The organism is Xanthomonas sp. 3498 (assembly GCF_014199795.1).
GTDB lineage: Bacteria > Pseudomonadota > Gammaproteobacteria > Xanthomonadales > Xanthomonadaceae > Xanthomonas_A > Xanthomonas_A rydalmerensis.
Genome location: NZ_JACHOH010000001.1, coordinates 113,622 through 574,994 on the forward strand (window position 1 = coordinate 113,622; position 461,373 = coordinate 574,994).

Below are 461,373 nucleotides of genomic sequence, written 5' to 3' on the forward strand. Positions count from 1 at the left end.
CGTGCTTCGACGTGGACGGCACGCTGACCGACGGCCGCCTGTACTACGACCGCGACGGCAACGAGAGCAAGGCCTTCAACGTGCTCGACGGCCAGGGACTGGTGCAGTTGCGCCGGCACGGCATCGACGTGGCGCTGATCACCGCCCGACCCAGCCTGGCCGCGGAGAAGCGCGGCCAGGAGCTGGGCCTGCTGGTGCAGATCGGGGTCAAGGACAAGCGCGCCGGCGTGCAGGCGCTGTGCGACGAGCGCGGCATCGGCCTGGAGCAGGTCTGCTTCATGGGCGACGACCTGCCCGACCTGGCGCCGCTGCGCGTGGTCGGCCTGGCGGTGGCCCCGGCCAACGCCCACCCCTGGACCGCCGAACACGTGCACTGGACCACCCGCGCCCGCGGCGGCGAAGGCGCAGCGCGCGAACTGTGCGACGTGCTGCTGGCCGCGCAGGGCCACGTCCCCTCACTGCTGCAGGAGCATGGCGCATGAACTGGCGCACCACCCTTGGCACCCTGTTGCTGGTCGGGGCGCTGATCAGCGGCTGGTCGGCCTGGAACCAGCGCAGCAAGCCCACCCGCAATCCTTCCGACGAAGCCAGCGTGGACTACATCGCCCGCGACTTCGAGATCGTCAGCCTGGACAAGCAGGGCAAGGAAGCGATGACCCTGCGCGCGCCGCAGATGGAACGCAGCCGCGCCGACCAGACGATGTCGATCGTGACCCCGCTGTTCCTGCTGCCCGACGCCAACGGCCAGCACTGGGAGATGCGCAGCAAGACCGGCTGGGTCAGCGCCGACGGCGACGAACTGCGCCTGCGCGACGACGTCGCCGGCGACAGCCCAAAGGTGCCCAGCATCCCGCCCACCACCTTCCGTACGCAGAGCCTGGACGTCTTCCCGCAGACCAACAGCGCGCGCACCGCCGCCCCGGTCACGATGACCCGGCCCGGTATGATGCAGTCCGGCGTCGGCTTCGAAGTCGACTTGAAATCCCGGCAGTACAAGCTCCTTTCACAGGTCAAGACCCGTTATGAACCGAATGCTGCCCGCTAAGCTCGCCCTGCTCGCCCTGCTGCTGCCGACCCTGGCGCTGGCAAAGTCGACCGACCGCAACCAACCGATGGATATCAAGTCCGACACCAACAATTGCGACAACTTGAGCGGTGATGACGGCAAGTGCCGCTTCGCCGGTAACGTCATCATCGTGCAGGGTACGCTTGAAGTGCATGCCGACACGGCCGACCTGTTCCGCAAGAATGGCGATGTCGACAGGATCCTGCTCAATGGCAAGCAAGCCACGCTGAAGCAGGACATGGACGACGGCTCCACCGTGAATGGCACTGCCGACACGATCGATTACACCGTCGGCAACGATACAGTGATCCTGACGGGCAACTACAAAATGACCTCCCCCAAGGGCACCAATGCCGGTCAGCGCATGGTCTACAACACCAAGACCGGCAACATGCAGGGCGGCGGCGATGGTACCCGCGTGCACACGGTGATCCAGCCGAAGAATGCCGCCGCGGCAACGCCGGCCGGCGCGCCGGCAGCCGGCGCCAAGTCCCCCGCCAAGCCCGCCGCGGCACCGGCGAAGCCGACCAAGCAAGGAGGCCAGTGATGCTGCTCGCCGAAGGCCTGCGCAAGCGTTACAAGCAGCGCGAAGTGGTGCGCGACTTCGCGCTGACCCTGGAGGCCGGCGAAGTGGTGGGCCTGCTCGGCCCCAACGGTGCCGGCAAGACCACTTGCTTCTACATGATCGTCGGCCTGGTCGACGCCGATGCGGGTCGCATCGTGCTCGACGGCAACGACATCACCGCGCTGCCGATGTACAAGCGCGCCAAGCTCGGCGTCGGCTACCTGCCGCAGGAACCGTCGGTGTTCCGCAAGCTCAGCGTCGCCGACAACATCCGCCTGGTGCTGGAACTGCGCGAGGATCTGGACAACGCCGGACAGGAACGCGAACTGGCGGCGCTGCTGGACGAACTACAGATCAGCCACGTCGCCGACCAGCTCGGCGCCAGCCTCTCCGGCGGCGAGCGCCGCCGCTGCGAGATCGCGCGCGCGCTGGCGGCCAAGCCGCGGCTGATGCTGCTCGATGAACCCTTCGCCGGCGTCGATCCGATCTCGGTCGGCGAAATCCAGCGCATCGTCACCCACCTCAAGCAGCGCGGCATCGGCGTGTTGATCACCGACCACAACGTGCGCGAAACCTTGGGAATCTGCGACCGGGCGTATATCCTCAACGAGGGCAGCGTGTTGGCGCAGGGAGCGCCAGATGTTCTGCTGACCAACGCTGAAGTTCGCCGAGTTTATCTCGGAGACTCCTTTAAACTTTAATTACCCTCAAGCCAATTTGATGAAATTGACTTGACCTTCGGGTCAACAGAAAAAACAAATCTTTTTTCCACGACATCGTCCGCAGCATCAGATGTCTCAAGCAATCCATATACAGGATTTGAGCGCCCTAACACGTCGGACACCAAGTCTGGCGAATTATATCTCTCTGAAACATCAAAAGACCCAACACATAGCGTAACGCCACATTCAAACTCTACACGACTAATACCCTGCCTCTCTCCAGCAGCCTTATCTATTGTTGAAGAGTATATCTTTTTCAACTCTTGGGCCTCTGGGTCAGAAACAGATTTTGATGCAATCTCTTTCAAAAAGGCAGGGAAATTTTTTCGGTCAAGAATGACCTTAGCTTTGCCTACGGAAATTGAGTTTCCAGCCAATAAGGCTACCTCACCACCGAATTTTTTTGAATCGGCCCGCTCGACTTCTAAGCCGGTTGATTTTACACCGCCAGACGAATTATCGGATGGGATGGAAGAGGACAGATCCGAGCTAACTGCAGATGGATTCCGAGCGTTATAGCCCTGATGCTTTTTCGTTAAAACGCCAGTACTATTGAATACTTCCGAACCAGAAGTGTTCCAACCAAAAACCCAAATCGCCACAGCCAGGGTCGCAATAACCAAAATACAACCCGAAAAATAAACTTTTCTCATTGCAACCCCGGCTGCGCGAAAATAAAACTAATATAAAATCAATTTTGCTCCGGAGTTCCCGGAGTTCTATATCGCGTGTGAATCTGACCACCACAGCAATCAGAAATCGAATAGTTTCCACCGCCGAGATTGGTAACAACACAGCTATTATCGCAAGTGGTTGTCACTCCCCCAATCGTAACCGAACTGCTCGCTGAAGCAATATCACTCACACCTAACAGCAGGAAAGCAGAGTAAAATACCGCACGCTTCTTCACGCCCGAAAGAAAAGCCATAATACAAACTCCTTTTTGTGTTTTAGCCGTAGTCAATTGCGCCAGCCGTCAAGATTAGCGCGCGTGATTCTTATCACAAACGTGAATTTACCGTCAAGGGGATTTTTCATGGATGGCATCCACCCGGAGCCATTAGAACGCCTCAAGTAATGCTTCCAAGACAACGCTAAGATTCAGAACCGCTTCACTGCTGAGTACACACGACGGATGAAAGCACGGCTGCAGACATCGCTGGGACAGCACCTGGTCATGACGCCGCAGTTGCGGCAGGCGATCAAGCTGTTGCAGATGTCCAGCGCCGAGCTGGAAGTGGAGATCGCCGAGGCGGTGGAGAGCAATCCGCTGCTGGAATGGTCCGAGGACGCCGCGCCCACCCTGGATGTGACCAGCCACGGCAGCGCCGAGGGCGAGGTCGAGGTCGCGCCGCCGGCCGGCGACACCCTGGACGACGTTCCGCAGCACAACGGCGACGAATGGTCCACTGCCGAATCGGCCTGGAGCGGCGGCAGCGGCGGGTCGTTCGATGACGACGACCTGGGCAGCGCGGCCGAACGCGTGGCCGAACCGGACACCTTGATCGATCACCTGCTGTGGCAGTTGCACCTGTCGCCGCTGTCCGCGCGCGACCGCAGCATCGGCGCGGCGCTGATCGACGCGCTCGACGACGATGGTTACCTGCGCGAGCCGCTGACCGCGATCGCCGAGACCCTGCGCCCGGATATCGCCGCCGAGGAGGACGAGATCCTGACCGTGCTGCACCAGATCCAGCGCTTCGACCCGGCCGGCATCGCCGCGCGCAGCCTGGGCGAGTGCCTGACCCTGCAGCTGGACACCCTGCCCGAGGACACGCCGGGGCTGGCCCTGGCACGCACCATCGCCAACGGACCGCTGGAACGGCTGCCGCGCAGCGGCGTGGCCGGCCTGGCGCACGAACTCAAGCGCCCGACGGCGGAGGTCGACACCGCGGTCGCGCTGCTGCGCTCGCTGGACCCGCGTCCGGGCAAGCAGATCGGCGAGCTGGGCAGCGACACCTATGTGGTGCCGGACTGCGTGGTCTGGCGCCAGCGCGGGGTGTGGCATGCGGCGCTGTCCGCGCACGCCCAACCCAAGGTCACCATCCACCGCGGCTACGAGCGGCTGATCCGCCAGTGCGGCGAAAGCGACGCCGGCTACCTGCGTGGGCAACTGCAGGAAGCGCGCTGGCTGCTGAAGAGCCTGGAGGCGCGCGGCGAGACACTGCTCAAGGTGACCCGCTGCCTGCTGAAGCAGCAGGCCGGTTTCCTGGAGTTCGGCGAACAGGCGCTGCGGCCGCTGACCCTGCGCGAGATCGCCGGCGAACTGGGCCTGCACGAGAGCACCATCTCCCGCGCCATCGCCCGCAAATACGTGCGCACCCCGCGCGGCACCATCCCGCTGCGCGCCTTCTTCGCCTCGGGCATCGACACCGACAGCGGCGGCGAGGCCTCCAGCACCGCGATCCAGGCGATGATCCGCCGGCTGATCGATGCGGAGAATCCGCGCAAGCCGCTTTCTGACGCCAAGCTGGCCGACCTGCTGAAAAGTGCCGGCGTCCCTGTAGCGCGCCGCACCGTGGCGAAGTATCGTGAGGCCATGAACATTTCCGCCTCCCACGAACGCGTCCGGATCGGCTAGCGGCGGCGGCAATGGTTCATAGGTGAAACCCGAACCAAGGAGTATCCGATGCGTATCGAGACCTACGGCCAGCAGATCGAAGTCACCCCCGCCCTGCGCGAGTATGTGGAGACCAAGCTGCAACGGCTGAAGCGACACTACGAGGAAACCATCGAGGTCCGCGCCCAACTGGCGCTGCGCAAGCCCGACCATCACGTCGAGGCCACGGTCAACGTCCCCGGCCGCACCCTGCACGCCGACGCCAGCGCACAGACCATGTACGCGGCGATCGACCTGCTCGCCGACAAGCTGGACCGGCTGATCATCAAGCACAAGGAAAAGAAGCACGACCACCATGCGGCCGAGGTGCGCGACAATCTCGCGTGATCCTCCCCACGTTGCGCCACCATGCCCTTGACCGATCTGATGGCGGCCGTCAGCACCCAGGTGCTTCCGGCCGCCGATCGCGACACCCTGCTGCACACCGCCGCCGGTCTGCTGGCCTGCCAGCAGGCCGGCGCCGATGAACTCTTCGCCAGCCTGCGCGAGCGCGAACAGCTCGGCAGCACCGCCATCGGCCACGGCATTGCCATCCCGCACGGCCGCGCGCCGGACCTGGACGCCCCACGCGGCGCGCTCCTGCGCCTGCACCAGCCGATCGATTTCGACGGCCAGGGCACCCAGGTCGACCTGATCTTCGCCATGGCCGTCCCGGCGCACTACACCCACCAACACCTGATGCTGCTGTCCGAACTGGCCGAGCAGTTCTCCATCGAGGAATTCCGCGACGCCCTGCGCAACGCGCCGGACGCCGCCGCACTGTATGCGTTGCTCGGCGGCGCGCCACGGGCCGCCGCATGAACACCAGCATCGACGCACGCGAACTGTTCGACCAGCAACGCGACCGCCTGAGCCTGCGCTGGATTGCCGGGCACAAGGGCGAACACCGGGTGCTGGAGGCCGGCAATGCGGTCTCGCGGCGCCCGTCGCTGGCCGGGTATCTCAACACCATCTACCCCAACAAGGTGCAGATCCTCGGCACCGAGGAACTGGCCTGGCTGGACTCGCTGGACGCGCGCCAGCGCTGGGAGACCATCGAGAAGATCGTGCAGGTGCGGCCGCTGGCGTTGGTGGTCACCAAGAACCAGTCGTGCCCGGAAGACCTGCGCGCGGCCGCCGACGAATCCGACACGCCGCTGTGGATCTCACCCAAGCGCGGCCACGAACTGCTCAATCACCTGTCCTACCACCTGGCACGCACGCTGGCGCCGCGGGTGATCCTGCATGGCGTGTTCATGGAGATCTACTCGATCGGCGTGCTGATCACCGGCGAGGCCGGCTCGGGCAAGAGCGAGCTGGCGCTGGAACTGCTCAGCCGCGGCCACCGTCTGGTCGCCGACGACGCCCCCGAATTCACCCAGATCGCCCCCGACGTGCTCGACGGCACCTGCCCGGAACTGCTGCAGGACCTGCTGGAAGTGCGCGGGCTGGGCGTGCTCAACGTGCGCGAGATGTTCGGCGACACGGCTGTAAAGAAGAACAAGTACCTTCGGCTCATCGTGCACCTGACCCGGCCCATGACCGAGCCCACGCCCCACGGCTACGAGCGCCTCACCGGCGATTCCGGTACCCGCCACGTGCTGGACCTGGACGTGCCGCTGATCACCCTGCCGGTGATGCCGGGCCGCAACCTGGCGGTGCTGACCGAGGCCGCCACGCGTCTGCACATCCTGCGCACCAAGGGCATCGACCCGGCGGCGATGTTCATCGCCCGCCACAGCAACCTGCTGGAGCGGCGCAGCCCATGACCACCGGCGCCAACACCTCCACGCTGGTCATCGTCAGCGGCCTGTCCGGCTCCGGCAAGTCGGTGGCGCTGAAGACCTTCGAGGACCTGGACTACTACTGCGTCGACAACCTGCCGGTGGAACTGCTGCCGGCCTTCGTCAAGAGCCTGGTGCGCGAGGATGCCGGCCCCAGCAAGCTGGCGGTGGGCATCGACGTGCGCAGCCGCCACAGCGACCTGAGCCAGCTCTCGCGCTGGCGCGAGGCGGTGGCGCAGTTCGGCCTGGACGCACGGCTATTGTTCTTCGACGCCAACGACGAGGCGCTGATCAAGCGCTACGCCGACACCCGCCGGCGCCACCCGCTGTCGCGCCAGGGCCTGTCGCTGCCGGAAGCGATCGAGCGCGAGCGCGCCCTGACCGAGCCGCTGCGCGAAGCGGCCGATGCGGTGATCGACACCAGCGCGCTCAACGTGCACCAGCTGCGCCGGCGGGTCACCACCGAGTTCGCGCTGTCCGCCGAGAACACGCTGTCGCTGCTGTTCGAGTCCTTCGCCTACAAGCGCGGCGTCCCGGCCGAAGCGGATTTCGTGTTCGACGCGCGGGTGCTGCCGAATCCGCACTGGGACCCGGAGCTGCGCCCGATGACCGGCCGCGACAGCGGTGTGCGCGAGTACCTGGATGCGCAACCGGACGTGCAGCGCTACACCGCGCAACTGATCGACTTCCTCGACACCTGGTTGCCGCGGCTGCGCAACGACACCCGCAGCTACGTGACCATCGCCTTCGGCTGCACCGGCGGCAAGCACCGCTCGGTGTACCTGGCCGAACGCTTGGCCCGCCATGCCCGCGAACAAGGCTGGCCGGAAGTGGCGACCTTCCATCGCGAGCAGGATTGATCGAAACGCCAGGATTGGGGATTGGGGATTCGGGATTGGCAAACGCAGGGCATTGCTCTGGCTCTTGCGAATCCCCAATCCCAAATTCCCAATCCCCGCTCCCCACAGCCATTCCCTGCGCCCTGCCTGACCTGTTAACGTTCTCCCATGGCCTGTGGCATTCTCCTCATCACCCATCCTGAAATCGGCGCCGCGCTGCTGAGCGTGGCGACTCGGCTGTTGCGGCAGTTGCCGCTGAAAACCGAAGCCTTCGAGGTGCCGTTCGACGCGGACCTCGACGCGCTGCTGCCGCAGGCGTCGGCAGCGTTGCGGCGGGTGGACGACGGCGATGGCGTGCTGGTGGTGACGGATCTGTACGGGGCCAGCCCGAGCAACCTCGCCGCGCGGCTGGCGCGCCTGGGCACGCCAGTGCGGCGCGTCTCGGCGTTGAGCCTGCCGATGCTGCTGCGGATCATGAACTACCCCGAACAAGGACTGGAGCAGTTGCCCGCGACCGCGGCAGCCGGCTCGCGCAATGGCGTGGTGATCGACGATGCTTGAACGCGAACTGCTGGTCTCCAATCGCCTCGGCCTGCACGCGCGCGCCACTGCCAAGCTGGTGCAGACGCTGTCCTCGTTCCGCTGCAACGCCACGCTCGCGGCCAAGGGCCGCGAAGTCAACGCCAAGAGCATCATGGGCGTGATGCTGCTGGCCGCCGCGCAGGGCACGCCGGTGACGGTGCGGGTGGACGGCGCCGACGAAGCCGAGGCGCTCAAGGCCGTGGTCGACCTGTTCGAGCGGCGCTTCGACGAGGACAGCTGAGCATGCGCCGCCGGCGGCCGCAGGCAGGGACGCGGTGCCGCCGCACGGGGCACGCGCGGTGAGCGTGCGCATCGCCGGCCATGGCGCTTCGCGCGGCAATGCCCTGGGCCGGGCGCGGGTGCGCCTGCCGCATGCGCTGGAAGTGGCCGAGCAACGTATTGCGGCCGCACAGATTCCCGAGGAACTCGATCGCCTGCACCGTGCGGTGGACGCCGCGCGCGAGGAGATGCATGGCCTGCGCCAGCGTCTGCACGGCGCCCTGGCCAAGGAGGTCGGCGAATTCCTCGACCTGCACGCGCTGCTGCTCGACGACCCGGAACTGCTGCACGGCCTGGACGAACTGATCCGCACCGGCCGCTACAGCGCCGACTACGCGCTGCGCCTGCAGCGCGACCGCCTGGCGACCGTGTTCGACGACATGGAAGACGCCTACCTGAAGAGCCGCATGGACGATCTGGACCATGTGATCGGACGGATCCACGCGTTCCTGCAGAAGCGCCAGCCGGACAGCGAAGGCCTGGCCGGCGAGATCCTGGTGTGCGAGAACGTGGCGCCGTCGGAACTGGCGCAATTGCAGGCGCAGGGCGTGGTCGGCATCGTCACCAGCGCCGGCAGCACGCTGTCGCACAGCGCGATCCTGGCGCGCAGCCTGCACCTGCCGCTGGTGGTCGGCGTCGCCGACGCGCTGCAGAAGATCAACGACGGCGACGTGCTGATCATCGACGGCACCCAGGGCGCGGTGCTGGTCGACCCGACCCCGGACGACCTGCGCGACTACCGCAGCCGCGTGCGCGAGCAGGCCAAGCTGCAGCGCAGCCTGGGCAAGCTGCGCTCCAAGCCCAGCCGGACCCGCGACGGCGTGGACATCACCCTGCTGGCCAACGCCGAGTCGCGCGACGACGTCACCCGCGCGCATGCGCTCGGCGCCGACGGCCTGGGCCTGTACCGCACCGAATTCCTGTTCCTGCAGCGCGACGCGCTGCCCGACGAGGAAGAACAGTTCCACACCTACCGCGATGCGGTGCTGGGCATGAGCGGCCGGCCGGTGACCATCCGCACCCTGGACCTGGGCGCGGACAAGGCCGACCGCACCGGCCTGACCATGAGCAACGAAGAAAACCCGGCGCTGGGGCTGCGCGGCGTGCGCCTGTCGCTGGCCCGGCCCAAGGTCTCCGACACGCAGTTGCGTGCGCTGCTGCGCGCCTCCGCCTACGGCCCCGTGCGGGTGCTGGTGCCGATGGTCAGCGCGCGCGAGGAACTGTTGGCGATGCGCCGGCATCTCAAGCGCATCGCCGCGCAGTTGCGCCGCGACGGCCACGCCATCGCCGAGCAGGTGCAACTCGGCGCGATGATCGAGGTGCCGGCGGCGGCACTCGCCCTGGATACCTTCATCGACACCATCGACTTCCTGTCGATCGGCACCAACGACCTGGTGCAGTACCTGCTCGCCGCCGACCGCAACAACGAGGCGGTGGCCGAGTTGTATTCGCCGCTGCATCCGGCGGTGCTGCGGCTGATCGCGCAAGTGATCGCCACCGGCCAGGCCCACGGCAAGCCGGTGGCGGTGTGCGGCGAGATCGCCGGCGACCCGGCGCTGACCCGCATGCTGCTGGCGCTGGGACTGCGCGAGTTCAGCCTGCATCCGGCGACGATGCTGGAAGTGCGCCAGGTGATCCGCGACAGCGACCTGCAGTCCCTGCGCCAACGCGGCGCCAAACTGCTGCAGGCGCGCGACCGCAAGGGCATCGAGCGCTGGTTGGCGTGAGAGCCGGGATCGGGGAGTCGGGATTGGGGATTGGGATGAAGCCGTTCGGCTGCGGAACGCGGGGATTCGATTGAAGGATGCCGGTTGCGGCATCCTGCGCCGCGCGCTTCGATGAAAAAATCGCCAACCCTCTGGGCAGCAACCGCACGGTTCCGACAGCGCCTGCCCCGCCGCTTTTTTGTGGCAGGGGCTTCAGCCCCGCCCACAGAGGAGCGCAGCGCCTCACGCTCGCGCAGAAGCATCGACTCCCCGATCCCGACTCCCCAATCCCGGCCTTCCACTGTGCTTCCCGCAACATGCAGGCGATAATGTTGGGATGAACATCTGACCGACCGCGTTTCTCCGGAGCGCGGCCTCTACCGAAGGGAGCAGCGCATGGCCGACGCCGTCCGCCACGACAAGACCGCGCGGCAGCTGCGCATGCTGTCCGATGCGCTGGACAGCGGGCGCCTGGGTCCGGTGCGGCGGCTGGTCAATACGCTGGCGCCGGCCGAGATCGGCAACCTGCTGGAGTCGCTGCCGCCGGGCAAGCGCGAGGTGGTGTGGGGCCTGGTCGATCCGGAAGACGACGGCGAGGTGTTGGTCCACGTCGGCGAGGAAGTGCGCGAGAGCCTGCTCGCGGACATGGACCCGGACGAAATCGTCGCCGCGGTCGAAGACCTGGACATCGACGACCTCGCCAACCTGGTCGAGGACCTGCCGGACACGGTCATCGACGAAGTGCTCAAGTCGATGGACCGCGAGAACCGCGAGCGGCTGGAGCAGGTGCTGTCGTATCCCGAGGACAGCGCCGGCCGCCTGATGAACCCGGACGTGGTCACCGTGCGCGCCGACGTCAACGTCGACGTGGTGCTGCGCTACCTGCGCCTGCGCGGCGAACTGCCGGACCATACCGACCACCTGTTCGTGGTCAGCCGTCGCCACCAGTACCTGGGGCGGGTGTCGCTGGCGGCGCTGGTGACCCACGAGGACTCCACCCCGATCAACCGGCTGATCGACGACGAGCAGCCGGCCATCGACGTCGGCGAAGGCGCCGACGAGGTCGCGCGGCAGTTCTCCGACCACGACTGGATCTCCGCGCCGGTGGTGGACGACAACAACATCCTGCTCGGCCGCATCACCATCGACGACGTGGTCGACATCATCCGCGACCAGGCCGAGCACCAGGCGATGAGCGCCGCCGGCCTGGACGAGGACGAAGACCTGTTCAGCCCGGTGCGGCGTGCGTTCCGGCGCCGGTTGATCTGGCTGACGATCAACCTCGGCACCGCCTTCATCGCCTCCAGCGTGGTCAGCCAGTTCGAGGGCACCATCGCCAAACTGGTGGCGCTGGCCGCGTTGATGCCGATCGTGGCCGGCATGGGCGGCAACGCCGGCACCCAGGTGCTGGCGCTGATGGTGCGCGGCCTGGCGCTGGGCCAGATCGGCGCGTCCAACGTCGGCGTGCTGCTGCGCAAGGAGCTGACGGTGGCGCTGATCAACGGCCTGTCTCTGGGCATCGGCCTGGGCCTGATCGTGCTGCTGTGGTTCAAGCAGCCGCTGCTGTCGCTGGTGATCGGTTCGGCGCTGACCATCAACCTGCTCACCGCCGCCCTCGGCGGCGTGCTGGTGCCGTTGACGCTCAAGCGCCTGGGCTTCGATCCGGCGCTGGCCGGCGGAGTGATCCTGACCACGCTGACCGACGTGATGGGCTTCCTCAGCTTCCTCGGCCTGGCCACCCTGGTCCTGCTGTAGGGCGTGTCCGTGCGGCGGGGCGGTTCCCGCCGGCCCGCCGTGCGACGCGGCAAGGGTGATCCGCGCGGCGCCGACCCCGCCATCCGCCCGGTGCGCGGCAGGCCCGCCGCACCAGCACGCGCCGCGGCCGGCGGCTGACTGGCGCATGTCCGCTCCCCCTGCCCGGGTTGTGGTGGAGACGCCCAGCCCACGATACTGCGGCCTTCCCATCCGAGGGCCGGCCATGTCGATGCGTTCGTTGCTGCTTCTGCTGTGCCTGTCGATGGTCGGATGCAGCAGCTTGCCCAGCGACCCGGCCACCGGCCACTTCGTCAGCCGCCAGCTCACCCTCGACGGGCGCGTCTACCGCTACCAGGTGTTCGTCCCGGCGCCGGCGCATCGCCAGGGCCCGGTGCCGGTGGTGCTGTTCCTGCACGGCTCCGGCGAGCGCGGCGACGATGGCCGCGACCAGACCACGGCCGGACTGGGTCCGTACCTGCGCCGCCACCTGGCCGATTTCCCGGCCCTGGTGGTGATGCCGCAGGCGCCCGACGGCGAAGAATGGAACGGCGCCAACGCGACCATGGCACTGCAGGCACTGGACGACAGCAGCGCCGAGTTCAACGGCGACCCGCAGCGCACCTACCTCACCGGCATGTCCATGGGAGGCTACGGCACCTGGGAAATCGCCTTGAAGCAGCCGCAACGCTTCGCCGCGCTGGTGCCGATCTGCGGCGCGATCCTGTCCCCGCACGAGGACCGCGAGTACCTGGTGGTGACGCCGGTGGCGTATCTGGCCGATCCCTACAGCGCCCTGGCGCAGCGCCTGCGGCACGTGCCGGTGTGGATCTTCCATGGCGCCCAGGACGACGTGGTGCTGCCGCACGACGACCGCAAGATCGTCCGTGCCTTCAAGAACCTCGACGCCGACGTGCGCTACACCGAGTACCCGCAGGGCAACCACAACGCCTGGGACGCCACCTATCGCGATCCGAAGATGTGGCAGTGGCTGTTCGCGCAGAAGCGCAGCGACACCGGCAACGAGACCACCGCCGACAAGTAAGCCGTTTCCAGGAAAGGCTGCGCGATCGGGTAGTCAGCGCGCGCTTACGGCGTTCTGCCCTCAGTCCTACGCCGCATCCTTGTGGGAGTCCCTCCCACAAAAAAACCCCACCGCGCTCGGCGTGCAACGCGGCGCACGGCCAACGCCCGGCTGTGCAAGCCGGGCCGCAGCACTCCACCAAACCGCGTACAGTCCGCGCTTTCGTGCACAGGTTAGGCATGGCCACCGCCCTTTCCTCATCGCAGTCCGTTTTCCACGCCCGCCTGCGCGGGCTGGACCCGAGCGCCGCGGCGATCGCCGGCGCGGCGATTCCACCGCTGCTGGTGCCGGCACGCGACGACCCCGCGGCACTGCAGCTCAGCGACAGCGGACGCTGGCTGTTGCAGGTGCTGGATGCGCTGGATGCCGTGGACCACGCCACCCAGGCCACCGGTCTGTCCGCCGACGCGCTGCGCCGCGACCAGAAGTTCGCGCCGCCCGGGCGGCCCTCGCTGCACTTGGTGCAGTTGCGCCAGCAGCAGGCAGCCGCGCAGCAGGCCCTGCGCCGCGCCAATCAGGCGCTGGCCCAAGCCGCCACCGGCTTCGTGCGCAGTGCCGGGCTGACGCCGCCGCCACGGATCGGGCCGGTGGCGTTCGTGCAAGGATGGATTGCGCGCCATCTGGGATAGCGGCACCTCGGTGCGACGCGTGCCTGTCGTTCCTTGGGCGGCGCACCGAGGATGAAGCGGGCGAGCGTCAAGGAGATCTTGCATCGCGCCATTCGGAATCAGCCACGATCGCGGCTGGCAAAGGACGATGCCAGCCACTCGCCTACCGGCATGCGACGCGCGTTGGCCGCGCGTGCCGAGGACGCGGCCGTCCGTTCCGCGGCATGCGGGGCGCGCCGACCGCACTGCGTCGCATCGCATCGCGTCACGTCACATAGCGTCGCGAGGCCGATGTGCGAACACGCCACGCCGTGCGCGTCTACGCAAGCTAAACCGCGAGCGCCAGACCGCTCACACGGGCCAGGGTTGCGCCTGTCCCGCTGCTATCCTGCACGCCCCTCGGACTCCGCTGCCCGACGCCCCATGCCCGCGCCCTCCCTCACTGCCCTCCCCTGCCCCACTCCCGCGGCACCTTCGCGCATGTGCCTTCGCGCCCGCGCCAAGGCAGCGGCGGCATGAGCATGCCCGGCGCGAACACGGCCAATCTCGCCACCTGGGGCATCTGCGCGCTGGCCACCGCCGGGGTGATCACGCGGCCGTTCAAGCTGCCGGAGGCGTGCTGGGCGGTCGGCGGGGCGCTGCTGCTGATGGCGCTGGGGCTAATGCCCGGCGGCGAAGCCTGGCAAGCGGTACTGAAGGGCCTGGACGTCTATCTGTTCCTGATCGGCATGATGCTGCTGTCGGAAACCGCACGCGCCGAAGGCCTGTTCGACTGGGTGGCGATGCATGCGGTGAACCTGGCCAAGGGTTCGACCCAGCGCCTGTTCGCGCTGGTGTTCGGCGTCGGCATCGTGGTCACCGCGTTCCTGTCCAACGACGCCACCGCGGTGGTGCTGACCCCGGCAGTGTACGCGGCCGCACGCAAGGCCGGGGCCAAGCCGCTGCCGCTGCTGTTCGCCTGCGCGCTGATCGCCAACGCCGCCAGCTTCGTGCTGCCGATCTCCAACCCCGCCAACCTGGTGCTGTACGGCGGGAAGATGCCAACGCTCGGCGCGTGGATGGCCGCGTTCGCGCTGCCGTCGCTGCTGGCGATCGGCGTGACCTTCGTGATGCTGCGCTGGGCCGAACGCAAGGACCTGACCGGCCGCTGTGCCGCGCGCGTGGACACGGTGCCGCTGACCCGCGGCGGCACCTTCGCCCTGGTCGGCATCCTCGCCACGGCGGTGCTGCTGGTCGGCGTCTCCGCGCTCGGCCTGGACCTGGGCCTGCCGACCTGCCTGGCCGGCCTGGCCACCCTCGGCGTGGTCTGCCTGGGCGGCCGGCAGTCGCCGCTGCCGATGGCCAAGGCGGTGTCGTGGTCGGTGCTGCCGCTGGTGGCCGGGCTGTTCGTGCTGGTGGAAGCACTGTCGCGCACCGGCGTGATCGGCCTGCTCGCGCGCACCCTGGCCGACGCCGCCGCGCACTCGCCGCAGGCCACCGCCGGCATCGCCGGCACGCTGCTGGCGTTCGGCTCCAACCTGATGAACAACCTGCCGGCCGGCCTGATCGCCAGCACCACCGTCGCCCAGGCGCAGCCGCCGCAGCTGGTGGTGGACGCGCTGCTGATCGGCGTGGACCTGGGCCCGAACCTGTCGATCACCGGCTCGCTGGCGACCATCCTGTGGCTGACCGCGATCCGCCGCGAAGGCGAGGACGTGGGCTTCTGGCGCTTCCTCAAGGTCGGCGCGCTGGTGATGCCGCCGGCACTGCTGTGCGCGCTGGGCGCGCGCCTGCTGCTGGGCTGAGTAGCGCGCGCCCACGTCGTGGATTGCCCATGGCGGTCAAGCCCCGGAACGGTCGCCCAGGCACTGACCTGCAGCGACCGCGGGTTGGACCCGGCGGCCTCTACCGCAACGCGTCGCGGCTGAAGCCGCTCCTACGACAACCCCGACAGTTCGCCGAAATTCCCCTGTAGGAGCGGCTTCAGCCGCGACAGGCGGCCGCGGACGCCTGCGACGGTTGCTCCCACCACAGGAGAAACAAGCGCCGCCTCTCCGGCAGCACGCAGCCCGTGTCGTAAGAGCGGCTTCAGCCGCGACAAGCATTCCAGGTAAAGCCCGTCGCGGCTGAAGCCGCTCCTACGAGGATGTCACGACGTCTCCGGTTCGGTCGCGGCAAAGCGCGTTACTCCGTCGCGACGCGCGCGTCGTCCGGTCGTCGCAAGCTGCCGGGACCGACATCCCTCGAACGATGGCTTGGCGCCCTGACGGCTGGCGCGCCCTACCCCGCGCGCAACCGCCGCGCCACGCCGCTGACCAGGGCGATGGCCGCAGTCAGCGCCGCCATCGACAGGAACTGCGTGCGGGTGTCCGGCGAGGCCACCAGCAGGCCGAAGATCAGCGCCAGGATCGCCAGCGCCAGCACGGTGAGCACCGGATAGCCGCGCATGCGGAACGGCAGGCGGGTGCCGGCGCGGTCGGCGCGCGCGCGCAGGATCAGCTGCGACAGCAGCGAGATCGTCCACACCAGCAGGCAGGTGGCGCCGACGATGTTCAGCAGCACCGGCAGCACCCGGTTGGGATACAGCAGCTCCAGCACCGCGGCGACGAAGCCGAACAGCACGCTGGCCAGCACCGCCAGCCACGGCACCTGTTGGCGGCTGGACGCGGCCAGTGCGCGCGGCGCTTCGCCGCGCTGGGCCAGCGAGAAGATCATCCGCGAGGCGCCGTACAGATTGGCGTTGAGCGCCGACAGCAGCGCGATCACCGCGATCAGGGTGATGCCGGTGGCGGCGCCGGGGATGTTGGCCACCTGCAGCACCGCCGCGAACGGCGAACTCAGCGCCTGGCTCTGCCATGGCACCACCGCGATGATCACGCTCAGCGAGCCGATGTAGAACACCAGGATGCGCCAAGCGACGGTGCGGATGGCGCGGGCGATGCTGCGCTCCGGGTCGGCGGTCTCGGCCGCGGCCACCGCCACGATCTCGGTGCCGCCGAACGCGAACACCACCACCAGCAGCGCGGCGCCGATGCCGGCCATGCCCTTCGGCGCGAAGCCGCCGTTGCCGGTGACGTTGGACAGGCCCGGCGAGGCCACCCCGGGCAACCAGCCGGCCAGCAAGGCCACGCCGACCAGGATGAAGCCGACGATCGCCGCCACCTTGAGGATGGCGAACCAGAATTCGAACTCGCCGAAGTTGCGCACGCCCAGCAGGTTGATCGCAGTGAACGCGGCCATGAACGCGATCGCGGCCAGCGGCACCGGCAAGCCCGGCCACACCGTCGCCAGCAGGCCGGCGGCACCCACCGCCTCGGCGGCGATCACGATCACCAGCTGCAGCCACCACAGCCAGCCCACGGTGGCGCCGGCGGTCGGCCCCATCGCGTCGGCGGCGTACACCGAGAACGCGCCGCTGGCCGGCTTGGCCGCCGCCATCTCGCCCAGCGCGTTCATCACGATGATCACCAGCGCGCCGGCGACCAGGTAGGAAATCAGCACCGCCGGCCCCGCGGCGTGCACGCCGACGCCGGAACCCAGGAACAGGCCGGCGCCGATCGCGCTGCCCAATCCCATCATGATCAGTTGCCGCGGTTTCAGCGCATGGCGCAAGGCGGGTGCGGCGGCGGGCGGGACAGGCGCGGACGGATGCGGCATCGGCTCGGTCGGGTGCGGAAAACGCGACACGATACAGGCTGACCGGCGGCGGCGTGCGGCTGCGCCCGTGTTTGGCCGCCCGTGGCCGCGGATCGACCCGCCGCCGCGGGATGGCTGCTGCAACGCAGCGCGGATCCGCGCACGCGGCCGCGATGGGAGACCGCCCGCTGCGTGTCGGCGAACACGGCCCCGGCACTACGGCTTGCCCGGCAACACGCCAGCGCCAACCAGGCTGCAGAAAGTACGGAATAACAATACATCCGAAGCAACGGCGAATTTCCCGCATCTCTCTGATTTTGCGTATTGACAGCGATACTAACGTCAGAAATACTGAACTCGACGCCAGCAAAGTCTCCTATCTCCGCACCTGCCGATGAGGGCGCACACGCGGAGCCAGGAGGGCGGCAGGCGACGACGGACCGGGAGACGGCCCGTTGCGGGCGCTCCGGCCGGAAAGGACCACGGCTGCCGCTCGTCCCATGGCGTACAGGTCCGTACATCCAGACAAGGAGAGACACCATGATCAAACCGCTACTGACGCTGACGATGCTGGCGGCCGCGCTGGCCGTACCCTGCCTGCAGGCCGCCGAGCGCGCACCGCTGAACGCCGCCGATGCCATCCAGGGCATGGGCGAACGCCTGCCCATCGGCAAGCAGAACGTCAGCCTGTCGCCGCTGTTCAAGGTCTACACGTTCGAGAAGGCCGGCCTGCGTTTCGTGCAGATCAACTCGTTGAAGGACGAGGTCATCACCGTGCTCACCGCCACGCCGGGCACCGAGGCACGGCTGCCGATCGGCACAGCCGCCGAGGAGCAGATGATCGCGGTCAACGATGCGAAGAACCAGCCGCTGGGCATGGTCACCGCCGCGGCGAGCTGCCCGTGCAACGCCACGGTGGTCTACCGCGACGCCAACACCACCATCGTGGTGGTCTACGGCTCCAACGGCGAGTACATCACCTCGTACGTGATCAAGAGCCCGCAGACCAAGCCGCCGCAGTAAGCGCCAGCTGTGCGTCGCGGCCGCAGCCTGCGGCCGCGACGTGGCCAATGGCCGTCGACCGGCGGCCGCTGGCCGCTGGTACCCGAATCGGGCCACGTCGCCGATCGCCCGATCGCCAAACGTAGGCGGCCGCCTTCCAAAGAAGGCGGCCGCGCAAGCGCAACAGCAGTCCGGGTCCCGGACCGTTGCGACTTAGAACTCCTGCCAATCCTTGTCCAGCGCCACCGCCGCCGCGAACGACGGCGCGCGTCGTGCCGGGGCAGCCGCTGCCGCAGCCAGCGGGCGCGGGCTGCGCGTGGCCACAGGCGTCACGCTCCTGCCGCGTGGCGACTGCGCTGGCGACGGCGTTGCCACGGGCGCGCCCTCCAGTTTGAACAGCGCCACCGCCTGGGTCAGCTCCACCGATTGCTGCTCCATCGAACGTGCGGCCGCCGTGGCTTCTTCCACCAGCGCCGCGTTCTGCTGCGTGCTCTCGTCCATCTGCGTCACGGTCTGGTTGACCTGTTCGATGCCGGCGGACTGTTCCTGCGACGCGGCCGAGATCTCGCCCATGATGTCGGTGACGCGCTGCACCGATGCGACGATCTCCTGCATGGTGCTGCCGGCCTGGTCGACCAGCGCCGAGCCTTCGGCGACGCGGCTCACCGAGTCGTCGATCAGGCCCTTGATCTCCTTGGCGGCATTGGCCGAGCGCTGCGCAAGGGTGCGCACTTCGCTTGCGACCACGGCAAAGCCGCGGCCCTGCTCGCCCGCACGTGCCGCTTCCACTGCGGCGTTGAGCGCCAGGATATTGGTCTGGAAGGCGATACCGTCGATCACGCCGATGATGTCGGCGATCTTCTTCGACGACGCTTCGATGCCGCTCATGGTGGCGACCACCTGACCCACCACCGCCCCGCCCTGCGAGGCGACCGACGCCGCGCCGCTGGCGAGCTGGTTGGCCTGGCGCGCATGCTCGGCGTTCTGCCTGACGGTGGAGGTCAACTCTTCCATCGACGCCGCGGTTTCCTCGAGACTGGCGGCCTGCTGCTCGGTGCGGCGCGACAGGTCGTCGTTGCCGGTGGCGATTTCGCTGGCCGCGGCATTGATGCTGACCGCCGCGCTCTGGATGCGGCCGACGATGCCGGTCAACTGGTCGGCGGTGGCGTTGGCGTCGTCGCGCATGGTCGCAAACACGCCATGGAACTCGCCGTCCATGCGCGCGGTCAGGTCGCCCGCGGCAATGGCCTGCAGCAACGCCGACAGCTTGCCCAGGTTGCGATCGCTGACGTCCATCATCGCGTTGAGGTCCTGCACCATCAACCGGAAGTCGTACTGGAAGTGGGCGGCATCGCCACGGGCGCTGAAGTCGCCGGCGGCGGCCGCAGCGGCCAGGCGCTTGATCTCGGTGTTGATCGCCAGCAGGCTGGTCTTGGCCGCATCCATCGATTCGTGCAGCACCGCACGGCTGCCGGGCAGGCGCCGGGCGTCGCGGCGCAGGTCGCCGTTGGCGTATTGGTTGAGGATCTCGACCGCCTCGACGATGGCGTCCAGGTGCTCGAACATCATGGTGTTGATGCCCTTGCTCAGCTCGCCATAGACGCCGGGGAAGTCCTGCGGCATGCGGTGACTGATGTCCTTGTCGGCGTGCAACTCGATCATCAGCGTGGTTTCGCTGGAGAAGCGTTGCAACTGGTGCTGCATGCGTCCCATCGCCAGCAACAGGCGACCGGGCTCGTCGCGTGCCTCGGTGATCACGTCGTTGTCCAGGCGGCCGTCGGCGATGGCTTCGGCGGCGCGGGTGGCGCGGGCCAACGGCAGCGTGAGGCTGCGAGTGATCAGCCACGCCAGCACGCTGCTGACCAGCACCACCGCCAGGCCGCCGGCGATGAGCATGGCGCGCCCACGCGTCATCGCGGCCGTCGCGTCCGCGTAGGCTTCGCTGCTGCGGGTGGCCTGTAGATCGGCATAGCGGGCGATGGCGTCCTGCCATTTCTGCGTCAGCGGCGCGGACTGTTCCATCAGCAGGGCCAGTGCCTCATCCGGCTTGTCGTGCATGCCCAGATCGATGACGCGATTATTGACGTCGACGGTCTTCTCCCGAGTGCGGTCGACCTCCTCCAGCACGGCCTGGCTCTGCGCGCCGCTCGGAATGGCGCCCGCCCGCTTGCGCGCTTCCTGGTAGCGCGCACGCTGCTCGGCGATGACCTTGGCGAAGCGGATGTTGTCTTCCTGCGAGGTCGGCAACACGATGTTGCGGACATTCATGGCCACGACCGAACTGGCGTTGAGCATGTCGCTGGACGCGCGGATGGCGGCGATGTTGCGGTTGACGATGCCGTCCAGCCGTTCGCGTGCCTGGAACAGGGTCAGCAGCCCGGCAACGACCAGGGCCGAGGACAGCAGGATGAGGATGCCGAATGCGGTGGCGAGCCGGGCGCCAACGTTGTAGCGCTGAAGGAATGCAATCATGGAAGAGGCCTATTTGGGGGAATGGCTGGGGCAATGGAGCGGCCGGGACCACGCGCGCCGACCAGCCGCCGGTGCGTGCGTCCGAATGGAACCGGGATGAAGAGAGCGTGAAAAAGCGTTCTGAATCAAACGCTTGATGACGCTTCCCGCTCAATGTGCGGGCGGTGTAACGGCTTCCCGCGGAGAGACTTGAGAGGCGATTGCGGAAAATTTATTGAACAGCCTCAGGCAGATGACGGATGTGTCGAAGGCGCATTCGCGCAGCGGCCGGATCGGCCGTTTTGCGTGAAAGATGCGTGCATGCAGGGTTACAAATGCCGGCATGGCACTTGCTTTCGATGAAAGGGCGCGAGGTGGAAAAATTTTCCGTTGGCCGCGGTGCAGGCATGCCAAACGCGCGCGACGCCGACAAGAAGTGCGATCACAGTCGCGTCGCAGCATCGACAGGAAGAGATGGGGCATGCGATGACGCGCGGATACGGTCGTGCAAGCGGCACATGCCCCTTTGCACGAAAGCGCACGCACGCGGCAGCGGCGAACATGACGCAGGTCAGCAACGCGCTATGCGGCGATACGTCCGCGTGAGCGTGGCGGTGTTGAGGGCGGCACACGGTGCCGCGCGCACGTGGGGTGCGGCTTTCTCAGGAGCGCAGGCGCCGCGCCCCTGCAGGCACGGCATCATCGACTGCAACAGCAAACGCCTGGATCAGCGCGCCGTGGCGCCGGCAGCAGCATGGCTGCCGGCCGTGTGGAGCGGGCGGCGCGTTGCGCCACGCCGCCCGATGCAGCACAACCTCTGGATCAGAACTCCTGCCAATCCTTGTCCGAAGCCAACGCCAGCGCCGCGGCGGGCTGCGCCGCACGCCGCGCCGGTGCGGCATTCGCCACCACCGGACGGACACTGCGCTTGCCTGCGGGTGCCGCGTTGGCGTGATGACGCGGTGCGTGCACCAACGGCGCGGCCGCCGAGGCGTCCAGCTTGAACAGCGCCACCGCCTGGCTCAGTTCCACCGCCTGCTGCTCCATCGAGCGCGCCGCCGCACTGGCCTCTTCCACCAACGCCGCGTTCTGCTGTGTGCTCTCGTCCATCTGCGTCACGGTCTGGTTGACCTGTTCGATGCCGGCCGACTGCTCCTGCGACGCAGCCGAGATCTCGCCCATGATGTCGGTGACGCGCTGCACCGAGGTCACGATCTCGGTCATGGTCTTGCCGGCCTGATCGACCAGGGCCGAGCCTTCGGCCACACGACTCACCGAGTCGTCGATCAGGCTCTTGATCTCCTTGGCGGCGGCAGCAGAGCGCTGCGCCAAGGTGCGCACCTCGCTGGCGACCACGGCGAAACCGCGACCCTGGTCGCCGGCACGCGCCGCTTCCACCGCCGCGTTGAGCGCGAGGATGTTGGTCTGGAAGGCGATGCCGTCGATCACCGAGATGATGTCGCCGATCTTCTTCGAGGAGGCTTCGATGCCGCTCATGGTGGTCACCACCTGGCCGACCACGCTGCCGCCCTGCGCGGCGACCGAGGCCGCGCCGGCCGCCAGCTGATTGGCCTGGCGCGCGTGCTCGGCATTCTGGCGGACGGTGGAGGTCAGCTCCTCCATCGAGGCGGCGGTCTCTTCCAGGCTGGCGGCCTGCTGCTCGGTACGGCGCGACAAGTCGTCGTTGCCGGCGGCGATCTCGGTGGCCGCGGCATTGATCGACACCGCCGAGTGCTTGATGCGGCCGACGATACCGGCCAACTGTTCGGCGGTGGCATTGGCATCGTCGCGCATCTGTGCGAACACGCCACGGAAGTCGCCGTGCATGCGCGCGGTCAGGTCGCCGGCGGCGATCGCCTGCAGCAGCGTCGACAGCGCCTGCAGGTTGCCGTCGGCGGTGGCCATCAGCTGGTTCAGGCTCTCCACCATCACCCGGAAATCATGCTGGAAGCGCTCGGCATCGCCGCGCGCGCTGAAATCGCCGTCGGCGGCGGAGGTCGCCAGGTGCTTGATCTGCCCGTTCATCGCCGACAGGTTGGCCTTGACCTCGTCCATGGTCTGGCTCAGCACCGCTTCCTCGCCGGGCAGGCGGTCCATGTCCTGCGACAGGTCGCCGATCGCGTAGCGGCCCATGATCTGCGCCAGACGCGTCTTCACCGCCAGGTGCGAGGCCACCAGCGCATTGGTCTCGGCGGCCATGCGCCCATAGTCGCCCGGGAAGGCCTGCGCCTCGATGCGGTGGCTGACTTCGCCCGCATCGTGGCGCTGGGCCATCTCCAACTGCGCGTCGATCAGGTTGCGCACCTGCTGCTGCATGCCCTGCATCGCGAGCAGCAGGCGGCCGGTCTCGTCGTGGGCGTCGGTATGCACGTCGTTGTCGAGCTTGCCGCTGGCGATGGCCTCGGCGGCACGGGTGGCGCGGGTCAGCGGCACGGTCAGGCTGCGGGTGATCAGCCAGGCCAGCAGGCCGCTGACCAGCACCACGATGGCGCCACCGGCGAGCAACAGCGCACGGCCGCGATCCATGGCGACCTGGGCGGTCGCATAGGCCTTGGCCCCCTGCTCGCGCTGCCGGTTCGCATAGGTGTTGAGCGCCTCCTGCCACTGCTGGGTAGCTGGCGCGGCCTGGGTCACCAGCACCTTCAGCGCCTCGGCGTCCTTGTCCTGCATGCCCAGATCCAGCACCTCCTGGTTGGCGACACGGGTACGCGCGTAGGCATCGTCGATCGCCTTGCGCATCTGCACGCCGACCGGACTGGTATTGGGAATCGCGTAAAGCTTGTCGTGGATCTCGCCGTAGTAGCGTCGCTGCGCGTCGACGACCTTGGCGAAGCCCTCGTTCTCCTCGCGCGTGGTCGGCAGCACGATGTTGCGCAGGTTGATCGCGATCAGCGAGCTGGCGTAGCGCATTTCGCCGGTGTAATCGAGGATCTGCATGCGCCGGTTGACGATGGTATCCATCATCTCGCGTGACTGTTTCAACGTCAGCAGGCCGGCGCCGACAAGGGCGCAGGACAGCAGGATGAGGACACCGAAGGCGCAGGCAAGCCGCGTCCCGACGTTGTAGCGTTGCAGGAAACCGATCATGGGGGGGTACCAAGTGAGGAAGGGGGAGCCCCGCGCCACGACCTGGGATCGCGCACGACACTGCCAGGCGGAAGGCCTGGACGCGATGCGACGGAGAAGAAGACGAAGACACTTCCAGCACCGACCGCATCGGAGATGTCACGTGCGGGGACTCGCTTTAGGTAGCGGCGGCCGCACGTGATTCTTGATGCGTAAGTGCGCACACTTTTTGAATTTCCTCAGCATCGTGACCACGGCGTGCACGACGCTGCGTTCAAGTCACGAAAACCGCAAAATCGCGTCAAATTCGCGTGAAAAAACAGGCCGTATTGTATTTCCTGGGTGCGAAAACGGCCAAAAACGCACCAATCTGGGGCTTTTGACCCGGGACAAGAAATGCTGCAAACGGCACACTTAACATGTCAGATATATGACAGCGGCGGCCTCCGCGCCGCGAGGCGTGGAGGCCGCACCTGTCACTCGGCCAGGTTGGTGCCGGCGCCGGCGGTGGCGATGACCTTGGCCTTGACCTGCGCGGCGGGGATCGCCGTGTACAGATAGCCCAGCGGCTCCGGATAGGTCTTGGACGAGATCCAGGTGGTGGCGTTGGCGTAGGGCTTGCTGGTGCTCTCCGGTGCGGTCCAGCTGATGCCGCTGCCGACGTAGTTGTTGATCAGGTCCCAGTAGCCGATCTCGCTGCTGTCGCGCGAGGTGACCGGGTTCTTGATGTTCTCGAAGTAGTTGGCTTCGATCAGCGCCACCCCGCCCATGCGCACGTTGATACCGGAGGTGAAGACGTTGTTGAAGTAGTTGTTGTAGATGTGGCTCAGCCCGCGCCGCTGCAGCGGCAGGCGCGATTCCACGTTCTCGAAGCGGTTGTGGTGGTAGGTGGTGCGCGCGGCGGCGTTCTGGGTGTCGCTGTCGCTGTAGCCGTTGAGCGCGACCTTCTGGTAGTCGTGGATGTAGTTGTACGACACGGTGACGTGGTTGACGCCCTTCTTCATGTCGATGCCGCCGTCGAAGGACGCGTCGCCGGCGCCGGGGCACTTGGTCAGCGAAGCGAAGATGGTGTTGTGGTCCACCCAGATGTTGGACGGCTGGCCGCTGGAATTGCCCTCCAGCGAAATCGAATCGGCATCCTCGCCACCCGGCAGCAGGCCGATGGTCATGTTGCGGATGATGACGTTGTGCGCGTTGCCGACCACGCGCACGCCGAAGTTGGCCGAGGAGCCGTTGGCGCCCTTGATGGTGATGTCGCGCTTGTTCTTGATCTGCACGGTCTTGGCCGGCAGCTTCCATTGCGTGCACACGTCGGTGATGCCGGCATAGTTGAAGGTGCCGGTGTAGTTGAGCACCAGGCCGCCGGAACCGGCGTAGTTGTCGATCGCCGCCTGCATCGCCTCCATCGTGGCGACGTTGACCGGGATGGCAGTGCCGCCGCCGGTGGTGTTGGCGCCGTAGCCGACCGGGCCGGCGAAGGCCGGGGTGGCGGCGACGGCCAGCGCGAGCGCCAGTGCGCCCATGCGGAATTGCTGCTGCATGATGTGTCTCCCATCTGTCGCGATGAGTGCAGGACGCATGGCGGTGCGCGCATGCGCCGGCACGGGGCGTGGGGGCCGGCGGCATTCTTGGAATGCGTGCTGTGGCCCACGCAATCGCCGCGATGCCGAACTGGAACCCTCCGCCCCGTTCGCCGCGTGGGACAGGACAAGCGGACACCCACGGTCCGCAGGAGACAGACAGCGACAGCCAGGGACAGGCTGTCTACACGCGCGCCGCGTTGGACACAGGGCGTCGGCAATGACGGCGAACGCACGCGCATCGCACGCATCGGCATCGCCGCCGGGGCACTGCATCGGGACAAGCCCACGCCGGCGGCACGCAGCGGCGAACGTTGCGGCCGCAGCACGTTTGCGCGGGCCATCCGGCGCCGACGACGGCGCGGATGGCCGCGGCGCGATCAGCTCACCGTATCGAGGCGGTTGTCGCCGCGGTCGGCGTCGGGCAGCACGTGGTCCGGATCCAGGGTCACGTGCAGCACCTTCTGCGTGCTCGGCACGCGGATCTGCGGCTGGGTCTGCTGCATCCACGTCTCCACCGGCACGCGCTGGTCCAGATGGCTGCCGTCGGCGAAGTCGATGCGCAAGGTCGCCGGCATCACCAGCTTCTGGCGGCTGCGCAAGGTCACCAGCAGGCCCTTGGCTGGATCGTGGTCGACGTAGGCGGCCGCGCGCACGCCCATGTCCAACTGCCAGTTGTTGAAATACCAGCCGCGCCACCACCAGCTCAGGTCCTCGCCGGACTCGCTCTCCATCAGCCGGAAGAAATCCGACGGCGTGGGATGCTTGTACGCCCACATGGCGATGTACTTGCGGAACGCCGGATCGAAGCGCGCCGGCCCGAGGATCTGTTCGCGCAACAGCACCAGGCCCAGCGCGCCCTTGAAGTAGGTCAGCGGATGCCGGTAGGTCTCGCTGGTGGCATCGGCGCGGTCGAGCAGGGTCGGCGCTTTCGCGTCGGCCAGCAGCGGCAGGATCTCGTCCACCGGGTTGCCGCCGCCGGGCGCATACTCGCCATCGCGCTTGGGCGCGAATTCGCCATGGTTGATCGCGTCGGAGGCATAGACGTCGATGAAGGTGTTGAAGCCCTCGTCCATGAACGCGTGGCGGCGCTCGTTGGAGCCGACGATCATCGGGAACCAGCCGTGGCCCAGTTCGTGCGCGGTGATCCAGAACAGTTGCTTGCCGCCGTCCTCCATGTCGTCGAAGACGATGCCCGGATACTCCATGCCGGCGCCGTGGCCGCCCAGGTTCACCGCCGCCGGCCACGGGTACGGATACCACTGCGAGAAGTGCTCGATCGAAGCCTTCACGAACTCGGTGGAGCGGCCCCACTTGTCGCTGCCGACCGCACTGCGCGGATACACCGACATCGCCAGCGCGTGCTTGCCCGCGGGCAGGTTGATCCGCGCCGCGTCCCAGACGAAGGCCGGCGAAGCAGCGAAGGCCACATCGCGGGTGTGGTCCATGTGGAAGCGCCAGGTCTGGGTGCCGCTGGCGCTGGGCCGGCTGGCCGGGTTGCCCACTTCATCGGCACCGCGAATGGTCACCGTCGTGTCGCTGGCGGCCGCTTGCGCCAGGCGCTGGCGCTGGGTGGCGGTGAGTACCTGCGCCGGATTCACCAGTTCCCCGGAACCGGCCACCAGATAGTTCCACGGCACCGTCACCGCGTAGTCGAAATCGCCGTACTCCAGGTAGAACTCCGCGCCCAGGTAGGGCTGGGTGTCCCAGCCGCGCAGGTCGTCGTACACCGCCATGCGCGGATACCACTGCGCGATCTCGTAGATGTCGCCATCAGGGGTGGGCGTGACCGCGGTGCGGCCACCCCAGGTGCCGGGCACGGTATAGGCGTAGTCGATGTGCAGCTTCAGCGCCTTGCCGCTGGCCAGCGGCTGCGGCAGGTCCACGCGCATGCGCGTGTCGTCGATCAGGAAGGTCGCTGGCACGCGCTTGCCGCCCTGCTCCAGTTCCACCTTGGCGATGCGGACGCCATCGGTGCTTTGCGGCGCGGGCCGGTCGGCACGCGCGGCGCGCAGCGTACGGCCGCGGGCATCGGCGCGGTACAAGTTCTGGTCCAACTGCAGCCACAGCACGTCCAGCGTGTCCGGGCTGCGGTTGCTGTAGGTGATGGTCTCCTGGCCGCGCAGCGTATGCGTGGCCGGCTCCAGGGTGGCGTGCAGGTCGTAGTCGGCGCGGTTCTGCCAGTATTGCGGGCCGGGCACGCCGCCGCCGCTGCGGTAGGCGTTGGCCGGCTGCGGCAACTGCAACGGCGCGAACAGCGCCTGCGGATCGTAGGTGCCGGCGCCATCCGCGGCAGCAGCAGTGGCTGCATTGGCCTGAGCGGCGGCGACAAGGGAAAGACAGGCCGCGGCGAACGCAGCGCGGCGCAGGACAAGGATCATGATGACGTCCGTGGGGAGGATCGCCACCGATGGTAGGCCGATTCGGGGTGGCGCGGATGTGCCGATCGCCACCTGCGGGCGTGATGCCGCCTCAGAGGCGACCCAGGGCACTTCCCGTCGCGACCGGACGTGTCCTGTAGGAGCGGCTTCAGCCGCGACAGAGAGCCGGGAATGCCCGTCGCGGCTGACGCCGCTCCTACGAGAGTGCGAAGCGCCTGCGCTCAGCCCAGCAAGGTTTCCAGCACCGCCATGCGCACCGCCACGCCGTTGGCGACCTGGCGCAGGATGCACGACTGCGCGCCGTCGGCGACCTCGTCGGTGATCTCCACACCGCGGTTGATCGGACCCGGGTGCAGCACCACCGCGTCCTTTGACGCGCGGCGCAGGCGCTCGGCGGTCAGACCGTAGCGGCCGTGGTAATCCTCCAGCGAGGTCACCAGGCCTTCCTCCATGCGCTCGCGCTGCAGGCGCAGCATCATCACCGCGTCCACGCCGTCGAGCATGGCGTCGAAGTCCTCGCCGACCACGCAACCGTCCAGGGTGTCGTCGTCGGGCAGCAGCGCGCGAGGGCCGCAGACCCGCACTTCGCCGGCACCGAGGGTGCGCAGCGCATGCAGGTCCGAGCGCGCCACCCGCGAATGCTTGACGTCGCCGACGATGACCAGCTTGAGCTTGGAGAAGTCGCCGCCCTTGGCGTGGCGCAGGGTCAGCATGTCGAGCAGGCCCTGGGTGGGATGCGCGCTGCGCCCGTCGCCGGCGTTGATCAGCGCGGTGCCCTCGCCCGCCGCCTCGGCCAGGCGCTCCACCGCACCGTCCTCGGGGTGGCGCACGACGAAGCCGCGCACGCCCATCGCTTCCAGGTTCTTCAGCGTGTCGCGCGCGGTCTCGCCCTTGCGCGTGGACGAGGTGGAGGCGTCGAAGTTCAGCACGTCGGCACCGAGCCGCTGCGCGGCCAGCTGGAACGAGCTGCGGGTGCGCGTGGACGGTTCGAAGAACAGCGTGCACACCGCGGTGCCGGCCAGCACGCTGCGCTTGCCGACCCGGCCCACCGCCGCGTCGCGGATCTGTCCGGCGCGGTCCAGCAGTTGCAGCAGCGTGGCGCGCGGCAGCCCTTCCAGGGTCAGCAGGTGGCGCAGGCGCCCGTTCGAATCGAGTTGCGGATCAGTCATGGCAGGTCCGGGCAGTGGATCAGGGAGGGGGAAGGGCGTCGTCGGGCGCGGCCAGCCAGCGCTCCACGATCACCGCGGCGGCCACCGCGTCCAGCGCGGCGGCGTCGCGGCGTCGCTTGCGGCCGGCGGCACGGTCCACCGCGAAGCGTTGCGCGGCCTCGACCGAACTGGAGCGTTCGTCGACCAGCACCACCGGCAGGCGGTAGCGCGCGCCGAGTTCGCGGGCGAAGGCATGCGCGCGCTTGCGGTTGGGCTGGTCGGCGCCGTCGAGGGTGAGCGGATCGCCGACCACCAGGCCGTGCGGCCGCCATTCGGCATGCAGGCGATCCAGCGCCGGCCAATCCGGCCCCTGCGCGTGCACGTCGATCACCGCCAGCGCACGCGCGCCGTTGCCGAAACGACTGCCGACGGCCACGCCGATGCGGCGGTGGCCGACGTCGAAACCGAGCACGGTGCCGTCGCGGCGGATCGTCGCGGGCGCGGGGCTGGCGGGCGCCGGCGCGCCAGGCTCGGGCAGGCCGGACTCAGGCATGCCCGCTGTAGTCGGTGAGGCGGAACAGGTCCACGCCGATGCGCCCGGCCGCGGTCTGCCAGCGCCGCTCCAGCGGCAGTTCGAACAGCAGTTCGGCGTCGGCCGGCGCGGTCAGCCAGCTGTTCTCGCCCAGTTCGTATTCCAGCTGGCCGGCGCCCCAGCCGGCGCAGCCCAGCGCGACCACCGCATTGCGCGGCCCTTCGCCGCGCGCCATCGCCTCGAGCACGTCGCGCGAGGTGGTCAGGAACAGGCCGTCGGCGAACGCCAGGCTGGAATCCCAGCCGTGCGCGCCATCGTGGATGACGAAGCCGCGCTCCGGATGCACCGGCCCGCCGCTGAGTACCACCTGCTCGCGCAGCGCGGCGTCGATGGTTTCGATGCCCATCTGTTCCAGCACTTCGCCCAGCGTGTATTCGGAGGCGCGGTTGACCACCACGCCCATCGCGCCGTTCTCGTCGTGCTGGCAGATCAGCGCCACGCTGCGGGCGAAGTTGGGATCGGACAGCGCCGGCAGCGCGATCAGCAGTTGGTTGGCCAGAGGCGTGGGCAAAGCGGACATGGCCCCATTCTATCGTCCCTCCCGCATGCGCGCTGCGCCGGGCTGCGGCGGGCTGCCATAATCCGCCCGATCGCGGCCCCGACCGGTCGCCCAGGAGCAAGCACGCATGGACACGCCCCCCGACCTGCCACGCCAGACCCGCGCCTTCATCGTGCTGGTGGCCTTGCTGCAAGGCGCGCTGCTGTACCTGGCGCAGCGCGGTGCCGAGAGCGGCCTGTGGCCGTTCGGCTCCCTGGGCGGACAGGTGTGCTGGTACACCCTGGTGCTGACCGTGCCGACCATGACCCTGCTGTCGGTGCGGCACCTGGGCGCGCCGCGCCTGTGGCAGCACACCATCGCGCTGGCGGTGCTGGTGACGGCCCTGTCCGCCTGGGCGGTCTGGAACGCCACCGGCGCGCCCGGCCTGCGCCCCGGCCAGGTGCTGGGCCCGTTCGGTGCCACCGTGGCGCTGGCGATGTTCGTGCTGCTGCCGTGGCTGCAGTGCCGGCTGCAGCACGGGCGCTGGCAGGCGCCTTACCGCGACCTGTTCGAACACGCCTGGCAGAACGCGCTGACCCTGGCGCTGGCGCTGCTGTTCGTGGGGATCTGCTGGCTGGTGCTGTGGCTGTGGGGCGCCTTGTTCGCGCTGGTCAAGCTGACCCTGTTCTACGACCTGTTCCGGCAGACGGCCTTCATCTACCTGGCCACCGGCACCATGTTCGGCCTGGGCATCCTGATCGGCCGCACCCAGCAGCGTGCGGTGCAGGTGATGCGGCAGATCCTGTTCGCGATCTGCACCGGGCTGCTGCCGCTGCTGGCATTCGTGGCGGTGCTGTTCGCGTTGAGCCTGCCGTTCACCGGCCTGCAGCCGCTGTGGGAGACCCGCGCCGCAGCCAGCATCCTGATCGCGGTGGTGGCCACGCTGGTGGTCTTCGTCAATGCGGTGTACCAGGACGGCACGGCCGACGTGCCCTACCCGGCCTGGCTGCAACGGGTGATCGACGCCGGGCTGCTGAGCCTGCCGCTGTATTCAGGGCTGGCGCTGTACGCGCTGTGGCTGCGCATCGCGCAGTACGGCTGGAGTACCGAGCGCTTTGCCGGGGTGCTGGTCGCGGTGGTCGCCTGCGGCTACGCATGCGGTTATGCCTGGGCGGTGCTGCGGCCGGGTGCGCGCTGGCTGCAGCCGCTGGCGCCGGTGAACCGGGTGCTGTCATGGGTGGTGATCGGCCTGGCACTGGCGGCTTGCTCGCCGCTGCTGGACCCCTACCGCATCGTCGTCGGCAACCAGCTGCAGCGCCTGGCCGACGGCCGCACCAGCGCGGCGCAACTGGATCTGGCCTACCTGCGCTTCGACAGCGGCCGCCGCGGCTACCGCGCCGTGCAATCGCTGCGCGAAGTGCCTGCGTTCGCCGACGACCCGGTGCAGCGCGAGCGCCTGCAGCGCATGCTGCAGCGCCAGCAGCGCTGGGGCGGCGACAACGACGATGCACCGCGCAGCGCCGATCCGCTGCAGGTGCGCCAGCGCATCGCGCTGGCCGCGGGCAGCGCCGACCCCGGCGCCGCGTGGTGGCAGGCACTGCTGGCCGGAAAGATCGAGGACGGCAACTGCCGACGCGAGGGCGCGCAGTGCGTGGCGCTGCGCCGCGACCTGGACGGCGATGGCCACGACGACGTGCTGCTGTGCGACGCCAGCGTCGGCTACGGCGTCGAATGCCGCATCCACACCGACGTGGGCAACGGCTGGAGCGACGTGGCGCGAACCCACTTCTTCCCGCGCCGCGGCGACAACGCCGATGCGCTCTACCAGGCGTTGCGCGACGGCAAGCTGCAGTTGCTGCCGCGGCGCTGGCCCGACCTGCAACTGCCCGGGACCCGGCGTACCGAGGTGTACCCTGCCGACCCCAACGACCAGACCGATTGACGGATGTCCGCCGCATGAGCAGCTATTGCGATATCGCCCCCGGGCACCCGGTGCACGGCCACTATCACGACCACGAGTACGGCGTGCCGCAACGCGCCGAAGCCGACCTGTTCGAGCGGCTGGTGCTGGAGATCAACCAGGCCGGATTGAGCTGGGAGCTGATGCTGAAGAAGCGCGCCGGCTTCCGCACCGCCTACGCCGGGTTCGACGTGGACACGGTGGCGGCCTTCGGCGAGGCCGACGTGCTGCGCCTGCTCGGCGACGCCGGCATCATCCGTAACCGGCTCAAGGTGCAGGCCGCGATCCACAACGCGCAGGTGATCCAGGGCCTGCGGGCCAGCCACGGCAGCTTCGCCGCGTGGCTGGACGCGCAGCATCCGCGCAGCAAGGCCGAGTGGATCAAGCTGTTCAAGCGCACCTTCCGCTTCACCGGCGGCGAGATCACCGGCGAGTTCCTGATGAGCCTGGGCTACCTGCCCGGCGCGCACCGCGACGACTGCCCGGCGTTCGCGCGCATCGCGCAGCTGGATCCGCCGTGGATGCGCGCCGGCTGAGGCCACCGAGACGCGCGGACCGGCACGACGCCGTCTTGCCGCGGTCTGCACGGGCGCTGCACGAGGCCACCGGCAAGGTCGGCGCATGGCCTTGCGCATCGGCATTTCCGGCTGGCGCTATCCGCGCTGGCGTGGCGTCTTCTACCCGTCCGACCTGATCCAGCGGCGGGAGCTGGAATACGCCGCGCAGTGCTTCCGCTCGGTGGAACTCAACGGCTCGTTCTATTCGCTGCAGACCCCGAAAAGCTATGCCGCCTGGCACGACGCCACGCCGCGCGACTTCGTGTTCGCGGTCAAGGGCCCGCGCTTCGTCACCCACCTGAAGCGGCTGCGCGACTGCGAGCAGCCGCTGGCCAATTTCTTCGCCTCCGGCCTGCTCGCGCTCGGGCCGAAGCTGGGGCCGCTGCTATGGCAGTTGCCGCCGTCGCTGGCCTTCGACCACGACCTGCTGGACACCTTCCTGGCGCTGCTGCCGCGCACCAGCGAGGCCGCCCTGGCGCTGGCGCGCAAGCGCGACGCTGCACGCATGCGCAACCGCAGCCTGCTGCAGATCGACCGCAATCGGCGCCTGCGCCATGCGCTGGAAGTGCGCCATCCCAGCTTCGCCACGCCGGAGGCGGTGGCCTTGCTGCGCAAGCACCGCGTGGCGCTGGTGCAGGCCGATACCGCCGGCAAGTGGCCGTACCTGGAAGACGTGACCGCCGACTTCCTGTACCTGCGCCTGCACGGCGATGCGCAGCTCTATGCCAGCGGCTACGACGACAAGGCCCTCGACACCTGGGCCCGGCGCATCGAGGCCTGGCACCGCGGCAGCGAGCCCGCCCACGCGCAGCGGGTCGGCCCACGCGCCCCGGCGCGGGTACGGCGCGACGTGTACTGCTATTTCGACAACGACATGAAGGTGCATGCGCCATTCGACGCACGGCGCCTGGCGCAACGGCTGGGCGTGCCGACGCCGTGCCCGGCGCGCGGCGACAGCGACGGCGACGGCGACGGTTGAGGGACATTTCGCATCATGCGGATTTGCGGCCATGCGGCCGGACGCACCAGCGCCTTGCGTGACGACGATCTGCTGCAGCTCTCACACGCCCATGTAGCGGCCAGAGCGGTGGTTGAACATCAGCACGAGGCTCAGCACCACCGCACCGATCGCCGAGTACAGCACCTGCTGCGGCGCCAGCAGCCAGAACGCCACCGCCATCAGCGCCGCGTCGAAGCTCATCTGCACCTTGCCCGCGCTCCAGCCGCGGCTGCGCTGCAGGTAGACCGCGAGAATGCCGACGCCGCCGAGGCTGGCGCGGTGACGGATGAAGAACAGGATGCCGAGCCCGACCAGCGCGCCGCCGACCAGCGCCGAGAACAGCGGCGTCATCGTCGCCCACTGCGCCCAGCGCGGCAGCAGGTCGGTCAACAGGCCGCAGGCGGCCACCGCGGCGAAGGTCTTGAGGGTGAACTCCCAGCCCATGCGCCGCACCGACAGCCAGTAGAACGGCAGGTTGACCAGCACGAACATCAGTCCGAAGTTCCAGCCCAGCGCGTAGTGCAGCAGGAAGGCCACGCCGGCCATGCCGCCGATCATCAAGCCGCCATGGGCGAACACCGCCAGGCCCAGCGAGGCCACCAGGGTCGCCAGCAACATGCCCTGCACGTCCTCGGCCACGCTGTGACGCAGCGCGCGCGCATCCTGCACGGTGCCGGCCGAATCCGGCGGCGGGGTCAGCGGCCCGGCGGTGACGACGGTGCCGTCGTCGGGCAACGGGTCCAGGTCCGGACGCAGATCGGAATCGGGAAGGCTCACGGGAGGGGGCACGGCGTGGGGGGCGGTATTAGACACCAGCCGGGAGGTGGTTGCACATGAAACTTTGATGGCTGCGTGCATGGCGACGGTTGCATGGGCGAACGCTCAGCGTGCTCCGCCAGCCAACGCCAGCCTATCGAGTCGGCAAGTCGACCTTGATGTGGTGCTGCACCCCGGCGATCGCCACCACCATCCCCACCATCACCAGCAGCGCTACTGACCCGGCGATCGCCAGCCACGTCCAGGTCCAGGCGTTGAACCGTTCGGCCGGGCTGCGCGGCAGGCCGCGTGCCTGCTTGAAGCGGACCAGACGCTGGTTGACCAGCAGCACCGGCGTCCAGCTCAACAGCGTCAGCAGCGACAGCGCCGAGGGCCACGCGCCCAGCAGGCTCAGGCAGACATAGGCCAGCGCCGGCCCCAGCCAGCCGACCAGCGCGCCACGCTGCGCGCCGATGGTGCGTTCCAGCCCGCGGAAGCAGGCGAACACCCAGAGCAGCGAGAACACCGACCGCCACACCGGCGAGACGCGTCGTCGCCCGGACAGCAGGCGCAACGCGCGCCAGTTGCGGTAGAACCAGTACAACGCATACCAGCCGAAGCTGGTCGCGCACAGCAAGGCCAACTTGGTTGCCGATGGCGCGAACAGCGTGGACAGGGGATCGATGGGAGCCACAGCGGGCGCGGCGTCAGGCAGCGCGGCGGCAGGGGCGGCGTACGGGTTATCTACTGGCATGTGTGGCATTCCTGGCTGACCGCACCCTCATCCGCCCCTTCGGGGCACCTTCTCCCGATGGGAGAAAGGAGCCAAAGCCCCTCTCCCTCCGGGGCGACGGGGTGCCGCTTGCGCGCCGCAAGCGCGGGCCGGGGCGCGGAGCGGGGGTTGGGGTGAGGGTCCGGCGCGAAGCGTGTCGCTGAAACAAGACCATGAGGCTTCGTCCTCCCCTCATCCGCCCTTTGGGCCCCTTCGCCCGAGAAGGGGGCCATGGTCCCGACCGGAGAAGGGGAACAATCAGCGAACGGCCACGGCACGATGCTGCCGCTTGTCCGCGTACATCGCCGCGTCGGCGCGTTCGAGCAGTTCCTCCAGCGCCTCCGCGTCCAGATCCCGGCGGTGACACAGGGCCAGGCCGAAGCTGGCCGACAGCCCGGTCGCAAACCCGTCGTCCTCGCCAGGCTTGGCAAGCGCCGCGCGCAGCGTGTCGATCAACGCGTCCGCCCGCTCCGGCGTGGTCAGCGGCAGGTACAGCGCGAACTCGTCGCCGCCGCGGCGGCCGAGCAACTGCCCCGGCCGCAGACAGTGGCGGCAGCGCTTGACGAAGGCGCGCAAGGCCGCATCGCCGGCGGCGTGTCCGAACTGGTCGTTGATCGCCTTGAGGTTGTCCATGTCGGCGACGATCACGGCCAGTGGACGCGGATCCTGCGCAGCCAGTTGCAGATCGTTGAGCACCTGCTCCAGGAATCCGGTCCGCGACAGCGCCCCGGTCACCGGATCGCGCACCAGCGCATGGCGCAGCCGCGTGTTGTCGGCGTACAACCCGGGAACGGCCAGGCCGAAGTAGCTGTTCGCCGCCAGGCTGATCATGGCGAACTGCAGCGCGAGCGCCTGCGCCTCGAGCCGCAGCAACGGCGTGGCGACGGCGATCAGCAGGCTGAAGGCGGCGATTGCCGTCAGCGCCTGCAGCATCCCGTGGGTATGCACGATCCACAACTGGATCACGACCACCACGAACAGCGCGAAGACCACCGCCGGCTGCCGCGGCAACACCGCCGCAAGCGCCATCACCGCCAGGGTGACGCCGAGCAGCAGCGCGAGCTTGACCAGGTAGGCAGAGACGCTTCCGGCCGGTTCGATCATCCCCGACAGGCGCGGAATACCTGGCTGCGGCACGATCTGCAGCCGCTCGGCCAGACGCAGCACCGCGACGATCGCCAGCGGGCCGAGCGCCAGCAGGCCGGCGTAGTCGCCGATCGCCCACGGGATCAACTGCGCCAGCATGCTCGGCAGGTCGATGGCGCCGGTGACCACCAGCCCCGCACCGCCCAGGCAGGCGGACAGCAGCGAGGCCACCCCGCCCCCGAGGATGAAGCAGGTGACCGCGCGCGGCAGGCTGCTCGAGGACACGACCCGGCCGACGCGACGCAGCAGCCAGGCCAGCCCGCCCCAGACGCAGAACTGTTGCGCGGTGAACAGCAGTGCATACGACAGGACCGCTCGGCCGGGGACGGCGGGATGAGCGCTCGTGCGATAGAAGCTGAGCAGCGTGGCCAGCACGCAGGCGATGGCGATCGCCGGCGCGCCGCGCCAGCCCAGCACCATGAACGTCGCCAACGTCACCGCCACCGGCGGAAACCACAGGCTCGCATGCGGCTGATAGTCCAGCACCCGCGCCAACTCGAAGACCGCCAGCCACGCCACCACCAGCAAGGCCGACAGCACCAGCAGCGCGGCGGGACGGCGCGGCGCCGCGGCGCGCGTGCGAGACGGCGCCTCGGCGTCCCAGCCGGTCATCCATCGGCCTCCTGCCGGCCACGGCCGATGGCCGAACCGGGGCCGGCGAACGCCCTGACCGTGCTGTCGTCGCTGCCGCCCACCACCACCGTCGCACCGCTGCACAGACGGATCGGCCAGCTCATGTTGTCCGTGCCATAGGACCATTGCAGGGTGCCGTCGATCGCGTTCCAGAGCGTGAACGCGCCAGGCGTGGCGTCGGGATGGCCATCGGCCAGCCCCAGCCACTGTCCGCCCGGGTCGAACGCCAGGCAGTTGGGCGAATGCGCGCTGTGCGCGGTCCATTGCAGCGTCGCCGCGGTGCCGGCATCGGCGTACACGGCAACGACGCCGCCGCCCTTGAGGTTGCCGGCGATCGCGACCTTGTCGCCGGCACGGTCGCAGGCCAACCCGTAGATGGTCGTCGCGCCCTCGGGCACCGTCGCGGTCCAGGCCGGCGCGGGCGCGGACGCATGCTGGAACGTCGCCACGTCGAACGCGTACAGCGTACCGTCGCTGGCACCGACATAGGCCCGGCGCCCATTGCCAGACAGCACCGCGGCATGGACGCTGACGTGCGTGGGCAACTGCCAGCGCGCCAGCGCCGTCGGTTGTCCGGAGGCGATCGAGAACAGGATGATCTCGCCCTGCGCGCTGGCCACCAGTCCGGTCGCGCCGTCGGCGGCAATGCCGGTGGCGATGACGCTGTCGCCGTTGCTGTCGCCGCCAGCGGTCAACGCAATGCACGCGGGCGTGGCGGCGAAGGCCCCGGCGCCGTCGCGGCAGAACAGATAGCCCTGCTCGGCGCCGGCCAGCAACGTCCGCCCGCACGCGTCCAGCGACACCATGTTGCCGCGACCGGGGAGCGCGAAGGACAGCAGTTCCTCGCCGCCGGGGACCGCCCAGGCGCTGATGAACCCCGCATACGGCGCCTTGCTCTTCCAGCCGCAGCTCGCCACGGTGCTCCCGTCCCCCGCCACGTCGACCCAGTACACGCCCTGCCAGCCGTCGAATTCCTGCGTCAGCAGTGGCTTGCCGGTCCGATCCCAGGCGTAGGTGCCGAAATGCCCGTCCTGGTCGTCGCGCACATCGGTCCGCGTGGCCGCCGGTGCGGTGCGTTCGAAGATCTTGCGTTGCGCGACCGGCACCGCGTCCATCCCGGGAATCTGCGATGCGGGGCCGTAATGGTGGAAAAAGGTGCCGGCGACGATGACATTGCCATCGTCGGACACCGCCACCGAGTTGATGTAGTAGCCGGCGTGCGGCTGTGTCGACCAGAGCAGTTCAGGCGCGTCGTTCATGCGGCTTCTCTCCCTTCGGCTGAAACGTCCGCGATGGACTTCCGGCGGACGGCTGACTGAAACACGACACCTGTGAACGCACCGGAGTCAGCCGCTGCGGCGTGGGCGCCGGCCATCGCAGCGAGCCCCCGGCCTTGCGCTCGCGTGCAGGACTGGCTCAGCGCACCTCGGCGATCTCGACCCCGTCCAGGCCCTGCGCCAGGGTGCGCGCGTCGCCGCCCTGGGCCAGCTTGATGCGCAGGCGCACCTCGTTCTGCGAATCGGCGTGGCGCAGCGCATCCTCGTAACTGATCTCGCCGGCCTGGTACAACTCGAACAGGCTCTGGTCGAAGGTCTTCATGCCCAGGTTGGTGGACTCCTTCATCACGTCCTTGAGCTTGTGGATCTCGCCTTCGCGGATGTAGTCCTGCACCAGCGGCGTGCCGAGCATGATCTCCATGGCCACGCGGCGGCCCTTGCCGTCCGGGGTCGGGATCAGTTGCTGCGCGACCACGCCGCGCAGGTTCAGCGACAGGTCCATCAGCAGCTGGCTGCGGCGGTCCTCAGGGAAGAAGTTGATGACGCGGTCCATCGCCTGGTTGGCGTTGTTGGCGTGCAGCGTGCACAGCACCAGGTGGCCGGTCTCGGCGAAGGAGATGGCGTGGTCCATGCCCTCGCGGGTGCGCACCTCGCCGATCATGATCACGTCCGGCGCCTGGCGCAGCGTGTTCTTCAGCGCGTTCTCCCAGCTGTCGGTGTCGATGCCGACCTCGCGCTGGGTGATGATGCAGCCCTCGTGCTTGTGCACGAACTCGATCGGGTCCTCGATGGTGATGATGTGCCCGGTGGAGTTCTGGTTGCGGTAGCCGATCATCGCCGCCAGCGAGGTCGACTTGCCGGTGCCGGTGGCGCCGACGAAGATGATGATGCCGCGCTTGGTCATCGCCAGGGTCTTGATCACCGGCGGCAGATTCAGCTCGTCCACGCTGGGAATGCGCGTCTCGATCCGGCGCAGCACCATGCCCACCTGGTTGCGCTGGTAGAAGCAACTGACGCGGAAGCGGCCCACGCCCGACACGCCGATGGCGAAATTGCACTCATGGGTCTTCTCGAACTCCTCGCGCTGCGACGGCGTCATCACGTTCAGCACCAGGTCGCGGCTCTGCTGCGGGGTCAGCGGCGTCTGCGTGATCGGGGTGATCTTGCCGTGCACCTTCATCGCCGGCGGCATACCCGAAGTGATGAACAGGTCCGACGCCTTCTGGTGCGCCATCAGTTTCAGGAAGGAGGTGAAGTCGATGGTGCTCATGGCGTGCTCCTTCGGAGCCGGGATTGGGGATTCGGGATTGGGGATTGGTAACAGCGGGCATCCTGGGATCGGAGAGACCCGCTTTTGCGAATCCCCAATCCCGAATCCCCAATCCCGGCTACTCGAACAACCGCTTGTCCTTGGCGTACTCGCGGGCCTGGTTGCGGGTGATCAGGCTGCGCTTGACCAGGTCCTGCAGGTGCTGGTCCAGGGTCTGCATGCCGTTCTGCTGGCCGGTCTGGATCGACGAGTACATCTGCGCGACCTTGTCCTCGCGGATCAGGTTGCGGATGGCGGGGGTGCCGACCATGATCTCCCAGGCTGCGGTGCGGCCGCCGCCGACCTTCTTCAGCAGCGCCTGCGAGATCACCGCGCGCAGCGATTCGGACAGCATCGAACGCACCATCGGCTTCTCGCCGGCGGGGAACACGTCGATGATGCGGTCGATGGTCTTGGCCGCCGAACTGGTGTGCAGGGTGCCGAACACCAGGTGACCGGTCTCGGCCGCGGTCAGCGCCAGGCGGATGGTTTCCAGGTCGCGCAACTCGCCGACCAGGATGATGTCCGGGTCTTCGCGCAGCGCCGAGCGCAGCGCCTCGTTGAAGCCGTGGGTGTCGCGGTGCACCTCGCGCTGGTTGATCAGGCACTTCTGCGAGGTGTGCACGAATTCGATCGGATCCTCCACGGTGAGGATGTGGCCGTATTCGTTCTTGTTGATGTAGTCGATCATGCCGGCGAGCGTGGTCGACTTGCCCGAACCGGTCGGCCCGGTGACCAGGATCAGGCCCTGCGGCTGGTCGATCAACTGGCGGAAGATCGGCGGGCAACCCAGGTCTTCCAGGGTCAGCACTTCCGAGGGAATGGTGCGGAACACCGCGCCGGCGCCGCGGTTCTGGTTGAACGCGTTGACGCGGAAGCGCGCCAGGCTGGGAATCTCGAACGAGAAGTCGACCTCGAGGAATTCCTCGTAGTCGCGGCGCTGCTTGTCCGACATGATGTCGTAGACCAGCGCGTGCACCTGCTTGTGGTCCAGCGCCGGGATGTTGATGCGGCGAACGTCGCCATCGACCCGGATCATCGGCGGCAGGCCCGCGGACAGGTGCAGGTCGGACGCTTTGTTCTTGACCGAGAACGCCAATAGTTCAGCGATATCCATACGCTGCTTTTCCCCTTGGGCTGCGACTGGAAGGATGATTCCCCGGCCGGCAGTATAGCGCCCTTCCCTTTGCCGGAACGCCGCCGTGCCCCTCTCTCCGCTGCACCAGATCCGCCTGGACATGAACCGCGCCGCCGACGCCGCTGGGCGGCCGCACGCGCAGTTGCTGGCGGTGTCCAAGACCCAGCCGGCCGAGGCCGTGGCGGCGCTGGCCGCACAGGGCCAGAGCGCCTTCGGCGAGAACTACGTGCAGGAAGCGGCGACCAAGATCGCCGCGTTGGCCGATGCCGGTCTGGAATGGCATCTGATCGGCCACCTGCAGTCGAACAAGGCCGAACAGGCGGCGACGCTGTTCGACTGGGTGCAGACCGTGGACCGGCCCAAACTGGTTGCCGCCCTGGCCAAGGGCCGCGCAGCCGCATCCGCGCCGCTGAACGTGCTGATCCAGGTCAACATCGACGACGAGGCCAGCAAGCATGGCTGCCAGCCCGAGGCCGTGGACGCGCTGGCCGCAGCCATCGCCGCGCAGCCGAGGTTGGCGCTGCGCGGGTTGATGGCCATTCCCGCACCGTGGCCGGAGGCCGAACGCCGCATCGATGCGTTCGCGCGCATGCACGCCCTGTTCGAGCGGCTGCGTGCCGCCCATCCGCAGGTCGACACCTTGTCGATGGGCATGAGCGGCGACTTCGCCGACGCCATCGCCGCCGGCGCCACCATGGTGCGGGTCGGCACCGCCTTGTTCGGTGCGCGCGGTCCGCGTGCTGCGGGCTGAACCGGCTGCTGCCGCGCCGCATCAGCGCATCACTTGTGACACTGTGATGATTTGTCTACAGCCGCTTCAAAAACGATTCACCAACATCGGAATTCTGTCGTAGCCCATCTCGTTGAAAAAAATAGTGTTTCGGGATGAATGAAAGGTTCGCTCCGACAGTGCTTGCTGAACCGTGCGACACGGTTGCGAACCGTTAATTCAGTCACGTTTCAGATGCGCGCGCTTCGGCTTCCATGGCGGCGACCGCGGGTCATCCGCAGTCCATCGCCGAATGCGCTCGGCTCCAACGAGGTCACAGATGCAAGCATCCACCCGATTGCTGTTCGCCTCCTGCTTCATGGGTCTGCTGCACGTCCCCGCGGCACTGGCCGCGCCGACGGCGACGCCGGCCTGGACCAATGAAGAAGCGATGATGTCGCCCGCCGAAGTCCAGGCGCGCACCGCCTGGCGCGAAACCATGGCGCATCAACCGACACCGGCGGAAGGCTGCTTCCATGCCAACTTCCCCGATACGCAGTGGCAAACGGACGTCTGCAAGACCCTGACCCGCCGTGTGCATCCGATCCCGCACAAGATCCTGTTCGGCGCCACCGAAACCACCGGCAACGGCTACGACTACGCACTGCGCTCCAGCAGCCTGATCAGCAAGGCCGTGGGCAGCTTCCCGCAGGTCACCGGCGTGACCTCGGAACAGGGCGTCGGCGTGGCCTCCTTCGGCGGCGGCGGCATCCTCGGCCCGAACGAGTACTCGCTGCAGATCAACTCCAACTACAACGCCACCACCAGCGTCTGCGGCGGCCGCTCCGGCTGCACCGTGTGGCAGCAGTTCGTCTACGCCACCGACTACGAGACCCAGGGCCAGGCCGCGGTGTTCATGCAGTACTGGTTGATCGGCTACGGCAGCAGTTGCCCGAGCGGCTGGATGAGCGGCGGCGGCTCGGACTGCTACCGCAACAGCAATGCGGTCAGCGCGCCGGACGTGCCGGCCACGCAACTGGCCAACGTCAAGCTGACCGGTTCGGCCACCGCCAATGGCAACGACACCATCACCTTCACCAACAACGGCACCGCTTACAGCGTCAGCGCCAAGGACAGCGTGGTCAAGCTGGCCACGGTGTGGAAGGACGCCGAGTTCAACGTGGTGGGCAACGCCGGCGGTTCCAGCGCCAACTTCAACTCCGGCTCGTCGATCACGGTGAAGGTGGCCGCCACCAACGGCTCCACCGCCGCCCCGACCTGTGCGGCCAATGCCGGCAGCACCGGCGAGACCAACAACCTCAACCTGGGCAGCTGCTCGACGGCCGGCGGCAGCACGCCGTCGATCACCTTCACCGAGTCCAACTGAGGCCCCGCGCCAGACCGCACGCAGCGGCTGGCGCGTTCTCTCCTGCACGATCCGGTTGCGCCGCACCGCAGCACTGCGGCGCGGCGCAGCCGCTACCATGGCGCTCCCTCTTCGCGACGGTGTTGCGCCATGGCTTCCGCTTTTCCAGATTCCCACGCCGCCGACATCGCCTTCATCGGCGGCGGCAACATGGCGCGCAGCCTGATCGCCGGCCTGGTCCGGCAGGGTGCCGACCCGCGCCGCATCCGTGTGGCCGAGCCGGTGGCGGCGCTGCGCGAGGCCCTGGTCGCCGACTACGCCGTCCACGCCGTCGCCAGCGCGGCCGAGGCCGCCGACGGCGCCGCGCTGTGGATGTTCGCGGTCAAGCCGCAGGTGCTGCGCGGGGTCTGCACCGAACTGGCCGCGCTGGCGCAGGCGCAGCGGCCGCTGCTGGTGTCCATCGCCGCCGGCATCACCACCGCGCAACTGGACCGCTGGCTCGGCGGCGGCTACGCCCTGGTGCGGGCGATGCCCAACACCCCTGCATTGCTCGGTGCCGGCGTCACCGGCCTGTTCGCCAGCGCCAGTGTCGACGCCGCGCAGCGCGCCCACGCCGAGCGCGTGCTGGCCGCCGCCGGGGTCACCGTGTGGGTCGAGGACGAGGCGCTGATCGATGCGGTCACCGCCGTGTCCGGTAGCGGGCCTGCGTATGTCTTCCTGCTCGCCGAGGCGATGGAAGCGGCTGGCATCGCGCAGGGCCTGCCCGCCGACACCGCGCGCACCCTGACCCTGCAGACCGTGCTCGGCGCGGCGCGCATGCTCACCGAGTCCGGCGAGGCGCCGAGCGAACTGCGCCGCCGGGTGACCTCGCCCAACGGCACCACCCAGGCCGCGATCGAGACCTTCCAGCACGGCGGCTTCGAGGCGCTGACCGCGGCCGCGATCGCCGCGGCGGCGGAACGCGGCCGTGCCCTGTCCGCCGCCAACGACGACTGAGCGCAGCGAACACCAGGCGGCGCGGTCGGCGCCCGGAATCCTCATCCACCACGCGTACACTGCAGTTCCTCCGCGCCGTCCGCCCCCACCTGGCGACTGCGCGCGACGATGTGTTAGCCACTCCAACCCGGAGAACGCCGATGCGTGTCCTGCCCGCTGCGCTGCTGTGCCTGGCCCTGGCCGCCTGCTCGGACCAGGACGCTCCACGTCCGGCGACACTGCTCGCCGCCACGCCGGCGCAGGCCGATTTCGGCGCGCTGCGCGTGCACTACAACGCCTTGCCCACGCTGGCGATGAGCGAGGACGTGGCGCATCGCTACGGCATCGCCCGCGAGGCCGACACTGCGCTGGTGATGATCGCGCTGCGCACCCTGCACGGCGGTGAGGAAACGCCGGCGGTCGGCACGGTCGACGTGGTGGCGACCGACCTCAGCGGACAACGCCAGCCGGTGGCGCTGCGCGCGGTCCGCACCGATGCCTACACCGACTACGTCGGTACGGTGCGCAGCAGCGCCCACGACCAGTTGCGCTTCGTGGTACAGGTCCGCAGCGCCGACGGCGCCGGCACGGTGCGCTTTACCCGTAATTTCTAGCGCGCGTAGCGTCCCGCGCGCGCCTTCAGCTGTAGGAGCGGCTTCAGCCGCGACCGGGCGTTACCGGGAAAGCCCGGTCGCGGCTAAAAGCCGCTCCTACGGACAACCCGACATACGGATACCGATCAAGGTGATCACAGGTGCGCGTTGTGGGAGGGACTTCAGTCCCGACTGCATGCCGCGTCAGGCAACTGCCCTCTTCGCTCTTCGCGCTGACGGGGCGCGGTGAAGCGCCACGTCTCCACCATGCTCGACAAGCTCGGTAACCGCGACGTCCACCGGCATCGCGTCGGGACTGAAGTCCCTCCCACATCGTCTCGATCCACATTGCGGCACCGTCGTGCGCAGGGGCGCGGCAACCGCAGCGACATCGCGCGATTACCGTACGCAGGACGCGCCGCTCACTCCTCCGCCCAGCGTTGCGGCCCATCGCCGTGCGCGGCCAGGGTATCGGCCGGGTTGCTCAGCCGGCAACGGCGCAGCGACAGGCAGCCGCAGCCGATGCAGTCGGTGAGCTGGTGGCGCAGGCGGGTCAGTTGCAGGATGCGCGCGTCCAGTTCCTCGCGCCAGGCCGCCGACATCCGCGCCCACTCCGCGCGGGTCGGTGTGCGCGCGTCGGGCAACTGCGCGAAGGCTGCCTTGACGCTGTCCAGCGGCACGCCGACGCGTTGCGCCACGCGGATCACCGCCAGCCGGCGCAGCACGTCGCGGGTGTAGCGGCGCTGGTTGCCGGCGGTGCGCATGCTGCGGATCAGGCCCTTGCTCTCGTAGAAATGCAGCGCCGACACGGCCACGCCGCTGCGCGCGGCCACCTGCCCCACGCTCAGTTCCTCCTGCATCGCTTGACCTCGAGTCCGGTTGAGGTTGCATGCTGCACGGCCTGCAGGCGCCCACGCAAGTCGTCGCCGGCAGATGTCCATCCGTTCTCCCAGGTACTCCGATGCAAGACCACGCCGCTGCCGCCGATGTCCCGTCCACTCCTGTCGCTGCCGGTTCCGTGCTGGCGCCGGCCTATCGCGCCACCACCATCGGCATGGTCGCGCTGGTATCGCTGATCGCCTTCGAAGCGCTGGCGGTGGCCGCGGCGATGCCGACCGTGGCCGGCGAACTGCAGGGCCTGCGGCTGTACGCGCTGGCCTTCGGCGGCACCCTGGCCACCAGCGTGATCGGCATGACCGTGGCCGGACGCTGGAGCGATCTGCATGGGCCGGCGGCGCCGCTATGGACCGGCCTGGCCTGCTTCGTCTGCGGCCTGCTGCTGGCCGGCTTCGCCCCGTCGATGACGCTGCTGGTGGCCGGTCGGCTGGTGCAGGGCCTGGGTGCCGGTGCGATCTCGGTGGTGCTGTACGTGCTGGTCGCGCGGTTGTATCCGCAGGCGATCCGCCCGCGCATGTTCGCCGCCTTCTCCGCCGGCTGGGTGGTGCCGTCGCTGATCGGCCCCAGCATCAGCGGGCTGATCGTCGAACACGTCGGCTGGCGCTGGGTGTTCCTGGCGGTGCCGCTGCTGGCGCTGCCGGCGGCGGCGATGCTGTGGCCGGCGTTGCGGCGCCTGCCGCCCGCCGCGAGCGCGGACGGCGCCAGCGGCGCGTCGCGGCTATGGTCGCTGGGCGCGGCGGCCGGCGTCTGCCTGCTGTACCTGGGCGGCCAGCAGCGCGGGCTGTGGGCGGCGCTGTTGCTGCCGGCGGCGCTGGTGCTGTTGGTGCTGTGCACCTGGCGATTGCTGCCTGCCGGCACCCTGCACGCCGCGCGCGGCCTGCCCAGCGTGATCGCGCTGCGCGGCGTCGCCGGCTCGGCGTTCTTCGGCTGCGAGGCGTTTCTGCCGCTGCTGCTGTCGCGCGAACGCGGGCTGTCGCCGGTGTGGGCCGGCGTGGCGCTGAGCGCCGGCGCGCTGGGCTGGTTCGCCGGCTCCTGGTACCAGGGCCACTACGGCCGCGACGCCACCCGCCTGCGGCGGCTGCGGCTGGGCTGCACGCTGATGGCGCTGGGCATCGCGACCACGACGCTGGCGCTGCTGCCGTCGGTGCCGGCGGCACTGGCGATCGGCGGCTGGACCGCCACCGGCCTCGGCATGGGCCTGATCTACCCGACCCTGGCGGTGCTGACCCTGACCCTGTCGCCGCCGGCGCGGCAGGGCCGCAACAGTTCGGCGCTGCAGTTGAGCGAAGCGATCGCGGTGGCGACCACGCTGGCGGTCGGCGGCTCGCTGTTCGCCGCGCTGCTGGCCTACTCCGCCGCCGCGGCCTACCTGTCCACCTTCGCGGTCGCCGCGCTCATGGCCCTGCTCGGCCTGGGCATCGCCGGCCGGACCCAGCCGGCGCCCGGCTAGGCCGTGTCGTCCATTCCCGCGCACGTCGCGCCGTGCTGGCGCACACGTGCGGCAGAGACGAGCGAGGCAACGATCCTCTGCCCGCATCCGAACGATGACGCGGCCATGGACGCGGGATTGCGGCGCTTCTGGTGGGGCCTGGCCGGTCTGCACCTGCCAGACGACGCGGCCTGCTCGAGGATCGAGAAAAGCGCTACGTCGCGCCCACGCCCCTGGCCCAGGCCTGGATGATGTCGGCGATGGCGCGCACGCCGTCGGTGAGCGCGGCCGGCCCCGGCTGCAGGATCAGCGGCGACTTGATCTCGAACAATTGTCCGTCGCGCACCGCCGGCATCGCCGCCCAACCCGGTCGCGCGGCGACGCGCTCGGGCCGGAAGCGCTTGCCGCACCAGGAGCCGAGGATGATATCCGGCGCGCGCCGCACCACCTCGTCGCCATTGGCGAGGATCCGTGCCTTGGCCAACGGCTGCACCGACAGCTCCGGGAACACGTCGTCGCCGCCGGCGATACCCACCAGTTCGGCGACCCAGCGGATGCCGGTGATGATCGGCTCGTCCCATTCCTCCAGATATACCCGCGGCCGCCGCGGCAGCGTGGCGGCCTGCGCGGCGATGGCATCGAGGCCGCGCTGCAGATCGTCGGCGTAGTCCATGGCGCGCTGGCCGGCGCCGACCAGCGCGCCGAGCCGGCGGATGTAGTCGAGGATGCCGTCGACGCTGCGGTGGTTGGCGATCCACACCTCCACGCCATGCCGCACCAGTTCGGCGGCGATGTCGGCCTGGATGTCGGAGAAGCCGATCGCTAGGTCCGGCTGCAGCTTGAGGATCTCGCCGATCTTGGCGCTGGTGAAGGCGCTGACCTTGGGCTTGTCGCGGCGCGCCTGCGGCGGGCGCACGGTGAAGCCGCTGATGCCGACGATGCGCTGCTGTTCGCCGAGCGCGTACAGCGTCTCGGTCGGCTCCTCGGTCAGGCAGACGATGCGCTGCGGGCCCATACTCAGCGCGCCTCGTGCGGGCACGCGTGCACCGCGGCGGCGGCGCGGCAGGCCGGGCCGGCGCCGCTCACGGGAACAGCATCCGCTTGCTCCAGTGGCCGGCGGCATCGGCTTCATAGCGCCAGCGTTCGTGCAGTCGGTACTTGGCGCCGTACCAGAACTCGAAATTGCGCGGCACCACGCGGAACCCGCCCCAGCCATCCGGACGCGGCACCTCGCGGCCCTCGAAGGTGGCCTCGGCCTTGGCCACGCGCTCCTCGAACTCCTCGCGCGATTCCAACGTGCGCGACTGCGCCGAGGCCCAGGCGCCGATCTGGCTCATGCGCGGGCGCGAGGCGAAATAGGCGTCGGCTTCGGCGGCTGCGACCAGTTGTACCTCGCCGTCGATGCGCACCTGCACCCCGTCCTCGCGCATGCGCCGCCACAGGAACAGCAGCGAGGCCTGCGGATTGGCCTGCAGCTCGCGGCCCTTCTGGCTGTCCAGGTGGGTGTAGAACACGAAGCCGCGCGCGTCGTAGGCCTTGAGCAGCACCACGCGCGACGAGGGGCGTGCCTCCAGCGTGGCCGAGGACACGACCATGGCGTTGTATTCGGCCTCGTCGCTGGTGCGCGCCTCGGCGAACAGGTCGGCGAACGTGGACAGGGCTTCGGCGTAGAGATCGGGCATGGCGACAGGCACTCGGCGGACGATGCGCCATTGTCGCGCCATGCACCGCGCGACGCACGCCTCGCCGCACGACGGCACGCGCACGGGGCCTGCGCAGCGCGCGAGGCGGCGCCGGTCTCTGCTAGCATCGGCGGATGAATCCCGCCCCCAACCTGGTGCTGGTCGGCCCGATGGGTGCCGGCAAGAGCGTCATCGGCCGCCGCCTGGCCGAGCGCTTCGGCCTGGTCTTCGTCGACAGTGACCAGACCATCGTCGAGCGCACCGGCGCCAGCATCGCCTCGCTGTTCGAGCACGCCGGCGAAGCCGGTTTCCGCGAGCACGAGCGCGCGGTGCTGGAAAGCATCCTGAGCACGCCCGGCCACCTGATCTCCACCGGCGGCGGCGCCGTGCTCAATGCCGACAGCCGCCGCGAAATGCGCGAACACGGCTTCGTGGTGTACCTGCGGGTCGGCGTGGCCGCGCAACTGCAGCGCCTGCACCGCGACCGCAGCCGCCCGCTGTTGCAACGTGGCGACCGCGAGCAGGTGCTGCGCGACCTGCACGCGGTGCGCGAACCGCTGTACCGCGAGGTCGCCGACCTGATCCTGGACACCGACCACTTCACCCCGGCCGAAGCCACCGCACAGCTGGTCGTGCGCCTGGCCGCGTCGTGGAAACTTCCGGAACCCACTGCATGACGGCAGCATCGCGCACGGTCCAGGTCGCTGGCGACCCGGCCTACACCATCCACATCGGCCCCGACCTGCTCGACGACGGCGCCGCCCTCGCCGCGCACGTGCGCGGCCGCCACGTGCTGCTGCTCAGCGACAGCCAGGTGGCGCCGCTGTATGCCGCGCAGGTCCGCAGCGCGCTGCTGGCGGCACGCCCGGAGCTGCAGATCGGCGAGTTCGTGATCCCCGCCGGCGAAGCCTCCAAGACCCTGGACCACTTCGCCGCGGCGATCGCCGCGCTGGCCGCCCTCGGCGCCACCCGCGACGCCTGCGTGCTGGCGCTGGGCGGCGGCGTGGTCGGCGACCTGGCCGGTTTCGCTGCCGCCTGCTGGATGCGCGGCGTGGATTGCGTGCAACTGCCCACCACGCTGCTAGCGATGGTCGACTCCTCGGTCGGCGGCAAGACCGCGGTGGACATCCCGCAGGGCAAGAACCTGGTCGGCGCCTTCCATCCGCCGCGCGCGGTGCTGGCCGACACCGCGACCCTGCGCAGCCTGCCGCCGCGCGAACTGCGCGCCGGGTTGGCCGAGGTGATCAAGTACGGCGCCATCCGCGACCCGCTGTTCTTCGAATGGCTGCATGCCGAACGCCGCGCACTGCTGGCCGGCGAGCCGGCCGCGCTGGCGCAGGCGATCGCGCGCAGCTGCGAACACAAGGCCGAGATCGTCGCCCGCGATCCGCTGGAGAAGGGCGAACGCGCCCTGCTCAACCTCGGCCACACCTTCGGCCACGCCATCGAGACCGAACAGGGCTACGGCGCCCCGGACAACGCCAACCTCAACCACGGCGAAGCGGTGGCGGTGGGCATGGTGCTGGCCGCCGAGCTGTCGGCCCGACTGGGCATGGCCAGCGCGCAGGACACGGCGCAGCTGCGCGCGCTGCTGCAGGACTTCGGCCTGCCGACCGCGCTGCCGGCCGGGCTGGCGGTGGAGGCGCTGCTGGCGCGCATGCGCCTGGACAAGAAGAACCTGGCCGGCCGCCTGCGGTTGGTGTTGTGGCGCGGCATCGGCCACGCCGAGATCGTCCCCGACGTGGACGAGGCCGAGGTGCTGGCGGTGCTGGCCGCCGGCTGAGCCGGCGCATCGCTTACGCCACAGCCGCCCACGCGCGCCGGTCGTGCCGGCGCGCCTGCACATGTCCCACCCGCACTCAGCGTGCCTGCCGCCACGCGCGCGGGGTCTGCCCGACCTGCGCCTTGAACACGCGCGACACCGCGGCCTCGCTGCCGTAGCCCACTTCGTCGGCAAGCTGCTTCAGCGGCCGCCCTTCGCGCAGGCCGCGTTGCACCAGGGCGATGCGCCAGTCCTGCAGGTACTGGCCCGGCGTGCAGCCGAGGGTCTCGCGAAAACTGCGCGCGAACGCACTGCGCGACATGCCGGCACGGGCCGCCAGGCTCTCCAGCGTCCAGGGCTGCGCCGGGGCGTCGTGGATGCCGGTCAGCGCCAGCCGTAGCCGCGCATCGGCCATGCCGGCGAGCATGCCGCCGTCGGCGAGCCCCTGCTCCATCAACTCGCGGATCACGTGCACCAGCACCACCTCGAACAGCCGGTTCAACACCGCCTGGCGCCCGCAATGCTGCGCGAACGCTTCCTCGAACAGGATCCGCAGCAGCGCCTCGCCCTGGCGCAGCGTGTCCAGCGGCAGGCAGATGCAGGCCGGCAAGGCGCGCACCAGCGGATTGGCTGCGCCACCACTGAAGCGCAGGTGCGCGCAAGCGAAATCCGCACCGCGTTGCGCATCGATCTCGAAGCGATGCGGCATGGCCTGCGGGTACAGCAGCAGACTGGGTCGATCGATCCGCAGCACCTGTCCGTCGCCGTTGTGGACGACCACGCTGCCCTCGCGCAGCAGGTGCAGTTGCCCGCGGTCGCCATCGTCGAGCCGGTGCAGGCCGCACAGGGTGCCGGCGTGGAAGACCTCGGCGCTGACCGAAAAGTGGGTCAACAAGGCGGCCAGGCGGTCGGTCACTCAGGACTCCAGGTAAAGTTTCATGGACGATTCGCCACTTATCGTACCGTCCTGGCGCGCAAAGTCACTCCTGTCGCCGGCATCTCGCCCGGCATGCCCCAGGAACCGCCATGAAGACCCTGCTCCCCTTGCTCGCCACCTCGCTGCTGGCCGGCGCGATCGGCACCGCCACCGCCGCAACGCCCGCCGATCAGCCCGCGCCGTTGCGCCCGGTCGCGAAGTTCCTCGATGCGCTCAACAGCAGCGGCGGCAAGCCGATCGAACAACTCACGCCGACGCAGGCGCGGCAGGTGCTGCGCGATGCCCAGGCCAACACGCCATTGCCGCCGGCCGAGGTCAGCCGCACCACCATCCAGGCCGACGGCAAGCCGCTGAACCTGGTGATCGTGCGGCCGCCGCACACCACCGGCCAGGTATTGCCGGCCTTCATGTTCTTCCACGGCGGCGGCTGGGTGCTGGGCGACTTCCCGACCCACGAACGCCTGATCCGCGATCTGGTCAACGCCTCTGGCGCGGTGGCCGTCTACGTGGACTACACGCCGTCGCCGGAAGCGCAGTACCCGGTCGCCATCCACCAGGCCTATGCCGCCACTCGCTGGGTCGCCGAGCACGGCGCGCAGATCGGCGTGGACGGCAAGCGCCTGGCGCTGGCCGGCAACAGCGTCGGCGGCAACATGGTCGCGGCCGTGGCGCTGCAGGCCAAGGCGGCCGGAACGCCGGCGCTGCGCTACGACCTGATGCTGTGGCCGGTGACCGACGCCCGCTTCGACGACGGGTCGTACCAGCAGTTCCAGAGCGGCTACTTCCTCACCCGCAACATGATGACGTGGTTCTGGGACAACTACACCACCGACCCCAAGGCCCGCGCCGAGATCACCGCCTCGCCGCTGCGCGCCACCCCGGCGCAGCTCGCCGGCCTGCCGCCGACGTTGATCCAGACCGCCGAACTGGACGTGCTGCGCGACGAGGGCGAAGCCTTCGGCCGCAAGCTGGACCAGGCCGGGGTGACGGTCACGGTGACCCGCTACAACGGCGTGATCCACGATTTCGGCCTGCTCAATGCCCTGCGCGACGTGCCCGCGGTGCGGACCGCGATCCAGCAGGCCGGCGACGGGCTGCGCGAACACCTGAAGTAAGCGCACCATCGGCGGCACGCCATGCAGCGCTCCCGGCTGCAGCGTGCCGCCCACCCGCGCCCAGCGCATTCAGGGCTGGGCGCGCTCCAGCGACGCATCGCCGCCCAGCGTGCGATACAGCGTCACCCGATTGGTCGCCGCGGTCAGTTCCACCGCGACCAGGCTGCGCTGCGCCGCGTAGTAGCTGCGCTGCGCATCCAGGTTGGACAGCGCACTCTCTACGCCGACGCGGTAGCGCTGCGCGCTGGCATCGTAGGTATTGGCGGCATCGGCGAGCAGATCCTGCTGCGCGCGCAACTGCGCATCGATGGTGCCGCGCCGGGCCAGCGCATCGGCCACTTCGCCGAAGGCGATCTGCACGGTCTTTTCGTAGCCGGCCACGGCGGCGTCGCGCTGCGCCTCGGTGTAGCGCACGTTGGCGCGCGCCGCACCGCCATCGAACAAGGTGTAGGCAGCGCCCGCGCCCACCGAGCCGTTGAACGCGTCGTGGGTGAACAGGTCCGACAGCGCGGTGCTGGTCAAGCCCAGCAGGCCACTCAGGCTGATGCGCGGAAACAACGCGGCGCGGGCCGCGCCGATCTCGGCATTAACCGCGCGCAGTTCATACTCGGCCTGCACCACGTCGGGCCGGCGCAGCAGGATGGTCGTGTCCAGGCCGGCCGGCGGATCGCCGATGCGCGCCGCGGCATCGGCGATCGAAGCCGGCAACAGCGTCGGATCCACCGGAGCGCCCACCAGCACCTGCAGCGCATTGACGTCCTGCGCCATCGCCGTGGTCTGCGCGGCCAGGTCGGACTGCGCGGCATGCAGCACCTGGTTGGCCTGGTCCAGCGCCGAGTGCGGCACGATGCCGCCGTCCACCCGCTGCGCGGTCAGCGCCACACTGGCGCCGGCGCTGCGCACGGTGTCCTGCGCGATCGTCAGCAGGCTGCGGTCGCTGGCATAGGTCAGCCAGGCCGTGGCGATGTCGCCGACCAGGGTCAGGCGCGTGGCGCGCGCCGCCGCCTCCTGTTCCAGGTAGCGCTGCTGCGCGGCCGCGGACAGCGCGTGGATACGGCCGAACAGGTCGAGTTCGAAGGCGGTGACGCCCAGGCCCAGGTCATAGTTGCTCGCGTAGCCCGCCGCTGGCGCGGCCGCTGCGTTGCCGCCCTGCGTGGCGTCGTTGGTCGGCGCCGCGCCCTTGCCGCGATAGGACCGCGCATAGTTGGCGCTGGCGCCGACCTCGGGCAACAGGGCGGCGCGCTGGATCCGGTACTGCGCCCGCGCCTGGGCGATGTCGGCGAGCGCGATCCGCAGATCGCGGTTGTTGTCCAGCGCCTGGGCGATCAGCGCCTGCAGGCGCGGGTCGCCGAACACCTGCCGGTAGCTCAGCGACGGCAGCGTGGCCTCGTGCTGCGCCAGGTAGGCATCGCCCACTGGCCACGACGGCGGGATCGGGGCGGCGGGCCGCACATAGGCCGGCGTCAGGCTGCACGCCGACAGCAGGCACGCGACACCGAGTGCGAGCGCGCGCATCAGGCCGGCTCTGGCAGCGTCGGCGCGGATGGCGGCGCCGCCCCATCGCGGCGTGCGCGACGGCGCGCCAGCCACTCGGCCATCGCGATATGGAACGCCGGCGTCAGGTACAGGGTCAGTGCCTGCGAGAACAACAGGCCGCCGACCACGGCAATGCCGAGCGGGCGGCGCGCTTCGGCGCCGGCGCCCACGCCCAACGCGATCGGCAGCGAGCCCAGCACCGCCGCCAGGGTGGTCATCATGATCGGGCGGAAACGCACCGTCGCCGCCTCCAGCATCGCCGCGCGCGGCTGCTTCCAACGCGCATCGCCCGAGCGCTCCAGGTCCAGCGCGTAGTCCACCATCATGATGCCGTTCTTCTTGACCAGCCCGACCAGCAGGATCAGGCCGACGAAGCTGAAGAGATTGAGCTCCTGGCGGAACAGCACCAGCATGAGGATGGCGCCGAACCCGGCCAGCGGCAGCGAGGTCAGGATGGTGATCGGATGCAGCGCGTTCTCGTACAGGATCGCCAGCACGCCGTAGATCAGCAGCACGGTGATCAGCAGCAGCATCGGCAGGGTCTTCATCGAATTCTCGAAGGCCTGTGCCGAGCCGGCGAACTGGCCGCTGATCGCGCGCGCATCGCCCTTGCCCAGGGTCTGCGCCATCAGGTTGCCGATGCCCGCGGCGGCATCGCCCAGCGACACGCCTGGCGCCAGGTTCATCGACAGCGTCACCGCCGGCAGGCCGGCGTAGTGGTTGATCGCCACCGGTCCCACGCCCATGCGCACGTCGGCCACCGCGCGCAGCGGCACCATCGGGCCGCCGGCCGCGGTCAGCACCGCGCTGGTGCCGGAACTGCTGTTGGAGGTCTGCGTGCCGATCGCGGTGATGCCCGGGTTCTGGTTGCCGTTGAACGACAGCGCATCCAGGCCGTTGAGGTCGGCCTGCGCCGATGGCTCGACCTGCAGCAGTACCTCGTACTGATCCGTGTCGCCGTAGATGGTGCTGATCTTGCGGCCGCCGTACGCGCTCGCCAGGGTGTCCTGCAGGCCGGCGGCGGTGACGCCCAGCGCGGCGGCCTGCTCGCGGTGCAGGACGACTTCGATCTCCGGGTTCTTGAGCTGCAGGTCGCTCTGCGGATCCTGCACGTCGCGCAGTTGCCTGATGCGTTGCAGGATGGTGTCGGACTGGGCGTACAGCGCCTTCTGGTCGGTGGACTGCAGCACGTACTGCAGCGATCCGTTCGATGCCGTCGGCCCCATGTCGATCGCCGGCGGATTGCGCATGTTGAGGGTGATGCCCTGGATCGCCGCGACCTGCTTGCGCACGTCCTGGATCACTTCCTCGGCGCTGCCGCTGCGCTCGGACAGCGGCTTGAGCCCGATCAGCAGGCGCCCGCTGTTGCTGAGCGAATTGTCCGAGCCGATCACCGACTCGACGTTGGCCACGTTGGGATTGCGCTGGATGATCTTCACCACCGCCGCCTGCTTGGCGACGAAATCGGCGAAGGCGGTGCCCTCGGGCACGCGGGTGTCGCCGTCGATCTTTCCCGAATCCACCTGCGGGATGAAGCCCTTCTCGACCACCGCGTAGACGCCGGCGGTGCCGACCAGGGTGGCCAGGCCGATGACGCACATCAGGCCGATACGCTCGGTCGCCCAGGCCAGCGAGCGCGCGTAGCCGCGTTCGCTGGCGTCGACCAGCCGGTCGAAGCGCTGGAACACCCAGCCCGTGCTTTTCCTGGGGTCGAGCCAGCGGCTGGCGAGCATAGGCGTAAGGGTCAGCGAGACGATCCCGGAGAGGATCACCGCGATCGCGATGACCATGCCGAACTCGGAGAACAGCCGCCCGACCAGCCCGCCCATGAACACGATCGGCAGGAACACCGCCGCCAGCGACACCGTCATCGACAGCACGGTGAAGCCGATTTCGCGCGAGGCGGCGATGGCCGCGTCCATGCGGCTGGCGCCCTGCTCGGCGTGGCGGACGATGTTCTCGATGACCACGATGGCATCGTCGACCACGAAGCCCACCGACAGGGTCAGTGCCAGCATCGAGATGTTGTCCAGGCTGAAGTGCAGCAGGCGCATCACCGCGAAGGTGCCGATCAGAGAGGTCGGCAGCACCAGCGCCACGATCAGGGTCGCCATCCAGCTGCGCAGGAACAGCAGGATCACCACGATCACCAGCACCAGCGAACCGACCAGGGTCCACTCCACGTCCTCCACCGACGCGCCGATGTAGTCGCCGCGGTTGTAGAGCACATCGAGCTGGGCATCGCCGGGCAGCTGCGCGCGGATCCCCGGCAACGCCGCCTGGATGCCCTGGGTCACCGACAGCGTGTTGGCGCCGGGCTGGCGATGGATGTTGATCTCGATCGCGCGCTGGCCGTTGAGCGAGGCGGCGGTCTGCAGGTTCTCGACGCTGTCTTCGGCATGGCCGACGTCGCGCAGGCGCACCGGCGCACCGTCGGCATAGGTCAGCACCATCGCATCGAAATCGGCCGCGCGCTTGAGCTGGCCGTCGGCGCGCACCGTGTAGGACCGCGCGCGCCCCATCAGCGTGCCGGCCGGCGCGTTGCTGTTGCCCGCCTGCACCGCCGAGACCACCTGGTCGAACCCCAGGTGGCGGGCGGCGAGCAGGTGCGGGTTGACGAACAGGCGCACCGCGTACTTCTGCGCGCCGTTGACGTCGATCTGGCCCGCGCCCGGCACCGAGGCCAGGCGCAGCGCCACGCGATCCTTGGCGAACTGGTTGAGCAGCGGCAGCGCGATGGTCTTGGAGCGCAGGATCAGGTGCATGATCGGCGCGGCGCTGGGATCCTCCTTCTGGATCTGCGCCGGGTTGATCTCGCGCGGCAGCAGGCCGGCCGCCTGCGAGACCGCGTTCTGCACGTCCTGCGCGGCGGCATCGACATTGCGGCTCAACGCGAACTGCAACACGATGCGGGTGCTGCCGACGCTGCTGGTCGAGCTCATCGTGTCCAGCCCCGGCAGGCCGCTGAACTGGCGCTCCAGCGGCGTCGCCACCGCCGCGGCCATGGTCTCGGGATTGGCACCGGGCAGCGACATGTTGACGGTGATGGTCGGGAAGCTGACGTCGGGCAGCTCGCTCACCGGCAGCGCGAAGTAGGCCATGCCGCCGGCCAGCACCAGCCCGATCATCAGCACCGAGGTCATCACCGCGCGGCGGATGAACAGCGCCGACAGGTTCACGCATGCCGTCCGGTCGCCGCCGCGTTCGGCGTGGCGTGCGGGTTGCCGGATTGCACCGCGGTGCCGTCGCGCAGTTCGTTGGGCACGGTGAGGATGACGCGATCGCCCGCGCGCAGGCCCTTGGCGATCACCGCCTGTCCATCGATCATCCGCGCCACGCTGAGCGGTCGCGCCACGGCGCGACCAGCGACCACGCAGTACACGTACGGCCCCTGCTGTCCCTGCTGCAAGGCGCTCTCGGGCACCGACAGGGCCTGCGGATCCTCCGCCAGGATCACCCGCACGGTGACGAACTGCCCCGGCCACAGCGTGGCGCCGGCGTTGGCGAAGCGCGCGCGCAGTTCCAGGGTGCCGCTGCTGGTGTCGAAGGCATTGTCGAGGAACGCCAGCTCGCCGCGAGCCAGCAGCGTGCCTTTCACCGCATCCAGCGCCAGCACCGGCAAGCCCAGGCCCTGGCGCCCCATCGGCGCCGCGCGCACCGCGTCGACCTGCACATGCGCCAGGGCGAAGCGCACCTCGATCGGGGTGCTGACGTTGAGCGTCACCAGCGCGGTGCTGGAGCCGCTGGACACCAGGTTGCCCGGCTTGACCGCGATGGCGCCGGCACGGCCGTCGATGGGCGCGCGGACCTGGGTGTAGGCCAGCGACAGTCGGGTCTGCTCGACCTGCGCCTGGTCGGCGGCGACGGTGCCGCGCAGCGAGCGCAGCGTGTCGGCCGCGGTGGTGTAGGTCTTGGGATCCACCGCGCCGGTCCTGGACAGCTTGGCGTAGCGCGCCTCGGTATCGGCCGCGTCGGCCGCCAGCGCCTGGTCGCGGGCCAGGGTGGCGCGCGCCTGCGTCAACGCCGCCCGCAGCGGCCGCGGATCGATGGTGAACAGCAGTTGCCCGGCGTGGACCTGCTCGCCGTCATGGATCAGCACCGACTGCAGCACTCCGTCGGCCTGCGCGCGCACCTCCACGGTCTGCGGCGACAGCAGCGTGCCGGAGGTCTCGATGATGTCCGGCACCCGGTGCGGTACGACCGTCATGGTCTGCACCCGCAAGGGCTCGGGTGCCGGCGCGGGGTGTTGGCGGTGTGCTTGCCAATACCAGCCGCCGAGGATCAGCAGGCACAGCGCGGCCAGTCCGGCGAAGATCGCGACACGCCCCATGCCGTGCGCGGCGCGCGGCATGGCGCGCTCGCCGGCACGCCAGGGTGGCGCGCACAGCAGTGAGAAATCGTCGAAGGTGGCAGCAGGCCGCGCGGGATCCCGTCCCGTGCCGACCTCGGGGTGCTGCCCAGGGAACCGCCCATCGCTCTGGCTTCGCATGCCGGCCGCGTCCGCACTCGTGGTGAATGGCCATGCCGTGACACCAGGATCTCTGTGCGCACGCAGCGGCATAGCCTGTCCCAATGACGCCACATCGACAGTGATGGCTCCGTGATAGAACGCACATCAGCACGCGCAATGTGCGTCGCCCTCGGCACGCGATCTACAGCGGCACGCCCCGCCACCGCATGCGCACGATCGCGGAGCCCGCCGGCCAGGAACCACGCCTTGGCGCTCACGGACTGCCGTCGCGCTCCACCACCAGCACCCGCGCCGGCCCCTGCGGGTGCGCCACGTGCTCAGCGCCCTCCGGCGCATGGAACACGTCGCCGGCCTGCAGCAGCGCGGCCTGCTCGACGCCATGCGCGCGCCAGCGCATCTGCACCTGCCCATCCAGCACCACGAACACCTCCTGGCCGTCGTTGACGTGCCAGACATAGGGCTGGTCGGTCCAGTGGATGCGCACGCCGATGCCGTCGAGCAACGCCACCGGCAGCGCCTCCCAGGCGCGGCTGCCGGTGAAGTCACGCGCACGCAGCACCCGCGGCGCGGCGCTCATGCCAGGCCGCGCGCGCGGCGGTTGGACTGCAGGACGTTGTCGCGCGGCAGCGGCAGCCCCGCCTCCACCGCCGCGATCCACTGCGCGGTGTCGGCGACCGCGGCGAAGTTGCTTTGGAACACCACGCCGAACACCCGGTGGATCTCCTCGGCACTGGCCTGGCCGGCGGCGTTGGCGTAGGGCAGCGCGCCGCTGGCATCGCCCAGCACTTCCACCGCCAGCCCGCGGTGGAAGGCCTCGTACACGGTGGAGGCGTTGCAGTTGTGGGTCATGTAGCCGACCACGGTCAGGGTGTCGATCGCCTGCGCCTGCAGCCAGGCGGCCAGGTCGGTGTCGGCGAACACGCTGGGCCGGGTCTTGCGCAGCAGCCGGGTGTGCGGCCGCGCGGCGACCTGCGGGTGCAAGGCCCAGCCGGCGCTGCCGTCGGCGAACACCGGTGACTGCGCCGGCGCGGTGTGCTGCACCACCAGCACCGGCACGCCGTGCGCCTGTGCCGCATCCATCGCCTGCAGGATGTGGGGCAGCGACTGCGCCACCGGCGGATGGGCGATGGGCAGCGCGCCGTCGAAGTACTCGTTCTGGACATCGATGACCAGCAAAGCGCGGCGGGGGGAAGACATGCGGTGGCTCCAGGGTTGAGAGGCCGCCAGTGTCGGCGGCCGGGTGCGCGGCGACGAGTGGCCCGAAACACCGTTTTCGCTAAAATCGGGCCATGTCGCCGCATCGCATCGCCGTGGTCGCCTTCGACCGCATCAGCCCCTTCCACCTCGCGGTGCCTTGCCAGGTGTTCGAGGCGCGGCCGGACACCGACCTGCCGGCCTTCGACCTGCGCGTGTGCGCCGCCGAACCGGGCCTGCTGCGCACCGACGCCGGGTTCGCCATCCAGGTGCAGCATGGCCTGGAGGCGCTGGACGGCGCCGACACGGTGATCGTGCCGTCCTGGCGCGATGCCGCCGAGCCGGCACCGGCGGCGCTGTGCCAGGCCCTGCGCCGCGCCCACGCCGCCGGCGCGCAGGTGGTGGGCCTGTGCCTGGGCACCTTCGTGCTGGCCGACGCCGGCCTGCTCGACGGCCGCCCCGCCACCACCCACTGGGCGGCACTGGACCGCTTCGCGCAGCGCCACCCGCAGGTGCGGCTGCAGCCGGACGTGCTGTACGTGGACGACGGCGACGTGCTGACCTCGGCCGGCACCGTGGCCGGCATCGATTGCTGCCTGCACCTGGTCCGCCGCCGCCACGGCGCCGAGGTCGCCAACCGCATCGCCCGGCGCCTGGTGGTGGCGCCGCACCGCCAGGGCGGGCAGGCGCAGTACGTCGAACAGCCGCTGCCGGCCAGCCGCCGCGATGCCCTGCTCGGTCCGACCCTGGACTGGATGCTGCAGCGGCTGGAGCAGCCGCTGCGCCTGGACGCACTGGCCGCACACGCGCGGATGAGCCGGCGCAGCTTCACCCGGCAGTTCCGCCAGGTGACCGGGACCACCGTGGTGCAATGGCTGGCGCACCAGCGCCTGGTCCGCGCCCAGCAACTGCTGGAAAGCACCGACCTGGCGCTGGAGCGGATCGCCGCCACCTGTGGCTTCGGCAGCGCCGGCGCGCTGCGCCAGCAGTTCGCACGCGCTCTGGGCGTGCCGCCCTCGGCCTACCGCCGCGGCTTCCGCGCCGGCTGACGGCAGCCCGCTGCGTTCCGGCGCTCGCGCCACGTCGCCCGCACTGGCAACCGCTACAATCGGCGCATGCGCGTCTTCCTCCAGCAACGCCCCGACGGCAACGAGCCGCCACGCTACCTCCAGTTGACCCTGCAGCCGGACCTGCTCGGCGGTTGGGAACTGTTGCGCGAAAGCGGCCAGATCGGCGGCCGCGCGCAGCTGCGGCGCGAGCTGTACCTGCAGCAGGACGACGCCCACGCCGCCTTCGAGAAAGCCCGCGACGCGCAACTCAAGCGCGGCTTCCAGGTCATGTTCACCCGTGGCGCCGACGCGCCGCGCTAAGGAATCCCCCATGCTCAAGAACGACCGCCTGCTGCGCGCGCTGCGCCGCGAGCCCGTGGACCAGACCCCCGTGTGGCTGATGCGCCAGGCCGGGCGCTACCTGCCCGAGTACCGCGCCACCCGCGCCCGTGCCGGCAGCTTCCTGGCCATGGCCAAGACCCCGGAGCTGGCCTGCGAAGTGACCCTGCAGCCACTGGCACGGTTCCCGCTGGACGCGGCGATCCTGTTCTCGGACATCCTCACCATTCCCGATGCGATGGGCCTGGAGCTGTACTTCGTCGAAGGCGAAGGCCCCAAGTTCCGCCACCCGGTGCGCGACGCTGCGGCGATCGCCCGGCTCGGGGTGCCGGACATGGAGACCGAACTGCGCTACGTGATGGACGCGGTGCGGGTGATCCGCCGCGAACTGGACGGCAGCGTGCCGCTGATCGGCTTCTCCGGCAGTCCCTGGACCCTGGCCTGCTACATGGTCGAGGGCGGCGGCAGCGACAACTACGCGCGGATCAAGGCGCTGGCGTTGAACGACCCGGCGGCGCTGCACCAGCTGCTGTCGGTCAACACCGACGCGGTGATCGCCTACCTGGCGGCGCAGCGCGCGGCCGGCGCGCAGGCACTGCAGGTGTTCGACACCTGGGGCGGCGTGCTGAGCCCGGCGATGTACCGCGAATTCTCCCTGCCCTACCTGCAGCGCATCGCCCGCGAACTGGCGCGCGGCGACGGCGCCGAGCGCACCCCGCTGATCCTGTTCGGCAAGGGCAATGCGCCCTACCTGGAGGAACTGGCCGGCTCCGGCGCCGAAGGCGTGGGCGTGGACTGGACCATCGACCTGGCCGACGCCGCGCGCCGCACCGGCGGCCGCGTCGCCCTGCAGGGCAATCTGGACCCGGCGATGCTGTACGGCGCGCCGGAGGCGATCGAACGCGAAGTGCAGCGCGTGCTGCGCAGCTATGCCGACGGCAATAACGGCTCGCTGGACGGCCACGTGTTCAACCTCGGCCACGGCCTGTCGCCGGACATGCAGCCTGAGCACGTCGGCGCGCTAGTGGCGGCGGTGCAGCGGCATAGTCGGCGCGGGTAGCCGCGCCGGGATTCGGGATTCGGGATTCGGGATTGCAGCATGCGGTCCCTTCGGCGGATCGCGATCCGCCGATGGCGACCGCAATGCGGCCGGTGCGGAAACCGCGCCTCCTCAGCCACCCCGATACCTGCGCAGGCGTCGCGTTGGCCGCCTAGGTGCCGGAAGGCGCGACGTATCGGCACGCGGTCTGCAGCAACCAGTCCCTGACCGCCAGCGCCGCCGCACTGGCGCGACGCCGCTCCGGCATCAGCAGGCGATAAGCCATGCCCGGCAGCCGCGGACCGGCGACGATGCGCAACACGCCCATCCGCAGTTCCTCTTCCACCAGACGCAGGCTCAGTAGCGCCACGCCCTGACCCGCGATCGCGGCCTGAATGGCATGGCTTTCCTGCGAATAGCGGATGCCGGCCGACATCGAATCCGGCGCGTGTCCCGCGCGGTGCGCCCAACCGGCCCAGGTCAGTTCCGGCGGCGGGGCACGATACCAGTCGAAGTGGATCAACGGCCAGCGCGCGCTATCGTCCGCCAGCGTTGCGGCCAGCGCAGGACTGGCCACCGCGGCGAAGTGATCGTCCAGCAGCACGGTGGCGCCGGCGCAGGCATGGTCGGCGGGGCCGTAGCGGATCGCCAGATCCGCGACACCGGCCTCCAGGTCCGCAGGCGCATCCGACGCATGCACATGCAGGTCGATCTGCGGATGCGCCGCCTGCAGGGCGCTCAGTTTCGGCACCAGCCACTTGCTGGCAAACGCGGGCGTGGCCGAAACCACCACGCAGGCCCGCCGCGCACCACGCACCTGCTCCACCGCCGCCGCGATGGTCTGCAGGCCGCTGTTCACCGCCACGAACAGCACCTCTCCATCGGCGGTCAGTTCCACTGCACGCACCTTGCGCAGGAACAGCGGGCGCTCAAGCGCCTGCTCCAGCGCGCGGATGCGGTGGCTGATGGCGGTCGCGGTAACGGCCAGTTCCGCGCCGGCGCCCTTGAAGCTGCGCAAACGCGCGGCGGCTTCGAACGCGCGCAGGGCACTGAGAGGGGGAAGCCGCAGGCTCATGCATGGATGATCTCATCTCACCCGTCGGCTGAAAACATAACGTTTGTCGGGCCAGAGGGCGCGGCCGAGACTTGCGCCACCCCCGTCGATCCCGCCCTGGAGCGTCACCGTCATGCCCTCACTGTTGCACCTCGATGCCAGCGCCCGCCCCGGCAGTTCCGCCGTCATGGCGCACGGCTCGCACACCCGACGCCTGACCGCGCGCTTCGTCCAACGCTGGACCGCACTGTATCCGGACACGCAGGTGGTCTACCGCGACATCGGCCGGGACCCGCCGCCGCCGGTGACCGGGCGTTGGATACATGCGGCCTTCACCCCTGCGCATGCGCGCGAGGACTGGATGCAGGCGGAGCTGCACGTCAGTGACCGGCTGATCGACGAACTGGTGCGCGCCGACCTGATCGTGGCCGGCGTGCCCATGTACAACTTCGGCCCACCCGCGCAGTTCAAGGCCTACATCGACAACATCGTCCGCGTCGGCCGTACCTTCGGTTTCGATCGCAGCCGCAGCGGCGCGCCTTACTGGCCGCTACTGGCCGCTGCGCGCAAGCGCCTGGTGCTGTTGTCCTCGCGCGGGGATCACGGTTACGACCCGGCGGGCGCTCTGGCCGCGAGCAACCATGTGGAGGCGTCGATCCGAACCGCGTTCGCTTACATCGGCGTCACCGACGTATACGGCGCGGCCATCGAATACGATGAGTTCGCGGACCAGCGTCTGGCCACCTCGATTCAGCAGGCGGAAACGGCGGTGGATGCCCTGGTGCGGCGCTTGGGCGCGATGCCGGCGTCCTGCGGATAACCTTCCCGCACGGACGGCGGCAGCGTCGGGTCGCCGGGTCCACCGCGGTGGGCGAACCTCGCCGCGGCCGAGACACAACCTGCCCGACGCGGCTGCGTCACCATACCGCCACCGCGCGCTGCGCAGCGCCGACCCGCAGGCGGAGGCGGCTGCACGGCACGGCGACGCGATCTGCGCGATCCTATTGCCCCCCGCGTCGCCCTGCATGCCGATGTCCGCGCCCTCCTCCGATCCGATCGCCGTTCCCAACGCGCGCAGTTTCCGTCCGCTGTTATGGCTGGTGTCGCTGGCCATCTTCATGCAGATGCTCGATGCCACCATCGTCAACACCGCGCTGCCGGCGATGGCGCGCAGCCTCGGCGAGAGCCCGCTGCAGATGCAGTCGGTGGTGTTCAGTTATGCGCTGGCGGTGGCGATGTTCATTCCCGCCTCAGGCTGGATCGCCGACCGCTACGGCACCCGCCGCACCTTCCTGATCGCGATCGTGCTGTTCACTCTCGGCTCGCTGCTGTGTGCGGCGGCGCCGCGGCTGCCGTATCTGGTGGCCGCGCGCGTGCTGCAGGGCATCGGCGGCGCGATGCTGCTGCCGGTCGGCCGGCTGGCGGTGATGCGCTCGGTGTCGCGCGCGCAGTTCCTCAGCGCCATGAGCTTCATCGCCATCCCCGCGCTGATCGGGCCGTTGGTCGGGCCGACCCTGGGCGGCTGGCTGGTGCAGGTGGCGTCCTGGCACTGGGTGTTCCTGATCAACCTGCCGATCGGCGCGATCGGCTTCGCCGCCGCGCTGAAGATCATGCCGGACTTCTACGGCGAGCAACGTACCCGCTTCGACCTGATCGGCTACGCGATGCTGGCCTTCGGCATGGTGGCGCTGTCGCTGGCGCTGGACGGCATCTCCGAGCTGGGACTGCGCCACGCCTTCGTGATGCTGCTGGCCATCGCCGGGCTGGCGGCGCTGATCGGCTACTGGCTGCACGCGGCCAACGCGCCGGCGCCGCTGTTCCCGCTGCACCTGTTCAAGGTCATCAGCTTCCGCATCGGCATCCTCGGCAACCTGTTCTCGCGCGTAGGCAGCGGCAGCATGCCGTTCCTGATCCCGCTGCTGCTGCAGGTGGGCCTGGGCATGAGCCCCATGAACGCCGGCCTGATGATGATCCCGGTGGCGCTGGCCGGCATGGCCTCCAAGCGCGCGGCGGTGAAGCTGGTGGAGCGCTTCGGCTACCGCCGCGTGCTGATGACCAACACCGTGCTGGTCGGCACCGCGATGGCCAGCTTCCTGCTGTTCGACGTCGGCCAGCCGCTGGGTTGGCGGCTGTTGCAACTGGCCCTGTTCGGCGCGGTCAACTCGCTGCAGTTCACCGTCATGAACACGGTGACCCTGCGCGACCTGGATCGCGACCAGGCCAGCGCCGGCAACAGCCTGCTGTCGATGGTGATGATGCTGGCCACCGGCTTCGGCGCCGCGGCCGCCGGCAGCCTGCTGGCGGCGTTCAACACCCATCTCGGCGATACCCACGGCGCCACCGCGGCGCTGCACGCGACCTTCGTCTGCGTCGGTGCCATCACCCTGACCTCGACGCTGATCTTCTGGCAGTTGCCGGATACGCGGCCGCATCCGAAGCAGGTGGAAGAGGTGGCTGAGTAGCCGGGATTCGGGAGTGGGGATTGGGGATTCGCAACGGCGAGGGCGGTGCGGTCCGCACGGTCCCTGGGCTCTCGTAGATACCGTCTTACCCCCTAGCAGGCAAGGCCCCTTTTCGGGTCGAACGCGGTGCCCGATTTGAGGACGCCATAGGCGAGGTGCAGGAGCTTGCGCATAGCGGCGCACACGATCTGCTTGCCGGCTTTGCCGCGTTCGCTTAGCCGCTGTTTCAGCGCCCGGAGCGGCTTCAGCCGCGACCCGACGCGGCCGAGAACGCCGGGTCGCGGCTGAAGCCGCTCCTGCAGAGGCCGTGCGCCGCGCACTGCCTATGTGGCTTCACGGCGACCGTCGCTTTCCCCGGGTCCCGGGTCCCGGATCCCCGGTCCCGGCTTCCCCTCCACCGCATCGGCCAGCATCTCGCCGGTCACCGGCTTGCGCAGGAAGCCGCTGAAGCCGGCGGCGCGGGCCTGCGGCTCGGCGTCGGCGTCGGCGCGGGCGGTGACCGCGATCAGCGGCATGCCGTAGCCGAAGGCGCGCAACTGCCGCGCCAGCGCCAGGCCGTCCAGACCGGGCAGGTCCAGGTCCAGCAAGGCGATGTCGAACGTGCTGGCCGCCGCTTCGGTCAGCGCGGCCAATGCGTGTACAGCGTGGGTGACCTGGTGGCCGCGCGCGCGCAGCAGGCCGCCGACCACCTCGGCCACGGTCGGGTCGTCCTCGACCAGCAGGATCCGCCGCGGCGTCGCGGCGCTGGCGAACGCGCGGGGGTCGCGCGGCGCCTGCGGCAGCGGCTCGGGCGTCCACGGCAACGGCAGCTCGACCAGGAAGCGGGTGCCGGCACCGAGGCGGCTGCGCAGTTCGATGCGCCCACCCATCGCCACCGCCAGTTCCTGACTGATCGCCAGGCCCAGGCCGCTGCCGCCGTAGCGCGCGGCAGTGCGCGGCCCGTCGGCCTGCTCGAAGCGCTGGAACAGCCGCGCCTGCTGTTCGGCATTGATGCCCGGCCCGGTGTCGGCGACCTCGAAGCGCACACCCTGCTGCGGCTGCAGCGGCGCCACCCGCAACTCCACGTTGCCGTGCTCGGTGAACTTGATGGCGTTGTTGAGCAGGTTCAGCAGGATCTGCCGCACCCGCGTGGCGTCGCCGCGCGCGGTGACCTGCGGCGGCATGGCGTTGTCCAGGGCGAAGGCAAGGCCGCGGCCACGCGCCATCGGCCCCATCATCGCCTCCAGTTCGGCGATCAGCCGGCCCAGGTCGAACGGCTGCTGCTCCAGTTCCAGGCGCCCGGCCTCGATCCGCGCCAGGTCCAGCGCATCGTTGACCAGGCGCAGCAGATGCGAGCCGGCGTCGCGGATCGATTCGGTGTAGCGGCGCTGCGTGGGATCCAGCGGCGTGGCCAGCAGCAGTTCGCTCATGCCCAGCACCCCGGTCATCGGCGTGCGCACCTCGTGGCCGAGCGTGGCCAGGAAGCGGGTCTTGGCCAGCGAGGCCTGCTCGGCCACCTCCTGCTTGTGCACCGCCAGTTGCCAGGCGGCGCGCCGGCGCAGGCGGCGCCGGTACAGGTAGGCGAGCAGCCACAGTGCCAGCACCGCCAGCACCGCCAGCCCGGCCACGCCCCACGGACTGCGCCACCACGGCGGCAGCACGCGAAAGCGCAGCATGATCACCTTCGACCACACCTTGTCGGCGGTACGCGCCTGCATCTCCAGGGTGTAGTGGCCCGACGGCAAGCGCGAGAACAGGCGCTCGCCGCTGGCGCCGACATCGACCCAGTCCGGATCGTAACCGCTGAGGCGGAAGCGATAGGTGTTGGCGTCGGTGTCGGAGAACGACAGCAGGCGCGCGACCACGTGCAGATCGCGGTCGCCTTCCTGCAGCACGATGCGGTCGGCGTGCAGCAGGTCCAGCGCGCGCTCGCCGCGGCGCACGCCGATGCGCTCGATCACCAGCGGCGGCTGCCGCCGCGACGGCACCACCTGTGACGGCTCGAACAGCACCACGCCATCCGGGGTGCCGCCCAGGATCTGCCCGCTGCGCGCCTGCACCAGGGTGCGCGCGTAGAACTCCTGGTTGGGCAGGCCATCGTGCACACCGTAGGAGCGGATCGCCTTGCTCGCCGGATCGACCCGGATCAGCCCGCGCATGCTGCTCAGCCAGGCCACGCCGCTGGCATCGACGACCAGGCCGTTCGGCGCCAGCGCCGGGAACTCCTGTTCGGCATCGATGCGGTCGAGCAGGCTCAGCCGGCTGCCATCCCACAGATAACGCTCCAGGCAACCGACGCTGGCCAGCCAGACCACGTTGCCGTCGCTGATCGCGAAGGCGCTCAGCGGACGCCGCGGCGCACCCGGCACCGGCTCGAAACGCACGCGCGCCGGGTTCCAGGCCAGCAGGCCGTGACGGCCCAGCACCCAGGGCTGGCCCTGCGGCCCGGGCTGGGCCTCGTCCACCACCAGTTCCGCGGGCAGGCCGTCGGTGCCCGGCGCCATGTCGCGCAGGACGTGGCCGTCGAGGTCACGCACCTGCACGCCGCCGATGTCGCTGAAGATCCAGACGTGGCGATCGTCGCTGAAGGCGATCCGCTGCACCTGCGACGCAATCGCCGCATCGGCACCGGCGTCGCTGCCCCAGCGCCGCACCTCGCCGCTGACCGGGTCGTAGCGCAACAGCGCGCCCCAGGCCGCTGCCCACACCCGCCCCTGCGGATCCTCGGCGATCGCCCGCGACCAGTTGCGTCCAAACATCGCCTGCATGTGCCGATGCACGACGCCGGTGGCCGGGTCCAGCTTGTCCAGCACCCCGCGCGTGCCGGCCAGCCACACGCCGCCGTCGCGGGCGGCGGCGGTGGCCTGCACGTAGGGATTGCCCATCGACTCCGGGTCGTCCACCCGGTGGGACAGCACCGAGAACTGCTGCCAGTTGGCCGGCAGGTGCCACAGGCCGGCATTGGTGCTGGCGAACCACAGGCCGCCCTCGCGGTCCTCGAACGCCAGCGACCAGTTCGGCTTGACCAGTCCGTGCGCGGAGTTGCTGTACAGCGGCACGTTGCGGATCACCCCCGACTCGCTCTCGCGGCCCAGCCCGTCCATGGTGTCGAACCAGCGGGTGCCATGGCGGTCGTGGACCAGCATGCCCAGCACGCTCTCGCTGGGCATGTTGCGCCAGTACGGCTCCACCACGCTGGCATCGGCGCGCAGCAGGCGCGCCCCGCCCTGGGTGGAGACCCACAGCGTATCGTCGCGTTCGGGGGTCAGCCCCTGCACTTCCGGGTGCGGCAGCGCGGCCGCGTCGACACGCTGGAAGTCGTGCCCGGTCCAGCGTGCCAGACCGTCGCGGGTACCGACCCACAGGGTCCCGTCCGACGTGGTCGCCAGGTGGATGACCGTGGCCGACGGCAGGCTGCGTTCGTCGCCGGGCACCGGCATGAAGCGGCGCAGGCGGCCGTCCGGCCGCAGTTGGTGCAGGCCGCCGGTGGCGGTGCCGAACCAGACGCTGCCGTCCGGCGTGGAGGCGATCGCCCACACCGTGGTGCCGCCGATCTGCGGATAGGTGCTGCTGTCGTAGTAGCGGAATTGCCGGCGGTCGGCCGAGAGCATGCCCAGGCCGGCACCGTCGGTGCCGAACCAGACCCGGTTCTGCGCATCGACGTGCACCGACCAGATCTTGTTGGCGTGCAGGCCGTCCTCGATGCGCCAGATGCGGTAGCCGCGTCCGTCGAAGCGCGCCAGCCCGTCGCTGCTGGCCAGCCACAGGTAGCCGAGCTTGTCCTCGGCAAAGCCATTGATGCTGTTGGACGGCAGGCCGTCGGCCACGGTCAGCTGGCGCGGCTGCGGCGTCGGCGGCACTGCCGCGCCAGCGACCGCGGACCACGCCAGCAGCAGCCATCCCAAGATCCGTCTCGACCGCATCGCCTCTGTCTCCCCTGACGGGCGTCCGTCCCGCGCCACCACCCCATCGTCGGCGATAAGCGCCGGCGCTGGCAACCGATTCGCATCGCCTCAGAGCGGCGGCGGCGCGCCGTCCAGCACCGCGTCGATGGCGGCCTCCAGCATCTGCCCGGTGACCGGCTTGCGCACGAACCCGGCGAAGCCGGCGGCGCGCGCCGCGGACTCGGCCTCGCCGTCGGAGCGCGCGGTCACCGCCAGCAGCGGGAAGCCGTGGCCCAGCGCGCGCAACTGCCGCGCCAACGCCAGGCCGTCGAGCGCCGGCAGATCCAGGTCGAGCAGGCCGATGTCGAAGCTGCCCTGGCTGGCTTCGGTCAGCGCCTCCAGGCCGTGCGCGGCCCAGGCCACCTGATGGCCGCGGCCGCGCAGCAGTTCGACCATCACCTGGGCCACGGTCGGTTCGTCCTCGACCAGCAGGATGCGCAGCGCGGTGCGCGCCCGCGGGGCCACCGCCGGCACCACCGCGGGCTCCTGCGCTGGGCGCCAGCACAGCGGCAGGCCCACGCGGAAGCGCGCGCCGTGCCCGAGCCGGCTCTCGACCTGGATGCGCCCACCCATCGCCATCGCCAGTTCCTGGCTGATCGCCAGGCCCAGGCCGCTGCCGCCCTGGCGCACCGCGGTGCGCGGGCCGTCGCCCTGTTCGAAGCGCTGGAACAACCGCGCCTGCTGCTCGGCGCCGATGCCCGGGCCGGTGTCGGCCACCTCGATGCACAGCCCTTGGCCATCCTGCGCCGGCGCCACCTTCAGCGCCACCGAGCCGCTGCTGGTGAACTTGATCGCGTTGCCCAGCAGGTTCAGCAGGATCTGCCGCACGCGCAGCGCATCGCCTTCCACCGTGGTCGCGCCGGGCATGGCGTCGTGCAGATCGAAGCGCAGCCCGCGCGCCTGCGCCAGCGGCGCCATCAGGTTGACCACCTCGGCGATCAGCGCCTGCAGCGCGAACGGCTGCGACTCCAGGCGCAGGCGCCCGGCCTCGATCCGCGCCAGGTCCAGCGCGTCGTTGACCAGATGCAGCAGATGCGTGCCGGCGCGGCGGATCGACTCGGTGTAGCCGCGCTGCTTGGGATCCAGCGGCGTGGCCAGCAGCAGCTCGCTCATGCCCAGCACCCCGGTCAGCGGCGTACGCACCTCGTGGCCGAGCGTGGCCAGGAAGCGGGTCTTGGCCAGCGAGGCCTGCTCGGCCAGTTCCTGTTTGTGCAGGGCCAGCTCCCAGGCGTGCTGGCGGCCCAGGCGCCGCCGGTAGGCGCGCAGCGACACCAGCAGCAGCAGGCCGGCTGCGGCGAGCAGCCCGACGATGCCCCAGACGCTGCGCCACCACGGCGGCTGCACCTGGAACGGCAGGCGCAGCGTCGGCGACCAGGCGCCGTTGCGGGTGCGCGCCTGGATCTCCAGCACCTGCGCACCGTCGGGCAGCTGCGGCAGGATGCGTTCGCCGCTGGCGCCGGTGCTGACCCAGTCGCGGTCGTAGCCCGGCAGGCGGAACCGGTAGACGATGTGTTCGGGGTCGATGTAGGACAGCAGCCGCACCGCCACGCGCAGGTCGCGGTCGTCCGAGCGCAGGGTGAAGTCGCCGCGCGTGGGCAGGCTCAGCAGTTGCGGGCCGCGCCGCACCTGCACGCTCTCCATGCTCAGCGCCAACGGCACCGGCACCGGATCCGGCTGCCGCGTGTCCAGCAGCGCCACGCTGCCGTCGGCGGCGGCCGCCACCAGCACGCCGTCGGCGGTCATCAGCAGGCCGCGCCGCACCAGTTCCTGGCTGCCGAGGCCGTCGCGGGTGCCGAACGCGCGCACCGCCGGGGTGTGCCGCGGATCGACCCGGAACAGGCCGCGGCGCATGCCCAGCCAGGCGCGGCCCTGCGGATCGGCGACCAGCGCGCTGGACTCGGTGGCCGGCAGCCCGTCGGCCACCGCGTAACGCTGGCTACGCTGCCAGTGCGTGCCGTCGTGCCGCCACAGTTCCAGCCCGGACAGCCGGTGCACCCACAGCGTGCGTGCGTCGGCGAAGGCGAACGACTGCACCTTCTCGCCAGCCAGTTCCGGCGGCGTGCGGAACCGACCGGCCGCGTCGTCCCAGTGCTGGAGCTGTTCGTCGGCCACCCACGGCGTGCCGTCCGGGGACATCGCGAACGCGGCGATGTCGGTCCCGGCCAGGCCGTGCTGGCCGCCGGGGAGGTTGTGCAGGACGTGGCCGTCGCCATCGCGCACTTGCACGCCGTAGCCCGGCGCGGCGATCCACAGCCGCTGGCGCGCGTCCAGTTGCAGCCTGGCGAGCGTGCCGTCCGGAATCGCATCGGCTTCGCCGGCGCTGCGGGTCCAGCGCTGCAGGCGGCCACCGTCGAGCGGACCGCGCAGCAGCATGGCGCTGCCGCCGATCCACAGCGCCCCGCGCGGATCGTCCAGCACCGACAGCATGCGGCCATTGGGCGCGCCGTTGGCCCAGTGCGGCGCGCTCAGCGCACCGCTGGTGGTGTCGAGGCGGAACACGCTGGCGCCGGAACCGAGCAGCCACACCCCACCGGCGCGCGCCGGCGCCAGGCCGACGTACTGGTCGGCGGGCAGGCCCTGCGCGGTGCCCAGCACCGCCAGGCGACGCCAGTCCGGACGCAGATAGCCGAGGCCGCGCGTCGGCAGCGGCACCCACAGGCCGCCTTCGCGGTCGCGCAGCACCGCCTCCACCACGCTGGCGCCGGACACCGCCGCGCCGCCAGTGTCCACCCGCCGCGCCGGCCCGTCGGCCGGCTTGTGCCACAGGCCCTCGCCGTTGCCGAGCCAGTAGCCGCCGGCGCCGTCCTCGGCGATCGTGCTGACCGCGCGGTGCAGGGCGTCGGCCCAGTCCGCGCGCAGCCAGCGCCCGGCGCGGTCGCGCCGGAACAGGCCGGTGTTGCCGCTGAACCACAGGCCGTCGCTGAGCGGGGTGATCGAGGTGATCACCTGCGCCTTGTCCGGCGTGCCGTCGTCGATGCGGTAGGCGCTGACGCGCTGGCCGTCGTAGCGCACCAGGCCCTTGAAGGTGCCCACCCACAGCACTCCGGCGTCGTCGAAGGCCAGGGTCAGCACCGCGCTGTCGAGCAATGCGTCCACCTTCGGATCGCCAGCGCGGATGCGCTGCACCCGGCCATCGCCGCCCAGCCGATACAGGCCGCCGCGGTAGGTGCCGAAGAACACCGCGTCGCCGCGGCTGGCGATGGCGAACACCTCGTCGCTGCGCATCGCCGGCTGCGTGGCCATGTTGAAGTGGCGGAAGCCGCGCCGGTCCGCGCCGAGCACGCTCAGCCCGCCGCCCTCGCAGGCCACCCAGATGCGGTCGCGCGCGTCGATGTGCATGTCCTGCACGTAGTTGCAGCGCAGCGAGGCGGGATTGGCCGGGTCGTGCCGCCAGACCCGGAACTCGCGCCCGTCGTAGCGGGCCAGGCCATCGCCGCTGGCGATCCACAGGTAGCCGTCGCGGTCCAGCTGCAGCGCGGAGATGTCGCTGGACGGCAGCCCCTGCTCGCTGGAGAACACCCGGAAGCGCGGCAGCTCCGGCACCCCGGCCCAGGCATCGGCGCACAGACCGGCCAGCGCCAGCAGGCAGGCCAGCCCCCAGCAGCGCCACCGGCGTGGGGGATGCGGGATGGACATGGACATCGGCTCCGGCAAAGGACGTCGGCGGATGAACACCGGCGCACTGCCGGGGCCGGACGCGCAGGGCGCCCGCTCCGTGTGCCGCTCGCCGCGGCAGCGTTCTTATACCCCGCGGCGGCCTAAAAATCACACCTGTCGCAGCGTGCAACGAACCGTTACGCGGCGCAGGTACGCAGCCGGCCCGGACTGTGACTAGAATCCGGCGACCTCCCAGCGCGGCCCCGCTCCATGCTCAAACCCTCTCTCGTGGCCCTCCTGCTGGCCTTGCCGGGCGCCGCCCTCGCCGCGCCGGCGCAGTACGCGCTGGACCCGGTGCACACGCGGGTGCTGTTCGCGATCGAGCACGCCGGGTTCTCCAAGGCGCTGGGCACCGTGTCCGGCAGCACCGGCACCCTGGTGTTCGATCCGGACGACTGGCGCAGCGCGCGGCTGCAGGCGCGGGTGCCGTTGCAGCGGCTGGACCTGGGCGACGACAAGTGGAACCGCGCCGCGCTGGCGCACAACCTGCTCGACGGCGAGCACTACCCGGAGGCGCAGTTCGTCTCCACCCGCGTGGAGCCGATCGATGCGCAGCACGCCAAGGTGATCGGGCAGCTGACGCTGCACGGCGTCACCCGCGAGGTGACCCTGGACGTGGCCCTGAACGCAGTGAAGCGCCATCCGTTGCCGCCATTCCGCCGCACCGCCGGCTTCTCCGCCACCACCACGCTGCAGCGCGCCGACTTCGGCATCAATGCCTGGCCGTCGGTGATCGGCGGCACGGTGGAGCTGCGCATCGAGGCCGAAGCCACCCGCGAAGGCGGCGCCAAGGCCGAGCCGGATCCGGCGCCGAGTACCACGCCAACCGCCCCCACCGACACCCGCACGCCGGCAGCGCAGGACGGCACGCCATGAGCGCGCGCAACACTGCCGAACGCTGGGGCAGCGTCAGCCAGACCCTGCACTGGCTGATCGCCGCGCTGATCCTGCTGCTCGGCGTGGTCGGCCTGACCATGGGCGAGTTGCCGAAGACGCCCAAGTATTTCTGGGTCTACACCGCGCACAAGTCGCTGGGCCTGACCGTGCTGGCGCTGGTGATCGTGCGGCTGGGCTGGCGCCTGTACGCCGGCGCGCCCAAGCCGGTGCCGGGCACGCCCGGCTGGCAGGAACGCATCGCCAGCGCCACCCACGTGCTGCTGTACGTGATGATCTTCGCCATCCCGCTGTCCGGCTGGCTGTACGACTCGGCCAGCGGCCTGCGCCCGTTCCGCTGGTTCGGCCTGGTCGCCGTACCCAAGCTCAGCGCCCCGAACGAACACCTGCGCGACCTGTCGCACGCGGTGCACGAGTGGGGCTTCTGGCTGCTGATCGCGGTGGTCCTGGCGCATGCCGGCGCCGCCTTCTACCACCACCTGTTCCAACGCGATGCCACCCTGGCGCGGATGCTGCCGCGCGGTTGGCTCACCCCCAAATCCTGAGGAGCTGTTTCGATGTCGACCCGTTTCGCGTCCCCCGCCGCCGTCGCCGCCAGCCTGGTGGCCCTGCTCGCCGCCGCACCCGCGGTGCGGGCCGCCGACTATGTGCAGGCCCCCGGCTCCACCCTGGTGTTCGCCAGCAAGTACGACGGCGAAGTGTTCACCGGCCAGTTCCCCGGCTTCGACACCAAGCTCAGCTTCGACCCGGCCAACCTGGCCGGCGCCAAGCTCGACGTGACCATCCCGCTGGCCGGCGCCAAGAGCGGCAACACCGACCGCGACTCCACGCTGCAGGGCGCGGACTTCTTCGACGTCGCCAAGTTCGCCACCGCGCACTACCGCGCCGACAAGTTCCGCGCGCTGGGCAACAACCAGTTCGCCGCCGACGGCACCCTGGAGCTGCGCGGCGTGTCCAAGCCGGTGACCCTGACCTTCACCTGGACCCCGGGCGCGCAGCCGGTGCTGGCCGGCAAGGCCACGGTCAAGCGCCTGGACTTCGGCGTGGGCGGCGGCGACTGGGCCGATACCAAGACCATCCCCAACGAAACCGCGATCAGCACCAAGGTGGTGTTCAAGGCGAAGTGATTCGCCACAGGCCGCGGCGCGCGGCCGCTGAGCGGCGGATTTCCTCGTCGGGTCCGCCGCTTTTTTTATGCGCGGCTCAGGCGCGTTCGGCCGAGGCCGCCAGCCAGGCGCGCACGCCGGCGGCGTCGAATGGCCAATCCAGTTCGCGCCCGTCGGCGGCACGCAGCACCGGCACGCGCACGCCGTAGCGCGCCTCCAGCGCCGCGTCGTCGTCGATGAACACGCTGTGCGGCTCGGCCACGCGCGCCTGCGCCAGCACCTGCAGGGCCTGGTCGCACAGATGGCAGTCGTCGCGCTGGTACAGGGTCAGGGACATGCTCGCGTCCAATGCTGCGCTGCGGACCTGTGCCGCGCGCCGGAAGCATAGAATAGACGGTCTTTCGCCACCCCTTCGGCACGCGCATGGCTGTCAGTACCTTCGACCTGTTCAAGATCGGCATCGGGCCGAGTTCCTCGCACACCGTGGGACCGATGCGCGCCGCCGAGCGCTTCGTGCACCGATGGCTGTTCGACCAGGGCCGTCTGCAGGACGTGGTGCGCGTGCGCGCCGAAGTGTTCGGCTCGCTGGCCCTGACCGGGCGCGGCCACGGCACCGACAAGGCGGTGCTGCTGGGCCTGGAAGGCCAGCGCCCGAACCTGATCGACCCGGACATCATCCCTGGCGCGCTGGAGCGCATCCGCGGCAGCAAGCGCATCAACCTGCTCGGCCAGCACGAGATCGCCTTCGACGAAAAGCGCGACCTGGCGATGAACAAGCGGCAGAAGCTGCCGTACCACACCAACGGCATGCGCTTCACCGCCTACGCCGCCAACGACGAAGTCATCGCCACGCGCGACTACTACTCGGTCGGCGGCGGTTTCGTGGTCAACCAGGACGATGCTGCCGACGACCGCATCGTGGCCGACGAGACGCCACTGCCGTACCCGTTCAAGAGCGGCGACGAACTGCTGGCGCAGGCCGCGCGCAGCGGCCTGAGCATCGCCGCGCTGATGTTCGAGAACGAGAAGTGCTGGCGCAGCGAGGACGAGATCCGCGCCGGTCTGCGCGAGATCTGGGGCGCGATGCAGGCCTGCGTGACGCGCGGTATCCGCGAGGAAGGCACCCTGCCCGGCGGCCTGCACGTGTCGCGGCGCGCGCCGGCGCTGTACCGCGAGCTGTCGTCCAAGCCGGAAGCGGCGATGCGCGATCCGCTGACCACGCTGGACTGGGTCAACCTGTACGCGCTGGCGGTCAACGAAGAGAACGCCGCCGGCGGCCGCGTGGTCACCGCGCCCACCAACGGCGCGGCCGGCATCATCCCGGCGGTACTGCACTACTTCGACCGGTTCTGCCCCGGCGCCGACGAACAGCGCGTGTTCGACTTCCTGCTCACCGCCGCGGCGATCGGCATCCTGTACAAGGAAAACGCCTCCATCTCCGGCGCCGAGGTCGGTTGCCAGGGCGAGGTCGGCGTGGCCTGCTCGATGGCCGCCGGCGGCCTGGTCGCCGCGCTCGGCGGCAAGCCGGGGCAGATCGAGAACGCGGCCGAGATCGGCATGGAGCACAACCTCGGCCTGACCTGCGATCCGATCGGCGGCCTGGTGCAGATTCCCTGCATCGAGCGCAACGCGATGGGCGCGGTCAAGGCGATCAACGCCAGCCGCATGGCGATGCGCGGCGACGGCAAGCACAAGGTGTCGCTGGACAAGGTGATCCGCACCATGCGCGACACTGGCCGCGACATGCAGGACAAGTACAAGGAAACCAGCCGCGGCGGGCTGGCGGTGAACGTCATCGAGTGCTGAACCATCCCAATGGACGCTGGCCCTCGCGATCGCCAGCGTCCCCGCCGCTGCGCGGATAAAGATCCGCGCGGCGGTGCCGCTAACGCAAGAGACGTCAGCCGATCCGGCATTGGCATGCTCTTGCGGTTCCCATACGCCTCCTGGCGCCTGCTGGCGCTACAGCTGGCCATGCTCTCGACAGCGTGGAGCGCGTGTGTGCCGCAGGCGCGGGCCCTGCAACCGGACAAGCAGTTCAATCACTACGAACGCGAAGGCTGGGGCCTGGACCAGGGCCTGCCGCAGCTGAGCGTGCAGGCGTTCGCGCAGGACCATCAGGGCTATCTGTGGATTGGCACGATGGGCGGACTGACCCGCTTCGACGGTGTGCGCATGACCTCGTTCAACGAGGGCGCGCCGGCGCACCTGCCCGGCAACCTGATCAAGGCGCTGCACGTGGATGCCGCCGGCACGCTGTGGATCGGCACCTACCGCGGCCTGTCCCGCTACCGCGACGGTCGCTTTACCACGCTGCTGCCGCAGGATCCGCAGGCGCCGCTGCTCAACATCGAGGCGATCGCCACCGACGCGCGCGGCACCGTGCTGGTCGCCGCGCAGGATGGCGTGTACGCCGTACAGGGCGATCGCCTGCAACTGCGCTACCGCATCGCCGGCGGCGCCTACACGCTGTTGCCGCGCGCCGACGCGCTGTGGGTGGGCACGCGCGGCGCGGTACTGCGCTTCGTCGCCGGCCAGGACGCGCCGGTGTCGCTGCCGTTACCGCAAGAGGCCGGCGCCACGCCGGTGCAGCACCTGCTGGAGGCGCAAGGCACGATCTGGGCCGGCACCCGCGACGGCCTGCTGGTGCGCCGCGACGGACGCTGGCAATGGCTGCCCGATGCCGCCGACCTGAGCCGGCGCGCAGTGCAGGCCTTGTTCGAGGACAGCGACCACAACCTGTGGGTGGGGCTGCCCGGCGCGCTGCTGCGCGTGCGCGATGGCGCCATCGTCGAACGCAACCCGGAGAGCAAGCCGAACATCGGCGTCAACGCCATCTTCGAGGACCGCGAACGCAACCTGTGGCTGGGCAGCAGCTGGAATGGCGCGACCCGGCTGTGGAACGGCTGGACCCGTCGCTACAGCACCCACGAAGGGCTGGACGACGCGCTGGTGTGGACCCTGGCGCGCGATCCGGATGGATCGCTGTGGGTCGGCACCGACAGCGGCCTGTCGCAGTTGCGCGATAGCCGCTACCAGCAGCGCCTGAGTCTGGCGGAATTGCACAACGAGGCGCCCTACACCTTGCTGGCCGAACCCGGGCAGCTGTGGATCGGCACCCGCCATGGCGCCGCCCTGTTCCGCGACGGCCGGCTCAGTCAGCCCGCCTGGCTGGCCCCGCTGCGCGACCTGCAGATCAGCGGCATCGCCCGCGACCGCGCGCAGCGGCTGTGGTTCGCCAGCGACGACGGCCTGTTCCGCGCCGACGGCGCGCGGCTGCGCCGCTACGGCACGGCCGAGGGCCTGCGCGATCCGCGCATTCGCCTGGTCCACGAGACCCGCGACGGGCGCCTGCTGGTCGGCGCGCAGTCGGGCCTGTACGAACTGCGCGGCGAGCGCCTGATCGCGCTGGCCCCGCCGGGCTCGGCGCTGGCCAGCGCCGACATCACCGCCATCCACGAACTGCCCGGCGGGCAGTGGCTGGTCGGCACCCTCAACGAGCAGTTGTGGCTGTTCGACGGCAGGCACTGGTATGCATTCGGCGAGCAGGACGGGTTGCCGGTCAACGCCGCGTTCTTCATCGCCGACGACGGCCACGGCGCGATCTGGGCGGCCGGCCTGCGCGGGGTCTACCGCGTGCGCCTGGCCAACCTGCAGCGCCACGCGGCGTCGCCGCAGGCGCCGCTGAACGCAGAACTGATGCTGACCGAGCGCGCGCAGCGCCATGGCGGCGTGCAAGGCATGTGCTGCAACGGCGCCGGCAACGGCAAGGGTTTCATCGAGCACGGCGCGCTGTGGCTGCCCAGCCGCGACGGCGTGGTCGCACTGGACACCGCCGGCATCGTCAAGAATCCGGTGGCACCACAGCCGGTGGTGGAGCGGGTCCGCGCGCTGGGGCAGTGGCTGACGCCGCAGGCGCTGCCGGCGCCGCTGCCGGAAGGCGCGCGCGACCTCGACTTCGAGTTCACCGCTGCCTCGTTCCAGGCGCCGCAGAACGTCGAGCTGCGCTACCGCCTGCTCGGTTACGACCGCGACTGGCGCACTCTCGACGACATCCGCCAACGTGCGGTCAGCTACACCAATCTGCCCGGCGGCGACTACGTGTTCGAGGTGACCGGCAGCAACAACGCCGGCGTCTGGGCGGCAGCGCCGGCGCGGCTGCCGCTGCGGATCGAACTGCGCTTCCAGGAAACGCTGTTCTACCGGCTGTTGCTGGCGCTGGGCGCGTTCGCCCTGTTGCTGAGCGCCTTGGCCCTGGCGCGGCTGCACAACCGGCGCCAGCGCGACGCCCTGGAGCGCCAGGTGCATGAGCGCACCCAGGCGCTGCAGGCGGCCAACCAGCGCCTGCAGGAAGCCAGCTTCACCGACGAGCTGACCCAGTTGCGCAACCGCCGCTACCTGTCGCTGCACATCCCCAGCGACATCGCGCTGTACCGGCGCATGGCCGCCAACGACGAGGACATGCTGTCCTCGGGCATGCTGTTCGCGCTGATCGACATCGACCATTTCAAGTCGATCAACGACAGCGGCGGCCACCACACCGGCGATGCGGTGCTGCAGCAGATGGCGCAGTTGCTGGTGCGGCTGACCCGCGAAAGCGACTACGTGGTGCGCTGGGGCGGCGAGGAATTCCTGCTGGTGCTGCGCTCGGCGCCGCGCGAGAACCTCACCATGGCCGCCGAACGGCTGTGCCGCTCGGTGGCCGCGCACCCGTTCGTGCTCGAGCACGGCCGCCAGGGCCGGGTCACCTGCTCGATCGGCCTGGCCGAATTCCCGTTCGTGCACGATCCCGACAACCTGCTCGGCTGGGAGCAACTGCTGGTGCTGGCCGACCGCGCGCTGTACCAGGCCAAGGCCAAGGGCCGCAACGGCTGGGCGGCGTACCGGCCGGTGCTCGGCGCGCAGGCCGAGCAGGTGCTGGCCGCGTTGCAGGAACCGCTGGGGCAGATGCAGCGCCACGCCTGCCTGACCCTGGTGCACAACGGCGGCAGCCTGCCGCCGGTGTGAGGCGTTGACGCCTCGCAAGCGCAGGCCGGGCTAAGGTCGTGGTCCATCACGCCTGCCATCCCGCTGCCATGCGCCACTGCCTGCTGCTCGCCGCCCTCGCCCTGTCGCCACTCGCATCCGCTACGGGCACCGATGCACCGCCGCGCTACGGCGCGCAACTGGAAGGCTTCGCCTATCCCTATCCGGTGCATTGGTACCGCTTCGATTCGCAGCGCCAGCCGCTGCAGATGGCGTACATGGACGTGGCCCCGACCGGCACGCCGAACGGCCGCACGGTAGTGCTGCTGCACGGCAAGAATTTCTGCGCGGCGACCTGGGAATCGACGATCGCCGCCCTGGTCGCACAGGGCTATCGGGTGCTGGCGCCGGACCAGATCGGCTTCTGCAAGTCGAGCAAGCCGCAGGCCTACCAGTTCACCTTCGCGCAACTGGCGGCCAATACCCATGCGTTGTTGCAACAGGCCGGCGTGACCCGTGCCGCGTTCGTCGGCCATTCGATGGGCGGCATGCTCGCCGCGCACTACGCGCTGCAATATCCGCAGGACGTGAGCCAGCTGCTGCTGGTGAACCCGATCGGGCTGGAGGACTGGAAGGCCGCCGGCGTGCCCTGGCGCAGTGTCGACGACTGGTACGCCAAGGAGCGCAAGACCGACGCGGCCTCGATCAAGCAGTACCAGCGGACCGTCTACTACGGCGGACAGTGGAAGCCCGAGTACGACCGCTGGGTGAGCATGCAGGCCGGCCTGTACGCCGGCCCCGGCGGCGACCGCGTGGCCTGGAACCAGGCACTGACCTCGGACATGGTGTTCAATCAGCCGGTGGTGCAGCGCTTCGCGCAACTGCGCGTGCCGACCACGCTGTTCATCGGCCAGCGCGACCGGACCGCGATCGGCAAGGACCTGGCGCCGCCGGCGCTGGCGGCGACCCTGGGCGACTATCCGGCGCTGGGCAAGCGCGCGGCCGCGGCGATTCCCGGCGCGCACCTGGTCGCCTTCGACGACCTCGGCCATTCGCCGCAGGTGGAAGCGCCGCAGCGGTTCAATGCGGCCTTGCTCGAGGCACTGGGCACGGCGCCCTGAACACACACCCGCCGTTAGCCCAACTACTGATCCCTGCGCGGCGACGCGAGCGCGCCTTGCCGCGCAATCGGAAGTCTCGTCGCGGCAGCTGGCGGCGACAGCATGCAGCGAGCGCGCTGCACAGGCGCTGGCCGACAACGCGCCCTGTACGCCCTGCACGCCCTCACTCGGACGGAAGCGGCGCGCCAGCACTGCGCTGCAGCATCCGGCGCGACCATGAAAACGTTGTCATCGCAGCAATCCTGGATCTGTCTCGCATTCATCGCAATTGTCGGTTGACAACGTTGTCTCCTGACGCGAACCCTGCGCCTGCCCGGTCCGCGCACAAACGCCAAACGACGTCGGCGCCACGCGCCCCAAGCTCCGGGTGATCGGATTCAAGGAACCAGACAGCGGCCGACCGCCGCTCCTCAGTCGCGCGACACACCGCATCGGAGGCGTCACCATGAACACGAAATCCGCTGGATCGTGGTTGCTGTTCTGCTGTCTCGTCCTGGCCGGCCTCGTGCCCGGCCAGACCTGGGCCGCCGCGTGCAGCGGCGTCGCCGCCTGGAATCCGGCCACGATCTACGCCGCCGGCGATACCCTGACCTACGCCGGCCACCTGTACCGCGCCAACAGCCCAATCTGGAACACCGCGCCGACCTACTGCACCAGCTGCGGCTGGTACCAGGACCTGGGCAGCTGCGACGGCAATTCCACCAACCAGCCACCGAGCGTGGCGCTGACCGCACCCGCCGCCGGCACCCGCTTCGTGGTCGGCAACACCATCACCCTGCAGGCGTCGGCCAGCGATCCGGACGGCAGCGTCGCGCGCGTCGAATTCTTCCGCGGCGGCACCTCGCTGGGCAGCGTGAACGGTGCGCCCTACACGCTCGCCTGGAGCGGCGCGGCGGCAGGCAGCTACAGCCTGACCGCCGTGGCCACCGACAACGCCGGCGCCCGCACCACCTCGGCCGCGGTCGCAATCACCGTCGCGGCACCGTCGACCGACACCACCGCGCCGAGCGTGCCCACCGGCCTGGCCGCGGCCACGCGCGCCAGCAATGCCATCACCCTGACCTGGGCCGCCGCCTCCGACAATGCCGGCGGCAGCGGCCTGGCCGGCTACGACATCGTCCGCGACGGCACTCGCGTGGGCACGTCCACCACCACCGGCTACACCGATTCGGCACTGACCGCCGACACCGCGTACACCTACGCGGTCCGTGCCCGCGACAATGCCGGCAACGTCTCGGCCAACAGCGCCACGCTGAGCGTACGCACCCTGCCCGCCAGCGCCGGCGGCGGCAAGCGCGTGATCGGCTACTTCACCCAATGGGGCATCTACGGCCGCAACTACCAGGTCCGCGACATCCAGGCCAGCGGCGCGGCCGGCTACCTGACCCACCTCAACTACGCCTTCGGCAACGTCCGCAACAACCGCTGCGAAGTCGGCGTCACCCAACCCTCCGACAGCAGCACCGGCGCCGGCGGCGACGCCTTCGCCGACTACACCAAGGCGTTCTCCGCCGCGCAGAGCGTGGACGGCGTGGGCGATACCTGGGACCAGCCGTTGCGCGGCAACTGGAACCAGTTGAAGAAGCTCAAGGCCGCGCACCCGGCGCTGAAGGTGCTGATCTCGCTGGGCGGCTGGACCTGGTCGCGCGGCTTCTCCAGCGCCGCGCGCGCCGAGAATCGCCAGGCCTTCGTCGCCTCGTGCATCGACGCCTACATCCGCGGCAACCTGCCGGTCACCGACGGCGCCGGCGGCACCGCGGCCGCGGCCGGCGTGTTCGACGGCATCGACATCGACTGGGAGTATCCGGTGGCCTGCGGCATCGCCTGCGGCAGCGCCGAGGACCGGCAGAACTTCACCGCGCTGCTGGCCGAATTCCGCCGCCAGCTCGACCAGGTGCGGCCGGGGCTGTTGCTGACCGTGGCGGTCGGCGCCGGCATCGACAAGATCCGCGTCACCGACCCGAACCTGTACGCGCCGTACCTGGACTACCTCAACGTGATGACCTACGACTTCCATGGCGCCTGGGATCCGCAGACCAATCACCACTCGGCGTTGTTCGAGTCGCCGGCCGATCCGTCCAGCGGCGACCAGCGCTACTACAACAGCAACGACGCCATCCAGGCCTTCCTCGACCGCGGCGTGCCCGCCGCCAAGCTCAACCTCGGCATCGGCTTCTACGGGCGCGGCTGGACCAACGTGCCCAACGTCAACCACGGCCTGTACCAGAGCGGCAGCGCCGCGCCGGGCACCTACGAGGCGGGAATCGAGGACTACAAGGTGCTGCGCGGCCGCGCCGGCGCCAACTACGTCGACGCGCAGGCGCATGCGCACTGGAAGTACGACGGCAGCACCTTCTGGAGCTACGACGATCCGGCACTGGTCACCGAGAAGATGAATTACGTCAAGACCCAGGGCCTGGGCGGCGCGTTCTTCTGGGAGTTCAGCGGCGACTACCAGGGCGAATTGCTGAAGACCATGGGCCAGGGGCTGCAATGAGCTGAGGCGACGGCCGCAGCGCATGGCTTGCCCGCATCGGCATCGGCGTTGCTGGCAACGCCGGCACTGCGCCGGCTGGCCGTCGGTACCGAATCGCGACGCCCGCAACGGTTGCGGGCGTCGCGTGCGTCGCTCAGCGCACCGCGATCCGCAGCACGTCGTCGAGCAAGGCCGCCGCAGTGACGTCGGCGCCCGCGCCCGGCCCCTGGATCAGCAGCGGCTGCTGCAGATAGCGGTCGCTGTGGATGGCGACGCGGTTGTCGGTGCCGGCGCCGCTGGCCAGCGGATGCGTCGACGGCAGCGCGCGCAGGCCCACCGAGGCGCCATGCGCATCGAAGCGGCCGACGAAGCGCAGGCAGGCGCCTTCGGCCTGCGCCTGCGCCAGGCGCGCCGCCAGCGGCGCGTCCAGTTGCGCCAATGCGGCATCCAGCTGCGCCAGCGGCACCGCGGCCAGCACGGCCGGCACCAGCGACTCCACCTGCACCTGCTCGGCGCGCAACGGCAGGCCGGCGGCACGTGCCAGGATCAGCAGCTTGCGCCGCACGTCCTCGCCGGACAGGTCCTCGCGCGGATCGGGTTCGGTGTAGCCGGCGGCCGCGGCCTCGCGTACGCAGTCGGAGAAGGCGCGGCGGCCGTCGTAGCGATGCAGCAGCCAGGCCAGCGAGCCGGACAGCACGCCTTCCACCGCGTGGATATGGTCGCCGCCGGCGACCAGCGCCCGCAGGCTGCTCAGCAACGGCAGCCCGGCGCCAACCGTGGCGCTGTCGCCGTAGTGGGTATTGGCGGCATGCCGCGCGGCATGGATCTGTTCGGCCCGCGCCAGCGCGGCACCCTGGCCGAGCTTGTTGGCGGTGACCACGTGCACGCCACGCCGCAGCCACTCGGCATGGCGCTGCGCCACCGCCTCACTGGCGGTGGCATCGACCACGATGTCGCCCCTGCCCAGGTCGTCCGGCAGCGTCACCGCCTGCGTGCCGCGCGCGGCGGCATTGGCCGCGGCCAGCGCCTGCGCCGGCGTCAGCGCGCAATCGGCGACGGTGCGCGAATTGGCCAGCCAGGCGAAGGTCGGCAGGCCGGGCCGGCGCTGCTGCAGCGCCTGGTAGCGCGCGACGAAGGCGCGGCCCACGGTGCCGGTACCGAGCAGACCCAGCCGCGGAACTGCCACGGTGGGCGTGGTGCGCAGCGGCGTCGACGGTGCATCGGCCAGGCCGCTGCTCACGCGTCCACCCGTTTGCGTGCCAGCGCCTCGCCGGCGTGCTGCGCGCGCTGCAGGCCGGCCTGCAGGTCGGCGACCAGGTCCGCGCTGGATTCGATGCCCACCGACAGGCGCAGCAGGCCGTCGGAAATCCCGGCCTTGCCGCGCGCCTCGGCGGTCATCGCCGCATGCGTCATGGTCGCCGGATGCGCGATCAGGCTCTCCACGCCGCCCAGCGATTCGGCCAGGGTGAAGTAGCGCAGGCCGTCGACGAAAGCGCGCACCTCGGCCTCGCCGCCGGCCAGTTCGAAACTGATCATCGCGCCGAAGCCGCGCTGCTGCCGCGCCGCCACCGCGTGGCCCGGATGCGAGGCCAGGCCGGGGTAGTACACCTGACGCACCGCGGCGTGCGTGGTCAGCAGTTCCACCACCGCCTGTGCGTTTTCCTGGTGCGCACGCAGGCGCGCATCCAGCGTGCGCAGGCCGCGCAGGGTCAGGAACGCATCGAACGGCGAGCCGGTCAGGCCCAGCGCATTGGCCCACCACACCAGTTGCTGGTGCAGTTCGGCATCGGCGGCGATCACCGCACCGCCGACCACGTCGCTGTGGCCGTTGACGTACTTGGTGGTGGAGTGGATCACCAGGTCGGCGCCGAAGGCGATCGGGGTCTGCAGCGCCGGCGACAGGAAGGTGTTGTCGACCACCGCCAGCGCGCCGGCCTTGTGCGCGGCGTCGATGACGAAGCGCAGGTCGGTGATGCGCAGCAGCGGGTTGGACGGGGTCTCGATCAGCACCAGCCGCGGCGCCTGCGCCAGCGCATCGGCCAGCGAGCGCGGATCGGTCAGGTCGGCGGTGATCAATTCGAAATGGCCCTTCTTGGCCAGCGCGTTGAACAGCCGCCAGCTGCCGCCGTACGCATCGTGCGGCACCACCAGCTTGTCGCCGGGCTGCAGCAGCGCGTTCAGCACCAGGTTGATCGCGCCCATGCCGGTGGCGGTGATCACGCCGCCGGCGCCGCCTTCCAGCTCCGCCAGCGCTTCGCCGAGCAGGTCGCGGGTCGGATTGCCGCTGCGGGTGTAGTCGTACTGGCGCTTGTTGCCGAAGCCGTCGAAGCTGAAGTTCGACGACAGCACGATCGGCGGGGTCACCGCGCCATAGGCGGTATCGCGGTCGATGCCGGCGCGGACAGCGGCGGTGGCGGCACTACAGGGCAGATCGGTGTCGTGGGCAGTGCTCATGCGGCAACTCCGGTGGGGCGTAGGGCGGTGGCGAGAATCGCGTCGATGCGATCGGTTTCTTTCAGGAAGGCATCGTGGCCGTAGGGCGAGCGCAGCACGCGCAGGCTGCCGCGCGGGCCGAGCCCTTCGACCAGGGTGACCAGGTCCGACAGCGGCACCAGGCGGTCGCCTTCGACCGCCACCACCACCGTGGGCACGGCGACGGCGGCCGGCTCGATGCGGTGCAGGTCGATGGATTCGGACAGGCGCAGGTAAGCGTTGACCTGGGTGCGCGCCACGTACTGCGCGCCGGCGGCGTCCAGGTAGTCTTCGGCGGCGACGCGGACGCGCCCGTTGATCACTTCCGGCGCCGCGTCGAAGCGCTCACCGAATTCCTCGGGGGTGCGATAGCTGAGCATCGCGAACTGCCGCGCCAGCGACAGCCCGTGGCTCTCGGCGCACTGCAGCTGGCCCAGCGCCACCGCACGGCGCTGCAGCGCGCGCCAGGCCGCCGCATATGGATGCGCGCGATGCGCGCCGCTGACCGCAATGAGCTTCTGCAGGCGCTGCGGATGCCGCACCGCCAGTTGCAGGCCGACCAGCGCGCCGTAGGAGTAGCCGACGAAGCCGTGCAATTGCGCGATGTCCAGCGTGTCCAGCAGCGCGGCGATGGCATCGGCCTGGTCGGCGCTGTCGATCGGCGCGTCCAGGCTGCCGTCGGCGCCGACGAAATCGAACGCCAGCAGCCGCCGCTGGGTGGGATCCAGCGCCCGCCCCGGCCCGACCAGGCCTTCGGCCCAGCCCTTCTCGGAAAAGCTGGCGTTGGCGGCGAGGTGGCGGTGCGCGGAGATGCCGCCGGCGACGAACACCACCGGCGCGTCCACCGGACCGCTCAGCTCGTAGCGCAGGCGCAGCAGTTGCACGCCGGCATGGCGCAGCGGCAGCGCGACCGCGATCTCGCCACGCATCGCGTGCACGCCGTCGGCCGGCGCGGCAATGCGGTCGTGGGACGGAATGGCGGAGGTGGGGCGATCAGGTGAGTTCACGAGGCGCATGGCGGTATCCGGAGAGGAACGGCCATCGAGCTTCGCGGAGCTCGCGTTCGCCATGCAGAGGGCATGGATCGAACCATCTTTCGGCGGACGCGGTGGTCCCCGCAGGATTTGGCACCTACACGGTCGCTTGCGCGTCCGCTGGCTGCCCCGGCATCAAAGGGCCTGTCCCTCCGCCGGTCTCGATGGTGGAGCCACGATGCCAGCGATTTTCGGCCATGTCAATCTCTTTATTCGGATGAAGCGATATGATTTTTCGATCCTTGGCCTCGGCCATACTCCGCTTCCCCCATCGCCCCCCCCCTTGTCCGTGCGCCGATGCCGTCCCCGCCGCTGGCTTGCCGTGGTCCTGTCGCTGGCGGCGGCGACCGCCGCGTCCGCGCAGCCGCTGCTGCGCTGGAAGGCGCCGCGGCCGGTGGCGCAAGCGGCACCCGCATGGCTGGAGGTGACCGCCCGCGACAGCGGCCTGCGCGAGGTCGCGCTGGGCAATCCACTCGGCGGCCCGGTGCAGATCCGCCTGCTGGGCGACAGCGCCGGCTTCACCGCCGTGCCTACGCTGCCGCTGACCGTGGAGCTGGCCGCCGGCGAACGCCGCGTGGTCGCCCGCCTGTATCCGCCCGGCGACCTGGCCGAGACCGGTGGCGATGGTGCCCGGCTGCGCATCGAGGCGGTGCCCGGTTCGCCGCGCGCCCATGCCGACGCGGTGCTGTATGCCCTGCCCTTCGCCGATCGCCCGGTGCGCATCGACCAGGGCTTCGGCGGCGCCTTCAGCCATCGCGATCCGGCCAACGCCTATGCGCTGGATTTCGCCCTGGCCGAAGGCACGCCGGTGCTGGCCGCACGCGAGGGCGTGGTGATGGAGGTCCGCGACGACTTCCGCGAGTCCGGCACCGACCCGCGCCTGGGCCAGGCCGCCAACCTGGTGCGGGTGCTGCACGCCGACGGCAGCATGGCGATCTACGCGCACCTGGCCGCCGGCGGCGTGCAGGTACGGGTCGGCCAGGCGGTGCGGCGCGGCGAACGCCTCGGCCTGTCCGGCAACACCGGCCTCAGCAGCGGCCCGCACCTGCATTTCGCACTCCAGCTCAACCGCGGTCTGCACCTGGAATCGGTGCCGTTCCGGATGGCCGGCCCGCTGGGCGAGCTGCGCTTCGCCCATCCCGATCCGCTCTGAGCACGTCCCTACTCGCCGAGTTCGCTCACCGCGCATCGCCAGTCCAGCAAGCGCCCGCATCCCTGGCTGCCGAACTGACCGGGCCTTGCGGGAAGCCCGCTATAATCGGCGGCTTCCTCCTTTGCCGATGACGCCCTTTGCGGGTGTGCCGCCCATGTCCGAAGTCGCCACCGAAGCTGCGCGCCGCCGCACCTTCGCCATCATTTCCCACCCCGACGCCGGCAAGACCACGCTGACCGAAAAGCTGCTGCTGTTCGGCGGGGCGATCCAGATGGCCGGCTCGGTGAAGGGCCGCAAGGCCGCGCGCCACGCCACCTCGGACTGGATGGCGCTGGAAAAGGAGCGCGGCATCTCGGTGACCTCGTCGGTGATGCAGTTCCCGTACGAAGGCAAGATCATCAACCTGCTCGACACCCCCGGCCACGCCGACTTCGGCGAGGACACCTACCGCGTGCTCACCGCGGTGGACTCGGCGCTGATGGTGATCGACGTGGCAAAGGGCGTGGAAGAGCGCACCATCAAGCTGATGGAAGTCTGCCGGCTGCGCGACACGCCGATCATGACCTTCATCAACAAGCTCGACCGCGAGGGCAAGGACCCGATCGACCTGCTCGACGAGGTGGAGACGGTGCTGGGCATCGAATGCGCGCCGGTGACCTGGCCGATCGGCATGGGCCAGCGCCTCAAGGGCGTGGTGCACCTGGTCACCGGCGAGGTGCACCTGTACGAGCCCGGCCGCAACTTCACCCGCCAGGATTCGACCATCTTCCCGTCGCTGGACGCACCCGGCCTGGCCGAAAAGATCGGCGCGCAGATGCTGGCCGACCTGCGCGACGAGCTGGAGTTGGTGCAGGGCGCCAGCCACGCCTTCGACCTGGACGCCTATCGCGCCGGCAAGCAGACCCCGGTGTTCTTCGGCTCCGGCGTGAACAACTTCGGCGTGCAGCCGCTGCTGGACTTCTTCGCCGAGCACGCGCCGCCGCCGCAGGCGCGCGCCACCACCGGCCGCCAGGTGCAGGCCGGCGAGGACAAGCTGACCGGCTTCGTGTTCAAGATCCAGGCCAACATGGACCCACAGCACCGCGACCGCGTCGCCTTCATGCGCATCTGCTCGGGCCGCTTCGCCGCCGGCATGAAGACCCTGCACGTGCGTACCGGCAAGGAGGTCAAGCTGGCCAACGCGCTGACCTTCATGGCCAGCGACCGCGAGATCGCCGCCGAGGCCTACCCCGGCGACGTCATCGGCATCCACAACCACGGCACCATTTCCATCGGCGACACCTTCACCGAGGGCGAGTCGCTGTCGTTCACCGGCATCCCCAACTTCGCCCCGGAACTGTTCCGCCGCGCGCGCCTGCGCGACCCACTCAAGCTCAAGCAGCTGCAGAAGGGTCTGGCGCAGCTGTCCGAGGAAGGCGCCACCCAGTTCTTCCGTCCGCTGATGAGCAACGACCTGATCCTGGGCGCGGTCGGTACCCTGCAGTTCGACGTGGTCGCCTACCGGCTGAAGGACGAATACGGCGTGGACGCCAGCTTCGAGCCGGTCGGCGTGGTCACCGCACGCTGGGTGCACTGCGACAACCCCAAGAAGCTGGAAGAGTTCCGCGAGAAGAACGCGATGAACCTGGGCATCGATGCCGCCGGCGAACTGGTCTACTTGGCACCGACCCGGGTCAACCTGCAACTGGCGCAGGAACGCGCGCCAGACGTGCGGTTCGCCGCCACCCGCGAACACGCGTACAGCGTCGCGGTGGACTGAGCCTGCGCCGAGCGCGGGCGCGCGCCGGCTGAGCGCACGCCCAACCGGCGCCACCCGCTGGCGCCGCAGCGGATGCGAACCGCTCGCAATTGCGGTACCTTGCGGTCCCATGGATGCAGACCGTTCGCCCGCCTACTCGAACGCCGACGCGCCGCCTTCCACCGACTGGCGCGACGAACTGGCCAGCGCGCTGACCCACGGCCTCGGCGCGATCGCCGCACTGGCCGGCAGCTCGGTGCTGATCACCCTCGCCGCGATCTACGGCGATGGCTGGCAGCTGGCCGGTGCGATCGTGTTCGGGGTCGCTTTGCTGTTGCTGTACACCGCCTCCACGCTGTACCACGCCATCCCGCATCCGGGCGCCAAAGCGCGGCTGCAGGTACTGGACCATTGCGCGATCTACGTGCTGATCGCCGGCACCTACACTCCGTTCACCCTGATCGGCCTGCGCGGCCCCTGGGGCTGGGGCCTGTTCGCCGCGATCTGGACCATCGCCGTGGCCGGGGTGGTGTTCAAGCTCTTCTTTACCGGCCGCTTCCGCCTGCTGTCGACCATCCTCTACCTCGCCATGGGTTGGCTGATCGTCGTGGCGATCGAGCCACTGCTGCGCTCGGTCGATGTTCCCACCCTGTGCTGGCTACTGGCTGGCGGCCTGTTCTACACCCTGGGCACCTACTTCTACCAGCGCGATACCGTGCGCTACTTCCATGCCATCTGGCATCTGTTCGTGCTCGCCGGCAGCGTCTGCCACTTCGTGGCGGTGACCAGCCAGGTGCTTTGAGGCGGCCGCTCGCTTTCGCGCCCCGTGCACGGCCGCTGCCTAGGATGGCCGCATGGCTCTCGACCCTGCTTCCGCATCCCGCTCCTGGCCCTGGCGGCGCAACGATGGCCGCCTGCGGCGCTGGCCGTTCGTGCTCGGCGCGCTGGTGCTGCTCCTGCTCGTCATCATCCTGATCTTCGACTGGAACTGGTTCAAGGCGCCGGTGGAACGTGCGGTACAGGCGCGCACCGGCCGCGCCTTCCATATCGACGGCAACCTGGACGTGGATCTTGGCCGCATCATCACCGTGCGCGGCGATCGCCTGCGCTTCGCCAACGCCGACTGGTCGAAGCAGCCGCAGATGGCCAGCGCCGACCGCGCCGAACTGGATATCGCGCTGTGGCCGCTGCTGCGCGGCCGCGTGCGCATCCCCGAGATCCGCCTGACCAAACCCGACCTGCTGCTGGAGACCGGGCCGGCCGGGCAGCCCGGCAACTGGGCGTTCGACCAGTCCGACGACGGCGGCAGGCCAGTGGTCCTGGGCGCCTTGCTGGTGCAGCAGGGACATCTTCGTTTCCAGGACCCGGCCGGGCGCACCGAGATCGACATCGCCGTCGACAGCCAGGTCGGGCAGCGCCGCCGTGGCGATGCGGCGCCGCCGATCACGGTCAGCGGCGACGGCCGCTGGCGTGGCAATCCCTTCACCCTGAAGGGCAATACCGCCTCACCGTTGGAACTGAGCGAGAGCGACCATCCGTTCCGCATCGATCTGCGCGGCAGCGCCGGCAGCACGCGCGCGCACATGCGCGGCACCCTGACCAACCCGTTCCAGTTGCGCGTCTTCGACCTGCAACTGCAACTGGCCGGCACCGACATGGCCCATCTGTATCCGCTGCTGGGCATCGCCATCCCTTCCACCCCTCCCTACCAACTGGACGGACGTCTGCAGCGCGACGGCGATCGCTGGCGCTACCAGGACTTCCGTGGCCGTGCCGGCGACAGCGACCTGGCCGGCACCGTGCAGATCGACACCGCCGGGCAGCGCCCGTTCCTGCGCGCCGACCTGCGCTCGCAACGGCTGGATTTCGACGATCTGGCCGGCTTCGTCGGCGCGCCGCCGCGCACCGGCGCCGGCGAGACCGCCAATGCCGAGCAGAAGGCGCAGGCAGCCAAGCTCGCCGCTACCGACAAGGTGCTGCCGTCCACCCCGTACGACCTCGGCAAACTGCGCGCGATGGATGCCGACGTGCGCTGGAAGGCGCAGCGCATCAACGCGCCGTCGCTACCGCTGGAGGACATGGACGCGCATCTGAAGCTCGACGACGGCGTTTTGCTGCTGCAACCGCTGAACTTCGGCGTGGCCGGCGGCGACATCCGCTCGGACATCCGCATGGATGCGCGCAAGCCCACCCTGTTCACCCGCGCGCAGCTGTCGATCCGCGGCATCCAGCTGGGCAAGTTGTTTCCCGACGGCAAGTTGGCCAAGGAGGCCGCCGGCGCGATCGGCGGCGAGGTCGCGCTGGCCGGCAGCGGCAACTCGATCGCGCAGATGCTGGGCAGCGCCGACGGCAGCGTCGCCGTCGGCATGGGCAAAGGCCGCATCAGCAACCTGGTGATGGAACTGGCCGGCCTGGATATCGCCGAGTCGCTGAAGTACCTGGTGACCAAGGACCGCGAGATCCCGGTGCGCTGCGCGTTCGGCGACTTCGGCGTGCAGCACGGGGTCATGACCTCGCGCGCGCTGGCCTTCGACAGCACCGACACCTTGCTGGTCGGCAGCGGCACCATCGACCTGGGCCAGGAGCGCCTGGACCTGCTGCTGAAGGCGCAGCCCAAGGACCACAGCATCCTCGCCCTGCGTTCGCCGCTGCGCGTCGGTGGCACCTTCAAGGACCCGAGCTTCCGCCCCGACTTCAAGGCCCTGGGCGTGCGCGGCGCGATCGCCGTGGCCCTGGGCAGCATCGCCCCGCCGGCCGCCCTGCTCGCGACCATCGAGACCGGGCCGGGCAAGGATATTCAGTGCGGCGACAAGTAGCCGCGGGATTGGAGATTAGGGATTGGGGATTCGCAAAAGCGGCGACCTGAGCCGGCCAAATGCAGATGCATGACGGGCTCGGCGAACCTGCCGCATACACCACCGCCGCTCTTGCGAATCCCCAATCCCGACTCCCGAATCTCAGCTCCGAATGTACTCCTGCAACTGATCCAGCTCCGCGCGCTGCTCCTCGATCACCGCCTTGACCAGGTCGCCGATCGAGATCACGCCGATCACGGTGCCGGCGTCCACCACCGGCAGATGGCGGATGCGTTGCCCGGTCATCAGTTCCATGCACTGCTGCACGCTCTGCGACGGGTCCACGGTATGCACCCGGCTGCTCATGATGTCGCGCACCGGCGTGGTCGCCGAGGAGCGGTCCTGCAGGACCACCTTGCGTGCGTAATCGCGCTCGGACAGGATGCCGGACAGCTGTCCGTCCTGCATCACCAGCACTGCGCCGATGCCCTTGGCGGCCATCAGCCGCAGCGCCTCGATCACCGCCGTGTCCGGCGCGACCGCGTGGATCTCATCGCCCTTTTCGCTCAAGACCTGCCGTACCGTCCGCATCGCTGCCTCCCGGTTCGCTGGATCGCCCGGCCGAGCATACTCCTTCGCCCGGTGCACGCCAGGTCTCCACCAGATACAACGGACGTTGTTTGGATTCCTCGTACAGCCGGCCCAGGTATTCGCCGATCAGGCCCAGCGCGATCAGTTGCACGCCGCCCAGGAACAGGATGACCGCCATCATCGTCGGCCAGCCCGCCACCGGATCGCCCCACAGCGCCGCCTTGACCACCACCCAGATCGCGAACAGGAAGGCGCCGACCGCCGTCGCCAGCCCCAGGTAAGTGGCCACCCGCAGCGGCGCAGTGGAGAAGCCGGTGATGCCGTCCAGGGCAAAGTTCCACAGCCGCCACAGGCTGAACTTGCTGCGCCCGGCCAGCCGCGGCGCGCGTTTGTACGGTAAAGCCAGACGGCGGAAGCCGATCCAGCCGAACAATCCTTTCATGAAGCGATGGCGCTCGCGCAACTGCCGCAGCGCGGCCAGCGCGCGCGGCGACAGCAGGCGGAAATCGCCGGTATCGGCGGGGATCGGCGTCTTCGACAGACGCCCGATCACCCGGTAGAACAGCGCTGCGGTGCCGCGCTTGAGCCAGCCCTCGCCTTCGCGCACCAGACGCGTGCCGTAGATGTCGTCGTAGCCGTCGCGCCAGTGCGCCACGAACTGCCCGATCAGTTCCGGCGGATCCTGGCCATCGGCATCCAGCAGCATCGCCGCGCCGCGATCGACGCAGTCCAGCCCCGCGGTCAGCGCCAGTTCCTTGCCGAAATTGCGCGACAGGCGCAACGCCCCAACTCGTGGATCGGACGCGGCCAGCGCCTGGATCGTCTCCCAGGTGGCATCGCGGCTGCCGTCGTCCACGTACAGCACGCGCCCCTCCAGCCCCGGCACGTCATCGAGCGCGGCGAGGATGCGCGGGTGCAACAGCGGCAGGGTCTGCGCCTCGTTGAACGCAGTGACGACGACGGTGAGGCGTTCGGATTCCATCGGCGGATGGTACGGAGCCGCCTGCGCGTTCACCAGCGGCGGGCGCCGTACCCGACAAGATCCAGAGTCCACTCCCCTCTCACGTCAGGAGTAAGGTGCCCCGAAGGGGCGGACGAGAGTTCGCCTGCCGGCCAACCTCAATGCCCGCGTGCGGGCCGCAACCTCACCCCAACCCCTCTCCCCATGCTAGAGGGGCTGAGTCCGGACACCTCAATCTACAGCGCAAGATCCCGCGCCTCCCTTCTCCCACCGGGAGAAGGTGCCCCGCAGGGGCGAATGAGGGTCGCCTACCGCCGAACCTCAATGCCCACGTGCGGCCGTACCCTCACCCCAACCCCTCTCCCGAGGGGAGAGGGGCTCCTAGCCTACGGGGCCTGCAGGTAGGCCGGCCCGCCCAGTTGCCGGGTCTGGCGCTGGATCCAGTTGGCGCGGCCCTGCACGTAGGGGCCGGGACGGGTGGCGTCATAGCGTTGCGGCGCCGGCAGCACCGCCGCCAGCAGCGCGCTCTGCGCCGGCGTCAGTTGCGCTGCGTCCTTGTTCCAGAAACTGCGCGCGGCCGCCTGCGCGCCGTACACGCCGTCGCCGAACTCGGCGACGTTGGCGTACACCTCGAGAATGCGCTGTTTCGACCACAGCGCCTCGATCAGCACCGTGTACCAGGCCTCCAGCCCCTTGCGCAGCCAGCTGCGGCCCTGCCACAGGAACACGTTCTTGGCGACCTGCTGGCTGATCGTGCTGGCGCCGCGCAGGCGCCCGCCGCGCGCGTTGTGGTCGCGCGCCTTCTCGATCGCGTCCAGGTCGAAGCCGTGGTGGCTGGGGAAGCGCTGGTCCTCCGCGGCGACCAGCGAGATCGGCAGGCTCGGCGCGATCTGCGCGGTGTCGCGCCAGTCGTAGACGATGCGATACGACCAGTCACCACTCGCCCAGGCGCCGAGCTGGCGCTCCAGCATCATCGCCGAGAACGGCGGATCGACGAAGCGCAGCAGCAGCACCTGCGACACGCTCGCCAGCACGAAGATCAGCGGCGCCAGCAGCACCCAGCGGCGCCAGCGCCTGGTGCGCGGACGCGCCGGCGCAGCGCCACTTGCATCGCGGCGCGCCGCCCCCATTCCTATGCTCTCTTCGATCTGGTCCACCGTGACGATCCACTCTCGTGCGGTCGCCATCTTCCCATGCGCAGCGAGGCCGCAATGCATTCTTCCGACGATCGTCTGACCCGCTTCCTGCTGCCCGGCGCCGGCGTGCGCGGCGTGCACGTGCGTCTGCACGACACCTGGCGCGAGATCCTGGCGCCGGCCAGCTACCCCGCAGCGGCCACCGAGCTGCTGGGCGAGGCCTGCGTCGCCGCGGCCCTGTTCACCGGACATACCAAGGTCGACGGGCGCCTGTCGGTGCAACTGCGCAGCCAGGGCGCGCTGCGCACCCTGTTCGCCGAGTGCACCGCGGCCGGCACGTTGCGCGGCATCGTCCAGCTGAGCGAAGGCCAGGACGCCCCGCGCGACCTGCGTGCGCTCGGCGACGACGCCCTGCTGGCGATCACCATCGAGAACCCCGGCCTGGACCCGCGCGAACCGCAGCGCTACCAGAGCCTGGTGGCGATGTCCTCGGCCGAGCTGGACGAAGCCTTCGAAGACTACTTCCGCCAGTCCGAGCAGTTGCCGACGCGGCTGATCCTGGCCGCCGACGGCACCCACGCCGCCGGCCTGCTGCTGCAGAAGCTGCCCGGCGACGCCGGTGACGAGGACGGCTGGAACCGCGCCGGCGCCCTGTTCGAGACCGTCGGCGAGGCCGAACTGCTGGCGACGCCGGCCGAGACCCTGCTGCACCGGCTGTTCCACGAGGAGACCCCGGACCTGCTGGGCGATCGCCCGCTGCGCTTCGGCTGTTCGTGCTCGCGCGAGAGGGTCGCGGCGATGCTGCGCTCGCTGGGCGAGGAGGAAGCCCGGGCGGCGGCCGAGGCAACCGGCCAAGTTGAGATCCGCTGCGAATTCTGCGGCCGTCACTATGACTTCCCCTTGACGGAATTCGGAGTATTGTTTGCCGTAACGCAAGCTGAACCGACGTCCTCGGAGCGCTTGCACTAGCGGGAACACGCGTCGCGACCGGGGAGTCCGACTTGTTAAAGAAACATAAACCCACTAGCATCAACCACCCTGTCCGGCGGGAACTTTCGTTCCTGCCCCAAGTCTCAGATTGCTGATGCGACCCTTCCTGCGCCTACCGCTCGCCCTGCTGATCGCCCTTGCGGCGAGCACGGGCGTGCATGCGCAGAACAAGCCCGCCAACGGCCAGGACCGCACCGTGCTGCCGGTCTGGAACAAGGGCAGCGGCAAGGTCGAGGCACTGCTGTACCTGGAGCCCACCGGCGAGCAGGCGGTCGGCGCACGCTGGCATTTCGGTCGCAACTCCCTGGATGCCGCGTTCGGCCTGTCCTCCGGCGACTCGCTGGGCCTGCTGTGCAACAGCGCCAGCGGCAGCAGCATCAGCGGCCTGGCCAGCCACTGCATGCTGGCCAGCCTGGGCGACGACGACGGCACCAACGGCCACCATGTCGCCGCCACCACCACCTTCAACCGCCCCGGCGGGCACCTGTCGCTGTCGGCCGGCACCGGCCGCGAGAATCTTCCCGCCTGGCTGGCTGGCGCCAACAAGACGCCGTCGATGCGGATGGAGCAGAACGACCTGACCGTCTTCGCGCAGCAGAACATCGGCCGCGAGGGCTTCGTTTCGATCGGCGGCACCTACGCCAAGGCGCGCCTGGTGCCGATCGCCGACGCCACCCCGGCCATGCTCGACCGCTGGGACAGCAAGAGCCTGAGCATCGGCGGCGGCTACGGCTCCTTCAGCGCCAACGTCATCGGCCGCGTCGTCGATGCCCCCGGCCAGCCCGGCAAGTGGACCGGCCTCGGCGTGGGCCTGACCTGGCGCACTCCGTGGAGCGGCCAGCTCACCGTCGGCGCCGAGAACGTCATCACCCGCGGCAAGAATCCGTTCTCGCCGAACAACATCAGCACCGAAGAGGGGACCATCCCCTACGTGCGCTACGAGCAGGATCTGTAGCCACCCACTTGCGGCACGCGCCGCCCCATCACAATGCATTTTGTGATGGATACGTGATTTTTACTCGAATTCACGTCAAAACATCGCTTTGTTAACGGGACTTTAATTCTTCCTCCGACCGGGATACCATCCAGGCACCCTGAAGGGACTTGGAATCGCATTTTCGATTCCGCCCACAGGCAAACCTTGGGCTTTACCCAATCTTTCGGAGAGAGAGCTAATGAATTGCAAGACCAACACACTGCGTGATGCAGTCGTGCTCGCGCTGGTCGTGGGCGCCGGTGGCACCGCGGGCGCAGCCGTCGCTCAGGACGCAAGCGGCAGCGCCACCAACCTGGATCGCATCGAAGTCACCGGTTCGCGCATCCGTTCGGTCGACGTCGAGACCGCCCAGCCGGTCTTCACCGTCTCCTCTGAGGAGATCAAGAAGTCCGGCCTGGTGAGCGTCGGCGACATCCTGCAGAACCTCACTGTCTCCGGCACCCAGACGTTCAGCAAGGCAGCGGTGCTGACCTCGAACGCGGAACAGGGTGGCCAGTACGTCAACCTGTACAACCTGGGCGAGCAGCGCACCCTGGTGCTGGTGAACGGCAAGCGTTGGACCTCCAGCCTGGCCGGCTACACCGACCTGTCGACCATCCCGAGCGCCCTGATCGATCGCATCGAAGTGCTGAAGGACGGCGCCTCGGCGATCTACGGCTCCGACGCCGTTGCCGGCGTGGTCAACATCATCCTGCGCAAGAATTTCGAAGGTGCCGAAGCCTCGGCGCTGTTCGGCCAGAACGGCCGCGGCGACGGCCAGAAGCAGTCCTACTCGATCACCCTGGGCGCCAGCGGCGACCACTCCTCGCTCATCTTCGGCGCCAGCTACACCAAGGAAGATCCGGTGTTCGCCAAGGACCGCGACCTGACCCGCACCACCTTTGGTCCGAACCACCCGCTGGACGGCCTGAGCGCCACCGGTCCGTGGGGCCGCTTCAACTCCAACGGCAACACCTACGTCCTGAACCACACCGGTTCGTGGGACGGCAACGGCGTCGGCGCCGATTCGCGCAACCTCGCCAACTACCACAATGGCCTGACCACCGACGATCGCTTCAACGTCACCCAGCAGATGATGCTGGCGCAGGGCAATGAGACGAAGTCGGTCTTCACCTCCGGCAGCTTCGATATCAACGAGAACATCACCTTCAAGTCGACGGCGATGTACTCCGAACGCGATTCCACGCGCCAGGTCGGCGGCTACCCGCTGAATGCGACCTCGCAGCGCACGTTCCCCGTCTCCATCAGCGGCCAGAGCTACTACAACCCGGTCGGCCAGGACATCACCTCGTGGTTCCGTCGCATCACGGAAATCCCGCGCGTGTCGGAAAACAACGTCAAGAGCTTCCACTTCGACGCCGCCCTGGAAGGCGCGTTCGATGTCGGCACCCACGGCTGGAACTGGGACGTCGGCATGAACTACAACAAGTACGACGTCACCCAGATCAGCACCGGCAACATCAACCTGCTGGCGCTGCAGAAGGCCCTGGGTCCGTCGTTCCTGAATGCCCAGGGCGTAGTCCAGTGCGGCACCGCGGCGAACCCGATCGCGCTGGGCACCAACCTGGCTGCCGGGCAGTGCACCCCGTTCAACATCCTCGGCGGCCCGTCCGCGTCCACCGCCGACGCGTTGAAGTACGTCAGCACCCTCGGCCAGGCCACCCAGCAGAGCGTGAGCAAGCAGTACTTCGCCAACATCACCGGCGGCCTGTTCGACATGCCGGGTTCGGCAGGCGAATTCGCGTTCGCGGCAGGTGTCGAGCACCGCGAGGTCAGCGGCTACGACTACCCGGATCAGCTCTCCAGCGCCGGTTACACCACCGACCTGGCCGCCGCGCCGACCACGGGCAAATACAAGACCAACGAAGCCTACCTGGAATTGATGATTCCGGTCCTGAAGGACGTGCCGTTCGCCAAGGAACTCTCGTTCGACGTGGCGAGCCGCTACTCGGACTACGACCGGTTCGGCAACACCACCAACAGCAAGTTCAGCCTGACCTGGAAGCCGGTCGAGGATCTGCTGGTGCGTGGCACGTACGGCAAGGGCTTCCGCGCCCCGACCCTGGACGACACCTTCGGCGGCGGCTCGCAGTCCTTCGATCCGTTCACCGACCCGTGCGATGCGCGCTTCGGCCAGCTGTCCACGCCCGCCGTGGCAGCGCGCTGCGCGTCGGAAGGCCTCTCGACGAACTTCCGCCAGACCGACAACGCCGGCCAACCGGTCAGCGCCCGCGAAACGCAGAGCAACACCGCGTTCCAGGCGGGTGTGGGCAACGCCACGCTGCAGCCTGAGTACAGCAAGACCCGCACGGTCGGCCTGGTCTTCAGCCCGCACTGGGTGCAGGGCCTGGACTTCTCGCTCGACTGGTACAAGATCAGCATCTCCAACGTGATCACCGCGGTCAGCGCGACCTATGTGCTGAACCAGTGCTACAACGGCGTCACCTCGTTCTGTAACTACACCCGCGATGCGGCCACCGGCCAGGTGGTCAGCCTGAGCCGCGGCAACACCAACCTGGGTGCGCTGGAAACCGAAGGCTACAACTTCGTCGCGAACTATCGCCTGCCGGAATTCGCGGTCGGCCAGTTCTCGCTGCGACTGGACAGCAACTACCTGGTTGCGTTCCGGCAGCAGAGCGACAATGGCAGCCCCTGGAACGACTACGCGGGCTACTGGAACTACCCGCGCGTTCGGGCCACGCTCGGCGTGAACTGGGTCAAGGGCGACCTGTCGGCCAGCTGGAACCTGCGCTACTACGGCGGTTACCGCGATTTCTGCCAGTACGCCGAAGAGTGCAACGATCCGAACTACCAGACGCCCAACGCTGGTTGGGGCGGTGGCGTGGGCGCGAACAAGAAGGGAGCCATCACCTATCAGGACGTCTCGATGACCTGGTCGGCCCCCTGGAACGGCGCGGTCACCGTGGGTGCTCGCAACGTGTGGAACAAGCAGCCGCCGATCACCTACTCGCTGACCAACAACAGCTCTTCGTCCATCGATCCGATGCTGGACTACGACCGTTACCTGTTCATGCAATACACCCAGCGGTTCTGATACCGCCGGATGTTCCGGTAACAAGAACGGCCCCGAAAGGGGCCGTTTTTTTGCGCCGGTTTTTTATGCGACCGCTTCGGTATGCGCCAGCATTCAATGCCGACGCGTCACCCCGCAGGGATCAGCCCGGAATCAAGGTCACGATGACGTGTTCGACGTAGGCCTCGAAGTCCTCGCGCGCCTGCTTGGGCTGGTGCAACTGCAACGACAGCTGCAGGAAGCCGACGTAGGCGGCGTAGGCCAGGCGTGCGCGATGCTGCGCGTCGGTCCGGCTGAGCCCGGCCTGGCGGAACGAGGCGATCAGATACTCCATGCGCCGCTGCGAAACGCGGTCGATCACCGGCCGCACCGCCGGATGGTCGAGCGCCTTCAGCAATTCGCTGTAGATGATGTGCGGCTTGACCTCATGCGCAACCAGTTGGAACAGCGCGCGCAGCCGCGTGCGCGGATCCGGCACTTCTTCCAGGCTGCCGAACACCTGTTGCTGTTCGACCAGTTCCCAGCGCTCCAGCGCAGCCTGCAGCAATGCATCGCGCGATGGGAAGTGCCAGTAGAAGCTGCCCTTGGTGACGCCCAGGCGCCGCGCCAGCGGTTCCACCGCCACCGCGCTCACGCCTTGTTCGGCGATCAGGTCCAGGGCGGCCTGCGCCCAGTCTTCGGCACTGAGCCGGTTGTTGCGGCCGCCGCCGGAAGCGGCGCCGTCATCGGAGGAAGGAGCGGGCGCGGTATTCATCCGTGGATTTAACCATACGGGGACGTCGGTTGCAGTATGTGGCCTCCGCACGGCCGGCGCAAATGCCCGGCAGCGTTGGTTTTTCGCACCCATACTGCATCGTATTGACATGCCCGGCAGAGCGACCATACTATCTCGTATGGTTTCTGCTTCCGCCACTGTCCCGCATGCCGTCTCGGCCGCCCTGTCCGGCGCCGGCGAGCTGGCGCTGGCTGCGACCGTCACCGGTCCCGGCGAGGCCGGATCGGTGCTGTTCGCACATGGCTTCGGCCAGACCCGGCATGCCTGGTCGGCAACCGCCGCGGCACTGCAGGCGCATGGCTACCGCAGCGTCGCCTACGATGCGCGCGGCCATGGCGATTCCGCACGCAACCCGGCGGATCTGCCCTATCGCGGCGAGCAGTTCACCGACGACCTGATCGTGGTCGCCGGCGAGATGTCGCCGCCGCCGGTGCTGGTCGCCGCCTCGATGGGCGGGCTGTTCGGGCTGATCGCCGAATCGCGCTGGCCGGGTCTGTTCCGCGCGATGGTGCTGGTGGACATCACCCCGCGCTGGCAACCCGCCGGGGTCGAACGCATCCTCGCCTTCATGACCGCGCACCCGCAGGGTTTCGCCAGCCTGGACGAGGCCGGCGATGCCATCGCCGCCTATCTGCCGCAGCGCGCGCGCAAGTCGCCCGAAGCCTTGCGCAGCGTGCTGCGGCAGCACGCCGACGGCCGCTGGTACTGGCACTGGGATCCGCGCCTGGTCGAAGAACTGGCACGCGACAGCGACCAGCACCAGGGCGCGATCGCGCAGGCCGCTGCGCACGTGCGGTGCCCACTGCTGCTGATCAGCGGCGGCCGCAGCGATCTGGTCACGCCGCAGACCATCGAAGAATTCTTGTCGCTGGTGCCGCATGCGCAGCATGCGCATCTGCCCGAAGCCACGCATATGCTGGCCGGCGACGACAACGCCGCATTTACCGCCACTGTGTTGCACTATCTGGACGCCCTGCCACCGGCCTGCGCCGGCGCATCGTCCGCCGTCACCGAGTACCTCCCCGGAGCACGCCCATGAGCATCATTGCCCCCTTCCTCGTGTTGTTGCTGGCCGGCGCGTTCGCCGCCTATCACCGCATGCGGCTCGCCGTCTGGGCCGCGTTGAGCGCCACGCTGCTGGTCGCGTGCTGGCTGCTCGGCGCCAACCACGTCGCCACCATCGTCGCCGCCGTCGTACTGGCGGTGGTCGCGGTGCCACTGCTGTTGCCGTTCGTGCGCAAGCCGCTGCTCACCGCACCGATGCTCAAGGTGTTCCGCAAGGTGCTGCCGCCGCTGTCGCAGACCGAACGCATCGCACTGGAAACCGGCTCGGTCGGATTCGAAGGCGAACTGTTCACCGGCGATCCGGACTGGCAGAAGCTGCTGAACTATCCCAAGCCGCAGCTGACCGCCGAAGAGCAGGCCTTCCTCGATGGCCCGGTGGAAGAGCTGTGCCGGATGACCAACGACTGGGAAATCACCCACGTCCACGCCGACCTGCCGCCGGAGATCTGGAGCTTCATCAAGAAGAACAAGTTCTTCGGCATGATCATCCCGAAGGAGTACGGTGGCCTCGGCTTCTCCGCACTGGCGCACCACAAGGTGATCCAGAAGATCGCCTCGGTCTCCAGCGTGGTCAGTTCCACCGTCGGCGTGCCCAACTCCCTGGGCCCGGGCGAGCTGCTGCTGCACTACGGTTCCAAGGAGCAGAAGGATTACTACCTGCCGCGTCTGGCGGTGGGCCAGGAAGTGCCCTGCTTCGGCCTGACCGGTCCGTTCGCCGGCTCCGACGCCACCTCGATCCCCGACTACGGCATCGTCTGCAAGGGCGAGTGGAACGGCGCCAACGTGCTCGGCGTCAAGCTGACCTTCGACAAGCGCTACATCACCCTGGCCCCGGTGGCGACCCTGGTCGGCCTGGCGTTCCGCATGTACGACCCGGAAGGCCTGATCGGCGACACCAAGGACATCGGCATCACCCTGGCGCTGCTGCCGCGCGAGACCCCGGGGGTCGAGATCGGCCGCCGCCACTTCCCGCTGAACTCGCCGTTCCAGAACGGCCCGATCCACGGCCGCGAAGTGTTCATCCCGCTGAGCCAGCTGATCGGCGGCGTGGAGATGGTCGGCAAGGGCTGGAACATGCTCAACGAGTGCCTGGCCGTGGGCCGCTCGATCACCCTGCCCTCCACCGCCAGCGGCGGCGCCAAGTTCGGCGCGGTCGTCACCGGCGCGTATGCGCGCATCCGCAAGCAGTTCGGCCTGTCGGTCGGCCGCTTCGAAGGCGTGGAAGAGGCGCTGGCGCGGATCGGCGGCAAGGCCTATGCGATCAGCGCGCTGTCGCAGGCCACCGCTGCGGCGGTGGACCGCGGCGACGTGCCGTCGGTGCCGTCGGCGATCGCCAAGTACCACTGCACCACGATGAGCCGCGAGGTCATCAGCGACGTGATGGACGTGGTCGGCGGCAAGGGCATCATCCTGGGCCCGCGCAACTTCGCCGGCCGCAGCTGGCAGGCCGCGCCGATCGCGATCACCGTGGAAGGCGCCAACATCATGACCCGCAGCCTGCTGATCTTCGGCCAGGGCGCAATCCTGTGCCATCCGTGGGTGATGAAGGAGATGAAGGCCGCCGGCAACCCGGACCACAAGGCCGGCGTCGACGAGTTCGATCGCAACCTGTTCGGCCACATCGGCTTCGCCATCTCCAATGCGGTGCGCTCGCTGTGGTTCGGCCTGACCGCCGCACGCATCGGCGCCGCCCCGGGCGACGCCTACACCCGCCGCTACTTCCGCAAGCTGGACCGCTACTCGGCGAATCTGGCGCTGATGGCCGACGTGTCGATGCTGATGCTCGGCGGCAAGCTGAAGTTCAAGGAGTCGCTGTCCGGACGCTTGGGCGACGTGCTGAGCCACATCTACATGACCAGCGCCATGCTCAAGCGTTACCACGACGACGGCGCGCCGGCCACCGACCAGCCGCTGCTGGCGTGGGCCTTCCACGACAGCGTGCACAAGATCGAACTGGCGCTGTCGGCGGCACTGCGCAACTTCCCGATCCGTCCGGTCGGCTGGCTGATGTGGGCGCTGATCTTCCCGTGGGGCCGCCGCGCCGAGGCGCCGGGCGACCGCCTGGGGCACCGTGTTGCCGCGCTGCTGATGACCCCCAACGAGGCGCGCGATCGCCTGGGCCAGGGCGTGTTCCTGACCCCGTGCGAGAACAACCCGGGCGGGCGCATCGCCAGCTACCTGACCAAGGCCGTGCTGGCCGAGCCGGTGGAGCGCAAGTTCCTGAAGGCGCTCAAGAGCAAGGGCATCGAGTCGCTGGACTTCGCCTCGCAGCTGGACGAGGCGGTGCGCGAAGGCGTGCTCTCGGCCGACGAGCGCCGTCAGCTGGAGGAGCTGCGCGAGATCACCATGGACACGATCAGCGTCGACGACTTCGACACCGACGAGCTGCGCTCGGCAAGCTACTACCAGCGTGCCGCCGCCGCGGCCGACGACGGGCATTCGCGCGAAGCGGCCTGATCGTTCTAGCCATGCAGCCACTCACGGCGGCGGACTTCGGTCCGCCGTCGTGCGTTTGAGGGAACTGCGATGCGTCGACTGCTTTCGCTCTATCGCCGCTTGCAACGCTAACCCGGGGGATCCTGGCTGTCCTCGCGTGCGGTGTGCTTCAAGGCGCCCTACTTCGCCAGCATCGCCCCGCGCATCACCGTCCTGGAGCCGGGCCGCTGCGAGGCGCGCATCGCGCACCGGCGCCGGGTCAGCAACCACATCGGCACGGTGCACGCGATCACCCTGTGCAACCTGGCGGAGCTGGCCGGCGGACTCATGATCGACGCCAGCCTGCCGCCCTCGATGCGCTGGATTCCCAAGGGCATGCAGGTGGAATACCGCAGCAAGGCAGTAGGTCCGATGCATGCGATGGCCACGCCGGACGTGGCGATCGTCGCCGCCGAGCGCGGTGACGACCTGCCGGTCAGCGTGGAGATACGCGCGCGAAGGTGGTGTGCGTCGCGCGCATCGCGATGTGGGTGTCGCCACGCGCGCCGACCGCTGCGTCGCCTGGGCGGTGTGCGGTGCGCGACCGTGCTCAGTACGCCAGCAACACCGCGGCGATCGCCAGCGCCGCCGGCAGCGCCTGCACGGACACGATGCGGCGGCTGACGCTCCAGCCGCCGTACAGGCCGGCCACGACCACGCAGCCGAGGAAGAACAGCATCACGTCGACCCGCTGTGCGACCAGGCCCCAGGCCAGGCCGGCGGCGAGGAAGCCGTTGTAGAGCCCCTGGTTGGCCGCCAGCACGCGCGTGGCCTGGGCCTTCTCCGGTGAGTTGCGGAAGACCTTCATGCCCAGCGGACGCGTCCACAGGACCATCTCCAGTACCAGGATGTACAGGTGCAGCAGCGCGACCGCGCCCACCAGGATCGAAGCCAACAGGATCATCGTGCTATCCGGCACAGGAGACAGGGCGCCAGCATAGCCAGCGTGCCGATGGGCGGCCAGTCCCCACGCTGCGCCGGCTCACCGCGTCGGCGGCGTGCGTTCCGGTGGCAGCTTGGCCGCCTCGCGCAGCAGCCGCCACGCGCCCAGGGTCATGCCGGAGGCGGCCAGCAGGCCCGCGACGAACACCACCTGCGAGCCGAACCCCGACAGCAGCTTGTACAACCATGCGAAGCTGAGGTCGCTGCCACGATAGATCACCGTATCGATCGCCGCGCCAGCCTTGTAGCGCCATTCGCGGCCGACCCGGGTGTACAGGGTTTCGCGCGCCGGCTTGGCCAGGGAGAACTCGCCGGCGCGGGTCACCACCTGCACCACCGCCACCAGCATCGGCAGCGGCGACACCGCCAGCACCGAGTAGCCGAGCAGGATCGCGCAGCCGGGAATCAGCAGCGCCGGCCCGATGCCGAAGCGCGATAGCAGCGCGCGCGTGACCAGCAACTGCAGCACCAGGGTCACCGCGTTCACCGCCAGGTCGATGTTGGCGTAGAAGGCGGTACTGGCCGCCGCATCGGTGTAGAGGCGGCGCACGATCGCCGCCTGTTCGTTGTACAGCAGGGTGCCCACGCCCACGCCGAACACCGACATCAGGGCGAGCCAGCGCAGCAGCGGTTCGCGCGCGATCAGCTTCAGCCCGGCCAGCACGTCGCCTCCCATCGGCGCCTCGCCGCCGACCACGCCACGCTCGCGCTCGCGGGCGACCGCCCACAGCCGCAGGCGCAGCAGGCACACCACGCTGACCACCAGGAATCCGGCCGACACCAGCATCAGGTTGGCGATGCCGATGCGTTCGACCAGGCTGCTGGCGATCACCGGTCCCAGGAACGCGCCGAGCGTGCCGGCGGCGCCGATGTAGCCGTAATAGGCGCGCGCCTCGGCATTGCTGAAGACATCGGCCATGAAGCTCCAGAACACCGCCACCGCAAACAGGTTGAACACCGAGATCCACAGGAAGAAGGCCATGCCGCGCCCGGGCACGCCGCTGTCGAACAGCACGTAGAACAGCAGCAGCGTGGCGATGAAGAAGCCGTACACCACCGGCAGGAACACCCGTCGCGGATAGCGGCTGACCAGCGCGCCGTAGACCGGCTGCAGCAACAGCATGATCAGGAAGGTGCAGGTGAACAGCACCTGCAGCGCGAACTCCTTCAGCGGCATGCCGTGCGCCGCGAAGAACGCGATCATCGCCGGCGGGAACACCGCGGCCACGTCGGCGGAGGCGCCCATCGCCTCGCGCACCGGCCGCAGCACGTAGTAACCGCTGAGCAGCGAGAAGAAGTACAGGAACGCCCACGCCAGCGGCGGCGAATCGCGCAGGGCGCCGCGCAACCGCGCCAGCGCGCCGGGGGCATGCGGGGCGGCGCTCATCGGCGGCGGACCCTGGCGCAGGAACGGGACATGGCGATTTTCGGGGCGGAAAACGCGCACGGTAGCTGATGCACCGCAACACCGCCAGCGCGCGCGCCATGCGCACACCACGCCGCGCTTGCATCGCACCCGGCGGCAGCCCGCGCCGAGCATATGCTCTATCCCCGGCGACTAGCGTCGGCGCCAGGAACTGAGGGGACATCGCGGGTGTACGACTTCATCATCATCGGCGCAGGCTCGGCCGGCTGCGTGCTCGCCAACCGCCTGAGCGAGGACCGCGACTGCAAGGTGCTGCTGATCGAGGCCGGGCCGCGCGACCGCAATCCCTTCATCCACATGCCCGCCGGCCTGGCGCGCCTGGCCAACAACCGCCGCATCAACTGGAACTACCTGACCGAGGCCGAGCCGGCCTTGAACGACCGCCGGCTATGGTGGCCGCGCGGCAAGGTGCTCGGCGGCTCCAGTTCGATCAACGCGATGTGCTACGTGCGCGGCGTGCCCGCCGACTACGACGACTGGTCGGCCGACGGTGCCGATGGCTGGGACTGGCGCGGCGTGCTGCCGTACTTCCGCCGCAGCGAATGCAACAGCCGCGGCGGCGATGCGCTGCACGGCGGCGACGGCCCGCTGCACGTCTCCGACCTGCGCTACCACAACCCGCTCTCGGAGGTGTTCGTGGCCGCCGCGCAGGAGGCGGGCTTTCCGCACAACCCCGACTTCAACGGCCCGCAGCAACAGGGCGTGGGCCTGTACCAGGTCACCCAGAAGAATGGCGCGCGCTGCTCGGCCGCGGTCGCCTACCTGGCGCCGGCGCGCATGCGCGACAACCTGCAGGTGGTCACCGACGCGCTGGTGCTGCGCCTGCTGATCGAGGGCGGACGCGTGGTCGGCGTCGCCTATGCGCTGGACGGCCGCGAGGTGCAGGCGCGCGCCGCGCGCGAGGTGCTGCTCAGCGCCGGCGCGGTGAACTCGCCACAGCTGCTGATGCTCTCGGGCATCGGCCCGGCCGATGCGCTGCGCCGCCACGGCATCGCGGTGCAGCTGGACCAGCCGCAGGTCGGCGCCAACCTGCAGGACCACCTGGACGTGTGCACGCTGTATCGCACCCGCTCGGGCATCAGCTACGACCGCCGCAACCAGGCCAAGATCGCCTTCGACTATTTCCTGCGCGGGCACCGTGGCGCCGGCAGCAGCAACATCGCCGAGGCCGGCGCCTTCATCCGCTCGCCGCTGGCGCCGGACGCGCGCGCCGACATCCAGATGCACTTCGTGCCGGCGATGCTCGACGACCACGGCCGCAATCGCCTGCCCGGCGACGGCTTCACCCTGCACGCCTGCCACCTGCAGCCGCGCAGCCGTGGCCGCATCGCGCTCAACGACGCCGACCCGCGCACACCGGCGCGGATCCAGGCCAACTACCTGAGCGACCCCGACGGTTTCGACCTGCGCATGCTGGTGGAATGCGCGCGCCTGGCGCGGCACATCCTGCAGCAGCCGGCGTTCGATGCCTGGCGCGGCGCGCCGCTGCTGCCGGCGCGCGAGGATCTGGACGAGGCCGGGTTGATCGCCTTCATCCGCGCCAAGGCCGAAACCATCTATCACCCGATCGGCACCTGCCGGATGGGCAGCGACGCGCAGGCGGTGGTCGATCCGCAGCTGCGCCTGCGCGGGCTCGACGGCCTGCGCGTGGTCGACGCCTCGGTGATGCCGCGCCTGGTCAGCGGCAACACCAATGGCCCGACGATGATGATCGCCGAGCGCGCCGCCGACCTGATCCGTGGGCGCATGGTCCTGCGGGAGGGGTGAGGCGGCGGCTGCGGGGCGGTGCGGGGAGTTCGGGGTGGTGGCGAGTTTCCCGGAGCTTGCCACCAGATTCCCGCTGCCGCTGGGCGACGTACCCTCACCCCAACCCCTCTCCCGGGGGGAGAGGGGCTAAAAAGGCTGTGCGCGGCACGGCGATTGCATGTCCATCGGCATCCGCCGCAGTCCACGCCGCCCCTCGCTGGCGGGCCTGCGCACCCCCGTCCGACGCGGGAAATCCCCAGCAGGATCAAGGCGATGCCTATTCATCTTCTCCCAGTTTGTGCATTCGAGAAATCCGGCGCTAGAATCGTGGCCGGCAGCACCTCACAGGCCTCAGGCGCAATGACACAGAACAGCAGGCACCGGCTCCTTCGACCGGTGGCAACCGGGTTGCTCGGGGCATTGCTGCCCTTTGCGATGTCCTCCACCGCACAGACGCCGGCGCCCGCGCAACCGCTGCCGCCGCCGCTGCACACCGAAGCCACGCGCTACACCTCGCCGACCCAGCCGCTGCCCTACCGCGCCTCGCTCACCCAGAGCCAGGTGCTGCCGCTGGCCAGGGACTTCGACGTCGCCGCGCTGGAGTCTGTGGCCGAACAGTTGACCTATGGCGAGCGCGTGCCCGGCCTGGCGATGGCCATCGTGCACAACGGCCAGGTGCTCAGCGCGCGCGGCTACGGCGTCACCGACGTCAACCGTCCCGAGCCGGTCGATGCGCACACCGTGTTCCGCCTGGCCTCGCTGTCCAAGGCGTTCGCCGGCACCATGGCCGGCCTGCTGGTCAACGACGGCACCCTGCGCTGGGACAGCAAGGTCGTCGACTACGTGCCTGGCTTCCAGCTCAGCGATCCGGTGGCCACGCGCCAGTTGAACGTCGCCGACCTGCTCAGCCACCGCGTCGGTCTCACCTACAACGCCTACGACCGCGACGTCGAATCCAACCTCGACTACTACACGCTCAGCCACAAGCTGGCCTATGCGCCGCTGAAGTGCGCACCGGGCGAGTGCTACGCCTACCAGAACGTCGCCTTCAGCCTGATCGGCGACGTGGTGTTCGCCGCGTCCGGCAGCTTCTACGAGCAGTCGGTGGAGCGCCGCATCTTCAAGCCGCTGGGCATGAACGACGCCAGCATGGGCCTGGCCGGCATCCAGGCCAGCCCGCGCTGGGCGCGCCCGCACGTGCGCAGCCGCAACGGCTGGGTCTCGCTGACGCCCAAGCCGACCTACTACCGCCTGGCGCCCGCCGCCGGCGTCAACGCCAGCATCAGCGACATGGCGCAGTGGCTGATCGCGCAGACCGGGCATCGCCCGGACGTGCTGCCGGAGCCGCTGCTGGCGACCCTGCACGCACCGCTGATCCTCACCCCGGGCGAGATGCGCTCGGGCTGGCGCCGCGCGCGGGTCAACTCGGCGAGCTACGCGCTGGGCTGGCGCGTGTTCGACTACTCCGGCCACCAGGTGATCTTCCATGCCGGCGCGGTGCAGGGCTACCGGGGCCTGATCGCGCTGGTGCCGGAACGCGACTTCGCCGTGGCGATCCTGTGGAACGGCGAAAGCGGCCTGCCCTCGGGCCTGCTGCCGACCGTCCTCGACCGCGCGATCGGCCTGCCGGCGCAGCGCTGGCTGGACGTGGACACCGACTTCGGCAGCGACAACCTGATGGCCGAGCGTCCGGACCCGAAGGACAAGAAGGGCGCGTCCTCGTCCAAGTCGGTGGCCTCGCCGCACTGAGCGCGGTGTCCCGCAGCATCCTCGCAGAAGGCGGCGCAAGCCGCCTTTCTGCTGTCTGCAGGTGTGTGGATGCGCTGCAGACAGCTCCTGCCCCGCCGTCGCCGGATGTGCGCTGTTCCAGTTGCGGCGATGCGGCCATGGGGCGGCACGGTCACGTCGCGGCAGCGCAACGGCCGACAGCAATCCACGACGAACGATCGGCCACAGCCACACGGAACAGGGTGGAGGGCGCCTGTATGCGGCCGCTCCAGCCGTGCGCCATCCCTCTCCACAACCACGCAAGACGCACGCTGCGCTTCGCTGCGTCGTCCACGATCCCGCATCTGGCGGACACCCCGCGGCGCCGTCCCGCTGCCGCCGCCGGCATGCTGGCGGCTAGATGTAGCACCGCACGCAAGCAATGGGCAGCGCGCATCGCGCCTGCCGTCCATGCAACCGGCGAAGACCAATGACCTATCGAGCGTTCGGCGTGGCGCACTGGCGCGCCGCGGCGCACGCTACGAACAGCACGCAGAGCGCGCACGGCGCACGATGCCTCGACGGATCCGCGGACGCCAGGCATCCTCGATTCCTCCCGCAGCCGCGCATCGCGGCGGTCAGGTGGTCTTCGTCAGGGTGTGTGCATTCACTTGGGTGCGCCTCCCCTTGCCTGCCGCCCACCGGCGTGGCGTGACAGGCGTGTCGCCGTGACGCAGTCGCTCACCGCACCCGCCTGCTCGCGCGTTCGCCGAGGCGGTACGCGCACGTCGGGAAGACCTGATGGATGCGCGCCATCAACTGGCACCCGACCCGAAGCGGCGGCCCGACGTGCAGGTTCGCTCCCGATACGAGACACATAGGCGGAATGCTTATCGCTGTGGCGGAGGTCGCTCCCGCTCCCCGCCTGCTCACGCGTGGTGCGCACGTGGTTGCCGAGGCGGCACGCGCACGTCGGGAAGTCCCGACGCCCGACGGATGTACCACCATCGCCATAGGCGTCCGACAACGCAGCGATGGCACGACGTGCAGTCGCGATCTGGATGGGCGGTGCACAGGCAGAACACCTACATGGCAACTGACCAATCAGCGCACAGGGGACCGTCGAAGTGAGTTGAGACGGGCGCACGCAGCAGGCGCTGCCAGTCAGCGATGCGCGGTACGAGACCGCACGGTCGCGACCTTGCAGGCAAGGCACAGAGGGCGCTCGGCGTGGGTTGAGGCAGAGGGACGCGGCAGGCGCCGCCAGTCAGCGGTACGCGAGTAGAAACGCACAGGCACGGTGTCCACGTCGCGACCTGGCATGCGGGGCGGGGCGCAGAGGACAGCCTGCGTGGTTGAGACAGGCGGAACGTACAGGCGTCGCTAGTCAGCCGCGCTCAGTGCGAGTCGCAAAGACACTGTCCACATCGCGACCTGAATCGGGGCGCAGAGGACGGTCGGCGTGGATTGGGACAGGCGGCGCCGCGGATGCGGCCGGGTCCAGGCGTAGGCTGCGATCGCGCACGGCGGGCCCCCGCAAATAAAAAACTCCCTCCCCGCTGGGCACCGGGGAGAGAGTCTAGGAACAGCGATCGGGATGGATCAGATCAGCGGCGCGGGCGTTGCCGGCAGCGCGACCGGAGCGGCCTTCTTCTTGCGAGCGGCCGGCTTCTTCTTCGCCACGGTCTTCTTGGCGGTGGCCTTCTTCGCAGTTGCCTTCTTCGCGGCCGGCTTCTTGGCAGCCGACTTCTTCACCGTCTTCTTCGCCGCGGTCTTCTTGGTCGCAGCCTTCTTCGCGGTCTTCTTCACCGCCTTCTTGGCGACGGCCTTCTTCGCGGTCTTCTTGGTGGCGGCCTTCTTTGCCGTCTTCTTCACTGCCTTCTTGGCAACGGCCTTCTTGACCGCCTTCTTCACCTTGGCGACCTTCTTGGCCACCTTCTTGGCGACCTTCTTGACCGCCTTCTTTACCGAAACCTTCTTCGCTGCCGGCTTCTTGGCGGCAGTCTTCTTGACCGCCTTCTTAGCGGCCGGCTTTTTCGCAGCTTTTTTCGTCGCCATGGGATGGCTCCTCGTCAGTGAACTATGGATTGAAAATGCCCAGTTAAAGCAACCTCGCGGCGATGCTCCGCCTGCGGGAACCGCCGGCGCGCGCTGCGGGCCGGATCGGATACAGAAACACCCGTACCGAATGTCGATACGGGTGCGATGCCAGGGGAGACGTTGCGTTTCTCGGAGGGAAGCGACTCCAACTCCACCATCTTCGGGTTCCTGGCGGATGTCCAAGTTGTGCTTCGCGTTTTGATGTCGATCCGATTCACTCGCTTGCGCAGCAACGTCTGCTGGGCGAAACCTAATCACGGTTTTTTTTACTGTCAACACTTCTGCGCAAATTTTTTTTCGCTGGCGCGCGCGCCACGACCGCCGCATGCCACGCCGGCCGCCTCGCCAATGCCGCCGAGCGTCGCTGCCGACACCGCAAGGAAATCGGCGCATGCAAAAAAAGCAGGGAAATTTCCGTGTTTTCTGCAACGACGCACTGCCGCCATCGCGTTGCGGACAGGCATCGGCGACGCGTCGGCGGCAACTGCGACGGTGCGCGCCAGCCTGTCCGCTAGCTGAAAAAAAATTTCGCGACCGCGTGCGGTTCCGGCATCGCACAAGTGCAAATGCGCAAAAGTGCGCAAACTTTTTTGCGTCGTGCGGCGACCTCGACGCGCGCGATGCGTCGCGTACCGCGTCGCCGAGACGCCGAGACGCGACACATCGCACCACCGCGGCACGCCCTGCACACACGTCGCCGACACACCGCCACGCATGCGACTGCCCTCGTCCACTTCCACTCGTGCTTCCACCGATGCCGTCGCATGGGTGTGTCGACCGGCGCGGATCGCACAGGTCACCGGCTGACGCCGGCACACACCGCGCCGTCGCACATCGGCGACGTGCGAAGCGCGCGCCACGTCGCCACTGCCCGCGTCGCTACCCCACGTCGCGCCCTGCATGCCGTGCTGCATCTGCGCCGCGTCGGAAAACCGGCACCGACCGAAGCGTGGATCGCATGCATCAGCCACCTACAGCCAGGGCGAACGCGTTGTCCTCGCGGTGCTGCCCGGCGACGACCTCACATCGTCTTCGCAGCGACGCACGCGGCGACGCCGGCGACGCGGGTTCCGGGATAGCCATGCAAAGAATGGCGCCGCCGACGCGCGGACGGTGGCGACCGCACCGCGCGGCACCCAAAAAGAAACCGGCCGCACTGGGCGGCCGGTTCGAGTGTCGCGACGGGAAGTCGGCTCAGTGGCCGTCTTCCTCGAGCAGTTCGGCGTACTCGTCCGGCGACAGCAGTTCGTTCAACTGCTCGGCATCGTCCGCTTCCAGCACCAGGATCCAGCCTTCGCCGTAGGCGTCTTCGTTGATCGTTTCCGGCTTGTCGCTCAGCGCGGTGTTGACCTCGACCACCTTGCCGCTCAGCGGGCTGTACACGTCCGAGGCGGCCTTGACCGACTCGACCACGGCCACGCCGTTGCCGGCTTCGACATGATCGCCGACGTTCGGCAGTTCGACGTAGACCAGGTCGCCGAGCAGGCCCTGGGCATGGTCGGAGATGCCGATGGTCACGCGACCATTACCTTCGACGCGGGCCCACTCGTGGGACTTGAGGAATTTGAGGTCGCCAGGGATCTCGCTCATGGGGCTGCTCCGGAAGAAGACGGTATCGAGGATGGGAGACTAGTGTAGCGAACCGCGCGCGCGGGAACGATGGCGCGCGCGCCGCGGTCGCGGCCCGGACTCAGCGGAGCACGCCGGGCTGGACCTGGCCTTCGCGCACGAACGGGAACTTGACCACGCGCACTGGCACTTCCTTGCCGCGGATGTCCACGCGCACTGCGCCCGGCTCGCCGGCCGGCACCCGCGCGAAGGCGATCGCCTTGCCCAGCGTCGGCGAGAAGGTGCCGGACAGGATCTCGCCGTCGCCGTTGGCGGTCAGCACCTTCTGCCCGTGGCGCAGCACGCCCTTCTCGTCCATCACCAGGCCGATCATCTGCCGCGGCGCGCCGCCGGCCTTCTGCGCCTCGAGCACGGCGCGGCCGATGAAGTCGCGGCCCTCGTCGAGGGTCACGGTCCAGGCCAGCGCGGCCTCGTAGGGCGAGACGCTGTCGTCCATGTCCTGGCCGTAGAGGTTCATGCCCGCTTCCAGGCGCAGCGTGTCGCGCGCGCCCAGGCCAGCCGGCTTGACCCCGGCAGCGATCAGCGCATCCCAGAACGCAGGCGCCTGCTCTTGCGGCAGCACGATCTCGAAGCCGTCCTCGCCGGTGTAGCCGGTGCGCGCGACGAACAGCGGCACGCCGTCGATCGAGGTCGCCTCGATCGCGGCGAAGCGGCCGAGCTTCTGCGCCGCGGCACGATCCTGCTCGCGCAACAGGCCGATCGCCTTGGCGCGCGCGTTAGGACCCTGCACCGCGATCATCGCGAAGTCGTCGCGCTCGCGGACCTGCACGCCGAACGCCTGCGCCTGCTCGCCGATCCACGCCAGGTCCTTGGCGCGGGTGGCGGCGTTGACCACCAGGCGGAAGAACGCATCGGACATGTGATAGACGATCAGATCGTCGATCACCCCGCCCTGCGGGTTGAGCATGCAGGTGTACAGCGCCTTGCCCGGCGCCTTCAGCTTGTCCACCGAATTGGCCAGCAGATGGCGCAGGAACGCGCGAACCTGCTCGCCGTGCAGATCGACCACGGTCATGTGGCTGACGTCGAACATGCCGGCGTCGCCGCGCACCTGGTGGTGCTCGTCGATCTGCGAACCGTAGTGGATCGGCATGTCCCAGCCGCCGAAGTCGACCATCTTGGCGCCGAGGGCGCGGTGGCTGTCGTTGAGGATGGTCTTCTGGGTCATGGCGCGGGTCCGTGAGAAAAGTCCCCCATTATCGCTGGCAGTGAGCCGGGATTGGGGAATCGGGAATGGGGATTCGTAAGAGCGGCTGTCCTGGATCCGAAGGACTGTCGCTCGATCGCGCAGTGCCGTAGGAGCGGCTTCAGCGAAGGCTGGGATTGGGGATTCGGGATTGGGGGATTCGTAGGGGCGGCCGTCCCGATCCGAAGGACTGGCGCCCGATAACGCACTACGCAGGAACAGGTTCAGCCGCGACCTGCCATCGATCTCGGGTCGCGGATGAAGCCGCTCCTGCGAATCCCCAATCCCGAATCCCCAATCCCGGCTTTCAAGCAGCCTGGACGAGCAGCGTCATGCCGTCCACGCCAACGATACGCACCGCGCTGCCCGCGGGCAGGTCGGGGCCGCCGACCACCCAGAACGCATCGTCGACCTTGGCGCGGCCGCGGCCGCCCTGGATCGGCTGGTCCAGGGTCACCACGCGGCCGATCAATTGCTCGGCGCGGCGGTTGAGCAGCGGCTGGTCACTGGCCCGGCCGCGGTTGCGGAACCAGGTGCGATACACCTGGATCGAGACGAAGCTCAGCACCACGAACGCGCCGACCTGCAGCAGCAGGGAGATGTCCGGGAACACCAGTACCGCAAGAAACACCGCTGCGGCGGCGAAGCCCATCCACAACATGAAGGCGCCCGGCGCCAGCGATTCGGCCGCGAACAGCAGCAAGGTCAGGGCACCCCAGGCCACCACCTCAATGCGCATGGCTCAGACTCCGTTGCGCGGCGGCACGCGCGGCACCGCCGGCGGGGTGGTCTGCTTGTTCAGCGCCTCGCGTGCCAACTCGGCGATGCCGGCGATCGAGCCGATGATGCCGCTGGACTCCATCGGCATCAGCACGAACTTCTGGTTCGGCGCGGTGGCCAGTTCCTTGAACGCCTCCACGTACTTCTGCGCGATGAAGTAGTTGATCGCCTGCACGTCGCCTTCGGCGATCGCCTTGGACACCATCGCCGTGGCCCGCGCTTCGGCTTCGGCCAGGCGCTCGCGCGCCTCGGCGTCGCGGAACGCGGCCTCCTTGCGGCCTTCGGCCTCCAGCACCGCCGCCTGCTTCTCGCCGTCGGCGCGCAGGATCTCCGACTGCCGCGAGCCCTCCGCTTCGAGGATCTGCGCGCGCTTCTCGCGCTCGGCCTTCATCTGCCGGGCCATCGAGTCGATCAGGTCGCGCGGCGGCTGGATGTCGCGGATCTCGATGCGGGTGACTTTGATGCCCCACGGATTGGTGGCGTGGTCGACCACGTTCAACAGCTGCGCGTTGATGGTCTCGCGCTGGCTCAGCGACTCGTCCAGGTCCATCGAGCCGATCACGGTACGGATGTTGGTCTGCACCAGCGCGATGGTGGCGATCTCCAGGTTGGACACTTCATACGCCGCCTTGGCGGCGTCCAGCACCTGGAAGAACACCACGCCGTCCACCCGCACCACCGCGTTGTCCTTGGTGATGACGTCCTGGCTGGGCACGTCCAGCACCTGTTCCATCATGTTGACCTTGCGGCCCACGCCATACATCCACGGGATCAGGAAGTGCAGGCCGGGCGAGAGCGTGTGGGTGTAGCGGCCGAAGCGCTCCACCGTCCACTGGAAGCCCTGCGGCACCATGCGCACGGTCTTGAACAGCACCACCACGCCGAAGAACAGGATCACCAGCGTGAGGAAGAAGGTAGACGGCATCAGGTTGCTCCATTAACCAGAAGAAGGAATCGAATCGGCAGTATAGCCAGCGCAGGCGCACGTGCCGGTCACCAGCGGATGCGGCCCAGCAGCATGTCCTTGAACATCACCCAGTCGCCGGCGAGCGAGTACAGCGGGTGCTTGAAGGTGGCTGGACGATTCTTCTCGAACACGAAATGGCCGATCCAGGCGCAGCCGTAGCCGCAGACCGGCGCCGCCCACAGCCAGCGCGGCTGGCCGGTGCACAGTGCCAGCAGCAGGCTCGCCAGCACGCCGAGGCTGCCGACGAAATGCAGCCGTCGCGACACCCGATGCCGGTGCTCGCTCAGATAGAACGGATAGAACTCACGGAAGCTGGCGAAGCGGCGCATGCGATGGCCCTCCCGAGGCAACGCAGGCGTCCAGCATACGCCGGGAGCGCGGGTGTCGCTCGCAGCGCACGGATGCGACGCGCAGATGCGGTCGCCGGATGTGCTCACGCAGGAGACCGCAGCGCCGCACCAGGCATGTCTACGATTCGGTGACCGCATGGAAACCGCCCACCTGCAAAGAACTGCTGCAGGGCACAACGCCTCGGAAGCGGGACACGTCATCGCGTTGCGGGCAAGGCGTCGGGTCATATCCATTCACGCGCTGCGCAGCGCCAACGCAGCGGGGCGTGCGGTGAGTTTCGCAGGAACGGGTTCAGCCGCTACACGACTCGCCGATGGCACGTTGCGCCGCTGCAGAGCACCGCCAATCGCAACGAAATGTGTCCTGTAGGAGCGGCTTCAGCCGCGAAGGGCTTTACCGGGAACGCCCGTCGCGGCTGAAGCCGCTCCTACGCGCTGGCCGGCCTCTCGTTGTCGCAAGACAGCCTGCCGCGCAGACCTCAGCCCTGCCGTGGCGCGAACATGATCACCGCCATGCCGAGCAGGCACAGCCCGGCGCCGAGCAGGTCCCAGCGCGTGGGGCGCATCCCCTGCACCGTCCACAACCACAGCAAGGCGACGGCGACATAGACGCCGCCGTAGGCCGCATAGACGCGGCCGCTGGCGGCGGGATGCAGGGTCAGCAGCCAGACGAAGGCCGCCAGGCTGCCTGCGGCCGGCAACAGCAGCCAGGCGCTGCGCTGTTCGCGCAGCCAGAGATAAGGCAGGTAGCAGCCGACGATTTCCGCGACGGCGGTCAGCACGAACAGCAGCAGCGTCTTCATCCGGCTGCGGCGCGCTCTTCGTCCTTGGCGCGCTGCCAGTACGCCTCCTGCTCCATCAGGGCCAGGCCGTCCAGCGCACCACCGTCCTGCTGCGCCAGCCGCTCCATCGCGCGGAAGCGGCGCTCGAACTTGAGGTTGGCGTGGCGCAGCGCCGCACCAACGTCGACCTTGGCATGCCGCGCCAGATTGGCGCAGACGAACAGCAGGTCGCCGATCTCGTCCTGCAGCCGTGCCGGATCGGCCGCGGCGCCCTGTGCCAGTTCCGCGCGCACTTCCTCGAGTTCTTCCTGCACCTTGTCCAGCACCGGCGCCGGGCCGGGCCAGTCGAAGCCGACCCGCGCCGCGCGCGACTGCAGCTTCAGCGCACGCTGCCATTCCGGCAGCCCGCGAGCGATGCCGGCCAGCGCCGAGCCGTCGCGCTCGCCGGCGGCGGCGCGCTCGGCGCGCTTGATCTCTTCCCACTTCAGTGTCTGCTGCTGGGCATCGGCGACCTGGCTGTCGCCGAACACGTGCGGGTGGCGGCGCACCATCTTGTCGCAGATCGCCGCGACCACATCGTCGAAGCCGAACGCCCCCTGCTCGCGCGCCATCTGCGCATGAAACACCACCTGCAGCAGCAGATCGCCGAGTTCGTCCTTCAGCCCGGCCAGATCCTGGCGGTCGATCGCGTCGGCCACCTCGTAGGCCTCTTCGATCGTGTACGCGGCGATGCTGGCGAAATCCTGCTCCAGGTCCCAGGGGCAGCCCCGCGCGGGATCGCGCAGGCGCGCCATGATGTCGAGCAGGGCGGGAAGGTCGTAGCGGGCTGGAGTCACGGGCAGATTCCGATGCGACGGCACCGCTGCCGCCTGCCGCCTAGTGTGGCAGAGCGCGCGCCATGCAGCGCGCGCTCGCGGCGCGGCTCAGCCCAGCCAGTCGCGCCAGGGCAGCGCCGGATCGCCCAGCGCTACGAAGTCGCCGTTGAGCAGCGATTCGCGGCGGTTGTAGCGGAACGGCTTGCCGGTCGCGGCGGCCAGCAGCGCACCGCCGGCGGCCTGCAGCACGCACTGCCCGGCGGCGGTGTCCCACTCCGAGGTCGGGCCGAAGCGCGGGTACACGTCCAGGTCGCCGTCGGCGATCCGGCAGAACTTCAGCGAGGAACCCTGCGCGACGAGTTCGATCTCGCCCATGCGCTGCAGCAGCGCGTCGGTGCGCGCATCGCGGTGCGAGCGACTCGCCGCCACCCGCAGCGGCGCGGTGGCCGGCCGGCGGGTGTTCAACGCGGTATCGCGAAAGCCTTCGCGACGGTACGCCTGCTCGCCACGCACTGCGTGCCAGACGCGGCCGTCCACCGGTGCCTGGACCACGCCAAACACCGGCGCACCCTGGTGGATCAGGGCGATGTTGACGCTGAATTCGCCGTTGCGCTTGACGAACTCGCGGGTGCCGTCGAGCGGGTCCACCAACCAATAGGTGGTCCAGTGCTCGCGCACCTCCCACGGAATCTGCGCCGATTCCTCGGACAGCACCGGCAGGTCCGGGGTCAGCCGTTCCAGGCCTTCGACGATGATCTGGTGCGCGGCCAGGTCGGCCTGGGTCAACGGGCTGGCATCGGCCTTGTGCTCCACCTCGAAGCCGGTGGCGTAGACGGACATGATCGCCGCGGCGGCATCGATGGCGATGGCGATCACGGTTTCGCGCAAATCACTGGTCAGACGGATCATTCGGCGCGACCCAGCCACTCGCGGGCAATGAACAGCGCCGCCAGCGAACGCCCCTCGGAAAAATCTTCACGCAACATCAGTTGATCCAGTTCAGCCAGTTTCCAGGGCACCACTTCCAATTCCTCCGGCTCGTCGCCGGCTAGTCGTTCGGGATAGAGATCTTGCGCGAGCACCAGCCACGACTGGTGGCTCATGTAGGTCGGCGCCAGGGTCATCGCGCGCAGCACGCGCAGTTGCCGCGCGCCGTAGCCGGCCTCTTCCTTGAGTTCGCGGTCGGCCGCCTGCAGCGGGGTCTCGCCGGCATCGATGCGGCCCTTGACCAGGCCCAGCTCATAGCGGTGCACGCCGGCGGCGTATTCGCGCACCAGCAGCACGGTCTGCGCATCCAGCATCGGCACCACCACCACCGCGCCGTGGCCCGGCGCCTTGAGCCGGTGGAACACGCGGCGTTCGCCGTTGCTGAATTCCAGGTCCAGCTCCTCGACCTGGCGCTCGGCAGCCGTTTCGCTGCGCGCACGCACGGCGTGGATGACCGGCAACGGCCGGGTCACGCCGGCACCCTGCGGCGCCGGGCGGCGTCGATCGATAGAATGCGCTGAGCGAAGAACCTGTTCATGAGCGCGAAATGCTATCAGACCTGACCGCAGCACAGATGGCCGACGCGTGGCGCACGCGCGATCTGGCCGTGCTTTGGCACCCGTGCACGCAGATGCGCGAGCACCCCGATACCCTGCCCCTCGTCCCGATCGCACGTGGCGAAGGCGCCTGGCTGATCGACCACGGCGGCCGCCGCTACCTGGATGCGGTGAGCAGCTGGTGGACCAACCTGTTCGGCCACGGCGAGCCGCGCATCGCCGCCGCCATCGCCGCCCAGGCCACGCAACTGGAGCAGGTGATGCTGGCCGGCTTCAGCCACGAACCGGCGGTACTGCTGGCCGAACAGCTGCTGGCGCTGGCGCCGCGCCAGGAGGGTCGCGCGCCATTGGCCAAGGTGTTCTATGCCGACAACGGCTCGGCCGGCGTGGAAGTGGCGCTGAAGATGGCCTTCCACTATTTCCAGAACCGCGGCGAGCCGGGGCGCACCCGCTTCGTCGCGCTGGAGAACGGCTACCACGGCGAGACCATCGGTGCGCTGTCGGTCGGCGACATCCCGCTGTACCGGCGGGTGTACGCGCCGCTGCTGGCCGAGGCGCTGTTCGCGCCCTCGCCCGACGCCTACCAGGCCGCGCCCGGGCAGAGCGCGCGGGAACGCGCCGAAGCCGCCGCCGATGCGCTGGCCGACCTGTTCGACCGCCATCCCGGCGAGATCTGCGCGGTGATCCTGGAACCGCGCCTGCAGTGCGCCGGCGGCATGCGCATGCACGATCCGGCCTATCTGCGCCGGGCGCGCGAACTGTGCGACGCCAACGGCGCCTTCCTGATCGCCGACGAGATCGCCACCGGTTTCGGCCGCACCGGCACCCTGTTCGCCTGCGAGCAGGCCGGGGTGATGCCGGACCTGCTGTGCCTGTCCAAGGGCCTCACCGGCGGCTTCCTGCCGCTGTCGGCGGTGCTGGCCACCCAGCATCTGTACGACGCCTTCCTCGACGACAGCCGCGAGCGCGCCTTCCTGCATTCGCACAGCTACACCGGCAATCCGCTGGCCTGCGCGGCGGCGCTGGCGTCGCTGCGGATCCTGCAGGAGGACGACGTGATCGCGCGCAACCGCAGCACCGCCGAAACCATGCGCGCGCTGTCGGCCCCGTTCGCCGAGCATGCGCACGTGGCCGACGTGCGCCAGGCCGGCATGGTGGTGGCGTTCGAACTCACCCGCAACGGCGACAAGCGCACACCTTTCCCTGCGTCCGCGCGCGTCGGCCTGCACGCCTACCGCGCCGCGCTGGAGCGCGGGGTGGTGCTGCGTCCGCTCGGCGACGTGCTGTACTGGATGCCGCCGTACTGCGTGGACGCCGCGCAACTGGCGCTGCTGGCCGAAACCACCCTGGCGGCGATCGACGAGGCGGTGGCATGCGCCTGACCCGCTGCCACGTGGACCTGCCGCTGCACGCCGGCGCCGAACTGAGCCTGCCGGAGGGCGTCGCCAATCACCTGCTGCGCGTGCTGCGGCTGCGCGAAGGCGATCCCTGCGTGCTGTTCAACGGCGACGGCTGCGATTACGACGCCGAACTGCTGCAGGCCGGCAAGCGCAATGCCAGCGTGCGCATCCGCGCGGCGCGGCCGGCCGACAACGAGTCGCCGCTGGCGATCACCCTGCTGCAGGGCGTGGCGCGCGGCGAGAAGATGGACCTGATCCTGCAGAAGGCCACCGAGCTCGGCGTCGCCGCGATCGTGCCGGTGTGGGCCGAGCGCACCGAAGTGAAGCTGGATGCGGCGCGCGTGGACAAGCGCGTGGCGCACTGGCGCAGCGTGGTGATCTCGGCCTGCGAACAATCCGGCCGCGCGCGCGTGCCGCAATTGAGCGCGCCGCTGGCGCTGGCCGACGCCGCGCGCGCCGCGGCGGACAGCCCGTGCCGGCTGATCCTGGATCCGCAGGGCGAACACCGGCTGCGCTCGCTGGACATCGGCGGCGACGCGGCGACGATCGCGATCGGCCCGGAAGGCGGCTGGTCGCCGCGCGACCGCGCCACGCTGGAGACGGCAGGCTTCGTCGGCCTGCGCCTGGGGCCGCGTATCCTGCGCACCGAGACCGCCGGCCTGGCCGCGATCGCGGCGCTGCAGGCGCACCACGGCGACCTGTGAGTTCGCATACGCGATGACGTAACCAGCGACGCCACGCCGCGCTCGCGCCGCTGGAAGCGAGAGGAATCCCAGGGAAATTCGACAGCGCCCGACCTGTGACCTGCACAGGAAGGGGCGTGGCTCCCTACTCGGCCTGCACGTCACCCCGCAGGCGCGATCGCAGCGGCAACAGCGCTGCTGGCGTGGAGGACATATATAAGTGTCTGCGCGACGCGACCGGTAGCACATGGCAAGGCACGACGCGCTCGCCCGCAGGGCGCATCCATCGGCGCGGCCATCGCCGCGCCAGGCGCTCAGTGACGCTGCTGCAGGAACCAGTTCGCCGCGCCGATCACCCCGAGCTGGCCGTGTTCGACCAGCTTCACCGGGATCTGCTCCAGCGCCGGACGCATCGCGCCCTTGTTCAAGTAGCGCTCGACGAAACTGCTGGCGGACAGGAACGCGCCGATCTGCGGCAGGAAACCGCCGGCCAGGTAGATGCCGCCCTGCACGCCGTACAGCAGCGCCATGTCGCCGATCACGCTGCCGAGCAGGCCGCAGAACGCCGACAGCGCCTCGTGCGCCAGTGGATCGCCGCCGGCCAGGGCGGCCGCGGTGATGTCGCCCGGTGCGGCATGCGCGGGCGTGGCGCCACGCAGGTCGCACAACACGCGATAGAGATTGAGCAGGCCCGGGCCGGACAGGAAATGCTCCATCGGCACATAGGGACGATCGCGCAACAGGCGCTGCGCCAGCGCCAGTTCCAGATCGTTGCCGATCGGCAGCGCGGCATGGCCGGCTTCGGTGGGCAGCACCACGGCGCCGCCATGGGTGGGAATCCACACTGCGGCGCCAAGACCGGTGCCCGGACCGATCACCAACGCCGGCCCGCGCTGCGCCTTGCGCGGCCCGGTCAGATGCAGCACTTCGCTGGCGTCCATCGACGCCGCCGCATACGCCACCGCTTCGAAATCGTTGACCAGATGCAGCGCCTTCAAACCCAGGCGTTCGCGGATCTCCGGGGGCGACAGCGTCCACGGCAGATTGGTGGTGATGACGCGGCCATCCTCGAGCGCATAACCGGCGCTGGCGATCACCCCGCGGGTCGGCTTCGGGCCCTGCACCTGGTCCAGAAACTCGCCGATGATCTCGGCCAGACCGGGATAGTCGGCGCAGCGGTACTTGCGGTAATCCAGCACATCGACGGACGGCGCCGGGCCGGCATCGGCAGCGCGCGCGACCAGGCCGATCCGCACATGGGTTCCGCCGACATCGGCAGCAATGAAGGGCTCGGCGCGCGGCACGGCCGCTGCCACTGATGAACTGCTTGCGGACACGTCTTCTCCCGTTGCGCCAGAGCAGGCGCACGCCGATTCGGCCGATTGATCGATCGAGTGTCCGATCACCCTGACAACGTTGTCAAGATGAATTTCACAGCCTTGTCGTTTTGTCTTCATCGCCTCGACTTCATGCGGCCGATCGCCTTGTGATGTGGATGGCCGCTGGTCGCCATCCGTTGCATGGGTGAACATCTGTCGCAAAACTTCGCCGCATTGCACAAATTTCTGCGGCCTGCCCGACACCCCGGCAGCCCTTGCCACGCATGGGCCCGTCGGCCGCGATGCCGGTGTCGCACACGTGTTCGGCCATGTTTTCTTTTGTAGACAAGCACCTAGAGCGGGCGCCGGACACCCCGTGAAAGCCTCTGGAAAGATGCCGCAGCGAGCCTTGCTTGCAATCGTCAAAACCGCGTGAAACGGGTGTTGACAACGCTGTCAGCGCTACGACAGACTCGGCTCACACAAGTTTTACAACTTCAAGACATGCCACGTTCAGGGGATTCAGACACAGCGACGCATCGCCGCTCCTCCCGCGCCAAGTGGCAGGACGCGCGCTGACGCTGCGGGCGGCATCCCCCGAACCGACGAGACCACGCCCGATGCCGGGCACGGACGCAGCGCGCCCGGACCAGGCAGCAGGTGCACTGCTTCATTGCTGGACTTGGTTGTTACCTGCAGGAACACAGGAAGGACTGGCGCCCTCGATGCCGCCGGTTGGCTACTTCCGCGTCAGCGACCGGACGACGCGCATCGAGATGCGATCCGCGCAGCGCCACCAGGCGCGGCGCCATCCACAAGGCCGGGCAGCGGCCAGCACGCCGGAACATCGGTTGCACCTCATGCCCAAGTACTCACCCAGAGGTTTAGCCAATGAATAGCCGCACCACGACCTTAGCCATCAGCATCATGGCCGCGCTGTACCTGTCCGGTAACGCCGCCGCGCAGGAAGCGCCCGCTTCCGCCAACGCGGATTCCAAGAACGTCCAGCAGCTGGATGCCATCACCGTCACCGGCTACCGCGCCTCGCTGGAGAAGAGCCAGTCGGTGAAGCGCTCGGCCAACTCCATCGTCGATGCGATCAGCGCCGAGGACATCGGCAAGTTCCCGGACACCAATGCCGCCGAGTCGCTGGCGCACCTGCCGGGCATCAGCGTGGACCGCCAGTTCGGCGAAGGCGAGAAGGTCAGCATCAACGGCACCGATCCGGCGCTGAACCGCGTGCTGCTCAATGGCCAGACCATCGCTTCGGGCGACTGGGGCGGCAACCCGACCGACACCAGCGGCCGTACCTTCAACTACACCCTGCTGTCGCCGGAAATCATCGGCCTGATGGAGGTCTACAAGACCCCGGAAGCCCGCATCGACGAAGGCTCGATCGGCGGCACCGTGATCGTGCACACCCGCAAGCCGCTGGACCTGCCGAAGAACACCATCCGCGGCTCGATCGGCTACAACTACAACGACCGTTCGGAAGAAGGCAATCCGCGCGGCTCGGCGCTGTGGAGCTGGAAGAACGACGACGAGACCTTCGGTGCGTTGATCTCCGCCACCCACGACAAGCAGGACCTGTCGCGCGCCGGCATCGAGTTCTTCGGCTACGGCCTCGGCACCACCTACAACGCCGACGGCACGGTTTCCTCGCGGATTAATCCGAACGCGACGATCAATGGCAGCGGCGACATCAATACGGCCAAGTTCCCGGTCGGCATCAATAGCGCCTTCTTCCAGCAGACCCGCGAGCGCAACGGCCTGCAGGGCGCGCTGCAGTGGAAGCCGAACGAGCAGAACGAGTTGAACCTGACCGGCATCTACATCAAGGGCAAGTACAACAACTTCAGCGAATCGCGCTACGTCTGCCCTGGCTGCGGTGACCGCGACAAGTTCACCGAAGCCACGCTCAACAATGGCTACATCGTCGAAGGCAAGCTGTCCGATGCGACTGGCAATGGCCAGCCGTACGCGCAGCTCGACACCAACTACCGCGAAAGCACCGTCACCACCAAGAGCCTGAACCTGCGCCACGACTTCTACGGCGAGAAGTGGGTGTTCACCTCGCAGGTCGGCACCACCGAGGCCACCGGCGGCAAGAACCCCGAGTACCTGATGAAGTACCTGCTGCAGAAGGGCGGCTATAACTTCAACTACGACGGCAGCAACACCGGCGTCACCTACGACAACGGCAGCGCCTCCAACTGGGGCCTGGTCGGTTCGCCGGCTGGTCTGGCGCCCGGCTCCACCGACAAGTCGGCGATGCAGGCCGGCGGCATCTATTACGCCAAGAGCACGGACAAGGAGAAGTACTTCCAGTTCGATGCCGCTCGCGACCTGGATTGGGGCCCGCTGAACAAGCTGCAGGTAGGCTACAAGTACATCAACCACGACAACGGCGTCGATGCTCGCGGCAACCGCATCAACACCACCAACGCGATCTCGCTGACCGACTTCAGCCCCGGCAGCACCCCGAGCGGCCTGTACGACGGCCTGGGCGCCAGCGGCGACCTGACCAACTGGCCGACCGCCAACCTCAACTCGGTGATCAACTACCTGCGCTCGCAGCCGCAGGGGCCGTACAAGCCCGATTACGGCTCCTCGTTCGACGTCAAGGAAATCACCAGCGACCTGTACGCGCAGCTGAACTTCGAGTCCGGTGCCTGGCGCGGCAACCTGGGTGTGCGCTATGTCGACACCAAGGACAAGTCGCAGTTCTGGCAGAGCAACGACGGCGGTGCCACCTACAACCAGACCACGGTGAGCAAGCAGTACTACAAGCCGCTGCCGAGCTTCAACCTGGCCTACGATCTGGACACCGACAAGGTGCTGCGCTTCTCCGTGGCCAAGGTGATGGCACGCCCGCGCTACGGCGATCTGGCCGGCTCGTTCACCATCAACAGCAGCAACGGCAACCTGACCGCCAGTGGCGGCAACCCGGACCTGAAGCCCTACGAGTCGACCAACTACGATCTGGCCGCCGAGTGGTACTTCGCCCCGTCCAGCATGCTGTCGGCGGAAGCGTTCTACCGCGACATCAGCTCGTACATCGTCACCACCACCTCGCAGCAGCAGCTGACCGATGCGGTGAATGGAGTGAGCGGCCTGTTCACGGTGAACTCGCCGATCAACGCTTCCGACGCCAAGGTCAAGGGCGCCTCGCTGAACTACCAGCAGGCCTTCGGCTACGGCTTCGGTCTGCAGGCGAACTACACCTACGCCACCGCCGACACCAGTCCCGGCCTGAACCTGCCGTACCTGTCGAAGAACACCTACAACGTGATCCCCTACTGGGAAAACGGTCCGTGGATGGTGCGCGTCAACTACAGCTACCGCTCCAAGTACTTCACTCAGATCGGCCGACTGGATTCGCAGGTGTTCACCGACGAGTACAAGCAGCTGGATCTGACCGCGTCGTATCAGATCAACGACTGGATGAGCGTGAGCTTCAGCGCGACCAACCTGCTCGACTCGACCTACTACTGGTACAACGAGGTCAAGTACGCGCCGATCGGCATGTACAAAAACGGCCGCGGCTACCAGGCGCAGCTGAACTTCAAGTTCTGATGTAGCACCGGCGCGCCACCGTCCCTCCACGGTGGCGCGCTTTTTCGTGTCCGGCGCGGCTGCGCCGGCATCGTCTTCTGCAACAAGGAGTGCCGTTCCATGACGACCGAGACCCGCCCCCGTGCGGACCGATCCCGCCACGCCGGAGCCGCACGCCAGACCCTGGCCAGCGCGCTGGCCCTCATGCTCGCGCTGACGGCCCTGCCCGCCGGCGCCGCGGACGCGCCGTCGCCGACAGCGCCCACCGCCACCACGCTCAGTCCGGAACAGATCGACCAGCAGTGGCTGCAGGCCACCGCCAAGTACGCGCCCGAACGCGCGCGTCTGGTGCGCGAAGCCAACGACGGCGCGCGCGGCGGACCGTTCCGGCCCGACTGGACCTCGCTCAAGCAGTACCGCTCGCCGTCCTGGTACGACAACGCCAAGTTCGGCATCTTCATCCACTGGGGCGTGTTCTCGGTGCCGGCCTTCGGCAACGAGTGGTACTCGCGCAACATGTACCAGCAGGGCAGCAAGGACTACCTGCATCACCGCCAGACCTACGGCCCGCAGTCGCGCTTCGGCTACAAGGACCTGATCCCGCTGTTCACCGCGCCCAAGTTCGATCCGCAGGCCTGGGCCACGCTGTTCCGCGACTCCGGCGCCCGCTACGTGGTGCCGGTGGCCGAGCACCACGACGGCTTCGCGATGTACGACTCGCAGCTGTCGGACTGGACCGCGGTGAAGATGGGCCCCAAGCGCGACGTGATCGGCGAGCTGTCCAAGGCGATCCGCGCGCAGGGCCTGCATTTCGGCCTGTCCTCGCACCGCGCCGAGCACGACTGGTTCTTCGACGGCGGCCGCCAGTTCGACTCGGACGTCAACGACCCGCGCTACGCCGGCCTGTACGGCCCGGCGCAGGTGCGGCTGCCAGGCAAGGACGACGCCGACGTGCACAACGACTGGACCCCGGTCTCGCAGGCCTGGCTGGACGACTGGCTGGCGCGCACCACCGAACTGATCGACCGCTACGACCCGGACCTGATCTATTTCGATTGGTGGATCGCGCACCCGACCTTCCGCGGCACGCTGCCGACGATGCTGTCGTACTACTACAACCACGGCGCGGCCAAGGGCGGCGTGGTGGTGAACTACAAGCTCGGCGCCTTCCCCGAGGGCGCCGGCACGTTGGACATCGAACGCGGCCAGCTCACCGGCATCCATCCCACGCACTGGCAGACCGACACCTCGGTCAGCAACGCCTCCTGGGGCTATGTCGAGAACGACACCTACAAGACCCCGACCTTCATCATCCACATGCTGGTGGACGTGGTCAGCAAGAACGGCAACCTGATGCTCAACATCGGGCCGCGCGCCGACGGCTCAATCCCGGACACCGAACGCGCGATCCTGTTGTCGATCGGCAAGTGGCTCAAGACCAACGGCGAGGCGATCTACGACAGCACGCCATGGCGCACCTACGGCGAAGGCCCCACCGAAGTGGTCGGCGGCACCTTCCAGGACACCAAGACCAAGCCGTACACGCCCGAGGATTTCCGCTTCACCACCGGCCACGGCGCGCTGTACGCGATCGAGCTGGGCTGGCCGGCCGACGGCAAGGCGCTGATCCGCTCGCTGAAGCCGGCCGATGGCGTGCGCGGCGTCACCCTGCTCGCCAACGGCAAGCCGGTGCCGTTCGAGCAGCGCGCCGACGGCCTGCACCTGCGCCTGCCGGCCAAGCCGGTGGGCGAACACGCCTACGTGTTCCGCATCGACCTGTCCTCCCCCACCCCGCCAACGGATCCCTCCCGATGATGAAGCGTTTCGCAGGGCTGCTGTTCGCCCTCGCCCTGGCCTGCGGGCCGGCCATGGCCAAGAACCCGACCGCGCTGTTCTATCTGATGAACACGCAGAAATCGACGAACGCGTTCCTGGCCCACGTCGACAAGATCGACGTGGTGGTGCCGACCTGGTACGGCGTGGATCAGAATGGCCTGGTCAACGGCACCCCGAACCTGTACCTGTACGAGATCGCCAAGCAGCACAAGCTGCGGGTGATGCCGATCCTGTCGATGACCGCCGGCCGCGACGGCTTCCACAAGCTGCTGCACGACGAGGACGCCAAGCAGCGCATGATCGCGGCGCTGCTGATCCACGGCCGCAAGCACGGCTACTACGGCTTCCAGTTCGATTTCGAGAGCATCGCCTGGACCGACCGCGACGCCTATTCGCTGATGGTCAAGCAGACCGCCGAGGCGCTGCACAAGGCCGGCTTCAAGCTGTCGGTGGCGGTGGTGCCGAACGCGCCGGGCTATGCCGAAGGCGGGGCGTTCTCCAAGTGGATGTGGGAATACTGGCGCGGCGCCTATGACCTCAAGGCGCTCGGCGCCTCGGCCGACCTGATCAGCCTGATGACCTACGACCAGCACACCCGCTGGACCACGCCCGGCCCGGTGGACGGCATGGTGTGGATGAAGAAGCACCTGGACTACGCGCTGACCCAGGTGCCGAAGGACAAGCTGTCGCTGGGCATCGCCACCTACGGCTACCGCTGGTACACCGGCAGTCCGGTCAAGGCCGACGGCACCGAAGCCTCGAACATCACCGCCGACTACATCGACGCCGACGAGTCGTTCCCGCTGGCGGAAGAGCAGCATGCCACCGTGCAATGGGACCCGGTGGAGCAGGAGTCGTGGTTCTACTTCTACCGCGACGACATGCGCGAGTGGGTGTTCCGCCCGGACGCGCGCAGCTTCCGCGCGCGTTACGAGCTGACCAAGCAGTACGGCCTGGAAGGCTTCAGCTGCTGGGTGCTTGGCGCCGAAGATCCCAAGGTCTGGGACGAACTGCCGACCGCGGCGCGCTGAGCGGCGGTCACGATCGAGATGCGGGACGAGGCCATGCGGCGCGCAGCGAAAGCGCCGCGCTCACCCCAGGCTACCCCACAGCCTCTACGATACGCATCTCGATCGCTTGAGGTAGACCGATGACTGAAGTGGGTGCACACCCCCGATTGCCGCACCGCCCGATGCCCGCCAGCGCGCGCATCGCGGCGGCCTCCCGCAACGCCTGGCTGGGGTTGTCCCTGCTCGCCTGTGGCAGCCTGCTCGGCGGCTGCGACCGCGCCCCGCCGCCGGCGCCGACGCCCGCGGCCAAGCCCGCCGTGGCCCCGCCGCCTGCCCCGAAACACGATGACGACGACGACAAGACCCCGCTGCCGCTGATCCCGGCGCCGGTCAAGGCCGAGCGCGACGGCGGCACCCTCACCATCGGCACCGGCAGCGTGCTGTCGGTGCCCAACGACGATCCCGGCGCGCAGCGCGTGGCCGAGCAACTGTCGCAATTGCTGAGCAAGACCCGCGGCCTGAACCTGGAAGTGCGCGCGGAGACCATTCCCGCCAACGGCAGCATCCGCCTGCAGCTCAATCCCAATACCGAGGTTGCGCAGGTCGAGGGCTACACGCTGGACGTGGACCCGCACACCATCCTGATCCAGGCGCGCGACGAACGTGGCCTGTTCTACGGCGCGATCAGCGCCTGGCAGTTGATGACCCCCGACGCCGGCAAGGGCGAGGTGGACGTGCCGCAGGTGCACATCCGCGACTGGCCGCGCTTCGGCTGGCGCGGCGTGCTGCTCGACGTGGCGCGGCATTTCCACGGCCCGGACACGGTCAAGCGCCTGCTCGACGCGATGGCCCAGCACAAGCTCAACGTGCTGCACCTGCACCTGACCGACGACCAGGGCTGGCGCATCGAGATCAAGCGCTATCCCAAGCTCACCGAGATCGGTGCCTGGCGCACCCCGCCCGGCGCCGGCAGCCACGGTCTGCCCGATCGCTACGGCGGCTTCTACACTCAGGACCAGATCCGCGACCTGGTGGCCTACGCCGCCGAACGCCACATCACCATCGTGCCGGAGTTGGACATGCCCGGCCACGCCCAGTCCGCAGTGGCGGCGTACCCGGAACTGGTCGGGGTGACCCGGCAGCGGCCCAAGGTGTCGGTGGATTGGGGCGTCAATCCGTACCTGTTCAACACCAACGCCAAGAGCATGACCTTCATCCAGGGCGTGCTGGACGAAGTGCTGCAGCTGTTCCCCTCGCCGTACATCCACATCGGTGGCGACGAAGCGGTCAAGGACCAGTGGGAGCGCTCGCCGGCGGTGCGCGCGCAGATGCGCAAGCTCGGCATCAAGGACGCGCATGCGCTGCAGGGCTGGTTCAACCAGCAGCTGGCCGACTACCTGACCCAGCACCAGCGGCGCCTGATCGGCTGGGACGAGATCCTGGAAGGCGGGCTGCCGGCCAGTGCGTCGGTGATGTCCTGGCGCGGCGTGGACGGCGCGGTTGCCGCCGCCAAGCAGGGCCACGACGTGGTGCTGGCGCCGGCCGGCTGGATGTACCTGGACAACCTGCAGAGCGCGCGCAACGACGAGCCCAACGGCCGCCTGGCGACGCTGCCGCTGCAGAAGGTCTACGGCTTCGACCCGGTGCCGGCCGCGCTCAACGCCGAGGAGAGCAAGCACGTGCTCGGCGTGCAGGCGGCGCTGTGGAGCGAGTACATCCCCTCCACCTGGCATATCGACCATGCGCTGTTCCCGCGGCTGAGCGCGGTGGCCGAGGCCGGCTGGTCGCCGATGGCCGCGCGCGACTGGAACGGCTTCCTGCAGCGCCTGCCGGCGCAGCTGGATCGCTACCGCACGCAGGGCATCGCCTACGGCGACGGCGCCTTCGCTCCGGACATCGCGCTGCAGGGCGGCGACAACGCGGCGCTGGACAGTGGCAAGGCCACCGTGGTGCTGGGCAACCAGGCCAAGTTCGGCAGCTTCCGCTACACCACCGACGGCAGCGAGCCCAAGGCCGACTCGCCGCGCTACACGGCGCCGTTCGCGGTGACCCTGCCGGTCACCGTGCGCGCAGCCACCTTCGCCGACGACGGCCGCCTGCTGGCCGCACCGCGCAGCCGCATCCTCGACCGCGCCAATCTGCTCGGCCGCGATACCCAGGGCCTGGCCTCGTGCGAGGGCGGCGAGCTGGGCCTGCGCGTGCCGCTGCTGCCGGATCTGGCCGACCAGGACACGCCGGTGTTCAACATCGACCTGTTCACCAGTTGCTGGCGCTACGCCGACGCGCGCCTGGACGGCATCGACCGCATCCGCATCGACGCCGCACGCCTGGCGCGCAACTACGGGCTGGCGCACGACCAGGCCAAGGTCAAGCGCTATCCGGCGCACAGCGCGCGCGGCGAGTTCGAAGTGCGGCTGGGCGACTGCAAGGGCAAGCTGCTGGCGCGGCTGCCGCTGCCGGCCGGCAAGACCCTGGGCGACCAGTTCGCGCTGGAAGCACGGCTGCCCAAGCAGACCGGCGTGCACGACCTGTGCCTGCGCTCCACCGCGCCCATCGCCGGCCCGTACTACGCCATCGGCGCCGTCCATCTGATCGACACCGCGGCGCAGGCGCCCCCCGCCGCCGCGCACTGACCACGGAGACCCTCGCATGACCCAGCCGCCCCGCCGCTCCCGTTCCGCGTCGCGCACGCGCCTTCCTGCCCACCTCGGGCTGTTGCTGGCGCTGGCCTTGCCGGCGCTGGGACAGGCGGCGGCGCCGGCGACGCTGTCGCTGCAACAGGGCTGGCAGGTGCGGCTGGCGCCGGGCGATGCCAACGCCAAGGCGCACCCGAAGGCGGCGCAGTGGCTGCCGGCGCAGGTACCAGGCACGGTGCAGACCGACCTGATCGCCGCCGGGGTGGTGCCGGATCCGTTCTATCGCGACAACGAAGCGCAGATCCAGTGGGCCGGGCTCAGCGACTGGCAGTACCAGACCCATTTCCAGGTCGATGCGGCCCTGCTGGCGCGTCCGCACCTGGAACTGGTGTTCGACGGCCTGGACACCTTCGCCGAGGTCTACCTCAACGGCAAGAAGCTGCTGGCCGCCGACAACATGTTCCGGCAGTGGCGGGTCGACGCCAAACCGCTGCTCAAGCGCGGCGACAACGTGCTGGAAGTCCGCATCGCCTCGCCGATCAAGAAGATCCAGCCGTGGCTGTCCAAGCAGCCGTATGCGCTGCCCGGCGCCTACGACTCGGCGTTCGGCGACGAGCCGGTGGCACGGCACAGCTCCACCTACGTGCGCAAGGCGCCGTACAACTTCGGCTGGGACTGGGGTCCGCGCATCGTCACCGCCGGCATCTGGCAGGGCGTGCGCCTGGAAGCCTGGGACGACCTGCGCGTGGACGGCCTGCGCATCGCCCAGCAGCGCGTGGACGCCGACGCGGCGCAATTGCTGGCGCAGGTGCAGGTGCAGGCCGGCCGCAGCGGCGAGGTGCAACTGGATCTCGACGTGCTCGGCCCCGACGGCCAGCGCGTCGGCCAGTTCAGCCAGCATGCCATCGTCGATCCGGGCGCCAATACCCTGACCGTGCCGGTGCGCATCGCCAAGCCGCAGCGCTGGTTCCCGGCCGGCTACGGCCGCCAGGACCTGTACACGTTCAAGGCGCAGTTGCGCGACGCCGCAGGCGAACGCCTGGACGTGCAGCGCGTCACCGGCCTGCGCAGCGTCGAGCTGCGTCGCGAGAAGGACCAGTGGGGCAAGAGCTTCGCCCTGGTGATCAACGGCATCCCGGTGTTCGCGAAGGGCGCCAACCTGATTCCGTTCGACAGCTTCCCCACCCGCGTCGACGCCGCGCGCATGCGCGGCTTCCTGCAATCCGCGCGCGACGCCAACATGAACATGCTGCGCATGTGGGGCGGCGGCCATTACCAGCCGGACAGCTTCTACGAGGACGCCGACCGCCTGGGCATCATGATCTGGCAGGACTTCATGTTCGGCGGCGCCATCCCGCCCTACGACGTGGCCTTCCGCGAGAACACCCGCGCCGAGGCCGAGGAGCAGGTCCGGCGCCTCGGCGACCATCCCAGCATCGTCATCTGGTGCGGCAACAACGAAGTGCAGACCGGCTGGGAGAACTGGGGCGACCGGGTCAAGTTCAAGCAGTCGATCGACCCGGAAGAGCGCGAGCGCATCGTCCGCGGCATGACCACGCTGTTCGGCACGGTGCTGCGCGAAGCGGTACAGAAGTACGACAGCGACACCCCGTACTGGGCGACCTCGCCGGGCACCGATTTCGACGGCGCCGCCGACCAGCCCGACGACGGCGACATGCACTACTGGAAGGTCTGGGGCGGCCCGGCGCTGCCGGTCACCGAATACCTCGACGTGACCCCGCGCTTCATGTCCGAATACGGCCTGCAGTCGTTCCCCGAGATGCGCACCATCCGCGCCTTCGCCGAAGCCGGCGACCTGAAGCCGGAATCGCCGGTGATGCGCGCGCACCAGAAGTTCGACAAGGGCAATGGCAACCAGCGCCTGCTGCTGTACATCCGCCGTGCGTTCGGCGAGCCCAAGGATTTCGCCAGCTTCGTCTACCTGAGCCAGGTCATGCAGGCCGAGGGCATCACTCTCGCCGCCGAGCACCTGCGCGCGTCGCGGCCGCAATCGATGGGTTCGCTGTACTGGCAACTCAACGATGTGTGGCCCGGCGCTTCCTGGTCCAGCGTGGACTACTTCGGCCGCTGGAAGGCGCTGCAGTACCACGCGCGCCGCTTCTACGCGCCGGAACTGATCGCCGCGCTGCGCAACGACAAGGGCCAGACCCAGGTGTCGCTGGTCTCCGACCGCGCCACGCCGCTGGCCGCGCGCTGGCGCATGCGGGTGATGGACCTGTCCGGCAAGGTGCTGAGCAAGACCGAGAAGCCGGTGACGCTGGCGCCGCTGTCCAGCGTGCGCGTGGGCAACTTCAGCGATGCGCAGCTGCTGCGCCGCGCCGATCCCAAGCGCAGCGTGGCGGTGTTCGAGCTGCTCGACGGCGAGCGCGTGCTGTCGCGCAACCTGGTGTACTTCGACGCGGCCAAGCGCCTGCAGTGGCCGCAGGCCGACATCCGCACCGAGCTGCGCGCGGACGGCGACGGCTATGCGCTGACCTTGAGCAGCTCCACCCTCGCCGCGCAGGTGTGGCTGAGCTTCGGCGACCTCGACGTGACGCTGTCCGACAATGCCTTCGACCTGCTGCCGGGCGAGCCGCTGAGCGTGCGCGTGCACAGCAGCGCCACCCTGGAGCAGCTGCGCGCCGCGCTGCAGGTGCGCGACCTGGGCGGGACCCTGGCTGGCGCCCCGGCCGAGCCGGCGGAGGCGAAGTGATGGGCATGCCGATGTCGCGGGCGGGCGTCACCTTGTGGGAGGGACTTCAGTCCCGACGTGGCGTTACCGGTAAAGCGTCGGGACTGAAGTCCCTCCCACACAAAGCGCTTCCCCTTGGGTTGAGCCTGCTGGTGCTGCTCGCCGCCCCGCTCGCCCATGCCGACGAGGCCGAGGACCGCGCCGCCGCGCTGGTGGCGAAGATGACCCGCGCCGAGAAGATCGCGCAGGCGATGAACGCTGCGCCGGCGATCCCGCGCCTGGGCGTGCCCGCCTACGAGTGGTGGAGCGAGGGCCTGCACGGCATCGCCCGCAACGGCGAGGCCACGGTGTTCCCGCAGGCGATCGGCCTGGCCGCGACCTGGAATCCCGAGCTGCTGCACGAGGTCGGCACCGTCACCTCGACCGAGGCGCGGGCCAAGTTCAACCTCGCCGGCGGCCCCGGCAAGGACCATCCGCGCTACGCCGGGCTGACCATCTGGTCGCCCAACATCAACATCTTCCGCGACCCGCGCTGGGGCCGCGGCATGGAGACCTACGGCGAGGATCCCTACCTCACCGGACGGCTGGCGGTCGGCTTCATCCGCGGCCTGCAGGGCGACGATCCGGCGCACCCGCGCACCATCGCCACGCCCAAGCACCTGGCCGTGCACAGCGGGCCGGAGCCGGGCCGCCACGGCTTCGACGTGGACGTGTCGCCGCACGATTTCGAGGGCACCTACTCGCCGGCATTCCGCGCCGCCATCGTCGACGGCCAGGCCGGCTCGGTGATGTGCGCGTACAACTCCCTGCACGGCACGCCTGCCTGCGCCGCCGACTGGCTGCTCGACGGCCGCGTGCGCGGCGACTGGGGCTTCAAGGGTTTCGTCGTGTCCGATTGCGATGCGATCGACGACATGACCCAGTTCCACTACTACCGCGCCGACAACGCCGGCTCGTCCGCGGCCGCGCTCAAGGCCGGTCACGATCTGAATTGCGGCTACGCTTACCGCGAACTCGGCCTGGCCTTCGACCGCGGCGAAGCCGACGAAGCCCTGCTCGATCGCTCGCTGGTGCGCCTGTTCGCCGCGCGCTACCGGCTCGGCGAGCTGCAGCCGCGGCGCAACGATCCGTATGCGCGGCTGGGCGACAAGGACATCGACAGCGCCGCGCACCGCGCACTGGCGCTGCAGGCGGCGCAGCAATCGCTGGTGCTGCTGAAGAACGCCAACGCCACCCTGCCGCTGCGCCCGGGCCTGCGCCTGGCCGTGCTCGGCCCCAACGCCGACGCGCTGGCCGTGCTGGAGGCCAACTACCAGGGCACCTCCGTGGACCCGGTGACGCCGCTGCAAGGCTTGCGCACGCGCTTCGGCGCAGCCCAGGTCACCTATGCGCAGGGCGCGCCGCTGGCCGCCGGCGTGCCCGGCATGATCCCCGAAACCGCGCTGCGCAGCGACGGCAAGCCCGGGCTGCGCGGCGAGTACTTCGACAACCTGGACCTGGCCGGTAGGCCGCGCGTGCAGCGCCAGGACCGCGTGGTCGGCTTCAACTGGGACCATGTGGCCCCGGCCAAGGACGTGGACAAGGACCGCTATTCGGTGCGCTGGAGCGGCGAACTGCTGCCGCCCGGCCCCGGCGACTACACCCTGGCGGTGCGCGTGGCGCGCTGCTTCGATTGCGCCGGTCACGACCCGGTGCGCCTGTACATCGACGACCGGTTGGTGATCGCCGGCAACGCCGAGGACAAGCACCTGCCGGCCGGCATGCACAACGCAGACGGCCGCAACGTCGAGGCGGTGCTGCATTTCGACGACGCGAAACCGCGGCGCATCCGCCTGGAACTGGAACACCGCGGCCAGGATCAGGGCCTGCGGCTGGAGTGGCTGGCGCCGCCGGCGCTGCAACTGGCCGAAGCCGAACGCGCGGTGGCGCAGGCCGACGCAGTGGTGGCCTTCGTCGGCCTGTCGCCGGACGTGGAAGGCGAGGAACTGCGCATCGACGTGCCCGGCTTCGACGGCGGCGACCGCAACGACCTGGCCCTGCCCGCCGCGCAGCAGGCGCTGCTGGAACGGGCCAAGGCCAGCGGCAAGCCGCTGGTCGTGGTGCTGATGAGCGGCAGCGCAGTGGCGCTGAACTGGGCCAAGCAGCACGCCGACGCGATCATCGCCGCGTGGTATCCGGGCCAGTCCGGTGGTACCGCGATCGCCCAGGCGCTGGCCGGCGACATCAACCCCGGCGGTCGCCTGCCGGTGACCTTCTACCGCTCGACCAAGGACCTGCCGCCCTACGTCAGCTACGACATGAAGGGCCGCACCTACCGCTACTTCAAGGGCGAGCCGCTGTTCCCGTTCGGCTATGGGCTGAGCTACACCCAGTTCGCCTACGACGCGCCGCAGCTGTCGGCCGCGACGCTGCAGGCGGGCGACGCCTTGCGCGTCACCACCACCGTGCGCAACATCGGCGCGCGCGCCGGCGACGAGGTGGTACAGGTGTACCTGCAGTACCCGCAGCGCGCACAGTCGCCGCTGCGCAGCCTGGTCGGCTTCCAGCGCGTGCACCTGCAGCCGGGCGAGGCGCGCACGCTGAGCTTCGCGCTCGACGCGCGCCAACTCAGCGACGTGGACCGCATCGGCCAGCGCGCGGTCGAGGCCGGCGACTACCGGCTGTTCGTCGGTGGCGGCCAGCCCGGCACCGGCGCGCCCGGCGACAGCGCCCCGTTCTCGATCAGCGGCAGGGTGGTGCTGCCGAAGTGAGCGACGGGGCCGCCTGTGGCCCCGTCTACGAAATGCGCCAACGCATGCGGCGGTGCAGCGCAAATGCCCGCCGCCCTTCCGCCGCTGCGCACCACGATCCTCTGTTGCAGCGTCCTGCCGATTTATTTTTCACGACCTATTGACAGTCTTCCGGGACAGAGGTATCGATAACACGTCGGTGCCACGCATCGACGATGCCAGACGCGCCGGACGCCGCAGCACCTGCGGCGTTCTCCAGGGCAGTTCCAGGGGTGATGTGCCATGTCATGCAGTCGTCGCAGCCAGGATCGATGCCTCGCCGGAATTCCGGCGCCCTGCCTGTTGTCCGCGCGCCGCGCGGGCACGCACGGGAGCCGCTGCGCATGACCCGTCGCTACAAACTGAGCGCGCTGCGTTCGCGCTCCAAGTGCATCGCCGGCTACTCGCCGCCACGCCACTGATCGCCGTTTAACGGTCCGCCCAGCCGGCAGACGCCTCGCGTCGGTCGCCGTTCGCTTTGTCCTGCTTGCACGCCGCCCGGCGTGCGGTCCGAGCGCGCGCGCCGTCCGTCCACCGTGTCTGCCTCCCAGGAACGCAGCGGCGCGTCGCCTTTGGCGCGTGCCCGCATCGATCACGATCAGCGAGGTGTCACGTGGCAACCCATCCCTATTGCAAGCGCAAGGCGCTGTGCGCCGCCATTCTGGCCATCACCGGCCTTGCCGCCGCCACACCGGCGCTGGCCGGCACCGTGCAGGGCGAACTCAAGGAGCGCAGCAGCGGCAAGCCCGCCGCGCATGCGAAGGTTGCCATCGTCGGCACTGCGCTCAGCGCCGTCACCGACGCACAGGGCCGCTTCGTCATCGCCGACGTGCCGGCCGGGCAGTACGCGCTGCAGCTGGACTACCCCGGCTTCAGCGCGCCGGAAACCACCGTGCAGGTCGCCGACAGCGGCGCCGCCAATGTGTCGATCGCGCTGGACGAGGCCAAGCAGTTGCAGACGATCAGCGTGGCGGCCAACCGCTACGACGCCAGCACGCTGAAGATGAACGCCTCGAACACCGTGGACGTGCTGTCGGCCAACGATCTCGAGCACACCGCCGTGCACAACGTCGCCGAGGCGCTGGGCCTGATCGCCGGCATCAACATCACCTACAGCGGCTCGGGCTACTTCGGCGGCGTCGATGGCGCCGCACGCGGCGAAGGCATGTTCGCCTCGGTGCGTGGCCTGCCCTCCGAATACAACGTCAACCTGATCGACGGCGTCACCGTCGCCCAGGGCATGCCGTACAGCCGCAGCGTGCAGCTGAGCCTGTTGCCGCCCTCGGGCCTGCAGACCATCGTCGCCAACAAGACCTCCACTGCCGATATGGACGGCGACGCGATCGGCGGCACCCTGGATTTCCGCACGCCCACCGCCTACGACTACAAGGATCCCAGCAGCGGCAGCGTCACCGTCAGCGGCCGCGTCGAGAGCCGCGCCCGCGACTACGGCGGCGACGGCCTCGGCGGCGGCCTGGCCGGCGAGTTCCAGCACAAGTTCGGCGACGAGCAGCAGTTCGGCATCTACGCCAGCGCCTACTACGACTACCGTACCTCGACCAACAGCGAGGTGGCCGCGGCCACCAGCGCGCTCAACGACGGCTCATGGAAATTCCTGCACGCCAATGCCGACGGCAGCAACGCCGCCGGCTACGCGCCGCAGGACAACCTGACCAGCACCGGCATGAACGTCGGCGTGGTCGCCGGCTGGGAGCGCCGCTACGGCGGGAACGCGGCGTTCGACTGGAACGTGGACGACACCCTGTCGGTGTACGCGCGTGCCACCTACGCCTACGCCAAGACCGACCAGGGCACCACCTTCGTGCAGTTGCTGCCGCAGGACGTCAGCTTCGTGCCGAGCGCCACGCCCGGCGTGTATTCGCCCAACATCAACCGCATCGCCGCGCGCTTCTGGTACGAGACCAACCCGGAAATCGCCGACCTGGCCACCTTCCAGGTGGGCGCGCGCAAGACCGTGGGCAACTGGACGCTGTCGCCGAACCTGTTCTACAGCTTCGGCGACAACGACCGTCCTGACCACATCGAGATCGACGGGCGCGAGGACAAGTTCAGCCAGGCCAACTTCGCCTACTCCGGCAGCAGCCTCATGCAATACGGCAGCGGCGCCTTCCCCTACCCGCAGCTGACCCCGGCGCTGCTGGCGCAGGTCAACAACATCCCTTCGCTGTACGCCAGCAGCTACGGCGAATCGACCAAGATCTACTCCGGGCAGAAGAAGGGCGGCGCCAAGTTCGACGCGCACTACGACTTCAGCGACGGCGCGCTGACCGCGCTGCAGTTCGGCGTGAAGTACAGCAAGAGCAGCCGCCACTACAGCAACCGCGATTGGTGGACCGGCCCGGTGCCCGACGCTAGCACGCTGGGCGACCTGGGCATCTTCAACGGCGGCTACGCGGCGATCTTCCCCGGCAAGTACCACTGGGCCACGCCGCGGGTCAGCGAAGGCGCGGTGGCGCGCGTCATCGCCAACCACCTCACCGACGACGACCTGGACACCTGCGGCAGCGCGTTCTACGTGAACAACTACAACTGCAACACCATGCGCGGCACCGAGGCGGTCAGCGCCGCCTACGCAATGGCGACCTTCAACTTCGGCAGCCTGGAAGTGGTGCCCGGCGTGCGCTTCGAGCACACCAGCATCCACAACACCTTCTGGACCACGCCCACCGACAACAGCGGCAACGAGCAGGTCGGCTACTTCGCGGCCAACAGCACGCACTATGACCAGCCGCTGCCCAGCGTGTTCCTGACCTGGCGCCCGGACAGCGCCAGCACCTATCGCGCCGCGCTGTGGACCAGCTATACGCGGCCGGCGTTCGTGCAGTTGGGTGGCGGCAGCCAGATCAGCGTGTCCAACGCCGTGCCGCCGATCACCACCATCACCCAGGGCAATCCGGACCTGAAGGCGATCACCTCGACCAACCTGGATCTGTCCGGCGAGTGGGCCACCGACCACGGCGGGTTCTTCTCGGTGGCCGGCTTCTACAAGCGCCTGCACCACTACATCTACGACGCCGGTTCCGGCCAGGCCAATTCGGACACCAGCGGCAGCGGCACGGTGTTCTACCAGATGCCGACCAACGGCGGCGACGGCCGCGTCTACGGCGTGGAGGTCAGCGCGCGGCAGCGCTTCCAGGATCTGCCGGCGCCGTTCGATGGGCTGGGCGTCAGTGCCAATGCCACGCGCCAGCATGCGCATGCCGACCTGGGCATGGCCGGCTTCGAAGACGAGCAGATGCAGTCGGCACCGAATGCGATGGCCAATCTGGAGCTGTTCTACGAGCGCTCGAAGTTCTCGGTGAACCTGAGCTATCACTTCAGCAGTTCCTATCTGCTGAACTACGACTTCCTGCACCAGAACGCGCCGTGGGACGACCTGTGGGCGCGGCCGACGCGGCGGGTGGATCTGCATGCGGGCTATCGGTTCGACAATGGGGTGAATGTGGATCTGTCGATCTCCAATCTCACCAAGGAATACAGTTACTGGGGCCACGTGGGCCGGCACAATCTGGCGGTGTCGGACATCGTCGATGCCGGCATGATGACGCTGTTGACCGTCAAGTACGCGTTCTAGGCCGCGCGGCGTGCGCACTGGGATGCCATCGCGGAGCGTTACCACGCTTTCTGTGGGAGGGGCGTCAGTCCCGACGGGCTTTACCGGTGCGGCCTGGATCAGGCTGCATCGGCAATCCGCTCGGGCGACGCACACTACGGCTGCTGTAGGAGCGGCTTCAGCCGCGACAAGCTCTACCGACACAACCTGGACCGTGCCTCTTGTGGGAGGGACTTCAGTCCCGACGGGCTTTACCGGTGCTACCTGCAGCATGCTGCATCAGCGGTCCGCTCGGGTGACGCACACTACGGCTGTTGTAGGAGCGGCTTCAGCCGCGACAGGCCTTCCCGACACAGCCTGGACCACGCCTTTTGTGGGAGGGACTTCAGTCCCGACGGGCTTTACCGGTACTGCCTGGGTAGGCAAGCAAAAGCAAAAGCTTTCGCCTGACGGCGAGTCACTTTTCTTTGCTTGTGCAAAGAAAAGTAACCAAAAGAAGCCGCTTTACAGCAGCCGAATGGCTGATCAAGCACACCCCGCCGCAGCGCCCGCTACGCGGGTCCGCTCCGCTAGCGGGATTTTCGGCCGGGGCTTGTCTGCTTCGCAGCCAAGTCCGGGGCAGTCGCCTCGCGGCGCCAGCCCGCCCGCCGGGGCGAAGCAGTGCTTCGCCTTTTACCGGCGAGCCCTGCCCCGGCCGAAAACGGCGCACGTCCTTGTGCGCCGCCCCCCTGCGGGGGGTTTTGCCCGCCAGCTCCGCCGCTGCGGAGGGGACCCGGGAAAGGCAAAAGCCGAAGAGCAACAGCAACAGCAACGGCAACGCTCCGGCTGGAACCCGCAATGAAACGCCGCACCTTCTGCCGGTTCGGGTTGCTCGCGCCGTTGGGATTGGCGGCGATGCCGGTATTGCGCGCGGCTGCGCCAGCACCCGCATCGGTACCGGACGGGCGCCCCCACACCTTCGGCTTCGCGCAAGGACGCTTCACGCTCGACGGCCAGCCGTGGCAGATCCGCAGTGGCGAACTGCATCCGCTGCGGATCGCACGTGCGGACTGGTTGCATCGCATCCGCATGGCCAAGGCGATGGGGCTGAACACCATCGCGCTGTACCTGATGTGGAATGCGCTGGAAACGGCGCCGGGGCAGTTCGATCTGGACAGTGGCGAGCGCGATTTCGTCGGTTTCATCCGGCTGTGCCAGCAGGAGGGGCTGTGGGTGTATCTGCGGCCTGGACCCTACGTCTGCGCGGAATGGACGCTGGGCGGGTTGCCGCCATATCTGCTGCGCGATACGAACATCCGCCTGCGCGATCGCCACGATGCGCGCTACATGGCAGCGGTGGAGCGCTACATCGGCGCGATCGCGCCGCGCATCGCGCCGTTGATGGCCAGTGCCGGCGGGCCGGTGCTGATGCTGCAGATCGAGAACGAGTATTCGATGCACGGCAGCGACGTCGGCTATCTGCAGGCGCTGGCCGCGCTGTGGCGGGCGCATGGGGTCGACGGGCCATTCTCGCTGGCCGAAGGGCTCAAGGATCTGCGCCGGCGTCAGGCCATGCTGCCCGGCGCCGCGCTCGGCCTGGATGGTCCCGATCTGCACGATCTGCAGGCAGCCAAGGCCTTCGCCGGGCAGGCGCCGGTGTGGGTGTCCGAGGGCTATCCCGGCTGGCTCACGCACTGGGGCGAGCCGCAGTTCGCGCACCGCGACTACGCGCCGCTGCTGCGCCGCATCGCCGCCGCCGGCTATTCGTTCAATCTGTACGTGGTGCACGGCGGCACCAACTTCGGCCTCAGCGCCGGCGCCAATGCCGAGGACGACGGCTCGCAGTTCCAGCCGGCGCTGACCAGCTACGACTACGGTGCGCCGATCGACGAGGCCGGCCGCGCCACGCCGGCGTATTTCGCGCTGCGCAAGATCATCGCCGCACAAGCCGACGCGGCACTGCCGCCGGTGCCGGCCGCACCGCGCCGTGCGCACTTCGATGCGGTGCAGGCCAAGCCCGTGGCCACGCTGTGGGACAACCTCGGCCCCGCGCTGCAGACCGACACCCCCACCGACAACCAGCGCCTGCTCGGCCAGGACCAGGGCCTGGTGCTGTATCGGCGGCGGATCGGCGCGGGCCAGGCGCTGCACCTGGGGCAGGTCCACGACTACGCGGTGGTGCATCTTGATGGGCGCGAGTTGGACCACGTGTCGCGGGTGCGGCATCCGCGCCTGCACAGTGCGCTGCACCTGCGTTTGCCGGATGCAGCAAAGGACACGCGCGATCTCGAGGTACTGGTCGACAGCTTCGGCCACATCAACTTCGGCCCGGCGCTGGGCGATCGCAAGGGCTTGCTCGGTCCGGTGCGGCTCGATGGCCAGGACCTGCACGACTGGGAGGTGCGCGGGCTGGCGCTGGACGCAGACCCGACGCCGTCGCTGCGCCCACTGCAGGCACCGCCGCAGCGCCCGGGCCTGTTCTTCGCCACCGAGTTCACCCTCGACCAGCCCGGCGACGTGCACCTGGACATGCGCGACTGGCGCAAAGGCTATCTGTGGGTCAACGGGCGCCTGCTCGGCCGCTACTGGGACATCGGCCCGCAGCGGTGCCTGTATTGCCCCGGCGCCTGGCTGCGCGCCGGCGCCAACCAGGTCCTGATCCTCGATCTGCATCGCCTGCAACCGGGCCTGGTGCGCTGTGCCGACGGCCTGGTGCCCGCGCCTGCAACACAGGCCTTCGCTCCCCTTCCCTCCCCGCAGGATCGCGCATGCACATGACGTCGCTCGCCGCCCCCGTCGCGTCCTCCCCGTCCGCTGCGGACCAGGGCGCGCCGCCGCGCACGTTGGGGTTCTGGAGCGCGCTGTCGGCCAATCTGCTCAACATGATCGGCATCGGCCCGTTCATCACCATCCCGCTGGCGCTGTCGGCGCTGGCCGGGCCGGCGGTGCTGCTGGGCTGGGTGGTCGGCGCGCTGCTTTGCCTGTGCGACGGCCTGGTGTGGGCCGAACTCGGCTCGGCGATCCCGCGCTCGGGTGGGCCGTATCACTACCTGCGCGAGGCCTATGGCCGCGACCGCGCCGGGCGCCTGTTCGGCTTCCTGTACCTGTGGCAGACGCTGCTGACCGCGCCGCTGTCGGTGGCTGCCGCCGCGGTCGGCTGCGCGCAGTACCTGGCCTATCTGATGCCCGGGCTGAGCCACACCGCACTCACCGGCATCGCCATGGCGCTGTGCCTGTTCAACACCGCGCTGCTGTATCGACAGGTGCGCTCGGTGCAGGTGCTGTCGCTGCTGGTCAGCGCGGTGGTGATCGCCGCGTGCGTGTGGATCGTGCTCAGCGGCGCGCTGCATTTCGACATGGCGCTGGCACGCGAGTTCCTGCAGGCGCGGCCGGCCTCGCCGCACGGATTCTGGCTGGGTTTCGGTGCGGTGGCGCTGATCGCGGTGTACGACTACGGCGGCTACAACAACGTGTGCATGCTCGGCGGCGAGATCCGCAAGCCGCGCCGCACGATTCCACGCGCGGTGCTGTGGTCGATCCCGATCGTGGCGGTGCTGTACCTGGGCTTGAATGTGACCCTGCTCGGCGTGCTGCCGTGGCAGCAGGCGGCGCAGTCCAAGGCAGTGGTCGCCGACTTCATGCAGGCCATCTATGGCCCGGTGGGCAGCACCGTGGCGGTGGCGCTGATCGTGCTCGCCAGCTGGGGCTCGGCGCTGGTGGTGCTGCTGGGCTATTCGCGGGTGCCGTATGCAGCGGCGGCGTCCGGCCAGTTCTTCGGCGTGTTCGCGCGGCTGCATCCGCGCGGGCGCTTCCCCACCGTGTCGCTGCTGTTCGTCGGCATCACCTCGGCGCTGGCCTGTCCGCTGTCGCTGGACGACCTGATCGCCACGCTGATGATCATCCAGATCCTGTTCCAGTTCCTGGCGCAATGCATGGCCGTGGTGCTGCTGCGGCGACAGCCGCGGCGCCGCGCCGGCTTCGCCATGCCGCTGTATCCGTGGCCGCTGCTGATCAGCGTCTGCGGCTGGCTGGCGCTGCTGGCCAGCAGCCCGCTGCCGCGACTGCTGGCGGCGGTGCTGGCGCTGTGCGCGGGCACCGCGCTCTATCTCATCCAGGCCAAACGCGAGGCAGCATGGCCCTTCCAGCAATGAAAACCCATGACGTCGCGGTGGTCGGCGAGGTCTATCTCGACCACATCTTCAGCGGCTTCGCCAGCTGGCCCGGGCCGGGCGAGGAAGCGATGGCGCGGCACTACCACCGCGATCTCGGCGGCGGCACCGTCAACACGGCCTGCGGGCTGGCGCGGCTCGGGCGGCGGGTGACGCTGATCGGCGCGATCGGCGCCGGCGACCGCGCCTGGTTCGCACAGCGCCTGGGCGAGTTCGGCGTCGGCACCGAGGGCCTGGTCGACCACCCCGCCGGCACTGGCGTCACCGCCAGCGTGTCGCTGCGCGAGGACCGTTCGTTCTTCACCTATCCCGGTGCCAATGCCGAGTTGGAACCGCTGCTGGGCAGCGCCGCAGCGCTGGAGGCGATGTGCGCCGCGCGCCACGTGCACTTCGCGCTGCCGCTGCCGGCGGCGCTGGCGCGCACGCTGCTGCCGGCGTTGCGCGCAGCCGGCTGCAGCACCTCGCTGGACGTGGGCTTCAACCCGGCATGGCTGGCCGACCCGGACAACCACGCCACCTGCCGCGCGGTCGATCACTTCCTGCCCAACCAGAAGGAGGCGGCGCTGGCCGGCTGCAACGGCGACGATGCCGCGTCCTGCCGCGCCTGGGCGCAGGCGCTGGGCCTGGCGCAGGTGACGATCAAGCTCGGCGGCGCCGGCGCCTGCGTGGTGGACGCGGCCGGCGCACGGCTGATCGCTGCGCCCGTCGTCGCCGTGCAGGACACCACCGGCGCCGGCGATGCCTTCGATGCCGGCTTCATCGACGCGCTGCTCGACCACGCTTCCCTCGATGCCTGCGCGCAGCGCGGCTGCCTGTGCGGCGCCGCCTGTTGCACCGCGCTCGGCGCGCTCGACGGCCTTCCCGATCCCCCACGTCTCAGGAGTCTCCATGAGCAGTTCCTTTCCCAACCGTAAACTCGCCCTGATCGGCGGTGGCGGCGTGCGTGCGCCGCTGGTGGTGTACGGCGTCAACGATGCCGCCGAAGCGCTCGGCGCGCGCGAGATCGTGCTCTACGATCCGGACCAGGAGCGGCTGGCGCTGATGGTCGCGCTGGGCCGCGCGGTGGTCGCCGAGTTCGGCGGCGAGCTGCAGGTCACCGCGGCCAGTTCCGCGGAAGCGGCGATCGACGGCGCGCACTTCGTGCTCAACAGCATCCGCATCGGCGGCATCCGCCAGCGCGCCACCGACGAACACACCATCATCCGCCACGGCTATGCCGGGCAGGAGACCACCGGCCCCGGCGGCGTCGCCAAGGCGCTGCGCACGGTGCCGGTGGCGATCGAGCAGGCGCGGATGGTGGAGCGGCTCAGCCCCGACGCGTGGCTGGTCAGCTTCACCAACCCGGCCGGGCTGATCACCCAGGCCATCAGCCGCCACACCCGCGCGCGCGTGGTCGGCATCTGCGACACGCCGGTGGAGCTGTTCCACAACATCGCCCGCGCACTCGGCGAGCCGCCCGCGGACGTGGACTGCGAGTACGTCGGCCTCAACCACCTGGGCTGGATCCGCGCCGTGCGCGTGCGCGGCGAGGACGTGCTCGACCGGATCCTGGCCGACGATGCGATCCTGCGCCAGCTCTACCTGGCCCCGCTGTTCGACTTCGACATGCTGCGCACGCTGCGGCTGATTCCCACCGAGTACCTGTATTTCTACTACGAGCGTAGTCGCGCCCTGGAGAACCAGCGCGCCAGCGGCGCCAGCCGGGGCAGCGAGATCGAACGACTCAACCACACCCTGATCGCCGACCTGCGCAGCCGCCTCAACGCCGGCGACGGCAGCGGCGCGGTGCAGACCTACGCCGCCTACCTGCAGCAGCGCTCCGGCTCGTACATGCGGCTGGAAGCCGAGGCCGGCTCGGCCTTCGCCGACGACCTCGCGCCGCAGCCAGACCCGTTCCGCGCCAGCACCGGCTACCACCGCATCGCCGTGGACGTGATGAGCGCGCTGACCGGCGCGCTTCCCGGGCGGCACGTGGTCAACGTGCGCAACCAGGGCTGCATGCCGGAACTGGCCGACGACGACATCGTCGAGATCTCCTCCACCATCGAGCGCGACCGCATCACCCCGCTGCCGGCACGGCCGCTGCCCGAAGCGATCCAGGGCCTGGTGCGCACGATCAAGGCCTACGAGCACGCCGCCATCGAGGCCGCGCTCAGCGGCAGCCATCTGGACGCCTGCAAGGCGATGCTGATCCACCCGGCCATCGGCGAATGGAGCCCGTCGCGGCGGCTGCTGGAGGCCCTGTTCGGCCATGCCGGCAACGGCGACGACGACGGCGAATGCGTGTGCTCGGGACCGATGCACTGGCATGGCGCGCATCACGCCCACTGAGCCGGTCGGTTGTGCAGTCGCAGGATGCATCGAACGGCCACACGTTGTAAGGTCGTCGCAAATTGGTCCGTTATAGGTACCATCAACCTGCCCTCCCGGCCGCGGCCGGCGCCTCCCCCCGGTGCCAGCCCGCGCCGGGACTGTTTGTCGATCCACGGAGCGTTCCAGGCCATGCCCACCCGCCGCGACATCCTCCACTTCCTCGGCACCAGCGCCGGCGCCGCGCTGCTGAGCGGGGCGCTGCCGGCCGCCGCCGCGGCATCGGCCTCCGAAGCGCTACCCAGCAAGCGGCCGCCGCCGGGCAAGCGCCGCTTCGTCAGCGTCGCGGTCGAGCGCCAGTTGCGCACAGTCAAGGCCGGCATCGCCGATCCGCGCCTGGCCTGGCTGTTCGAGAACTGCTACCCCAACACCCTCGACACCACGGTCGAGACCGGCACCCGCAACGGCAAGCCGGACACCTTCGTCATCACCGGCGACATCGAGGCGATGTGGCTGCGCGATTCCTCCGCGCAGGTGCACCCCTACGTGCCGCTGGCCAAGCGCGACCCCGCGCTGCGCCGCATGTACCACGGGCTGATCCAGCGCCAGGCCGCCTGCATCCGCCTGGATCCCTACGCCAACGCGTTCCTGCCCGATGGCACCAGCCAGCGCCTGAAGTGGTCGGTGGCCGACATCACCGAGATGAAGCCCGGCGTCGGCGAGCGCAAATGGGAAGTGGATTCGCTGTGCTACCCGATCCGCCTGGCGCACGAGTACTGGCGCGCCAGCGGCGATGCCGCGCCGTTCGACGACGACTGGCGCGAGGCGATGCACGTGGTGGTGCGCACTTTCCGCGAGCAACAGCGCCTGCACGGCCGCGGCCCGTACAGTTTCCAGCGGCCCTCGCCCTTGGCCACCGAGACCCTGGTGCTGGACGGCTACGGGCAGCCGACCCGGCCCAACGGCATGATCCACTCGATGTTCCGCCCGTCCGACGACGCCTGCCTGTACCCGCTGTTCGTCCCCGCCAACCTGTTCGCGGTGACCTCGCTGCGGCAACTGGCGACGATGAGCGAGGCGCTGCACCACGACGCCGCCTTCGCCGGCGAGTGCCGTGCGCTGGCCGACGAGGTCGAGACCGCCACGCGTCAGTTCGGGCAGATGCGCGACGCCGACGGCCAGCCGTTCTGGGCCTACGAGGTGGACGGCTACGGCAACCAGTTGTTCATCGACGACGCCAACGCGCCTGGCCTGCTGAGCCTGGCCTACCTGGGCTGCTGCGATCGCCGCGACCCGCTGTTCCTGCGCACCCGGCACCTGGCCTGGAGCGAGCGCAACCCGTACTTCTCCCGCGGCCGCGCGGCCGAAGGCGTGGGCAGCCCGCACAGCGGCCTGGGCACGATCTGGCCGATGTCGCTGATGCAGTACGCCCTGGCCAGCGACGATGACGCGCAGATCCGCCAGTGCCTGCAGTGGCTCAAGACCACCGACGCCGACACCGGCTTCATGCACGAAGCCTTCGACAAGGACGACCCGAGCACCTTCACCCGCTCCTGGTTCGCCTGGGCCAACACCTTGTTCGGCGAACTGATCATCGACCTGCACCAGCGCAAACCGCACTTGCTGAAGGCCTGAACCAGCGCGCTCTTGCTTCATCTGTAGGAGCGGCTTCAGCCGCGACCGAGCTTACCGGTAAAGCCCATCGCGGCTGAAGCCGCTCCTACAAAAACACACACACTCCACCGCACCGCCGCACACCCCGAGGACAGCACCATGGCCACACGACGCGGTTTCCTGCAGGGCGCCATCGCCCTGGCCCTGTTCGGCAGCAGCGGCATCGCGCGCCTGGCGCAGGCACGCGCCGGCAGCTATGCGCTGCCGGCCGATGCGCGCGCCAAGGCCGAACTCACCCGCAACGTCGACGTGTTCATCGGCACCGGCGGCCATGGCCACACCTTCCCCGGCGCCACGCTGCCGTTCGGCATGGTGCAACTGAGCCCGGACACCGCCAACGCCGATTGGGACGCCTGCTCCGGCTACCACGCCGACAACGGCTCGATCATGGGCTTCTCGCACACCCACCTGTCCGGCACCGGCGTCGGCGACATGCTCGATTTCCTGGTGGTGCCGGCCGTCGGCGAAGTGAAACTGCAGCCCGGCCCGCTCGACGATCCCGACGCCGGCTACCGCTCACGCTTCGACCACGCCGACGAAGCCGCCTCGCCCGGCTACTACCGCGTGCGTCTGAAGGACAGCGGCGTGCATGCCGAACTCACCGCTACCGCGCGCGCCGGCCTGCACCGCTACCACTTCCCCAAGGGCAAGCCGGCGCACCTGCTGCTGGACCTGTGCCACGGCATGCAGGACAAGCCCGAGATCCCCACCCGCGTAGAGGAGGCGACGCTGCGCCTGGTCGACGCGCAGACCGTCACCGGCGGCCGCCGCGTCTACCAATGGGCCAAGGGCCGCTACATCTACTTCGCGATGCGCCTGTCGCGGCCGTTCGCCAGCGCGCAGCTGTACGCCGACGACCAGCCGCTGGCCGCAAGCGCGCGCAGCGCCGACGGCAATCGGCTGAAACTGTCCCTGCACTATCCCGATGCCGCCGAGGCGCCGCTGCTGGTCAAGGTCGGCATTTCCACGGTCAGCGCCGAGAACGCCCTGGCCAACCTCGACGCGGAACTGCCCGACTTCGACTTCGCCCGCGTGCACGCCGCCGCCGTGGCGGCGTGGGAGAAGGAACTGGGACGGGTGCGCATCGACGGCGACGACGAGGCGCAGCGCCGCATCTTCTACACCGCGCTGTACCACAGCCTGATCGCGCCGACCCTGTTCAGCGACACCGACGGCCGCTACCGCGGCATGGACCTGCAGGTGCACCAGGCGCCGGCTGGCTACCACAACTACAGCACCTACTCGCTGTGGGACACCTACCGCGCCCTGCATCCCTTGCTGACCCTGGTGCAGCCCGAGCGCGTGCCCGACCTGGTGCAGTGCCTGGTGCGCGGCGCCCACGAATCGCCACAGGGCGTGGCCATCTGGCCGCTGCAGGGCGTGGAGACCGATTGCATGATCGGCTACCACTCCGCCGTGGTGCTGGCCGAGGCGCATGCCAAGGGCTTCACCGGCATCGACTGGAAAGCCGCGTATCCGGCGTGGCGCAAGCGCGCGATGGACGACGACGTGCACGGCCTGGCGCTGTACCGGAAGATGGGCTACATCCCCTGCGACAAGGTCGACGAATCGGTCAGCCGCACCCTGGAATTCGCCTACGACGACTGGGCGGTGGCGCACCTGGCGCAGGCGGTCGGCGCCGACGACGATGCCAAGCACCTGCGCGAACGCTCGCGGCAGTACCGCAACGTGTTCAGCCGCGAAAGCACCTTCGTGCAGCCGCGCCTGAGCGACGGCCAGTGGGCCACCCCGTTCGATCCGCGCGCGATGGGCCACAGCGCGCAGTGGCGCGACTTCACCGAGTCCAACGCCTGGCAGGCCACCTTCCTCAACCAGCACGACCTGTACGGCTACATGGAGCTGTTCGGCGGACGCGACCACTTCGTCGCCAAGCTCGACGAACTGTTCACCACCAGCTCCGAACTGCCGGCGGACGCGCCGCCGGATATCGACGGCATGGTCGGCCAGTACGCGCACGGCAACGAACCCAGCCACCACGTCGCCTACCTCTACGCCTACGCCGGGCAACCCTACAAGACCCAGGCGATGGTGCGGCGGCTGCTGCGCGAGCAGTACCACGACGCGCGCAACGGCCTGTCCGGCAACGAGGACTGCGGGCAGATGAGCGCCTGGTTCGTGCTCAGCGCGCTGGGCCTGTATGCGGTGGACCCGGTCAGCGCCAACTACGTGCTGGGCAGCCCGCTGTTCAAGCGTGCCGAACTGGACGTGGGCAACGGCCGCACCCTGCGCATCGTCGCCCACGGCAACAGTCCGGCCAACGTCTACATCCAAAGCGCCCGCTGGAACGGCAAGCCCTACACCCGCAGCTGGCTGCGCCATGCCGACCTCGCCGCCGGCGGCACGCTGGAGCTGGAGATGGGCCCCAAGCCCAACACCGCCTTCGGTGCGGGCAAGGATGATCTGCCGCCGTCTTTCGTTTGAGAGCCGGGAGTGGGGATTGGGGAATCGGGATTGGTTGATTCCCCACATCCGCGCTTGTGCGTGACCCGATGCAATACGGCGCGCGCTCCAGTCGTCCTACTGTCGCAATCGCATCGCTTTTTTTCGAGAATCCCCATGCCGCGTACGACCCTCGCCGCTCTTGCCCTCGCCCTGGCGTTCGCCCTGCCCGCCACCCACGTGCGCGCTGCCGACAGCAGCACCGCCTGGCCCGCCTTCGCCACCCAGGGCGATCACTTCATCCGCGACGGCAAGCCGTACCAGGTCATTTCCGGCGCCATCCACTTCCAGCGCATCCCGCGCGCCTACTGGAAAGACCGCCTGCAGAAAGCGCGCGCGATGGGCCTGAACACGGTGGAGACCTACGTGTTCTGGAACCTGGTGGAACCGCGGCCGGGCCAGTTCGACTTCACGGGCAACAACGACATCGCCGCCTTCGTCGACGAAGCCGCCGCGCAAGGCCTCAACGTGATCCTGCGCCCCGGCCCCTACGTGTGCGCCGAGTGGGAAGCCGGCGGCTATCCGGCATGGCTGTTCGCCGAGCCGGGCATGCGCGTGCGCAGCCAGGACCCGCGCTTCCTCACCGCCAGCCAGGCGTACCTGGACGCACTCGCCGCCCAGGTCAAACCGCGGCTCAACGGCAACGGCGGCCCGATCGTGGCGGTGCAGGTGGAAAACGAATACGGCTCCTACGGCGACGACCACGCCTACATGCGCCTCAACCGCACCATGTTCGTCAGAGCCGGCTTCGACAAGGCCCTGCTGTTCACCGCCGACGGCCCCGACGTGCTCGCCAACGGCACCCTGCCCGATACCCTGGCCGTGGTGAACTTCGCCCCCGGCGACGCCAAGAACGCCTTCGACACCCTGGCCAAGTTCCGCCCCGGGCAACCGCAGATGGTCGGCGAATACTGGGCCGGCTGGTTCGACCAGTGGGGCGAGAAGCACGCCGTCACCGACGGCGCCAAGCAGGCCAGCGAATTCGAATGGATCCTGCGCCAGGGCCACTCCGCGAACCTTTACATGTTCGTCGGCGGCACCAGCTTCGGCTTCATGAATGGCGCCAACTTCCAGAAGAACCCCAGCGACCACTACGCCCCGCAGACCACCAGCTACGACTACGACGCCGTGCTCGACGAAGCCGGCCGCCCCACCCCCAAGTTCACCCTGTTCCGCGACGCCATCCAGCGCGTCACCGGCATCGCCCCACCAGCCCTGCCCAAGCCGATCCGCTTCGCCGAGTTGCCGGCCACGCCGCTGCGCGAATCCGCCTCGCTGTGGGACAACCTGCCCGCTCCGGCCGCCACCACCGACACCCCGCAGCCGATGGAGCGCTACGGCCAGGCCTACGGCTACATCCTCTACCGCACCACCGTCACCGGCCCGCGCAAGGGCAGCCTGTACCTGGGCGAGGTACGCGATTACGCCCGCGTCTACGTCGACCGCAAACTAGCCGGCAGCGCCGAGCGCCGCCTGCAGCAAGTGGCGGTGGACGTGGACATCCCCGCCGGCCCCCACGCCCTCGACGTGCTGGTGGAGAACACCGGCCGCATCAACTACGGCGCCCACCTCCCCGACGGCCACGCCGGCCTGGTCGATCCCGTGCTGCTCGACGGCAAGCCACTCACCGGCTGGCAGACCTTCCCCCTGCCGATGGACGACCCGAGCAAACTCACCGGCTGGACCACCGCCAAGGTCGACGGTCCGGCCTTTCATCGCGGCACGCTCAAGATCGGCACGCCCACCGATACGTTCCTGGACATGCAAGCCTTCGGCAAAGGCTTCGCCTGGGCCAACGGCCACAATCTTGGCAGGCACTGGAATATCGGGCCCCAGAGGGCGTTGTATTTTCCGGCGCCGTGGCAGCGGAAGGGCGGGAATAGCGTGATTGTGTTTGATCTGGATGGCGTAGCGGAGGCGAGTGTGCGTGGAGTTAAGGGGCAGGTTTGGAGTAAGCCCAGTAACTGATTTATCCGCCGAGCCTGCCGCCCGGTAAATCCGGATGGCGCGGCATCAAACAACTTGTCTACAAATTAAGGCCGCCGGCGGTTCGCCGAGCGGTCTTAAACTTGTGACGGTCGTCGCCAAGTGATAGCGTTGGCATTGTGCGTGGATGCACTGGGGAATGGATGTTGGGTTAGACGAAAGGATTATGCGAAAGCTCCGATGACGAAAGATCAGTTCAGATGTGAGCAGCTCCGAAAGGTGGTGCCATCGGCGCGTTACCGACCCGTTTTAGACCCCATTTTAGACCGTAATATTAGTTAGGCGGCATAGGAGAAGTTTGTGGCTATTCCAATGACTGATCCGATGAACGCACTCACTTCTTTCCAGGAAGCACTACGCGAGGGAGAAATCAGTCCGCGACAGGGTGAGCTTCACAGTGACATACTGGTTCTCATGGACCAACCGCAGGGCGTCTCGCGTTTTACCTACGCACTGACTGAAAATGGCGAAGCTATCGCCGTGGCGATCTTTGTCATAGCAGACCCCATTAACGGCGCACCCTGCTTTAACGTGGGATACGCTGTCGATCCAAGCTTCCGCTCTCGGGGGCTTGGCAAGCTCGTTGTCCAAAAAGCCTTCGATGAGCTAACGAACGGCTTCAAGCGAACCAAAATACCTCATCTGCACGTTGAGGCTATCGTATCCAGAAGTAATGAACCATCCAAAAAGCTTGCGCAGCGACTATTTTCTTCCACGCCAACCGAGTGCACGGATGGCGAATCGGGGCAGCCTGCGCTCCAATACGTCAAGCAACTGTTCTAGGCATGCCACCTAACAATTCATTCAAGCCAGAAACGGGCTCAGCTTGACTCTCTAAGTGAACCTGACCCGCTACACATCCATTTGAATTCGAATTGATGTCATACGTAACGAGTTGGTTGGGCACCAAACAGTAGAATGTGATAGTGCCGCCACTGAAATCAAAGCAGGCCCCCAAGTTCTTCGATGTAGCCCCCCTGCTCATCCATGTTCGCAAACTGCTTTTCGATGTCTCAAACATTTCGACACTCACGTGGATTACCTAGAGCACAGCAGAGATGCTACTCGTACACTGCTTTCCCGGGGTGCACTGTAAGAATTCGCTCAAGTCGAATGTGCTTCGCGCGTCGGCTTAATTCAGTCGTTATATGTTCCAAGCCATAAGTATACCAGGAGTGATGCTTCATGTACGAAAAATGGGGATTCACTGGCTCGCCCTTCCAAACGACCTCACTTCCACCATCAGAGCTTGGCCAAAAACTTCTTGTTGGACGCGATGCGGAACTTGCAACACTCATTAAGCGCATATCGGCACCGCCGAAGCTAGCCACGCTCGAAGGTTTGAACGGCGTAGGCAAGACAAGCGTTGTAAACGTCGCGAGCTATAAGCTGTTCAATCAGCACATCCAAGAGGCGACCGGGCCTCTCTATATTCCGTGCCGGAAAATCTTTCAGCTGAATCCCAATCAAGACCTGCCGACATTCATCGATGCTGTTCTTATGGAAGTCGCACAGACGCTAATTGATAGTGCAGCAATGATACGCAAAAAGCTTCCCAACTTGCGAACGGCTGGAATTGATCGCTGGTTAAATGCGCCGCAGCTGCTTTCGTTCCAAGCAGGTGGCTGGGGCTTCCAAGCGGGCTACCAATCTGAAATGAATACATCCACTGGCTTTGAGCGAAGCGGATTCAGAAAGGCTGTTACAACTTGTTTGGAACAAGTCTTCCCAACTCCGAAAGATGGCGGCGTGATCTGCACCATCGACAATCTTGAATTGCTGCAGTCCTCTGACGTCGCTCGCCAACACCTTGAGCAACTTCGCGATGAACTACTGAACATACCGGGTCTACGGTGGGTATTGTGCGGCGCTCTCGGCATAGTCTATGGAGTAGTAGCATCACCAAGACTCGAGGGCTTCCTGCACAAACCTATCGAAGTTGGAGAAATCAGCGGAAACCACTCCGCTGATATTTTGCGGAGCAGACTTTCTGCATTCTCCACGGGCCCTGGAACTCCTTATCTCCCTCTGAGGCCCGACGACTTCGCACGGCTCTATGAGATCCTACGAGGTAATCTTCGAAGTGTTCTTAGCTACGCCGACGACTATTGCCAATGGGTCTCGGATGGAGCCGCACCGAGTGGCGATGCACAGCGCCATAGCATGTTCAACAAATGGATGTCAGAACAGGCAGCTGCCGCGCATGACGCGTCTCGCGGTGAACTTCGCCCGAGGGCAGTTGAAGTATTCGAGAGGGCTACATCCATCGGAGGTGTTTTCTCCCCGAGCGACTTCGAAGACTTCAACTTCAACAGCGTGCAAGCTTTTCGCCCCTCAATTCGCGATCTCGAGTCCGTAGGTCTTCTCGTCAGCACTCAAGACGATGGCGATAAGAGACGCAAGACAATCCAGGTAACTCCGAAAGGCTGGATGGTAGATCTGCATATGAGATCGCAGCCAAATCTAAACCACTGACCCGTTGGCCCAGCATCTTTCTGGCCGACATACAACCCTTCCCTCTATCAGAAACGGGGTCAGGTTGCCTTCCTAAGTGAACATGGCCCCGTTATTCTGCAGCATTTTGCAAGAGAATAGGGCACTTCGCTTTGGACGCAGGCCGGCAGTCGGCAGGTAAGAACATCAGTCGAATGGAACATGATGAGACATGACCGGTCAACGACAACATTACCTACCTCGTTTCCTGCAACGTCCTTTCCGTCACCGAGCGAGCGACAAGCTAGACTACGTGCATGCGCACGAGAGTACGCGCAGCTACTCGCCCAGCAGCATGGGCCTTGGACAAGAACGGAACTTCTATGGAAACGTGGCAGCATCGTGCGCGGATGAAAACATAACGGAGAGCGAGAATAGACTCTCCGCTATACTCAATCGACTTAACGAGTCGTGCAGTGTTTCGCAAGGTGACCAAGCACTACTCGTTGGCGCCCTTGCGGTAAGAACAAAGAAAATGCGGGAATCACTTGAGGCCGTGGTGAAGGTATTCTCAAGCGAGATGTCCGAGTTACTACAGAAACACGGAATCAGACGACGAGATATAGAAGTCTACTGGAGCGACAAGTCTAAGCTTGAGGCGATGATTCAAGAGGAGATCAGAAAGGTACCTCCCATGCCCCGGGAGATGCGTGCCAAATTCATTTCACGACTCAAACAGCAGTGGCATGGGCAACGTGATCAGATCATCGCCCAGATGCATGCAGGCGTTAAAGCTCTGGCGGCTGAGTTTTTTAAGCGCATGGATCATGAAAGCGCGCAGATCGCGGAAGGGGCACTCCGCAGAGTTTTCGAAGGAGACCCAACGATTCCGGAACGAGTCACTTCTCTCACGAAAACCTACGATTTTTCCGTCATCAGTGCATGTGAGGGTGAAGAATTCATCCTTGGGGACTGCGCCGCGATCGGCTTTCAAGCCGACCGTTCCACTCGCCTGCCCATTGGAGATCTCTACGAAGACGCTCCGCTCGATCAGATCTACCTACCAATTTCCCCCACCCGCTGTATTGCCGCGGTGCGGAAGGATGGGTGCGCCTGGGCTCAGCCGATAGACATCAATGAGGCATCGGCAGCGCTGTCTCATCGCTTTTTCATCTCAAAGTCCTCAGAGCCCCCCAACCTCACCAAGCTCCAATCGCTTATCGGAACTGCTGATCCTCTTGCCTCTGAGGAAGACATGCGGTCTCTGCTGAAAAAAATTTATGAAGATGACTAACTGCGATTCCTACGCACCCACGTCATTCGATCTGGTCAACAGAAACGGGGGCAGGTGGACTTCCTAAATGAAACACGCGTTCCAAGCCAAGTCCCCGTGCTTCGCAGGTATAGGCCCGCATGCCACCCGCGCAAAGATTCCAAGTTATTCGATAAATGAACCTGACCCCGTTCGTCACCCGTTAGTCAAAGATCAGTCGGGGATGACGTGGCAATGCGATCCCTTCGCGTTGAAATGGGATTATCTTTTTGCATTGGAACGATCTCCCACATCGGGCAATATCTAGACTCTGCGTAGGGAAAGTGCACTCTGCCCTACTTTTATTTTAATCATCATGCCTAAGCTCGCCTCAATTCACTACAGGATTTTTGAATATGACGAACCAGCTCTGGATGCTGCGGCGAGAGGTGAGACTCACAACTTTGGCGGCGAAGTCGCTCTAACCTTCGACGATGGCAAAAAGCTGTTTGTTTCGTGGGATGGAGAGCCCGTGCAGTACGCCATCGGCAGCAAGGACACATCGCACTTCCTGCCAGACGCGTCACTGACGGATTTCGACGTCCGATTCCGCCATGTGGGCCGACCTGATACGGCATGAGGTATTGCTCCAGTTCGCGGCACCCGATAACCAGGTTCTAGAGGTTTCATCGGCAACCGGCCGTCTCCTGCTTTGCTCATTAGAGCGGGGCAACTGGTGGACAGACGAGGTAACGGTTTGCAAGCAATTGCCACTACCGTATGCCGCCCGTGACACGTCACTCGCACGATCGCGCAGATGAGCAGGATTTCCGTTGAGACATTCGACCCACTGGTTCATCGCAACCACATGCCGGAAGTAGCTTCACCAAATTGCGTGCTGCATGTATTGGTTATCTCATCCGGGAAATTCAGACTCGAGTTCCTGTCCCGGGCCCAACTGGAGGCAGCAATCAGTTATTTCCTTTCATCGTCCGGCTCCACACGGCTCGCCGCGCAAGGCGGAGATCACTGGGAGTTCCAGCCGTGGCAAAGCAGCCTGCCGGGATCAACAACCGCCACAACCACGACCAGGTATTGTCGGCATTGCTTTCCGCCAGAGAACTGGCCAGTGAACACTTGCCGTCGTAACACACCGCGCTGATCAGGAACTAGCATGTTTCTACCCTGTTGCAGGCGTCCCTGCAGGGTGTCTGCGCCACCAGCCACCGCGGTCGGTGCAACAGCACCGACCGCTCAGGCATCCCCGTCAGATCGACAAGCAAAGCTTCCCGAAATGCTTCCCCGCCGCCTGATGCGCAAACGCATCGGCGATGTCTGCCAGCGCGAAGGTCTGGTCGACCACCGGTTTGATGCCGGTTGCGTCGAGGGCACGGACCATGTCGCGCTGATGGCTGCGGCTGCCGACGATCAATCCCTGCAGGGTCTGGTGGCGTTGCATCAGCGCCACCGTCGGCACCTGGCCGGCAATGCCGGTCAGTACGCCGATCAAAGCGATGTGGCCGCCGATGCGGCAGGCCTGGATGGATTGCCCCAGCGTGTCGGGTCCGCCCACTTCGATCACGTTGTCGACGCCGCGGCCGTTCGTGTAGTCGAGCACCTTGGCCGCCCAGTCGGTGTCACGGCGGTAGTTGATGGTGAAATCGGCGCCCAGCGCCTGCGCACGTGCCAGCTTCTCGTCGGACGACGAGGTGGCGATCACGGTGGCGCCCATGTGCTTGGCGAACTGCAGCGCGAAGATCGACACGCCGCCGGTGCCGAGCACCAGCACGGTGTCGCCGGCCTTTAGCCGCGCGTCCACCACCAGCGCCCGCCATGCGGTGAGCCCGGCCGTCGTCAGCGTCGCCGCTTCGGCGTGGCTGTAGCCGCGCGGCGCATGGGTGAACCAGTGTGTAGGACGAACGACGTATTCGCGTGCGTAGCCGTCGACGCCGTCGCCGGGCACGGTCGCGAAATCGGCGATGGTCGGTCCGCCATCCAGCCAGGTCGGGAAGAACGTCGAGACGACCGCGTCGCCCACGGCGAACTCGTCCACGCCTTCGCCCACCGCCTCGACCACGCCGGCGCCGTCGGACATCGGGATGCGGCCGTCGGCGCTGGGCATGCGGCCGGTCACCACGCCCAGGTCGTGAAAGTTGAGCGAGCTGGCATGCACGCGCACGCGGATTTCGCCGGCGCCCGGCTGGCCGGGATCGGGCAGATCGACGAGGCGGAGGTTCTCGAGGCCAGCGGGCTGGCGCAGGGTGATGGCTTTCATGGGCACGACATCCTTAGCGAAAAAGTGGCGAGGGGCAGTGCTGCACCGGTTGCAGCGCGACCGTGTTGCAGGCATTGTCGGGATGCACTTCCTGCATCGCAAGAACGTACAATTTTCGCAGGTACTATCAATCTTGTAGGTACAACGACCATGCGTCTGAAACGTCAGGATGGCAAGAGCGGCTGCGCGGTCGAAGTCACGCTTTCGGTGATCGGCGGGGTGTGGAAGCCGGTGATCCTGTTCCACCTGCTCTCCGGCAAGAAGCGCTTCATGGAATTGACGCGCCTGGTTCCCAATGCCACGCAGCGCATGCTGACGCTGCAGTTGCGCGAACTCGAGGAAGACGGCGTCATCGTGCGGCACGTGTATCCGCAGGTACCGCCCAAGGTCGAATATGCGCTGACGCCGCTGGGCGAATCCCTCGCGCCGGTGCTGATCAGCCTGCGCGAATGGGGCGAGTCGTATCGCAGCAGCGAGATGGCGCGTGCGCCTGCTGCAGCCCCGGGATTCATGCTTGGCGAAGCGGCGGCTACTTGATTCAGGCAAGCGCTTTTACAAAAACCGGCGCGCGCATCACGAGGCGACGTCGGCGTGGCAGGAAGCACGTCGTGGCGTCGCGGAATGCTAATGGTCGATAGCGACACCGCTGCAATTCTAGTCCGACGACGCAAGTGAGCTTCAATCACGAAGGAAGGCTCATCTGCAGGCATCAAAGATCATGCACGAGGCCTCCCGGTTACCCGACCTTGATAGGCGTCGGGACTGAAGTCCCTCCCACAGTGGGCCTGGTCAAAGCATCGCAAGTTCTGAGGAGCGGCTTCCGCCGCGACGCGCGTTAGCAGGAATGCCCTGTTGCGACTGAAGTCGCTCTCACAAACACAACGACGTGCCGCGCTGCGCCGGGCAAAGCATGTCTTCCGCGATGCCCCTCAAGACTCCGTCGGCGTGTTGTCCTCGAACGACTGCAGCACCACCAGCAAGTTGGCCAGATTGCCGGGACGTCATCGCCTGGTCCGGGGCTTCGCCGAGACCTTTGCGTTGGACTGGGTGACGACGTCGGTGATCCGGTTGTTGACTGCGGTGGGATGGAGCATGGAACGGCCCGCGTCAGGAAGGCGATTGCATCGCCAGCGCCGTCTTGCGGCGGCGTTAGCGCGCATGGCTCACGGCTGCTTGAACGCGTTGAGCACGGTCAGCAGGCTGGTGAGGTTGTCGGAGACGCCGGTCTGCGCGATCGTTTCGGTGGCGCCGGCGGCGGCGGTGGTGTCCAGACTGTAGATCTGCATGCCGCCCTGCTTGGCCGCCGCCTGCGCCAGGGTGTTCCGCTGCTGCTGCGCGGAGACGGCATTCTCGAACAGGATGCCGGTCGAGTGCGCCATGCTCTGGTAGATCGACGCCATCGCGAAGGCCGGCGCTTCGCCGATGACCTTCACGTTGGACTGGGTGACCGCATCGGTGATCTGGTTGTTGACCGCGGTGGAAAATGCCATGTGTTCGCTCCTGGGTTGAGGTACGGCCAACGCCGTACGATCTCTGAAAACAGAACAGCGCAGAGCAGGCGAACGAGCGACTGTCCGCCACGCGGCACCAGGCTGGATCGCTGATCGCACGCAGCCATTTGCATCGCGGCACCGTGGCGCAAAGCTTTGACGCACGCCGCAAAGCACACGATGCGTGCACCAGCGCACCACGCACGCGTGCGCTTGAAAAACACACGCCCAGCACGGCTCAAGCAGCGGGAGGCGGCGATGGCGCTCCCGGCTCCGTGGCCGGCGCATCCGCGATGAGTCCCTGGGCGCGCGCCGCCTCGAGCACGGCCTGCATCTGCTGGGTCAGGGTGCCGAACTCGCGATCGAAGCACGCCTGCACTTCGGTCTGTACCAGCTTGGCCAGGCGATCGTCGATCTGCGCCATCACCAGGTGATTGCCGCCGCCCTCGCCATTCTGCGGCGGACGCAACTGGCCAGACCTCAGCTGGTCCAGCACATTGGCCGATTGGACTGCCTTGAGCACCGCTGCTTCGCTGGCCGCGGTGGCGCCGGACAATGCCCCGCGGCTGTTCTGCATCTGCTGCATCTGCTGCATCTGCTGGATCAATCCTTTCACGCGCTCGCGCTCGGCATCGATCAAAGACGGCGAGGCGCCGGCCGTTTCGGCGGCAGGCACTGCCGGCGGTGCGGACGATTCTGACGCGAAGCGCCGCAGTTGCTCCTCCTCGAGAGGACGTAGCGGGCGACGCAACCAGCTCTCGGCGAACTGGCGCAGCGTGGCGAAATCGGTTGCTTGGTTGTCTTGCATGATGCTCCCCTGTGAGCATGGTGAAATCGGTGGCACGAACCGCCTAGGTGGACACGAACTTGCGGCAGTGCATCAGGTCCGCGTGCTTGGCAATGCTCTGGTCGATCGTGTCGATGGCAAAGCCGGCCGATTCGTCCTCCAGCGCGCTGGCGACAGTCGCGACCGCCGCGGCAGTACCAACCAGCGCATCGCTCACCAGTACGTCCAGAACGTCCTCGGCGGCCTGCTCCGGCTTGTTCTCCGCCAGGTTCTTGAGCAGCACGCCCTGGCTGGCCAGCGCCGTCTTGCTGACGCCGTCGAAATAGACCGCCGCTGATTGCGCAACCAGGCCCGGCGCCTGTCTGATCAGCATGTTCGAGCCGACTTCAACCTGCGACTGTGCATAGGCCATGGTTTCAGCATCGCTGCGCTGTACGTCCCGCGCGATCTTGCTGTCGAGCGCGTCGCAGGCCGGCCCTGACGCCTCGGGCCGCGCGAGCCTGTGTGTGTCGAGCATCTTCAGCGTGGATGGCGGCGTTGGCGACACGGGCGGCGATGCGGCGGCTGCCGCGCCGGCCGGCTCGCCGACCTCGCCGCGATCGGTTGCCGTTGCAGCAGGGGTCGCGGCAGAGGCCCCGGTGGACGCCGCCGGTGGCGTAGACACCGTCGCCGCTTTGGTGATCTGTGCATTGGCGCCGCTGGGAACTGTCATGGTTCGCTGCTGTGAGAGGGATGGCCGATGCCGTAAGCCCTGCGCATCGGATCATGCGGCCGAGGACGGTATCGCGACCTGCAACGACGACCGTAGAAGGCGAGCGGGCCGGCACCATCGGGAGGCAACGCCACGAGACGGCGGCAACCAAGGCTGCGCTGCAGTGCACGGCATAACGACGCCCCCAGATACTTTGCTTGTGCCACGCGACGTTGCGACGCACTCCTCTCGTGATCGGCTGCACTGCGTAGTTCCTGCATAGCCCGCGCAGCAGGCTGCAAGCTTTGTCCACATTCGTAGACACCCTCCAGGCAATCCTCGCGCCCGGGTTCGGGCAATGACAACACACCACATTCTGGCGGTATGTCATCGCTTGCTCCGGCGCACACGTTACGACGCTCGGCTCGGACAACGCGCGCTCCAAGCATCGAGGACGACGTCGCAAAAGACGCCGGCTCTAGGACCGCTGCCGGCGCTTGCATCGCGGCGCCGGCCAAACACGGGCATGCCTTGCAGAGTCAGCGGGCGAACGCATGCGTCGTCGACTGCCGATCACGAATCGCGTGGAGGGACTGCGCTCGCGCCGTACCCTCACCCCCGACCCCTCTCCCGGGGGGAGAGGGGAGTGTGCGCGGGCGTCGCACCGGTCGTCGCAGCGACTCCGGAAACGCCGCGCCTGCACGACGGCGCCCTCGCCACAAACGCCGCGCACAACTCCAACGAAAAAAGCCGCACCCGGCAGCGCGCCGGGTACGGCTTCGGTCTTGCTCCGCGAGCAGGATTCAACGCGTGGCGGACGCACCCACGTTGAACAACTGGAACTCGCGGATATGCGCGGCATCGACGCTGGACAAGATGTTCAGGCGCACGCGCGAGGCGGTGACCGCGGGGAAGTGGTCGATCTTCATGTGGCCGATCGCCTGCGCCTGCGCCACCTTGACCCAGGCACCGTCGCGGAACACTTCCACCGCGTACTTCTGCACCAACTGGCCGTCGTTGAGCCACTCCATCGACAACGCGGTGTCGAAGGTCACCGGCTGCTTGAACTGCAACTCCAGCGTGGCGTGGTGCGAGCCGTCCGGCGCGCTCCAGAAGGTGTCGCGGTCGCCGTCCACCGCCGCGGCGATGCTGTCGTCGCTCTTGAACCGGCCACGCACCAGGTTGCGGTCGGCGCCGTAGCGCGCCTGCAGCGCCTGGCCCATTTCCTCCAGCCGCTTGACGTCGGCCTCGGGCAGCAGGCCGCGCTTGTCCGGGGCGATGCCCAGCACCAGCTGGCCACCGCGGCCGACGCTGTCTTCCCAGATCTGCACCAGCTCGTCGACGCTCTTCAGCGTCTGGTCGCTGTTCGGGTGCCAGAACCACTGCAGCTTGTGCAGCGGCGTATCCACCTCGACCGGGCGCCAGCGCAGATAGCCGTGGCGATCGATGGTGTTCCAGTTCTCGCCCTCGATCACCCCGGCCTCGTTGCCGACCCAGCGCACGTCGCCGTACTCGAACAGTGCGGTATCGGCGAAGACCATGGCATTGGCCTGGTAGGTGCGCAGCTCTTCCATGTACTTGTCGAAGTTGTACACGTGGCCGGCGCTGCCGGCGCCGTCCAGCCACCACTCGGTGAGCGGGCCGTAGTGCGAGGCCAGGTCGACCAGTTGCGCGGCGTAGAACTTGTCGTAGGCCTTGGGATCGGCGTACTTGGGCTCGTGGCGGTCCCACGGCGACAGGTAGATGCCGAAGCCCATGCCTTCCTTGCGCACGGCCTCGCCGGTCATCTTCACCAGGTCGCCCTTGCCACCGAGCCACGGGCTGTTCTTCACCGAGTAGGCGCTTTCTTCGGTCGGCCACAGCGCGAAGCCGTCATGGTGCTTGGCGACCAGGATCAGGTACTTAGCGCCGGCCGCCTTGGAGGCGCGGGCCCACTGCGCCGGGTCCACTTGGTCCGGTGCGAACACTTTCGGGCTGGCGGTGCCGTCGCCCCACTCGCGGTCCAGGAAGGTGTTGGTGCCGAAATGCACGATCACGCCGAATTCCAGGTCCTGCCAGGCCACCTGCTGCGGCGAAGGTTTGACCTCGGCGAAGTTCTCGGCAAGCAGCGGCGGCGCGGCCAAGGCGGTCAGGCCGAGCGCGGCCAGCCAGCGGAGCGGAGAGAGCGGGCGGTTCGGCATGGCGGATCCTCGCAATCGTCTGTCGGGCAGGCGGCGCTGCCGGTGGTGTCAGCATATGGTATTTAATTGATGATAAATAGGTATCCCCGTTAGCGGGACAGGACCGTACCACATGATGTCGCCTTCGCTGTTTCCGCTGCTGTCATTGTTCGCCGTGCGCGCCATCGCCGGCCCGGCCGCCGCCGCCCCGCCGCCGGTGCCGCCCTCGCCCATCGTCTACAGCGAATTCGTCAACGCGCAGGCGCCGACCGCGCAGTGCCATGCCTCGACCCTGGTGGAAACCCGCGACGGCCTGCTCGCGGCCTGGTTCGGCGGCCGCCACGAGGGCGCCGACGATGTCGCCATCTGGGTGGCGCGCCGTGACGCAAAGGGCTGGCAACCGGCGCAGCGCGTCGCCGACGGCACACAGCCGCAAGGCAAGCCATTGCCGACCTGGAATCCGGTACTGTTCCAGCCCGCGCAAGGGCCGCTGCGGCTGTTCTACAAGGTGGGCCCCGACCCGAAGCGCTGGTGGGGCATGCAGACCACTTCCAGCGACGGCGGCCATCACTGGTCCACACCCGAGCGCCTCCCCGCCGGCATCCTCGGCCCGATCAAGAACAAGCCGGTGCAGTTGCCCGGCGGCCGCATCCTCAGCCCCAGCAGCAGCGAGGACGCCGGTTGGGTCGCGCACATGGAATGGTCCGACGACAACGGCGCGCACTGGACCCGCGGCCCGGCGATGAACGAGCCGGCCAAGATCGGTGCCATCCAGCCCAGCGTGTTGCTGCACAAGGACGGCCGCCTGCAGGCGGTGGGCCGCAGCCAGCAGAACCACGTGTTCAGCACCTGGTCGCGTGACCAGGGCCGCACCTGGGAACCGATGACCCTGCTGGACCTCGCCAACCCCAATTCCGGCACCGACGCGGTGGTGCTGGCCGACGGCCGCTCCCTGCTCGTCTACAACCCCACCGAGGCCGGCAAGGACTGGTGGGACGGCCGCGGCGTGCTCGCCGTCGCCCTGTCCGACGACGGCCTGCACTGGACCCGCGTGCTGACCCTGGAAGACAGCCCCAAGGACGAGTTCTCCTACCCCGCGGTGATCCAGACCCGCGACGGCCAGGTGCACATCAGCTACACCTGGAAGCGCACGCGCATCAAGCATGTGGTGCTGGATCCGAAGCGGCTGGGTGTGGAGTCAGCGGCGCCTGCCGGCAGCAGGTGAATCTTGCTCGGGACCCGGGGCCCGGGACCGGGGACCCGGAGAAGCAAGAACAAGAGCGCTGCTGTGGCGGAGACAGATCAGGTCGTGGTGTGCGCCTTTCCGGGCCCCGGGTCCCGGGTCCCCGGTCCCGGCTCCTCCAGCATCGCCACCATCCGCCGCACCCGCGCCACATCGGTCTGCATGCGGTCGCCGCCGAGGCCGCGCACATGCGGATGCGGCGCCAGCGCCCGCGACGCCAGCGGCCCACGCGCCGACCCATGGAACTCGCGCGCGCCGGTCCGCGTACGCAACTGCGCCAGGTTGGCCTCGGTGACGCCAGACCCTGGCATCACGCTCAGCCGCGTGCCGGCCTGCCGCACCAACGCGGCGATCAGTTCGGCGCCCTCTTCCGCCGTCTCGCGCGCACCGGAGGTCAGCACCCGCTCGCAGCCCAGCGCGATCACGTCTTCCAAGGCACGCCGCGGATCGGCACTGACATCGAAGGCGCGATGGAAGGTGACGCCGAGCGAACCGGCCGCGGCGATCAGCTCGCGCATCGTCGCCATGTCCACCTCGCCGTCCGCGGTCAGCGCACCGAGCACCACGCCGTCGCAGCCCAGGCGCACGCACTGCTCCACGTCGCGGCGCATCGCCTCGACTTCCGCAGCGTCGAACACGAAATCACCGACACGTGGACGGATCAGCACGTACAGCGGAATGCGCAACCGATCGCGCACCGCCGCCAGCGTGCCGAACGACGGCGTCAACCCGCCGCCATCCAGGCCGCCGCACAACTCCACCCGCATCGCCCCGCCATCCTGCGCGGCCAGCGCTGAGCCGATCGCATCGGCGGCCACTTCCAGCCCCATATTCACCGTCCCGCTCATGCCGCCGGCGCCGCGAAGTGGCTCTGCCCGGGCAGCAGCAGATCCTGCCGCTGCGCATCGCAGACCGCGTAACTGAAACCGGGCTGGATCGCGAACGCACCGACCTCACCGCGCTTGTTCATTGCCAGGAAGCCCACCTGTAGATCGCGGGTGAGCTGCGGCTTGCGCCGCACGATGCGCATCACCACCTCGCGGCAGGCCTCGGCCGGGCTCTTGCCCTGCCGCATCATCTCCACCACCGCGAAACTGCCGACGTTGCGGATCACCTCTTCGCCGACGCCGGTGGAGGTCGCCCCACCCACCTCGTTGTCCACGTACAGCCCTGCCCCGATGATCGGGCTGTCGCCGACCCGCCCGTGCATCTTCCAGGCCATGCCGCTGGTGGTGCAGGCGCCGGACAGATTGCCGTGCGCATCCAGCGCCAGCATGCCGATGGTGTCGTGGTTGTCCTTGCCGCCGGGCAGCGTGCCGCGGCGATAGGCACGGTTCTCGATATTGGCCTCGGGCGCGTAGTGGGAGGTCTTCAGCCACTCCTTCCACGCCAGTTCCGATTCGGGCGTGAGCAGCTTGGTGCGCTCGAAGCCCTGCGCCAGCGCGAACTGCAGCGCGCCGTCGCCGACCAGCATCACGTGCGGCGTCTTCTCCATCACCCGCCGCGCCACCGAGATCGCATGCACGATGTCCTCCAACGCCGCGACCGACCCGCAGCCGCCGGTGTGATCCATGATGCAGGCATCCAGCGTGACCCGCCCATCGCGGTCCGGATAGCCGCCCAGCCCCACCGTGTGATTGTCCGGATCCGCCTCCGGCACCCGCACCCCGGCCTCCACCGCATCCAGCGCCGCGCCGCCGCGCGAAAGCACCTGCCACGCCGCCTGGTTTGCGGCGACGCCGAAGTCCCAAGTCGAGATCACCCGTGCTGCACCATTTGGCAGCGGCCCCACACCAGTCTTGGCTTGCGCCTTGGGCACGGCGGCGCGTGCGCCAGGAAGCACACCGCCCAATCCGGCGGCCAGGGCGCCAAAAGCGGCTGTTTTCAGGAAATGACGGCGTTGCGGCATGGGAAGGCTCCAGCGTTGGGAGGGCGCGCGGGGCGTAGCCTTACATCATGCGGCAGAGTGAAATGGGATTAAACCTCTTGCTTGACTGTACAGACACCTTGGCCCGCCTGCATATGCACCAAGCATCAGTTTTCATCAACATCACATCACCCTGTGAGATCCCAATCTAGTGAGACTCTTTCTCAACCCGCCCGGAAAACGCTCATTAATTTCAGGCAGCACCGCCTCTATCTCTGCATTTCCAGAATCTAGAAGCTCCTGCAATAGTCTTAACCCAGCAGCTGAATCCTTAGGCACACCGATACCATCCAAAAGAGCCATCGCGTAGTGAAGCTTTGCGGAATCGCTCCCACTTTCGGCAGCCGCCTTATACCAATGAGCAGCCTGAACATCAGACTGATCAACCAAATCACCGCTGGCATAACACACAGCAAGAGCATACATGGCAGGAGCGAACCCAAGATGTGCCGACCTTGTCAAAAATTTTAGACTTCTTATTTCAAAATCCTTGTCACTTTCATCGACAGAGGAGCTAAAGGTTGAGCATAAAAATAGAGCCTCTGGATTTTCCTCGATCACGAGATCAGCGAGCTTTTCATAAGCGCCAGCATACTCACCGCGCTCCATAAGCAATTTGGCATCCGCAAGCAACGACTGTTGAGAATCCTTATCCATGCGGAATAATCCTATCCCCTTTAGGCCCGGTACAACGGCACTGAACATGGTGGGTCGATTTTGCACCAAGATTATCCTTGGCATTCTTTTCAGCCATTCTCTTCGCCTCGGACAAGGTAGCACCTCGCCCATAACCCAGTGCCGACTGCTGATCGCCATTAGAGCAGTTATCGGGGCTACGACCATCTCGATTTGCGCGACATATACAACTAAATCCACCACGAAATCTATCAGGATAAGGAACAGGAACCGCTTTCGAAGCGGGAATATCATCTACACCCGACTCATCAGAAGACTGCGAGTACTGAGGATGTGTCCAGTCATAGAGATCAGTCCCTGGACTACCTCCTGAAAAGTACTCATAAGTATAGTTAAAGCCTTCACCAATAGCCAAGCCGCCCAGAGCAGCCCAAACTAAAGGATGCGGAGGTGGAATTCCGGGCATTGGCACCGGCAACGGCACTGCCACTAATCCTGATGCATCACGCATTTCTAACGGCATCGAGAACACATAGCTGTAGGTACTGACGCCACCTGACAAACCAATTAAATCACTCTGCACATAGCGCCCCGTGCCCGGCTCGTAGTCTCGAAAGTAATTCTGATTGAGTCCACTCAGCGCGTCATAGCGCTGGCCCGGGAAGCGCATATCGAGCACAAAGGCGGTGCCGTCTTTGTCCGGGTCCTGGTCCGGCGCGGTGCTGCCGAAGGCTTCGCCCTTCAGGTCCCAGCGCCAGATCGCCACATCGCGGGCCGGGTCGATCACGGCGCGCGGGGTACCCAGGTGATCCGGCTGCACATAGCGCAGCGTGGTCTTGGCCAACACACCGACCGGCAGGTCATCCAGCCAGATCGCCTGCTGTACGACCGCGCCATCGTTGTCGTAGTCGCCCAGCCAATGGCCGCTCTCGTCGTACAGGGTGTACGTGTTGGTGCTGCCAACGCGCCGTACCTGCTCGCTGCGGCCGTTGTAAGCGTAGTTCGCCACAACCGTGCCGCTGCGCTTGACCTGTGTCAGCCGGCCATTTGCTCCATATACGTACTGCACTGCCGTGCCACCGATGGCCGTGGTGTTGCCGGCCGCGTCATAGCTCCGTGCGGTACCGGCCACGCTGCTGAGGCTATGGCTGGTGCTCGGATAGCTGTAGGTCTGCGTGCTGGTGTTGACCTTGGCGCTGAGGCGGTTGCCGGTGGCGTCGTAGGTATAGCCGTCGATCACCGTATCGGTCGGGCCGTCCTTGAACGCGGTCAGCCGGCCCAGCGGGTCGTAGTCCAGTTTGATGACCGGCGCGGTATTTCCCGGTGCGGTCAGTGCACTGAGATTGCCGACCGGGTCGAAGGCGAAGCCCACCGCCAACCCGTCGCTACGGGTGTCGTTGACCGCCAGCGGGCGGTAGTCCTGGTCCAGCACGCGCTGCATCGGCCGGCCGTTGCCGTAAGTCCAGCCGGCGACCGGGCCGAACGGATAGTAGGTGGCCTGGTTCAGCAGCACCTGTCTTGTACCGCCAGGCGGGGTCACCCCGACCTCAGTGGTCTGGCCCTGGGCATTGCGCACGTAGTCCACCACCGCCCCATCCGGGTAGGTCAACCGGCTCAGCTGCCCGGCCTTGGTGTAGGCGTAGCGGACCACGAACACCTTGCCGTTCGTGGTCTGCACCTTGCGCACCAGATCGCCGAAGCGGTCGTAGCAGTAGTCGGTGCTGCCGCTGCCGTCCTGCATCCGGGTCAAGCGGCCGATGCCATACGTCTCGCCGCTGGCGCAGGTGCTCTGGCTGACGTCGTAGGTGTAGCTGACGTTGAGGCTGGTGGTCGGATAGGTGACCTGGGTGAGGCGGTTCAGCGCGTCGTAGCCGTAGCTGGTCTTGATGTTGCGCGCATCGGTCTGGGTGGCGCGGTTGCCGGCGCTGTCGTAGGTGTAGGTCGTGCTGCCGGTATCCGGACTGGTGAGCTTGGTCAGGTCGCCCAGGCCGTTGTAGACGTAGGTGGTGTCCAGGCCCTTGGGATCGGTGACCTTGGTCAGGTTGTCCAGGGCGTCGTAACCGAACTTGGTCTCGGCGGCGATGCCGCCCACGTCCTGCAGCGTGCGTGCCAGCCGGTTGAGCGGGTCGTAGTCGTTCTGGGTCACATGACCGAGCGCGTCGGTGACGGTCTTGGTGTTGCCGTTGCCGTCGTAGCCGAAGTCAGTCGGGTCGCCCTGTGCAGTGGCCTGCGTCGCGAGTTGGCCGAGCTGGTTGTACACCCGCGAGAGCGTGCGCTTGAGCGTGCCCGACGCGTCCTTGGTGTCTTCCTTGGATCGGTTGCCGGCATTGTCCAGGGTGTAGTGGATGGTGTTGCCGGCGTTGTCGGCGATATCGGTCAGCCGGTGCGCGGCATCGTAGGTGAAGCGGGTGAACGCGCCATCGGGCTGCGTCACCTGCTTGACCAGGCCGGTCGGCCAGTAGTCGATCGAGGTGATGCGATCGTCGCTCTCGCTGCTGTCGTCGGCCCCACGCACCTTGCTGGCGGTCAGCCAGCCACGCGGGTGATAGGTGTAGTCGGTGACCACGCCATTGGCGTCCTTCACCGACAGCACGCGACCGGCGCCGTCATAGGCCAAGTACTCGGTGACCTGGCCCAGCGCGTTGGTCACCTTCCACAGGTCGCCCTTGCGGTGCGAACAGGTGGCCGAAGATGTGGAGCAGGTACTGTCGTCGGTGGGGTAATAAGTAAAACCGGTGACGTCGTCGACGTCTGTCCGCGGACCGCTCTTTTGCATCAGCAGCCCTGCCATTGGGCAAGTACTCCCAGTGACGTCGTCAGCTGAGCAATACTTGAGCAACTGCTGACGAACACCAGTTTGTGGTGCAGATGCGGAACCACAGTTGTAAGCCAAAGCGCTCGCGCTACTTGGGTCAATCGTGCACTGAGCAGACAAGGCACCATTCGCCGAGTACACATAGTTGGTGATGGAACTGACACCCTGCGATGTGGAGGACCGCAACTGGACAATCTGATTATCGGCGTCACGTATCCGCGTACGTGTACGTTGCTCCGCTTTACCTGCCGCCTCAACTTCGGTAATAGACGAACCGCCGCCACTCAGGGATTCGTCATAGGACCAGGTATTACGTACGCCATTCCCATCGACGGATGCCGCCAAACGCCCATCATCGGTAAACGTCCGCGAAAGAGATAAATTAGGCCCCACGATACCAGTGACTTGCCTAAACGCTCCCGCGCCGATGGTGTACTGATAGCTAGTTCCATTAGGCTGAGTAACCAACACGGCACCGTTGTCGACGTAGTTCAACGTCGTCTTCTCTACCATCCCGGCATCGACATGCAATCCGCTCGAAGCGACCTTGCCGTCATCGACATAAGTGAAAGAGGCATAGCGCACGCCATCCTCTACTATTCCGGTCAACAAATGACGTATCGACGCCGGTGCAGCGCCAGACTCGTTGTAGACGTATTCACGGCGACTGCCATCCTGGCGCACGACAGCAGCGAGGTTACGCTCTGCATCGTACTCGTAGTGCACCGTGCTCCCGTCGCTCAATGCTAGGGCAGAAAGCAAGCCGTTTTCGTAATAGAACGACAACGTGCGGCCCAAGCCATCCATTACTTGGAGCAAGCGTCCCTTTTGGTATGACAGACTTACACTCCGGTCAGGCGCCGCCTGGAAAAAGATGTTCGTCAATAGTCCATCAGTATTGTAAGTCCTTTGCTCTCCACCAGGCCGTTTAAGCAGCCAGGTATTACCCTGACGGATCAACAGGTCGGATTCATTACGAGAACCGCGGTAGGCATTGCCGGACAACAGTACGAATTTTTCAAAGTAGCCCTCTGCTGACATCAGATAAGGGACACCGTCGTAGCCAATTTTTTCCAAATAAGAATGACCCCAGCCTTGGGCCATAGTGTCGGAGATCTGGATCTGCTGCAGAGAATGGTAATAACGCGCAAAGGGACGACCCGCAAAATCGAAATCCTCTTCTACCCGCAACTTGTCGCCTGTTGCTGGGAAACAAGGATGCAAATTTGCAGCGCACGATGATGTCTGCGTGATACCTAGAGGTGACCGCACCTCGATATAAGCATAAATTTGGCCTGCAGTGCATAAATTTGGCCAAATCGCAATATAGTCAGGATTCCCGGAGTTATTGTACTCTGGACTATACCCCCACACCGGCCAAAATCCTGCCTCACAATCAAAATTCTGAAATTTCTGCAATTGGTTTTTGCGCGGATCACTAGCCGGCCAACTTGGACATTGAATGTCGTAATGAAACCACCTTCCTTGCGGAGTGTCGAAGGTTATCTGGCCATGCCCACCCACTGCACTACTGAAAACAAAAGGCTCAGCATAAGAGCCCTGGTAGCTTTCGTTACTTAATGAGCAGTCCGGATAAGACCGACGCATGTAGGCCATAAATTCTGCATTCATCTCCTCCTCACTTGCGCACATGCCTCCATATCCAAAATAGGGATCATCCGCTTTTGAACAAAACGGAGCACCACCTGGCGAGCTCGCTCCATTACTATAGCCCGGGGCGTAAAATCGAATAGGAGGACGATTTTTCACCGCATAAGAAATAACAAGAGAGGGAGAGTTACTACCGGGGTTTTTTACACTGGAACCCGATCGCTCCAAATAGGCCCCATGGTCCGCTTGACCGCGCATGTAGGACTCAGCCTCTGTAAGGCTGGCAAAGCACGATTCACCATAGCAATACTGAGAGGCTTGCGCGTGTAGATTCATCGAAGGAATAAACCATAGACTTAGCGCTCCTAAAAATAAAGTCAGAATAGAAGCACTTGATTTCATAGTCACAATTCCTTTCACTCAATAAGATCAGCATGCGCCGGTCAGATTAGCCCAATTTTTCCACGCCGAACTCCAGACCTATCAAGCCTGGATCAAATCAAATTTCAATCTGATACTTTATTAAGAACACAAATTCATCCCGCAGCCGCAAACCGCTCCACCACCATCCCCTCGATCGCCTCAAGATCCGGCAACAACGCGCTCTGCTCGCCCAGCAGCACGCGCATGTGCACGCCGGGCGGGAGGGTTTCTTCGGAGGCGTCGGCGAGCAGGCCGTCGCGGGGGACGGAAATCAGTTGCGGGAAGGATTGGGTCAGCAGGGCGACGTAGGGCAGGTCGGGATTGCCGCACAGGGCCTTGAGCACGACGATCTTGTTGTTGGCGGCGACCATTTCGTTGCCCAGGCCGGTCAGGCGGGCGAAGGAGACCAGCGGCACTTTCCAGCCGTACCAGGCGATCTGGCCAAGCAGCCAGTGCGGGGCGTCGGGCAGCGGTTCGACCGGCACGCGCGACATCACTTCGGCGATGGTGGCGTTGGGCAGCAGCACGCGCTCGCTGCCGGCCAGGATCAGGACACCGCGGATTTCGTCGTTGCTGGCGTAGCTGCTCATGGAATGACTTCGTCCTGAAAGCGAAAAAAACGCGCGATGCGGGCGCAGCGGCAAATGGCGTGTGCCGCCTCGCTCAGCCGCTCCACCGCGCGGTCAAGGCCTGGGCCAGTTGCGCCGGATCGCCGCCAGGATGGCCCTGTAGGATCAGTTGCGCGCCGGCGGCGGGGTCGTAGCAGCCGTCGCCGGATTGCCCGGCCACCCAGGCGCCCTGCGCGGCCAGCGCCAGCACGGCCTCCACCTGCTGCGGATCGCTGCCGCTGAGCAGCAGCACTGCGCTGTGCGCGGCCGGCAGGCCAGCGACCACGGAGGCGCCGGCGTCCTGGGCGACGAAGCGCAGGCCGGCCGTGCCGTGCACGCCGACGTCGTCGGGCAGGATGTAGACGTTGCCGGGGGCGACCGGCTCGCCGGCCTCGGCCAGCAACACCGGCAGCGCGGACACGCGGGCGATCTGCTTGACCAGATTGCCGTAGCGGCCGCCGTCCAGGCGCAACTGCACCAGCAGCGGCAGCGGGAAGCGCTCCGGCAGTGCGGCGAGCAGGCGACGGATCGCGTCGGGGCCGCCGATGCCGGCCATCACCAGCACCGCACCGCGCGCGGCAGCGCCTGTACCGGAGCCGCTCGTGGCCGCGGGCTCTTCCGACTCCAGCGCGACCAGCGACAGGCCTTCGGTGGAGAACTGCGGGATGTGCTGTGGCGCACGCGGCGCAGCGGCGAGCAAGGGCGCGTCGTCGTCGACCAGCGACCAGGCACTGGCCGGCAGCGCGGCGGGCGTGGCGGCGGGTGCCTCCGGTGTCGCATCGACGTGCGGCACAGCCGGCTGCACAGACGCTTCGCTGGCAGCGGCTTCGGCGCGCGCGAACTGCAGTTCCTCGAAACCAGGCGCGACATCGGCCGGCGGCTGCCAGGTGTACATGCCATCTTCCGGCGCGGCCTCCGCGAAGCTGGCAGCTTCGTCGACGTGCACGCCGATCGGCGCGGCGTCGTGCAACTGCGCAGGCGTCGCCGGCAGGCCCGGCTCCGGCTGCAGGCCGGTCTCGGTCTCGCGGCCGGGCGGCAGCACGTCCTGATGGCCTTGCAGCTTGGCGGCCAGATGCCGCGCCCAGCGCTGCGCTTCCCAGCCCTCGCGGCGCGCGGCCAGCTCGGCCTCGTCGAAGATCACGGTGATGCCGGGCAGCGCCAGCGCCGCATCCAGGCGCTCCAGCGCATCCTCGATCGCCGGCTCCAGCGCGATCAGCACCGCACTGGGAGCGGCATCGGCCAGGGTCTGCGCATCGATCGCGCCGGGGTCGTCTTCCAGCACGATCGCCGCGCCGACCAGGTGCAACGCTTCGCGCAGGCGCTCACGCGCCTTGCCGGGACGGGCTAGCAACGCGACCGGCGTGGAGGCAGCGTCGCCGTCATTCGCGAACACGGGCGATCCCCAGCAGGTCGTAGACGTTGCGCATCAGATCCAACTCTTGGTAAGGCTTGCCGAGGTAGCGCTGCACGCCCAGTTCGAAGGCGCGCTGGCGGTGCTTTTCGCCGCTGCGCGAAGTGATCATCACGATCGGCACGGCGGCGTAACGCGGGTCGGCGCGCATCGCGGTCGCCAGTTCGTAGCCGTCCATGCGCGGCATCTCGATGTCCAGCAGCATCAGGTCGGGCACGCGCTCTTCCAGACGCTCCAGCGCCTCAACACCGTCGCGCGCGGACACCACGTCGAAGTTGTGCCGTTCCAGCACGCGGCCGGTGACCTTGCGCATGGTCAGCGAGTCGTCGACCACCATCACCAGCGGTACGCGGCGCTGTTCGGTCGGCGCGGCCTCCACCACCGGCCGCAGCGGCTGCGCCAGGTAGCGGCGCACCAGCGGGGCGATGTCGAGGATCACCACCACGCGGCCGTCGCCGGTGATGGTGGCACCGTAGATGCCGGGCACCGACGCGATCTGGAGGCCGACCGGCTTGACCACGATTTCGCGGTTGCCGAGCACCTGGTCGATCGCCACCGCCGCGCGCAGGTCGCCCGCGCGCACCAGCAACAACGGCACCTGTGCCTGGCCTTCGGCGCGCGCCGGCGCCTGCCCGACCAGCGAGCCGAGGTCGTACAGCGCGTACTCCTCGTTGCTGTAGCGGTAGCCGCCGGTGCCGGCTTCGAAGCGTTCGCGGCCGATGCGGCCGATGCCGCTGACCGAGGCCACCGGCACCGCGAAGGTGGTGTCGCCGATCTGCACGAACACCGCCTGGGTCACCGCCAGGGTCTGCGGCAGGCGCAGGGTGAAGGTGACGCCCTGGCCGCGCACCGAGTGGATGTCCACCGAGCCGCCGAGCTGGCGCACTTCGTTGCGCACCACGTCCATGCCCACGCCACGTCCGGCCAGCTGGCTGACCTGGTCGTAGGTGCTGAACCCGGGCGCGAAGATCAGCGCATCCAGTTCGTCGTCGGACAGCGCCGCGTCGGCGGCGATCAGCCCGCGCTGCTCGGCACGGCGGCGGATCGCCTCGCGGTCGAGCCCGGCGCCATCGTCGGCCACTTCCAGCACGATTTCCGAACCTTCGCGGCGCAGGCGGATGGCGATGTTGCCCTCCTCCGCCTTGCCCGCATCACGCCGCTGTTCCGGCGCTTCCAGGCCGTGCGCGACCGAGTTGCGCAGCATGTGCTCCAGTGGCGCGACCATGCGGTCGAGCACGTTGCGGTCGAGTTCGCCGTGGGTGCCTTCCAGGCTCAGATGCACCTGCTTGCCGGTTTCGCTGGCGGCCTGGCGTACCACGCGCCGCAGCCGCGGCACCAGGCCGTCGAACGGCACCATGCGCGCGCGCATCAGCCCATCCTGCAGCTCGGAACTGACGCGCGACTGCTGCTGCAGCAGGCCGTCGTACTGTCGCGCCAGGTCGTCGAGTACGCCCTGCAGGCCACCCAAGTCGGCCGCGGACTCGTTGAGCGCGCGGCTGAGCTGCTGCAGCGTGGAGAAGCGGTCCAGCTCCAGCGGGTCGAAGCTCTGCTCGGCCTGGTCCTGTTCGCGCTGGTAGCGGGCGACGATCTGCGCCTCGGTTTCCAGATCAAGACGCCGCAACTGGTCGCGCAGACGCGCATTGGTGCGGTCCAGTTCGGCCATCGCGCCGCGGAACGCGCCCAACTGCTGCTCCAGTCGCGAGCGGTAGATCGCCACTTCGCCGGCATTGTTGACCAGGCGGTCGAGCAGGTCGGCGCGCACGCGCACCTGTTCCTGCATCGGCCGCGCGAGCATCGACTCGTCGTCGAGCGTGCCCTCCACCGGCAGCGGTGCCGACAGTGGCGCCGGCACGGCCGCCAGAGCGGTGTCGGCCGGGGCGGAGTCGGCCACCGTCACCGGCGCCGCAGCAACGCGCTCGGTGTCGCCGACGGCGGTGGGCGCCCGCCCGTGCGTGCGCGCGTCGAACGCGCCGATCAGTTCCTGCGGCATCGCCACCGCACGGTGGTTGCCGGTCAGGGTCAGCAACTGGTGCAGGCGATCGAAGCCGCGTTCCAGCAACTGCACGTCCTGGCGGTCGAGTTCGGTGCGATGGGCGGCGACCGCCTCCAGCAAGGACTCGATGCCGTGGCCGAGGTCGCCGATGGCGTTGATCCCGGCCATGCGCGCGCCGCCCTTGAGCGTGTGCAGGTCGCGCTGCAGGCCGCCGAGCACGTCGCGATCCTGCGGCGCGGCGCGCAGCTGGGCGACCAGGCGATCGCAATGGTCGAGCAGGTCCTTGCCTTCGTCGACGAAGATATCGACCAGCTCGCGGTCGAGGTCGGCGAAATCCAACGGACCGAGATCGGCCGCCGGCAGATCGGCAGGCGCGCTGTCGACCGGGGCCTGCGCGGAATCGGCTGTTTCCGCGTCGGTGTGGGTGTCGTGCTGCGTGCTGTCGGCAAAGGCCGCTGTGTCGGCATCCGCCGACGTGGTCGTGTCGTTCCGAGTCGCGTCGTCCTCGGGCGCATCATGCGCCGCGTCGGCGGTCGCGTGATACGGGTCAGTCGCGGCTGCGTCGTCGGACGAGGGTGCGTGCGCGGCGTCATCCGCTTCGCCGCCAGCGTCGTGCGATGCGCTTTGCGCCGCCACATCGGCCGGCTCGACGTGCGCCGCATCCGCGTCGGCGTCAGTGTGCTCGCCCACCGCCTCGTTGGCGTCGGACGCGGCACCGCCCTCGCCTGTCACCTCGTCCGCGTGCGACGCGGCATCCGGGGCGGCGTCGCCATGCTCGGCGGCGGCCTCGGTGTCGTCGTTGGCCGAGGCCGCGCCGTCGTGGCGCCAGCCGCTCGACGGCGCCAACGGCTGCTGGCGCAAGCCGATCGCAGGCGCGTCTTCGTTGAGCTGCTGCTCGTGCGCTTGATCGGCGTCGTCTGCGGGCGCGTCGGCGTCGTGGTGCGCATCATCATGATCCGATGCATGCGCATCCTGCCCGTCTGCAGACGCATCCTGGATGTCGCTCGCCTGTGCGTCGGTCGCATGTTCGTCGGCATCATGGTCCGCTGCAGTGTGATCGGACTCCTGCGCTTTCGCGGGCGTCTCCTGCGTTGCCTCATCCTGCGTTTCGGTCGCGTGCGCCTCGGCGTCGCGGTCCACTGCCGAATGATCCGATGCTTGCGCATCCTGCCCGTGCGCGAATACCTCCCGGGTTTCCTCGGCTTGCGCGTCGGTCGCCTGAGCCTCGGCGTCGCGATCTGCTTCCGAATGATCCGGCGCCGGCGCATCCTGCGGGTGCACGGGCGCATCCTGGGTCTCCTCGGCGTGTACGTCAGCCTGGCGATCCTCGGAACCCTGCGCGTCGCCATCGTGCTCCGGCGCCTGCAGTTCCTGCTCGTCCATCGGCGTGTCGGTGGCAGCATCGGCGACAACCGCATCCACTTCCGCGTCCCGCTCAGCGCCCGGCTCCAGCGCTTCCGGCGCCGGCTCGGCCGGCACCTGCTCCACGCTTAGCGGCGCCTCGACCGTCAGTTCGTCGAGTTGGCCGTCCTGCGCCAATGCTGCCTGCCCGTCTGCCTCGCGCGCGTCGTATGTCGCCGCCGCTTCGACCGGTGTCGCGTGCTCGGTCGGCGGGTGGTCCTGCGTGGAAACATCCGTTGCAGGTGCCGTGTCCTCGCTCGCCGATGCCAGCATGGCCGCATCAGCATCAGCGTCGATGGCAGCCTCGGCATCGGCCCGCGTGGTCTCCGGTGCCGCGTCCGAGGACGGCGCGGACGACATGTCCGCGTGGACGTCAGCGGTACGCTGATCGGCATCGGTCTCGTCGGCCTGCGTGGCCGCTTCGTCCGCCGGCAGCGTTTCGTGCAGATGCGCGGCATCGCCCACGAACGCCGACAGGTCGTCGGCCGCGGTGAGTTCCACTGCCTGCACGGCCTGCGCATCCAGGCCGGCCTCGGCCGGTGCGGACGCGGACAGGTCTTCGTCGTCCTCGTCGTACGCGATCGGCGGCCACTGCACTTCCGGCAGCGTCTCCACCAATGCGCGCAGGCGCTGCGACAGGTCGGTGAACGGCGGAATCACCGGCGACGGCGCCTGCAGTTCCGCAATGGTGGCGGCGATGGCGCGCGCCGACTCCTCGAGCGCACGCACGCCCTCGGCGCTCGGCACGCTGCCGCCGGCCAGTGCGCGTTTGATGTAGCTCTCGGCCGGGCCGGTGACCGCGGTGATCTCCGGCACGTCGGTCATCGCGAACGCGCCGCTCATGGTGTGCATCGCGCGCAGCAGCGCTTCGGTCGCCGGTTGCGGCGCGTGCTGCAGCCAGGCGTGCACGGTCTCCAGGTGGGTGGCGACCTCGGCTTCGAGGATCTCGCGCAGCACGCTGTCCACCGACGCCGGCGTGCCCGCGCGCGGCGCGGCCGGAGCCTGCGGGGTGGCGAAATAGAAGGCCTCCTCGCCGGCGGCGATGCGCTCGGCCACCGCCTGGATCGCATCCAGATCGGCCTGCACCGCGCCCTCGCCGCGCAGCGCGGCATTGAGCTGCGGCAGCACGGCGTAGGCCTGGTCGACCATGGCCACCACCGCCGGGCTGGCCGGGCGCGACCCATCGAGCACGCGGTTGAGCATGCTCTCGATCTTCCAACTGAACTCGCCGAGCACGCGCGCGCCGACCAGGCGGCCGCTGCCCTTCAAGGTATGGAACACGCGGCGGATCGGCCGCAGGCTTTCCGTGTGGCCGGGCGCGGCGCGCCAGGCCGGCAGCAGTGCGCCGAGATTGACCAGTTCCTCGTCGAATTCCTCGAGGAACACCGCGCGGATTTCGTCGTCGATCTCGCCATCGCCGTCGATGAAGCCGGCCTCGAGGGCAGGCGTTGCAGCCGCGGGCGCGGTGCTGGGCGCGGCGCTCGCCTCCGCGCTGGCGGGTGCGGCGGCATGCTCGCCGCTGCTCGCGGCAGAGGTGACATCGAACTGCGCGGCCGCGGCTTCCAGGTCGGCGAGGAAGGCGGCTTCGGCGTCCGACACGGCAGGCGCATGGGCATCGGAGGTGTCGGTCTCGGCCTCGGGCACAACATGTTGCGGTGCCGCTTCGGAGTCCTGCGGTGTCGACGACAGCGACTGGGCGTGTTCGGGCGTCGACGATGCATCGGCCGGCGCATCGCGATGGGCATCGTCGTGGGAGGCTGCAAGCGCAGGCCCGTCATGCGCCTCGGTGTCAACCAGGACGACCGGATCCGATGGCAGCGCAGACCTCGTGTCGTCGTCCTGTACCGCCAACGGCGCGTGCCAGTCGAGCTCATGAACCTCGTCGGCCGCGGCGGTCGGCGCCTCGGCGAACGCCGGCGCGTCTTCCAGCTCGATGACCAGCGCATCGGTGTCTTCCGCCGCAACCGGCGCGTCGACGATGATCAGGTTCGGATCGTCGCGTTCGTCCAGGCCCGCCAACGTGGCCGGCGTATCAGTCTGCGCCTCCTCGGTGTACTCGGCGGCCACCGGATCGAAGCTGGCGACATCGGAGACGGAGGCCGTAGGTACAGCTGCGGCATCGTCTTCCTGCGCGAACGCGGGCGGCGTCTCCGGCCGCAGCGCGTCCTGTTCCAGCACCAGCGAATCGAGGCTGATGTGCAGCGGCTCGGCGGTGCCGGTCCAGCTGTCCTGTTCGGCCGCGACCGGATCGAAACTGAGCGCCTGCGACGGTGCCGTGGACTCGCGCTCGTGCTCGTGTTCGTCGCGCGCAGCGCCATCATCGGCCGGCACGGAAACGGGTTCGGCCGCGGTATCGGGTTCGTCCGTCGCCAGGGTCCACTGCGGTGCCTGCGGTGCGGACGGCGTGGCGTCCGGTGCGCGCGTCGCCAAGTCCGGCGTGTCCTCGGCCGATGCCAGATCCCAGGCCGGTACGGTCGGCGCGGCGATGGTCGCGACATCGGGTTCGACGATCGGCTCGGCCGACGTCGACCGCACCTGCTCGCCCGCCTCGGTGGCTTCGCTTCCGGTCGGCAACACGCCGGGCGCGGCCGGTGCGGTCTCGGGCAACGGCCAGTAGCGCAGCGCTTCCAGGCTGCTGCGCGTGATGTCGAGGATCTCCTCGCGCCCGGGGCGACGCTCGCGCAGCGCCTCCAGGTAGTACTCGAGGCTGGCCATCGCGTCGGCCAGGGTGTCGAGCTGGCGGCCGCTGGGCACGCGGCGCTTGCCGATCAGTTCGGTGGCGACGTAACGGCGCACGCCTTCCAGGTAGTCGGCCGGCTGCGGCAGTTCCAGCATGCGCAAGGCGCCGGCGACCTCGCCGAGCAGGCGCGGCACCTCGTCCAGACGCGCATGGTCCCAGTTGGTCTCGATGAAGGCGACGAAATGCTCGCGGGCGCTGCCGAAGTTGGCGATGGCCTCGTGCGCCAGCACTTCCACCGTGCGCCGCGCCTCGGCGGCGCTGGCGTCGTCGTGCACGTCGCCGCCGGCGCCCAGGTAGGCGACCTGGTCGTCGAGCGAGGCGTCCACGTACAGCAGCGCGCCGGCGATATCCAGCAACAGGCCTTCGTCGGCGGCGCGGGTGCCGTCGACGATGCTGCGCAGCGCGTCGCGCTGCTGCACCACCACGCTGCGCGCCACGCCCAGGCCCATCACGCCCAGGGTATCGGCGACGCTGCCCAGCTCATCGACCTGGGTCTGCAGCGCGGCGACATCGCCGCCGGTGCGCAGGTGCAGGTCCAGCGCGTCCTTGACCCGCAGCAGCTCTTCCTTGATCGCGGTGCCGACGGTGTCGAGCAGCTCGCGGTTGCGCCCGGCGAGGCTGCCGCGCGCATGGTCCAACTCGGCCTCGGTGGCAGCGGCCGCGTCGGGCGCCAGCGCGAACAGCGCGCCCTCGCTGAGGCCGGCTTCGCCGCGCGCGGCGCGGATCTCGTTGAGCAAGGGCAGCAACACGATCGGAATGTCGCGATGGCCGTCCTGCAGGCGCTCCAGGTAGTCGGGCAGCAGCACGGTGCCGCGCATCAGCGTGGCGCACGCCTCGTCGCGGTCGGCCGCCTGGCCGTTCTGCACCGCGATCGCCAGCAGTTCCAGCTCCTCGGCGACCATCGCCGGCGCGTACAGCTCGACCATGCGCAAGGTGCCCTGCACCTGGTGCAGGTAGCCGGCGCAGAAGCGCATGCGGCCGGTGTCGGCCGGTTCCTCGACGAAGGCTTCGATCTCGCCGCGCACCTGGCGCAGGGTCTCGTCCAGTTCCGGCTTGACCCAGCCCAGCGCGGCATGGCTCATCGCATCGCGCAGCGCGCTCATCGCCGCGTCTCCACGGCCGGGCACGCGCCGTGCCGCGCGAGCGCGGCGACGGGATGCGGGAGTTGTTCACGGTACGTCATGTGCGCTTCCTTCCACCCGGTTCCGGCCCGCTTACGCCGGCAGCTTGAAGTCGGCGACCGAGCGCCGCAGGTCCGCCGCCAGTTGCGCCAGGCGGCCGATCGATTCGGCGGTCTGTCCCGCGCCTTGCGAGGTCTGTCCGGTGATCTGCCGGATCACGTCCATCGTCTGGGTGATGTCGATCGCCGCCGCCGACTGCTGGTGCGCGGCGATGGAGATGTTCTTGATGAGGGTGTTGAGCGCGTTGGACACGCGCTCGATCTCGGTCAGCGCGGTGCCGGCGTCCTCGGCCAGGCGCGCGCCGGACACCACTTCGGAGGTGGTCTGCTCCATCGAGCTGACCGCTTCGTTGGTATCGGCCTGAATGGTCTGCACCAGGCCCTCGATGCGGCGGGTGGCGCCGGAGGTGCGTTCGGCCAGGCGCTGCACTTCGTCGGCGACCAGGGCGAAACCCCGGCCGGCCTCGCCGGCCGAGGCGGCCTGCACCGCGGCGTTGAGCGCCAGGATGTTGGTCTGCTCGGAAATGTCGTTGATCAGTTCCACGATCGAGCCGATTTCCTGGGTCGACTCGCCCAGGCGCTTGATGCGCTTGGAGGTCTCCTGGATCTGGTCGCGGATCTGGTCCATGCCCTGGATGGTCTCGCGGACCACGCCGGCGCCCTCGGCCGCGATCACCACCGAACGCTGCGCCACTTCCGCCGATTCGGTGGAGTTGCGCGAGACCTGCTCGATGCTGGCGGCGATTTCGTTGATGCGCTCGGAGGCCGAACCGATCTGCTCGGCCTGGTGCCCCGCCGCCTCGGCCAGCTGCCGCGCGGTGGCCTGGGTTTCCTCGGTGGACACGGCGACCTTGGCCGAGGTGTCGTTGATGGTGGTCACCAGGTGGCGCAGTTCGTCGACGGCGTAGTTGATCGCGTCGGCAATGGCGCCGGTCATGTCCTCGGTGACCGAGGCCTTGACCGTCAGGTCGCCTTCGCCGAGCGAGCTGATTTCGTCGAGCAGGCGCATGATCGCCTGCTGGTTGCGGCTGTTGTATTCGACCTGGGTCTGCAGGCGGATTTCCTGCTCGCGGCTGCGGCTGCGCACCGTGGTCCAGACGAAGCCGACGATCGACAGCAGCGCCAGCAGGCCGGAGATCACGCCCAGCCAGAAGTTCGGGAACCACCGGGTGTCGCGGGTGGAGCCGAACGCGGAGAACGCGTCGAACAGTTTCTTGCTGTCCTCCAGCATCTTGCCCGAGCCGGCGGTCAGCGCCGCTGCGGCGGACTGCGCGGCGAACAGGCTGCGCGAGCTGGCCTGCAGCGCGTCCAGGTCCTTCTTCATCTCCGCCCACTGCGCCTGCGACTGCTCCAGCGCGGCCAGCGCGGCGGGGTTGCGCACCGGGGCGATGCCCAGTTCCTCGTTGCCGTTGCGCAGGCCCTCGAGCATCTGCCCGAACACCACCGCGTCGCGCGCCAGCGCGTCGCCGGCGCTGGCCGCGCCGCGGCCGCCAGCACGCATTTCGGTGACGCGGCGGGCCATGGTGCCGGCCACCACCACCTGCTGCAGGGTGTTGTAGATCTGCGCGGCGGGGGCGCCGCCCACGGTCATCGCGCGCACCACCTCGTTCAACTGCGCCTGCAGCTGCGGCACGCCGCCGACGAAGCGGTCGGCATTGCCGGCCAGCGCCAGCACCGCCGGTTCGCTGTCCACCACCTGCTGCGCGTTCTTGGCCAGCGGCGCCCAGGTGCCGGTGAGGGTCTGCAACGGCCCGGACACACCGGTCTCGTTGGCGTAGCGCGCGTTGAGCTCGGCGACGGTGGTTTCCACCTTCGCCTTGGTCTGCTTGAACTGCTTGAAGGTCTCGGCGTTGCCGGACACCGCGTCGCGGGCCTGATTGGCCAGCTGTTGCGACAGCACCTGCAGGTCGGCCGCGCCGGTGCTGGCGCCGGCCAGGCGGTTGCCCTGCCAGGTGGCCACGCCGGTGTTGGCGCCGAACACGACCAGCGACAACGCCAGCAGGCCCAGCCAGAAACTCGTGCCCACGCTGCCGAGCTTGCTGGCCTTGCGGGCGTCCGGAGCAGTACTCATGATGCGACCTCGGTCTTCGATGCGGAGGCAGCGCGCGCGCTCAGGCGGCGGCTTGCCGGAATTCGGGGGTGCGCGACAGCAGCGACAGGGAGAACACGCCCCAGTCCTGGGCGTCGCCGCGGAAGGCGCGGTCGATGAAATGCGCGTAGCGGCCCTGGGCCAGATCGCCCGGCTCCACCGCCTGCGCCTCGGTGAAACTGCGCTGGCCGAACAGTTCGTCGATGGTCAGGGCCACGTCGCCGCCGCTCTGGCGCATGATCAGCACGCGCTGGCCTTCCTGCAGCGTGGTGCGCTCGCCTTCCAGGAACTGCTTCAGGTCGACCACCGGGAACAGGTTGCCGCGCAGGTTGCCCACGCCGAGCAGCCACGGCTGCGCGCCCGGCACCGGGGTGACCGGCGGCATGCGCACGATCTCCACCACTTCGCGAAAATCCGACACCAGGTGGCGCTTGCCGACGCGGTAGCCGACCCCGCGCCAGACGTCGTCGTCGAACGCGCGTTCGGGCATCTGCACGGCGTGCGCCAGGCTGCGCCGCTCGTAGGCCTCGAGGATGTCGAAGGGCGAGCGCATGTCAGCCCACCAGTTGCTTGATGCGGGCGATCAGCTCGTCTTCCCGCGGCGGCTTGACGATGTAGTCGGTGGCGCCCTGGCGCATGCCCCAGACCTTGTCGGTCTCCATGCTCTTGGTGCTGATGATCAGCACCGGAATGTGCCGGGTGGCCTCGTCGCGCGACAGCGCGCGGGTGGCCTGGAAGCCGCTCATGCCCGGCAGCACCACGTCCATCAGCACCAGGTTCGGCGCCTGCTCGCGCACCAGCTTGATCCCGTCCTCCGCGTTGTCGGTGGACAGCACCTGATGCCCGGCTTTTTCCAGCCATTGCGTAAACACCGCCCGGTCGGTCGGTGAGTCCTCGATCAACAAGATACGGGCCATTGCTGCCTTTCCCCCTGGTCAGGCGTTGACGTATGTACGGATCGCGCCCAGCAGCTCTTCGCGTGTGAAGGGTTTGGTGAGGTACTGCTCGGACCCGACGATGCGCCCGCGCGCCTTGTCGAACAGGCCGTCCTTGGAGGACAGCATGATCACCGGCGTGGCCTTGAACAGCTGGTTGCCCTTGATCAGCGCGCAGGTCTGATAGCCGTCCAGCCGCGGCATCATGATGTCCACGAAAATGATCTGCGGCTGCTGGTCGGCGATCTTGGCCAAGGCCTCGAAGCCGTCGGTGGCCGTCACCACTTCGCACCCTTCGCGCTTCAGCAATGTTTCGGCGGTACGACGGATTGTTTTCGAATCGTCGATCACCATCACCCGCAAGCCTGCGAGTTCCCCACCCGCAGTCGTGTTTTCACTCATCACTTGCCCCCAAGCGCGCGACGCTTCATCGGATCCGGCTTCGCTGCGAAACGCCATGTATCCCAAGACCCGCTGCGACTGTCAAGGCCGCCGCTGCCGGTCTGCGTTGAACCACGTAACAGCACAAACTATGTCACAGTTTTGCGGATAACGTGCGACACCGCGCGGCCGCGCCCGACACCCGGTGCGCGGCGCGTCCGCCGACCCGCTACCATCTTCCGCTCAGTCTCTCAGGTGCCCCCATGCCGTTCGATGTCATCGTGGTGATGGACCCCATCGCCAGCATCAAGATCGCCAAAGACACGACCTTCGCGATGCTGCTGGAAGCGCAGCGCCGCGGGCATCGACTGCACTACGTGCGGCCGGGCGGGTTGACCCTGCGCGACGGCCGCGCGCTGGCCCAGGCCGCGCCGCTGCGGGTGCGCGACGACAAGGCCGGCTGGTTCGAGCTGGACGCGTTCGCCGAGCTGACGTTCGGGCCCGGCCAGGTGGTGCTGATGCGCAAGGACCCGCCGTTCGATGCCGAGTTCCTCTACGACACCCACGTGCTGAGCGTGGCCCAGCGCGCCGGCGCGCAGGTGGTCAACGACCCGCAGGGCCTGCGCGACTTCAACGAGAAGTTGGCCGCCCTGCTGTTCCCGCAATGCTGCCCGCCGACCCTGGTCAGCCGCGACGCCGCCACGCTGAAGGCCTTCGTGCTCGAGCACGGCCAGGCGGTGCTGAAGCCGCTGGACGGCATGGGTGGGCGCTCGATCTTCCGCAGCGGCACCGGCGACCCCAACCTCAACGTGATCCTGGAGACGCTGACCGACGGCGGCCGCAAGCTGGCCCTGGCGCAGCGCTTCATCCCGGACATCAGCGCCGGCGACAAGCGCATCCTGCTGGTCGATGGCGTGGCGGTGGACTACTGCCTGGCGCGGATTCCGCAGGGCGACGAGTTCCGCGGCAACCTGGCCGCCGGCGGCCGCGGCGAAGGCCGCCCGCTGAGCGAGCGCGATCGCTGGATCGCTGCCCAGGTCGGCCCGGAGATGAAGCGGCGCGGCATGCGCTTCGTCGGCCTGGACGTGATCGGCGATTACCTCACCGAGGTCAACGTCACCAGCCCCACCTGCGTGCGCGAGCTGGACGCGCAGTTCGGGCTCAACATCGCCGGGCTGCTGTTCGACGCCATCGAGGCCTACCCGGCGCGATGAGCGCGGCCGCCGCGACGCCCGCGCCGCGCATCGGCGAGCGCGAACGGCTCAGCGCCACCCTGGTGCTGTCGCTGATCGTGCACGGGCTGCTGATCCTCGGCGTGGGCTTTGCGATCGACGACGACGCACCGCTGGTGCCGACCCTGGACGTGATCTTCAGCCAGACCAGCACGCCGCTGACGCCGAAACAGGCCGACTTCCTGGCCCAGGCCAACCAGCAGGGCGGCGGCGACCACGACAAACCCCAGCGCCCACGCGACAGCCAGCCGGGCGTGGTGCCGCAGCGCCAGGACGGTCTGGCGCCGCAAGCGCTGCGCGCGCAGACCGCGGCCGCCGCACCGGAGCCGACCCCGCGCGTGGTCAGCAGCGCGCGCGGCGAGCAACGGCTGCCGGCGGCCCAGACCCAGCCGCGCACCGATGAGCCGCAGCGGCCGGTGGACGCGCAGCGCGAACAGCGCGATGCCGAAATGGCGCGACTGGCGGCCGAAGTGCACCTGCGCTCGGAGCAGTACGCCAAGCGCCCGAACCGCAAGTTCGTCTCCGCCAGCACCCGCGAATACGCCTACGCCAACTACCTGCGCGCCTGGGTCGACCGCGCCGAGCGCGTCGGCAACCTCAACTATCCCGACGAAGCGCGGCGACGCCGGCTCGGCGGCCAGGTGGTGATCAGCGTCGGCGTGCGCCGCGACGGCAGCCTGGAAAGCAGCCGCATCCTGCGCTCCAGCGGCGTGCCGATGCTCGATGCCGCCGCACTGCGGATCGTGCAGCTGGCGCAGCCGTTCCCGCCGCTGCCGCGCACCGACGACAACATCGACATCCTGCAGGTCACCCGCACCTGGGTGTTCCTGCCCGGCGGCAGCCTGGTCGACGACCGCTGAGTTGCGAGTACAGGCAGTAGCCCCTCTCCCGCGGGGAGAGGGTTGGGGTGAGGGTCCGGCCGCCCGCAACGCCTGGCGGTCGCAAACAGGTCAAGGCTTCGCCCCGTACCCTCATCCGCCCCTTCGGGGCACCTTCTCCCGATGGGAGAAGGAGAAGCGCTCGCCCCTCTCCCACCGGGAGAGGGGTTGGGGTGAGGGTGCGGCCGCCCGCAAAGCCTCGTGGTCGCAAACAGGTCGAGGCTTCGCACGTACCCTCATCCGCCCCTTCGGGGCACCTTCTCCCGAGGGGAGAAGGAAAGGCGCTGCCCCTCTCCCACCGGGAGAGGGGTTGGGGTGAGGATACGGCCGCCCGCAACGCCTGGCGGTAGCAAACAGATCGAGGCTTCGCCCCGCACCCTCATCCGCCCCTTCGGGGCACCTTCTCCCGAGGGGAGAAGGAAAGCGCAGCCCCTCTCCCACCGGGAGAGGGGTTGGGGTGAGGGTACGGCCGCCCGCAAAGCCTGGTGATCGCAAACAGGTCGAGGCTTCGCCCGTACCCTCATCCGCCCCTTCGGGGCACCTTCTCCCGAGGGGAGAAGGAGAAGCGCTCGCCCCTCTCCCACCGGGAGAGGGGCTGGGGTGAGGGTACGGCCGCCGCAACGCCTGGCGGTCGCAAACAGGTCGAGGCTTTGCCCGTACCCTCATCCGCCCCTTCGGGGCACCTTCTCCCGAGGGGAGAAGGGAAGCGCTGCCCCTTTCCCCTCGGGAGAGGGGTTGGGGTGAGGGTACGGCCGCCCGGAACACCCGGCGGGGGAGCGACATAACCATTGCTGCCGCCGACATAACGACGCGGCATTTCTGTGATGGCGTCCCATTAAGGTTAATGGAGCGGGGGAACGTTACCGCGCACACCGCATCATCCAGGACGGGCGGATTCGAGTCGGCGCGGCGGTCCCCGCCCCACCACTACCATCCGAGCCGCCCCCGCATGCACCACCACCGCTCCCTCCGCAGGCGCGCCCTGCTCGCTCTGGCACTGAGTGCCGCCCTCGCCCTGCCGCCGGTCCAGGCCCAGTCCACCACCGGCGCCGTCGCCGGCCAGGCGCCCGCCGATGCACAGCGCATCCTGGTGCGCAGCGACAGCGGCCTCAGTCGCGAGGTCGCTGTCGATGCGCGCGGCCGCTACAGCATCGGCCAGTTGCCGCTGGGTACCTACACCATCATCGCCAAAGGTGCCGACGGCAGTGTGTTGGGCAGCCGCGACGGTGTCGGCCTCACCGTCGGTGCCGTCACCGACGTCTCCTTTAGCCCCGCCACCACCAGCCTGGCCGGCGTGCAGGTCAGCGCCGACCGCGCCGCCGCCGCGATCGACGTCAGCAGCGTGGACTCGCGCACGGTGATCAACGCCGAACAGCTGCAGCGCCTGCCGCTGGGCCGCTCGGCGGAGGCCATCGCGCAACTGGCGCCCGGCGTCGCCGGCAACAGCGGCAGCGGTACCTACATCGGCCCGACCGGCGCGCAATTGCTCAGCTTCGGCGGTGCCTCGTCGGCGGAGAACGCGTATTACATCAATGGCTTCAACACCACCGACCCGCTGCGCGGGCTGGGCGGGCTGACCCTGCCCTACGGCAGCATCGATCAGTTGGAGGTCTATACCGGCGGCTACAGCGCCAAGTACGGCCGTTCCGACGGCGGCGTGCTCAACGCCGTCGGCAAGCGCGGCAGCAACGAATGGCATTTCGGCGGCCAGGCGACCTGGGAACCGGACGGCCTGCGTTCCGCGCAGAAGGACGTGTATGCGCCCGGCAACGGCGCGCTGTATCGGCCGGACAGCAAGAGCGGCTCCACGCTCAGCAGCCAGAGCCTCTACGCCGGCGGCCCGCTGATCCAGGACCGGCTGTTCTTCTTCGGCGCCTACGAACTGCAGCGCCAGGACGGCGATCGCTTCTACGGTGCGCGCGAGACCATCCCAGGGCCGTACTACTACGACTACCAGTACCGCCGGCCGAGCTGGTACGCCAAGCTCGACTGGAACATCAGCGACAGCCAACTGCTGGAGATCACCGGCGCCTCCAGCCGCTACATCACGCGCGGCACGTACTCCCAGTACAGCGGCCGCGACATCGGCGCCCTGCGCGGGGATGCCGACACCACCAAGACCGGCGGCGACCTGTGGAGCGCCAAGTACACCGGCTACCTCACCGATCGGCTGACCTTCAGCGCGCTGTACGGCCAGCAGCGTACCGACGATTACAGCCGCAATCCCAGCTACAACGGCACGCTGACCTATCTCTCCAGCCCCGGCTTCCAGAACCCGGCCTACACCGGCGGCACCCCGATCACCAACGCACAGACCACCTCGCTGCTGGTCGACCCCACGCGCGGCAACCGCACGGACAACCTGCGCCTGGACCTCAACTACGCCATCGGCGCGCACAGCATCACCATCGGCATCGACAACCAGAACGCACGCGCGCTCAACCGCGGGTCGGTGGCCTCCGGCGACGGCTATTACTGGATCTACGGCCAGGCCAGCCCCAACGTGCCGATCAACACCGGGCTTGGCGTCCCGGCCACCGGCGGCTACCCCAACGGCCAGGACGGCTATTACGTGCGCAAGTACATCTACAGCGCGCTGGCCTCGGTGCGCTCGGCGCAGCGCGCGCAGTACGTGGAGGACAACTGGCAGGTCAACGACCGGCTGCTGCTCAGCCTCGGCCTGCGCCTGGACCAGTTCACCAACTACAACCGCGACGGCGCGCCGTACATCAAGCAGACCAGCGGGCAGTGGGCGCCACGACTGGGCTTCAGCTGGGATGTCGACGGCGATGCGCGCTTCAAGGTGTACGGCAACGCCGGCCGCTACTACCTGGCGTTGCCACTGAATCCGGCGTTCAACGCCGCTGGCGCCACCCTGGCCACTTCCACCTACTACACCTACGGCGGCATCGACGCCAACGGCTACCCGACCGGCCTGACCCAGATCTCCGGCGCGGTCTCGTCCAACAACTATTACGGCATCCTGCCCGATCCCAAGACCGTCGCCACGCAGGGCATCAAGCCCTCGTTCCAGGACGAGTTCATCCTCGGCTTCACCAAGGCGTGGGGCGACAGCTGGGTCTACGGCGCCAAGGGTACCTACCGCGTCCTGCGCAGCGGCGTGGACGACTACTGCGACAGCGAGACCGTGTTCGCCGCCGCCGCGGCGCAAGGGCACACGGTGACCCTGGACAGCAATCCGGTCAGTTGCTGGCTGATCAACCCGGGCCGGGCCAACACCTTCACCCTGGTCGACACCTCGGGCAACTACGTCAAGGTGCCGCTGAGCAACGCGCAGTTCGGCTTCCCCGCGTTCAAGCGCAACTACTACGGACTCAACCTGTCGCTGGAGCATCCGTTCGACCAGCGCTGGTACGGCCGCTTCGACTACACCTGGTCGCGCAGCTACGGCACCACCGAGGGCCAGTTGCTGTCGGGCATCGGCCAGACCGCGGTATCCACCACCCAGGCCTGGGACTATGCGCAGCTGATGGAGCACACCAACGGCCCGCAGAGCAACGACCACACCCATCAATTCAAGTTCTACGGCTACTACCAGATCAACCCCGCATGGCTGGTGTCGGCCAACCTCAAGCTGATCTCCGGTTCGCCGTTCAGTGCACTGGGTTCCTACGGCCCCGACCACAGCGACCCCTCCGGCTATGGCATTGCCTATCACTACTACGATGGTCAACCGGCGCCTCCAGGCAGCCAGGGTCGCCTGCCGTGGCTGCAGCAACTGGATCTCGGCGTGTCGTGGCGGCCGGCCTACGCCGAGCGCAAACTGGCCTTTACCCTGGACGTGTTCAACGTCTTCAACGGCCAGGCCACATTGTGGAAGTACCCGTACTCGGAGACGGGCCCGGGGAACCCGGACCCGGTGTATGGCGCGGCCCTGCTGCGCCAGGCGCCGCGCTCGCTGCGGTTGAGCGTCAGCTACGACTACTAAGCGTGGCTGACAAAACGTCGCGAGCAGTCGCCAGGTCGGTGGCGTCCGCGCCCGCCTGGCGGCTGCGCAGTCGTTTTGTTGGCCGCTCCGAGGCGCGCTGGCGGTGCGCACGGGTGCCGGCCGCTGGCGGCCGCTGGCGGCCGGCACCCTGCACGGCCTCAGGGTGCGAGGCTGGCCGCGTGCAGGCGATCGGCCAAGGCCATGATCTCGGCGGCATCCTGCACGCGCGTGCGCCAGGCCGCGGGGATCCCATCGAGGCCGTAGAAGGCGCCGGCCAACTGTCCGCAGATCGCCGCGGTGGTGTCGGCGTCGTCGCCCAGGTTGGCGGCGCGCAGCACCGCGTCGGCGAAGCACTCGGTGGTGGCGAAACACCACAGCGCCGCCGACAGGGCATCGACTACGTAGCCGGTGCCGCGGATCTGCGTTGCCGGCACCGCCGCGTGGTCGCGCACGGCCAGCGCACGCAACGCCGGGGTCTGCATCGGTGGTGCGTCCGCCGGCTGCAGAACGTGCGCACGAGCGTCGCCGCGCAGCGCGGCACGCAGCTGGAAGGCGAACAGCCGGCTGGCATCCAGCACCTCGGCCGCGGCATGGGTGGTGCGGGAACTGTCGGCGGCGCGCTCGGCCAGTTCGTCGGGGCGCTGCGCATAGAACATCGCCACCGGCGCCAGCCGCATCAGCGCGCCGTTGCCGGCCGCGCGCGGATCGTCGCTGCCGCTGAACGCCGGCCCGCCCTGCAGGTAGCGCTCCAGCGCCGCGCGCACGGTGTTGCCGATGTCGAAACACGTGCCGGTGCTGCTCAGGTAGCCGTGCCGGTACCAGTTGCAGTAGCGGTTCATCTGGTCGGCGGCGTCGAAGCCCTGCCGGTACAGCAGGCTGTGGGCCAGGCACAGCGCCATCGAGGTGTCGTCGGTCCACTGCCCCGGCTGCAGCTCGAACGGGCCACCGCCGACCATGTCGTCGATCGGCGCGAAGCTGCCGGGCGCCTTGAATTCCAGCGTGGTCCCCAGCGCATCGCCCACCGCCAGCCCCAGCAGACAGCCGCGGAAGCGGTCGCCAGGCGCAACGCCACCGGTCATCGTGCGGCCCGCTGCGCCTGTTGCTCGGCCAGGGTCAGGGCGACGTTGTCGCGCAGGTAGGCCGGCTCGGCGCGTTCCGGCGCGATCCCGTCGCCGCGCGCGTACGCGGCCGCGGCGAGGGTCAGCACGTCGGCGGCGTGCGGCAGCGCCTGCGCATCGGCGCTGCGCCAGTGCGTGCCGAAGCGACGCTGCAAGCTGCCATCGACCGCCGCCAGCCCGGTACCCACCGCGGCCCAGGCCGCCTCCGGCTCCGGCAACACGAAAGCTTCCGGATTCAGCACCTGCTCCGCGGTCAGGGCCTGCAGGCTGCCATCTGCCTGCCGCGCGTAGGCCGCGGCGTAGACCTCGCCCATGCGCGCATCGATCGCCGCCAGCACCCGCGGCGCATCCGCTGGCGCGCGCAGCGCCAGCACCTGCAGCGTGGACACCGGCAACACCGGCAGGTCCAGAGCCAGGGCGATGCCCTGCGCGACCGCGATCGCCAAGCGCACCCCGGTGAACGCGCCAGGGCCGCGGCTGAAGGCCACCGCATCGAGCTGGCGGCGGCCGATGCCGGCCTCGGCCAGCAGCTGCTCGGCCCAGGGCAGCGCCAGTTCGGCATGCCGCCGCGGCGCCAGTTCGAAGCGCTCCAGCACGCGGTCGCCGACCAGCACGGCGACGGAGCAGGCTTCGGTGGAGGTTTCGAAGGCGAGGAGGTTCATTGAGAAGCCGGGATTGGGGATTCGGGATTGGGGATTCGCAAAAGCAAGAGCGGCGCGCCGGCTAGTCGGATGGCGGCGACGTGCCCGTGTCGGGATTATCGCCCAGCGTCGGGACTTCGGCGGCGAAGAACTGGCGGACGTCCTCCACGTCGCGGGTGCGGGCGAACGGCGGTAGCGACTCCAGGAAGGTGCGGCCGTATGACTTGCTCAGCAGGCGCGGGTCGCACAGCACCAGCACGCCGCGATCGCGCTCGCTGCGGATCAGCCGGCCCACGCCCTGCTTGAGCGCGATCACCGCCTGCGGCAACTGTTCGTCGCGGAACGGGTTGCCGCCGTCGCGGCGGATCGCGTCCAGGCGCGCTTCGAACACCGGATCGTCGGGGGCGGCGAACGGCAGCTTGTCGATCACCACCACGCTCAGCGCATCGCCGACCACGTCCACGCCCTCGCGGAAGCTGGCCGAGCCGAGCAGCACGCCGTTGCCGGAGGCGCGGAAGCGTTGCAGCAAGGTCGCGCGCGGCGCCTCGCCCTGCACGAACAGCGGCCAGGGGCCGTCGCGCAGTGCCTCGGCCGCCTCGCGCAGCGCGCGGTGCGAGGCGAACAGCAGGAAGGCACGGCCCTGCGAGGCCTCCAGCACCGGCTGCAGCGCGGCGATCAGCGCCGTGCCGAAGCCGCGCGCGGCGGGATCGGGCAGCGCCGGCAGGTAGCACAATGCCTGCCGCGCCCAGTCGAACGGGCTGGGCTGCAGCAAGGTCATCGGGTCGCTCAGGCCCAGGCGCGTGGCGATGTGCTCGAACTCGCCCTTCACCGCCAGCGTCGCCGAGGTGAACACCCAGGCCGCGCGCGAGGCCTCGCGGTGCGCGCGCAGCGGCCCGGACACATCCAGCGGCGTGCGCTGGCAGCGGAAGCCGCGCGGGGTCAGCTCGTACCACAGCACGTCGTTGGACGGTGCGTCCGCTTCCGGCTCGGCCTCGAAATCCGGAATCGGCGCATCCTCGCCGAGCCAGCGGCCCAGCCGCGTGCGCAGTTCGCGCGCGCGCGCCGCGCAGGCGTCGAAACCGGGCGAGGCCTCGCGCAGCACCGCCAGCGGCTCCTGCAGCCGCGCCAGGTCGGCCAGCAGCGCATCGAAGCCGTCGCGCACCTGTGGCTTGGCCAGCAGCCGCCACTGCGTGCCGCGCGCCGGCAGGCCCTCCATCGCCGCGCGCAGTTCGCGCAGGGTCTGCTCGATCGCCTGCACCGGCGCCTGCAGGCTGGCCAGCGCGCCGGCGACATGGCGGCTCTCGGCCACGCAATCGCGCGCCAGTTCCTGCAGCGGGCGCATGCCGAAGCCTTCGCCAAAGAAATTCGCCGCCAATTCCGGCAACTGGTGCGCCTCGTCGATCACGAAGGCCTGCGCGCCGGGCAGGATCTCGCCGAAGCCCTCCTGCTTCAGTGCCAGGTCGGCCAGCAGCAGGTGGTGGTTGACCACCACCAGGTCGGCGGCCTGCGCGCGCTGCCGCGCCTGCACCACGAAGCACTCGCCCCAGAACGGACACTCGGTGCCCAGGCAGTTGTCCACGGTGGAGGTGACCAGCGGCAGCAGCGGCGAATCGTCGGCCAGCGCGTCCAGTTCGGCGATGTCGCCGAAGCGGGTACGCCCGCTCCAGGCGACGATGCGCTGGAACTGCGCGACCTGCTCGCGCGCAGTGAACCGCGGCTCGCCGCGGGCCTGCTCCAGGCGGTACTTGCACAGGTAATTGGCGCGCCCCTTCAGCAGCGCGCTGCTCAGGCCCACGCCCAGCGCCGCCCGCACCCGCGGCAGATCGCGGTGATAGAGCTGGTCCTGCAGCGCACGGGTGCCGGTGGAGACGATGGTCTTCAGCCCCGACAGCAGCGCCGGCACCAGATACGCATAGGTCTTGCCGGTGCCGGTGCCGGCCTCGGCGAGCAACACGTCGCGCTGCTCGAACGCCTCGGCGATCGCCGCGGTCAACCGCAACTGCGCCGGCCGCGGCACGAAGGCATCGAGCTGGCGCGCAAGCGCACCGCCTTCGCTGAGCGCTTCGGTGCTGGCGTGGGCTAAGGACATGGGGGTGCTGCCGGGATTGGGGAGTCGGGATTGGGGATTGGTAAAAGCAGAAGGCGTGCGCGTCGCGGATCAGTGCGTTCGCCCAACAAGCCGCAGGACACGCCAACCAGCGACTTCAGCCGGCAACGCGCGGAAATGCGCTCTTACCAATCCCCAATCCCAACTCCCCAATCCCTGCCGTCAGTACCTCTTGATCCCCGGCACCGTGCACCCCGCGATCTGCGCATGCGCCGAGGCGGCGTTTTCCTTCTGGCCGCGGGCCAGGCGCGCCTGTTCGATGGTCGCCCAGTGGCGGCGGCACAGCGGGCCGGTCTGCGAACCGAGGTCGATGGCGCGCTTGGCGAAGGCTTCGGCCTGCGCATCGTCCTTCTGCAGCAGCGCCACTTCGGCGCGGTCCTGCAGCAGCGCCGGGTCCTCCGGCACCAGCTTCAGCGCCTGATCCAGCGCCGCGGCGGCACCGGCCAAATCACCGGCGGTGCGCTTGCGCTTGGCGCTCTCGCGCAGGTCCTCGACTTCCGGATCGCGCAGCGGCTGCACACTCAGCTCGGTGTCGTCGGCGCCGCCGCTGGCGTCGATCGCGGCGATGCGCTGCGCCGGCGTGGTGGTGTCCACCGGCGCGGCCGGGGGCGGCGGCGGCGGCGCGCTGACGCAGGAGGCGAGCAGCAGGCTGAGGGCGGCGATGGCGGGAGTACGTGGGGTCATGAGCGGTATCCGGAATCCGGGAATCAATGCGCCGGCGGCGGCGCGGCCGCGTCGGCAGGCGGGTCTTTCTTCTTGTCCAGGCCGAACCAGCTGCGCCAGCCACCGCCCTGGCGCTCGCCCTCGGCGGGCGCGGCCTCTTCCGGCAGCGCCTGCGGCGGCGTGCAGGCGGCATACGCGGGCACGAAACCGACCACGAACGGGAACTGGCGCGCGCCGGGGCAGCTCGGGTCGGTGCTGTTGTATCCCACCGGATCCATCCACTGCCAGTCGATGCCCTTGCCCTGCACCTGCAACGGCGCGCTCGGCAGCCGCGAGAAGATGCCCGACCACACCCGCATCGCGCCGGTGGCGCCGTACAGGCCGGTCTGCTTGTTCTGGTCGTTGCCGATCCAGATCACCGCCAGGTGATCGCCGGTGTAGCCGGCGTACCAGCTGTCCACGCCGTCGTTGCTGGTGCCGGTCTTGCCGGCCGGCGACAGCTTGCCCAGGCCATCGCTGAGCAACTGCCGCGCGGTGCCGTTGCTGACCACCTGCTGCAGCGCCATGCCGACCAGGTTGGCGGCGATGGAGTCGCCCTCCTGCGCCGGCGCCGGGGTCTTGTCGTAGCGCTTGAGCAGCTTGCCCTGCGGATCGAGCACGCCGCGCACCGCATGCAGCGGTTGGATCTCGCCGCCGGAGGCCAGGAACTGGTACAGCTGCGCCATCGCGTACGGACTCTGGTCGGTCGCGCCGAGAATCAGCGAGGGATTGACCTCGGCCTCGATGCCGGCCAGCACCTTCACCAGCTGCGCCACGCGCTCCGGCCCGACCTGCATGCCGATGCGCACCGTGGCCTGGTTGTAGGAGTGCGCCAGCGCATCGACCACGCGCACCGTGCCATGGCTGCGGCCGTCGGAATTGCCCGGACTCCAGTTGCGGCCGCGGCCCAATTGCACGGTGACCGGGGTGTCGTCGACCCAGCTGGCCAGCGAATAGCGGTCCGGCTGCGCCAGCGCCAGCAGGTACACGAACGGCTTGAGCAGCGAACCGACCTGACGCTGCGCCTCGATCGCGCGATTGAAGCCGGGCTGGGCCACGTCGCGGCTGCCGACCACCGCCAGCACCTCGCCGTTGTGGGTGTCGGTGAGCACCAGGCCGGCCTGCAGCGGCGGGCGCTTCTTGTTGGTTTCCAACGACGTGATGGTGCGGGTCACCGCGCCCTCGGCATAGGCCTGCGCCGACGGCGACATGCCGGTGAGCACGCTCAGGCCGGCGCCCTGCAGCGCGCTTTCCGGGTAATCGCGCGCCAGCTGGCGCCGCACCAGGTCGACATAGGCCGGGAAGCGGTTGGCGGCGACCAGGCCGGGATTGGCCGGCACGCCCAGCGGCGCGGCCAGCGCCTTGCGATAGGTCGGCTCGTCGATCAGCTCGCTCTCGCGCAGCTTGCCCAGCACGAAGTTGCGCCGATCCAGCGCGCGCTCGGGATAGCGCCGCGGGTCGTAGTAGGACGGCCCCTTGACCAGGCCGATCAGCAGCGCCACCTGTTCCGGCGCCAGCGCGTCAAGTTCGCGACCAAACCAGAACTCCGCGCCCGAGGCCACGCCATGCACCGCCTGGCTGCCGCGCTGACCCAGGTACACCTGGTTGAGATACGCCTCCAGGATGGTGCGCTTGTCGTAGCGCGCCTCCATGATCAGCGCGTAAAGGATCTCGTTGAACTTGCGGGTGACGGTCTGTTCCTTGCCGATGCCGAGCAGGCCGCTACGCGCCAGCTGCTGGGTCAGGGTGCTGGCGCCCTGCCGGCTCTTGCCGCCGGAACGCACCATCACCCAGGCCGCGCGGACCATGCCGCTGAGGTCGATGCCGTGGTGCGAGTTGAAGTCGCGGTCTTCCACCGCCTGCAGGCCGGTGACCAGCAGTTCCGGCACCTCGTCCACGCGCACCAGGCGCCGCTCTTCCTGCTTCTGTCCGTACAGCGTGGCGATGCGCGCCGGATCCAGGCGCGCGGCCTTGAGCGACTTGCGCGTCTGCGCATCGCGCAGCGCCACCACGCGCCCCCCGCCCAGACCGACCTCGATGCGGCGCGGCGCGACCCGGCCGTCGACGTCGACGTAGCCGCGACTGGCGATGACGAAGCGGCTGCCGTCCTGCTGATAGCTGCCGGGACGCTCGGCGCCGGCGTCGGCGCGATAGCTGGCCGCATCCAGTTCGGTCTTCAGCGTCTGCGGGTCCATCGCCGTGTCCGGCGCCAGCACCAGCGGCCGCGCGTACACGCGGGTGGGAATCTGCCAGCGCAGTTCGCCGAACCGCTGGGTGACCTGCTTGTTCAGATAGACCGTATACGGAATCAGGAAGCCCAGGCCGAGTGCGGCGGCGGCCAGGCCCCAGGTGAGCAGACGCCGGCGCCATACTGCGGCGGGGCTGTCCAGGGCGTCGTCCTGATCGTCGGTGTCGTGATCGTCGTAGCGTCGGGGCACGGGAATGCGAGAATGTAAATTCCGCCGAGTCTAGCGCAGCCCAGCGGGCAGCGCGGCGCGGGGGCCTCTTCGTTTAAGTTGGAGTGGTACCGGATGTCGATGTCGTGGGCGAATGCGCGCTACGCCCTGAACCGCCTGGCCGGCCTGGTCCGGCGCGGCCTGACCAGCCTGCGCACGCGCGGCTGGCGCAGCACCTGGCAACGCCTGCGCGTGCATGCGCAACCGCTGCCGCCGCCGCAGCGCGCGCTGTTCACGGTGGCGCCTGCACCGTTCGCGCCGTTCGCGGTGCCGAACAGTCCGGCGCCGCTGGTCAGCATCGTGATCCCGGTCTACAACCACGTCGACCATACCCTCGCCTGCCTGCGCGCGCTGGCCGCGCACCCGCCGGCCGCGCCCTGCGAGATCCTGGTGATCGACGACGGCAGCAGCGACGCCACCGCGCAGTTTTTGCCGCAGGTGGTCGGCCTGCACTACCACGTGCGCGAGCGCAACGGCGGCTTCATCGCCACCTGCAACGACGGCGCCGCGCGCGCGCAGGGCCGCTACCTGGTGTTCCTCAACAACGACACGGTGCCGCAGCCGGGCTGGCTGGACGCGCTGCTGGACACCTTCGCGCAGGTGCCGGAGGCCGGCCTGGTCAGCGCGCAACTGCTGTATCCCGACGGCCGCCTGCAGGACGCCGGCGGCACGGTCTTCGCCGACGGCAGCGCGTGGAGCTACGGCCGCTTCGAATCGCCCGACGATCCGCGCTACGCCTACCTGCGCGACGTCGACTACGGCAGCGGCGCGGCACTGGCGATCGAACGCGCGCGCTTCCTGGCACTGGGCGGCTTCGACACCCGCTACATGCCGGCCTACTACGAAGACACCGACCTCGCCTTCGCGGTGCGCGCCGCCGGCTTGCGCACACTGGTGCAGCCGGCCAGCCGCGTGGTGCACGACGAAGGCACCAGCAACGGCACCGACACCAGCAGCGGGGTCAAGGCCTACCAGGTGCGCAACCGCGCGATCTTCGCCGCCAAGTGGGCCGAGGTGCTGCCGCAACACCTCGCGCCCGGCGAGGTGCCGACGCCGGCCCTGTTGCACCGGCAGCAGCGCCAGGTGCTGATCCTGGACGAAGCGCTGCCGCAGCCGGACCGCGACTCCGCTTCGCTGCGCCAGCTCAACCTGATCCGCCTGCTGCTGCAGGAAGGCGCGCACGTGGTGTTCGTGCCCAGCGAGCGCAGCTATGCCAGCCGCCACAGCGAGGCGCTGCAGCGGCTCGGCGTGGAGGTGTGGTACGCGCCGTATCTGAAGAACCTCACCTGGTTCCTGCAGCAGCACGGCACGCGGTTCCACAGCGTGCTGCTGGTGCGCCACCACGTCGCCCACGCCTGCCTGCCGCTGCTGCGCCGGTTCGCCCCGCAGGCGCGGCGGCTGTTCGACACCGTGGACCTGCACTACCTGCGCGAGCGCCGCGGCGCCGAACTCGCCGGCGATGCGCGCCTGTTGCGCGAGGCCGAGCGCACCCGCATGCGCGAGCTGGAGGTGATGGCGCAGGTCGATGTGACCGTGCTGGTCAGCGCGGTCGAACGCGAACAGCTGCAGCGCGAGGCGCCGCAGGTACGCACGGCGCTGATCTCGAACCTGCACGAGGTCGCCGGCCCCGGCCTGCCGTGGGCGCAGCGCCGCGACCTGGTGTTCGTCGGCGGCTTCCGCCATGCGCCCAACGTGGACGCAGTGCGCTGGTTCCTGCAGGAGGTGTTCCCGGCGGTGCGCATGCGCCTGCCGGAGGTGCGCTTCCACTGCATCGGCGCGGACATGCCGGAGGACATCCGCCGCCTCGGCGAGGCCACCGCCGGTGTCGAACTGCTCGGCCACGTGCCCGACATCGCCGCCTACATGGATGGCATGCGCATCGCCGTGGCGCCGCTGCGTTTCGGCGCGGGGGTCAAGGGCAAGGTCAACCTGAGCATGGCCCACGGCCAGCCGGTGGTGGCCACCGCGTGCGCGGTGGAAGGCATGCACCTGCGCGACGGTGAGGACGTGCTCATCGCCGACGACGCCGCGGCGTTCGCGGACGCCATCGCGCGGCTGTACGCCGATCCGGTGCTGTGGCAGCGGCTGGCCGACAACGGCCTGCGCAACATCGAGACCCACTTCTCGCTGGACGCCGCCCGCGCCACGGTACGTGAGGCGTTCCTGGACTGAGCCCCGACGGGCGTTGCGGTCTATCGGGTCGGGACTGAAGTCCCTCCCACAACGGTGCTGCGGGCATGGTCGCTGCTTGGGCCATGTGGGAGACGAGCAGATCCTTGACCTGCAGCGGCTATCGCCAAGGATCGCGTTGGGCGATGCAGAGCACGACGCACAGGTACAGATACACAACGATCACCGGCATTTCCGAGCGCCCCCTGTGGGAGGGACTTCAGTCCCGACGCGCCACGCCACCAGCCGAGTGACGCCCCCTGAACCTCACCGCCCGCGCTAACGCCCGGGACTGAGGCTGCGCAGACGGCGCTCGAAGGCCGCCAGTTCCGGGGTGGCCGGATCGATCGCGCGGGCGCGCTGCAGCGCCTGCCGCGCGAAGGCGGCATCGCCGCCGCTCAGGCGCTCGTCGCCGACCGCCAGCCAGCGCTGCGCCAGGCGCCGGCGGGCGCTGGCCAGGCCGTTGCCGCCCGGCGCCAATGCGCGCCAGGCGTCGTAGCAGGCGCTGGCCGCCAGCACCCGGTTGCCGCGCATGGCATCGTCGAAACAGCGCCGCAGCGCCGCCAGCACGCGCTGCTCGGCCGCGCGCACCCGCGCATCGCGCGGCGCCAGGATCTGCGCCGCCAGCAAGCTGTCGTAGGCGCTGGCGCCAGGCGGGGTCAACCAGTCGCTTCGCGCCTCGGCGGCCTGCAGATCGGCCAGCAGGCGCTGCAGGCGCCGCTCGCGCTCGGCCGGCGATATCCGCGATTGCGGCGTCGCCTGGCTCTGACGGGCACGCTGCAGCGCCTGCCTGGCATCGGCCAGGGCACGACTGTCGGGTGCCAGCGCCTGGCCCTTGCGCAGCGCGCGCTCGGCCTCGCCGAAACGGAAATCGGCGGCGGCACGGCTCGCCTGCAGGGCATAGGCCGCGGCCACCCGCTCCAGGCCGTCGTTGGCGCCGGCCGCATCCGGCACCGCCGCACGCCACTGCGAGAAGGCACGCGCCGCCGCGTCCAGGCGCTGCCGGCGCAGGGCCTGTTCGGCCTCGCGCTGCAGGCGCTCCAGCGCCCGATTCAGTTCCGCCTGGGTCTCGGGCAGGTCGACATGGCCGGCGTCGTAGCCGCGCGCGCGTTCCACCAGCGCCGCGGCGCCGGCCAGGTCGCCGCGCGCCAGCGCAGTACGCGCGTGCTGCAGCAGTTCCGACAGCGCATCCTCGCGGCCTTCCAGCGCCGCGGTGCGCTCCGGGGCGAACTCGAGCACCCGCTGGTACAGCGGCAGCGCCGCGTCCGGGCCATCGTCCAGATGCCCGTCGCGGCGCGCCTGCGCCGCCCGCTGCAGCAGTTGATCGATGCCGGCGTGCGCGGCCTCGCGCGTGCGCAACGCCGCCTCGATGCGATCGGCATCGGCGCGCGGCACCTGCAGCGCGCGCGCCAGGGCCAGCGCCGCGTGCGCCTGCGGGTAGCGGCCGGCGGCCAGCGCCGCGCGCGCCTGCCCGAGCGCCGCGCGCCCGGTCGCGGCCAGCCCGACGCGCGCCTGCATGCGATCGCTGTCCAGCGCCAGCGCGGCCTCGAAACGCTCGCGCGCGCCGCTGCCGTCGGCGGCGCTGAGCCGGCCCGCGCGCAGTGCCGCGTGGCCCTGGTCGAGCAATTGCTGGATGCGCGTCTCCGGCCAGATCAGGTCGGCCAGCGGAAGGCGGAACACCACCACGGCCATGCCCAGCACCAGCAGCACCGCCAGCGCCCAGCGCCAGACACGCCGATCGCGCCACAGCGGCACTGGCCGCTGCCTGCGCTCGGGTTCGTCCCTGACCTGATCTGGCGGCATGCTCACCGCGCAAGCTTAGCGTTGCGCCGATGACGAACAGCTGTGCGTGGCGCCAGCCACCCACCTGGTTGGCGGACCGGCCGCAGGCACGCCTGAGGCCGCCCCCGCAGCCGCCTCAGCCCAGCCGCCGCGCCTCGTGCACGCCCGGCAGCGCATCGAGCTTGCCGAGCAAGGTGGACAGTTGCCCGTAGTCGCCGACCTTCAGCCGCAACCGCAGTTGCGCCAGGCCGCTGTCGCGCACGTTGTCGCTGTTGATCTCCAGCACGTGCGCCTCTTCCTGGGCGATCAGGTTGGTGATGTCCTTCAGCAGCCAGCGCCGGTCCACCGCGCGCACCAGCACGTCGACCTCGTAGCCGCCGCCGGCCTGGCCCCACTCCACCGGCAACACGCGCTGCGGGTTGCCCGCGGCGAGCCGCGCGAATGCGGCGCAGTCGCTGCGGTGCACGGTGACGCCGCGGGTACGGGTCAGGTAGCCGGCGATCGGCTCGCCGGCCACCGGCTGGCAGCAGCGCGCCAGCTGCACCAGCAGATTGCCCACGCCCTGCACGGTGAACTTGGACTTGCCCAAGCCGGTGCGGCGGGCGGTCGGCCGTGGCATGGCCGGCGCGGCCGGCTGCGCCGCGGCGCGCTCGGCCTCGTGCAGGGCGCGCCCGACCTGACTGGGGCCGACGTCGCCCAGCGCGACCTGGATGTACAGCTCCTCCACGCCATCGGCATGGAACTTCTTCGCCGCCGGCAGCAGGTCGGCCTGCTGCAGCCCCAGGCGCTTGAGTTCGCGTTCCAGCAGTTCCTTGCCGGCCTGCACGTTGCGCGCGCGGTCGAGCTTGTGGAACCAGGCGCGCACCTTGTCGCGCGAGCGTCCGCTGGCCAGGTAGCCGTTGGCCGGCAGCAGCCAGTCGCGGCGCGGCTCGGCTTCCTTGCCGGTGAGGATCTCCACGCGGTCGCCGCTGCGCAGCTTGTGGGTCAGCGGCACGATGCGGTTGTTGACCTTGGCGCCGCGGCAGCGGTGCCCGACCATGGTGTGCACGTGGTAGGCGAAATCCAGCGGGGTGGCGCCCTGCGGCAGGTCGATCACCTCGCCCATCGGGGTCAACGCATAGACCCGGTCCTCGACCAGCTCGGCATCCAGCGCGCCGGCCAGCCCACCCTGCTCGCCGTCCTGCGACTGCTCCAGCAGCTGCCGCATCCAGGTGATCTTGCGGTCGAAGGCCTTCTCCGCGCCCTTGCCGCCTTCCTTGTATTTCCAGTGCGCGGCCACGCCCAGCTCGGCCTGCGCGTGCATGTCGTGGGTGCGGATCTGCACCTCGATCGTGCGCCCTTCCGGGCCGACCACCGCGGTGTGCAGCGAGCGGTAGTCGTTGGCCTTGGGCCGGGCGATATAGTCGTCGAACTCGCTGGGCACCGGCGCCCACAGCGCGTGCACCACGCCCAGTGCCGCATAGCAGGCGGCGACGTCGTCGACCATCACCCGCACCGCGCGCAGGTCGTAGAGCTGGTCGAAGGCCAGGCGCTTCTTCTGCATCTTCCGCCAGATGCTGTAGATGTGCTTGGGCCGCCCGCTGATCTCCGCGCGCAGGCCCTGCTCGGCCAGCGCCTTGGACAGGATCTTCTTGACCGCCTCGATGTAGCGCTCGCGCGCCACCCGGCTCTCGTCGACCTCGCGGGCGATGCGCCGGTAGGTGTCCGGCTCCAGGTGCCGGAACGCCAGGTCCTCCAGCTCCCATTTCAGCTGCCAGATGCCCAGGCGGTTGGCCAGCGGCGCGTGGATGTCGCGGGTCAGCTGGGCAAGTGCGCGGCGCTGCGCCTCCGGTGCCTTGTCGGCCACCCGCATCTGCGCCAATTGCCGCGCCAGCAGGATCGGCACCACCCGCAGGTCCTGCACGATCGACAGCAGCAGCCGGCGCAGGCCCTCGCTGTTGCGCCCGGCCTCGCGCCCGGCGTGCAACGCCCACACCTGGTCGGCGGCGTCCTGCGCGTCCAGCAACCCGGTGACCGCCTGCGCCCGTGCCGGCGGTTCCACCGGCAGCTGCGGCAACTGTGCGCGCAAGCCCGGCAGGTCGAACAGCAGCGCGGCCAGCAGCGCGGCCTCGTCGGCGGACAGCAACGCCAGCGCGTCCAGGGTATCGGCCAGCACCGGCCACGGCAGCCGCGGTGGCTCGGGCTGGTCCTGCCAGGCTTGCAACAGCGCCGCGCGCAGGGCGGGCGCCAGGGTCGCGGCCGCCGGGCGCTGCAGCAACGCCTCCAGGCCGGAGTGGGCGGTGTGGTTCAAGGACGGACGCAGTCGACGAAACGGTGCCGCCTACACTAGCGCGCTTGTGCGCGTTCTCACAATTGCGCCGACGGCGCGCCCGCGGCGTGCGGCGCAGATACGCACCGCCAGCTCACTGTGACCCGGTTGCGACTTGCAGCGCTTTTACCGGAATTTCACAACCGCCCCGACCCCCGCGCCTATGCTCGAACGCGACGGCCACCCGCTGCTGTCCTGCATGCGCCGCGGCCGTCGACCCCTAGACCGACTCGAAGAGGAACGCACATGAAGAAGTGGAACAAGCCTGTGATCCGCGAGATCTGCGTCGGCGCGGAAATCAACTGCTACGCCTCCGGCGAGCTCTGACCCGCGCGCTCCTCCCTTCCCGCGACCGACGCGCGACCGGCCATGCGCTAAAGACGGAGACCGGATGCACCTCATCGTATTGGGATCGGCGGCAGGCGGAGGGCACCCGCAGTGGAACTGCCACACGCCCGCGAGCCAACGCGCGTGGCAGCAACATCCGGGTGCCCAACGCCGTACCCAGGCCAGCATCGCGGTCAGCGTCGACCGCCAGCGCTGGCTGCTGATCAACGCCTCGCCCGATTTTCGCCAGCAGGTGCTGGCCACCCCGGCGCTGTGGCCGCAAAGCGAGCAGCGCCATTCGCCGATCGAGGCGGTGCTGCTGACCAGCGGCGAGATCGACCACATTGCCGGCCTGCTGTCCATGCGCGAAAGCCAGCGCTTCGACCTGTACGCCAGTGGCCGTGTGCTCGAGCTGCTGGCGCAGAACCCGGTGTTCGACGCGCTGCACCCGGCCTATGTGCATCGCCACCCCTTCGCCCTGGACACGCCGCTGTCGCTGCTGGGGCTGCAGGTCACGCCGTTCGCGGTGCCGGGCAAGGTGCCGCTGTTCATGGAGTCCCGCCACAGCGGCGACCTGGCCGGCTCCGCCGAGGAGACGCTGGGCCTGACCATCGACGACGGCCGGCACCGCGTGCACTACATCCCCGGCTGCGCCGTATTGACCGATGCCCTGCGCGCGCGCCTGCGCGGCGCCGAGCTGGTGTTCTTCGACGGCACCCTGTGGCGCGACGACGAACTGGTGCAGCTCGGCGTCAGCGTCAAGACCGGCCAGCGCATGGGCCACATGAGCATCGATGGCGAGGCCGGCACCCTGCGCGCCTTCGCCGACCTGCAGGTGGCACGCAAGGTCTTCATCCACATCAACACCACCAACCCGATCCTCGACGCCGCCTCCCCCGAGCGCGCCACGGTCGCCGCGCACGGCTGGGACGTGGCCCACGACGGCATGGAGATCGCACTGTGATCCCGCACCACACAGCCCCTGCGAGACCGAGCCCGTGACCACATTGCTCAGCCCCGAGCAGCTGGAAACCGCGCTGCGCGCGATCGGCGCGCGGCTGTACCACGACCAGCATCCCTTCCACGCCCTGCTGCACAGCGGGCGCCTGAACCGCGGCCAGGTCCAGGCCTGGGCGCTGAACCGCTACGAGTACCAGCGCTGCATCCCGCTCAAGGACGCGGCGATCCTGGCGCGCATGGACGACCCGGCGCTGCGCCGGATCTGGCGCCAGCGCATCGTCGACCACGACGGCAGCGCCGACGGCGAAGGCGGCATCGCCCGCTGGCTGCACCTGACCGACGCGCTGGGGCTGGATCGGGAGTTGGTGCAGTCCGGCCGCGGCCTGCTGCCCGGCACCCGCTTCGCGGTGCAAGGCTACCTGCACTTCGTACGCGAGAAGAGCCTGCTCGAGGCCATCGCGTCGTCGCTGACCGAACTGTTCGCGCCGGGCATCATCAGCCACCGCGTCGCCGGCATGCTGCAGCACTACGATTTCGTCTCGCGCGAGGCACTAGCGTACTTCGAGCATCGCCTGCACGAGGCGCCGCGCGATTCGGACTTCGCCCTCGACTACGTCAAGCGCCACGCCGACACCGTGGAGAAGCAGCAACTGGTGCAGGACGCGTTGCGCTTCAAGTGCGGCGTGCTGTGGTCGCAACTGGACGCGCTGCACTTCGCCTACGTGCAGCCGGGTGTGGCCTGGCCGGACGCGTTCGCCCCGGACCCGGCGCAGGCCCCGGCATGAGCGTACTGGACGCCAGCAGCCAGCCACGGCTCGCCGCCGGCGTGCGCCTGCAGCACGACCGCGCCCGCGCGCAATGGGTGCTGCTGGCGCCGGAGCGGGTGATCGAACTGGACGAGATCGCGCACGCCATCGTCTCGCGCTGCGATGGCAATCGCAGCCTGGCGACGATCGCCGCGGAACTGGCCGCCGAATTCGAGGCCGACCCGGACGAGGTCGCACGCGACGTGTGCGAGCTGGCGCAGCAGTTGCACGCCAAGCGGTTGCTGCGCGCATGAGCGCGCCGGTGCCGCCGCCGCTGTCGATCCTGCTGGAGCTGACCCACCGCTGCCCACTGGCCTGCCCGTACTGCTCCAACCCCATCGAACTGGCCGGCCTGCGCGAGGAACTGGACACCGCCGGCTGGCGCTCGGCGCTGGACCAGGCTGCGGCGATGGGCGTGCTGCAGGCGCATTTCTCCGGCGGCGAACCGATGCTGCGCAAGGATCTGCCCGCGCTGGTCGCGCATGCGCGCGCGCTGGGCCTGTACAGCAACCTGATCACCTCCGGCGTGGCTGGCGGCGCGCCGATGCTGGCCGCCCTGGCCGCGGCCGGGCTGGAACACGTGCAGCTGAGTATCCAGGACGCCGACGCCGCCGGCGCCGACCGCATCGCCGGCTACCGCGACAGCCTGGCGAAGAAGCGCGCGTTCGCCGCGGCAGTGCGCGCCCTCGACCTGCCGCTGACGATCAATGCGGTGATCCACCGCCACAACGCCGAACGCGTGCCGGCGATGATCGAGCTGGCGCTGGACCTCGGCGCCGAACGCCTGGAAGTGGCCCATACCCAATACTACGGCTGGGGCCTGCGCAATCGCGCCGCGCTGATGCCCAGCCGCGCGCAGATCGACGCCACTGTCGCCGCGGTGGACGCCGCCCGCCAGCGGCTGCAGGACCGCCTGCACATCGATTTCGTCACCCCCGACTACTACGCGCACCGGCCCAAGGCCTGCATGGGCGGCTGGGGCCAGCGCTTCGTCAACATCTCCCCGCGCGGCGACGTGCTGCCCTGCCATGCCGCCGAGACCCTGCCGGACATGGTGTTCGAGAACCTGCGCACACGGCCGCTGGCGGCGATCTGGGAAGACGGCGAGGCCTTCGTGCGCTTCCGCGGCAGCGCGTGGATGCCGGAGGTGTGCCAGGGCTGCCCGAAGCGCGAGATCGACTGGGGCGGCTGCCGCTGCCAGGCGCTGGCGCTGAGCGGCGACGCCGCCACGCTGGACCCGGTCTGCGAACGCGCCCCGGCGCACGCCGCGCTGCAGGCGCTGGCGCAGCGCGAGGCCGCCGCGCCGGCGCCGGACTTCGTGTACCGGCGGCCGCCGCGCGCGCCGGCCACAGCCGCCGCCGCCGACGACTGAGCTGTCGAGCCGGCGTGGCTGGCGGCAATCTTGCCGGCCACGCGCCGTCACGACGTGCGGCTACATTGCAGCGCATTCCGCTGCCCGGATTGCCGCCACGGCCATTGCGCGCCTGGCTTCCAAGTTGAAGAACCACGGCTTCTTCGGCGCCGGCACCCACGATGGAAAGTACAGGCGGCAAAAAGCAACGTCATTTCGAAAGACGACCGGGGCGCGGAAGCTTTTCCCTCATCCCGAAAACCAGGCGCAGCCATGCAAACCTGCGCAGGCTTCCCTCGTAGAGCACAAGGCACGCGGCCATGCTGAGGAGCAGGATGACGACGTATTTGATCCAGGGTCCCCACGAACACTGGATGACGTAATAGCCGAGGATGACAATGATCGTCTGGTGCAGGATGTAAACGGGATAGCTGGCGTCTTTCGCCCAGGCAAGCACCCGGTTCGTCCGCGAGAGATAGCGGTAGCCGTAACCGAGAAACACCATCATCCATAGCCAGGTGAAGACATTGGCGCCCACCTGATCGATCAGGGAGTCGTGCTCGATGACCCCCAGACTGAACAGCGAGATCAACGAGAAGAACGCCGCCAGCCCCAGGACCAGCGACCACCTGCGCATATCGGAGAGCCACTTCCAGACACCGGGCATGGATGCCATGAAGTATCCATATGCCGTCAGCAGCAGGTATTGGCCGAAGATGTACCAATCGCTGACGAAATTGTGCGTCTCCGGGAACCGCGGCTTCAGCAGGGCTTCGTTGATGCCGAGCGGAATTCCCAGCAGGAACAGCCACGTTCCTGGCACGATCCGCCTTGCGGCTCGCCTCCACCACAGCATGCCGGGAAGCAGCAACAGGACGTACGCGTAGAGGTACAGGATGAACCACAGGTGGTGCCAGCCGAAATCCCCGGCCGGGTAGAACTTCAATTGCAGAACGCGTGTCAGGTAGAAATCCAGATAGCGTCCGCTCCATTGTCCATGCAGCAGCCGCTCGTAGTAGATCTGCGGCGGCACGACCAGGAACATGCCGACGATCAGCGGCAAAAGCAGCTTCTTCGTCCGTTCCTGCAGGAACTGCCCGGTACTGCGCCGCTGCAGCGCGAACCACATGCCGGCCCCTGCGACGACGAACAGCAACGGCATGCGCAAGCGGTGGGCGATATCCATCGGCCATTGCAGCGACGGAATGGTCTGGCTGTTGACGATATGCCAGCCCCAGCCGACGAAGATCATCCCGGTATGGAAGAAGAACAGGACGAAAATGGCGATGACGCGCAACCAGTCCAGGAAGTCGTAACGTTCCTGCGGGCGTGTGGTGGCAAGCATCGATTGGGCCCCTGTTCTCCGCGATACCAGGGAGCCTGAGCGAACGGCAGCCGGCCAGCAGCGGATTTGGGGTGAAAGGAGGCCCGCCGGGGCGAGGCGGACGCTACCCGCCCATGCGCGCGAACAAGGCGTCGCGATAGCGCCGGCTGAGCCGCAGGGTGCGGCCGTTGCGGAGATGGAGGTCGTAGTCGCCCTTGAACAGCGGCGTCAGCGATCCAATGCAGGCGAGGTTCGCCGCGGCCGACCGGTGGATGCGGACGAAGCGCTGTTCGCCCAGCTGCGCCAGCAGGTCCTGCAGAGTCCTGCGCATCAGATAGGTGCGCGCGGCGGTATGCACATGCACGTAGTTGCCGTCTGCCTCCAGCCATTCGATCGAGGTCGCATCGATCAGCTGCAGCCGCTCGCCATCGGGCACCAGCAGGCGCTCGCATGCAGGGGTACGCGCGCGTCCCATCGCCACCGCCGCGGCCCCGGACTCGTGCGCGCTGAGCCGCTCGCGCACACGCTGCACGGTCAGCGCGAGCCGGTCGCGGTCGTAAGGCTTGAGCAGGTAGTCGATCGCATTGAGGTCGAACGCCTTCACGGCATGCGCATCGAAGGCGGTCACGAACACGATCAGCGGCGCGCTCGACGGCTCGAGCTGCGCCGCGACCTGCAGCCCAGACAGCGTCGGCATCTGGATGTCGAGAAAGGCCACGTGCGGGCGCTGCTGCTTGATGCACAGGGCCGCGGACAATCCGTCCTCGGCCGATCCGACCACCGCGATGCCGGGCTGCTCCGCCAACCAGCGCTCGAGCTTTTCGCGCGCGGGCGCTTCGTCGTCGGCGATCACGGCGCGGATCATCGCCTGGGCTCCGCCAGCGGGATCGAGACGCGCGCGGCAACGCCGTCGCCTTCGTTACGCACAATCAAGGAGGCGGCAGCGCCGTAGAGGATGCCCAGGCGCGCCCGGCAGGTGCGCAACCCCACCCCGTCCTGCGTCCCCGGCGCCGACGCCGGCAGGGCGGAGCAGGAATTGTGGACCACGATCTCCAGCGAGCCGCCTGCGTGTCGCGCACTGACCGCAATGGCGACGGGCACCAACGTGGGCTCGACGGCATGTTTGAACGCGTTCTCCAGTAAGGGCTGCAGCAGGAGCGCAGGGACACTGGCATCGAGCAGTGTGGGGTCCACCTGCCATGTCAGCGTCACCCGATCGCGGAACCTCTCGCGCATGATGTCCGCATAGCGCTCGAGTGTGCGCAGTTCCGCGGACAGCGGCGTCATCTCGTTCTCGATGGTGCCAAGGCTGGTGCGCAGCAGGTCGCCGAGTGCGGCCAGCAGGCGGTCGGCGCGTTCCACGTCGCTGTGCATCACGGAGGAGACCGTGTTGAGCGCGTTGAACAGGAAATGCGGCCGCAGCTGCCCCTGAAGCTGCGCCAGCTGTGCCTCGGCCAGCGCCTTCTGCGTCTGCAGCAGACGGTTCCGCTGTAGTTGCCACTGGTCATGGGACTCGAGCCCGAACAGAATCCCCAGCCACAGGCCGACAAAGACGCTCAGCTTGGTGGTCTCGTACACGAACAGCGAGCGCCAGCCCGGATGCTCGTAGGTGAAGCCCATTGCGGCATAGATCCCGTGCCGCAGCGCATACACCGCCACGATGAAGGTGACGGCGATCACCGGCAACCAGCGCAGGTAGCTGCCGAACCAGATCAGCGGCCGGTCCAGATAGGCCGCATAACGTCCGCGCACGCGCACGGCGAGCCAGATCCAGCCGGTCGCGACCACCGCGGAACTTCCCTCCGACAGCACCCCTTCCCACCAGTGGGTCTGCGGGTTGCTCAGGCGCTCCTGCACGGACACGCCGATCATGAGCAGCCAGAACGCCACCCACAACCCGGTCAGCGCTTTCGGAGTGGACATCGCACCGCTGGCAGCGAGGGCGCCTGCCCGTGGCGGACAAGAGGGCGGGTTCATGATCGGCAAGTGTACCCACCGCGTTCCAGGCGGGCGTGCCCTGTGGGGCGAGCGGGACATATGCAGGGCGAAAGGGCCGATTGCGTGGACAAGCGCCGTGGCACCCATCGACCGGCAGCTGGCGACGCGAACGGACCCGGGGCTGGGCCGATTGGCCGCCGCGGGCGTCAGACACCGCGCGCTTGCGACTACACTACCGCGCATCCCACTGCCCGGATCCCCGCCATGTCCCTTGCGCGTCTCGCTCCCCTGGCCCTGTGCGCGGCGCTCGCCGTGTCCGCCGCCCCGGCGCTCGCCCAGCGCACCGTCTCCGGCGATCTGCAGACGCAGATGTCGCCGCAGGAATTCAAGGCCGCCGGGCTGGACAAGCTGTCGCCGCAGGAACTGGCCGCGCTGAACGACTGGCTGCAGGGCAAGGTCGCCAAGGAAACCGCGGTGGCGCTGGAAAAGGCCAAGGAGGAAGGCCGCCGCGAGGTGATCACCAAGAACCGCGGCTTCTTCGACTTCGGCAGCGCCGAGCCGATCGAGAGCGCCCTGGTTGGCGAGTTCTCCGGCTTCGCCAAGGGCCGCAAGTACGTACTGGCCAATGGCCAGGAGTGGGAGCAGACCGAAGCGGCGAGCCTGCCCGGCGTGCACCGCACCGCGCCCAAGGTGAAGATCACCCCCGGGATCATGGGCGTGTGGTACATGCAGATCGACAACTACAACACCCGCGCCAAAGTCCGTCGCGTCAAATAGGAACGCGTGTCGTGAACCTGCGTCCGCGGCCGGGCCTGGCCGACGCCTCGCACAGCCTCGCCGATGCGCTGCGCCGGCGCCTGCGCGCCAGCGATGTGTGGTTCATCGCCCTGGCGCTGCTGGTCGGGGTGATCGCCGGCCTGCTGACCCTGCTGCAGAGCAGCCTGGCGCATGGTGCGCAGGCCTGGCTGTATGGCCTGGAGGCCGACGAGCGGCTCAGCGCCATGTCGGACCTGAGCGTGCAGCAGTTGCTGGTGCTGCCGCTGGGCGGGCTGCTGGTGGGCCTGCTCGGCATGGCCGCGCGCGCGCGCAAGCGCCAACTGGTCGACGCCGTCGAAGCCAACGCGCTGTACGGCGGACGCATGTCGATGCGCGACAATCTGATCGTCTCCGTGCAGACCCTGTTCTCCAACGGCGTCGGCGCCTCGGTCGGCCTGGAAGCGGCGTATACGCAGATGGGCGCCGGCAGCGGCTCGCATCTGGGCCGGGTACTGCGACTGCGCCGTGCCGACATCCGCACCCTGGTCGGCGCCGGTGCCGGCGCGGCCATTGCCGCCGCCTTCGGTGCGCCGCTGGCCGGGGCGTTCTATGCGTTCGAGATCGTGATCGGCGCGTACTCGCCGTCGGCACTGGCGCCGGTGGCGGTGGCCTCGCTGGGCGCGGTGTTCGTGTCGCAACTGGCCGGGGTGCAGCCGTACCTGCTGCCGGCCTCGGCGGCCTCGGCGCTGGAGGCGCGCGACTACGTGCTGTACGCGCTGCTGGGCGTGCTCTGCGCCCTGCTGGCGGTCGCGGTGATGCGCCTGATCGGCGCGATCGAACAGGCCATCAACCACAGCCCGCTGCCGCGCTGGGCGCGCCCAGTCGCCGGCGGCCTGCTGCTGATCCCACTGGCGCTGATCACCCCGCAGGTGCTGTCCTCCGGCCACGGCGCACTGCACCTGGACCTGACCAGCCCGACCTCATTGCGCTGGCTGGGCATCCTGTTGCTGCTCAAGTGCCTGGGCTCGGCCATCTCGCTGGGCTTCGGCTTCCGCGGCGGCCTGTTCTTCGCCTCGCTGTTCATGGGTTCGCTGGTCGGCGGGCTGTTCGCCGGCGTGCTGAATCTCGGCAGCGGCATGGCCCTGGTCGACGGCACTGCCGCGTCGCTGGCCGGCATGGCGGCGATGGCCGCCGCGGTGATCGGCGCGCCGATGACGATGGCGATGCTGGTGCTGGAGGGCACCCACGATTTCGTGCTGGCCAGCGCGGTGATGGTCGCCGTGCTGGTGGCCAACACCATCGTCCGCCAGATCTTCGGCTACTCGTTCTCCACCTGGCGCCTGCACCTGCGCGGCGAAACCATCAGGAGCGCGCGCGACGTGGGCTGGGTCAAGCACCTCAGCGCCGGGCGGATGATGCAGAAGGACGTGCATCCGCTGGCCGCCACCACCAGCGTGGCCGAGTTCCGCCGCCGCTTCCCGCTCGGCTCAGGCACCCGCGTGGTGCTGGAGGACGAGAGCGGCCACTACGCCGGCCTGGTCACCCTGGCCGCCGCCTATGCCGACGGCGTCAACGCCGACGCGGCCATCGTCGACTACGCCGGCAACCGCGACGTGGCCCTGCCCGCCGACACCGACGTGGTCACCGCCATGCGCCAGTTCGACCTGACCCAGAGCGACGAACTGGCGGTGGTCGACGACCAGGGCAAGGTGCTGGGCGTGCTCAGCGAAAGCTTCGTGCGCAAGCGCTACGCCGAGGAACTGGACAAGCGCCAGCGCGAGCTGATGGGCGAGCGGGTGGATGACTGAGGGGCGGGGATTGGGGATTTGGGAGTGGGGATTCGCGGCAGTTCTGCAGGCTGAAGTGTCGAAACGCAGCCACCGCCTCCCGTAGGAGCGGCTTCAGCCGCGACCGTGTTGGTGCAATGCGTCGCGGCTGAAGCCGCTCTTACCAGCGCAGCAGCAAGATACTGACCGCCTCGGTGCTTGGCACCAAAAAGACGCGCCATTGCCGCGCAAGTAGCTTGCTACTCGACCCGGCGCATTTCTTTTGTGGGAGGGACTTCAGTCCCGACGCATTGCCGCCAGAAGCGTCGGGACTGAAGTCCCTCCCACAACGAGCGACACCGATGCACTGAACGCGACAGCACGCGACGGACCCGTAGGAGCGGCTTCAGCCGCGACGCGTTGACGCAAAAAGATCGCGGCTGAAGCCGCTCCTACGACGGTATCGGCACGACTCCCCGGCGATCTGCTGCATTCGCAGAAGCGAGAACGACGAATCGTTGCAGGGCGGTTGGCCGTCACCACACCCAGGCGGCCTATCTCTTTTGTGGGAGGGGCTTCAGCCCCGACGCATCGCCGCCTGAGCATCGGGACTGCAGTCCTTCCCACAAGAAAGCTGCCAACGCCGGCAGCGCGGTCATCACGGACAGCCCGAAAACAGCGCGGAAACCCCGCCACCAATCCCCAATCCCCAATCCCGGCTTTCCACAGCCGAACGGCTGGTCATCATCGCAGTCCAGCCACCCGCTGCGCCAGCTTCTTGGCCGAAATGCCCGCGCGGGCACCCAGCTCCTGCGCGAACAGCGACACGCGCAGTTCTTCCAGGTCCCAACGCAGCGCCTGCCACTGTGGATCGCCGCTGCGGCCGGCCGCGGCCGCGTCGGCCAGTGCGTCGACGAAGGGCTTCAGCTCCAGCATGCGCGCCTGGTCGCGGGCCGGATCGCGCTTGGCGCGTTCGGCGCGCAGGATCATCGCCCGCAGGTAGCGCGGGAACTGCGCCAGCGCGGTGGCCGGGGTCTCGCGCAGGAAGCCCGCATGCAGCAGCGCCGCCAATTGCGCGCGCAGGTCGTCGAGGTTGCCGCTGGCCCAGCCCATCAGCGGCGATTCCAGCTGCGGCTTCAACTCGGCCGCCGCGCCCATGATCGCCTCGGCCAGCTTCAGCCGCTCCATCGCCTCGCCGAACAGCTGCTTGGCGGCGGCATCGCGACGCTGGGCGAAACTGTCCGCGTCGCGGATCGCCTCCAGCCCCTGTTCCAGCAGCGCGTTCAAGGCCGCCTCCACCAGATCCCCGCGCAGGCGTTCCTGCGACTCGATCGCCGCATACAGCAGCCCGGTCTTGGGCGACACCGGCAACTGCTTGCGCGCCTGCTTGACCTTGTCGGCCAGGGCGATCTCCAGCAGCCGGCGCACGCCACGCGGATGCGCGGCCTCGGCCTGCGCACGGTCGGCGAAGATGCGCAGCGCGGCGCTGTCGCCCTCGTCCACCAGGGCCGGATAGGCCGGCACCCCGGCTTCGCCGGGGACCTGCAGCGGGATCGGCGTCGCCGGGAACTCGCGCAGTCCGGTCGCGGCCATGGCGCGGCCGGCCCGCGCGGCGAAGGCTTGCCCGGCGCGTTCGCCGAAGCGCGCACGCAGCGCGTCCAGGTCGCGCGATTCGGCCAGCACCTTGCCGGCATCGTCGCGCAGGCGCAGGTTCATGCGCAGGTGCGGCTCCAGCGTGCTCTCGTCGAACTCCAGCGCGCTCAGCGGCGCACCGGTGGCGCGCTGCAGGAAGCGCGCCAGCTCGCCGCGGATGTCGTCGGCGCTGGGCTGCGGGAACGCCTCGGAGAACGCACGGGCGAAGTCCGGCGCCGGCACGTAGTTGCGCCGCAGCGCCTTGGGCAGGCTGCGGATCAGCGCCGCCGCCTTGTCGGTGACGAAGCCCGGCGCCAACCACGACAGCCGCGTCGGATCCAGCGCGTTGAGCAGATGCACCGGCACCTCCAGGGTCACGCCGTCGTCGGCCGCGCCCGGTTCGAACCGGTAGTGCAGCGGCAGCCGCGCATCGCCCAGCGGGAAGTACTTGGGATAACGCTCGGCCTCGCTGCCCTCGCCTGGCAGCAGGTCAGCGAGCGACCAGTGCAGCGTGCGCCGCTGCTCCGGCGCCAGCGCCTTCCACCAGGCGTCCAGGCCGGAGGCGGAGTGGATCTCGCCGGGAATCCGGTCCAGGTACCAGCGCGCCTGCCAGTCCTCGTCGGCGACGATGCCGGCACGGCGCAGCTTGGCCTCTTCCTCGTGCGCCTGCGCCAACACCTTCTGGTTGTCGGCAACGAAGCTGGCGCGGGTGTTGATCTCGCCCGGTACCAGGCCCTGCCGCACGAACAGCTCGTGCGCGCCGGACGGATCGATGCGGCCGTAATGCACCGGCTTCTTCGGCGCCAGCACCAGCCCGAACAGGCTGATCTGCTCGGAGGCCAGCACCTGCCCCTGCGCGCGCGACCAGTGCGGATCGAAATGCTTGCGCGCCAGCAGGTGCGGCAGCTCGGCGATCACCCAATCCGGCTCGATCGCGGCGTTGGTCAGGCCCCACACCTTCTGCGTATCCAGCAATGTCGCCGGCAGCACCCACGGCGGCGGTTTGCGGGCAAGCGCCGAACCGGGGAACAGCAGGAAACGGCGCTGCCGCGGCGCCAGGAAATCGCCCTTTTCGGTGCGATGGCCGACCTGGGTCGGCAGCCCGGCCAGCAAGGCGCGGTGCAACGCCTGGTAGGCCGCGGCGCGCTCGCGTTCGCTGGCACGCGGCGCCTCGCCCGCATCGGCGGGCGCCGGCGCTGGAGTCGGGGCCGCCGCCGACACGGGCGTGGTCGGCGCGCCGCGCCCTTCGCGGGCCAGACGCGCGGCACGGTGCAATTGCCCGCGGGTGGCGCGCGCCGCGGTCTCGGCATCGCGCGCCGGCGCCGGCGCGGCGGCGCCGGCCAGCAACGGTTGCAGCGAGGCCGCCGCCGGTTCCTCGGTCCAGCCCAGCTCCGCGCACAGCAGATGCAACTGGCGGTGCAGTTCGCGCCACTCGCGCATGCGCAGGAAGCCGAGGAAATGCCGCCCGCACCAGTCGCGCAGCTTGGATTGGGTCAGGTCCTCGTGCGCCTGCCGGTAGCCGTCCCACAGGCGCAGGATGCCGACGAACTCCGAGCGCGCATCGGCGAACTTGGCGTGCGCGTTGTCGGCGGCCTCGCGTGCCTCGGGCGGGCGCTCGCGCGGGTCCTGGATGCCCAGGAACGCGGCGATCACCAGCATCGGCCGCAGGCAGCCATGCTGCTGCGCCGCCACCAGCATCCGCGCCAGCTTCACGTCCACCGGCAGCCGCGCCATCTTGCGGCCGATCTCGGTGAGCTTGCGCAGGCCATGCCGGTCCGGCTCGCCGACCGCCCCCAGTTCCACCAGCTGCTGCCAGCCATCGGCCACCGCGCGCTCGTCCGGCGGCTCCAGGAACGGGAAATCCTCGATCCGGCCCAGCCCCAGCTGCAGCATGCGCAGGATCACCCCGGCCAGGCTGGAGCGGCGGATTTCCGGATCGGTGAACGCCGGCCGCGCCTGGAAATCCGCCTCGGCATACAACCGGTAGCAGATGCCCTCGGCGATGCGGCCGCAGCGGCCCTTGCGCTGGTTGGCGCTGGCCTGCGAGATCGGTTCGATGTGCAGCCGGTCGAGCTTCTGCCGCGGGCTGTAGCGCTTGACCCGCGCATAGCCTGGGTCGATCACGTAGCGGATTCGCGGCACCGTCAGCGAGGTTTCGGCGACGTTGGTGGCCAGCACCAGGCGCCGCCGCGGGCCGGGGTTGAACACCCGGTCCTGGTCGGCGTTGGAGAGACGCGCGTACAGCGGCAGCACCTCGGTCTCGCGGTACTTGCGCCGTTCCAGCGCATGGTGCGCATCGCGGATCTCGCGCTCGCCGGGCAGGAACACCAGCACGTCGCCGCGCGGATCCAGCCGGGTGATCTCGTCCACCGCCGCCACGATCGCGTCGTTGACGGTGAGGCCGGGAGTGGGGATTCGGGATTCGGGATTCGCTGAGGCGGTTCGCGGCGAACGTTGGGGCTCGCGCGCTTCTTCCAATCCCAGATCCCCACTCCCCAATCCCGGCTCCTCAAGCGGCCGGTAACGCACCTCCACCGGATAGGTGCGGCCTTCCACGCTGATCACCGGCGCATCGTCGAAATGCGCGGCGAAGCGCGCAGTGTCGATCGTCGCCGAGGTCACGATGACCTTCAGGTCCGGGCGCTTGTGCAGCAACTGCTTCAGATAGCCGAGCAGGAAATCGATGTTGAGGCTGCGTTCGTGCGCCTCGTCGACGATGATCGTGTCGTAGCTGGACAGCCAGCGGTCGCTGGCGATCTCGGCCAGCAGGATGCCGTCGGTCATGAACTTGATCCGGGTCTGCTCGCCAACCCGGTCGTTGAAGCGCACCTGGAAGCCCACCGTCTCGCCCACCGGCGTGCGCAGCTCCTCGGCCACGCGGCTGGCCACCGCACGCGCGGCGATGCGCCGCGGCTGGGTGCAGCCGATCATGCCAGCGGCGCCGCGACCGGCGGCCAGGCACAGCTTCGGCAACTGCGTGGTCTTGCCCGAGCCGGTCTCGCCGGCGATCACCACCACCTGGTGCTCGCGGATCAGCGCGACGATGCGCTCGGCCTCGCGCGCGATCGGCAACTGCGGGTCGAGGGTGATCGCCGGATGTTGCGCCGCGCGCGCGACACAGCGCGCCTGCGACGTCTGCAGCGCCTGCTCGAACGCCGTTTCCAGCGCGGCATTGCCGGGCGCGGCCTGCCAGCGCGACCATAGGCCCAGCAAGCGGCCGCGGTCGCGGGTCAGCGCGCCGTCGATCGCGGCGCGGCGTTCGCGCAGGCGTGCCGGCACGGAAGGTTTTTCGATAGCGTTCATCAATCGGATGCCATTGAACGTTGAATCACAGCACATGCTTTAGTCTGTCTATTGTGACGCCATCTCGTCCGTAACCCCCAGGAGGAACTCCAATGGCCAAGAGCAAGACCCCCGGCAAGACCAAGAACTCCGCCAGCAAGGCCCTCGCCGGCCAGCCGCTGGCCGGGCTGGCGCCGTCCGCGCCCAATATCGATATCGGGATCGGCGGCGGCGATCGCAAGAAGATCGCCGACGGCCTGTCGCACTACATGGCCGACGCCTTCACCCTGTACCTGAAGACCCACAACTTCCACTGGAACGTGACCGGGTCGATGTTCAACTCGCTGCACCTGATGTTCGAGACCCAGTACACCGAGCAGTGGGCGGCGCTGGACGACGTCGCCGAGCGCATCCGCGCCCTGGGCTTCAACGCCCCGGGGTCATACAAGGAGTACGCCGCGCTGACCTCGATCCCGGAAGAGGAAGGCCTCAGCGACAGCGCCGACTGGCGCGAGATGGTGCGCCAGTTGGTGGTCGGCAACGAGGCGGTGTGCCGCACCGCGCGCAAGGTGCTCAAGACCGCCGACGACGCCGGCGACGACCCGTCGGTGGACATGCTGACCCAGCGCCTGCAGACCCACGAGAAGTACGCCTGGATGCTGCGCTCGCTGCTGCAGTAAGGGGTATCGCCCTGCCTGCTCGGCAGGCAGGGCACGCCGAGCTGGGCCCAGGCGACGCTGCGCTCGCTCCGTCGCCCGGATTGGGCGCCAATGCATGCCGATCGCTGCCTCGTCACGCCTGACCCCCTTGTAGGAGCGGCTTCAGCCGCGACCGGCGCGCGTGACCAGGCCCCGTCGCGGCCGATCCCCAAAGGAGCCAAGCGCCGCTCCAACCGGAACCTGCAGGGCGCTAGCTGGGTGCACTGTGGGAAGGACTTCAGTCCCGACGCCTTCCTAGCGCGGGCCAGGCAGGCTTCATTCGTCATGGCCTCAGGCAACTGTCGATTCCTACAGAAAAGCGCGCATTCGCCTGACGCGCTCTTGCGCAAATCCGGAAGCCAACCGCCCTTGCGCGGCAAGGTATCCTAGACGGATGTCTTCCCCCGCCCACGCCTTGCTCAGCCGCGTCTTCGGCTACGACCAGTTTCGCGGCCCGCAACAGGACATCGTCGAACACGTCGCTGCCGGCCACGACGCGCTGGTGCTGATGCCCACCGGCGGCGGCAAGTCGCTGTGCTACCAGATCCCGTCGCTGCTGCGCGACGGCACCGGTATCGTGATCTCGCCACTGATCGCACTGATGCAGGACCAGGTCGAGGCGCTGCGCCAGCTCGGCGTGCGCGCCGAGTACCTCAACTCCACCCTGGACGGCGAGACCGCGCAGCGGGTCGAGCGCGCCCTGCTGGCCGGCGAACTGGACCTGCTGTACGTCGCCCCGGAACGGCTGCTGACCCCGCGCTTCCTGTCGCTGATCGAGCGCAGCCGCATCGCCCTGTTCGCGATCGACGAGGCGCACTGCGTATCGCAATGGGGCCACGACTTCCGCCCCGAGTACCGCCAACTCACCGTGCTGCACGAGCGCTGGCCGCAGACCCCGCGCATCGCCCTCACCGCCACGGCCGACCCGCCGACCCAGCGCGAGATCGCCGAGCGCCTGGACCTGGCGCAGGCCCGCCACTTCGTCAGTTCCTTCGACCGCCCCAACATCCGCTACACCGTGGTGCAGAAGGACAACGCGCGGCGCCAGTTGCTGGACTTCCTGCGCACACACCGTGGCAGCGCCGGCATCGTCTACTGCATGTCGCGGCGCAAGGTCGAGGAGACCGCCGAATTCCTGGCCCGCGAAGGCCTGAACGCCCTGCCCTACCACGCCGGCCTGCCGGCCGAGGTGCGCGCCGACAACCAGCGCCGCTTCCTGCGCGAGGACGGCATCGTGATGTGCGCCACGATCGCCTTCGGCATGGGCATCGACAAGCCCGACGTGCGTTTTGTCGCCCACACCGACCTGCCCAAGTCGCTGGAGGGTTACTACCAGGAGACCGGCCGCGCCGGCCGCGACGGCGAGGCGGCCGAGGCCTGGCTGTGCTACGGGCTGGGCGACGTGGTGCTGCTCAAGCAGATGATCGAGCAGGGCGAGGCCGGCGAAGAGCGCAAGCGCGTGGAACGGCGCAAGCTCGACCAGTTGCTGGGCTACTGCGAATCGATGCAGTGCCGCCGCCAGGTGCTGTTGGCCGGCTTCGGCGAGACCTATCCGCAGCCCTGCGGCAACTGCGACAACTGCCTGCAGCCGGCCGACGCCTGGGACGCCACCGTGGCGGTGCAGAAGGCGCTGAGCTGCGTGTACCGCAGTGGCCAGCGGTTCGGCGTTGGCCACCTGATCGACATCCTGCGCGGCAACGAGGGCGAGAAGATCAAGCAGTTCGGCCACGATCAGCTCAGCACCTATGGCATCGGCAAGGACCTGGACGCGCGCGCCTGGCGCGGCGTGTTCCGGCAACTGGTCGCCACCGGCCTGCTGGAGGTGGACAGCGACGCCTACGGCGGCCTGCGCCTCACCGACGCCAGCCGCCAGGTGCTCAAGGGCGAACGCAAGATCATGATGCGCCGCGAACTGCCCAGCCGCGGCCGCGAGCGCGGCGACCGCAGCGGCAGTCCACGTACCGGCGTGCCGGTGCAGGCGCAGGACCTGCCGCTGTTCAACGCCTTGCGCGACCTGCGCGCCGGCCTGGCCAAGGAGCAGAACGTGCCGGCCTTCGTGATCTTCCACGACAGCACCCTGCGCAACATCGCCGAGCAGCGCCCGACCAGCCTGGACGAACTGGCGCGGGTCGGCGGCATCGGCGGCAGCAAGCTGGCCCGCTATGGCCAGCAGTTGCTCGACGTGGTGCACGCGCAGGGCTGAGGCGCGGCACCGGCGCCTGCATCGCCGGCCGTCGACCCTGCGCAGAGCGCCCGCGGCGCCGACAGGCCGGGTTCAACGTGGTATTGATAGCGTCAGCGTCATGGCGGAGCGTGCAACCGGCCCCGCCCGGCCCCTCTCTTCTGGCAGATGCCCGATGAACCGCAGCCTCCTTCTCCTCGCCTGCACCCTGCTTGCCGGCCCGGCCCTGGCCCAGACCGCCGATGCCACCAGCGACAGCGAGGCGGCCAAGCGCAAGCTCGACCTCAGCGTGCCGCAGCAGCCGATCACCTATGCCGATCCCGGCACCAAGGCCGATCCGCCGGGCGCCTACTACGGCGATACCAGCGGCACCTCGGCCTCGGCACAGAAGGCCGCGGCAGCGCAGGCGCGCGCCCAGGCCCTGCAGGCGCAGGCCGACCGCTGCAACGGCGACGTGCACGGCAGCGTCGCCACCGGCATCGGTTATTCCACGCATGGCGGCAACAGCAACTACCAGGCCGCCAATCTGAACCTGTGCAAGACCTCCTACACCGACGACGGCAAGCCACGGCAGATGGGCATCAGCATCAGCGTCGGCCGCGGCGATGGCCCGGTATTCGGCCGCGGCTACTACCCCGGCGCCTACGGCCCGCCGCCGTTCGGCTGGTAAGCGCGGCCAACCGCAGCGCGATACCGCGTCACCACGCGAGTGCGAACGTTGCCTGAAGCTTCGGGCAGTGCGTTTTCCTGTTCCGTCCGCAGTCTTCACACCCGGCAGCTCCTTATGTGTTGCCGGCAGCGCTGCATCCCGCCACGTCCCTGCCTACGCTGTTTCGCAAGTCGACGCGCCCGATCGTGCCGCAATGCCTGCCGCTCTCATTGCAGGCGCGACGTGCGCAGTCGTACAAGCGTGCCGGTGGTCACGCTCATGGCTACGGGATCGACCGACTTGCCGCCGCACGCGCGACCACGCCGCATCGCGTCTACAATCGCGCTGCACCGGCGTTCCGCGCGCGATGGCCACATGCAACAGCGTGCGCCTCGGCGGCGGGCTCCGGGCAGATGTCCCCCTTCATTGGCACCGCTTCCCCCCGAGCTCACGCCATGTCCAACGTAGTCCGGCTGCACAGCGCCCGCGAACGCGAGCAGCGCCTGCACGATGACGTCCTCGATGCGGCCGAGCGCTGCATCGTCGAGAACGGCCTCGGCGCCACCACCTTCGAACTGATCGCCGGTAGTGCCGACGTTTCGTGCAGCGCGGTGCGACGGCAATTCGACGACAAGCGCAGCCTGGTCCAGGCGTTGATGGAACGCGGCTACGAGCGCGCGATCCGCACGATGTGGCTGCTGCAACCGCCGCCGCACCAGGACGCGACCGCCTTCATCGCCGGTGCCCTCGAAGACTGGCTGGTGACCGACGCCAACCAGCGGCGCCGCCGCCTGGACCTGGAAATGGACCTGGCCGCCGCGCGCGATCCCGAACTGGCGCAGTACGCGCGCCGGCTCAACGTGTCCCTGGTGCAGAACCTGGGCGACCTGCTGCGGCGCATGCTGCGCGACCATGGCTGGAGCGGCAGCGAAGCGGAGTTCCAGGCCCGCGTCTACGCGGTCGCGGCGATGTGCGGCGGCCTGCACATGATGATGACCACCGGCGTGGAGCTCAACCGCATGCACCTGCAGCTGATCCTCAGCGAAAGCCTGGCCGGGATCTTCAGTACCGCGCGCGGATAGCGCGGTCGGGTCCACTCGACACTCGAGCCTCTGGCGCCTACGGCGCGGGACTCGATGAACCACCCGCGTGCCAAGCCAGCGCGACGTTCGGGTTGATTGCGTGTACCGCGCATGGTCGACCGCCGCCGATGCACGCGTGGTCGGCGAAGTGGGTGAGCTGCCAGGACGCGATAAGCGGTCAACGAAGCATGTCGGTTGATCCACAGCGCGGCATCCGATCCCCGATCTCCGCGATCCCAGAACGCAACCGCGTAAGCGCTCAACCCGCGTCACCGCCGCACGGCATTGCGCAGAACCGATCAGACCGGCCGCAGACGCCCATGCATGCGCTGCGCCGCACTGCGTATGGCCTGGCCGATCTGTTGCAGGGTCCTGGAACGGACCGCGACATGCTGCCAGTACAGCGGCACGTCGAGCCAGCGCTGCGGGTCGACGACGACGATCTGCCGTTGGCGCAAGGCGGCCGCAAGCATCTGTTCCGGCGCCAGGCACCAGCCCAGCCCACGCGCGGCCGCTTCGACGAAACCGACGGAGGTTGGCAGGTAGTGGATCGGCGGGCTCAGCCGCGAGCGGGTGATGCGGCGCACGAAGCGCGCCTGCAGCGCGTCCTTGCGGTTGTAGACGATCATCGGGGCGCGGGCCAGCGCCGCCGCATCCAGGCCGTCGGCGAAATAGCGATCGAAAAAGGCCGGCGAGGCGATCGCGCGGTAGCGCATCGCGCCCAGCGGCAGCACATTGCAGCCCTGCAAGGCCTGACCGACGGAAGTAACGGCACCGAGCACCGCGCCACTGCGCAGCAGCTCCAGCGTGTGGTCCTGGTCATCCACGCGGATGTCGAACAGGAACCCGTGCGCGTCGTGCAGGGCCGCCAGCGCGTCCAGGAACCAGGTCTGCAGCGAGTCGTCGTTGACCGCGATCGCGATGCTGCGCGCGGTGGCGCTGCCGGCGGGCGCGGGCAGCAGGTCGGCCACTGCCTCGGTCTCCAAGACCTGCATCGGTCGCACGCTACGCAACAGGCGCTCGCCGGCGGGCGTGGGCCGGCATGGAGCCAGGCGCACGATCAGCACCTGGCCGAGCCGGTCCTCCAGCGCCTTGATCCGCTGCGACACCGCCGACGGGGTCAGCGCCAAGCGACGCGCGGCGGCCTCGAAACTCCCCTCTTCCAACACGGCGGCGAAGGCGGACAGCTGGGGGTGGAGCAGGTCCATGGCAGCGATCAGATTAGAGATTCTTCACAGCCTACAGAAAAATGAGTTTGGCTAATCATTGTGTGGCGTGCAGCATGCTCGCCCCAACTACCAGGACATCGCGCATGTGGCTGCACGCACTGTTGGCCGGCCTCGTCGCCGGCGCCGGCCTGATCGTCGCGATCGGCGCGCAGAATGCCTTCGTGCTGCGCCAGGGGCTGCAGCGTCGGCATGTCGGCCTGGTCGTAGCCGTCTGCGCCGCCAGCGACATTGCGCTGATCGTCCTCGGCGTATCCGGCATCGGGGCCGTGGTGGATGCCTGGCCGGGCATGCTGCAGGCATTGCGCTTCGGCGGCGCCACCTTCCTCGGCGCGTACGCGCTACTGGCGGCGCGCCGTGCCTGGCGCGGCAGCAGCGGCCTGCTGGCGCAAGGCCAGGATCAGCGGAGTTGGCAGCGCGTCCTGCTGACCTGCCTGGCCTTCACCTTCCTCAATCCACATGTCTACCTGGACACCATGGTGCTGCTGGGCAGCCTCTCCACCCGCTATCCAGGACACTTGCGCTGGGCGTTCGCCCTTGGCGCCTGCCTGGCCAGCGTGACCTGGTTCTGCAGCCTGGGCTATGGCGCGCGGCTACTGCAGCCGGTGTTCCGCAAACCCGCTGCATGGCGGCTGCTGGATGCGGCAGTCGCACTGTTCATGCTGGGGCTGTGCGTCTCGTTGCTGCTGCAGCCTTTGGGGTGAGCGACCGGGAGGCGTCGGCGGTCGATACGATGGCGTCCACGCCGACGTCCGAGGCCGTGCCTGCCCTACCCTGGATTGCTCCCCCGATTCAAAACGCTCATACCGACCGATGATGGCGTGGTTGCATGCTCTCCGCTGTCCGCCTGCGCGCAGATGAGAAGCGCGCAACAAAAACCCCGGCGCGTGGCCGGGGTTCGGAAGGTGATGAGGGTGGCGCGTGCCGCGCCGCCGGGTCAGTCCCAGAAGTTGTTGTAGTCGCGCGCCTTCTTGTCTGGTGCCTGGGAGCTGACCAGTTCGCAGTTGGTCGAGACCGGCGGGTTGCCCGTGTCGATCGAAGCACAGACGAAGCGCGCTAGGTCGCCGAGCTTGGCACCCGTCGCAGGGACGCGAGCGCCACCTTTCAGGGTGGTGCTTCCCGCGCCGACGTCAACGACGGTCCCGACGATCTGTGGGCGCATGTCGTCGTCCGGCATGCTGGCAATCGTGAGTTGTTTGCGCACGACCATATAGCGGTCAGATTGGGCGGCATGGACGGACACGGAAAAAACCGCCAGGAGGGCGGTGAAAACAACGGCCTTCGATCGCATAGCAAGTCCCCTGTAGACAAAACCCATGGTAGCAGCTTCATCGCAGCGTTCAGATGCGGGGACATGCGTATGGCGTCGGCAGCTTCTGCAAAAGCGCTTCGCCAAGTGCGGCCAAGGACGGCGTCATCGCCGCTGGTCATCGCGTTGCGGCGCACGGCCCCGACGCATCAAAGCCACCATGGGTTCGGAGGACGAGGGCCCAGGAGGCCCAAAACCAAGTCGATGCCGCAACGCGACGAACACGCGATGCCGAGCGTGGAACCAGCGAAACTGCCATCGTTTTCAGAAGTGTTTTCAGGAGTTGGCGAAAAAACCGCCAAAGGCGACGCCTAACCCGCTGAGAGGAGTGGTGGGCCGTGATGGATTCGAACCATCGACCAAAAGATTAAAAGTCTTCTGCTCTACCGACTGAGCTAACGGCCCAAAACAAGACCCCGGCGTTGCACCGGGGCGCGTAGTCTACCCCAGGGCGGGGCGTTTCGCGAAATCAGGCGTAGCGGGTCGGGTCGGCGACGCCGGCATCGGCGAAGCCGGCCGCGCGCAGGCGGCAGGCGTCGCAGTGGCCGCAGGCACGGCCGGCGTCGTCGGCGCGGTAGCACGACACGGTCAGGCCGAAATCCACGCCCAGGCGCACGCCCTCGCGCACGATGTCGGCCTTGCTCATGTGCTGCAACGGCGCATGCACGCGTAGTCCGGCGCCCTCCACCCCGGCCTTGGTCGCCAGGTTGGCCAGGGTCTGGAATGCCTCGATGAACTCGGGGCGGCAGTCGGGATAACCGGAGTAGTCCACTGCGTTGACCCCGCAGAAGATGTCGGCCGCGCCCAGCACCTCGGCCCAGCCCAGCGCCACCGACAGCATGATGGTGTTGCGCGCCGGCACGTAGGTGACCGGGATGCCGTCGCCACCAGCGTCCGGCACCTCGATGTCGTCGGTCAGCGCGGAGCCGCCAATGCTGCGCAGGTCGACGTTGACGGTCTTGTGCGCCACCGCGCCGAGCGCCGTGGCGACACGCGCGGCCGCATCCAGTTCGGACGTATGGCGCTGACCGTAGCGCACGCTCAGGGCATGCACGGCGAACCCCTGCGCACGGGCGATGGCGACGACGACGGCGGAGTCCATGCCACCGGACAGCAGGACAACGGCATTTTTCATTGGGAGGCCGGGATTGGAGATTGGGGATTGGGGATTCGCAAAGCTACAGCACGTGACAGGTGACCGGGAGGGCTTCTACGAATCCCGAATCCCCGATCCCCAATCCCGGCTTCTCAACGGCCCGGCTCGTCGTTCCACAGCAGCTTGTGCAACTGCATCTGGAACCGCACCGGCAGGCGGTCGGCGACGATCCAGTCGGCCAGGTCGCGCGCGGTCAGTTCGCTCTTGCTCGGCGAGAACCAGACGGTGCAGCGCGAATCGAGCCGATGTTCGGCGACCACGCCGCGCGCCCAGTCGTAGTCGGCGCGACCGCACAGCACGAACTTGATCTGGTCGCGCGCCGTCAGCAACGGCAGGTTCTCCCAGCGGTTGCGATGCGCTTCCTGCGACGCCGGGGTCTTGATGTCGACGACACGCGACACGCGCGGGTCGACCTCGGCGATGTCCAGCGCGCCGGAGGTCTCCAGCGACACGTCGTAGCCGGCGTCGCACAGGCGCTGCAGCAGCTGCAGGCAGCGCTTCTGCGCCAGCGGCTCGCCGCCGGTCACGCAGACGTGGCGCACGCCGTGGCGCGCCACCTCTTCGAGGATCGCGTCGATGTCCCACCATTGCCCGCCGTGGAAGGCATAGGCAGTGTCGCAGTAGCTGCAGCGCAGGGGGCAGCCGGTCAGGCGCACGAACACGGTGGGCCAGCCGGCGCTCTCGGCCTCGCCCTGCAGCGACAGGAAGATCTCCGTCAGCTTCAGGCGGGGCAGCGGGCTTTGGACGATATCGCTGGGAACGGCGGCCATGGCGGGAGAAGAGTGCTCCCGCGACAGCGGCGGCAGCGTAAGGGGCTCAGCGCAACTGCTGGCCGATACGGATCGACTGCAGACGGTCCTGCGCGGTCCGCGCGGCATCGGACCCAGGATACTTCGCGCCGACCTGTTGCAGGGTCTGCTCGGCGTCCTGGACACGGCCTTCGCCGTACTGGGACAGGCCCAGCTTTAGCAGGGCGCCCGGCGCCTTGTCGTGGGTCGGGTAGCGGCCGATCAGGTCCTGGAACTGGGCCTCGGCCAACTGGAAGTTCTTGGTGGCGTAATAGCTCTCGCCGAGCCAGTACAGCGCGTTCGGCGCATACACGCCGTTCGGGTAGGCCTGCAGGAAGCTCTGGAACAGGTTTGCCGAGTCGGCGTACTTGCCGGCCTTCAACGCATCGAAGGCGACGTTGTAGGCCGCCCGCTCGTCGCCGGCGGCCGCCAGGGTGCCGGCGTCGCCGTGCACCGACGGCGGCGGCTCGGCGGCGGCGGCCGGCTTGCCCGCAGGCGCGGCCGGTGCGGCAGCCGGTGCTGCGCCATTGGCCGGCGGCAACGGCGGCGGCGCCCCTGCCCCTGCACCACTTTCGAGCCGGCCCACGCGGCCATCCAGGTCCAGATACTGGTCCTTGATCTGCTGCTTGAGCTGGTCGTTGTTGTGCTGCAGTTGTTCGATCGTGGCCTCCATCGACTGCATCTGCGTCCGCAGCTGGTTGAGCTGGTTCAGGATGTCGGTGTTGGCCTGGGAATTCATGGCCTGCTGCTCGAGCGCGGAAACGCGGTCGGCCAGGCTCGCGCGCTGCGCATGAGCCGGCGCGACGGCCACGAGGGCCGCCGCGACGATCATCGATGTAAGGACACCGATACGCATCTTCTCTTACTGCGCCGTGTAGACGATCTCGACGCGACGGTTCTGCGACCAGCAGGACTCGTTCGACTCGGTGCAGACCGGACGCTCTTCGCCGTAGCTGACCACGGTCAGCTGCGCAGCCGAGCCGCCGTTGGCCTGCAGCGCCGAGGACACGGCGTTGGCACGACGCTCGCCCAGGCCCATGTTGTACTCGCGCGAACCGCGCTCGTCGGTGTTGCCCTGCAGGGTGATGCGCGAGGACGGACGGTCACGCAGGTACTTGGCGTGGCACGCCATGATCGCCTGGAATTCCGGCTTCACGGCATCCTTGTCCAGATCGAAGTAGACCACGCGCTGACGCAGGCAGGAATCGGTCTCCAGGTCGCCCGGGCCGTACAGACCGGAGGTCGACGGGCCGGTCGGGGCGGTGGTGCCGGTGGTGCCGGTGGTGTCGGTCTGGGGCTGTTCCTTGACCTTCTTGGCGCAGCCGGCCAGAGCTGCAACGGACAACAGCGAAACAAGCAGAACGCGGGTGGTCTTGTTCATGGGGATACCTTGTGGCTCCTGGGCCGATGAGGGGTTCAACAGCGAAATATTAACACCAAACTTACATGTCAACGTGCAGTGCGATACGGCGACCAGGACGGCTCGCGCACGTCGCCATCGGCGAGCACCAGGCGCTGCCGCACGCGGGCATCGGCCGAGACCGCGTACAGCACGCCACGGCCGCCTTCACGCGCCGCATACAGCACCATGCTGGCGTTGGGGGCGAAGCTCGGCGACTCGTCCAGCGAACCGGTCGACAGGGTGCTCCAGCGCGGCGAACCCAGGCTGCGGTCCATCATCGCGATCTTGTAGGTGTTGCCGCTGCCCTGGGCCACGACCAGCTTGTTGCCGTCGAAGGACACGCTCGGGGTGGCGTTGTAGTTGCCCTGGAAGGTGATGCGGGTGGCGCTGCCGCCGGTCGCCGGCACCTGGTAGATCTGCGGGCGGCCGCCGCGGTCGGAGGTGAAGTAGATGCTGTTGCCGTCCGGCGCCCAGGTCGGCTCGGTGTCGATGCCGAAGTGGTTGGTCAGCTGGGTCAGCTGCTTGCTGCCCAGATCCATCACGTAGATCTCCGGGTTGCCGCTGCGCGACAACGCCAGCGCCAGCTTCTTGCCGTCCGGCGAGAACGACGGGGCGCCGTTGATGCCGCGGAAGCTGGACACCAGCTGGCGCGCGCCGGTGGCGATGTCCTGGATGTAGATGGAGGAGTTGCCGCGCTCGAAGCTCACGTAGGCCAGCTTCTTGCCGTCCGGGCTCCAGTTCGGCGACAGCAGCGGCTCGGCCGAGCGGACGATCGTCTGCGGGTTGTAGCCGTCGGAGTCGGCGACCATCAGCGCATAGCGCATCGCCCCGCCCTTGCCGCTGGCGGTGACGTAGGCGATGCGGGTCCAGAACGCGCCGCGCACGCCGGTGATCTTCTCGTAGATGGCATCGGCCATCTGGTGGGCGACGTCGCGCATGGCGTTGGCGCGGGCGGTCATCGCCAGGCCGAGCATGCGCTCGCCCTTGCCCACGTCGAACAGTTCGTACTCGACGCGGTAAGCGCCTTCGCCGGCATCCATCACCCGGCCGACGACCAGATAGCTCTGCTTGAGCGCGCGCCAGGTGGCGAACTGCACCTCGCTGCCGCGGGTCGGGCGCTCGACGATCTGCGACTCGGGCAGATTGCGGAACTGACCGGAGCGATCCAGGTCGGCGCGGACAACGGCGGCGACGTCGGTGCTCGGCGGAGTCGCCGATCCCTGGTACGGCATCGGCACGACGGTGATCGGGGTCGCCGAGGCATTGCCGCCGACGATGTCGATTTCCAGGCCCTTGTCCTGCGCGGATGCGGCGAGAGGCAACAACAGGGCGGTAAGAACGGCAAGCCAGCGCGGCAGTTTCTTCATGGTTCGCTCAGCAGGATCGGAAAGGCGCAAGAGATAGCAATGCGCGGGTGAACGTATTCGCAATCATGAACCATCGCCATGTGAAGCCGATGGCAGGACGCTCTCCATTATCGCCCATCGCCTGTCCGGTGGATGGCCTGCCGCACGCAAACACATCGGCGGCGGCCGGGCTCATTGGTCCTGGGCGGTGAAGTTGAAGGTCAGAGTGCGCGAGAAAACGGTCTCGAAGCCCCGATAAGGCAGTGGCTGCGCACGCAACACCGCCGCTTCGATCGAGCGCCGGCCGGCCTCGTCGTAGGGACAGTCGGGGCTGACCTTGGCCTCCATCACCTGACCACCGGGAATCTGCGTGATCACGATCTTGCACTTCTGCCCCAGCGGCACCGAATCCGGGCGCACCCACTGGCTCAGCACCGCCTGCTGGATCGCCGCGGCGTACTTGGCCTGCAGGTCGGTGTTGGTGCCGTTCTGGCCCGGCGCCTGCTGCGGCGTGGTGGCCGCGGCCGCCGACGCCTTCTTGGCGTTCAGGTCGGCGATCTGCTGCAGTTTCTGCTCGGCCAGCTTGGCCTCGCGCTGGGCCTGCTCGCGCTGCTTGCGGATGTCGGCGATCTTCTTCTGCCGCTCCTCTTCCTGCTGCGCGGCCAGGCGCTGCTTCTGCTCGGCCTCCTGCTGGCGCTTCTGCTCGGTCAGGTCGATCTGTTCCTGGCGGCGCTTGGCCTCCTGCTCCTGCTTCTCCTTTTCCTGGGAGATCGCGGTGCGTGTGGCGCGGTCCTGGTCGACCTTGTCGGGCACCGGGACGAAGTCCTGCGCCTTCTGCTGCTGCGGCGTCGGCGCCTGCTGCGGCTTGGGCGTGGGGAGCGGCTGCGGCGGCGGCACCGTGTCTTCCTCGGCGACGTCCTTGACCGGCTCGGGCAGCGGCTCGGGCAAGGGCTTGGGCGCGTCCTTGACCGCCTTCTGCGCCGAGCGCACGTCGGCGGCCGAGACCACCAGCGAGGCCTCGACCATCGGCGAACCGGCGGCCGGTTCGACCTGGCGCACCGGCGACCACCACCAGGCCAGGAAGAACAGCAGTGCGATCAGCACATGCACCAGCAACGCCAGGGCGACCCCGAAGATCAGCCCCTTGTCGTCGCCGCGGTGCTGCGGCGGGCGGGAATCGGCTTCAGCGTGCATTGTTTCCGGGCTGACTCATCAGGCCGACCTTGGGAACGCCGGCCTGCTGCAGCATGACCATGGTGTCCATGACCAGTTGATAGTTGGAACTGCCGGGCGCGGCGACGAACACCGGCACGTCCTTGTTCTGGCCGACGAAGGCCTGGATCTTCGCCTTCAGTTCCGGCGCGGCGATCTTCTCCGGCTTGCCGTCCTGCAGGGTCAGCGTGTAGTGGCCCTGGGCATCGACGGTGACGATCACCGGATCCTTCTTGCTTTCCACCGAGCGCGCGGTGGAATCGGGCAGGTCCACGTCCACGCTCAGGCTGAGCAAGGGCGCGGTGACCATGAAGATGATCAGCAGCACCAGCATCACGTCGATGTACGGCACGACGTTGATCTCGGACTTGAGCTTGCGGCGCTTGCGGCGGGAAATGGCGGCAGTCATGCGGGAATCCTGGGAGTCGTGGACAGGCGGGCGACGCTCAGTCGCCGCTGGCCTGGCGCTGCAGGATGGAGCTGAACTCTTCGGAGAAGGTCTCGAAACGCACCGCCAGCCGCTCGACGCGGGTGGTGAAGCGGTTGTAGGCCCATACCGCCGGGATCGCCACGAACAGGCCGATGGCGGTGGCGAACAGCGCTTCGGAGATGCCTGGCGCGACCGCGGCGATGCCCGCCTGCTGGCCGCTGTTGATCATGTCGTGCATGGTCACCATGATGCCGAACACGGTGCCGACCAGGCCCACGTAGGGCGCGGTGGAGCCGATGTTGGCGAGCAGTTCCAGGTTGCGCTCGAGGCGGTCGACCTCGCGCGCATAGGTCGCGCGCATCGCCCGCTGCGCGCCTTCCAGCTGGATGCGCGCATCCAGCCGGCGCTTGTCGCGCAGGCGGGCGAACTCGCGGAAACCGGCCTCGAAGATCGCCTCCAGCCCGCCGACCACGCGGTTGCGGTCGGTGGCGCCGGCGTAGAGCTTGCTGAGATCGGTGCCGGACCAGAAGCGGTTCTCGAAGTCGTCGGCCTCGCGGTTGGCGTCCTTGAACACCTTGCCCTTGCGGAAGATGATGACCCAACTGATCAGCGAGCCGAGCAGCAGCAGCAGCACGATCACCTTGACCGGCAGGCTGGCCTTGACCATCAGGTCCAGGTAATTGATGCCGCCGTGGGCGGCGGTGTTGGCGACGGCCTGGGTGGCGGTCTGGGTCACGTCCTGCGGCAGCGCCTCCACCACCGTGTCCTGCAGGGCCAGGAGCAATGCGATCATCCGTCGTTCCTCAGTAATTCGGCTTCAGTGATTTCAAGAACTTTCAATACATCGTGCAGCGCGTCGTCCATGCCGCGCGGGCGGAAGCTGCCGGCGCTGAGCGCCGCCACCCGCACCTGCGCGCGCAACAGCAGCTCCCCGTCGTCGCGGTGGATCGACTGCGCGAACACCAGGCTGGCGCGCTTGCATTGCGACAGCGCGACGCCGACCTGCAGGGAATCGTCCAGGCGTGCCGGGCGCAGGAAGTCGAGCTGCATCGCGCGTACTGCGAACACCAGATCGTGTTGCAGGCGCAGACGCTCCTGACCATACCCCAACGCCCGCAACCACTCCGTGCGCGCCCGCTCCAGGAAGGCCACGTAGCGCGCGTGGTAGACCACGCCACCGGCGTCGGTATCTTCCCAGTAGACGCGTGTCGGCCAACTGAATAGCCGCGGGGATTGGGGATTCGGGAGTGGGGATTCGCCGGGCAGAGGCGCGTTCGGGTCGATCGCGGTCAAAACAGCGCTCCTGTATCGCCAATCCCCATTCCCGAATCCCGCTTGGGCTGCAAGCCCAAGTGCAGATACGCCTTGTTGGTGGCCATGCGCCCGCGGGCGGTGCGGATCAGGTAGCCCTGCTGGATCAGGAAGGGCTCGATCACGTCCTCCAGGGTGCCGCGTTCCTCCGACAGCGAGGCGGCCAGCGACTCGACGCCGACCGGGCCGCCGTCGAAGTACTCGATGATGGTGCGCAGCATGCGCCGGTCCAGCTCGTCGAAGCCCTCGGCGTCGACCTTGAGCATCTGCGTGGCGGCCTGCGCCACCGCCAGGTCGATCTGCCCGCCGGCGCGCACCTGGGCGAAGTCGCGGACCCGCCGCAGCAGGCGGTTGGCGATGCGCGGGGTGCCGCGCGCGCGGCGCGCGATCTCGGCGCAGCCGTCGGCGTTGCAGGCGATGCCGAGGATGCTGGCGGAGCGGCGCACGATCTGCGCCAGCTCGTCCGGGGTGTAGAAGGCCAGGCGCTGGACGATGCCGAAGCGGTCGCGCAAGGGCGCGGTCAGCAGGCCGGCGCGGGTGGTGGCGCCGATCAGGGTGAACGGCGGCAGGTCGATCTTGATCGAACGCGCGGCCGGGCCCTCGCCGATCATGATGTCGATCTGGAAGTCTTCCATCGCCGGGTACAGCACTTCCTCGACCACCGGCGACAGCCGGTGGATCTCGTCGATGAACAGCACGTCGTGCGGCTGCAGGTTGGTCAGCAGCGCGGCCAGGTCGCCGGCCTTCTCGATCACCGGGCCGGACGTGACCCGCAGGTTGACCCCGAGCTCGTTGGCGATGACATGGCTCAGCGTGGTCTTGCCCAGGCCGGGCGGCCCGAAGATCAGCACATGGTCCATCGCCTCGCCGCGCGCCTTGGCCGCTTCGATGTAGATCGACAGCTGCTCGCGCACCGGCTGCTGGCCGAGGTAATCGTCCAGTCGCTTGGGGCGGATGCTGGCCTCGGCCGCGTCATCCTCGCGGGTGGCGCTGCTGGCGATGATGCGGTCCATTTAAAGCCGGGATTGGGGAGTGGGGATTCGGGATTGGTAGCGCAATAGTATCGGCTGTGGGACGGTCTCGGCGCCATGGCCTTGACCAATCCCGAATCCCCACTCCCCAATCCCGGCCGCCGCAGGCGGCCTCAGATCTCCACCTGCGCGCCCAGTTCCACCAGGCGGTTGCCGGGGATGCGGAAGAAGCCGGTGGCGGGGGCGGCGTTGCGATGCATGACCGCGAACAGCTTGTCGCGCCAGATCGGCATGCCGCGGTTGGCGCTGGCCACGATGGTCTCGCGGCTGGCGAAATAGGTGGTGTCCATCGGGTCGAAGTAGATCCCGCCCTGGTCGCAGGAGCGCATCAGCGCCAGCGGCACGTCCGGGGTCTCCATGAAACCGAAGCGCACGTAGACCCGGTAGAACTCGTCGCCGATCGCGTCGATCTTCAGCCGCTGCCCGGCGGCCGCGTACGGCACCTGCAGGGTTTCGACGGTCAGGAACACGTTGCGCTCGTGCAGGACCTTGTTGTGCTTGAGGTTGTGCATCAGCGCGTGCGGCACCACCATCGGGTCGGCGGTCAGGAACACCGCGGTGCCGGGCACGCGCACCGGCGGCGCCAGCATCAGCCCGGGCAGGAAGGTGTCGAGCTTGATGCCATCCTTGCGGATCTCGTCGTGCAGCAGCTTGCGGCCGCGGCGCCAGGTGCGCATCAGCGTGAACAGGATCAGGCCCAGCAGCAGCGGGAACCAGGCGCCGTCCAGGAACTTGATGATGTTGGCGTAGAAGAACGCGCAGTCCACCGCCAGGAACACCAGCCCGAACAGCCACAGCAGCGGCGCCGGCACGCGCGGGTTGGCCCGCGCGTAGATGATCATCAGCACGGTGGTGATCAGCATGGTGCCGGTGACCGAGACGCCGTAGGCGGTGGCCAGCGAGGTCGAGTCGCCGAAGCCGATCACCGCCACCACCACCAGCGCCAGCAGGCACCAGTTCACCGCCGGCACGTAGATCTGGCCGATGGTGGAATGCGAGGTGTGGCGGATGTGCATGCGCGGGATGTAGCCCAGCTGCATGGCCTGGCTGGCCACCGAATAGGCGCCGGTGATCAGCGCCTGCGAGGCGATCACCGTGGCCGCGGTGGCCAGCACGATCATCGGATACAGCGCCCACTCCGGCACCGCCTCGTAGAACGGGTTGCTGACCGCGGCCGGGTCGCGCAGCACCAGCGCGCCCTGCCCCAGGTAGGTCAGGGTCAGCATCGGCAGCACCAGGAAATTCCACGAGCGCCGGATCGCCTTGGCGCCGAAATGGCCCATGTCCGCGTACAGCGCCTCGCCGCCGGTCACCGCCAGCACCACCGCGCCGAGCACGAACACCGCATGCCAGTTGTGTTCGGCGAAGAAGCGCACGCCCCACCAGGGGTTCAGCGCCTGCAGCACTTCTGGCGCCCGCGCCATGTTGTAGACGCCGATCGCGCCCAGCGCCAGGAACCAGACCAGGGTGATCGGCCCGAACGCCTTGCCCACCCGCTCGGTGCCGTAGCGCTGGGCCATGAACAGCATCCCCAGCACCACCAGGGTGATCGGCACCACGAACGGTTCCAGCTTGGGCGCGGCCACCTCCAGGCCTTCCACCGCCGACAGCACCGAGATGGCCGGGGTGATCACGCCGTCGCCGAAGAACAGCGAGGCGCCGAAGATGCCGAGGATGCCGACCACATACATCGAGCGCGAGCCGCCCGGCAGGGTGCGCTGCGCCAGCGCGGTCAGCGCCATGATGCCGCCCTCGCCATCGTTGTCGGCGCGCATGATCACGGTGACGTACTTGAGCGTGACCACCAGCATCAGCGCCCAGAACACCAGCGACAGGATGCCCAGCACGGTGTCGTGGTCCGGGGACAAGCCGTAGTGCGGCGAGAACGCCTCCTTGAGCGTGTACAGCGGACTGGTGCCGATGTCGCCGAAGACCACGCCGATGGCGGTCAGCATTACCCCCAGGCCCGTTTTGGCATGCGGATCGTGGCTGCCCGGGCGGGCGGCGGAACTGGAGGAGCTGGACATGGTGGGAAGAGTAGCGCCAGAACGTGAAGAAAGAGCGGGAGGCCGAGCCGACCGGGCGGTCAGCGCAGGGCCGCTTGCAGGGCCTTGCGGATCACCGTGGCGACCTCGTCGCCGTCGGCGGCGGCGTCGCGCGCCATCTTCGCCGCCTCGGCCGGCTTGTAGCCGAGCTGCTGCAGCGCCACCGTGGCCTCGGAGACCGCGTCGGGGCCCAGTTGCCCGGTCACCGGCGCGCCGCCGCTGAAGTCGGCCGCACGGTCGCGCAGTTCCACCACCATGCGCTCGGCGGTCTTCTTGCCGATGCCGGGGATGCGGGTCAGCGCGGTGACGTCGCCGGCGGTGATCAACCGCGCGAATTCGTCGACGCTGACGCCGGACAGCACCGCCAGCGCGATCTTCGCGCCGATCCCGCTGACCCGCTGCACGTCGCGGAACAGGCGCCGCTCGCCCTCGCGCAGAAAGCCGTACAGCGACACGCTGTCCTCCTTCTGCGCATAGTGGGTGAACAGGATCACGTCGCGACCGACGTCGGGCAGGTCGTAGAAGGTGCTCATGGGCGCCTCCAGCTCATAGCCCACCCCGCCCACATCGATCACCAGCCACGGCGGCTGCTTGTAGGCCAGGATCCCGCGCAGACGGCCGATCATTGGGCGCCTCCTTGGAGGCGCCGGGATTGGGGATTGGGGATTGGGGATTCGTCAAAGCGGGGCCGGCGCGCACGCGCGCGGCTGTTGCCAATCCCCAATCCCGAATCCCCAATCCCCGCTCCACTCATTTTCTACTCCAAGCCTGCTGCGTGCTGACGCCCAGGCGCTGCGCGGTGGCGCGCACGTGGGCATGGGTGATCGCGACGGCCAGCGCGTCGGCGGCGTCGGCCTGAAGTTTGCCGGTCAGGCTCAGCATGAGACCGACCATGTGTTGCACCTGTTGCTTCTCCGCCGCGCCCTTGCCGACCACGGCGAGCTTGATCTCCTTGGCGGCGTACTCGTGTACGGGCAGCTCGCGCAGCACCGCCGCGCAGATCGCCGCGCCGCGGGCATGGCCGAGCTTCAGCGCCGCGTCGGCGCTCTTGCCCATGAATACCCGCTCGATCGCCACTTCCTGCGGCCGGTACTCCTCGATCAGCGCATCCAGCCCGTACAGCAGGCGCTTGAGCCGCAGCGCGAAATCACCCTCGCCCAGCAGCAGCAGCGGGGCGTGATGCACGTGGCGAGTGCGGCCAGCCGCGTCCACGTCGATGATGCCGACGCCGGTGCGTTGCGAGCCGGGGTCGATGCCGAGGATGCGGGTGGTGGTGGAGCCGGGATTCGGGATTCGGGATTCGGGATTCGGGAAAGCAGCGCCCGTGCGGGCAGCGATGCCCGTGGCCGTCATCGACGTCTGCAATGCCTCCGGCATCGGCACAGCGGCCTTCCGGGTCCGGGGTCCCGGGCCACGGGCCCCGGGTTTCATGGTGTCAGCCACCGTCACTCAGCGCGGCCTGGTCCACGTTGGAATAGACGTTCTGCACGTCGTCCAGGTCTTCCAGCATGTCCAGCAGCTTGCGCACCTGCACCGCGGTGTCGCCGTCCACGGCGATGTCGTTGTCGGCGCGGAAGGTGATGTCGGCGTGGTCGGGGGACAGGCCGGCCGCGTCCATGGCGTCCTTGACCGCCTGGAACGCCTCCGGCGCGGTCAGCACGTCGATCGCGCCGTCCTCGGGGTAGACCACGATGTCGTCGGCACCGGCCTCGATCGCGGCCTCGGTGATCTTTTCCTCGTCGGCGCCGGCGGCGAAGCTGAGCACGCCCAGGCGCTTGAACATGAAGGCCACCGAGCCGTCGGTGCCCATGTTGCCGCCGCACTTGCTGAAGGCGTGGCGGACGTCGGCCACGGTGCGCACGCGGTTGTCGGTCAGGCAGTCGACGATCACCGCCACCCCGCCCGGGGCATAGCCCTCGTAGCGCACTTCCTCGTACTCCACGCCTTCCAGCTCGCCGGTGGCCTTCTTGATCGCGCGCTCGATCACGTCCTTGGACATGTTCGAGGCCAGCCCCTTGTCCATCGCCACGCGCAGCCGCGGGTTGTTGGACGGATCGCCGCCGCCGGCGCGCGCGGCGACGCCGATCTCGCGGATGATCTTGGTGAAAATCTTGCCGCGCTTCGCATCGGATGCGTTCTTGCGGGCTTCGATCGAGGGGCCTCTACCCATGGGGCGTTCCGGACAGTTATAAGGACAAGGCGCGGATTTTACCTGATGCCGCAGGCATCCCGGGGTCCGGCCGCGCCGACGACCGACCGCGCATGCGACCGGCGCATGCAACCCGTTCCCCCGGCGGCGCCCGCTCCAGCGCGCGCGGCCCCGTGCTGCCCATCAATCCTTGGCGGACTGTCTACCCATGCGCGCCACATCGCTGCCAGAACTGTAAGGCCCCACCTGGAGGCTGAACGCGCAAATCGCGCCCGCGTTCCTTCGCACCAAAGGAGATCCCACATGTTCCGTAGCCCCTCCGCCCCCGCCCCGTTCCTGTCGCTGGCCCTGCGCTGCCTGGGCCTGCTCGCCCTCGCCGCCCCGGGCCTCGCCAGCGCCCAGACCGATGCCTTCAGGGGCAGCTACAGGGCCGGCTTCACCACCTATTCGATCAGCGGCCAGGAACCCCGCGCGGCGGGCAAGTACCCGGTCTATGTGCATATCGGCGGGACCGGCGAGAACTACCAGAGCAATTGGGCGATGGCCGCAGTGAATGCCGCGGCGGCCAAGGGCTTCGTGGCCGCCTCGGTGGAGTACGACAACGCCAGCTTCGGCAGCTGCGGCGTCATCGGCAACCGCGCCAAGGCCATCTTCGATGCGCAGAATCTCAACAGCGCCCTCGCCCAACTCTGCGCCCGCGGCAAGGCCGACTGCTCCAAGGGTGTGGTGACCGGCGGCCTCAGCCAGGGCTCGATCATCTCGGTGCTGGCGCACGACTACGATCCCCGGGTCGCCGCCTCGTTCGGCCAGGGCACCGGCACGACCTACACCGCCTACTACAACCTGGCGTCCTGCATCGCCGACGGCAACCACAGCCTGCCCTCCGATCGCCTGCGCATCATCAACGGCGAGCGCGACATGTTCGTCGGCGGCACCGAGAACATCGCCCGATCGCAGGCGCAACTGGTCACCGGCCTGCGCTGCGACGGGCAGCAGTCGTGCTTCCGCAGCAACGGCAGCGGCTGGTACGTCGTCAAGGACCGGGAGGTGCAGGACCTCTACGCAGACCACTGCTTCATGGGCTTCGGCGGCTATCCCGGCACCCAGTGCACCGGCATTCTGGTCGACGGCAACTACCGCAGCGGCACCGCCGCCTGGGCGCTCAACCCCACCCTGGACTGGTTGAAGACCTTCGTGACGCCCTGAGCGACGGTATCGCCCCGGCCGGCGCCGCGTCGTGGCGGACACCCCGACGCGGCGCCAGCCGCTGCCGCGGGATGGTCGGTTCCGACAAACCGACTCAGGCAGCGAAGCGCCCATCGCGTAGGAAGGCGGCGGTCTGCCGCGCGGCGTCCGCCGAGAACAGCAGGCCGCTGTGGCTTGCGCGCACCCGGCAATGATCGCCCAGGCCGGGCACGCAGGTCTCGGCCAGGGCCACGCTGCCGTCGGACTCGGGCCCCAGCGCGGCGAAGCGAGCGCCCAACCCGCGCGCCACGGTGCCGGCGATCATGCCGACCTCGGCCGGCCCGTCCCAGCACGCCACGCCCTGCTGCAACAGCGCCGCGCTGCGGCCCAGCGCCACGCCCAGCCGCCGCTGCGCCAGGGCGCGCGCGGCGGCACTGCCGGCCAAGGGACTGCCCAGGCACACCACGCGGGTCACCGGCAACGAGGGCGCCTGCCGCAAGGCCTGCAACGCGATCAGGCCGCCGAGGCTATGCCCGACCAGGGCCACCGGGCCGGCAACGGCCAGGCGCTCGATGCGCGCGTGCAGCCGCGGCAGCGCGGCCTCGGCGCCGCCGACGGCGGTCGAATAGCCGAAACTGGCGACCCGCCAGCCGGCGCGGCGCAGGCGTAGCGCCAGCGGCAGCAGCCATGGCCGCGCGTTCCAGATGCCGTGCAGCAACAGCACCTGCGGCGCGGCGGCCATCGGCGGCTCAACCGCAGGTGGTGCGGACGATGTGATTGCTGCCATCCAGGAACACATTGAGCCGGTCAAGGCGCAGGTCGCGGGTCACCGCCTGGCCCGGCGCGATCGGCCGCACCACGCCGGCTCCGCTCTCCTTCCAGACCCGGCTCATGGTCGCCTGGGTGGCTTCCTGGCCGACGGCCCAGGCCACCGCGTCGACATTGCAGCGGCCATCGCCCTGCACGGCGGGGCCGGCACTGGCCGGCTGCAACGCCGCCGGCGGCTCGCACGCGGCCAGCAGCGGCAGCACGGCGGCGATTCCCATCCACGGTCGGAACATGGCGCGTTCTCCTGCAGGCTGGACAGGCCTGCACTCTAACGCGCCCTCGTTGCCGCGATGTCGACGCGGCGGTGCCGGGACCGGGCCCGGCCGCACGGCGTCAGGCCGCGCGCGGCGGCCGGCGCAGGATGAATTCGAGATCGCGCACCTGCCCCACCGGGAATTCGTAGGTGCCGACCTTCTCGAAGCCGTAGCGCGCATAGAAACGCTGCGCCCCCAGGTTCTCCGACCACACGCCCACCCACAGCGTGCGCGGGCCGTCGCGTTCCAGCCAGGCCAGGGCGGTATCGAACAGCCGCGCGCCCCAACCGCCGTTCTGGTGTGCGCGCAGCAGGTACAGCCGCTTCAGTTCGCCGTCGCCGGGGCGTACCTCGGCGTGCGGCAGGCCACAGGGGCCGGCCGCGGCATGCCCGACCACCGCGCCGTCGTGCTCGACCAGCCAGATCGCGCAGTCCGGATGCGCCAGCACGACCTGGGCACGCTCCAGCGAATAGGCCTCGTCGAGGAAGGCCTGCAGGTCCTGCGCGGGATACAGATGGCCGAAGGTTTCGCAGAAGGTGGCCGTGGCGATGCGGGTCACCGCCGCGGCATCGTCCGGCGTGGCGCGACGGATGCGCACGGCTCAGCGCGCCGGGTGCGCGGGGTCGGCGTCCTCGCCGTCGTCCTCGTCTTCGTCGTCGCCTTCCTCGTCCTCGTCCTCTTCTTCCTCTCCCTCTTCGTCTTCCTCGTACTCGTAATCGTCCTCGCCGAAGTCCTCGCCGTCCCAACGGCCCTCCGGATCCGGCACGAACGCCAGCGGCGCGTTGGCGCCGCTGCCGGCGCGCACCAGCCAGCCGCCGAACACGCGCGCGCGCTGGGTGACGATGGCCTCCATTGCGCCCTCGTTGCCGAGGGTTTCCCACTCCAGATTGAATGCGGTCTCGCTCATGTGTCGGCCTGCGCTACGGTTGGAGGAAAGGAGTCACTGCGTCCGCGGGCGCACCTGCACGTGCACTTCGGCCAGCTGCGCGTCGGCGATCGGCGACGGCGCGTCGGTCATCAGGTCCTGCGCGCCGGTGGTCTTGGGGAACGGGATCACGTCGCGGATCGACTCGGTACCGGCCATCAGCGCGGCGATGCGGTCGATGCCGAAGGCGATGCCGCCATGCGGCGGCGCGCCGTAGTTCAGCGCATCCAGCAGGAAGCCGAACTTGGCGCGTGCTTCCTCGGCACCGATGCCGAGCAGCTCGAACACCGCGCTCTGCATGTCCGGGCGATGGATGCGGATCGAACCGCCGCCGATCTCGTTGCCGTTGAGCACCATGTCGTAGCCGCGCGACACCGCGGTCTTGGCATGCGTGCGCAACTCGGCGATGTCGTCCACCGCCGGCGCGGTGAACGGGTGGTGCAGGGCGACGTAGCGCTGCGCCTCCTCGTCCCACTCGAACATCGGGAAGTCGGTGACCCACAGCGGCCGCCAGCCGTCGGCGACCAGGTTGAAGTCCTTGCCGGCCTTCAGGCGCAGCGCGCCCATGAAGTCGGAGACCTTGCCGTAGGCGCCGGCGCCGAAGAACACGATGTCGCCGTTGCCGGCGCCGACGTGGGCGAGCAGCGCGGCGAACGCGGCCTCGCCGAAGAACTTCTGGATCGGCGAGCTGATCTCACCGCTGTCGGCGATCTTGACGTAGGCCAGGCCCTTGGCGCCGTACTTGGCGGCATGCGCGGCGTACTCGTCGATCTGCTTGCGCGAGAGGCTGGCGCCGCCGGGAATGCGCAGCGCGGCGACGCGGCCGTCGGGATCGGCGGCCGCGGCGCTGAACACCGCGAAGTCGCTGTCCTTGACCAGATCGGCCACGTCGGTCAGCTCCAGCGCGATGCGCAGGTCCGGCTTGTCCGAGCCGTAGCGGCGCATGGCCTCGGCCCAGGTCATGCGCGGGAATTCGGCGGCCAGTTCGACGTCGACCACCTCCTTGAAGATGGCGCGGACCATGGCTTCGACGAAGTCCTGCACGTCGCGCTCGCGGACGAAGGCGAACTCCATGTCGAGCTGGGTGAACTCGAGCTGGCGGTCGGCGCGCAGCGCCTCGTCGCGGAAGCAGCGCGCGATCTGGTAGTAGCGGTCGAAGCCGGCCACCATCAGGATCTGCTTGAACAGCTGCGGCGACTGCGGCAGCGCGTAGAACTCGCCCGGATGCATGCGCGCCGGCACCAGGAAGTCGCGCGCGCCTTCCGGGGTGGCCTTGGTCAGGATCGGGGTCTCGATGTCCTGGAAGCCGCGCTCGTCCAGGTAGCGGCGCAGCGCCTGCACCAGCTTGATGCGGGTGCGCTGCATGCGCTGCATCTCCGGACGGCGCAGGTCCAGGTAGCGGTACTTCAGGCGGGTTTCCTCGCCCGGGTTCTCGTGCGCATGGAACGGCAGCGGCGCGGCCTTGTTGAGCACGGTGATGGACGTGGCGATCACTTCGACCTTGCCGCTGCGCAGCTTGTCGTTGACCGCATGCCGCGCACGCACCACGCCCTCGACCTGCAGCACGTCCTCGTAGCCGAGGCTGGCGGCGACCTTGAACACCTCCGCGTTCTCCGGCTCCACCATCACCTGCACGATGCCTTCGTGGTCGCGCAGGTCGATGAAGCACACGCCGCCGAGATTGCGGGCCACGTCGGTCCAGCCGGCCAGGGTGACGGTTTGGCCGATCAGGGTCTCGTCGACCAGGCCGCAGAAGTGGGTACGCATCGCTAGCTCCAAACAGGGGGCGGCCGGCGCAGAAGGCGCCAGCAAGCCCGGTATTCTGCGGCGGCGCGTCGGCGCGGGCAAATCGCGCATGGCTCATCCTGGCTTAAGTTGGCCTGCGGCTATAGTCCGCGCACCATTCACGGGGAGGAGAGAACCCATGTTGAAGCACCTTGGCGGTTGGCTGGTGATCGCCGCACTGGCCCTCACCAGCGCACCTGCGGCGGCCCAGAGCGCCCGCGCCTACGCCCCGCAGGACCTGCGGCAACTGTCGGTCCCCGGCCGGGTCCGGGTGATCGAACGCGAGTACGCCGACCAGTCGCGCGGCCGGCAGATCCCCGACGATCAGCTCGAGTTCTACCTGGACCAGATCGACCGCGGCTGGGGCTTCGGCAACATCCAGCAGGACATCGCCACTTCGCTGCGCGGCCGCGGCGATGGCTGGCGGCAGGAACCGGGCTTCGACGGCCGCACCGTCGCCTGTTCCAGCAACGACCGCCGCCGCCAGCAATGCGCGACGCCGTTCCGCGGGCCAGCCCGGCTGGTCGGCACCCTGTCCGATTCGCCCTGCATCGAAGGCCGCACCTGGGGCTCGGCACCCGGCGTGGTGTGGGTGGACCAGGGCTGCCGCGGCCGCTTCGTCGAAGGCCGCGGCGCACCGGGCGGCAACTGGGGCGGTGGTGGTGGCGGCGTGGCCGGCACCGTGCGCTGCGAAAGCCAGGACCAGCGCCAGCGCGTGTGCCCGACCGGCTGGCGCAACGCCACGCTGGTGCGGCAGCTATCCGACACCCGCTGCATCGAGGGCCGCACCTGGGGGTCGCGCGACGGCGCGGTGTGGGTCGACGACGGCTGTCGCGGCGAATTCGCCGAGGGCCGCGGCGGCGGTGGCTGGGGACCGGGCCGGCCGCCGCTGGACAACGGTTACACGGTGACCTGCAGCAGCGACGACAAGCGCCTGCGCACCTGCGCCTGGGATCGCCGCCAGGGCCGCCCGGTGCTGCTCGAACAACTGTCCGGCACCACCTGCGCGGAAGGCCGCAGCTGGGGCTACGAAGGCAATACGGTGTGGGTCAACGGCGGCTGCCGGGCACGCTTCGGCGCGCGCTGAGCCAGGGCGAACGCCGGGCCCCGCGCGGCCCGATGCATGGCGTGATATGTCGAGTTAGGGGCGGCGCTTGCCGCTCTTTTGGATTAGCCGCGACCGGGTAACGCCTGGTCGCGGCTGAAGCCGCTCCTACGAAGAGCGAAGCGACCGGACAGTTGGCCGAGGCGCGACTCAGGTCGCCGCAGGCTTGGCTGCGGCGGGCGCCGCGGCGGGCGTGGCCGCCGCCGCGGGCTTGGCCGGCGCGTCGGACGCCGCAGCTGCGGCTGCGGGCTTGCTGTCCCCGCTACCGCCGGTGCTGCCCGACTCGGCGAGGTTGCGCTTCTTGTCGCCGTCCTTCTTGAAGTCGGTCTCGTACCAGCCGCTGCCGGACAGGCGGAACGCCGGTGCGGTGAGCTGGCGCTTGACCGCCTGGGCGGCGCAGGACGGACAGGTCTCCGGATCGGGATCGGACAGTTTCTGCAGGCGGTCGAAGCTGTGACCGCATGCGGCACATTGGAAAGCGTAGATCGGCATGGCGGCAAAAACGCGAGAGCAACGGAGGCGGCCAGTATGGGGGCCGCACGCCGGCTTTCAAGCGTCTTCGCTCACGCCGGCCCGGGCTGGGGCCGCGGCGCCGTCTCCGGCACGCCCGCGGGCAGCGTCGGCGCAGGCGTCTCGGGCGCCTCCGCCACCGGCTCGGCCGGCGCCTGCGCAGAGGCGGCATCGGCCGGTGCAGGCGGCGCCGCTTCCAGCGGGCTGACGTCGAACGGCATGCGCAGCAGCAACGCCGGCAGCAGCGTGGTCAGGGCCGCGTACAGCAGCAAGGCGCCGAACAGCGCGTCAGCGATGGCGAAGCGGTCGCGCAGGATCCCGGCCAGGACCAGGGTGAAGATCAGCGTGGGCGACAGGGCCAGCGACACCCGCAGGCTGCTGCGCGCGCCCTCGCCGAACAGCACCCGCCGCTGCAGCCAGAGGATGCCGATGCGCAGCGGCAGCACGCAGGCGGTCAGGGCCAGGCCCAGGCCCAGCGCCTGCAGGCTCAGCGCCCCGCTCGGTACCTTGGTGCCGGCATTGAAGAAGTAGAACGGCACGAAGAACGAGGCGAACAGGCGCACCGCCTGCAGGTTCTCGTCGGAGGCCAGCAGCGGCATGCGCTGACGCAGCAGCCGCGCCACCAGCCCGGCGATGAACGCGCCGACCAGGTAGTACACGCCCAGCGAATAGGTGATGTAGGCGGCGATCAGGCCGACCATCACCAGCAGCGAGAACTCCGACCCCGGCGCCTGCGGCGCCACCCAGCGCCCCAGGGCCACGAACAGCAGGGGCAGGCCGACCAGCATCGCCACCAGCGCCAGGCTGGACAGGCCCATCTGCCAGGGATCGCCGGCCTGCAGGATCACGAACAGCGCCGCCAGCGCCAGCAGCTCGCCGGCGATGGCCTTGCTGGTGACCCAGAACCGCTCTTCCTCGTCCAACCCAAGCCGCCCCAGCGACTCGATGATGAAACCGGTGGACGGCGTCAGCAGGGCCAGCGCCAGCAATCCGGCCGCCTGCCACGACAGCCCGGCGTATCGCCAGGCCAGCCAGCCGACACCGAACAGGGTGGCGCCGCGCACCACCAGGTGCAGCAGCAGCGGCCACAAGCCGCGGCGCAGCGCCTTCGGGTCCACTTCCAGGCCGGCGAACAGGAACAGCGAGGAGATGCCGAGCGTGGCCAGCAGGGTCACCACCGGGTCGTGCGCACGCGGCCCCATCGCCAGCATCGCGATGATGCCGAACAGCAGGCAGGTCAGCGGCGCCGGCATCTTGAAGCGCTGCAACGCGCGCGGGATCACCAGCAGGGCGAAGATCAGCAGCAGGTAGATCAGTTCGTGACTCATCGGGCAGGAGGTTCCAGTGCGGGCCCGCCGGCGGCGGCAGCGGGCGATGATGCCGGTTTGCTCGTGTGGTACGCCATCACGGCCGGACCCCGGGCACGGTCGCGCGCCCGTGCGGCGCCGGAGTGCGGCTGCACGTCTACGCGAGGACACGGCCTCGCTGCGAAGAAACCATCGCGCATGCCGGCAGCCGTGCCTGACGCGGGCACCAACGGCGGCGTCACACACGCAGCGATCTCGCTGGAGCGCAATCCTAGCGGCCAGCCGTCCACCATCTGGGTGGCGCGCGCCAACGCCCCACTCCCGGAAGGCGGCACAAGCGCCGCCACGCCGCTTCAGCTACCGGCCGCCAGTTGCCGCGGCGCATGCCGCCGCATCGTGCCAGGCTCGTCTTTCATGCCGATTTGCGCATGATGCATGAATTCGCAAGATCGCGGTCACACGCACGAAACCGCTCGATCGGACCATGAGCGCCCCTCACGCAAGCCACGCACCCGATGACCGTTTCGGCGTATTTCCGCACCCCTGCCCCGACCCTGCTGGCCCTGGCGCTGGCCACCAGCCTCGGCTGCGCCCACGCCGCCGAGGCCAGCGACGGCGCCGACGGCACGGCCCCGTCCGACAGCAGCGACCGGGTCTCGACCCTGGACCAGGTGCAGGTGCTCGGCCAGGCCACCACCTACGCCAAGATCAACGTCAGCAAGGAGGCGCTGGACCGCCAGTTCGCGATGAGCAGCGTCAACGACGCCCTCAACGAGTTGCCCGGGGTGATCGCCACCGAGGCCGATGCGTTCGGCTCCTCCGACTGGGGCACGCAGATCAGCATGCGCGGCTTCGTCACCAACCGCGACGACCAGCAGATCGGCACCACCATCGACGGCGTGCCCAACGGCGGCTCGGCCTACGGCGGCGGCGCCAAGGCCAACCGCTTCATCGACACACTGGACCTGGAGACGGTGGAGGTCAGCCAGGGCACCGCCGACATCGCCTCGCGCTCCAACGAAGCGCTGGGCGGCACCCTCAACTTCCTCACCAGCGAGCCGCTGGACCAGCAGCGCGTGCGCATGGCCGTCGGTATCGGCGACAACCAGGCGCGCAAGTACTACGCGCGCTACGACAGCGGCGACCTCGGCGGCACCCGCGCCTGGGTCAGCGGCTCGCACGCCAGCAACGACGACTGGATCGACGGCAGCGGCCACACCACCCGCGACCACCTGGCCGGCAAGTTCGTCAGCGACCTCGGCGCGTGGACGCTCAGCGGCTACCTGTCCTACGACGACGCCAACGAATCGGAATACAGCAGCGTCACCCCGGCGCAGTTCGCCACCGATCCGGACCACGACCTGCTCACCGGCAGGCTCACCGGCATCCCCTACTACGACCAGAACTACCGCTCCGGTTCGCGCGCGCTGCGCAAGAACACCTTCGGCTACCTGCGCGGCCAGTTCGACGGCGGCAACGGCTTCAAGGCCACCCTGACCGGCTATGGGCACGGCCTGCAGGGCCGCGGCGACTGGATCCCGCCCTACCTGGTGGACGTCACCAACGACGGCGCCGGGCGTCCGGAATCCGAATACACCGGCGGCCGCACCGTGTACGGCGGCAATGCCCTGGGCAAGCTCTACTTCGTCACCCCCAGCGGCGCGGCCGCGAGCATGCTGCCGGGCTGCGCCGACACCGCGACCCTGCCGGCCGAGTCCAACCCGGCCTGCTACCCGGCAGGCTCGCTGCCAGTGCAGTCCTACCGCCACAGCCACTACGACAACCAGCGCGGCGGCGTCACCGCCGACGTGGAGTGGGCGCAGGACGTCGGCGGGCTGCACAACACCGTGCGCGGCGGCCTGTGGCTGGAACGCTACGACCGCAGCGTCACCCGCGACTGGCACCGCCTGCTCGACGTCGGCAGCAACATCGCCTTCGACCACGTGCCGTACTGGGTGCAGTTCAAGGACGACTACCGCACCGACGAGCAGATGTACTACGCCGAGGACGTGATGCGCTATGGCGACTTCGCCTGGCGCGTGGGCGTGAAGCAGTTCTTCGTCGACCAGACCCGCGACCGCCGTATCGGCGATGCCGCGCACATCGAATCGGATTCGCACTCCGATCCGCTGTTCTCCGCCGGCCTCACCTGGACCACGCCGCTCAAGGGCGTAGAGGCCTTCGCCGGCTTCTCGCAGAACTTCGCCGCGATCCCCTCCGGCGTGCTCGGCGAGACCGATCCGCTGGTGCTGAGCAAGGTCAAGCCGGAAACCGCCGACAACGTCGAGGTGGGCCTGCGCATGAGCCGCTGGCCGCTGACCGGCAGCATCACCCTGTACGACATCCGCTTCGACAACCGCATCGTCTACGTGCCGGCCAACTTCGTCACCGGCATCGACTACCTGGGCGAGACCGACGGCGTCTACGAGAACTTCGGCGGCGTGCACGCGCGCGGCGTGGAACTGGCGCTGGGCTACGCCTGGGACAACGGCTGGCGGCTCAACGGCGCCTACACCTACAACAAGGCGACCTACCTGGGCAGCGGCAACGCCGCGCGCGACCAGGCACTGGAGATCGCACCGGGCTCGCAGGTGATCGGCCAGCCGCGGAAGACCCTGGTGCTGTCGGCCGACTGGCAGGGCCAGCGCTGGCACGGCGGCCTGTCCGGCCGCTACCTGGGCCGGCGCTACCTGGACGCGGCCAACAGCGCGTCGCTGGATGCGGTGACCACCTTCGACGCCAATCTCGGCATCGCCCTGGGCGGGCTGTCGCCGCAGTTGCAGCAGGCCAAACTGGACCTGGTGATCAGCAACCTCACCGACAAGCGCTACCTCAACGGCGTGGACGGCAGCGACAGCGCCTTCATCGCGCCACCGCGCACGGTCGGCCTGACCTTCATGGTCGACCTGTAACCGGCGCCGTGGCAGTCTCGCGGCGGCAGCCGATCCCGGCTTCCGCCGTTTTGTGTTTCCCCGGACCGCCATGACCGACCAGACCCGCCGCCGGCTGCTCCGCGCCGGCCTCACCGCCAGCGCCGCCGGACTGCTGCCGCCGAGCATCGCCCGCGCCGCGGCGATCGCCCCGGACGTGCGCAGCGGCACCCTCGACGATCTGCAGCACGTGGTGATCCTGATGCAGGAGAACCGCGCCTTCGACCATTACTTCGGCAGCCTGGCCGGCGTGCGCGGCTTCGGCGACCGCTTCCCGATCCCCGCACCGACGCTGCCCGGCATCGCCCCGCGCACGGTGTGGCTGCAGCCCAGCGCCGACGGCAGCCGCCCGTTGGCACCGTTCCCGCTGCGCACCGCGCAGAACTTCGCCACCATGCGCGTGCAAGGCACCCCGCATACCTGGCCGAACGCACAGCAAGCCTGGGACCACGGCCGCATGGGCCAATGGCCGGCGGCCAAGCGCGACCACGCACTGGCGTACTACGAACGCGACGACCTGCCGTTCCAGTTCGCCCTGGCCGAAGCCTTCACCGTGTGCGACGCCTACCACTGCGCGATCCAGGCCGGCACCAATCCCAACCGCGTGTTCCTGTGGACCGGGCAGAACGATCCGCACGCCCGCGCCGGCGGCCCGGTCATCGCCAACTCGCACGACAACTTCCCGGAACTGGGCGGCGCCCCGGACGACTACCGCTGGCCCAGCTACGTCGAGGCGCTGCAGCAGGCCGGCGTGTCCTGGCAGATCTACCAGGACATGGCCGACAACTTCACCGACAACCCGCTGGCCGGCTTCGCGCCGTTCCGCGCGGCCTGGCGCGGTGCGCCCGGGCACGATCCGCAATTGCGCGCACGCGGCGTTTCCAGCCGCAGCCTGACCCAGTTGCGCGAGGACGTGCTGGCCGCGCGGCTGCCGTCGGTGAGCTTCATCATCGCCGACGCCGCCGGCAGCGAGCATCCCGATCCGTCCAGCCCGGCGCAGGGCGCGGCCTACACCGCGCGCGTGCTCGACGCGCTGACCGCCGACCCCAAGGTGTGGGCGCGCACCGCGCTGCTGCTGATGTTCGACGAGAACGACGGCTTCTTCGACCACGTGCCGCCGCCGGCTCCGCCCTCGCCCGACCCGTCCGCGGCCGGCGGCTGGGCCGGCGCGTCCAGCGTCGCCACCGACGGCGAATACCACCTGCACCCGGCACCGGGCGACGCCAAGGCCGATCCGCCGGAGCTGCGCGGACGCCCCTACGGCCTCGGACCACGCGTGCCGCTGTACGTGATCTCGCCATGGAGTCGCGGTGGCTGGGTCGATTCGCAGGTCTACGACCACACCTCGGTGCTGCGCCTGCTGGAGCGCCGCTTCGGCGTCGCCGCCGCCGGCCTGACCCCGTGGCGCCGCGCGGTCTGCGGCGACCTGCTCGACGCCTTCGATTTCCGCCAGACCGATACGCGCCCTTTCGTCGCCGACCTGCCGGACGTGCGCGAGGCGGCGGCACGCGCCGCGGCGCTGCGCGAGCATGCGCTGCCGCCGCTGCCGACGCAGTTGCAGGCACCACGACAGGCATTCGGCGTGCGCCGCGCACGCGCGCTACCGTATCGGCCTACGGTGCAGTTGCAGTACGTGCTCGAGCGCGGCGAAGTGCAGTTGCGCATGACCAACACCGGCGCCGCGGCGGTGCTGCACGTCTACGACCGCTACCTGCTGGAGTCGATCCCGCGCCGCTACACGGTGGGCGCCGGTGCAAGCCTGGACGGCACCTGGACCACCTACGACGGCGACTACGACCTGTGGCTGCTCGGCCCCAACGGCTTCCATCGCCACTATCGCGGCGATCTGAGCGCTCCGCTGCTGCAGGCCGACATCGTCCAGGACCCGGACGACGCGCAGACGCTGTGCCTGGTGCTGCGCAATCCCGGCCCCGACCCGCTCAGCGTGTCCCTGGAACCGGCCGCCTATGCGCAGGCACAGCCGCGCCAGCAGGTGACGCTGGCGCCTGGTGCCGAGCAGCGCATGCGCTGGAGCGCCAAGCCGAGCGGCGGCTGGTACGACCTGTGGCTGATCCAGGACCACGCCCGCCGGCGCCTGGCCGGCCGCGTGGAAACCGGCAAGCCCGGCATCAGCGATCCGGCGATGGGCGGGCCGGCGCGGCTGTATCAGGAGCCCGCCGGAGGCGGGCGGGATTGGGGAGTCGGGATTGGGGATTCGTGACAACGTCCGGGATTTGGGATTTGGGATTCGTAAAAGCGCAATCCGCGCGCTGACACGCTTTTGCCAATCCCGAATCCCCAATCCCGGCTGTTACCAATCCCCAATCCCAACTCCCTAATCCCGGCTCTCAAGCATCCCGATCGTCCGCAGCCAGGTCTCCACCAGTTGCGGCCACTGCGCGATCGGGAGGTTCTTTGCACGCAGACCGAAAGCGTGGCCACCCTTGGCGTAGATATGCATTTCCGTCGGCACGTCGGCGTGGTTGAGGGCGACGAAGTACGCCAGCACCTGCGAGATGCCGTCCACGTAGTCGTCCTGCGCCTGCAGCAGGAAGGTCGGCGGGGTGTCGGCGACGACGCGGATGTCCGGACGCAAGGCCAGATCGGTGAAATCGCGGGTGTCGGCGTCCTCGTCCTCGTGCACCCACAGATGGCCCGGGTACACGGCGATGGCGAAGTCCGGGCGGCAGCTGACGCGATCGGCGGCATCCACCAGCGGATAGGTGCGCTGGGCGAAGTGCGTGCTCGCCGCAGCCACCAGGTGGCCGCCAGCGGAAAAGCCCATCACCCCGATCTTGTGCGGGTCCACGCCCCAGGTCGCGGCCTGCTGGCGCACCAGGCCCAGCGTGCGCTGCGCGTCCTGCAGCGCGGTCTGCACCTTCGGGTAGTAGCGACGGTCATCGACCCAGGTCGGCCCCGAGTTCGGCACGCGGTACTTCAACAGCACGCAGGTGATGCCGCGCGAGGTCAGCCAGTCGCAGATGTCCGTGCCCTCCAGGTCCATCGCCAGCATTTGATAACCGCCGCCGGGAAACACCACCACCGCGGCGCCGGTGTTGTGGCCCTGCGCCGGATAGACCGTCATGGTCGGCCGACTGACGTTGTCGATCCTGGCCCCGGGACCGGCCGATTCCGGCTTCGGATGCGGCAAGGCGTTCGGCACCGCGCCGGGCCAGATCGGCACCTGCGCGTGGCCGGGCGAGGGTTCCCAGACCCGCGCCTGCGCGGTGTGGGCGAACAGCCCGAGGGCGATGGCGAACGAACAGCATACGAATCCACGCATGGGACGCTCCGAACAGGAAGGGACTGGAAGGGACCGCACGATCAGGTGGCACGGCCGCGGCGGCTGTGGCCGTTGGGTACAACGCAGGCGATCGCGCGCGACATAGACAGAATGGCGACGCCGATGATCGCGAGCGACGTCGGGTAGGAACGGCTGTTGTCGCCTTTTGTGGAATCAGCCACGACGGACCTTCCCGGTAAAGCCCGTCGCGATTGAAGTCGGCCCTACGGAGAACGGCTAGCCGGCGCGCGGCGCCTGCGCCGGCAGCGTGGCCACCACCGCCTGCGCCACCGCCTTCAGCGCCGCATCGCGCGCGGCGCTGTCGACCGTGGCGCCATTGAGATAGGCGGTCAGCAGCAGCGGCGTGGGCCGTCCTGGCGCCCACACGATGGCGATGTCGTTGCGGGTGTCGGTGCCGTTGCTGCCGGTCTTGTCGCCGATCTGCCAGCCCGCCGGCAGGCCGGCGCGCAGGCAATCCTTGCCGGTGCGGTTGTCGCGCATCCAGCCGATCAGGCGCTGCCGCGAGACGGGTTGCAGCGCCTCCCCGAGCAACAGGGTGCGCATCGTCGCCGCCATCGCCGCCGGCGTGGTGGTGTCGCGCGGATCGCCGGCGACAAAATCGTTCATGCCCGGCTCGTTGCGATCCAGTTGGGTCTGCGTATCGCCCAGCGCACGCAGGAAGCGGGTCACGCCGGGCGGGTCGCCGACCAGCGGCAGCAGCAGGTTGGCCGCGGCGTTGTCGCTGTAGATCATCGCCGCACGGCACAGCTCGGCCACGCTGAGCGTGCCGCCCACATGGCGCTCGGACACCGGCGAATTCCCCAGCAGATCCGCCTTGCGCACCGGCAGGCGCCGCTCCAGGGTCAACTCGCCACGATCGACCCGCTGCAGCACCGCCCCTGCCAATAGAAATTTGAAGGTACTGCACAGCGGGAAGCGCTCGTCCTGGCGCTGTCCGCCGAGCACCGCGCCGCTGCCGTCGAGCAGGCTCACGCCGAGCCGGCCACCGCTGCGCCGCTCGATCTCGGCCAGTCGCTGCTGTAGCGTTGGCGCCTTGTTTTGCGGCGTTTTTGCCTGCACTGCAGCCACCGCCAGCAGGCTCGCGCCCATGCCCACGCCCTGCAGGAACCGTCGTCTCGTCAGCATCGTCCATCTCCGTCGGGAGCCAGGATGATGGCCGCATTGACCTGCCCCCACCAGCGAGGTTATTCAATCGCACCCATGAGCCGAATTGATGCCTGGCGATGATCCGTCCGCACCTGCCGTTGAACGCCCTGCGTGCCTTCGAAGCCGCGGCGCGGCACCAGAACCTGACCCGCGCCGCCGCCGAGCTGTGCGTGACCCAGGCCGCACTGAGCCACCAGATCAAGCAACTGGAGGCGCGCCTGGGCGTGGTGCTGTTCCAGCGCCTGCCGCGCGGCGTGGCCCTGACCGACGAGGGCCTGCGCCTGCACCCGGTGCTGACCGAGGCCTTCGACCGCATCGCCTCCACCCTGCAGCGCTTCGCCGGCGGCCGCTATCGCGAGACGCTGAGCGTGGGCGTGGTCGGCACCTTCGCGGTGGGCTGGCTGCTGCCGCGGCTGGACGCCTTCCACGCCGCGCACCCGGGCATCGAACTGCGCGTGTACACCCACAACAACCGGGTCGACCTGGCCGGTGAAGGCCTGGACCTGGCGATCCGCTTCGGCGATGGCGACTGGCAGGGCCAGTACGCCACGCCGGTCCTGGATGCGCCGTTCGCACCGGTGTGCGCACCGGCACTGGCGCCGCTGCTGCGCACGCCCGCCGACCTGGCAAGGACCAACCTGCTGCGCTCCTACCGGCTGGACGAATGGCCGCGCTGGCTGCAGGCCGCCGGCGCGCCCGAGGTGCAGGCCGGCGGCCCGATCTGCGATGCCTCGCTGACTCTGGCCAGCATCGCCGCGACCGGCCACGGCGTGGCCCTGCTGCCGCTGCGGCTGTTCGCCCAGGACCTGGATGCCGGGCGCCTGGCATGCCCGTTTCCGACCCGCATCGACCTGGGCCGCTATTGGCTGACCCGATTGCGCTCGCGGGCGGAAAGCGACGCGGGGCGGCGGCTGCGCGAATGGTTGCTGGCCGAGCAGGCCGCACATGCCGACTGAGCGACAGGGCCAGTGCTGCACATCGCCTTCCACACCACCTGCGCACATCCGGCACGTGCCTTGCTACGCCTACCAGCGGGCTTTGACAGCCATGTGAAGATTTTGTGCACTGCCGCTTGGCGGCCGTGCAAGCTCGAAATATGATCCCGGTCGCAGTCGCAGTGTGCGCCGGGGAAGGCGCCTATCGTCCAGGGGGAAACATGTTGATGAACCGTGGTGTCCTGACCGCCCGTCCGGGCCTGGTCTCGCGTGACGTCGTGCTGGCCGCCGTACTGGCCTGTCTGTGTGTGCTGCATCTGGCCTATTTCCTGCGCGGCGGCGCCAGCGAATGGCATTGGGCGCTCAGCGCCGCGGGCCTGGCGCTGATGGCGCTCAAGGCCGGCCTGCGACCGACGCCGACCGCCCGCCCCTCGCTGAAGAGCCTGCGCTCGCGCACGCCGCTGGACTGGGCGGCGATCGCCGGCGGCCTGCTGGTCGTGGCCAGCGCCGCTGCCTGAGCACCGCGGGCCGGCGCAACGCGCCGGCCGAACCGACCGTCCTCTTCTACCCGGCACGCCCATCGCGACCGATGGCGCCGGGCACTTTGTGTCACTGCCGCCAGAGCGTCCTCACCGGCCACGTGCAAGCGCCCGGCCCTGGGCGCTTGCGCCTGCCTTGCTGGTGTGGCTTTCCGTTGGCTGGGACAGTGAGGCGTCGGGGCTGAAGCCCCTCCCACAGGGGGTATGCCCACTCGCGCTCCGGCGAGCCTGGACCAAGCGCGGACATCCACATCGCATGCATGTCCAGCGCACGCCGCAACCTGAGCGCCTGCTACACGGTGGACTTGCCAGTTCCGGTTCCCACCCGCGCCGCCAGCCGCCGGAACGCGTCGCGCTGTGCGGCGTCGGCAAACCATGCCGTCGGCACCACGTCGAACATGCCGTCGTTGTGGTACAGCAGCAACACCCGCGGACTCTCGCGATACCGGACGTAATCGCGCCAGCGGCGGTGTACCTCGCCGTTCGGCCAGGTGATGCGGATGCCCACCTGGTCCCATGCATAGGTGAAGCGATGCCGCAGCGACTCCTGCTGCGTGTAGAGGAACAGCAGCTTGCTCGGCACGACCCAGCCGTACCACAAGGCCAGCCAGATCGGAGCACCGCAACTGAAGAAGACCAGCGCCTCGCCCAGCACGCTCGCCCAGCCACCGCGCGCATCAGACAACAACAGCAATACGCCGAGCAGGAACGCACCGCCCATCAGCATCAGTGCGCGGCGCAGCTTGTATCGATGATGCAGGCGTTGCGCAGCGCGGAAATCGTCCAGGCGGATGGTGCCGCTGATCATCGTCGTCGCTCCATGAAGGCATGACCGCGCCGGCCGGGCCTGCGGGATGGGCCATCGGCCGCGTTGCGCGCGGCCGGCCTGTGCGACGCCGTCAGGCGCCGTCGATCAACTCCATCCACGCCTGCTCGGCCTGCGCCAACTCGCGCGCGGTCGCTTCGCGGTCGCGGCCCAGCACCGCCATCTTCTCCGCATCGGCATAGCTGCGCGGGTCGGCGAGCTGGCGATCGAGCTCGGCCAGGGTGGCTTCCAGCTCGCCCACGCGCTTCTCCGCGGCGGCCAGCTTGTGCGGGTTCGGCGGCTTCTTCGCCGGCAGCGGCTTGACCGGCGGCGGCGGGGTCGGCGCGGCCTCGGCCAGCTTCTGCTTGGTGCCCTGCGCGGCCGGCCGGGTGCGTAGCCACGCGGCGTAGGCGTCGAGGTCGCCGTCGAACGGCTCCACCACGCCGTCGGCCACGCGCCAGAAGGTGTCGCAGACCAGGCCGATCAGGTGGCGGTCGTGCGAGACCATGACGATGGCGCCGTCGAAATCGGCCAGCGCCTCGGCCAGCGCCTCGCGCATTTCCAGGTCGAGATGGTTGGTGGGTTCGTCCAGCAGCAGCACGTTCGGCTGCTGCCAGGCGATCAGCGCCAGCGCCAGGCGCGCGCGCTCGCCGCCGGAGAAGCCGTCCACCGGCTCGAACGCACGGTCACCCGGGAAATTCCACTTGCCGAGGAAGTCGCGGAACGCCTGGTTCGGCGCATCCGGGGCCAGGTCGCGGAAGTGCTCCATCGGCGACTGGCCTTCATGCAGCGATTCCACCGTGTGCTGGGCGAAGTAGCCGATGCGCAGGTCCGGATGGGCGGCGCGTTCCCCTGCAAGCGGCGCCAGCTCGCCCACCAGGGTCTTCACCAGCGTGGTCTTACCGGCACCGTTCGGGCCGAGCAGGCCGATGCGTTGGCCGGCTTCCAGGCCGAAGCCCACGTTGTGCAGAATGACCGCGTCGCTGCCGTAGCCGGCCTCGACATGGTTCAGGCGGATCAGCGAGAACGGCAGTTTGGCCGGCGGCGCGAATTCGATGCGGAACTCGCGCTCGGCGCGCACCGCTTCGGTACCGGCCAGCTTGGCCAGACGCTTCATCCGGCTCTGCGCCTGCGCGGCCTTGCTGGCCTGGGCCTTGAAGCGGTCGATGAAGCTCTGCAGGTGGGCGCGCTCGGCCTGTTCCTTCTCGTGCGCGATTTGCTGCTGGCGCAGTTGTTCCGCGCGCTGACGTTCGAAATCGGTATAGCCGCCCGGATAGAGCTTGGCGCCGCCACCGTGCAGGTGCAGGGTGTGGGTGGCGACGTTGTCGAGGAACTCGCGGTCGTGCGAGATCAGCAGAAGCGTGCCCGGATACTTCAGCAGCCACTGCTCCAGCCAGTACACCGCGTCCAGGTCGAGGTGATTGGTCGGTTCGTCGAGCAGCAGCAGGTCGCTGGGCATCATCAGCGCGCGCGCCAGGTTCAGGCGCACGCGCCAGCCGCCGGAGAACGAGGACACCGCGCGGTGATGGGTCTCGGCCGGGAAGCCGAGGCCGTGCAGCAGCTTGCCGGCACGCGCATCGGCGTCGTAGGCGCCCATCTCGGCCATCTTGGTGTGCGCGGCGGCGACCGCCTCCCAGTCCTCGCGCGCGGTCGCCTCGGCCTCTTCGCTCAGCACCGCGGCCACCGCGGTGTCGCCACCGAGCACGAAGCTCAGTGCCGGGTCCGGCAGCGAGGGGGTTTCCTGGGCGACGCTGGCGATGCGCACCTTGCCGGGCAGGTCGACGTCGCCCTTGTCGGCCTCCAGTTCGCCCTTCACCGCCGCGAACAGGCTGGACTTGCCGGCCCCGTTGCGGCCGACCACGCCCACCCGGTAGCCGGCATGCAGGGTGAGGTCGACATTGGACAGCAACAGCCGCTCGCCGCGGCGCAAGGCGAAATTACGTAGGGAAATCAAGGCAGGGCACTCGGCTAGCGAGGCGGAAGTGTAGCCGCTTCGCCGACGCCGGCCCACCCGGGCGGCGACGCGGCGGCGTCCGGGGCGGCACCCGGGGCACCGAAAAAATCCGACCCAGGTCCGTTTTTGTATACGCGCCGGCGTGAAAAACGGATTTCAATCCGATGGCAATCGCTGCACCGCAGCATTGCACCGCCCACACCGGAAATCGCCAGACCCACGCCAATCCTCCCAGCCACTGGAGTCTCCGCCCGATGACGCAACGCCGCCTCCCCCTCGTCAGTGCCGTCCTGCTCGCGCTCGCCTCCGCCAACAGCCTTGCCCAGTCCCAGCAGGCACCGACCACGCTGGACAACATCATCGTCACCGGCACCCGCATCTCCGACCGCACGGTGGCCGAATCGCAGTCGCCGATCGACATCATCGCGCCCGAGGCGCTGCAGGCCACCGGCGCCAGCGACCTCGCCAGCGCCCTCGGCAAGTTGTTGCCGTCGCTGAACTTCCCGCGCCCGGCGATCAACGACGGCAACGACGCGCTGCGCCCGGCGACCCTGCGCGGCCTGTCGCCGGATGCGGTGCTGGTGCTGCTGGACGGCAAGCGCTACCACACCACCTCGCTGGTCAACTACAACCCCTCGGTCGGGCGTGGCTCGGCGCCGGCCGACCTCAACTCGATCCCGATGTCGGCGATCGCGCGCATCGAGGTGCTGCGCGACGGCGCCTCCGCGCAATACGGCTCCGACGCCATCGCCGGCGTCATCAACATCGTCCTCAAACACGGTGCCAAGGCCGGCAGCAACAGCGTCGCGGTCAACGGCGGCATCATGGACAAGGGCGACGGCGCGCAGAACGGTATCGACGGCTCCTACGGCCTGGCCTTCGGCGGCGCGCCGGGCGGCGAGGCGCCGGGCTGGGTGCGAGTGTCGTGGAACTACCAGAACGCGATGAACACCAATCGCGCCGAGAACACCGACAAGGCCACCACCCTCGCCGGCGCCGCCAACACCAGCGGCGTGCCCTACGAGCGCTACGGCGACCCGGCGGTCAAGACCTACCAGGGCTTGGTCAATTTCGGCTACGCGCTCACCCCGCACGTCGACCTGTACGGCTACGCCAACTTCAGCCGCCGCGAGGTGCTGTCCAACGGCTACTACCGCGCCTGGGACAACAGCGACCGCAACGTGCAGGCGGTCTATCCCAACGGCTACCTGCCGCAGATCTACAACCCCTCCAACGACCGCGCCGCGGTGCTCGGCGTCAAGGGCAGCACCGACAACGGCTGGACCTGGGACGTCTCGGCCGACTACGGCAAGAACGACGTCACCTTCGACCTGCGCAACACCATCAACACCAACCTGTACTGGAGCACCGGCGCCTCGCCGACGCGCTTCAACGCCGGCGGCTTCCGCAACGAGCAGAACGCGCTCAACGCCGACTTCAGCAAGTCCCTGGACTGGGGCCTGGCCTATCCGGTCAATCTCGCCTTCGGCGCCGAATACCGCCAGGACAAGTACGCCGTGGTGGCCGGCTCGCCCACCTCGATCTACTTCGATCCGAACGCAATCAACCCCGAGACCGGCGCGCCCTACCCCGGCGGCTCGCAAGTGTTCCCCGGCCTGTCGCCGACCGTGGCCGGGCAATTCCAGCGCCACAGCAAGGCGGTGTACGCCGACCTGGAAGCGGACCTGACCGAGCGCCTGTCCGGCGGCGTGGCCGCGCGCTACGAGGACTACAGCGATGCGGGCACCACCCGCTCGGGCAAGCTGTCGGCGCGCTACCAGCTCAACGACGCCTTCGCCATCCGCGGCACCATCTCCAACGGATTCCGCGCGCCCTCGCTGGCGCAACAGAACTACGCCTCGGTGGTGACCCTGCCGGTGGACGGCGTCCTCAGCCAGATCGGCACCTACCGCACCTCCGACCCGGTGGCCATCGCCCTCGGCGCCAAGCCGCTGTCGCCGGAGAAATCCACCAACTACAGCATCGGTGCGGTCTGGCAACCGGGCGGCGGCTTCAACGCCACCCTGGACCTGTACCAGATCCGCATCTGGGACCAGATCCTGTATTCGGACCAGATCTCGCTGGCCGAGCCGATCGGCCAGGTCAGCGCCGCACAGTTCTTCGTCAACGGCGCCACCACCCGCACCCGCGGCGTGGACTGGGTGAACAACTACCTGCTCGACCTCGACCGCGCCGGCACGCTCAACCTCAGTTTCAGCGCCAACTACAACAAGATCGAGATCCTGGAGATCTCCGATCCGAACTTCGGCCGCGCCAGCCAGGGCCTGCTGACCGATGCCACGCCGCGCACCAAGTACGTGCTCAGCGGCGACTGGAGCCTGGCCGGCTGGACCCTGCACGGCGACGCCACCCGCTACGGCGCCATCACCCGCCGCGGCGACGAGGCCGACGGCAGCCAGGACCAGGGCTTCGCCGCACGCTGGCTGCTGAACCTGTCCACCAGCTATGCCTGGCACGACCTGACCTTCACCGTCGGCGCCGACAACGTCACCAACCAGTACCCGACCCGGACCGCGCTCAACAACATCTACGACGACCGGCCCAACGGCCTGCAGTACTCGCCGCTGTCGCCGTTCGGCTTCAACGGGCGCTACTGGTACGGACGGGTGAGCTACCGCTTCTGAGCGAACCTGGCGGGCGTCGCCGCGACAAGCGGCGACGCCCTGCCACGCGTGACTTCGCGCGGCCAACAGGCCGATGCCGCAGCTGTCCCGATGGGGCGCGGACGCTGCTCGGCCTGCATAGCCGCCTCGCCATTGCGACTGCCGTCCGCTCTCGGCGGCGGCACGCGGCGTTCTGCCGACCCTTAGAACGTAATGGAATAAGAACATGCGCTTGCATCCTGCGACGCAGCACGCATGTTAAAAAATAATTAGACATCCCTGAGGACGCGGCCCGCCGGCCTTGCCGGCCGCCGCGGCCCCGCCTGCCGTTTCGGCACCTGTTGGAGTTTTCATGAACCGTCCGTTGTCGCTGCTGGCGAGCGCCGTGCTCGCCGCCCTCGCCGTCCCCTCCTTCGCCCAGACCGCGCCCGACGCGCCGAGCACGCCGAGCACGCCGAGCACGCCCAGCACGCCCAGCACGCTGGACACGGTGATCGTCACCGGCACCCGCGTCAGCGACCGCACCGTCGCCGAGTCGCAATCGCCGATCGACATCATCACCCCCGAAGCGCTGCAGGCCACCGGCACCTCGGAATTGGCGACCGCGCTGTCGCGCGCGCTGCCCTCGCTTAACTTCCCGCGCCCGGCCTTGACCGACGGCACCAGCGGCATCCGCCCGGCGCAGCTGCGCGGGCTCTCGCCCGACCAGGTGCTGGTGCTGGTCAACGGCAAGCGCCGCCACACCTCGGCGATGATCAACGTCAACGGCACCATCGGCCGCGGTTCCTCGGCGGTGGATCTCAACGCGATCCCGATCGCCGCGATCGAGCGGGTGGAAGTGCTGCGCGACGGCGCTTCGGCGCAGTATGGCTCCGACGCCATCGCCGGCGTGGTCAACATCGTGCTCAAGGGCGCCGGCGAAGGCGGCAGCCTGGCCGTGGAGCACGGCCAGTACTCGGCCGGCGACGGCGCCAAGTCGCAACTCTCCGGCGACGCCGGGGTCGGCTTCGGCGATGGCCGCGGCAGCCTGCACGTGGCCGGGCAGATCAGCCAGCAGGACGCCACCAACCGCGCCGGCCCCTACCAGGGCACCGCGCCGAACACCGGCAACTACCCCGGCATCGGCCAGACCACCTTCGTCTACGGCGACCCCAAGGTCGACGCCACCGCGGTCTCGGCCAACGGCGAGTTCCGCTTCAGCGACAACCTCACCGGCTATGCCACCGCGATCGCCAGCAACCGCGACATCACCTCGTTCGCGTTCTACCGCTCGCCCAACCACAACGGCCAGACCGCGCTGCTGGCGCAGGTCTATCCCGACGGCTACGTGCCGCAGATCGAGCAGTACTCCAAGGACCGCTCGCTGGTCGCCGGCCTGAAGGGCAGCACCGCCGGCGGCTTCACCTGGGACGTCAGCTACAACTACGGCTACAACAAGGTCGACTTCCACACCGCCAACAGCATCAACTACAGCCTCGGCGTCGACAGCCCGAGTCGCTTCTACGACGGCGCGCTGGAGTACACCCAGAACGCAGTCAATGCCGACTTCACCCAGCCGCTGGAGTGGGGCCTGGCCTATCCGGTGACGCTGTCCTTCGGCGCCGAATACCGCCAGGAGAAGTGGAACCAGTCGCCGGGCGAGCCGGCCTCGTACACCGGCACCACCGGCGGCGCGCAGGGTTTCGCCGGCTTCGCGCCGCTCAACGCCGTGCATTCGGACCGCCACAACTACGCGGTGTATGCGGGACTGGAAGCCGACCTCACCGACAAGTTCTCCGCCGGCCTCACCGGCCGCTACGAGGACTACTCGGATTTCGGCAGCAAGACCTCCGGCAAGCTGTCGGCGCGCTACGCGTTCACCGACAAGGTGGCGCTGCGCGGCACTGTCGCCAGCGGCTTCCGCGCGCCGTCGCTGGCGCAGCAGCAGTACCAGGCGGTGACCAGCAGCTACATCAACGGCAGCTTCTTCGAATCCGGCACCTTCCCGGTGAACAGCGCCGTGGCCCAGGCGCTGGGCGCCGCGCCGCTGAAGGCCGAGACCTCGCTGTCCTACAGCCTGGGCCTGGTGCTGCAGCCGGTCGAGCGCCTGTACCTGACCGTGGACGCATACCAGATCGAGATCGACGACCGCATCCTGCTGTCGTCCAACCTCAACGACGCGGCGGTGCTGGGGCAGCTGCGCGGGCTCGGCTACAGCAACGTCACCAGCGTGCGTTACTTCAGCAACGCCGCCGACACCCGCACCCGCGGCGTCGACGTGGTCGGCACCTACAGCATCCCGTTGGCGGCCAGCACACTGGACCTCACCGCCAGCTACGGCTACAGCAAGACCGACATCACCCATGCGGTGACCCAGCCGCAGGCGCTGGCCGCCATCGGCTCGACCCAGACCACCCTGGGCCGCGACGAGATCGGCCGCCTGGAAGACAGCTACCCGAAGGACAAGCTGATCCTCAGCGGTACCTGGAAGCTGCCGAAGTGGGACCTGAGCCTGGCCGCCACCCGCTACGGCGAGTTCACCGTGCGCAATTCGGCCACCGCCACCCGCGACCAGACCTACGGCGCGGACTGGGTGGTCGACGCCTCGGCCAGCTTCAAGCCGAGCACGAACTGGACGCTGACGCTGGGCGCGGACAACGTGTTCGACCAGTACCCGGACAAGACCGACAACCTGATCAACTCCACCTACGGCATGCTGCCGTACAGCAACTACTCGCCGTACGGCTTCAACGGCGCCTACGTGTACGGGCGGATCAATTACCGCTGGTGATCGCATGAGTGGGCGTCGATCGCGCCTACGTTGAGCGGCATGACGACGGCCCGGGTTTCCGGGCCGTTGTTGTGTTCGGGATTCGGGATTGGGGATTGTTCGCAGCGTGCCGTGCTGTGGCGGCCCGTGGCTTCTCGTAGGAGCGGCTTCAGCCGCGACGCTTACCGATAGCACGTCGCGGCTGAAGCCGCTCCTACGGGGTACCAGGCGCATGCTCGCGACATGCGGTGCCCGTACAACCACGCGCGCGCGACACCGTGCTCTGCCCTGTGCCGCGCAGGCCGCCTCCTGCACATCGCACTGCGAAAAACGCCGCAGCGCCCGCGCGCAGGCACGGCCGCGTGCACCACGTCCGCGCGCAGCGCCGGCATTTTGTCTACGAGCCGAAAAATCCGGGGATTCGCGCTGCCGCAACGCCTGCAGCGGTGGTTGCAATTGCAACCTCAGCGCCGCCCTTAACGGAATATTGACTCCACTGACATCAACCGGTAATCCCTAGGGAGCGTCGCCGCATCCGCCAGGGGACAGGGGAGTGCGCATGCAGCGGCGCCCTTCCCCACTTCTGGAGCCGCCTCCCCCATGACGCGCACGCTCACTCCGCTCGCCCACGCCGTCGCCCTGTGCCTGGCGACGTCCGCCGTTTCCGTCCACGCACAGAACGCCGGCAACGCGCAAACGCTGGACACGGTCATCGTCACCGGCACCCGCGTGGCCGACCGCACCGTGGCCGAATCGGCCTCGCCGATCGACATCATCTCGCCGGAGACATTGCAGTCCACCGGAACCACCGAACTGGCCACCGCGCTGTCGCGCGCAGTGCCCTCGCTGAACTTCCCGCGCCCGGCGATCACCGACGGCTCCGATGCCGTGCGCCCGGCGCAGTTGCGCGGGCTCTCGCCGGACCAGGTGCTGGTGCTGGTCAACGGCAAGCGCTACCACACCACTGCCCTGGTCAACCTCAACGGCGCGCAGGGCCGCGGCTCCTCGCCGGCCGATCTCAACACCATCCCCATCGCCGCGGTCGAGCGCATCGAAGTGCTGCGCGACGGCGCCTCGGCGCAATACGGTTCCGACGCCATCGCCGGCGTCATCAACATCGTGCTCAAGGGCAGCGGCACGGGCGGCAGCCTGGCCGGGCGCTACGGCAAGTACAGCGCCGGCGACGGCGAGCAGTACCAGCTCTCCGGCGATGCCGGCCTCACCTTCGCCGAGACCGGCAGCGTGCATTTCGCCGCGCAGGCCGGACACCAGGACCAGACCGACCGCGCCACGCCGTACCAGGGCCAGGTGCAGCAGCGCTACGGCGACCCGGACGTGGACCAGGGCGCGTTCTCCTACAACGGCCAGTACAGCCCGGCCGACTACATCACCTTCTATTCCTACGCGATGCTCAGCCGCCGCGAAGTGCTGTCCAACGGCTACTTCCGCTGGTCCGGCGACAACCGCAACCGCCCGGAGATCTACCCCGACGGCTTCCTGCCGCAGATCTACAACGTCAGCAAGGACGTGTCCTGGGTCGGCGGGGTCAAGTCCAGTACCGCCGGCGGCCTGGCCATCGACCTCAGCTACAACTACGGCCGCAACGACCTGAGTTTCGACGTGCGCCACAGCCTCAACAACAGCCTGGGCCTGGCCAGTCCCACCGAGTTCTATGCCGGCGCGCTGCAGGTCACGCAGAATGTGCTCAACGCCGACTTCAGCAAATCGCTGGAGGTCGGCCTGGCCTATCCGGTGACCCTGGCCTTCGGCGCCGAATGGCGCGGCGAGAAGTTCAACGAATCGCCAGGCGAGCCGGCGTCCTACGTCAACGGCGGCATCCCCTCGGCCAACGGTACCCTGCTGCCGGGTGCGCAGGTGTTCGCCGGCTTCAAGCCCAGCGATTCCGGCCACTACGACCGCAACAGCTATTCGGCCTACCTCGACCTGGAAGGCGACATCACCGACAAGTTCTCCGCCGGCCTGGCCGGGCGCTACGAGAACTACAGCGACTTCGGCGACACCGCCACCGGCAAGCTGTCGCTGCGCTACGCCTTCAGTCCCAAGGTCGCGCTGCGCGCGACCGCGTCCACCGGCTTCCGTGCACCCTCGCTGCAGCAGCAGTATTTCCAGTCGGTCGCCACCAACTTCATCAACGTCGCCCAGCCCGACGGCAGCATCGCCGCCACGCCGTTCGAGATCGGCACCTTCCGCACCGACAACCCGGCGGCGATCGCGCTCGGCGCCGAACCGCTGAAGGCCGAGAAATCCAAGAACTACGGCCTGGGCCTGGTGTTGCAGCCGGTGGACGCGCTGTACATCACCCTCGATGCCTACCGCATCGACATCGACGACCGCATCGTGCTCTCGGAGAACCTCACCTCCACGGCCGTGCGCAACTACCTGCAGGGCAACGGCTACGCCGGCATCGGCGGCGGCCGCTATTTCACCAACGCCATCGACACCAAGACCCAGGGCGTGGACGCGATCGGCACCTACAAGCTCGCGCTGCCCGCCAGCAGCCTCGACCTCACCGCCGGCTACAACTACAACAAGACCGACATCGAGAAGATCGCCGGCAACCCGGCGGTGCTGGAAGCGATCGACCCGACCGCGGTGCGCATCGGCCGCGCCGAGATCGGCCGCATCACCCGCGGTTCGCCGCGCGACAAGTTCTTCCTGAGCAGCGTGTGGTCGCCGGGCGCCTGGGCCTTCACCGCCACCGCGACGCGCTGGGGCGAGTTCACCGACTTCGGCACCACGCCCGCCGCCGACCAGACCTACGCGGCCAAATGGACCCTGGATCTGTCGGCCGCCTACACGCTGGGCCGCTGGCGCGTGACCGTCGGCGGCGACAACGTGCTCAACGAATATCCCGACCGCTCTCGCGCCGGCGCCGGCACCCGCACCTATCTGCCGTACAGCACGTCCTCGCCATTCGGCTTCAACGGCGCGTTCGCCTACGCCAACGTCAACTACAGTTGGTAAGCGCATGCGGCGGCAGTGTTCCGGCACCGCCGCCGTCTTCGCCACCGGCGACGTCGCGACCGCACCGGCGGGATGCCGGTGTGCGATGGCAGGCGAGGCCACTGCCATGCCGTGGGAATTGGGATGCGCAGCAATGCCGTGGCGAGGAAGATTCGGCAGGCCACATGTACGCCGGCATGGCAGACGCGGTTCGGCAGCGCGCGGCGCACCTTGGCCATCGCCATGCCCATTGCGTTTTAAACCGCCGCCTCGACCGATCACGGCAGCACGACGTAAATGCGTCAAGCATTCGTCGCACGATAGAAATACATCAGGTTATTGAGTAACAGTCACTTCGCCACATTCAATCAGCGCGATGCCCGGCACGGGAACGCCGTGCCGCGTTCGAGAAACTCCCTGTGGCGGCGATTGTTTTCCCAGCGCTATAGAACGCAGGCGATAGACGGCGGCATTCGATCCGGCGCACCGCCAACAAAGATCGCCTATGCGCACATGCGCGACAAGGCGACAGGCCGCACCCGGCGGCTATGCCGCGCAGGCGTGACCGCCCTGAGTGGCATGGAAACTGCAGTGAGCACAGCGCCCGACGCCCCCGGCGATGCCGGACTGGTCCCACGCGATGGTGCGTGACCTTGGGGCCATACCTGAGCAGTCGATGCGGCGCACTTTTTCGGGACTCATTCCCGAATATATAAAAGTGATACGCATCACAAGTATGAATCGATTGATTATTTGTCAACAGTGGCCTGTTGCGATTCGCGTAATGTGGAATCGCCTGAACGGCAGGCAAAAAAACCCCAACAGGGGAAGGATCGTGTCATGTGGAAAACTTCGAAAATAGCGGTGCTATCAGGCATCGTGGCGTGTTCGGCGCTTGCGTCGAGCGCCTATGCACAAAGCTGTTGTCCGAGCGGCGGCAACGGTAGTCCGATCGCCATCCGCGGCCTGGGTGAAAGCGCGCCGGCGGCGACCAATCTGTCCACCAATGCGTCGGCGCGCATCTATCAGTTCGAGCGTAACGGCGTGACCTACCTGCAGATCAACGACAGCACCGGCCAGGTGCGTGGTGCGGTCGGCCGGGTCGGCGACACCGCATGGGTGACGCCGATGGGCAAGGACGTGGATCGCGTGAGCACCGTCGATACCTTCGACAGCAGCCGCGGCACCGTGGTCTACGACGCGCGCTACTTCACCGTGCAGCTGGCCAGCAGCGCCAACGGCGACGTCTGGACGGTGACCGTCAAGAAGTAACGGTCCTTTCCAGCGGTTCGGAGATCAGGAAACTGATCTTTCGCTCATGACGGCGCCGGCAGGTGCCGTCATGAGCCTTCAACCGGCTGGCCAGCTCCCAGTCCATCTCGTCGGCGTTGTGGTGCTTGCGGCCGGCACCCGGCATCGCCGCATCGGCTTCCAGGGTCACCACTACGCCACGCTTGCCACGCGCCGACCAGACCCGTGCCGTGATCGTATGCCGGCCCGCGTCGGGCAGGATTTCCATGGCATTGAGCACGCAGCGATACGCCGCCAACTGTAGCCCGATCGACAGCCGCCGCGAATCCCCGTGCAGGCGTGCCTCGACCTCGGTATCGCAGGCGTTGGCGAAGGCGACCGAATTCAGCGCGCCGTACAGGCCATGGGTTTCGATATCCAGCGGATACAGGGCGGCAACATAATCGTCCAGCAGTTGCGCCTGGATCACCCCGGTGCGATTCATTTCCATCGCCGCGGCATAATGGCCGTGCTGCTTCAGTGTGGTGGCGATGTCGCGGCGCAGCTTGTTGATGTGTACGTGGATGTCGGTGTACTCGATCACCCGGTTGCGGAGGGTACGCTCGGCCGACATGTAGCTTGCCTGGGCGACCTGCAGCGCTTCCTGTTCGGCGAAGCCCAGGCGTCGGGCCTGCTCCATCACCCCGGCGATACGGGTGCCAAGCACGAACAGCGTAGTGGCGGCGAACGACACCAGCATCTGCACATAGAACATTTCAAGGTCGAACGCACCGGCTTGATGCGACTTCGCCAGCGCCATCGCCACCGCGATGTCGGCCATGACGATGCCGACGGCCGCACCGCGCCACTCGTGGCCAAGGGTCAGCCAGAAGCCCGGTACGATCATCATCACCAGCAGGAACTGCCGCGCGACCCCGTCCGGTACGTTCATCGCCGCCGCGAACAGGGCCCCCACCATCAGCGCAGCGCGCAGGCTGTCGTGCATCAGGCCGCGCGACATCAGCGCCGTGCCTTCGCGACGCACCCACAGTAGCGCCGGCAACACGAACACCAGGATGCCGAGATAATTACCGACCCAGAACTTCAGCGCGTTCTCGACGTTGATGTCGGTCACCGGCCCATCCAGCAACCAGTTCAGCACCTTGTTGATCAGCACGCCCCACAGCGCCATGCCGAGCACCACCGGCAGCAACCGCTGCTGCCAGACCATCACATCGGGCACGCGGCGTCGGAACCACAGCGGCACTAGCGCCGACAACGGCATCAGCAGCAGCGGACTCAGATATGCCCAGGTCGCACTCTGGCCCTCGTCAATCAGCGGCACACGCAACGCCAGTAGCGCTGCGGCATCACCGAGCAACAGATAAGGCCAAAGCCGCAGCGGCATGAACAGCAACACGGCCGCACGCAGGCCGGCCGGCAAGAACCATTGGTCCAAAGACAACCGCCACGCCACCAGATAGCCGGCGCAGTACACGGCGCTCAGGAGGAGTCCCTTCGCGAAAGTAGTCAATCTAGCCATGCCACCCTGTCCTGCAGGACGCCCGATGGGGCGCAACAAGTGGCGCAAACATACACCAGGGAATGGGCCGAAACAGTAGACAGTTAACGTCCATCATGCGGTGTAATGCCTTTCCTGACAGGGAGTTGCGTGCGCCCCCCGATCGCTGCGACCTCCATCCCATTCAGGGTGTCGGGGAGCAGGCCTGCAGGGGCATGGTGCGGGACCGCCACGGGCCAACTGCGCACCGACGGACGCCTGGCCGCCCCTCCTTCCCTGCCTGATCCGGACCGCCCCGGCCCGTCACGGGGACGGGCCAGACCCTCCAGCCAGCCTCAACTGATCCGTTCAGGCCAGGACAGGTTGAGCCTGGCCGGGCACCGGACGCTGGCCGCTCGCTGTCAGTCGAACCACCCGCCCCGCGCGCAACGCCCCAGACGCGCGCGCATCAGGCGCGGGCAGCCACTGCCGCCGCTCCACCCCGCCACACCGATTTGCCGACAAAAGCCCCGATCGGCGACACTCGGGGCCTACTTGTTCTGCGATCCTGAATGCATCACGACACCAGTCTCATCGACATCATCGCGGTCGGGCTCGCGCTCGCCTTCATCCTCGGCACGCTCGCCCACCGTCTCAAACTCTCGCCGCTGGTCGGTTACCTGGTGGCGGGCATCTGCGTGGGCCCGTTCACGCCCGGCTTCGTCGCCGACCAGGCCCTGGCCAACCAGTTGTCGGAACTGGGGGTGATGCTGCTGATGTTCGGGGTGGGGCTGCACTTCTCGCTCGAAGACCTGATGGAAGTGAAGTGGATCGCGATCCCTGGCGCGCTGGCGCAGATCGCGGTCGCCACCCTGCTCGGCTGGGGGCTGGCCTGGAGCATGGGATGGCCGACCCTGCACGGCCTGGTATTCGGCCTGGCGCTGTCGGTGGCCAGTACGGTGGTGCTGCTGCGGGCGATGGAGGAGCGGCGCCTGCTGGAAACGCTGCGCGGGCGCATCGCGGTCGGCTGGCTGATCGTGGAGGACCTGGTGATGGTGCTGGCGCTGGTGCTGCTGCCGGCGCTGGCCGACGCGCTCGGCGGCAAGGGCGCCGACACCGGCGCGATCCTCGGCGCGCTCGGCATCACCCTGCTGAAGATGGCCGCGTTCGTGGCGGTGATGCTGGTGGTCGGCCGCCGCGCCATCCCGTGGGCGCTGGAGAAGGTGGCCGCGACCGGTTCGCGCGAGCTGTTCACCCTGTCGGTGCTGGCGATCGCGCTGGGCGTGGCGTTCGGCTCGGCCACCCTGTTCGGCGTGTCGTTCGCGCTGGGCGCGTTCTTCGCCGGCATGCTGCTGAAGGAGTCGGAGCTCAGCCACAAGGCCGCCAGCGACTCGCTGCCGCTGCGCGACGCCTTCGCGGTGCTGTTCTTCGTCTCGGTGGGCATGCTGTTCGATCCGCACATCCTGCTCGAGCATCCGTGGCAGGTGCTGGCCACGTTCCTGACCATCACCGTCGGCAAGTCATTGGCCGCGTTCGTGATCGTGCGTGCGTTCGGCCATCCCACCGGCATCGCCCTGACCATCTCCACCAGCCTGGCGCAGATCGGCGAGTTCTCCTTCATCCTCGCCGGCCTGGGCGTGAGCCTGGCGATCCTGCCTGAGACCGGCCGCGACCTGATCCTGGCCGGCGCACTGCTGTCGATCATCGCCAACCCGCTGCTGTTCACCTGGCTGGACCGCTGGCAGGCACGGCAGGCGGTGGAGGCGCCGGTGACCGTGGAGCCGGAGTTGCCGCCGGGCCCGTCGCTGGACCTGGTCGACCACGCCATCGTGATCGGCTACGGCCGGGTCGGCAGCGCGCTGGCGGCGGTGCTGCGCGAGCGCGGCGTGCCGGTGCTGGTGATCGACGACAACCGCGACCACGTCGAGCGCGCCCATGCCGACGGCATTCCCGGCATCCGCGGCAGCGCTGCTGCCGACCGGGTGCTGGCCGAGGCGCATCCGGACAGGGCCAAGATCGCGATCCTGGCAATCCCGCAACCGCTGGAGGCCGGCGAAGCGCTGGCCAAGCTGCGTGCGCTGAACCCGGCGCTGACCCTGCTGGCGCGCGCGCACAGCGATGCCGAGGTCAAGCATCTGCTCGACCACGGCGCCGACGGCACGGTGATGGCCGAGCGCGAGCTGGCCTATTCGCTGGCGGAGATGGTGATGGCGACGCCGCCGTACCGGGGGATGCGGGCCGCCGCGCGCTAAGCGCACGGCGGCAGGGATTGGGGAGTGGGGAGTGGGGATTCGCAAAAGCGGCTCCTCTTCGGACGGTGAGCCGCAGAGCGAAAAGCGCGGTAGCGCACAGAAACCGTCTACCGCGGCTGTAATGGCCCGCAGCGAATCTTCTTGATAAGCATTCTCGTTTGCGGCAGGATTGCGCTCCCTTCCCCAGTTCCGCTCGCCCTCCCCCATGGCCTGCAAGATCGGGTTGCTCAACTCCGTGCCCAGTGCCCTGCTGTGCGAGATGTTCGGGCATGTCGGCTACGACTTCGCGGTGCTCGACCTGGAACACGTGCTGCGCTCGCCGGCCGAGCTGGAACACGCCATCCGCGCCTGTGAGCTGGGCGGCTGCGAACCCTGGGTGCGCGTGCCCGAGGTCGATGCCAAGCTGATCGGCCGGGTGCTCGACGCCGGCGCCCGCGGGGTAGTCCTGGCCGGGCTGGACAGCGCCGAGCAGGCCGAGCGCGCGGTCGCCGCCGCGCACTTCCCGCCGCATGGCCGCCGCGGCATCACCGGCGGCCGCGTCACCGGCTTCGGCAGCGTGGGCCTGGCCGACTACATCGCCCGCAGCCGCGAGCGCCTGCGGGTGATCCCGATGATCGAGAGTGCCGCCGGCGTGCGCGCGCTGCCGCAGATCCTGCAGGTGCCCGGCGTGTCGCTGGTGATGGAAGGCGCGCTGGATCTTGCGCTGGACCTGGGGGTGGGCCCCCAGCCCACCCATCCGCAGGTGTGGGAACAGCTGCTGGCGATCGACGCGGCCTGCCGCACCGCCGGCGTTCCGTTCTGCCCCAATCCCCGCGACGCCGCGCAACGCGCGCACTGGCTGGCGCAGGCGGACCTGCAGTGGCTGTTCGCCGGCGAAGACCGCGCGCTGCTGCAGGCCGCGTTGCGCCAACGCGCAGCCGACCTGCGCAGTCCCTGACCGTTTTCGTGCCATTGGAGTCGTCGTCTTGATCGCTTCGCTTTCCCCTTCGCTGCTGGCCGTCGCCCTCGTCGCCGCCATGCTCGCCCCCTCCAGCTCGCGCGCCGAGGACACCCCGCCCGACGCCGACGCACAGGCGCGGATCCGCCAGCTCGACGCGGTGCAGGTGCAGGGCAGCCTGCTCGGCCGCTCCACTGTCGAAGACGTGCAGCACTACGCCGGCAGCCGCCAGGTGATCGACAACGCGCAACTGCGCAACGGCGCCAACCGCTCCCTGGACGACGCACTGCAGAAGGTGCCGGGGATCAAGGTGTTCGACGAGACCGGCACCGGCGCGCTGCCGCAGATCATGCTGCGCGGCCTGTACGAGAGCCGCAGCGGCCGCGTGCAGGTGCTGGAGGACGGCATTCCGCTGGCGCTGGCGCCATACGGGCAAACCAGCCTGTCGCTGTTCCCGGTCGGCCTGAACCAGGTCGACCGCATCGACATCGTGCGCGGCGGCGCGGCGGTGCAGTACGGCCCCAACAACGTCGGCGGCGTGATCAACCTGATCAGCCCGGACATTCCCACCACCTGGACCACCACGCTGGGGCAGAAGGTCGCCGCCGGCGGCGCCGGGCATTACCTGGGCGACACCGCGATCAGCACCGGCGGCTATGCCAGCGATACCTTCGGCCTGCAACTGGACGCCAACTGGACCAAGGGCGACTACTGGCGCGAGCACAGCGCCACCGACATCAAGAACCTGCGCCTGCGCGCGGAATGGTGGCTGGCGCCGGACAAGCTGCTCAAGGCCAGCGTGCAGCGCTACGTCGCCGACATGGACATGGCCGGCGCCTTGTCCACCGCCGACTACCTGCGCGATCCGCGCCAGTCGACGCGGCCGCTGGACGAATTCACCGGCCGCACCACCCGCGCCTCGCTGGTCTACCAGCAGGACTTCGGCGACGTGGGGCCGCTCCAGGACCTGCGCCTGGACTGGAGCAATTTCAGCGCGCGCAGCAGCCGCAACTTCATCGTCGGCATGCGTTCTTCGGCCAGCGAGACCTGGCGCCCCGACCTGCCGCCGCAACTGCGGCAGAGCGCGCCGCGCGATTTCCGCGTCTACGGCAGCGAGCCGCGACTGAGTTGGAAAATGGGCTCAGGCGCGGTGACCCAGCAATGGACGCTCGGCGCGCGCGCGATCAACGAGGACATCGACTTCCTGGTCGGCAACACCCGCCTCAGCGACGGCCTGTACACCCTGGTGCGCGACTGGCGCTTCAAGGACCGCGGCGCCGCCGCTTACGTCAGCGACGCGATCGCCTTCGCCGACGGCCGCATCACCGTCACCCCCGGCCTGCGCTACGAGCAGGTCGATTCGCGCTACTACAACCTTGCCAGCGGCGCGCGCACGCGCAACAAGACCGACGACGTGCTGCCCGGCCTGACCCTGGGCGTCCAGGCCAGCCCGCAGTGGTACCTGTACGCCGACGGCCAGCGCTCGCTGCGCGCGCCGCAGGTCACCCAGATCATCTTCGGCGACAACCTCGACGCCGAACTGGCCTGGAACTACGAGGCCGGCGCGCGCTACCAGCCCAATGAGCGCACGCGCGTGCAGTTCGGCGGCTACCTGATCGACTTCGACCAGCAGATCCAGCTCGACAACACCACCCGCACCTACCGCAACCTCGGCAAGACCCGCCACCAGGGCGGCGAAGTGGAACTGCAGTGGAGCCCCGCGCAACTGCGCGCGCTGACCCTCAACGCCGGTTACGCCTACCTGGACGCACGGCAGAAATCGGGCGTGTACGACGGCCTGCGCGTGCCCTACACCTCGCGCAACCAGCTCACCCTCGGTGCGTCGTACCAGCCCGAATCCGGTCATACCACCGTCGCCGTTTCCAGCTATTACTTCAGCCGCGCCTTCAGCGATGCGGCCAACACCGTGCAGGAGAACGCGATCGGCTCGGTCGGCGAACTGCCCTCCTACTGGGTGTGGAACGCGCAGCTGAGCCAGGTGCTCAGCGAAGGCGCCAGCGGCAAGCTCAGCGCGTCGCTGGCGGTCAACAACCTGTTCGATCGCAAGTACTGGTACCGCGGCATCGACACCAGCCCCTGGGGCCGGCAGCCGGCGCCGGGCCGCAGCGTCACCGTCGGCCTCGAGTACACGTTCTGATCCACGCCGGCGTCGGACGACGACGCCGGCCGCCGCACCACCGCGCGCCACCACGGCGCGCCGCCGCCCGCGGGAGACGCGGGCCAGTGCAACGGACGCAGCCGCGTCCTTTCCCACCCAGCGCGCGCCCGATGCGATGCGCCAGGCAACCACGCGACCCTGCCGCAGCCGCGGCGCATGCCTCCCGTGTCCGCCTCCGCGCGGCCGCGCCGGCGGCGTGCGTGCGCCTGCGCCCGACGAGACCCGCACATGACCTCGCACGACGCTCCTCTGCTGATCCTCAGCCACGTCTGCCACCCGGCGGTGACCGATGGCTTCCTCCCCGCCGCGCAGCGCCTGGGCGTGCCGGTGCTGCTGCTGACCGACCATCGCCACGCGCACCTCGACCACTTCCGTCGCCATCCGCCGGCCGCACCGGTGCAGGTGCTGGAGTGCGACGTGTTCAATCCGCTGGGCGTGCTCGACCTGCTCGGCAGCCTGCCGCAGCCGCCGCGCGCGGTGTTCAGCAACAGCGACCACCTGCAGACCAGCGCCGCCGTGGTCGCCGCCGCACTCGGCGTGCCCGGCAAGGATTGGCAGGTCTGCTACGCGGCCAAGAACAAGGCGGCGATGCGCCAGCGGTTGTGCGCGCTCGGCCTGCCGGCGCCGTGGTTCTGCAGCCTGGCGCCGGGCGCGATGCCGCCGGCGCAGGCGCCCTGGCCGCTGATCGCCAAGCCGCGCGAAGGCGTGGCCAGCCTGGACGTGCGCCACTGCGCCGACGCGGCGACGCTGCAGGCTTACCTCGATGATTTCTGGCAGCGCCACCCGCAGCGCAGCGTGCTGCTGGAGAGCGTGCTGGAGGGCCCGTTGTTCACCCTGGAAACCCTGGGCGACGGACGCACCCTGCAGCCGATCGGCGGCTTCGACGTGCGACTGTCGGCGCCGCCACACTTCGTCGAGTGCGAGGCGCGCTGGCGTAGCGCCATCGACACCCCGGTGCTGCAGCAGGCGCTGGCGCAACTGCAGGCGTTCGGCATCGGCTTCGGCGTGTGCCACAGCGAGTTCATCCTCACCGCCGACGGCCCGGTGCTGGTGGAGATCAACTACCGCAGCATCGGCGACGGCCGCGAGTTCCTGCTCGATCGCCTGTTCGGCGGACACTGGTTCGACAGCGTGCTCGGCCTGCACCTGGGCCGGCCGCTGCCCACACTGCAGGCGCGCCGCGCACAGGCGCTGGTGCGCTACTACGTGGCCGAGCACGACGGCACGCTGGCGGTGGCCAGCGCCGACCACGGCAGCAGCGACGCGCATTGGGAAGCGCGCTACCGGCGCCTGCGGCAACCCGGCGACGCGATCCGCCTGAGCCATTCCAACAAGGATTACCTGGGCGTGCTGGACGTGCTCGCCGACACCGAGTCGGACCTGCAGCAGGCGCTGGCCAGCACCGAGGCGTCGCTGCACTGGCGCATCGACACCAGCACCGGAGTGGCGGCATGAGTCAGGACGCCGACCGCCGCTACATCGACCTGCGCGTGATCGACGCCTGCCTGCGCGAAGACCTGCGCGGCATCGTCAGCCGCGGCGCCGCCGCCACGCCGCCGCCGGCGGTGCTCGCCGCCTGGACGCAGGCGCCGCTGCCCGCGGACGCCACCTGGTGGCGCATCGCGCACCTGCCCGACGGCGAACTGTGGCTGCCGCTGCGCCGCGCCGGTTACCTGCAGACCGTAAGCGCCTGCAGCGACGGCTGGGTCCTGCACACCGCGCAGCACAGCGCCTACGAATCCGGCGCGGCGCAGTGGTTGGCGCGGCTGGGCGACGGGCTCGACGCGGAGACCCAGGCGCTGCACCGCGCCTATGTCGAGGAAGCCGACTGCGCGGTGCGCCAGCGCGCGCTGGCGCGGCAGGCCTACGCGCAGCAACGGCCGCTGCTGGCCACGGCGCTGGATGCCGCCGACGCGCACGAACGCGCCTACCGCTGCGAACAGCTGGCCAGCCACCGCGACCACCCGTTCTATCCCAGCGCGCGCGCCAAGCTCGGCCTGGACGACGCCGACCTGCCGCGCTACGCACCGGAGTTCGGCCCCAGCTTCGCGCTGCGCTGGCTGGCGCTGCCGGCCGCGCAGGTCACCCAGACCACGCCGCCGCCGGCGTTCTGGCCGCGCCCGGGCATGCTCGGCCTGGACCCGGCGCTGGACGCCGACCACGTCGCCTGGCCCGTGCACCCACTGATCTTCGCGCGGCTGGGCGAGGACGGCTTCGCCCTGCCGGGCGGCGCGATCGCCGCGCCGCAGCCGTGGCTGCAGGTGCGCCCGTCGCTGTCGCTGCGCACGGTGATCCCGCTGGCGTTTCCCGATCATCATCTGAAGCTGCCGGTACCGATGCGCACCCTCGGCGCGCTCAACCTGCGCCTGATCAAACCGTCCACGCTGTACGACGGGCACTGGTTCGAACGCGTGCTATGCGACCTGGCCGCGCACGATCCGGCGCTGGGCGAACGCTACCTGCACGTGGACGAGGCGCATGCCGGCCACGTCGGCGAGACACGGCATCTCTCCTATCTGCTGCGCCGCTATCCGGCACTCCCGGAGGCGACCCTGGTGCCGGTGGCCGGCCTGTGCGCGACGCTGCCGGACGGGCGGCCGCTGGCCGTGCACCTGGCCGAGCGCTTCCATGGCGGCGACCTCACCGCCTGGTGGGATAGCTACCTGGCGCTGATGTGCCAGGTGCACCTGCGGCTGTGGCTGCGCTACGGCATCGCGCTGGAGGCCAACCAGCAGAACAGCGTGCTGATCTACGCCGCCGGCCGCGCGCCGCGACTGCTGCTCAAGGACAACGACGCGGCGCGGGTGATGCTGTCGCGGCTGCACGCGCAACGGCCGGCGCTTGCAGCGTTGGGCGCGCCGCGCGACGCGCGCATCCTGGTGCAGGACGACGACGCGCTGGCGCGGATGTTCTGCACCATCATCCTGCAACTGGATCTGCAGGCGGTGCTGGAAGGGCTGACGGAATGGCAGCCGGGGCTGCGCGCGCCGCTGTACGCACTGCTGCGCGCGCGCCTGCACGGCACCCTGCGCGCGCTGCGCGAGGACGGCATCGACACCGCGCCGGCGCAGGCGCTGCTGGACGCCCCCACGCTGCCGGTGAAGTACCTGCTCAGCGCCGGCAGCCTGCTCGGCAAGCAGATCACCGGCGCGGCGGACATCAACAAGTTCTACGGCGACAGCGCGCCCAACCTGCTGCGCGAGGATGCGCTGGCGGCGCGCGCGGTCGCGGCCGGGGCGGCGCGATGAAGCGCCTCCTCGGCCCGGTGCTGGCCGCGCATTATCTGGCCGCCTTCACCGCGCTGGGCATGCCGCTGTTCCTGCCGCAGGTGCTGCAGCAGCTCGCGCCGGGCGCGGCGATCGGCTGGAGCGGCGTGTTGTACGTGCTGCCGACCCTGTGCACCGCGCTCACCGCCAGCGCCTGGGGCCGGCTGGCCGACCGCTACGGGCGCAAGCGCTCGCTGCTGCGCGCGCAACTCGGTCTGGCGCTGGGCTTCCTCATGGCCGGCTTCGCGCCGAACCTGGGCTGGCTGGTCGCCGGCCTGGTCGTGCAGGGCGCCTGCGGCGGCTCGCTGGCCGCGACCAACGCCTATCTCAGCAGCCAGGCGCAGAGTGGCTCGCTGGCGCGGGCGCTGGACTGGACCCAGTTCTCGGCGCGGCTGGCGATGGTCACCGCCCCGGCGCTGCTCGGCCTGGCCATCGCGCTGGGGCCGGCGCAATCGCTGTACCGCTATCTGGCGCTGCTGCCGCTGCTCGCCTTCGCGCTGAGCTGGCGGTTGCCGGCCGATCCGCCACGCGCGCCGGCGACAGCCGCATCCACAACCGCCATGCCGCAGGCGGATGCGGCGCAGCGCCGCCAGCGCTGGGCGCTGTGGGCCACGCAGTTCCTGTTCTGCTTCGCGATGGTGGTGACCTTTCCCTATTTCCTGCCGTACGCGCAGGCGCACGGCATCGGCAGCACTGCGGTCGCCGGCCTGCTGTACAGCCTGCCGCACCTGGTCTACCTGGTGCTGATGCCGTGCTGGCGCGGTCGCGACCACCGCGTGTCGCCGCTGCCGGCGGGGCTGACGCTGTTCGCACTGGCCTGCCTGCTGCAGATGGCGCCGCCGGCGCCCGGCTGGCTGATCGCGGCGCGGCTGCTGTTCGGCCTGGGCATGTGGATGGCGTTGCGCGGCCTCAACCGCACCCTGGCCGAGGTTGCGGGCGGGCGCGGCGCGGGCCAGCTGTTCGGCCGCTTCGATGCCGCCGGCAAGTACGCCGGCGTCGCCGGCGGTGCCCTCGCCGGTGCCCTGGTGCAAGGCCATGGCCTGGCCGTTCCGTTCCTCGCCGCCGCCGCGGCTGCCCTGCTGGCACTGCTGCCGGCCCTGATGCTCACGTCCGTTCGGAGAACCGTCCATGTCCCCGTTGCCGATGCATGACCCGTGGTACGACAGCCTGGCGCAAGCGCAGGCGATCACCTGCTGGCTCAACTGCTACCTGCGCGAAGTCGCGCTCGATCGCGGCCTGGCCGACTTCGACTACCGCGGCCGGGACCGGCCCGGTGTGGCCGCTGCGGGCGAACGCTGGCTACGCCTGCAGCTGCCCTCGGGCGCGACGCTGTGCGTGCGCCTGGCCCATGCCGACCGCCTGGGCCGCTGCCGCTTCGCTTCGGCGCCCTACCTGAAGGCCGACGGCCGTCCGTGGCACTGTCTGGACGCAGAGGCGCTGGTGCGCCTGCTGCTGCAGGAACTCAGCGAAGGCGAGCAGGCGCCCAACCTGGAACTGCTGGCGCAGAGCGCCAACAGCGTCGCCATCACCGCGCAGCTGCTGCGCCAGGCCGACGCCGCGCCGCCCACCGGTGAGGCGCTGATCGATGCCGAGCAGTCGATGCTGTGGGGCCACGCCTTCCATCCCACGCCCAAGAGCCGCGAGGGCGTGCCGCTGGACCAGGTGCTGGCGTGCGCGCCGGAAGCGCGCAGCGCGTTCCCGCTGTTCTGGTTCCGCATCGACCCGCGCCTGTACCGCGCGCAGGGCGATGACGTGCGCGCCGCGCTGGCGCAGGCCGGCGGTGGCGCCGACCTGTATCCCTGCCATCCGTGGGAAGCCGAGCGCGTCCTGGCGCATCCGCTGCTGCGCCAGGCGCAGGCGCGCGGCTGGATCGAACCGCTGGGCGAACGCGGCCTGGCGCTGCGCCCGACCTCGTCGGTGCGCACGCTGTACCACGCCGACCTGGATTACTTCCTCAAGCTGTCGGTGCACGTGCGCCTGACCAACTGCGTGCGCAAGAACGCCTGGTACGAATTGGAGAGCGCGGTGGCGCTGACCCGTCTGCTGGCGCCGGACTGGCAGGCGCTGGCGGAGCGCGTGCCCGGCTTCCACGTGCTGCTGGAGCCGGCCGCCACCGACCTGGATTTCTCCGCACTGGACGCCGATGCGCAGGCCTGCCGCGAGTTGGGCGAGAGCTTCGGCGTGCTGTACCGGCAGGCGATCCCGGCAGCGCAGCGCGCGCGCTATCGCCCGCAGGTGGCCGGTGCGCTGTTCACCAACGATGCGCGCGGCCAGCCGGCTTGCGCCGCTGCGCTGAAGACCCTGGCGCAGCGCACCGGCAGCAGCGCGGACGCGGCCACCGCGATCTGGTTCCGTGCCTACGCACAGCTGCTGCTGGACGGGGTGTGGAGCGCCTGGTTCGGCTACGGCATCGTGCTGGAGCCGCATCTGCAGAACACCGTGATCGGCTGCGAAGACGGCCTGCCGACGCAGGTGTGGATCCGCGACCTGGAAGGCACCAAGCTGCTGCCGTCGCGCTGGCCGGCCGCGCGCCTGCCCGGCATGTCCGAGACCGCGCGGCAATCGCTGTACTACAGCGCCGAACGCGGCTGGAACCGCATCGCCTACTGCGCGCTGGTCAACAACCTGGCCGAAGCGATCTTCCACCTCGCCGACGGCCACGACCGCCGCGAGCACCAGCTGTGGCAGATCGTCGGGGACATCGCCCGCCGCTGGCAGCAGCGCCACGGCGCACAGCCGGCGCTGCAGGCCCTGCTCGACGGCGCGCCGCTGCCGGCCAAGAACAACCTTCGCCTGCGCCTGCTGCAGCGCGCCGACCGCCATGCCGACTACAGTTTCCTGCCCAACCCGATCGGCAGCGCCGCGCTGCGGCAGGCAGCGGCATGAGCCTGCGCATCGATCCTGCCCCGCTGCACGCGGCGCTGGCGCGGCTGCGCGCGCAGGCAGACGGCCCGGTCTGCGCCTACGTCTACGACCTGGCGGCGCTGCAGGCGCACGCGGCGATGCTGCGCGCGCACCTGCCGGCCGAGTGCGACCTGTTCTATGCGGCCAAGGCCAACGCCGAGCCCCCCGTGCTGCGCACGCTGGCACCGTGGGTGGACGGCTTCGAGGCGGCCTCCGGTGGCGAGCTGCAGTGGCTGCACACGCATCAGCCGGGGCGCCGGCTGCTGTTCGGCGGCCCCGGCAAGCTCGACGCCGAACTGCAGCTGGCCGCCAGCCTGCCCGACTGCAGCGTGCACGTGGAAAGCCTGGGCGAGCTGCAGCGGCTTGCCCGCATCGCCGCGTCGGGTCCCCGCCCGCTGTCGGTATTCCTGCGCCTGAACATCGTGGTACCGGGCATGCAGGACACGCGCCTGGTGATGGGCGGGCGGCCCTCGCCGTTCGGCCTGGACGTGGACGACCTGGACGCGGCCATGCAGTTGCTGCGCGGCGCGACCGGGCTGCGCCTGGACGGCTTCCACTTCCACCTGCTGTCGCATCAGCGCGACGCGCAGTTGCAACTGCACCTGATCGCGCACTACCTGCAGACCGTACAGGGCTGGCGCCAGGCCTACGCCCTGGGACCGCTGACGGTGAACGCCGGCGGCGGCTTCGGTGTGGACTATGCCGACCCGGCGGCCTCGTTCGACTGGGCCGCGTTCTGCGCCGGGTTGCCGGCGCTGCTGCGCACGCATGGCGAAGGCCTGCGCCTGCGCCTGGAGCCGGGCCGCTACGTCAGCGCCGCCTGCGGCTGGTACCTGATGGAGGTGCTGGACATCAAGCGCAGCCATGGCGCGCACTTCGCCATCGGCCGCGGCGGCACCCATCATTTCCGCACGCCTGCCGCGCAGGGCCACGATCATCCGTTCCTGGTGCTGCGCGGCACGCAGCCGCCGCTGCTGCGCGATGCGCGGGTGACCCTGGTGGGGCAGCTGTGCACGCCCAAGGACGTGCTGGCCCGCGACCAGCCGGTGGCCGCGCTGGCGCCGGGCGACTGCCTGGCATTCCCGCTGGCCGGCGCCTACGCCTGGAACATCTCGCACCAGCAATTCCTGATGCATCCGCCGCCGCAGATGCTGTTCCTCGACGGCCCGGCGCAGGCCCCCGATGCCATGCCGCAGCGCCGCATTGCCGATCCGGCCGCCGCCGCGTCATGATCCGGTCACCCGTGCCGGCGCACCCTGCCGGCACACCCAACCGGAGCTGCCGCCATGACCCGTTGCGCCCGTCTCGCCGCTACCTGTTTGCTGCTGAGCTTCACCGCCGCCCCGCTGCTGGCCACCGCCGCGACCAAGCCGCAGACCGCGCAACAGACCTTGATGGCCAAGTGCTCGGCCCAGAACAAGGGCAAGAAAGGCGATGAGTACAAAAGCGCGCAGAAGGCCTGCCTCAGCGGCGGCACCGCCCCGGCGGCGGGCAACGCCTCCCAGCAACGCATGAAAGACTGCAACGCCCAGGCGGCCACGCAGAAACTGCAGGGCGATGCCCGCAAGACCTTCATGAGCGGCTGCCTCAAGAAGCAGTGAGCCCACTGGCCCCTCTCCCATCGGGAGAGGGGTTGGGGTGAGGGTACGGCGCGCAGCGCCAGCACAGGCAGCATTGGCATCTCCGCCAACCGCCGCGGATGCGGCCAACGCCGATGCAGGTATCGGCCGTCTTCCGGCCGCGGCCGGGTCTGATCGGAATCGCCCTGCCGCGTCCAAGACCAGAAGCTTCCCGACTCTGTGACATGCGGGCTGCCCGGATAAGCGCAAATGCCTGGTGGGGGAGAAACTTCAGTCCCGGCGGCTCTTGCACGGGACGCCTGCCCATCGGCAGCGGCGGGCCGCGCTGGCGAGAGAACGCATTCCCCATCAAGCTCCGGCGATCGCGGCCGATAACCGGTCGCCAGGGGCGACGAGCAAGCCGGGAATGGAAAGCAAACGACACGGCACTGCAGCGGGGTCCCGTCGATGAGTTGGGCGACCGAGGCGCTCGGGCTGCCGTCCGATGCCGATGCGCGCGCGATCAAGCGCGCTTATGCCAAACGCCTGAAAACCACCCGGCCCGACGACGACCCGGCCGCGTTCCAGCAGTTGTATGAAACCTATCAGGCAGCATTGGCCTGGGCGCAGACGGAAGCGGAAAGCGAAACGACGACGTTGCCGCCTTGCGCCGGCACGAGGGTCGAAGACGCAAACGCGGACGTCGACACGGCGCCGCGCCTGGCCTCCACCCCACGCGTCGAAGAGGCGCAGGTGCGACCACGGTCCCGCCCGCGAGCCGAAGCCGTGCGCGACCCCGCGCTGGAGGCCGAACTGGCGCAATGGCAGGACGATGCCTATGTGCAGGAGCGGGCCACGCGCATCCTTGCGGCGGCGCAGACCCTGCCCGCGGCGAAGTTCGGCCCCTGGTTGCGCGCGCTGCCGGAGCTGTGGTCCTTTGAGCTGCGTCCGCGCATCGGCCAGGCGATCCTCAGCCGCGTCGCGGACGATGACACGATCATGTCAGATGCGCTCTTCGACGCGTTGATCACCTGCTTTTCCGATGAGCAGGACAGCGAATTCCGCCATGCGCTGTGGACCAGCCGCGTGCTGGCGGTCGCCCTGGGGCAGTCGCCGGACTTTTTGGACCACTGGCTGTCGCAGCGGGTCACCACGCTTTCCGACGATGAGCATGGGGCGATCGGTGCGCTCGTGCTACGCACGCTGCGCGAACAGCGGGCCTCGCCGCAACTGGGGACCATCAAGGCGCTGTCGAAGGCCTTGCGATGGAGCCAGTTCGACTACGACCAGCATGATCGCTTATGGCTGCACGACGCCTGCAAAGCGGCGCGGATACAAGAACGCATGCAGCGACGGCTGGCCGCGCTGCTCCCTGGCAGTGACTCGGCGGCGCTGGCCGAAGAGTTGGAAGCGGCTCATTGGCAGAAGATGACGCCGCGCCAGGCCGCAGCGTTGAGAGCATGTGTGGTGGGGTCGCCATCGCGCTGGCGCTGCTTCCTGTCCGCCTTGCTGCCGGTGCGGCCGATGCGAATGTACCGCTTCTGCGGCATCGTCGAGCAATGGTTCCCCGACGGCTTGCCAGCATCACTGCAGCCGCGCCACGTGCGTTTTTGGAAACAGCTCGGCGACCCGCAGCGTCCGCATGGCTGGCAATTGGCCATCAACCTGACCCGCGGGTTGGCGGTCGCCGCCCTGGTTGCCATCTGCGCAATCTTGATGCTGCCGTTTGCCGGCACAGCTAGCATTTCACTGACGTTCCCTGTGCTCGCGACCGGACTGGCGATCTGGAGTGCGCTGGTGCTGGCGCAGATGGCCGCCCGCTGGCAGGCACGCACCACGCTAACGGGCACAGGCAAGCGTCTAGCGCACTGCTGGGCGCTGCCGGCAGCCAGTGCCTTCGTTTTGACCGTGATGCGCAGTGGCACCTATGGGGCTGCCATTAGCGCAGCGCTTGCGTATGCCGCTGTGTTTCGTGTGACCGGACGCATGGAGGCCGATTCACGAACAGCGAGCATGCCCATGCTCACCTTTGTCGCACTTGGCACGCCTGCCCTAATTGCAGCGCAAGCGGGCGCCTGGCCCGGCACCCTGTTCGCCCTGCTGCTCTGGGCGATTTCGTTCATCCAGGACACGCAGCGTCAGGCGCTGCAAAGGCAGCGATAGCACTTTTTGCAACGGACGGAACACAAGGATTCGCACATGATTGTAGGTATCGACCTCGGCACCACCCACTCGTTGATCGGCGTGCACGATGCCGAAGGGGGGCGCCTGTTCGCCAATCCGCACGGCAGCCTGCTGACCCCGTCGGTGGTCAGCATTGACGACGATGGCACCCTGCTGGTCGGCCAGCCCGCCCGCGAGCGCCTGGTGAGCCATCCGCACCACAGCGTGGCCGCATTCAAGCGCTGGATGGGAAGCCCGCGCGAGACCAAGTTGGGGCAACGCAGTTTTCGCCCGGAAGAGCTGTCGGCGCTGATCTTGCGCTCGCTGATCGCCGATGCCGAAGCCGCGCTGGGCAGCAAGATCGAGGAAGCGGTCATCAGTGTCCCGGCATATTTCTCAGATGCGCAACGCAAGGCCACCCGGGTGGCCGGCGAGTTGGCCGGCATCCGCGTCGAACGGCTGATCAACGAGCCGACCGCGGCCGCGCTGGCCTATGGGCTGCAGGAACGCGGCGGCGAAGGCCGCGTGCTGGTGCTCGATCTCGGTGGCGGCACCTTCGACGTTTCCCTGCTGGAGATGTTCGACGGCGTGGTCGAAGTCCATGCCAGCGCGGGCGACAACTTCCTCGGCGGCGAGGACTTCCTGCAAGTGCTGGTCGACGGCTTCTGTAGCGAGCATCGGCTCGATCCCGCCAAGCTCGCGCCGGGGGACAGCGCCCAACTGCGGCGCCGCATCGAACAACTCAAGCGCGACCTGAGCACACAGCCACAGGGCGCGGTGAGCCTGAACATCGCCGGACAGGCCTACAGCTGGGAGCTCGACGAGTCCCGTTTCGCCCAGCTGGCCGAACCCTTGCTGCAGCGCATGCGCTTGCCGATCGAGCGTGCGCTGCGGGATGCCAAGCTGCGGCCCTCGGAGCTGGACGATATCGTGCTGGTCGGCGGTGCGGTGCGCATGCCGATGATCAGCCGGCTAGCCACGCGCATGCTCGGCCGGCTGCCGCTGCGTCATGTCAACCCCGACCATGCGATCGCCCTGGGCGCGGTGGTGGCGGCGGGCCTGAAAAGCCGCGACGAGAGCCTGCGCGAGGTGGTGCTGACCGACGTCTGCCCCTACACGCTGGGCACGCAGGTGGCGCGCCAGGGCGGCGATGGGCAACTGCGCAGCGGCTACTTCCACCCCATCATTCCGCGCAACAGCGTGGTCCCGGTGAGCCGCGAGGACCGCTTCCACCCCATCCACGAGCAGCAAACCCAGTTGGTCATCGATGTGTACCAGGGCGAGAACCCCATGGTCGAGCGCAACATCAAGCTGGGCGAGTTGCGCATCGCCCTGGATCCCAAGCGCCCGCGCAGCGAGCAGAGCGTGCTGACCCGCTTCACCTACGACGTGGACGGCTTGCTGCAGGTCGAGGTGATCGAGGAAGCCACCGGCAAACGCCACGAACTGATCCTCGAGCAGAATCCCGGCCTGCTCGACCGCGACGAGATCGCCAGGCGCTTGCAGGCGCTGGCCGAACTCAAGGTCCATCCGCGCGACCAGCAGCAGAACCTGGCATTGCTGGCGCGCGTTGAGCGTGTGTACGAGGAGTACATCGACGCACGCCAGATGGTGCAACGCTGGCTCGATCAGTTCCGCGAAGTGCTGGAAAGCCAGGACCTGACGCGCATCGAACGCCATCGCGAAGAACTCGCCCAGGCCCTGGACGAGCTGGAAGCGCGCGCATGAGCTGGGCATTGTCGGCGCTGGGACTGGCCGAGGACGCGGACGAGCGCGCCATCAAGCGCGCCTATGCGGCACGCCTGAAGGTGACCCGCCCGGACGATGACCCAGCCGGCTTCCAGCAACTGCACGAGACCTATCAGGCGGCGCTCGGATGGGCGCGGCAATTCGCCGCCGATCGCGCGGCCGACCGTTCCATCGACGCGCTGCACGCCGATGACGACGCACTGCAGATGCAGGCGGCGGACGCAGCCGCAGCGGCTTCCCTTCCGCAGGAAGCCGCATCCGTCGCCGTCGCCGATTCCGACGCCGCCCGATCGCCACCGCCGCACGTCTCCGACACGCACGCGGCAACGCGCACGGTCGCTGCCGACGATGCACTACTGGAGCTGCAGGTGGCGGAAGCGCCCGCACCGCGCTCCCTTCCGCAGCAAGCCGCATCCGCCACTGCCGCCGATCCTGGCGCCGCCCCTTCACCACCGCCGCAGGCCTCCGACGCGCGCGCGGCGCCGCGCACGGTCGCCGCCGAGTGGCTCGCGCCAACCCCGGCGGACCTGCCGCCCCTCGACATCGCGCAGATGCAGTTGCGCATCCTGCATCAGGCGCAGCGGCTGGAACCGGAACCGCTGCGCGCCTGGCTGTTCGCGCAACCGGAGCTGTGGTCGCTGGAAAGCAAATCGCAGATCGGCGCGGACCTGCAACAGCATCTGCTCGACCACGATGAGGAAGCGCTCAGCACCTACCACTATGCGGTGCTGGCCGAATTCTTCGACTGGGAGGGCGCGCTGGATGCGCCCGATCCCTACCTGGTGCAGCATGCCTGCGCACGGATGCACCGGCGCTGGCTGTTGCAACCGGCCGGGCATGCGGAGCTGAGTGACGCGCTGCGGCGCCGCGGCGACAGCGCGGCGTCGGTTCCGCATGTGCGCAAACTGCTGGCGCTGCTGGGGTCTGCGCCGTCGGACGGCGCGGTGCTGGCGGCCATGCTGCGGCCAGGCCGCCCCACCAGTGCGCGGCTGCTGCTCGACCTGATCGGCTACGTGCCCGATGGCCGCAAGCCGCCGCGGCCGCTGGATCGCAGTCGCGCCGCCGCCTGGTATCTGGCCGGCGAACGCAACAGGTTCACGCCGATCGCCGCCATGCTCGGCGTGGCGCGCAGCCTGATCGCCGCCGCGGTCGTCCTGTTGCTGTTCCTGCTGTTGGCGATGATCGACCGCAACCCGGCACCCGGAATGTCGCCGGTACTGAAGGCCGGCTTCTATGCCGCCGCCCTCATCGTCGGCGGCTGGATCGCCTGGGACGCCTTCAGCTCGCTGCTGCGTTGGCAATCGCGGCACGAAGCCGACCCATGCGTCCGCCGCCCGCTGTTGCAGCGCTTCTTCATCCCGGTAGCCGCCGCGATGGCCACCGCCTGGATCATGGCCGGCAAGCCCCATGTCGCCGCAGCCATCGCGCTGCCATTGCTGGTGATCGCCATTGTGCGATGGGCGCGACGCGCCGGCTTCCGGCTTCAACTACAGTGGAACTGGGGTTGGGCGTGGCTCGGGTTCATTGGTCTCAAGTTCGGCCTCTTGGGCATCGGCGTCTTGATCGTCTATCCGCAAGCCACCCTCGGCGCCACCGCGATTGCGTGGCTGAGCGATCTGATTTCGCAACGAAACGCGCGCAGGAAGGCGCTGCGCTGAGCGAATCGAGCGCCCCTCAGCCGGCCATCAAGCCAATCACGCCCGCGGCGCCGACACCGGCACCGCGGGCGCCTCGGCATGCAGCGGCAGCCCCGCATGGTCCACCGGGATCGGCGCGTAGTCCTCGCCGAACGCCACCTCGCCCGGCGTCCATCCGGAGCGGCGCCGCACCGCGCCCCAGAAGCGCTTGAGTCCTTCCCACTGCAACGCGACCAGGCCCAGCTCGTTGTCTCGGTCCACCATCGGATCGCCCACTCCGGTCGGCCGCACCGGCTCGCCGTACAGCGCGGTGCCGAACAGCACGTCCCAGAACGCGAACACCTGGCCGAAGTTGCAGTTGTGCAGGCCGGGCCGCTCCGGGTCCACGCGCATGTGGTGCAGGCGATGGAACGGCGGATCGACCAGGAGTTTGTTGAACACCGGGCCGAAACCGAAGCGCACGTTGGCGTGCGACAGGTTCTGCACCAGTTCGCCGAGCAGCATCAACCAGGCGAACTCGTCGGCCTCGATGCCGAAGGCGATGCCCACGGCGGCCAGCACGAACGACTGCAGCATGCCGTCCAGGTAGTTGCTGCGGTCATTGGCCCAGCAGCTGAGCTGGCGTTGGCTGTGGTGCATGCTGTGCATCGCCCACCACCACGGCATCCAGTGCTGCACCCGGTGCATCCAGTAGTAGGTGAAGTCGTAGGCCAGGTAGTACAGCGCGAACAGCACCAGCGGATGCTGGTCCAGCCATGGCCAGGCATGGCGCAGGCCCGTCTCCGGCGCCGCCGCGGCATTGGGGTCGGCGCCGCCCAGTGCGTTGACCACCGGCGTCAGGATCAGGAACGAGAACAGCGGGAACACCCCGATCAGCATCAGCCAGGTGTAGTGGAAGTCGATGCGCGCCAGGCGCCGGTGTTCCCAGCGCTCGGCCGGCCACAGGCTCTCCAGCGGCCGGAACAGCACGCCGATGATGGACAGCTGCAGGGCCGCCACCAGCAGCGAGGCGGCGATGTCGTGCGGATCGTCGCTGAGCCCGGTCAGGTGCAGCGCCGCCAACAGCGGCGCGACGGCGTGGCTGGCGACCAGGTCGACCAGCGTGGACCAGGCGTGAGCAATGGACGAGACCATGGCGATGACAGGCATGCGAAGACTGCGATGGTGGCGCGACGGCCGGCGCGACAGCATGCTGCCGCTGGCTTTCGCCAAGCTGTCCGTGCCGGCGGAGGCCGATCGCGACCGCCGCGCTACTGCGCCGCAGCGGCGCCCGGGCGCCGGCTCGGCAGAAACGCCGCGACGATGCCCAGCAGCGGCAGGAACGACATCACCTGGTACACGAAGACGATGCCGCGGTGGTCGGCGAGCAGGCCCAGCACCGCCGCGCCCAGCCCGCCCATGCCGAAGGCGAAGCCGAAGAACAGCCCGGAGATGGTGCCGATACGTCCGGGCATCATCTCCTGCGCGTACACCAGGATCGCCGAGAACGCCGAGGACAGCACGAAGCCGATCAGCACGGTCAATGCGGTGGCCGCATGCAGGCCCACGTGCGGCAGCGCCAGCGCGAACGGCGCCACGCCCAGGATCGACACCCAGATCACCGGCTTGCGGCCGATGCGGTCGCCGACCGGGCCGCCGATCAGCGTGCCCAGCGCCGAGGCCAGCAGGAACGCGAACAGGTGCAGCTGCGCGCTCTGCACCGAGAGGCCGAAGCGCTGGATCAGGTAGAACGTGTAGTAGCTGCTCAGCCCGGCGATGTAGAAGTACTTGGAGAAGATCAGCAGCAGCAGGATGCCGACGATCCGCACCACCGTGGCGCGCGGCAGCGCCGGCACCGCCGCGACCGGCCGCGGCGCCGCACGCGCGGCCTGCAGGTGCAGCGCGTACCAGCGCCCGACGTAGGACAGCAGGGCGATGCCGAGCAGCGCCGCGCCGCCGAACCAGGCCACGCTGTGGCGGCCGTTGGGCACGATCACCGCCGCGGCGATCAGCGGCCCCAGCGCAGTGCCGGTGTTGCCGCCGACCTGGAACACCGATTGGGCCAGGCCATGGCGGCCGCCCGAAGCCAGCCGCGCGATGCGCGAGGATTCGGGATGGAAGATCGCCGAGCCGATCCCGACCAGGGCCGCCGCCAGCAGCACCATGCCGAAGCTCGGCGCATAGGCCAGCAGCAACAATCCGCACAGCGTGGAACCCATGCCCATCGGCAGCGAGTACGGCGCCGGCCGGCGGTCGGTGCGCAGCCCGATCAGCGGCTGGAACAGCGAGGCGGTGATCTGGTACGTGAGGGTGATCAGGCCGACCTGGGCGAAGCTGAGCTGGAACTGGCCCTTGAGCACCGGATACAGCGCCAGGATCAGCGACTGCATCATGTCGTTGATCAGGTGCGAGGAGGTGATCGCGGCCAGGACGCCGGAGGCGAGCTTGCGCGGGGCGGCGGTGCCAGTAGCGGAGGAAACGACGGGCGCAGCAGGACGCAGAGTGGACATGGCGGGACGGGCATTGCCGGGAGTGCGTGCATGGTAGGCTTCCCTGCCCCGACCTTCTTGCGCGACATGCCCAGCAACCATCGCAAAAAGGGCGCACTGGTACCGCGCTCCACCCGCAATGCGGACGACGCGCCGGCCGACGTGGTGTGCAAGGCCGTCGACTACGCACCCGACAGCGCGATCGCCCCGCACCGGCATGCGCGCCATCAATTGATCTACGCGGCGTCCGGACTGATGGTGGTGCGTTCGGGCCAGGGCCACTGGGTGGTGCCGAGCACGCGGGCCCTGTGGATCCCCGCCGGCACCGAGCACAGCGTGCGCTGGATCGGCAGCTTGCACATGCGCAGCCTGTACATCCGTCCCACCGCCATCGCCGGCATGCCCGACACGCCGGCGGTGATGGCGGTGGAGCCGCTGCTGGAAGCGCTGATCCGCAGCGCCGCGGAGATCCCCTGGGACCATGCCGCCGACTCGCGCGACGGGCGGCTGATGCGGCTGATCCTGGACGAACTGCATGCGCTGCCGGCGCTGCCGCTGTACCTGCCGCAGCCGCGCGATCCGCGCCTGCTGCGCATCGCCGCCGCGCTCGACGCCGACCCGGCCGATGCCACCACCCTGCACGCCTGGGCCGCGGAACTGGGCGTGGACGTCAAGACCATCCAGCGCCTGTGCCAGCGCGAACTGCAGATGCGCTTCGGCCAGTGGCGGCAGCAGCTGCGCCTGCTGCGCGGGCTGGAGCGGCTGGCCGCCGGCGACCGCATCATCGACGTGGCGGTGGAACTGGGCTACGACAGTCCCAGCGCGTTCACCGCCATGTTCAAGCGTCAGTTCGGTCAGCCGCCGAGCCAGTTCTTTCGCTAGCGACGCAGGCATCGCGGCGGCGGCGCATCGACAGGGCGACGGCTAGCACCCGGCCAACACGACCGCGCTGTTCGCGCAGCCAGGCGCCTGCGTCGAGACCATGAGCACCGCTGGCGGCCATGCCGCTGGCGATCAGGCGTCAGCTTTGGATTCGGAGACGGCGGACGCGCGACGCTCGCTGATGCGCTCGACCATCTGCATGTGCTGCGTGCCCCACTCGCACAGCCCTACCAGCGCCGCCGCCAGGGACTGCCCGAACGGCGTCAGCGAGTACTCGACCCTGGGCGGGATCTCCTGGAAATCGATGCGCGCAACGATCAGGTCGCGTTCCAGCTCCTTGAGCTGCTGGATCAGCACCTTGTCGGTCACCCCGCCGATGGCACGCCGCAACTCGCCGTAGCGGTGAACGTTCATCGCCAGGTTGTAGAGAATCAGCGGCTTCCACTTGCCGCTGAGCACGGACAGCGCGGCCTCGAGACCGCAACGAAATGTGGGGTTGGCCATGATCGCTCGCTCCGAAGGCACTTACCAAATTGTGCATACTATTCAAAATAATAGCCCAGATCTACAGTGGCGCCTCCCCATTCTCTGGAGCGCAGCATGAGCAGGCTCAACGGCAAGATTGCAGTGATCACCGGCGGCAACAGCGGCATCGGTCTGGCAAGCGCGATTCGCTTCGCGGCCGAAGGCGCACAGGTCGTCATCGTCGGGCGTCGGCAGGAGGAACTGGACAAGGCGCTGCGCCTGATCGGCGCCGACGCCATCGCCATTCAGGGCGACATTTCGAAGCTGGACGATCTGGACCGCGTCTTCGCCCAGATCCAGGCCGAAAAGGGCCGCATCGATGTGCTGTTCGCCAATGCCGGGCTGGGCGACTTCCTGCCGCTGGGCGCGATCACCGAGGAATCGTTCGACCGCACCTTCGGCATCAACGTCAAGGGCACCCTGTTCACCGTGCAAAAGGCCTTGCCGCTGATGCGTGCCGGCGGTTCGGTGATCCTCACCGGCTCGACCGCCGGCAGCACCGGCACGCCGGCCTTCAGCGTGTACAGCGCCAGCAAGGCCGCGCTACGCAATTTCGCCAGGACCTGGGCGCTGGACCTGAAGGGCACCGGCATCCGTGTCAACGTGCTGTCGCCGGGACCGATCACGACGCCGGGCCTGGACACCGCCCTGTCCGGCACCGGCCAGCAGGACGCGATCCTTGCCGACATGACCGCGCAATTGCCGCTGGGTCGCATCGGCCGTGCAGAGGAAGTGGCGGCCACGGCCCTGTTCCTGGCCTCGGACGAGAGCAGCTTCATGACCGGCAGCGAAGTGTTCGTGGACGGCGGCCTCGCCCAGGTCTAGCGCCAGGCGGCGCCGGAGCAGGCCTGGATCGGCGCAGCCCGGCCTGTCGGTCGAAGCGCGCGCCGATCAGGACTGCAGCGGCGCCGAGGGCATCAGCGGCGCCTGGAGTTGCACGTTTTCCCGGGCGCCGGCCTGGAGATACTCGCGCGCGCAAAGCGCCATGTCCCACAGCAGCATCGCCGTGTGCCAGTGCGCCTGGGCCTGCACGTCCTGGCGGTCGCCGGCCAGCGCCGCATGGTGGCGCGCCGCGCGCGTGGCCTGGTGCGCGACGCCCGACAGGTCGCCGCGCGCGAGCCGGCGCAGCACCGCACGCACGCGGGGCCCCGGCGTGCGATCGGTCCGCGCCAGATCAAGCGCGTCGCTGCCCACGCCCAGCGCGCCGAGCAAGGCAGCCAGGTCGCGCTGCAGCGCCGTCTCCGGCAACGCGGCGGCCAGGCCCAGGCGCGCGCGCATGCGGTCGGCCATCAGGCCGAACCATGCCCGTCGTTTCATGCGCCCTGGATGACGCGCGATCGCCGCGAGATCGGCATCGACCGAACGTCGCAGTCTGCGCACGTACCGCTCGGCCCCACTGGGCAGCAGCACGGTGAACATCAGCACGCCGATGCCGATCCCCAGCAAGAGCGTCAACGCGCCGTTGAACAGTTGCACCACCCCGGTATTGGTGCCATTGAGCGGCCCCACCAGATCGAGGAAGAAGATCGAGCCACTGGCGCCCAGCGCGGCGGTCGACGGCCGCCGCATCGCCACACCGGCCAGGATCAGGAAAGGCGCCAGCACCACCGCCAGTCCGGCGAAATCCTCCACCCACGGCAGCAGCCAGACGATGCACACGAAGGCCGCCAGCGCCGCCAGCCCGGCGCCCTTGAGGAAGCCGAGACTGCCGAACACCGGATCGGGTCGGGTCGCATACAGCGCGCACACCACGCCGACGATGGTCACCATGCCCGAACCCGCACTCCAGCCGCTGTAGACCCATAACAACGATGCCGCTCCCACTGCCAGGAAGGGGCGCCATCCGTTGTACACCGCCTCGTGCAGGTCCCGATGGCGGCGCGTGGCGAAACGGCGGCGCGACGGCTGGCCCTGTTCGAACGCCGCCTGTTCGCGCTGGCTGGCCTGCATGTCGCGCACGATGTTGCGCGCGTGTTCCAGCGCGAAGGCGCGGTCGAAGGCCTCGCGCCGATGCGCGCACAGCCGGCGCAGGCGGCGATGGCGCCGGTCGAGCAACCCCAGCGCGGCGGCCAGTTCTTCCTGGCCGGGCAACCGGCCCTCGGCACGCTGGACCAAGACGTCGTGCACGCCGCGCAACGCACGCGAAGGCGCGCGTCCATCCAGGCCGATCCGGCACGATTGCGCCGCCAACAGTTGCGCCAGCATCAGGTAACTGATGTGGCGCAGGCGCCCGCCCAGCCGCGCGATCTCGCGCGAGCGCGCGGCGGCATAGTCGACCGCATCGTTGAGCGCCAACGCGCTGGCGAAGAAGTCGTGGATCTGCGTGCCTGTCGCCTCGCCGCGCAGCAGGCGCGCGGCCAGCGCACTGCCCTGGCGCAGGTACGCCTCCAGCCGCGACTCCAGTGCCGGGCGCGGCGACGCTGGCGAGAAGACCGACGCCATCGCCCCTTCGACCACGATGCCGAGCAGGATCTCGGTGGCGCGCGCCACGGCGATGTCGAACACCTGCTGCGGATGGGGGGTGGAGGACATGCCCACGATCATCGCCGTGTAGCCGGCCAGCACCACGCCATAGCTGCGGAAGGGCGATACCAGGTTGGCCATGCCGGTGCACGCGCCCAGCCACAGCGCCAGCGCGATCATGAACAAGGGGGGCGCCTGGCCGAACAGGCCCATCAAGACCACCGCCACGCTGGCACCCGCCAGCGTGCCGACGATGCGGTTGCGCGCCTTGACCACGCTCATGCCGCGGTCGGCCTGGGCCACGATGAAGACCGTCATCGCCGCCCACTTGGGGTCTTCCATCGAACACAGCAGCGCGATGGCCAGCGCCAGCAGCGCGGCGGCCGTGGTCCGCAGCGCGAACCACAACGCGGGCGAAGGACGGAGACGGACCATCGACACCGGGTCGAAGCAGGGCAGGCGCATGGCCGTCATCGTAGAAGCAGACGACCTGCAGGATAATGGCGCCAGAGATGGATAGACTCTTGCCAGAAACGGGAGAAACCAGGCGCGCCGCCAGCGTGGACTTCGACAGCGTGCGGCTGTTCCTGCGCGTGGTCGAACAAGGCAGCCTGACCGCCGCCGCGCGCCAGGCGCGCGTGCCGCTGACCAGCGTCAGCCGTCGCATCAAGGCGCTGGAACAGGCATTGGGCGTGCAACTCCTCCACCGCACCACCCGTCGGCTGGCGGTGTCCGAGGCCGGGCGCGCCTTCTATGCCCGCTGCGTGGAGGCCGAGCAGACCCTGCAGGATGCCGTGCAGGCCGCGCGCGACCTGCGCGCTCAGGCGCGCGGCACCCTGCGCGTGCTTGCCCCCTATGCGCTGGGCCTGCTGGTGCTGGAACCGCAACTGGCGCGCTTCCGCCAGCGCCACCCAGGCGTGCAACTGGCGCTGACCTACGACGATCAGCCGCTGGACCTGCTCAGCCATGGCCTGGACGTTGCCGTCCATGTCGGGCCACCGGCCCACGCCAGCTACGTGGCGCGGCCGTTGGGCGCCTCGCGCGGGATCCTGGTGAGCAGCCCCGAGTATCTGGCCCGCGCCGGCACGCCCACCCACCCCAGGGAGCTGCTCGGCCACGCCGTGCTCGCGGTGGGCGCGGATGCGCCGCTGGTCCTCTGGGCATTGCGGCACAGCGCTGGCGAATCGATCGAGCTGACCCTGCGGCCGGTGCTGATTTCAAACGAATCGACCACGGTGATCCGCCAGGTCGTCCAAGGGGCCGGCATTGCCCTGCTCTCCCAGCCGCTGGTGCAGTCGCGGCTGGACCAAGGCCAGCTGGTGCGACTGCTTCCCGGCTGGCAACGCTGGCCGGATCTGGAGATCACCGCGCTGTATCCGCGTCGCGCCACCCAGGAACGCAAGGTCCGCGCCTTCGTCGACTTCCTGCTGGAGATCTTCGCCGATTGGCGCGTGTCCGACTGACATCACCGGAAGCAGTTTCGCAGACGCCGCCATCGCGGTGATGCGGCCTCGCACTCAGGCCTGCGCCAGCGCCTGCTGCAGGTCGGCGCGCAGGTCGTCGATGTGCTCGATGCCCACCGACAGGCGCACCGTGTCCTCGCTGACGCCGCTGCGCTGCAGTTCCTCGGGCGAGAGCTGGCGATGCGTGGTGGACGCCGGATGCGTGGCCAGCGACTTGGCGTCGCCGATGTTGACCAGGCGGGTGAACAACTGCAGCGCGTCGAGGAAGCGCGCGCCGGCGGCACGGCCGCCGCGCAGGCCGAAGGTGAGCACGCCGGAGCCGTGCCCACGCAGGTACTTCTGCGCCAGCGCGTGTTCGGGATGGTCGGGCAGGCCGACATAGTTGACCCACTCCACCTTGGCTTCGCCCTGCAACTGCCGCGCCAGCGCCAGCGTGTTCTGGTTGATCCGGTCCATGCGCAGCGGCAGCGTCTCGATGCCCTGCAGGATCTGGAAGGCATTGAACGGCGACAGCGCCGCGCCGGTGTTGCGCAGCGGCACCACCCGCGCGCGGCCGATGTAGGCGGCCTCGCCCAGCGCCTCGGTGTAGACCACGCCGTGGTAGCTCACGTCCGGCTCGTTGAGGCGGCGGAAGCGCTGCGCATGCGCCGCCCACGGGAAGCGCCCGGAATCGACGATCGCCCCACCCAGGCTGGTGCCGTGACCGCCCAGATACTTGGTCAGCGAATGCACCACGATGTCGGCACCGAAGTCGAACGGCCGCAGCAGGTACGGGGTGGGCACTGTGTTGTCGACGATCAGCGGCACGCCGTGCGCGTGGGCGATGGCGGCGACCGCTTCCAGATCGGTGACATTCCCGCGCGGGTTGCCGATCGACTCGACGAAGATCGCCTTGGTACGGTCGTCGATCAGCCCGGCGAACGCGTCGGGATCGCGGTAGTCGGCGAAGCGGGTCTGGATTCCGGACAGCGGCAGCGTATGCGCGAACAGGTTGTAGGTGCCGCCGTACAGCGCGCTGGAGGAGACGATGTTGTCGCCGGCCTCGGCGATGGTCTGGATGGCGTAGGTCACCGCCGCCTGCCCGGAGGCCACCGCCAGCGCACCGATACCGCCTTCCAGCGCGGCGATGCGCTGCTCCAGCACGTCGGTGGTGGGGTTCATGATGCGGCTGTAGATGTTGCCCTGCACCTTCAGGTCGAACAGGTCGGCGCCGTGCTGGGTGTCGTCGAAGGCATAGGCCACGGTCTGGTAGATCGGCACCGCCACCGCGCGGGTGGTCGGATCGGGACGGTAGCCGCCGTGCACGGCGATGGTTTCCAGCTTCCAGTTCGGGTCGGACATGGGCAGGTCTCGGCAACGGGAGCGCAGACGATAGCGCCGCGCGCGGCAGCGAATGCAAACCTGCGGTTATGAGGCCATGCCGTGGGGTTGTCAGCGCTCACGGGCTGTGCGGTTGGTCAGCCGCAACGCGACGGTGCCGGCGCGGCCTATGATGGACCACTTTTCCTGCGGGACGTTTGCGATGAAAGACGCCATCCGCTGCCTGCTCTGGCTGGGTTTCCTGGCGTTGCCCGCGACTGCAGCGGCCGCGCCGCCGGCCTACGCGATGGAACCCTGGAGCCAGCCCGGCATCTGCCAGGCGCAGCACCAGCGCCGGCTTGACGCTGCGGCGCACGCCGACAACGTCTCCACGCAGGTCTTGATGCACCGCTTTCTCGACGTGCTCGACGCGGTGGTTGGCGGCGACACGACGGCGCTGAAGCTGGCCCATCTGTGCGATCGGCTCAATGTCGATCTGGTTGCCGGCGTGCTGCCGCCATCGCGCCCCGAGCCGTGGAATCCCGAACCACCGCCGCCAGTCGGCTACGTCTTCACCGCGTATGCCGAGGCCGCCGGCACGGCGTTTCGGCAACGGATCGAAGCCACGTATACGCCGGAGCAGGCGTTGCTCTCGCTCTCCACCAGTTCGCCAGAGGACGCGCCCGTGGCCTCGGGGAGCGAGCTCGGCTTCCGCTATCGCGACATGCGCGATGCCTGCCCATTGCGCCTGGGACAACTGGCGGACAGGCTCGCAGCCGCCGGATTCTCCAAGGAGTACTACGCGCTGGAGCCGCCCGCGCCGGACGCTGCCGACTCCGATTTCGGGGTCAGCGCCAGTTTCCGCCGCGACGCCCTTGCCGTCGGCGCCATGCTGCAGGGGCCGTTCGTCGACCAGCGCGCCCACCCGGAGGCGGCCTGCGTCGCGGAGATCACGCTGTCCCTCGCGAAATAGGCGCACACGCCGGCACCTGACGAGACACGAACGCCAGCGCCGGATACGGCCGAGACGGTCTTGCGCGGCGGCAAGGGCGGATCGCCCCGGGCCGGGCCCATCCGGCTCGCTGTCAGCGTCGCCAACGCCACGCGGGTCCAGAGACTCGACGTTGCGGCGCCGAACCCCACGCCGGCGGGTGCGGGAAGATGCGTCGCTGCCGTGGCCGAGCGGGTTCAATCGTTGCCGAGCGCACCCTGCGCGAGCAACCAGGCCCGCAATGCCGCGGCGCCGACGTAGCGCTCGGCGCGCAGGCCCAAGGCGCGCGCGGCCTCGATATTGGCAGCGGTGTCATCGACGAACAGCACCTGGTCCGCGGCCATCCCGAGCTGCGCCAGCGCATGCAGGAAGATCGCCGGCTCCGGTTTGATGGCGCCGACCTCGCTCGAATTCACCACTGCATCGAATGCATCGGCGATGCCGAGTGCGTCCAGATCGCGCGGCAGCCGCGAGGTGGCGTTGCTCAGCAACACCACCGGCATGCGCTGCCGCACGTCCCGCAGCAGCGCCAGCACGGGCTGATTGAGGCGGGCCGCCGTCGGCGCGGACCATGCGGCGACCAGCGCGGGGGCGTCCGCCTCGGGCACCAGCGCAGCGATGCGCCCGGCCACCTCGGCGAGCCATTGCGCGTCGCTTGTGGTCCCGCGGATCGCCGGCTCCAGCAGCGCAGGCGCGAACGCCACCGCGCGCAGGCTGCCTGGCAGCACGCCGTGCGCGCGCTCCAATGCTGCGTCGTCGTCGGGCCACAGCCGCAGCACGCCGTCCATGTCCACCAGCAGCGCGCGCGCCGCAGACGCGGCGGAACGCGCCTGCGGCGCCTGCCCGACGGGGCCCATCAGGCCTTCTCGAACACCAGGCGGCCGCCCTCGGCCTCGACCTTGATGGTGTCGCCGCTGAGGAACTGGCCGGACAGGATCTGCTGCGCCAGCGGATTCTCCAGTTGCGCCTGGATCGCGCGCTTCAGCGGGCGCGCGCCGTACACCGGATCGAAGCCGACATTGCCGAGCAACTCCAGCGCACGCTCGCCCAGTTCGATCTTCAGCCCGCGCTCGGCCAGGCGCTTCTCCAGGCCATGCAACTGGATGCGCGCGATCGACTTGATCTGCGCCTTGTCCAGCGGATGGAACACCACGATGTCGTCCAGGCGGTTGATGAACTCCGGGCGGAAATGCGCCTGCACCACGCCCATCACCGCTGCCTTCATCTGCGTGTAGGCCTCGGCGCTGCCGTCGCCGCTCAGCTCCTGGATCTGGTGCGAGCCCAGGTTGGAGGTCATCACGATGACGGTGTTGCGGAAGTCCACGGTGCGGCCCTGGCCGTCGGTGAGGCGGCCGTCGTCGAGCACCTGCAACAGGATATTGAACACGTCGCTGTGCGCCTTCTCGACCTCGTCGAGCAGGATCAACGAATACGGCCGGCGCCGCACCGCCTCGGTGAGGTAACCGCCTTCCTCATAGCCGACGTAGCCCGGAGGCGCACCGATCAGCCGCGCCACCGAGTGCTTCTCCATGAACTCGCTCATGTCGATACGGATCATCGCGTCGCTGCTGTCGAACAGGAACTCGGCCAGCGCCTTGCACAGCTCGGTCTTGCCGACGCCGGTGGGACCCAGGAACAGGAACGAGCCGCTGGGCCGGTTCGGATCGGACAGGCCGGCACGCGAGCGGCGCACCGCATCGGACACCACCTTGATCGCCTCTTCCTGGCCGACCACGCGCTGATGCAGTTCGTCCTCCATGCGCAGCAGCTTGTCGCGCTCGCCCTCGAGCATCTTGTTGACCGGGATACTGGTCCAGCGCGACACCACCTCGGCGATCTCCTCGGCGGTGACGCGGTCCTGCACCAACTTGAAGTCGTGCTGCTCGGCCTCGTTGGCCGCGGCCAGCTGCTTCTCCAGGTTCGGCAGCAGGCCGTACTGGATCTCGCTCATCTTGGCGTAGTCCTGGCGCCGCTGCGCCGCCTCCAGTTCCACGCGTGCCTGCTCGATCTGCTCCTTGATCCTGGTCGCGCCCTGCAGCGCGGCCTTCTCCGACTTCCACACCTCGTCCAGGTCGGAGAACTCGCGCTCGAGCTTGTCGATGTCGCTTTCCAGGTCGGCCAGGCGCTGCCGCGAGGCGTCGTCCTTCTCCTTCTTCAGCATCTCGCGCTGGATCTTGAGCTGGATCAGGCGCCGCTCCAGGCGGTCCAGTTCCTCCGGCTTGGAGTCGATCTCCATGCGGATGCGGCTGGCGGCCTCGTCCATCAGGTCGATGGCCTTGTCCGGCAGTTGGCGGTCGGTGATATAGCGATTGGACAGCGTGGCCGCGGCGACGATCGCCGGGTCGGTGATCTCCACGCCGTGGTGCACCGCGTAGCGCTCCTTGAGCCCGCGCAGGATGGCGATGGTGTCCTCCACCGACGGCTCGCCGACGAACACCTTCTGGAAGCGCCGTTCCAGCGCCGCGTCCTTCTCGATGTACTTGCGGTACTCGTCCAGGGTGGTGGCGCCGATGCAGTGCAGCTCGCCGCGCGCCAGCGCCGGCTTGAGCATGTTGCCCGCGTCCATGGCGCCATCGGCCTTGCCGGCGCCGACCATGGTGTGCAGCTCGTCGATGAACAGAATGATCTGGCCTTCGTTCTTGGACAGGTCGTTGAGCACGCCCTTGAGCCGTTCCTCGAACTCGCCGCGGAACTTGGCGCCGGCGATCAGCGCGCCCATGTCCAGCGACAGCACGCGCTTGCCGCGCAGGCCTTCCGGCACCTCGCCGTTGACGATGCGCTGCGCCAGGCCCTCGACGATCGCAGTCTTGCCGACGCCGGGCTCGCCGATCAGCACCGGATTGTTCTTGGTGCGCCGCTGCAGCACCTGGATGGTGCGGCGGATTTCCTCGTCGCGGCCGATCACCGGATCGAGCTTGCCGCTCTCGGCGCGCGCGGTGAGGTCGATGGTGTACTTCTCCAGCGCCTGGCGCTGTTCCTCGGCGTTCTCCGACTGCACGGTCTCGCCGCCGCGCAGCTTGTCGATGGCGGCCTCGAGCTTCTTCTTGTCGGCGCCGGCGGCGCGCAGCGCCAGGCCCAGCGCACCGCTGTCGTCGGCGGCGGCCAGCACGAACCACTCGCTGGCGATGAACTGGTCGTTGTGCTGCTGCGCCAGCTTGTCGGTCTGGTTGAGCAGGCGGCTGAGGTCGTTGCCCATCGACAGGTTGCCGGGCTGGCCGCTGACCTTGGGCAATTTCTCCAGCGCCTCGCCGAGCCGCTCGCGCAGCACCGGCACGTTGACGCCGGCCTGCGCCAGCAACGGCCGGGTACTGCCGCCGGCCTGGTCGAGCAGCGCGACGAACACGTGCACCGGCTCGATGATGGTGTGATCGCGGCCCACGGCCAGCGACTGCGCGTCGGCCAGGGCCTGCTGGAAGCGCGAGGTGAGCTTGTCCATCCGCATCGGGAAGTCCTCTGTCATGAAGGGCCGGCCGTGCCGGCATGCCAGCAAAATGCGGCTATCCGCCCCTGTTTCAAGGCCGGCGGCGATCGCCGTAGACGGCGGACGGCCATCGCCGCGGTCCAGGACCGCCGCGGCCGCCGCCTCCCGGCGGTCACACGCCGCTACCGGAACGGCGGCTACCCTCGGCGCTCCCGTCCCCACGCGCAGGAGCCGCCATGCACTATGAGCTTTACTACTGGACCGGCATCCAGGGCCGCGGCGAGTTCGTGCGGCTGGCGTTGGAGGATGCCGGCGCCGGCTATCGCGACGTGGCCCGCGAGCAGGGCGACGCGGCGATGCAGCCCTTCCTCGACGGCGCTCATGCCGGTGCGCGCCCGTTCGCGCCGCCGTTCCTCAAGGCCGGCCGACTGGTGATCGCGCAGGTCGCCAACATCCTGCACTCCCTCGGCCCGTCGCTGGGCCTGGTGCCGGACAGCGAATCGCGACGACTGCAGGCACTGCAACTGCAATTGACCATCGCCGACCTGGTCACCGAAATCCACGACAGCCACCACCCCATCGCCAGCGGGCTCTACTACGAAGACCAGCAAGCCGAAGCGCGGCGCCGCGCCGAGGACCTGCGCACGCAGCGGCTGCCGAAGTTCCTGGGCTATTTCGAGCAGGTGCTGGACCAGGGCGGCGGGCGCCATCCGCTGCGCGAGCATTCCTACGTGGATCTGTCGTTGTTCCAACTGATGAGCGGGCTGGACTACGCGTTCCCGCAGGCGATGAAACGGCTGTCGCCGAAGTTGCCGCGGCTGCGCGCGTTGCAGCAGCGCGTGTGCGAGCGTCCGGGCATCGCCGCCTACCTGGCCTCGCCACGGCGCCTGCCGTTCAACGAGAACGGCATCTTCCGGCATTACCCGGAGTTGGATGGTTGAGCGGGGCTGTACGTCCGGCATCGGCCTGCCACGTCCGGTTGAAAAACAGCCGTCATGCCGTGGTGATCTCCCACTTGGCAATGACAGGGATGGTGTAGCGCGTCGGGACTGAAGTCCCTCCCACAAGGGCGCTTCAGGGGTGGCCATATGCGCTTCCCCCAGGAGCGGCTCGACGTGACCTTGAGCCATCAGCCGCGATGGGCATCCCTGGTAATGCCCATCGCGGCTGAAGCCGCTCCTACAAAAAACAAAAAACCCGCAGAAGCGGCCGCACTGCGCGGCAAGCGCCTCCCTGGCTCGCCCTGTCGCTCAAGTCCGCGTCAGCGCCTCGCGCACCGCACGCAATTGCGCCTTGACCGCGGCGGCCTGGGTCGGGCCCATGCGCAGCAGCGCCTTCTGCCCGATCGACAGCGACTCCAGCGCCGGATCGACGAAGCCGTACTTGCCGCGCACCGGATCGACCGCCACCGCCAGCGGACCCTTGGGCGTCGGGGTCTGCAGCAGATGGTCGATCACCTGCACCAGGCGATCGTTGAAGTAGCCCTGCGGATAGCCCAGTTCCACGTAGGCCTGCTGGAACAGCGGATAGAAGCGCCGGTAGGCCGCCACCGCCGTCGCCGGATCGGCGCGGGTGAACGCCTCCACGTAGGGCGCATAGCGCTGTGCGTTGGCGTCGGCAATGACGCTGACGCCGCTGGCATCGGTACTCACCTGCAGCTCGCCCGGCACCGGCTTGAGCGCCAGCGCGCGCGCGGTGACGCGGCGCTGGGTCAGGTTGTCGACCATGGTCACCAGGCGTTGGATCAGGTGGTCGCGCAGCAGCAGCGCCAGCGGCCCATCGCCGCCGGCCAGCGCGCTCAGTGCCGCCCAGGCGGCATCGTCGCTGGCGGCCAGGGCCGGAATCGCCGCATCGGCGGCTTCCGCGGCATCGATGGGGTGCTGGATCGGCGGTGGCGTTGCGGCCGCGGCCGGCGCGTCGGGTGCTGCAGGCGGGGCGGCGGCGGGCGCTGGCGCGACCGCGGCAGGTGCCGGCGCGGCGGTGGGCCACAGCGCCGCGATGTTGTCGCGGAACAACCACGCCGCGGCGGCGGCCACCAGCACGGCGACCAGGATCCACGGCCAGAACGAATGACGCGGCTGCATGGGATGCACATCTCCATTGGACAGTGAAGGTGTGACCGCGGCGGTGCGCCCCGGTTCCAGCGCGGGACGGCCAGCGTTCAGCCTGGGCGCACATCAATCGAAGAACGCTTTCACTGTTGTCGCGGTGCGGCGCGCCATAGGGGGTGATGACCGGCAGACCTCAAGCATTCGGTCTGCGACGCATCCTCGCGCCGCAGGGTGCTAGCTGCGCGGCGGCGGGGCACTATCCGGGAGGCCGCAGCGACGCGCGCACCCGCAACGAGGCGACCACGGCCGGCTCGCGATCGAACGGCGGCCGCACGACCACCGCACGCGAGGCGGAAAGCGTGCCGCAGCGGCGCTCACTCCACCAGCACCGCACGCGGCTTCTGCAGCGACAGCAGGCCGAGCAGCGCGGCCAGCACCAGGTAGCCGCCGACGAACTGCCAGGCGATCAGCTTCGGCACGCCGCTCAGCGTCCACGGCAGGTACAGGCCGCCGCGCGGGTCCACCGAATGGATCAGCCCGAACAGGGTCAGTCCCGCCGCCACCAGCAGGAACACCGCGGCGCGGCGCAGGCGGCCGTCGACCATCGCCGCCACCGTGGCGATCCACAGCATCGCGGTGATGATGAAGCCGTTGCCCAGGGTCAGGATCACCGCCAGCTCGGGCAGCCCGTGGCCATCCAGGGTGGTGGTGAGTTTGGCCAGCTGCTCCGGGGCGATCCAGCCCGGCGCCTTGATCGCCAGCAGGTACGCCACCGACGGCAGGAAACCCAGCACCATCGCCCCGGCATGGCGCTTGGGCGTGGCCTGGAAGGCCTGGGTGGTGATGTCGATGGCGACGTAGACGATGATCGGCGCGAGCACCGCCATCGGCAGCCACTGCACCAGGCCGGCGACCAGCCCGAACATGCCGCCCAGGCCGATGAACAGGCCGGTCAGCAAGGTGTAGCCGCTGCGCGCGCCCATGTGCTTGTAGGCCGGCTGGCCGATGTACGGCGTGGTCTGGGCGACGCCGCCGCAGACGCCGGCGATCAGGGTCGCGCCGGCTTCGACCAGCAGGATGTCGCGGGTGCGGTAGTCGTCGCCGGCGGCGCGCGCGCTTTCGCTGACGTTGATGCCGCCGACCACCATCAGCAGACCAAACGGCAGCAGCAGCGGCAGCAGCGGCACCGTGTCGGCCAGGCCGGCGACGAAGCCCAGGCTCGGCCACGGCAGCACCAGCTGCGGCGCGATCCACTGCGGCGCCTGGTGGCCGGGAATGCCGAAACCGGCCGCATTGGCCCAGTAATACAGGCCGGTGCCCAGCGCCAGCGCCAGCGGCACGCCGGGCAGGCGCCACGGCAGCCGCCCCTTGGCGATCAGCACGTACAGCAGCAGGCCCAGCACCACCAGCCCGACCAGCGGCGTGCGCAGCGTCTCCAGCAGCGGCAGGAAGCCCATCAGCACGATCGCGATGCCGGCGATGGAGCCGAGCAGCGCGGCGCGCGGCAGCGCGCGGGTCACCGCATCGCCGAAGAACGACAGCACCGTCTTCAGCGCGCCCATCACCACCAGCGCGGCCATGCCCAGGTGCCAGGTGGCCAGCGCCGCGGCCTGCGGATCCAGGCCCTGCTGTTTGTAGCGCACGAAGGCCGGGCCGAGCACCAGCAGGGCCATGCCGATGCTGGTCGGTGCGTCTAGGCCCAGCGGCATCGCGGTCACGTCGCTGCGCCCGCTGCGCGCGGCCAGCCGCCGCGCCATCCACGTGTACAGCAGATTGCCGACCAGCACGCCGAAGGCGGTGCCGGGAATCATCCGGGTGTAGATGACCTCGGCGGGGAACTGGAACAGGCCGACCAGGGCCAGGGTGATGAAACCGAGGATCGACAGGTTGTCGACCACCAGGCCGAAGAAGCCGTTGAGGTCGCCGGCGACGAACCAACGCGGACGCGGCGAGACAGGAGCGGGAGTGGACATGCGGGCAGTGGCGGCGTGGGGGTCGAGGGATGGTAAGGGGAAGCGGTGCCGCAAGAACGCTGCACGCGCAGGATGCCGTTTTCCGGCGACGACGCGCCGCTACGGCGACAGCGGCAGATGCAGGAACTGGTTGAACGCGCTCGGCACGTAGTCGCCGAACGCCGGCCCGTTGCGGAAGCCGCGCCGCCGGTACAACGCCAGCGCCGCCTCGAACGCCGCGCCGCTGCCGGTTTCCAGGCTCAGCCGCTGCAGACCCTCGGCGCGGGCGACCGCGATCATATGCTCGAGCAGCGCCGCGGCCGCACCCTGCCGCAGGAAGGCCGGATGCGTGCGCATCGACTTCAGCTCGCCGCCGCCATCGCCGAGCACGCGCAGCGCACCGACCGCAGCCAGCGCGTCGTCGCGCCACACGCTCCACACGCGCACCTGCGGCTGCCGCAGACCCGACAGATCCAGCGCATACACACTGCCCGGCGGCGACTGCGCATGCATCTGCTGCAGGTGGTACTCCAGCAACCCACGCACCGCCGGATCGTCGAGATCACCGGGCCGAATCACGAACGGCCCCACCATCACCGCAGCACCCCGCCCTTGCGAATCCCCACTCCCCACTCCCCAATCCCCGCCGTTAAAACGACACGTCCACCGGCGACCGCGCCCACAACACCGACTGGTGGCCGGTGGCCTGCTTCCACGCCAGCCGGATCGCCTCGATGTCGGCGCGGCGCTGCGGCGTGTCCTCGTGCAGGATCACCAGCACCTTGGTGTTGAGCCGGTTCGGCTCCTTGGCGCCGCGGAACAGCCACTGGCCGTAGGCGTCGAACACGGTCAGGCCATCGGGAAAGCGCGGCGTGACCTCCTTGTCCAGGAACGCGCGCCAGCGCGCCTCGCTGATCGGCTCGGCCTGCGGGCGGTCGGCCGGGCCGCTCTCCTCGCCCACGCCGAAGTACAGCTCGCTGCGCACCCAACCACTGGCCTGCCCCGGCCGCGCCGCATCGCCCTGCAGCGTCGCGCTGACCTTGCTCGGCGCGGTGGGCGCGATGCTGGCGCAGGCGCTCAGGGCCAGGAGGACGGCGATCAACGGGGCACGCAGCAGCATCGGCAGGGTCTCGGTCGGAACGGGAAGGGAGCAGGCGATCGTAGGCCAGGCGCGGTGCGGGGCCGGATAACTGCCGGGCATGAACTCATGCCCGAAGCACCGAGCACGCGGCTCGCACATCGCCTTAACGTCGGGCTAATATATCGCTTCATCCGGATGGATGCAGCAACCTTTGCCGACCCCAGTCGCCGCCACGGCCGGCGCGGCCGGTCTTGATGGTCATCGTTTCAGGAGAGAACCCCCATGTCGTCCCCGTTCGTCAGGCCGCTGAGCCTGGCCATCGCCCTGGCCCTGGCGGCCCCCGCGTTCGCCCAGGAGGCCGCCCCGGCCACCGCGACCAACCTGGACACGGTCATCGTCACCGGCACCCGCGCCAGCGGCCGCACCGTGCTCGAATCCACCGCCCCGGTGGACGTGCTCAGCGCCGAGGACATCCGCAAGGCCGGCGTGGTCAACGGCGAACTCGGCAGCGCGCTGCAGGCGCTGCTGCCCTCCTTCAACTTTCCGCGCCAGTCCAACTCCGGCGGCGCCGACCACGTGCGCGCCGCGCAGCTGCGTGGACTCTCGCCCGACCAGGTGCTGGTGCTGGTCAACGGCAAGCGCCGCCACACCTCCGCCCTGGTCAACACCGACAGCAAGATCGGCAAGGGCACCACGCCGGTGGACTTCAACGCGATCCCGATCAGCGCGATCAAGCGCATCGAAGTGCTGCGCGACGGTGCCGGCGCGCAGTACGGCTCCGACGCGGTGGCCGGGGTGATCAACGTGATCCTCGACGACGACCCGGACAGCGGCGCGCTGGAGGCCAGCTACGGCGCCAACCACACCGACGTCAAGCCGATCCACCGCACCCTCACCGACGGCCAGACCGGCTATGCCAGCGGCAAGGTCGGCACGCGCCTGGGCGAGGACGGCGGCTTCTTCAAGGTCGGCCTGGAGCTGAAGAACCACGAGTCCACCAACCGCGCCGGCTTCGACCAGATCCCGCCGTTCGAGGAGCAGACCCCGGCCAACCTGGCGCTGGCCGGCAAGCGCAACTATGAACTCGGCGACGGCGCCAGCAAGGACCTCAACGCCTGGATCAACGGCAAGCTGCCGTTCGGCCAGGGCGGCGAGGTCTATGCCTTCGGCACCTACAACCAGCGCGACACGCAGGGCGCCAACTACTTCCGCTACCCCGACGGCGCCGCCAACTGGACGCAGGTGTATCCGCAGGGCTACCGCCCGGTGTCGCTGGGCGAGAACCGCGACCTGCAGGCCGTGGTCGGCGCGCGCGGGCAATGGGGCGAATGGGCCTACGACGCCAGCCTCGACTACGGCCGCAACGACTTCACCTACCGGCTCAAGCACTCGCTCAACGCCTCGCTGGGCCCGGGCAGCCCGACCCGCTTCAAGACCGGCGACTACGCCTTCGAACAAGGCGTGGCCAATCTCGACCTGAGCCGCAGCTTCGACGCCGCCGGCGCCACCCACACCGTGGGCACCGGCGTGGAGCTGCGCCGCGAGCACTACCGCACCCGTCCGGGCGACCCAGCCAGCTACGCCGCCGGTCCCTACACCGACCGGCCCACCGGCGCCCAGGCCGGCGGCGGCCTGACCCCGCAGGACGCGGCCGACCTGTCGCGCAACGTCGCCAGCGTCTACGCCAGCGTGTCCAGCCAGTTCGGCGACAAGCTCTCCACCGACCTGGCCGCGCGCTACGAGCACTACCAGGACTTCGGCGGCGAACTGACCGGCAAGCTGGCCGCGCGCTACGAGTTCGTCCCGGCGTTCGCCCTGCGCGGCGCGATCTCCAACAACTTCCGCGCACCGTCCTTGAGCCAGATCGGCTACGAGGCCAGTTCCACCGGCTACAACGCCAACGGGCAGTTGCTGCAGGGCCGCCTGCTCTCGGTCGACAACCCGATCGCGCAGGCGCTGGGCGCCCGCACGCTGCAGCCGGAAAAGTCGCGCAACTACAGCCTGGGCTTCACCAGCCGCGTCGGCAGCCACTTCGACCTGTCGCTGGACCTGTTCCAGATCGACATCGACAAGCGCATCGCGCTGTCGGAAAGCATCGACGGCGACGCCCTGACCGACTTCGTCGCGCAGCGCTTCGGCATCACCGGCCTGCAGAGCGCCAGCTTCTTCGTCAACGCCGCCGACACCCGCACCCGCGGCGCGGAACTGGTCAGCAACTGGCGGCAGGCGCTGGGCCAGGGCCAACTGCAGTTGACCGGCACCTGGAGCTACGCCAAGACCGAGCTGGAGAACGTGGTGGCCACGCCGGCACAGTTGCTGGCGCTGAATCCGGACTACGTGCTGTTCGGCGTGGAAGAGCGCAACACCCTGACCGAGGCGACCCCGCGCACCCGCGCGCAGCTGGCGGCGAACTGGAGCGATGCACGCTGGTCGTTGCAGACCCGTGTCACCCGCTACGGCAGCGCCACCCGCGTGTTCGACTTCGGCGACGGCTTCGCCCCGGAGCAGACCTACCGCGCCAAGTGGCAACTCGACGCCGAGGTCGAATACCACCTCACCCCGCAGTGGAGCGTGGCGGTGGGCGGCCAGAATCTCACCGACGCCTACGCCGACCGCTCCAAACCGGACATCGCCTACTTCGGCAACCTGCCCTACGACGTGCTGTCGCCGATCGGCAGCAACGGCGCTTACTACTATGGGCGGGTGCGGTACACCTTCTGACTGAGGTGCCGGGATTGGGGAGTCGGGATTGGGGAGTCGCAAAAACAGCCGGGATTCGGGAGTGGGGATTGGGGATTCGTAAAAACAGCCGGGATTCGGGAGTGGGGATTGGGGATTCGTAAAAGCGGCGCGTCGGCACTCGTGGAGCGCTAACCAAGCACGAATCTCCACTCCCAATCCCGGCATCTGCAGACAGCCGCAGCCGCTGGGCGCCCGCTGTTGCGAATCCCCAATCCCCACTCCCGAATCCCCGCCCCCAATCCACCTGACGCTAACGCCCGTTACCCCATCATGGGGCGATGGCAGACGCGCTCCCCCTCCGACCGCCGCCGCCGCGTCTGGACGATGCCTGCGCATTGTTCCTGGACGTGGACGGCACCCTCATCGCCTTTGCCGAACGCCCCGACCAGGTGCAGTTGCTGCCCGAGGTCCGCGAGGCGATCGGCCGCCTGCACCAGCGCCTCGGCGGCGCGGTGGCGCTGGTCAGCGGACGTCCGCTGACCCAGCTCGACGCCTTGTTCGCACCGCTGCGGCTGCCCGCCGCCGGCCTGCACGGCCACGAGTTGCGCAGCGACGCCGACGCGCAAGCGGCGATGCCCGCCGATACCTCGGCGTTTCTCCATGCGCTGCATGCGCGCGCCGCACACCTGCGCCAGGCGCATCCGGGCGTGCTGGTCGAAGACAAGGGCGCCAGCATGGCGCTGCATTGGCGTGCGGCACCGAGCGCGGCCGACGCGGTGCTGGCGTTCGCGCACGAACAGATCGCCGACCTGCCCGGCTACCGCCTGCAGCCCGGCGACCACGTGGTCGAGTTCGTGCCCGAGGGCAGCGACAAGGGCGTGGCGCTGACCACGCTACTGCAGCAGCCGCCGTTCCGCGGGCGCCGCCCGGTGTTCGTCGGCGACGATCTCACCGACGAATTCGGCTTCGCCGCGGCCAACCAGGCCGGCGGCTGGAGCGTGCTGGTCGGCACCCGCGCCGACAGCGTCGCCACCTATGCGCTGCCCGATCCACGCGGCGTACACGCCTGGCTGCGCGATAACGCTGGATGAGGGCGCCACCGCGCCCGCCCGCCTGCGCCCCGTGGCCGCTTCCCCCACTGCTTCCGCACAAGGACCCGTCCGCTCCATGAGTTCCCCCAATCTCGACCTCGGCGTCATCGGCAACGGCAGCTTCGGCGCCCTGATCGACAAACGGGCCAGCGTGGTGTGGAGCTGCCTGCCGGCCTTCGACGGCGATCCGGCGTTCTGCGCCCTGCTCTCCCCGCGTGCGCATCCCGGCGGCGACTTCAGCATCGAGCTGGAAGATTTCGTCGACAGCGACCAACACTACCTGGCCAACACCGCGATCCTGCGCACGGTGCTGCGCGACGCCCATGGCGGCGCGGTGGAGGTGATCGACTTCGCGCCGCGCTGGCGCAACCACGGCCGCTTCTACCGCCCGGTCAGCATCATCCGCCAGGTGCGGCCGCTGGCCGGCAACCCGCGCATCCGCGTGCTGGCCAGGCCGCTGGCCGACTGGGGCGCGCGCCAGCCGGAGCGCACCTGGGGCAGCAATCACGTGCGCTGGCTGCTGCCGGACTTCACCCTGCGCCTGACCACCGACGTGCCGGTGCGCTTCATCCGCGACGAGCTGCCGTTCGTGCTCAACCACCCGGTCAACCTGATGCTGGGCGTGGACGAATCGCTGACCCGCTCGCTGACCGGCTACATCCAGGAAGCGCAGGAACGCACCGAGGAATACTGGCGCGAGTGGGTGCGTTACCTGTCGGTGCCGCTGGACTGGCAGGACGCGGTGATCCGCAGCGCGATCACCCTGAAGCTGTGCCAGTACGAGGACAGCGGCGCGATCATCGCGGCGATGACCACCTCCATCCCGGAAGCGCCGGACACCCCGCGCAACTGGGACTACCGCTACTGCTGGCTGCGCGATGCCGCCTTCGTGGTGCGCGCGCTGAACCGGCTCGGCGCCACCCGCACCATGGAGCAGTTCCTCGGCTACATCTTCAACATCGCCACTACCGACGGCAGCCTGCAGCCGCTGTACGGCATCGGCTTCGAAGCGGCGCTGGAAGAACACGAGGTCGAGTCGCTGGCCGGCTACCGCGGCATGGGCCCGGTGCGGCGCGGCAACCTGGCCTGGATCCAGAAGCAGCACGACGTGTACGGCAGCGTGGTGCTGGCCTCCACCCAGCTGTTCTTCGACCTGCGCCTGAAGGATCCCGGCGATACCCACACCTTCCTGCGCCTGGAACCGCTGGGCGAGCGCGCGTTCGAACTGCACGACGTGCCCGACGCCGGCCTGTGGGAATTCCGCGGCCGCGCCGAGGTGCACACCTACACCAGCGCGATGTGCTGGGCCGCCTGCGACCGCCTGGCCAAGATCGCCGCACGGCTGGGCCTGGACGAGCGCGTGGCGCACTGGCGCGACCGCGCCGACCGCATCCACGCGCGCGTGCTGGCCGAGGCCTGGAACGCGGAGCTGGGGCACTTCACCGACACCTTCAACGGCCACCGGCTGGACGCCTCGCTGCTGTTGCTGGCGGACATCGGCTTCATCGCCCCGGACGATCCGCGCTTCATCGCCACCGTCGAGGCGATCGGCCGCGACCTCAAGCATGGCGATGCGCTGTACCGCTACGTGGCGCCGGACGATTTCGGCGAACCGGAGACCAGCTTCACCATCTGCACGTTCTGGTACATCGACGCCCTGGCCGCGATCGGCCGCAAGGAGGAAGCGCGCGAGCTGTTCGAGCGCATCCTCGCCCGGCGCAATCACCTGGGCCTGCTGTCGGAGGATCTGGCCTTCGACAACGGCGAAGCCTGGGGCAATTTCCCGCAGACCTATTCGCATGTCGGCCTGATCATCGCCGCCATGCGCTTGTCACGCAGTTGGCAGGAGGCATCATGAGCAGATTGGTGGTGGTATCCAACCGTGTGGCCTTGCCCGGCGAGAACCGTGCCGGCGGCTTGGCGGTGGGCTTGCTGGCGGCGCTGAAGGAGCGCGGCGGCGTGTGGTTCGGCTGGAGCGGCAAGACCGTGCGCGGCGACAGCGGCGCCATGCACGAGCAGACCCAGGGCGACATCCGCTTCGTCACCATGGACCTGAATCGCGCCGACCTGGACGCGTACTACAACGGCTTCGCCAACCGCACGCTGTGGCCGCTGCTGCACTTCCGCCTGGACCTGGTCGACTACGACCGCGCCACGCGCGAAGGCTACCGCCGGGTCAACGCCATGTTCGCCGACAAGCTCGCGCCGATGCTGCGCGAGGACGACACGGTGTGGATCCACGACTATCACCTGATTCCGCTGGCCTCGCTGCTGCGCGAACGCGGCATCGGCTGCCGCATCGGGTTCTTCCTGCACGTGCCGTTCCCTTCGGCCGACCTGATCCAGGCGCTGCCGGACCACGCACGGCTGTTCTCCGGCTTCTACGCCTACGACCTGATCGGCTTCCAGACCCGCCGCGACGTCGACCGTTTCCAGGCCTACGTGCGCCTGTTCGGCGGCGGCAAGGTGATCAAGGACGGCGTGCTGGAAGCCCCGGGCGGCCGCCGCTTCCGCGCCGCGATGTTCCCGATCGGCATCGACACCAACCTGATCGCGCAGCAGGCGCGCGCGGCAGTGAGCAAGCCGGCGGTACGCGATTTGCGCAACAGTCTGCGCGATCGCCAGCTGGCGATCGGCGTGGACCGGCTGGACTACTCCAAGGGCCTGCCGGAACGTTTCCTCGGCTTCGAACGCTACCTGGAACGGCATGCCGACCAGCGCGGCAGCCTCACCTACCTGCAGATCGCCCCGGTCTCGCGCGGCGACGTCACCGAATACAAGCAGCTGCGCAACCAGCTCGAACAGATCGCCGGGCACATCAACGGCGGGCATGCCGAGCCGGACTGGACCCCGCTGCGCTACGTCAACCGCAACTTCACCCACGCCACCCTGACCGGCTTCTACCGCGCCGCGCAGGTCGGCCTGGTGACGCCGCTGCGCGACGGCATGAACCTGGTGGCCAAGGAGTACGTGGCCGCACAGGATCCGGAGAATCCCGGCGTGCTGGTGCTGTCGCTGCTGGCCGGCGCCGCCGACGAACTGAAGGAAGCGCTGCTGGTCAATCCGCACGACCTGGACGGCGTCGCCGACGCCATCGCCACCGGCGCCTCGTTGCCCAAGGCCAAGCGCATCGAACGTTGGCAGGCGATGATGGACCACCTGCGCAAGCACGACATCAATGCCTGGCGCCAGCGCTATCTGCAGGCGCTGGAAAGCCTGCGTTAGCGGCGGCGCGCTTTCGCACGCCGCGCGGCCGGCCCCTGCGCGCCGCGCGCTCCCCTCAAGATATCGCCATGCGGCGTCCACCACGGCGCCGCATGACGCAGTGTTCCGCGTGCCATCACGGCCCGACGACCTGCGCAGCCTAAAATAGGCCCCACGCGCCGCGCCGGTTCCATGCTTTCCGAGAACGCAGCGGCGCGGTCGCTGCCTTGCGATGCGCGCCGTCCTCGCGGCCCCGCCCTCGCCTCTCCCCCCACGATCCGCCTGCACCGCTGCCATTCGCGCCACGCGCCAGGGATCCTCGTCGGATGTTTCGCTCATGACTGCTTCTTCCTCCCCACACGGACCCGGTCGCTGGCTGTTCGCCGGCTACGCCGTCCTCATCGCCGTGATCGGCGTCGCGCTCGCCGTCATGGGCGGGCAACTCGTCGCCGTCGGCGGCTCCTGGTACTACCTGCTCGCCGGCGTGGCACTCGCCGTGTCCGGCTTGCTGCTCGCGCTCGGCCGCCGCGTCGGCCTGTGGCTGTTCGGCGTGACCCTGGCCGCGACCATCGCCTGGGCCCTGGCCGAGGTCGGCCTGGACGGCTGGGCGCTGATCCCGCGCCTGGCGATGATCTCGGTGCTCGGCCTGCTGCTGTTGCCGTTCTGGAAGGTCGCACGCTGGCGTCTGGCGCCCGTCTCCGGCATCGGCTATCTGCTGGTCGCCGGCGTGCTGCCGGTGCTGGGCGCGGCCCTGGTGTTCGCGCCGCTGCTGTTCCCGCGCACGGTGGAACTGGCCGATCCCAGCCTCGCCGCGCAGCGCCCGCAGGCCGCCTTCAGCCGCGCCACGGTGAACAGCCCCGATGGCAACGTCGCCGGCAACCACGATGCGGGCAACTGGACCGCCTATGCCGGGTCCAACCTGTCCAACCACTACAGCCCCGGCGCACAGATCACTCCGGACAACGTCAAGGATCTGAAGGTCGCCTGGGAATTCCACACCGGCGACCTCAAGCCGGCCGGCTCCAAGCTCGGCTATGCGTTCCAGAACACCCCGCTGAAGGTCGGCGACCTGGTCTACATCTGCACGCCCACGCAGAAGGTGATCGCGGTCGAGGCCACCACCGGCAAGGAGCGCTGGCGCTTCGATCCGCAGACCAATCCGAAGGCCATGGCCGGCGTCGCCGCCACCACCTGCCGCGGCGTGTCCTACTTCGAGGCGCCCACGCCGGTCGCCGAATGCGCCAAGCGCATCTTCTGGCCGATGGTGGATGGCCGCCTGGGCGCGCTCGACGCACTCACCGGCAAGCTGTGCGATAGCTTCGGCACGCACGGCTACGTCGATCTGAACAAGGACACCGGCAACACCAAGCCCGGCTTCGTCGGCCCCACCTCGCCGCCGGTGGTGATGCGCGGCGTGGTGATCCAGCCCACCGGGCAGATCCGCGACGGCCAGGAACGCGACGCGCCGTCCGGCGTGGTGCGCGCCTTCGACGCGATCAGCGGGCAGCTGCGCTGGGCCTGGGACCTCGGCAATCCGGCAATCGACGCGGCGCCACCGGCCGGCCAGACCTACACCCGCTCGACCCCGAACGTGTGGTCGCTGATGGCCGCCGACGACCAGTTGGGCCTGGTCTATCTGCCCACCGGCAACGCCTCCGGCGATTTCTTCGGCAAGCAGCGCACGCCGCAGGAAGAGGAGTACACCGCCTCGCTGGTCGCGCTGGATGCGGCCACCGGCAAGGAGCGCTGGCATTTCCGCACCATCAACCACGACCTGTGGGACTACGACATCGGCCCGCAGCCGAACCTGGTGGATTTCCCGGTCCCCGGCGGCGGCACCCGCCCGGCGGTGATCCAGGCCACCAAGTCCGGCCAGGTGTTCGTGCTCGACCGCGAAACCGGCGCGCCGATCATGCCCGTGCAGCAGCTCCCGGTGCCGCAGGGCACCGACCACGGCGACTGGACCGCCAAGACCCAGCCGGTGTCGCCGGGCATGCCCAACACCGTCGGCGCGCCGAGCAAGGACTACGAGACCCTCGTCGAATCCGACGCCTGGGGCATCACCCCGTTTGACCAACTGGTATGCCGCATCCAGTTCAAGCGGCTGCGCTACGAGGGCATGTTCACCCCGCCCAGCCTGGGCGGCTCGCTGGCCTTCACCGGCAACCACGGCGGCATCAACTGGGGCGGCGTGTCGGTGGACCTGCAGCGCGGCATCATGGTGATGAACAGCAATCGCCTGCCCTACACCGAACACGTGTATCCGCGCCAGGAAATGCAGGCGCTGGGCGTGGTGTCGGTGTTCAACGGCAAGAGCAAGACGCCCGGCTACATGGCCCAGGAAGGCCTGCCGTACGGCGCACGCAAGGAGCCGTGGATGTCGCCGCTGAACACCCCGTGCGTGGCGCCGCCGTGGGGCTATATCTCCGGCGTGGACCTGCGCACCCAGCAGGTGATCTGGCGGCGTCCGCTGGGCACCGGCTACGACCAGGGCCCGATGGGCATTCCGTCGAAGATGAAGTTCGAACTGGGCACGCCCAACAACAGCGGCTCGCTGGCCACCGCCGGCGGCGTGACCTTCATCGGCGCGGCGCTGGACGACTTCCTGCGCGGCTACGACACCCAGACCGGCAAGCTGCTGTGGGAAGTGCGCGTGCCGGCCGGTCCGCAGGCCGCGCCGCTGAGCTACACCGTCGGTGGCAAGCAGTACATCGTCGCCGCGATCGGCGGCCACGACCGCATGGACACCAAGGCCGGCGACAGCGTGATCGCCTGGACCTTGCCCGACGCGGCGACGCCGGCGAAGTAAGCGGCCCGCGCCGTACCACCCCGCCACCGGCCGCGCAGATGCGGCCGGTGGCGATGACGGCCTGCCCGGCCATGGCTGGGCCGGCGCGCCCGCCTGGCCGACCGCACGTCCGCCCGCGGCGCCCATCCTGCTGCAACGCAGCACACCATGACACCTTGCCCAGCGGGCGACGGGTGTCCAGGCCATGTGAAGTTTCCGACGAACGGCAGGCGCCTGCGATCAAGCACGCCTGGCGATGCGCCGATACTGGGTGTACCCCCGCGAGATCGCGTCGCCCCCGCGGCGTTGCCCGTTGTTTCCCAACCGGTGCACACCATGCCCTCGCCATCTGCCGCTCTCCGCCCGACCTCCCCTTCCTGGCTGCGCCAGCATTCGGCGCTGCTCGCCCTCGCCCATGTCCTGGTGCTGCTGGCGCTGGCCGGCTATGCCGTACATGTGGGTCGCACGGCCGGGCCCACCGGATCGGCGCTACCGCGCTTGCTTCCGGCACTGCTGGGGGCCGCAGCCGTGGCGGCGACGCTGGCCTGGGCCGGCAGGCGCAGCGCGCCGCGCTCGCTGGAGCGGGCCACGCAGGCGCTGCAGGCGCTCGGCGAAGGCCGCTTCGAGCAGCGCGTGGACCTGACCGGCGACGCCGCCGAGGTGGCGCTGTTGCGCGCGGTGCAGCACGCGCAGCAGGCGCTGGCCGCGCGCCAGGCGCAGACCGAAGCGGAACTGCAGCATGGCCGCTTCGTCATCCAGGCGCTGGACGATCTCGACACCATGGTACGCATCGCCGACGACGATGGCCGCGTGCATTTCGCCAACCGCAAGCTGCTGCAGATGCTGCGCACCATCGAGCCGGACGTGCAGCGCTTCCGCCCGGAATTTCGTGCCGAACAGTTCGTCGGCGGCAGCATCGGCGACATCTACCCGGACAGCCAGGCGGCGATCGACCGCATGCGCGCGCTGACCGGCTCCAAGCGCGTGCGTGCGCCGTTCTTCGGCCGCCAGATCGATTTCGTGTACAGCCCGATCAACGGCGCCGACGGCCGCCGCCTGGGCACCATCGCGCAATGGGAGGAAGTGACCGCACAGGTCGCCGCCGAACAGGCGCTGGCCACGGTGATCGAGGCCGCCGCGCGTGGCGATTTCAGTCAGCGCATCGACACCGCGGCGATGGACGGGGTGCTCAAGTCGCTGGCCGAAGGCGTCAACCGCATCGCCGACGCGGTGGAGCGCAACCTGGCGGAACTGGCCGGGGCGCTGACGGCGCTGGCCGAGGGCGACCTTACCCACCGCGTCGACGGCCAGGCGCAGGGCGTGTTCGCACGGTTGCGCGATGACACCAACCGCACCGTCGCCAAGCTCACCGAGATCATCGTCGGCATCCAGGACGCGGCCGAGACCATACGCCGCGCCGCCTCCGAGATCGCCGCGGGCAACACCGACCTGTCCGATCGCACCGAACAGCAGGCGGCGAGCCTGGAAGAGACCGCCAGTTCGATGGAGGAACTGACCTCGGCGGTGAAGCAGAACGCCGACAACGCGCAGCAGGCCAACGGCCTGGTGCAGAACACCGGCGAGGTCGCCCGTTCCGGCGGCCAGGTGATGGACGAGGTGGTGGCGACGATGCGCGCGATCAGCGCCTCCTCGCAGCGCATCGGCGAGATCATCGGCGTGATCGACGGCATCGCCTTCCAGACCAACATCCTGGCGCTCAACGCCGCGGTGGAGGCGGCGCGCGCCGGCGAACAGGGCCGCGGCTTCGCCGTGGTCGCCGCGGAAGTGCGCTCGCTGGCGCAACGCTCGGCCGACGCGGCCAAGGAGATCAAGGACCTGATCGAGGCATCGACGCGCACCGTCGGCGAAGGCGCGGCGCTGGTCAACCGCGCCGGCGCCACCATGCACGAGATCGTCGGCTCGGTGCAGCGCGTGACCGGCCTGATCGGCGAGATCAGCGCCGCCAGCGGCGAGCAGTCCAGCGGCATCGAACAGGTCAACCGCACCGTGGCGCAGCTGGACGAAGTGACCCAGCGCAATGCCGCCCTGGTCGAGGAAGCCACCGCCGCCGCGCGCAGCATGGAGGAACAGGCTGGCGGCCTGGCCGCCGCGGTCGGCGTGTTCCGCCTCGACAGCGGCCGCGCCGGCGGTACCGACGGCAAGGTGGTGCCGTTCGCGCGCGGCAGCGGCTGAGTCGGGCGGCGCGCCGCGCTCAGTCCAGAAACCGCGACCGCTGCGCCGGCTCCGGCAGGAAACACTGCGCGGTGGTGCCGAACCAGCGATGCCGGTTGCGCGCCAGCACCCGATAGCCGATGTCGCGCCAGCGCCGCGGCAGCAGACGCAGCACCGAGACGCTGCGCCACACCCCACCGAGCCCGGCGATCACCGCGATCGCCGCGTCCGAATCGGTCAATGCGCCATGCCGGGTCAGCAGCAGAAACGACAGCGGATCGGCCGGATCCAGCCCGTGTTCGCGCAACAAGGCGCTGCCGCGCGGCGACTGCATCGCCGCAAAGCGGTAGCGGCCGCGGCGGTCATGGCGCAACAGGAACCGCACCCAGCGGCTGCACAGCGCACACACCCCGTCGAACACGACGATGGCCGCGTCCTCCGGCGCCGTGGGCGTCGCGACCGGCGGCGGCTCAGGCCGGCGCAAGCCAGCCCTCGTAGCGGATGAACGGCCCGATCCACGGCAGGGTCACCGCGATCACGAACGCATAGCGGCCGTCGCGCTGGTCTTCGCGGCAGTGCACGCCGGCCAGCCAGCGCCGTGGCAGCGGCAGCACGCCGAAGGCCCAGGCCCGCGCCGCGCGCCATTCGATGCCGGCGCCGTCGATCCGCAAGGCGAATTCGAAGACCACCGCACCCAGGCGCTCGCGCAGTCGGCCACGGTGCAGCCACAGCCGCGAGGGCATGGCATGCGTGCCGAAGCGGCGCTCCCAGCGCTCGCCGTGCGCATCGGCGCGGAACACCACCTCCACCGGCGTCGCCGGCCCGGTGCGCGGCAGCCGTACCAGCCACGCGCACAGCGGCAGCAACGGATGCCGGCCGCGCTGCACCACGGCCTGACCGACATAGCGCGACTGCGACGACGGGGTGTGCAGCGCGCGCAGCACCGGCGGCAACTGCGCGAACGCCGGCCCCAGCAGCTGCGCGAACAGCGGCGGGGTCAGGGCGCGATCCACGCCAGGGTCGCCATGCGCCCGCTGCGGCGGTCGCGCCGATAGGAGTAGAAGCGCTGCGCATCGGCGATGGTGCACAGGCCGCCGCCGTGGATCTGCTCCGGCGCCATGCCGGCCGCGACCAGGCGCTGCCGCGCCAGCGCGTACAGGTCCACCCGCCAGTGTCCGGGCCGGGTGTCCACGAACGCCGCGGCGGCAGCCGGATCGTGGCGCAGGAACGCCTCGCGCACCTCGCTGCCGATCTCGTAATGCTGCGGTCCGGCCGCCGGGCCCAGCCAGGCCTGCAGGTGTGCCGCCGGCGTGCGCAGCGCGGCCACGGTGGCCTCCAGCACGCCGCCGGCCAGCCCCTGCCAGCCGGCGTGCGCGGCACCGACCTCGCTGCCATCGCGCGCAGCGAACACCACCGGCAGGCAGTCGGCGGTCAGGATCGCCAGCACCACGCCCGCTTCGGCGGTGACTGCGGCATCGGCGGTCGGCTCGGCGTCGATGCCGGTACCATGCGGCGGCCCGTCGAAGCGCAGCACCTGCACGCCGTGCACCTGGCGCAGCCAATGCGGCGGCGTCGGCAGCGTCAGCCGATCCGCCAGCTCGTCGCGGTTGCGCTGCACCGTGGCCGGGTCGTCGCCGTCGGCGGCGCTGCGGTTGCCAAGATTGAAATGGTCGAACGGCGGCCGCGAGACGCCGGCGCCGTGGCGCAGCGTGGTCAGGGCGCGTACGCGCGGCGGGGCCGGCCAGTCGGCGTGCAGGGCGAAGTCGGTCATCGGCGGCACGCTCGGCCGGCAGCGGCTGCCGCGTCGCCGCGGACCGGCCGTCCATGCGCCAGGGCCGGACCGCAGGCCAGCAGGGCACGGGAGACGGGCGACCTGGCCATGCTCAGCGCCGCGTCCGCTCGGCGGCCGCCTGCACATCCGCACGCAAGGAGGCCATCAACTGCTGCAGGTCGGCCGGCACCGCCGCGGTGGCGCGCACCGGCTCGCCGCTCGACGGATGCTTGAACTCCAGGGTCTCGGCATGCAGTGCTTGGCGCTTGAAGCCGCGCAGCTCGCCGATCAGCTCCTCGCTGGCGCCCTTGGGCAGCTTCAACGGGCCGCCGTACAGCGGGTCGCCGACGATGGGGTGCTTCAGGTGCGCCATGTGCACGCGGATCTGGTGGGTGCGGCCGGTCTCCAGGCGGCATTCCAGGGCCGTGTGGGCACGGAAGCGCTCGCGCAGCCGGTAGTGGGTGACCGCGTCGCGGCCGTCCTCGCGCACCGCCATGCGCAGGCGGTCGCGCGGATGGCGGTCGATCGGCGCGTTGGCGGTGCCGCCGGAGACCAGCGCCCCGACCACCACCGCCAGGTATTGCCGGTGCACATCGCGCGCGGACAGCTGCGCCACCAGCGAGGTGTGCGCCTGCAGGGTCCGCGCCACCACCATGGCGCCGCTGGTGTCCTTGTCCAGGCGGTGCACGATGCCGGCGCGCGGCAGCGCCGACAGCCCCGGATCGCGGTACAGCAAGGCGTTGACCAGGGTGCCGCTGGGGTTGCCGGCGCCCGGATGCACCACCAGCCCGGCCGGCTTGTTCAGCACGATGACCTGGTCGTCCTCGTACAGCACCTCCAGCGGGATGTCCTCGGGCAGGGCGTGGGTCTGGGTGTCCAGCACCGCGTGCAGACTGGCGATCTCGCCGCCGCGCAGCGCATCGCGCGGCCGCGCCGGGGCGCCGTCCAGCAGGGCGTCGCCGGATTTGATCCACTCGGCCAGGCGCGACCGCGAGTACTCGGGGAACAGTTCGGCCAGCACCGCGTCGAAGCGGCGGCCGGCGGCATGATCGGGGACGCGCGCCTGGCGCGGGCCGTCGCTGACGGCGTCCTCGGGGAGATCCGGGGGGGTATGGGGCATGGCAGGGGCACGGCTTGGGTCGGAAAAAGGGGGTCGCGGCGGCCATAGTCAGTCGCAGGACAGGCCACTAGGCTATCATCGCCCCTTCGTATTCCTGCCCTGCCGCGCCCGAACCCATGATCCGACGCTCCGTCCCGCTGTCCGCGCACGTCCGTTTCATCGCCCTGCTGCTGGTCACGCTGGTCGTGGCGACGGGTTGCCACCGTCAGAAGAAGAACCCCGAAGAGGGGATGCCGGTGGAGCAGCTCTACCAGAAGGCGCATGCGCAGATGGAGAGCGGCAACTGGGCCGGCGCCGAGAGCAGCTTCAAGCGGCTGATCGCGCAGTACCCGTACGGCAACTACACCGAGCAGGCGATGATCGAGAGCGCCTACGCCCAGTACAAGGCCGGCAAGCACGACGACGCGGTGTCCACCATCGACCGCTTCATCCGCACCTACCCGACCCAGCGCAACATCGCCTACATGTACTACCTGCGCGGGTTGTCCAACTCCAACCGCGACACGGTGTTCCTGCGCCGGGTGTGGTCGCTGGATGCCAGCCGCCGCGACCTGTCCACCCCGCAGCAGGCCTATGCCGACTTCAACACCGTCGCCGAGCGCTACCCGAACAGCCGCTACGCCGCCGATGCGCGCGAGCGCATGATCGCCCTGCGCAACGTGTTCGCCCAGCACGAGCTGGACAACGCGCTGTACTACCTGCGCCGCGACGCCTGGGTGTCGGCCGCCTCGCGCGCCACCTACCTGCTGGAGACCTACCCGCAGAGCGCGTACCAGTACGACGCGGTGGCGGTGCTGGCCGATGCCTACACCCACCTGGGCAACAAGACCCTGGCCGCCGACGCGCGCCGCGTGCTCGAGCTCAACGACCCGCAGCATCCGTGGCTGACCGGCAACTGGCCGAAGTACCCGTGGATGATCCGTAAGCTCAACCCGTTCGCCGGCGAGAAGTCCGCCGCCACCGGACAGTCCAACTCGCAGATGCAGCGCTGATCCACCGCGCCGGCAACACGCACACCGACAGGGGCCGCAAGGCCCCTGTCGCGTTTGAGGGCTGCCGATTGGACCTCTGCCGACTGGTCGGCGCGTGTGTTCGGCCGCCGCGGAAGACTGTGGCGACGCGCCAGGGCGCACAGAGGCCGGTGCCTACGCAGCAGGGCTGCCCTGGCCACAGGGCGCACAGCCGTGTGCGCGCGCTTCCAGACCAGGCACTGCGGAGTGCGACCCGCACCGCAGTCCCGGGAATTGGTGCCGACGCCGCCGGCCGCGCTTGCTAGGCTGCCTCCACGCCTCCTCCGTGCCGATCCGCTGGGACCCATGCCCATGCCCATCCTGCGCCCGCTGCTGTGGTTGTTCGCCGCCGTTCTCGCCTCCGCCGCCCTTCCGGCCGCCGCGGCACCGGCCATCGTGTACGGGGTCAACGGCCACGACGGCCGCCAGGCCTACCCGCTCAGCCAGAGCGAGGCGGTGTTCCGCCTGCTCGACCAACGCAACCTGCGCAGCTACCGGTTCGACGTGGACCCGCGCAACTTCACCGTGCTCGACCAGTTGGTGCAGCTCTCGCGCAAGTACAACATCGCGCTGCGGCCGATGGTGTATCCGATGTCGCGCGAGATCGGCTACGCGCTGGCGCGCCGCTACGCCAACGACATCAAGGTCTGGGAGATCGGCAACGAGCAGGATCTGGACCGTGCCGCCGCCCCGGCGCGGATCGCGGCGATGACCACGATGTACCGCGGCATGAAGCAGGCATCCGACGAACTCGGCGCCGGCCTGCAGTTCACCATCAACATCACCGCCTGCAACAGCGACGATCACTCGGCCAACGCGCGCTGCCCCGGCGACCGCAACGGCTCGCTGTGGTTCCTGGACCAGGCCAAGGCGGCCGGTTTCGACTTCGACCGCATCAGCTTCCACTACTACGCCTTCCACGGGGAACGCGGCTACTGGATGGACCTGTATCTCGGACAACTGCGCGCCGCCGCGCAGAAGTACGGCACCAAGGTGTACGTCAACGAACTCAACTGCGCCGAGGTGTACACCGGCAACACCGATGGCGGCCATCCCGGCGACGGCGCCTGCTACGACAGCGTGGCGGACCTCCTGCAGACACTGCGCAGCGATTACGCCGACGTGGTCGCCGAGATCAATCTCTACGAATTGCTCGACCAGCCGGACCAGCAGGGCGCGGAAGCCCATTTCGGCCTGATGTACGACCTGAGCCGGCCGAAACCGATTCTGGACCTGCTGACCGACGCCGCCCGCTGACGTCTTCGCGCGGCGTGGTCGCCGCCTGCGGCTATGCTGCGGCGATGTTCGAACTGCATCGGGTCACCCGCCGCTACGGCGACACGCTGGCACTGGACCGGGTCGATCTGCGCATCGCCCCGGGCCGCACCACCGCGTTGATCGGCCCCAGCGGCGCCGGCAAGTCCAGCGTGCTGCGCCTGCTGCTGGGGCTGGAATGGCCGGACGCCGGCGAAGTGCGCTTCCAGGGCGAACCGCTGCGCCGCGCCACCTTGCTGGCGCAGCGCCGGCGCATCGGCTACGTGATCCAGGAAGGCGGCCTGTTCCCGCACCTGAGCGCGCGCGACAACGCCGCCTTGCTGGCGCGCACGCTGGGCTGGGCACGGCCGCGCATCGCGGCGCGCCTGCACGAGCTGGCCGAATTGTGCCGCCTGCCGGAAGCGCTGCTGGCGCGTTACCCGGCCGAGCTGTCCGGCGGCCAGCGCCAGCGCGTTGGGCTGATCCGCGCGCTATTGCTGGACCCGCCGGTGCTGCTGCTGGACGAACCGCTGGGCGCGCTCGACCCGATCGTGCGCCACGAGCTGCAGACGCAGATGCGCGAACTGTTCGCGCTGCTCGGCAAGACCGTGGTGCTGGTGACCCACGACGTCGCCGAGGCCGCCTACCTGGGCGATACCCTGGTGCTGATGCGCGGCGGCCGCGTGTTGCAGGAAGGCAGCGCACGCACCTTGCTGGAGACGCCGGCCGATCCCTTCGTCGGCCAGTTCCTGCAGGCGCAGCGCACCCTGGAGGATGCGCGGTGACGTCGCCGGGCGCGCGCTGGCGCGAGATCGCGCTGGTCGCCTTGGGCGGCCTGGCCAACCTGCTGGGCGCGCCGGCCGCGGCCGCCGATACCAAGGTGGTGGTCGGCTCGAAGAACTTCACCGAAGCGGTGGTGCTGGGCGAGATCGCCGCCGGCGCCGGGCGCCAGGCCGGGGTCGAGGTCGAGCACCGGCGCCAACTCGGCGGCACCCGCATCCTCTGGCGTGCGCTGGAGCAGGGCTCGATCGACGCCTACGCCGAGTACACCGGCACCCTGGCCGCCGAGCTGCTGCAGATGCCGGGCGCCGACGACGCCGCGCTGCGCAAGGCGCTGGCGCAGCGCGGCCTGGCGATGAGCGCGCCGCTGGGCTTCGACAACACCTATGCGTTCGGCATGCGCCGGCAACGCGCGCAGGCGCTGGGCATCGCACGCCTGTCCGACCTCGCCGCGCATCCGACGCTCAAATTCGGGCTGAGCAGCGAATTCGTCTCGCGTGCCGACGGCTGGCCCGGCGTGCGCGACGCCTACCGCCTGCCGCAGACCCCCACCGGCCTGGACCACGACCTCGCCTACCGCGCGCTCGACAGCGGCGCGATCGACCTCACCGACCTGTACAGCACCGATGCCGAGATTCCGGCGCACGGCCTGCTGGTGCTGCAGGACGACAAGCATTACTTCCCGCGCTACGCCGCAGTGTTCCTGTATCGCGCCGACCTGGCGCAGCGCGCGCCGCGCTTCGTGCAGGCGCTGCAGGGACTGGGCGGACGCATCGACGCGGCGACCATGCAGCGCCTCAACGCCGAGGCCAAGCTCGACAAGCGCGCCGAAAGCGCCATCGCCGCGCACTGGTTGGGCATCGCCGCGCCGGCCCAGGACGGACGCCTGCAGCGGCTGCTGCAACGCACCCGCGAGCACCTGGCGCTGGTCGGGCTGTCGCTGGGCCTGGCCCTGCTGGTGGCGCTGCCGCTGGGTATTCTGGCGGCACACCGGCCACGGCTCGGCCAGGCGGTGCTGGCCCTGACCGGCGTGCTGCAGACGCTGCCGTCGCTGGCGGTGTTCGTGTTCATGATCCCGCTGTTCGGCATCGGCGCCAAACCGGCGATCGCCGCGCTGTTCCTGTACAGCCTGCTGCCGATCGTGCGCAACACCCATGCCGGCATCACCGGTATCGCCCGCGAACTGCGCGAGACCGCCGCCGCGCTCGGCCTGCCGCCGGGCACCCGGCTGTGGCGGATCGAACTGCCGCTGGCGCTGCGCACCATCCTCGCCGGCATCAAGACCGCGGCGGTGATCAACGTCGGTACCGCGACCCTGGGCGCGCTGATCGGCGCCGGTGGCTACGGCCAGCCGATCCTCACCGGCATCCGCCTGGACGATCTCGGCCTGATCCTGGAAGGCGCGGTGCCGGCCGCGCTGCTGGCGCTGCTGGTACAGGGCCTGTTCGAGCTGCTGGAGCGGGTGCTGATCCCGCGCGGGTTACGCCTGGCGGCGCGGCGGTAAACCAGGCGCCTCGCCGCGGGCATGAGGTACGGCCGGCCATCGGCGCCCGCACGAAACGCATCACAACCGCATGCGGTCGCGGCTGAAGCCGCTCCTACGGCGTGCATGCCGCTTTCTCGTAGGAGCGGCTTCAGCCGCGACCAACGAAGCCATGCACCCAACAGGATCGACGATGCAGACCGGTAATCGACTGCCTTCCCCATCGAAACTGAAGATAGACAACGAACGCACGCACGTGCGTTCAAGCACGCGCCGCAGCCACCATCTCCTGAGCCAGGCCACGCATCGCCTCCGGCGTCAGCTGCAGGTACGGCGCGATGCGCAGGGCACCATGGCGATGCGTGCAGATGACGTGCGCCTGCTGCAACCAGGGCAGCAGCGCCGGCATCGCCGACGCCGGTGGACGCAGCGCATACAGGTGCGGCGCGTGCCCGGGCACAGTCCAGTCGCCCGCGCCCAGCGCCTGCAATTCCGCGTCGAAGGCCCCGCCAAGGTCGCCGAGCCGCTGCGCGATGCGCGCCGGCTGCCACTGCTGCACCTGCTGCAGCGCGGCACTGGCCATCGCCAGACGCAGCGGATCGGCGACACCGCCGGCATCGAAGCGACGCGCGCCGCTGTGGTACGGCGGCGGCGCTTCGGCCGGAAACTGCCAGTCGCCGCCCGGATCGCGCGCCTGCCAGTGCTGCTCGAACGGAACGCCATGCGCGCGCCAGTGCGGCGAGGCCCACAGCCACGCCAGCCCCATCGGTCCGAGCAGCCATTTGTGCCCGACCGAGACCACGAAATCCGGCCGCCAGGCATCCAGCCGCACCGGCAGCACGCCCAGGCTCTGGCTCAGGTCCAGCACCAGCATCGCGCCGGCCGCATGCACACGCGGCGCGATCCGGTCCAGATCCAGCAAGCTGCCGTCGCGCCAGTAGGCGTTGGGCAGGGTCGCCACGCGGACGCGCGGCTGGGCGTCCAGCGTCGCCAGCACCGCCGCGGTCCAGTCCTGCCCAGGTGCACGCCGCACCACCGCCAGGGATGCGCCGCTCTCGGCGCAGCGTTGCTGCCACGCCAGCAAATTCGATGGGAACTGGCCATCGAGCAGCAGTACCGCATCGCCGGGCGCCAGCGGCACCTGTCGCGCCGCAATGGCCAGGCCGTACGCGGCCGACGGCACCATCGCCACGCCCTCGCTGTCGCCCGAGAACACCGTGGCCGCGGCCAGCGTGCGCAGGTCTTCGATCTGCGCGCGCCAGGCATCGAAGGACAGCGTCCACGGCGCAATCGAATCGGCCAGCGCCGCCTGCCCTGCGGCCAGCGCCCGGTGCAGCCGCGGGCCCTTGCTGGCGGTGTCCAGGTAGCGCACGCCGGCCGGCAGCGCGAACGCATCCGCCGCGGCATCGAGGTCGACCAGCTCTTCCGCAGAAGCCGGACTGGCAGCATGGCGCGAGGCGGTCGTAGACATGTGTCTAGGGTAACGCCGTGGTCCGCAACGCGTGACGGTCCGTTCACGCCGTAGCGCTAAGACTGCATCGATGCAAGCGATCTCTCCGGCGTCACCGCCCTCGCCCATCGCATCCGTCGCGACACTGGCGGACCGCCTGCGTCGCGTGCGTGCGCGCAGCCGTCAGCTCGCCGCGCCGTTGAGCGAAGAAGACGCGATGGTGCAGAGCATGGACGACGCCAGCCCGGCCAAATGGCATCTGGCGCACACCACCTGGTTCTTCGAGCGTTTCGTGCTCGGCGCCGATCCGGCGTACCGCGCGCACGATCCGCAGTGGGACTATCTGTTCAACAGCTACTATCAGAGCATCGGCCCGGCGCATGCGCGGCCGCATCGCGGCCTGCTGTCGCGGCCGTCGCTGGCGCAGGTGCTGGACTATCGCAGCGAGATCGATACCCGCGTGCTGGCGCAGTTGCAGGCCGGCACCCTGGCGCCGCAGACCCTGCAGATCCTGGAACTGGGCCTGCAGCACGAACAGCAACACCAGGAACTGCTGCTCACCGACATCAAGCACGCGTTCTGGCGCAATCCGCTGGGTCCGGCGTATCGCGCGGACCTGGCGACACAGCACGCGCCGGTGTCGCCGCTGCGCTGGCTGCAGCGCGACGAACAGATCAGCGAGATCGGGGCTGCCGCCTGGCCGGCGCAGACGACCTTCGCCTACGACAACGAATCGCCGCGGCATCGCGTGCTGGTGCCGGCACACGCGCTGGCCAGCCGCCCGGTGAGCAATGGCGAATACGCCGAGTTCATCGCCGATGGCGGCTATCGCACGGTCGGACTGTGGCTCAGCGACGGCTGGGCGCAGCGTTGCGCCGAGGACTGGCAGCGCCCGCTGTACTGGCATGCCGATGGCGTGCGCGAATTCACCCTCGGCGGCTGGCGCGAACGCGATCCGCATGCGCCGGTGTGCCATCTCAGCCTGTTCGAGGCCGACGCCTTCGCGCGCTGGGCCGGCGCGCGCCTGCCGACCGAGGCGGAGTGGGAACAGGCCGCTACCGGCGTCGCCATCGCCGGCAACTTCGTCGAGAGCGATGCGCTGCACCCTCAGCCGGCGGCGCCGGCCGATACCGGCCTGCAGCAGTTGTTCGGCGATGTCTGGGAATGGACCGGCAGCGCCTACCTACCCTACCCCGGCTTCCGTCCATGGTCGGGCACGCTGGGCGAATACAACGGCAAGTTCATGAACGCGCAGTGGGTGTTGCGCGGCGGCAGTTGCGCCACGCCGCACGATCACATCCGCGCCAGCTACCGCAACTTCTTCCCCTCCGATGCGCGGTGGCAGTTCGCCGGCGTGCGCCTGGCCAAGGATTCCGCATGAATGCCGCAACCGCCCGTGCCCTGACCGAAGCCGCCCTGACCGACCTGCATCCGCAGGCGGACGACATCGCCGCCGACGCGATCGCCGGCCTGTCGTGCAGCCCCAAGCAGCTGCCGTCCAAGTATTTCTACGACGCCGAGGGTTCGCGCCTGTTCGAGGCGATCACCCGCCAGCCCGAGTACTACCTGACCCGCACCGAGCTGGATCTGCTGGAAGCGCGGATGCCGTCGATCGCGCAGGCGGTGGGCACCGGCGCGCATGTGGTGGAGCTGGGCAGCGGCAGCGGCCGCAAGACCCAGTTGCTGCTGGACGGCCTGCGCATGCCGGTGGCCTACACGCCCATCGAAATTTCCCGCGACATGCTGATGTCCAGCACCACGCGGCTGGCCGAGCGCTTCCCGCACATCCAGATGCTGCCGGTGTGCGCCGACTTCACCGCGCCGGTGGCGCTGCCGGCGCCGCAGCGCGGGGCGCGCCGTACCCTGGTGTTCTTCCCCGGCTCGACCCTGGGCAACTTCACCCGCGAGGACGGCATCGCCCTGCTGCGCTCGATGCGCCAGACCATGGGCGCGGACGGCTGTGCGCTGATCGGCATCGACCTGGTCAAAGACACCACATTGCTGGAGGCGGCCTACAACGATGCCGCCGGCGTCACCGCCGCGTTCACCCTGAACTTGCTGCGCCGCCTCAACCGCGAGATCGGCAGCGACTTCGACCTGGCGCAGTTCCGCCATCATGCGGTGTATTCGGAAGCGCGCGAACGCATCGAGACCTTCCTGGTCAGCCAGTGCGCACAGCAGGTGACCGTGGCCGGGCAGCGCTTCGATTTCGCCGAGGGCGAAGCGATGCAGGTCGAGTACAGCCACAAGTACACCGACCAGAGCTTCGCGGCGATGGCCGCCGAGGCCGGCCTGCGCGTCAGCCACGGCTGGAATGCGCAGGACGATGCGTTTGGGTTGCGACTGCTGCAGGTGGTGTGAGGGTGGGGATTGGGGAGTCGGGATTGGGGATTCGCAAAAGCGAGCGCGGCGCGCGCGGCGGCGGCTTCCTGTCAACGACTTCCCTCATAGGAGCGGCTTCAGCCGCGACGCTTCCCAATCGACTGCGTCGCGGCTGAAGCCGCTCCTACACTATCTGCCAGGTCGAAAACCGCCTCAGGCCTGATACCCATTGCTGATCGGATAGCGCCGCTCGCGTCCGAACGCGCGGCGCGACACCTTCGGCCCCGGCGCGGCCTGGTGCCGCTTCCACTCGCTGATGCGCACCAGCCGCACCACCCGGTCGACCACCTCGGCGGCGTAGCCGGCGGCGACGATCTCGTCGCGCGATTCCTCCTGGTCGACGTAGCGATACAGGATGCCGTCGAGCACGTCGTACGGCGGCAGCGAATCCTGGTCGGTCTGGTTGGCGCGCAGCTCCGCGGAGGGCGGCCGCGTGATCACCGCCGGCGGGATCACCGGCGTGCCGCCGACCGTGTTGCGCCATTTCGCCAGGCCGAACACCTCGGTCTTGTACAGGTCCTTCAGCGGCGCGTAGCCGCCGCACATGTCGCCATAGATGGTGGCGTAGCCCACCGCGTACTCGCTCTTGTTGCCGGTGGTCAGCAGCAGGCCGCCGAACTTGTTGGCCAGCGCCATCAGGATCACGCCACGGCTGCGCGACTGCAGGTTCTCTTCGGTGACGTCGGGCTCGGTGCCGGCGAACAGCGGGCCGAGCGCGCTCAGCAGGCCCTCGAACGCCGGCTCGATCGCCACCGTCTCCAGCTTCACGCCGAGGACACGGCATTGATCGGCAGCCAGGTCGTTGGACAGGTCGGCGGTGTAGCGCGACGGCAAGCGCACCGCGGTGACGTTGTCCACGCCCAGCGCGTCCACCGCCATCGCCAGCACCAGCGCCGAATCGATGCCGCCGGACAGGCCAAGCCACACCTTGGAAAAGCGATTCTTGGCGCAATAGTCCTGCAACCCGCGCACCACCGCGCGCCAGGCCAGCGCATCCATGCTCTCGTCGCCGTCGTCGGTCCAGCGCAGCGGCGCGAAACGGCGTGCGGCGGTGTCGTATTCCACCACCAGCCACTGGTCGGTGAACGCGGCCGCGGCCGGATGCACGGTGCCGTCGCCGTCGGCCACGACCGAGGCGCCGTCGAACACCAGCGCATCCTGGCCGCCGACCACGTTGAGATAGGCCAGTGCCGCACCACTCTCGCGGCTGCGCTCGGCCAGCAAGGCATCGCGCTGCGCGTGCTTGCCGCGCTCGTAGGGCGAGGCATTGGGCACCAGCACCAGTTCCGCGCCCGCCCGCACGGTCGCCGCCAGCGGCTCCGGGAACCACAGGTCCTCGCAGATCACCAAACCAACCGACGTGCCGTTGACCTCGAACACGCAGTTCTCGCCGTCCGGATCCACGTCGAAATAACGGCGCTCGTCGAACACCGCGTAGTTGGGCAGTTCGCGCTTGCGATAGGTGCGTTCGATGCGGCCGCCGCGCAGCACGCTGGCGGCGTTGTAGACCACGCTGCCGGCGCTCTGCGGCCAGCCGAGCACCGCGACGATGCCGCGAACCTGCGCGGCGATGCGCTGCACCGCGCGCTCGCAATCGGCCAGGAAGCCCGGCCGCAGCAGCAGGTCTTCCGGCGGGTAGCCGCTGACCGCCAGCTCCGGGAACAGCACCACGTCGGCGCCGTACTCGTCGCGCGCCTCCTCGATCAACGCGATGATCCGGTCGGTGTTCTGGGCGACGGCGCCGACCGGGAAATCGAACTGGGCCATGGCGAGGCGAAGAGAAGAAGACATGGACAACCTTGCAGAAGCGGGAGGGGAAAAGCGCGGCGGTCGCGCCGCGGCCGCTCACAGCATGCTGCCAGCAGCAGCGTCACCGAGATGCGCGCGGCAGCAATGCGCAGTGTAGCGCCGCACCGGGGCCGGCGATTAGCCTGCCCACCTCATGCTGGGCCGGTCACCGGGCGGGTGCACTGTTGGAAGGACCCCGGTCCCGACTGGCTCCGAAGCCAGCCGCTGACAGACGCCGCGTCGCGACTGAAGCCGCTTCCAGAAGGAGCAACATGTCGTGTGCTGACGGGTGCACTGTGGGACTTCAGTCCCGACTGCATCGATCCCTGAGCGCCGGCCAGCCACGACCATGTGCTTCAGCGGGCGCCAGCGCCAGCGCGCGCGCGGCGCCGCCGGCGCCAACGCCGCACCAGCAACACCAATCCCGCACACAGCCCGAGCGCGGCGAGGCCCAGCACCGCCATACGCACGCCGACGCCGTGCTGGAACACCACTTCCTTGCCGTCGCCGTCGAGCGTATAGGCGACCACGTAGTCGCCCATCGTGCCCATGCCTTCGCGCCCGCCGGCGGCGATCACCACGTACTGCTTGCCGCCCACCGCATAGACCGACGGCGTGGCCTGGCCGCCGGCCGGCAGCTTGGCCTCCCACAGGGTCTTGCCGGTGGCGCTGTCGAGCGCGCGCAGGCGCGAATCGGCGGCCGCGGCGATGAAGGTCAGACCGCTGGCGGTGGTCACCGCGCCGCCGAGCAGCGGCGTGCCCACGTCCAGTGGCAGCCACGGCAGCCTTTCTTCCAGCGTGCCGAGCGGGCGTTCCCAGGCGATCTTGCGCGTACGCAGGTCCACCGCCACCAGCCGTCCCCACGGCGGCTTGACGCAGGGAACGCCGCGTGACGAGCCCAACATGCCGCGGCGCATGTAGTACGGCGTGCCTTCCATGTCGTTGAACTGCTGGTCCGGATGGCGCGCGCGCTCGGCCTCGCTGAACTGCTCGCGCGGGATCAGCGCCACCTGCATCGGCAGGTCCGACACCGGCATGATCGCCAGCTGTCGCTGCGGATCCACCGCGATGCCGCCCCAGTTCACGCCGCCGGCCCAGCCGGGCAGCGCGATCGTGCCGCGCACGCTGGGCGGGGTGAACAGGCCTTCCGAACGCAGCCCGGCGATCAGCGCGGCGCATTCGCGGCGCGCGCCCGGCGTCGCCCCCCAGGCATCGGCGGCGGTCAGCGGCGCATGCCGTGCCAGGCGCAGACCCGGTTCGGGCATCGGCTGGGTCGGCGAGGCACGTTCGCCCGGAACGTCGGAGGCCGGCACCGGCACCTCGCTGATCGGGAACAGCGGCGTGCCGTCGCGGCGGTCGAAGGCGAACAGGAAGCCGGTCTTGGTCGCCTGCAGCACCGCCGCGCGCGGTCCCTGCGCGGTCTGCACCGTGGTCAGCACCGGCTGCGAGGCCTGGTCGTAGTCCCACAGGTCGTGATGCAGCAACTGCTGCGCCCATACCCGGCGGCCGCTGTGCAAATCCAACGCCACCAGCGAATCGGCATCGCGGTTGTCGCCGAGACGCTCGCCACCGTAGTAGTCGGGACTGGCCGAGCCGGTCGGCACGTAGACCAGACCCAGCGCAGGGTCCACCGACAGCGGCGCCCACGCGTTGCCGCCGCCGACCGTGGCCGCCTGCTCCGGCTGCCAGCCGGCCGCGGTGGCCTTGGCCGGATCGCGCGGCACCGGATCCCAGCGCCACAGCTCACGGCCGCTGCGCGCGTCGTAGCCGCGCACCACGCCCTGCTCCAGCGCATGCCCGCGGTTGTCGCCGATCGAGCTGCCGACCACCAGCACGTCGCCGGCCACCACCGGCGGCGAGGTCACCGCATAGTTGGACCAGGCATCGCTGGCCGTATCGTGCACATCCACCCCGGCATGCAGGTCGATCGTGCCGTCCTTGCCGAACCCGGCGCAGGGCTTGCCGTCGGCGGCGTCCAGCGCGATCAGTCGCGCATCCAGGGTGCCGTACACGATGCGCTCGCGGCACGCACCTGCAGTGGCCTGGGTGTCGCGCCAGAAACTCACCCCGCGCGAGGCCGGGTCGCTGTAGTGCTTGTCGCGCGCGACCTTGGCGTCGAACGACCACAGTTCGCGGCCGCTGGTCGCATCCAGGGCGAAGGCGATGCCGGTGCCGGTGGTGAGGTACATGCGCCCGCCCAGCACCAGCGGATTGGCTTCGAAGCGCCGCCGTTCCGGATCGGGCAGGCCCGCACCGAGTTCGCCGGTGCGGAACGACCAGGCGATGCGCAGCCGGCCGATGTTGTCCGGGGTGATCTGGGTCAGCGGCGAGTACTGCCCGCCGCCGGGCGCGCCGGCATAACTGGCCCAGTCGCCCGGCGCCGCCGCGCAGATGCCACCGATGCCCATCGCCATGCCCGCCCCGCATACCGCTGCCCGCCATCGCCTGATCACGCATCCACCCCTGTTGCTGCCGAAGAAAGTGGGCCAGTGTCGGCACTGCGCCGCGCCCTGTCAGCAACAAGTGACGGCACCGCCACGTCAGGGGACCAATGGCGGGGCGGCAGGGACGAGTGGCGAGCGCTGGGATGGCGCAACTGCTTGATTGCGCAGGGACGGGCCTGCGGGCATCGCATGCCCATCCCATCCGTCCCGTCCCACCGGGGGAGCTGCCACAGTGCCGCGCAGCGGATCCTCGAAACGAAAAAGGCCTCGCTCGCGCGAGGCCCTTCCGGACAGCGGCGGCGACAACGACGCACCCGAAGGCGGATCGCTGCCGCGGCGCTGACGGCTTACTTCATCAGCGAAGCGATCGCCGCACCCAGGTCGCCCGGCGAACGCACGGTCTTGACCCCGGCCGCTTCCATCGCCGCGAACTTGCCCTCGGCCGTGCCCTTGCCGCCCGAGGCGATCGCACCGGCGTGGCCCATGCGCTTGCCGGCCGGCGCCGACGCACCGGCGATGAAGCCGACCACCGGCTTCTTGACATGCTTGGCGATGTACTCGGCACCGGCTTCCTCGGCGTCGCCGCCGATTTCGCCGACCATGATGATGCCTTCGGTCTGCGGATCCTCGTTGAACAGCTTGAGGCAGTCGACGAAGTTCAGGCCGTTGATCGGGTCGCCGCCGATGCCGATGCAGGTGGACTGGCCCAGGCCGACTTCCGTGGTCTGCTTGACCGCTTCATAGGTCAGCGTGCCCGAACGCGAGACGATGCCGATCTTGCCCGGCTTGTGGATGTGGCCCGGCATGATGCCGATCTTGCACTCGCCCGGGGTGATCACGCCGGGGCAGTTCGGCCCGATCAGCACGGTCTCCGGGAAGGAGCGGGTCAGCACGTTCTTGACGCGCAGCATGTCCAGCACCGGGATGCCTTCGGTGATGCAGACGATGACCTTGATGCCGGCGGAGGCCGCTTCCAGGATCGCGTCGGCCGCGAACGGCGGCGGCACGTAGATCACCGAGGCGTCGGCGCCGGTGCTCTGCACGGCATCGGCCACGGTGTTGAACACCGGCAGGTCGATGTGGGTGGTGCCGCCCTTGCCCGGCGTGACACCGCCGACGACCTGGGTGCCGTACTCGATCATCTGGGTGGCGTGGAAGGTGCCCTGCTGGCCGGTGAAGCCCTGCACGATCACCTTGGTGTTCTTGTTAATCAAAACAGACATTGGAGTTCCTTGGTGTCGTGGATCAGGCGGCGTTCTTGACAGCTTCAACGACCTTCTTGGCGCCGTCGTTGATGTTGTCGGCCGGGATGATGGCCATGCCGCTGTCGCGCAGCAGCTGCTTGCCCTCTTCCACGTTGGTGCCTTCCAGGCGCACCACGACCGGAACCTTGACGCCCACTTCCTTGACCGCCGCGATGATGCCCTCGGCGATCATGTCGCAGCGGACGATGCCGCCGAAGATGTTGACGAAGATGCCTTCGACCTTGTCCGAGGACAGGATCAGCTTGAACGCCTCGATCACGCGCTGCTTGTTGGCACCGCCGCCCACGTCCAGGAAGTTCGCCGGCTCGCCGCCGTTGAGCTTGATCACGTCCATGGTGGCCATGGCCAGACCGGCGCCGTTGACCATGCAGCCGATGTTGCCGTCCATGGTGACGTAGTTGATGTCCAGCTCCGAAGCGGTCACTTCGGTCTCGTCTTCCTGGGACTTGTCGCGCATGGCGACCAGTTCCTTGTGGCGGAAGTTGGCGTTGTCGTCGCTGTTGAACTTGCCGTCCAGCGCGTAGAGGTTGCCGTCGTCCAGGATGGCCAGCGGATTGATCTCCACCAGCGCCAGATCCTTCTCGTTGAAGATGCGGTACAGGTTGACCATGATGTTGGCGAACTGGCCGGCCTGCTTGGCGGTCAGGCCCATCTTGAAGCCGATGTCGCGGCCGTGGTAACCCTGCACGCCCTCGACGAAGTCGACGTTGAGCGTGTGGATCTTGTCCGGGGTCTCGGCGGCGACCTGTTCGATCTCCATGCCGCCCTCGGAGGAGGCGATGTAGCTGATGGTGCGGGTGCCGCGGTCGACCAGCACCGACAGGTACAGCTCCTTGACGATCTCGCCGGCGGTGGTCACCAGCACCAGGTTGATCGGCAGCTCGACGCCGGCGGTCTGGTAGGTGGCCATCTTGGTGCCGAGCAGCTTCTCGGCAACGGCCTTCACATCGTCGGTGGTCTTGCAGAACTTGACGCCGCCGGCCTTGCCGCGGCCACCTGCGTGGATCTGCGCCTTGACCATCCAAGGGCCAGCGCCAAGCGACTTGGCGGCTTCAACCGCTTCTTCCGCAGTAGCCGCGACCTTGCCGGCCGGGACCGGGATGCCGTATTCGGCAAGCAGTTGTTTTGCCTGATATTCGTGGAAATTCATGCGTCACCGTGGGAAAAGGAACGGCCGTCCCGCAGCGATCCGGGCCCTGAGTGGCGGCCGGGAGCGGTACGGACGGGACGCCTATTGTCGCCGACCCAGGGCGGCGGCGCAAAAGCACCGGCGGTCTGGCCCGGCTGCGGCCTCCGGGAAGGTCCGCGGTGGCGTCGCCGGGTGGGTGGCGCCGGGCCGCGCGCGCCCTGCCGCGCTCATCCCACCGCCTTCCCCTGCCTGTCCAGACAGGCCGCCGGACCGCCGACGGCGGCCATCGCGGTTGCGCCGTCGTGACCGCGGTAACCGGCCCCAGGCTGGCCGCCGCCGGCCCGAGCGGCCATCCGCGTGGACGGCGCCACCCCTATACTCGCGCCGTCCGCTGTCCGCCCGGAGTCCGGCTTGCCCACCAGCGCCTCGCTCATCGATCGCATCGAGTCCATTCCGCGCCGCGAGCTGTACTTCTTCGCGTTGTACCGGGTGCTGGTGGCCGGGCTGATCGCCGCCCTGGTGTTCAGCCCGCTCAGCGTGCTGGTCGGCGAGCCGCGCTACCCGCAACTGGCCAGCACCCTGGCCACCGCCTACCTGGCAGTGGCGCTGGCGCTGCTGATGTGGGGGCGCAACGAGGCTCACCTGGCACCGATCGTCGGCTTCAGCGCCGTCGCCGACATCGTCGCCGCGACACTCGCCGCACATGCCCTGCCCGCGGCCAGCGCCGGCATCGCGATGATGCTGCTGTTCAACGTCGCCGCCGCGGCGATGCTGCTGCGCCTGCGCGGCGGCCTCGCCATTGCCCTGATCGCCTCGGCGGCGACGCTGGCCGAGTACGTGTGGAGCGTGCTGGATGGCGCCGACAACATCCGCAGCCTGGCCGAACTGGCGATGTTCGCCACCAGTTATCTGGCGGTGGCCTACATCTGCAACGGCCTGGGCCAGCGCGCGCGCACCAGCCAGCGCCTGGCCGAACGCCGCGGCGCCGAGGTCGCCAATCTCTACGAAATCAACGAACTGATCATCCGCCGCATGCGCACCGGCGTGCTGGTGGTGGACGCGCAGAACCGGGTGACCCTGGCCAACGAGGCCGCGTCGGCGCTGCTCGGCGACACCGACGGCAACAGCGGCAGCGGCCGGCTCGACCTGCTCAGCGCCGCGCCGGAACTGGCCCGGCGCCTGCAGCGCTGGCGCAACGGCTGGAACCAGGACGAAAGCCCGCTGCAGCTGTCGCCGGACCAGCCGGAGGTACAGCCGCGCTTCGCCCGGTTGCTGGCCGAGGGCGACCTGACCCTGGTGTTTCTCGACGACGCCACGGTGGTCTCGCGACGCGCCGAGTCGCTCACCCTGTCGGCGCTGGGCCGCTTCTCGGCCAGCCTGGCGCACGAAATCCGCAACCCGCTGGCCGCGATCAACTACGCCTCGCAGTTGCTGGAGGAATCGCCGGCGATCGGCGATGCCGACCGCCGCCTGCTGCAGATCATCCACCAGCAGTGCCAGCGCACCAACGGCATTGTCGAGAGCGTGCTCGGCCTGGCCCGGCGCGAGCGCTCCAATCCGGAGAACCTGGACCTGGGCGCGTTCGTGCGGCGCTTCGTCCTGGAGTACCGGCAGACCCTGTCGATCGAGACCGACAGCCTCGAGGCGATCCTCGCCCCGCAGCCGGTGCACGCGCTGGTCGACCCCAAGCACCTGCACCAGATCCTCAGCGCGCTGGTGCACAACGCGCTCAAGTACGGGCGGGTGATGGAGGAGCCGGCACGGGTGCGCCTGCGCGTGGCGATGCAGGAGCGCAACGCCGTCGTCGACGTGATGGACCGTGGCCCCGGCATCCCCGAGGCGGTGGCGGCGCAGTTGTTCCGGCCGTTCTTCACCACCTCCGAGCACGGCACCGGACTGGGCCTGTACATCGCCCGCGAACTGTGCCGGGCCAACCAGGCGCGACTGGAATACGTGTCGGTGCCTGCCGGCGGCGCCTGCTTCCGGGTCGCCCTGCCCGGGCCGCACACCATGCTCAGCGGCGACAGGTGAGAATCGCTCCGCCAGCGCGCGGCCGGCGCCGGTAAATTGGCACATGCCCCGGTTCCTACGCTATCTTCTTTGCACATGAACGAAACCCGAAGCGCCCTGGTCGTCGACGACGAGCGCGACATCCGCGAGTTGCTGGTCCTGACCCTGGGCCGGATGGGGCTGCGCATCAGCACCGCCGCCAACCTCGCCGAAGCGCGCGAACTGCTGGCGAGCAATCCCTACGACCTGTGCATCACCGACATGCGCCTGCCCGACGGCAACGGCATCGAACTGGTCAGCGAAATCGCCAAGCACTACCCGCGCACGCCGGTGGCAATGATCACCGCCTTCGGCAGCATGGACCTGGCGGTGGAAGCACTGAAGGCCGGCGCCTTCGACTTCGTCAGCAAGCCGGTGGACATCCACGTGCTGCGTGGCCTGGTCAAGCATGCGCTGGAACTCAACAACGAAAGCCGCGCCGCGCCGCCGCAGCCGGCCCCGGAACAGGCCAGCCGCCTGCTCGGCGCGTCGGCGGCGATGGACGCGCTGCGCAGCACCATCGCCAAGGTCGCGCGCAACCAGGCGCCGGTCTACATCCTCGGCGAATCCGGCGTGGGCAAGGAACTGGTCGCACGCACCATCCACGAACAGGGCGCCCGCGCGGCCGGCCCCTTCGTGCCGGTGAACTGCGGCGCGATCCCGGCCGAACTGATGGAAAGCGAATTCTTCGGCCACAAGAAGGGCAGCTTCACCGGCGCCCACGCCGACCAGGCCGGCCTGTTCCAGGCCGCGCACGGCGGCACCCTGTTCCTCGACGAGGTCGCCGAACTGCCGCTGCCGATGCAGGTCAAGTTGCTGCGCGCGATCCAGGAGAAATCGGTGCGTCCGGTCGGCGCCGCCACCGAAGTGCCGGTCGACGTGCGCATCCTCTCGGCCACGCACAAGGACCTGGCCGACCTGGTCGCCGAGGGCCGCTTCCGCCACGACCTGTACTACCGCATCAACGTCATCGAACTGCGCGTGCCGCCGCTGCGCGAGCGCGGCGGCGACCTGCCGCAACTGGCCGCGGCGATCCTGGCGCGGCTGGCCAAGAGCCACGGCCGCCCCACCCCGCTGCTGTCGCCCTCCGCGCTGGATGCCCTGAGCAGCTACGCCTTCCCCGGCAACGTGCGCGAACTGGAGAACATCCTCGAACGCGCCCTGGCGATGGCCGAGGACGACCAGATCAGCGCCGCCGACCTGCGCCTGCCGCAGCCCGGCAACCATGCCCGCAGCGCCGCCGAGGCTGCACCGGCGCTGCCGCGCGGCGTGGTCGACATCGACCCGACCTCCTCCGCGCTGCCGTCCTACATCGAACAGCTCGAACGCGCCGCCATCCAGAAGGCGCTGGAAGAGAACCGCTGGAACAAGACCCGCACCGCCGCGCAGCTGGGCATCACCTTTCGCGCCTTGCGCTACAAGCTGAAGAAGCTGGGGATGGAGTAGAAGGGCCGGGAATGGGGAGTCGGGATTGGGGATTCGCAAGAGCGAAGAGCGAATTCCGAGCCGTCGGATCACCCGGTGAAGTAGCTAGGCGATAGACGGCGGCGTAGGCCGCTGCGCGCTGTTGCCAATCCCCAATCCCGACTCCCCGCGCCCATCAGTCCTTCGTCACCCGATTGATCTCGGCCAGGCTGGTGACGCCGTTGCGGGCCTTGAGCAGGGCCGACTGGCGCAGGTCCTTGACCCCGATCTTCTGCGCGGCACTGGCGATGTCCATGGCGTTGCCGCCCTGCAGCACGATCGCGGCGATCTCGTCGTTCATCGGCATCACCTGATAGATGCCGGTGCGGCCCTTGTAGCCCTCGGTGCACTCGTCGCAGCCGACCGCCTCGTACAGCTGGACGCCGGCGGCGATCTCCGCCTCGGTGAAGCCTTCGGCCAATAGCGCCTTTTCCGGCAACTGGACCGGGCGCTTGCAGTTGTTGCACAGGCGCCGCGCCAGGCGCTGGGCGATGACCAGGGTCACCGAACTGGTGATGTTGTAGGGCGCGATGCCCATGTTCATCAGGCGCGCGATGGTCTGCGGCGCGTCGTTGGTGTGCAGGGTGGACAGCACCATGTGACCGGTCTGCGCGGCCTTGATCGCGATCTCGGCGGTCTCCAGGTCACGGATTTCGCCGACCATGATGATGTCCGGATCCTGGCGCAGGAACGAGCGCAGCGCCGCGGCAAAGGTCATGCCGCGCTTGTTGTTCTGCTGCACCTGGTTGACCCCGGGCAGTCGGATTTCGACCGGATCCTCGGCGGTGGAGATGTTGCGGGTGTCGTCGTTGAGGATGCCCAGCGCGGTGTACAGCGACACCGTCTTGCCCGAGCCGGTAGGGCCGGTGACCAGGACCATGCCGTACGGTTTGTGGATCGCATCCAGGAACAGCTTCTGCTGCTCCGGCTCGTAACCGAGCTTGTCGATGCCCAGCTTGGCCGCGCTGCCGTCGAGGATACGCAGCACGATCTTCTCGCCGAACAGCGTCGGCAGCGTGCTGACGCGGAAGTCGATCTGCTTGTTCTTGGACAGGTTGAGCTTGATGCGGCCGTCCTGCGGGACCCGCTTCTCGGCGATGTCCAGCTGCGCCATCACCTTCAGGCGCGCGGCGATGCGCTGGTTGAGCTTGACCGGCGCCTTGGCCACGCTCTTGAGCAGACCGTCGATGCGCAGGCGCACCCGGTAGTCGTCCTCGTAGGGCTCGAAGTGGATGTCGGACGCACCACGGCGGATCGCATCGACCAGCACCTTGTTCACGAACTTGACGACCGGGGTGTCCTCGCCCTTGGCGTCGATGCCGGTATCGCCACCGCTGCCCACGTCCTCGTCGCCGCCGCCGACATCGAGGTTGTCCATGCCCTCGTCGTCGCCCAAGGCGCTGCCGAGCGAGTCGTTGCTGGCCTGCCACTGCTCCAGGGTCCGGCGGATCTGGTCCTCGTCGACCAGGATCGGCTCCACCGTCAGGTTGGTGTGGAACTTGATATCGTCCAGCGCCCGGGTCTGGGTCGGGTTGCTGATGCCGACGAACAGGCGGCTGCCGCGCTTGAACAACGGCAGCACCTGATACTTCTGCAGCAGTTCCTCGCTGACCAGCTTCATCGCGTTCTGGCTGGCGTCGAAAACCGAGACATCCATCAACGGCATGCCGAACTCCACCGCATTGGCGGCGGCCAGCTGCGCGGCGGTGACCAGCTTCTTCTCGGAGAACCACTGCGGCAGCGGGACCTTGGCCTCGGCCGCCTGGGCCATCGCGGTCCGCGCCGCGGCTTCCTCCAGCGCACCGTCTTGCACGAGGCGGCGGGCGATGCCGGTGATGCCGACAAGGTTGCTCGTCATTGCGTTCATGAATACCTGCTCGGAAGCTTCAACTTGAATGTATAGACAGGCTGTTCAAACTCGGTCCGCACAACTTGTGGCGATCGGGCTCAAAGCCTGGACCGACATCTACCTAGTCAGGACTATAGCGTTGTACGTATCCAGTGGAACACAAAAAAGAAAAGGCCCGTGAGGGCCTTTTCTACTTGAAACCAAAAGCACTTCTTAGGTGCAATTGCTCGGCTTGTGCTTCGCGAGCACCGAACCACCGGTGATCGTGCAGGTCCAGACGCCGGTGTTGGCGCGGGTCAGCGTCAACGTCGCGCCAGCAACGATATCGTTGCCCTTGATGGTGTTGCAGGTAAGAGTGGTCGCGGTGGCACCGAAGGTCGTGCAGCGCGGCGAGGTGGTCTGCAGGCCGACGTCCGCGGCGGTAGCCGGAACGAAGGTGCTATCTTCCTGCAGCTTGGATTCCAGCATTGTCTTGGCCGGGCTCACTTCAGCAAGCGCGGCAGCCAGCTGCGACTTAGCGACATAGTCACGGTACATCGGCAGCGCGATGGCGGCCAGGATGGCGATGATCGCGATCACGATCATCAGTTCGATCAGGGTAAAGCCCTGCTGCTTCTTCATAACAAACCCCTAGAGATGGAATGTAAGTGGTGGGCACTCGCCCGCGGATCCTACTCCCCGAGCGCCGCGGCTGAGCGCCACGTGCGGGTAAGCGAAGCAGACTGCGTGCCAACTTCTCGCGCATGTCCAATCTCCTACCGAAGTGCATCATGCCTCAGCCACAGGGCCAAGGTGCAGGCAAATCAGGAATTTGCGACAGAATGGGCCATCCGCCCATGCAGGGCAGAAAGTGACGTCCTGCGTCACGCCATGGAACGCGATCTGGCTGGATGACGGTCGCTACGGATGCCAGACGTCCAGGAAACCGATACCATGCTGGGTATGTCCGCCCGGGGATGGCCGGACGGGGGAGACAACCTGATGTCCGCAACGCGCAGCGCAGTCAAGAAAGAGCCGGTCGCACGCAGCACCAGTCAGCAGGTGCCCTTTGTCTGGGAAGGCACCGACAAGCGCGGCGTCAAGATGAAGGGCGAGCAGATCGCCAAAAGCGCCAACTTGCTGCGCGCCGAACTCCGCCGGCAGGGCATCACGCCTTCGGTAGTCAAGCCCAAGCCCAAGCCGCTGTTCGGGGCGAGCGGCAGCAAGATCGGCACAAAGGACATCGCCTTCTTCAGCCGCCAAATGGCGACGATGATGAAATCCGGCGTCCCCATCGTGGGTTCGCTGGAAATCATTGCCAGCGGGCATAAGAACCCGCGCATGAAGAAGATGGTGGACCAGATCCGCACCGACATCGAGGGTGGCTCGTCGCTGTATGAAGCGATCAGCAAGCATCCGGTGCAGTTCGACGAGCTCTACCGCAATCTGGTCAAGGCCGGCGAAGGTGCCGGCGTGCTCGAGACGGTGTTGGAGACGGTCGCGACCTATAAAGAGAACATCGAGGCGTTGAAGGGCAAGATCAAGAAGGCCTTGTTCTACCCGGCCATGGTGATGGCGGTCGCCTTGATCGTCAGCTCGATCCTGCTTGTCTTCGTGGTTCCGCAGTTCGAAGACGTGTTCAAGGGTTTTGGCGCGGAACTGCCGGCCTTCACCCAGATGATCGTGGCCGCCTCGCGCTTCATGGTGGCTTACTGGTGGTTGGTGCTCTTCATCCTGGTCGGCACCATCGGCGGCTTCATGTTTGCCTACAAGCGGTCGCCGGCCATGCAACATGGCATGGACCGCTTGATTCTGAAGGTACCGATCATCGGCCAAATCATGCACAACAGCTCCGTGGCCCGCTTCTCCCGGACACTGGCGGTTACCTTTCGCGCAGGCGTACCGTTGGTGGAGGCGCTGGATATCGTCGCCGGCGCCACCGGCAACAGCGTGTACGAAAAAGCCGTGCTGCGCATGCGCGACGATGTGGCGGTCGGTTATCCGGTCAATATGGCGATGAAACAGACCAATCTGTTCCCGCACATGGTGATCCAGATGACCGCGATCGGCGAGGAGGCAGGCGCGCTGGACGCGATGTTGTTCAAGGTGGCCGAGTATTTCGAGCAGGAAGTTAACAACGCGGTCGATGCACTGAGCAGCCTGCTGGAACCGTTGATCATGGTGTTCATCGGCACCATCGTCGGTGGCATGGTCATCGGCATGTACCTGCCGATCTTCAAGCTGGCCTCCGTCGTTGGATAAGCATTAATGGCATTTCTCGATCAACACCCCGGCCTGGGCTTCCCGGCCGCGGCCGGCCTCGGCCTGCTGGTGGGCAGCTTCCTCAACGTCGTGATCCTGCGCATGCCCAAGCGCATGGAATGGCAGTGGAAGCGCGATTCGCGCGAGATCCTCGAGCTGCCGGACATCTACGATCCGCCGCCGCCCGGTATCGTGGTGGAGCCGTCACACTGCCCGCACTGCAAGCACAAGCTGGCCTGGTTCGAGAACATCCCGCTGTTCAGCTGGCTGGCGCTGCGCGGCAAGTGCCGCTACTGCCATGCGCCGATCTCGCCACAGTATCCGCTGGTGGAACTGCTCACCAGCCTGCTGGTGGTCGCCAGCGTGTGGCGCTTCGGCTTCGGCTGGCAGGGCTTCGGCGCGATCGTGTTCAGCTGTTTCCTGGTGGCGCTGTCCGGCATCGACCTGCGCACCCGCCTGCTGCCGGACCAGTTGACCTTGCCGCTGATGTGGCTCGGCCTGATCGGCAGCATGGACAACCTGTACATGCCGGCCAAACCCGCCCTGCTCGGCGCCGCGGTCGGCTATTTCTCGCTGTGGTCGGTGTGGTGGCTGTTCAAGCAGATCACCGGCAAGGAAGGCATGGGCCATGGCGATTTCAAGCTGCTGGCCGCGATCGGCGCCTGGTGCGGTTTGAAGGGCATCCTGCCGACCATCCTGATCTCCTCGCTGGTCGGTGCGATCCTGGGTTCGCTGTGGCTGGCCGCCAAGGGCCGCGACCGCGCCACGCCGATCCCGTTCGGCCCCTATCTGGCCATCGCCGGCTGGATCACCTTCTTCTGGGGCACGGAGATCGTGGAGACCTACATGCGCTGGTCTGGACTGCGCTGACGGAGTCCCCGGCTTGACTGATTTCGTCGTCGGCCTGACCGGAGGTGTGGCCTCCGGCAAGAGCGAACTGAGTCGCCGCTTCGAGGCCAAGGGCATCGTCGTCGCCGATGCCGACCTCGCCGCACGCGCGGTCGTTGCGCCCGGCCATCCGGCCCTGGCGCAGATCGTGGCACGCTTCGGACCGCAGATCCTGCAGGACGATGGACAGCTCGACCGCGCCGCCTTGCGCCAGCGCATCTTCGAGGACGCGACGGCACGCCGCGACCTCGAAGCGATCACCCACCCCGCCATCCGCCAGTTGCTGCAGGAACGCTGCCGTGAGGCCGCAGGACCCTATGCGATCGCGGCCATTCCGCTGTTGACAGAGGTCGGCGCACGCGCCGCCTATCCGTGGCTCGACCGGATCCTGGTAGTCGACGCCCCGGAAGCGCTGCAACACGCTCGCCTGATGCAACGCGACGGCATCACCGCCGATCTGGCGCAGCGCATGCTGGCGGCGCAGGCCACCCGCGCCGCGCGCCTGGCCATTGCCGACGATGTGGTGGTCAACGACGGAGCCGCAGCAGAACTCCAGGAAGCCGTGGAAACGCTGGATCGGCAGTACCGCGCGCTGGCGGCGGCCAAACGTCTCCTTTAGGAGCGCGCTCAAGCGCGATCCGTTGCGAAGACGTCGTGGCTGAAGCCGCTCCCACAAAAGCCGGGGCAGGAGATCGGGGATGTTAGCGAATGCAGTGCGGTTGCGACTGCACTGCGGGAGGGACTTCAGTCCCGACGGGACGGGCTTGCCCGGAAAGCTTGGTCGCGGCTGAAGCCGATCCTACAAGGAAGTCTAGTCGTACCGTCCCGCCAGCACCTCAAGCCGGCTTGAACCACAGCGTCGCCACCACGCCCTTGGTGGCACCCGGACGCACATTGACCTGCCAACCATAGAGATCGCAGAGCCGGCTGACGATCGACAGGCCAATGCCGCCGCCCTGCGAATGGCCGGCATGCGTGCCGCGATAGCCGCGCTGGAACAGCTTGGCCGCGTCCTCTTCGCTCAGGCCGGGACCGGAATCGATCACCTGCACCGCGTCGCTCAGCACCCGCACCACCACCTGCCCTTCCTGGGTGTACTTGACCGCATTGCCGATCAGGTTGCCCAGCGCCACCGACAGCGCCGCTTCCGGTGCATCGATGGTGAGGTTGCGCTCGCCTTCCAGCAGCAACTGCAGCGGCTTGCCGCCCAGTTGCGCGCGATGCGACTCGATCAACTGCTCGGCCACCTTGGCGACATTGCTGTGGCCCTGCCCGCGCTCGTTGCGCGACAGTAACAGCAGCGAGCCGATCAGGTCGCTGCACTGCTGTTCGGCGCGCTGGATGCGTTGCAGGCGCTGCAGCACCTTCTCGTCGAGATTGGGCCGGGTCAGCAGCAGCTCGGTGGCGCCGCGGATCACCGCCAGCGGGGTGCGCAGTTCATGGCTGACGTCGGCATTGAACTCGCGGTCGCGCTGCACCACTTCGGTCAGGCGCGCCGAGTAGTCGTCCAGCGCCTCGGCCAGCTGACCGACCTCGTCGTCGGGAAAATGCGGTGCCAGCGGTTTCGGATCGCTGCTGCCGCGATAGGCGCGCAGGCGCGCCGCCAGGTCCGACACCGGCCGCATCACCCGCGATGCCGACCACCAGCCGATCACCAGGGACAACGCGCTGAACACCAGCACCGACAAGATCAACGTGCGATTGAGCTGCACCTCGCCCTGCATGGTCTGGGTCATGTCGTAGGCGAGGAAGAACCAGACGTTCGGGGTCTTGCGCACCGCCACCTTGTAGGAGAACGGCTTGCCGGTTTCGTCGCGACCGGACACGTTGTGGATGCCGTCGGAAAAGTTGTACCACTCCGGCTGCTCGCGCCGCAGCGCCTCGAAACGGTCGCTCTTGACCACCCGGCCGACCATCTGCTGCACCGGCAGATCCGGATTCTTCGACGGATCGGAAAAGAACCGGTGCGAGTACTCGTCGATGTTGCGGTTCAGCACCACCTCGACCAGCTGGTTCTCCACGCGCGCGCGCGCCCAGTTGGTGGCGAACGCGAACAGCGCGGTCAGGCCGAAGCCCAACAGCACGAACGAGAGGATGATGCGGCTGCGGAGGCGGCGGCGGTAACGCCCGCGCCGCCGCACGACCCGCGGCAACACCGGTGCTTCAGGCATCGGGTGCGGCGATGCGGTAGCCGATGCCGTGACGGGTCTGGATCATCGGCACGTCGAACGGCTTGTCCACCACCGCGCGCAGGCCATGGATATGCACGCGCAGGGAGTCGGAATCGGGCAGTTCCTCGCCCCACACACGGGTTTCCAGCTCCTGTCGGGTCACCACCGCCGGCGCGGCTTCCATCAGCGCCTGCAGGATCTTCAGCGCGGTGGGATTGAGCTGCAGCAGCTTGCCCTGGCGACGCACCTCCAGCGTATCCAGGTTGTATTCCAGGTCGCCGGTCTCCAGCACCCGGGTGTGCACGCCCTTGCCGCGACGCGACAGCGCGTTGAGCCGCACTTCCACTTCCTGCAGCGCGAACGGCTTGATCAGATAGTCGTCGGCACCGGAATCGAAGCCGGCGAGCTTGTTGTCCAGCGAATCGCGCGCGGTGAGCATCAGCACCGGGGTCTGCTTGCGCGCCTCGTTGCGCAGCTTGCGACAGACCTCGATGCCGTCCATGCCCGGCAGGTTGAGGTCGAGCACGATCGCGTCGAATTCATGCACTACCGCCAGGTGCAGGCCGGTGACGCCATCGGCGGCGAAATCGACGGTATGGCCGCGGTCCTCGAGGTAATCGCCCAGATTGGCGGCGATGTCGCTGTTGTCTTCGATCACTAGAATTCGCACCAACATGTACCCCGTCAGTCGTACTACTTGCCAGTGGAGGGCGCCACGTCAGTGCCGCGCCTCCTCGTTGTCCACGACGGCAACCGCCATGGTCCTGCAATGCATCCTGGTGAATGTTCAGCGACGCCTCGCTTGCGACCCACCTGGCAGGTCGCTGCATCAGACAGCGCCTCACCCTGATTAGTTCTTGCAGCAGCACGGCGGTCACGACCTGCACCGATCGCGAATATCACGACCTGCGTCGAATGCTTGCGCCAAACCGTGATCGTCCGCTTTCGGGGACGTTCGTACCGCTCCGAGTGCTGCGAGATTGTACTGAGTTGCCGCGCGAACACTTTCTTCACGTTCATGGGCGCCTCACCTTGGCACATCGCCTCGCATTCCCGGCGTCACCCCCAACAGCATTGCACTACATCGCGAATGTAGCTTTCGCCGAAACATTGCCGCAAGCACGCGCACGCATCAGCCCCATTCCAGCATCCCCAACAAAAAGACCCAGGCAGCGGGGCTGCCTGGGCCGAAAGGTTTTCTATCCCGATTACCGTTCCTGCTGAGGAGGGCAGAGCTGCGGTCCGATGAAGCTTACGCAGGGCCGAATTAAACCAGCGTTAAGCCAGAACGCGCGGTCGAAAAAGCAGCTAAACCACTGATTTCTTTCGCTTCAGGCAGGCCTCGAGGTGCTCGATGACCTTGCCGGCGATATCCAGCCCACAGACCGTCTCGATGCCTTCCAGGCCTGGCGTGGAGTTGACCTCCAGCACCAGCGGCCCGCGCCGCGAGCGGATCAGGTCGACGCCGGCCACGCCCAGGCCCAGCGCCTTGGCCGAGCGCACCGCCACCTCCTGCTCGCCGCGGCTGGCCACGGTCCGTTCGGCGGTACCGCCGAGATGCAGGTTGGAGCGGAAGTCGCCCTCCGGCGCGGTGCGGCGCATCGCCGCCACCACCTGGTTGCCGACCACGAAGCAGCGCAGGTCGGCGCCCTCGGCCTCGCCGATGAACTCCTGCACCAGGAAATTGGCATACAGCCCGCGCAGTGCCTCGACCACGCCACGCGAGGCGCTGGCCTTCTCGGTCAGGATCACCCCGGTGCCCTGGGTGCCCTCGTTCAACTTCACCACGTGCGGCGGCGGGCCGAGCATGGACAGCAGATCGCCGGTGTCGTCCGGGTTGTCGCCGAACACGGTCATCGGCATGTCGATGCCCTTGGCCGCCAGCAATTGGTGCGCGCGCAGCTTGTCGCGGGCGCGCAGGATCGCATCGGACGGGTTTGGCGTACAGACGCCCATCATCTCCAACTGCCGCAGCACCGCGGTGCCGTAGCGGGTCACCGAATTGCCGATCCGCGGGATCACCGCGTCGTAGCCGGTGATCGGCTTGCCCTTGTAATGCATGGTGAAAGCGCCGGCGGCGATGCGCATATAGCAGCGCAGCGGATCCAGTACCCGCACCGTGTGCCCGCGTTCGCGGCCGGCCTCGACCAGGCGCCGGGTCGAGTACAGCTTGGTATTGCGGGACAGGATGGCGAGCTTCATCGAAGGCAGCGGCGGTGGCAGGCCCGGCATCATACGTCGCGCCGCTGGCGCTGCGATGCCCCGCGTCGCCGCAGGTGCCGACTGCGCCGCAAGGCCAGGATGCGCGGTGATCACCGTCACCCGCGGTCCGCGCGCTGTCCCACAGCCGACACCGGACCGCCCCGAAACGTTCACAAAACCGTTGCATCGTGGCGGGCGGGCCGCGTACCGGCCCGGTGCCGGCTGCCCGCGCCCAGCGCGGCAGGTCCGGAGCCTCTCTCCCTCATGATTGGTGACTTTCGATGACCCCCACTTCCAGATCCTTGCGCCCGCACGCGCTGGTGCTCGCCGTCGCGTCCGCCCTGCCGGCCTTCGCCGCGCTGGCCGAGACCGCGCCGGCCGCCGCCACCGCAACCGCCGATGCGGCGGCCAGCGCGAGCGGCAACGATGCCACGATGCTCGACGCGATCACCGTCGTGTCCAGCGGCACCACCCGCCAGGTGCAGCGCATCACCCGTGAGGACATCGGAATCGCCGCCCCCGGCACCAGTGCCCTGAAGGTGCTGGACAAGCTGCCGGGCGTGCAGTTCCAGTCGGCCGATCCGTTCGGCGCCTACGAATGGTCCACCGCGATCAGCCTGCATGGCTTCGACCAGAGCCGGCTCGGCTTCACCCTGGACGGTGTGCCGCTGGGCAACATGAGCTACGGCGTCACCGACGGCCTGCAGGTGACCCGCGCGATCATTTCCGAGAACGTGGCCTCGGTGGAACTGGCGCAGGGTGCCGGCGGGCTGGGCACGCCGTCGAGCAGCAACCTCGGCGGCACCGTGCGTTACTACTCCGCCGATCCGGATGCCGACGCCGGCATCCGCTTCAGCCAGACCCTCGGCTCCGACAGCACCCGCCGCACCTACCTGCGCGGCGACACCGGCGACATCCACGGCTTCTCGCTGTACACCTCGCTGGTGCACGGCGAAATGGACAAGTGGAAGGGCTACGGCAACAACGAGTACAACCAGGCCAATGCCAAGGCGCTGTACCAGTGGGGCGACGGCAACCGGGTCAGCCTGTACCTGGACAGTTCGCACCGCAAGGAATACGACATCATGGACCTGTCGTTGACCTCGCAGCGGGTCCTCGGCTGGGATTGGGACTACCTGATGCCGGACTGGAACAGCGCGGTGCAGATCGCCAACGCGCTCAACGGCAAGGGCAGCTACCCGGCCAGCCTCAACGGCCTGCCCGCCGACTACGGCAAGGCCGACGTGTCCTACTACTCCGGCGCCGGCCTGCGCCGCGACAACCTGGCCGCGCTCAGCGGCGTGTTCAACCTCGGCGGCAGCGCCACGCTGAACCTGACCGGCTACTATCACGACAACAACGGCGAAGGCCAGTGGACCACGCCGTACGCCGCGTCTTCGGCCAGCGTGCCGCTGTCGATGCGCACCACCGACTACCGCCTCAACCGCCACGGCGTCACCGGCTCGCTGAACTTCACCGTGGCCGGCAACGAGATCGAGATCGGCGGCTGGTACCAGAACGCCAAGACCGTGCAGGAACGCAACTACTTCCTGCTGGACGGCCCGTTCACCGATCTGTACTACTTCAACAAGAACGGCACCCTGTTCGCGCGCGGCTTCGCCCAGCACTACGACACCGACACCACCATGGTCTACGCGCAGGACACGCTGCGCCTGCTCGACGAGCGCCTGACCCTGAACTTCGGCGCCAAGAAGCTGATCGTCGACACCACCGCGCAGTCGCAGGTGCCGTCCGCGTCCAATGCCGCCGGCGAGATCAAGGCCGATTCGGACCTGCTGCCGCAGGTCGGCGTGAACTACAAGATCGACGATCACCAGGAGGTCTACGCCTCCTACAACAAGAACATGGCCGGCTTCGGCTTCACCCCGTTCCAGGAATCGCAGGCCTCGTTCAACGCGATCAAGGGCTCGCTGGAGCCGGAGACCGCGCAGACCTACGAATTGGGCTATCGCGTGCGCGGCGGCGGCGTGGAAGCGTCGCTGGCGCTGTACCACACCACCTTCGACGACCGTCTGCTGGTGACCTCGCCGTGCAGCGCGATCCAGACCTGCCCGGCCTCGCTCAACAACGTCGGTTCGGTACGCAGCCAGGGTGCCGACCTGGCGGTGATCTGGCGCCCGATCGAACAGCTGCGCTGGCTGAACTCGCTGTCCTACGACGATTCGACCTACCAGGACGACTACACCGATTCCAGCTACAAGAACAATCCCCAAAATCCCGGCGTGGTGCCGACCTCCGGCAAGCGCGTGGTCGGCATCCCCGAGTGGATGTTCTCCAGCAGCCTGGCCTACGAGAACGCCGGCTGGCACGCCTCGCTGGACGGCAAGTACACCGGCCGCCGCTACATCAGCTACCTCAACGACTCGTCGGTGCCCAGCTACTGGCGCTTCGACCTCAGCGCCGGCTACGACTTCGGCCAGGTCGGCATGTTCCAGAACCTGGGGCTGAGCGCGAACGTCACCAACCTGTTCGACAAGCGTTACTTCGCCACCGTCGGCACCAACGGCTACGTGGTCTCCGACCCCAACGGCTACAACCAGACGCTGATGGCCGGCGCGCCGCGCCAGTTCTTCGTCACCTTCAGCGGCAAGTTCTGAGCCGACGCGACGCCGCCAGGGAAGGCACCTACGCCGCCGCTGCGCTTGCAGCGGCGGCGTTCGCGTTCTGGGGCAGGCAAACGTGTGGAGTGCTGTAGATGACCCGGCAGTACGAGCGGCGTTTCCGGATTGCATGCGGTCGGAGCGGTCGCGGCTGAAGCCGCTTCTACGACAGCCGCATGGCCTGTAGGAGCGGCTTCAGCCGCGACCGTGTACAGCCAGAAATCGTGTCCCGCTGGTAAGACGCGGCCGCTACGCGTCGACCGTGTGGCCGATCGCCGGATCGCTCATGCTCGGGCGGCCGGTTTCGATGTGTCCGGCTAGGCGCCGCCGCCATTGCGGCAGGGTCGCACTGTCGATGGTCAGGTCGTACCAATGGTGCTGCGCCTGCAACGGCAGACGTAGGACGGTGCGGTCGCCGGCGGCCAGGGTGAGCGTCTGCTCGCCGCCATCGCCGCGGTACCCGTCGCGGACGCGCAGGGCGCAGGGCTGCGTGCCGGCGTTGCCCAGCGTCAGCAGCAGGCATTGCGCGGCGGCATCGTAGTCGGCCTCGGCCAGCAGTCCGGCATCGCCGATCCCGTCGCCATGGAACTCGCGCAGGAACCCGTTGGGCCCGTGCACGCGCAGCGCATAGCCGGCGTCGGCGGCAGCGCCGCGCCACGGGCGCGCATCCTGCAGTTCGCTGCCGGCGGCCAGTGTGTAGAACCAGGGCCCGGCCACACCCTCGTCGGCATAGGCATTGAGCGCCACGCCGGCAGCCCCACGGTTGCGCATGCGCAACACGCGCGCATCCGCCTGCACCTGCAACCGCACGTCGAAGTCGTAGGGCAGCGCGCGCGCCGGGCGCTGACCGGGTTCCTGCACCGGCAGCGCCTGCTGTGCAGGGCGCTGTGGCGGCGGCAGGGTCGCGGTGGCATCGATGCGGGCGATGTAGTCGCGGGTGTCCGGCAAGGCCACCGGCGCCGCGTCATGGCCGAAGAAGTCCAGCGTGGAGGTCAGATCGCCGGCAACCGCGCGGCGCCAGGGATTGATGTTCGGCTCCATCACGCCGAAACGCTGCTCCAGGAAGCGCAGCACCGAGGTGTGGTCGAACACCTGCGAGTTCACCCAGCCGCCGCGACTCCACGGCGACACCACCAGCATCGGCACCCGCGGCCCCAGCCCGACCGGCACGCCGTGATAGTCCTCGCCATGCAGGTCCACATTGCTGGCGCCCAGCTCCGGCCGGATCGCCGGCAGCGCCGGCGGCACGTGGTCGAAGAAGCCGTCGTTCTCGTCGTAGTTGATCAGGAACACGGTCTTCGACCAGACCTCGGGCGAAGCGGCCAGCACCTCCAGCAGGCGCGCGCTCAAGGATTCGCCATAGGCCGGGGTGGCCTCGGGATGCTCGCTGAGCAGGTACGGGGCGACGATCCACGACACCTGCGGCAGCGTGCCGGCGCGCACGTCGCGCGCGAACGCGGCCACCAGGTGTTCGCCGCGCGAGGCCTTGGCGTTGTCGGCGGTGGAGCCGGGCACGATGGCGCGGCCGCGTCGATACAACGGCGACGCGCGGTCCAGCTTGCGGAAGTTGGCGAAGTACGGATGGCTGTTGTCGCCGTAGTTGTCGAACTCCTGATACACCTGCCAGCTGATGCCGGCCTGCTGCAGGCGCTCGGAGTAGGTGCTCCAGATGTAGCCGGAGAAGCGCGGATTGTCGCGCGCCATGTCCGCGGTCCAGTTGCCGTCGTCGCGGTTATTTACCGCCTGCTCGCCGTCATTGCCGACGCTCAGCCCGCTGGTGCCGGTGAACATGTACATGCGGTTGGGATTGGTCGGGCCGAACAGCGAGGCGTGGTAGCCGTCGCAGAGGGTGAAGGCATCGGCCAACGCGTAATAGAACGGCAGGTCCTCGCGCTGGAAGTGGCCCATGCTCATCGCGCTCTTCTGCGCGATCCAGGCGTCGTGGTGCTTCCAGGTCTCGTGCGAGCCCTTCCAGTCGTGATTGAGATCCTTCATCCACTGCGCGCTGCTGGTCTGGCTGTTGAGCCGGAACGGCAGCACATAACGATCGCTGCCCTTGCGCTCGGGCTGGTACCAGACCGGCTTGCCGCTGGGCAGCCGCAACGGCCGCGGATCGCCATAGCCGCGCACCCCGCGCAGGCAGCCGAAGTAGTGATCGAAGGAGCGGTTCTCCTGCATCAGGATCACCACATGCTGCACGTCCTGCAGCGTGCCGGTGACCCGCGCAGGCGGCACCGCCAGCGCGCTGCGGATGACGCCTGGCAACAGCGGCATGGCCGCGCCGGCTCCCAGGGCCAGGGACGCGCGGGCGAGAAAACGACGACGACTGTGTTCGACCACGGCAAGCAGGACCGGCAACGAGCAGATGCTCAGGCGTCGGCCAGCCTAGCGGCGGCGGATGAAGCGGGTTTGACAGCCGCGTCGATCCGGCCTGCGCTTGCCCCCCAGCTCCACGGATCTGGCGACGCCGCAAGCCGCTCCCGTGCACCGTCCCCAGGCGACATCGCCGCACCGCGAATGTCATCGTTCGATGCAAGAATGCCGTCGGCCTGCGCGCAGCCGCGGCAGACCGGGGGAGCGAACGCGGATGCAGGTGCTGGGTCCGATCTATCTGGGTGCGCATTTCGGCAAATGCCTCATGTGGCATGCCAGCGTCGTGCTGTTCACGTTTTTCCTGACCGAAACCTGCCACCTGCCGCCAGCCACTGCCGGCGCGTTGCTGGCTTCCACGCTCGCCCTGAACGGAATGTTGGACCTGCTGCTGGGCCGCTGGCAGCGCACACGCATCGCGTCGGCAACGGATGCCGCGCGTTTCCAGGCGATCGGCGCCGCGATCGCCGCCCTGTTCTTCTTGCTGTTCTGCGCGTCCTCGCTGGTAGCCGAGTGGGCACGGCCGGCCTGGGCATTGGCGACCCTGATCGGCTTTCGCTGCGTCTATCCGCTGGTGGACGTCGCCCAGAACGCCTTGATCGTGCTGGGGTCGGCGACGCTGCACGAGCGCCAGCACGTCACCGTGCGACGGACGTTCTTCTCTGCGTTGGCGCACCTGGCGGTATGCCTGTGCGTTGCACCGCTGCTGCTGCGCTTGTCGGCGCGCAGCGGCATCGAATTCGCCGGCGCCGGCGCGGCGATCGCGCTGATCACGGTGAGCTGCGCAGTGCCGCTGGCATGGTGCAGGAACACGATTGGCGAACCGCCAGCCGGCATGCATGCGGGTTGGCGCGCCGCACCGCCATTGCGGCTTTCGTCGGTCATCTTACTGACCTTGCTCGTCGGCTTCCTGGTGTCCGGCTTTCGCAAGCTGGAGCCGTATGTCTCCGCCTATGCGCACGCGCCGGGGAAAGAATCGAACCTGTCGCTGGCGGTCGCGCTGGGCGTGCTGTTGGTGCAGCCGCTGTGGCGGTGCATGTTGGGCCAATGCAGCCACCGCGGGATCTTCCTGGTCTCGAGCGCGGCGCTGCTCGGCGCCGGCACGCTGCTGCACCAGGTCGGCGAGCGCGGGGCCTACGCCACCTACGCCGCCGGGCTCCTGTCGGGGATCGGCTTCAGCGGCATCGGCACGGCCTTGTGGCTGTGCGTGGCGGCCACGGCCAGCCAACGCACCGCCACCCGCGACTACGGCATGCTCACGTGCGCGTCGAAGATCGCCCAGGCGGCAGGTACCTTCGCCATCGCCCTGATGCTGCAGCAGTCCGATTACCGCACCGCGCTCGCCGTTGCAGGCTCGCCTGCGTCGCTGCTGGTGCAGGCGATTCCACTGGCGGTCGGACTATTGAGCGCGGTGGCGGCGCTGATGCCCCGGCTAAGCGGACAAAAGATCGCCGAACAGCAACGCGGCCGCGCCGACCGGCGCGGTCGTCTCCGGCGGCAGCTGGGCAACGCATAGGCGCGGCGCGGGCAGCGGGCGCAGGCGGCGTGGCGCGACGGTCTGCTCGTGCCAGTGCACCGCGGCGATGACGCGCTCGGCCAATGCCGCCGGCAGCAGCCCCCCGAGCACGATCGCATCCACATCCAGCGTGTAGCGCAACGCCGAGAACAGGAACTGGAAACTGCGGGTATGCGCCTGCAGCCACGCATCCACACCCTGCCACTGCGGATCGAACGCCTCCAGCATGTCCTTCAGCGATGCGAAGGCATGGCCATCATGCAGGTTCACCGCGTGCAGCAGTCCTGCCAGATGCGGCACCGGCAGGTCGGCCGCGTTGAGCGTGCCTGCCAGTTCGCCGGCATTGCCGAAGCGGCCACGCATGAGCCGGCCGTCGATGACGATGCCGCCGCCGAAACCCATCGCGAAATTGAGGTAGCAGAAGCTGGCGTGCGTCGCCCCGGTGCCGAGCAGGTATTCGCCCATGGCCGCGGCGTTGGCGACATTCTCGATCTTGACCGGCACGCCGAAGCGTTGCGCGATCTCCGGACCGAAGTCGACCAGCGCCCAGTCCTCCAGCTCCGGGCTGGGGTTGACCGTGCCGTCATCGACGAAGTAACCAGCGATGGCCACGCCAACGCCGATCAGCCGCGGCGCCATTGCGGCGCGCCCGCCCAACGCCTCAACGGCGAGGGCGTGGCAGCGCGCCAAGACGTCTGCGCGTCTCAATCCCAGCGTGGCGACGTCGGCGCGCGCACGGATCCGGCCTGACAGATCCACCAGCACCGCCTCGGCGCGATCCGCCATCACCGACAGTCCCAGGCTGAACGCGGCATCGGGCTGCAGATGGATCATGGCGCTGGGCTGGCCACGGCCTTCGGCGATCGTCTCGCCGACCCGGATCAATCCCGCCTTCTCCAGCTCGTCGGTGCTACGGAACACCGCCGTCCCCGAGAGTCCGGTATCGCGGATCAGCGCGGCGCGTGAGACCGCACCGTGTCGCCGGACCAGACCCAGCACCAGCCTCGCCCGGGGCGTGAGCGTCTTCTTGATCATCCTGCCGCGCCTCGCCATGCCTCGTTCCGGAGCGGCGGCATGCTCCGCTACCAGGCTGGCCTTGTCAAATTAATTTCATACTGATCGTAATATATTTAACCACCATCCATCTTTGATCCCGGTCATGCCTCAACGCCACGCCGCGTTTCACCTTCGCCTCAGCCGCCTCGCCTCCGCCCTGCTCCCCGCGCTCGCCGCGGCGAGCCAGGGCCATGCCGCGCCGCTCCCACCTGTCGCCACCACGGCAGACGCCGCTACCGCTCAAGCGGGTACGCCCGCGACCGTCGATCTGGACCAGATTCAGGTCACCGGCTTTCGCGCTGCCGCCACCGCCGCGGTCGACGCCAAACGCGAGAGCCAGGTGGTGCTGGACGCCGTGAGCGACGACGACATCGGCAGCCTCCCCGACCTGAGCATCGTCGAATCGGCGCGGCGCATCGTCGGCCTGTCCACCGTCGCCGGCATGGACCCGACCCGCAACCGCGACCTGTACGAACGGGTGACCATTCGTGGCCTGGACCCGAAGTACAACCTCATCACCATCGATGGCGTGCCGATGGCGAGCAGCGAGATCGACGTGCGCGGCGCGCGCCTGGACCAGTTGCCCTCGCCGATGGTCTCGCGCATCGAGGCGATCAAAACCCTGACCCCGCAGTACGACCCGCACGGCCTCGGCGGCCAGGTGAACCTGGTCACCCGCAGCGCCTTCGACAAACCCGACGGCTTCGTCGTGGTCAATGCGGGGCTGGGCCGCAGCTCCAGCGCCGGCGCGTTCGTGCAGGACGATCGTCCGCTGCAGAAGGCCAACGCCACCGCGTCGAAGGTGTTCGGCGAACGCGGCCAGTGGGGCGTGGTGGTCTCGCTGGACTGGCAGAAACTCTGGTCGACCTCGCACAGCCAGTTGCCGGGCGACAGCGCCGGTGCCGGCTGGGTGTACTACACCCCCTCGGGGACGGCGACGCCGTTCGCCAACCTGTCGCGCGACGGCGTGCTGTACCCGGTGCGCCCGCAGGGCTACTGGTTCGACGATGCGCGCAGCCGCAAGGGCATCAATGCCAAGCTGGAGTACCTGTTCGCCAATGGCGGGGAGATCTCGCTGTTCGGCGGCCATTACCAGGCCGTCGATGCGGAACTGCGCGCAGAGCAACTGGCCATCCCCAGCACCCCGCCGCGCTACGTGGATGCGCAGCACGGCAGCTACGGGGCCGCGCAGTTCCAGCAAGGCATCGTCTGGCAGCCGCAGACCCGCGACACCGACATCGTCACCCTCAAGGGCGCCTTCCGCCCCACCGACGACGTGAGCTGGGACGCCACCGCGTCGTGGTCGCGCGCCACCAGCGCACTGCAGCGGGACATGTACAAGTGGGCGTCGGACGTGCGCCCCGGTTCCACCACGACGCTGAACGCCACCGACTACCGGTTCGACTACGCCCTCGACGGCGGCAAGGTGCTGGCCACCTTCCCCGACCCGCGCCGCGCCACCGACCCGTCGTCCTACGATCTGCTGTACCTGCGCAACATCACCCGGGATTCGGCATCGACCGTCCGCTACGTCGCCGCCAACGTGGCGCTCAACGCCGACCCCGAAGACCAGGGCTTCGGCGCGCGCGCCGGCGCCTCGTACACCGACAGCAAGGTCGGCAACGACCAGTCCTACCAGGAATGGTTCGCCAGGAACGCCGCGGCGCAGACGGCGATCGGCGGCCTTCCCGGCTACACCTATCCCACCACCTGGCCCAGCGACTTCATCGGTGGCGTGCCGTTCTACGTCGTCGACCCGGCCAAGGGCACGGCGCTGATCGCCAACCACCCCGAGTGGCTGGCCCAATCCAATCGGGTCGCCGACAACTACACCAGCGACTTCGACGACAAGGAAGCGGTGACCGGCGTGTATGCCGAAGGCGTGTTCCGCTCGGAGCGCTTCTACGCCCTCGCCGGCGTGCGCTACGACGACACCAAGGTGGACGTCACCACCTGGCAGGTCCCCAACCCGGCGGCGCCTTCCGCGTATGCGCCAGCGCTGCGCAAGGGCGGCTATGCGTACCTGCTGCCTTCGGCACTGGCGACCTGGAAGATCGACGACGACGCGCGCCTGACTGCCGCCGTCAGCAAGACCATCGGTCGTCCCGACTACGCCCAATACGCGGCCACCACCTCGTTCGCCGTCACCAGCAGTGGCGGCCTGGCGATCAGCCGCGGCAATCCCGCGCTCGAGCCGCGCCAGTCCGTCAACCTTGATCTCTCCTACGAGTGGTTCATGGACGATGGCGGACTGTTCTCGGCGGCGGTGTTCCAGAAGCGGATCCGCAACGAGATCTTCACCGCGGTGCGCAGCCTGGGCACGACGGCCTACAACGGCGTGGTGTACGACGATGTCAGCGAGAGCACTCCGCTGAATTCCGGTCGCGGCAAGGTGCGCGGTCTCGAACTGAACTACGTCTCCGGCGAACTCGCCTTTCTGCCGGACGCCCTGCGCGGACTGGGCGCGAGCAGCAACCTGACCCTGCTCGATGGCAGCTTCGACATTCCCGCCAGTTCGGCGGCCATCGCCGCCGGCGCTCCCGCCAGCCGACGCAGCAGCGGACTGGTGCAGCAACCGGACTACATCGCCAATGCCACGTTGTTCTACCGGCGCGGCGGCTTCGAGGCACGCGCCTCCTGGAACCGCATCGGCGAGGCCTTGCAGTTGGTGAGCAGCGACACGCCGGAGCGCGACCTCTACGCCCAGCCGCGCAGCCAGCTCGACCTGCAGCTCAGCTACGCGATCAACCCAGCCTGGGACGTGATGCTGCAGGCGCAGAACATCACCCGCGCGCCCTTTGTCGTGCGCCAGGGACCGGGGCAGGCGCTGGTCAACAACTACTTCCCGGTCGGCTCGACGCTCTGGCTGAGCTTCAGCTGGCATCCCAATGGAGGCAGCAAGTGATGCGACCGATGCAGTTGCAGGGCCATCGCCGCGACAGTCGGCCGCAACACCTCTGGCGTCGCACGCTCATCGCCGCAGTGTGCGCCGGACTGGCGCTGGGGTCCGCGCACGCAGCGACAGCGGATGATGTCGCCGTCGTACTGAAGCTGGTCAAGGCCGACGGGCATGCATCTGCGAAGATCGCCTTCGACGCAACGTCATGCCGTCCCTGCACGCCGATCGATAGCGATGGCTACAACGCGGACAACGCCAGGGAAACAGTGATCGCCCTCCGGGTTCCGCGGATGCGCACGCTGGAACTGAGGTTTTCCGGCGCCCCCGACGCGATCGAACGTGTGCGGGTGGAGGACGGCGACTTGCCGTTCCATTACGCGCAAGGCCGCTGGGTGGTGCAACTGGCACCTCTGGACCGCGACGCGATCACCGCGGCCGAATACTCGATGCACATCGTCGAGCCGGGCATGGTGCTGCGACTCGAACATGCCGACCCCGCACGCCGTGCCGGTGCCTACCGCAGCGGCGCCTTCCCTGTTCGCCAGCGCCGCGCCGCGGGCACTCTGGAGTTCGCGCAACGTGAGGTGGTGCGGCGCCTGGGGTTGGGCGAGCAAGCCGTGCGAGAAGGCCTCGGCACGATCCAGATCATGGGCTTCGACACCAACGATCCGCACGGGCATCGGGACGACCCGCCGCATATCCACATGCACCTGCGCTGGCCACAGGACACCGGCACCCAGATCGGCCATTTCTACCTGGACGACCACGGCCTGCTGGTGAACAACCGCATGGGCATCAAGGGCATCGAGCGCCCGCCGCGCGATTACGGCAAAGGCGAGACCGCCACCACCATCGCACCGGACGGACGGCCGCTGTATGCGCACACCATCACCGCGGAGGGCTGGTTGCAACTGGGTCGCCCGGGCCAGGCGCCGTGCCTGATCCAACCGCTCGGCGATGGTGGCTTCGACACCGGTGCGCGCATCGCCTGCCCGGGTCTGGCCGCGATCCCGCTCACCGTGCGCGACGATCTGACCACCGGCACGGTCACCGTGCATACCGGCGACATCGAGGAGATCTACCGCTACGACACCGACACCGGCGCACTGACCTCGCCGCAGGACGTCCCGCTTCCGGCGCCGTCGGTGGACACCACGCGACGCGCAACGGCGCGCTGAGTCGGAGGTGCGCACAGGCGTGCGCGCGCCGGACGCCGCGCATGCCCTGAAACGGATCCGGACGCGAACGACGCCGTTCGACCAACGGACGGCATTGCCGTTGATGAAGGAGCGTCGAATTTCCTGGAAAAGGAACGGCTCTGCCGCATCGGGATCGCCACGTGCTGCACGTCCTGCAGGGCGTGGGGATCCGAGTGTCGGCGGCACCGCCATCGCACTGCGGATGACGCACGGCAACACTGGCAGTGCCGTGCCAGCCGCAAGGCCCAACGATGCATGGGTGAGGAAGCGGCACGGCGGTATTCGACTGCGATGGAAAGATCGGCAACGAGCAAGCGCTCAGGCATCGGCCAACCCCAATTTGGTCGATGACGTGGGAGTTGCCGGAGATCTGCGGCAACCGCGTCGCGGAATGTCGTGACACGCATGCAACCAGGCCACATGCATCGGCGAAACCGCGCCATCTCATCGCTCAGCGTTGGTTAGACAAGACAATGAGAGAAAGGCGGCATGACCACCCTGATCCTCGCCCGCCACGGGCACGTCGACTGGATCGCGCCCGAGCGGTTCCGCGGGCGTGCGGAACTGTCGCTATCGAAGCTCGGCGAACTGCAGGCCGCGGCCTTGGCAACGCGTGTGGCACAAAGCTGGACACCGGACGCGATCTACACCAGCCCACTGTCGCGGTGCATCCGAACCGGCGATGCGATCGCGCAGGCAACCGGTGTGCCGGCCAAGAGCCTGGACGACCTGTCCGACATCGACTACGGCCAATGGCAAGGGCTGACGCACGAAGAGGTGGCTGCGCGCTGGCCCGATCTCGCACGGGCCTGGTTTGCGACGCCCGATCTCGCCGTGATTCCAGGAGGCGAAACGCTGGCGGACGTGCTGGTTCGCGCAATGAAGGTGCTGCACACGATCCTGCACGATCACAGCGGCCAGACCGTCGTCATGGTTGGCCACGACAGCATCAATCGGGTCATCCTCCTGCAATGCCTCGGGCTGCCGCTGGCCCGCTACTGGCGCATCAAGCAGGAGCCGTGCTGCGTGAATGAAATCGCGATCGAAGCAGACGACTTCACCCTGCATCGCCTCAACGAGACCCATCACACGCTCGGGCTTCGTGTTTAGCGTTGTCGAGTGCAGCGCGCGCGACGCTGTCGAAAGAAGCAGGGGCAGAACTGCAGGCAATGCGCAAAGGCCGGTACAGTCGGCGACAGCCGCCAAGCTCAGTCGCGGTTTGGGCACAAGCCGGGCACGACGAACGAGATTTATGTGCGTAAGCGCAAGGGCGCGAAGACCACCCCTCAGCGCTGATTGCGGAACTGTCCGGATTGCGGAGCGCGCAAATCAGCGAAGACGCGTGCAGGACATGGAGCGGGCGATGGGAATCGAACCCACGTCAGTAGCTTGGGAAGCTACAGCTCTACCATTGAGCTACGCCCGCGTTGCCGGTGCAGTCTATGCGCTGGGCCGGGGGTTGCGCAAGAAATCGGCGCGATGCGGGCTGCAGTGCGCGGACGAAAGCGACACGGCCCGGCAGGTGCCGTGGAAATGCAGAAGGGCTTCAGTCCCGACGGCTCGGACTCCGAGGCGTCGGGGCTGAAGCCCCTCCCACAACAGGCACTGCTGCCTTTGTACATCCCTCGCCCTACCCCGCCCGGCACGCAGCCGGGCAAGGCGGGCAAACCCGGGCGGTGCTTAGAAGCTGCCGCCGAAGTTCACGAACAGCGAGGTGTCGTGCGCGCGCGACTGGCCCGTGGTGGTGGCGATGCCGACGTTGCTCTCGAAGCCCCACAGCTTGGTCCGCGCGCCCAGCACCACCGACGCGTAGTTGCGGTCGAAGTCGATGCCCGGCACCGCGTACTCGCCCAGGTCGGACATGGTCTGCAGCCACGCGGTGGCTTCCTGGTTCTTCTTGAACTCGTGGTCGTAGGTGGCCTGCAGGTACGGCTTCACCGTGCCGGCGTCGATGCTGGCCTTCCAGCCGATGCGGCCGACCATCGACTCGACGTCGCGGTCGCTGTAGCCCAGCGCGCTGGAGTTCGGGTTGCTCTCGGTGTAGCCGTCGAGCTTGACCTTCTGCCAGATCGCCGCGGCCACCGGGCCGTGCTTGAAGCTGCCTTCGCCGAACTCGTAGCCGCCCTGCAGCGCCGCGGTCAGGTTGCTGCCGTCCGGCGAGCCCTTGTGCTCGATGGTGGCCGGGCCGAGGTTGACCTTGCGGGTGACGTCGTAGCTCAGCCAGGTGTAGCTGACCTGGGCATTCACCCAGGCATGCTCGCCGTACCAGCCGGCGAAGCCGCCGAGGGTGCTGTCGTCCTGGGTGTAGTCGCCGCCGCGGTTGCCGAAGTCGGCATCGGTGCGACCGAAGCCGCCGAAGCCGCCGAACACCCACTCGCCGCGCGACCAGTCCACGCCGAACAGGCCGGCCGGGGCCATGCCGTCGTACAGGTCGCCGTGCTGGTAGCGCTGCATGTCGCCGCGCAGGTTGCCCCACCAGCGCACGCCGTCCGATTCCGGGCGGCCATCGACGTGCCAGGCGACCTGATCGGCGCGCGAGCGGCCGACCATCTGCGCCGAGTGCGTCAGGATCTGCTGGGTGCGCGGGCCTTCCAGGATCGACAGCGCGTACTGCGCCAGCAGTTCGTGGGTGCGGCCGGTCGGGTGCACGCCGTCGGCAAACACATAGGTGTCGGCGGCATCGGCGCTGACGTAGCTGGTCGGGTTGCAGGTCAGCGACTGCGCGGTGACCTGCGGCTGGCAGGCGGTGCCGGTGACGTTGGTGAAGCCGTAGGTGCCCGGGTTGGCCACCACTTCCTGCAGCAGGTGGAAGGTATCGACCGGGATCACCCGCAGCCCGGCGCTCTTCAGGCCGGAGAACAGCGCGTTGTTGTAGGCGGTGGCCAGCGCGGTGCCCTGCGCCATCGCCACGGCGCCGCCGGCGCGGAAGCGCGGGGTGATGCCGACGTCGGGCAGGTTGTTGACCATGACATAGCGCGCGCCGGCGTTCTGCAGGCTGGCGACGATGCCCACTTCGGCGGCCACCGCATTGCCGATGGTGGTCTGCACCGGCGCGCCGCCGGCGATGGCGAACAGGTCGTTGGCGCCGCCCCACACCGAGTACAGCGCATTCGGGTCGGCCTTGCCGCCATTGGCGGCCAGGTAGTTGCTGGCCTGGGTGGCCAGCGACGGCGCCACGCCGAGGGCGCTCGGGTTGGCCACGCCGACGCGGGCGTTGCCGGCGGCATAGTCGTCGCCGATCTGGCCGTTGCCGTTGGCGGCGGCGTTGGTGCCGTAGTACTCGGCCACGTACTGCGCCCAGACGAAGTCCGGATTGGTGGTGAACTGGCCGGTCACCGCACGTACCGAGGCCGGCAGCAGCGGCCGGTAGTAGCCGGCGTCGGTCAGGCTGTCGCCGAAGAACACGGTGCGACTGTAGGTGGACTGCGCGAACGCAGGCGCGGCGGCGAGCACGATCGCGGCGGCGAGCAGCGAACGGAGCGGACGGATGGACGAAGTCATGGAAGCCCTCCCGGGCAGAAATGGAACACGAGAAATGCAACGAAACGGGGGAGCGGCCGCGCCATACGTTGCCGCATGGCCGACATGATTTCACCTCTGCCGGACACGCTCACGTTGCACTGCCGCAAGATCGCGACTCGCGCGCCCAGGGCGCGCATTGCACAATGATGGCATGAACATCGAATTGAACGGCAGACAATGCACGCTGGCGCCGGCCACCACCGTGGCCGCGCTGCTGCAGGCCGAAGGACTGGGGCAGCGGCGGGTGGCGGTCGAGGTCAACGGCGAGATCGTGCCGCGCGGCGCGCACGCCGCGCACGAACTGCACGCCGGCGACCGGGTCGAGATCGTGCACGCGCTGGGCGGCGGCTGAATCGCGCCGCCGCGCGTCCCGGTGCGGACTCGGCAGGGCCGGTGCGATGGGCGATAATCCGCCGATGAACGCTCCCGCCCCCCACGATGCGCTGGTGATCGCCGGCAAACCCTACCGTTCGCGCCTGCTCACCGGCACCGGCAAGTTCGCCGATCTCGAACAGACCCGCCTGGCCACCGAGGCCGCCGCCGCGCAGATCGTCACCGTGGCGATCCGCCGCAGCAACATCGGCCAGAACCCGGGCGAGCCCAACCTGCTCGACGTGCTGCCGCCTGAGCAGTACACCATCCTGCCCAACACCGCCGGCTGCTACACCGCCGAGGATGCGGTGCGCACCTGCCGGCTGGCGCGCGAACTGCTCGACGGCCACAACCTGACCAAGCTGGAAGTGCTGGGCGACCAGCGCACCCTGTTCCCGGACGTGGTGCAGACCCTCAAGGCCGCCGAAATCCTGGTCGCCGACGGCTTCGAGGTGATGGTCTATACCAGCGACGACCCGATCCTGGCCAAGCGCCTGGAAGAGATCGGCTGCGTGGCGGTGATGCCGCTGGCCGCGCCGATCGGCTCCGGGCTGGGCATCCAGAACCGCTACAACCTGCTGGAGATCATCGACAACGCCAAGGTGCCGATCATCGTCGATGCCGGCGTCGGCACCGCCTCGGACGCGGCGATCGCGATGGAACTGGGCTGCGACGGCGTGCTGATGAACACCGCCATCGCCGGCGCGCGCAATCCGGTGCTGATGGCCAGCGCCATGCGCAAGGCGGTGGAAGCCGGCCGCGAGGCGTTCCTGGCCGGGCGCATCCCGCGCAAGCGCTACGCCAGCGCCTCCTCGCCGGTCGACGGACTGATCGGGTGAGGCCGCAGGCATGACCGATCCGTTCTCCAGCGCCGGCGCCAAGACCCCGCCGAAACCCTTCACCGTCGAGGAAGGGCACCGCCAGGTGCGCAGCTTCGTGCTGCGCCAGGGCCGCTTCACCCCGGCCCAGCAGCGCGCGTTCGATGCGCTGTGGCCGCGCTTCGGCCTGGACTACAGCGGCCAGCCGCGCGATCTGGACGCCACCTTCGGCCGCAACGCGCCCAAGGTGCTGGAGATCGGCTTCGGCAACGGGGCGGCCCTGCGCCATGCCGCGCAGCACGATCCGAGCCGCGACTACATCGGCATCGAGGTGCACGCGCCCGGCGTGGGCCGCCTGCTCAACGCGCTGGCCGAGGACGGTGCCGACCACGTGCGCCTGTACCACCACGATGCGGTGGAGGTGCTGCAGCATGAGATCGCCGACGGCAGCCTGGACGAGGTGCGCATCTACTTCCCCGATCCCTGGCACAAGAAGCGCCACAACAAGCGGCGCCTGCTGCAGCCGGCGTTCGCCGCGCTGCTGGTGCGCAAGCTGCGCGACGGCGGCCGCCTGCACTGCGCCACCGACTGGGCCGACTACGCCGAGCAGATGTGGGACGTGCTCGACGCCACCCCCGGCCTGGTCAACCGCGCCGGCCCGCGCGGCCACGTACCGCGCCCGGACTGGCGCCCGCAGACCCACTTCGAGACCCGCGGCCAGAATCTGGGCCATGGGGTGTGGGATTTGCTGTACGACAAGCCGGGATTGGGGAGTCGGGATTAGGGATGAGGAGCGAATCCGCCACCTTCCGGACACAATGCCTCTGCGGCACGCCATTAGCGCGGCCGGTCCCGATTCGCGCTGTCAGCTAATCCCGAATCCCCAATCCCCAATCCCGGCCCCCAATGGACACCGCGCTGACGCTGACCACCGATATGAAGCTCGTGCTCGGGCTGGTCGGCTTCACCATGGCGATGTTCGTGTTCGAGCGGATCCGCGCCGACGTGGTGGCGCTGGTGGTGCTGGTGGTGCTCGGGGTGACCGGCTTGATCGCGCCGGAGGAACTGTTCAGCGGCTTCTCCGGTAATGCGGTGATGAGCATCATCGCCACCACCATCCTCGGCGCCGGGCTGGAGCGCACCGGCGCGCTGAACCGGCTGGCGTCGTGGCTGCTGCGTCGCGCGCGCGGGGTCGAGGAACGGCTGATGCTGCTGACCACCGCCATCGCCGGGCTCAATTCCTCGTTCATGCAGAACCCCTCGGTGATGGCGCTGTACCTGCCGGTGGCCTCGCGCCTGGTCGGACGCACCGGCCTGACCCTGCAGCGGCTGCTGCTGCCGATCGCCGCGGCCATCGTGATGGGCGGCGCGCTGACCATGGTCGGCAACTCGCCGCTGATCCTGCTCAACGACCTGCTGCAGTCGGCCAACAACAACCTGCCCTCGGGCATGGCCACCATCGAGCCGCTGCGCATGTTCGCGCCGCTGCCGATCGGCATGGCGCTGCTGCTGGCCTCGCTGATCTACTTCCGCGTGCGCGGCGACAAGGCATTGGCCGAAGAAGAGCGGCTGATCAACGACGGCGTCACCCCGGCGCGCACCGAGAGCTATTTCGCCCGCACCTACGGCATCGAGGGCGATGTGTTCGAACTGATCGTCAGCGCCGACAGCCCGCTGGTCGGCATGACCCTGGGCGAGGCCGAGACCGTGCACAACGCACCGCTGTTGCTGGCCCTGAAGACCGGCAACGACACCCGCCTGGCGCCGCCGGCGGACATGCGCATCTGGGTCGGCAGCGTGCTCGGGGTGATGGGCGCGCGCCAGCAGGTGGCCGATTTCGCGCAGAACCAGTTCCTGCGCCTGTCCTCGCGCCTGCGCAACCTCGGCGACCTGTTCAACCCCAGCCGCGCCGGCATCTCCGAGGCGGTGATCCCGCCGACCTCGCGCTTCATCGGCAAGAGCGCGGCCGAACTGCGCCTGCGCAAGCAGGCCGGGATCAGCCTGCTGGCGATCAACCGCGACAAGCAGGTGATCCGCGAGGACGTGCGCAAGGTGCCGCTGCGCGCCGGCGACATGCTGGTGTTCCACAGCATCTGGCAGGACCTGGCACAGGCCTCGGAAAGCCGCGACTTCGTGGTGGTCACCGACTACCCCAAGGGCGAGCACCGTCCGCACAAGTTCAAGATCGCGATGACGATCTTCGCCCTGACCATCCTGATCGCGCTCACCTCCAAGCTGCCGGTGGCGCTGACCCTGATGACCGGCGTGGCCGGCATGCTGCTGACCGGCGTGCTGCGCATGGACGAGGCTTACGCCTCGATCAACTGGAAGACCGTGTTCCTGATGGCCGGGCTGATCCCGCTGGGCTGGGCGATGGACAGCAGCGGCGCGGCGGCCTGGGTCGCCGGCCACACCATCGCGCGCTTGCCCGAGGGCATTCCGGTGTGGGCGCTGGAGATCGCCCTGGGCCTGCTGACCACCGCGTTCTCGCTGGTGATCAGCCATGTGGGCGCGACCATTGTGATGGTGCCGATCGCGGTCAACCTGGCGCTGGCGGCCGGCGGCAACCCCACCGCGTTCGCCCTGATCGTGGCGCTGTCGGCGTCCAACAATCTGATGACCGCGTCCAATCCGGTGATCTCGATGATCACCGGCCCGGCCAACTACCAGCCGCGCGAACTGTGGCGCGTCGGCGGCCCGCTGTCGCTGGTCTATACCCTGGTGGTGGTGCTGATGGTCAACCTGATGTCGATGGGCTGGTGGCACGCGCTGTAGCATGCCGCACCGCAAGCGCGCTTGCTGCGCGCTAGACCAGCACCACCTGCCCTGCCCGCACGTCCACCGGCACCGCATGCAGGCTCTGGCCGCGGCACGGGCCGGACACGCACAGGCCGTCCTGCAGCTCGAACGCGGCGCCATGCGCGGCGCACACCACATGACCCTCGCGGCTCTTCAGGAACTGTCCCGGGGCCCAGTCCAGGCGGCGCCCGGCGTGTGGGCACACGTTCAACCACGCACGCACGCTGTCGCCCTCGCGGTACAGCAGCAGCGACTCGGACTCGCCGCCGAGCAGCGCCTCGGCCTCGGCCAGTTGGCCGGGGACGAGGTCGTGCAGCGACGCCAGCACGGCGGAAGACTCGGTCATGACGGACGAACGGGCAGCGATGGGGCCGCAATTCTGGCACGGACCTGCCTTGCCCGCCCCTGCGCGATGCTTCACTCCGCGAGGACATGCAAGCGGTTGAACGCAAAGTGTTAATTTTTCGCTTAACGAAGTTTTCACTCCGTCACATAAAACAGCGTCGATACTGCACCCCTTCGGTTCAAACTGAAACAGAGTTCTGCCATGCGTGCTTCCGTCTTCAATTTCGACCAATTCCGGCATGTCTTCGCGCCGCGCAAGCCGCGCCATCCGCTGGTCAAGCTGGCAGTGGGCCTGCTCGGCCTGGCGATCCTGGCCGGGCTGGTGTTCGTCAGCGTGTTCGTGGGCGCGGCGATGATCCTGGGCGGCATCGCCATGAAGCTGCTGAGCCAGCGCGGCAAGCGCCCGGCCACCGCACGCCGCCATGTCGTCGATGGCGAGTACCGGGTGGTGCGCAAGCCGGCCTTGCCGCTGTAAGGCGGGGATTGGGGAGTCGGGATTGGGGATTCGCGAAAGCGGCATCCGCATCCCTGTTGGAATTGGGTTGAACCCGACGCGTTAAACTGCGGCATCCCCTCTCGTTGGATGCACGCCCATGAAAGACCTGTTCGCCGCTGCCGAGGCTCCGCGCGTTCCCGTGCGCGGCCAGGGCCTGTTCCCGGTGCATCGCATCTACTGCGTGGGCCGCAACTTTGCCGACCACGCGCGCGAGATGGGCGCCAGTGCGCCCGCCTCGAAGGCCGAGCGCGGCCAGCCGACCTTCTTCATGAAACCGGCCGATGCGCTGGTGATCGGCGACGAGGCCATTCCCTACCCGTCCGCGACCCAGGACCTGCACCACGAGGTGGAACTGGTGGTGGCGCTGGGCCAGGACGCGCCCGCGGGCGTGCTGCCGGTGGAAGGCACCGAGGCACTGATCCTGGCCTATGGCGTGGGCCTGGACCTGACCCGTCGCGACCTGCAGGCCGCGGCCAAGGCCAAGGGCCTGCCGTGGGACATCGCCAAGGGCTTCGATGCCTCGGCGCCGATCAGCGAGCTGGTCCCGGCTGGCGAGGTCGGTGCGCTGGAGGCGTTGAACCTGTCGCTGGAAGTCAACGGCGAGGTGCGCCAGCAGTCGCTGCTGGAGCAGATGATCTGGAACGTGCCGGAGATCCTGCACGAACTGTCCAAGCTGTTCGCGCTGCGCGCCGGCGACCTGGTGTTCATGGGCACGCCGGCCGGCGTGGCCGCGCTGCGCCCGGGCGACCGCTTCAGCGCGCGCCTGGAGAACGTGGCCGAGCGTCACGGTCGCATCGTCGGCTGAGCGGGCGCGCCTGTCGCGCGGCATGCGCACGGCTGTGATCCGACCACCACAGCGACTGCGCTAGGCTAGCGCCGCGGCGACAGGCCCGCACTGACAAGAAGAGGAGTTCCGATGAGCATGATCCGCGAATTCAAGGAATTCGCCATGCGCGGCAACGTGCTGGACCTGGCGGTCGGCGTGGTGCTCGGCGCCGCGTTCGGCAAGATCGTCACCGCGCTGGTGGAGAAGATCATCATGCCGCCGATCGGAATGCTCGCGGGCGGCGTGGACTTCTCGCGCTGGGCATGGACGCTGAAGGCGGCCACGGTGGACGCGGCGGGCAAGCCGGTACCGGCCGTGGTGATCGGCATCGGCGATTTCCTCAACACCATCATCCAGTTCGTGATCGTGGCCTTCGCCATCTTCATGCTGGTCAAGGCGATCAACCGCATCGCACGCAAGGAACCGCCGGCGCCCAAGGCCCCGACCGAGGAAGTGCTGCTGCTGCGCGAGATCCGCGATTCGCTCAAGCACGACGCGCGCCCCGAATAAGCGTCGCGCGGCCTGCACCCTGCAGGCCGCGCGGTGCATCGTGGTGAGGCACTGCTAAGCTGGCCGTTCCTGTGTTCGCGGAATCCGTCATGCGCCGTCTCGCCCTCGTCATCGCCGCCGTCCTCGGCCTGTCCTCCACTGCCGCCATGGCCGCCGACGCCACGCGTATTCCGGAGGCGGCGCTGCGCGACGCGGCGACCTTGCGCGAGCGGGCACTCGCCGACGACACCGGCTGGAAGGTCGTGGAATCGCTGACCACCGAAATCGGCCCGCGCATGGCTGGCAGCGAGGCCGATGCGCGTGCGGTGGCCTGGGCCACCGCCAAGTTCAAGGCGCTGGGCTTCGACAAGGTCTGGACCGAGCCGGTGACATTCCCGAAATGGGAGCGGCGCAGCGAACACGCGCAGGTGCTCGGCGCGCACGCGCAACCGCTGACTGTCACCGCGCTGGGCGGCAGCCCCGGCGGCACGGTCGAGGCCGAGGTGGTGCGTTTCGCCGACCTGGCCGCGTTGCAGGCGGCGCCGGCCGACGCGCTGCGCGGCAAGATCGCCTTCGTCGATTACCAGATGCTGCGCACCCGCGACGGCAAGGACTACGGCAACGGCGGCGCGGTGCGCAGCAAGGGGCCGTCGGAAGCGATCCGCAAGGGCGCCATCGGCTTCGTGATGCGCTCGGCCGGCACCGATTCGCACCGCGTGCCGCATACCGGCATCACCCGCTTCGACGAGGGACTGACGCCGGTGCCGGCGGCAGCGCTCTCTGTGCCCGACGCCAACCAGCTTGCGCGCCTGCTCGCGCGCGGCCCGGTGCGCCTGCGCCTGGCGCTGGACTGCGGCTGGGATGGCACCGCCACCTCCTACAACGTGATCGGGCAGATCACCGGGCGCACGCTGCCCGACGAGGTCGTGCTGATCGGCGGGCACCTGGATTCGTGGGACCTGGGCACCGGCGCGATCGACGATGGTGCCGGCGTCGCCATCAGCATGGCCGCCGGGCATCTGATCGGCCAGCTCAAGCAGGCGCCCAAGCGCAGCATCCGCGTGATCGCCTTCGCCAACGAGGAGCAGGGCCTGTACGGCGGCAAGGCCTACGCGCAGGCGCATGCGCAGGACGTGGCGCGGCACCAGATCGCCGCCGAGAGCGACTTCGGCGCCGGTCGCATCTACGCCTTCAATACCGGCTCGGGCGACGCCGCCGGCTCGCGTGAGGCGACCCGGCAGATCGCCGAGGCGCTGGCGCCGCTCGGCATCGCCTATGCGCCGGAGGCCGGTGGCCCCGGCCCGGATGTCGGCCCGCTCGCGGCCAAGGGCGGCGCCTGGGCCTGGCTGGCGCAGGACGGCAGCGATTACTTCGATTTGCATCACACCGCCGACGACACCCTGGACAAGATCGACCCGAAGGCGCTGGCGCAGAACGTCGCTGCATACGCGGTGTTCGCGTATCTGGCGGCGCAGGCCGACGGTGGTTTCGGCAGCCAGGCCAAGACAGTGGAACCGCCCAGGGAGTAAAGTGCGTTGGCCCTGTGCAGGATGCGCGCGAGGGCGTTCCCTTCGCAGCAGCGCCAGGACCTTTGATGGGCATACGGCAACGTCGCGCGGGCTCAGCGGTGACGTTGCTGGATGTAGCCCGCCATGCGGGCGTGTCGCCGATGACTGCTTCGCGCGTGATCAACCGCCACCCGCGCGTGAGCGCGACCATGCGCGAGCGCGTCGAAGCGTCGATCCAGGCGCTGGGCTACCGCCCCAACCTCGCCGGCCGTTCGCTGCGCACCGCAGGACTGGCACGCATCGGCGTGCTGTACAGCAATCCCAGTGCGGCCTACCTCAACCAGTTCATGCTCGGCGTGCTCGAGCAAAGCAGCCTGGAAGGCTGCCAGGTGCTGGTGGAAAAGAGCGACGACAGCGACAGCCAACGCGCCGCCACCGAACGCCTGCTCGCTGCCGGTGCCGATGGCCTGATCCTGCCGCCGCCGCTGTGCGATGCGCGGCACACCATCGCCGAACTCGACGCGCGCGGCATCCCGCTGGTGGCTGTGGCCACCGGCGCACCGATGCCCGGGGTCAGCTCGGTGCGCATCGACGACTACCAGGCCGCGTGCGCGCTCACCCAGCACCTGCTCGACCTGGGCCACCGCGACATCGGCTTCGTCAGCGGCGATCCCGGCCACACGCCCAGCGCGCTGCGCAGCCGCGCGTTCTTCGACACCATGGCCCGGGCCGGGCTGACGGTGGCACCCGAGCGCGTGGCCGAAGGCATGTTCACCTACCGCTCCGGCCTGCTCGCGGCCACCGCGCTGCTGCAGGTCACCCCGCGCCCCAGCGCGATCCTGTGCAGCAACGACGACATGGCGGCGGCGGCGCTGGCGATCGCGCACGGGCTGCGCCTGCGCGTACCCGAGGATCTGTCGATCGCCGGGTTCGACGACACGCCGGTGGCGACCACGATCTGGCCGGAGCTGACCACCATCCACCAGCCGGTCGCGGCGATGGGCGGGGCGGCGGTGGCGCTGCTGCTCGGCGAGATCCGCCAGCGCCGCGACGGCCTGGCCAGCCGCGGCACCCACCAGATACTCGACTACACCCTGGTCACGCGCGGCTCCACCGCGTCGCCCGCACCGCGCTGATCGTCGTCACGGCGCGACAGGCAATGCCTCACGCGCGCGCGTGCCGGACCACGTCGACCTGGGCCACGCCGAGCAGGCCGGTCAACGGCACCGCGGCGCGCCGCTGCTGCGGGTCCGCGACCAAGTCCTGACCGCGCAGCAGATCCAGCAGCCGCTCCGCCAGTGGCATGACCATGTGTCGTCCCCAGCAGCGCTCGGCCGCGTGCCCGAACGGCAGATAGCCCGGCAGCGCATCCGGGTCCAGGCCATCCCAGCGTTCGGGGCGGAACGCGTCCGGCTCCTCCCACAATGCCGGATCGCGATGACTGAGCAAGGGCAGCACCAGCACGTCGTCGGCAGCGCCGATGCGCGGGTCCAGCGCGCCGTATTCCGGCGAGGCATTGCGCAGGATGTTCCAGGACGGCGGCAGCAGGCGCAGGGTTTCGTAGAGGATGTTGCGGTTGGACGCGTTGGCGTCGAACGGCGACCCCAGCCACAGCGCGTTGGCGACCAGGGTGGAAATGGTGAAGCACACCGGCGCGGCGGTGCGCCGGTACAGGCCCATGGCGTCGCGGCGCTCGCGGTAGCTGCCGGCCGCGGACAACAGGGTCGCCAGGGTCGAGGCATCGTCGCCTGGGGCCAGCGGTGCGAGCGCGCCGGCGGCGATCGCCGCCCAGGTCAGCCGCGGGGTCAGTTCCAGCGTGCGGTCCATCAGCAGGCGCAGCCGCCATGGATCGCCGCCGAGCAGCAGATCGCGCAGATAGACGTGGCCGACGTGCGGCCACGGGCCGGACAGGTCGAGCGTCGCGGGCACCGGACGCTTCAGCGCCTCGCGCACGTCGCGGCCGATCGCTTGCATCAACTTTGCCGCTTCGCTGCGCGCGATCGAACGGCCGTGCAGCGGCTTGAAGGTCGGCCGTTCGTGTTCGGTGGCCGGCCGCGCCGCGAGCAGGCGGTCGCTCAGCGCGGCGCCGGCGACGCCGATGGTGTCCGCGTCCAGGCGGAACGCGTCCTGCCCCAGATGCGTGCGCAGCAATGCCTGCAGACGCGGCGCGAACACGGTGGCGCGCGCATCGCGGTCGACCATGATGGCGGACATCCCGACTCTCCCGAAGCATCGGCGCCCGGCGAAGCGCATCCGCCGGACACCGGCCGCACGGCTCGCCGTGCGGCAAGACACGCAGCGCTCAGTACCAGATGTACCAGGCGTACGACTTCAGCGGCTTCTTCGACGACAGCAGGTGCTTGATGGAGAACAGCAGTTTCATGAGCGACATCTCCGCAGGAGTGACGATGACCCTTTCGGGGGAACTGCACGGTCGTGCTGATGCGCATCGCACGAGGCGCGGCCTCATGGATGCGCCTGCGCGACGCTACGCCGCCGACGCGCGCCCCGCAAACCCGAAACCGGCCGCCGCGCACACTATCGCGTAGCCAAATGCAGCGCGCGCTCAGGGCGTGACGCCGTGCTCAGCGCGTCACGTGGTCGTGCGGATGCCGGCTGCGCCAGGTCCCCAGCAACACCGCCGTGGCAGCGGCGACGTTGAGGCTTTCCACCGCGCCGCTGCCCGGGATGGACAGACGCAGGTCGCAGGCCTGCGCGAAGTCGCGGTCCATGCCGTCGCTCTCGGCGCCCATCACGTAGACCAGGCGTTGCGGCAAGGCGGTGGCGAACAGATCGTCGCCGCCAGCCACCAGCGTCGCCGCCAGGGCGAAGCCCGCGCCACGCAACTGCGCCTGGGCCTGCGCCGTGGGCGGCAGCCGTACCAGCGGCACCGCCTCGGCACCGCCCTCGGCCACGCGCGCGGCGGCACCGGACAGCGCCAGTGCGGCCTGCTCCGGCAACAGGATCGCGCCCACGCCGAAATGCGCCGCCGAGCGCAGGATCGCGCCGAAGTTGTGCGGATTGCCGACGCCATCCAGCCACAGCGCCATCGCCGGCCCCGGCGCCAATGTCTGCAGCCAGTCGGCCAAGGCCAGCGGCGCGACACGCAGCACGTCGGCGACCACGCCTTCGTGGTGGCTGCTGGCGGCGAGCTTGTGCAGATCGGCCTCGTCCACCACGCGGTAGCCGACGCGGTTGGCCACGCACCACTTCAACAGCGGCTGCAGCGCCGGGATCCGTGCCTCGCTCAGGTACAGCTTGCGGATCGCTTCCGGCCGCCGCGCGTACACCGCACGCACGGCGTTGAGGCCGTAGAGGCGCAGTTCGTTGCGGGGCGCTGCGGCTGCCGTACCCTCACCCCCGGCCCCTCTCCCGGGGGGAGAGGGGGGATGCCCCCCGCGCGGGCGGTTGCCCCAGGGCGAGGTCATCGGCGCAGGCCCGTGGCGCAGGCGCGCCAGGCCAGGGCGGCGCAGCGGGAACGAAGGGCATGACGCATGGGAATCTCCTGGAAAAACGCGGGGGCGCTCGCCACGACGGCGCGCTGCGGGGATTTTCGCTCATCCGCGCGCCGTCGGCTGCCCCGACGTGCCAATCGCGGTGCCGGCACTTGTCTACGCTACGCCACGCAAAGCGCTACCCGTATTCCGGCAGGCACCGTGAAGCAGTTCGCCCTCGCCCGGCATCATGCGGGATTCGCGGCGACACATGCGCAAATCCGACAAGCGCGGCATGCGTATCGGGTCCATGGTCGCGGCTCCTTCCGCGACCACGCAGGCCTCCTCGACCACAGATTCCCGCGCCACTCGCTTCGCAGACGGGATGCCTGCGATCACCTGCGCCTGCAATGCGCGCAGCTCCGCGGCCTCCCGAGAACGCACTCCGCATTCTCACGACAAGGCGACTCCCATGCACTCCGACATCCGTCCGTTTTCCTCGTCCGCGCGCCGCCTGGGTGGCGCACTGCTGCTGTTGCTGCCCCTGCTCGGCCTGAGCGCCAGCGCACTGGCACAGACCGCCGCGCCCGACGCCCGGCTTGCGCGGGTCGGCGCCCTCCCCGCCACGCACAAGCCCGCCGACGTGCCCGACGACTACGTGCAGACGCCCTTCGGTTACTTCGCACCGGCCTGCGTGCGCCAGGTCCAGCGCAGCGAGCGCGTGCTCGCCGACGGCCGCCTGCAGCATGCCGATGGCGTGCGCGAACAAGCCCAGGCCTGCGCCCAGGACAACTTCATGCCCAATGGCATCCGCGTCCATCCCGACGGACGCGGCCTGGATGGCCAACAACTGCGCGGCAACGCCGCGCTGCGGGCGTCGAGCGCACGCGGCGCCGTGCCGCCGCCGATCACCCACGACTGGGTGCAATCGGCCATCGAGGTGACCGGCAACAAGATGGGCCGCATCGTCGCGCGCTGGACCGTGCCGCAGAACCCGACCAACGTGGCGCAGCAGACGGTGTACTTCTTCCCGGGGCTGCAGAGCGACGATCCGACGATCCTGCAACCGGTACTGGGCTACCGCGGCTACAACAACAGCTGGGACCTGAGCAGTTGGAACTGCTGCCAGGACGGCATGGTGTGGCACAGCGACTTCATTGCGGCCAAGGCCGGCGACCAGATCGTCGGCGACACCTACGCGACCTGCAACAACGGCCTGCCCTGCTCGAACTGGAACGTGGACACGCGCAACGTCACCACCGGCCAGAGCGTGCGGCTCAGCACCACCTACAACATCAATTCGGCCAGGCACCTGGTGGTGGGCGGCGCGCTGGAGGTCTATGCAGTAGACAGCTGCGACCAGTATCCGCCGGACGGCAGCATCACCTTCGACGCGATCGGCGTGTACGACTACCGCATGCAGCAGGTGACGTCGCCGGCCTGGGCGTCGTACAGCGACAGTTCGGGCCTGGACGTGCAATGCAACTACGCGGTGGATACCACCGCGACCTCCGCAACCATTTCCTACTGAGGCCCAGAGCGGGCAACAAAACGGCTGCGAAGCCACCAGGCGCGCGCGGACGGCACTCGGAATCCTTGTGTACCACTTGCACACTGCGGTTCCTCCGCGCCATCGGCACCCACCAGGCGGCTGCTCGCGACGTTTTGTCAGCCAGGCTTGGGCCTGCCGCGCGTCGCTCACCGCGGGCGACGCGCCACTCAGGCTGCCGGCCAGGTCCGCGCGAACAGCCGCAGGTCGCGCGGCTGTCCATCGCGCAACGACGCTTCGCGGCGCGTGCCGATCTCGGCGAAGCCGTTCTTCTGCAGCACCCGCGCCGAACCGTGATTGTCCGGCAGCGTCAACGCCTCGATGCGCTGCAGGCGCAGCGCCGGCACCGCCCAGTCCAGGTAGGCGGCGACGATGCGGGTCATCCGGCCATGGCCCCAGTGCGCGCGGCCGAGCCAGTAACCAAGCTCGGCCTGGTCCGGCGCCGGCTGCGCCGCTGGGTGCAGGCCGATGCCGCCACAGGCCTCGCCGCCGATCTCGATCGCCAGCACCGGCGCTTTCAGGTCGATCACCTGCCCGCCCAGGAAGGCCTCGCCGTCGGCGCGCGTGTACGGATGCGGGAAGCGCCGGCTCACCCAGCGTGCCACCTGCGCATCGTCGGCATGCCGGACCAGTGCGTCCAGGTCGCTGGGGCGCCAGCGCCGCAGCACGATGCCGTCCAGGTGCAGTTGCAGATCGCGCCAGGGGGCGGCAGCGGCGGTCTCGGACATCGGCGGCTCCTGCGGCAAGGGGCCCCGCAGCATAGCCGCCGGCCGCGGTCGCCGCGGCGTCGCAATCGTCTACGACTGAGGGTTTTACCCGACAGACCAGCGAAAGCCAGGCCCGGTAGACTCCCGCGCCGCACATCGCCCTTCCGTCACCGAGCCGTTCCCCGATGCCTTCCGACACCGCCGCCACGGCCCGCATTCCGATTTTCATGTACCACAACGTGGCCGAGGCGCCGCGCCACCTGCAGGTGTACCGCAGCCTGTACGTGAGCCCCGGCCGTTTCGCCCGGCAGATGCGCCTGCTGCAGCGGCTGGGCTACCGCGGCGTGTCCATGTCCGACGCCATGCCCTACCTGCGCGGCGAACGCGAGGGGAAGATCGCGGTGGTCACCCTGGACGACGGCTACCTGGACAACCTGCAGGCGGCGTTGCCGGTGCTGCAGCGGCTGGGCTTCACCGCCACGGTGTACATGGTCAGCGGCTGCATCGGCCGCCACAACGTGTGGGATGCGCAGAAGCTCGGCATCGAGAAGCCGCTGATGAACCTCGCCGAGCTGCGCCAGTGGCGCGCCGGCGGCATGGAAATCGGCGCGCACACCCGCTCGCACCCGCACCTGACCGGCTGCAGCGATGCGGCCCTGCGCGAGGAGATCGGCGGCTGCAAGCGCGAGCTGGAGGACCTGCTCGGCGAGGCGGTGCCGCAGTTCTGCTACCCCTACGGCGATGTCGACGACCGCGTCGCCGACGTGGTGCGGGAGGCCGGCTACACCGCCGCCACCAGCACCCGCCGCGGCCGCGCGCTGGCCGGCTCGGACCCGATGCGTTACCCGCGCATCCAGGTCGCGCGGCATCACCTGCTGCCGCAGTTCGCGCTGCGCGCGTTCACCGCCTACGAGGACCGCCGCGGATGAAATTCCTGTTCGTCGGCACCAATCCCGAAAACACCGGCGCGGCCACGCATTTCGTGGCGCTGGCGCAGGCGCTGGCCGGCGTCGGCCACCAAGTGGAGGTCATCGCCTGCGAGGGCGGCCTGATCGCCGACGAGTTGCGCCGCAGCGGCATCACCGTGCACGTCGGGCACTTCCGCAACGTGCTCGACCCCGACGGCTACGGACCGCTGCTGCGGGTGGCGCGGCGCAGCCGACCGGACTGGCTGGTCGGCAACTTCGGCAAGGAGTACTGGCCGCTGCTGCTGGCCGGGCGCGCGCTGGGCATCCCCGTCGCGCTGTTCCGCCACCGCACGCCGGCGATGAGCGCGCTGTCCGGCTACGCGATCCCGCGCCTGGCGGCGCGCTTCTTCGCGGTGTCGCACTACGCGCGGCAGGCCTACCTGGAATGCGGCGTGCCCGAGGCGCTGGTGCAGGTGCTGTACAACCCGGTGACCATGGAACGGCTGCGCCCGGATCCGGAACGCGGCCGCGCCATCCGCGCCGCGCAGCGGTTGCCCGAGGACGCGATCGTGCTCGGCTACAGCGGGCGCATGCACGCCGGCAAGGGCATCTTCCCGTTGCTGGAGGCCGCTTCGGCGGCGATGGCGCAGGAGCCGCGGCTGCACTGCCTGTGGCTGGGCGACGGCCCGGACGCGGCGCAGCTGCAGGCGCAGGCCGCGGCGCAGCCGCACGGCGAGCGCCACCGCTTCGTCGGCTGGGTCAACGACACCACGCCGTACTACAACGCGATGTCGATGCTGGCGTTCCCGTCGCTGGCGCCGGAAACCTTCGGCCGGGTCTCGGTGGAGGCGCAAGCCAGTGGCGTGCCGGTACTGGCCAGCCACGTCGGCGGTACCGCAGAGACGCTGGACCCCGGGGTCAGCGGCGAACTGCTCACGCCCGGCGACGTGGACGGCTGGCGCGATGCGATCCTGCGCCTGTGCGACAGCGAACGCCGCCAGCGCATGGGCCAGGCCGGGCGCGACTTCGTGCAGCGCCATTTCGGCGGCGCGGTGATCGCCGCGCAGTTCGTGCACCTGCTGCAGCAACCGCGCTGCGCGCCGCGACCGCTGGCGCCGTCGCACACCGATCCGGCCTGAGCGAACCGGCCTGCGCGCCGCCGCCCAGGCGGGGCCGCCGACCGGCGGCGTCTGCGCTTCCAGTGGCTGCAGCCGCTGCTGCAGCGTATCCGGCGAGCGGGTGTACGGCGCCAGCAGCGCGCGCGTGGCGCGGCCTGCGCCGCGCCCGTTCGGCGTGCTTAGCGCGGCGCGCCGGCGATGTGCTGCCGCTCGCGCAGCGCACTGCACAGGCGAATGGTTTCGGCGGTCTGCGCCAGGCCGCGGTCGGCGCCGCTGAGCGCCTTCAGGCGCGGCGTGAAGAACGCCTCCAGTCGATCCGCTTCGGCGGCGTCGCAGCCACCGGCGGCGGCCAGCGCCGGCAGGCGGCCGCCGTCGAAGGAACCGGAGCGCGTCACGATGCGATCGAAGTTGGCCGTGTACCAGGGCCACATCGAGGCATGCGTCGCCGGCTCGGCATGCCCGCCCATCAACAGGCTGGCCATCTCGCCGACCTTGATCGCATCGGTCAGGGCGAAATCGCGCACCTTCTGCAACTGCTGCGGATCGCGCACGGCACCGAGCGCGGCGATCATCGCGTTGCGCTGGGCCGGCTCGCCATGACCACGCAAGGCCGCGATCAACGCGTCCACCGCCGGCGCACCGCGCTCCTGCACCGCCACGGTCAGTGCTGCGACGAGCAGATCCGGGTTGGCGGCGGCGAACTCCAACGTGCTCCCCTTGCCGGCCAGCACCGCATCGCCCTGGGCCAGCAGCGCCTGCCGCACCGCCGGCACGCCCATGGTCACGCCGAGCAACTCGGCCAGGTTGGAGCGCAGCGCCACATCCTCGTCGCTATCGCCGGCGCGGCGCTGATAGCCAAGCGCCTGCAGGCGTGCACCGAACGCGGCTTCGGTCGCCAAGCGCAGCGCATCCCGTTGCGCCTCGTCGCGCGCCAGCACCCGCCAGATCCACGCGATGCGATCGTTCATCGCGGTGGCCACCGCCGTGGCCTTGGCCGGCGCCAGTTGCCGCATCGCCGCGATCACGTCGGCGGTGTCGGCGTCGCCGGTGCGGAAGGCGCTGTCGATGGCATCGGCGTAGGCCAGCTTCTCGGCGTCGTCGATCGCATCGAGATGACGGCCGAGCGCGGCCAGTTGCGGCTTGGGCAGGGCGAAGCGGTAGTAGCCGGTGCCGCCGGCGTTCGGCATCACCCAACTGTCGGCATCGGCGCCGGCGAGCGCGAGGCGGCCGTCGCTGGCCGACAGCATCTGGCAGGCGCGGCGCACGCCCTGGCGCGTGCCGTACTTGACGCACACCGGCACGCCCCAGGTCTGCGCGGCGCTGCCGCGCGAGCCCAGCGGCAGGAAGCGCTGCTGGTGCAGTTGCAGCACCGCACCGCCCGACGCCGGCTGCAGCCGCGCCTGCAGGTAGGGCACGCCCGGCTGATCGAGGAAGCTGCGGAACGCGGCCTTGAAATCCTCGCCCTTGCCGGCGGCGGCGGCGATGGCGTCGACCAGATCGTCGGCAGTGGCGTTGCCGAAACGGTGCGCGCGGATGTAGCTGCGCATGCCGCTGCGGAAGGTGTCCTCGCCGACGAATTGCTCGAACATGCCCAGTACCGCGGCGCCCTTGCGGTAGGTGATGCTGTCGAAAGCGGTCTCGATGTCGCCGTTACCGGTGATCGGCTGGCGGATCTTGCGCGCGCTGACCAGGCTGTCGTTGTTCATCGCGTCCTGCGCGGCACTGATGCGGTCCAGGTCGGCGCGGTACTGCGGACGCAGGCGCATGGTGATCTTCTGCTGCATCCAGGTGGCGAAGGCCTCGTTGAGCCACAGGTCGTTCCACCAGGCCATGGTCACCGTGTCGCCGGTCCACTGGTGCGCCAGTTCGTGCGCGGTGACGTTGAACGAGCCCTCGACGTTGTGCCGCGGCGAATCGTCGTCCAACAGCAGCAGCCAGTCGCGGAAGGTGACGAAGCCGGGGTTCTCCATCGCGCCGGCGGAGAAGTCCGGCGCGGCCACCAGGTCCAGCTTGTCGAACGGATAGCCGAAGTCGTAGTAGTCCTCCAGCGCGGCGATGATGTCCGGCGTCTGCTGCAACGCGCGCTGGATGCGCGGCCCCTGCCCGTGCGCGGCCACGCCGCGCAGCGGAATCGACTGCGGGCGCTGCGGCGTGGCCGGCAGCGCCGGTCCGTCGACCACGTCCCACGGCCCGACCGCGTAGGCCACCAGATAGGTCGGCAGCGGCACGGTCTCGGCGAAGCGCACCGTCTTCCAGCCCTTGCCGGACGGCTCGGTGGACTCGGCGCGGGTATTGGCCAGCGCCTGCTCGCCGTCGGGCACGGTCAGGCGCAGCGCGAACGGGGTCTTCAGCGCCGGCTCGTCGAAGCCGGGAAAGGCATAGCGCGCGCTGATCGGTTCCATCTGCGTCAAGGCGTAGGCATGCCCCTGCGCCTTGACCTGATACAGACCCTGCAACTGCTGGTTGAACGGCGCGCTGTAGACGATGGTGAGGGTCAGCTCCTGCGGCTGCAGGGTGCGCCCGAAGGCGATGCGGGCCACACCGGCCTGCGCGTCGGCCTGCGCGTAACGCACCGGGAACGCGGCGCCGTCGGCGGTGCGCAGCGTGGCCTTGCGCACCCGCAGCTCCTTGCCGTGCAGCCACAGGTGGTCGGAAGCGCGCTCCAGGCGCACGCGCAAGGTGGCGGTGCCGTCGAAGTCGGTGCGCTCCGGATCGATCTTCAGGTCCAGCGCATAGTGCTCGGGCACCGCCCAATCCGGCAGGCGCCCGCTCGGCACCGCATCGGGCGCCTGCGCGCAGGCCGCGCCGCAGCACAGCGCGAGGACGGAGAACAGCACGCGACGGGACAGAGCTGGCATGGATGGGTCTTCGCCGATGAGGAGGGCGACGACTTAAGCATGCGCGGCCGCGGCTGTCACGTGATGACGGTCAGTGGGACAACACTAGCGCTCGCGCGGGGGAGCAGTTCGTCGTAGGAATCAACTGCCATGCAGCCGCGACGAACGATTCCTGCTGTGCACCCACCCTTGAAAGGCGTCGGGACTGAAGTCCCTCCCACAGTGAACTCGGCCAACGTATCGCAAGTCCCGGCAGGAGTCGTTCCGCACGCGCGAAAGGCGCCTGCGGCTGCTGAGGAGAGCAGCGGTGTTGCGTGCCCACCACGATCAACAGGCGACGTGGGCCACCAAGTGCAGCGCATTCGCTTTGCTATCGCTGTTGCTTCGGCTTTGACTTGCCGGTTCCCTTCCGCAAGGCAGGGCGCGCTTGACCAGCCTTCGGCTGTGGTAAAGCGCTCCTTTTGGTTACCTTTTTCTTTGCGCGAGAAAAGAAGCGCTTCTCAGCAGCCGAAGGCTGATCAAAGTAACTCGCCCGCAAGGGCGAAAGCCGTTGCTATTGCTCATTTTGTTGCGGCGGCAGTTGGATTGTAGGAGCGGCTTCAGCCGCGACCGGACTTTACCGGGAAAGCCTGGTCGCGGCTGAAGCCGCTCCTACAAAGGCGCTACAGGGGCACGGCGACATGATCGACACCGGCACGCCAGCGGCAAAACCTCGCTCCCCGCCTCAGTCCTGCAGCCCCAACGCCGCCAGCACCTGCGCGGCCAGCGCTTCGGCATTGTCGCCATCGGCATGCAGGTGCAGTTCCGGCCGCTCCGGCGCTTCGTATGGCGAATCGATGCCGGTGAAGTTGGGGATCAGGCCGGCGCGCGCCTTGGCGTACAGGCCCTTGATGTCGCGCGCCTCGGCCACCGGCAGCGGCACGTCGACGAACACCTCGAGGAATTCGCCCTCGCCGAAGCGCTCGCGCGCCAGTTGCCGCTCGGCGCGGAACGGCGAGATGAAGCTGACCAGCACGATCAGGCCGGCGTCGGTCATCAACCTGGCCACTTCGGCAACGCGGCGGATATTCTCGACCCGGTCCTCGTCGGTGAAGCCCAGGTCGCGATTCAGGCCGTGGCGGACGTTGTCGCCGTCGAGGATGAAGGTGTGGTAGCCCAGTGCGTGCAGGCGCTTGTCGACCAGGTTGGCGATGGTCGACTTGCCGGCGCCGGACAGGCCGGTGAACCACAGCACCTTCGGCGTCTGTCCCTTGATCCGCGCGCGCGCGGCCTTGTCCACGTCCAGGTGCTGCCAGTGCACGTTGCCGGCGCGGCGCAGCGCAAAATCCAGGGTGCCGGCGGCGACGGTGGCATTGCTGTGGCGGTCGATCAGGATGAAGCCGCCGAGTGTGCGGTCCTGCGCGTACGGGGCGAAGGCGATCGGCTGGTCCAGCGCCAGGTTGCAGTAGCCGACCTCGTTGAGTTCCAGGCGCTTGGCCGCCAGCCGCTCCTGCGTGTTGACGTCGATGCGGTGCTTGATCTCGGTGACGCTGGCGGCCACGGTGCGCGCGCCGATCTTCAGCCAGTACGGGCGGCCGGGCAGCAGCGCGGCATCGTCCATCCACAGCACGTGCGCGGCGAACTGGTCGGCCACCTCCGGCGGATCGCCGGCGGCGGCGATCACGTCGCCGCGGCTGACGTCGATCTCCTCGGTCAGGGTCAGCGTCACCGCCTGCCCGGCCACCGCGCGCGGCACCGCTTCGGCGCCGATCAGCACCTGCGCCACCTGCGCGCGCCGCGCCGACGGCAGCACCACCACCGCATCGCCGGGCTGCACCGTACCGGCCGCCACGGTGCCGGCGAAGCCGCGGAACTGCGCGTGCGGGCGGTTGACCCACTGCACCGGCAGGCGCAGGCCGCTGTCGCCGCCGCGCGCATCCAGCTGCACGCCTTCCAGATGCTCGAGCAGCGCCGGACCGGCGTACCAGGGCATGCGCGGCGAGCGCTGCGACAAGTTGTCGCCCTCCAACGCGGACAGCGGAATGCACTGCACGTCGGCGATGCCCAGTTGCGCGGCGAGCGCACCGTACTCGCTGGCGATGGTCTCGAACGTCGCCTGGGCGAAGTCGACCAGGTCCATCTTGTTGACCGCCAACACCACGTGGCGGATGCCCAGCAGGGCGACGATGTAGCTGTGCCGGCGGGTCTGGGTGAGCACGCCCTTGGCCGCGTCGACCAGCACCACCGCCACGTCGGCGGTGGACGCACCGGTGGCCATGTTGCGGGTGTACTGCGCATGCCCGGGGCAGTCGGCGACGATGAACTTGCGCCGGTCGGTGTCGAAATAGCGGTAGGCCACATCGATGGTGATGCCCTGCTCGCGCTCGGCGGCCAGGCCATCCAGCAACAGCGCATAGTCGATGGCCCCACCGCGGGTGCCGTGGCGCTTGCTGTCGGCACCGAGCGCAGCCAACTGGTCGTCGAACAGCCGCTTGCTGTCGTACAGCAAGCGCCCGATCAGCGTGCTCTTGCCGTCGTCGACGCTGCCGCAGGTGATGAAGCGCAGCAGTGGCTTGTGTTCGTGTTGTTGCAAGTAGGCGGCGACTGCGTCGCCGCCTACGGGATTGGAGATTCGGGATTGGGGATTCGTAACAGCGTTCCCTCCCGACACCGCATCCGTCGCCGAACTGCGCTCTTGCGAATCCCCAATCCCGAATCCCGACTCCCGGCCCATCAGAAATATCCCTCCACCTTCTTCTGCTCCATCGACGCGCCTGGATCCTGGTCGATGATCCGGCCCTGGCGTTCGGAGGTGGTGGCCTGCAGCATCTCGGCGATGATCTTCTCCAGGGTGTCGGCCTGCGACTCGATCGCGCCGGTCAGCGGGTAGCAGCCGAGGGTGCGGAAGCGCACGCGGCGCAGTTGCGGGGTTTCGCCGGGACGCAGCGGCAGGCGCGCGTCGTCGACCATGATCAGTGCGCCGTCGCGCTCCACCACCGGGCGTTCGGCGGCGAAGTACAGCGGCACCACCGGGATCGCTTCGCGATAGATGTACAGCCAGATGTCCAGCTCGGTCCAGTTGGACAGCGGGAACACGCGCACGCTCTCGCCGGGGTGGATCCGCGGGTTGTACAGATTCCACAGCTCCGGACGCTGCTGCTTGGGATCCCAGCGGTGGTGCGCGTTGCGGAACGAGAACACGCGCTCCTTGGCCCGCGCCTTCTCCTCGTCGCGGCGCGCGCCGCCGATGGCGGCGTCGAACTTCCACAGGTCCAGCGCCTGCTTCAGCGCCTGGGTCTTCATCACGTCGGTATGCACGCTGGCGCCGTGGCTGAACGGGCCGACGCCCTGGGCGACGCCGTCGGGATTGATGTGCACGCGCAGCTCCACGCCGGTCTCGGCGGCGCGGCGGTCGCGGAAGGCGATCATCTCGCGGAACTTCCAACGTGTGTCCACGTGCAGCAGCGGGATCGGCGGCGGCGCCGGCGCGAACGCCTTGAGCAGCAGGTGCAGCAGCACCGAGCTGTCCTTGCCCACCGAATACAGCAGCACCGGGTTGCGGAATTCGGCGGCGACCTCGCGCAGGATGTGGATGCTCTCGGCCTCGAGGCGGTCGAGATGGGACAGGGGTGACGAACTCATCGAGACGGCGGCGGCAGGCAGTGGAGACCGGACCGAAGCGTAGCAGCGGTCGTGGCAGTCGGGTCGGCAGTGTGCGTCCGCTGGCCACTCGGCAGAAATAAGCCCCGGGCATGAGCCGATAACCCCTGTTCCTTTCTGCACCGCGCAACGAATCCCTAACATCGGTCATCCCTTCCTCATACATCGGACCGGCCATGACCGCCGCCTCGCCCGCGTTGCCGCCCAGCCCCTTGCCCGAGGAGCGCAAGGCACTGCTGGCGCGGACCGTGGAGGGCCTGGACGCGGCCGGCCTGTGGTGGCTGTCCGGCTACGCCGCTGGCCTGGCCCAGGCGCAGGGGCCGACGACGCCAGCGCTGGCCGTGGTCGCCGGCGCCGCCGCGGCCCCCTCGCCCGCGCCCCAGTTGAGCATCGTCTACGGCAGCCAGACCGGCAACGCGCGCCGCGCCGCCGAACAGGTGGCCGCCGAGGCCGAGGCCGCCGGGTTGGCAGTACGCCTGCTGCGCGCCGACGCCTATCCCACCCGCGAGTTGGGCAACGAGCGTCTGCTGTACGTGGTCATCAGCACCCAGGGCGAGGGCGACCCGCCGGACGATGCGATCGGCTTCGTCGAGTTCCTGCAGGGCCGGCGCGCGCCGAAGCTGCCGCAGTTGCAGTACGCCGTGCTCGGCCTGGGCGATTCCAGCTACGCCGATTTCTGCGGCATCGCCCGGCGCCTGGACGCGCGCCTGGCCGAACTCGGCGCGCAGCGGCTGCTGCCGCTGGGCGAGGCCGACCTGGAGATCGAGACGGTGGCGGCGCCGTGGCGCGCGCAGGCGCTGGCGCAGGCACGTGACGTGCTGGGCCGCACGCCCGCGGCGCCATCGGCCACGGTGACGCCGCTGCGCGGCGCCGCCGCCGCGACGTGGAGCCGCACCCAGCCGTTCGCCGCCGAGGTGCTGGCGAACCAGCCGATCAGCGGCCGCGATTTCAAGGGGCCGCGCTACGCCGCGCACGGCCAGGCCGACAAGGACGTGCGCCACCTGGAGTTGTCGCTGGCCGGCAGCGGCCTGCACTACGAACCCGGCGATGCCTTGGGCGTGCGCCATCGCAATCCGCCCGCGCTGGTCGAGGCGGTGTTGACCGCGACCCGACTGGACGGTGACGTCGAATTCACTGCCGATGGGCAGACACTGTCCCTGCACGAGTGGCTCAGCGGCCACCGCGAACTGACCCGGGCCTCGCGCCCGTTGCTCGCCGCGGTGGCCGAACGCGCCGGCGCGACCGCGCTGACCGAGCTGCTCGACCCCACCCAGACCGCCGGCCTGGCGGCGCTGCTCGCCGATCACCAAGTGATCGACGTGCTGCGTCGCTGGCCGGCGGATTGGGACCACGCCGCGCTGCTGCAGGCGCTGCGGCCGATGGTCCCGCGGCTGTACTCGATCGCCTCCAGCCAAAAGCGGGTCGGCGACGAAGCCCACCTCACCGTCGACGTCCTCGCCTATGACGCCCACGGCCACGCCCATGGCGGCGCCGCCAGCGGCTATCTGGCCGCCTTGGCCGAAGGCGACAGCGCGCCGGTCTACATCGAACCCAACGAACGCTTCCGGGTGCCGGCCGACGGCAGCCGCGACATCCTGATGATCGGCCCCGGCACCGGCGTGGCGCCGTTCCGCGGCTTCGTGCAGGAGCGCGCCGAAAGCGGCGCCAGCGGCCGCAACTGGTTGTTCTTCGGCGCCCGCCACTTCAACCGCGATTTCCTCTACCAGGCCGAATGGCAGCAGGCACTGCGCAGCGGCGAACTGCACCGGCTGGACCTGGCGTTCTCGCGCGACGTGCAGCCGCTGCGCGGCACCGCCGCGCCAGCCAAGGTATACGTGCAGCAGCGCCTGCGCGAACACGGCCGCGCCGTCTACGACTGGCTGCAGAACGGCGCGCACCTGTACGTGTGCGGCGCCATCGCCATGGGCAAGGACGTGCACGCCACCCTGCTGGAGCTCGTCGCCGAACACGGCGCCCACAGCCCCGAGGACGCCGCGGCCTACCTCAGCCAATTGCAGCGGGAGGGGCGGTATGCGCGCGATGTCTATTGAGGCCGGGATTTGGGAGTCGGGATTGGGGATTCGTCGAAGCGGCGATCCGCGCGCCTGTTGCTGTCGAAGGCTTTGATCCGTCAGCACACGTCTGCTCGCTCCACCAATCCCGAATCCCCATTCCCCAATCCCGGCCCTTCAATGTCCCATTCCGTCGAAGACATCAAGCACAAAAGCCAGCGGCTGCGCGGGTCGCTGCTGCAGAGCCTGGCCGATCCGGTCACCGGGGCGCTGCGCGAGGACGATCAGACCCTGATCAAGTACCACGGCAGCTACCAGCAGGACGACCGCGATCTGCGCGAGGAGCGGCGCCGGCAGAAGCTGGAGCCGGCCTACCAGTTCATGATCCGCACGCGCACCCCGGGCGGGGTGGTGGATCCGGCGCAGTGGCTCAAGCTCGACGCCATCGCCACCACCTACGGCAACCACTCGCTGCGTGTCACCACGCGCCAGGCATTCCAGTTCCACGGGGTGATCAAGCGCGAACTGAAGGCGACCATGCAGGCGATCAACGCCGCGCTGATCGATACCCTGGCCGCCTGCGGCGACGTCAACCGCAACGTGCAGGTCGCCGCCAATCCGCTGGCCTCGCAGGCGCATGCCACGCTCTATGCCGATGCCGCGCGCGTGTCCGAACACCTGCTGCCCAACACCCGCGCCTACTACGAGATCTGGCTGGACGAGGAGCAGGTCGCCGGCAGCGGCCAGGAGGACGAGCCGATCTACGGCAACGCCTACCTGCCGCGCAAGTTCAAGATCGGCTTCGCACTGCCGCCGGTCAACGACGTCGACGTGTTCGCCAACGACCTGGGGTTCATCGGCGTGCTCGACGCCGACGGCACGCTGGCTGGCTACAACGTCAGTCTTGGCGGCGGCATGGGCGCCAGCCACGGCGACGCGGAGACCTACCCGCGCGTGGCCAACGTAGTCGGCTTCATCGACCGCGCGCAGTTGCTCGACGTCGCCACCGCCGTGGTCACCACCCAGCGCGACCTGGGCAACCGCACGGTGCGCAAGCGCGCACGCTTCAAATACACCATCGACGACCACGGCCTGGACACGGTGGTGGCGGAGATCGAGCGCCGCGCCGGCGTGCGCCTGCAGCCCGTGCGCGCCTTCGCCTTCGAGCACAATGGCGACCGCGACGGCTGGCACGCTGGCGAGGACGGCCGCTGGCACCTGACCCTGTCGCTGCCGGCCGGGCGTATCGCCGACCACGCCGACGGCGCGCAGCACCTCAGTGGCCTGCGCGCGATCGCCGCGCACCTGCGCGACGCCGGCGACGGTGCGCACTTCCGCATGACCGCCAACCAGAACCTGGTGATCGCCGGCATTCCCGCCGCGCAACGCGCCGCGATCGACGCGCTGGTGCGCGCGCACGCGCTGGACGCCGGCAACCGCGCGCCCACCGCGCTGGCGCGCGCGGCGATGGCCTGCGTGGCCCTGCCGACCTGCGGCCTGGCGATGGCCGAGGCCGAGCGCTACCTGCCGGCCTTCGCCGCGCAGCTGCAGCCACTGCTGGCCCGCCACGGTCTGGAAGACGCGCCGATCCTGCTGCGCCTCTCCGGTTGCCCGAACGGCTGTTCGCGGCCGTACCTGGCCGAGATCGCCCTGGTCGGCAAGGCGCCGGGGCGCTACAACCTGATGCTCGGCGGCGACCACCGCGGCCAGCGCCTCAACACCCTGTACCGCGAGAACATCGCCGAGCCGGAGATCCTCGCCGCGCTGGAACCGCTGTTCGCACGCTATGCCAGCGAACGCGGCGCGGACGAGCGCTTCGGCGACTTCCTGCACCGCACCGGCGTGGTCGAACTGCCCGCCTACCCCACCCACCGTCACCTGATTCCGTCGGAACTGCACGCATGAGCGCTCTGCCCGCTGCCTCCCACAACGCCTCCGCCAACGCACCGGCGCCAGCCCTGGATCTCGATGCCGCCAATGCGCTGCTGGCGACGCTGTCCGCGCCGGAACGGGTGGCCTGGGCGCTGCAGCACGGCCCGGCCGAGCCCGCGTTGTCGTCCAGCTTCGGCGCGCAATCGGCGGCCACCTTGCACCTGCTGACCCGGCAGCGTCCGGACATCCCGGTGATCCTGATCGACACCGGCTACCTGTTCGCCGAAACCTATCGCTTCGCCGACGCGCTCACCGAGCGGCTCAAGCTCAATCTCAAGATCTACCGCCCGCTGGTCAGCCGTGCCTGGATGGAAGCGCGCCACGGCCGCCTGTGGGAACAGGGCATGGTCGGCATCGAGCAATACAACAACCTGCGCAAGGTCGAGCCGATGCGCCGCGCCCTGGACGAACTGAAGGTCGGCACCTGGTTCACCGGCCTGCGCCGCAGCCAGTCCGACAGCCGCGCGCAGACCCCGTTCGTGCAGAAGCGCGGCGACCGCTACAAGATCAACCCGATCGCCGACTGGAGCGACCGCGACCTGTGGCAATACATGCAGCAGCACGACCTGCCCTATCACCCGCTGTGGGAGCAGGGCTACGTCTCCATCGGCGACTTCCACACCACCCGCCGCTGGGAACCGGGCATGCGCGAGGAAGACACCCGCTTCTTCGGGCTCAAGCGCGAGTGCGGGATCCACGAGGATCTGTGACGCGCTCCAGCACGCGCCCGGCCTGTTGTAGGAACTCTAGGAGCGGCTTCAGCCGCGACCGGGCGTTCCGATGCCCCCCGGTCGCGGCTGAAGCCGCTCCTACAAGGGCGGCCCCGTGTCCGCTGTGCAAGTCCTGACGCCAGTGCTGACCACTGATCCCTCCTTGTGGGAGGGACTTCAGTCCCGACTGCAGCCAAGTCGGATGCGCCGATGGCTTCGCCTATCGCCGCAGAATCACAGTGGGCTGCTACCCCGATGTCCTAAGCCGCCACCGCGGGCTCGCGCCGCAGCACCAGCACCCAGTCCAGCGCCAGCATCAGCAGCAAGGACAGGCCGACCAGCGGGAACAGCATCCCGCCCAGCGCCAGCAGCGCGACCACGCCGCGCAAGGTGCGCCGATTCGCCGGTAGCGGCGGCACCCCGAGCCCGCCCCGCGGGCGCCGCTTCCACCACATCACCGCGGCGCTCACACACAGCAGCACGATGCCCAGGCAGGCGCCGATCAGGATGAGCTGGTTGAGCACGCCGTACTCCTGACCCAGGTGCACGTTGATGCCCCACTCCAGCGTCTTGGCCAGCGGGCCGTAGTCGGCATAGCGCATGTCCAGCAGCACCTGGCCGCTGTACTGGTCCAGATGGATCACCCGTTGCTGGGCCAGGTCCGGCGGATACACCGAGGCGGTATAGACCCCGCGCACGCCGCGCGGCAGTGCCACGCTGTAGCCCGGCGCGATGCCGCGCGCCTGGAACAGCGCCACCGCTGCATCCAGGCCGATCGCGCCCGCCGCCGGCGCGGCGTCCGGCATGTCGGCCATGCCGCCGTGTTCACCGTGACCATCGTGCGCGCCGTGCGCCGCATGCGGATCCGCGGCAGGTGGCGACGATTGCGGCAGGCGCGCCTGCCGCAACGACCACGCTGGCACCTCGCTGTCGCTCAGCCGCTGCGTCGACATCGGCACATCCACCCGCAGCCCGGACGGATAGCCATAGTGGTGGCCATTGGCCAGGCGGTTGACCTGCGCGCCCCAGAACCACGACCACGGCATCCCGGTCAGCGCCAGGAACAGCAGCAGCGCACCGACCACGCTGCCGGTGAGCGCATGCAGATCGCGCCAGAACACGCGCTGCGCCGGCCGCCCGCGCACCGTGGTCACGCCGCCACGGCGCCCGCGCGGCCACCACAGGTACACGCCGGTCAGCACCAGCAGGATCGCCCAGCCGGCCGCCACCTCGATCAGTGCATTGGCGAACCAGCCGACATAGTCGAGGCTGTGCAGGCGGCGGATCGTCCAGGCCACGGTGCCGTGCTCGGGCAACTGACCCAGCACCCGCGCCCGGTACGGATCCACGTACACGACCGCGTGGCGACCATCGGCGGTGGCGATGGTCACTTCGGCCGAGGCATCGCGCCGCAGCGGCGTGGTGTAGCGCAGCGCCTGGCCCGGTTGCGCGGCCAGGGCCGCATCCAGCAGCCGCTGCGGTGCCAACGACTGCGCGTGCTCCGGCACCGGCACGGTCTTCAGCGCGCGGTGGAAGTAGCCGTCGATCGGCTGCTGGTAGACGAAGGCCGCACCGGTCAGCGCCAGCCAGACCAGCAGCGGCAGCACCAGCAGGCCGGCATAGAAATGCCAGCGCCACACCGCGCGGTAGAAGCGCGCCGGCGCCGCCTCGGTGGTGATGGCTTTCGTGGTCATCACCAACCCCAGCTCAGCGTGGCGTACAGCGCGCGGCCGTCGCCGGGCGAGTAGCCGGAGGACCCGCTGTCGTACCAGGCGTAGACGTAGTGCCGATCGGTCAGGTTCTTTAGTTGCAGCGACAGTTCGCGCTGTGCGCGCCAGCGCCAGGTCGCACCGAGATTGGCCAGCGCGTAGCCGCCGTAGCGGCCCAAGGTGTTGCTGCGTTCCACGTAGTAGTCGCCCTGCGCATTGCCCCAGGCCGACAGCGTCAGCCGCGGCGTGGCCTGCCAGTCGATGCCCGCCGTCGCAAGATAGTGCGGCACGTTCTCGATCTCCTTGCCGCGTGTGTCAGGCGCACTCGGGTCCGGCGTGACGATCAGCGCGCGTTGCCGCGAGTACGCCAGCCACAGCGTCCAGCGTTCGTCCGGACGCAGGTTCAGTTGCGCGTCCCAGCCGCGGCGCAGGGTCTTGCCGACGTTGCCGACCTCGCCGGTGCCGACACTGCCGTTCACGCCGAGGATGGTCGCCACTTCGTCGGAAGCGCGCTGCTCCCAGTAAGCCACGCGCGCGTCCCAGCGCTGCTGGGCGCCGGCGAACTTGAGGCCGGTCTCCCAGCCATCGTTGAACGAGGGCGCCAGGTTGCCTGCCTGGGTGCGATAGGCGCCGTTGCCGCTGCCGATCTGGAAGGTGCGGCCGATGTTGGCGTACAGGCTGGCCTGCGCGGTGAGCGCATACACCGCGCTGAACTTGGGTTGGCGGATCGTGCCGTAGGCGTAGGTGGGATAGCGCGCGCCGCTGGCGACGTCGCGGAACTGCCCGCCGACGCGATCCACCCGGTAGCCGGGCACCAGCTGCAGGCGCGCGGTCGGGCGCAGCACCGCCTGTACGTAGGCGCCTTCGGTGTGCAGATCGAAGTCCCAGTCGCGCAGCGGCGCGGTGCGCACGCGCGCCACCGTGCGGTAGCGCTGCGAGATGTTGTCCTGCCACTGCGCATCCACCCCGCCCTCCAGCGCGAAGGCGTCGACGCGGGCCAGCGCCGGGCGCCAGCTGAGCCTGGCCAGCACGCCGCGCTGGCGCTCGTCGGTGTCGCGCTCCTGCTGCGCGCCGGCGGCGGTGAAGCGCACCCAGCGCTGGTTGTCGTAGCGGTTCCAGTACGCCTTGGCGCTGCCCTGCACGCTGTCGGCCAGGCGCGCGTCCAGGTGCAGCGACAGCTGCGTGGTGTGGCGTTGGCTGCGGTCGTCGCGCGCATAGTCGGGGGAACTGCGCGGGGCGCGCTGCGCGGTGGCGTAGTCGAGATAGCCCGCCTCCAACGCCGTGTTGCGGTAGTCGCGCGCGCTGAGCCCTGCACGCCAGCGCCCGTCCGGATCGGTATAGAACCATTTGCCGGAGAACGCGTGCTTGCGCGCGTCGGCGTGGTCGCGGTAGCCGTCGCTGTCGCGCCAGGCGGCGAAATAGTTCTGGCTCCAGGCACCACGCTCGATGCCCTGCGCCGCCTGTACCTCGCGGGTGCCGAAGCTGCCGACGGTGACGCTGGCGCGGCCGTCGTTGCCGCCGCTGCGGGTCAGCACGTCGACGCTGCCGGCGATCGCGTCCAGGCCGTAGCGCGGGTCGTTGGTGCCGCGCACGATCTCGATCGCGGCGATGTCCAGCGGGAACACCGCATCCAGGTACGGCATGGCGCCGGCATTGTCGTTGCTGGGCACGCCGTCGATCAGCAACTTGACCGCATTGACCCGGCCTTCGCCGTTGAAGCCGCGGAAGGAAAAACGCCCGGCGTCGGTGCCCATCTTGAATTGGGTCACCTGCACGCCGGGCGCGCGCATCAGCAGTTCCCAGCTGTAGTCCACGTGCTGGTCCTGCAGCAGGTCGCCGCCGAGGATGTCGACGGAACTGAACACGCTGCGCGCGTTGGAACCGGCGGCCAGCGGTGAGGTGGCCTGGACCTTGCCCAGGGTGAGCACGGAATCGCCGGCGGCGCCGGGTGGCGCATCGGCGGCATGGGCGGCATGGGCGGGGGCGGCCGCCGCGAAACAGACGCAGCAGCACGCCACCACCGGCGGCATGGCAGAAAAGCGGAACATGGCGAAACTCCATCGGCACGAGGACATGCCGCAGCAGCGCCGCGGCACGGAAACGGCAACCCGTGGATCAGGAGAACAGCGGTGGCCCGCGCACCGGGTGTGCGCGGCGTGCGGTGGCCGTGACGACGCGGCGGCGCAGCGCCGCCACCGGCGCCGGCGGACAGCGCCAGGGCAGCAGCGCCAGCAACAGCGCCACCCACGGCAGCAGCCGCGCGGCGAGCAGGCAGTAATCGCAGGCCGGCGCATGCGCCAGCCCGGCATCGTCGTGGTGGCCGCCATGCGCTGCAGACATGGCACCTGCCAGCGCCGCCAGGCGCAGGCCGCCACTGGTGCACAGCGCCTGGTCCTGCAGCGCCGCCGCCTCGGCCTGCGCCTGCCGCCACTGGCTGATCGGCGGCGCCAGCAGCAGCAGGCCGAGCGCCAGTGCGGCAAGCGCGGCCCAGAGCGGTGGCGGCTGGCGGAGACGGAACATCGGCGCATTCTAGAGGGTGTGCCGGCCATTGGACCGCCTGCGACGCGGTGTGCGGCGAAGTGACGCACACCCCGCGTCGCGGAAGTGCAGGACGGACCGCGTCATCGGTCGGCAGGCCACGGCCGTCAACAACGGCCCCTGCCTCCGTCATGGCCTCAGGCGGCGTCCTGCCGCCGGCCAGGCGCCCGGCAAGGTGGTCCATCGGTTACCCGGCCAGACCCGCTGTCGCTGCAGATCGACGACCGGCCGGTCCCATCCGGCCACGACCACGACGAGCGCCGCGCACGCGCGGTGTCCGACGAGCGTGGCCCTTGCATGGCGCCGCGAATGCGGCACCATCGGCCGCGGCCGCGCAGCGCAGTCCCTTCCGGCCGCCCTTGTCCTGTCCATCCAGCGAGCCGCCCCATGCCGACGATCACCATCTACCACAACCCTGCCTGCGGCACTTCGCGCAACGTGCTCGGGCTGATCCGCAACAGCGGCGTCGAACCGACCGTGATCGAGTACCTGAAGACGCCGCCGGACCGCGCCACCGTGCAGGCGCTGGCGGCCGCCAGCGGCCAGCCGCTGCGCGCACTGATCCGCGAGAAGGCCACACCGTACGCGGAGTTGGGACTGGACGATCCGGCGCTGGACGAGGACGCGCTGCTGGACGCCATCCAGCAACACCCGATCCTGCTCAACCGGCCGATCGTGGTCACCCCGCTGGGCACGCGCCTGTGCCGGCCGTCGGAGACGGTGCTGGAGATCCTGCCGTCGCCGCAGCGCGGCGCCTTCGCCAAGGAGGACGGCACGTTGCTGGTCGACGCGCAGGGCCGCTGGGTGGGCTGAAGCGAGGGGTCGCCGACGCTCCATCGAATTCGCTAAGCAAGGGTGCAGCTCACGCGAGCGCCGCGTGAACGCCGTGTCGGCAAAAACCGTGACAGGTACCATAAACTGCGCGCCTTCCTGCCCGAGTCGCGCTGCATGTCCACCGTCGAAACCGCCGCCGACCCGGTCTACTGCGCGGCCAAGCCCCGCAACGAAGCGCTGCGCCTGGACGCACTGCACAGCTACGCGATCCTGGACACGCCGCGCGAGCCGGCGTTCGACGACATCACCCGGCTGGCCGGGCTGATCTGCCAGGCGCCGATCGCGGTGGTCAACCTGATCGACAGCGAGCGCCAGTGGTTCAAGAGCGAGATCGGGCTGGGCACGCGCGAAACGCCGTTGGCGACCTCGCTGTGCGCGCACGCCCTGCTCGAGGACGACCTGCTGCTGGTGCCGGATACCCGCGAGGACCCACGCTTCGCCTGCAATCCGCTGGTCACCGGCGACATGCGCCTGCACTTCTACGCCGGCGCGCTGCTGAAGACCTCAGACGGCCTGGCCCTGGGCACGGTGTGCGTGCTGGACCGGCGCCCGCGCCAGCTCAGCTACGAGCAGATCGAAGCGCTGCGTGCGCTGGCGCGCCAGGCGATGGGGCAACTGGAACTGCGCAAGGCACTGCACATGGCGCAGGAATCCAACCACTACCGCAGCCGCCTGATGGCCATTGCCGGCCACGATCTGAAGGCGCCGCTGCGCACCGCGTCCTACGCGCTGAGCAAGCTGCAGCGCCAGCAGGACGCCGCGCAGGATGGTTCGTTGGAGACCGCGCGCGCCGCCTTGAACCAGGTCGCCAGCGGACTCGACCAGCTTGCCACCAACGCCGCCGCCGGCGAACTGCGCCTGCCGGCGCTGCAGGACCTGGCCCTGGCCGACGTGCTGGCACCGATCCTGGCCACCTGGCAGCCGCAGGCGGCGGCCAAGGGCGTGCGGTTGCGCAGCGTGCCGACGTCCCTGCGCGTGCGCAGCAGTGCGCCCTTGCTGTCCACGTTGCTCGGCAACCTGCTGGGCAACGCGGTCAAATACACCGCGCAGGGCAAGGTGCTGATCGGCTGCCGGCGCCGTGGCGACCAGGTGGCGGTGGAGATCATCGACCGCGGCATCGGCATGGACGGAGACGGCCTGCGCACGCTGTTCCAGGCCTTCCGCCAGGCCGACCCGCGCAGCGACGGCCTCGGCCTCGGCCTGTGGATCGTGCGCCGCGCCGCCGAGACCCTGGGCTGCACCGTCGAAGTGCGCAGCCAGCCCGGCCAAGGCACCCGCTTCACCGTGCTGCTGCCGGCGGCCGCGCCCGTCGCCTGAGCCGTGCCGGGCGCAGGAGCTGCCGCTGGCGCCCGCCCCCTCATCCGCCCCTTCGGGGCACCTTCTCCCGGTGGGAGAAGGGTCCGGCTCGACCCGCATGCAGTCGGGACTGAAGTCCCTCTCACAATGGCCACGCCCGCTCAGCGTGAGGGGCCTGGGCGCAGCCGCCGCGGAAATCCCGCCTTTGCGAATCCCGAATCCCGAATCCCGATTCCCGGCTTCACCGCGATTCCCCAATCCCGAATCCCCATTCCCGGCTTCACCATCACTCCTTCAACACCATATCGATGCACAACACCGCCGCCATGATCAGGATCCGCCGCGGATCCTCGGCCGGTACGCTGTCGGCGATCGCCAGCATGTAGTTGTCGGCGCTGGTGAACAGTTCCTTGCCCAGCCCGGCCCACTTCTTGGACACCTGCGCCAGTTCGCGCTCGCCCTGCACGAAGCGGAAATCCCAGCTGGTCCACTTGCCGCGCAGCGTGCACACCGGCGCGCCCTGGGCATCGAGCACATCGAACTTGCCGCCGATGGAAAAGAATTTCTGGCTGAAGGAACCGACCAGCCGGTCGTGCTCGTCCAGTACCTCGACCTTGGACAGGAACAGCGAGAACCCGCGCTTGACCGTCAGCACCTTCTGCCCGTCCGGGCTGCGCACTTCCACCTGGAACGGGGTCATGCGCTTGTAGTCGCTGAAACGAAAGATCTTGGTGAACACGCCCAGGTTCGGCTCGCGGCATTCCAGCAGCTTGCGGTTGCTGTGCGGGTCGAACACGTCGTAGTTGTTGGCGGCCTTGAACATGCCGACCTGTTCCTTGACGAAGAACAGGTTGTGATGAAGAACGGGATGCATCGGGCGTCCTTGCGTTGGGAAGTCGACGCGCCCTGGGCGGCGGCCGCACGGCGGCGGCGCAGTGCCGGCCGCCGCCGGCACGTCCAGGGTCGCGGTCTGCCGGGTGGCAGAGCGGGCCGCATGATAGGCGGCGGCTCCGGCAGCGGCAACGCGCGCGGCGGGCAGCCGCGCCAGTGCGTGGTCTGCATTCCAGCATTCCAGCGACAGGCCGCGATGCCGTTGCCCCTACTTCTTTTGCTCGGAAGCCTGTCCGAAGCCGTCGACGCATCGAGCACGGGGCGCCGCTGTTGCCATTCCCCATTCCCGATTCCCGACTTCATCGCGCCTTGGCTGGCGATGGCCTAATCAGCCGCACCAAGCGGCCATGTCGATGCATCGATGCGGGTCTTCGTTCCAGCATCCCGCACAGGCCGCGGTGTCGTTGCCCGCATGTCTTTTGCCCGGACGTCTGCCCGAAGCCAATCGACGCATCGCGAACGCGGCGCCGCTGTTGCCATTCCCCAATCCCGATTCCCCATTCCCGGCTTCAACTGGTGATGGTCTGGGTCAGCGCTTCCCAGCTCGGCGGCGCCGGCCAGTCCGGCTGCTGGTTGCCCTCCATCACCCGGCGCAGATCGCGGGTGTCGATCTGTGGCGCCAGCACGTGCACCAGTTCCAGCGCGTAGTCGCGCAATACGCGGTCGCGCGGCAGCACCGCCCAGGCGATGCACTCGGGAATCTCCGGCGGTGCCGGCCACGCGCGCAGGTCGGTGTCGTTGGCGCTCACCGCCATCTCCGCCAGCAGTCCCACGCCCAGCCCGGTGCGCACATAGGTCTTGATCAGGTCGGCATCGAGCGCGGTCAACGCGATCCGCGGCTCCAGCCCGAGCCGGCCGAAGGCGCGCTGCAGCGAGGAGCCGGCGCGGGTCGAGGATTCGTAGCTGATCAGCGGCTGCGCCGCCAGCGCGGCCATGTCCGGCACCCGCTTCGGTACGTCCAGCGCATGCCCGCGCGGCACCAGCACCAGCCGCCGCCAGCGGTACAGCGGCACCGCGATGCCGGCCGCCGGCGCGGTGCCGGCGGTGCTGACGATGGCGATGTCGGCATCGCCCTGGCTGAGCAGGTCCAGCGCCGCGCTCTCGGCGGCCTGCTGCAGGTGCACGCTGACCTGCGGATAGGCCTGCTTGATCTGCGCCACCGCCGGCGGCAGCACGAAGCGTGCCTGGGTGTGGGTGGTGGTGAGGGTCAGCTGGCCCTGGCTCTCGCGGCGCTGGTTGGCCGCATAGGTGCGGATGTTGTTGGCCTCGGCCAGCACCGCGCGGGCGCGCTCGATCACCTCGCGCCCGGCCGGCGTCACCGTCTCCAGGCTGCGGCCCTTGCGCACGAACAGCAGGAAGCCCAGTTCGTCCTCCAGTTGCTTGAGCTGCTTGGACAGCCCCGGCTGGGTGGCATGCACGCGCGCCGCCGCCAGGGTGATGTTCAGATCGGCATCGGCAATGGCGACGAGGTAGCGGAGTTGGGTCAGCGTCATCGGGACGAGGGCGAGGCGCCGCCTGGCGGAGACGCTCGACTGTAGTGGAATTCGGCCTTTCACCTTATAACCGAAAGCTATCTGCGATGGGCATGAAGTCATTTCCTGGGGCTATGAGCCGGCGCTACGGTCGTCGCTCCCGTCTGCCCCGCGTTGCGAGCCGTCCCTGTGAGCCCAGCCCCGATTGCCCTGTATCCGGACCTGCGCGACCGGGCCGTGCTGGTGATCGGCGGCGGCGCGGCCGCCGAGCGCCAGGTGCAGGCGCTGCTCGCCGCCGGTGCCGCGCCGCAGGTGGCGGCACCGGCCCTGACCCCGACGCTGCACGCGCTGGCCGCGCAGGGGCGGCTGGCGTGGCGGCGCGGCGCCTTCGACAGCGCCTGGCTGGACACCGTCTGGTACCTGATCGCCGCCAGCGAGGACGCCGCGGCCAACCGCCAGGCGCTGCAGGCCGCTACCGCCAAGCGGGTGCTGGCGCAGGCGTTGCCGGCCGAGGCGCTGGCGACGCCGGCGGATGCCGCCGCCGAGTCGACGCTGCCGCCGCTGCGCCCAGGCAGCGTGACCCTGGTCGGCGCCGGCCCCGGCGATCCCGGCCTGCTCACCGGTCACGCGCTGCACGCCTTGCGCCAGGCCGACGTGGTCCTGCACGACCGTCTGGTCAGCGCCGCGATCCTGCAGCTTGTGCCGGTGGGCACCGAACGCATCGCCGTAGGCAAGTCGGCCGACGGCCACAGCGTCGCCCAGGAGCAGATCCACGCGCTGCTGCTGGAACACGCGCGGCGCGGCCGCCGGGTGGTGCGGCTGAAGGGCGGCGATCCGTTCGTGTTCGGCCGCGGCGGCGAGGAACTGGAGTACCTGCGCGCCCACGGCGTGGACTACGCCGTGGTGCCCGGCATCACCGCCGCACTGGCCTGCGCCGCTTACGCCGGCATCCCGCTGACCCATCGCGACCACGCGCAGTCGCTGCGCCTGGTCACCGCGCACTGCAAGGCCTCGCTGGACACCCTGGACTGGGCCGCGCTGGCGCAGGAGCGACAGACCCTGGCGGTGTACATGGGCGTGGCCGGCCTGGACACGGTGCGCACGCGCCTGCTCGCCGCCGGCCGCGCCGCCAGCACGCCGTTCGCGCTGGTGGAGAACGGCTCGCGCACCGAGCAGCGGGTGGTGCTCGGGACCCTCGCCGACCTGCCCGACACCGCCCGTGCGCATGCGGTGCGCGCGCCGGCGCTGCTGATCCTCGGCGAGGTTGCCGCGCTGGCCGACACACTGCACTGGTTCGGCGCCGCGCCGTTGCGCGCGCCCTCACCTTCCCCGAAGCCGGCCGTGCCTACCCTGGCCCACGCCGCCTGACCCGCACTTTCCGGAGACCCCACGCATGGCCATCTACGACAACATCCTCGACACCATCGGCCACACCCCGATCGTCAAGCTGCAACGCCTGGCGCCGGCGCACGTGGACCTCTACGTCAAGGTCGAAGCCTTCAATCCCGGCGGTTCGGTCAAGGACCGCCTGGCCCTGGCGATCGTGCTCGACGCCGAGGCGCGCGGCCTGCTCAAGCCCGGCGACACCATCGTCGAAGCGACCTCCGGCAACACCGGCGTGGCCCTGGCAATGGTCGCCGCCGCGCGCGGCTACAAGTTCGTGGCGACGATGGTGGAAACCTTCTCGATCGAGCGCCGCAAGCTGATGCGCGCCTACGGCGCCAAGGTCATCCTGACCCCGGCCGCCGAGCGTGGCAGCGGCATGGTGCGCAAGGCCGAGGAACTGGCCAAGCAGCACGGCTGGTTCCTGGCCCGGCAGTTCGCCAACCCGGCCAATCCGGCCTACCACCGCAGCACCACCGCCGCGGAGATCCTGCGCGACTTCGCCGGCCGCCGGCTCGACCATTTCGTCAGCGGCTGGGGCACCGGCGGCACGCTCACCGGCGTCGGCGAAGTGCTGCGCCTGGCCCGCCCGGAAGTACGCATCACCGCCACCGAGCCGGCCGGTGCGGCCCTGCTGCAGGGCCAGGAGTGGAAGCCGCACAAGATCCAGGGCTGGACCCCGGACTTCGTGCCCGAGGTGCTCAACCGCGAGGTCTACGACGACGTGCTGAGCGTGGACGACGCCGACGCCATCGCGGTGTCGCGCCGCCTCGCCGCCGAGGAAGGCATCTTCACCGGCATCTCGGGCGGCGGCACCGTCGCCACCGCACTGCGGGTGGCCGAGACCGCCACGCCAGGCGCGGTGATCCTGGCGATGCTGCCGGATACCGGCGAGCGCTATTTCTCCACGCCGCTGTTCGCCGACATCAACGAAGGCAGCGACGACGACTGGCTGGCCGGCCTGCCGTAAGCGCACCGTGGCGCCTGCGCGCTCGCCGCGCCACATCGGCGCGGCATCGCTATTGCGCGTGCGGATCGAAGTACGCCGTCCATGACCCCGCGGCGGCGCGCAAGCTCGCCGCCTGCCGGAACGCGGCCCTGGCCTCGGCCTCCTGGCCCGCGTTGAGCAAGGCCACGCCGAGGTTGAAGTAGCTGTTGCGATCGTCGGACCGCAGGCGCACGGCGCGGCGCAGGACGGTCAGCGCCCGCCGGTAGTGCCCGCGATCGCAAAGCACCGCGCCCAGGCAGGTGAGTGCGCCGGGATCGGCCGGCGCCGCCCTGGCCGCGGCGCGCAACAACGCCTCGGCCTCGGCCAGCCGCGCATCGGCATGCTGCGGCTCCTGGAACGCCGCCATGGCCAAGGCCTTCGCTTGGGCGAGGCGGTCATCGGGCGAGGGCGCGCTCATGCCGGAAGAGCCCAGACCGACGCCCCGCCTGCGCCGCATGCGAGCGGCATGGACACAGGTACGCTGCGCACCACGACGCCGCGCCTTGCACCGGACTGCACATCCGCGTGCGCCATGCCTCAGCCCGGCAGCGGCGCGCCCAGCGCCGGCGGCTGCGGCGCGGTCAGGCGCTCTACCAACAACTCTTCGATGGCCGCCACGTCGACCTCGCGCACCACCTGCTGCGCCTGCTCGCCCAGGCCCGGCTGGTAGCCCGGCGCCCACGACAGGATGTCGCCGTAGCCGGCGCCGAACTCGGTGTTGGTGTCCACGTACAGGGTCTCGCTGACGGTGGCCAGTTCCGGGCGCAGCCACAGCGCGGTGGCCAGTTCGTCCCACATCGGGAAGCCCGGCTCGCGCCGGCGCAACGCATGCCCGATCGGCGTGTCGGCGGCGCTCATCCGCGCCAGCAGCTGCGGGGTCAGTTCGGTGGCGGTGGACGGATCCACCGGCACCATCACCATGCGCCGCCACGGCGAACGCATCACGATGCTAGCCGCCTCCGGATCCCAGCGGATGTTGAACTCGCGCCGCGGCGAATTGACGAACTCGCGCGCAAACTGCGCCGCCGACACGCTGTCGCGGCGCTGCCGCGGGTTGAGGCTGCCGCCCATGTAGACCAGTTCCTTGGCCAGCGAGGCGAAGTCCGGGTCCAGCCGCTGCGCCAACGCCAGGTTGGTCAACGGCCCGGTGGCGACGATGCTGACCTCGCCGGGGAACTCGCGCACCTTGCGGATCATGAACAAGGCGGCCGGCTCGCTGGCCGCCTGCACCACGGTGGGATTGCCCAGCGGCAGGTCCGGGACCACGTCGTGCGCGTGGTAGCGCGGCGCGCTCTGCACCGTGTCGTGCTCGACCCATTGCTTGGTCCAGGCGCCCTTCCACAGCAGCTTGCCGTACAGCGCTTCCCAGCGCTCGGTGGCCAATTCGCTGTTGAGCAGCGGGAACACCGGGCCGGGCAACACCGGCACCTCGCCGCGCCCGGCGATTTCCAGCAGCCGGCGCGTATGCGCCAGCGCCTCGTCGCGCCAGATGTTGCCGCTGACCACCGAGATGCCGAGCACCTCGACCTCGGGCGATTGCAGCAACAGCAGCTGCGCCGGGGTGAAGCCGTCGATGTCGTCCTCGAGGATGACCCGGCGGCGTGGGGCGATGGCGGATGAGGACGCGAGAGTGTTGGCGGTGCTGGTGGAGGCGATCGGCATGAGGCGTGAAAGCGGATGGCGGAACGGAAACGGGACACGATCGGCGCGCAAGGACAGCGGTCGAGGTGGACGGATCCGGCACGTCGAAACTCAAGCGCGTGCGACGTGCCGCGTGGGCGCTAGGGTAATCGGTTTACGTGCACTGCCACGCGCGCGATACGCCGCCGGGCGCTGTCGGGCCGCGCTCGCGGCATCCGTGACGCGCTCGCGCGCGAACGCCGTGGGCAGCCGCGTAAACTTGCGCGGCCGCAACCAGACCAGGGAAGGACTTCATGCACGAACGAACCGACCGCACCGATCCACCGCCCGTACGCGCGCAGGCGCGCGTGCCGCTGCTGGTGCGCACGACCTCGCCGGCGCATTTCCTGCTGGCGCTGCTGCTCGGCGCCAGCCTGCAGCACGCGCTGCCCTTGCCGCTGCCGCAGGGCGCCGCCCTGGCCTGGCTGCAGTTGGGCGGCGGCGTGGTCGCGCTCGCCGGCCTGCTGCTGGCGTGCTGGTGCTTCGTGCTGTTCGCGCGCGGCCGCACCACCCTGCTGCCCGAGCGCGCGCCTTCGCAATTGGTCTGCCACGGACCGTACCGGCATACCCGCAATCCGATGTACGTCAGCCTGACCCTGAGCTACCTCGGCCTGAGCGTGCAGATCGGCTGGCCGTGGTCGGCGCTGTTGCTGCCGTTGCCGCTGCTGGCCTTGCAGTGGGTGGTGATCCCCTACGAAGAAGCACGCCTGCGCGAGCGCTTCGGCAGCGCCTACGACCGCTACTGCGCGCAGGTGGCGCGCTGGCTGTAGCCGTCGCCACGGGGGTTGGCCTCAACGCAGCAGCCACCAGGACGCTGCCGCGACCAGCAGCAGCGCCAGCAGCACCCAACGCCAGGCCCCGCCGCGGTCGCCGGCCACCACGGTCGAAGCAGCGCCCAGCGTCGGCGCCGACCGCAGATGCCGCTGCACCATCTCCAGGACCTCGCGCAGCGACATGTCCGGATAGTGCTCGAACACCAGCTTGGCGGCCTTGCGCCGCTCGCCGCGGCGCAGCGCCAGTTCCGCCGCCGGCGGCAGCCGCCGTTCCTCGGCCACGGCCGGCGCGTGCGCCTCGGCCGTGGTGTCCGGCCTCGCCGCCGCGCCGGAGGCATGGCGGTGGAGCAGGTCCGTTACCGAGCGCGCCGCGCCGTCCAGCAGCCAGGCGTCGACCTGCTCCTTGGCGCTGCGCAGATCCATGCCGCTGTGCGTCCGCAGCAGCTTGATCGCCTTGATGATCTGGCCCTGCGCAATGGCCTCGGCGACCTGCGGTGGCGGCGGATTCGGGTTCATGTCGCAGGTGCTGAGATGGGAGCGCGCCAGTCTTGCCGCTGGCCGGTTAAGCGGCTGTGGCAATGCGCGACGGCAGTGGCGACACCCTCACGTGTCCATCATTCGGCTCCCCTAAAGATCGGCGTATGAACATCGAAATCTGGCAAGGCGACATCACCCAACTCGACGTGGACGCGATCGTCAACGCCGCCAACGAGTCCCTGCTCGGCGGCGGCGGCGTGGACGGCGCCATCCACCGTGCCGCCGGCCCAGACCTGCTGGAAGAATGCCGGCGCCTGCCGGAACTCAAGCCGGGCGTGCGTTGCCCGGTGGGCGAGGTTCGCGCCACTGCGGGCCACCGGCTCAAGGCGCGGCACGTGCTGCACACGGTGGGCCCGGTGTGGCGCGACGGCGCCCACAACGAACCGGCCCTGCTCGCCAACTGCTACTGGCGCGCCCTGCGCCTGGCCGAACAGATGGGTCTGCACTCGGTCGCCTTCCCGGCGATCAGCTGTGGCGTCTACGGCTATCCACTGCACCAGGCCGCACGCATCGCGGTCGCCGAGACCGACGCCTGGCAGCGCGCGCATGCGGTGCCCAAGCGGATCATCCTGGTGGCCTACAACGACGCCACCACCAAAGCGTACCGACAGGCGCTGCGCGACATGCAGTGCGCCACCGCGGCCTGAGCGGCCGATTGCTGGCGGGCCCAGCCGAGCATCTTCATCCCAAGCGCCCGCATCAAGCGCCTGACCATGCGATGCCTGCGCTCCACCCGATCGCAGGCATCGTCGATCGTCTGCAATGGCGGCGGCACCGCGCACTGCGGCATTCCCCCGATACCGTGTCGTGGGACGCCGTAAAGAGTGACTGCGCGCCAAAGCGCTGGGGGTGAACTTCCTCGAGTACGACCGGCGCCGACTCGACACGCAGATGTACCGGCTGCAGCGCCGCGTGGAAGAGATCAGCGGACGCCCGTTGCCGGTGAAGACCCTGCGCAACAGCGGCTATCGCTTCCACGCGCCGGCCGCGTTGGCGCCCTGAGCGCAGTGCGGCGTTTTTTCTACGCACGCCCTATCGCTGGCGTCAGCGCTGCGAAAGCACCTCTGCGCGCATCATCCGCACGACACTGGGCCTCAAAACGAAAAACGCCGGCGATGCCGGCGTTCTTCGTAGGCGGTGTCAGGGAGGGCTCAGCCCTGCCACTTGCCCAGCGCGGCCAGGCCGTTTTCCTTGGCGCGCTCGTACACCACCTGCTGCGCCTTGGCGAAATTGCCCTTCATGTCCTGCGCCCACAGCTTCAGCGCGGCCTGCTGCATGGCGCGGCCATAGGAGAAGCTCAGCGGCCACGGCAGGTTGCCGAGCTGGTTCATCGCGTTGAGGTGCGCGGTGGACTGCTCGTCGGTCTGGCCGCCGGACAGGAACACGATGCCCGGCAGGATCGCCGGCACGGTGCTCTTGAGGCACATCACGGTGGACTCGGCCACTTCCTCGACGCTGGCCTGCTCATCGCAGTCCTTGCCGGCGATGACCATCGACGCCTTGAGGATGGTGCCTTCCAGGACCACGTTCTGCTCGTACAGCGCGCCGAACAGCGAACGCAGCGTGGCTTCGGTGACTTCGTAGCAGGTCTCGATGTCGTGGTCGCCGTCCATCAGCACCTCCGGCTCCACCATCGGCACCAGGCCCTGCTCCTGGCACAGCGCGGCGTAGCGGGCCAGCGCATGCGCGTTGGTCTCGATGCACACGCCGGACGGAATGTCCTCGCCGATGGTGATGACCGCGCGCCACTTGGCGAAGCGCGCACCGAGCTTGTAGTACTCCTCCAGGCGTGCGCGCAGGCCGTCCAGGCCTTCGGTGATCAGCTCGCCCGGCATGCCGGCCAGTGGATGCGTGCCCTTGTCGACCTTGATGCCGGGGATGATGCCGTGCTCGGCCATGTACTTGGCGAACGGCACGCCGTCCTTGGTCTTCTGGCGGATGGTCTCGTCGTACAGGATCGCGCCGGAGATGTGGTCGCCCAGCTTCGGCGTGGTCAGCAGCAGCTCGCGGTAGGCACGGCGGTTCTCTTCGACATTCTCGATGCCCACGCCGGCGAAGCGCTTGGCGATCGTGCTGGTGGATTCGTCGATCGCGATGATGCCCTTGCCCGGGGCGACCATTGCCTGTGCGGTTTCGGCAAGCTGTTCGATGCTCATACGGTTCCTGATGGCTGCAACGGGGGAACCCCCAGTATACCGGGCCGGCCTGCATGCATTCCGTTACCGCCAGCGCTGCAAGCGGTTACAGGCGTAGACCGCATTCGGTCGGCTTCAGCCAAGCGCGTCCGTCATCGCCTCGCACTGCGCCTCTTCGTCGACCTGCGCCGTCTGCAGCGGCGCAGCGCCCGCGGCTGGTGCCGGTGCCGGCGGATGCACGGCCTGCACCGCCGGCAGTGCGATGTCCAGCGCATCGAGCACGGGCCGCCAGTCGTCGGCGCTGCGCGCGCGGCGGTGCGCCAGCAACGCGGCATGGCGGCGGAGCCCGGGCAGTTGCCAGCGCAACTCGCAGCAGATGCGATCGACCTCCTCGGCCGCCTCCGGCGCGGCGATCAGCCACGGCAACTGCTCGACCATCTTGCCGGCACCGGAATCGTGGATGGCCATGATGTAGCCGACGATCAGCAGCAGCAGGTGTTGCAGGGCCGCGCGCTCGTCTTCGCGCAGGTCGCCGCCGCGCTGCAGCCGCAATACCTCGTCGCGAGCCTGTTCCAGGCCGTCGAGCGAGGCCGCCACCACCTCCCGAAGGTGCTGCGGGTCGTGCGTCGGCGCCGGCTCCAGCGCGCAATCGCGCAACCGCTCGGTCAACAGATCGACCACGTCGCGCGGGAACTGCCCGGGCACCATGCGCAGCGCGATGCGCATCCGCGCCAGCGCGTGCGCATGGCCGTGCTCGCGTTCGAGCAAGGCATCCAGCGCTTCGGCGCAGGAGATCAACCGGCCCAGCGGCGACAGCACTGGCGCGCCGACCGGATAGCCGGAGCCGTCGATGCGCTCGTGATGCTCGCGCGCGGCAGCGGCCTGCTGCGCCGAATACACGCCGGATTCGCCCAGCAACGCGGCGCTGATCACCGGATGCACGCAATGCATGCGCCACTGCGCGAAATCCTGCTGCGCTTCCGGCAGCTCCAGCACCGCCGGATCCACGTACATCTCGCCGAGATCGTGCAGCAGGCCGACCTCCGCCGCCTCGCGCATCGCCGCGTCCGAGCGCGACAGCAGCGCCGCCAGCCAGGCCACCAGCATCGCCGCCCGCACCGCGTGCGAGAACGCGGCCGGTCGGGTCTGGCCGAGCGTGGTCAGCAAGGTGCCGGGCGCGCCCAGCGTGCGGGCACGGGCCAGCGCGGTCATGACCGATTGCACGTCGTCGCCCAGCAGCACGCGCAGGTGCGGGTGTTCGTCCAGCTCGCGCTGCGCGGCCAGTTGCACTTCGCTCGGGCGCAGCTCCTCGCAGAACGCCAGCGAGGATTCCAGCGGGCGCAGCAGGCGCCGCGCGATCAGGCGTTCGCGCAGGCCGGCATTGATGCGCTGGCCCTTGGCGACCAGCAGGATGCCGCGGCGGTCGCGGATGTCCTCGGTGACCACAAGCTCGCGCGTGGCCGAGGCCTGGATCAGGTGTTCAAGACAATGCGTGCCGGGGCGCTCGGGCAGTTCCAGCCCGAGTTCGGCGTGCGCGCTCGTGGACGTCATAGGGAATCGCGATCAGGGAACGATGGATGCCGCGCCGTTCCATGCGCGATCGAGCAGGTGTTGCCGACGGTGCGGCGGCCTTGGCCGCCGCACCGCGTGTCCTTCAGAGTTCGCCGAGGCCGCTGGCGCGGCCGTCCGGGCCGACTTCGAGCAGGCGCAGGGTGTTGGTGGCGCCGTGGGTTTCCATGTGCTCGCCGCTGGTGAACACCACGCGGTCGCCCGGCGCCAGCAGGCCGGCCTCGACCAGCACGCGGATCGCGCCGCGCGCGGCCTCGCGCGGGGTCAGGCCGCGGCTGTCGAAGTTGATCGGGAACACGTCGCGCATCATCGCCATGTGCCGGCGCGCGCCGTCGTGGCGGGTCACCGCGAAGATCGGCGCCTTGGCGCGGAAGCGCGACAGGTAACGCGGGGTGCCACCGGATTCGGTCATCGCCACGATCGCGCGCACGCCCACGTGCTGGGACAGGAACATCGTGGCCATGGCGATGGCCTGGTCGGCGCGCTCGAGGTTGCGCGGGGCCATGCCGAAGTCGGTTTCGGTTTCGAACTGGCGCTCGGCGCCCAGGCAGATGCGCGCCATCGCCTCGACCGCACGGATCGGATAGGCGCCGGCGGCGCTCTCGGCCGACAGCATCACCGCGTCGGTGCCGTCGATCACCGAGTTGGCCACGTCCAGCACTTCGGCGCGGGTCGGGATCGGGCTCTCCACCATCGACTGCAGCATCTGCGTGGCGGTGATCACCACTTTGTTCTGCGCCAGCGATTCCTTGATGATCTTCTTCTGCAGGCCCGGCAGTTCGGCGTCGCCGATTTCCACGCCCAGGTCGCCACGCGCGACCATCACCACGTCCGAGGCCTCGACGATCTCGCTGAGGTTCTCGATCGCCTCGGTACGCTCGATCTTGGATACCAGCGCCGCGTCGCAGCCGTGCGCGCGGGCGATGCGCCGCGCCTCGTTCATGTCCTCGGCGTTGCGGCAGAACGAGACCGCGATGAAGTCCACGCCGATCTTGGCGACGATGCCGATCAGTTCCTTGTCGCGCTCGGTCAGCGCGCCCAGCGACAGACCGCCGCCCTGCTTGTTCAAGCCCTTGCGATCGGACAGCACGCCATCGTTGAGCACGCTGGTGACGATGCGCTCGCCATTAACCTCGACCACCTGCAGCTGCACCAGGCCGTCGTCCAGCAGCAGCACGTCGCCGGCGGCCACGTCCTGCGGCAGGCCCAGGTAGCTGACCCCGACCTGGGTCGCATCGCCGGGCGCGGCGTTGGGGTCGGCGATTAGGTCGAAGCGGTCGCCGAGCTTGAGCGAGACCTTGCCCTGGGCGAAGCGCTCGATGCGGATCTTCGGACCCGGCAGGTCGGCGAGGATGCCGATCTCGGCGCCGACGCGGGCCGCGGCGGCACGCACTTCGGCGGCGCGCTTGGCCTGGCCGGACGGATCGCCATGGCTGAAGTTCAGCCGCACCACATTGACGCCGGCGCGGAACAGATCCTCGAGCACGCCGGGCGGGTCGGTGGCCGGACCGAGGGTGGCGAGAATCTTGGTGCGGCGCTGGCGTTCGATCATGACGGCATCCTTGGAAAAGCGCTCAAAGCTAGCACACGCGCCCATCACACGGCATGGCATTTCGGCATAGACGCACGCGCGGCCCGGCATAGCGACCGGACAATGCGGGACAGTATGTGGTCACGCCACGCCCGCAGACGCCGGCCTGCGGACGTTGCAGCGGCGATCGCAGCGTGCGCCATGCCGTGCATGGCGCCCCTCGCATGCGCCGGACACGCCGACGCATGCAGGGGCCTCAGGCCGCGACCAGCGCCGGCAACTGCGCCGGCGTCTGCGCCAGGACATCGGCGCCGGCCTGGCGCAGTTCCTCGGCATCGCCGAAGCCCCACAGCACGCCGATGCTGCGCATGCCGTGGTGGCGCGCGCCGTCGATGTCCATGCGCCGGTCGCCGATCATGCGGCACTGCGCCGGCACGACAGAGAGCCGCCGCAGCGCCTCGGCGATCAGCTCGGGCTTGGCCCGGCGCGCACCGTCGTCGCTGGCGCCGATCACGTCCTCGAAGCGGGCGCCGAACGGCAGATGCTCGACGATGCGGCGCGCGAAGCGCTCGTTCTTCGAGGTCACCACCGCCAGGCGGTGGCCGGCCGCGGCGATCGCCTCCACCGCTGCGCCGATGTCCGGAAACACCGTGTGCTCGCGCCAGCCGTGGCTGTCGTAGCGGCTGCGGTACAGCGTCAGCGCCCGCTCCACCAATGCCGCGTCGTCGGGGAAGTGCTGCTGGAAGCTGTCGCGCAGCGGTGGGCCGATCCAGGCGCGCAACTGCGCCGGCGTCGGCAGCGGCTGCCCCAGTTCGGCAAAGGCATGGCGCAGGCTGCCGACGATGCCGGCCTCCGAGTCGACCAGGGTGCCGTCCAGGTCGAAGAACAGAACGTCGGCGGCGCTCACGCGCCGCGCGCCTGCAGTGCGGCCACCGCCGGCAGGGTCTTGCCTTCCAGGAACTCCAGGAACGCGCCGCCGCCGGTGGAGATGTAGCTGACCTGCTCGGCGATGCCGTACTTGTCGACCGCGGCCAGGGTGTCGCCGCCGCCGGCGATGGAGAACGCCGGCGACGCGGCAATCGCCCGCGCCAGGGTCTCGGTGCCCTTGCCGAAAGCGTCGAATTCGAACACGCCGACCGGGCCGTTCCAGACCACGGTACCGGCCTTGGCGATCAGGTCGGCGTAGTGCGCAGCGGTCTGCGGGCCGATGTCCAGGATCAGGTCGTCGTCGGCGACGTCGGTGACGGCCTTCACCGTGGCCTCGGCATCAGGCATGAACTGTTTGGCCACCACCACGTCGCTCGGCAGCGGGATCGCCGCGCCGCGCGCGTTGGCGTCGGCCACGATCTTGCGCGCGGTCTCGAGCAGGTCCGGCTCGCACAGCGACTTGCCCACCGCATGCCCGGCCGCGGCGATGAAGGTGTTGGCGATGCCGCCACCGACGATCAGCTGGTCGACCTTGTCCACCAGATTGGACAGCAGCTCCAGCTTGGTCGAGACCTTGCTGCCGGCGACGATCGCCAGCAGCGGCTTGGCCGGCTGTTCCAGCGCCTTGGCCAGCGCATCCAGCTCGGCCATCAGCAGCGGGCCGCCCGCAGCCACTGGCGCGAACTTGATCACGCCATGGGTGGACGCCTGCGCGCGGTGCGCAGTGCCGAACGCGTCCATCACGAACACGTCGCACAACGCCGCGTACTTCTTCGCCAGGGCCTCGTCGTCCTTGCCCTCGCCGACGTTCATGCGGCAGTTCTCCAGCAGCACGATCTGCCCCGGCTGCACGTCCACGCCATCGACCCAGTCGCGGATCAGCGGCACGTCGACGTCGAGCAGCGCGGCCAGTCGGATCGCCACCGGCTCCAGCGAATCCTCCTGGGTCCACACGCCTTCCTTGGGCCGGCCGAGGTGAGAGGTCACCATCACCGCCGCGCCCTGCTCCAGTGCGTGCTTGAGCGTCGGCACCGAGGCCAGGATGCGCTGCTCGGAGGTGATCAGGCCATTGTCGATCGGCACATTCAGGTCTTGCCGGATCAGCACGCGCTTGCCGGACAGGTCGAGATCGGTCATTCGCAGGATGGACATGTGATTGCTCGCTTTCGTGGGGTTGCAAAGGGAAAACAGCGCCAGCCATGCAGTATCGGCGTCGGCTGCGGAACGCCGGGTGCACGCACGCCGGCCGAGCGCCGCGCTGCGGTCAAACCGGCATTGTCCGGCGTCGGCCGCACAGCGGCAAATCGCGGTGGTGCGGTGCCGCGCACGGTACAGCGTGCGCGCCATCGCCGGATCGGTCAGCCCGTGCCGTCGGCGGCGCCGGGTTTGCGCAGCAGGCTCAGTGCGAAGCCGACCACCAGCAGCGCACCGCCGACCAGCAGCGCCCACAGCAGCCAGGTCTTCCAGTCGCGCGGCGGCGGCGGCGCCTGCAACGCCGCAGCGCCGGCCAGCGGCTGTGCGGCGCCGAGGCTGGCGGTGGCCGGCGCCCATTGCGGCCCGCGCTGAACATGCAAGGCCTGCAACGCGGCGGCCAATGGCGCCTGTGCACGCTGGGTGCGCGCACTGCCGGCGGCCAAGGCATACGGCGGCGCGCCCTGCGCCAGGAACACCAGCGTCTCCGGCTGATAGCCCAGGCGCAGCGCCGGCCGCTGCCGGCCCGGGTCCTGCGCCGCGAACAGCCGCCAGTAGCGGTCGCGTACCGGTGCGGTCAGCGCCTGCGGCGGCGAGCGGCTGCCGCCACCGACCTGGTAGGCCAGCCACGGACCGGCGCGGTCCTGCCAGGGCGCCTCGGCGCTGTCGCGGCTCTGCACGCGCCATTCGATCGCGTTGTTGCCGGGCAAGGCGACGTCCACGCGCGTCACCGGGTAGCGGCCCGGCGACACGAAGGCGTAGCTGTGCTGCGCGGGGTCGGTGCTGACTGCGTCCAGTTGCTGCCAATGCCAGTCGGCGGCCACCGGCGCGGGCGCCAGCTCGGCCTCCACCCCGGTCAGCGGCGGCGCGCTGGCGCCTGCCAGCGGCAGCAGGCGCAGGTAGCGCACCTGCCGGCCGATCGGGATGCGCAGTTGCTGCAGCCGGTGTCCCTGGTTGCTCAGGTCGACCAGGGTCGCATCCGCCACCAGCACCTCCCAGTCGCGCAGGTCGTCGCTGCCCTCGACCCGGTAGCGCGCCTGCTGCGGCTGCGCGGCGGCGGCCCATTGCAGCGACACCGCGCGCAACGGCGCGTGCAGCGCGCTGGCGTCGACCAGCCAGCCTGCGCCGGCGTCGGCCGCGCCGCTGGCCACACGGGTCTGGATGCGGCGCACGCTGCCATCGCGGTCGCGTTCGGCGATCAGCTCCAGGTCCGGTGTGCGCCCATCGCGCGAGGCCGGCAGCGGAAACCACGGCAACGGCTGCCGGCGCGGCGTGGTCTCGGCCTGCTCGGCGGCGAACAAGGCCGCCGGCAACGGATCGCCCGCCGCGTTGAACACCTCCACGTCGCCCAGCGAGGCGCGCTGCGCGCTGCGGTAGACCGCATCGTCGAGCTGCACGCGATAGGCCCCGGCATCGGCGTCCTGCAGGGTCAGCGGCCACTGCTGGGCGTAATCGTCGCGCTGGCTGGCGGCGAAGGCGCACAGCGGCAGCCAGGCCAGCAGCAACGGACACAGCGCACGTCGGATCATGGGATGGCCTCCTCGGCCGGTTCGGCGGCGCGCGGCGGTGCCGGCGCCAGATAGCCGACCACGGTACACAACAGCCCGTAAGCGATGAACGACGCGATGCCGGCGACATTGCCGAGGTTGCCGCGGTCCACCAGCAACAGCTTGCCCAGCACGACCGCCATCAACATCGCACCGGCCAGCCACAGCCCGCGCTGGCCGCGCCGCGAGCCCAGCACCCAGCCGAGCACGCCCAGCACGCTCCAGACCACGGTCAGGCTGGTCTGCGCCACCCCATTGCCCAACACGCCGGGCCACGGCACCGCCGCCCAATAGTGCACCGCATGCAGGGTGACGCTGGTGATCCACAGGAACCCGGCGCCGGCCAGCAGATGCGTGCGCCAGGGACGCAGCAGCGCCGGCAGTTCGGGGCTGCGGGTCCAGCGCACGCCGAGCACCAGCAGCGCCAGTTGGGTCAGTTCCAGCGGGTTGAGCACCGGCACCCACGGCAGCGGCGCGCTGCTGCCAGGCCGGCCCAGGCTGTACAGCCAGGCCACCGCGAGCAGGCCGAAGTAGGTGCTCTGCAAGGCCGTGCGCCACGGCGCGAACGCCGCGCCCAGCGGCGCCGCCAACCAGGTCCAGCGCCACAGCGACAGCGCCGCGACCAGCAGCCAGGGCGCCACCAGCAGCATCCAGCGCCAGCCGGCGGCGAGACCGCTGTGCAGCGCCAGCCAGCCGCACAGCAAGGTGGCCACGATCGGCCACACCAGCCACCACACGTATTGCGCCGCGCGCGCCACGCCGCCGCCACTGTCGCGCAGGCACAGCAGGCTGCGCACGCCGAGCACGGCGTACAGCGCCCAGGCCCAGGCGCCATGCCCGGCAAACGGCTGCCCGTGCGCATCGGCCTGCCAGGCCGCCAGCGGCACCGCCAGCGCCAGGCTGCCCAGCGTGGTCGCGGCCAATGCCGGTGCCGGCCAGCGCCGCTGCGCTTCGGCGGCGAGCCAGCCGCTGACCGCGACCCAGGCCAGCAACACATCGGCACACGCATCGGTGTCGACGAACCGCAGGATCTCGGCAACGCCGATGCCGCACCACCAGGCCAGCCCCCACAGGTAGTAGCCCAGCGCCGGCAGCGCGGCACGCTCGCGGCGGTAGCACCAGGCGCTGACGAAGCCGGCCAGGGCCAGCAGCAGCGCGCTCATGAAGGTGGCATTGACGATCGCCTGGGTGTCCTGCACCACCGCGTCCAGGCCCACGGTGAAGCCGAACGCGGCCGCCAGTTGCAGGCCGGCGCCGCTGAGCTGCGGCAGCCAGCGCCGCTGACGCAGGCCCAGCCACACCAGCGCCGCGCCCTCCAGCGCGAACACGCTGGCGGTGGCCCGCGCGGACAGCGCCAACGGCACCGCCAGCGTGGCGAAGCCCACCGCCAGCACCGCATACGCCTGCCCCAGCAGCGCGAAGCGCGCGCGCCGGATCAGCGCCGCCGCCAGCAGCGCATAGATCGCCGCCAGGCCCAGCGCGCAGAAGGCCAGCGGCAGGCGCTCGCCGCGCAGCAGACCGGCCTGCAGCGAGAACGCGATCAGCGGCGTGCCGAACAGCAGGCTGCCGTCGATCAGCGTGCTGCGCGTGGCCTCCTGGCGCCGCGCGTACAGGATCGGGATCAGCAGGTAGAAGGCGAAGAACAGCAGCAGGAACGGCTCGGTGCTGGCGAACTTGTCAGGACGGTACTGCAGCACGCCCCACAGCGTGCCGATGCCGAAGGTGAAGCCGAACCCGAGCAGGTTCAGCACCCGCCACGGCCGGTACCAGGCGATCGCGAACACCGCCGCGTTGAGCAGCGCGTAGTAGGAGAACAGCGCGACGTGGTTGCCGCTGCCGGTGGACAGCCACAGCGGCGCGAGGAAGCCGGCCAGCGTGCCCAGCACCGCCAGCGTGCGCGACTCCTGCGCTACCGCCAGCACGCACATGCCCGCGACCAGCGCGATGCTCAGCGCCAGCGCCGCGCCGGCGGGGATCAGCCCGGACAGCTTGAACGCGGCAAACACGGTCAGCAGCAGCACGCCGATCGCCCCGCCCTGCAGGGCCAGCGCAAAGCTGCGCTTGCGCGTGCGCTGGTGCCAGCCGAAGGCCAGGCCGGCCAGCGACGCGGCGGCGATGCCGGCATAGCGCAGCTCGATCGGCATGCGCAGCCAGCCCTGGTCGCCGGCGTACTTCAGCAGCGCGGCGACGCCGGCCAGCAGCACCAGCATGCCGATCTTCACCGGGACGTTGCCCTCGGTGAACCAGCGTTTGATCCCGCCCAGCAGCCGCTCGATCGGATCCGGCCGATGCAGCGCAGCGATCGCGGCGCTGGCGGCGGCGCGCGCCTGCGCCTGCTCCCGCTCGGCCTGTTCGACCGCGGCGGCCAGCGTCGCGAAATCGTCGGCCTGCGGCGGCACCGGCAAGGGCGGCGGCAGCGGCGGCGGCGGCACGCCGGCATCCTCCGCGACCTGGTGCGGACGCGCGAGGTCGAGGGACGCCGCGATCGGCAGGCCCTCGGCCTCCACCTCGGGTTCGGCGGCAGCATCGGGCTTCCCGGCCGCGGCCACGGGGCCGGCCCAGGCCGTCGCAGGCGGCACCGGGGCGGCGGCCATCCGTGCGACCTGCGCCTCCAACGCGGCGAGCCGCTGGCGCAGACGCGATTGCCCCACCAGCGTCACGATCAACAGCACCGGCACCGCCAGCACCGCCAACACCACCAGCACGATCAACATCTCCATTCGACTCGCATCTCCACAGCGGTGGTGCGGCGCCACAAGGCGCCCATCCGGTGTCCGGCAGCGCCGGACCTGGCGCAGATGGTAGACGAGTTCGGTGCCGGCATCGGTCCGCGAACGCGGCCGCGACCCAGGCAGGGCAAGGCCCGACGTTCCGACGAACGGTCTTCACGCCACCCTCAAGGCGTTAGCTCGACGGCCGCTACACCCCTTACCACGTCGTGCGTCTGCTGTTCCCTCCCACCCCACCGGCAGCATGAATGAACCTACCCGCCCACCCCGCCGACGCGGGGATCGATGACCATATCCGCGCGGTCGTCGGCCTGTCCGACCAATTGCTCGGCCAGCTGCGCCGCTCGTTGCAGGGCATCGACGCGATCAACCGCACCACCCACATGATCTCGATGAACGCGCGCATCGAATCGGCGCGGATCGGCGCCGCCGGACGCGGCTTCAGCGTCATCGCGCAGGAAATGGACGGGCTGTCGCGACGCGTGGCCGAAGCCACGCAGGACCTGGACAAGGTCGCCGCGCGCACCAGCGCGGAGATGCGGCAGACGCTGGGCCGGCTGCAAGACGACGTGCGCCGCACCCGGCTCAGCGAACTGGCGCTGAGCAACATCGACCTGATCGACCGCAACCTCTACGAGCGCAGTTGCGACGTGCGCTGGTGGGCCACCGACGCCGCGGTCGTGGCGGCGGCACGCGCCGACAGCGACGCCGACGCACTGGCCTACGCATCGCGGCGCATGGGCCAGATCCTGGATTCGTACACGGTCTACTTCGACCTGATCCTCGCCGGCAGCGATGGCCGCATCCGCGCCAACGGCCGGCCGCGGCAGTTCGCCTCGGTCGGCAGCGACGTTTCCGCACAACCGTGGTTCGAGCAGGCCATGCGCACCCGCAGCGGCGAGGACTTCAGCTTTCAGGGCGTGCACCCCAGTGCGCTGGCCGATGGCGAGCGGGTGCTGGTGTACGCGTGCACGGTCCGCGAGGGGGGCCGCATCGATGGCCGCGTGCTCGGCGTGCTGGGCATCGTGTTCCGCTGGGACGCACTGGCGCAGACGATCGTGCAGCGCACGCCGCTGTCCGAATCCGAATGGGGCCGCAGCCGCGTCTGCATCGTCGACGCGCAGGGCCAGGTGCTGGCCGACTCGGCCGGACGCATGCTGCAGGAGCGGCTCGACTTCGACGGCCGCGAGGCCTTGTTCAAGCAACCGCGCGGCGCGGTGCTGATCGACCTCGATGACCGGCCGCACTGCATTGCGCATGCCGCCTCGCCCGGCTACGAAACCTACCGCACCGGCTGGCACTCGCTGATCCTGCAGGCGCTATAGTCGGTACACGACGCACCGCGTCCTGCGCAAAAAGCGGCAGCGGATCACAGGGCAGTGCGCGCTGCGTCAGGACGGTGCGCAGGTCACGCCATGCCGCATCGCGTTCGCGATCCGGCCACGAGCATCGCCGACACAGGTGTCGTCGCTGCCTGAACGCCGCTGCATGCCGTATTGACGGCGTCATTTCGCCATGCCTAAGCTCGTTGCGCCGCGCTGATGCCGGACCGACGCATCGCCTCGACGCGACCGGTGCACGCTGGATTGCAGACGCCACTCCCCAGGTAAACGGACATGACCATGAAACCCTTTCGCACCCTGCTGATCTCGACGCTGCTGGCCGCGTCCTTCGCCGCTCCCGCCCTGGCCGAAAAGGTCGACAATCCAGCGCTTTACACCCCTGATGCGGTCAAGAAGAACATCGTCATCGGCAAGACCACCAGGGAGCAGGTGCGCGCCATCTATGGCGAGCCCACCTATGTCTCCAGGACCTCCGGGAAAGAAGGCGGTTACGAGAAGTCGTGGAGCTATCGCCCCAGCGAATCCCACGGCGAGAAGGCGCGCAAGACCGCCACCGGCTTGCTGAAGCGCATGCTGCCCGGTTACTACACCGGCCCTGCGGTCAACGAGGCGCAGGAGCATGGTGTCGGCGCGCGCAACGTCAAGTCGTACGACCTGGAAGTGGAATTCGATGCCAAGGGCGTAGTCACCGATTACCAGCAGAGCGAAAGCAACGTCTCCAAGGACGCGCTGTAACGGCGGCTGAGACGGAGCCGGTGCTCATCGCGCCGTCTCCATCCGCAGCAGTCGGGCCGCCGTCGCGACGGCAAAGCCCATCACGCCACGCCCTATCACAGCAAAAAGGAGCGCCGATGCGCTCCTTTTTGTTTGCGTCCGTTCGCGGTGTCGCGGGCGTTCGACCGGCGGCGGCACGCCGCCGCGGTCGATGCCACAAGGCCGCGCCGTCCGCACTCGGCGAACGACGCCAGGCGTCTTACTTCGCCACCACCTTGACCATTTCCAGGCACTTGTTGGAGTAGCCCCACTCGTTGTCGTACCAGGACACCAGCTTGACGAAGGTGCCATCCAGGGCGATGCCGGCGTCGGCATCGAAGATCGAGGTGCGTGCGTCGCCGCGGAAATCGGTGGCCACCACCTTGTCCTCGGTGTAGCCGAGGATGCCCTTCAGCGCGCCTTCGCTCTGCGCCTTCACTTCGGCACAGATCTCGGCGTAGGTGGCCGGCTTCTCCAGTTCCACGGTCAGGTCGACCACCGACACGTCCGAGGTCGGCACGCGGAAGCTCATGCCGGTGAGCTTCTTGTTCAACTCCGGGATCACCACGCCGACCGCCTTGGCCGCGCCGGTGCTGGACGGGATGATGTTCTCCAGGATGCCGCGGCCGCCGCGCCAATCCTTGTTGCTCGGGCCGTCCACGGTCTTCTGGGTGGCGGTGGCCGCGTGCACGGTGGTCATCAGGCCACGCTTGATGCCCCACTTGTCGTTGATCACCTTGGCCAGCGGCGCCAGGCAGTTGGTGGTGCAGCTGGCGTTGGAGACGATGGCCTGGCCGGCATAGGTGCTGTCGTTGACGCCGTAGACGAACATCGGCGTGTCGTCCTTCGACGGCGCCGACAGGATCACTTTCTTGGCGCCGGCGTCCAGATGCTTCTGCGCGGTTTCCTTGGTCAGGAACAGGCCGGTGGATTCGATCACCACGTCCACGCCGACCTCGCCCCACTTCAGCGCCGCCGGATCGCGTTCCTGGGTCAGGCGGATCTTCTTGCCGTTGACCAGCAGGTGGCCGCCGTCGACCGACACCTCGCCCTCGAAGCGGCCGTGCACGGAGTCGTACTGCAGCATGTAGGCCAGATAATCCGGCTCCAGCAGGTCGTTGATGGCGACGATCTCGATGTCGCTGCCGAAATTCTGCACCGCCGAGCGCAGCACGTTGCGCCCGATGCGACCGAAACCGTTGATGCCGACCTTGATTGCCATTTCAGTAGCTCCTGCGGCCGCGCCTGGCGCGGCGGATGGAAGGGGAAATCCCATTCTAGCAGGCCAGCCGCGCCCCGCCGGACACGCCGGTTTGATCAGGATCAAGGCGCCACGGTGCGCCGCGCCGGACACTGCGCCCACACCCAACCGAGACTCCACCATGCGTACCCCCTCCCCCTTCCTGCTCACCGGCCTGGCCGCCGCCCTGACCCTGTGCGCCCTGCCGGCGCTGGCGCAGTCGCAAGGCGACTGGACCATCGGCATCGGCGCCCACCAGGTCAATCCGAAGTCCGACAACGGCGCGTTGGCCGGTGGCACCCTGCCGCTGCGCATCGACAGCAACATCCGCCCGACGGTGACCTTCGAGTATTTCGTGCAGCAGAACCTGGGCGTGGAAGTACTGGCCGCGCTGCCGTTCGAGCACGACATCAGCGTCAAGGGCGTGGGCAAGGTCGGCAGCACCAAGCATCTGCCGCCGGTGGTGTCGCTGCAGTACCACTTCAACAGTGCCGGCAAGGTCTCGCCGTTCATCGGCGCCGGCCTCAACTACACCACCTTCTTCAGCGAGAAGACCACCGGCGCGCTGGCCGGCAGCAAGCTCAAGCTGGACGACTCCTGGGGCCTGGCCGCGCACGCCGGCGTGGACATCGCGCTCACCGAAAAATCGGCGCTGCGCGTGGACATGCGCTGGATCGACATCGACAGCAAGGTGAAGGTCAACGGCAGCGACCTGGGCACCGCGCACATCGATCCGCTGGTGTACGGCCTGGCCTACGTGATGAAGTTCTGAAAAGGCTCCGGCGCCGCCGCCATGTGCGACGGCGCCGACAGGACTGGCGCCGTTCGCCGCGGTGGCGCCTCCCGGGCACCGGTCGCGCGCCAGGTCGGCAGCGGCCACGCACGCGGACACGCCGGTCGCAGCGCGTCCGCGGCGCTTCTCTGGCAGACTACGCGCCACACGGATGTGGATCGGCGCACGCCGGGCCGACACGGGGTTCGCATCCGCCCACTCGTCGTCCACCGGGGTCTCCCATGCCGCCACGCCTGTTCCGTCGCCTTGCCGTCGCCGCCATCGCCAGCATCGCCCTGCCCGCTGCGGCGCAATCGGCCGGCCATTTCACCACCAGCTACGGCCTGCACGGCATGGTGCCGGGCAGCTCCAACGGCACGCTGCGCGGCAGCGACCAGCGCTTCGACGCGGACACCGCGCCGGCCGTGTCATTCAGTTACGAGTACTTCTTCCGCGGCAACCTCGGCCTGGAGATCCAGGGCCTGGTCGGCCAGCAGAAGATCGGCGTGGACCGCGGCGGCGATATCGGCAGCGCCTGGATGCTCTCGCCCACCATCTCACTGCAGTACCACTTCAACGGCAACGGCGACATCTCCCCGTTCGTCGGCGCCGGCCTCAACTACACCGCCTTCCTCGGCAGCGACGGCAAGGGCGCGTTCTCGTCCAATGACGTGAAGTTCAAGGACAGCATCGGCCCGGCGCTGCACACGGGCGTGGACTTCGCCGTGGGCGAGCGCAGCGCGATCCGCGTGGACGCACGCTGGACCGGCATACGCAGCGACGTGGAGGTGGATGGCAGCAAGCTCGGCAAGGCCAAGCTCGATCCGGTCACCTACGGCGTCGCCTACCTGATGTATTTCTGAGCCAGCGCATCGGGCCGCATCCAAGGCGGCCCTGAGCGGCCGGCACACCTGCCGCGCCACGTTGTCGCCACGCTGAGCCGCAGCGCAACGGACCCGGCACGGGTCATGGCCGCGTCGTCGTCGCCGGCTAGAATCCGCGCATGAAAACCTCTTCCCTCGTTTGCACCGCGCTTGCCGCGGCCCTCGCCGCCGCGCCGTCCGCCGCTTTCGCCTGGGGCCCGCTGGGCCACCGCCTGGTCGCCGATCTCGCCGACACCCAACTCACCCCGGAAGCCCGCGCCCAGGTCCAGGCCCTGCTGCAGGGCGAACCCGAACCGACCCTGGCCGGCGTGGCCAACTGGGCCGACCAGCTCCGCGAACACGATCCCGACCTGGGCAAGCGCAGCGCGCGCTGGCACTACGTCAACCTGGCCGAGAACGACTGCCACTACGAACAGACCCGCGACTGCCCGGACGGCAACTGCGCGGTCGAGGCGCTGCGCCGCCAGGCCGCGATCCTCGCCGATCGCAGCCAGCCGCAGGCCGCGCGCGTGCAGGCACTGAAGTTCGTCGTGCATTTCACCGGCGACGTGCAGCAGCCGCTGCATGCCGGCTACGCTCGCGACAAGGGCGCCAACACCGTGCAGATCCAGTTCGATGGCAAGGGCACCAATCTGCACGCGCTGTGGGACAGCGGCCTGCTGCGCAGCCGTGGACTCGACGAACAGGCCTACCTGGCCGAGCTGGAAAAGCAGCCGTTGCCGGCGCCGTCCCCGGCCGGCAGCGCACTGCCGCCGCCAGCGGCCGCCTGGGCCGAGGCCTCCTGCAAGATCATGATGCGCCCGGGCTTCTATCCGCCTGGCGCCAAGCTGCCGGCCGATTACGTGACGACCTGGCGCCCGGTCGCCGAGGCGCAATTGCGCCAGGCCGGCGCCGACCTGGCGGCAACCTTGAACGCAGCGCTGGGCAAGTAAGCGCGGCGCACAGTGTAGGAGCGGCTTCAGCCGCGATGGGCTTGCCTGGGAAAGCACATCGCGGCTGAAGCCGCTCCTACAAGAGCACTTCTTACGCCACACCCGGCTGCGCCCGCGCCCAGCGCACGATCTCGGCGGTGCCGATGGCGCCGCTGTGCCGGCCGAGTTCGCGTCCCTGCCGCAGGAGAATCAGCGTCGGAATGCTGCGAATCCCGAAGCGCCCGGCCAGCGCCGGCTGCGCGTCGCTGTCGAGCTTGCCCAGGCGCAATTGCGGCTCCAGTTGCGCCGCTGCAGCGGCGAAATGCGGGGCCATGGTCCGGCACGGGCCGCACCACGGCGCCCAGACGTCCACCAGCACGGGAAGATCGCTGCGTTCGGCATGCGCGGCGAAGTTGTCCGCAGTCAGCGTCACCGGCGTGGCGTCGAACAAACCGCGATGGCAGCGCCCGCACTGCGGCGACGCCGACAGCTTCTCGCCCGGCACGCGATTGAGCGCGGCGCAGTGCGGGCAGGCGACATGCAGCGGCTCGCTCATGCCCCGGCCTCGATGCTCTTGTCACCGAGCAGCACGGTGCCCTGCGCATCCTTGACGGTGACCTGCACGTCGATGCCCTGGCGCACGCTCTGGGTGACCACGCAGAACTGCTCGAACTGGGCGAGGATCCGCTCCAGTTGCGCGTAGTCCTGGTTGGCGCCGGGCAACTGCAGTTCCACCGACGCCTGCGGAATGCGCCAGAACCCCTCCGGATTGCGCATCGGCGTGGCGGTGATGTGCGCGACCACACCGGCCGGATCGTTCTTGTACTTGCGCATCGCGAACAACAGGCTCGCCGCCAGGCAATTGGCGATGCCGGCCAGCAGGATGCGCGAGGGATTGGGGCCGCGCTCCTGGCCCAGCGGCGCGGCTTCGTCGCTCAGCCAGGGCTCCAGCGCGGTTTCGTCGAAGCGGATACGGAACGCGAAGTCCGTGTCCTGCTCCAGGGTGACGCGGATCGGATCGCCGATGGGCATGGCGGAGGCTCCACTGCGAAGAAGGGACTTGCGACTCTACGCCGGCACCGGGAACGGGATGTGGACGCATCGTCGCGCTCACGTCGCCGCTTCGCGCCGCGCCAGCGGGTAGTACAACAGCGGGATGACCAGCAGGGTCAGCGCGGTGCTGACCAGGATGCCGAACAGCAGCGCCACCGCCAGGCCGTTGAAGATCGGATCGTCGAGGATGAACAACGCGCCCAGCATCGCCGCCAGGCCGGTCAGCACGATCGGCGGCGCGCGCACCGCGCAGGCCTCGATCACCGCCTGTTCGGCGCTTCGCCCTTGCGCCAAGGCATGACGAATGAAGTCCACCAGCAGGATCGAGTTGCGCACGATGATGCCGGCCAGCGCGATCATGCCGATCATGCTGGTCGCGGTGAACTGCGCGCCGAGCAGGGCGTGGCCCGGCATCACTCCGATCACCGTCAGCGGAATCGGCGCCATGATCACCAGCGGCAGCAGATAGCTGCGGAACTGCGCCACCACCAGCAGATAGATCAGCAACAGGCCGACCGCGTAGGCGATGCCCATGTCGCGGAAGGTCTCGTAGGTGATCTGCCATTCGCCGTCCCACTTCACCGCGAAATCGCCGGTGTCGGCCGGCGGCGCGATGAAGTGCTGCTGCAGCGTCTGGCCGCCGGGCTGGGGCCGGCGCAGTTGCCCGACCAGGTCGAACATGCCGTACAGCGGGCTATCCAGGCGCCCGGCTTCGTCGCCGGTGACGTACACCACCGGCCGCAGGTCCTTGTGCGCGATGCTGTCGTCCCAGGGCAGGCGCTGCACCGCCACCAGTTCCGACAACGGCACCAGTTGCCCATCGCCGCCGCGCACGCGCAGCGCCAGCAGGCGTGCACTGGCGGCCTGCTCGGCAGCCGGCAGGCGCAGCCGCACCGGCTGTGCCACCTTGGAGGCGCCATCGTGCAGCCAGGTGACGTCCAGGCCCTGCACGGCCGTGGCCAGGGCGTCTGCGACAGCCGCCTGGCTCACGCCAAGGCGGGCGGCGCGGACCCGGTCCACCACCAGCGTTTCGCGGCTGGCCGCGCTCTCCACGCTGGTGTCGACATCGACCACGTTCGGCGTGCGCAGGAAGCGCTGCGCCAGCGCCAGGGCGATCTGGCGGCTGCGCGCATAGTCCGGCCCATACACCTCGGCCACCAACGGCGCCAGCACCGGCGGCCCCGGCGGCACCTCCACCACCTTCAGCGAGGCGCCATGCCGTCGCGCGATCGCTGCCAGCGGCGGCCGCAGCGCACGGGCGATGGCGTGGCTGTGGCGCGTGCGCTGGTGCTTGTCGACCAGGTTCACCTGCAGGTCGCCGACGTTGTTGCCGCTGCGCAGGAAGTACTGGCGCACCAGACCATTGAAGTTGACCGGCGCCGAGGTACCGGCGTAGCCCTGGTAATCGTGCACCTCCGGCGTGCGCTCGAGCACGCCGGACAGTTCCACCAACAGCGCGTCGGTCTCTTGCAGGGTGCTGCCCTCAGGCAAGTCGACCACGATCTGCAGTTCGGACTTGTCGTCGAACGGCAGCATCTTCAGCACCACCCACTGCAGCCCGACCAGGCCCACCGCGGCCAGCAGCAGGGCGGCGATGCCGGCGAACAGCCAGCCGCGCCGCCGCGCGCCGCGGACCGGATCCAGGAACGGGTGCAGCAAGCGCGCGAACAGGCGCTGCAGGCGCGGCGGCGCGTCGCCCCCCGCCTCTGCCTGCGCGGCTTGTACCGGCACATGGCGTTTCAGCAGCTTCAGCGCCAGCCACGGCGTCACCACCAGCGCGATCGCCAGCGACAACAGCATGCCGACCGAGGCATTGATCGGGATCGGCCGCATGTACGGCCCCATCAGGCCGCTGACGAAGGCCATCGGCATCAGCGCCGCGATCACGGTGAACGTGGCGAGGATGGTCGGACCGCCGACTTCGTCCACCGCCGGCGGAATCGCCTCGCGCAGGGTCTTGCCGCCGGCACGGAGATGGCGGTGGATGTTCTCGACCACCACGATGGCGTCATCGACCAGGATGCCGATCGAGAAGATCAGCGCGAACAACGACACGCGATTGAGGGTGAACCCCATCGCCCACGAGGCGAACAGCGTGAGCGCCAGGGTCAGCACCACCGCGCTGCCGACCACGATGGCCTCACGCCAGCCCAGCGCGAACAGCACCAGCAGCACCACCGAGGCGGTGGCGAACACCAGTTTGTGGATCAGCTTGCCGGCCTTGGCCGCCGCGCTGGCGCCATAGTCGCGCGTGACCTCCGCATGCACGCCCTGCGGCAGCAGCTCGCCACGCAAAGTCTGCAGGCGCGCACTCACAGCGCGGGTGAGCGCCGAGGCGTCGCTCCCCGGCTTCTTGGCGATGGCCAGGGTAACCGCCGGCGCTCGTCCCTGCGCCGGCGCGCCGCGCGCGGGCGGCGCGCCGTACCACACATACGCATCGGGCAGGTCGGCGCCGGCCTGCACCTGCGCCACGTCACGCAACTGCAGCGGCTGGCCACCGTGCATGCCGATCACCAGGTCGCGCACCGTATCGGCATCGGCCAGGAAGCGGCCGGCACTGAGCGGCACCGCGCGGCCGCCGCCGATCCGGTCGCCGAGCTGGCGCACCATGTTCGCGCCCTGCAGCGCCTGACCGAGGTCGGCCACGGTGAGGTCGTATGCGGCCAGCCGCGCCGGGTCCAGGGTCACCGTCAGCACCCGCGGCGGCGCACCGATGCTGTAGATGTCGCGCGTGCCGGGAATGCGCTTGAGTTCGGTTTCCAGCGTGCGCGCGATCGCGCCCAGGTCCGCGGCGCTGCGCTGCGGATCGTCGCTCCACAGGGTCACGCTCATCACCGGCACGTCGTCGATGCCCTTGGGCTTGATCAGCGGCGCGCTCGCGCCCATCCGCGTCGGCAGCACGTCCAGGTTGGAATACACCTGGTTGTACAGGCGCACCAGGGCGGTCTGGCGCGGCACCCCGACCTCGAACTCGACGGTCAGCACCGCCTGGCCCGGGCGGCTGACCGAGTACACGTGCTTGATGCCTTCGATCTCGTCGAGCTTCTGTTCCAGCGGCGCGCTCAGCAACTGCTCGACTTCGCGCGCATCGGCGCCGGGCAAGGCGACGAAGACATTGGCCATGGTCACGTCGATCTGCGGCTCTTCTTCGCGCGGGGTGACCGCCACCGCGACCAGGCCGAGCAGCAGGCCGAGCAGGGCCAGCAGTGGCGTCAGCGGATTGGCCTGGAAGAACGCCGCCAGGCGCCCGGACATGCCCATCTCAGCGCTCCGCCAGCGCGCGCCGCTGCGCCGCCAGCGCCTGTCCGGCGGCGACCGGGTCGCGCACCACACGCTCGCCCGCGCGCAACCCGGCCAGCACTTCCACCCGCTGTGCATCGCGCCGCCCGATCCGCAGCTGACGCAGGATCAGCCGCCCATCGGCCAGGACATAGGCGGCGCTGAGCTCGCCTCGCTGCAACAACGCCGAGCGTGGAATCCTCAACGGCACCGCCTCCGCGGCAGCGCCGACGGCCAGCGCAAAGCCGACCTTGGCCGTGGTGCCCGGCGCCGGGGCCGGCTGCAGCGCCGGCAGCGGCACCCGCACCGTCACGCTGTGGCTGCGCGGATCGGCGGTGGGGAACACCGCCACCTGCGGAACCTGCAGGCTGCGCCCATCATCCAGCCGCACCTGCGCGCGCGGCGCGGCACGGATCGCCTCCGCATCGGACTGCGGCACCTGCACCTCGATGCGCTGCGCGCCGGGCACGTACAGCGACAGCAACGCCTGCCCGGCCGCCACCGCCTCGCCCGGCTGCACCTGGCGCGCGCTGATCACCCCGGCAAACGGCGCGCGCACCAGCGTGTACTCGGCCGGCTGTTGCGCCTGGGCCAGTTGCGCGGCGGCCGCGGCGCGGGCCGCGCTGGCCGCATCGCGGGTGGCGCGGGCCTGATCCAGTTGTGCGCGCGACACGTACTGCGCGTCGGCCAGGGCGGCATAGCGGCGGTAGCTGGCCTCGGCCTCGCCGGCGCTGGCCATGGCAGCGCGCAGCTGCGCCTGTGCGCTGTCGACACCGGCGCGCTGTTCCACCGCGCTCAGTTGCAGCAGCACCTGGCCGGCGGCGACCCGATCGCCCACGTCCACCGCGACGCTGCGCACCCGACCGCCGGTCTGCGCGCTCAGCTCCGCATGTTCCACCGCGGCGACCACGCCATCCCAGGAGCGGGACCCTATCGCCACGGCTTCCACCGGCGCGGTCGCCAGCACCGGCAATGGCGGCGGCGCAACGGCAGCGGCGTCATGGCGGCAGCCGGCGAGCGCCAGCATGGCCAGCGACGCGAACACAGCGGGCAGGGCCGCGCGGACGCTCCGGCGCAACGTCGTGGCGGCAGCCGTGCCCGTGCAGCGCCGCCGTCCGGCGTTCTCCGCGTCCCAGATCGGCCAACGACGCACATGCATGATCGAACTCCAGAAGGAAAGGCGGGTTTGCGCCGTCGACGGGCGATGCCCCGCGGCGGCGGTTGCGACCGCGCAAGGCTGGCCGCGAGATAAATTAGAATTTTCTTATATTAGAGTCAACTGATATGATGTGCACACTTTCCCGCCGAGCACCCCCAATGCCCGTCTCCTCCGCTCAAGCCCTGGTCGATCGCGCACGCGCGCAAATCCACGAAACTCCCGTCCACACCGATGCCGCCGCCACGCCGCTGCCCGGCGAATGGATCATCGACGTGCGCGAACCCGGCGAGTTCGCCATGGGCCACCTGCCCAACGCCATCAACATCCCGCGCGGCATCCTCGAGTTCCGCCTCGATGCCGATCCGGCGCTGGCCCGGCGCGACCAGCCGATCCTGCTGTACTGCGCCAGCGGCGGCCGCTCCACGCTAGCGGCGCTGAGCCTGCAGCACCTGGGCTACACCGCGGTGCGCTCGCTGACCGGTGGCTTCCTCGGCTGGACCGCGGCCGGCGGCCCGGTCGATTTCTGAGCCCATGCCGCGCCGCGCCGCGCCCGCCCTGGATCCTGCCGCGATGCGTGCGCACGCCAGCGAGGCCGCACGCCTGCTGAAGGCGCTCGGCAACGAGAAGCGGCTGCTGCTGTTGTGTCTGTTGGTGGACAGCGAACAATCGGTCGGTGAACTCAACGCGCGCGTGGAGTTGAGCCAGTCGGCGCTATCGCAACATCTGGCGCTGCTGCGCGAGGATGGGCTGGTGCAGACCCGTCGCGACGGCCAGACCATCTATTATTCGCTGGTGCCCGGCCCGGTGCAGCGCATCCTCGAGGTGCTGCACGGCATCTACTGCAGCGCCGCGCCGCCCGCCGCCACCAGGAGCGATCGATGAGCCAGCGTCCGCACGTCCATCCCTTCCACCATGCCGGTTCCGGCACCTGGAGCTACGTGGTCGAGGACGGCCAGGACGCCGCGGTGATCGACCCGGTGGTCGGCTACGATCCGCAGACCGGCGCGCTGGACGACGCACCGGCGCAGGCCCTGGCCGAGTGCCTGGGCGAACGTGGACTGCACTTGCGCTGGATCCTGGAGACCCACGCCCACGCCGACCATGTCTCCGCGGCGCAGTGGTTCAAGCAGCGCTGGCCGCAGGCGACGCTGGCGATCGGCGACGGCATCCGCGAGGTGCGCGCCCGCTTCGCGCCGCAGTTCGGCTTGGACACAGAGGCGCAAACGCAGGCGCGCTGCGGCTTCGATCACCTGTTCGCCGATGGCGAGCGCTTCGCAATCGGCGAAATGCAGGCGCAGGTGATCGCGGTACCCGGCCACACCGGCGACAGCGTCGCCTACCTGATCGGCGATGCGCTGTTCCCGGGCGATTCGCTGTTCATGCCCGACAGCGGCACCGCGCGCTGCGATTTCCCCGGCGGCGACGCGGCCACGCTGTACCGCTCGATCCAGCGGTTGTACGCACTGCCGGAGGCGACACGCGTGTTCGTGTGCCACGACTACGGCGCCGGCGGCCGCGCGGTCGCCTGCCAGACCAGCATCGGCGAACAGCGCCGCGCCAACATCCACGTGCGCGACGGCATCGACGAAGCGGCCTTCGTCGCCTTGCGCCAGGCGCGCGATGCGACGCTGGCCGAGCCGCGGCTGATGCAGCCATCGGTGCGCGCCAATATCCAGGCCGGCCGCACCGACGATCTGGCACCGCCCACGCACTGAAGACGCTAGGATGCGGGCATGCAACGATCCCGCTTACTCGCCCTGCTCTGCCTGAGCCTTGTCTGCATGCAGACCCGGGCGCAGACCGCACCCGCGCCCGGCGACGCCGCAACGCACGCCGCCGGCGCCCTGCCCATCGCCCTCGACCCGACCGCGCTGGCCGCGGTTCCACGCGAGCGGATCGTCGCGCAGGCGCACGGCCAGCGCCTGGACTGCGAAGGCGTGGCGCTCGCCGCCCTGTTGCAGGCGCAACACGCGATGCCGACCGAGCCACTGCGTGGCGCGCAGTTGCAACGCCGGATCGAGGTCGTCGCACGCGACGGCTACACCGCCGTGTTCGCCCTGGCCGAGCTGGACCCGACCCTGGGGGCGCGGCGCGTGCTGCTGGTCGACCGCTGCGGTGGCGAGCCACTCGCGGCCGACGCGGGGCCACTGCGCCTGATCGTGCCGCAGGACCAACGGCCGGCGCGATGGGTGCGCCAGGTTCGCGCGATCACCGTCATCACCCCCTGATCCTCTGGAGCCGCTCATGCCCCGTTTCCTGCGCCGCTTGTGCCTGTTCGTCCTCGCCGCCGCCATCGCGCTGCCATCGGCCGCCGCGCAAACCCCGCTGACCGTGTTCGCCGCCGCCAGCCTCAAGGAATCGCTGGACGAGGCCGCCAGCGCCTACCAGCGCGCGCGCGGCACCCCGGTACAGGTGTCCTATGCCGCCAGCTCCACGCTGGCCCGGCAGGTGGAACAGGGCGCGCCGGCGGACGTGTTCGTGTCCGCCGACCAGGAATGGATGGACTACCTGCAGCAGCGCAAGCTGATCGACCCGGCGCTGCGCCGCGACCTGCTCGGCAACACCCTGGTGCTGGTGGCGCCGGCCGCCAGCACGGCGCATGTCGATCTGCGCAAGCCCGGCGCGCTGCTCGCCGCGCTCGGGGCGCAGGGCCGCCTGGCGGTCGGCCAGACCGCCAGCGTGCCCGCCGGCAAGTACGCACGCGCCGCGCTGCAGGCGCTGGGCCAGTGGGACAGCCTGCAGCCGCGCCTGGCCGAGAGCGAGAGCGTGCGCAGCGCGCTGATGCTGGTGGCACGCGGCGAGGCCCCGCTGGGCATCGTCTACGGCTCCGACGCCCAGGCCGAGCCGAAGGTGCGGGTGGTGGCGACTTTCCCCGCCGACAGCCATGCACCGATCGTGTATCCGGTGGCGCCGCTGCGCGCGAGCACGCAAGGCAAGGCCGCCGCCGATTTCGTGCGCTGGCTGGGCACGCCGCCGGCACAGGCGATCTTCCGTCGCCACGGATTCTCTCTCGCCCACTGAGGCCTGCCGTTGTTCGAGTTCACCGCGCAGGAACTGACCGCGATCGCGCTGAGCGTCAAGGTCGCGCTGGTCGCGGCGCTGGCCAGCCTGCCGTTCGCGGTGGCCTGCGGCTGGCTGCTGGCGCGGCGCCGCTTCTTCGGCAAATCGTTGCTGGACGCGCTACTGCACCTGCCGCTGGTGATGCCGCCGATCGTCACCGGCTATGCGCTGCTGCAGCTGTTCGGCCTGCAGGGTCCGATCGGCGGCTGGCTGTTCGAACATCTCGGTGTGCAGTTCGCGTTCCGCTGGACCGGCGCGGCGCTGGCCAGCGCAGTGATGGGCTTTCCGCTGATGGTGCGGGCGATCCGCCTGGCCCTGGAATCCACCGACCGCCGCCTGGAAGCGGCCGCCGCCACGCTCGGCGCCGGCCCATGGCGGGTGTTCTTCACCATCACCCTGCCGCTGGCGTGGCCGGGGGTGGTCGCCGGCGGCGTGCTCGGCTTCGCCAAGGCGCTGGGCGAGTTCGGCGCCACCATCACCTTCGTCTCCAACATTCCCGGCCAGACCCAGACCCTGGCCTCGGCGATCTACGGCCTGCTGCAGGTGCCCGGCGCCGAGGCCGGCATCTGGCGGCTGGCGGCAGTGGCGCTGGCGATCTCGCTGGGCGCCCTGCTGGCCTCCGAATGGCTGGTCCGGCGCCAGCGCGGCGCGGAAGCGGACGCATGAGCCGCGCATGCGCCCGGAGCCGGCACCGATGCTGAGCATCGACCTGCACCTGCACCGTGGCCGTTTCGCCCGCCACGTGCGCATCGAGGAGCAGGCGCGCGTGGTCGCCCTGGTCGGCCCGTCCGGCGCCGGCAAGACCAGCCTGCTCAACGCCATCGCCGGCGTGCTGACGCCGCGCAGCGGGCGCATCGCCATCGATGGCCGCGTGCTGTACGACAGCACCGCCGGCATCGACCTGCCGGCGCACCGCCGCGGCATCGGTTACGTGTTCCAGGACGCGCGGCTGTTCCCGCACATGGACGTGCGCCGCAACCTCGGCTACGGCCGCCACGGCCGCGGCCAGCCGGCACGCTTCGCACTGGACGCAGTGGTCGAGCTGCTCGGCATCGGCGCCCTGCTCGGGCGGCGCCCCGACACGCTCTCCGGCGGCGAAGCGCAGCGCGTGGCGATCGGCCGCGCATTATTGGCGCAGCCGTCGCTGCTGCTGTTCGACGAACCGCTGTCGGCGCTGGACGCCGATCGCCGCAGCGAACTCATTCCCTACCTGCAACGCGTGCGCGACGAAGTGCGCCTGCCGATGCTCTACGTCAGCCACCAGGCCGAGGAAGTGGCGCGCATCGCCGACGCGGTGCATCGGCTGGACTGACGCCGACACCGCGTTCACCGCCGCTGGCGAGACTGGGTTCTCCGCCCGCCAGCACACTTCGCATGCGCCGCTACCGCAAGCTCGACTTCCCCACGCAGGAGGTCCGCCGCTTTCTCGAGCCGGGCCCGGTGGTGCTGGTCAGTTCGGCCTGGAAGCAGCAGCGCGACATCATGACCATGGGCTGGCATATGGTGCTGGAGTTCTCGCCGTCGCTGCTTGCCTGCTGCATTTCCAGCGCCAACCACAGCTTCGACCTGATCCGGCGCAGCCGGCAATGCGTGATCAACCTGCCCACCGCCGACCTGGTCGACACCGTGGTCGGCATCGGCAATACCAGCGGCGCGGAGCTGGACAAGTTCGCGCACTTCGGCCTCAGCGCGGTACCCGCCACCCACGTGGCCGCGCCGCTGATCGCCGAGTGCTACGCCAGCTTCGAATGCCGCCTGCACGACGGCAGCCAGATCGGCAAACACGGCCTGTTCGTGTGGGAGGTGGTCAAGGCGCACGTCGCCGCCTCGCCCAAGCGGCCGCGCACCCTGCACTACCGTGGCGACGGCCGCTTCATGCTGTCCGGCCCGGAGATCTCGCGGCGGCGCCTGTTCAAGCCGGAGATGCTGTAGCCCCGCGCGGATCGCGCCGCTGTCAGTGGAGCGGAACGGAAGCGGACAATCCCTGTGCCGCCCCGCCCGAGCGAGGACCACGGGCATCCGGAAGACCGTCCTGGCCGGATGCCCCAGCCGCCGGCTCAGCGCACGCCGCTCACGCGACCGGACTGCACGCTGGCCTTGCCCTGCCGGACCTCGAAGGTGAACGCGTAGGCCAGCGTCACCGGCACTTCCTGCACCGACTGCGCGTCGTCGCAGTGCCCGTCCTGCGCCGGCCGCTGCGCCGGATCGGCATAGGTACAGATGGCCGCCGGCACGAAGCGCCACTGCGCGACCGCGTCCTGTACCGCCTGCAGCAGATCGGCCATCTCCGGCTGCGCGCCCGCGCTGCAATCCGGGCGATCGTCCAGCAGCGCGCTGCGCTCCACCGCGCCTTGTGCGGACAGGACCACGCGCACACAGACCGTGGTCGGGGACAGGCTGCGGCGCGGCGAATCGGCCGGCAGCTGCGGGGTCGGTGCCTGCAGCGGTTGCGGCATGCGGAACACCTGCTGCGGCTGCATCTGATACGACTGCACCGCGGCCGCGCCCGGCGCCGCGCCGAAGCCCGTTTCCAGCATGCGCTGATCCACCGAGTCGATCCGTTGGGTCTGCTGCGGGGCCTCCCGTGGCACCTGGCTGGCGCAGCCGGTCAAGCCGAGTGCGAGCAGCATGCCGGTTCGCCAGTGCGCCTTCATCGCACGGTCCGCACCATGCCGCACAGCGGCGCGGCACCGCCCGTGCCCGGGAATACCTTGTCGCACAGGCTCGCCACCGCATCGCCGGCACCTTCGCCCAGGCGGTACCAGCGGTAATCGGCGGCCTCGGCGACGCCCGCCGGCGCCTCCACCGGATCCATCTCCACGTCGAACGCCACCGGGATCTTCATGCGGCTGGGCACGGGGCTGCCGTGTTCGGTCGCCGGAGAGAACCGCCACTTCCAAGCGGCGGACACCGCCGCCGCATCCAATGCCGCACTGCCGCTGCCATGATCCAGCACGCGCACACCGCTGGGCGTTCCGTGCGCGTCGAGGTCGATCAGCAGCATCACCTTCCCGGAGACGCCGCCACGCACGGCGGCTTCGGGATACTTCGGCGGGGTCATGTCGATCACCTTGGCGGGCCGCGTGGTCGCCCGCGCTTTGGCAGATCCGCGCTGCGGCACGGGTGCCTGTGCGCTGTCCATCTCGCTGGCAACCAACTCGCGCGCCATCCCGCCGACCGGCGCAGCGCTAGGCAGCGCCAACACCACGGCACTCCCGCTCAACGCAGCCAGCGTCACCACCGCGATGCCGGCACGACGCCGCCAGCCGCGCACCGCCGGACGCCGCAGCAGGGCAATGCGCTGGCACAACACGCTACCCGCCTGCCAATGGCAGCCCACCGGCAAGGCCAGCGCATCCAGTTGCGTCTGCAGCATCGCCTCGGCGTAGTGGCGGCGCGTGCCGGGATGGCGTGCCAGCACCGCCGCATCGCAGGCCAGTTCCTGATCCAGGCGGAAGCGCGTGGCCGCCCAGTGCAGCAGCGGATTGAACCAGTACACGCAGCGCAGCGCGGCGAGCAACAGATTGCAGCGGGTATCGCCGCGGGCGATGTGCATGCGCTCGTGCGCCAGCACCAGCTGCGCCTGCGGCGGCGGATAGCGCGCGGCGAAATCCATCGGCACCACCACCTGCGGCCGCCACGCGCCCAGCACCAGCGGCCCGTGCGACGCATGTTCGGCGACCAGCACACCCTCCTCATCCCGCCGCAAGCGACCCAGGCTGCGCCGATAGCGGCGCTGTTGCCGCCACAGCACGGCCGCCGAGGCCAACGCACCTGCCAGCCACACCGCCAGCAACCACACCGTGGCGTGGCCGTTCGCCGGGGCGCCGCCATCCGCGGACATCTGCGCCTGTGGCGCGCCGACCAGCACCGCCGGCATGTCCAGCACCAACCCCGCCGGCAACGATGGACGCCAGCCACTCGGCAACAGCGCCACCAGCAGCGCCAGCGGCACCGCCGTCCATAGCGCGTAGGCGATGCTGGCGCCGAACGCGCGCCGCATCGGCACGCGCAGCGCCAACACAGCCGCGATGGCCACGCTGACGACCAGCGCGGTGCTACCGAGGTCCCTCACGATCCCGTCAATGCTCATCGTCCAGCTCCTGGATCAGTCGTTTGAGTTCGGCGATATCGGCGTCGCTGAGCTTGCCGCGCTCGCTGAAGTGCGCCACCAGCGGCGCGATACGGCCGCCGAACAGGCGGTCGAGCAGGCCTTCGCTCTGCTGCTGCACCCACTGCGCGCGCTGCAGCAGGGGCGTGTACAGATAGCGGCGGCCTTGTTTGTCGGCGCGGATCGCGCCCTTGTTGAGCAAGCGGTTGAGCAGGGTCTTGACCGTGGGTTCGGCCCAGCCGCCATGGCCGGACAAGGTGGCGAACACCTCCTCGGCGCTGAGCGGGTGGCGCTCCCACAGCACCTCCATGACCACGGCTTCCGCATCGCTGATCGACATCCGTTTACACCCGTAAATTTTCATCGATTACACGAGTAAACAAATCCGCTGTCAAGCGCTTTTTCCAATCCCGGTGCCGCCGCCGCGCCAGGTACCGCACCGCCAACACCAGGCGACGAGTGCCGCAGCGCGCGGACACTACGGCGACAGCGAACACGCCGACGCGCGGCCTGCGCCCGGCGGCTACAAGCACTCATCGGAAGCCGTCCCGCCTGCACCCACGTACCCGCGCCATGTCCGAAAGCACTGCAATCGGCGGCGCACCCTCTAAGCTATGCCGATGACCGATCATCTCGACGACCTCGACGCCGCTGCCGACCTGATCCTGCAGCGCATCGCCGGCCCGCTGCGCGTGGGCGCACCGCTGGGCCTGGGCAAACCGCACCGCCTGCTCAACGTGCTGTACGACCGGGTCGAACACGATCCGACGCGGCCGCTGCAGATCTACACCGCGCTGTCGCTGCATCCGCCAGCGCCCGGCGGCGGGTTGCAGGGGCGTTTCGCACGGCCGTTCGTGCAACGCCATTTCGGCGACGACTTCCCGCGCCTGCGCTACGTGCAGGCGATGCAGCGCGATGCGCTGCCGGCGCACATCCAGGTCGAAGAGTTCTACATGCAGTCCGGCGCGCTGCTGCGCTCGACCCAGGCCCAGCGCAGCTACACCAGCCTCAACTACACCCATGCCGCCGACGCGGTGGCGCAGCGCGCGCCGAACCTGATCGTGCAGAAGGTGGCGCGCGAGCCCGACGGCACCCGGCTGTCGTTCTCGTGCAACAACGACATCACCCAGGACACCCTGGCCGCGGTGCAACGGCGCGGCCTGCCGCGGCCACTGCTGGTGGCCGAAGTCGATCCGCAGCTGCCGTGGATCGGCGGTTGCGCGGCAGTAGAGCCGAGCTTCTTCGACGTGGTGGTGACCCCGCCGGGGCCGTATCCGCGCCTGTTCGGGCTGCCGCGGCAGCCGGTCGCCGATGCCGATTACGCCATCGGCCTGTACGCCAGCACCCTGGTGCGCGACGGCGGCACGCTGCAGATCGGCATCGGCACCCTGGCCGATGCGCTGTGCCACGCGCTGGTGCTGCGACATACCGACAACACGCGCTATCGGCAGGTGCTGGCGGCGCTGGATCCGGGCCTGGAGCGGCATCCGGCGGTGCGCGAATGCGGTGGTCTGGATCCATTCGCGGTCGGCCTGTTCGGCTGCAGCGAGATGCTCAACGAGGGCTTCCGGCAACTGGTCCAGTGCGGAGTGATCCGGCGCAAGGTGCTCGACGACGCGCCGCTGCTGCAGCGCGTGGCCGACGGCAGCGCCGACGCGCAGGACCTGCAGCGCCTGGAGCGCGAGGGCGAATACCTGCAGGGCGCGTTCTACCTGGGCTCGCCGGAGTTCTACGCCTGGCTGCGCGACATGGATCCGCAGACGCGCGCGGCGATCGGCATGCGCCGCATCAGCGAGATCAACCAGCTCTACGGCGGCGAGACGCTGCGCCGGCTGCAACGGCGCGAGGCGCGCTTCTTCAACTCCTGCATGATGGCCACCGCGCTCGGCGCGGCGGTGTCCGATGCGCTGGACGACGGCCGCGTGGTGTCCGGCGTCGGCGGCCAGCACAACTTCGTGTCCATGGCGCACGCGCTGGACGACGCGCGCAGCGTGCTGATGTTCCGCGCCGTGCGCAGCGATGCCGGCGCAGCGCAGTCCAACGTGCGCTGGAACTACGGCCACACCACCATTCCGCGGCACCTGCGCGACCTCTACGTCAACGAATACGGCATCGCCGATCTGCGCGGCCTGACCGACGAGGATTGCATCGCCGCCATGACCGGAATCGCCGACGTGCAGGCCCAGCCCGCATTGCTGGAGACGGCGAAGGCCAACGGCAAGCTGGGTGCCGATTTTACGGCGCCTGCGCACTGGCAGCGCAACCACGCTGCGCGGGTACGCGACGCGCTGGCGCCGTTCCGCCGCGACGGCACCCTGCCCGACTACCCGCTGGGCAGCGATTTCACCGAGGTAGAGCAGCGTCTGCTGCGCGCCCTGTCCTGGCTGCAGCAACACACCGCCACCACCGGCGCCAAGCTGAAGACGGTGGCCAGCGCGGTGCTGGCGCGCCCCACGGCGGATGCCGCCTGCATGCAGCGCATGGGGCTGGATGCACCGCGCAGCATCGGCGAGCGCCTGGAAGCGACATTGCTGGCGTTCGCCCTGCAGCGCACGCGCACGCCGCAGTGACGCGCGAACGCGCCTGACGCGCCAATGCGCAGGCGCGGGTCGATCGCGGCCGACGGCGCGAGAGGGTGATCGCAGTCGCGCGCGCGACGCATCGCAGGGTTCGCCGCACATCGGCAGCGATGACACGATTCGGCAACATGCCGGCAGGACGCGCGTCAACTCCGCTCGGGATGCTGTCGGGATATCGTTACCAAACGGACCCGCGATGCCTTCCAAGCGTTCTGTCCCGATGTCGTCGAAGTCCTGTCGCGGGTCGGTTGCGCTGCGCGCCCTGTTGGGGGTTTTGGCGCTGTTGCCGTTGGCGCTGCACGCCGAGCCCAAACTCAACGACCTGCAATACATCGGCAGCCACAACAGCTACCACGCCGGTTTCGCGCCCAGCGAAGCGGCGCTGTGGAAGCGGCTGGACCCGGCGACGTTCGCATTGCTGGATTACCGGCATCCGCCGTTGACGCAGCAACTGGACGACGGCGTGCGCCAGATCGAACTGGACATCTACGCCGACGCCAAGGGCGGACGCTACGCGCACCCGGCGATGATCGACCAGCTCGCCAAGGCCGGCCTGCCGCCGGCGCCGCCAATCGCTGCGCCTGGGGTGATGCAGCGACCGGGCTTCAAGGTCATGCACATCCAGGACCTCGACCAGCGCAGCACCTGCCAGCCGTTGCTGGCCTGCCTGCGCGAAGTGCGGGCGTGGTCGAAAGAGCACCCCGGGCATCTGCCGATCTTCATTCTGCTGGAAACCAAGCAATCGACGCTGCCGGCAGCGTTTCCCACGGTGCAGCCGGAGCCGTTCGACGGCAAGGCGCTGGATGCGCTGGACGCCGAGCTGCGCTCGGTGTTCGCCGCGAACGCGTACATCAGCCCTGACCTGGTGCGCGGCAACGCCGCCACGCTCAACGCCGCCGTGCTCGCGCATGGCTGGCCGACGCTGGCGGCGGCGCGCGGCAAGGTGGTGTTCCTGCTCGACCAGCGTGCCGTCGGCCCGGCCTACCTCGCCGGCCATCCGTCCTTGCGCGGCCGCGTGTGCTTCACCAACGCCGATCCCGGCACCGACGATGCCGCCTTCGTCGAGCGCAACGACGGCAGCGCCGACGAGATCGCGCAGTTGGTGAAGGCCGGCTACCTGGTGCGCACCCGTACCGATGCCGACCTCAAGGAAGCCGCGCACGCCGACACGAAACGGCGCGACGCCATGCTGGCCAGCGGCGCGCAGTTGCTCAGCACCGACTTTCCCGACCACGAGCCGGCAGCCTCTGGCTACGTGGTGCGCTTTCCCGGCGACGCCGTCGCCCGCTGCAATCCGCAACGTCCGCAGGCCGACTGCCACGGCGTCGACCTGCGCCACTGATCGCCCGCGGCCGCGCTGCGTCGCGGCCATGCCCCACACGCATGCAATGGAAGGCCTGGGCGATCCGCGCGCCGGCATCGGCGTGTCCGGACCTCGGATCGCAACCGCTGTTTCCCCCAACGAGTCGCCCCCATGTCCCCGTTCCATCGCCCCAGTCCCCTGTGCTGTGCCATCGCCCTCGCGCTTGCGCTCTCCCCCGCCGCCCACGCCAACGACGCCGATGACGTCCCTGACGCCAGCGCGCGCACCACCACCCTGGATTCGGTCAACGTGCAGGCCGCGCAGGCCACCGTGCCGGGTTCGCTGGACGAACAGCGCCTGTCCAACGGCGTCAACAGCGTGATGAGCAAGCAGCAGATCGATGCGATTCCCTCCGCCGGCATCGCCGACGTGGTCGCGCACCTGCCCGGGCTGTCGGCCTACAGCGACATGCACCTGGGCCAGGCCACCACCGGCGAGAACGCCTACGTCAGCATCCGCGGCCTGGATGCCAGCTACAACAGCTACCGCCTCAACGGCTTCGGCATGCCCGAGACCGACTCGTCCACGCGCGCGATCTCGCTGAACATGCTGGCGCCGTTCGGCATCCAGTCGGTGAAGGTCTCCAAGTCGCCGACCCCGGACCTGCCGGGCGACGCGATCGGCGGCGCGATCGACATGCGCACGCCCAGCGCGTTCGACTTCGATGGCGATTTCTACGGCAAGACCACCGCGCAAGGCCAGTTCAACGCGCTCGCCTCCGACCTCGGCGGCAAGCACACCGGCGGCACGGTGCAACAGGAACTGGCCTGGAAGTTCGGCGACGACCACGCGTTCGGCGTCTATGCCTCGGCGTACTACGGCAAGAACAACAACATGGCGCAGGCGCCTGCGCCCAACAGCGCGTACTTCCCGGCGGATCCGGCGCAGGCCAAGGCCGTCGACCTGCGCGACGTCGGCCCGCTGCTCAGCGCCCGCTACAAGTACAGCGTCTACACCAGCCAGATCGAGCGCTACGGCGGCAATCTCGCCTTCGACTGGCAAGGCGACCATAGTTCCTTCTTCGCCCGCGCCATCTACGGCAGCTACAACGTCACCGGCCAGCAGGATCAGTCCAGCGCACGCCTGGAAACCGTCAACAACCAGCCGACCGCGGTGCGCGGCGGCTACTTCAACACCCACGACATCAAGGAAACCCTGGCCACGCTGCAACTGGGTGGGCAGACCACGCTGGACCGCCTGCGCTTCGATTACGGCAGCTCGTTCGGGCGCGGCACGCGCAGCCGCCCGGACTACGTCGCGGCGAGCCTGTACGGCTTCACCCCGGGCAGTTTCGCGTTCGATCTCAGCGACCCGACCTACCCGAGCATCGGCCCGAGCTCGCCGGCCCTGAAGAACTTCTTCTACAGCCTGGATTCGGCGCTGTTCTGGAAGACCCAGGGCCACGATGCCGGCAGCCACGACAACCGCGCCAACGCGCATGCCGACATCAGCTACCGCGTGGACGGCGACATCCTCGACGAGGTCAAGACCGGCCTGTCGCTCGACCACGCCGATCGCGGTTCCTACGATCACCCGTTCTTCCACAAGGACGGCAACTTCATCTACAACGGCCCCTACTTCGGCGGCAGCAACTACGTGTTCCCCAACGCCGGCGGCCCGCCGCTGAGCGCCCTCCCCGGCCGCCTCACCTACGCGACGTTCGATGGCCACTATGCCGGCCCATTCAAGATCCTGGACCGCGACTGGGTGCGTGCGCAGGCGGTGCCGTACAAGTACGTCAACGATCCCAATGGGGCCGGCATCTATACCGCCAACGACTACAACGCCAACACCACCTCCAGCACCGAGGCGATCTACGCCGGCTACGCGATGGCCACGCTGCATGTCGGTGCGGTGACCATCCTGCCCGGCGTGCGCTACGAACTGACTCGCTACTCCGCCGACGCCTGGCAGTCGAACGGCGACGGCATCAATGGCCGCTTCGTCGGCAGCGGCCGCAGCTACGGCGAGGTGTTGCCGGGCATCAGCCTCAACTACCGTCCTGACGACCTGACCGTCTACCGCGCCTCGTTGCGACGCAGCTTCAGCCGCCCGGCGTTCGGGCTGATTTCCGGCGAGACCGTGTACACGGTCGACCCCACCCAGAAGGTCATCGGCATCTCCAAACCCAATCCCGACCTGCAGCCGAGCAAGGCCGACAACGCCGATCTGTCCGCGGAATTCTACGACCGCAACGGCGGCGTGCTCAGCGCCTCGACCTACTACAAGCGCATCAGCGGCTTCATCTACACCTCGCAGTCGGCGACCAGCAACGACAACACGCTCGGCGGCCTGGTCCCGACCGGCACCACCTTCGAGGACGGCGTGCCGGTGACCATGCCGCAGAACGGCGGCACCGCCAAGCTGTACGGCGTGGAGCTGGCCGGCAGCAAGCGCCTGCAGGACCTGCCCGGGTTCTGGGGCAATTTCGGCATCGCCGCCAACCTGACCCTGCAGCACAGCTCGGCCGACAGCAAGCGCGCCGACCAGCCCGGCAAGACCTGGCTGCCGCGTGCGCCCGAGCGCATCTACAACCTCGACCTGTTCTACGACGACAGCCACCTGCGCGCCGACCTCAGCTACAACTACACCGGCCTGCAACTGCTCGGCCTGACCAGCGACCGGCTCAACTACTACCTGCAACCGGTCAAGTCGCTGGACTTCACCGCCACCTACCACCTGCCGCACGGCATCGACGTCGGCATCGCCGCCAAGAACCTGCTCAACTCGGCCACGTTCTACGAGACCCAGGGCAAGTCCACGCGCTACATGGCCTACGACCCGGGCGCCGATGGCGCCTATGTGGAAACCGGGCGCGTGTACATGCTTACGCTGAGCTATACCTACTGACGCTCCCCCTGCCTCCGGCGCGCCGCGCCGGAGGCCTTGTGGCGTATCGGCAGCCTTGGACGCGCCGGGCTGTGCGCACGCCTGGAATAGCGGTTGGTCCCGAGGGCCGCGTGAGCGGCGCCTCGCATCCCTGGGCGCATGCGCCGCCAGCGCCACCTGCGCGCCACCAGGACCGCGCGACGCCCGCCACGCAACGGTTTCCGCCCCACAGACGCACGCGCCGGCGGGGGATGTCATTCGCGTGTAAAATTGCGGGTTTTTGACCACTCACATGGCGAAAGCCCCTCCACGGGCGCCCGTCCCGGGCCCGGCCTTCATTCGCCTGCTGGCGCGCCTGAGCGATGCGCCGATGCCCGCGTCCAGCCCCGCGCTGGCCGACAGGCTCGGCCAATGGATCGACTGGAACCGCGCGGTGGCGGTGTCGCGGGCGCTGGACGGCAAACTGCCCGAGCCTGCCGAGGACGCGCCCGAGGTGCCGGAACCGTCGGCGCTGGAGGCCGAATGCGGCCGCGTGCGCGCCGCGCTGGAAGAGAGCATCGCGCTGGATATCGCCAAGGAGACCGGCAAGCCCGTGGGCAAGCGCCAGCACGACCCCGACGCACCGATCGAGTACGCGCCGTTCCGCCAGCGCTACCTGGCGCTGCAACGGTCAATGCTCACCGCCACCGGGCGCCTGCGCGGCCTGCTGCGCGACGCCCTGGTCCCGCTCTCGCCGGACATGGCGCGGCTGGCCGAGGTCGACGCGGTCATGGAACTGACCCTCAGCCCGCGCGAGCAAAGCTTGCTGGCCACGGTGCCCAACCTGCTCGAAGCGCATTTCCAGCGCCTGCGTGCCGCTGCGGCAGCACACGCCCCCGACTCCTCCCTCACCGACGTCTCCCCGGCGCCGTCCGATACGGCCTGGCTGGACCTGTTCCGCCAGGACCTGCACAGCGTCCTGCGCGCCGAACTGGACGTCCGCTTCCATCCCATCGAAGCGCTGCTCGCCGCGCTTCGCAGCCGTTGATCCGACCCCCATGCCCAAGACCCTGTTCCATTCCGCCCTGTTCCTCGCCGGCCTCGCCGTGGTCTGCTGGATCGGCGCCGGCTATCTCGGCTCCAACCCGCTGGGCGCCGGCTTCGCCGCGTTGATCGGCCTCTGCTACCTGGCCGGCGTCGCCGAGCTGTACCGCTACCGCCAGGCCACCGCGACCCTGCACACTGCACTGCGCGACGCCGAAGCTGCGCGCAGCGATCTGGGCGGCTGGCTGCAACGGCTGCACCCGAGCCTGCGCAACGCGGTACGCCTGCGCATCGAAGGCGAGCGCACGGCCCTGCCGGTGCCGGCGCTGACCCCGTACCTGGTCGGCCTGTTGGTGCTGCTGGGCATGCTCGGCACCTTCCTGGGCATGATGGCGACGCTGCGCGGCACCGGTCTGGCGCTGGACAGCGCCACCGACCTGCACGCCATCCGCGCCTCGCTGGCGGCGCCGCTGAAGGGCCTGGGCTTCGCCTTCGGCACCTCCATCGCCGGCGTGGCCGCCTCGGCGATGCTCGGTCTGCTCGCCGCGCTGTGCCGGCGCGAGCGCCTGCAGGCAGTGCAGCAACTGGATCTGCATGCGGCCACCGCGCTGCGCACGCACTCGCTGGCCTACCAGCGCAACGAGGCCTTCAAGCTGCTGCAGACCCAGGCCACGCTGATGCCCGGCCTGATCGAGCGCATGCAGACGATGATGGCGGCGCTGGAACAGCACAGCGCGGTCAGCGGCGAACGCCTGGTCAGCAGCCAGGACGCGTTCCACAGCCGCACCGAGGCCGCCTACACGCGCCTGGCCGGGTCAGTCGAACACGCCCTGCAGGCCGGCGTGGCCGCGCACGCGCGTGCGTTCGGCGACGCGCTGGAGCCGGTGGTGCAACGCACGCTCGACGGCGTGGCGCGCGAAACCGCCGCGCTGCAGGACACCGTCGGCCAGGCGGTGCAGCGGCAACTGGACGGCCTGGCCAGCGGCTTCGCCCAGGCCGCCGAGCAGGCCACGCAGCGTTGGGACAGCGCGCTGGCCGAGCAGCAACGCGTCAACGGCGTATTGCTGCAGGAACTCGGCAGCGCGCTGCAACGCGCCGGCGACGGCCTGGAACAGCGTGCAACCACGCTCGTGGAGGCGACCGCGGCACGCCTGCAGGCCGCCAGCGACGACACCAAGCAAGCCTGGGCCGAAGCGCTGACGCAACAACGCGAGGCCAACGACAGCCTCGCCGCGCGCCATGCGCAGGCACTGGACACCGTGGCAGGCCGCCTGGATGCCACCGCCGAGGCCGCACAGCAGGCCTGGAACGCCGCGCTGGAGCAGCAGCGCGATGCCAACGCGGCACTGGTCACACGCAACGCGCAGGCGCTGGACACCGTGGCGATGCGCTTGGACGCCACCGCCGAGGCCGCACAACAAGGCTGGGGCGCGGCGCTGGCACAACAGCGCGAGGTCAACGACACCCTCGCCACGCGCAATGCGCAGGCACTGGAGACCGTGGCGAGCCGCCTGGATGCCACTGTCGAGGCCGCGCAGCACGCGTGGAGCGCGGCGCTAGTGCAGCAACGCGAGGTCAACGAGGCCCTGGCCGCGCGCAACGCGCAGGCGCTGGACACCGCCGCCGCCAGCCTGGAACAGCGCGCCGCCGCCCTCGCCGAGACGCTGCAGCAGGCCCATGCCGACCTGCAGGACGCGCTGGAAGCGCGCGACCAGGCGCGCCTGCGCGCCTGGACCGACAGCTTCGCCAGCATGGCCGCGACCCTCGGCGGGCAATGGGAGCACCACGGCGAGCGCATCGCGCAGCGCCAGCAGGAGATCTGCAGCACGCTGCAGGAAACCGCCGCGGCGATGTCGGAACAGAGCCAGGCGCAGGCGCGCGACACCATCGCCGAGATCGAACGGCTGGTGCAGGTGGCCTCGGAAGCGCCAAAGGCCGCAGCCGACGTGGTCGCGGAACTGCGCCAGAAACTCTCCGACAGCATGGTCCGCGACACCGCGATGCTGGACGAGCGCAATCGCCTGCTGGCCACGCTGCAGACCTTGCTGGAGGCGGTCAACCACGCGTCCACCGAGCAGCGCAGCGCGGTGGACGCCTTGGTCGCGACCTCGGCGGATTTGCTGGAGCGCGTCGGCAGCCGTTTCACCGACCAGATCGAAGCGCAGACCGGCAAGCTCGACGAGGCCGCCGCGCAGGTCGTTGCCGGCGCCACCGAGGTGGCCAGCCTGGGCGACGCGTTCTCCGGCGCGGTGCAGGCCTTCGGCGAATCGAACATGGCCCTGCTGGAACGCCTGCAGGGCATCGAGCAGGCGCTGGACAAGTCGCTGGCGCGCAGCGACGAACAGTTGGCCTACTACGTGGCGCAGGCGCGTGAGGTGATCGACCTAAGCATGCTGTCGCAGCAGCAGATCACCGAGGAACTGCGCCAGCTCGCTGCGCGCCAGGCGCCCGACCAGGCCGACGTGGCATGAGCGACGAGCTGGAACTCGACGCCGACACCGGCGCGCCGGTCTGGGCGGTGTTCGGCGACCTGATGTCGGTGCTGCTGGGCGCGTTCGTGCTGATCCTGATCGGGGTGATCGGCGTGCAATTGCAGTTGTCGAACAAGCTGGACGAAGAAATGCGCCAGCGCCAGCTCGAAGCGCAGCAGCGCAAGACCCTGGAACAGGCGCTGGCGGCGCCGTTGGCGGCCGGCCGGGTGACCCTGGTCGACGGCCGCATCGGCATCCGTGGCAACGTGCTGTTCGCGCTGAACTCCGACCAGTTGCAGCCGGAAGGTCGCGACTTGCTGAAGAGCCTGGCCGCGCCGCTGGCCGGCTATCTCAAGGCGCGCAACGAGATCCTGATGGTGAGCGGCTTCACCGACGACCGCCAGGTGCGCGAGAGCAACCGCCAGTTCGCCGACAACTGGGAACTGTCGGCCGAGCGCGCGCTGACCGTGACCCGTGCGCTGATCGAGGCAGGCGTCCCGGCCGATGCGATCTTCGCCGCCGCCTTCGGCGCACAGCAGCCGGTGGCGCCGAACGCCGACGAGGCCGGACGCGCCAGCAACCGCCGCGTGGAGATGGCCCCGCTGCCGCGCATGAGCAAGCGTGCCGCGACACCGCATGCACCCTGATCCGATTCCCGCCATCGACCGCCTTGCCGCCTGGCGCGCACAGCACGCCGAGCGGTTGGACCCGCTGCGCTTCCGCTTCCTCGAAGCGCTGGCGCGCCGCACCGAGGCGCAGCAGGGCAAGACGCGGGAGCTGCTGGAGCAGAAGCTATCCGCCCTGCTCGACGCCTACGCGGCGGCGCTGGATGCGTCCTCACAGAACGCCGGCGATCCTGATGCCGACGCCGCGATGCGATCGACCCAGCCGAGTCCGCTCGGCGCCCTGTTGGCGCAGTATCGTGCGGCCGCTGCGCCCACCATGTCCGGCACCGATGCCGAACCTGGCAGCGGCACCGACAACACCGCCGGCGCCACGTCGCAGGCAGTGCCGATGGCAGCGGAGGCAACGACGTCATCGCCCGCCGCGACCGCGGCCGCGCGCCTCGCTGCGCCGCAGCTGCCCGCCGTCGAAGAGGCGCGCCGGCTGTGGACCGAACTGCGCAGCCGCAGCCAGCTGCGGCAATCGCTGCAACAGGCACCCGCCGATGCCGGCCCGCTGAATTCCGGCGTGCTGGTACACCGCTCGCTGGCGTTGATGCGCACGCTCTCGCCCGGCTACCTGCAGCACTTCCTGTCCTACGTCGATGCACTGTCCTGGCTGCAGCAACTGCACGATGGCGGCGCACTGGCGAAGCAGCAGCAATCCGGCAGCGCCGTCGGCAAAGCGACGACACCGCGCAGCAAGCCGCGCAAACGCGGTTGACCACATCGCCAATGCACGTAACGCCGACAGCGTCGTGGTAGGAGCGGCTTCAGCCGCGACGGGCGTTACAGGGAACGGCGGTCGCGGCTGAAGCCGCTCCTGCCAAAGCCACTTTCCTCACACGACACATCCACACAGGCAAGAAAAAGGCCGGCATGCGCCGGCCTTTCCCGTCACCCATCGTGGAGCCCGGCTTACAGCGCCTTCGCCGCCGCCACCACGTGCTCGGCGGTGATCTGGAAGTGCTTGTACAGCACATTCGCCGGCGCCGAGGCGCCGAAGCTGTCGATGCCGACCACGGCGCCGTCCAGGCCCACGTAGGCGCGCCAGAACGCGGTGACACCGGCTTCCACCGCCACGCGCTTGCGCACCGCCGACGGCAGCACCGACTCGCGGTAAGCGGCGTCCTGGCGATCGAACACGTCGGTGCACGGCATCGACACCACGCGCGTCTTCAGGCCCGCGGCATCCAGCGCCTGCTTGGCTTCCACCGCCAGGCCGACTTCCGAGCCGGTGCCGATCAGGATCACGTCGGGCGTGCCGCCCTCGGCATCGGCCAGCACGTAGCCGCCGCGCTCGATCTGCTTGATCTGCTCGGCGCTGCGCGCCTGGAACGGCAGGTTCTGGCGGCTGAACACCAGGCAGCTCGGGCCATCCTTGCGGGTGATCGCGGCCTTCCAGCTCACCGCCGACTCCACCGTGTCGCAGGGGCGCCACACGTCGTTGTTGGGGATGTAGCGCAGCGACGCCAGGTGCTCCACCGGCTGGTGAGTCGGGCCGTCCTCGCCCAGACCGATCGAGTCGTGGGTGTAGACGTGGATCGCATGCGCCGGGATCAGCGCGCTCATGCGCACGCCATTGCGCGCGTAGTCGCTGAACACCAGGAAGGTGGCGTCGAACGGAATGAAGCCACCATGCAGCGCCAGGCCGTTGGCGATGGCGGTCATGCCGAACTCGCGCACGCCGTAGTACACGTAGTTGGCGTTCGGATCGTCGGTCGCGACCGACTTGCTGGCCTTCCACAGGGTGAGGTTGGAATGCGCCAGGTCGGCCGAACCGCCGACCAGCTCCGGCAGCAGCGGCGCGAAGGTTTCGATCGCCATCTGCGAGGCCTTGCGCGAGGCGATGGTCTGGCCTTCGGCGGCCTGCTTGGCGATGTAGGCGTCGGCCTGGGCGAGGAAGTCCTCCGGCAGCTCACCGTGCGAGCGGCGGGTCAGTTCCGCGGCTTCGGCCGGGTACTGCTTGGCGTACTTGTCGAAGGCCTGCTCCCACTCGGCCTGGCGCAGCGTGCCGGCCCCGCCGGCGCGCCAGCCGTCGTAGATTTCCTGCGGAATCTCGAACGGCGCGTACGGCCAGTTCAGCGCCTTGCGCGCGCCTTCCAGCTCTTCCTTGCCCAGCGCGGCACCATGCGAGGATTCCTTGCCGGCCTTGGTCGGCGCACCGAAGCCGATGGTGGTGCGGCAGCACAGCAGGGTCGGCTTCTCGCTCTCGGCGATGGCCGCCTCGATCGCGGCCTTGACCGCGTCGGCGTCCTGGCCATCGACATCACGGATCACGTGCCAGCCATAGGCCTCGAACCGGGCCGGGGTGTTGTCGCTGAACCAGCCGGCGGTGTTGCCGTCGATGGAGATATGGTTGTTGTCCCAGAACGCGACCAGCTTGCCCAGGCCCCAGGTGCCGGCCAGCGAGGCGGCCTCGTGGGACACGCCTTCCATCATGCAGCCGTCGCCCATGAACACCCAGGTGCGGTGGTCGACGATCTGGTGCTCGGGGCGGTTGTAGCGCTGCGCCAGCAGTTTTTCGGCCAGCGCGAAACCGACCGCATTGGCGAAGCCCTGGCCGAGCGGACCGGTGGTGGTCTCCACCCCGGGGGTCTCGCTGCGCTCCGGGTGGCCGGCAGTCTTGCTGTGCAGCTGGCGGAAACGCTTGAGCTCCTCGATCGGCAGGTCGTAGCCGGACAGGTGCAGCAGCGCGTACTGCAGCATCGAGCCGTGGCCGTTGGACAGCACGAAGCGGTCGCGGTTGAACCAGTGCGGATTGTTCGGGTTGTGGCTGAGGAAGTCGTTCCACAGCACTTCGGCGATGTCGGCCATGCCCATCGGCATGCCGGGATGGCCGGAATTGGCGGCCTCGACCGCATCGGCGGCAAGGAAACGGATCGCGTTGGCGAGTTCGCGGCGGGTAGGCGTCGTCATGAGGGATCTGTCGGAAGCGGGCGCGTGGCGTCGGGTCCGTTATTGTCCCACAGGCGGGGATTGGAGATTGGGGATTGGGGATTCGCAGCGGCACTGGCTGGACGCTTCAGATGGCGTCGGAGCGGCTTCAGCCGCGGCGGGCCATTCCCGGCAAACACCTATCGCGGCTGAAGCCGTTCTCACGCGTGGTCCGTCAGGCGGCGGCACTGCCGCCTTTACCAATCCCTAATCTCGAATTCCTAATCCCGGCCGTCCTCGCCCTTGGCCACCAACGTGGTCAGGGCCAGGTCGCCGGTCACGTTCAGCGCGGTGCGGCACATGTCCAGGAAATGATTGACGCCCAGGATCATGCCGATGCCGACCGGGTCCACGCCGACCATCGCGCAGATCAGCGCCACCACCGGCAGCGAGCCGGACGGCACGCCGGCGGTACCGATGCCGCCGAGGATGCAGACCAGCATCACCATGCACTGCTGCGCGATGCTCAGCTCCACACCGAAGAACTGCGCCAGGAAGATCACCGTCACGCCTTCGAACAGCGCGGTGCCGTTCTGATTGGCGGTGGCGCCGACGGTCAGCACGAAGCGCGAGACCTTGTGCGGCAACCCCATCTGGTCGGCCACGCGCAGCGCAGTCGGCAGGGTGGCGTTGCTGGACGCGGTGGAGAACGCCATCACCGTCGCTTCGCGGGTGGCGCGGAAGAACCACAGCGGCGAGCGCCCGGCCAGGCGCACGGCCACGCCGTAGCTCACCACCATGTGCAGGCCCAGCGCCAACACCACCACGCCCACGTAGGCGCCCAGCCGTACCAACAACTCGAAGCCGAACAGGGCCGCCAGGTTGAACATGAAGCAGGCCACCGCATACGGCGCCAGGCGGATCACCAGCCCGATCAGGGTCATCGAGATCTCGAACACGCCCTCGATGCCGCGCCGCAGCGTCGCCACCTTGGCGTCCTCGCTGAGCACCATGCCCACGCCGAACATCACCGCGAAGAACATCAGCGACAGGATCGCGCCGTTGCTGGAGGCGGCTTCGATCACGTTGTCGGGCACGATCGACAGCAGCATGTCCATGCCGTGCGGCTGGTGCTTGCTCTGGTCGACGATCTGCGCGGTACGCTCCACGTTCTGCTGCAGCAACTGCTGCGCCAGCTCGCGATCCACGCCGATGCCGGGCTTGAGCACGTTGACCAGCACCAGCCCGAGCAGCACCGCCACGCCGGACAGCACCACGGTGTAGCCCAGCGTCTTCCAGCCGATCCGGCCGAGCGCGCGGATGTCGCCCATCTCCGAAATGCCCATCACCAGCGCCGAGAACAGCAGCGGCACGATCAGCATGAAGATCAGGTTGAGGAACAGCTTGGAGAACGGCGTGGTGAGGTACTTGGTCAGCGCCTGCACCCAGGCCGCATCGCCCCCGACGCTCATGTGTACCGCCAGCCCCAGCACCAGTCCGAGGACGAAGCCGATCGCCATTTTCCAGTGCAACGGCATGCCGGTTTCGGCCTTCACGGGGGTGTCGGTCATGAGTGCGCCTTGCGAGAGAGAACCCCGAGCTTAACAAACCCCCACTGGGAGGCCGCAAGCCCGCGCGGGCCGTGCGCCAGCCGCGCCGCATCCATGCCCGCATGCGTGGCCGTGATCCGCGATCAAGACACGCTTCGCCCCCTCTCTTTCTCCATACACGCTAGCGCGACCGCGTCAGCCCTGCCAAGACAGGTCTTGCTGACGCCGGGCGCGCATCGGCCGTCCCTCGCATCCTCGACACAGGCAAAGACGCCTCGGCCACGCACATCTTGCGACCCATGACATCGAAGCAACGGCTGCTGGAGGAAATACGCCTCTGCCTTCTCTCCGGGACCAATCCGTCGCCACGCGCCAGCTTGCGGCAACTCCTTGACGCACGCACTACGCGGCGCCGTTCGCTCTCGCCGACGCGGGACGCTTCACGCGTCGCGCGGATACAGCGGCGGCAGCTCGTCCTTGTCCTGCTTGCGCGGCGTAGTGCGCCAGCGCGGTCCGGCCCAGAACGCCTGGCGCAACGCGGCGCGCGCGCCGGCCACATCGCCACCACCGCCCCAGCGTGCGTGTTGCATGCGCAGCACCGCGTCGCGCTGCGTCGGATCGTCCAGACGCTGCACCACCGTATCCAGATCGGCGACGCCAGCCTGCGCGCACAGGATCGCCGCGACCTCGTCCAGTCCGCCGCTGTCCAGGGCCTTGCGCAACTCCGGCAGCGCGGCGCGTGGATTCACGGGCGCCGATGTCGCGCCAGGCGCAGCGTTGGGCGCCGTCGCCGGCAATGCGGCGGCAACGCGCAAGCGGCGCGCGCGACGCCAGGCCCAGACCAGGGTCGCCAACCACAGCACCGCGAAACCCGCGGCCAGCCCCATCCACAGCGGCAACGAGGCCAGCCAACCCTGCAACGTGTGCGTCGGCGCCACCGCGTTGTCGGCCGGCACCACGCTCAGCGTCGGCGCCGCGGGACTGACCGGGGCCGGTGCCGGCGCAGGCACGCCTTGTCCGGGCTGCACCTGCAAGGTCAGGTCCGGCAGGCTGGCCTCGCGCGCGGCGCCGGCGCCGACGTCCCACCACGGCATGCGCAGGCCACGCACCAGCAACGGGCCCGCCGCCTGCGGCACGATCGAGTAGCGACGGCTGACGGTCACCTGCGGACCGCCGTCGACGAAGCGTTCCTGCACCTGCGGCGGCTCGGCGAACACCTGCGCACCATCGACGCTGGGCGTGGGCAGCTCGGGGAACTGCGCCTGGGTTGCGCCGCGCGCGGTCGCCTCGACCACGATGTCGGCAGCCTCGCCGGCCTTGGCGCGCTGCGGCGTGGCGGTGTAGCGCAGGCGCAGTTCGTGCAGCGGCAGCCACGGCTGCGGCGCGTTGGCCGGCTGCGCGCGCACCTGCAGGGTTTGCGCAGTGCCGCGCGCATTGAGTTCGCCGCCGCGGCCGAAGTAGTCGTCGAAGAAGCCGGTGGGACCGCGGCCACTGAAACGCGCGCCCGGCAGCAGCAGCGAACCGCTGCGTTCGGGGACCAGCAGGTAGTGCCGTTCGACCACCGTGTACATGCGTCCGTCGATCTGGCGGCGGTTCTGGATGTCGTCGCCGACGCGCTGCAGCGACGCGCCGGCCGGCGCGTCCAGGTCGAGCTCGCCCGAACTCAGCGGCACGCCGAGATACAGCCGCACCACCACGCCCACGCTCTGCTGCACGTAGGGTTGTGCGTCGTCGACGACGGTCTGCACGAACACGTCGGCGTTGCCCACCTGCGCCGGCACATCGGCATTGGTGGTGGCCGGCGCCGCGGCACTGGCCGCAGCCACCTCCAGCCGCAATGGCGCGGTGCGCTCGTTGCCGACCTGCAGCGACGGAATCTCCAACGTGCCGGTGTTGCGCGGCGTCAGCATCACGCCGAACAAGGACTTCGCCGAGACCGCGCCATTGACGATCTGCATCTGCCGGCTCTTGACCTCGTTGCTGAGCGCGAAATCGGCGCGCAGCGGCGTGTAGTCCGGCGTCGCCGCCGCCTGGTCGGTCTCGATGTTGAGGGTCACGCCCTCACCGGAGCCGACGTTGTCGCGATCCAGCCACGCGCGCGTGGCGGCGCCCGCCGGCAACGCCAGCAGCAGCGCGGCCACTACCATCAACGCCGCGAAGACGCGTGTCCCCTGGCCGAGTCGCTTGAAGTGGGTCATGGTTCTTGTTCCCGCTGCCTGCGTTCGTGTTCCAGCCTGAATTTGGCGCGCAGCAGATTGCCCGGATCGTCCGGCACCCGCCGCAACCACGCCTCTACCGCCTGGCGCTGCTCGCGCTGCTGCGGCGTCTCGTTCGCGGCGGCAGCGGCACGTTCGGCGGCCTGCTTGTCGGCGCCGCCCTGCTGCGCCATCGCCTGCTGCATCTGCTGGCGCTGCGCCGCATCGGCCTGCTGTTGCGTCTGCGCATCGCCGGGTTTCGGCGGCGCCTGTTGCGCGTCCTTGGTGCCATTGCGTCCCTGCTGGCCGTTCTGTTGCTGGCCGCCCTGTTGCTGATCCTTCTGCTGCTGGTCCTGCTGCTTGCCCGACTGCTGCTGACTGTTCTGCTGTTGACCGCTCTGTTGCTGGCCGTTCTGCGGCTGCCCATCCTTTTGCTGCTTGCCGTCCTTGCCCTGCTGGCCGGACTTCGAATTCTGCGACGACTGGCGCTTGCGTGCCGCCTCCACCGCAGCGCGGTTGGCGATCGCATCGGCCATCTGCGGATGCAGCTTCAGCGCCTTGTCATAGGCGTCGATCGCCTCGTCGTAACGGCCCTGGCGCGCCAGGGCATTGCCGAGGTTGTACCAGCCGGCATCGCTGTCGATGCCTTCGAACTGCTGTTGCGCGGCGGCGAAATCGCCCTTGCGGTAGGCCTGCACGCCCGCGTCCAGCCGTTGCTGGCGGACCTGGTCGGCACGTTCCCACCACCCGCCTGCGACAGGACCGGGCGCCGGCGTCTGAGCCTGCGGCGCCGCCGGTGCCTGCGCATGAACCGGTAGCGGCATCGCCAGCGGCGCCAACACCAGCAGCAGCACCGCGGCGCCACCACGGCGGCGGAACGCGAGCAATGCCAGCAGCATCAGCGGCGGCAGCAACCAATAGCCTTGATCGAGCCACACGCGGCCATGGCTTTCGTCGGCCGCCGTCGCCTCTTCTTCCTGCGGCCGCAGCACGCCCAGCGCGCGCAGGTCCGCATCGTCGGGCGTCAACGCGGCATAGCGTCCGGCGCCGGCCGTCGCCAACGCACGCAGCGAACCCGCATCCAGTTGCGCATGCGCCAGCCGGCCCTGGTCGTCGCGGTACGCAGCACCCTGCGCAGTGCCCAGCCCCAGCGCTGAAACGTGATAACCCTGCCCGGCCGCACGCGTCGCCGCCTGCTGCGCTTGTGCGTCGGCCTGATCGCTGAGCACCAGGATGTCGCCGCGGGAGAAGCCGGCCTGACGCAACAACTGCGCCGCCCAGTCGATCGCCAGGTCGGTGCGCTGTCCCGGCACCGGCATCACCTGCGGCGACAAGGCGTCGAGGAACAGGCCGACGTTCGCCGCATCGTCGGTCAGCGGCGCCACCGTATACGGCTCGCCGGCATATGCGAGCAAGGCCACTTCGCCGCCGGCGCGCTCGTGCAGCAGGCGCGCCAGCTTGGCCCGCGCCTGCAACAGCCGCGACGGCGGCAGATCGCGCGCGTCGATCTGCGCGGACAGGTCCAGCGCGATCACCAACGGCGTGCGCGCCTGCCACAGCGGCTGCTGTTCCTGGCGCCAGCTCGGCCCGGCCAGCGCCAGCACAGCCAGCGCATAGCCCAACGCGCCCACCAGCAGGCCGGCATTGCCCTTGGCGTCGCCACGTGCCAACAGGTGCGGCAGCAGATGCGGGTCCACCGTGCGCCGCCAGATGTCGCGGCGGCGACGCCGGCGCCACCAGCTCCAGCCCAGCAACGGCAGCAACAGCAGTGCCCACAGCCACTCAGGGCGCAGCAGGTGCAGGGCCTGGAGGAACTCCATCATGCGGGTCATTGCCGCCTCCAGGGCCAGATGAAGGACAGCAGGGCCAGCGCCAGCGCCGCAGCCAACGGCCAGGCGTAGCGCTCGATCCGCGGCCGCACCGCCGGACCGGCCGAACGCACCGGTTCGAGCCGGTCCAGCTCGGCGTAGATTGAGGCCAGTTCGGCGGTATCGCGGGCGCGGAAGAAGCGACCGCCGGTGTCCTGCGCGATCTTGCGCAGCGTGTCCTCGTCGACCTGGTCGTCGCCGCCGCTGCCGGGAATCGGCAGGCCGAACAGCGACATGCCGCCATCGCCGCCGAAGGCGATGGTGTACACGCGCACGTGTTCGGCCTTGGCCAGTTCGGCGGCCTTCAGCGGATCGAGCACGCCGGCGGTGTTGACGCCGTCGGTGAGCACGATCAACACCCGCTCGCCCTGCTGCTGCTCGCGCAGGCGCTTGACCGCCAGCGCGATCGCATCGCCCAGCGCGGTCTCGCGGCCGGCCAGGCCGACCACGCTGTCGCGCAACTGGTCGCGCACCGTGGCAAGGTCCGCGGTCAACGGCGTCAGCGCATACGCCTGCTGGCCGAACACCAGCAAGCCGATGCGGTCGCCGTCGCGGCGGTCGAGGAAGTCGGCCAGCACCGCCTTGGCCGCGGTCAGGCGATCGACGACGCGCCCGCCCAGGGTCATGTCCGGCTCGCTCATGCTGCCGGACAGATCCACCGCCAGCATCAACTGCCGCGCCTGCTGCGGCGGCGCGATGGGTTCGCCAAGTTGCAGCGGTCGCGCCGCGGCGGCACACAGGCAGAACCATGCCAGCCAGGCCAGCCAGACGCTGGCGCGCCACAACCCGCCACGCGCCGGGGCGGCGGCCACGGCCTGCAGGCGCTCGCCATAGGGCACGCGCAAGGCCGGCGCATTGCCGCGCCGCGCCGGCAGCAGCAGATTGGCCAGCAAGGGCAGCGGCATGGCCAGCCACATCCAGGGCCAGGCGAAGCCGGCCACCAGATCGCTGAGGCTCTGCCACGACGACGGCAACAGACTCATCGCCGTCCTCCGCGCCGCGCCGCCATCAACGCCAGGAACCGGCGCCGCGCCAGCGGCAGCAGCGCCTGCACCTGCGCCGGGTCCACGCTGGGCCGGTAGCCGCCATCGAGCAGCACACGGCCGGGGCCGGTGGAGAAATCCTGGCGCTTGTCGCCGCCATCCAGGAACCGCAGCCAGTCCTCGCCCTGCAAGGCCGCAGCGGCCGGATCGCGGCGTTGTGCCGCACGCCGCAACAACTCCGAGACCGCGGCCACCTGCGCCGGCGGTTCACCCGTGCGCGTTGCCGCGTCGAATTGGCGCTGCCAACGCTGCACGCGCTGGCGCCGGCGCATCCACACGAACAGCGCCGCGCCGATCGCCAGCAGCAACACCGCCGCCAGCATCCACCAGCCCGGCGCGGGCGGCCACCAGGCCGGTGCCGGCGGCAGATGCACATCGCGCAGGGGCAGTTGTTGCGGGCTCATACCGTCGCGCCCCGTTGCACCGGCAGCAACCACGACTCGCTGGGCGCGTCGCTCAGCAACACCCGCACCTGCACGCCGCGGCCCGGCAGTTCAGCGGCCAGGGTTTCCAACGGCTGCACGAACTGCGCGCGCCAGCGCTGTTGTGCGGTGCTCGCCAGCAGATCCACTTCCACGCGGCGGCCGCTCGCCCAGAACGGCAGGGCCGCGCGCGGCGGCTGCACTTCCAGCGGATCGGCGAGCAGCAGCAGCTCCACTTCGTTGTGCAGTGCCAGCGCGGCCCAGCGCGCCGCGGGCACGGCCTGCGCGCTGGCCGGGTCGGCCAGCACGGTCAGGCGCGATCCCGGCCGCAACAGCTTGGCCGCGTGATCCAGGGCCATGCCCAGGCCGGCATCCTCCTGCGGCGGCTGCGCATACCAGCGCGTCAGCGCATCCAGCACGCGCAGCACGCCGCGCGGTCCGGAGGCGGGCGGCACCGGTGCTTCGCTGCGGCTGCCGCGCAAGGCGGCCAGGCGATCGCCCTGGCGCTGCGCCGCCCACGCGGCGACCGCCCCGGCACGCGCCGCCTGCACCGACTTGAAGCGGACGCGGGTGCCGAAATACAACGACGGCGCGGTGTCGGCAACGATCAGGCTGAGCCGTTCGCGCTCGGCCTGGAACAATTTTGTGTGGGTGCGACCGCTGCGCGCGGTGAGCCGCCAGTCGATGTGGCGGACGTCGTCGCCCGCCACATACTCGCGCGATTCGGCGTACTCCATGCCGCGCCCGCGCATGGGCGACGGGGCAGCGCCGCTGAGGCCATGGCGGCCGCGGCGCGGTGGCGGGATACGCGCAACGGCGGCACGCAGGGCCACCAGCTCGGCCAGGCTGGGACGGATCCCCGCCTCGGCCGGCGCGGCGGCGTGCGGCATGCCCGGCGCGGTCGGCTGCGGTGCCATGCTCGTTACTCCGCGCGCAGGCGGGCGGCGGGCAACAGCCGTGCTTGGCCGCGTCCGGTCATGGCGGCGGCACCTTGTCCAGCAGCGCTGCGACCAGGCGATCACCGTCCCAGCCTTCGGCGGTGGCTTCGTAGCTGGGCAGCACGCGGTGGCGCAATACATCGGCGGCGACCGCGCGCACGTCGTCGGGCGTGACGAAGTCGCGTCCGGCCAGCCATGCCCGGGCGCGCGCGCAACGCTCCAGCGCGATCGAGCCGCGCGGGCTCGCGCCCCAAGCAATGCGCCGCGCCAACGCGGCGTCGTAGCCGCTGGCATCGCGCGAGGCCAGCACCAGTTCGATCAGATAGCGCTCCAGCGGCGGCGCCATGTGCAGCGCCAGCACCGCGCGTCGCGCCGCGAACACGTCGTCCAGCGGCATGCGCGGCGGCGGCGCCTCGCCCGCCTCCAGCGTCTCGCGCGCGCGTTCGCGCGCCAAGCGCAGGATCTCCGCTTCCGCTGCCGCTTCCGGATAGCCGATCCGCACGTGCATCAGGAACCGATCCAGTTGCGCCTCCGGCAGCGGGAAGGTGCCTTCCTGCTCGATCGGGTTCTGCGTCGCCATCACCAGGAACAGCTTCGGCAGCGCATAGGTGTGCCGGCCAACGGTGACCTGGCGCTCGCCCATCGCTTCGAGCAGCGCCGATTGCACCTTGGCCGGTGCACGATTGATTTCGTCGGCGAGCAGGATCGGATGGAAGATCGGCCCAGGCAGGAACTCGAAGCGGCTTTCCTGCGGACGCCACACTTCGGTGCCGGTGAGGTCGGCCGGGAGCAGGTCGGGCGTGAACTGCACGCGGGCGAAGTCGGCCTCCAGGCGTGAGGCCAGGGCGCGAATCGCCGTGGTCTTGGCCAGGCCGGGCGCGCCTTCGACCAGCAGATGGCCGTCGGCGAGCAGCGCGATCAGCAAGCGCTCCACCAGCGCCGACTGGCCGACGATGGTCTGGGACAGGCCGTCGCGCAGTGCGACGAACGCGGCGTGCAGGCGCTGCTGCTCGAGCGCGGCCAGCGGGGAATCGGGGGTCGGGGATGGAGTGTTCATTTGCGCAGTCTGACCGATCGCCGGTGAAAATGGTTCCGCGTCTGGCCGAGGCTCCAGGCCGCGAATTCAGGGTTTCCTCATCCATGGCCGCAAACGGCGACGGGAGAGGCCTGCGCCTCTCCCGTCGGAAGATCCCGCCTGTCCGCAGCGGCTCAGCCCGGCGCGCGCTTGGCTACGCGCATCACCTTCGGGGTCACGAAGATCAGCAACTCTGCCTTGCTCTTGCTGCGACCACGCTGCTTGAACAGGTTGCCCAGGAACGGGATGTCCCCCAGGAACGGCACCTTGGAGATGCTGCTGCGATCGCTGAACTCGTAGACGCCGCCGATCACCACGGTCTGCCCGTCTTCGACCAGCACCGCGGTATTGATTTCGCGGCGATTGATTTCCGGAACGGTGCCGTACAGCGGCAGGGTGACGTAGCGCTCCACCTCGTCCTTCTTGACGTTCATGTTCAAGAAGATGCGGTTGTCATCGGTGATCGTCGGCGTCACCTTCAGTTCCAGCAGCACTTCCTTGAACTGCACGTTCGGGGTCGCGGCGGTGCCGCCGGTACCGCCGGTGACCGTGACGTAGCCGATTTCCTTGCCCTGCCGGATCACCGCCTCGCGCTGGTTGGAGGTCACGATGCGCGGATTGGAGATCACCTCGCCCCGGCCTTCTTCCTGCAGCGCCGACAACTCCATGTCCAACGAAAAGTTGGCGCCCAGCAAGGTGTAGGCGATGGCGCCGGGCGTCCCGGTGGTGAAGGTCCCAGCCGGCATGTTGAAGTTCAGGCCGCCGGGGATGTTGTGCACGTTGTTGTTGATGATCGACGTGTTGTTGGCCAGATTGCCGCTGACCACACCGGTATTGCCACCGTACTGCCGGCGGCCGGCAATGCCGAAGCGCGCGCCCAGGTCGCGGGCGAAGGTATCGGTGGCGATGACGATGCGGCTCTCGATCAGCACCTGGTCGACCGGGCGGTCGATCACGTTGATCAACTCGCGCATCTGCGCGACCTTCTTCGGGATATCGCTGATCATCAGCGTGTTGGTGCGCTCGTCGGCGACGAGGCGCCCGCGTGGCGACAGGAAGCCGTTGTCGTTCTGGCTGCTGCCGCTGCCACCCGAGCCGCCACTGCCACCACCGCCACCGCCACCACCGATGCCCTTGGCCTCGGTCAGCGCTTTGAAGATCGCGGTGGCGCTGTGGTAGTTGATCTGCACATAGTCGGTGATCAGGTCCTCGCGGTTCTCGATCGCGATGCGCGCGTCTTCCTTGTCCTGCTCGAACTTGGCCAGTTCCTGCTGCGGCGCGACCCAGATCACCTTGCCGTCGCGGCGCTTGTCCAGGCCCTTGGCGCGCAGCACGATATCCAGCGCCTGGTCCCACGGCACGTTGACCAGGCGCAGGGTGACGCTGCCCTGCACAGTGTCGGAGGCGACGATGTTGAGGTTGGATTCCTCGGCGATCAGTTGCAGCACCGTGCGCACCGGCACGTCCTGGAAGTTGAAGGTCACCGGCTTGCCGCTGTAGCCGCGCTCGGCCACCTGCGCGGCGGCCTGGCTGACCGTGGTCGCGGTGACGGCGCCCACCGCCGGCGCGGCGGCGCGCGGGGT

General features: G+C 69.1%; 350 protein-coding genes, 2 tRNA genes, 2 other RNA genes, 5 pseudogenes and 1 riboswitch (2 of these 360 running past the window's edge). Of the genes and pseudogenes, 183 read left to right on the plus strand and 176 right to left on the minus strand.

The window, feature by feature from the left end; translation table 11 throughout:
- The 4 genes in view from GGR66_RS00515 to lptB are tightly spaced (each overlapping or abutting the next) and all read left to right on the plus strand, a layout consistent with a single transcriptional unit that may run on beyond the window.
- A protein-coding gene (locus tag GGR66_RS00515) for an HAD hydrolase family protein (protein WP_017910666.1) crosses the window boundary here: on the plus strand, positions 1-482 show its 3' portion. 67 nt of this gene lie to the left of the window's left edge; only the last 482 of its 549 coding nucleotides appear in the window; its start codon lies beyond the left edge, outside the window; it ends in the stop codon at positions 480-482.
- Positions 479-1,045 (plus strand): LPS export ABC transporter periplasmic protein LptC, encoded by a 567-nt coding sequence (lptC, locus tag GGR66_RS00520; protein WP_184446842.1) that lies wholly within the window; start codon positions 479-481, stop codon positions 1,043-1,045. Before GGR66_RS00515 ends, lptC begins: the two co-directional genes overlap by 4 nt.
- Positions 1,023-1,613, plus strand: a complete 591-nt coding sequence (gene lptA / locus GGR66_RS00525) for a lipopolysaccharide transport periplasmic protein LptA (RefSeq protein WP_184446843.1) — start codon at positions 1,023-1,025, stop codon at positions 1,611-1,613. The genes lptC and lptA overlap by 23 nt, the downstream gene beginning before the upstream one ends.
- Positions 1,613-2,332, plus strand: coding sequence for an LPS export ABC transporter ATP-binding protein (gene lptB, locus GGR66_RS00530; protein ID WP_184446844.1), 720 nt, complete (start codon positions 1,613-1,615; stop codon positions 2,330-2,332). Before lptA ends, lptB begins: the two co-directional genes overlap by 1 nt.
- On the opposite strand, the gene GGR66_RS00535 is transcribed toward lptB, so the two are convergent.
- A complete protein-coding gene (locus GGR66_RS00535; RefSeq protein WP_184446845.1) occupies positions 2,329-3,006 on the minus strand; it encodes a hypothetical protein in 678 nt (225 codons plus the stop codon). The genes lptB and GGR66_RS00535 overlap by 4 nt on opposite strands.
- A 482-nt stretch (positions 3,007-3,488) precedes the next feature.
- On the opposite strand from GGR66_RS00535, the gene GGR66_RS00540 reads away from it, so the two are divergent.
- The 12 genes from GGR66_RS00540 to GGR66_RS00595 all read left to right on the plus strand — a co-directional run bounded on the left by GGR66_RS00540 (position 3,489) and on the right by GGR66_RS00595 (position 15,370).
- Complete coding sequence (locus GGR66_RS00540; protein WP_184446846.1) at positions 3,489-4,934, plus strand: RNA polymerase factor sigma-54; 1,446 nt, start codon at positions 3,489-3,491, stop codon at positions 4,932-4,934.
- A gap of 48 nt (positions 4,935-4,982) precedes the next feature.
- Positions 4,983-5,300 carry a ribosome-associated translation inhibitor RaiA gene (gene raiA / locus GGR66_RS00545; RefSeq protein ID WP_010344105.1) on the plus strand — a complete coding sequence of 106 codons (318 nt, stop codon included), beginning with the start codon at positions 4,983-4,985 and terminating at the stop codon, positions 5,298-5,300.
- A 21-nt stretch (positions 5,301-5,321) separates the two neighbouring features.
- The gene (locus GGR66_RS00550) at positions 5,322-5,774 is read left to right on the plus strand and encodes a PTS sugar transporter subunit IIA (RefSeq protein ID WP_160970884.1); all 453 of its coding nucleotides are present in this window, start codon (positions 5,322-5,324) and stop codon (positions 5,772-5,774) included.
- Complete coding sequence (gene hprK / locus GGR66_RS00555) at positions 5,771-6,721, plus strand: HPr(Ser) kinase/phosphatase (protein WP_160970886.1); 951 nt, start codon at positions 5,771-5,773, stop codon at positions 6,719-6,721. Before GGR66_RS00550 ends, hprK begins: the two co-directional genes overlap by 4 nt.
- Positions 6,718-7,596 carry an RNase adapter RapZ gene (gene rapZ, locus GGR66_RS00560; protein ID WP_184446847.1) on the plus strand — a complete coding sequence of 293 codons (879 nt, stop codon included), beginning with the start codon at positions 6,718-6,720 and terminating at the stop codon, positions 7,594-7,596. The genes hprK and rapZ overlap by 4 nt, the downstream gene beginning before the upstream one ends.
- Positions 7,597-7,743: 147 nt before the next feature.
- Positions 7,744-8,136 carry a PTS fructose IIA subunit family protein gene (locus tag GGR66_RS00565; protein ID WP_184446848.1) on the plus strand — a complete coding sequence of 131 codons (393 nt, stop codon included), beginning with the start codon at positions 7,744-7,746 and terminating at the stop codon, positions 8,134-8,136.
- The gene (locus GGR66_RS00570) at positions 8,129-8,398 is read left to right on the plus strand and encodes an HPr family phosphocarrier protein (RefSeq protein ID WP_010344110.1); all 270 of its coding nucleotides are present in this window, start codon (positions 8,129-8,131) and stop codon (positions 8,396-8,398) included. The genes GGR66_RS00565 and GGR66_RS00570 overlap by 8 nt, the downstream gene beginning before the upstream one ends.
- 58 nt (positions 8,399-8,456) lie before the next feature.
- A complete protein-coding gene (ptsP, locus tag GGR66_RS00575; RefSeq protein ID WP_184446849.1) occupies positions 8,457-10,163 on the plus strand; it encodes a phosphoenolpyruvate--protein phosphotransferase in 1,707 nt (568 codons plus the stop codon).
- A 375-nt stretch (positions 10,164-10,538) separates the two neighbouring features.
- On the plus strand, positions 10,539-11,897 hold the full coding sequence (gene mgtE / locus GGR66_RS00580; RefSeq protein WP_160970894.1) for a magnesium transporter: 1,359 nt from the start codon (positions 10,539-10,541) through the stop codon (positions 11,895-11,897).
- Positions 11,898-12,120: 223 nt separating this feature from the next.
- Positions 12,121-12,939, plus strand: coding sequence for a prolyl oligopeptidase family serine peptidase (locus GGR66_RS00585; RefSeq protein ID WP_160970896.1), 819 nt, complete (start codon positions 12,121-12,123; stop codon positions 12,937-12,939).
- A 218-nt stretch (positions 12,940-13,157) separates the two neighbouring features.
- Positions 13,158-13,607 carry a hypothetical protein gene (locus GGR66_RS00590; RefSeq protein ID WP_184446850.1) on the plus strand — a complete coding sequence of 150 codons (450 nt, stop codon included), beginning with the start codon at positions 13,158-13,160 and terminating at the stop codon, positions 13,605-13,607.
- Positions 13,608-14,101: 494 nt separating this feature from the next.
- Positions 14,102-15,370 (plus strand): arsenic transporter, encoded by a 1,269-nt coding sequence (locus GGR66_RS00595; RefSeq protein WP_160970774.1) that lies wholly within the window; start codon positions 14,102-14,104, stop codon positions 15,368-15,370.
- A gap of 475 nt (positions 15,371-15,845) precedes the next feature.
- On the opposite strand, the gene GGR66_RS00600 is transcribed toward GGR66_RS00595, so the two are convergent.
- Positions 15,846-17,222 carry an amino acid permease gene (locus tag GGR66_RS00600; protein ID WP_184446851.1) on the minus strand — a complete coding sequence of 459 codons (1,377 nt, stop codon included), beginning with the start codon at positions 17,220-17,222 and terminating at the stop codon, positions 15,846-15,848.
- Positions 17,223-17,741: 519 nt separating this feature from the next.
- On the opposite strand from GGR66_RS00600, the gene GGR66_RS00605 reads away from it, so the two are divergent.
- Positions 17,742-18,224: a hypothetical protein gene (locus tag GGR66_RS00605; protein ID WP_160970778.1), complete on the plus strand. Its 483-nt coding sequence runs from the start codon at positions 17,742-17,744 to the stop codon at positions 18,222-18,224.
- Positions 18,225-18,416: 192 nt separating this feature from the next.
- Here GGR66_RS00605 and GGR66_RS00610 read toward each other — a convergent pair whose 3' ends face one another.
- The 7 genes from GGR66_RS00610 to GGR66_RS00640 all read right to left on the minus strand — a co-directional run bounded on the left by GGR66_RS00610 (position 18,417) and on the right by GGR66_RS00640 (position 29,941).
- Positions 18,417-20,675 (minus strand): methyl-accepting chemotaxis protein, encoded by a 2,259-nt coding sequence (locus tag GGR66_RS00610; RefSeq protein ID WP_184446852.1) that lies wholly within the window; start codon positions 20,673-20,675, stop codon positions 18,417-18,419.
- An 801-nt stretch (positions 20,676-21,476) separates the two neighbouring features.
- A complete protein-coding gene (locus tag GGR66_RS00615; protein WP_184446853.1) occupies positions 21,477-23,741 on the minus strand; it encodes a methyl-accepting chemotaxis protein in 2,265 nt (754 codons plus the stop codon).
- A 455-nt stretch (positions 23,742-24,196) separates the two neighbouring features.
- Positions 24,197-25,261, minus strand: coding sequence for a pectate lyase (locus GGR66_RS00620; protein WP_160970784.1), 1,065 nt, complete (start codon positions 25,259-25,261; stop codon positions 24,197-24,199).
- A gap of 419 nt (positions 25,262-25,680) precedes the next feature.
- Positions 25,681-27,681, minus strand: a complete 2,001-nt coding sequence (locus tag GGR66_RS00625) for a M1 family metallopeptidase (protein WP_184446854.1) — start codon at positions 27,679-27,681, stop codon at positions 25,681-25,683.
- Between the two features lie 221 nt (positions 27,682-27,902).
- Positions 27,903-28,850: an aspartate carbamoyltransferase catalytic subunit gene (locus GGR66_RS00630; RefSeq protein WP_184446855.1), complete on the minus strand. Its 948-nt coding sequence runs from the start codon at positions 28,848-28,850 to the stop codon at positions 27,903-27,905.
- Between the two features lie 19 nt (positions 28,851-28,869).
- Positions 28,870-29,367 carry a Holliday junction resolvase RuvX gene (ruvX, locus tag GGR66_RS00635; RefSeq protein WP_160970798.1) on the minus strand — a complete coding sequence of 166 codons (498 nt, stop codon included), beginning with the start codon at positions 29,365-29,367 and terminating at the stop codon, positions 28,870-28,872.
- Positions 29,368-29,374: 7 nt separating this feature from the next.
- Positions 29,375-29,941, minus strand: a complete 567-nt coding sequence (locus tag GGR66_RS00640; RefSeq protein ID WP_160970790.1) for a YqgE/AlgH family protein — start codon at positions 29,939-29,941, stop codon at positions 29,375-29,377.
- 106 nt (positions 29,942-30,047) lie between these two features.
- Between GGR66_RS00640 and GGR66_RS00645 the strand changes: the two genes are divergently transcribed.
- From GGR66_RS00645 to GGR66_RS00655, 3 genes are all read left to right on the plus strand, one after another.
- Complete coding sequence (locus GGR66_RS00645; protein ID WP_184446856.1) at positions 30,048-31,841, plus strand: DUF4153 domain-containing protein; 1,794 nt, start codon at positions 30,048-30,050, stop codon at positions 31,839-31,841.
- A 14-nt stretch (positions 31,842-31,855) separates the two neighbouring features.
- Positions 31,856-32,395: a DNA-3-methyladenine glycosylase I gene (locus tag GGR66_RS00650; protein ID WP_184446857.1), complete on the plus strand. Its 540-nt coding sequence runs from the start codon at positions 31,856-31,858 to the stop codon at positions 32,393-32,395.
- 85 nt (positions 32,396-32,480) lie between these two features.
- Positions 32,481-33,395, plus strand: a complete 915-nt coding sequence (locus GGR66_RS00655) for a DUF72 domain-containing protein (RefSeq protein ID WP_184446858.1) — start codon at positions 32,481-32,483, stop codon at positions 33,393-33,395.
- A gap of 81 nt (positions 33,396-33,476) precedes the next feature.
- Here the strand turns inward: GGR66_RS00655 and GGR66_RS00660 are convergent, their stop codons facing one another.
- From GGR66_RS00660 to GGR66_RS00685, 6 genes are all read right to left on the minus strand, one after another.
- Positions 33,477-34,193: a YitT family protein gene (locus tag GGR66_RS00660; protein ID WP_184446859.1), complete on the minus strand. Its 717-nt coding sequence runs from the start codon at positions 34,191-34,193 to the stop codon at positions 33,477-33,479.
- 133 nt (positions 34,194-34,326) lie between these two features.
- The gene (locus GGR66_RS00665; RefSeq protein WP_184446860.1) at positions 34,327-34,926 is read right to left on the minus strand and encodes an MFS transporter permease; all 600 of its coding nucleotides are present in this window, start codon (positions 34,924-34,926) and stop codon (positions 34,327-34,329) included.
- Positions 34,927-35,202: 276 nt separating this feature from the next.
- Positions 35,203-36,702, minus strand: coding sequence for a diguanylate cyclase (locus GGR66_RS00670; protein WP_184446861.1), 1,500 nt, complete (start codon positions 36,700-36,702; stop codon positions 35,203-35,205).
- Positions 36,699-37,982, minus strand: a complete 1,284-nt coding sequence (locus GGR66_RS00675; RefSeq protein WP_184446862.1) for a PQQ-binding-like beta-propeller repeat protein — start codon at positions 37,980-37,982, stop codon at positions 36,699-36,701. The genes GGR66_RS00670 and GGR66_RS00675 overlap by 4 nt, the downstream gene beginning before the upstream one ends.
- Positions 37,983-38,139: 157 nt before the next feature.
- The gene (locus tag GGR66_RS00680) at positions 38,140-39,270 is read right to left on the minus strand and encodes a PilT/PilU family type 4a pilus ATPase (RefSeq protein WP_160971017.1); all 1,131 of its coding nucleotides are present in this window, start codon (positions 39,268-39,270) and stop codon (positions 38,140-38,142) included.
- Positions 39,271-39,388: 118 nt separating this feature from the next.
- A complete protein-coding gene (locus tag GGR66_RS00685) occupies positions 39,389-40,426 on the minus strand; it encodes a type IV pilus twitching motility protein PilT (protein ID WP_160971019.1) in 1,038 nt (345 codons plus the stop codon).
- An 85-nt stretch (positions 40,427-40,511) separates the two neighbouring features.
- Between GGR66_RS00685 and GGR66_RS00690 the strand changes: the two genes are divergently transcribed.
- The 5 genes from GGR66_RS00690 (at position 40,512) to GGR66_RS00710 (ending at position 44,111) form a co-directional block, all read left to right on the plus strand.
- The gene (locus GGR66_RS00690; RefSeq protein ID WP_326520896.1) at positions 40,512-41,198 is read left to right on the plus strand and encodes a YggS family pyridoxal phosphate-dependent enzyme; all 687 of its coding nucleotides are present in this window, start codon (positions 40,512-40,514) and stop codon (positions 41,196-41,198) included.
- A gap of 316 nt (positions 41,199-41,514) precedes the next feature.
- Positions 41,515-42,543: a hypothetical protein gene (locus tag GGR66_RS00695; protein WP_160971027.1), complete on the plus strand. Its 1,029-nt coding sequence runs from the start codon at positions 41,515-41,517 to the stop codon at positions 42,541-42,543.
- A 129-nt stretch (positions 42,544-42,672) separates the two neighbouring features.
- Complete coding sequence (gene proC, locus GGR66_RS00700; RefSeq protein WP_184446863.1) at positions 42,673-43,518, plus strand: pyrroline-5-carboxylate reductase; 846 nt, start codon at positions 42,673-42,675, stop codon at positions 43,516-43,518.
- Between the two features lie 43 nt (positions 43,519-43,561).
- A non-coding RNA gene (locus GGR66_RS00705) (sX9 sRNA) lies at positions 43,562-43,637 on the plus strand.
- Positions 43,638-43,658: 21 nt separating this feature from the next.
- Positions 43,659-44,111, plus strand: coding sequence for a DUF4426 domain-containing protein (locus tag GGR66_RS00710; protein ID WP_184446864.1), 453 nt, complete (start codon positions 43,659-43,661; stop codon positions 44,109-44,111).
- A 401-nt stretch (positions 44,112-44,512) separates the two neighbouring features.
- Here GGR66_RS00710 and soxR read toward each other — a convergent pair whose 3' ends face one another.
- Positions 44,513-44,950, minus strand: a complete 438-nt coding sequence (soxR, locus tag GGR66_RS00715; RefSeq protein WP_160965470.1) for a redox-sensitive transcriptional activator SoxR — start codon at positions 44,948-44,950, stop codon at positions 44,513-44,515.
- 101 nt (positions 44,951-45,051) lie between these two features.
- On the opposite strand from soxR, the gene GGR66_RS00720 reads away from it, so the two are divergent.
- A complete protein-coding gene (locus tag GGR66_RS00720; RefSeq protein ID WP_184446865.1) occupies positions 45,052-46,437 on the plus strand; it encodes an MFS transporter in 1,386 nt (461 codons plus the stop codon).
- 193 nt (positions 46,438-46,630) lie between these two features.
- Here the strand turns inward: GGR66_RS00720 and GGR66_RS00725 are convergent, their stop codons facing one another.
- Positions 46,631-47,431, minus strand: coding sequence for a cobalamin-binding protein (locus GGR66_RS00725; RefSeq protein WP_184446866.1), 801 nt, complete (start codon positions 47,429-47,431; stop codon positions 46,631-46,633).
- 67 nt (positions 47,432-47,498) lie between these two features.
- Positions 47,499-48,098, minus strand: a complete 600-nt coding sequence (gene pdxH / locus GGR66_RS00730) for a pyridoxamine 5'-phosphate oxidase (protein ID WP_160965474.1) — start codon at positions 48,096-48,098, stop codon at positions 47,499-47,501.
- A gap of 134 nt (positions 48,099-48,232) precedes the next feature.
- Here pdxH and GGR66_RS00735 point away from each other — a divergent pair, with 134 nt between their 5' ends.
- Positions 48,233-48,775, plus strand: coding sequence for a shikimate kinase (locus GGR66_RS00735; RefSeq protein ID WP_017910873.1), 543 nt, complete (start codon positions 48,233-48,235; stop codon positions 48,773-48,775).
- The gene (aroB, locus tag GGR66_RS00740) at positions 48,772-49,881 is read left to right on the plus strand and encodes a 3-dehydroquinate synthase (RefSeq protein ID WP_184446867.1); all 1,110 of its coding nucleotides are present in this window, start codon (positions 48,772-48,774) and stop codon (positions 49,879-49,881) included. Before GGR66_RS00735 ends, aroB begins: the two co-directional genes overlap by 4 nt.
- Positions 49,882-49,957: 76 nt before the next feature.
- Here aroB and GGR66_RS00745 read toward each other — a convergent pair whose 3' ends face one another.
- The gene (locus GGR66_RS00745) at positions 49,958-50,776 is read right to left on the minus strand and encodes an AraC family transcriptional regulator (protein WP_184446868.1); all 819 of its coding nucleotides are present in this window, start codon (positions 50,774-50,776) and stop codon (positions 49,958-49,960) included.
- Between the two features lie 110 nt (positions 50,777-50,886).
- Here GGR66_RS00745 and GGR66_RS00750 point away from each other — a divergent pair, with 110 nt between their 5' ends.
- Positions 50,887-51,912 carry an alpha/beta hydrolase gene (locus GGR66_RS00750; RefSeq protein WP_184446869.1) on the plus strand — a complete coding sequence of 342 codons (1,026 nt, stop codon included), beginning with the start codon at positions 50,887-50,889 and terminating at the stop codon, positions 51,910-51,912.
- A gap of 69 nt (positions 51,913-51,981) precedes the next feature.
- Here GGR66_RS00750 and GGR66_RS00755 read toward each other — a convergent pair whose 3' ends face one another.
- The 5 genes from GGR66_RS00755 to GGR66_RS00775 all read right to left on the minus strand — a co-directional run bounded on the left by GGR66_RS00755 (position 51,982) and on the right by GGR66_RS00775 (position 59,116).
- Entirely contained in the window at positions 51,982-53,427 is a 1,446-nt protein-coding gene (locus GGR66_RS00755; protein WP_184446870.1) for an efflux transporter outer membrane subunit, read from the minus strand.
- Positions 53,427-56,627, minus strand: a complete 3,201-nt coding sequence (locus GGR66_RS00760; RefSeq protein ID WP_184446871.1) for an efflux RND transporter permease subunit — start codon at positions 56,625-56,627, stop codon at positions 53,427-53,429. The genes GGR66_RS00755 and GGR66_RS00760 overlap by 1 nt, the downstream gene beginning before the upstream one ends.
- Positions 56,624-57,799 carry an efflux RND transporter periplasmic adaptor subunit gene (locus tag GGR66_RS00765; protein WP_255421539.1) on the minus strand — a complete coding sequence of 392 codons (1,176 nt, stop codon included), beginning with the start codon at positions 57,797-57,799 and terminating at the stop codon, positions 56,624-56,626. The genes GGR66_RS00760 and GGR66_RS00765 overlap by 4 nt, the downstream gene beginning before the upstream one ends.
- 373 nt (positions 57,800-58,172) lie before the next feature.
- A complete protein-coding gene (locus tag GGR66_RS00770; RefSeq protein WP_184446872.1) occupies positions 58,173-58,496 on the minus strand; it encodes a cupin domain-containing protein in 324 nt (107 codons plus the stop codon).
- Positions 58,493-59,116, minus strand: a complete 624-nt coding sequence (locus GGR66_RS00775) for a cysteine hydrolase family protein (RefSeq protein ID WP_184446873.1) — start codon at positions 59,114-59,116, stop codon at positions 58,493-58,495. The genes GGR66_RS00770 and GGR66_RS00775 overlap by 4 nt, the downstream gene beginning before the upstream one ends.
- A 92-nt stretch (positions 59,117-59,208) precedes the next feature.
- On the opposite strand from GGR66_RS00775, the gene GGR66_RS00780 reads away from it, so the two are divergent.
- The 3 genes from GGR66_RS00780 to hemE all read left to right on the plus strand — a co-directional run bounded on the left by GGR66_RS00780 (position 59,209) and on the right by hemE (position 61,561).
- Positions 59,209-60,162, plus strand: a complete 954-nt coding sequence (locus GGR66_RS00780; protein ID WP_184446874.1) for a helix-turn-helix domain-containing protein — start codon at positions 59,209-59,211, stop codon at positions 60,160-60,162.
- 66 nt (positions 60,163-60,228) lie between these two features.
- Complete coding sequence (locus tag GGR66_RS00785) at positions 60,229-60,483, plus strand: WGR domain-containing protein (RefSeq protein WP_160959941.1); 255 nt, start codon at positions 60,229-60,231, stop codon at positions 60,481-60,483.
- 10 nt (positions 60,484-60,493) lie between these two features.
- Entirely contained in the window at positions 60,494-61,561 is a 1,068-nt protein-coding gene (gene hemE / locus GGR66_RS00790; protein WP_184446875.1) for a uroporphyrinogen decarboxylase, read from the plus strand.
- 151 nt (positions 61,562-61,712) lie between these two features.
- Here the strand turns inward: hemE and GGR66_RS00795 are convergent, their stop codons facing one another.
- Positions 61,713-62,615 carry a LysR substrate-binding domain-containing protein gene (locus GGR66_RS00795; protein WP_184446876.1) on the minus strand — a complete coding sequence of 301 codons (903 nt, stop codon included), beginning with the start codon at positions 62,613-62,615 and terminating at the stop codon, positions 61,713-61,715.
- Positions 62,616-62,739: 124 nt separating this feature from the next.
- Between GGR66_RS00795 and GGR66_RS00800 the strand changes: the two genes are divergently transcribed.
- Both GGR66_RS00800 and mdtD read left to right on the plus strand, forming a co-directional pair.
- Positions 62,740-63,414 (plus strand): NAD(P)H-dependent oxidoreductase, encoded by a 675-nt coding sequence (locus GGR66_RS00800; RefSeq protein ID WP_255421540.1) that lies wholly within the window; start codon positions 62,740-62,742, stop codon positions 63,412-63,414.
- Positions 63,415-63,625: 211 nt separating this feature from the next.
- A complete protein-coding gene (gene mdtD / locus GGR66_RS00805) occupies positions 63,626-65,056 on the plus strand; it encodes a multidrug transporter subunit MdtD (RefSeq protein ID WP_160965498.1) in 1,431 nt (476 codons plus the stop codon).
- Positions 65,057-65,148: 92 nt separating this feature from the next.
- On the opposite strand, the pseudogene GGR66_RS21065 reads toward mdtD, so the two are convergent.
- From GGR66_RS21065 to GGR66_RS00815, 3 genes and pseudogenes are all read right to left on the minus strand, one after another.
- Positions 65,149-65,280: pseudogene (locus tag GGR66_RS21065) on the minus strand (IS110 family transposase); the annotation flags it as partial.
- Positions 65,281-65,379: 99 nt separating this feature from the next.
- Entirely contained in the window at positions 65,380-68,958 is a 3,579-nt protein-coding gene (locus GGR66_RS00810) for an ATP-binding protein (RefSeq protein ID WP_255421541.1), read from the minus strand.
- A 90-nt stretch (positions 68,959-69,048) separates the two neighbouring features.
- Entirely contained in the window at positions 69,049-72,615 is a 3,567-nt protein-coding gene (locus tag GGR66_RS00815; protein ID WP_184446878.1) for an ATP-binding protein, read from the minus strand.
- Positions 72,616-72,846: 231 nt separating this feature from the next.
- Here GGR66_RS00815 and GGR66_RS00820 point away from each other — a divergent pair, with 231 nt between their 5' ends.
- From GGR66_RS00820 to GGR66_RS00830, 3 genes are read left to right on the plus strand one after another with little or no spacing between them, the layout of a single operon-like run.
- Complete coding sequence (locus tag GGR66_RS00820; RefSeq protein WP_184446879.1) at positions 72,847-73,512, plus strand: YceI family protein; 666 nt, start codon at positions 72,847-72,849, stop codon at positions 73,510-73,512.
- The gene (locus GGR66_RS00825) at positions 73,509-74,075 is read left to right on the plus strand and encodes a cytochrome b (RefSeq protein ID WP_184446880.1); all 567 of its coding nucleotides are present in this window, start codon (positions 73,509-73,511) and stop codon (positions 74,073-74,075) included. The genes GGR66_RS00820 and GGR66_RS00825 overlap by 4 nt, the downstream gene beginning before the upstream one ends.
- 12 nt (positions 74,076-74,087) lie before the next feature.
- The gene (locus GGR66_RS00830) at positions 74,088-74,657 is read left to right on the plus strand and encodes a YceI family protein (RefSeq protein ID WP_010344166.1); all 570 of its coding nucleotides are present in this window, start codon (positions 74,088-74,090) and stop codon (positions 74,655-74,657) included.
- Between the two features lie 76 nt (positions 74,658-74,733).
- On the opposite strand, the gene GGR66_RS00835 is transcribed toward GGR66_RS00830, so the two are convergent.
- Positions 74,734-74,973 (minus strand): glutaredoxin family protein, encoded by a 240-nt coding sequence (locus tag GGR66_RS00835; RefSeq protein ID WP_160965510.1) that lies wholly within the window; start codon positions 74,971-74,973, stop codon positions 74,734-74,736.
- A gap of 86 nt (positions 74,974-75,059) precedes the next feature.
- Here GGR66_RS00835 and GGR66_RS00840 point away from each other — a divergent pair, with 86 nt between their 5' ends.
- The 5 genes and pseudogenes from GGR66_RS00840 (at position 75,060) to GGR66_RS21075 (ending at position 83,219) form a co-directional block, all read left to right on the plus strand.
- Complete coding sequence (locus tag GGR66_RS00840; RefSeq protein WP_048490425.1) at positions 75,060-76,442, plus strand: L-serine ammonia-lyase; 1,383 nt, start codon at positions 75,060-75,062, stop codon at positions 76,440-76,442.
- Positions 76,443-76,556: 114 nt separating this feature from the next.
- On the plus strand, positions 76,557-79,643 hold the full coding sequence (locus GGR66_RS00845; RefSeq protein ID WP_255421542.1) for a ligand-binding sensor domain-containing diguanylate cyclase: 3,087 nt from the start codon (positions 76,557-76,559) through the stop codon (positions 79,641-79,643).
- Positions 79,644-79,711: 68 nt separating this feature from the next.
- Entirely contained in the window at positions 79,712-80,722 is a 1,011-nt protein-coding gene (locus GGR66_RS00850) for an alpha/beta hydrolase (protein ID WP_184446881.1), read from the plus strand.
- Positions 80,723-81,167: 445 nt separating this feature from the next.
- A pseudogene (locus GGR66_RS21070) lies at positions 81,168-81,629 on the plus strand (Ig-like domain-containing protein); the annotation flags it as partial.
- Positions 81,630-81,974: 345 nt separating this feature from the next.
- Positions 81,975-83,219 (plus strand): glycoside hydrolase family 18 protein, encoded by a 1,245-nt coding sequence (locus tag GGR66_RS21075; protein ID WP_255421575.1) that lies wholly within the window; start codon positions 81,975-81,977, stop codon positions 83,217-83,219.
- A 133-nt stretch (positions 83,220-83,352) separates the two neighbouring features.
- Here GGR66_RS21075 and GGR66_RS00860 read toward each other — a convergent pair whose 3' ends face one another.
- The 3 genes from GGR66_RS00860 to GGR66_RS00870 are packed head-to-tail and all read right to left on the minus strand — an operon-like array spanning position 83,353 to position 86,686.
- Entirely contained in the window at positions 83,353-84,438 is a 1,086-nt protein-coding gene (locus GGR66_RS00860) for a homoserine dehydrogenase (RefSeq protein ID WP_184446882.1), read from the minus strand.
- Positions 84,435-85,652, minus strand: a complete 1,218-nt coding sequence (locus GGR66_RS00865) for an O-succinylhomoserine (thiol)-lyase (protein ID WP_184446883.1) — start codon at positions 85,650-85,652, stop codon at positions 84,435-84,437. The genes GGR66_RS00860 and GGR66_RS00865 overlap by 4 nt, the downstream gene beginning before the upstream one ends.
- Positions 85,649-86,686: a homoserine O-succinyltransferase gene (locus GGR66_RS00870; RefSeq protein WP_184446884.1), complete on the minus strand. Its 1,038-nt coding sequence runs from the start codon at positions 86,684-86,686 to the stop codon at positions 85,649-85,651. Before GGR66_RS00870 ends, GGR66_RS00865 begins: the two co-directional genes overlap by 4 nt.
- 70 nt (positions 86,687-86,756) lie before the next feature.
- Positions 86,757-86,875, minus strand: a riboswitch (SAM riboswitch).
- A 247-nt stretch (positions 86,876-87,122) separates the two neighbouring features.
- Between GGR66_RS00870 and GGR66_RS00875 the strand changes: the two genes are divergently transcribed.
- From GGR66_RS00875 to GGR66_RS00890, 4 genes are all read left to right on the plus strand, one after another.
- On the plus strand, positions 87,123-87,857 hold the full coding sequence (locus GGR66_RS00875; RefSeq protein WP_255421576.1) for a M23 family metallopeptidase: 735 nt from the start codon (positions 87,123-87,125) through the stop codon (positions 87,855-87,857).
- Between the two features lie 154 nt (positions 87,858-88,011).
- Positions 88,012-89,616, plus strand: coding sequence for a peptide chain release factor 3 (locus GGR66_RS00880; protein WP_160965522.1), 1,605 nt, complete (start codon positions 88,012-88,014; stop codon positions 89,614-89,616).
- A 109-nt stretch (positions 89,617-89,725) separates the two neighbouring features.
- On the plus strand, positions 89,726-90,397 hold the full coding sequence (locus GGR66_RS00885) for a hemolysin III family protein (protein ID WP_160965524.1): 672 nt from the start codon (positions 89,726-89,728) through the stop codon (positions 90,395-90,397).
- Between the two features lie 52 nt (positions 90,398-90,449).
- Positions 90,450-92,411: an AsmA family protein gene (locus GGR66_RS00890; protein WP_184446886.1), complete on the plus strand. Its 1,962-nt coding sequence runs from the start codon at positions 90,450-90,452 to the stop codon at positions 92,409-92,411.
- Positions 92,412-92,552: 141 nt separating this feature from the next.
- Here GGR66_RS00890 and GGR66_RS00895 read toward each other — a convergent pair whose 3' ends face one another.
- The 3 genes from GGR66_RS00895 to mtgA form a co-directional block, all read right to left on the minus strand.
- On the minus strand, positions 92,553-92,981 hold the full coding sequence (locus tag GGR66_RS00895; protein ID WP_184446887.1) for a CBS domain-containing protein: 429 nt from the start codon (positions 92,979-92,981) through the stop codon (positions 92,553-92,555).
- The gene (locus GGR66_RS00900) at positions 92,941-93,963 is read right to left on the minus strand and encodes a glycosyltransferase family 2 protein (protein WP_184446888.1); all 1,023 of its coding nucleotides are present in this window, start codon (positions 93,961-93,963) and stop codon (positions 92,941-92,943) included. Before GGR66_RS00900 ends, GGR66_RS00895 begins: the two co-directional genes overlap by 41 nt.
- 365 nt (positions 93,964-94,328) lie before the next feature.
- Positions 94,329-95,072, minus strand: a complete 744-nt coding sequence (gene mtgA / locus GGR66_RS00905) for a monofunctional biosynthetic peptidoglycan transglycosylase (RefSeq protein ID WP_184447426.1) — start codon at positions 95,070-95,072, stop codon at positions 94,329-94,331.
- 81 nt (positions 95,073-95,153) lie between these two features.
- On the opposite strand from mtgA, the gene GGR66_RS00910 reads away from it, so the two are divergent.
- From GGR66_RS00910 to GGR66_RS00920, 3 genes are all read left to right on the plus strand, one after another.
- The gene (locus tag GGR66_RS00910; RefSeq protein ID WP_160965532.1) at positions 95,154-96,047 is read left to right on the plus strand and encodes an Hsp33 family molecular chaperone HslO; all 894 of its coding nucleotides are present in this window, start codon (positions 95,154-95,156) and stop codon (positions 96,045-96,047) included.
- A gap of 115 nt (positions 96,048-96,162) precedes the next feature.
- Positions 96,163-97,023, plus strand: coding sequence for a hypothetical protein (locus GGR66_RS00915; RefSeq protein ID WP_184447427.1), 861 nt, complete (start codon positions 96,163-96,165; stop codon positions 97,021-97,023).
- A gap of 220 nt (positions 97,024-97,243) precedes the next feature.
- Complete coding sequence (locus tag GGR66_RS00920; RefSeq protein ID WP_184446889.1) at positions 97,244-100,120, plus strand: TonB-dependent receptor; 2,877 nt, start codon at positions 97,244-97,246, stop codon at positions 100,118-100,120.
- 121 nt (positions 100,121-100,241) lie between these two features.
- On the opposite strand, the gene GGR66_RS00925 is transcribed toward GGR66_RS00920, so the two are convergent.
- Positions 100,242-100,853: a TetR/AcrR family transcriptional regulator gene (locus tag GGR66_RS00925; RefSeq protein ID WP_017910473.1), complete on the minus strand. Its 612-nt coding sequence runs from the start codon at positions 100,851-100,853 to the stop codon at positions 100,242-100,244.
- A 139-nt stretch (positions 100,854-100,992) separates the two neighbouring features.
- Here GGR66_RS00925 and GGR66_RS00930 point away from each other — a divergent pair, with 139 nt between their 5' ends.
- The 3 genes and pseudogenes from GGR66_RS00930 to GGR66_RS00940 all read left to right on the plus strand — a co-directional run.
- A complete protein-coding gene (locus GGR66_RS00930; RefSeq protein WP_184446890.1) occupies positions 100,993-101,913 on the plus strand; it encodes an alpha/beta fold hydrolase in 921 nt (306 codons plus the stop codon).
- Complete coding sequence (locus GGR66_RS00935) at positions 101,910-104,396, plus strand: acyl-CoA dehydrogenase (RefSeq protein ID WP_184446891.1); 2,487 nt, start codon at positions 101,910-101,912, stop codon at positions 104,394-104,396. Before GGR66_RS00930 ends, GGR66_RS00935 begins: the two co-directional genes overlap by 4 nt.
- A 126-nt stretch (positions 104,397-104,522) precedes the next feature.
- Positions 104,523-104,914, plus strand: a pseudogene (locus GGR66_RS00940) (hotdog fold domain-containing protein); the annotation flags it as partial.
- Between the two features lie 50 nt (positions 104,915-104,964).
- On the opposite strand, the gene GGR66_RS00945 reads toward GGR66_RS00940, so the two are convergent.
- The gene (locus tag GGR66_RS00945; protein ID WP_184446892.1) at positions 104,965-105,318 is read right to left on the minus strand and encodes a DUF1304 domain-containing protein; all 354 of its coding nucleotides are present in this window, start codon (positions 105,316-105,318) and stop codon (positions 104,965-104,967) included.
- Positions 105,319-105,396: 78 nt separating this feature from the next.
- Positions 105,397-106,743 carry an MFS transporter gene (locus GGR66_RS00950; RefSeq protein ID WP_184446893.1) on the minus strand — a complete coding sequence of 449 codons (1,347 nt, stop codon included), beginning with the start codon at positions 106,741-106,743 and terminating at the stop codon, positions 105,397-105,399.
- 207 nt (positions 106,744-106,950) lie between these two features.
- Between GGR66_RS00950 and GGR66_RS00955 the strand changes: the two genes are divergently transcribed.
- A complete protein-coding gene (locus tag GGR66_RS00955) occupies positions 106,951-108,549 on the plus strand; it encodes a choline dehydrogenase (protein WP_184446894.1) in 1,599 nt (532 codons plus the stop codon).
- A 375-nt stretch (positions 108,550-108,924) separates the two neighbouring features.
- Positions 108,925-110,277, plus strand: coding sequence for a serine hydrolase domain-containing protein (locus GGR66_RS00960; protein ID WP_184446895.1), 1,353 nt, complete (start codon positions 108,925-108,927; stop codon positions 110,275-110,277).
- 1,560 nt (positions 110,278-111,837) lie between these two features.
- Here the strand turns inward: GGR66_RS00960 and GGR66_RS00965 are convergent.
- The 11 genes from GGR66_RS00965 to nudE form a co-directional block, all read right to left on the minus strand.
- Complete coding sequence (locus tag GGR66_RS00965; protein ID WP_010344200.1) at positions 111,838-112,293, minus strand: hypothetical protein; 456 nt, start codon at positions 112,291-112,293, stop codon at positions 111,838-111,840.
- 314 nt (positions 112,294-112,607) lie between these two features.
- Complete coding sequence (locus GGR66_RS00970; protein ID WP_184446896.1) at positions 112,608-113,249, minus strand: hypothetical protein; 642 nt, start codon at positions 113,247-113,249, stop codon at positions 112,608-112,610.
- A 280-nt stretch (positions 113,250-113,529) separates the two neighbouring features.
- A complete protein-coding gene (gcvH, locus tag GGR66_RS00975) occupies positions 113,530-113,925 on the minus strand; it encodes a glycine cleavage system protein GcvH (RefSeq protein ID WP_010344201.1) in 396 nt (131 codons plus the stop codon).
- A gap of 100 nt (positions 113,926-114,025) precedes the next feature.
- Positions 114,026-115,132 (minus strand): glycine cleavage system aminomethyltransferase GcvT, encoded by a 1,107-nt coding sequence (gcvT, locus tag GGR66_RS00980; protein WP_184446897.1) that lies wholly within the window; start codon positions 115,130-115,132, stop codon positions 114,026-114,028.
- Between the two features lie 325 nt (positions 115,133-115,457).
- Positions 115,458-115,889 (minus strand): NfeD family protein, encoded by a 432-nt coding sequence (locus GGR66_RS00985; protein ID WP_184446898.1) that lies wholly within the window; start codon positions 115,887-115,889, stop codon positions 115,458-115,460.
- A 3-nt stretch (positions 115,890-115,892) separates the two neighbouring features.
- Complete coding sequence (locus tag GGR66_RS00990; RefSeq protein ID WP_160965558.1) at positions 115,893-116,855, minus strand: SPFH domain-containing protein; 963 nt, start codon at positions 116,853-116,855, stop codon at positions 115,893-115,895.
- Positions 116,856-116,923: 68 nt separating this feature from the next.
- Complete coding sequence (locus tag GGR66_RS00995) at positions 116,924-117,226, minus strand: DUF962 domain-containing protein (RefSeq protein ID WP_160965560.1); 303 nt, start codon at positions 117,224-117,226, stop codon at positions 116,924-116,926.
- A 500-nt stretch (positions 117,227-117,726) separates the two neighbouring features.
- A complete protein-coding gene (locus GGR66_RS01000) occupies positions 117,727-118,050 on the minus strand; it encodes a YnfA family protein (protein ID WP_160965562.1) in 324 nt (107 codons plus the stop codon).
- Positions 118,047-118,823, minus strand: a complete 777-nt coding sequence (gene mazG, locus GGR66_RS01005) for a nucleoside triphosphate pyrophosphohydrolase (RefSeq protein ID WP_255421577.1) — start codon at positions 118,821-118,823, stop codon at positions 118,047-118,049. The genes GGR66_RS01000 and mazG overlap by 4 nt, the downstream gene beginning before the upstream one ends.
- Before the next feature lie 129 nt (positions 118,824-118,952).
- A complete protein-coding gene (gene cysQ / locus GGR66_RS01010; protein WP_160965564.1) occupies positions 118,953-119,753 on the minus strand; it encodes a 3'(2'),5'-bisphosphate nucleotidase CysQ in 801 nt (266 codons plus the stop codon).
- Positions 119,750-120,304 carry an ADP compounds hydrolase NudE gene (nudE, locus tag GGR66_RS01015; protein ID WP_160965566.1) on the minus strand — a complete coding sequence of 185 codons (555 nt, stop codon included), beginning with the start codon at positions 120,302-120,304 and terminating at the stop codon, positions 119,750-119,752. The genes cysQ and nudE overlap by 4 nt, the downstream gene beginning before the upstream one ends.
- A gap of 74 nt (positions 120,305-120,378) precedes the next feature.
- Here nudE and bioA point away from each other — a divergent pair, with 74 nt between their 5' ends.
- Positions 120,379-121,770, plus strand: a complete 1,392-nt coding sequence (bioA, locus tag GGR66_RS01020) for an adenosylmethionine--8-amino-7-oxononanoate transaminase (RefSeq protein WP_160965568.1) — start codon at positions 120,379-120,381, stop codon at positions 121,768-121,770.
- Positions 121,761-122,492: a 16S rRNA (uracil(1498)-N(3))-methyltransferase gene (locus GGR66_RS01025; RefSeq protein ID WP_184446899.1), complete on the plus strand. Its 732-nt coding sequence runs from the start codon at positions 121,761-121,763 to the stop codon at positions 122,490-122,492. Before bioA ends, GGR66_RS01025 begins: the two co-directional genes overlap by 10 nt.
- Positions 122,493-122,785: 293 nt before the next feature.
- Here GGR66_RS01025 and GGR66_RS01030 read toward each other — a convergent pair whose 3' ends face one another.
- Positions 122,786-123,808, minus strand: a complete 1,023-nt coding sequence (locus tag GGR66_RS01030; RefSeq protein WP_184446900.1) for a glucokinase family protein — start codon at positions 123,806-123,808, stop codon at positions 122,786-122,788.
- Positions 123,809-124,681: 873 nt separating this feature from the next.
- On the opposite strand from GGR66_RS01030, the gene GGR66_RS01035 reads away from it, so the two are divergent.
- The 18 genes from GGR66_RS01035 (at position 124,682) to GGR66_RS01120 (ending at position 158,764) form a co-directional block, all read left to right on the plus strand.
- Positions 124,682-127,366: a TonB-dependent receptor gene (locus GGR66_RS01035; RefSeq protein WP_184446901.1), complete on the plus strand. Its 2,685-nt coding sequence runs from the start codon at positions 124,682-124,684 to the stop codon at positions 127,364-127,366.
- Between the two features lie 99 nt (positions 127,367-127,465).
- Positions 127,466-129,160, plus strand: a complete 1,695-nt coding sequence (locus GGR66_RS01040) for an alpha-L-fucosidase (protein ID WP_184446902.1) — start codon at positions 127,466-127,468, stop codon at positions 129,158-129,160.
- Positions 129,157-130,212, plus strand: coding sequence for a glycosyl hydrolase family 18 protein (locus tag GGR66_RS01045; RefSeq protein ID WP_184446903.1), 1,056 nt, complete (start codon positions 129,157-129,159; stop codon positions 130,210-130,212). The genes GGR66_RS01040 and GGR66_RS01045 overlap by 4 nt, the downstream gene beginning before the upstream one ends.
- A 119-nt stretch (positions 130,213-130,331) precedes the next feature.
- On the plus strand, positions 130,332-132,824 hold the full coding sequence (locus GGR66_RS01050) for a family 20 glycosylhydrolase (RefSeq protein ID WP_184446904.1): 2,493 nt from the start codon (positions 130,332-130,334) through the stop codon (positions 132,822-132,824).
- Between the two features lie 16 nt (positions 132,825-132,840).
- The gene (locus tag GGR66_RS01055) at positions 132,841-135,540 is read left to right on the plus strand and encodes a glycoside hydrolase family 2 protein (RefSeq protein ID WP_184446905.1); all 2,700 of its coding nucleotides are present in this window, start codon (positions 132,841-132,843) and stop codon (positions 135,538-135,540) included.
- On the plus strand, positions 135,540-138,269 hold the full coding sequence (locus GGR66_RS01060) for a glycoside hydrolase family 3 C-terminal domain-containing protein (protein WP_255421543.1): 2,730 nt from the start codon (positions 135,540-135,542) through the stop codon (positions 138,267-138,269). The genes GGR66_RS01055 and GGR66_RS01060 overlap by 1 nt, the downstream gene beginning before the upstream one ends.
- Positions 138,270-138,900: 631 nt before the next feature.
- Positions 138,901-141,882 (plus strand): TonB-dependent receptor, encoded by a 2,982-nt coding sequence (locus GGR66_RS01065; RefSeq protein WP_184446906.1) that lies wholly within the window; start codon positions 138,901-138,903, stop codon positions 141,880-141,882.
- A gap of 816 nt (positions 141,883-142,698) precedes the next feature.
- Positions 142,699-144,618 carry a beta-galactosidase gene (locus tag GGR66_RS01070; RefSeq protein WP_184446907.1) on the plus strand — a complete coding sequence of 640 codons (1,920 nt, stop codon included), beginning with the start codon at positions 142,699-142,701 and terminating at the stop codon, positions 144,616-144,618.
- Positions 144,615-145,991, plus strand: a complete 1,377-nt coding sequence (locus GGR66_RS01075) for an APC family permease (RefSeq protein WP_160965590.1) — start codon at positions 144,615-144,617, stop codon at positions 145,989-145,991. Before GGR66_RS01070 ends, GGR66_RS01075 begins: the two co-directional genes overlap by 4 nt.
- The gene (locus GGR66_RS01080; RefSeq protein ID WP_184446908.1) at positions 145,988-146,923 is read left to right on the plus strand and encodes a carbohydrate kinase family protein; all 936 of its coding nucleotides are present in this window, start codon (positions 145,988-145,990) and stop codon (positions 146,921-146,923) included. The genes GGR66_RS01075 and GGR66_RS01080 overlap by 4 nt, the downstream gene beginning before the upstream one ends.
- Positions 146,898-148,340 carry a 6-phospho-beta-glucosidase gene (locus GGR66_RS01085; protein WP_184446909.1) on the plus strand — a complete coding sequence of 481 codons (1,443 nt, stop codon included), beginning with the start codon at positions 146,898-146,900 and terminating at the stop codon, positions 148,338-148,340. The genes GGR66_RS01080 and GGR66_RS01085 overlap by 26 nt, the downstream gene beginning before the upstream one ends.
- 171 nt (positions 148,341-148,511) lie before the next feature.
- Positions 148,512-149,954 (plus strand): glycoside hydrolase family 125 protein, encoded by a 1,443-nt coding sequence (locus GGR66_RS01090; protein ID WP_184446910.1) that lies wholly within the window; start codon positions 148,512-148,514, stop codon positions 149,952-149,954.
- A 138-nt stretch (positions 149,955-150,092) separates the two neighbouring features.
- Positions 150,093-152,435, plus strand: a complete 2,343-nt coding sequence (locus GGR66_RS01095; protein ID WP_184446911.1) for a GH92 family glycosyl hydrolase — start codon at positions 150,093-150,095, stop codon at positions 152,433-152,435.
- A 135-nt stretch (positions 152,436-152,570) separates the two neighbouring features.
- Positions 152,571-154,421 (plus strand): beta-galactosidase family protein, encoded by a 1,851-nt coding sequence (locus GGR66_RS01100; protein WP_184446912.1) that lies wholly within the window; start codon positions 152,571-152,573, stop codon positions 154,419-154,421.
- 342 nt (positions 154,422-154,763) lie between these two features.
- Positions 154,764-155,222 carry a GNAT family N-acetyltransferase gene (locus GGR66_RS01105; protein ID WP_184446913.1) on the plus strand — a complete coding sequence of 153 codons (459 nt, stop codon included), beginning with the start codon at positions 154,764-154,766 and terminating at the stop codon, positions 155,220-155,222.
- A gap of 402 nt (positions 155,223-155,624) precedes the next feature.
- Complete coding sequence (locus GGR66_RS01110) at positions 155,625-156,914, plus strand: winged helix DNA-binding protein (protein WP_184446914.1); 1,290 nt, start codon at positions 155,625-155,627, stop codon at positions 156,912-156,914.
- Between the two features lie 190 nt (positions 156,915-157,104).
- On the plus strand, positions 157,105-158,166 hold the full coding sequence (locus GGR66_RS01115; RefSeq protein ID WP_184446915.1) for a DUF4238 domain-containing protein: 1,062 nt from the start codon (positions 157,105-157,107) through the stop codon (positions 158,164-158,166).
- Positions 158,167-158,500: 334 nt separating this feature from the next.
- The gene (locus GGR66_RS01120; protein ID WP_184446916.1) at positions 158,501-158,764 is read left to right on the plus strand and encodes a hypothetical protein; all 264 of its coding nucleotides are present in this window, start codon (positions 158,501-158,503) and stop codon (positions 158,762-158,764) included.
- A gap of 627 nt (positions 158,765-159,391) precedes the next feature.
- Here the strand turns inward: GGR66_RS01120 and GGR66_RS01125 are convergent.
- A complete protein-coding gene (locus tag GGR66_RS01125) occupies positions 159,392-160,399 on the minus strand; it encodes an NAD(P)-dependent alcohol dehydrogenase (RefSeq protein WP_184446917.1) in 1,008 nt (335 codons plus the stop codon).
- Between the two features lie 150 nt (positions 160,400-160,549).
- Here GGR66_RS01125 and GGR66_RS01130 point away from each other — a divergent pair, with 150 nt between their 5' ends.
- On the plus strand, positions 160,550-160,936 hold the full coding sequence (locus tag GGR66_RS01130; protein ID WP_184446918.1) for a helix-turn-helix domain-containing protein: 387 nt from the start codon (positions 160,550-160,552) through the stop codon (positions 160,934-160,936).
- Positions 160,937-161,562: 626 nt separating this feature from the next.
- On the opposite strand, the gene GGR66_RS01135 is transcribed toward GGR66_RS01130, so the two are convergent.
- The 4 genes from GGR66_RS01135 to GGR66_RS01150 form a co-directional block, all read right to left on the minus strand.
- Positions 161,563-161,889, minus strand: coding sequence for a RebB family R body protein (locus GGR66_RS01135; protein WP_184446919.1), 327 nt, complete (start codon positions 161,887-161,889; stop codon positions 161,563-161,565).
- Positions 161,890-162,127: 238 nt separating this feature from the next.
- On the minus strand, positions 162,128-162,697 hold the full coding sequence (locus tag GGR66_RS01140; protein WP_184446920.1) for a hypothetical protein: 570 nt from the start codon (positions 162,695-162,697) through the stop codon (positions 162,128-162,130).
- Between the two features lie 43 nt (positions 162,698-162,740).
- Entirely contained in the window at positions 162,741-163,388 is a 648-nt protein-coding gene (locus tag GGR66_RS01145) for a hypothetical protein (protein WP_255421544.1), read from the minus strand.
- Between the two features lie 782 nt (positions 163,389-164,170).
- The gene (locus GGR66_RS01150; RefSeq protein WP_184446921.1) at positions 164,171-165,547 is read right to left on the minus strand and encodes an alpha-L-fucosidase; all 1,377 of its coding nucleotides are present in this window, start codon (positions 165,545-165,547) and stop codon (positions 164,171-164,173) included.
- Between the two features lie 112 nt (positions 165,548-165,659).
- On the opposite strand from GGR66_RS01150, the gene GGR66_RS01155 reads away from it, so the two are divergent.
- A complete protein-coding gene (locus tag GGR66_RS01155) occupies positions 165,660-166,751 on the plus strand; it encodes a sialidase family protein (protein ID WP_184446922.1) in 1,092 nt (363 codons plus the stop codon).
- Positions 166,752-166,828: 77 nt separating this feature from the next.
- Here the strand turns inward: GGR66_RS01155 and GGR66_RS01160 are convergent, their stop codons facing one another.
- The 11 genes from GGR66_RS01160 to pilG form a co-directional block, all read right to left on the minus strand.
- Complete coding sequence (locus GGR66_RS01160; protein ID WP_184447431.1) at positions 166,829-167,599, minus strand: copper homeostasis protein CutC; 771 nt, start codon at positions 167,597-167,599, stop codon at positions 166,829-166,831.
- Between the two features lie 14 nt (positions 167,600-167,613).
- Positions 167,614-168,678, minus strand: coding sequence for a N(4)-(beta-N-acetylglucosaminyl)-L-asparaginase (locus GGR66_RS01165; RefSeq protein WP_184446923.1), 1,065 nt, complete (start codon positions 168,676-168,678; stop codon positions 167,614-167,616).
- Between the two features lie 141 nt (positions 168,679-168,819).
- The gene (locus tag GGR66_RS01170) at positions 168,820-169,353 is read right to left on the minus strand and encodes an SEL1-like repeat protein (RefSeq protein WP_184446924.1); all 534 of its coding nucleotides are present in this window, start codon (positions 169,351-169,353) and stop codon (positions 168,820-168,822) included.
- Positions 169,346-174,160, minus strand: coding sequence for an RHS repeat domain-containing protein (locus tag GGR66_RS21080; protein ID WP_255421545.1), 4,815 nt, complete (start codon positions 174,158-174,160; stop codon positions 169,346-169,348). The genes GGR66_RS01170 and GGR66_RS21080 overlap by 8 nt, the downstream gene beginning before the upstream one ends.
- A gap of 134 nt (positions 174,161-174,294) precedes the next feature.
- A complete protein-coding gene (locus GGR66_RS01180; protein WP_184446925.1) occupies positions 174,295-174,771 on the minus strand; it encodes a chemotaxis protein CheW in 477 nt (158 codons plus the stop codon).
- 73 nt (positions 174,772-174,844) lie between these two features.
- Positions 174,845-176,182, minus strand: coding sequence for a chemotaxis protein CheB (locus GGR66_RS01185; RefSeq protein ID WP_184446926.1), 1,338 nt, complete (start codon positions 176,180-176,182; stop codon positions 174,845-174,847).
- Entirely contained in the window at positions 176,169-183,437 is a 7,269-nt protein-coding gene (locus tag GGR66_RS01190; RefSeq protein WP_184446927.1) for an Hpt domain-containing protein, read from the minus strand. The genes GGR66_RS01185 and GGR66_RS01190 overlap by 14 nt, the downstream gene beginning before the upstream one ends.
- 111 nt (positions 183,438-183,548) lie before the next feature.
- Positions 183,549-185,585 (minus strand): methyl-accepting chemotaxis protein, encoded by a 2,037-nt coding sequence (locus tag GGR66_RS01195; RefSeq protein WP_184446928.1) that lies wholly within the window; start codon positions 185,583-185,585, stop codon positions 183,549-183,551.
- A 40-nt stretch (positions 185,586-185,625) separates the two neighbouring features.
- Positions 185,626-186,156, minus strand: a complete 531-nt coding sequence (locus GGR66_RS01200) for a chemotaxis protein CheW (RefSeq protein ID WP_160965644.1) — start codon at positions 186,154-186,156, stop codon at positions 185,626-185,628.
- A gap of 1 nt (position 186,157) precedes the next feature.
- The gene (locus GGR66_RS01205; protein WP_026144622.1) at positions 186,158-186,520 is read right to left on the minus strand and encodes a response regulator; all 363 of its coding nucleotides are present in this window, start codon (positions 186,518-186,520) and stop codon (positions 186,158-186,160) included.
- Between the two features lie 18 nt (positions 186,521-186,538).
- Positions 186,539-186,940, minus strand: a complete 402-nt coding sequence (gene pilG, locus GGR66_RS01210; protein WP_003472648.1) for a twitching motility response regulator PilG — start codon at positions 186,938-186,940, stop codon at positions 186,539-186,541.
- A gap of 242 nt (positions 186,941-187,182) precedes the next feature.
- Between pilG and gshB the strand changes: the two genes are divergently transcribed.
- From gshB to GGR66_RS01225, 3 genes are all read left to right on the plus strand, one after another.
- Positions 187,183-188,133, plus strand: coding sequence for a glutathione synthase (gshB, locus tag GGR66_RS01215; RefSeq protein ID WP_184446929.1), 951 nt, complete (start codon positions 187,183-187,185; stop codon positions 188,131-188,133).
- Entirely contained in the window at positions 188,130-189,011 is an 882-nt protein-coding gene (locus GGR66_RS01220) for an energy transducer TonB (protein ID WP_167087983.1), read from the plus strand. The genes gshB and GGR66_RS01220 overlap by 4 nt, the downstream gene beginning before the upstream one ends.
- Before the next feature lie 967 nt (positions 189,012-189,978).
- Positions 189,979-192,978 (plus strand): TonB-dependent receptor, encoded by a 3,000-nt coding sequence (locus GGR66_RS01225; protein ID WP_184446930.1) that lies wholly within the window; start codon positions 189,979-189,981, stop codon positions 192,976-192,978.
- A 158-nt stretch (positions 192,979-193,136) separates the two neighbouring features.
- Here GGR66_RS01225 and GGR66_RS01230 read toward each other — a convergent pair whose 3' ends face one another.
- The 5 genes from GGR66_RS01230 to mrcB form a co-directional block, all read right to left on the minus strand.
- Positions 193,137-194,057, minus strand: a complete 921-nt coding sequence (locus GGR66_RS01230) for an ADP-ribosylglycohydrolase family protein (RefSeq protein ID WP_184446931.1) — start codon at positions 194,055-194,057, stop codon at positions 193,137-193,139.
- Positions 194,054-194,758 carry a tRNA (adenosine(37)-N6)-threonylcarbamoyltransferase complex dimerization subunit type 1 TsaB gene (gene tsaB, locus GGR66_RS01235; RefSeq protein WP_160969779.1) on the minus strand — a complete coding sequence of 235 codons (705 nt, stop codon included), beginning with the start codon at positions 194,756-194,758 and terminating at the stop codon, positions 194,054-194,056. Before tsaB ends, GGR66_RS01230 begins: the two co-directional genes overlap by 4 nt.
- Positions 194,759-194,819: 61 nt before the next feature.
- Positions 194,820-196,826, minus strand: coding sequence for an ATP-dependent DNA helicase (locus GGR66_RS01240; protein WP_184446932.1), 2,007 nt, complete (start codon positions 196,824-196,826; stop codon positions 194,820-194,822).
- A gap of 180 nt (positions 196,827-197,006) precedes the next feature.
- Entirely contained in the window at positions 197,007-197,528 is a 522-nt protein-coding gene (locus GGR66_RS01245; RefSeq protein ID WP_184446933.1) for a tetratricopeptide repeat protein, read from the minus strand.
- 23 nt (positions 197,529-197,551) lie between these two features.
- Positions 197,552-199,984, minus strand: coding sequence for a penicillin-binding protein 1B (gene mrcB, locus GGR66_RS01250; RefSeq protein WP_160969785.1), 2,433 nt, complete (start codon positions 199,982-199,984; stop codon positions 197,552-197,554).
- Positions 199,985-200,077: 93 nt separating this feature from the next.
- On the opposite strand from mrcB, the gene GGR66_RS01255 reads away from it, so the two are divergent.
- The gene (locus GGR66_RS01255; RefSeq protein WP_184446934.1) at positions 200,078-202,174 is read left to right on the plus strand and encodes a glycosyltransferase; all 2,097 of its coding nucleotides are present in this window, start codon (positions 200,078-200,080) and stop codon (positions 202,172-202,174) included.
- A 276-nt stretch (positions 202,175-202,450) separates the two neighbouring features.
- Here the strand turns inward: GGR66_RS01255 and GGR66_RS01260 are convergent, their stop codons facing one another.
- The gene (locus GGR66_RS01260) at positions 202,451-203,926 is read right to left on the minus strand and encodes a hypothetical protein (RefSeq protein WP_326520897.1); all 1,476 of its coding nucleotides are present in this window, start codon (positions 203,924-203,926) and stop codon (positions 202,451-202,453) included.
- A gap of 163 nt (positions 203,927-204,089) precedes the next feature.
- A complete protein-coding gene (locus GGR66_RS01265; RefSeq protein WP_160969789.1) occupies positions 204,090-206,243 on the minus strand; it encodes a bifunctional (p)ppGpp synthetase/guanosine-3',5'-bis(diphosphate) 3'-pyrophosphohydrolase in 2,154 nt (717 codons plus the stop codon).
- 409 nt (positions 206,244-206,652) lie between these two features.
- On the opposite strand from GGR66_RS01265, the gene pqqB reads away from it, so the two are divergent.
- The 4 genes from pqqB to pqqE are packed head-to-tail and all read left to right on the plus strand — an operon-like array spanning position 206,653 to position 209,726.
- Entirely contained in the window at positions 206,653-207,552 is a 900-nt protein-coding gene (pqqB, locus tag GGR66_RS01275) for a pyrroloquinoline quinone biosynthesis protein PqqB (RefSeq protein ID WP_184446935.1), read from the plus strand.
- A gap of 34 nt (positions 207,553-207,586) precedes the next feature.
- Positions 207,587-208,333, plus strand: coding sequence for a pyrroloquinoline-quinone synthase PqqC (gene pqqC, locus GGR66_RS01280; RefSeq protein ID WP_184446936.1), 747 nt, complete (start codon positions 207,587-207,589; stop codon positions 208,331-208,333).
- The gene (pqqD, locus tag GGR66_RS01285) at positions 208,330-208,608 is read left to right on the plus strand and encodes a pyrroloquinoline quinone biosynthesis peptide chaperone PqqD (protein ID WP_184446937.1); all 279 of its coding nucleotides are present in this window, start codon (positions 208,330-208,332) and stop codon (positions 208,606-208,608) included. The genes pqqC and pqqD overlap by 4 nt, the downstream gene beginning before the upstream one ends.
- Entirely contained in the window at positions 208,605-209,726 is a 1,122-nt protein-coding gene (gene pqqE, locus GGR66_RS01290; protein WP_184446938.1) for a pyrroloquinoline quinone biosynthesis protein PqqE, read from the plus strand. The genes pqqD and pqqE overlap by 4 nt, the downstream gene beginning before the upstream one ends.
- A 190-nt stretch (positions 209,727-209,916) precedes the next feature.
- On the opposite strand, the gene GGR66_RS01295 is transcribed toward pqqE, so the two are convergent.
- From GGR66_RS01295 to GGR66_RS01305, 3 genes are all read right to left on the minus strand, one after another.
- The gene (locus GGR66_RS01295) at positions 209,917-211,050 is read right to left on the minus strand and encodes an acyltransferase family protein (protein ID WP_184446939.1); all 1,134 of its coding nucleotides are present in this window, start codon (positions 211,048-211,050) and stop codon (positions 209,917-209,919) included.
- 103 nt (positions 211,051-211,153) lie between these two features.
- Positions 211,154-211,894, minus strand: a complete 741-nt coding sequence (locus tag GGR66_RS01300; RefSeq protein ID WP_184446940.1) for a LytTR family DNA-binding domain-containing protein — start codon at positions 211,892-211,894, stop codon at positions 211,154-211,156.
- The gene (locus GGR66_RS01305) at positions 211,891-212,952 is read right to left on the minus strand and encodes a histidine kinase (RefSeq protein ID WP_184446941.1); all 1,062 of its coding nucleotides are present in this window, start codon (positions 212,950-212,952) and stop codon (positions 211,891-211,893) included. The genes GGR66_RS01300 and GGR66_RS01305 overlap by 4 nt, the downstream gene beginning before the upstream one ends.
- 279 nt (positions 212,953-213,231) lie before the next feature.
- Here GGR66_RS01305 and GGR66_RS01310 point away from each other — a divergent pair, with 279 nt between their 5' ends.
- Entirely contained in the window at positions 213,232-213,744 is a 513-nt protein-coding gene (locus GGR66_RS01310; protein ID WP_184446942.1) for a hypothetical protein, read from the plus strand.
- 11 nt (positions 213,745-213,755) lie between these two features.
- Positions 213,756-215,531: a chloride channel protein gene (locus GGR66_RS01315; protein WP_184446943.1), complete on the plus strand. Its 1,776-nt coding sequence runs from the start codon at positions 213,756-213,758 to the stop codon at positions 215,529-215,531.
- Positions 215,532-216,233: 702 nt separating this feature from the next.
- Here GGR66_RS01315 and hrpA read toward each other — a convergent pair.
- Positions 216,234-220,424: an ATP-dependent RNA helicase HrpA gene (gene hrpA, locus GGR66_RS01320; protein ID WP_184446944.1), complete on the minus strand. Its 4,191-nt coding sequence runs from the start codon at positions 220,422-220,424 to the stop codon at positions 216,234-216,236.
- A 92-nt stretch (positions 220,425-220,516) separates the two neighbouring features.
- Between hrpA and GGR66_RS01325 the strand changes: the two genes are divergently transcribed.
- The 4 genes from GGR66_RS01325 (at position 220,517) to GGR66_RS01340 (ending at position 225,014) form a co-directional block, all read left to right on the plus strand.
- On the plus strand, positions 220,517-221,083 hold the full coding sequence (locus GGR66_RS01325) for a Dps family protein (protein WP_160969804.1): 567 nt from the start codon (positions 220,517-220,519) through the stop codon (positions 221,081-221,083).
- 412 nt (positions 221,084-221,495) lie between these two features.
- A complete protein-coding gene (recQ, locus tag GGR66_RS01330) occupies positions 221,496-223,304 on the plus strand; it encodes a DNA helicase RecQ (protein ID WP_184446945.1) in 1,809 nt (602 codons plus the stop codon).
- A 154-nt stretch (positions 223,305-223,458) separates the two neighbouring features.
- Positions 223,459-223,953, plus strand: a complete 495-nt coding sequence (locus GGR66_RS01335) for a hypothetical protein (protein WP_184446946.1) — start codon at positions 223,459-223,461, stop codon at positions 223,951-223,953.
- Between the two features lie 434 nt (positions 223,954-224,387).
- Positions 224,388-225,014, plus strand: a complete 627-nt coding sequence (locus tag GGR66_RS01340) for a TetR/AcrR family transcriptional regulator (RefSeq protein WP_184446947.1) — start codon at positions 224,388-224,390, stop codon at positions 225,012-225,014.
- A gap of 299 nt (positions 225,015-225,313) precedes the next feature.
- Here GGR66_RS01340 and GGR66_RS01345 read toward each other — a convergent pair whose 3' ends face one another.
- Entirely contained in the window at positions 225,314-226,222 is a 909-nt protein-coding gene (locus GGR66_RS01345; protein ID WP_184446948.1) for a LysR family transcriptional regulator ArgP, read from the minus strand.
- A 104-nt stretch (positions 226,223-226,326) separates the two neighbouring features.
- Here GGR66_RS01345 and GGR66_RS01350 point away from each other — a divergent pair, with 104 nt between their 5' ends.
- The gene (locus GGR66_RS01350) at positions 226,327-226,944 is read left to right on the plus strand and encodes a LysE/ArgO family amino acid transporter (RefSeq protein ID WP_184446949.1); all 618 of its coding nucleotides are present in this window, start codon (positions 226,327-226,329) and stop codon (positions 226,942-226,944) included.
- 233 nt (positions 226,945-227,177) lie between these two features.
- Here the strand turns inward: GGR66_RS01350 and GGR66_RS01355 are convergent, their stop codons facing one another.
- The 16 genes from GGR66_RS01355 to GGR66_RS01430 all read right to left on the minus strand — a co-directional run bounded on the left by GGR66_RS01355 (position 227,178) and on the right by GGR66_RS01430 (position 240,440).
- Complete coding sequence (locus tag GGR66_RS01355; protein ID WP_184446950.1) at positions 227,178-227,558, minus strand: hypothetical protein; 381 nt, start codon at positions 227,556-227,558, stop codon at positions 227,178-227,180.
- Between the two features lie 320 nt (positions 227,559-227,878).
- Positions 227,879-227,954 (minus strand) — tRNA-Lys (locus tag GGR66_RS01360).
- Positions 227,955-228,018: 64 nt separating this feature from the next.
- Positions 228,019-228,684: a 7-cyano-7-deazaguanine synthase QueC gene (gene queC, locus GGR66_RS01365; RefSeq protein WP_184446951.1), complete on the minus strand. Its 666-nt coding sequence runs from the start codon at positions 228,682-228,684 to the stop codon at positions 228,019-228,021.
- 113 nt (positions 228,685-228,797) lie between these two features.
- Entirely contained in the window at positions 228,798-229,475 is a 678-nt protein-coding gene (queE, locus tag GGR66_RS01370) for a 7-carboxy-7-deazaguanine synthase QueE (protein WP_184446952.1), read from the minus strand.
- A 46-nt stretch (positions 229,476-229,521) separates the two neighbouring features.
- Complete coding sequence (gene ybgF, locus GGR66_RS01375) at positions 229,522-230,349, minus strand: tol-pal system protein YbgF (RefSeq protein ID WP_184446953.1); 828 nt, start codon at positions 230,347-230,349, stop codon at positions 229,522-229,524.
- Positions 230,350-230,355: 6 nt separating this feature from the next.
- Positions 230,356-230,874, minus strand: coding sequence for a peptidoglycan-associated lipoprotein Pal (gene pal, locus GGR66_RS01380; RefSeq protein WP_048491898.1), 519 nt, complete (start codon positions 230,872-230,874; stop codon positions 230,356-230,358).
- Positions 230,875-230,942: 68 nt separating this feature from the next.
- Positions 230,943-232,262: a Tol-Pal system beta propeller repeat protein TolB gene (gene tolB, locus GGR66_RS01385; protein WP_148828954.1), complete on the minus strand. Its 1,320-nt coding sequence runs from the start codon at positions 232,260-232,262 to the stop codon at positions 230,943-230,945.
- 171 nt (positions 232,263-232,433) lie between these two features.
- Positions 232,434-233,435, minus strand: coding sequence for a cell envelope integrity protein TolA (gene tolA, locus GGR66_RS01390; RefSeq protein ID WP_184446954.1), 1,002 nt, complete (start codon positions 233,433-233,435; stop codon positions 232,434-232,436).
- Positions 233,425-233,862: a protein TolR gene (tolR, locus tag GGR66_RS01395; protein ID WP_160969813.1), complete on the minus strand. Its 438-nt coding sequence runs from the start codon at positions 233,860-233,862 to the stop codon at positions 233,425-233,427. Before tolR ends, tolA begins: the two co-directional genes overlap by 11 nt.
- Positions 233,863-233,899: 37 nt before the next feature.
- Positions 233,900-234,676 carry a protein TolQ gene (gene tolQ, locus GGR66_RS01400; RefSeq protein WP_160969814.1) on the minus strand — a complete coding sequence of 259 codons (777 nt, stop codon included), beginning with the start codon at positions 234,674-234,676 and terminating at the stop codon, positions 233,900-233,902.
- Positions 234,673-235,149 (minus strand): tol-pal system-associated acyl-CoA thioesterase, encoded by a 477-nt coding sequence (ybgC, locus tag GGR66_RS01405; protein WP_184447434.1) that lies wholly within the window; start codon positions 235,147-235,149, stop codon positions 234,673-234,675. The genes tolQ and ybgC overlap by 4 nt, the downstream gene beginning before the upstream one ends.
- 23 nt (positions 235,150-235,172) lie before the next feature.
- Positions 235,173-236,207, minus strand: coding sequence for a Holliday junction branch migration DNA helicase RuvB (gene ruvB / locus GGR66_RS01410; RefSeq protein WP_184446955.1), 1,035 nt, complete (start codon positions 236,205-236,207; stop codon positions 235,173-235,175).
- A 131-nt stretch (positions 236,208-236,338) separates the two neighbouring features.
- A complete protein-coding gene (locus tag GGR66_RS01415; RefSeq protein WP_255421580.1) occupies positions 236,339-238,180 on the minus strand; it encodes a potassium transporter Kup in 1,842 nt (613 codons plus the stop codon).
- Positions 238,181-238,311: 131 nt separating this feature from the next.
- Complete coding sequence (gene ruvA / locus GGR66_RS01420) at positions 238,312-238,896, minus strand: Holliday junction branch migration protein RuvA (protein WP_160969820.1); 585 nt, start codon at positions 238,894-238,896, stop codon at positions 238,312-238,314.
- Positions 238,897-239,020: 124 nt separating this feature from the next.
- Positions 239,021-239,623 (minus strand): crossover junction endodeoxyribonuclease RuvC, encoded by a 603-nt coding sequence (ruvC, locus tag GGR66_RS01425; RefSeq protein ID WP_221236339.1) that lies wholly within the window; start codon positions 239,621-239,623, stop codon positions 239,021-239,023.
- Positions 239,624-239,705: 82 nt separating this feature from the next.
- Positions 239,706-240,440: a YebC/PmpR family DNA-binding transcriptional regulator gene (locus GGR66_RS01430; RefSeq protein WP_160969051.1), complete on the minus strand. Its 735-nt coding sequence runs from the start codon at positions 240,438-240,440 to the stop codon at positions 239,706-239,708.
- 282 nt (positions 240,441-240,722) lie between these two features.
- Here GGR66_RS01430 and GGR66_RS01435 point away from each other — a divergent pair, with 282 nt between their 5' ends.
- On the plus strand, positions 240,723-241,625 hold the full coding sequence (locus tag GGR66_RS01435) for a hypothetical protein (protein WP_184446956.1): 903 nt from the start codon (positions 240,723-240,725) through the stop codon (positions 241,623-241,625).
- Between the two features lie 94 nt (positions 241,626-241,719).
- Here the strand turns inward: GGR66_RS01435 and GGR66_RS01440 are convergent, their stop codons facing one another.
- The 5 genes from GGR66_RS01440 to aspS all read right to left on the minus strand — a co-directional run bounded on the left by GGR66_RS01440 (position 241,720) and on the right by aspS (position 245,378).
- Positions 241,720-242,346, minus strand: a complete 627-nt coding sequence (locus GGR66_RS01440) for an alpha/beta fold hydrolase (protein WP_184446957.1) — start codon at positions 242,344-242,346, stop codon at positions 241,720-241,722.
- 7 nt (positions 242,347-242,353) lie between these two features.
- The gene (locus tag GGR66_RS01445; RefSeq protein WP_255421546.1) at positions 242,354-242,665 is read right to left on the minus strand and encodes an I78 family peptidase inhibitor; all 312 of its coding nucleotides are present in this window, start codon (positions 242,663-242,665) and stop codon (positions 242,354-242,356) included.
- A gap of 100 nt (positions 242,666-242,765) precedes the next feature.
- Positions 242,766-243,284, minus strand: coding sequence for a GNAT family N-acetyltransferase (locus GGR66_RS01450; protein WP_184446958.1), 519 nt, complete (start codon positions 243,282-243,284; stop codon positions 242,766-242,768).
- Between the two features lie 3 nt (positions 243,285-243,287).
- Entirely contained in the window at positions 243,288-243,593 is a 306-nt protein-coding gene (locus tag GGR66_RS01455) for a DNA primase (RefSeq protein ID WP_184446959.1), read from the minus strand.
- Positions 243,594-243,626: 33 nt separating this feature from the next.
- Complete coding sequence (aspS, locus tag GGR66_RS01460) at positions 243,627-245,378, minus strand: aspartate--tRNA ligase (protein WP_184446960.1); 1,752 nt, start codon at positions 245,376-245,378, stop codon at positions 243,627-243,629.
- 394 nt (positions 245,379-245,772) lie between these two features.
- Between aspS and GGR66_RS01465 the strand changes: the two genes are divergently transcribed.
- Positions 245,773-246,483, plus strand: coding sequence for a DUF3011 domain-containing protein (locus GGR66_RS01465; RefSeq protein WP_317845311.1), 711 nt, complete (start codon positions 245,773-245,775; stop codon positions 246,481-246,483).
- A 168-nt stretch (positions 246,484-246,651) separates the two neighbouring features.
- Here the strand turns inward: GGR66_RS01465 and GGR66_RS01470 are convergent, their stop codons facing one another.
- Both GGR66_RS01470 and GGR66_RS01475 read right to left on the minus strand, forming a co-directional pair.
- On the minus strand, positions 246,652-246,993 hold the full coding sequence (locus tag GGR66_RS01470; RefSeq protein ID WP_160969058.1) for a zinc ribbon domain-containing protein: 342 nt from the start codon (positions 246,991-246,993) through the stop codon (positions 246,652-246,654).
- Positions 246,994-247,064: 71 nt separating this feature from the next.
- Positions 247,065-248,339 (minus strand): cation:proton antiporter, encoded by a 1,275-nt coding sequence (locus tag GGR66_RS01475; protein ID WP_160969059.1) that lies wholly within the window; start codon positions 248,337-248,339, stop codon positions 247,065-247,067.
- A gap of 494 nt (positions 248,340-248,833) precedes the next feature.
- Between GGR66_RS01475 and GGR66_RS01480 the strand changes: the two genes are divergently transcribed.
- On the plus strand, positions 248,834-251,230 hold the full coding sequence (locus GGR66_RS01480) for a TonB-dependent receptor (protein WP_184446961.1): 2,397 nt from the start codon (positions 248,834-248,836) through the stop codon (positions 251,228-251,230).
- A gap of 70 nt (positions 251,231-251,300) precedes the next feature.
- Positions 251,301-253,469 carry a phospholipase C, phosphocholine-specific gene (locus tag GGR66_RS01485; protein ID WP_184446962.1) on the plus strand — a complete coding sequence of 723 codons (2,169 nt, stop codon included), beginning with the start codon at positions 251,301-251,303 and terminating at the stop codon, positions 253,467-253,469.
- A gap of 114 nt (positions 253,470-253,583) precedes the next feature.
- Here GGR66_RS01485 and GGR66_RS01490 read toward each other — a convergent pair whose 3' ends face one another.
- Genes GGR66_RS01490 through bla form a run of 3 tightly spaced genes read right to left on the minus strand, consistent with a single transcriptional unit; the run spans position 253,584 to position 255,677 of the window.
- Positions 253,584-254,531, minus strand: coding sequence for an alpha/beta hydrolase (locus GGR66_RS01490; protein WP_184446963.1), 948 nt, complete (start codon positions 254,529-254,531; stop codon positions 253,584-253,586).
- Between the two features lie 41 nt (positions 254,532-254,572).
- Positions 254,573-254,713, minus strand: a complete 141-nt coding sequence (locus tag GGR66_RS01495) for a hypothetical protein (protein WP_184446964.1) — start codon at positions 254,711-254,713, stop codon at positions 254,573-254,575.
- A 55-nt stretch (positions 254,714-254,768) separates the two neighbouring features.
- Positions 254,769-255,677, minus strand: a complete 909-nt coding sequence (gene bla, locus GGR66_RS01500) for a class A beta-lactamase (RefSeq protein ID WP_184446965.1) — start codon at positions 255,675-255,677, stop codon at positions 254,769-254,771.
- A gap of 98 nt (positions 255,678-255,775) precedes the next feature.
- Here bla and ampR point away from each other — a divergent pair, with 98 nt between their 5' ends.
- Together ampR and GGR66_RS01510 are read left to right on the plus strand one after the other, a co-directional pair.
- Positions 255,776-256,654 (plus strand): LysR family transcriptional regulator AmpR, encoded by an 879-nt coding sequence (ampR, locus tag GGR66_RS01505; RefSeq protein WP_184446966.1) that lies wholly within the window; start codon positions 255,776-255,778, stop codon positions 256,652-256,654.
- 206 nt (positions 256,655-256,860) lie between these two features.
- The gene (locus GGR66_RS01510) at positions 256,861-257,151 is read left to right on the plus strand and encodes a hypothetical protein (RefSeq protein WP_237475401.1); all 291 of its coding nucleotides are present in this window, start codon (positions 256,861-256,863) and stop codon (positions 257,149-257,151) included.
- Positions 257,152-257,464: 313 nt separating this feature from the next.
- On the opposite strand, the gene GGR66_RS01515 is transcribed toward GGR66_RS01510, so the two are convergent.
- Both GGR66_RS01515 and GGR66_RS01520 read right to left on the minus strand, forming a co-directional pair.
- Positions 257,465-257,980 (minus strand): YcxB family protein, encoded by a 516-nt coding sequence (locus GGR66_RS01515; protein ID WP_184446967.1) that lies wholly within the window; start codon positions 257,978-257,980, stop codon positions 257,465-257,467.
- A 91-nt stretch (positions 257,981-258,071) separates the two neighbouring features.
- Positions 258,072-259,931 carry an ABC-F family ATP-binding cassette domain-containing protein gene (locus tag GGR66_RS01520; RefSeq protein ID WP_184446968.1) on the minus strand — a complete coding sequence of 620 codons (1,860 nt, stop codon included), beginning with the start codon at positions 259,929-259,931 and terminating at the stop codon, positions 258,072-258,074.
- Between the two features lie 254 nt (positions 259,932-260,185).
- Between GGR66_RS01520 and GGR66_RS01525 the strand changes: the two genes are divergently transcribed.
- From GGR66_RS01525 to GGR66_RS01540, 4 genes are all read left to right on the plus strand, one after another.
- Positions 260,186-262,576, plus strand: coding sequence for a TonB-dependent receptor (locus GGR66_RS01525; protein ID WP_184446969.1), 2,391 nt, complete (start codon positions 260,186-260,188; stop codon positions 262,574-262,576).
- 331 nt (positions 262,577-262,907) lie between these two features.
- Positions 262,908-265,325, plus strand: a complete 2,418-nt coding sequence (locus GGR66_RS01530) for a TonB-dependent receptor (protein WP_184446970.1) — start codon at positions 262,908-262,910, stop codon at positions 265,323-265,325.
- A 579-nt stretch (positions 265,326-265,904) separates the two neighbouring features.
- Entirely contained in the window at positions 265,905-268,289 is a 2,385-nt protein-coding gene (locus GGR66_RS01535; RefSeq protein WP_160969076.1) for a TonB-dependent receptor, read from the plus strand.
- Between the two features lie 819 nt (positions 268,290-269,108).
- Positions 269,109-269,540, plus strand: coding sequence for a hypothetical protein (locus GGR66_RS01540; RefSeq protein WP_184446971.1), 432 nt, complete (start codon positions 269,109-269,111; stop codon positions 269,538-269,540).
- Here GGR66_RS01540 and GGR66_RS01545 read toward each other — a convergent pair.
- A complete protein-coding gene (locus GGR66_RS01545; protein WP_184447438.1) occupies positions 269,530-271,041 on the minus strand; it encodes an MASE1 domain-containing protein in 1,512 nt (503 codons plus the stop codon). The genes GGR66_RS01540 and GGR66_RS01545 overlap by 11 nt on opposite strands.
- A 530-nt stretch (positions 271,042-271,571) precedes the next feature.
- On the opposite strand from GGR66_RS01545, the gene ybaL reads away from it, so the two are divergent.
- The 12 genes from ybaL to GGR66_RS21090 all read left to right on the plus strand — a co-directional run bounded on the left by ybaL (position 271,572) and on the right by GGR66_RS21090 (position 289,666).
- Positions 271,572-273,251, plus strand: coding sequence for a YbaL family putative K(+) efflux transporter (ybaL, locus tag GGR66_RS01550; protein WP_160969078.1), 1,680 nt, complete (start codon positions 271,572-271,574; stop codon positions 273,249-273,251).
- A gap of 205 nt (positions 273,252-273,456) precedes the next feature.
- Positions 273,457-274,188: an aldolase/citrate lyase family protein gene (locus GGR66_RS01555; protein ID WP_184446972.1), complete on the plus strand. Its 732-nt coding sequence runs from the start codon at positions 273,457-273,459 to the stop codon at positions 274,186-274,188.
- Positions 274,189-274,267: 79 nt separating this feature from the next.
- The gene (locus tag GGR66_RS01560) at positions 274,268-276,346 is read left to right on the plus strand and encodes a TonB-dependent siderophore receptor (RefSeq protein ID WP_184447439.1); all 2,079 of its coding nucleotides are present in this window, start codon (positions 274,268-274,270) and stop codon (positions 276,344-276,346) included.
- Between the two features lie 249 nt (positions 276,347-276,595).
- Entirely contained in the window at positions 276,596-277,822 is a 1,227-nt protein-coding gene (locus tag GGR66_RS01565; RefSeq protein ID WP_184446973.1) for a siderophore biosynthesis protein PvsA, read from the plus strand.
- A complete protein-coding gene (locus GGR66_RS01570) occupies positions 277,819-279,615 on the plus strand; it encodes an IucA/IucC family siderophore biosynthesis protein (RefSeq protein ID WP_184446974.1) in 1,797 nt (598 codons plus the stop codon). Before GGR66_RS01565 ends, GGR66_RS01570 begins: the two co-directional genes overlap by 4 nt.
- Positions 279,612-280,784, plus strand: coding sequence for an MFS transporter (locus tag GGR66_RS01575; RefSeq protein ID WP_184446975.1), 1,173 nt, complete (start codon positions 279,612-279,614; stop codon positions 280,782-280,784). Before GGR66_RS01570 ends, GGR66_RS01575 begins: the two co-directional genes overlap by 4 nt.
- The gene (locus tag GGR66_RS01580) at positions 280,762-282,519 is read left to right on the plus strand and encodes an IucA/IucC family protein (RefSeq protein WP_184446976.1); all 1,758 of its coding nucleotides are present in this window, start codon (positions 280,762-280,764) and stop codon (positions 282,517-282,519) included. Before GGR66_RS01575 ends, GGR66_RS01580 begins: the two co-directional genes overlap by 23 nt.
- Positions 282,516-283,769 carry a type III PLP-dependent enzyme gene (locus tag GGR66_RS01585; RefSeq protein ID WP_184446977.1) on the plus strand — a complete coding sequence of 418 codons (1,254 nt, stop codon included), beginning with the start codon at positions 282,516-282,518 and terminating at the stop codon, positions 283,767-283,769. The genes GGR66_RS01580 and GGR66_RS01585 overlap by 4 nt, the downstream gene beginning before the upstream one ends.
- A gap of 54 nt (positions 283,770-283,823) precedes the next feature.
- Positions 283,824-284,138, plus strand: coding sequence for a PsiF family protein (locus GGR66_RS01590; RefSeq protein ID WP_160969092.1), 315 nt, complete (start codon positions 283,824-283,826; stop codon positions 284,136-284,138).
- 426 nt (positions 284,139-284,564) lie between these two features.
- Positions 284,565-286,259, plus strand: coding sequence for a J domain-containing protein (locus GGR66_RS21085; RefSeq protein WP_255421547.1), 1,695 nt, complete (start codon positions 284,565-284,567; stop codon positions 286,257-286,259).
- Between the two features lie 36 nt (positions 286,260-286,295).
- The gene (locus GGR66_RS01600) at positions 286,296-287,987 is read left to right on the plus strand and encodes a molecular chaperone HscC (protein WP_184446978.1); all 1,692 of its coding nucleotides are present in this window, start codon (positions 286,296-286,298) and stop codon (positions 287,985-287,987) included.
- 80 nt (positions 287,988-288,067) lie between these two features.
- Entirely contained in the window at positions 288,068-289,666 is a 1,599-nt protein-coding gene (locus tag GGR66_RS21090; protein WP_317844786.1) for a hypothetical protein, read from the plus strand.
- Between the two features lie 36 nt (positions 289,667-289,702).
- On the opposite strand, the gene GGR66_RS01610 is transcribed toward GGR66_RS21090, so the two are convergent.
- Together GGR66_RS01610 and GGR66_RS01615 are read right to left on the minus strand one after the other, a co-directional pair.
- Entirely contained in the window at positions 289,703-290,794 is a 1,092-nt protein-coding gene (locus GGR66_RS01610; RefSeq protein WP_184446979.1) for a sterol desaturase family protein, read from the minus strand.
- A gap of 101 nt (positions 290,795-290,895) precedes the next feature.
- Positions 290,896-292,134, minus strand: coding sequence for an MFS transporter (locus tag GGR66_RS01615; RefSeq protein WP_184446980.1), 1,239 nt, complete (start codon positions 292,132-292,134; stop codon positions 290,896-290,898).
- 30 nt (positions 292,135-292,164) lie between these two features.
- On the opposite strand from GGR66_RS01615, the gene GGR66_RS01620 reads away from it, so the two are divergent.
- A complete protein-coding gene (locus GGR66_RS01620) occupies positions 292,165-292,995 on the plus strand; it encodes a helix-turn-helix transcriptional regulator (RefSeq protein ID WP_255421549.1) in 831 nt (276 codons plus the stop codon).
- Between the two features lie 132 nt (positions 292,996-293,127).
- Here the strand turns inward: GGR66_RS01620 and GGR66_RS01625 are convergent, their stop codons facing one another.
- Positions 293,128-293,499: a helix-turn-helix domain-containing protein gene (locus GGR66_RS01625; protein WP_167087993.1), complete on the minus strand. Its 372-nt coding sequence runs from the start codon at positions 293,497-293,499 to the stop codon at positions 293,128-293,130.
- A gap of 96 nt (positions 293,500-293,595) precedes the next feature.
- Here GGR66_RS01625 and GGR66_RS01630 point away from each other — a divergent pair, with 96 nt between their 5' ends.
- Positions 293,596-294,345, plus strand: coding sequence for a glucose 1-dehydrogenase (locus GGR66_RS01630; RefSeq protein WP_160969100.1), 750 nt, complete (start codon positions 293,596-293,598; stop codon positions 294,343-294,345).
- A 66-nt stretch (positions 294,346-294,411) separates the two neighbouring features.
- On the opposite strand, the gene GGR66_RS01635 is transcribed toward GGR66_RS01630, so the two are convergent.
- Entirely contained in the window at positions 294,412-296,448 is a 2,037-nt protein-coding gene (locus GGR66_RS01635) for an FUSC family protein (RefSeq protein ID WP_160969102.1), read from the minus strand.
- 95 nt (positions 296,449-296,543) lie between these two features.
- On the opposite strand from GGR66_RS01635, the gene GGR66_RS01640 reads away from it, so the two are divergent.
- Entirely contained in the window at positions 296,544-297,446 is a 903-nt protein-coding gene (locus GGR66_RS01640; protein WP_167088003.1) for a LysR family transcriptional regulator, read from the plus strand.
- A 54-nt stretch (positions 297,447-297,500) separates the two neighbouring features.
- Here the strand turns inward: GGR66_RS01640 and GGR66_RS01645 are convergent, their stop codons facing one another.
- The gene (locus GGR66_RS01645; protein WP_184446981.1) at positions 297,501-298,787 is read right to left on the minus strand and encodes an O-acetylhomoserine aminocarboxypropyltransferase/cysteine synthase family protein; all 1,287 of its coding nucleotides are present in this window, start codon (positions 298,785-298,787) and stop codon (positions 297,501-297,503) included.
- 181 nt (positions 298,788-298,968) lie between these two features.
- Here GGR66_RS01645 and GGR66_RS01650 point away from each other — a divergent pair, with 181 nt between their 5' ends.
- Entirely contained in the window at positions 298,969-299,718 is a 750-nt protein-coding gene (locus GGR66_RS01650; protein WP_184446982.1) for a hypothetical protein, read from the plus strand.
- A gap of 215 nt (positions 299,719-299,933) precedes the next feature.
- On the opposite strand, the gene GGR66_RS01655 is transcribed toward GGR66_RS01650, so the two are convergent.
- On the minus strand, positions 299,934-300,593 hold the full coding sequence (locus GGR66_RS01655; RefSeq protein WP_184446983.1) for an HAD-IA family hydrolase: 660 nt from the start codon (positions 300,591-300,593) through the stop codon (positions 299,934-299,936).
- Positions 300,593-303,178 (minus strand): ATP-dependent chaperone ClpB, encoded by a 2,586-nt coding sequence (clpB, locus tag GGR66_RS01660; protein ID WP_184447441.1) that lies wholly within the window; start codon positions 303,176-303,178, stop codon positions 300,593-300,595. The genes GGR66_RS01655 and clpB overlap by 1 nt, the downstream gene beginning before the upstream one ends.
- Positions 303,179-303,393: 215 nt before the next feature.
- Here clpB and GGR66_RS01665 point away from each other — a divergent pair, with 215 nt between their 5' ends.
- Positions 303,394-304,098 (plus strand): glutathione S-transferase, encoded by a 705-nt coding sequence (locus tag GGR66_RS01665; RefSeq protein WP_184446984.1) that lies wholly within the window; start codon positions 303,394-303,396, stop codon positions 304,096-304,098.
- A gap of 309 nt (positions 304,099-304,407) precedes the next feature.
- Here the strand turns inward: GGR66_RS01665 and GGR66_RS01670 are convergent, their stop codons facing one another.
- The 4 genes from GGR66_RS01670 to GGR66_RS01685 form a co-directional block, all read right to left on the minus strand.
- Positions 304,408-305,241, minus strand: a complete 834-nt coding sequence (locus tag GGR66_RS01670) for a DUF3014 domain-containing protein (protein WP_184446985.1) — start codon at positions 305,239-305,241, stop codon at positions 304,408-304,410.
- A gap of 341 nt (positions 305,242-305,582) precedes the next feature.
- Positions 305,583-307,181, minus strand: coding sequence for a hypothetical protein (locus tag GGR66_RS01675; protein ID WP_160969114.1), 1,599 nt, complete (start codon positions 307,179-307,181; stop codon positions 305,583-305,585).
- Between the two features lie 99 nt (positions 307,182-307,280).
- The gene (locus GGR66_RS01680) at positions 307,281-307,739 is read right to left on the minus strand and encodes a GNAT family N-acetyltransferase (RefSeq protein ID WP_326520899.1); all 459 of its coding nucleotides are present in this window, start codon (positions 307,737-307,739) and stop codon (positions 307,281-307,283) included.
- Positions 307,740-307,809: 70 nt separating this feature from the next.
- The gene (locus GGR66_RS01685) at positions 307,810-308,280 is read right to left on the minus strand and encodes a DUF3574 domain-containing protein (protein ID WP_184446987.1); all 471 of its coding nucleotides are present in this window, start codon (positions 308,278-308,280) and stop codon (positions 307,810-307,812) included.
- Between the two features lie 243 nt (positions 308,281-308,523).
- On the opposite strand from GGR66_RS01685, the gene GGR66_RS01690 reads away from it, so the two are divergent.
- The 6 genes from GGR66_RS01690 (at position 308,524) to GGR66_RS01715 (ending at position 320,199) form a co-directional block, all read left to right on the plus strand.
- Positions 308,524-310,962 (plus strand): TonB-dependent receptor, encoded by a 2,439-nt coding sequence (locus tag GGR66_RS01690; RefSeq protein WP_184446988.1) that lies wholly within the window; start codon positions 308,524-308,526, stop codon positions 310,960-310,962.
- A gap of 299 nt (positions 310,963-311,261) precedes the next feature.
- Entirely contained in the window at positions 311,262-312,014 is a 753-nt protein-coding gene (gene otsB / locus GGR66_RS01695; protein ID WP_184446989.1) for a trehalose-phosphatase, read from the plus strand.
- 76 nt (positions 312,015-312,090) lie between these two features.
- A complete protein-coding gene (locus GGR66_RS01700) occupies positions 312,091-313,872 on the plus strand; it encodes a glycoside hydrolase family 15 protein (RefSeq protein ID WP_184446990.1) in 1,782 nt (593 codons plus the stop codon).
- Complete coding sequence (gene otsA, locus GGR66_RS01705; RefSeq protein ID WP_160970931.1) at positions 313,869-315,239, plus strand: alpha,alpha-trehalose-phosphate synthase (UDP-forming); 1,371 nt, start codon at positions 313,869-313,871, stop codon at positions 315,237-315,239. Before GGR66_RS01700 ends, otsA begins: the two co-directional genes overlap by 4 nt.
- A 355-nt stretch (positions 315,240-315,594) precedes the next feature.
- Positions 315,595-318,027, plus strand: coding sequence for a membrane-bound PQQ-dependent dehydrogenase, glucose/quinate/shikimate family (locus GGR66_RS01710; RefSeq protein WP_184447442.1), 2,433 nt, complete (start codon positions 315,595-315,597; stop codon positions 318,025-318,027).
- Positions 318,028-318,342: 315 nt separating this feature from the next.
- Entirely contained in the window at positions 318,343-320,199 is a 1,857-nt protein-coding gene (locus GGR66_RS01715) for a methyl-accepting chemotaxis protein (protein WP_184446991.1), read from the plus strand.
- 19 nt (positions 320,200-320,218) lie between these two features.
- Here the strand turns inward: GGR66_RS01715 and GGR66_RS01720 are convergent, their stop codons facing one another.
- The 4 genes from GGR66_RS01720 to rluD all read right to left on the minus strand — a co-directional run bounded on the left by GGR66_RS01720 (position 320,219) and on the right by rluD (position 323,069).
- Complete coding sequence (locus GGR66_RS01720) at positions 320,219-320,662, minus strand: thiol-disulfide oxidoreductase DCC family protein (protein ID WP_184446992.1); 444 nt, start codon at positions 320,660-320,662, stop codon at positions 320,219-320,221.
- Positions 320,649-321,191, minus strand: coding sequence for a DUF4166 domain-containing protein (locus GGR66_RS01725; protein WP_184446993.1), 543 nt, complete (start codon positions 321,189-321,191; stop codon positions 320,649-320,651). The genes GGR66_RS01720 and GGR66_RS01725 overlap by 14 nt, the downstream gene beginning before the upstream one ends.
- Positions 321,176-321,949 carry a peptidoglycan editing factor PgeF gene (gene pgeF / locus GGR66_RS01730; RefSeq protein ID WP_184446994.1) on the minus strand — a complete coding sequence of 258 codons (774 nt, stop codon included), beginning with the start codon at positions 321,947-321,949 and terminating at the stop codon, positions 321,176-321,178. Before pgeF ends, GGR66_RS01725 begins: the two co-directional genes overlap by 16 nt.
- Positions 321,950-322,061: 112 nt before the next feature.
- Positions 322,062-323,069, minus strand: a complete 1,008-nt coding sequence (rluD, locus tag GGR66_RS01735) for a 23S rRNA pseudouridine(1911/1915/1917) synthase RluD (RefSeq protein ID WP_184446995.1) — start codon at positions 323,067-323,069, stop codon at positions 322,062-322,064.
- Between the two features lie 116 nt (positions 323,070-323,185).
- On the opposite strand from rluD, the gene GGR66_RS01740 reads away from it, so the two are divergent.
- From GGR66_RS01740 to GGR66_RS01755, 4 genes are all read left to right on the plus strand, one after another.
- Positions 323,186-324,061 carry an outer membrane protein assembly factor BamD gene (locus GGR66_RS01740; protein ID WP_160970943.1) on the plus strand — a complete coding sequence of 292 codons (876 nt, stop codon included), beginning with the start codon at positions 323,186-323,188 and terminating at the stop codon, positions 324,059-324,061.
- Between the two features lie 324 nt (positions 324,062-324,385).
- Positions 324,386-325,336 (plus strand): hypothetical protein, encoded by a 951-nt coding sequence (locus GGR66_RS01745; protein ID WP_184446996.1) that lies wholly within the window; start codon positions 324,386-324,388, stop codon positions 325,334-325,336.
- Between the two features lie 44 nt (positions 325,337-325,380).
- On the plus strand, positions 325,381-326,118 hold the full coding sequence (locus GGR66_RS01750) for an ATP-binding cassette domain-containing protein (RefSeq protein ID WP_184446997.1): 738 nt from the start codon (positions 325,381-325,383) through the stop codon (positions 326,116-326,118).
- 41 nt (positions 326,119-326,159) lie between these two features.
- A complete protein-coding gene (locus tag GGR66_RS01755; RefSeq protein WP_255421581.1) occupies positions 326,160-327,617 on the plus strand; it encodes a glycine betaine ABC transporter substrate-binding protein in 1,458 nt (485 codons plus the stop codon).
- Between the two features lie 241 nt (positions 327,618-327,858).
- On the opposite strand, the gene GGR66_RS01760 is transcribed toward GGR66_RS01755, so the two are convergent.
- Positions 327,859-329,067: an aminotransferase class V-fold PLP-dependent enzyme gene (locus GGR66_RS01760; RefSeq protein ID WP_184446999.1), complete on the minus strand. Its 1,209-nt coding sequence runs from the start codon at positions 329,065-329,067 to the stop codon at positions 327,859-327,861.
- A gap of 70 nt (positions 329,068-329,137) precedes the next feature.
- Here GGR66_RS01760 and egtB point away from each other — a divergent pair, with 70 nt between their 5' ends.
- The gene (egtB, locus tag GGR66_RS01765) at positions 329,138-330,427 is read left to right on the plus strand and encodes an ergothioneine biosynthesis protein EgtB (RefSeq protein WP_184447000.1); all 1,290 of its coding nucleotides are present in this window, start codon (positions 329,138-329,140) and stop codon (positions 330,425-330,427) included.
- Positions 330,424-331,407 (plus strand): L-histidine N(alpha)-methyltransferase, encoded by a 984-nt coding sequence (gene egtD / locus GGR66_RS01770; protein WP_184447001.1) that lies wholly within the window; start codon positions 330,424-330,426, stop codon positions 331,405-331,407. Before egtB ends, egtD begins: the two co-directional genes overlap by 4 nt.
- 174 nt (positions 331,408-331,581) lie before the next feature.
- Here egtD and GGR66_RS01775 read toward each other — a convergent pair whose 3' ends face one another.
- The 4 genes from GGR66_RS01775 to sucC all read right to left on the minus strand — a co-directional run bounded on the left by GGR66_RS01775 (position 331,582) and on the right by sucC (position 338,075).
- The gene (locus tag GGR66_RS01775) at positions 331,582-333,219 is read right to left on the minus strand and encodes an NAD+ synthase (RefSeq protein ID WP_184447002.1); all 1,638 of its coding nucleotides are present in this window, start codon (positions 333,217-333,219) and stop codon (positions 331,582-331,584) included.
- A 353-nt stretch (positions 333,220-333,572) separates the two neighbouring features.
- Positions 333,573-335,630 (minus strand): pyrroloquinoline quinone-dependent dehydrogenase, encoded by a 2,058-nt coding sequence (locus GGR66_RS01780; RefSeq protein ID WP_184447003.1) that lies wholly within the window; start codon positions 335,628-335,630, stop codon positions 333,573-333,575.
- A 377-nt stretch (positions 335,631-336,007) separates the two neighbouring features.
- Positions 336,008-336,883, minus strand: coding sequence for a succinate--CoA ligase subunit alpha (gene sucD / locus GGR66_RS01785; RefSeq protein WP_184447004.1), 876 nt, complete (start codon positions 336,881-336,883; stop codon positions 336,008-336,010).
- Between the two features lie 22 nt (positions 336,884-336,905).
- A complete protein-coding gene (gene sucC / locus GGR66_RS01790) occupies positions 336,906-338,075 on the minus strand; it encodes an ADP-forming succinate--CoA ligase subunit beta (RefSeq protein ID WP_160967709.1) in 1,170 nt (389 codons plus the stop codon).
- Between the two features lie 390 nt (positions 338,076-338,465).
- Between sucC and GGR66_RS01795 the strand changes: the two genes are divergently transcribed.
- A complete protein-coding gene (locus GGR66_RS01795) occupies positions 338,466-340,085 on the plus strand; it encodes an ATP-binding protein (RefSeq protein ID WP_184447005.1) in 1,620 nt (539 codons plus the stop codon).
- 75 nt (positions 340,086-340,160) lie between these two features.
- Positions 340,161-341,549 carry a sigma-54 dependent transcriptional regulator gene (locus GGR66_RS01800; protein WP_160967705.1) on the plus strand — a complete coding sequence of 463 codons (1,389 nt, stop codon included), beginning with the start codon at positions 340,161-340,163 and terminating at the stop codon, positions 341,547-341,549.
- A gap of 154 nt (positions 341,550-341,703) precedes the next feature.
- Here the strand turns inward: GGR66_RS01800 and pilB are convergent, their stop codons facing one another.
- Both pilB and GGR66_RS01810 read right to left on the minus strand, forming a co-directional pair.
- Positions 341,704-343,434, minus strand: a complete 1,731-nt coding sequence (gene pilB / locus GGR66_RS01805) for a type IV-A pilus assembly ATPase PilB (RefSeq protein WP_184447006.1) — start codon at positions 343,432-343,434, stop codon at positions 341,704-341,706.
- A 195-nt stretch (positions 343,435-343,629) separates the two neighbouring features.
- Positions 343,630-344,037 carry a pilin gene (locus tag GGR66_RS01810; RefSeq protein WP_184447007.1) on the minus strand — a complete coding sequence of 136 codons (408 nt, stop codon included), beginning with the start codon at positions 344,035-344,037 and terminating at the stop codon, positions 343,630-343,632.
- 360 nt (positions 344,038-344,397) lie between these two features.
- Between GGR66_RS01810 and GGR66_RS01815 the strand changes: the two genes are divergently transcribed.
- The 3 genes from GGR66_RS01815 to coaE are packed head-to-tail and all read left to right on the plus strand — an operon-like array spanning position 344,398 to position 347,164.
- On the plus strand, positions 344,398-345,657 hold the full coding sequence (locus GGR66_RS01815; protein ID WP_184447443.1) for a type II secretion system F family protein: 1,260 nt from the start codon (positions 344,398-344,400) through the stop codon (positions 345,655-345,657).
- 6 nt (positions 345,658-345,663) lie between these two features.
- A complete protein-coding gene (locus tag GGR66_RS01820) occupies positions 345,664-346,527 on the plus strand; it encodes an A24 family peptidase (RefSeq protein ID WP_010342233.1) in 864 nt (287 codons plus the stop codon).
- Between the two features lie 13 nt (positions 346,528-346,540).
- Complete coding sequence (gene coaE / locus GGR66_RS01825; RefSeq protein WP_184447008.1) at positions 346,541-347,164, plus strand: dephospho-CoA kinase; 624 nt, start codon at positions 346,541-346,543, stop codon at positions 347,162-347,164.
- 217 nt (positions 347,165-347,381) lie between these two features.
- Here the strand turns inward: coaE and GGR66_RS01830 are convergent, their stop codons facing one another.
- The 3 genes from GGR66_RS01830 to rimK form a co-directional block, all read right to left on the minus strand.
- Entirely contained in the window at positions 347,382-348,716 is a 1,335-nt protein-coding gene (locus GGR66_RS01830; protein WP_160967694.1) for a HAMP domain-containing sensor histidine kinase, read from the minus strand.
- Positions 348,709-349,386 carry a response regulator transcription factor gene (locus GGR66_RS01835; protein WP_010340533.1) on the minus strand — a complete coding sequence of 226 codons (678 nt, stop codon included), beginning with the start codon at positions 349,384-349,386 and terminating at the stop codon, positions 348,709-348,711. The genes GGR66_RS01830 and GGR66_RS01835 overlap by 8 nt, the downstream gene beginning before the upstream one ends.
- A 638-nt stretch (positions 349,387-350,024) precedes the next feature.
- Positions 350,025-350,918, minus strand: a complete 894-nt coding sequence (gene rimK / locus GGR66_RS01840) for a 30S ribosomal protein S6--L-glutamate ligase (protein ID WP_184447009.1) — start codon at positions 350,916-350,918, stop codon at positions 350,025-350,027.
- A 281-nt stretch (positions 350,919-351,199) separates the two neighbouring features.
- Here rimK and GGR66_RS01845 point away from each other — a divergent pair, with 281 nt between their 5' ends.
- Entirely contained in the window at positions 351,200-353,536 is a 2,337-nt protein-coding gene (locus GGR66_RS01845) for a TonB-dependent receptor (protein ID WP_160967689.1), read from the plus strand.
- A 252-nt stretch (positions 353,537-353,788) separates the two neighbouring features.
- Here GGR66_RS01845 and GGR66_RS01850 read toward each other — a convergent pair whose 3' ends face one another.
- Positions 353,789-355,813, minus strand: a complete 2,025-nt coding sequence (locus GGR66_RS01850) for a phospholipase C, phosphocholine-specific (protein ID WP_255421551.1) — start codon at positions 355,811-355,813, stop codon at positions 353,789-353,791.
- A 208-nt stretch (positions 355,814-356,021) separates the two neighbouring features.
- On the opposite strand from GGR66_RS01850, the gene GGR66_RS01855 reads away from it, so the two are divergent.
- On the plus strand, positions 356,022-357,425 hold the full coding sequence (locus GGR66_RS01855; protein WP_184447010.1) for an MFS transporter: 1,404 nt from the start codon (positions 356,022-356,024) through the stop codon (positions 357,423-357,425).
- Here GGR66_RS01855 and GGR66_RS01860 read toward each other — a convergent pair.
- Entirely contained in the window at positions 357,342-358,460 is a 1,119-nt protein-coding gene (locus tag GGR66_RS01860; protein ID WP_160967685.1) for an ROK family transcriptional regulator, read from the minus strand. The two genes, GGR66_RS01855 and GGR66_RS01860, sit on opposite strands and share 84 nt — an antisense overlap.
- A gap of 124 nt (positions 358,461-358,584) precedes the next feature.
- Between GGR66_RS01860 and GGR66_RS01865 the strand changes: the two genes are divergently transcribed.
- The 3 genes from GGR66_RS01865 to GGR66_RS01875 all read left to right on the plus strand — a co-directional run bounded on the left by GGR66_RS01865 (position 358,585) and on the right by GGR66_RS01875 (position 363,689).
- Positions 358,585-361,386 carry a TonB-dependent receptor gene (locus GGR66_RS01865; protein ID WP_184447011.1) on the plus strand — a complete coding sequence of 934 codons (2,802 nt, stop codon included), beginning with the start codon at positions 358,585-358,587 and terminating at the stop codon, positions 361,384-361,386.
- A 284-nt stretch (positions 361,387-361,670) separates the two neighbouring features.
- Positions 361,671-362,558: a hypothetical protein gene (locus GGR66_RS01870; RefSeq protein WP_184447012.1), complete on the plus strand. Its 888-nt coding sequence runs from the start codon at positions 361,671-361,673 to the stop codon at positions 362,556-362,558.
- A gap of 510 nt (positions 362,559-363,068) precedes the next feature.
- Positions 363,069-363,689 carry a histidine phosphatase family protein gene (locus GGR66_RS01875; RefSeq protein WP_184447013.1) on the plus strand — a complete coding sequence of 207 codons (621 nt, stop codon included), beginning with the start codon at positions 363,069-363,071 and terminating at the stop codon, positions 363,687-363,689.
- Positions 363,690-363,931: 242 nt separating this feature from the next.
- On the opposite strand, the gene GGR66_RS01880 is transcribed toward GGR66_RS01875, so the two are convergent.
- Both GGR66_RS01880 and GGR66_RS01885 read right to left on the minus strand, forming a co-directional pair.
- A tRNA-Gly gene (locus GGR66_RS01880) sits at positions 363,932-364,005 on the minus strand.
- Positions 364,006-364,259: 254 nt separating this feature from the next.
- Positions 364,260-366,080, minus strand: a complete 1,821-nt coding sequence (locus tag GGR66_RS01885; RefSeq protein WP_160967661.1) for an autotransporter domain-containing protein — start codon at positions 366,078-366,080, stop codon at positions 364,260-364,262.
- A gap of 172 nt (positions 366,081-366,252) precedes the next feature.
- On the opposite strand from GGR66_RS01885, the gene thiS reads away from it, so the two are divergent.
- The 4 genes from thiS to GGR66_RS01905 all read left to right on the plus strand — a co-directional run bounded on the left by thiS (position 366,253) and on the right by GGR66_RS01905 (position 370,066).
- A complete protein-coding gene (gene thiS / locus GGR66_RS01890) occupies positions 366,253-366,453 on the plus strand; it encodes a sulfur carrier protein ThiS (RefSeq protein WP_160947570.1) in 201 nt (66 codons plus the stop codon).
- Positions 366,454-366,517: 64 nt separating this feature from the next.
- Positions 366,518-367,312 (plus strand): thiazole synthase, encoded by a 795-nt coding sequence (locus GGR66_RS01895; protein ID WP_017910410.1) that lies wholly within the window; start codon positions 366,518-366,520, stop codon positions 367,310-367,312.
- Positions 367,313-367,322: 10 nt separating this feature from the next.
- On the plus strand, positions 367,323-368,075 hold the full coding sequence (gene trmB, locus GGR66_RS01900) for a tRNA (guanosine(46)-N7)-methyltransferase TrmB (RefSeq protein ID WP_160967657.1): 753 nt from the start codon (positions 367,323-367,325) through the stop codon (positions 368,073-368,075).
- Between the two features lie 122 nt (positions 368,076-368,197).
- On the plus strand, positions 368,198-370,066 hold the full coding sequence (locus GGR66_RS01905; RefSeq protein WP_184447014.1) for an SLC13 family permease: 1,869 nt from the start codon (positions 368,198-368,200) through the stop codon (positions 370,064-370,066).
- A 31-nt stretch (positions 370,067-370,097) separates the two neighbouring features.
- On the opposite strand, the gene GGR66_RS01910 is transcribed toward GGR66_RS01905, so the two are convergent.
- The gene (locus GGR66_RS01910; protein ID WP_184447015.1) at positions 370,098-370,436 is read right to left on the minus strand and encodes a Rieske (2Fe-2S) protein; all 339 of its coding nucleotides are present in this window, start codon (positions 370,434-370,436) and stop codon (positions 370,098-370,100) included.
- A gap of 201 nt (positions 370,437-370,637) precedes the next feature.
- Between GGR66_RS01910 and GGR66_RS01915 the strand changes: the two genes are divergently transcribed.
- The 5 genes from GGR66_RS01915 to GGR66_RS01935 all read left to right on the plus strand — a co-directional run bounded on the left by GGR66_RS01915 (position 370,638) and on the right by GGR66_RS01935 (position 374,890).
- Positions 370,638-370,910 carry a hypothetical protein gene (locus tag GGR66_RS01915; RefSeq protein ID WP_160967651.1) on the plus strand — a complete coding sequence of 91 codons (273 nt, stop codon included), beginning with the start codon at positions 370,638-370,640 and terminating at the stop codon, positions 370,908-370,910.
- Between the two features lie 118 nt (positions 370,911-371,028).
- The gene (locus GGR66_RS01920; RefSeq protein ID WP_184447016.1) at positions 371,029-371,736 is read left to right on the plus strand and encodes a fumarylacetoacetate hydrolase family protein; all 708 of its coding nucleotides are present in this window, start codon (positions 371,029-371,031) and stop codon (positions 371,734-371,736) included.
- 111 nt (positions 371,737-371,847) lie between these two features.
- Entirely contained in the window at positions 371,848-372,267 is a 420-nt protein-coding gene (gene mscL, locus GGR66_RS01925) for a large-conductance mechanosensitive channel protein MscL (RefSeq protein WP_160967647.1), read from the plus strand.
- An 89-nt stretch (positions 372,268-372,356) separates the two neighbouring features.
- Entirely contained in the window at positions 372,357-373,775 is a 1,419-nt protein-coding gene (locus tag GGR66_RS01930) for a M28 family peptidase (protein WP_184447017.1), read from the plus strand.
- A 62-nt stretch (positions 373,776-373,837) separates the two neighbouring features.
- Positions 373,838-374,890, plus strand: a complete 1,053-nt coding sequence (locus GGR66_RS01935; RefSeq protein ID WP_184447018.1) for a LacI family DNA-binding transcriptional regulator — start codon at positions 373,838-373,840, stop codon at positions 374,888-374,890.
- Between the two features lie 232 nt (positions 374,891-375,122).
- Here the strand turns inward: GGR66_RS01935 and GGR66_RS01940 are convergent.
- The 3 genes and pseudogenes from GGR66_RS01940 to GGR66_RS01945 form a co-directional block, all read right to left on the minus strand.
- A pseudogene (locus GGR66_RS01940) lies at positions 375,123-376,007 on the minus strand (cytochrome P450); the annotation flags it as partial.
- 49 nt (positions 376,008-376,056) lie between these two features.
- Positions 376,057-376,146, minus strand: a complete 90-nt coding sequence (locus tag GGR66_RS21030) for a tryptorubin family RiPP precursor (RefSeq protein ID WP_017911958.1) — start codon at positions 376,144-376,146, stop codon at positions 376,057-376,059.
- A 193-nt stretch (positions 376,147-376,339) separates the two neighbouring features.
- A pseudogene (locus GGR66_RS01945) lies at positions 376,340-377,101 on the minus strand (TrmH family RNA methyltransferase); the annotation flags it as partial.
- Positions 377,102-377,660: 559 nt separating this feature from the next.
- Here GGR66_RS01945 and GGR66_RS01950 point away from each other — a divergent pair.
- Together GGR66_RS01950 and GGR66_RS01955 are read left to right on the plus strand one after the other, a co-directional pair.
- The gene (locus tag GGR66_RS01950) at positions 377,661-378,719 is read left to right on the plus strand and encodes a hypothetical protein (protein ID WP_184447021.1); all 1,059 of its coding nucleotides are present in this window, start codon (positions 377,661-377,663) and stop codon (positions 378,717-378,719) included.
- A gap of 67 nt (positions 378,720-378,786) precedes the next feature.
- A non-coding RNA gene (locus GGR66_RS01955) (sX9 sRNA) lies at positions 378,787-378,862 on the plus strand.
- Positions 378,863-378,907: 45 nt separating this feature from the next.
- Here GGR66_RS01955 and GGR66_RS01960 read toward each other — a convergent pair.
- Entirely contained in the window at positions 378,908-379,465 is a 558-nt protein-coding gene (locus GGR66_RS01960) for a GNAT family protein (RefSeq protein WP_184447022.1), read from the minus strand.
- 164 nt (positions 379,466-379,629) lie between these two features.
- On the opposite strand from GGR66_RS01960, the gene GGR66_RS01965 reads away from it, so the two are divergent.
- Entirely contained in the window at positions 379,630-380,373 is a 744-nt protein-coding gene (locus GGR66_RS01965; protein ID WP_160967633.1) for a polysaccharide deacetylase family protein, read from the plus strand.
- Positions 380,370-381,491: a glycosyltransferase family 4 protein gene (locus tag GGR66_RS01970; protein WP_184447023.1), complete on the plus strand. Its 1,122-nt coding sequence runs from the start codon at positions 380,370-380,372 to the stop codon at positions 381,489-381,491. Before GGR66_RS01965 ends, GGR66_RS01970 begins: the two co-directional genes overlap by 4 nt.
- Before the next feature lie 158 nt (positions 381,492-381,649).
- On the opposite strand, the gene GGR66_RS01975 is transcribed toward GGR66_RS01970, so the two are convergent.
- The 3 genes from GGR66_RS01975 to cysD all read right to left on the minus strand — a co-directional run bounded on the left by GGR66_RS01975 (position 381,650) and on the right by cysD (position 387,928).
- Positions 381,650-384,328: a M1 family metallopeptidase gene (locus GGR66_RS01975; protein ID WP_184447024.1), complete on the minus strand. Its 2,679-nt coding sequence runs from the start codon at positions 384,326-384,328 to the stop codon at positions 381,650-381,652.
- A gap of 703 nt (positions 384,329-385,031) precedes the next feature.
- Entirely contained in the window at positions 385,032-387,020 is a 1,989-nt protein-coding gene (gene cysN / locus GGR66_RS01980; RefSeq protein WP_184447025.1) for a sulfate adenylyltransferase subunit CysN, read from the minus strand.
- Positions 387,020-387,928, minus strand: coding sequence for a sulfate adenylyltransferase subunit CysD (gene cysD / locus GGR66_RS01985; RefSeq protein ID WP_184447026.1), 909 nt, complete (start codon positions 387,926-387,928; stop codon positions 387,020-387,022). Before cysD ends, cysN begins: the two co-directional genes overlap by 1 nt.
- Positions 387,929-388,122: 194 nt before the next feature.
- Here cysD and GGR66_RS01990 point away from each other — a divergent pair, with 194 nt between their 5' ends.
- From GGR66_RS01990 to GGR66_RS02000, 3 genes are all read left to right on the plus strand, one after another.
- The gene (locus GGR66_RS01990; RefSeq protein ID WP_184447027.1) at positions 388,123-389,997 is read left to right on the plus strand and encodes an assimilatory sulfite reductase (NADPH) flavoprotein subunit; all 1,875 of its coding nucleotides are present in this window, start codon (positions 388,123-388,125) and stop codon (positions 389,995-389,997) included.
- 141 nt (positions 389,998-390,138) lie between these two features.
- Positions 390,139-391,863, plus strand: a complete 1,725-nt coding sequence (gene cysI / locus GGR66_RS01995; protein ID WP_184447028.1) for an assimilatory sulfite reductase (NADPH) hemoprotein subunit — start codon at positions 390,139-390,141, stop codon at positions 391,861-391,863.
- Positions 391,860-392,600, plus strand: a complete 741-nt coding sequence (locus tag GGR66_RS02000; protein ID WP_184447029.1) for a phosphoadenylyl-sulfate reductase — start codon at positions 391,860-391,862, stop codon at positions 392,598-392,600. Before cysI ends, GGR66_RS02000 begins: the two co-directional genes overlap by 4 nt.
- Before the next feature lie 260 nt (positions 392,601-392,860).
- Here GGR66_RS02000 and GGR66_RS02005 read toward each other — a convergent pair whose 3' ends face one another.
- The 3 genes from GGR66_RS02005 to GGR66_RS02015 all read right to left on the minus strand — a co-directional run bounded on the left by GGR66_RS02005 (position 392,861) and on the right by GGR66_RS02015 (position 396,829).
- On the minus strand, positions 392,861-394,294 hold the full coding sequence (locus tag GGR66_RS02005) for a PepSY domain-containing protein (protein ID WP_184447030.1): 1,434 nt from the start codon (positions 394,292-394,294) through the stop codon (positions 392,861-392,863).
- On the minus strand, positions 394,294-396,357 hold the full coding sequence (locus GGR66_RS02010) for a TonB-dependent receptor (RefSeq protein WP_184447031.1): 2,064 nt from the start codon (positions 396,355-396,357) through the stop codon (positions 394,294-394,296). Before GGR66_RS02010 ends, GGR66_RS02005 begins: the two co-directional genes overlap by 1 nt.
- 67 nt (positions 396,358-396,424) lie before the next feature.
- Positions 396,425-396,829: a DUF2946 family protein gene (locus GGR66_RS02015; protein WP_184447032.1), complete on the minus strand. Its 405-nt coding sequence runs from the start codon at positions 396,827-396,829 to the stop codon at positions 396,425-396,427.
- A gap of 405 nt (positions 396,830-397,234) precedes the next feature.
- On the opposite strand from GGR66_RS02015, the gene arsC reads away from it, so the two are divergent.
- Together arsC and GGR66_RS02025 are read left to right on the plus strand one after the other, a co-directional pair.
- The gene (gene arsC, locus GGR66_RS02020) at positions 397,235-397,660 is read left to right on the plus strand and encodes an arsenate reductase (glutaredoxin) (RefSeq protein WP_184447033.1); all 426 of its coding nucleotides are present in this window, start codon (positions 397,235-397,237) and stop codon (positions 397,658-397,660) included.
- Positions 397,661-397,795: 135 nt separating this feature from the next.
- Positions 397,796-398,998 (plus strand): HAMP domain-containing sensor histidine kinase, encoded by a 1,203-nt coding sequence (locus tag GGR66_RS02025; RefSeq protein ID WP_184447034.1) that lies wholly within the window; start codon positions 397,796-397,798, stop codon positions 398,996-398,998.
- A 265-nt stretch (positions 398,999-399,263) separates the two neighbouring features.
- On the opposite strand, the gene GGR66_RS02030 is transcribed toward GGR66_RS02025, so the two are convergent.
- Positions 399,264-399,851, minus strand: a complete 588-nt coding sequence (locus GGR66_RS02030; RefSeq protein WP_184447035.1) for a phospholipid scramblase-related protein — start codon at positions 399,849-399,851, stop codon at positions 399,264-399,266.
- A gap of 526 nt (positions 399,852-400,377) precedes the next feature.
- Complete coding sequence (locus tag GGR66_RS02035) at positions 400,378-401,361, minus strand: LysR family transcriptional regulator (RefSeq protein ID WP_048490360.1); 984 nt, start codon at positions 401,359-401,361, stop codon at positions 400,378-400,380.
- A gap of 168 nt (positions 401,362-401,529) precedes the next feature.
- On the opposite strand from GGR66_RS02035, the gene cobA reads away from it, so the two are divergent.
- Together cobA and cysK are read left to right on the plus strand one after the other, a co-directional pair.
- On the plus strand, positions 401,530-402,708 hold the full coding sequence (gene cobA / locus GGR66_RS02040; RefSeq protein WP_160967613.1) for a uroporphyrinogen-III C-methyltransferase: 1,179 nt from the start codon (positions 401,530-401,532) through the stop codon (positions 402,706-402,708).
- A 25-nt stretch (positions 402,709-402,733) separates the two neighbouring features.
- Positions 402,734-403,693: a cysteine synthase A gene (gene cysK / locus GGR66_RS02045; protein ID WP_160967612.1), complete on the plus strand. Its 960-nt coding sequence runs from the start codon at positions 402,734-402,736 to the stop codon at positions 403,691-403,693.
- Positions 403,694-403,742: 49 nt separating this feature from the next.
- Here cysK and GGR66_RS02050 read toward each other — a convergent pair whose 3' ends face one another.
- Together GGR66_RS02050 and GGR66_RS02055 are read right to left on the minus strand one after the other, a co-directional pair.
- Entirely contained in the window at positions 403,743-404,129 is a 387-nt protein-coding gene (locus GGR66_RS02050; protein WP_184447036.1) for a tetratricopeptide repeat protein, read from the minus strand.
- A 119-nt stretch (positions 404,130-404,248) separates the two neighbouring features.
- Positions 404,249-405,373: a nucleoside hydrolase gene (locus tag GGR66_RS02055; protein ID WP_184447037.1), complete on the minus strand. Its 1,125-nt coding sequence runs from the start codon at positions 405,371-405,373 to the stop codon at positions 404,249-404,251.
- A 272-nt stretch (positions 405,374-405,645) separates the two neighbouring features.
- Between GGR66_RS02055 and GGR66_RS02060 the strand changes: the two genes are divergently transcribed.
- Positions 405,646-406,161, plus strand: a complete 516-nt coding sequence (locus tag GGR66_RS02060; protein WP_160967606.1) for an isoprenylcysteine carboxylmethyltransferase family protein — start codon at positions 405,646-405,648, stop codon at positions 406,159-406,161.
- Positions 406,162-406,182: 21 nt separating this feature from the next.
- Here the strand turns inward: GGR66_RS02060 and GGR66_RS02065 are convergent, their stop codons facing one another.
- Entirely contained in the window at positions 406,183-406,680 is a 498-nt protein-coding gene (locus GGR66_RS02065; protein ID WP_184447038.1) for a hypothetical protein, read from the minus strand.
- Between the two features lie 125 nt (positions 406,681-406,805).
- On the opposite strand from GGR66_RS02065, the gene GGR66_RS02070 reads away from it, so the two are divergent.
- On the plus strand, positions 406,806-407,348 hold the full coding sequence (locus GGR66_RS02070; protein ID WP_184447039.1) for an O-acetyl-ADP-ribose deacetylase: 543 nt from the start codon (positions 406,806-406,808) through the stop codon (positions 407,346-407,348).
- Positions 407,349-407,550: 202 nt separating this feature from the next.
- On the plus strand, positions 407,551-407,703 hold the full coding sequence (locus tag GGR66_RS02075; protein ID WP_255421552.1) for a helix-turn-helix domain-containing protein: 153 nt from the start codon (positions 407,551-407,553) through the stop codon (positions 407,701-407,703).
- A gap of 149 nt (positions 407,704-407,852) precedes the next feature.
- Here the strand turns inward: GGR66_RS02075 and GGR66_RS02080 are convergent, their stop codons facing one another.
- The 7 genes from GGR66_RS02080 to GGR66_RS02110 form a co-directional block, all read right to left on the minus strand.
- Entirely contained in the window at positions 407,853-408,857 is a 1,005-nt protein-coding gene (locus GGR66_RS02080) for a class I fructose-bisphosphate aldolase (RefSeq protein ID WP_160967600.1), read from the minus strand.
- 114 nt (positions 408,858-408,971) lie between these two features.
- Entirely contained in the window at positions 408,972-410,387 is a 1,416-nt protein-coding gene (locus tag GGR66_RS02085; RefSeq protein ID WP_184447040.1) for an HD domain-containing phosphohydrolase, read from the minus strand.
- 103 nt (positions 410,388-410,490) lie between these two features.
- The gene (pyk, locus tag GGR66_RS02090) at positions 410,491-411,957 is read right to left on the minus strand and encodes a pyruvate kinase (protein WP_160967596.1); all 1,467 of its coding nucleotides are present in this window, start codon (positions 411,955-411,957) and stop codon (positions 410,491-410,493) included.
- Between the two features lie 235 nt (positions 411,958-412,192).
- On the minus strand, positions 412,193-412,843 hold the full coding sequence (locus GGR66_RS02095) for an HAD-IA family hydrolase (protein WP_184447041.1): 651 nt from the start codon (positions 412,841-412,843) through the stop codon (positions 412,193-412,195).
- Positions 412,840-414,015 carry a phosphoglycerate kinase gene (locus tag GGR66_RS02100; protein WP_160967592.1) on the minus strand — a complete coding sequence of 392 codons (1,176 nt, stop codon included), beginning with the start codon at positions 414,013-414,015 and terminating at the stop codon, positions 412,840-412,842. Before GGR66_RS02100 ends, GGR66_RS02095 begins: the two co-directional genes overlap by 4 nt.
- Before the next feature lie 206 nt (positions 414,016-414,221).
- Positions 414,222-415,583: a DUF3999 domain-containing protein gene (locus GGR66_RS02105; RefSeq protein ID WP_160967590.1), complete on the minus strand. Its 1,362-nt coding sequence runs from the start codon at positions 415,581-415,583 to the stop codon at positions 414,222-414,224.
- A complete protein-coding gene (locus tag GGR66_RS02110) occupies positions 415,580-418,321 on the minus strand; it encodes a DUF2339 domain-containing protein (RefSeq protein ID WP_184447042.1) in 2,742 nt (913 codons plus the stop codon). The genes GGR66_RS02105 and GGR66_RS02110 overlap by 4 nt, the downstream gene beginning before the upstream one ends.
- A 257-nt stretch (positions 418,322-418,578) precedes the next feature.
- Between GGR66_RS02110 and GGR66_RS02115 the strand changes: the two genes are divergently transcribed.
- Positions 418,579-419,655 (plus strand): methyl-accepting chemotaxis protein, encoded by a 1,077-nt coding sequence (locus tag GGR66_RS02115; protein ID WP_184447043.1) that lies wholly within the window; start codon positions 418,579-418,581, stop codon positions 419,653-419,655.
- A gap of 291 nt (positions 419,656-419,946) precedes the next feature.
- A complete protein-coding gene (locus GGR66_RS02120) occupies positions 419,947-420,408 on the plus strand; it encodes a hypothetical protein (RefSeq protein WP_184447044.1) in 462 nt (153 codons plus the stop codon).
- A 238-nt stretch (positions 420,409-420,646) separates the two neighbouring features.
- Here GGR66_RS02120 and gap read toward each other — a convergent pair whose 3' ends face one another.
- The gene (gap, locus tag GGR66_RS02125) at positions 420,647-421,648 is read right to left on the minus strand and encodes a type I glyceraldehyde-3-phosphate dehydrogenase (protein ID WP_043094937.1); all 1,002 of its coding nucleotides are present in this window, start codon (positions 421,646-421,648) and stop codon (positions 420,647-420,649) included.
- Positions 421,649-421,808: 160 nt separating this feature from the next.
- Here gap and GGR66_RS02130 point away from each other — a divergent pair, with 160 nt between their 5' ends.
- The 3 genes from GGR66_RS02130 to GGR66_RS02140 all read left to right on the plus strand — a co-directional run bounded on the left by GGR66_RS02130 (position 421,809) and on the right by GGR66_RS02140 (position 424,254).
- Positions 421,809-422,438: an OmpW family outer membrane protein gene (locus GGR66_RS02130; RefSeq protein ID WP_184447045.1), complete on the plus strand. Its 630-nt coding sequence runs from the start codon at positions 421,809-421,811 to the stop codon at positions 422,436-422,438.
- 242 nt (positions 422,439-422,680) lie between these two features.
- Positions 422,681-423,301, plus strand: a complete 621-nt coding sequence (locus GGR66_RS02135; protein ID WP_184447046.1) for an OmpW family outer membrane protein — start codon at positions 422,681-422,683, stop codon at positions 423,299-423,301.
- A 140-nt stretch (positions 423,302-423,441) separates the two neighbouring features.
- The gene (locus tag GGR66_RS02140) at positions 423,442-424,254 is read left to right on the plus strand and encodes a S1/P1 nuclease (protein ID WP_184447047.1); all 813 of its coding nucleotides are present in this window, start codon (positions 423,442-423,444) and stop codon (positions 424,252-424,254) included.
- Between the two features lie 91 nt (positions 424,255-424,345).
- On the opposite strand, the gene trxC is transcribed toward GGR66_RS02140, so the two are convergent.
- The 4 genes from trxC to GGR66_RS02160 form a co-directional block, all read right to left on the minus strand.
- On the minus strand, positions 424,346-424,789 hold the full coding sequence (trxC, locus tag GGR66_RS02145) for a thioredoxin TrxC (RefSeq protein WP_184447048.1): 444 nt from the start codon (positions 424,787-424,789) through the stop codon (positions 424,346-424,348).
- Positions 424,786-425,265, minus strand: coding sequence for an OsmC family protein (locus GGR66_RS02150; RefSeq protein ID WP_184447049.1), 480 nt, complete (start codon positions 425,263-425,265; stop codon positions 424,786-424,788). The genes trxC and GGR66_RS02150 overlap by 4 nt, the downstream gene beginning before the upstream one ends.
- Before the next feature lie 78 nt (positions 425,266-425,343).
- The gene (locus tag GGR66_RS02155) at positions 425,344-428,547 is read right to left on the minus strand and encodes an efflux RND transporter permease subunit (RefSeq protein WP_184447050.1); all 3,204 of its coding nucleotides are present in this window, start codon (positions 428,545-428,547) and stop codon (positions 425,344-425,346) included.
- 1 nt (position 428,548) lies between these two features.
- Positions 428,549-429,724, minus strand: coding sequence for an efflux RND transporter periplasmic adaptor subunit (locus GGR66_RS02160; protein ID WP_184447051.1), 1,176 nt, complete (start codon positions 429,722-429,724; stop codon positions 428,549-428,551).
- A gap of 158 nt (positions 429,725-429,882) precedes the next feature.
- Between GGR66_RS02160 and GGR66_RS02165 the strand changes: the two genes are divergently transcribed.
- From GGR66_RS02165 to GGR66_RS02200, 8 genes are all read left to right on the plus strand, one after another.
- Entirely contained in the window at positions 429,883-430,251 is a 369-nt protein-coding gene (locus GGR66_RS02165; RefSeq protein ID WP_160965436.1) for a rhodanese-like domain-containing protein, read from the plus strand.
- Positions 430,252-430,255: 4 nt separating this feature from the next.
- On the plus strand, positions 430,256-430,606 hold the full coding sequence (locus GGR66_RS02170; protein ID WP_184447052.1) for a metalloregulator ArsR/SmtB family transcription factor: 351 nt from the start codon (positions 430,256-430,258) through the stop codon (positions 430,604-430,606).
- The gene (locus GGR66_RS02175) at positions 430,603-431,439 is read left to right on the plus strand and encodes an MBL fold metallo-hydrolase (protein ID WP_184447053.1); all 837 of its coding nucleotides are present in this window, start codon (positions 430,603-430,605) and stop codon (positions 431,437-431,439) included. The genes GGR66_RS02170 and GGR66_RS02175 overlap by 4 nt, the downstream gene beginning before the upstream one ends.
- A gap of 18 nt (positions 431,440-431,457) precedes the next feature.
- Entirely contained in the window at positions 431,458-431,952 is a 495-nt protein-coding gene (locus tag GGR66_RS02180) for a hypothetical protein (RefSeq protein ID WP_160965430.1), read from the plus strand.
- A gap of 16 nt (positions 431,953-431,968) precedes the next feature.
- Positions 431,969-432,745: a molybdate ABC transporter substrate-binding protein gene (gene modA / locus GGR66_RS02185; protein ID WP_184447054.1), complete on the plus strand. Its 777-nt coding sequence runs from the start codon at positions 431,969-431,971 to the stop codon at positions 432,743-432,745.
- A 9-nt stretch (positions 432,746-432,754) separates the two neighbouring features.
- Complete coding sequence (gene modB / locus GGR66_RS02190; protein WP_184447055.1) at positions 432,755-433,450, plus strand: molybdate ABC transporter permease subunit; 696 nt, start codon at positions 432,755-432,757, stop codon at positions 433,448-433,450.
- 28 nt (positions 433,451-433,478) lie between these two features.
- Positions 433,479-434,096 (plus strand): ATP-binding cassette domain-containing protein, encoded by a 618-nt coding sequence (locus GGR66_RS02195; protein ID WP_184447445.1) that lies wholly within the window; start codon positions 433,479-433,481, stop codon positions 434,094-434,096.
- 62 nt (positions 434,097-434,158) lie between these two features.
- Complete coding sequence (locus tag GGR66_RS02200; RefSeq protein WP_184447056.1) at positions 434,159-434,716, plus strand: flavin reductase family protein; 558 nt, start codon at positions 434,159-434,161, stop codon at positions 434,714-434,716.
- A gap of 125 nt (positions 434,717-434,841) precedes the next feature.
- Here the strand turns inward: GGR66_RS02200 and GGR66_RS02205 are convergent, their stop codons facing one another.
- The 3 genes from GGR66_RS02205 to GGR66_RS02215 are packed head-to-tail and all read right to left on the minus strand — an operon-like array spanning position 434,842 to position 437,235.
- Entirely contained in the window at positions 434,842-435,438 is a 597-nt protein-coding gene (locus GGR66_RS02205; protein ID WP_184447057.1) for a hypothetical protein, read from the minus strand.
- Positions 435,435-436,877, minus strand: a complete 1,443-nt coding sequence (locus tag GGR66_RS02210) for a TonB family protein (protein ID WP_184447058.1) — start codon at positions 436,875-436,877, stop codon at positions 435,435-435,437. Before GGR66_RS02210 ends, GGR66_RS02205 begins: the two co-directional genes overlap by 4 nt.
- Positions 436,867-437,235: a BlaI/MecI/CopY family transcriptional regulator gene (locus GGR66_RS02215; RefSeq protein WP_184447059.1), complete on the minus strand. Its 369-nt coding sequence runs from the start codon at positions 437,233-437,235 to the stop codon at positions 436,867-436,869. The genes GGR66_RS02210 and GGR66_RS02215 overlap by 11 nt, the downstream gene beginning before the upstream one ends.
- Before the next feature lie 274 nt (positions 437,236-437,509).
- Between GGR66_RS02215 and GGR66_RS02220 the strand changes: the two genes are divergently transcribed.
- The 7 genes from GGR66_RS02220 (at position 437,510) to GGR66_RS02250 (ending at position 448,546) form a co-directional block, all read left to right on the plus strand.
- Positions 437,510-439,465, plus strand: coding sequence for an acetyl-CoA hydrolase/transferase C-terminal domain-containing protein (locus tag GGR66_RS02220; RefSeq protein ID WP_184447060.1), 1,956 nt, complete (start codon positions 437,510-437,512; stop codon positions 439,463-439,465).
- Between the two features lie 229 nt (positions 439,466-439,694).
- A complete protein-coding gene (locus GGR66_RS02225; protein ID WP_184447061.1) occupies positions 439,695-440,816 on the plus strand; it encodes a phosphatidylinositol-specific phospholipase C1-like protein in 1,122 nt (373 codons plus the stop codon).
- A gap of 132 nt (positions 440,817-440,948) precedes the next feature.
- Positions 440,949-443,687, plus strand: coding sequence for a TonB-dependent receptor (locus GGR66_RS02230; protein ID WP_184447062.1), 2,739 nt, complete (start codon positions 440,949-440,951; stop codon positions 443,685-443,687).
- 271 nt (positions 443,688-443,958) lie between these two features.
- Complete coding sequence (locus tag GGR66_RS02235; protein WP_184447063.1) at positions 443,959-444,693, plus strand: DUF3348 domain-containing protein; 735 nt, start codon at positions 443,959-443,961, stop codon at positions 444,691-444,693.
- A 10-nt stretch (positions 444,694-444,703) separates the two neighbouring features.
- Positions 444,704-447,160 carry a DUF802 domain-containing protein gene (locus tag GGR66_RS02240; RefSeq protein WP_184447064.1) on the plus strand — a complete coding sequence of 819 codons (2,457 nt, stop codon included), beginning with the start codon at positions 444,704-444,706 and terminating at the stop codon, positions 447,158-447,160.
- A complete protein-coding gene (locus GGR66_RS02245; RefSeq protein ID WP_184447065.1) occupies positions 447,157-447,807 on the plus strand; it encodes an OmpA family protein in 651 nt (216 codons plus the stop codon). The genes GGR66_RS02240 and GGR66_RS02245 overlap by 4 nt, the downstream gene beginning before the upstream one ends.
- A complete protein-coding gene (locus GGR66_RS02250; protein ID WP_184447066.1) occupies positions 447,797-448,546 on the plus strand; it encodes a DUF2894 domain-containing protein in 750 nt (249 codons plus the stop codon). Before GGR66_RS02245 ends, GGR66_RS02250 begins: the two co-directional genes overlap by 11 nt.
- Positions 448,547-448,740: 194 nt before the next feature.
- Here the strand turns inward: GGR66_RS02250 and tkt are convergent, their stop codons facing one another.
- The 9 genes from tkt to GGR66_RS02295 form a co-directional block, all read right to left on the minus strand.
- A complete protein-coding gene (gene tkt / locus GGR66_RS02255) occupies positions 448,741-450,741 on the minus strand; it encodes a transketolase (protein ID WP_184447067.1) in 2,001 nt (666 codons plus the stop codon).
- Between the two features lie 239 nt (positions 450,742-450,980).
- Positions 450,981-452,270, minus strand: coding sequence for a dicarboxylate/amino acid:cation symporter (locus GGR66_RS02260; RefSeq protein ID WP_160965400.1), 1,290 nt, complete (start codon positions 452,268-452,270; stop codon positions 450,981-450,983).
- 419 nt (positions 452,271-452,689) lie between these two features.
- The gene (locus GGR66_RS02265; RefSeq protein WP_184447446.1) at positions 452,690-454,396 is read right to left on the minus strand and encodes a BatD family protein; all 1,707 of its coding nucleotides are present in this window, start codon (positions 454,394-454,396) and stop codon (positions 452,690-452,692) included.
- Between the two features lie 47 nt (positions 454,397-454,443).
- Positions 454,444-456,276, minus strand: a complete 1,833-nt coding sequence (locus GGR66_RS02270) for a tetratricopeptide repeat protein (RefSeq protein WP_184447068.1) — start codon at positions 456,274-456,276, stop codon at positions 454,444-454,446.
- Positions 456,273-457,295 carry a VWA domain-containing protein gene (locus tag GGR66_RS02275; RefSeq protein WP_160965396.1) on the minus strand — a complete coding sequence of 341 codons (1,023 nt, stop codon included), beginning with the start codon at positions 457,293-457,295 and terminating at the stop codon, positions 456,273-456,275. Before GGR66_RS02275 ends, GGR66_RS02270 begins: the two co-directional genes overlap by 4 nt.
- A complete protein-coding gene (locus GGR66_RS02280; RefSeq protein WP_184447069.1) occupies positions 457,292-457,759 on the minus strand; it encodes a DUF4381 domain-containing protein in 468 nt (155 codons plus the stop codon). Before GGR66_RS02280 ends, GGR66_RS02275 begins: the two co-directional genes overlap by 4 nt.
- Positions 457,756-458,694, minus strand: coding sequence for a DUF58 domain-containing protein (locus GGR66_RS02285; RefSeq protein ID WP_184447070.1), 939 nt, complete (start codon positions 458,692-458,694; stop codon positions 457,756-457,758). Before GGR66_RS02285 ends, GGR66_RS02280 begins: the two co-directional genes overlap by 4 nt.
- 58 nt (positions 458,695-458,752) lie before the next feature.
- On the minus strand, positions 458,753-459,772 hold the full coding sequence (locus GGR66_RS02290) for a MoxR family ATPase (RefSeq protein WP_184447071.1): 1,020 nt from the start codon (positions 459,770-459,772) through the stop codon (positions 458,753-458,755).
- A gap of 152 nt (positions 459,773-459,924) precedes the next feature.
- Positions 459,925-461,373, minus strand: partial view of a type IV pilus secretin PilQ family protein gene (locus GGR66_RS02295; RefSeq protein ID WP_184447072.1) — the 3' portion only. 471 nt of this gene lie beyond the right edge of the window; the window shows 1,449 of its 1,920 coding nt (coding positions 472-1,920); the start codon falls outside the window, past its right edge; it ends in the stop codon at positions 459,925-459,927.

What these genes read in the sequence shown, in the direction of transcription:
- GGR66_RS02285 (WP_184447070.1), bottom strand. Translation starts at nt 458,694, where the DNA reads ATGGCACCGCAGCCGACCGCGCCGGGCATGCCGCACGCCGCCGCGCCG.
- GGR66_RS01340 (WP_184446947.1), top strand. Translation starts at nt 224,388, where the DNA reads ATGTCCAACGTAGTCCGGCTGCACAGCGCCCGCGAACGCGAGCAGCGC.
- GGR66_RS02060 (WP_160967606.1), top strand. Translation starts at nt 405,646, where the DNA reads ATGCACGAACGAACCGACCGCACCGATCCACCGCCCGTACGCGCGCAG.
- GGR66_RS00895 (WP_184446887.1), bottom strand. Translation starts at nt 92,981, where the DNA reads ATGCGGACGGTACGGCAGGTCTTGAGCGAAAAGGGCGATGAGATCCAC.
- cysQ (WP_160965564.1), bottom strand. Translation starts at nt 119,753, where the DNA reads ATGATCCGTCTGACCAGTGATTTGCGCGAAACCGTGATCGCCATCGCC.
- GGR66_RS02225 (WP_184447061.1), top strand. Translation starts at nt 439,695, where the DNA reads ATGTCGTCGAAGTCCTGTCGCGGGTCGGTTGCGCTGCGCGCCCTGTTG.
- pqqE (WP_184446938.1), top strand. Translation starts at nt 208,605, where the DNA reads ATGAGCGCGCCGGTGCCGCCGCCGCTGTCGATCCTGCTGGAGCTGACC.
- GGR66_RS01920 (WP_184447016.1), top strand. Translation starts at nt 371,029, where the DNA reads ATGAAAGACCTGTTCGCCGCTGCCGAGGCTCCGCGCGTTCCCGTGCGC.
- pilB (WP_184447006.1), bottom strand. Translation starts at nt 343,434, where the DNA reads ATGAACGCAATGACGAGCAACCTTGTCGGCATCACCGGCATCGCCCGC.
- GGR66_RS01200 (WP_160965644.1), bottom strand. Translation starts at nt 186,156, where the DNA reads ATGCGCTCGCCCTTCGACATCCTCGAGGCCTACGAGCGGCGCAGCCTG.
- tkt (WP_184447067.1), bottom strand. Translation starts at nt 450,741, where the DNA reads ATGACGACGCCTACCCGCCGCGAACTCGCCAACGCGATCCGTTTCCTT.
- GGR66_RS00610 (WP_184446852.1), bottom strand. Translation starts at nt 20,675, where the DNA reads ATGATTGCATTCCTTCAGCGCTACAACGTTGGCGCCCGGCTCGCCACC.
- GGR66_RS02010 (WP_184447031.1), bottom strand. Translation starts at nt 396,357, where the DNA reads ATGTTCCGCTTTTCTGCCATGCCGCCGGTGGTGGCGTGCTGCTGCGTC.
- GGR66_RS01220 (WP_167087983.1), top strand. Translation starts at nt 188,130, where the DNA reads ATGAGCGCGGCCGCCGCGACGCCCGCGCCGCGCATCGGCGAGCGCGAA.
- GGR66_RS00770 (WP_184446872.1), bottom strand. Translation starts at nt 58,496, where the DNA reads ATGAGCGCCGCGCCGCGGGTGCTGCGTGCGCGTGACTTCACCGGCAGC.
- GGR66_RS01430 (WP_160969051.1), bottom strand. Translation starts at nt 240,440, where the DNA reads ATGGGTAGAGGCCCCTCGATCGAAGCCCGCAAGAACGCATCCGATGCG.
- GGR66_RS01740 (WP_160970943.1), top strand. Translation starts at nt 323,186, where the DNA reads ATGATCCGACGCTCCGTCCCGCTGTCCGCGCACGTCCGTTTCATCGCC.
- otsB (WP_184446989.1), top strand. Translation starts at nt 311,262, where the DNA reads ATGGCAGACGCGCTCCCCCTCCGACCGCCGCCGCCGCGTCTGGACGAT.
- GGR66_RS01085 (WP_184446909.1), top strand. Translation starts at nt 146,898, where the DNA reads ATGAGCAGTTCCTTTCCCAACCGTAAACTCGCCCTGATCGGCGGTGGC.
- GGR66_RS01750 (WP_184446997.1), top strand. Translation starts at nt 325,381, where the DNA reads ATGTTCGAACTGCATCGGGTCACCCGCCGCTACGGCGACACGCTGGCA.
- mtgA (WP_184447426.1), bottom strand. Translation starts at nt 95,072, where the DNA reads ATGGGGGCGGCGCGCCGCGATGCAAGTGGCGCTGCGCCGGCGCGTCCG.
- gcvT (WP_184446897.1), bottom strand. Translation starts at nt 115,132, where the DNA reads ATGACCCAGAAGACCATCCTCAACGACAGCCACCGCGCCCTCGGCGCC.
- GGR66_RS01440 (WP_184446957.1), bottom strand. Translation starts at nt 242,346, where the DNA reads ATGGCCGCCGCGCCGCAGGTGCTGTTGCTGCACGGCATCTGGAACGCG.
- GGR66_RS01990 (WP_184447027.1), top strand. Translation starts at nt 388,123, where the DNA reads ATGACCGCCGCCTCGCCCGCGTTGCCGCCCAGCCCCTTGCCCGAGGAG.
- GGR66_RS00750 (WP_184446869.1), top strand. Translation starts at nt 50,887, where the DNA reads ATGAAGACCCTGCTCCCCTTGCTCGCCACCTCGCTGCTGGCCGGCGCG.
- gshB (WP_184446929.1), top strand. Translation starts at nt 187,183, where the DNA reads ATGCCGTTCGATGTCATCGTGGTGATGGACCCCATCGCCAGCATCAAG.
- GGR66_RS01295 (WP_184446939.1), bottom strand. Translation starts at nt 211,050, where the DNA reads ATGCTTGCCACCACACGCCCGCAGGAACGTTACGACTTCCTGGACTGG.
- GGR66_RS01025 (WP_184446899.1), top strand. Translation starts at nt 121,761, where the DNA reads ATGCGCCTGACCCGCTGCCACGTGGACCTGCCGCTGCACGCCGGCGCC.
- mazG (WP_255421577.1), bottom strand. Translation starts at nt 118,823, where the DNA reads ATGGCGCGCCTGCGCGATCCCGCGCGGGGCTGCCCCTGGGACCTGGAG.
- GGR66_RS01910 (WP_184447015.1), bottom strand. Translation starts at nt 370,436, where the DNA reads ATGACCGAGTCTTCCGCCGTGCTGGCGTCGCTGCACGACCTCGTCCCC.
- raiA (WP_010344105.1), top strand. Translation starts at nt 4,983, where the DNA reads ATGCGTATCGAGACCTACGGCCAGCAGATCGAAGTCACCCCCGCCCTG.
- GGR66_RS01810 (WP_184447007.1), bottom strand. Translation starts at nt 344,037, where the DNA reads ATGAAGAAGCAGCAGGGCTTTACCCTGATCGAACTGATGATCGTGATC.
- GGR66_RS01105 (WP_184446913.1), top strand. Translation starts at nt 154,764, where the DNA reads ATGAACGCACTCACTTCTTTCCAGGAAGCACTACGCGAGGGAGAAATC.
- modA (WP_184447054.1), top strand. Translation starts at nt 431,969, where the DNA reads ATGCCCCGTTTCCTGCGCCGCTTGTGCCTGTTCGTCCTCGCCGCCGCC.
- GGR66_RS01850 (WP_255421551.1), bottom strand. Translation starts at nt 355,813, where the DNA reads ATGCCGCTGTTGCCAGGCGTCATCCGCAGCGCGCTGGCGGTGCCGCCT.
- mgtE (WP_160970894.1), top strand. Translation starts at nt 10,539, where the DNA reads ATGGCCGACGCCGTCCGCCACGACAAGACCGCGCGGCAGCTGCGCATG.
- GGR66_RS01485 (WP_184446962.1), top strand. Translation starts at nt 251,301, where the DNA reads ATGACCGACCAGACCCGCCGCCGGCTGCTCCGCGCCGGCCTCACCGCC.
- GGR66_RS00840 (WP_048490425.1), top strand. Translation starts at nt 75,060, where the DNA reads ATGGCTGTCAGTACCTTCGACCTGTTCAAGATCGGCATCGGGCCGAGT.
- GGR66_RS02180 (WP_160965430.1), top strand. Translation starts at nt 431,458, where the DNA reads ATGCAACGATCCCGCTTACTCGCCCTGCTCTGCCTGAGCCTTGTCTGC.
- GGR66_RS01615 (WP_184446980.1), bottom strand. Translation starts at nt 292,134, where the DNA reads ATGTCCACTCTGCGTCCTGCTGCGCCCGTCGTTTCCTCCGCTACTGGC.
- queC (WP_184446951.1), bottom strand. Translation starts at nt 228,684, where the DNA reads ATGAAAAATGCCGTTGTCCTGCTGTCCGGTGGCATGGACTCCGCCGTC.
- GGR66_RS00910 (WP_160965532.1), top strand. Translation starts at nt 95,154, where the DNA reads ATGCATTCTTCCGACGATCGTCTGACCCGCTTCCTGCTGCCCGGCGCC.
- GGR66_RS00670 (WP_184446861.1), bottom strand. Translation starts at nt 36,702, where the DNA reads ATGACCGGCTGGGACGCCGAGGCGCCGTCTCGCACGCGCGCCGCGGCG.
- GGR66_RS02120 (WP_184447044.1), top strand. Translation starts at nt 419,947, where the DNA reads ATGACCATGAAACCCTTTCGCACCCTGCTGATCTCGACGCTGCTGGCC.
- pdxH (WP_160965474.1), bottom strand. Translation starts at nt 48,098, where the DNA reads ATGCCCGATCTCTACGCCGAAGCCCTGTCCACGTTCGCCGACCTGTTC.
- GGR66_RS01580 (WP_184446976.1), top strand. Translation starts at nt 280,762, where the DNA reads ATGTCCCCGTTGCCGATGCATGACCCGTGGTACGACAGCCTGGCGCAA.
- GGR66_RS01905 (WP_184447014.1), top strand. Translation starts at nt 368,198, where the DNA reads ATGGACACCGCGCTGACGCTGACCACCGATATGAAGCTCGTGCTCGGG.
- GGR66_RS01860 (WP_160967685.1), bottom strand. Translation starts at nt 358,460, where the DNA reads ATGATCAAGAAGACGCTCACGCCCCGGGCGAGGCTGGTGCTGGGTCTG.
- GGR66_RS02030 (WP_184447035.1), bottom strand. Translation starts at nt 399,851, where the DNA reads ATGCATCCCGTTCTTCATCACAACCTGTTCTTCGTCAAGGAACAGGTC.
- GGR66_RS01610 (WP_184446979.1), bottom strand. Translation starts at nt 290,794, where the DNA reads ATGCCTGTCATCGCCATGGTCTCGTCCATTGCTCACGCCTGGTCCACG.
- GGR66_RS01885 (WP_160967661.1), bottom strand. Translation starts at nt 366,080, where the DNA reads ATGACTTCGTCCATCCGTCCGCTCCGTTCGCTGCTCGCCGCCGCGATC.
- GGR66_RS01960 (WP_184447022.1), bottom strand. Translation starts at nt 379,465, where the DNA reads ATGTCCGAGACCGCCGCTGCCGCCCCCTGGCGCGATCTGCAACTGCAC.
- GGR66_RS01075 (WP_160965590.1), top strand. Translation starts at nt 144,615, where the DNA reads ATGACGTCGCTCGCCGCCCCCGTCGCGTCCTCCCCGTCCGCTGCGGAC.
- GGR66_RS00835 (WP_160965510.1), bottom strand. Translation starts at nt 74,973, where the DNA reads ATGTCCCTGACCCTGTACCAGCGCGACGACTGCCATCTGTGCGACCAG.
- pgeF (WP_184446994.1), bottom strand. Translation starts at nt 321,949, where the DNA reads ATGACCGACTTCGCCCTGCACGCCGACTGGCCGGCCCCGCCGCGCGTA.
- GGR66_RS02250 (WP_184447066.1), top strand. Translation starts at nt 447,797, where the DNA reads ATGCACCCTGATCCGATTCCCGCCATCGACCGCCTTGCCGCCTGGCGC.
- GGR66_RS02105 (WP_160967590.1), bottom strand. Translation starts at nt 415,583, where the DNA reads ATGATCCGACGTGCGCTGTGTCCGTTGCTGCTGGCCTGGCTGCCGCTG.
- rimK (WP_184447009.1), bottom strand. Translation starts at nt 350,918, where the DNA reads ATGAAGCTCGCCATCCTGTCCCGCAATACCAAGCTGTACTCGACCCGG.
- GGR66_RS00965 (WP_010344200.1), bottom strand. Translation starts at nt 112,293, where the DNA reads ATGGCGACGAAAAAAGCTGCGAAAAAGCCGGCCGCTAAGAAGGCGGTC.
- GGR66_RS00850 (WP_184446881.1), top strand. Translation starts at nt 79,712, where the DNA reads ATGCGCCACTGCCTGCTGCTCGCCGCCCTCGCCCTGTCGCCACTCGCA.
- lptA (WP_184446843.1), top strand. Translation starts at nt 1,023, where the DNA reads ATGAACCGAATGCTGCCCGCTAAGCTCGCCCTGCTCGCCCTGCTGCTG.
- GGR66_RS01775 (WP_184447002.1), bottom strand. Translation starts at nt 333,219, where the DNA reads ATGTCTTCTTCTCTTCGCCTCGCCATGGCCCAGTTCGATTTCCCGGTC.
- GGR66_RS00735 (WP_017910873.1), top strand. Translation starts at nt 48,233, where the DNA reads ATGAATCCCGCCCCCAACCTGGTGCTGGTCGGCCCGATGGGTGCCGGC.
- aspS (WP_184446960.1), bottom strand. Translation starts at nt 245,378, where the DNA reads ATGCGTACCCACTTCTGCGGCCTGGTCGACGAGACCCTGATCGGCCAA.
- tsaB (WP_160969779.1), bottom strand. Translation starts at nt 194,758, where the DNA reads ATGAACCTCCTCGCCTTCGAAACCTCCACCGAAGCCTGCTCCGTCGCC.
- GGR66_RS02050 (WP_184447036.1), bottom strand. Translation starts at nt 404,129, where the DNA reads ATGAGCGCGCCCTCGCCCGATGACCGCCTCGCCCAAGCGAAGGCCTTG.
- GGR66_RS00725 (WP_184446866.1), bottom strand. Translation starts at nt 47,431, where the DNA reads ATGGGCCCGCAGCGCATCGTCTGCCTGACCGAGGAGCCGACCGAGACG.
- pqqD (WP_184446937.1), top strand. Translation starts at nt 208,330, where the DNA reads ATGAGCGTACTGGACGCCAGCAGCCAGCCACGGCTCGCCGCCGGCGTG.
- GGR66_RS00865 (WP_184446883.1), bottom strand. Translation starts at nt 85,652, where the DNA reads ATGAGCACTGCCCACGACACCGATCTGCCCTGTAGTGCCGCCACCGCC.
- GGR66_RS00880 (WP_160965522.1), top strand. Translation starts at nt 88,012, where the DNA reads ATGTCCGAAGTCGCCACCGAAGCTGCGCGCCGCCGCACCTTCGCCATC.
- GGR66_RS01815 (WP_184447443.1), top strand. Translation starts at nt 344,398, where the DNA reads ATGTCCGCAACGCGCAGCGCAGTCAAGAAAGAGCCGGTCGCACGCAGC.
- GGR66_RS01160 (WP_184447431.1), bottom strand. Translation starts at nt 167,599, where the DNA reads ATGGGGCTGGAAGTGGCCGCCGATGCGATCGGCTCAGCGCTGGCCGCG.
- gap (WP_043094937.1), bottom strand. Translation starts at nt 421,648, where the DNA reads ATGGCAATCAAGGTCGGCATCAACGGTTTCGGTCGCATCGGGCGCAAC.
- GGR66_RS01130 (WP_184446918.1), top strand. Translation starts at nt 160,550, where the DNA reads ATGCGTCTGAAACGTCAGGATGGCAAGAGCGGCTGCGCGGTCGAAGTC.
- GGR66_RS01600 (WP_184446978.1), top strand. Translation starts at nt 286,296, where the DNA reads ATGATTGTAGGTATCGACCTCGGCACCACCCACTCGTTGATCGGCGTG.
- GGR66_RS02080 (WP_160967600.1), bottom strand. Translation starts at nt 408,857, where the DNA reads ATGAGCATCGAACAGCTTGCCGAAACCGCACAGGCAATGGTCGCCCCG.
- GGR66_RS01240 (WP_184446932.1), bottom strand. Translation starts at nt 196,826, where the DNA reads ATGTCCTTAGCCCACGCCAGCACCGAAGCGCTCAGCGAAGGCGGTGCG.
- GGR66_RS01915 (WP_160967651.1), top strand. Translation starts at nt 370,638, where the DNA reads ATGCGTGCTTCCGTCTTCAATTTCGACCAATTCCGGCATGTCTTCGCG.
- GGR66_RS01715 (WP_184446991.1), top strand. Translation starts at nt 318,343, where the DNA reads ATGCCCTCGCCATCTGCCGCTCTCCGCCCGACCTCCCCTTCCTGGCTG.
- GGR66_RS02215 (WP_184447059.1), bottom strand. Translation starts at nt 437,235, where the DNA reads ATGTCGATCAGCGATGCGGAAGCCGTGGTCATGGAGGTGCTGTGGGAG.
- GGR66_RS02065 (WP_184447038.1), bottom strand. Translation starts at nt 406,680, where the DNA reads ATGAACCCGAATCCGCCGCCACCGCAGGTCGCCGAGGCCATTGCGCAG.
- GGR66_RS02150 (WP_184447049.1), bottom strand. Translation starts at nt 425,265, where the DNA reads ATGCCCATCGGCGATCCGATCCGCGTCACCCTGGAGCAGGACACGGAC.
- GGR66_RS01000 (WP_160965562.1), bottom strand. Translation starts at nt 118,050, where the DNA reads ATGAAGACGCTGCTGCTGTTCGTGCTGACCGCCGTCGCGGAAATCGTC.
- GGR66_RS01930 (WP_184447017.1), top strand. Translation starts at nt 372,357, where the DNA reads ATGCGCCGTCTCGCCCTCGTCATCGCCGCCGTCCTCGGCCTGTCCTCC.
- GGR66_RS01630 (WP_160969100.1), top strand. Translation starts at nt 293,596, where the DNA reads ATGAGCAGGCTCAACGGCAAGATTGCAGTGATCACCGGCGGCAACAGC.
- GGR66_RS01675 (WP_160969114.1), bottom strand. Translation starts at nt 307,181, where the DNA reads ATGTCCACTCCCGCTCCTGTCTCGCCGCGTCCGCGTTGGTTCGTCGCC.
- GGR66_RS00720 (WP_184446865.1), top strand. Translation starts at nt 45,052, where the DNA reads ATGCAAGACCACGCCGCTGCCGCCGATGTCCCGTCCACTCCTGTCGCT.
- GGR66_RS00845 (WP_255421542.1), top strand. Translation starts at nt 76,557, where the DNA reads ATGCTCTTGCGGTTCCCATACGCCTCCTGGCGCCTGCTGGCGCTACAG.
- GGR66_RS21080 (WP_255421545.1), bottom strand. Translation starts at nt 174,160, where the DNA reads ATGAAATCAAGTGCTTCTATTCTGACTTTATTTTTAGGAGCGCTAAGT.
- hemE (WP_184446875.1), top strand. Translation starts at nt 60,494, where the DNA reads ATGCTCAAGAACGACCGCCTGCTGCGCGCGCTGCGCCGCGAGCCCGTG.
- GGR66_RS01510 (WP_237475401.1), top strand. Translation starts at nt 256,861, where the DNA reads ATGAACCGTGGTGTCCTGACCGCCCGTCCGGGCCTGGTCTCGCGTGAC.
- pal (WP_048491898.1), bottom strand. Translation starts at nt 230,874, where the DNA reads ATGAACAAGACCACCCGCGTTCTGCTTGTTTCGCTGTTGTCCGTTGCA.
- sucD (WP_184447004.1), bottom strand. Translation starts at nt 336,883, where the DNA reads ATGTCTGTTTTGATTAACAAGAACACCAAGGTGATCGTGCAGGGCTTC.
- GGR66_RS00870 (WP_184446884.1), bottom strand. Translation starts at nt 86,686, where the DNA reads ATGCGCCTCGTGAACTCACCTGATCGCCCCACCTCCGCCATTCCGTCC.
- GGR66_RS02025 (WP_184447034.1), top strand. Translation starts at nt 397,796, where the DNA reads ATGTCCACCGTCGAAACCGCCGCCGACCCGGTCTACTGCGCGGCCAAG.
- GGR66_RS00945 (WP_184446892.1), bottom strand. Translation starts at nt 105,318, where the DNA reads ATGATCCTGTTGGCTTCGATCCTGGTGGGCGCGGTCGCGCTGCTGCAC.
- GGR66_RS01310 (WP_184446942.1), top strand. Translation starts at nt 213,232, where the DNA reads ATGTCCCTTGCGCGTCTCGCTCCCCTGGCCCTGTGCGCGGCGCTCGCC.
- ruvA (WP_160969820.1), bottom strand. Translation starts at nt 238,896, where the DNA reads ATGATCGGCCGTCTGCGCGGGATCCTGGCCTACAAGCAGCCGCCGTGG.
- GGR66_RS01190 (WP_184446927.1), bottom strand. Translation starts at nt 183,437, where the DNA reads ATGAGCGCGCTGCGCGATGCGATGAGCCATGCCGCGCTGGGCTGGGTC.
- aroB (WP_184446867.1), top strand. Translation starts at nt 48,772, where the DNA reads ATGACGGCAGCATCGCGCACGGTCCAGGTCGCTGGCGACCCGGCCTAC.
- GGR66_RS00995 (WP_160965560.1), bottom strand. Translation starts at nt 117,226, where the DNA reads ATGCGCCGCTTCGCCAGCTTCCGTGAGTTCTATCCGTTCTATCTGAGC.
- GGR66_RS00885 (WP_160965524.1), top strand. Translation starts at nt 89,726, where the DNA reads ATGGATGCAGACCGTTCGCCCGCCTACTCGAACGCCGACGCGCCGCCT.
- GGR66_RS02035 (WP_048490360.1), bottom strand. Translation starts at nt 401,361, where the DNA reads ATGACGCTGACCCAACTCCGCTACCTCGTCGCCATTGCCGATGCCGAT.
- GGR66_RS00710 (WP_184446864.1), top strand. Translation starts at nt 43,659, where the DNA reads ATGCGTGTCCTGCCCGCTGCGCTGCTGTGCCTGGCCCTGGCCGCCTGC.
- GGR66_RS00535 (WP_184446845.1), bottom strand. Translation starts at nt 3,006, where the DNA reads ATGAGAAAAGTTTATTTTTCGGGTTGTATTTTGGTTATTGCGACCCTG.
- GGR66_RS01575 (WP_184446975.1), top strand. Translation starts at nt 279,612, where the DNA reads ATGAAGCGCCTCCTCGGCCCGGTGCTGGCCGCGCATTATCTGGCCGCC.
- GGR66_RS00570 (WP_010344110.1), top strand. Translation starts at nt 8,129, where the DNA reads ATGCTTGAACGCGAACTGCTGGTCTCCAATCGCCTCGGCCTGCACGCG.
- GGR66_RS01300 (WP_184446940.1), bottom strand. Translation starts at nt 211,894, where the DNA reads ATGATCCGCGCCGTGATCGCCGACGACGAAGCGCCCGCGCGCGAAAAG.
- pyk (WP_160967596.1), bottom strand. Translation starts at nt 411,957, where the DNA reads ATGATCGAACGCCAGCGCCGCACCAAGATTCTCGCCACCCTCGGTCCG.
- GGR66_RS02005 (WP_184447030.1), bottom strand. Translation starts at nt 394,294, where the DNA reads ATGACCACGAAAGCCATCACCACCGAGGCGGCGCCGGCGCGCTTCTAC.
- cysD (WP_184447026.1), bottom strand. Translation starts at nt 387,928, where the DNA reads ATGAGTTCGTCACCCCTGTCCCATCTCGACCGCCTCGAGGCCGAGAGC.
- GGR66_RS01435 (WP_184446956.1), top strand. Translation starts at nt 240,723, where the DNA reads ATGTTCCGTAGCCCCTCCGCCCCCGCCCCGTTCCTGTCGCTGGCCCTG.
- ybgF (WP_184446953.1), bottom strand. Translation starts at nt 230,349, where the DNA reads ATGCGTATCGGTGTCCTTACATCGATGATCGTCGCGGCGGCCCTCGTG.
- GGR66_RS01560 (WP_184447439.1), top strand. Translation starts at nt 274,268, where the DNA reads ATGCTCGCCCCCTCCAGCTCGCGCGCCGAGGACACCCCGCCCGACGCC.
- GGR66_RS01100 (WP_184446912.1), top strand. Translation starts at nt 152,571, where the DNA reads ATGCCGCGTACGACCCTCGCCGCTCTTGCCCTCGCCCTGGCGTTCGCC.
- GGR66_RS00890 (WP_184446886.1), top strand. Translation starts at nt 90,450, where the DNA reads ATGGCTCTCGACCCTGCTTCCGCATCCCGCTCCTGGCCCTGGCGGCGC.
- GGR66_RS01110 (WP_184446914.1), top strand. Translation starts at nt 155,625, where the DNA reads ATGTACGAAAAATGGGGATTCACTGGCTCGCCCTTCCAAACGACCTCA.
- GGR66_RS00985 (WP_184446898.1), bottom strand. Translation starts at nt 115,889, where the DNA reads ATGCGCATTGAGGTGGTGGCCTGGGGTGCCCTGACCTTGCTGCTGTTC.
- GGR66_RS02195 (WP_184447445.1), top strand. Translation starts at nt 433,479, where the DNA reads ATGCTGAGCATCGACCTGCACCTGCACCGTGGCCGTTTCGCCCGCCAC.
- GGR66_RS00615 (WP_184446853.1), bottom strand. Translation starts at nt 23,741, where the DNA reads ATGATCGGTTTCCTGCAACGCTACAACGTCGGGACGCGGCTTGCCTGC.
- ybaL (WP_160969078.1), top strand. Translation starts at nt 271,572, where the DNA reads ATGCATCACGACACCAGTCTCATCGACATCATCGCGGTCGGGCTCGCG.
- GGR66_RS01455 (WP_184446959.1), bottom strand. Translation starts at nt 243,593, where the DNA reads ATGAGCGAGACCGCATTCAATCTGGAGTGGGAAACCCTCGGCAACGAG.
- GGR66_RS01350 (WP_184446949.1), top strand. Translation starts at nt 226,327, where the DNA reads ATGTGGCTGCACGCACTGTTGGCCGGCCTCGTCGCCGGCGCCGGCCTG.
- GGR66_RS02110 (WP_184447042.1), bottom strand. Translation starts at nt 418,321, where the DNA reads ATGGAGATGTTGATCGTGCTGGTGGTGTTGGCGGTGCTGGCGGTGCCG.
- pilG (WP_003472648.1), bottom strand. Translation starts at nt 186,940, where the DNA reads ATGAGTGAAAACACGACTGCGGGTGGGGAACTCGCAGGCTTGCGGGTG.
- GGR66_RS01170 (WP_184446924.1), bottom strand. Translation starts at nt 169,353, where the DNA reads ATGGATAAGGATTCTCAACAGTCGTTGCTTGCGGATGCCAAATTGCTT.
- GGR66_RS00755 (WP_184446870.1), bottom strand. Translation starts at nt 53,427, where the DNA reads ATGCGCGCGCTCGCACTCGGTGTCGCGTGCCTGCTGTCGGCGTGCAGC.
- otsA (WP_160970931.1), top strand. Translation starts at nt 313,869, where the DNA reads ATGAGCAGATTGGTGGTGGTATCCAACCGTGTGGCCTTGCCCGGCGAG.
- GGR66_RS01325 (WP_160969804.1), top strand. Translation starts at nt 220,517, where the DNA reads ATGGCCAAGAGCAAGACCCCCGGCAAGACCAAGAACTCCGCCAGCAAG.
- GGR66_RS00605 (WP_160970778.1), top strand. Translation starts at nt 17,742, where the DNA reads ATGATCAAACCGCTACTGACGCTGACGATGCTGGCGGCCGCGCTGGCC.
- gcvH (WP_010344201.1), bottom strand. Translation starts at nt 113,925, where the DNA reads ATGAGCGAGATCCCTGGCGACCTCAAATTCCTCAAGTCCCACGAGTGG.
- GGR66_RS01140 (WP_184446920.1), bottom strand. Translation starts at nt 162,697, where the DNA reads ATGCAAGACAACCAAGCAACCGATTTCGCCACGCTGCGCCAGTTCGCC.
- GGR66_RS00550 (WP_160970884.1), top strand. Translation starts at nt 5,322, where the DNA reads ATGCCCTTGACCGATCTGATGGCGGCCGTCAGCACCCAGGTGCTTCCG.
- GGR66_RS01700 (WP_184446990.1), top strand. Translation starts at nt 312,091, where the DNA reads ATGAGTTCCCCCAATCTCGACCTCGGCGTCATCGGCAACGGCAGCTTC.
- GGR66_RS01155 (WP_184446922.1), top strand. Translation starts at nt 165,660, where the DNA reads ATGATGTCGCCTTCGCTGTTTCCGCTGCTGTCATTGTTCGCCGTGCGC.
- GGR66_RS02055 (WP_184447037.1), bottom strand. Translation starts at nt 405,373, where the DNA reads ATGCCGATCGCCTCCACCAGCACCGCCAACACTCTCGCGTCCTCATCC.
- GGR66_RS01305 (WP_184446941.1), bottom strand. Translation starts at nt 212,952, where the DNA reads ATGTCCACTCCGAAAGCGCTGACCGGGTTGTGGGTGGCGTTCTGGCTG.
- GGR66_RS01895 (WP_017910410.1), top strand. Translation starts at nt 366,518, where the DNA reads ATGAACGCTCCCGCCCCCCACGATGCGCTGGTGATCGCCGGCAAACCC.
- GGR66_RS02160 (WP_184447051.1), bottom strand. Translation starts at nt 429,724, where the DNA reads ATGCATGTGCGTCGTTGGCCGATCTGGGACGCGGAGAACGCCGGACGG.
- lptC (WP_184446842.1), top strand. Translation starts at nt 479, where the DNA reads ATGAACTGGCGCACCACCCTTGGCACCCTGTTGCTGGTCGGGGCGCTG.
- GGR66_RS02235 (WP_184447063.1), top strand. Translation starts at nt 443,959, where the DNA reads ATGGCGAAAGCCCCTCCACGGGCGCCCGTCCCGGGCCCGGCCTTCATT.
- GGR66_RS02210 (WP_184447058.1), bottom strand. Translation starts at nt 436,877, where the DNA reads ATGAGCATTGACGGGATCGTGAGGGACCTCGGTAGCACCGCGCTGGTC.
- GGR66_RS01515 (WP_184446967.1), bottom strand. Translation starts at nt 257,980, where the DNA reads ATGATCAGCGGCACCATCCGCCTGGACGATTTCCGCGCTGCGCAACGC.
- GGR66_RS01095 (WP_184446911.1), top strand. Translation starts at nt 150,093, where the DNA reads ATGGCCACACGACGCGGTTTCCTGCAGGGCGCCATCGCCCTGGCCCTG.
- GGR66_RS02000 (WP_184447029.1), top strand. Translation starts at nt 391,860, where the DNA reads ATGAGCGCTCTGCCCGCTGCCTCCCACAACGCCTCCGCCAACGCACCG.
- GGR66_RS00825 (WP_184446880.1), top strand. Translation starts at nt 73,509, where the DNA reads ATGAGCGCGCGCAACACTGCCGAACGCTGGGGCAGCGTCAGCCAGACC.
- GGR66_RS02100 (WP_160967592.1), bottom strand. Translation starts at nt 414,015, where the DNA reads ATGTCCATCCTGCGAATGACCGATCTCGACCTGTCCGGCAAGCGCGTG.
- ruvC (WP_221236339.1), bottom strand. Translation starts at nt 239,623, where the DNA reads ATGACGGCCACGGGCATCGCTGCCCGCACGGGCGCTGCTTTCCCGAAT.
- GGR66_RS01650 (WP_184446982.1), top strand. Translation starts at nt 298,969, where the DNA reads ATGAAAGACGCCATCCGCTGCCTGCTCTGGCTGGGTTTCCTGGCGTTG.
- GGR66_RS01480 (WP_184446961.1), top strand. Translation starts at nt 248,834, where the DNA reads ATGACCGTTTCGGCGTATTTCCGCACCCCTGCCCCGACCCTGCTGGCC.
- trmB (WP_160967657.1), top strand. Translation starts at nt 367,323, where the DNA reads ATGACCGATCCGTTCTCCAGCGCCGGCGCCAAGACCCCGCCGAAACCC.
- egtD (WP_184447001.1), top strand. Translation starts at nt 330,424, where the DNA reads ATGAATGCCGCAACCGCCCGTGCCCTGACCGAAGCCGCCCTGACCGAC.
- GGR66_RS01135 (WP_184446919.1), bottom strand. Translation starts at nt 161,889, where the DNA reads ATGGCATTTTCCACCGCGGTCAACAACCAGATCACCGATGCGGTCACC.
- GGR66_RS02275 (WP_160965396.1), bottom strand. Translation starts at nt 457,295, where the DNA reads ATGAGTCTGTTGCCGTCGTCGTGGCAGAGCCTCAGCGATCTGGTGGCC.
- GGR66_RS00640 (WP_160970790.1), bottom strand. Translation starts at nt 29,941, where the DNA reads ATGTCCGCTTTGCCCACGCCTCTGGCCAACCAACTGCTGATCGCGCTG.
- GGR66_RS01335 (WP_184446946.1), top strand. Translation starts at nt 223,459, where the DNA reads ATGAACCGCAGCCTCCTTCTCCTCGCCTGCACCCTGCTTGCCGGCCCG.
- GGR66_RS01635 (WP_160969102.1), bottom strand. Translation starts at nt 296,448, where the DNA reads ATGCGCCTGCCCTGCTTCGACCCGGTGTCGATGGTCCGTCTCCGTCCT.
- GGR66_RS01665 (WP_184446984.1), top strand. Translation starts at nt 303,394, where the DNA reads ATGCACTATGAGCTTTACTACTGGACCGGCATCCAGGGCCGCGGCGAG.
- GGR66_RS01830 (WP_160967694.1), bottom strand. Translation starts at nt 348,716, where the DNA reads ATGCCTGAAGCACCGGTGTTGCCGCGGGTCGTGCGGCGGCGCGGGCGT.
- GGR66_RS00625 (WP_184446854.1), bottom strand. Translation starts at nt 27,681, where the DNA reads ATGATCCTTGTCCTGCGCCGCGCTGCGTTCGCCGCGGCCTGTCTTTCC.
- GGR66_RS01225 (WP_184446930.1), top strand. Translation starts at nt 189,979, where the DNA reads ATGCACCACCACCGCTCCCTCCGCAGGCGCGCCCTGCTCGCTCTGGCA.
- GGR66_RS01255 (WP_184446934.1), top strand. Translation starts at nt 200,078, where the DNA reads ATGTCGATGTCGTGGGCGAATGCGCGCTACGCCCTGAACCGCCTGGCC.
- GGR66_RS00600 (WP_184446851.1), bottom strand. Translation starts at nt 17,222, where the DNA reads ATGCCGCATCCGTCCGCGCCTGTCCCGCCCGCCGCCGCACCCGCCTTG.
- cysI (WP_184447028.1), top strand. Translation starts at nt 390,139, where the DNA reads ATGTCCCATTCCGTCGAAGACATCAAGCACAAAAGCCAGCGGCTGCGC.
- mscL (WP_160967647.1), top strand. Translation starts at nt 371,848, where the DNA reads ATGAGCATGATCCGCGAATTCAAGGAATTCGCCATGCGCGGCAACGTG.
- tolB (WP_148828954.1), bottom strand. Translation starts at nt 232,262, where the DNA reads ATGAAGAAACTGCCGCGCTGGCTTGCCGTTCTTACCGCCCTGTTGTTG.
- sucC (WP_160967709.1), bottom strand. Translation starts at nt 338,075, where the DNA reads ATGAATTTCCACGAATATCAGGCAAAACAACTGCTTGCCGAATACGGC.
- rluD (WP_184446995.1), bottom strand. Translation starts at nt 323,069, where the DNA reads ATGCCCCATACCCCCCCGGATCTCCCCGAGGACGCCGTCAGCGACGGC.
- GGR66_RS01040 (WP_184446902.1), top strand. Translation starts at nt 127,466, where the DNA reads ATGACGACCGAGACCCGCCCCCGTGCGGACCGATCCCGCCACGCCGGA.
- GGR66_RS01145 (WP_255421544.1), bottom strand. Translation starts at nt 163,388, where the DNA reads ATGACAGTTCCCAGCGGCGCCAATGCACAGATCACCAAAGCGGCGACG.
- GGR66_RS00925 (WP_017910473.1), bottom strand. Translation starts at nt 100,853, where the DNA reads ATGAATACCGCGCCCGCTCCTTCCTCCGATGACGGCGCCGCTTCCGGC.
- GGR66_RS00810 (WP_255421541.1), bottom strand. Translation starts at nt 68,958, where the DNA reads ATGCGGTCGAGACGGATCTTGGGATGGCTGCTGCTGGCGTGGTCCGCG.
- hrpA (WP_184446944.1), bottom strand. Translation starts at nt 220,424, where the DNA reads ATGAACGCTATCGAAAAACCTTCCGTGCCGGCACGCCTGCGCGAACGC.
- GGR66_RS02205 (WP_184447057.1), bottom strand. Translation starts at nt 435,438, where the DNA reads ATGAAGGCGCACTGGCGAACCGGCATGCTGCTCGCACTCGGCTTGACC.
- tolA (WP_184446954.1), bottom strand. Translation starts at nt 233,435, where the DNA reads ATGCACGCTGAAGCCGATTCCCGCCCGCCGCAGCACCGCGGCGACGAC.
- GGR66_RS01045 (WP_184446903.1), top strand. Translation starts at nt 129,157, where the DNA reads ATGATGAAGCGTTTCGCAGGGCTGCTGTTCGCCCTCGCCCTGGCCTGC.
- GGR66_RS01780 (WP_184447003.1), bottom strand. Translation starts at nt 335,630, where the DNA reads ATGGCGATGGGCATCGGTGGCATCTGCGCGGCGGCGCCGGGCGACTGG.
- GGR66_RS01530 (WP_184446970.1), top strand. Translation starts at nt 262,908, where the DNA reads ATGAACCGTCCGTTGTCGCTGCTGGCGAGCGCCGTGCTCGCCGCCCTC.
- GGR66_RS00680 (WP_160971017.1), bottom strand. Translation starts at nt 39,270, where the DNA reads ATGAGCACCATCGACTTCACCTCCTTCCTGAAACTGATGGCGCACCAG.
- soxR (WP_160965470.1), bottom strand. Translation starts at nt 44,950, where the DNA reads ATGCAGGAGGAACTGAGCGTGGGGCAGGTGGCCGCGCGCAGCGGCGTG.
- GGR66_RS00900 (WP_184446888.1), bottom strand. Translation starts at nt 93,963, where the DNA reads ATGGAATCCGAACGCCTCACCGTCGTCGTCACTGCGTTCAACGAGGCG.
- GGR66_RS02115 (WP_184447043.1), top strand. Translation starts at nt 418,579, where the DNA reads ATGAACCTACCCGCCCACCCCGCCGACGCGGGGATCGATGACCATATC.
- GGR66_RS00675 (WP_184446862.1), bottom strand. Translation starts at nt 37,982, where the DNA reads ATGAACGACGCGCCTGAACTGCTCTGGTCGACACAGCCGCACGCCGGC.
- GGR66_RS00775 (WP_184446873.1), bottom strand. Translation starts at nt 59,116, where the DNA reads ATGTCTTCCCCCCGCCGCGCTTTGCTGGTCATCGATGTCCAGAACGAG.
- GGR66_RS02280 (WP_184447069.1), bottom strand. Translation starts at nt 457,759, where the DNA reads ATGAGCCCGCAACAACTGCCCCTGCGCGATGTGCATCTGCCGCCGGCA.
- GGR66_RS02085 (WP_184447040.1), bottom strand. Translation starts at nt 410,387, where the DNA reads ATGACGTCCACGAGCGCGCACGCCGAACTCGGGCTGGAACTGCCCGAG.
- GGR66_RS01470 (WP_160969058.1), bottom strand. Translation starts at nt 246,993, where the DNA reads ATGCCGATCTACGCTTTCCAATGTGCCGCATGCGGTCACAGCTTCGAC.
- GGR66_RS02170 (WP_184447052.1), top strand. Translation starts at nt 430,256, where the DNA reads ATGCCGCGCCGCGCCGCGCCCGCCCTGGATCCTGCCGCGATGCGTGCG.
- GGR66_RS01060 (WP_255421543.1), top strand. Translation starts at nt 135,540, where the DNA reads ATGGGCATGCCGATGTCGCGGGCGGGCGTCACCTTGTGGGAGGGACTT.
- GGR66_RS00595 (WP_160970774.1), top strand. Translation starts at nt 14,102, where the DNA reads ATGAGCATGCCCGGCGCGAACACGGCCAATCTCGCCACCTGGGGCATC.
- GGR66_RS02260 (WP_160965400.1), bottom strand. Translation starts at nt 452,270, where the DNA reads ATGACCGACACCCCCGTGAAGGCCGAAACCGGCATGCCGTTGCACTGG.
- GGR66_RS01655 (WP_184446983.1), bottom strand. Translation starts at nt 300,593, where the DNA reads ATGGGCCCCGTCGGGCAGGCGCCGCAGGCGCGTTCCGCCGCGTCTGCG.
- GGR66_RS01965 (WP_160967633.1), top strand. Translation starts at nt 379,630, where the DNA reads ATGCCTTCCGACACCGCCGCCACGGCCCGCATTCCGATTTTCATGTAC.
- GGR66_RS00650 (WP_184446857.1), top strand. Translation starts at nt 31,856, where the DNA reads ATGAGCAGCTATTGCGATATCGCCCCCGGGCACCCGGTGCACGGCCAC.
- GGR66_RS21030 (WP_017911958.1), bottom strand. Translation starts at nt 376,146, where the DNA reads ATGTCGCTCATGAAACTGCTGTTCTCCATCAAGCACCTGCTGTCGTCG.
- GGR66_RS02140 (WP_184447047.1), top strand. Translation starts at nt 423,442, where the DNA reads ATGAAAACCTCTTCCCTCGTTTGCACCGCGCTTGCCGCGGCCCTCGCC.
- GGR66_RS00780 (WP_184446874.1), top strand. Translation starts at nt 59,209, where the DNA reads ATGTCGCCGCATCGCATCGCCGTGGTCGCCTTCGACCGCATCAGCCCC.
- arsC (WP_184447033.1), top strand. Translation starts at nt 397,235, where the DNA reads ATGCCGACGATCACCATCTACCACAACCCTGCCTGCGGCACTTCGCGC.
- GGR66_RS00585 (WP_160970896.1), top strand. Translation starts at nt 12,121, where the DNA reads ATGTCGATGCGTTCGTTGCTGCTTCTGCTGTGCCTGTCGATGGTCGGA.
- GGR66_RS02245 (WP_184447065.1), top strand. Translation starts at nt 447,157, where the DNA reads ATGAGCGACGAGCTGGAACTCGACGCCGACACCGGCGCGCCGGTCTGG.
- GGR66_RS02135 (WP_184447046.1), top strand. Translation starts at nt 422,681, where the DNA reads ATGCCGCCACGCCTGTTCCGTCGCCTTGCCGTCGCCGCCATCGCCAGC.
- GGR66_RS01055 (WP_184446905.1), top strand. Translation starts at nt 132,841, where the DNA reads ATGACCCAGCCGCCCCGCCGCTCCCGTTCCGCGTCGCGCACGCGCCTT.
- cysK (WP_160967612.1), top strand. Translation starts at nt 402,734, where the DNA reads ATGGCCATCTACGACAACATCCTCGACACCATCGGCCACACCCCGATC.
- GGR66_RS01035 (WP_184446901.1), top strand. Translation starts at nt 124,682, where the DNA reads ATGAATAGCCGCACCACGACCTTAGCCATCAGCATCATGGCCGCGCTG.
- GGR66_RS01445 (WP_255421546.1), bottom strand. Translation starts at nt 242,665, where the DNA reads ATGTTCCGACCGTGGATGGGAATCGCCGCCGTGCTGCCGCTGCTGGCC.
- GGR66_RS01555 (WP_184446972.1), top strand. Translation starts at nt 273,457, where the DNA reads ATGGCCTGCAAGATCGGGTTGCTCAACTCCGTGCCCAGTGCCCTGCTG.
- proC (WP_184446863.1), top strand. Translation starts at nt 42,673, where the DNA reads ATGGCTTCCGCTTTTCCAGATTCCCACGCCGCCGACATCGCCTTCATC.
- GGR66_RS01565 (WP_184446973.1), top strand. Translation starts at nt 276,596, where the DNA reads ATGACCTCGCACGACGCTCCTCTGCTGATCCTCAGCCACGTCTGCCAC.
- GGR66_RS00785 (WP_160959941.1), top strand. Translation starts at nt 60,229, where the DNA reads ATGCGCGTCTTCCTCCAGCAACGCCCCGACGGCAACGAGCCGCCACGC.
- GGR66_RS01585 (WP_184446977.1), top strand. Translation starts at nt 282,516, where the DNA reads ATGAGCCTGCGCATCGATCCTGCCCCGCTGCACGCGGCGCTGGCGCGG.
- GGR66_RS01525 (WP_184446969.1), top strand. Translation starts at nt 260,186, where the DNA reads ATGACGCAACGCCGCCTCCCCCTCGTCAGTGCCGTCCTGCTCGCGCTC.
- GGR66_RS00665 (WP_184446860.1), bottom strand. Translation starts at nt 34,926, where the DNA reads ATGCCAGTAGATAACCCGTACGCCGCCCCTGCCGCCGCGCTGCCTGAC.
- GGR66_RS01590 (WP_160969092.1), top strand. Translation starts at nt 283,824, where the DNA reads ATGACCCGTTGCGCCCGTCTCGCCGCTACCTGTTTGCTGCTGAGCTTC.
- GGR66_RS01865 (WP_184447011.1), top strand. Translation starts at nt 358,585, where the DNA reads ATGCCTCAACGCCACGCCGCGTTTCACCTTCGCCTCAGCCGCCTCGCC.
- GGR66_RS00935 (WP_184446891.1), top strand. Translation starts at nt 101,910, where the DNA reads ATGAGCATCATTGCCCCCTTCCTCGTGTTGTTGCTGGCCGGCGCGTTC.
- recQ (WP_184446945.1), top strand. Translation starts at nt 221,496, where the DNA reads ATGTCTTCCCCCGCCCACGCCTTGCTCAGCCGCGTCTTCGGCTACGAC.
- egtB (WP_184447000.1), top strand. Translation starts at nt 329,138, where the DNA reads ATGCAAGCGATCTCTCCGGCGTCACCGCCCTCGCCCATCGCATCCGTC.
- GGR66_RS01545 (WP_184447438.1), bottom strand. Translation starts at nt 271,041, where the DNA reads ATGGCTAGATTGACTACTTTCGCGAAGGGACTCCTCCTGAGCGCCGTG.
- GGR66_RS00620 (WP_160970784.1), bottom strand. Translation starts at nt 25,261, where the DNA reads ATGCAGCAGCAATTCCGCATGGGCGCACTGGCGCTCGCGCTGGCCGTC.
- lptB (WP_184446844.1), top strand. Translation starts at nt 1,613, where the DNA reads ATGCTGCTCGCCGAAGGCCTGCGCAAGCGTTACAAGCAGCGCGAAGTG.
- rapZ (WP_184446847.1), top strand. Translation starts at nt 6,718, where the DNA reads ATGACCACCGGCGCCAACACCTCCACGCTGGTCATCGTCAGCGGCCTG.
- GGR66_RS01205 (WP_026144622.1), bottom strand. Translation starts at nt 186,520, where the DNA reads ATGGCCCGTATCTTGTTGATCGAGGACTCACCGACCGACCGGGCGGTG.
- GGR66_RS01345 (WP_184446948.1), bottom strand. Translation starts at nt 226,222, where the DNA reads ATGGACCTGCTCCACCCCCAGCTGTCCGCCTTCGCCGCCGTGTTGGAA.
- queE (WP_184446952.1), bottom strand. Translation starts at nt 229,475, where the DNA reads ATGGCCGCCGTTCCCAGCGATATCGTCCAAAGCCCGCTGCCCCGCCTG.
- GGR66_RS02230 (WP_184447062.1), top strand. Translation starts at nt 440,949, where the DNA reads ATGTCCCCGTTCCATCGCCCCAGTCCCCTGTGCTGTGCCATCGCCCTC.
- GGR66_RS01415 (WP_255421580.1), bottom strand. Translation starts at nt 238,180, where the DNA reads ATGCTGACCGCCATCGGCGTGGTCTTCGGCGACATCGGCACCAGTCCG.
- hprK (WP_160970886.1), top strand. Translation starts at nt 5,771, where the DNA reads ATGAACACCAGCATCGACGCACGCGAACTGTTCGACCAGCAACGCGAC.
- GGR66_RS00685 (WP_160971019.1), bottom strand. Translation starts at nt 40,426, where the DNA reads ATGGATATCGCTGAACTATTGGCGTTCTCGGTCAAGAACAAAGCGTCC.
- pqqB (WP_184446935.1), top strand. Translation starts at nt 206,653, where the DNA reads ATGCACCTCATCGTATTGGGATCGGCGGCAGGCGGAGGGCACCCGCAG.
- GGR66_RS01970 (WP_184447023.1), top strand. Translation starts at nt 380,370, where the DNA reads ATGAAATTCCTGTTCGTCGGCACCAATCCCGAAAACACCGGCGCGGCC.
- GGR66_RS01120 (WP_184446916.1), top strand. Translation starts at nt 158,501, where the DNA reads ATGCCTAAGCTCGCCTCAATTCACTACAGGATTTTTGAATATGACGAA.
- GGR66_RS01355 (WP_184446950.1), bottom strand. Translation starts at nt 227,558, where the DNA reads ATGGGTTTTGTCTACAGGGGACTTGCTATGCGATCGAAGGCCGTTGTT.
- clpB (WP_184447441.1), bottom strand. Translation starts at nt 303,178, where the DNA reads ATGCGGATGGACAAGCTCACCTCGCGCTTCCAGCAGGCCCTGGCCGAC.
- ruvB (WP_184446955.1), bottom strand. Translation starts at nt 236,207, where the DNA reads ATGGACCGCATCATCGCCAGCAGCGCCACCCGCGAGGATGACGCGGCC.
- GGR66_RS00630 (WP_184446855.1), bottom strand. Translation starts at nt 28,850, where the DNA reads ATGACTGATCCGCAACTCGATTCGAACGGGCGCCTGCGCCACCTGCTG.
- GGR66_RS02290 (WP_184447071.1), bottom strand. Translation starts at nt 459,772, where the DNA reads ATGAACACTCCATCCCCGACCCCCGATTCCCCGCTGGCCGCGCTCGAG.
- GGR66_RS01535 (WP_160969076.1), top strand. Translation starts at nt 265,905, where the DNA reads ATGACGCGCACGCTCACTCCGCTCGCCCACGCCGTCGCCCTGTGCCTG.
- GGR66_RS01115 (WP_184446915.1), top strand. Translation starts at nt 157,105, where the DNA reads ATGACCGGTCAACGACAACATTACCTACCTCGTTTCCTGCAACGTCCT.
- GGR66_RS00915 (WP_184447427.1), top strand. Translation starts at nt 96,163, where the DNA reads ATGCGACCCTTCCTGCGCCTACCGCTCGCCCTGCTGATCGCCCTTGCG.
- GGR66_RS00815 (WP_184446878.1), bottom strand. Translation starts at nt 72,615, where the DNA reads ATGTCCATCCCGCATCCCCCACGCCGGTGGCGCTGCTGGGGGCTGGCC.
- GGR66_RS01690 (WP_184446988.1), top strand. Translation starts at nt 308,524, where the DNA reads ATGTCGTCCCCGTTCGTCAGGCCGCTGAGCCTGGCCATCGCCCTGGCC.
- GGR66_RS02220 (WP_184447060.1), top strand. Translation starts at nt 437,510, where the DNA reads ATGCCGATGACCGATCATCTCGACGACCTCGACGCCGCTGCCGACCTG.
- tolR (WP_160969813.1), bottom strand. Translation starts at nt 233,862, where the DNA reads ATGACTGCCGCCATTTCCCGCCGCAAGCGCCGCAAGCTCAAGTCCGAG.
- GGR66_RS01845 (WP_160967689.1), top strand. Translation starts at nt 351,200, where the DNA reads ATGACCCCCACTTCCAGATCCTTGCGCCCGCACGCGCTGGTGCTCGCC.
- GGR66_RS02240 (WP_184447064.1), top strand. Translation starts at nt 444,704, where the DNA reads ATGCCCAAGACCCTGTTCCATTCCGCCCTGTTCCTCGCCGGCCTCGCC.
- GGR66_RS01620 (WP_255421549.1), top strand. Translation starts at nt 292,165, where the DNA reads ATGGTAGGCTTCCCTGCCCCGACCTTCTTGCGCGACATGCCCAGCAAC.
- GGR66_RS01800 (WP_160967705.1), top strand. Translation starts at nt 340,161, where the DNA reads ATGAACGAAACCCGAAGCGCCCTGGTCGTCGACGACGAGCGCGACATC.
- GGR66_RS01570 (WP_184446974.1), top strand. Translation starts at nt 277,819, where the DNA reads ATGAGTCAGGACGCCGACCGCCGCTACATCGACCTGCGCGTGATCGAC.
- GGR66_RS01230 (WP_184446931.1), bottom strand. Translation starts at nt 194,057, where the DNA reads ATGACCGGTGGCGTTGCGCCTGGCGACCGCTTCCGCGGCTGTCTGCTG.
- GGR66_RS01870 (WP_184447012.1), top strand. Translation starts at nt 361,671, where the DNA reads ATGCGCACGCTGGAACTGAGGTTTTCCGGCGCCCCCGACGCGATCGAA.
- GGR66_RS01090 (WP_184446910.1), top strand. Translation starts at nt 148,512, where the DNA reads ATGCCCACCCGCCGCGACATCCTCCACTTCCTCGGCACCAGCGCCGGC.
- GGR66_RS00820 (WP_184446879.1), top strand. Translation starts at nt 72,847, where the DNA reads ATGCTCAAACCCTCTCTCGTGGCCCTCCTGCTGGCCTTGCCGGGCGCC.
- GGR66_RS02070 (WP_184447039.1), top strand. Translation starts at nt 406,806, where the DNA reads ATGAACATCGAAATCTGGCAAGGCGACATCACCCAACTCGACGTGGAC.
- GGR66_RS01070 (WP_184446907.1), top strand. Translation starts at nt 142,699, where the DNA reads ATGAAACGCCGCACCTTCTGCCGGTTCGGGTTGCTCGCGCCGTTGGGA.
- GGR66_RS02130 (WP_184447045.1), top strand. Translation starts at nt 421,809, where the DNA reads ATGCGTACCCCCTCCCCCTTCCTGCTCACCGGCCTGGCCGCCGCCCTG.
- GGR66_RS02165 (WP_160965436.1), top strand. Translation starts at nt 429,883, where the DNA reads ATGCCCGTCTCCTCCGCTCAAGCCCTGGTCGATCGCGCACGCGCGCAA.
- GGR66_RS00950 (WP_184446893.1), bottom strand. Translation starts at nt 106,743, where the DNA reads ATGAGCGCCGCCCCGCATGCCCCCGGCGCGCTGGCGCGGTTGCGCGGC.
- GGR66_RS00540 (WP_184446846.1), top strand. Translation starts at nt 3,489, where the DNA reads ATGAAAGCACGGCTGCAGACATCGCTGGGACAGCACCTGGTCATGACG.
- GGR66_RS01540 (WP_184446971.1), top strand. Translation starts at nt 269,109, where the DNA reads ATGTGGAAAACTTCGAAAATAGCGGTGCTATCAGGCATCGTGGCGTGT.
- GGR66_RS01950 (WP_184447021.1), top strand. Translation starts at nt 377,661, where the DNA reads ATGCACTCCGACATCCGTCCGTTTTCCTCGTCCGCGCGCCGCCTGGGT.
- mdtD (WP_160965498.1), top strand. Translation starts at nt 63,626, where the DNA reads ATGTCCGCGCCCTCCTCCGATCCGATCGCCGTTCCCAACGCGCGCAGT.
- GGR66_RS01975 (WP_184447024.1), bottom strand. Translation starts at nt 384,328, where the DNA reads ATGCCAGCTCTGTCCCGTCGCGTGCTGTTCTCCGTCCTCGCGCTGTGC.
- GGR66_RS02270 (WP_184447068.1), bottom strand. Translation starts at nt 456,276, where the DNA reads ATGACCCGCATGATGGAGTTCCTCCAGGCCCTGCACCTGCTGCGCCCT.
- GGR66_RS01245 (WP_184446933.1), bottom strand. Translation starts at nt 197,528, where the DNA reads ATGACCCCACGTACTCCCGCCATCGCCGCCCTCAGCCTGCTGCTCGCC.
- GGR66_RS02265 (WP_184447446.1), bottom strand. Translation starts at nt 454,396, where the DNA reads ATGGTAGTGGCCGCGCTGCTGCTGGCGTTGCCGGCGGGCGCCGCCACG.
- GGR66_RS01125 (WP_184446917.1), bottom strand. Translation starts at nt 160,399, where the DNA reads ATGAAAGCCATCACCCTGCGCCAGCCCGCTGGCCTCGAGAACCTCCGC.
- GGR66_RS00645 (WP_184446856.1), top strand. Translation starts at nt 30,048, where the DNA reads ATGGACACGCCCCCCGACCTGCCACGCCAGACCCGCGCCTTCATCGTG.
- GGR66_RS01820 (WP_010342233.1), top strand. Translation starts at nt 345,664, where the DNA reads ATGGCATTTCTCGATCAACACCCCGGCCTGGGCTTCCCGGCCGCGGCC.
- GGR66_RS01080 (WP_184446908.1), top strand. Translation starts at nt 145,988, where the DNA reads ATGAAAACCCATGACGTCGCGGTGGTCGGCGAGGTCTATCTCGACCAC.
- bla (WP_184446965.1), bottom strand. Translation starts at nt 255,677, where the DNA reads ATGCTGACGAGACGACGGTTCCTGCAGGGCGTGGGCATGGGCGCGAGC.
- GGR66_RS01050 (WP_184446904.1), top strand. Translation starts at nt 130,332, where the DNA reads ATGACTGAAGTGGGTGCACACCCCCGATTGCCGCACCGCCCGATGCCC.
- GGR66_RS02200 (WP_184447056.1), top strand. Translation starts at nt 434,159, where the DNA reads ATGCGCCGCTACCGCAAGCTCGACTTCCCCACGCAGGAGGTCCGCCGC.
- GGR66_RS21085 (WP_255421547.1), top strand. Translation starts at nt 284,565, where the DNA reads ATGAGTTGGGCGACCGAGGCGCTCGGGCTGCCGTCCGATGCCGATGCG.
- trxC (WP_184447048.1), bottom strand. Translation starts at nt 424,789, where the DNA reads ATGAGCGAGCCGCTGCATGTCGCCTGCCCGCACTGCGCCGCGCTCAAT.
- GGR66_RS01745 (WP_184446996.1), top strand. Translation starts at nt 324,386, where the DNA reads ATGCCCATGCCCATCCTGCGCCCGCTGCTGTGGTTGTTCGCCGCCGTT.
- GGR66_RS00590 (WP_184446850.1), top strand. Translation starts at nt 13,158, where the DNA reads ATGGCCACCGCCCTTTCCTCATCGCAGTCCGTTTTCCACGCCCGCCTG.
- cysN (WP_184447025.1), bottom strand. Translation starts at nt 387,020, where the DNA reads ATGGGCCGGGAGTCGGGATTCGGGATTGGGGATTCGCAAGAGCGCAGT.
- GGR66_RS02155 (WP_184447050.1), bottom strand. Translation starts at nt 428,547, where the DNA reads ATGGGCATGTCCGGGCGCCTGGCGGCGTTCTTCCAGGCCAATCCGCTG.
- bioA (WP_160965568.1), top strand. Translation starts at nt 120,379, where the DNA reads ATGCTATCAGACCTGACCGCAGCACAGATGGCCGACGCGTGGCGCACG.
- thiS (WP_160947570.1), top strand. Translation starts at nt 366,253, where the DNA reads ATGAACATCGAATTGAACGGCAGACAATGCACGCTGGCGCCGGCCACC.
- GGR66_RS02015 (WP_184447032.1), bottom strand. Translation starts at nt 396,829, where the DNA reads ATGTTCCGTCTCCGCCAGCCGCCACCGCTCTGGGCCGCGCTTGCCGCA.
- GGR66_RS00565 (WP_184446848.1), top strand. Translation starts at nt 7,744, where the DNA reads ATGGCCTGTGGCATTCTCCTCATCACCCATCCTGAAATCGGCGCCGCG.
- GGR66_RS01475 (WP_160969059.1), bottom strand. Translation starts at nt 248,339, where the DNA reads ATGAGTCACGAACTGATCTACCTGCTGCTGATCTTCGCCCTGCTGGTG.
- GGR66_RS00765 (WP_255421539.1), bottom strand. Translation starts at nt 57,799, where the DNA reads ATGCCGCGCGCCGCGCACGGCATGGGGCGTGTCGCGATCTTCGCCGGA.
- GGR66_RS00990 (WP_160965558.1), bottom strand. Translation starts at nt 116,855, where the DNA reads ATGCCGTCTACCTTCTTCCTCACGCTGGTGATCCTGTTCTTCGGCGTG.
- GGR66_RS01670 (WP_184446985.1), bottom strand. Translation starts at nt 305,241, where the DNA reads ATGCAGCCGCGTCATTCGTTCTGGCCGTGGATCCTGGTCGCCGTGCTG.
- GGR66_RS00655 (WP_184446858.1), top strand. Translation starts at nt 32,481, where the DNA reads ATGGCCTTGCGCATCGGCATTTCCGGCTGGCGCTATCCGCGCTGGCGT.
- GGR66_RS00830 (WP_010344166.1), top strand. Translation starts at nt 74,088, where the DNA reads ATGTCGACCCGTTTCGCGTCCCCCGCCGCCGTCGCCGCCAGCCTGGTG.
- GGR66_RS01180 (WP_184446925.1), bottom strand. Translation starts at nt 174,771, where the DNA reads ATGAGCAGCTACGCCAGCAACGACGAAATCCGCGGTGTCCTGATCCTG.
- tolQ (WP_160969814.1), bottom strand. Translation starts at nt 234,676, where the DNA reads ATGATCGCATTGCTCCTGGCCCTGCAGGACACGGTGGTGGAGGCGCTG.
- GGR66_RS02175 (WP_184447053.1), top strand. Translation starts at nt 430,603, where the DNA reads ATGAGCCAGCGTCCGCACGTCCATCCCTTCCACCATGCCGGTTCCGGC.
- GGR66_RS01150 (WP_184446921.1), bottom strand. Translation starts at nt 165,547, where the DNA reads ATGCCGAACCGCCCGCTCTCTCCGCTCCGCTGGCTGGCCGCGCTCGGC.
- GGR66_RS01165 (WP_184446923.1), bottom strand. Translation starts at nt 168,678, where the DNA reads ATGCCGCAACGCCGTCATTTCCTGAAAACAGCCGCTTTTGGCGCCCTG.
- ampR (WP_184446966.1), top strand. Translation starts at nt 255,776, where the DNA reads ATGATCCGTCCGCACCTGCCGTTGAACGCCCTGCGTGCCTTCGAAGCC.
- GGR66_RS01645 (WP_184446981.1), bottom strand. Translation starts at nt 298,787, where the DNA reads ATGTCCGACCCGAACTGGAAGCTGGAAACCATCGCCGTGCACGGCGGC.
- GGR66_RS01195 (WP_184446928.1), bottom strand. Translation starts at nt 185,585, where the DNA reads ATGAGTACTGCTCCGGACGCCCGCAAGGCCAGCAAGCTCGGCAGCGTG.
- GGR66_RS00930 (WP_184446890.1), top strand. Translation starts at nt 100,993, where the DNA reads ATGGTTTCTGCTTCCGCCACTGTCCCGCATGCCGTCTCGGCCGCCCTG.
- GGR66_RS00920 (WP_184446889.1), top strand. Translation starts at nt 97,244, where the DNA reads ATGAATTGCAAGACCAACACACTGCGTGATGCAGTCGTGCTCGCGCTG.
- GGR66_RS00795 (WP_184446876.1), bottom strand. Translation starts at nt 62,615, where the DNA reads ATGAGCCTGCGGCTTCCCCCTCTCAGTGCCCTGCGCGCGTTCGAAGCC.
- GGR66_RS01760 (WP_184446999.1), bottom strand. Translation starts at nt 329,067, where the DNA reads ATGTCTACGACCGCCTCGCGCCATGCTGCCAGTCCGGCTTCTGCGGAA.
- GGR66_RS01875 (WP_184447013.1), top strand. Translation starts at nt 363,069, where the DNA reads ATGACCACCCTGATCCTCGCCCGCCACGGGCACGTCGACTGGATCGCG.
- GGR66_RS00970 (WP_184446896.1), bottom strand. Translation starts at nt 113,249, where the DNA reads ATGCAGCACGGCATGCAGGGCGCGACGTGGGGTAGCGACGCGGGCAGT.
- GGR66_RS01625 (WP_167087993.1), bottom strand. Translation starts at nt 293,499, where the DNA reads ATGGCCAACCCCACATTTCGTTGCGGTCTCGAGGCCGCGCTGTCCGTG.
- GGR66_RS01685 (WP_184446987.1), bottom strand. Translation starts at nt 308,280, where the DNA reads ATGCTGCTGCGTGCCCCGTTGATCGCCGTCCTCCTGGCCCTGAGCGCC.
- GGR66_RS01490 (WP_184446963.1), bottom strand. Translation starts at nt 254,531, where the DNA reads ATGCGTGGATTCGTATGCTGTTCGTTCGCCATCGCCCTCGGGCTGTTC.